General features: G+C 39.8%; 403 protein-coding genes, 3 tRNA genes, 1 rRNA gene, 3 pseudogenes and 1 riboswitch (1 of these 411 only partly in view). Of the genes and pseudogenes, 216 read left to right on the top strand and 194 right to left on the bottom strand.

The window, feature by feature from the left end; translation table 11 throughout:
- Positions 1 to 196, bottom strand: partial view of a sensor histidine kinase gene (locus AB669_RS14075; protein WP_047799937.1) — the start only. The gene continues 1,412 nt to the left of window position 1, outside the view; 196 of the gene's 1,608 nt are visible here — the first part of the coding sequence; it begins with the start codon at positions 194 to 196; the stop codon falls past the left edge of the window.
- A gap of 679 nt (positions 197 to 875) precedes the next feature.
- On the opposite strand from AB669_RS14075, the gene fumC reads away from it, so the two are divergent.
- From fumC to AB669_RS14045, 6 genes are all read left to right on the top strand, one after another.
- Positions 876 to 2,273, top strand: a complete 1,398-nt coding sequence (gene fumC, locus AB669_RS14070) for a class II fumarate hydratase (protein WP_047799936.1) — start codon at positions 876 to 878, stop codon at positions 2,271 to 2,273.
- Between the two features lie 324 nt (positions 2,274 to 2,597).
- On the top strand, positions 2,598 to 2,771 hold the full coding sequence (locus AB669_RS22190) for a hypothetical protein (RefSeq protein ID WP_156166750.1): 174 nt from the start codon (positions 2,598 to 2,600) through the stop codon (positions 2,769 to 2,771).
- Between the two features lie 3 nt (positions 2,772 to 2,774).
- Positions 2,775 to 3,323 (top strand): fumarate hydratase, encoded by a 549-nt coding sequence (locus AB669_RS14060; protein WP_082120682.1) that lies wholly within the window; start codon positions 2,775 to 2,777, stop codon positions 3,321 to 3,323.
- A gap of 1 nt (position 3,324) precedes the next feature.
- A complete protein-coding gene (locus tag AB669_RS14055; protein ID WP_047799934.1) occupies positions 3,325 to 4,131 on the top strand; it encodes a S1/P1 nuclease in 807 nt (268 codons plus the stop codon).
- 89 nt (positions 4,132 to 4,220) lie between these two features.
- Positions 4,221 to 4,655: a low molecular weight protein-tyrosine-phosphatase gene (locus AB669_RS14050; RefSeq protein WP_047799933.1), complete on the top strand. Its 435-nt coding sequence runs from the start codon at positions 4,221 to 4,223 to the stop codon at positions 4,653 to 4,655.
- 32 nt (positions 4,656 to 4,687) lie between these two features.
- The gene (locus tag AB669_RS14045; protein WP_047799932.1) at positions 4,688 to 5,455 is read left to right on the top strand and encodes a ThuA domain-containing protein; all 768 of its coding nucleotides are present in this window, start codon (positions 4,688 to 4,690) and stop codon (positions 5,453 to 5,455) included.
- A gap of 25 nt (positions 5,456 to 5,480) precedes the next feature.
- Here AB669_RS14045 and AB669_RS14040 read toward each other — a convergent pair whose 3' ends face one another.
- Positions 5,481 to 6,155, bottom strand: coding sequence for a hypothetical protein (locus tag AB669_RS14040; protein ID WP_047799931.1), 675 nt, complete (start codon positions 6,153 to 6,155; stop codon positions 5,481 to 5,483).
- A gap of 214 nt (positions 6,156 to 6,369) precedes the next feature.
- Between AB669_RS14040 and AB669_RS14035 the strand changes: the two genes are divergently transcribed.
- Complete coding sequence (locus AB669_RS14035) at positions 6,370 to 6,825, top strand: PA2169 family four-helix-bundle protein (protein WP_047800376.1); 456 nt, start codon at positions 6,370 to 6,372, stop codon at positions 6,823 to 6,825.
- Positions 6,826 to 6,909: 84 nt separating this feature from the next.
- Here the strand turns inward: AB669_RS14035 and cphA are convergent, their stop codons facing one another.
- Positions 6,910 to 9,525, bottom strand: a complete 2,616-nt coding sequence (gene cphA, locus AB669_RS14030; protein WP_047799930.1) for a cyanophycin synthetase — start codon at positions 9,523 to 9,525, stop codon at positions 6,910 to 6,912.
- A 288-nt stretch (positions 9,526 to 9,813) separates the two neighbouring features.
- Here cphA and AB669_RS14020 point away from each other — a divergent pair, with 288 nt between their 5' ends.
- The 4 genes from AB669_RS14020 to AB669_RS14005 all read left to right on the top strand — a co-directional run bounded on the left by AB669_RS14020 (position 9,814) and on the right by AB669_RS14005 (position 14,684).
- The gene (locus tag AB669_RS14020) at positions 9,814 to 10,689 is read left to right on the top strand and encodes a cyanophycinase (protein ID WP_047799928.1); all 876 of its coding nucleotides are present in this window, start codon (positions 9,814 to 9,816) and stop codon (positions 10,687 to 10,689) included.
- A 29-nt stretch (positions 10,690 to 10,718) separates the two neighbouring features.
- Entirely contained in the window at positions 10,719 to 11,561 is an 843-nt protein-coding gene (locus AB669_RS14015) for an isoaspartyl peptidase/L-asparaginase (protein ID WP_047799927.1), read from the top strand.
- A gap of 29 nt (positions 11,562 to 11,590) precedes the next feature.
- Positions 11,591 to 12,277, top strand: coding sequence for a hypothetical protein (locus AB669_RS14010; RefSeq protein WP_047799926.1), 687 nt, complete (start codon positions 11,591 to 11,593; stop codon positions 12,275 to 12,277).
- A 241-nt stretch (positions 12,278 to 12,518) separates the two neighbouring features.
- The gene (locus AB669_RS14005) at positions 12,519 to 14,684 is read left to right on the top strand and encodes a carboxy terminal-processing peptidase (protein ID WP_231582681.1); all 2,166 of its coding nucleotides are present in this window, start codon (positions 12,519 to 12,521) and stop codon (positions 14,682 to 14,684) included.
- 67 nt (positions 14,685 to 14,751) lie between these two features.
- Here the strand turns inward: AB669_RS14005 and AB669_RS14000 are convergent, their stop codons facing one another.
- Positions 14,752 to 15,684: an SPFH domain-containing protein gene (locus tag AB669_RS14000; protein ID WP_047799924.1), complete on the bottom strand. Its 933-nt coding sequence runs from the start codon at positions 15,682 to 15,684 to the stop codon at positions 14,752 to 14,754.
- Between the two features lie 114 nt (positions 15,685 to 15,798).
- On the opposite strand from AB669_RS14000, the gene AB669_RS13995 reads away from it, so the two are divergent.
- Positions 15,799 to 15,984, top strand: coding sequence for a hypothetical protein (locus AB669_RS13995; protein ID WP_047799923.1), 186 nt, complete (start codon positions 15,799 to 15,801; stop codon positions 15,982 to 15,984).
- Between the two features lie 16 nt (positions 15,985 to 16,000).
- Here AB669_RS13995 and AB669_RS13990 read toward each other — a convergent pair whose 3' ends face one another.
- The 3 genes from AB669_RS13990 to AB669_RS13980 form a co-directional block, all read right to left on the bottom strand.
- Entirely contained in the window at positions 16,001 to 16,186 is a 186-nt protein-coding gene (locus AB669_RS13990; protein ID WP_047799922.1) for a hypothetical protein, read from the bottom strand.
- Between the two features lie 44 nt (positions 16,187 to 16,230).
- Positions 16,231 to 17,328, bottom strand: coding sequence for a CapA family protein (locus tag AB669_RS13985; protein WP_047799921.1), 1,098 nt, complete (start codon positions 17,326 to 17,328; stop codon positions 16,231 to 16,233).
- 109 nt (positions 17,329 to 17,437) lie between these two features.
- Positions 17,438 to 17,995: a C40 family peptidase gene (locus AB669_RS13980; RefSeq protein ID WP_047799920.1), complete on the bottom strand. Its 558-nt coding sequence runs from the start codon at positions 17,993 to 17,995 to the stop codon at positions 17,438 to 17,440.
- 590 nt (positions 17,996 to 18,585) lie between these two features.
- On the opposite strand from AB669_RS13980, the gene pdhA reads away from it, so the two are divergent.
- The 6 genes from pdhA (at position 18,586) to AB669_RS13950 (ending at position 24,459) form a co-directional block, all read left to right on the top strand.
- On the top strand, positions 18,586 to 19,581 hold the full coding sequence (gene pdhA / locus AB669_RS13975) for a pyruvate dehydrogenase (acetyl-transferring) E1 component subunit alpha (protein WP_047800375.1): 996 nt from the start codon (positions 18,586 to 18,588) through the stop codon (positions 19,579 to 19,581).
- Positions 19,582 to 19,611: 30 nt separating this feature from the next.
- Positions 19,612 to 21,273, top strand: coding sequence for a dihydrolipoamide acetyltransferase family protein (locus tag AB669_RS13970; protein ID WP_047799919.1), 1,662 nt, complete (start codon positions 19,612 to 19,614; stop codon positions 21,271 to 21,273).
- A gap of 204 nt (positions 21,274 to 21,477) precedes the next feature.
- Positions 21,478 to 22,029, top strand: coding sequence for a cupin domain-containing protein (locus AB669_RS13965; protein WP_047799918.1), 552 nt, complete (start codon positions 21,478 to 21,480; stop codon positions 22,027 to 22,029).
- A 67-nt stretch (positions 22,030 to 22,096) separates the two neighbouring features.
- The gene (locus tag AB669_RS13960; protein ID WP_047799917.1) at positions 22,097 to 23,329 is read left to right on the top strand and encodes a serine hydrolase; all 1,233 of its coding nucleotides are present in this window, start codon (positions 22,097 to 22,099) and stop codon (positions 23,327 to 23,329) included.
- A gap of 88 nt (positions 23,330 to 23,417) precedes the next feature.
- Positions 23,418 to 23,723: a YbaB/EbfC family nucleoid-associated protein gene (locus tag AB669_RS13955; RefSeq protein WP_047799916.1), complete on the top strand. Its 306-nt coding sequence runs from the start codon at positions 23,418 to 23,420 to the stop codon at positions 23,721 to 23,723.
- Positions 23,724 to 23,781: 58 nt separating this feature from the next.
- Positions 23,782 to 24,459: a metal-dependent hydrolase gene (locus tag AB669_RS13950; RefSeq protein ID WP_047799915.1), complete on the top strand. Its 678-nt coding sequence runs from the start codon at positions 23,782 to 23,784 to the stop codon at positions 24,457 to 24,459.
- Between the two features lie 54 nt (positions 24,460 to 24,513).
- Here AB669_RS13950 and AB669_RS13945 read toward each other — a convergent pair whose 3' ends face one another.
- Both AB669_RS13945 and polA read right to left on the bottom strand, forming a co-directional pair.
- Positions 24,514 to 24,855 (bottom strand): hypothetical protein, encoded by a 342-nt coding sequence (locus tag AB669_RS13945; RefSeq protein WP_047799914.1) that lies wholly within the window; start codon positions 24,853 to 24,855, stop codon positions 24,514 to 24,516.
- A 99-nt stretch (positions 24,856 to 24,954) separates the two neighbouring features.
- The gene (polA, locus tag AB669_RS13940) at positions 24,955 to 27,762 is read right to left on the bottom strand and encodes a DNA polymerase I (protein ID WP_047799913.1); all 2,808 of its coding nucleotides are present in this window, start codon (positions 27,760 to 27,762) and stop codon (positions 24,955 to 24,957) included.
- A 141-nt stretch (positions 27,763 to 27,903) separates the two neighbouring features.
- On the opposite strand from polA, the gene AB669_RS13935 reads away from it, so the two are divergent.
- A complete protein-coding gene (locus AB669_RS13935; RefSeq protein WP_047799912.1) occupies positions 27,904 to 28,578 on the top strand; it encodes a hypothetical protein in 675 nt (224 codons plus the stop codon).
- Here AB669_RS13935 and AB669_RS13930 read toward each other — a convergent pair.
- The 4 genes from AB669_RS13930 to trmB are packed head-to-tail and all read right to left on the bottom strand — an operon-like array spanning position 28,575 to position 30,504.
- The gene (locus tag AB669_RS13930) at positions 28,575 to 29,138 is read right to left on the bottom strand and encodes a DNA-3-methyladenine glycosylase I (RefSeq protein ID WP_047799911.1); all 564 of its coding nucleotides are present in this window, start codon (positions 29,136 to 29,138) and stop codon (positions 28,575 to 28,577) included. The two genes, AB669_RS13935 and AB669_RS13930, sit on opposite strands and share 4 nt — an antisense overlap.
- Positions 29,131 to 29,472 (bottom strand): carboxymuconolactone decarboxylase family protein, encoded by a 342-nt coding sequence (locus tag AB669_RS13925; protein WP_047799910.1) that lies wholly within the window; start codon positions 29,470 to 29,472, stop codon positions 29,131 to 29,133. Before AB669_RS13925 ends, AB669_RS13930 begins: the two co-directional genes overlap by 8 nt.
- A gap of 43 nt (positions 29,473 to 29,515) precedes the next feature.
- Positions 29,516 to 29,854, bottom strand: a complete 339-nt coding sequence (locus AB669_RS13920; protein WP_047799909.1) for an MGMT family protein — start codon at positions 29,852 to 29,854, stop codon at positions 29,516 to 29,518.
- The gene (gene trmB, locus AB669_RS13915) at positions 29,854 to 30,504 is read right to left on the bottom strand and encodes a tRNA (guanosine(46)-N7)-methyltransferase TrmB (protein WP_047799908.1); all 651 of its coding nucleotides are present in this window, start codon (positions 30,502 to 30,504) and stop codon (positions 29,854 to 29,856) included. The genes AB669_RS13920 and trmB overlap by 1 nt, the downstream gene beginning before the upstream one ends.
- Before the next feature lie 162 nt (positions 30,505 to 30,666).
- Here trmB and AB669_RS13910 point away from each other — a divergent pair, with 162 nt between their 5' ends.
- Positions 30,667 to 31,599 carry a hydrogen peroxide-inducible genes activator gene (locus AB669_RS13910; RefSeq protein ID WP_047799907.1) on the top strand — a complete coding sequence of 311 codons (933 nt, stop codon included), beginning with the start codon at positions 30,667 to 30,669 and terminating at the stop codon, positions 31,597 to 31,599.
- 2 nt (positions 31,600 to 31,601) lie between these two features.
- On the opposite strand, the gene AB669_RS13905 is transcribed toward AB669_RS13910, so the two are convergent.
- The 4 genes from AB669_RS13905 to AB669_RS13890 all read right to left on the bottom strand — a co-directional run bounded on the left by AB669_RS13905 (position 31,602) and on the right by AB669_RS13890 (position 33,758).
- Positions 31,602 to 32,060, bottom strand: a complete 459-nt coding sequence (locus AB669_RS13905) for a hypothetical protein (RefSeq protein WP_047799906.1) — start codon at positions 32,058 to 32,060, stop codon at positions 31,602 to 31,604.
- A 94-nt stretch (positions 32,061 to 32,154) separates the two neighbouring features.
- Positions 32,155 to 32,763 carry a superoxide dismutase gene (locus AB669_RS13900; protein WP_047799905.1) on the bottom strand — a complete coding sequence of 203 codons (609 nt, stop codon included), beginning with the start codon at positions 32,761 to 32,763 and terminating at the stop codon, positions 32,155 to 32,157.
- Positions 32,764 to 32,890: 127 nt separating this feature from the next.
- Positions 32,891 to 33,358, bottom strand: coding sequence for a nucleoside deaminase (locus AB669_RS13895; protein WP_047799904.1), 468 nt, complete (start codon positions 33,356 to 33,358; stop codon positions 32,891 to 32,893).
- Positions 33,359 to 33,422: 64 nt separating this feature from the next.
- Positions 33,423 to 33,758, bottom strand: coding sequence for a tRNA-binding protein (locus AB669_RS13890; RefSeq protein ID WP_047799903.1), 336 nt, complete (start codon positions 33,756 to 33,758; stop codon positions 33,423 to 33,425).
- A gap of 125 nt (positions 33,759 to 33,883) precedes the next feature.
- On the opposite strand from AB669_RS13890, the gene AB669_RS13885 reads away from it, so the two are divergent.
- The gene (locus AB669_RS13885; RefSeq protein WP_047799902.1) at positions 33,884 to 35,365 is read left to right on the top strand and encodes a xylulokinase; all 1,482 of its coding nucleotides are present in this window, start codon (positions 33,884 to 33,886) and stop codon (positions 35,363 to 35,365) included.
- Positions 35,366 to 35,381: 16 nt separating this feature from the next.
- A complete protein-coding gene (xylA, locus tag AB669_RS13880; RefSeq protein ID WP_047799901.1) occupies positions 35,382 to 36,713 on the top strand; it encodes a xylose isomerase in 1,332 nt (443 codons plus the stop codon).
- Between the two features lie 97 nt (positions 36,714 to 36,810).
- Here the strand turns inward: xylA and AB669_RS13875 are convergent, their stop codons facing one another.
- Positions 36,811 to 37,875, bottom strand: coding sequence for an NADH:flavin oxidoreductase/NADH oxidase (locus tag AB669_RS13875; RefSeq protein ID WP_047799900.1), 1,065 nt, complete (start codon positions 37,873 to 37,875; stop codon positions 36,811 to 36,813).
- 249 nt (positions 37,876 to 38,124) lie between these two features.
- Here AB669_RS13875 and AB669_RS13870 point away from each other — a divergent pair, with 249 nt between their 5' ends.
- From AB669_RS13870 to AB669_RS13850, 5 genes are all read left to right on the top strand, one after another.
- Positions 38,125 to 38,952, top strand: coding sequence for an ATP-binding cassette domain-containing protein (locus tag AB669_RS13870; RefSeq protein WP_047799899.1), 828 nt, complete (start codon positions 38,125 to 38,127; stop codon positions 38,950 to 38,952).
- Between the two features lie 5 nt (positions 38,953 to 38,957).
- Positions 38,958 to 39,782, top strand: coding sequence for a hypothetical protein (locus tag AB669_RS13865; RefSeq protein ID WP_047799898.1), 825 nt, complete (start codon positions 38,958 to 38,960; stop codon positions 39,780 to 39,782).
- 17 nt (positions 39,783 to 39,799) lie between these two features.
- On the top strand, positions 39,800 to 40,174 hold the full coding sequence (locus AB669_RS13860) for a GntR family transcriptional regulator (protein WP_047799897.1): 375 nt from the start codon (positions 39,800 to 39,802) through the stop codon (positions 40,172 to 40,174).
- 3 nt (positions 40,175 to 40,177) lie between these two features.
- Positions 40,178 to 41,020: a GIN domain-containing protein gene (locus tag AB669_RS13855; protein WP_047799896.1), complete on the top strand. Its 843-nt coding sequence runs from the start codon at positions 40,178 to 40,180 to the stop codon at positions 41,018 to 41,020.
- 117 nt (positions 41,021 to 41,137) lie between these two features.
- Positions 41,138 to 41,869, top strand: a complete 732-nt coding sequence (locus tag AB669_RS13850) for a class I SAM-dependent methyltransferase (protein WP_047799895.1) — start codon at positions 41,138 to 41,140, stop codon at positions 41,867 to 41,869.
- A gap of 28 nt (positions 41,870 to 41,897) precedes the next feature.
- Here AB669_RS13850 and hisS read toward each other — a convergent pair whose 3' ends face one another.
- The 3 genes from hisS to AB669_RS13835 all read right to left on the bottom strand — a co-directional run bounded on the left by hisS (position 41,898) and on the right by AB669_RS13835 (position 46,765).
- A complete protein-coding gene (gene hisS / locus AB669_RS13845; protein WP_047799894.1) occupies positions 41,898 to 43,289 on the bottom strand; it encodes a histidine--tRNA ligase in 1,392 nt (463 codons plus the stop codon).
- A gap of 102 nt (positions 43,290 to 43,391) precedes the next feature.
- The gene (locus AB669_RS13840; RefSeq protein ID WP_047799893.1) at positions 43,392 to 44,975 is read right to left on the bottom strand and encodes a peptide chain release factor 3; all 1,584 of its coding nucleotides are present in this window, start codon (positions 44,973 to 44,975) and stop codon (positions 43,392 to 43,394) included.
- Between the two features lie 182 nt (positions 44,976 to 45,157).
- Positions 45,158 to 46,765, bottom strand: a complete 1,608-nt coding sequence (locus tag AB669_RS13835) for a S41 family peptidase (protein ID WP_047799892.1) — start codon at positions 46,763 to 46,765, stop codon at positions 45,158 to 45,160.
- A gap of 190 nt (positions 46,766 to 46,955) precedes the next feature.
- Here AB669_RS13835 and murQ point away from each other — a divergent pair, with 190 nt between their 5' ends.
- The 7 genes from murQ (at position 46,956) to AB669_RS13800 (ending at position 55,085) form a co-directional block, all read left to right on the top strand.
- Positions 46,956 to 47,762 (top strand): N-acetylmuramic acid 6-phosphate etherase, encoded by an 807-nt coding sequence (murQ, locus tag AB669_RS13830; RefSeq protein ID WP_047799891.1) that lies wholly within the window; start codon positions 46,956 to 46,958, stop codon positions 47,760 to 47,762.
- A 79-nt stretch (positions 47,763 to 47,841) separates the two neighbouring features.
- A complete protein-coding gene (locus AB669_RS13825; protein WP_047799890.1) occupies positions 47,842 to 48,408 on the top strand; it encodes a hypothetical protein in 567 nt (188 codons plus the stop codon).
- Positions 48,409 to 48,447: 39 nt separating this feature from the next.
- Entirely contained in the window at positions 48,448 to 49,191 is a 744-nt protein-coding gene (locus AB669_RS13820; protein ID WP_047799889.1) for a Bax inhibitor-1/YccA family protein, read from the top strand.
- Between the two features lie 115 nt (positions 49,192 to 49,306).
- Positions 49,307 to 49,412: riboswitch (SAM riboswitch) on the top strand.
- Positions 49,413 to 49,575: 163 nt separating this feature from the next.
- Complete coding sequence (gene metH / locus AB669_RS13815; protein WP_047799888.1) at positions 49,576 to 53,235, top strand: methionine synthase; 3,660 nt, start codon at positions 49,576 to 49,578, stop codon at positions 53,233 to 53,235.
- 33 nt (positions 53,236 to 53,268) lie between these two features.
- Positions 53,269 to 54,222: a methylenetetrahydrofolate reductase [NAD(P)H] gene (gene metF, locus AB669_RS13810; RefSeq protein WP_047799887.1), complete on the top strand. Its 954-nt coding sequence runs from the start codon at positions 53,269 to 53,271 to the stop codon at positions 54,220 to 54,222.
- A 64-nt stretch (positions 54,223 to 54,286) separates the two neighbouring features.
- Positions 54,287 to 54,589: a hypothetical protein gene (locus AB669_RS13805; protein WP_197082408.1), complete on the top strand. Its 303-nt coding sequence runs from the start codon at positions 54,287 to 54,289 to the stop codon at positions 54,587 to 54,589.
- A 76-nt stretch (positions 54,590 to 54,665) separates the two neighbouring features.
- Positions 54,666 to 55,085, top strand: a complete 420-nt coding sequence (locus AB669_RS13800) for a tail fiber domain-containing protein (protein WP_047799885.1) — start codon at positions 54,666 to 54,668, stop codon at positions 55,083 to 55,085.
- A 65-nt stretch (positions 55,086 to 55,150) separates the two neighbouring features.
- Here AB669_RS13800 and AB669_RS13795 read toward each other — a convergent pair whose 3' ends face one another.
- From AB669_RS13795 to AB669_RS13740, 12 genes are all read right to left on the bottom strand, one after another.
- Entirely contained in the window at positions 55,151 to 56,287 is a 1,137-nt protein-coding gene (locus AB669_RS13795; RefSeq protein WP_047799884.1) for a cytochrome-c peroxidase, read from the bottom strand.
- Position 56,288: 1 nt separating this feature from the next.
- A complete protein-coding gene (locus AB669_RS13790) occupies positions 56,289 to 56,900 on the bottom strand; it encodes a hypothetical protein (protein ID WP_047799883.1) in 612 nt (203 codons plus the stop codon).
- A gap of 17 nt (positions 56,901 to 56,917) precedes the next feature.
- Positions 56,918 to 58,354, bottom strand: a complete 1,437-nt coding sequence (locus AB669_RS13785; RefSeq protein ID WP_047799882.1) for a RagB/SusD family nutrient uptake outer membrane protein — start codon at positions 58,352 to 58,354, stop codon at positions 56,918 to 56,920.
- Between the two features lie 10 nt (positions 58,355 to 58,364).
- The gene (locus AB669_RS13780; RefSeq protein ID WP_047799881.1) at positions 58,365 to 61,643 is read right to left on the bottom strand and encodes a SusC/RagA family TonB-linked outer membrane protein; all 3,279 of its coding nucleotides are present in this window, start codon (positions 61,641 to 61,643) and stop codon (positions 58,365 to 58,367) included.
- Position 61,644: 1 nt separating this feature from the next.
- Positions 61,645 to 62,655 carry a FecR family protein gene (locus tag AB669_RS21595; protein ID WP_156166748.1) on the bottom strand — a complete coding sequence of 337 codons (1,011 nt, stop codon included), beginning with the start codon at positions 62,653 to 62,655 and terminating at the stop codon, positions 61,645 to 61,647.
- A gap of 248 nt (positions 62,656 to 62,903) precedes the next feature.
- Positions 62,904 to 63,446, bottom strand: coding sequence for an RNA polymerase sigma factor (locus AB669_RS13770; protein WP_047799880.1), 543 nt, complete (start codon positions 63,444 to 63,446; stop codon positions 62,904 to 62,906).
- A gap of 145 nt (positions 63,447 to 63,591) precedes the next feature.
- On the bottom strand, positions 63,592 to 64,902 hold the full coding sequence (thrC, locus tag AB669_RS13765; protein ID WP_047799879.1) for a threonine synthase: 1,311 nt from the start codon (positions 64,900 to 64,902) through the stop codon (positions 63,592 to 63,594).
- A gap of 15 nt (positions 64,903 to 64,917) precedes the next feature.
- Positions 64,918 to 65,850 carry a homoserine kinase gene (locus AB669_RS13760; RefSeq protein WP_047799878.1) on the bottom strand — a complete coding sequence of 311 codons (933 nt, stop codon included), beginning with the start codon at positions 65,848 to 65,850 and terminating at the stop codon, positions 64,918 to 64,920.
- Positions 65,851 to 65,934: 84 nt separating this feature from the next.
- Complete coding sequence (thrA, locus tag AB669_RS13755; protein ID WP_047799877.1) at positions 65,935 to 68,385, bottom strand: bifunctional aspartate kinase/homoserine dehydrogenase I; 2,451 nt, start codon at positions 68,383 to 68,385, stop codon at positions 65,935 to 65,937.
- A 368-nt stretch (positions 68,386 to 68,753) separates the two neighbouring features.
- Entirely contained in the window at positions 68,754 to 69,179 is a 426-nt protein-coding gene (locus tag AB669_RS13750; protein WP_047799876.1) for a PIN domain-containing protein, read from the bottom strand.
- On the bottom strand, positions 69,169 to 69,411 hold the full coding sequence (locus tag AB669_RS13745) for a DUF6364 family protein (protein WP_047799875.1): 243 nt from the start codon (positions 69,409 to 69,411) through the stop codon (positions 69,169 to 69,171). The genes AB669_RS13750 and AB669_RS13745 overlap by 11 nt, the downstream gene beginning before the upstream one ends.
- 79 nt (positions 69,412 to 69,490) lie before the next feature.
- Positions 69,491 to 69,949: a GyrI-like domain-containing protein gene (locus AB669_RS13740; protein ID WP_369799772.1), complete on the bottom strand. Its 459-nt coding sequence runs from the start codon at positions 69,947 to 69,949 to the stop codon at positions 69,491 to 69,493.
- 115 nt (positions 69,950 to 70,064) lie between these two features.
- Here AB669_RS13740 and AB669_RS13735 point away from each other — a divergent pair, with 115 nt between their 5' ends.
- Together AB669_RS13735 and AB669_RS13730 are read left to right on the top strand one after the other, a co-directional pair.
- Entirely contained in the window at positions 70,065 to 71,327 is a 1,263-nt protein-coding gene (locus AB669_RS13735; RefSeq protein WP_047799873.1) for an ATP-binding protein, read from the top strand.
- A gap of 69 nt (positions 71,328 to 71,396) precedes the next feature.
- A complete protein-coding gene (locus tag AB669_RS13730; protein ID WP_047799872.1) occupies positions 71,397 to 71,720 on the top strand; it encodes a MazG-like protein in 324 nt (107 codons plus the stop codon).
- Between the two features lie 13 nt (positions 71,721 to 71,733).
- Here the strand turns inward: AB669_RS13730 and AB669_RS13725 are convergent, their stop codons facing one another.
- Positions 71,734 to 72,720 carry a hypothetical protein gene (locus tag AB669_RS13725; RefSeq protein WP_047799871.1) on the bottom strand — a complete coding sequence of 329 codons (987 nt, stop codon included), beginning with the start codon at positions 72,718 to 72,720 and terminating at the stop codon, positions 71,734 to 71,736.
- A gap of 303 nt (positions 72,721 to 73,023) precedes the next feature.
- Between AB669_RS13725 and AB669_RS13720 the strand changes: the two genes are divergently transcribed.
- The 8 genes from AB669_RS13720 (at position 73,024) to AB669_RS13680 (ending at position 79,646) form a co-directional block, all read left to right on the top strand.
- Positions 73,024 to 73,221, top strand: coding sequence for a hypothetical protein (locus tag AB669_RS13720; RefSeq protein WP_047799870.1), 198 nt, complete (start codon positions 73,024 to 73,026; stop codon positions 73,219 to 73,221).
- A gap of 135 nt (positions 73,222 to 73,356) precedes the next feature.
- Entirely contained in the window at positions 73,357 to 75,048 is a 1,692-nt protein-coding gene (locus AB669_RS13715; protein ID WP_231582680.1) for a tetratricopeptide repeat-containing sensor histidine kinase, read from the top strand.
- A gap of 6 nt (positions 75,049 to 75,054) precedes the next feature.
- A complete protein-coding gene (locus AB669_RS13710) occupies positions 75,055 to 75,726 on the top strand; it encodes a response regulator transcription factor (protein WP_047799869.1) in 672 nt (223 codons plus the stop codon).
- A gap of 97 nt (positions 75,727 to 75,823) precedes the next feature.
- Positions 75,824 to 76,888, top strand: coding sequence for a type I restriction endonuclease (locus AB669_RS13705; protein WP_047799868.1), 1,065 nt, complete (start codon positions 75,824 to 75,826; stop codon positions 76,886 to 76,888).
- A 448-nt stretch (positions 76,889 to 77,336) separates the two neighbouring features.
- The gene (locus AB669_RS13695; RefSeq protein ID WP_053058410.1) at positions 77,337 to 77,912 is read left to right on the top strand and encodes a hypothetical protein; all 576 of its coding nucleotides are present in this window, start codon (positions 77,337 to 77,339) and stop codon (positions 77,910 to 77,912) included.
- Positions 77,913 to 78,899 carry a DUF4407 domain-containing protein gene (locus AB669_RS13690; RefSeq protein ID WP_047799867.1) on the top strand — a complete coding sequence of 329 codons (987 nt, stop codon included), beginning with the start codon at positions 77,913 to 77,915 and terminating at the stop codon, positions 78,897 to 78,899. It abuts the gene before it with no gap.
- 13 nt (positions 78,900 to 78,912) lie between these two features.
- Positions 78,913 to 79,122, top strand: coding sequence for a hypothetical protein (locus tag AB669_RS13685; protein ID WP_047799866.1), 210 nt, complete (start codon positions 78,913 to 78,915; stop codon positions 79,120 to 79,122).
- Complete coding sequence (locus AB669_RS13680) at positions 79,110 to 79,646, top strand: thermonuclease family protein (protein ID WP_231582679.1); 537 nt, start codon at positions 79,110 to 79,112, stop codon at positions 79,644 to 79,646. Before AB669_RS13685 ends, AB669_RS13680 begins: the two co-directional genes overlap by 13 nt.
- A gap of 53 nt (positions 79,647 to 79,699) precedes the next feature.
- Here the strand turns inward: AB669_RS13680 and AB669_RS13675 are convergent, their stop codons facing one another.
- The 10 genes and pseudogenes from AB669_RS13675 to AB669_RS13635 all read right to left on the bottom strand — a co-directional run bounded on the left by AB669_RS13675 (position 79,700) and on the right by AB669_RS13635 (position 92,472).
- Positions 79,700 to 80,623 (bottom strand): DUF4097 family beta strand repeat-containing protein, encoded by a 924-nt coding sequence (locus AB669_RS13675; RefSeq protein ID WP_047799864.1) that lies wholly within the window; start codon positions 80,621 to 80,623, stop codon positions 79,700 to 79,702.
- 15 nt (positions 80,624 to 80,638) lie between these two features.
- On the bottom strand, positions 80,639 to 81,421 hold the full coding sequence (locus AB669_RS13670) for a HEAT repeat domain-containing protein (RefSeq protein WP_047799863.1): 783 nt from the start codon (positions 81,419 to 81,421) through the stop codon (positions 80,639 to 80,641).
- A complete protein-coding gene (locus AB669_RS13665) occupies positions 81,414 to 81,992 on the bottom strand; it encodes an RNA polymerase sigma factor (RefSeq protein ID WP_047799862.1) in 579 nt (192 codons plus the stop codon). Before AB669_RS13665 ends, AB669_RS13670 begins: the two co-directional genes overlap by 8 nt.
- Before the next feature lie 132 nt (positions 81,993 to 82,124).
- Entirely contained in the window at positions 82,125 to 83,906 is a 1,782-nt protein-coding gene (locus tag AB669_RS13660) for a metallophosphoesterase (protein ID WP_047799861.1), read from the bottom strand.
- A gap of 7 nt (positions 83,907 to 83,913) precedes the next feature.
- Positions 83,914 to 84,657: pseudogene (locus AB669_RS22580) on the bottom strand (RagB/SusD family nutrient uptake outer membrane protein); the annotation flags it as partial.
- Between the two features lie 141 nt (positions 84,658 to 84,798).
- Positions 84,799 to 85,449 (bottom strand): annotated as a pseudogene (locus AB669_RS22575) (RagB/SusD family nutrient uptake outer membrane protein); the annotation flags it as partial.
- Positions 85,450 to 85,456: 7 nt separating this feature from the next.
- Positions 85,457 to 88,798 carry a TonB-dependent receptor gene (locus AB669_RS13650; RefSeq protein WP_053058408.1) on the bottom strand — a complete coding sequence of 1,114 codons (3,342 nt, stop codon included), beginning with the start codon at positions 88,796 to 88,798 and terminating at the stop codon, positions 85,457 to 85,459.
- Positions 88,799 to 88,847: 49 nt separating this feature from the next.
- On the bottom strand, positions 88,848 to 89,786 hold the full coding sequence (locus tag AB669_RS21590) for a FecR family protein (protein WP_053058407.1): 939 nt from the start codon (positions 89,784 to 89,786) through the stop codon (positions 88,848 to 88,850).
- Between the two features lie 66 nt (positions 89,787 to 89,852).
- Positions 89,853 to 90,467: an RNA polymerase sigma factor gene (locus tag AB669_RS13640; RefSeq protein ID WP_047799860.1), complete on the bottom strand. Its 615-nt coding sequence runs from the start codon at positions 90,465 to 90,467 to the stop codon at positions 89,853 to 89,855.
- Positions 90,468 to 90,594: 127 nt separating this feature from the next.
- The gene (locus tag AB669_RS13635; RefSeq protein WP_082120705.1) at positions 90,595 to 92,472 is read right to left on the bottom strand and encodes an FG-GAP-like repeat-containing protein; all 1,878 of its coding nucleotides are present in this window, start codon (positions 92,470 to 92,472) and stop codon (positions 90,595 to 90,597) included.
- Positions 92,473 to 92,814: 342 nt separating this feature from the next.
- On the opposite strand from AB669_RS13635, the gene AB669_RS13630 reads away from it, so the two are divergent.
- Positions 92,815 to 93,396 (top strand): GIN domain-containing protein, encoded by a 582-nt coding sequence (locus tag AB669_RS13630; protein WP_047799859.1) that lies wholly within the window; start codon positions 92,815 to 92,817, stop codon positions 93,394 to 93,396.
- 73 nt (positions 93,397 to 93,469) lie between these two features.
- Here the strand turns inward: AB669_RS13630 and AB669_RS13625 are convergent, their stop codons facing one another.
- Together AB669_RS13625 and AB669_RS13620 are read right to left on the bottom strand one after the other, a co-directional pair.
- Positions 93,470 to 96,916 (bottom strand): gliding motility-associated C-terminal domain-containing protein, encoded by a 3,447-nt coding sequence (locus AB669_RS13625; RefSeq protein ID WP_197082407.1) that lies wholly within the window; start codon positions 96,914 to 96,916, stop codon positions 93,470 to 93,472.
- A gap of 137 nt (positions 96,917 to 97,053) precedes the next feature.
- Positions 97,054 to 97,656 (bottom strand): FMN-dependent NADH-azoreductase, encoded by a 603-nt coding sequence (locus AB669_RS13620; protein WP_047799857.1) that lies wholly within the window; start codon positions 97,654 to 97,656, stop codon positions 97,054 to 97,056.
- A 110-nt stretch (positions 97,657 to 97,766) separates the two neighbouring features.
- On the opposite strand from AB669_RS13620, the gene AB669_RS13615 reads away from it, so the two are divergent.
- From AB669_RS13615 to AB669_RS13605, 3 genes are all read left to right on the top strand, one after another.
- On the top strand, positions 97,767 to 98,159 hold the full coding sequence (locus AB669_RS13615) for a helix-turn-helix domain-containing protein (protein WP_047799856.1): 393 nt from the start codon (positions 97,767 to 97,769) through the stop codon (positions 98,157 to 98,159).
- A 66-nt stretch (positions 98,160 to 98,225) separates the two neighbouring features.
- Positions 98,226 to 99,134: a hypothetical protein gene (locus tag AB669_RS13610; protein ID WP_047799855.1), complete on the top strand. Its 909-nt coding sequence runs from the start codon at positions 98,226 to 98,228 to the stop codon at positions 99,132 to 99,134.
- Positions 99,135 to 99,431: 297 nt separating this feature from the next.
- Complete coding sequence (locus tag AB669_RS13605; RefSeq protein WP_047799854.1) at positions 99,432 to 99,872, top strand: hypothetical protein; 441 nt, start codon at positions 99,432 to 99,434, stop codon at positions 99,870 to 99,872.
- A gap of 43 nt (positions 99,873 to 99,915) precedes the next feature.
- Here AB669_RS13605 and AB669_RS13600 read toward each other — a convergent pair whose 3' ends face one another.
- The gene (locus AB669_RS13600; protein ID WP_082120679.1) at positions 99,916 to 101,022 is read right to left on the bottom strand and encodes a PAS domain-containing sensor histidine kinase; all 1,107 of its coding nucleotides are present in this window, start codon (positions 101,020 to 101,022) and stop codon (positions 99,916 to 99,918) included.
- Between the two features lie 12 nt (positions 101,023 to 101,034).
- Positions 101,035 to 101,823 (bottom strand): alpha/beta fold hydrolase, encoded by a 789-nt coding sequence (locus AB669_RS13595; RefSeq protein ID WP_047799852.1) that lies wholly within the window; start codon positions 101,821 to 101,823, stop codon positions 101,035 to 101,037.
- Between the two features lie 360 nt (positions 101,824 to 102,183).
- On the opposite strand from AB669_RS13595, the gene AB669_RS13590 reads away from it, so the two are divergent.
- The 3 genes from AB669_RS13590 to AB669_RS13580 are packed head-to-tail and all read left to right on the top strand — an operon-like array spanning position 102,184 to position 104,752.
- Positions 102,184 to 102,846 (top strand): hypothetical protein, encoded by a 663-nt coding sequence (locus AB669_RS13590; protein ID WP_047799851.1) that lies wholly within the window; start codon positions 102,184 to 102,186, stop codon positions 102,844 to 102,846.
- Positions 102,847 to 102,850: 4 nt separating this feature from the next.
- Entirely contained in the window at positions 102,851 to 103,798 is a 948-nt protein-coding gene (locus tag AB669_RS13585) for a hypothetical protein (RefSeq protein WP_047799850.1), read from the top strand.
- Positions 103,799 to 103,819: 21 nt separating this feature from the next.
- A complete protein-coding gene (locus tag AB669_RS13580) occupies positions 103,820 to 104,752 on the top strand; it encodes a hypothetical protein (RefSeq protein ID WP_047799849.1) in 933 nt (310 codons plus the stop codon).
- Between the two features lie 146 nt (positions 104,753 to 104,898).
- On the opposite strand, the gene AB669_RS13575 is transcribed toward AB669_RS13580, so the two are convergent.
- Positions 104,899 to 105,240 carry an EthD domain-containing protein gene (locus AB669_RS13575; RefSeq protein ID WP_047799848.1) on the bottom strand — a complete coding sequence of 114 codons (342 nt, stop codon included), beginning with the start codon at positions 105,238 to 105,240 and terminating at the stop codon, positions 104,899 to 104,901.
- A 100-nt stretch (positions 105,241 to 105,340) separates the two neighbouring features.
- Here AB669_RS13575 and AB669_RS13570 point away from each other — a divergent pair, with 100 nt between their 5' ends.
- A complete protein-coding gene (locus AB669_RS13570) occupies positions 105,341 to 105,694 on the top strand; it encodes a helix-turn-helix domain-containing protein (protein WP_047799847.1) in 354 nt (117 codons plus the stop codon).
- Positions 105,695 to 107,006: 1,312 nt separating this feature from the next.
- Here the strand turns inward: AB669_RS13570 and AB669_RS13555 are convergent.
- From AB669_RS13555 to AB669_RS13540, 4 genes are read right to left on the bottom strand one after another with little or no spacing between them, the layout of a single operon-like run.
- A complete protein-coding gene (locus tag AB669_RS13555) occupies positions 107,007 to 107,741 on the bottom strand; it encodes a LytTR family DNA-binding domain-containing protein (RefSeq protein ID WP_047799844.1) in 735 nt (244 codons plus the stop codon).
- Positions 107,742 to 107,753: 12 nt separating this feature from the next.
- The gene (locus AB669_RS13550) at positions 107,754 to 108,797 is read right to left on the bottom strand and encodes a sensor histidine kinase (protein WP_047799843.1); all 1,044 of its coding nucleotides are present in this window, start codon (positions 108,795 to 108,797) and stop codon (positions 107,754 to 107,756) included.
- Between the two features lies 1 nt (position 108,798).
- Entirely contained in the window at positions 108,799 to 110,235 is a 1,437-nt protein-coding gene (locus AB669_RS13545) for a S41 family peptidase (RefSeq protein ID WP_047799842.1), read from the bottom strand.
- A 47-nt stretch (positions 110,236 to 110,282) separates the two neighbouring features.
- On the bottom strand, positions 110,283 to 110,468 hold the full coding sequence (locus tag AB669_RS13540) for a hypothetical protein (RefSeq protein WP_047799841.1): 186 nt from the start codon (positions 110,466 to 110,468) through the stop codon (positions 110,283 to 110,285).
- Positions 110,469 to 111,037: 569 nt separating this feature from the next.
- On the opposite strand from AB669_RS13540, the gene AB669_RS13535 reads away from it, so the two are divergent.
- The 5 genes from AB669_RS13535 to AB669_RS13515 are packed head-to-tail and all read left to right on the top strand — an operon-like array spanning position 111,038 to position 117,894.
- Positions 111,038 to 111,280, top strand: coding sequence for a hypothetical protein (locus AB669_RS13535; RefSeq protein WP_047799840.1), 243 nt, complete (start codon positions 111,038 to 111,040; stop codon positions 111,278 to 111,280).
- Positions 111,281 to 111,330: 50 nt separating this feature from the next.
- Complete coding sequence (locus AB669_RS13530; protein WP_047799839.1) at positions 111,331 to 112,734, top strand: TlpA disulfide reductase family protein; 1,404 nt, start codon at positions 111,331 to 111,333, stop codon at positions 112,732 to 112,734.
- A gap of 50 nt (positions 112,735 to 112,784) precedes the next feature.
- Entirely contained in the window at positions 112,785 to 114,965 is a 2,181-nt protein-coding gene (locus AB669_RS13525; RefSeq protein ID WP_082120678.1) for a peptidase domain-containing ABC transporter, read from the top strand.
- 8 nt (positions 114,966 to 114,973) lie between these two features.
- Entirely contained in the window at positions 114,974 to 116,257 is a 1,284-nt protein-coding gene (locus AB669_RS13520; RefSeq protein WP_053058406.1) for an HlyD family secretion protein, read from the top strand.
- Positions 116,258 to 116,292: 35 nt separating this feature from the next.
- Positions 116,293 to 117,894, top strand: coding sequence for a cysteine peptidase family C39 domain-containing protein (locus AB669_RS13515; protein WP_047799837.1), 1,602 nt, complete (start codon positions 116,293 to 116,295; stop codon positions 117,892 to 117,894).
- A gap of 953 nt (positions 117,895 to 118,847) precedes the next feature.
- Here AB669_RS13515 and AB669_RS13510 read toward each other — a convergent pair.
- The 3 genes from AB669_RS13510 to AB669_RS13500 form a co-directional block, all read right to left on the bottom strand.
- Positions 118,848 to 119,615, bottom strand: coding sequence for a hypothetical protein (locus AB669_RS13510; protein WP_047799836.1), 768 nt, complete (start codon positions 119,613 to 119,615; stop codon positions 118,848 to 118,850).
- Between the two features lie 400 nt (positions 119,616 to 120,015).
- Entirely contained in the window at positions 120,016 to 121,275 is a 1,260-nt protein-coding gene (locus AB669_RS13505) for a type II toxin-antitoxin system HipA family toxin (RefSeq protein ID WP_047799835.1), read from the bottom strand.
- Entirely contained in the window at positions 121,275 to 121,565 is a 291-nt protein-coding gene (locus AB669_RS13500; RefSeq protein WP_047799834.1) for a helix-turn-helix domain-containing protein, read from the bottom strand. Before AB669_RS13500 ends, AB669_RS13505 begins: the two co-directional genes overlap by 1 nt.
- 941 nt (positions 121,566 to 122,506) lie before the next feature.
- Between AB669_RS13500 and AB669_RS13490 the strand changes: the two genes are divergently transcribed.
- Entirely contained in the window at positions 122,507 to 123,325 is an 819-nt protein-coding gene (locus AB669_RS13490; RefSeq protein ID WP_047799832.1) for a helix-turn-helix domain-containing protein, read from the top strand.
- Between the two features lie 62 nt (positions 123,326 to 123,387).
- Positions 123,388 to 123,939: a cupin domain-containing protein gene (locus AB669_RS13485; RefSeq protein WP_047799831.1), complete on the top strand. Its 552-nt coding sequence runs from the start codon at positions 123,388 to 123,390 to the stop codon at positions 123,937 to 123,939.
- A gap of 656 nt (positions 123,940 to 124,595) precedes the next feature.
- Here AB669_RS13485 and AB669_RS13480 read toward each other — a convergent pair.
- The 3 genes from AB669_RS13480 to AB669_RS13470 are packed head-to-tail and all read right to left on the bottom strand — an operon-like array spanning position 124,596 to position 125,819.
- Entirely contained in the window at positions 124,596 to 125,156 is a 561-nt protein-coding gene (locus AB669_RS13480; protein ID WP_047799830.1) for a hypothetical protein, read from the bottom strand.
- 22 nt (positions 125,157 to 125,178) lie between these two features.
- The gene (locus tag AB669_RS13475; RefSeq protein ID WP_047799829.1) at positions 125,179 to 125,619 is read right to left on the bottom strand and encodes a hypothetical protein; all 441 of its coding nucleotides are present in this window, start codon (positions 125,617 to 125,619) and stop codon (positions 125,179 to 125,181) included.
- Positions 125,616 to 125,819, bottom strand: a complete 204-nt coding sequence (locus AB669_RS13470; protein ID WP_047799828.1) for a hypothetical protein — start codon at positions 125,817 to 125,819, stop codon at positions 125,616 to 125,618. Before AB669_RS13470 ends, AB669_RS13475 begins: the two co-directional genes overlap by 4 nt.
- A gap of 111 nt (positions 125,820 to 125,930) precedes the next feature.
- Here AB669_RS13470 and AB669_RS13465 point away from each other — a divergent pair, with 111 nt between their 5' ends.
- Positions 125,931 to 126,326: a hypothetical protein gene (locus AB669_RS13465; RefSeq protein WP_156166747.1), complete on the top strand. Its 396-nt coding sequence runs from the start codon at positions 125,931 to 125,933 to the stop codon at positions 126,324 to 126,326.
- 78 nt (positions 126,327 to 126,404) lie between these two features.
- On the opposite strand, the gene AB669_RS13460 is transcribed toward AB669_RS13465, so the two are convergent.
- Entirely contained in the window at positions 126,405 to 127,463 is a 1,059-nt protein-coding gene (locus AB669_RS13460; RefSeq protein WP_047799826.1) for an HNH endonuclease domain-containing protein, read from the bottom strand.
- Positions 127,464 to 127,749: 286 nt separating this feature from the next.
- Here AB669_RS13460 and AB669_RS13455 point away from each other — a divergent pair, with 286 nt between their 5' ends.
- Together AB669_RS13455 and AB669_RS13450 are read left to right on the top strand one after the other, a co-directional pair.
- Positions 127,750 to 128,049 (top strand): hypothetical protein, encoded by a 300-nt coding sequence (locus AB669_RS13455; protein WP_047799825.1) that lies wholly within the window; start codon positions 127,750 to 127,752, stop codon positions 128,047 to 128,049.
- Between the two features lie 90 nt (positions 128,050 to 128,139).
- Positions 128,140 to 128,352, top strand: coding sequence for a hypothetical protein (locus AB669_RS13450; RefSeq protein ID WP_082120677.1), 213 nt, complete (start codon positions 128,140 to 128,142; stop codon positions 128,350 to 128,352).
- A gap of 1 nt (position 128,353) precedes the next feature.
- Here the strand turns inward: AB669_RS13450 and AB669_RS13445 are convergent, their stop codons facing one another.
- The 3 genes from AB669_RS13445 to AB669_RS13435 form a co-directional block, all read right to left on the bottom strand.
- Positions 128,354 to 128,779, bottom strand: coding sequence for a hypothetical protein (locus AB669_RS13445; protein WP_047799824.1), 426 nt, complete (start codon positions 128,777 to 128,779; stop codon positions 128,354 to 128,356).
- Positions 128,780 to 128,981: 202 nt separating this feature from the next.
- Positions 128,982 to 129,479, bottom strand: a complete 498-nt coding sequence (locus AB669_RS13440) for a hypothetical protein (protein ID WP_047799823.1) — start codon at positions 129,477 to 129,479, stop codon at positions 128,982 to 128,984.
- Positions 129,479 to 130,789 carry an AAA family ATPase gene (locus tag AB669_RS13435; protein WP_047799822.1) on the bottom strand — a complete coding sequence of 437 codons (1,311 nt, stop codon included), beginning with the start codon at positions 130,787 to 130,789 and terminating at the stop codon, positions 129,479 to 129,481. The genes AB669_RS13440 and AB669_RS13435 overlap by 1 nt, the downstream gene beginning before the upstream one ends.
- A gap of 873 nt (positions 130,790 to 131,662) precedes the next feature.
- Here AB669_RS13435 and AB669_RS13430 point away from each other — a divergent pair.
- The 14 genes and pseudogenes from AB669_RS13430 to AB669_RS13370 all read left to right on the top strand — a co-directional run bounded on the left by AB669_RS13430 (position 131,663) and on the right by AB669_RS13370 (position 148,320).
- A complete protein-coding gene (locus AB669_RS13430) occupies positions 131,663 to 132,691 on the top strand; it encodes a DUF4917 family protein (RefSeq protein ID WP_047799821.1) in 1,029 nt (342 codons plus the stop codon).
- 1 nt (position 132,692) lies between these two features.
- A complete protein-coding gene (locus AB669_RS13425) occupies positions 132,693 to 133,526 on the top strand; it encodes a hypothetical protein (RefSeq protein WP_047799820.1) in 834 nt (277 codons plus the stop codon).
- Positions 133,527 to 133,805: 279 nt separating this feature from the next.
- A complete protein-coding gene (locus tag AB669_RS13420) occupies positions 133,806 to 134,687 on the top strand; it encodes a hypothetical protein (protein WP_047799819.1) in 882 nt (293 codons plus the stop codon).
- 114 nt (positions 134,688 to 134,801) lie between these two features.
- Complete coding sequence (locus tag AB669_RS13415) at positions 134,802 to 136,388, top strand: caspase family protein (protein WP_231582676.1); 1,587 nt, start codon at positions 134,802 to 134,804, stop codon at positions 136,386 to 136,388.
- A 33-nt stretch (positions 136,389 to 136,421) separates the two neighbouring features.
- Positions 136,422 to 136,907: a hypothetical protein gene (locus tag AB669_RS13410; RefSeq protein ID WP_047799818.1), complete on the top strand. Its 486-nt coding sequence runs from the start codon at positions 136,422 to 136,424 to the stop codon at positions 136,905 to 136,907.
- Positions 136,897 to 137,796 (top strand): putative phage abortive infection protein, encoded by a 900-nt coding sequence (locus tag AB669_RS21585; RefSeq protein WP_053058405.1) that lies wholly within the window; start codon positions 136,897 to 136,899, stop codon positions 137,794 to 137,796. The genes AB669_RS13410 and AB669_RS21585 overlap by 11 nt, the downstream gene beginning before the upstream one ends.
- A 51-nt stretch (positions 137,797 to 137,847) precedes the next feature.
- Positions 137,848 to 138,576 carry a hypothetical protein gene (locus tag AB669_RS13400; protein ID WP_053058404.1) on the top strand — a complete coding sequence of 243 codons (729 nt, stop codon included), beginning with the start codon at positions 137,848 to 137,850 and terminating at the stop codon, positions 138,574 to 138,576.
- 6 nt (positions 138,577 to 138,582) lie between these two features.
- Positions 138,583 to 138,810, top strand: a pseudogene (locus AB669_RS22570) (HNH endonuclease); the annotation flags it as partial.
- 25 nt (positions 138,811 to 138,835) lie between these two features.
- Complete coding sequence (locus tag AB669_RS13395; RefSeq protein ID WP_047799817.1) at positions 138,836 to 139,609, top strand: HNH endonuclease; 774 nt, start codon at positions 138,836 to 138,838, stop codon at positions 139,607 to 139,609.
- Between the two features lie 499 nt (positions 139,610 to 140,108).
- Positions 140,109 to 141,527, top strand: coding sequence for an ATP-binding protein (locus AB669_RS13390; RefSeq protein WP_047799816.1), 1,419 nt, complete (start codon positions 140,109 to 140,111; stop codon positions 141,525 to 141,527).
- Positions 141,514 to 144,156 (top strand): Z1 domain-containing protein, encoded by a 2,643-nt coding sequence (locus tag AB669_RS13385; protein ID WP_047799815.1) that lies wholly within the window; start codon positions 141,514 to 141,516, stop codon positions 144,154 to 144,156. Before AB669_RS13390 ends, AB669_RS13385 begins: the two co-directional genes overlap by 14 nt.
- Complete coding sequence (locus tag AB669_RS13380) at positions 144,156 to 145,088, top strand: PD-(D/E)XK motif protein (RefSeq protein ID WP_047799814.1); 933 nt, start codon at positions 144,156 to 144,158, stop codon at positions 145,086 to 145,088. The genes AB669_RS13385 and AB669_RS13380 overlap by 1 nt, the downstream gene beginning before the upstream one ends.
- A 12-nt stretch (positions 145,089 to 145,100) precedes the next feature.
- A complete protein-coding gene (locus AB669_RS13375) occupies positions 145,101 to 147,143 on the top strand; it encodes an AIPR family protein (protein WP_047799813.1) in 2,043 nt (680 codons plus the stop codon).
- A gap of 115 nt (positions 147,144 to 147,258) precedes the next feature.
- A complete protein-coding gene (locus tag AB669_RS13370; RefSeq protein ID WP_047800362.1) occupies positions 147,259 to 148,320 on the top strand; it encodes a DNA cytosine methyltransferase in 1,062 nt (353 codons plus the stop codon).
- Between the two features lie 261 nt (positions 148,321 to 148,581).
- Here the strand turns inward: AB669_RS13370 and AB669_RS13365 are convergent, their stop codons facing one another.
- Positions 148,582 to 149,136 (bottom strand): hypothetical protein, encoded by a 555-nt coding sequence (locus AB669_RS13365; RefSeq protein WP_047799812.1) that lies wholly within the window; start codon positions 149,134 to 149,136, stop codon positions 148,582 to 148,584.
- A 1,116-nt stretch (positions 149,137 to 150,252) separates the two neighbouring features.
- Here AB669_RS13365 and AB669_RS21575 point away from each other — a divergent pair.
- Genes AB669_RS21575 through AB669_RS13350 form a run of 3 tightly spaced genes read left to right on the top strand, consistent with a single transcriptional unit; the run spans position 150,253 to position 156,176 of the window.
- A complete protein-coding gene (locus AB669_RS21575) occupies positions 150,253 to 151,602 on the top strand; it encodes a TlpA disulfide reductase family protein (RefSeq protein WP_197082405.1) in 1,350 nt (449 codons plus the stop codon).
- A complete protein-coding gene (locus AB669_RS13355; RefSeq protein WP_047799811.1) occupies positions 151,602 to 154,808 on the top strand; it encodes a SusC/RagA family TonB-linked outer membrane protein in 3,207 nt (1,068 codons plus the stop codon). The genes AB669_RS21575 and AB669_RS13355 overlap by 1 nt, the downstream gene beginning before the upstream one ends.
- 3 nt (positions 154,809 to 154,811) lie before the next feature.
- Positions 154,812 to 156,176: a RagB/SusD family nutrient uptake outer membrane protein gene (locus tag AB669_RS13350; protein WP_047799810.1), complete on the top strand. Its 1,365-nt coding sequence runs from the start codon at positions 154,812 to 154,814 to the stop codon at positions 156,174 to 156,176.
- A gap of 39 nt (positions 156,177 to 156,215) precedes the next feature.
- Here the strand turns inward: AB669_RS13350 and AB669_RS13345 are convergent, their stop codons facing one another.
- The 4 genes from AB669_RS13345 to AB669_RS13325 all read right to left on the bottom strand — a co-directional run bounded on the left by AB669_RS13345 (position 156,216) and on the right by AB669_RS13325 (position 158,450).
- Positions 156,216 to 156,536, bottom strand: coding sequence for a hypothetical protein (locus AB669_RS13345; RefSeq protein ID WP_047799809.1), 321 nt, complete (start codon positions 156,534 to 156,536; stop codon positions 156,216 to 156,218).
- A gap of 138 nt (positions 156,537 to 156,674) precedes the next feature.
- Entirely contained in the window at positions 156,675 to 157,115 is a 441-nt protein-coding gene (locus AB669_RS13340; RefSeq protein WP_053058401.1) for a MauE/DoxX family redox-associated membrane protein, read from the bottom strand.
- 223 nt (positions 157,116 to 157,338) lie between these two features.
- On the bottom strand, positions 157,339 to 157,899 hold the full coding sequence (locus AB669_RS13330) for a hypothetical protein (protein WP_047799807.1): 561 nt from the start codon (positions 157,897 to 157,899) through the stop codon (positions 157,339 to 157,341).
- 137 nt (positions 157,900 to 158,036) lie between these two features.
- Positions 158,037 to 158,450: a hypothetical protein gene (locus AB669_RS13325; protein WP_047799806.1), complete on the bottom strand. Its 414-nt coding sequence runs from the start codon at positions 158,448 to 158,450 to the stop codon at positions 158,037 to 158,039.
- Between the two features lie 349 nt (positions 158,451 to 158,799).
- Here AB669_RS13325 and AB669_RS13320 point away from each other — a divergent pair, with 349 nt between their 5' ends.
- From AB669_RS13320 to AB669_RS21570, 10 genes are all read left to right on the top strand, one after another.
- Positions 158,800 to 159,861 carry a hypothetical protein gene (locus AB669_RS13320; protein WP_156166744.1) on the top strand — a complete coding sequence of 354 codons (1,062 nt, stop codon included), beginning with the start codon at positions 158,800 to 158,802 and terminating at the stop codon, positions 159,859 to 159,861.
- Between the two features lie 150 nt (positions 159,862 to 160,011).
- The gene (locus AB669_RS13315; RefSeq protein WP_047799804.1) at positions 160,012 to 160,290 is read left to right on the top strand and encodes a helix-turn-helix domain-containing protein; all 279 of its coding nucleotides are present in this window, start codon (positions 160,012 to 160,014) and stop codon (positions 160,288 to 160,290) included.
- Positions 160,291 to 160,869: 579 nt separating this feature from the next.
- On the top strand, positions 160,870 to 161,514 hold the full coding sequence (locus AB669_RS13310) for a DUF6266 family protein (protein ID WP_047799803.1): 645 nt from the start codon (positions 160,870 to 160,872) through the stop codon (positions 161,512 to 161,514).
- 65 nt (positions 161,515 to 161,579) lie between these two features.
- A complete protein-coding gene (locus tag AB669_RS13305; protein ID WP_047799802.1) occupies positions 161,580 to 162,218 on the top strand; it encodes a DUF6266 family protein in 639 nt (212 codons plus the stop codon).
- Positions 162,219 to 162,270: 52 nt separating this feature from the next.
- Positions 162,271 to 162,642, top strand: a complete 372-nt coding sequence (locus AB669_RS22185) for a hypothetical protein (RefSeq protein ID WP_156166743.1) — start codon at positions 162,271 to 162,273, stop codon at positions 162,640 to 162,642.
- Complete coding sequence (locus AB669_RS13300; RefSeq protein WP_231582675.1) at positions 162,561 to 163,121, top strand: peptidoglycan-binding protein; 561 nt, start codon at positions 162,561 to 162,563, stop codon at positions 163,119 to 163,121. The genes AB669_RS22185 and AB669_RS13300 overlap by 82 nt, the downstream gene beginning before the upstream one ends.
- Positions 163,118 to 163,564: a hypothetical protein gene (locus tag AB669_RS13295; protein ID WP_047799801.1), complete on the top strand. Its 447-nt coding sequence runs from the start codon at positions 163,118 to 163,120 to the stop codon at positions 163,562 to 163,564. The genes AB669_RS13300 and AB669_RS13295 overlap by 4 nt, the downstream gene beginning before the upstream one ends.
- A gap of 328 nt (positions 163,565 to 163,892) precedes the next feature.
- Positions 163,893 to 165,470, top strand: a complete 1,578-nt coding sequence (locus AB669_RS13290; protein ID WP_047799800.1) for a cysteine peptidase family C39 domain-containing protein — start codon at positions 163,893 to 163,895, stop codon at positions 165,468 to 165,470.
- Positions 165,471 to 165,611: 141 nt separating this feature from the next.
- A complete protein-coding gene (locus AB669_RS13285) occupies positions 165,612 to 165,803 on the top strand; it encodes a hypothetical protein (protein WP_156166742.1) in 192 nt (63 codons plus the stop codon).
- A gap of 324 nt (positions 165,804 to 166,127) precedes the next feature.
- The gene (locus AB669_RS21570) at positions 166,128 to 167,408 is read left to right on the top strand and encodes a thioredoxin fold domain-containing protein (protein WP_053058400.1); all 1,281 of its coding nucleotides are present in this window, start codon (positions 166,128 to 166,130) and stop codon (positions 167,406 to 167,408) included.
- 295 nt (positions 167,409 to 167,703) lie between these two features.
- Here AB669_RS21570 and AB669_RS22180 read toward each other — a convergent pair whose 3' ends face one another.
- From AB669_RS22180 to AB669_RS22420, 6 genes are all read right to left on the bottom strand, one after another.
- On the bottom strand, positions 167,704 to 167,841 hold the full coding sequence (locus tag AB669_RS22180) for a hypothetical protein (protein WP_156166741.1): 138 nt from the start codon (positions 167,839 to 167,841) through the stop codon (positions 167,704 to 167,706).
- Between the two features lie 133 nt (positions 167,842 to 167,974).
- Positions 167,975 to 168,895, bottom strand: coding sequence for an erythromycin esterase family protein (locus tag AB669_RS13270; protein WP_047799797.1), 921 nt, complete (start codon positions 168,893 to 168,895; stop codon positions 167,975 to 167,977).
- A gap of 730 nt (positions 168,896 to 169,625) precedes the next feature.
- Positions 169,626 to 169,850: an SDR family NAD(P)-dependent oxidoreductase gene (locus AB669_RS22485; protein WP_047799796.1), complete on the bottom strand. Its 225-nt coding sequence runs from the start codon at positions 169,848 to 169,850 to the stop codon at positions 169,626 to 169,628.
- Positions 169,851 to 169,908: 58 nt separating this feature from the next.
- Positions 169,909 to 170,778 (bottom strand): SDR family NAD(P)-dependent oxidoreductase, encoded by an 870-nt coding sequence (locus tag AB669_RS13260; protein WP_047799795.1) that lies wholly within the window; start codon positions 170,776 to 170,778, stop codon positions 169,909 to 169,911.
- Positions 170,779 to 170,872: 94 nt separating this feature from the next.
- The gene (locus tag AB669_RS22425) at positions 170,873 to 171,148 is read right to left on the bottom strand and encodes a hypothetical protein (RefSeq protein WP_231582674.1); all 276 of its coding nucleotides are present in this window, start codon (positions 171,146 to 171,148) and stop codon (positions 170,873 to 170,875) included.
- 99 nt (positions 171,149 to 171,247) lie between these two features.
- Positions 171,248 to 171,460: a hypothetical protein gene (locus AB669_RS22420; RefSeq protein ID WP_231582673.1), complete on the bottom strand. Its 213-nt coding sequence runs from the start codon at positions 171,458 to 171,460 to the stop codon at positions 171,248 to 171,250.
- Between the two features lie 261 nt (positions 171,461 to 171,721).
- Between AB669_RS22420 and AB669_RS13250 the strand changes: the two genes are divergently transcribed.
- Positions 171,722 to 172,252 carry a hypothetical protein gene (locus AB669_RS13250; protein WP_047799794.1) on the top strand — a complete coding sequence of 177 codons (531 nt, stop codon included), beginning with the start codon at positions 171,722 to 171,724 and terminating at the stop codon, positions 172,250 to 172,252.
- A gap of 223 nt (positions 172,253 to 172,475) precedes the next feature.
- Here AB669_RS13250 and AB669_RS13245 read toward each other — a convergent pair whose 3' ends face one another.
- Both AB669_RS13245 and AB669_RS13240 read right to left on the bottom strand, forming a co-directional pair.
- Entirely contained in the window at positions 172,476 to 172,985 is a 510-nt protein-coding gene (locus AB669_RS13245; RefSeq protein WP_047799793.1) for a hypothetical protein, read from the bottom strand.
- On the bottom strand, positions 172,975 to 174,342 hold the full coding sequence (locus AB669_RS13240; RefSeq protein WP_047799792.1) for a hypothetical protein: 1,368 nt from the start codon (positions 174,340 to 174,342) through the stop codon (positions 172,975 to 172,977). Before AB669_RS13240 ends, AB669_RS13245 begins: the two co-directional genes overlap by 11 nt.
- Before the next feature lie 306 nt (positions 174,343 to 174,648).
- Here AB669_RS13240 and AB669_RS13235 point away from each other — a divergent pair, with 306 nt between their 5' ends.
- The 6 genes from AB669_RS13235 (at position 174,649) to AB669_RS13210 (ending at position 183,457) form a co-directional block, all read left to right on the top strand.
- The gene (locus AB669_RS13235; RefSeq protein WP_047799791.1) at positions 174,649 to 175,254 is read left to right on the top strand and encodes an RNA polymerase sigma-70 factor; all 606 of its coding nucleotides are present in this window, start codon (positions 174,649 to 174,651) and stop codon (positions 175,252 to 175,254) included.
- Between the two features lie 75 nt (positions 175,255 to 175,329).
- Entirely contained in the window at positions 175,330 to 176,277 is a 948-nt protein-coding gene (locus tag AB669_RS13230) for a FecR family protein (protein WP_082120675.1), read from the top strand.
- A 119-nt stretch (positions 176,278 to 176,396) separates the two neighbouring features.
- Positions 176,397 to 179,807 (top strand): SusC/RagA family TonB-linked outer membrane protein, encoded by a 3,411-nt coding sequence (locus AB669_RS13225; protein ID WP_082120674.1) that lies wholly within the window; start codon positions 176,397 to 176,399, stop codon positions 179,805 to 179,807.
- 11 nt (positions 179,808 to 179,818) lie between these two features.
- Positions 179,819 to 181,282 (top strand): SusD/RagB family nutrient-binding outer membrane lipoprotein, encoded by a 1,464-nt coding sequence (locus tag AB669_RS13220; RefSeq protein ID WP_047799789.1) that lies wholly within the window; start codon positions 179,819 to 179,821, stop codon positions 181,280 to 181,282.
- 22 nt (positions 181,283 to 181,304) lie between these two features.
- Complete coding sequence (locus AB669_RS13215; protein WP_082120673.1) at positions 181,305 to 182,252, top strand: endonuclease/exonuclease/phosphatase family protein; 948 nt, start codon at positions 181,305 to 181,307, stop codon at positions 182,250 to 182,252.
- Positions 182,253 to 182,377: 125 nt separating this feature from the next.
- Positions 182,378 to 183,457 carry an SGNH/GDSL hydrolase family protein gene (locus tag AB669_RS13210; RefSeq protein ID WP_047799787.1) on the top strand — a complete coding sequence of 360 codons (1,080 nt, stop codon included), beginning with the start codon at positions 182,378 to 182,380 and terminating at the stop codon, positions 183,455 to 183,457.
- On the opposite strand, the gene AB669_RS13205 is transcribed toward AB669_RS13210, so the two are convergent.
- The 7 genes from AB669_RS13205 to AB669_RS13175 form a co-directional block, all read right to left on the bottom strand.
- Entirely contained in the window at positions 183,434 to 183,892 is a 459-nt protein-coding gene (locus tag AB669_RS13205; protein ID WP_197082404.1) for a hypothetical protein, read from the bottom strand. The genes AB669_RS13210 and AB669_RS13205 overlap by 24 nt on opposite strands.
- Before the next feature lie 15 nt (positions 183,893 to 183,907).
- Positions 183,908 to 184,657 (bottom strand): class I SAM-dependent methyltransferase, encoded by a 750-nt coding sequence (locus AB669_RS13200; protein ID WP_047799786.1) that lies wholly within the window; start codon positions 184,655 to 184,657, stop codon positions 183,908 to 183,910.
- A complete protein-coding gene (locus AB669_RS13195) occupies positions 184,648 to 185,382 on the bottom strand; it encodes a DUF2071 domain-containing protein (RefSeq protein WP_047799785.1) in 735 nt (244 codons plus the stop codon). The genes AB669_RS13200 and AB669_RS13195 overlap by 10 nt, the downstream gene beginning before the upstream one ends.
- On the bottom strand, positions 185,366 to 185,767 hold the full coding sequence (locus tag AB669_RS13190; RefSeq protein ID WP_047799784.1) for a DoxX-like family protein: 402 nt from the start codon (positions 185,765 to 185,767) through the stop codon (positions 185,366 to 185,368). Before AB669_RS13190 ends, AB669_RS13195 begins: the two co-directional genes overlap by 17 nt.
- Before the next feature lie 202 nt (positions 185,768 to 185,969).
- Positions 185,970 to 186,752 carry an SDR family oxidoreductase gene (locus AB669_RS13185; protein WP_047799783.1) on the bottom strand — a complete coding sequence of 261 codons (783 nt, stop codon included), beginning with the start codon at positions 186,750 to 186,752 and terminating at the stop codon, positions 185,970 to 185,972.
- Positions 186,753 to 186,853: 101 nt separating this feature from the next.
- On the bottom strand, positions 186,854 to 187,432 hold the full coding sequence (locus AB669_RS13180) for a TetR/AcrR family transcriptional regulator (protein ID WP_047799782.1): 579 nt from the start codon (positions 187,430 to 187,432) through the stop codon (positions 186,854 to 186,856).
- Positions 187,433 to 187,523: 91 nt separating this feature from the next.
- On the bottom strand, positions 187,524 to 188,282 hold the full coding sequence (locus tag AB669_RS13175; protein WP_082120672.1) for an alpha/beta hydrolase: 759 nt from the start codon (positions 188,280 to 188,282) through the stop codon (positions 187,524 to 187,526).
- Positions 188,283 to 188,620: 338 nt separating this feature from the next.
- On the opposite strand from AB669_RS13175, the gene AB669_RS13170 reads away from it, so the two are divergent.
- From AB669_RS13170 to AB669_RS13145, 6 genes are all read left to right on the top strand, one after another.
- On the top strand, positions 188,621 to 189,409 hold the full coding sequence (locus AB669_RS13170) for an AraC family transcriptional regulator (protein WP_047799781.1): 789 nt from the start codon (positions 188,621 to 188,623) through the stop codon (positions 189,407 to 189,409).
- A 75-nt stretch (positions 189,410 to 189,484) separates the two neighbouring features.
- Positions 189,485 to 190,282 carry an inositol monophosphatase family protein gene (locus AB669_RS13165; RefSeq protein WP_047799780.1) on the top strand — a complete coding sequence of 266 codons (798 nt, stop codon included), beginning with the start codon at positions 189,485 to 189,487 and terminating at the stop codon, positions 190,280 to 190,282.
- Positions 190,283 to 190,296: 14 nt separating this feature from the next.
- On the top strand, positions 190,297 to 190,923 hold the full coding sequence (locus AB669_RS13160) for an NAD(P)-dependent oxidoreductase (RefSeq protein WP_047799779.1): 627 nt from the start codon (positions 190,297 to 190,299) through the stop codon (positions 190,921 to 190,923).
- A gap of 339 nt (positions 190,924 to 191,262) precedes the next feature.
- The gene (locus AB669_RS13155) at positions 191,263 to 191,820 is read left to right on the top strand and encodes a hypothetical protein (protein ID WP_047799778.1); all 558 of its coding nucleotides are present in this window, start codon (positions 191,263 to 191,265) and stop codon (positions 191,818 to 191,820) included.
- Positions 191,821 to 191,890: 70 nt separating this feature from the next.
- Entirely contained in the window at positions 191,891 to 193,057 is a 1,167-nt protein-coding gene (locus AB669_RS13150; RefSeq protein WP_047799777.1) for a HAMP domain-containing sensor histidine kinase, read from the top strand.
- 54 nt (positions 193,058 to 193,111) lie between these two features.
- Positions 193,112 to 194,152 carry a cupin domain-containing protein gene (locus AB669_RS13145; protein WP_047799776.1) on the top strand — a complete coding sequence of 347 codons (1,041 nt, stop codon included), beginning with the start codon at positions 193,112 to 193,114 and terminating at the stop codon, positions 194,150 to 194,152.
- Between the two features lie 163 nt (positions 194,153 to 194,315).
- On the opposite strand, the gene AB669_RS13140 is transcribed toward AB669_RS13145, so the two are convergent.
- Positions 194,316 to 194,387, bottom strand: a tRNA-Arg gene (locus AB669_RS13140).
- 532 nt (positions 194,388 to 194,919) lie between these two features.
- Here AB669_RS13140 and AB669_RS13135 point away from each other — a divergent pair.
- Both AB669_RS13135 and AB669_RS13130 read left to right on the top strand, forming a co-directional pair.
- Positions 194,920 to 195,384, top strand: coding sequence for a hypothetical protein (locus AB669_RS13135; protein WP_047799775.1), 465 nt, complete (start codon positions 194,920 to 194,922; stop codon positions 195,382 to 195,384).
- 128 nt (positions 195,385 to 195,512) lie between these two features.
- The gene (locus tag AB669_RS13130; RefSeq protein WP_047799774.1) at positions 195,513 to 195,992 is read left to right on the top strand and encodes a hypothetical protein; all 480 of its coding nucleotides are present in this window, start codon (positions 195,513 to 195,515) and stop codon (positions 195,990 to 195,992) included.
- A gap of 150 nt (positions 195,993 to 196,142) precedes the next feature.
- Here the strand turns inward: AB669_RS13130 and metG are convergent, their stop codons facing one another.
- On the bottom strand, positions 196,143 to 198,251 hold the full coding sequence (metG, locus tag AB669_RS13125; protein ID WP_156166740.1) for a methionine--tRNA ligase: 2,109 nt from the start codon (positions 198,249 to 198,251) through the stop codon (positions 196,143 to 196,145).
- A gap of 40 nt (positions 198,252 to 198,291) precedes the next feature.
- Between metG and AB669_RS13120 the strand changes: the two genes are divergently transcribed.
- Together AB669_RS13120 and AB669_RS13115 are read left to right on the top strand one after the other, a co-directional pair.
- Positions 198,292 to 199,191 (top strand): LD-carboxypeptidase, encoded by a 900-nt coding sequence (locus AB669_RS13120; protein ID WP_047799773.1) that lies wholly within the window; start codon positions 198,292 to 198,294, stop codon positions 199,189 to 199,191.
- Between the two features lies 1 nt (position 199,192).
- Positions 199,193 to 199,600 (top strand): DoxX family protein, encoded by a 408-nt coding sequence (locus AB669_RS13115; RefSeq protein WP_047799772.1) that lies wholly within the window; start codon positions 199,193 to 199,195, stop codon positions 199,598 to 199,600.
- Positions 199,601 to 199,657: 57 nt separating this feature from the next.
- On the opposite strand, the gene AB669_RS13110 is transcribed toward AB669_RS13115, so the two are convergent.
- The 17 genes from AB669_RS13110 to AB669_RS13030 all read right to left on the bottom strand — a co-directional run bounded on the left by AB669_RS13110 (position 199,658) and on the right by AB669_RS13030 (position 235,464).
- Positions 199,658 to 201,121: a RagB/SusD family nutrient uptake outer membrane protein gene (locus AB669_RS13110; protein WP_047799771.1), complete on the bottom strand. Its 1,464-nt coding sequence runs from the start codon at positions 201,119 to 201,121 to the stop codon at positions 199,658 to 199,660.
- Positions 201,122 to 201,139: 18 nt separating this feature from the next.
- Positions 201,140 to 204,322 carry a SusC/RagA family TonB-linked outer membrane protein gene (locus AB669_RS13105; RefSeq protein ID WP_047799770.1) on the bottom strand — a complete coding sequence of 1,061 codons (3,183 nt, stop codon included), beginning with the start codon at positions 204,320 to 204,322 and terminating at the stop codon, positions 201,140 to 201,142.
- Between the two features lie 334 nt (positions 204,323 to 204,656).
- Positions 204,657 to 206,174, bottom strand: coding sequence for a RagB/SusD family nutrient uptake outer membrane protein (locus AB669_RS13100; RefSeq protein WP_047799769.1), 1,518 nt, complete (start codon positions 206,172 to 206,174; stop codon positions 204,657 to 204,659).
- 11 nt (positions 206,175 to 206,185) lie between these two features.
- The gene (locus AB669_RS13095; protein WP_053058398.1) at positions 206,186 to 209,317 is read right to left on the bottom strand and encodes a SusC/RagA family TonB-linked outer membrane protein; all 3,132 of its coding nucleotides are present in this window, start codon (positions 209,315 to 209,317) and stop codon (positions 206,186 to 206,188) included.
- Between the two features lie 413 nt (positions 209,318 to 209,730).
- On the bottom strand, positions 209,731 to 210,387 hold the full coding sequence (locus tag AB669_RS13090) for a hypothetical protein (RefSeq protein WP_047799768.1): 657 nt from the start codon (positions 210,385 to 210,387) through the stop codon (positions 209,731 to 209,733).
- Positions 210,388 to 210,445: 58 nt separating this feature from the next.
- A complete protein-coding gene (locus AB669_RS13085; protein WP_047799767.1) occupies positions 210,446 to 211,165 on the bottom strand; it encodes a hypothetical protein in 720 nt (239 codons plus the stop codon).
- A gap of 105 nt (positions 211,166 to 211,270) precedes the next feature.
- Entirely contained in the window at positions 211,271 to 212,680 is a 1,410-nt protein-coding gene (locus tag AB669_RS13080; protein ID WP_047799766.1) for a RagB/SusD family nutrient uptake outer membrane protein, read from the bottom strand.
- 11 nt (positions 212,681 to 212,691) lie between these two features.
- On the bottom strand, positions 212,692 to 215,760 hold the full coding sequence (locus AB669_RS13075) for a SusC/RagA family TonB-linked outer membrane protein (protein WP_053058397.1): 3,069 nt from the start codon (positions 215,758 to 215,760) through the stop codon (positions 212,692 to 212,694).
- Positions 215,761 to 216,074: 314 nt separating this feature from the next.
- Complete coding sequence (locus AB669_RS13070; protein WP_047799765.1) at positions 216,075 to 217,634, bottom strand: SusD/RagB family nutrient-binding outer membrane lipoprotein; 1,560 nt, start codon at positions 217,632 to 217,634, stop codon at positions 216,075 to 216,077.
- 11 nt (positions 217,635 to 217,645) lie between these two features.
- Positions 217,646 to 220,843: a SusC/RagA family TonB-linked outer membrane protein gene (locus AB669_RS13065; RefSeq protein ID WP_047799764.1), complete on the bottom strand. Its 3,198-nt coding sequence runs from the start codon at positions 220,841 to 220,843 to the stop codon at positions 217,646 to 217,648.
- A 227-nt stretch (positions 220,844 to 221,070) separates the two neighbouring features.
- Positions 221,071 to 221,727: a hypothetical protein gene (locus AB669_RS13060; protein ID WP_047799763.1), complete on the bottom strand. Its 657-nt coding sequence runs from the start codon at positions 221,725 to 221,727 to the stop codon at positions 221,071 to 221,073.
- Between the two features lie 65 nt (positions 221,728 to 221,792).
- Positions 221,793 to 222,827 (bottom strand): DUF1735 domain-containing protein, encoded by a 1,035-nt coding sequence (locus tag AB669_RS13055; protein ID WP_047799762.1) that lies wholly within the window; start codon positions 222,825 to 222,827, stop codon positions 221,793 to 221,795.
- Between the two features lie 24 nt (positions 222,828 to 222,851).
- Positions 222,852 to 224,285 carry a SusD/RagB family nutrient-binding outer membrane lipoprotein gene (locus AB669_RS13050; RefSeq protein ID WP_047799761.1) on the bottom strand — a complete coding sequence of 478 codons (1,434 nt, stop codon included), beginning with the start codon at positions 224,283 to 224,285 and terminating at the stop codon, positions 222,852 to 222,854.
- Between the two features lie 28 nt (positions 224,286 to 224,313).
- Complete coding sequence (locus tag AB669_RS13045; RefSeq protein ID WP_047799760.1) at positions 224,314 to 227,580, bottom strand: SusC/RagA family TonB-linked outer membrane protein; 3,267 nt, start codon at positions 227,578 to 227,580, stop codon at positions 224,314 to 224,316.
- Positions 227,581 to 227,937: 357 nt separating this feature from the next.
- Positions 227,938 to 229,491, bottom strand: coding sequence for a SusD/RagB family nutrient-binding outer membrane lipoprotein (locus AB669_RS13040; RefSeq protein WP_047799759.1), 1,554 nt, complete (start codon positions 229,489 to 229,491; stop codon positions 227,938 to 227,940).
- A gap of 18 nt (positions 229,492 to 229,509) precedes the next feature.
- Positions 229,510 to 232,674 carry a SusC/RagA family TonB-linked outer membrane protein gene (locus AB669_RS13035; protein WP_047799758.1) on the bottom strand — a complete coding sequence of 1,055 codons (3,165 nt, stop codon included), beginning with the start codon at positions 232,672 to 232,674 and terminating at the stop codon, positions 229,510 to 229,512.
- 294 nt (positions 232,675 to 232,968) lie between these two features.
- A complete protein-coding gene (locus tag AB669_RS13030) occupies positions 232,969 to 235,464 on the bottom strand; it encodes a M14 metallopeptidase family protein (RefSeq protein ID WP_047799757.1) in 2,496 nt (831 codons plus the stop codon).
- A gap of 86 nt (positions 235,465 to 235,550) precedes the next feature.
- Between AB669_RS13030 and murF the strand changes: the two genes are divergently transcribed.
- Positions 235,551 to 236,852, top strand: a complete 1,302-nt coding sequence (murF, locus tag AB669_RS13025; protein WP_197082403.1) for a UDP-N-acetylmuramoyl-tripeptide--D-alanyl-D-alanine ligase — start codon at positions 235,551 to 235,553, stop codon at positions 236,850 to 236,852.
- Positions 236,853 to 236,887: 35 nt separating this feature from the next.
- On the opposite strand, the gene AB669_RS13020 is transcribed toward murF, so the two are convergent.
- From AB669_RS13020 to AB669_RS13010, 3 genes are read right to left on the bottom strand one after another with little or no spacing between them, the layout of a single operon-like run.
- Complete coding sequence (locus AB669_RS13020) at positions 236,888 to 237,379, bottom strand: gliding motility lipoprotein GldH (protein WP_047799756.1); 492 nt, start codon at positions 237,377 to 237,379, stop codon at positions 236,888 to 236,890.
- Entirely contained in the window at positions 237,348 to 238,901 is a 1,554-nt protein-coding gene (ricT, locus tag AB669_RS13015; protein WP_053058396.1) for a regulatory iron-sulfur-containing complex subunit RicT, read from the bottom strand. Before ricT ends, AB669_RS13020 begins: the two co-directional genes overlap by 32 nt.
- Before the next feature lie 2 nt (positions 238,902 to 238,903).
- Positions 238,904 to 240,052, bottom strand: a complete 1,149-nt coding sequence (locus tag AB669_RS13010) for a DNA polymerase III subunit gamma/tau (RefSeq protein ID WP_047799754.1) — start codon at positions 240,050 to 240,052, stop codon at positions 238,904 to 238,906.
- A gap of 375 nt (positions 240,053 to 240,427) precedes the next feature.
- Between AB669_RS13010 and ruvX the strand changes: the two genes are divergently transcribed.
- From ruvX to AB669_RS12975, 7 genes are all read left to right on the top strand, one after another.
- Entirely contained in the window at positions 240,428 to 240,844 is a 417-nt protein-coding gene (ruvX, locus tag AB669_RS13005) for a Holliday junction resolvase RuvX (RefSeq protein ID WP_047799753.1), read from the top strand.
- An 8-nt stretch (positions 240,845 to 240,852) separates the two neighbouring features.
- Positions 240,853 to 241,488 carry an O-methyltransferase gene (locus AB669_RS13000; RefSeq protein WP_047799752.1) on the top strand — a complete coding sequence of 212 codons (636 nt, stop codon included), beginning with the start codon at positions 240,853 to 240,855 and terminating at the stop codon, positions 241,486 to 241,488.
- Positions 241,489 to 241,538: 50 nt separating this feature from the next.
- The gene (locus tag AB669_RS12995) at positions 241,539 to 242,210 is read left to right on the top strand and encodes a glucosaminidase domain-containing protein (protein WP_047799751.1); all 672 of its coding nucleotides are present in this window, start codon (positions 241,539 to 241,541) and stop codon (positions 242,208 to 242,210) included.
- A gap of 47 nt (positions 242,211 to 242,257) precedes the next feature.
- Positions 242,258 to 243,103: a glucosaminidase domain-containing protein gene (locus AB669_RS12990; protein WP_047799750.1), complete on the top strand. Its 846-nt coding sequence runs from the start codon at positions 242,258 to 242,260 to the stop codon at positions 243,101 to 243,103.
- A 48-nt stretch (positions 243,104 to 243,151) separates the two neighbouring features.
- Positions 243,152 to 243,904, top strand: a complete 753-nt coding sequence (locus tag AB669_RS12985) for a hypothetical protein (RefSeq protein ID WP_047799749.1) — start codon at positions 243,152 to 243,154, stop codon at positions 243,902 to 243,904.
- Entirely contained in the window at positions 243,904 to 244,227 is a 324-nt protein-coding gene (locus AB669_RS12980; RefSeq protein WP_047799748.1) for a hypothetical protein, read from the top strand. Before AB669_RS12985 ends, AB669_RS12980 begins: the two co-directional genes overlap by 1 nt.
- A gap of 90 nt (positions 244,228 to 244,317) precedes the next feature.
- The gene (locus AB669_RS12975) at positions 244,318 to 245,322 is read left to right on the top strand and encodes a DUF3078 domain-containing protein (RefSeq protein WP_047799747.1); all 1,005 of its coding nucleotides are present in this window, start codon (positions 244,318 to 244,320) and stop codon (positions 245,320 to 245,322) included.
- 2 nt (positions 245,323 to 245,324) lie between these two features.
- Here the strand turns inward: AB669_RS12975 and AB669_RS12970 are convergent, their stop codons facing one another.
- The gene (locus AB669_RS12970; RefSeq protein WP_047799746.1) at positions 245,325 to 247,748 is read right to left on the bottom strand and encodes a DUF5916 domain-containing protein; all 2,424 of its coding nucleotides are present in this window, start codon (positions 247,746 to 247,748) and stop codon (positions 245,325 to 245,327) included.
- A 188-nt stretch (positions 247,749 to 247,936) separates the two neighbouring features.
- On the opposite strand from AB669_RS12970, the gene ffh reads away from it, so the two are divergent.
- From ffh to AB669_RS12955, 3 genes are all read left to right on the top strand, one after another.
- Positions 247,937 to 249,277, top strand: a complete 1,341-nt coding sequence (ffh, locus tag AB669_RS12965) for a signal recognition particle protein (RefSeq protein ID WP_047799745.1) — start codon at positions 247,937 to 247,939, stop codon at positions 249,275 to 249,277.
- A gap of 207 nt (positions 249,278 to 249,484) precedes the next feature.
- Positions 249,485 to 251,023, top strand: coding sequence for a YifB family Mg chelatase-like AAA ATPase (locus AB669_RS12960; protein ID WP_047799744.1), 1,539 nt, complete (start codon positions 249,485 to 249,487; stop codon positions 251,021 to 251,023).
- 275 nt (positions 251,024 to 251,298) lie between these two features.
- Positions 251,299 to 251,673: a hypothetical protein gene (locus AB669_RS12955; protein ID WP_047799743.1), complete on the top strand. Its 375-nt coding sequence runs from the start codon at positions 251,299 to 251,301 to the stop codon at positions 251,671 to 251,673.
- A 67-nt stretch (positions 251,674 to 251,740) separates the two neighbouring features.
- Here the strand turns inward: AB669_RS12955 and AB669_RS12950 are convergent, their stop codons facing one another.
- The gene (locus AB669_RS12950; protein ID WP_047799742.1) at positions 251,741 to 251,989 is read right to left on the bottom strand and encodes a hypothetical protein; all 249 of its coding nucleotides are present in this window, start codon (positions 251,987 to 251,989) and stop codon (positions 251,741 to 251,743) included.
- A gap of 258 nt (positions 251,990 to 252,247) precedes the next feature.
- Here AB669_RS12950 and AB669_RS12945 point away from each other — a divergent pair, with 258 nt between their 5' ends.
- A complete protein-coding gene (locus tag AB669_RS12945; protein ID WP_047799741.1) occupies positions 252,248 to 253,630 on the top strand; it encodes an MBL fold metallo-hydrolase RNA specificity domain-containing protein in 1,383 nt (460 codons plus the stop codon).
- A gap of 34 nt (positions 253,631 to 253,664) precedes the next feature.
- Here AB669_RS12945 and AB669_RS12940 read toward each other — a convergent pair whose 3' ends face one another.
- Both AB669_RS12940 and proB read right to left on the bottom strand, forming a co-directional pair.
- Positions 253,665 to 254,912 carry a glutamate-5-semialdehyde dehydrogenase gene (locus tag AB669_RS12940; protein WP_047799740.1) on the bottom strand — a complete coding sequence of 416 codons (1,248 nt, stop codon included), beginning with the start codon at positions 254,910 to 254,912 and terminating at the stop codon, positions 253,665 to 253,667.
- 82 nt (positions 254,913 to 254,994) lie between these two features.
- Entirely contained in the window at positions 254,995 to 256,074 is a 1,080-nt protein-coding gene (gene proB, locus AB669_RS12935; protein ID WP_047799739.1) for a glutamate 5-kinase, read from the bottom strand.
- A 263-nt stretch (positions 256,075 to 256,337) separates the two neighbouring features.
- On the opposite strand from proB, the gene AB669_RS12930 reads away from it, so the two are divergent.
- Positions 256,338 to 258,491, top strand: a complete 2,154-nt coding sequence (locus AB669_RS12930; protein WP_197082402.1) for a S9 family peptidase — start codon at positions 256,338 to 256,340, stop codon at positions 258,489 to 258,491.
- Positions 258,492 to 258,577: 86 nt separating this feature from the next.
- A complete protein-coding gene (locus AB669_RS12925) occupies positions 258,578 to 259,030 on the top strand; it encodes a hypothetical protein (protein WP_047799738.1) in 453 nt (150 codons plus the stop codon).
- Here the strand turns inward: AB669_RS12925 and AB669_RS12920 are convergent.
- Positions 259,025 to 260,959 (bottom strand): T9SS type B sorting domain-containing protein, encoded by a 1,935-nt coding sequence (locus AB669_RS12920; protein WP_047799737.1) that lies wholly within the window; start codon positions 260,957 to 260,959, stop codon positions 259,025 to 259,027. The two genes, AB669_RS12925 and AB669_RS12920, sit on opposite strands and share 6 nt — an antisense overlap.
- Before the next feature lie 156 nt (positions 260,960 to 261,115).
- On the opposite strand from AB669_RS12920, the gene AB669_RS12915 reads away from it, so the two are divergent.
- Together AB669_RS12915 and def are read left to right on the top strand one after the other, a co-directional pair.
- Complete coding sequence (locus AB669_RS12915; RefSeq protein ID WP_047799736.1) at positions 261,116 to 262,348, top strand: pitrilysin family protein; 1,233 nt, start codon at positions 261,116 to 261,118, stop codon at positions 262,346 to 262,348.
- Positions 262,349 to 262,492: 144 nt separating this feature from the next.
- A complete protein-coding gene (gene def / locus AB669_RS12910; RefSeq protein WP_047799735.1) occupies positions 262,493 to 263,053 on the top strand; it encodes a peptide deformylase in 561 nt (186 codons plus the stop codon).
- Positions 263,054 to 263,202: 149 nt separating this feature from the next.
- On the opposite strand, the gene AB669_RS12905 is transcribed toward def, so the two are convergent.
- The 3 genes from AB669_RS12905 to AB669_RS12895 are packed head-to-tail and all read right to left on the bottom strand — an operon-like array spanning position 263,203 to position 265,254.
- The gene (locus AB669_RS12905) at positions 263,203 to 263,844 is read right to left on the bottom strand and encodes a hypothetical protein (protein WP_047799734.1); all 642 of its coding nucleotides are present in this window, start codon (positions 263,842 to 263,844) and stop codon (positions 263,203 to 263,205) included.
- A gap of 52 nt (positions 263,845 to 263,896) precedes the next feature.
- Positions 263,897 to 264,142: a NifU family protein gene (locus AB669_RS12900; protein ID WP_025141622.1), complete on the bottom strand. Its 246-nt coding sequence runs from the start codon at positions 264,140 to 264,142 to the stop codon at positions 263,897 to 263,899.
- Positions 264,143 to 264,177: 35 nt separating this feature from the next.
- Positions 264,178 to 265,254, bottom strand: a complete 1,077-nt coding sequence (locus tag AB669_RS12895; RefSeq protein ID WP_047799733.1) for an Mrp/NBP35 family ATP-binding protein — start codon at positions 265,252 to 265,254, stop codon at positions 264,178 to 264,180.
- A gap of 131 nt (positions 265,255 to 265,385) precedes the next feature.
- Between AB669_RS12895 and AB669_RS12890 the strand changes: the two genes are divergently transcribed.
- From AB669_RS12890 to AB669_RS12880, 3 genes are read left to right on the top strand one after another with little or no spacing between them, the layout of a single operon-like run.
- Complete coding sequence (locus AB669_RS12890; RefSeq protein ID WP_047799732.1) at positions 265,386 to 267,533, top strand: transglycosylase domain-containing protein; 2,148 nt, start codon at positions 265,386 to 265,388, stop codon at positions 267,531 to 267,533.
- A gap of 55 nt (positions 267,534 to 267,588) precedes the next feature.
- On the top strand, positions 267,589 to 268,131 hold the full coding sequence (gene hpt, locus AB669_RS12885; RefSeq protein WP_047799731.1) for a hypoxanthine phosphoribosyltransferase: 543 nt from the start codon (positions 267,589 to 267,591) through the stop codon (positions 268,129 to 268,131).
- A 57-nt stretch (positions 268,132 to 268,188) separates the two neighbouring features.
- Complete coding sequence (locus AB669_RS12880) at positions 268,189 to 268,848, top strand: phosphatidylserine decarboxylase family protein (protein ID WP_047799730.1); 660 nt, start codon at positions 268,189 to 268,191, stop codon at positions 268,846 to 268,848.
- A 79-nt stretch (positions 268,849 to 268,927) separates the two neighbouring features.
- On the opposite strand, the gene AB669_RS12875 is transcribed toward AB669_RS12880, so the two are convergent.
- From AB669_RS12875 to AB669_RS12855, 5 genes are all read right to left on the bottom strand, one after another.
- Positions 268,928 to 269,995, bottom strand: coding sequence for a mechanosensitive ion channel family protein (locus tag AB669_RS12875; protein WP_231582672.1), 1,068 nt, complete (start codon positions 269,993 to 269,995; stop codon positions 268,928 to 268,930).
- A gap of 175 nt (positions 269,996 to 270,170) precedes the next feature.
- Positions 270,171 to 270,518 carry a 50S ribosomal protein L19 gene (gene rplS / locus AB669_RS12870; protein WP_047799728.1) on the bottom strand — a complete coding sequence of 116 codons (348 nt, stop codon included), beginning with the start codon at positions 270,516 to 270,518 and terminating at the stop codon, positions 270,171 to 270,173.
- A gap of 307 nt (positions 270,519 to 270,825) precedes the next feature.
- Complete coding sequence (gene trmD / locus AB669_RS12865) at positions 270,826 to 271,500, bottom strand: tRNA (guanosine(37)-N1)-methyltransferase TrmD (RefSeq protein WP_047799727.1); 675 nt, start codon at positions 271,498 to 271,500, stop codon at positions 270,826 to 270,828.
- Positions 271,501 to 271,627: 127 nt separating this feature from the next.
- Complete coding sequence (rimM, locus tag AB669_RS12860) at positions 271,628 to 272,155, bottom strand: ribosome maturation factor RimM (protein WP_047799726.1); 528 nt, start codon at positions 272,153 to 272,155, stop codon at positions 271,628 to 271,630.
- A 147-nt stretch (positions 272,156 to 272,302) separates the two neighbouring features.
- Entirely contained in the window at positions 272,303 to 272,854 is a 552-nt protein-coding gene (locus tag AB669_RS12855) for a 30S ribosomal protein S16 (protein ID WP_047799725.1), read from the bottom strand.
- Between the two features lie 307 nt (positions 272,855 to 273,161).
- Here AB669_RS12855 and AB669_RS12850 point away from each other — a divergent pair, with 307 nt between their 5' ends.
- Entirely contained in the window at positions 273,162 to 273,488 is a 327-nt protein-coding gene (locus tag AB669_RS12850) for a heavy metal-binding domain-containing protein (RefSeq protein WP_047799724.1), read from the top strand.
- Between the two features lie 32 nt (positions 273,489 to 273,520).
- Here the strand turns inward: AB669_RS12850 and pfkA are convergent, their stop codons facing one another.
- The 4 genes from pfkA to AB669_RS12830 all read right to left on the bottom strand — a co-directional run bounded on the left by pfkA (position 273,521) and on the right by AB669_RS12830 (position 277,515).
- The gene (pfkA, locus tag AB669_RS12845; protein ID WP_047799723.1) at positions 273,521 to 274,504 is read right to left on the bottom strand and encodes a 6-phosphofructokinase; all 984 of its coding nucleotides are present in this window, start codon (positions 274,502 to 274,504) and stop codon (positions 273,521 to 273,523) included.
- Position 274,505: 1 nt separating this feature from the next.
- Complete coding sequence (locus AB669_RS12840; protein ID WP_047799722.1) at positions 274,506 to 276,188, bottom strand: protein-disulfide reductase DsbD; 1,683 nt, start codon at positions 276,186 to 276,188, stop codon at positions 274,506 to 274,508.
- A gap of 144 nt (positions 276,189 to 276,332) precedes the next feature.
- The gene (locus AB669_RS12835) at positions 276,333 to 276,782 is read right to left on the bottom strand and encodes a protein-disulfide reductase DsbD domain-containing protein (protein ID WP_047799721.1); all 450 of its coding nucleotides are present in this window, start codon (positions 276,780 to 276,782) and stop codon (positions 276,333 to 276,335) included.
- A 7-nt stretch (positions 276,783 to 276,789) separates the two neighbouring features.
- On the bottom strand, positions 276,790 to 277,515 hold the full coding sequence (locus AB669_RS12830) for a biotin--[acetyl-CoA-carboxylase] ligase (RefSeq protein ID WP_231582671.1): 726 nt from the start codon (positions 277,513 to 277,515) through the stop codon (positions 276,790 to 276,792).
- 94 nt (positions 277,516 to 277,609) lie between these two features.
- Between AB669_RS12830 and rsfS the strand changes: the two genes are divergently transcribed.
- The 4 genes from rsfS to AB669_RS12810 all read left to right on the top strand — a co-directional run bounded on the left by rsfS (position 277,610) and on the right by AB669_RS12810 (position 281,918).
- The gene (gene rsfS, locus AB669_RS12825) at positions 277,610 to 277,984 is read left to right on the top strand and encodes a ribosome silencing factor (protein ID WP_047799719.1); all 375 of its coding nucleotides are present in this window, start codon (positions 277,610 to 277,612) and stop codon (positions 277,982 to 277,984) included.
- Positions 277,985 to 278,013: 29 nt separating this feature from the next.
- Positions 278,014 to 280,035 carry an ATP-dependent zinc metalloprotease FtsH gene (gene ftsH / locus AB669_RS12820; RefSeq protein ID WP_047799718.1) on the top strand — a complete coding sequence of 674 codons (2,022 nt, stop codon included), beginning with the start codon at positions 278,014 to 278,016 and terminating at the stop codon, positions 280,033 to 280,035.
- A 65-nt stretch (positions 280,036 to 280,100) separates the two neighbouring features.
- Positions 280,101 to 280,745, top strand: a complete 645-nt coding sequence (locus AB669_RS12815) for an LUD domain-containing protein (protein WP_047799717.1) — start codon at positions 280,101 to 280,103, stop codon at positions 280,743 to 280,745.
- A gap of 93 nt (positions 280,746 to 280,838) precedes the next feature.
- Positions 280,839 to 281,918 (top strand): 3-oxoacyl-ACP synthase III family protein, encoded by a 1,080-nt coding sequence (locus AB669_RS12810; RefSeq protein WP_047799716.1) that lies wholly within the window; start codon positions 280,839 to 280,841, stop codon positions 281,916 to 281,918.
- Here the strand turns inward: AB669_RS12810 and AB669_RS12805 are convergent.
- From AB669_RS12805 to AB669_RS21815, 5 genes are all read right to left on the bottom strand, one after another.
- Entirely contained in the window at positions 281,915 to 283,399 is a 1,485-nt protein-coding gene (locus tag AB669_RS12805) for a tol-pal system YbgF family protein (RefSeq protein ID WP_047799715.1), read from the bottom strand. The genes AB669_RS12810 and AB669_RS12805 overlap by 4 nt on opposite strands.
- Before the next feature lie 154 nt (positions 283,400 to 283,553).
- Positions 283,554 to 284,297, bottom strand: a complete 744-nt coding sequence (locus AB669_RS12800) for a zinc ribbon domain-containing protein (RefSeq protein ID WP_047799714.1) — start codon at positions 284,295 to 284,297, stop codon at positions 283,554 to 283,556.
- Positions 284,297 to 285,394, bottom strand: a complete 1,098-nt coding sequence (locus tag AB669_RS12795) for a Nif3-like dinuclear metal center hexameric protein (RefSeq protein WP_047799713.1) — start codon at positions 285,392 to 285,394, stop codon at positions 284,297 to 284,299. Before AB669_RS12795 ends, AB669_RS12800 begins: the two co-directional genes overlap by 1 nt.
- 117 nt (positions 285,395 to 285,511) lie before the next feature.
- Positions 285,512 to 285,883 carry a TM2 domain-containing protein gene (locus AB669_RS12790; protein WP_047799712.1) on the bottom strand — a complete coding sequence of 124 codons (372 nt, stop codon included), beginning with the start codon at positions 285,881 to 285,883 and terminating at the stop codon, positions 285,512 to 285,514.
- 8 nt (positions 285,884 to 285,891) lie between these two features.
- Positions 285,892 to 286,191, bottom strand: coding sequence for a DUF2752 domain-containing protein (locus AB669_RS21815; protein WP_082120671.1), 300 nt, complete (start codon positions 286,189 to 286,191; stop codon positions 285,892 to 285,894).
- Between the two features lie 181 nt (positions 286,192 to 286,372).
- Between AB669_RS21815 and mfd the strand changes: the two genes are divergently transcribed.
- Positions 286,373 to 289,711 carry a transcription-repair coupling factor gene (gene mfd, locus AB669_RS12785; RefSeq protein WP_047799711.1) on the top strand — a complete coding sequence of 1,113 codons (3,339 nt, stop codon included), beginning with the start codon at positions 286,373 to 286,375 and terminating at the stop codon, positions 289,709 to 289,711.
- Positions 289,712 to 289,735: 24 nt separating this feature from the next.
- Positions 289,736 to 289,948: a DUF3820 family protein gene (locus AB669_RS12780; protein ID WP_156166738.1), complete on the top strand. Its 213-nt coding sequence runs from the start codon at positions 289,736 to 289,738 to the stop codon at positions 289,946 to 289,948.
- On the opposite strand, the gene apaG is transcribed toward AB669_RS12780, so the two are convergent.
- Entirely contained in the window at positions 289,945 to 290,331 is a 387-nt protein-coding gene (apaG, locus tag AB669_RS12775; protein WP_047799709.1) for a Co2+/Mg2+ efflux protein ApaG, read from the bottom strand. The two genes, AB669_RS12780 and apaG, sit on opposite strands and share 4 nt — an antisense overlap.
- A 35-nt stretch (positions 290,332 to 290,366) precedes the next feature.
- Complete coding sequence (gene dusB, locus AB669_RS12770; RefSeq protein WP_047799708.1) at positions 290,367 to 291,374, bottom strand: tRNA dihydrouridine synthase DusB; 1,008 nt, start codon at positions 291,372 to 291,374, stop codon at positions 290,367 to 290,369.
- A 44-nt stretch (positions 291,375 to 291,418) separates the two neighbouring features.
- On the opposite strand from dusB, the gene AB669_RS12765 reads away from it, so the two are divergent.
- The 4 genes from AB669_RS12765 to AB669_RS12750 all read left to right on the top strand — a co-directional run bounded on the left by AB669_RS12765 (position 291,419) and on the right by AB669_RS12750 (position 295,065).
- Entirely contained in the window at positions 291,419 to 292,345 is a 927-nt protein-coding gene (locus AB669_RS12765) for a CPBP family intramembrane glutamic endopeptidase (RefSeq protein WP_047799707.1), read from the top strand.
- Positions 292,326 to 292,532 (top strand): putative signal transducing protein, encoded by a 207-nt coding sequence (locus AB669_RS12760; RefSeq protein ID WP_047799706.1) that lies wholly within the window; start codon positions 292,326 to 292,328, stop codon positions 292,530 to 292,532. The genes AB669_RS12765 and AB669_RS12760 overlap by 20 nt, the downstream gene beginning before the upstream one ends.
- 41 nt (positions 292,533 to 292,573) lie before the next feature.
- Positions 292,574 to 293,383 (top strand): phosphatidate cytidylyltransferase, encoded by an 810-nt coding sequence (locus AB669_RS12755; protein ID WP_047799705.1) that lies wholly within the window; start codon positions 292,574 to 292,576, stop codon positions 293,381 to 293,383.
- Between the two features lie 98 nt (positions 293,384 to 293,481).
- Positions 293,482 to 295,065, top strand: a complete 1,584-nt coding sequence (locus tag AB669_RS12750) for a family 43 glycosylhydrolase (RefSeq protein ID WP_047800349.1) — start codon at positions 293,482 to 293,484, stop codon at positions 295,063 to 295,065.
- Positions 295,066 to 295,113: 48 nt separating this feature from the next.
- Here AB669_RS12750 and AB669_RS12745 read toward each other — a convergent pair whose 3' ends face one another.
- Entirely contained in the window at positions 295,114 to 295,500 is a 387-nt protein-coding gene (locus tag AB669_RS12745) for an acyl-CoA thioesterase (protein ID WP_047799704.1), read from the bottom strand.
- Positions 295,501 to 295,693: 193 nt separating this feature from the next.
- Here AB669_RS12745 and AB669_RS12740 point away from each other — a divergent pair, with 193 nt between their 5' ends.
- A complete protein-coding gene (locus AB669_RS12740; protein WP_047800348.1) occupies positions 295,694 to 298,390 on the top strand; it encodes a M14 metallopeptidase family protein in 2,697 nt (898 codons plus the stop codon).
- Between the two features lie 94 nt (positions 298,391 to 298,484).
- On the top strand, positions 298,485 to 299,198 hold the full coding sequence (locus AB669_RS12735; RefSeq protein ID WP_047799703.1) for a DsbA family protein: 714 nt from the start codon (positions 298,485 to 298,487) through the stop codon (positions 299,196 to 299,198).
- A 72-nt stretch (positions 299,199 to 299,270) separates the two neighbouring features.
- On the opposite strand, the gene AB669_RS12730 is transcribed toward AB669_RS12735, so the two are convergent.
- On the bottom strand, positions 299,271 to 299,966 hold the full coding sequence (locus AB669_RS12730; RefSeq protein WP_047799702.1) for a zinc metallopeptidase: 696 nt from the start codon (positions 299,964 to 299,966) through the stop codon (positions 299,271 to 299,273).
- A 148-nt stretch (positions 299,967 to 300,114) separates the two neighbouring features.
- Positions 300,115 to 300,954: a formyltetrahydrofolate deformylase gene (gene purU, locus AB669_RS12725; protein ID WP_047799701.1), complete on the bottom strand. Its 840-nt coding sequence runs from the start codon at positions 300,952 to 300,954 to the stop codon at positions 300,115 to 300,117.
- A gap of 190 nt (positions 300,955 to 301,144) precedes the next feature.
- On the opposite strand from purU, the gene AB669_RS12720 reads away from it, so the two are divergent.
- On the top strand, positions 301,145 to 302,518 hold the full coding sequence (locus AB669_RS12720; protein WP_047800347.1) for a DNA recombination protein RmuC: 1,374 nt from the start codon (positions 301,145 to 301,147) through the stop codon (positions 302,516 to 302,518).
- Positions 302,519 to 302,762: 244 nt separating this feature from the next.
- Here AB669_RS12720 and thiL read toward each other — a convergent pair whose 3' ends face one another.
- The 3 genes from thiL to nadA all read right to left on the bottom strand — a co-directional run bounded on the left by thiL (position 302,763) and on the right by nadA (position 306,139).
- The gene (gene thiL, locus AB669_RS12715) at positions 302,763 to 303,803 is read right to left on the bottom strand and encodes a thiamine-phosphate kinase (protein WP_047799700.1); all 1,041 of its coding nucleotides are present in this window, start codon (positions 303,801 to 303,803) and stop codon (positions 302,763 to 302,765) included.
- A gap of 39 nt (positions 303,804 to 303,842) precedes the next feature.
- Entirely contained in the window at positions 303,843 to 305,075 is a 1,233-nt protein-coding gene (locus tag AB669_RS12710) for a dicarboxylate/amino acid:cation symporter (RefSeq protein ID WP_047799699.1), read from the bottom strand.
- A 65-nt stretch (positions 305,076 to 305,140) separates the two neighbouring features.
- A complete protein-coding gene (nadA, locus tag AB669_RS12705; protein WP_047799698.1) occupies positions 305,141 to 306,139 on the bottom strand; it encodes a quinolinate synthase NadA in 999 nt (332 codons plus the stop codon).
- Positions 306,140 to 306,589: 450 nt separating this feature from the next.
- On the opposite strand from nadA, the gene nadB reads away from it, so the two are divergent.
- Positions 306,590 to 308,176 (top strand): L-aspartate oxidase, encoded by a 1,587-nt coding sequence (nadB, locus tag AB669_RS12700; RefSeq protein WP_047799697.1) that lies wholly within the window; start codon positions 306,590 to 306,592, stop codon positions 308,174 to 308,176.
- A gap of 64 nt (positions 308,177 to 308,240) precedes the next feature.
- A complete protein-coding gene (locus AB669_RS12695) occupies positions 308,241 to 308,750 on the top strand; it encodes a gamma carbonic anhydrase family protein (RefSeq protein ID WP_047799696.1) in 510 nt (169 codons plus the stop codon).
- 3 nt (positions 308,751 to 308,753) lie between these two features.
- Here AB669_RS12695 and AB669_RS12690 read toward each other — a convergent pair whose 3' ends face one another.
- The 5 genes from AB669_RS12690 to AB669_RS12670 all read right to left on the bottom strand — a co-directional run bounded on the left by AB669_RS12690 (position 308,754) and on the right by AB669_RS12670 (position 319,292).
- Positions 308,754 to 310,493 (bottom strand): Ig-like domain-containing protein, encoded by a 1,740-nt coding sequence (locus AB669_RS12690; RefSeq protein ID WP_082120669.1) that lies wholly within the window; start codon positions 310,491 to 310,493, stop codon positions 308,754 to 308,756.
- Between the two features lie 121 nt (positions 310,494 to 310,614).
- A complete protein-coding gene (gene mnmG / locus AB669_RS12685; RefSeq protein WP_047799695.1) occupies positions 310,615 to 312,477 on the bottom strand; it encodes a tRNA uridine-5-carboxymethylaminomethyl(34) synthesis enzyme MnmG in 1,863 nt (620 codons plus the stop codon).
- Between the two features lie 119 nt (positions 312,478 to 312,596).
- Positions 312,597 to 314,459: an ABC-F family ATP-binding cassette domain-containing protein gene (locus AB669_RS12680; protein ID WP_047799694.1), complete on the bottom strand. Its 1,863-nt coding sequence runs from the start codon at positions 314,457 to 314,459 to the stop codon at positions 312,597 to 312,599.
- Between the two features lie 690 nt (positions 314,460 to 315,149).
- Positions 315,150 to 315,575, bottom strand: a complete 426-nt coding sequence (gene ybeY, locus AB669_RS12675) for an rRNA maturation RNase YbeY (protein ID WP_047799693.1) — start codon at positions 315,573 to 315,575, stop codon at positions 315,150 to 315,152.
- A gap of 384 nt (positions 315,576 to 315,959) precedes the next feature.
- Entirely contained in the window at positions 315,960 to 319,292 is a 3,333-nt protein-coding gene (locus tag AB669_RS12670) for a DUF4175 family protein (protein ID WP_047799692.1), read from the bottom strand.
- A gap of 201 nt (positions 319,293 to 319,493) precedes the next feature.
- Between AB669_RS12670 and AB669_RS12665 the strand changes: the two genes are divergently transcribed.
- The gene (locus AB669_RS12665; protein ID WP_047799691.1) at positions 319,494 to 320,288 is read left to right on the top strand and encodes a glycerophosphodiester phosphodiesterase family protein; all 795 of its coding nucleotides are present in this window, start codon (positions 319,494 to 319,496) and stop codon (positions 320,286 to 320,288) included.
- A 127-nt stretch (positions 320,289 to 320,415) separates the two neighbouring features.
- The gene (locus tag AB669_RS12660) at positions 320,416 to 322,788 is read left to right on the top strand and encodes a phosphocholine-specific phospholipase C (protein WP_047799690.1); all 2,373 of its coding nucleotides are present in this window, start codon (positions 320,416 to 320,418) and stop codon (positions 322,786 to 322,788) included.
- Between the two features lie 61 nt (positions 322,789 to 322,849).
- Here AB669_RS12660 and AB669_RS12655 read toward each other — a convergent pair whose 3' ends face one another.
- Both AB669_RS12655 and AB669_RS12650 read right to left on the bottom strand, forming a co-directional pair.
- Positions 322,850 to 323,419, bottom strand: coding sequence for a DUF2911 domain-containing protein (locus tag AB669_RS12655; protein ID WP_047799689.1), 570 nt, complete (start codon positions 323,417 to 323,419; stop codon positions 322,850 to 322,852).
- A 66-nt stretch (positions 323,420 to 323,485) separates the two neighbouring features.
- Positions 323,486 to 323,671, bottom strand: a complete 186-nt coding sequence (locus AB669_RS12650; protein WP_047799688.1) for a hypothetical protein — start codon at positions 323,669 to 323,671, stop codon at positions 323,486 to 323,488.
- A 175-nt stretch (positions 323,672 to 323,846) separates the two neighbouring features.
- Between AB669_RS12650 and AB669_RS12645 the strand changes: the two genes are divergently transcribed.
- From AB669_RS12645 to AB669_RS12625, 5 genes are all read left to right on the top strand, one after another.
- Positions 323,847 to 324,473 carry a TetR/AcrR family transcriptional regulator gene (locus tag AB669_RS12645; RefSeq protein WP_047799687.1) on the top strand — a complete coding sequence of 209 codons (627 nt, stop codon included), beginning with the start codon at positions 323,847 to 323,849 and terminating at the stop codon, positions 324,471 to 324,473.
- Positions 324,470 to 325,789, top strand: a complete 1,320-nt coding sequence (locus AB669_RS12640) for a TolC family protein (protein ID WP_047799686.1) — start codon at positions 324,470 to 324,472, stop codon at positions 325,787 to 325,789. Before AB669_RS12645 ends, AB669_RS12640 begins: the two co-directional genes overlap by 4 nt.
- An 8-nt stretch (positions 325,790 to 325,797) precedes the next feature.
- Positions 325,798 to 326,877: an HlyD family secretion protein gene (locus tag AB669_RS12635; protein ID WP_047799685.1), complete on the top strand. Its 1,080-nt coding sequence runs from the start codon at positions 325,798 to 325,800 to the stop codon at positions 326,875 to 326,877.
- An 8-nt stretch (positions 326,878 to 326,885) separates the two neighbouring features.
- Complete coding sequence (locus AB669_RS12630) at positions 326,886 to 328,433, top strand: DHA2 family efflux MFS transporter permease subunit (RefSeq protein WP_047799684.1); 1,548 nt, start codon at positions 326,886 to 326,888, stop codon at positions 328,431 to 328,433.
- Positions 328,434 to 328,694: 261 nt separating this feature from the next.
- A complete protein-coding gene (locus AB669_RS12625; RefSeq protein ID WP_047799683.1) occupies positions 328,695 to 331,280 on the top strand; it encodes a phosphoenolpyruvate carboxylase in 2,586 nt (861 codons plus the stop codon).
- 72 nt (positions 331,281 to 331,352) lie between these two features.
- Here AB669_RS12625 and AB669_RS12620 read toward each other — a convergent pair whose 3' ends face one another.
- From AB669_RS12620 to AB669_RS12610, 3 genes are read right to left on the bottom strand one after another with little or no spacing between them, the layout of a single operon-like run.
- Positions 331,353 to 331,601: a hypothetical protein gene (locus tag AB669_RS12620; protein ID WP_010599336.1), complete on the bottom strand. Its 249-nt coding sequence runs from the start codon at positions 331,599 to 331,601 to the stop codon at positions 331,353 to 331,355.
- Positions 331,601 to 331,909, bottom strand: a complete 309-nt coding sequence (locus tag AB669_RS12615; RefSeq protein WP_047799682.1) for a co-chaperone YbbN — start codon at positions 331,907 to 331,909, stop codon at positions 331,601 to 331,603. Before AB669_RS12615 ends, AB669_RS12620 begins: the two co-directional genes overlap by 1 nt.
- A 14-nt stretch (positions 331,910 to 331,923) precedes the next feature.
- Positions 331,924 to 332,556: a peroxiredoxin gene (locus AB669_RS12610; RefSeq protein WP_047799681.1), complete on the bottom strand. Its 633-nt coding sequence runs from the start codon at positions 332,554 to 332,556 to the stop codon at positions 331,924 to 331,926.
- A gap of 269 nt (positions 332,557 to 332,825) precedes the next feature.
- On the opposite strand from AB669_RS12610, the gene efp (AB669_RS12605) reads away from it, so the two are divergent.
- From efp (AB669_RS12605) to AB669_RS22175, 4 genes are all read left to right on the top strand, one after another.
- Complete coding sequence (gene efp, locus AB669_RS12605; RefSeq protein ID WP_047799680.1) at positions 332,826 to 333,386, top strand: elongation factor P; 561 nt, start codon at positions 332,826 to 332,828, stop codon at positions 333,384 to 333,386.
- A 101-nt stretch (positions 333,387 to 333,487) separates the two neighbouring features.
- The gene (gene efp / locus AB669_RS12600) at positions 333,488 to 334,048 is read left to right on the top strand and encodes an elongation factor P (protein ID WP_047799679.1); all 561 of its coding nucleotides are present in this window, start codon (positions 333,488 to 333,490) and stop codon (positions 334,046 to 334,048) included.
- A gap of 103 nt (positions 334,049 to 334,151) precedes the next feature.
- On the top strand, positions 334,152 to 334,712 hold the full coding sequence (locus tag AB669_RS12595) for a 5-formyltetrahydrofolate cyclo-ligase (protein WP_047799678.1): 561 nt from the start codon (positions 334,152 to 334,154) through the stop codon (positions 334,710 to 334,712).
- A 5-nt stretch (positions 334,713 to 334,717) separates the two neighbouring features.
- Complete coding sequence (locus AB669_RS22175; protein ID WP_156166737.1) at positions 334,718 to 334,876, top strand: hypothetical protein; 159 nt, start codon at positions 334,718 to 334,720, stop codon at positions 334,874 to 334,876.
- Here the strand turns inward: AB669_RS22175 and AB669_RS12590 are convergent.
- A complete protein-coding gene (locus tag AB669_RS12590; RefSeq protein WP_047799677.1) occupies positions 334,873 to 335,640 on the bottom strand; it encodes an exodeoxyribonuclease III in 768 nt (255 codons plus the stop codon). The two genes, AB669_RS22175 and AB669_RS12590, sit on opposite strands and share 4 nt — an antisense overlap.
- Positions 335,641 to 335,709: 69 nt before the next feature.
- On the opposite strand from AB669_RS12590, the gene AB669_RS12585 reads away from it, so the two are divergent.
- Positions 335,710 to 335,937, top strand: a complete 228-nt coding sequence (locus AB669_RS12585) for a hypothetical protein (RefSeq protein ID WP_047799676.1) — start codon at positions 335,710 to 335,712, stop codon at positions 335,935 to 335,937.
- Complete coding sequence (locus AB669_RS22565) at positions 335,934 to 336,224, top strand: type II toxin-antitoxin system RelE/ParE family toxin (RefSeq protein ID WP_047799675.1); 291 nt, start codon at positions 335,934 to 335,936, stop codon at positions 336,222 to 336,224. The genes AB669_RS12585 and AB669_RS22565 overlap by 4 nt, the downstream gene beginning before the upstream one ends.
- A gap of 11 nt (positions 336,225 to 336,235) precedes the next feature.
- Here AB669_RS22565 and AB669_RS12575 read toward each other — a convergent pair whose 3' ends face one another.
- Positions 336,236 to 336,940 (bottom strand): peptidylprolyl isomerase, encoded by a 705-nt coding sequence (locus AB669_RS12575; RefSeq protein ID WP_047799674.1) that lies wholly within the window; start codon positions 336,938 to 336,940, stop codon positions 336,236 to 336,238.
- A 95-nt stretch (positions 336,941 to 337,035) separates the two neighbouring features.
- Here AB669_RS12575 and AB669_RS12570 point away from each other — a divergent pair, with 95 nt between their 5' ends.
- The 7 genes from AB669_RS12570 (at position 337,036) to AB669_RS12540 (ending at position 341,698) form a co-directional block, all read left to right on the top strand.
- On the top strand, positions 337,036 to 337,437 hold the full coding sequence (locus AB669_RS12570; RefSeq protein ID WP_047799673.1) for a hypothetical protein: 402 nt from the start codon (positions 337,036 to 337,038) through the stop codon (positions 337,435 to 337,437).
- Positions 337,438 to 337,513: 76 nt separating this feature from the next.
- The gene (locus tag AB669_RS21565) at positions 337,514 to 338,050 is read left to right on the top strand and encodes a heavy-metal-associated domain-containing protein (RefSeq protein ID WP_053058395.1); all 537 of its coding nucleotides are present in this window, start codon (positions 337,514 to 337,516) and stop codon (positions 338,048 to 338,050) included.
- A 4-nt stretch (positions 338,051 to 338,054) separates the two neighbouring features.
- Complete coding sequence (locus AB669_RS12560) at positions 338,055 to 338,867, top strand: hypothetical protein (RefSeq protein ID WP_047799672.1); 813 nt, start codon at positions 338,055 to 338,057, stop codon at positions 338,865 to 338,867.
- A gap of 8 nt (positions 338,868 to 338,875) precedes the next feature.
- Positions 338,876 to 339,379: a DUF3347 domain-containing protein gene (locus tag AB669_RS12555; protein ID WP_053058394.1), complete on the top strand. Its 504-nt coding sequence runs from the start codon at positions 338,876 to 338,878 to the stop codon at positions 339,377 to 339,379.
- A complete protein-coding gene (locus AB669_RS12550; protein ID WP_047799671.1) occupies positions 339,379 to 339,933 on the top strand; it encodes an AraC family transcriptional regulator in 555 nt (184 codons plus the stop codon). Before AB669_RS12555 ends, AB669_RS12550 begins: the two co-directional genes overlap by 1 nt.
- Positions 339,934 to 340,034: 101 nt before the next feature.
- A complete protein-coding gene (ygiD, locus tag AB669_RS12545) occupies positions 340,035 to 340,859 on the top strand; it encodes a 4,5-DOPA dioxygenase extradiol (RefSeq protein WP_047799670.1) in 825 nt (274 codons plus the stop codon).
- Positions 340,860 to 340,972: 113 nt separating this feature from the next.
- A complete protein-coding gene (locus AB669_RS12540) occupies positions 340,973 to 341,698 on the top strand; it encodes a heavy-metal-associated domain-containing protein (RefSeq protein WP_231582670.1) in 726 nt (241 codons plus the stop codon).
- A 41-nt stretch (positions 341,699 to 341,739) separates the two neighbouring features.
- On the opposite strand, the gene AB669_RS12535 is transcribed toward AB669_RS12540, so the two are convergent.
- Complete coding sequence (locus tag AB669_RS12535) at positions 341,740 to 342,267, bottom strand: YfiT family bacillithiol transferase (protein ID WP_047799669.1); 528 nt, start codon at positions 342,265 to 342,267, stop codon at positions 341,740 to 341,742.
- A 132-nt stretch (positions 342,268 to 342,399) separates the two neighbouring features.
- Between AB669_RS12535 and AB669_RS12530 the strand changes: the two genes are divergently transcribed.
- Together AB669_RS12530 and AB669_RS12525 are read left to right on the top strand one after the other, a co-directional pair.
- Positions 342,400 to 343,587, top strand: a complete 1,188-nt coding sequence (locus AB669_RS12530) for a hypothetical protein (protein ID WP_047799668.1) — start codon at positions 342,400 to 342,402, stop codon at positions 343,585 to 343,587.
- 78 nt (positions 343,588 to 343,665) lie between these two features.
- Positions 343,666 to 346,047, top strand: a complete 2,382-nt coding sequence (locus AB669_RS12525) for a prolyl oligopeptidase family serine peptidase (RefSeq protein WP_047799667.1) — start codon at positions 343,666 to 343,668, stop codon at positions 346,045 to 346,047.
- A 348-nt stretch (positions 346,048 to 346,395) separates the two neighbouring features.
- Here the strand turns inward: AB669_RS12525 and AB669_RS12520 are convergent, their stop codons facing one another.
- From AB669_RS12520 to AB669_RS12500, 5 genes are all read right to left on the bottom strand, one after another.
- The gene (locus AB669_RS12520) at positions 346,396 to 347,010 is read right to left on the bottom strand and encodes an ABC transporter ATP-binding protein (protein ID WP_047799666.1); all 615 of its coding nucleotides are present in this window, start codon (positions 347,008 to 347,010) and stop codon (positions 346,396 to 346,398) included.
- A gap of 19 nt (positions 347,011 to 347,029) precedes the next feature.
- Complete coding sequence (gene lpxA, locus AB669_RS12515; RefSeq protein WP_010599175.1) at positions 347,030 to 347,815, bottom strand: acyl-ACP--UDP-N-acetylglucosamine O-acyltransferase; 786 nt, start codon at positions 347,813 to 347,815, stop codon at positions 347,030 to 347,032.
- Positions 347,815 to 349,227, bottom strand: coding sequence for a bifunctional UDP-3-O-[3-hydroxymyristoyl] N-acetylglucosamine deacetylase/3-hydroxyacyl-ACP dehydratase (locus tag AB669_RS12510; protein WP_047799665.1), 1,413 nt, complete (start codon positions 349,225 to 349,227; stop codon positions 347,815 to 347,817). Before AB669_RS12510 ends, lpxA begins: the two co-directional genes overlap by 1 nt.
- Positions 349,217 to 350,293 carry a UDP-3-O-(3-hydroxymyristoyl)glucosamine N-acyltransferase gene (gene lpxD / locus AB669_RS12505; protein WP_047799664.1) on the bottom strand — a complete coding sequence of 359 codons (1,077 nt, stop codon included), beginning with the start codon at positions 350,291 to 350,293 and terminating at the stop codon, positions 349,217 to 349,219. Before lpxD ends, AB669_RS12510 begins: the two co-directional genes overlap by 11 nt.
- Before the next feature lie 122 nt (positions 350,294 to 350,415).
- Entirely contained in the window at positions 350,416 to 351,639 is a 1,224-nt protein-coding gene (locus AB669_RS12500; RefSeq protein WP_047799663.1) for an HD domain-containing protein, read from the bottom strand.
- 108 nt (positions 351,640 to 351,747) lie between these two features.
- On the opposite strand from AB669_RS12500, the gene AB669_RS12495 reads away from it, so the two are divergent.
- The 4 genes from AB669_RS12495 (at position 351,748) to AB669_RS12480 (ending at position 355,874) form a co-directional block, all read left to right on the top strand.
- Entirely contained in the window at positions 351,748 to 353,301 is a 1,554-nt protein-coding gene (locus tag AB669_RS12495) for a PglZ domain-containing protein (protein WP_047799662.1), read from the top strand.
- A gap of 86 nt (positions 353,302 to 353,387) precedes the next feature.
- On the top strand, positions 353,388 to 353,810 hold the full coding sequence (gene tsaE, locus AB669_RS12490; protein WP_047799661.1) for a tRNA (adenosine(37)-N6)-threonylcarbamoyltransferase complex ATPase subunit type 1 TsaE: 423 nt from the start codon (positions 353,388 to 353,390) through the stop codon (positions 353,808 to 353,810).
- Between the two features lie 66 nt (positions 353,811 to 353,876).
- Positions 353,877 to 355,103 carry an alanine dehydrogenase gene (locus tag AB669_RS12485; RefSeq protein ID WP_047799660.1) on the top strand — a complete coding sequence of 409 codons (1,227 nt, stop codon included), beginning with the start codon at positions 353,877 to 353,879 and terminating at the stop codon, positions 355,101 to 355,103.
- A gap of 93 nt (positions 355,104 to 355,196) precedes the next feature.
- Positions 355,197 to 355,874: a M15 family metallopeptidase gene (locus tag AB669_RS12480; RefSeq protein WP_047799659.1), complete on the top strand. Its 678-nt coding sequence runs from the start codon at positions 355,197 to 355,199 to the stop codon at positions 355,872 to 355,874.
- Between the two features lie 40 nt (positions 355,875 to 355,914).
- Here AB669_RS12480 and AB669_RS12475 read toward each other — a convergent pair whose 3' ends face one another.
- From AB669_RS12475 to AB669_RS12465, 3 genes are read right to left on the bottom strand one after another with little or no spacing between them, the layout of a single operon-like run.
- Positions 355,915 to 356,415 (bottom strand): phosphoglycerate mutase family protein, encoded by a 501-nt coding sequence (locus tag AB669_RS12475; RefSeq protein WP_047799658.1) that lies wholly within the window; start codon positions 356,413 to 356,415, stop codon positions 355,915 to 355,917.
- 10 nt (positions 356,416 to 356,425) lie between these two features.
- Positions 356,426 to 357,475: an aminotransferase class I/II-fold pyridoxal phosphate-dependent enzyme gene (locus tag AB669_RS12470; protein ID WP_047799657.1), complete on the bottom strand. Its 1,050-nt coding sequence runs from the start codon at positions 357,473 to 357,475 to the stop codon at positions 356,426 to 356,428.
- Positions 357,476 to 357,490: 15 nt separating this feature from the next.
- The gene (locus AB669_RS12465) at positions 357,491 to 358,819 is read right to left on the bottom strand and encodes a D-alanyl-D-alanine carboxypeptidase (RefSeq protein WP_047799656.1); all 1,329 of its coding nucleotides are present in this window, start codon (positions 358,817 to 358,819) and stop codon (positions 357,491 to 357,493) included.
- Positions 358,820 to 358,955: 136 nt separating this feature from the next.
- Between AB669_RS12465 and AB669_RS12460 the strand changes: the two genes are divergently transcribed.
- The 5 genes from AB669_RS12460 (at position 358,956) to AB669_RS12440 (ending at position 365,023) form a co-directional block, all read left to right on the top strand.
- The gene (locus tag AB669_RS12460; protein WP_053058393.1) at positions 358,956 to 360,119 is read left to right on the top strand and encodes an aspartyl protease family protein; all 1,164 of its coding nucleotides are present in this window, start codon (positions 358,956 to 358,958) and stop codon (positions 360,117 to 360,119) included.
- 91 nt (positions 360,120 to 360,210) lie between these two features.
- Positions 360,211 to 362,724 (top strand): zinc-dependent metalloprotease, encoded by a 2,514-nt coding sequence (locus tag AB669_RS12455; RefSeq protein ID WP_047799655.1) that lies wholly within the window; start codon positions 360,211 to 360,213, stop codon positions 362,722 to 362,724.
- 157 nt (positions 362,725 to 362,881) lie between these two features.
- Positions 362,882 to 363,748: a phosphodiester glycosidase family protein gene (locus AB669_RS12450; protein ID WP_047799654.1), complete on the top strand. Its 867-nt coding sequence runs from the start codon at positions 362,882 to 362,884 to the stop codon at positions 363,746 to 363,748.
- Positions 363,749 to 363,801: 53 nt separating this feature from the next.
- Positions 363,802 to 364,728 (top strand): hypothetical protein, encoded by a 927-nt coding sequence (locus tag AB669_RS12445; protein ID WP_231582669.1) that lies wholly within the window; start codon positions 363,802 to 363,804, stop codon positions 364,726 to 364,728.
- A gap of 103 nt (positions 364,729 to 364,831) precedes the next feature.
- Complete coding sequence (locus AB669_RS12440) at positions 364,832 to 365,023, top strand: cold-shock protein (RefSeq protein ID WP_010599196.1); 192 nt, start codon at positions 364,832 to 364,834, stop codon at positions 365,021 to 365,023.
- Between the two features lie 84 nt (positions 365,024 to 365,107).
- On the opposite strand, the gene AB669_RS12435 is transcribed toward AB669_RS12440, so the two are convergent.
- Both AB669_RS12435 and AB669_RS12430 read right to left on the bottom strand, forming a co-directional pair.
- Positions 365,108 to 365,584 carry an anti-sigma factor gene (locus AB669_RS12435; protein ID WP_047799653.1) on the bottom strand — a complete coding sequence of 159 codons (477 nt, stop codon included), beginning with the start codon at positions 365,582 to 365,584 and terminating at the stop codon, positions 365,108 to 365,110.
- Entirely contained in the window at positions 365,581 to 366,159 is a 579-nt protein-coding gene (locus tag AB669_RS12430) for an RNA polymerase sigma factor (protein ID WP_047799652.1), read from the bottom strand. Before AB669_RS12430 ends, AB669_RS12435 begins: the two co-directional genes overlap by 4 nt.
- Positions 366,160 to 366,341: 182 nt before the next feature.
- On the opposite strand from AB669_RS12430, the gene AB669_RS12425 reads away from it, so the two are divergent.
- Complete coding sequence (locus AB669_RS12425) at positions 366,342 to 366,716, top strand: DUF6249 domain-containing protein (RefSeq protein ID WP_047799651.1); 375 nt, start codon at positions 366,342 to 366,344, stop codon at positions 366,714 to 366,716.
- A gap of 52 nt (positions 366,717 to 366,768) precedes the next feature.
- On the opposite strand, the gene AB669_RS12420 is transcribed toward AB669_RS12425, so the two are convergent.
- From AB669_RS12420 to AB669_RS12410, 3 genes are read right to left on the bottom strand one after another with little or no spacing between them, the layout of a single operon-like run.
- Positions 366,769 to 367,191 carry a hotdog fold thioesterase gene (locus AB669_RS12420; RefSeq protein WP_047799650.1) on the bottom strand — a complete coding sequence of 141 codons (423 nt, stop codon included), beginning with the start codon at positions 367,189 to 367,191 and terminating at the stop codon, positions 366,769 to 366,771.
- Entirely contained in the window at positions 367,181 to 367,690 is a 510-nt protein-coding gene (locus AB669_RS12415) for a DinB family protein (protein ID WP_047799649.1), read from the bottom strand. The genes AB669_RS12420 and AB669_RS12415 overlap by 11 nt, the downstream gene beginning before the upstream one ends.
- Positions 367,671 to 368,879, bottom strand: coding sequence for a HAMP domain-containing sensor histidine kinase (locus tag AB669_RS12410; RefSeq protein WP_047799648.1), 1,209 nt, complete (start codon positions 368,877 to 368,879; stop codon positions 367,671 to 367,673). The genes AB669_RS12415 and AB669_RS12410 overlap by 20 nt, the downstream gene beginning before the upstream one ends.
- 224 nt (positions 368,880 to 369,103) lie before the next feature.
- On the opposite strand from AB669_RS12410, the gene gltX reads away from it, so the two are divergent.
- The 8 genes from gltX to AB669_RS12370 all read left to right on the top strand — a co-directional run bounded on the left by gltX (position 369,104) and on the right by AB669_RS12370 (position 378,757).
- Positions 369,104 to 370,612 carry a glutamate--tRNA ligase gene (gltX, locus tag AB669_RS12405; protein ID WP_047800340.1) on the top strand — a complete coding sequence of 503 codons (1,509 nt, stop codon included), beginning with the start codon at positions 369,104 to 369,106 and terminating at the stop codon, positions 370,610 to 370,612.
- Positions 370,613 to 370,912: 300 nt separating this feature from the next.
- Positions 370,913 to 371,755 carry a neutral zinc metallopeptidase gene (locus AB669_RS12400; protein ID WP_047799647.1) on the top strand — a complete coding sequence of 281 codons (843 nt, stop codon included), beginning with the start codon at positions 370,913 to 370,915 and terminating at the stop codon, positions 371,753 to 371,755.
- A 103-nt stretch (positions 371,756 to 371,858) separates the two neighbouring features.
- On the top strand, positions 371,859 to 372,992 hold the full coding sequence (locus AB669_RS12395; protein ID WP_047799646.1) for a hybrid sensor histidine kinase/response regulator: 1,134 nt from the start codon (positions 371,859 to 371,861) through the stop codon (positions 372,990 to 372,992).
- Between the two features lie 17 nt (positions 372,993 to 373,009).
- Positions 373,010 to 376,597 (top strand): response regulator, encoded by a 3,588-nt coding sequence (locus tag AB669_RS12390; RefSeq protein ID WP_047799645.1) that lies wholly within the window; start codon positions 373,010 to 373,012, stop codon positions 376,595 to 376,597.
- A 17-nt stretch (positions 376,598 to 376,614) separates the two neighbouring features.
- Entirely contained in the window at positions 376,615 to 376,986 is a 372-nt protein-coding gene (locus AB669_RS12385) for a response regulator (protein WP_047799644.1), read from the top strand.
- Complete coding sequence (locus AB669_RS12380; RefSeq protein ID WP_047799643.1) at positions 376,987 to 377,805, top strand: protein-glutamate O-methyltransferase CheR; 819 nt, start codon at positions 376,987 to 376,989, stop codon at positions 377,803 to 377,805.
- The gene (locus tag AB669_RS12375; protein WP_047799642.1) at positions 377,790 to 378,374 is read left to right on the top strand and encodes a chemotaxis protein CheB; all 585 of its coding nucleotides are present in this window, start codon (positions 377,790 to 377,792) and stop codon (positions 378,372 to 378,374) included. The genes AB669_RS12380 and AB669_RS12375 overlap by 16 nt, the downstream gene beginning before the upstream one ends.
- A 20-nt stretch (positions 378,375 to 378,394) precedes the next feature.
- Positions 378,395 to 378,757, top strand: coding sequence for a response regulator (locus tag AB669_RS12370; RefSeq protein ID WP_047799641.1), 363 nt, complete (start codon positions 378,395 to 378,397; stop codon positions 378,755 to 378,757).
- Between the two features lie 22 nt (positions 378,758 to 378,779).
- Here AB669_RS12370 and AB669_RS12365 read toward each other — a convergent pair whose 3' ends face one another.
- From AB669_RS12365 to AB669_RS12350, 4 genes are all read right to left on the bottom strand, one after another.
- Positions 378,780 to 379,736, bottom strand: a complete 957-nt coding sequence (locus tag AB669_RS12365; RefSeq protein WP_047799640.1) for a DUF3137 domain-containing protein — start codon at positions 379,734 to 379,736, stop codon at positions 378,780 to 378,782.
- A complete protein-coding gene (locus AB669_RS12360) occupies positions 379,736 to 380,293 on the bottom strand; it encodes a LemA family protein (protein ID WP_047799639.1) in 558 nt (185 codons plus the stop codon). Before AB669_RS12360 ends, AB669_RS12365 begins: the two co-directional genes overlap by 1 nt.
- A gap of 63 nt (positions 380,294 to 380,356) precedes the next feature.
- Positions 380,357 to 382,165 (bottom strand): hypothetical protein, encoded by a 1,809-nt coding sequence (locus tag AB669_RS12355; protein WP_047799638.1) that lies wholly within the window; start codon positions 382,163 to 382,165, stop codon positions 380,357 to 380,359.
- Between the two features lie 53 nt (positions 382,166 to 382,218).
- Entirely contained in the window at positions 382,219 to 384,021 is a 1,803-nt protein-coding gene (locus AB669_RS12350) for a hypothetical protein (protein ID WP_047799637.1), read from the bottom strand.
- Positions 384,022 to 384,225: 204 nt separating this feature from the next.
- On the opposite strand from AB669_RS12350, the gene miaB reads away from it, so the two are divergent.
- The 10 genes from miaB to AB669_RS12300 all read left to right on the top strand — a co-directional run bounded on the left by miaB (position 384,226) and on the right by AB669_RS12300 (position 399,170).
- Complete coding sequence (miaB, locus tag AB669_RS12345; RefSeq protein WP_047799636.1) at positions 384,226 to 385,644, top strand: tRNA (N6-isopentenyl adenosine(37)-C2)-methylthiotransferase MiaB; 1,419 nt, start codon at positions 384,226 to 384,228, stop codon at positions 385,642 to 385,644.
- Positions 385,645 to 385,715: 71 nt separating this feature from the next.
- On the top strand, positions 385,716 to 386,960 hold the full coding sequence (locus AB669_RS12340) for a sigma-54-dependent Fis family transcriptional regulator (protein ID WP_047799635.1): 1,245 nt from the start codon (positions 385,716 to 385,718) through the stop codon (positions 386,958 to 386,960).
- Positions 386,961 to 387,034: 74 nt separating this feature from the next.
- Complete coding sequence (locus AB669_RS12335; protein WP_047799634.1) at positions 387,035 to 387,532, top strand: LptE family protein; 498 nt, start codon at positions 387,035 to 387,037, stop codon at positions 387,530 to 387,532.
- 67 nt (positions 387,533 to 387,599) lie between these two features.
- Complete coding sequence (locus AB669_RS12330) at positions 387,600 to 388,502, top strand: hypothetical protein (RefSeq protein WP_047799633.1); 903 nt, start codon at positions 387,600 to 387,602, stop codon at positions 388,500 to 388,502.
- Between the two features lie 16 nt (positions 388,503 to 388,518).
- Positions 388,519 to 388,881, top strand: a complete 363-nt coding sequence (gene secG, locus AB669_RS12325) for a preprotein translocase subunit SecG (RefSeq protein ID WP_047799632.1) — start codon at positions 388,519 to 388,521, stop codon at positions 388,879 to 388,881.
- Between the two features lie 245 nt (positions 388,882 to 389,126).
- Complete coding sequence (groES, locus tag AB669_RS12320; protein WP_029281770.1) at positions 389,127 to 389,417, top strand: co-chaperone GroES; 291 nt, start codon at positions 389,127 to 389,129, stop codon at positions 389,415 to 389,417.
- A gap of 154 nt (positions 389,418 to 389,571) precedes the next feature.
- On the top strand, positions 389,572 to 391,209 hold the full coding sequence (gene groL, locus AB669_RS12315; RefSeq protein WP_047799631.1) for a chaperonin GroEL: 1,638 nt from the start codon (positions 389,572 to 389,574) through the stop codon (positions 391,207 to 391,209).
- A 309-nt stretch (positions 391,210 to 391,518) separates the two neighbouring features.
- Positions 391,519 to 397,467, top strand: a complete 5,949-nt coding sequence (locus tag AB669_RS12310; RefSeq protein ID WP_082120665.1) for a PKD domain-containing protein — start codon at positions 391,519 to 391,521, stop codon at positions 397,465 to 397,467.
- Positions 397,464 to 398,486, top strand: coding sequence for a PorP/SprF family type IX secretion system membrane protein (locus AB669_RS12305; RefSeq protein WP_047799630.1), 1,023 nt, complete (start codon positions 397,464 to 397,466; stop codon positions 398,484 to 398,486). The genes AB669_RS12310 and AB669_RS12305 overlap by 4 nt, the downstream gene beginning before the upstream one ends.
- Before the next feature lie 24 nt (positions 398,487 to 398,510).
- On the top strand, positions 398,511 to 399,170 hold the full coding sequence (locus AB669_RS12300; protein WP_047799629.1) for an MgtC/SapB family protein: 660 nt from the start codon (positions 398,511 to 398,513) through the stop codon (positions 399,168 to 399,170).
- Positions 399,171 to 399,198: 28 nt separating this feature from the next.
- Here the strand turns inward: AB669_RS12300 and AB669_RS21560 are convergent, their stop codons facing one another.
- Positions 399,199 to 400,203: an energy transducer TonB gene (locus AB669_RS21560; protein WP_053058392.1), complete on the bottom strand. Its 1,005-nt coding sequence runs from the start codon at positions 400,201 to 400,203 to the stop codon at positions 399,199 to 399,201.
- A 128-nt stretch (positions 400,204 to 400,331) separates the two neighbouring features.
- Between AB669_RS21560 and AB669_RS12290 the strand changes: the two genes are divergently transcribed.
- Positions 400,332 to 401,759, top strand: a complete 1,428-nt coding sequence (locus AB669_RS12290; RefSeq protein WP_047799628.1) for an L-serine ammonia-lyase — start codon at positions 400,332 to 400,334, stop codon at positions 401,757 to 401,759.
- A 113-nt stretch (positions 401,760 to 401,872) separates the two neighbouring features.
- Here AB669_RS12290 and AB669_RS12285 read toward each other — a convergent pair whose 3' ends face one another.
- The 9 genes from AB669_RS12285 to AB669_RS12245 form a co-directional block, all read right to left on the bottom strand.
- Entirely contained in the window at positions 401,873 to 403,105 is a 1,233-nt protein-coding gene (locus AB669_RS12285; protein WP_047799627.1) for a DEAD/DEAH box helicase, read from the bottom strand.
- Between the two features lie 193 nt (positions 403,106 to 403,298).
- Positions 403,299 to 403,748, bottom strand: a complete 450-nt coding sequence (locus AB669_RS12280; RefSeq protein ID WP_047799626.1) for an Hsp20/alpha crystallin family protein — start codon at positions 403,746 to 403,748, stop codon at positions 403,299 to 403,301.
- 44 nt (positions 403,749 to 403,792) lie between these two features.
- Positions 403,793 to 404,173 (bottom strand): hypothetical protein, encoded by a 381-nt coding sequence (locus tag AB669_RS12275; RefSeq protein WP_047799625.1) that lies wholly within the window; start codon positions 404,171 to 404,173, stop codon positions 403,793 to 403,795.
- A gap of 238 nt (positions 404,174 to 404,411) precedes the next feature.
- Entirely contained in the window at positions 404,412 to 404,684 is a 273-nt protein-coding gene (locus tag AB669_RS12270; protein WP_047799624.1) for a hypothetical protein, read from the bottom strand.
- Positions 404,685 to 404,833: 149 nt separating this feature from the next.
- The gene (locus AB669_RS12265) at positions 404,834 to 405,181 is read right to left on the bottom strand and encodes an HMG-box domain-containing protein (RefSeq protein ID WP_047799623.1); all 348 of its coding nucleotides are present in this window, start codon (positions 405,179 to 405,181) and stop codon (positions 404,834 to 404,836) included.
- A gap of 10 nt (positions 405,182 to 405,191) precedes the next feature.
- On the bottom strand, positions 405,192 to 405,743 hold the full coding sequence (locus tag AB669_RS12260; protein WP_047799622.1) for an RNA polymerase sigma factor: 552 nt from the start codon (positions 405,741 to 405,743) through the stop codon (positions 405,192 to 405,194).
- 98 nt (positions 405,744 to 405,841) lie between these two features.
- Positions 405,842 to 406,768 (bottom strand): PD40 domain-containing protein, encoded by a 927-nt coding sequence (locus AB669_RS12255; RefSeq protein ID WP_047799621.1) that lies wholly within the window; start codon positions 406,766 to 406,768, stop codon positions 405,842 to 405,844.
- 112 nt (positions 406,769 to 406,880) lie between these two features.
- Positions 406,881 to 407,636 (bottom strand): DUF4197 domain-containing protein, encoded by a 756-nt coding sequence (locus tag AB669_RS12250; RefSeq protein WP_047799620.1) that lies wholly within the window; start codon positions 407,634 to 407,636, stop codon positions 406,881 to 406,883.
- Positions 407,623 to 409,533 carry a VWA domain-containing protein gene (locus AB669_RS12245; RefSeq protein ID WP_047799619.1) on the bottom strand — a complete coding sequence of 637 codons (1,911 nt, stop codon included), beginning with the start codon at positions 409,531 to 409,533 and terminating at the stop codon, positions 407,623 to 407,625. Before AB669_RS12245 ends, AB669_RS12250 begins: the two co-directional genes overlap by 14 nt.
- Before the next feature lie 104 nt (positions 409,534 to 409,637).
- Here AB669_RS12245 and AB669_RS12240 point away from each other — a divergent pair, with 104 nt between their 5' ends.
- Together AB669_RS12240 and AB669_RS12235 are read left to right on the top strand one after the other, a co-directional pair.
- A complete protein-coding gene (locus AB669_RS12240; protein ID WP_047799618.1) occupies positions 409,638 to 410,216 on the top strand; it encodes an RNA polymerase sigma factor in 579 nt (192 codons plus the stop codon).
- Positions 410,209 to 411,492, top strand: coding sequence for an energy transducer TonB (locus tag AB669_RS12235; RefSeq protein ID WP_047799617.1), 1,284 nt, complete (start codon positions 410,209 to 410,211; stop codon positions 411,490 to 411,492). The genes AB669_RS12240 and AB669_RS12235 overlap by 8 nt, the downstream gene beginning before the upstream one ends.
- Before the next feature lie 80 nt (positions 411,493 to 411,572).
- Here AB669_RS12235 and AB669_RS12230 read toward each other — a convergent pair whose 3' ends face one another.
- The 10 genes from AB669_RS12230 to AB669_RS12185 form a co-directional block, all read right to left on the bottom strand.
- Positions 411,573 to 412,583: an inorganic phosphate transporter gene (locus AB669_RS12230; RefSeq protein WP_047799616.1), complete on the bottom strand. Its 1,011-nt coding sequence runs from the start codon at positions 412,581 to 412,583 to the stop codon at positions 411,573 to 411,575.
- A gap of 12 nt (positions 412,584 to 412,595) precedes the next feature.
- Entirely contained in the window at positions 412,596 to 413,237 is a 642-nt protein-coding gene (locus tag AB669_RS12225) for a DUF47 domain-containing protein (RefSeq protein WP_197082401.1), read from the bottom strand.
- 222 nt (positions 413,238 to 413,459) lie between these two features.
- Positions 413,460 to 414,485 (bottom strand): cell wall metabolism sensor histidine kinase WalK, encoded by a 1,026-nt coding sequence (locus AB669_RS12220; RefSeq protein ID WP_047799614.1) that lies wholly within the window; start codon positions 414,483 to 414,485, stop codon positions 413,460 to 413,462.
- A gap of 34 nt (positions 414,486 to 414,519) precedes the next feature.
- On the bottom strand, positions 414,520 to 415,284 hold the full coding sequence (locus AB669_RS12215) for a TIGR03915 family putative DNA repair protein (protein WP_047799613.1): 765 nt from the start codon (positions 415,282 to 415,284) through the stop codon (positions 414,520 to 414,522).
- 45 nt (positions 415,285 to 415,329) lie between these two features.
- Positions 415,330 to 416,589: a putative DNA modification/repair radical SAM protein gene (locus AB669_RS12210; protein ID WP_047799612.1), complete on the bottom strand. Its 1,260-nt coding sequence runs from the start codon at positions 416,587 to 416,589 to the stop codon at positions 415,330 to 415,332.
- A gap of 89 nt (positions 416,590 to 416,678) precedes the next feature.
- Positions 416,679 to 417,206: a hypothetical protein gene (locus AB669_RS12205; protein WP_047799611.1), complete on the bottom strand. Its 528-nt coding sequence runs from the start codon at positions 417,204 to 417,206 to the stop codon at positions 416,679 to 416,681.
- Between the two features lie 81 nt (positions 417,207 to 417,287).
- Entirely contained in the window at positions 417,288 to 417,932 is a 645-nt protein-coding gene (locus AB669_RS12200; RefSeq protein ID WP_047799610.1) for an HD domain-containing protein, read from the bottom strand.
- Positions 417,933 to 418,007: 75 nt separating this feature from the next.
- Positions 418,008 to 418,289 (bottom strand): helix-turn-helix domain-containing protein, encoded by a 282-nt coding sequence (locus AB669_RS12195; protein WP_047799609.1) that lies wholly within the window; start codon positions 418,287 to 418,289, stop codon positions 418,008 to 418,010.
- Positions 418,290 to 418,613: 324 nt separating this feature from the next.
- Complete coding sequence (locus AB669_RS21555; protein WP_053058391.1) at positions 418,614 to 419,108, bottom strand: hypothetical protein; 495 nt, start codon at positions 419,106 to 419,108, stop codon at positions 418,614 to 418,616.
- A 65-nt stretch (positions 419,109 to 419,173) separates the two neighbouring features.
- Complete coding sequence (locus AB669_RS12185; RefSeq protein ID WP_047800336.1) at positions 419,174 to 420,352, bottom strand: class I SAM-dependent RNA methyltransferase; 1,179 nt, start codon at positions 420,350 to 420,352, stop codon at positions 419,174 to 419,176.
- A 70-nt stretch (positions 420,353 to 420,422) separates the two neighbouring features.
- Here AB669_RS12185 and AB669_RS12180 point away from each other — a divergent pair, with 70 nt between their 5' ends.
- The 3 genes from AB669_RS12180 to AB669_RS12170 all read left to right on the top strand — a co-directional run bounded on the left by AB669_RS12180 (position 420,423) and on the right by AB669_RS12170 (position 423,923).
- A complete protein-coding gene (locus AB669_RS12180) occupies positions 420,423 to 420,788 on the top strand; it encodes a DUF3127 domain-containing protein (RefSeq protein WP_047799608.1) in 366 nt (121 codons plus the stop codon).
- A gap of 441 nt (positions 420,789 to 421,229) precedes the next feature.
- On the top strand, positions 421,230 to 423,056 hold the full coding sequence (locus AB669_RS12175) for a sensor histidine kinase KdpD (RefSeq protein ID WP_047799607.1): 1,827 nt from the start codon (positions 421,230 to 421,232) through the stop codon (positions 423,054 to 423,056).
- A 171-nt stretch (positions 423,057 to 423,227) separates the two neighbouring features.
- Entirely contained in the window at positions 423,228 to 423,923 is a 696-nt protein-coding gene (locus AB669_RS12170; RefSeq protein ID WP_197082400.1) for a response regulator transcription factor, read from the top strand.
- Between the two features lie 47 nt (positions 423,924 to 423,970).
- On the opposite strand, the gene AB669_RS12165 is transcribed toward AB669_RS12170, so the two are convergent.
- Both AB669_RS12165 and mqnB read right to left on the bottom strand, forming a co-directional pair.
- Positions 423,971 to 424,822, bottom strand: a complete 852-nt coding sequence (locus AB669_RS12165; protein ID WP_047799606.1) for a menaquinone biosynthesis family protein — start codon at positions 424,820 to 424,822, stop codon at positions 423,971 to 423,973.
- 40 nt (positions 424,823 to 424,862) lie between these two features.
- Positions 424,863 to 425,486, bottom strand: coding sequence for a futalosine hydrolase (mqnB, locus tag AB669_RS12160; RefSeq protein ID WP_047799605.1), 624 nt, complete (start codon positions 425,484 to 425,486; stop codon positions 424,863 to 424,865).
- An 86-nt stretch (positions 425,487 to 425,572) separates the two neighbouring features.
- Here mqnB and AB669_RS12155 point away from each other — a divergent pair, with 86 nt between their 5' ends.
- The 4 genes from AB669_RS12155 to AB669_RS12140 all read left to right on the top strand — a co-directional run bounded on the left by AB669_RS12155 (position 425,573) and on the right by AB669_RS12140 (position 431,421).
- Entirely contained in the window at positions 425,573 to 425,983 is a 411-nt protein-coding gene (locus AB669_RS12155; RefSeq protein WP_047799604.1) for a 6-carboxytetrahydropterin synthase, read from the top strand.
- 12 nt (positions 425,984 to 425,995) lie between these two features.
- Complete coding sequence (folE, locus tag AB669_RS12150) at positions 425,996 to 426,631, top strand: GTP cyclohydrolase I FolE (protein WP_047799603.1); 636 nt, start codon at positions 425,996 to 425,998, stop codon at positions 426,629 to 426,631.
- Positions 426,632 to 426,717: 86 nt separating this feature from the next.
- Positions 426,718 to 427,599 (top strand): ACP S-malonyltransferase, encoded by an 882-nt coding sequence (gene fabD / locus AB669_RS12145; RefSeq protein WP_047799602.1) that lies wholly within the window; start codon positions 426,718 to 426,720, stop codon positions 427,597 to 427,599.
- Positions 427,600 to 427,689: 90 nt separating this feature from the next.
- Positions 427,690 to 431,421 (top strand): HAMP domain-containing sensor histidine kinase, encoded by a 3,732-nt coding sequence (locus AB669_RS12140; protein ID WP_047799601.1) that lies wholly within the window; start codon positions 427,690 to 427,692, stop codon positions 431,419 to 431,421.
- A 13-nt stretch (positions 431,422 to 431,434) separates the two neighbouring features.
- Here the strand turns inward: AB669_RS12140 and AB669_RS12135 are convergent, their stop codons facing one another.
- The gene (locus AB669_RS12135; protein WP_047799600.1) at positions 431,435 to 432,337 is read right to left on the bottom strand and encodes a hypothetical protein; all 903 of its coding nucleotides are present in this window, start codon (positions 432,335 to 432,337) and stop codon (positions 431,435 to 431,437) included.
- A gap of 203 nt (positions 432,338 to 432,540) precedes the next feature.
- Here AB669_RS12135 and AB669_RS12130 point away from each other — a divergent pair, with 203 nt between their 5' ends.
- From AB669_RS12130 to AB669_RS12120, 3 genes are all read left to right on the top strand, one after another.
- A complete protein-coding gene (locus AB669_RS12130) occupies positions 432,541 to 434,082 on the top strand; it encodes a glycoside hydrolase family 10 protein (RefSeq protein ID WP_047799599.1) in 1,542 nt (513 codons plus the stop codon).
- Positions 434,083 to 434,148: 66 nt separating this feature from the next.
- A complete protein-coding gene (locus tag AB669_RS12125) occupies positions 434,149 to 435,309 on the top strand; it encodes an acyltransferase family protein (protein ID WP_047799598.1) in 1,161 nt (386 codons plus the stop codon).
- 55 nt (positions 435,310 to 435,364) lie between these two features.
- The gene (locus tag AB669_RS12120; RefSeq protein WP_047799597.1) at positions 435,365 to 436,378 is read left to right on the top strand and encodes a LacI family DNA-binding transcriptional regulator; all 1,014 of its coding nucleotides are present in this window, start codon (positions 435,365 to 435,367) and stop codon (positions 436,376 to 436,378) included.
- 74 nt (positions 436,379 to 436,452) lie between these two features.
- Here the strand turns inward: AB669_RS12120 and nagB are convergent, their stop codons facing one another.
- Together nagB and AB669_RS12110 are read right to left on the bottom strand one after the other, a co-directional pair.
- Positions 436,453 to 438,378, bottom strand: coding sequence for a glucosamine-6-phosphate deaminase (nagB, locus tag AB669_RS12115; protein ID WP_047799596.1), 1,926 nt, complete (start codon positions 438,376 to 438,378; stop codon positions 436,453 to 436,455).
- Positions 438,379 to 438,708: 330 nt separating this feature from the next.
- Complete coding sequence (locus tag AB669_RS12110; protein WP_047799595.1) at positions 438,709 to 439,455, bottom strand: DeoR/GlpR family DNA-binding transcription regulator; 747 nt, start codon at positions 439,453 to 439,455, stop codon at positions 438,709 to 438,711.
- A 253-nt stretch (positions 439,456 to 439,708) separates the two neighbouring features.
- Between AB669_RS12110 and AB669_RS12105 the strand changes: the two genes are divergently transcribed.
- Genes AB669_RS12105 through AB669_RS12095 form a run of 3 tightly spaced genes read left to right on the top strand, consistent with a single transcriptional unit; the run spans position 439,709 to position 445,236 of the window.
- Positions 439,709 to 442,792, top strand: coding sequence for a SusC/RagA family TonB-linked outer membrane protein (locus tag AB669_RS12105; protein ID WP_047799594.1), 3,084 nt, complete (start codon positions 439,709 to 439,711; stop codon positions 442,790 to 442,792).
- Positions 442,793 to 442,804: 12 nt separating this feature from the next.
- Complete coding sequence (locus AB669_RS12100) at positions 442,805 to 444,415, top strand: SusD/RagB family nutrient-binding outer membrane lipoprotein (protein WP_047799593.1); 1,611 nt, start codon at positions 442,805 to 442,807, stop codon at positions 444,413 to 444,415.
- Between the two features lie 23 nt (positions 444,416 to 444,438).
- Entirely contained in the window at positions 444,439 to 445,236 is a 798-nt protein-coding gene (locus tag AB669_RS12095) for a DUF4397 domain-containing protein (protein WP_047799592.1), read from the top strand.
- 52 nt (positions 445,237 to 445,288) lie between these two features.
- Here AB669_RS12095 and AB669_RS12090 read toward each other — a convergent pair whose 3' ends face one another.
- Positions 445,289 to 445,891, bottom strand: a complete 603-nt coding sequence (locus tag AB669_RS12090; protein ID WP_047799591.1) for a porin family protein — start codon at positions 445,889 to 445,891, stop codon at positions 445,289 to 445,291.
- A 171-nt stretch (positions 445,892 to 446,062) separates the two neighbouring features.
- On the opposite strand from AB669_RS12090, the gene AB669_RS12085 reads away from it, so the two are divergent.
- The 4 genes from AB669_RS12085 to AB669_RS12070 all read left to right on the top strand — a co-directional run bounded on the left by AB669_RS12085 (position 446,063) and on the right by AB669_RS12070 (position 452,311).
- Entirely contained in the window at positions 446,063 to 446,278 is a 216-nt protein-coding gene (locus AB669_RS12085; protein ID WP_047799590.1) for a hypothetical protein, read from the top strand.
- A 161-nt stretch (positions 446,279 to 446,439) separates the two neighbouring features.
- Positions 446,440 to 448,131, top strand: coding sequence for a S41 family peptidase (locus tag AB669_RS12080; protein ID WP_047799589.1), 1,692 nt, complete (start codon positions 446,440 to 446,442; stop codon positions 448,129 to 448,131).
- A gap of 14 nt (positions 448,132 to 448,145) precedes the next feature.
- Positions 448,146 to 449,474 (top strand): alpha-L-fucosidase, encoded by a 1,329-nt coding sequence (locus AB669_RS12075; RefSeq protein WP_047799588.1) that lies wholly within the window; start codon positions 448,146 to 448,148, stop codon positions 449,472 to 449,474.
- A 230-nt stretch (positions 449,475 to 449,704) separates the two neighbouring features.
- On the top strand, positions 449,705 to 452,311 hold the full coding sequence (locus AB669_RS12070; RefSeq protein WP_047800334.1) for a glycoside hydrolase family 2 TIM barrel-domain containing protein: 2,607 nt from the start codon (positions 449,705 to 449,707) through the stop codon (positions 452,309 to 452,311).
- Positions 452,312 to 452,375: 64 nt separating this feature from the next.
- On the opposite strand, the gene AB669_RS12065 is transcribed toward AB669_RS12070, so the two are convergent.
- The 3 genes from AB669_RS12065 to AB669_RS12055 all read right to left on the bottom strand — a co-directional run bounded on the left by AB669_RS12065 (position 452,376) and on the right by AB669_RS12055 (position 456,186).
- A complete protein-coding gene (locus tag AB669_RS12065) occupies positions 452,376 to 452,702 on the bottom strand; it encodes a 2Fe-2S iron-sulfur cluster-binding protein (protein WP_047799587.1) in 327 nt (108 codons plus the stop codon).
- 112 nt (positions 452,703 to 452,814) lie between these two features.
- Positions 452,815 to 453,825 (bottom strand): NAD(P)/FAD-dependent oxidoreductase, encoded by a 1,011-nt coding sequence (locus tag AB669_RS12060; protein WP_047799586.1) that lies wholly within the window; start codon positions 453,823 to 453,825, stop codon positions 452,815 to 452,817.
- Positions 453,826 to 454,059: 234 nt separating this feature from the next.
- A complete protein-coding gene (locus tag AB669_RS12055; RefSeq protein ID WP_047799585.1) occupies positions 454,060 to 456,186 on the bottom strand; it encodes a prolyl oligopeptidase family protein in 2,127 nt (708 codons plus the stop codon).
- Positions 456,187 to 456,336: 150 nt separating this feature from the next.
- On the opposite strand from AB669_RS12055, the gene AB669_RS12050 reads away from it, so the two are divergent.
- From AB669_RS12050 to AB669_RS12030, 5 genes are all read left to right on the top strand, one after another.
- The gene (locus AB669_RS12050) at positions 456,337 to 457,083 is read left to right on the top strand and encodes a UDP-2,3-diacylglucosamine diphosphatase (RefSeq protein ID WP_047799584.1); all 747 of its coding nucleotides are present in this window, start codon (positions 456,337 to 456,339) and stop codon (positions 457,081 to 457,083) included.
- 134 nt (positions 457,084 to 457,217) lie between these two features.
- Positions 457,218 to 458,291, top strand: a complete 1,074-nt coding sequence (prfA, locus tag AB669_RS12045) for a peptide chain release factor 1 (protein ID WP_047799583.1) — start codon at positions 457,218 to 457,220, stop codon at positions 458,289 to 458,291.
- A gap of 102 nt (positions 458,292 to 458,393) precedes the next feature.
- Positions 458,394 to 458,467 (top strand) — tRNA-Asp (locus AB669_RS12040).
- A 193-nt stretch (positions 458,468 to 458,660) separates the two neighbouring features.
- A tRNA-Asp gene (locus tag AB669_RS12035) sits at positions 458,661 to 458,734 on the top strand.
- A gap of 1,024 nt (positions 458,735 to 459,758) precedes the next feature.
- Positions 459,759 to 461,278: ribosomal RNA gene (locus tag AB669_RS12030) — 16S ribosomal RNA — on the top strand.
- Positions 461,279 to 461,373 lie beyond the last annotated feature (95 nt).

Raw genomic sequence — 461,373 nt, 5'->3', positions numbered from 1 at the left:
TATCTAAATTTAAATAAGGAACGACCTTTTTCGTGCCACCATCAACAAGCATAAATACATTGCAATTGGACCATCTCGATAGCAGTGAATAATGCATCGGGTTTCCATATTCGTCAACAAGGTACTTGTTTTTATTCTGCGCACTTAATAGCTGCGCTGTTAACATCAATAAATACAGTAGCGTTATATTTTTCATATTTGGAATTTTTTATAAAACTGCACTTAATAGCTAGTCTTAAAAACCCCAAAATAGTAAATGAAACCTTTAAACCAGTTTTTGATGCTTATGAGATAGAATTTATTTCTGAGAGATACATTCTGGATTTAAACTGATTGTACTAAAGTAAATTTTTCGCCCGCTGATCTACCTATAAAATAAGCACAGATCTGAAATAATCTGATATAAAAACGATATGGCCAAGTTTCCCTTTTTCCTAAAAGTTTGTACAGATATTCAATGAAACTTGAATTGAAAAACCCAATTCAACCTGCTTCAAAGTCTGATAAAACATAGTGATTCTCACGCGAGTTAATAAACCCTAAAGGAGCTCAATTTTCCGCAGAGGCCAATTTTGCCAGATTGGCAGATTAACAGGGGCTTAGTGGGGGATTAACAGGGGGGTGACAGGGGGTTAGTAGGGACAAATCCCTGACAACCCTCTACCAAAACCGTGTCAACACCTCTTCAATGTTCAGTCAGATAAGTGAATAAATTGTTTGTCGGTGGCCTTCAGATTCGATGATTTTCGAAACCAATCTGGTGAACCTCATACGCAGAAAACTTCGAATGAAAACACCCCTGGGAAATAACGAATATAATACCTTGCTTTATAGGCAAAAAACTTAAATTTGCGACAATACAAATCAAAATTATCATGAGTTTCAGAATAGAACACGATACTATGGGCGAGGTTCAGGTGCCTGCCGACAAATACTGGGGTGCACAAACCGAACGCTCACGCAACAACTTCAAAATTGGCCCGGAAGGTTCCATGCCTAAAGAGATTATCCATGCTTTTGGTTATCTGAAAAAAGCTGCGGCTTTGGCAAACACTGAACTTGGCGTACTTTCTGCAGAAAAAGCTGAGTTAATCGCTAAAGCTTGTGATGAAATCATTGCAGGAGATTTAGATGATCAGTTTCCTTTGGTTATCTGGCAAACCGGTTCAGGTACGCAAAGTAACATGAACGGAAACGAAGTAATCGCCAATCGTGCTCACGTAATTAACGGAGGGGCGCTGGCTGATGATAAGAAAGTTCTTCACCCAAATGACGATGTAAACAAATCACAGTCATCAAACGATACTTACCCTACTGCAATGCACATTGCAGCTTATAAACTTACAGTTGAAAATACCATTCCGGGACTGGAGCAATTGCGTAATGCACTCGCTAAAAAAGTAGAGGAGTTCTCAGGAATTACCAAAACCGGCCGTACCCACTTTATGGATGCTACCCCCCTAACATTAGGTCAGGAGTTTTCAGGTTATGTTCAGCAAATCGACAACAGCATCAGGGCCATTAAAAATGCTTTGGTAATGGTTGCCGAATTGGCATTAGGTGGTACTGCTGTAGGTACAGGCTTAAACACGCCAAAAGGCTACGACGTATTGGTAGCGAAAAAAATAGCAGAATTAACGGGGCTTCCATTTGTAACTGCTCCGAATAAATTTGAAGCATTAGCCGCTCACGATGCCATGGTAGAACTTTCTGGCGCCTTAAAACGCACAGCAGTTGCCTTGATGAAGGTCGCTAACGATGTTAGAATGTTGAGTTCTGGTCCGCGTTGTGGAATTGGAGAAATTGTAATCCCTGATAACGAGCCGGGATCATCGATCATGCCAGGTAAAGTTAACCCTACTCAACCGGAAGCCTTAACAATGGTTTGCGCACAGGTGATGGGTAATGATGTAGCTGTTTCAATTGGTGGAATGTCTGGTCACTTCGAACTGAATGTTTTCAAACCTTTAATCGCGGCGAATGTTTTACAATCGGCTCGTTTACTTGGAGATGCCTGCGTTTCTTTCACCGTTAAATGCGCAGAAGGAATTACGGCTAACTTACCGGAGATTGAAAAGCACTTACAAAACTCTCTAATGTTAGTAACTGCTCTAAATCCTCATGTGGGTTACGAAAATGCAGCAAAAATTGCTAAGAAAGCACATAAAGAAAATAAAACACTAAAGGCTGCGGCTGTAGAATTGGGTTTACTAACCAGCGAACAATTCGATGAGTGGGTACGTCCGGAAGATATGGTTGGAAGCTTAAAATAAGCTTTAAACAAAGTTGCTGATTACCAACTCATGAAGTAAGGGTCAGCAACTTTTATCAAAGGCGCTAACCGGATTGTAACCAGTGGAATTCACCATGGAACTAGCAGTTTGGCAAGGTTGTTTTAATTTGTTAAATAAAATACAGGAGATTTACTTATGACGATATTGTATAGCTTGGTTTCGCTTCTATCACCATTGATTATTTTCATCACTTGCTGTTATTACATTTCTAAACAAGTTAAAATTGACTCCATTTTAATGTTGATTGGTTCATCCATTTCAATTTTGATCAGCGTTTTTTATAATATATTAATGCCATTCCTAATGCAATCTCGTAACCTTTCCATGACTGCAACCACCAGCTATTACAGCATCGCAGGGATCATTGGATTCTTCGGTGGAATTTCTTTTGCGGCAGGTCTTTTAATATTGGTTTATAATACCGTAAATAGCTTTAAAAGCTTCCCTGATTCATTCCCACCGAACGAATTTAAATAATATATGCCTTCAATTATTAAGTTTGCCAACTCGAAAGCCTTCAATGGAGGTTTCCGGCTAAAGCATTTATCCCTCATACTTTTCACGTTTTCTGTTTTACAGGTTGCCTGTTCATCCCGGCCCAACATACAGGGTAAAGGAGAGGAATTTATGCAGGGCATCTGGAATGAAGATTCTGTTGCGTTTAGCAATAAGTTAAGTAATTATACCCAGCACCACTTCAAGATCACCTGCGATTCGGTTTACATTGACTTTGTCACGCACAGCAAAACCAATTTTTATGAAGATTCATGCTACAACAATGGTGTCTGGAAAGAATATGCCAAAGGGGTTTACGCCGTTCGGGGTGATACCCTATTTGTTGGAGCCACCTTTACCAATGCCAATTACAAGCAAAAAATCTCAGGATGCTACAGAATCGGCCGATATGAGAAAAATTTCCTGATCAGGAAAAAATCAGCTGATACCCTGGTACTGGAAAGCCTGAGCGACCAAAGAGAAATTAAATTATCCTTAAAGGAGAAAGTTACCTGTGTACAAAAAGAATTATAATATGATATTCAAATCAATCAAAAAGAAACTATTTACAATTGCTGCCGTTGGTTTAATGGCTTACCTTCCATTACAGGCCAATGCATGGGGTATGATTGGCCACCGTGTAGTTGGAGAAATTGCCGACAGTTACCTTACAGCTAAAGCCCGGAAAGCAATCCAGGCAATCCTGGGTTCAGAAAGCATCGCAATGTCGGCAAACTGGGGCGATTTTATCAAGTCAGACTCAACCTACAACTATCTTTACAACTGGCATTTTGTTAATCTCCCTGGCGGACTGGATAAACAAGGTGTATACAATATTCTGGAGACTGAAAAGGCCCCAAATCTATACAACAAGATTGTTGACCTGACCGCTGTTTTGAAGAAACCAGGAAGTACAGCGAGCGAGAAAAAACTGGCATTGCGCATGTTGATCCACATGATGGGCGATTTATGTCAGCCTATGCACGTTGCGCATAAGGAAGACTTGGGGGGCAACAGGGTCTCGGTACTATGGTTTAATGAAAAGTCCAACCTACACCGGGTATGGGACGAACAGTTGATCGAGTACCAGCAACTAAGCTACACCGAATATACTAAAGCAATCAATCATCCATCTGCTGTTCAATTATACAACTGGAGAAATACCAGCCTGAAAGATTGCATTTATGATTCGTATCAGGTTTGTTCAAAAATTTACGATTACACCAAACCAGATGCTAAGCTAAGCTATCGCTACAATTTTGACTGGGTTGGTACGCTTAATGAACAGTTGTTAAAAGGTGGAGTTCGGCTTGCGCAAATGCTAAACACCATTTATAAGTAAGCATAAAGCCCATGTTGCTCATTCGTTATGCAGTTACCCAGGGAAATCATTTTAATTATAATTAAAGACTAAAAAATAAAGATCAGATTTTGAAAATTTTAATGGTTTGCCTGGGTAATATTTGTCGCTCACCACTGGCAGAAGGTATCATGCGGCATTTAACGGCTGAGCAAAACCTGAATTGGGAAATTGCTTCTGCAGGTACAGGAAACTGGCATATTGGTAAAGCGCCGGATTACAGGAGTGTGAAAGCAGCAAAATCCTTTGGCTATGATATCAGTACACAACGCGCGCAGCAATTCAACCACTCCATGTTTGCCAGATATGATCTGATTCTGGTAATGGACAGAAACAACCTGAAGGACGTACAAAATCTCGCTCAGAGTGAGGAAGAGCGCAAAAAGGTAAAACTGTTTCTCGACAATGATGAAGTAACCGATCCATACTGGGACGATGCGTTGTTTGATCCGGTATGCCTGCAGGTTGAAAAAAGATGTAGAGAAATTATCAAACAACTTTCTTAAATTTATCTTTTAAATTAATAAACTAACCAATTATGAAAAACGCAGCTTCTGCTTGCTTGCTTCTTTGCAGTATCTTCCTGTTTCAAAGTTTCACTAACACTAAAAAATCAGCAAGAATTTTAGTGTTCTCGAAAACAAAAGGATACAGACACAATTCAATAGAAACCGGAAAGCTTGCGATTCAAAAACTGGGTTTAAGCAATAATTTTGTGGCCGATACCACAGAAAATGCTGATGCGTTTACCGAAGCAAATTTAAAGAAATATGCCGCTGTGGTTTTCCTCAGCACTACAGGCGACGTACTGAATGACAAGCAACAGATTGCTTTTGAACGTTACATTCAGGCTGGAGGCGGTTATGTTGGCATCCATGCCGCAACAGATACAGAGTACGACTGGCCATGGTACGGCAAACTAGCAGGCGCCTATTTCATTAGCCATCCTGCTGTACAGGAAGCCCGGTTTATTATCAAAGATTACAATCATCCTTCTACAAAATTTATCACAGACTCTGTGTGGATGCACAAAGATGAGTTATACAATTTTAAAGATATCAACCCTGACATTAAGGTGCTTATTAATATCGATGAACGTTCGTATACCGGAGGTAAGAACGGATCAAACCACCCATTTAGCTGGTACCACGACTTTGACGGCGGAAGGGCCTTTTATACATCCATGGGGCATACCAAGGAAACCTGGGCTGAAGATAAATTCTTAAAGCACCTTTCAGGGGGCATTGAATATGCCATTGGCAACCAGAAAAAATTAAACTACAGCAAAGCTCATTCAAATTTTTAAGCAGCGCTATTCCAAAAGCCGCAGCTTACCCGCCGATTGTTTTCTTGTAGTTTACCAGATAAATATAATGCAGCATACAAAACGAGGCGATAGCACCAAAGGTATGCCATAAAAAATGAGTACCTACAGTTAGAATCTCCCATTTATCGGCAATGCGGAAGGTAAGGGCAAAAATAAAAGACAACAGGGCAAAGCCTACCCACTTTCCGTTCCGCCACTCTGTTTTAATCAGGTAACCAAAAACCGGGAATAAAACCAGCGCCGCCATAAAGGCGTAATTGATGTTAATGAAAATCTGAAAGTCTCCATTTGAAAAAAGTTTCCGCACATAAAACTGAAATACTGCATAAACAATTACGATAAGTGCGGCAAAATACCACCTGGTAATTTTGGCCAGGAAATACACGCCTGCCGATAAACATAAAAGCATAATCGGCATCCAGTCCATCATAATGAAAACAGGCCATCGGCGTAATCCATGATAGGTAGTGCCACCAATACCTCCAATATACAGCAATACCAGTGCAATGGTTAAGAAAGTATGCTGCCTGCCTTTTCCCCAGATTTTAAATGTCCAGTACACTGCAATAGCCAGAAAGAAACAGCTTGTAACCGTGTTTAGCGGTTCCGGGAATAATTGATTAAGATTGGTTTCTGTATATATTGTGCCACCATCAGGCGGAGTTTGGAGTATCATCATTTTGAGACAATTAGATTGTTCAGCCAATACTAATAAAAGCATTTAATGTGGTTTTCTGTTCCAAACAACAAGTAAAAAATTTGCGACTGAAACTTAACAGAAAGTTATTCATGTTGTCTTTCAGCTTGTATGCAACTAAACCTGAAACCGTTTTTATAAAATGACAAACCTTTTGTATCTGATCGTGTTGAATTTATACATCAAATCTAAAAATATGAAAACTACAACAGTAACATCAGAAATTTTAAATGACCTTGTTCAAATAAATAACGACCGTATTGCAGGTTATGAAAAAGCACGTAAAGAATTAACAGATAGCGACGCTGATTTGAAATCATTGTTTCTTAATATGATTGAAGAAAGTCAGAAATACAAAATGGCACTTGCAACGGAAGTTGCAGCATCGGGTGAAGATATCGAGACCGGCACAACTACTTCAGGTAAAATTTACAGAGGATGGATGGACGTTAAAGCCTTGTTTACAGGCCATGATCGTCAAACAGTTCTAAACAACTGCGAGTTTGGAGAAGATGCTGCTCAAAATGCTTATAAAGCAGCTTTAGAAGAAGAAGAACTTCCTGCAAACATCAGAGCGTTGATTTCTGACCAGAAAGCTGCTCTAAGAACCTCCCATGATGAGATTAAGAGATTACGCGATTCACAGGCATAATCAATAGCTATTAATAACACTTAAACAAAAAAGCCGAAGGTTCGCTGATCATGATCAGCGAACCTTCGGCTTTTTATTTTGTGCCTATGCTTCCAGCTCTTTATCTAAATGTTCGGTAACCCGTTGAATGGTATTGTCAATCGTATTACTCAAGATGGTCAGATAAGAACCTTTCTTAGCATTACTGATTGCATCCTGAAGGCATTCAGTACTTCTGTTATTAATAATAATCTCCTTATTAGGATCTACTTCTTTTATCCCCTTTACCAAAAGCTCCACCAGTTCCTGCTGATCCCTTCCGCGAAGGTATTTTTCCTGACAGATATATATTTTATCAAACATCTGAGCAGCAATTCTTGCAGTTTCCACAATATCCTCATCCCTCCTGTCCCCTGTACCAGAAATAATACCCACATGTTCAGTGGCCTCAACACTTTGTAGGAAAGCTTTTACGCCGTTAAAGCCATCAGGATTATGTGCAAAATCTACCAGAACTTTGAAATCTTTAAATCTGAATACATTCATCCGTCCTGGGGTATGTGCTGCAGATGGTATAAAAGTTTCTAGTGCCAAACGGATGTCTTCAGGTTTGTATCCCCATAAGTAAGCCGATAAAGTTGCCGCCAATACATTCTGGATCATGAAGTTCACCGCACCACCAAAGGTAAGTGGAATGTGAGTGGCCTTATCTACCCGAAGTTTCCAGTCGCCGGTTTTAATGGTAATGTAACCGTTTTCATAAATGGCAGCAATTCCACCTTTTTTACAATGGTCTTTAATTACGGGATTGTTTTCATCCATACTGAAATAAGCCACGTTACAGCGTGCGTCTCTGGCAATCTTAACGCAATAACCATTATCAGCATTTAATACCGCCCAGCCTTTACGGCGAACGGCACCAATTACCACCGCTTTAACCCGGGTTAAATCATCGAGGTTATGGATATCCGCTATTCCGAGGTGATCTTCCTGAATATTGGTTACCACACCAATATCACAGGCATTAAATCCCAATCCAGCCCTTAAAATGCCCCCACGGGCAGTTTCCAGCACAGCAAATTCCACTGTTGGATCTTTCAATATAAATTCGGCACTTACCGGTCCGGTGGTGTCACCCTTCATCAGCATGGTGTTATGTACATAAACACCGTCGCTCGTGGTATACCCAACACGTTTTCCGTTGCTTCGAATGATGTGCGCAATTAAGCGTGTAGTAGTGGTTTTACCATTGGTACCTGTTACAGCTATAATTGGAATCTGCGATAATTTCCCTTGCGGATAAAGCATATCGATTACCGATGCAGCTACGTTTCTTGGTAAACCTTCACTTGGAGCAAGGTGCATTCTAAATCCAGGGGCCGCATTAACCTCTAACACCACACCACCATTTTCAGTTAACGGTTGTGTTAAATTCTGCGCCATAATATCGATACCACAAATATCCAGGCCAATTACCCTTGAAATCCGCTCGCATATAAATATGTTTTGTGGATGAACAATATCTGTTACATCAATCGATGAACCACCCGTACTCAAATTAGCCGTTGATTTTAGATATACAATTTCACCCTTCTCCGGTATGGTTTCCAGCGTATATTCCTTTTTAGCCAGCAAATCCAGGGTATCCCGGTCCACACTGATTTCAGTTAACACATTTTCATGTCCATAACCACGGCGTGGATCCTCGTTTTCCTTATCGATAAGCTCCTGAATGGTATGAATACCATTTCCTCTAACATGGGCCGGGTCGCGCTGCGCTGCAGCAACCACTTTATGATCGATTACCAGCACGCGGAAGTCGAAGCCTGTAATAAATTTTTCAATAATAACCCTGCGTGAGTAGGTTTTGGCATATTCGAAAGCAGCTAATGCTGCTTCCATCGTTTTTACATTTATTGTAGCGCCTTTTCCGTGATTTCCATCCAAAGGTTTAAATACAAGTGGAAAACCAACTTTTTTCACTGAAGCTTCCAGCTCATCAGGATTGGAAATGGTAACACCGGAAGCAACCGGAATTGCAGCCTCAGTTAATAAGCGCTTCGTTTCTTCTTTATTGCTGGCAATGTCGACAGCAATACTACTGGTTTTTTCCGTCATGGTAGCCCTGAAGCGCACCTGATTTTTCCCGTAACCCAATTGCACGAGCGAGCTTTTGTTTAACCTGATCCATGGAATACTTCTGCTCACCGCCTCTTCTACGATAGAACCAGTACTTGGCCCTAATGCCTCCAACAGACGGATTTCTTTCATCCTGTGAATATCGTGCTCCAAATCATACTCTCTGTTATCGATCAATGCCTCCGCAATTCGAACCGCAGCCTCAGCAGAGTAAACCCCTACTTTTTCTTCCAGATAGCTGAATACCACATTGTAAATGCCTTCAGTTTTAGTTTGGCGTGTACGGCCAAAACCTGTATCCATCCCTGCAAGTGTTTGTATTTCCAGTGCAATATGTTCAATCACATGGCCCATCCACGTGCCTTCTTTTACACGGGTGAAGAACCCACCTTCAACGCCTTTTGAACAGCGGTGTGTAAACATACTGGGCAATAGTTTTTCAATTCTTTCACTAAATCCGTCGATGCTATTGGTTGGCCTTTGCTCCATATCCTCCAGATCCAAACGCATTTGGATAAGCTTTTTCCTGCTAATTGACCAGATATTTGGCCCTCTCAATACTTGTATGTTTAATATCTTCATGTAATAATTTGTTCGTTTTCTAAATGCAGTTTAGGATGGCCTTTTTAATCAATTTGATGGATAAAATTAATGACTGTAAATTATACATTTATTTTGAAAATAGACGCCCAAATAGCTAAATCAAAAATCTGGCTTATTTGTTTTGTTTTCAACATCATTCAAACGAATTTAAAGGGCAGAAAATTTCAACTTTTGTTAATAAAGCGAATATTATTGACAAAAAAAGTCGTGTTTTTTATCTTAAGCTGATATATTTGGGTTTTTCGATATAATTATAATACACAAAGAATGGTTCCGAAAGGTAAACTCATTATTATTGGTGGGGCAATCAACACAGGAAGCTTTGCAGAAACGCAGTTCGGCTTAACTGACAATATGAATTTTTTTGAGCGTGGAATTTTAAAACGAATTACTACAGAATCCGTACGCGACACAGAATCCCGGTTTGAGATCATCACTACCGCCTCACTCATGCCTGAAAAGGTTGGTGAAGAATACATTAAAGCTTATGCACAGCTCGATGTACACAACCTGGGTGTATTAAATATTACCAACCGCGAGGAAGCAAACGCTGACGAAAACTATGAACGGATTAAGGCTGCAGAAGTCATTATCTTTACAGGAGGCGATCAGCTGCGTTTGTCATCCATATTTGGAGGAACCAAAATACATCAGCTCTTATTGGAAAAATATAGAAACGAACCTGTGGTAATTGCCGGTACATCTGCCGGGGCTGCTGCAAGTTCAAAAAATATGATCTATCAAGGCAGCAGTAAAGACGCCCTTTTGAAGGGTGAGGTCAAAATTACAGGTGGGCTTGGCTTTATTGATGATGTAATTGTAGACACGCATTTCGTTCAACGGGGAAGAATAGGCCGTTTACTGTATGCAGCTGCCAGCAACCCTGGTATTCTGGGTATCGGACTTGGAGAAGATACCGGTTTGTTTATTTCAGAGGGCCACACCATGGAAGCCATTGGTTCCGGGATGGTGATATTGGTTGACGGGAGACACATGGCCGACACCAACTTAACTGATGTGGAAATGGGGCAACCTGTATCCATCAAAAATATGGTTGTACACGTCATGTGCGACGGAGATGTTTACGATTTAACCGATCATAGTCTGGTGATTCACCACCCAAAGGTTGCTCCGATAGCATAAAACTTAACCCGATACTTGATACAACAAAAATGAAACTCATTATACACGGAGGCTTTTTCAGTGAGTCATCCACCAATCAGGAGACCAAAAAAGCTAAACAGGATGCGCTTTCGGATATTGTTCGCCTTGGACATGAATACCTGAAAACACATACGGCTTTGGAAACTGTTGTTTATACGGTTGCATTGCTGGAAGATAATGAGCTGTTCAATGCCGGTATCGGTTCACAAATTCAAAGTGATGGCAAAGTCCGGTTGAGTGCATCACTAATGGACGGTAAAACGGAAAAATTCAGCGGTGTAATTAATGTAGAAGATATTAAAAATCCGATAGCGGTTGCAAAGCAGTTACTTCCTTACGACGACCGCGTTTTGAGTGGCGAGGGCGCCCAAATCTTTGCAAGGGAAAATGGCTTTGACTACTTCAACCCGATTACTCCTCAACGACAATCGGAATATGAGGCGAAACTAAACCAGCAAAACAATAAAGGCACCGTAGGTTGTGTAGCACTTGATGCTGAAGGTAACCTTGCCGCTGCCACTTCAACAGGAGGTAAAGGATTCGAAATTCCATGCAGGGTGAGCGACTCAGCAACAGTTGCCGGAAACTTTGCCAATCAACATGCAGGGATTTCATGCACCGGCGTTGGAGAAGATATTGTAAGCGGTGCATTGGCGGCTAAAATTGTTACCAGGGTAACCGACGGATTTTCTTTAAAAGATGCTGCAGATAAAACCTTTACCGAACTGGCGGTACTTGATGGCTTTGCCGGTATCATTGGAATTTCTGCTGCAGGTGAAATTTACCATTGCGATTCTCATCCCTATATGGTGTGGGCATCTTTTGATGTTAATTTACAGGTATTTAGCTAAAATTTCAATTAAAGTATTATTTTTGTTGCATGACCAAAATTTTACTGGCTTTTATCAGCCTTTTTGCATCATTACAACTTTACGCTCAAAACATCGAAAAATCCGATTATCAGGAACCAAACGGTGGTACAGCTATCAATATTGCCGTTTCTAAATTTGACCTCGAAGATGGAAACTCTTTCTTTGAAGAGGCTGAAGATTCAGAACGCAAAGGCGACTATAATGAAGCACTCACACTTTTTGGTAAAGCGGCATTTGAATACAATGCCATAAAAAACTTCGGCAAGTATGGTCAGGCCATTTTAAAAATGAGCAACATGCACTATCAGCTTGGCCGCTTCGGTGATGCAGAGCAGATTTTACTGAACGTTGCCTTAAAGAACTACTCCAAAATGGGCAGCAAGCCCGGTCTGATGAACTCCTATAACCTGTTAGGACGTGTTTATCTTGCAAACAACAAGTACACGCAATCCATGTGGTTCTACACGCAGCAAGGTATCCTGGCCAAGCAATTGAGAAGCGATCACGCATACATTGAATCCGTTCTGGGAATTGTTCAGGTAAAAATCAAAAAAAGAGATTTCACACTTGCGCTTCGTGATTTAAAATCTGCAGAATGGCTGGCTACTTCAATTAAAAGCAACCAGTATAAAAACCAGATCCGGGATGCACGGGAGCTTATCGCTGCCAAAACAAGCGCTAAAGCGAAAAGCTAGTTAGCTTCACCATAATCACTTTGTAATATTCTTTAATCGATTGGTTAAGCCTGCCGGATGGTAAAACAATTTTAAATCTGTCACGTTAGCTCTAGAGATTGTTAAATAAAAAGCTTTTAGCTAGATTTGAGAAAGTTTTAACAAGAGACAGTAATAATGCTGTCTCTTTTTTGTTTTTTTGATAAAATGGTATCATATTGGCTATATAGAATTGGAAATGGATTTTAAATCATTTAAAGAGATGTTAAAGAGAGTATTTTTTGTAATTTTTACGGCTGCTGTACTGGCTTGTCACGCATCGCCTAAAACTCAGCCTATAGTTGAGGGAGTTACCAATGTTAAACCCGACGAGCAACAACAACTGGTGATTAAAGAAGTTGTTAATCTGATTGAAAGCTACAATTACAAAAAAATCCAGATCAATGATTCAATCTCTTCTTTGATATTGGATAAGTATATCAAATCACTGGATCAGGGCAAAAATTACTTTCTGGCTTCAGACATCAAAGATTTCGAAAAATACAGGTTTACGCTTGATGACGATTTTAAAAATGGAGATTTAAGTGGCCCGTTCTATATCTATAATGTTTATGCCAAACGTTTAAATGAATACTTTAATTACTCTTTAGCACAAATTAAAACCAAGTTTAACTTCAACGAAAACGACACCTTTGTTTACGACAGGGAGAAAATGCCATGGGCTGCCTCTACTAGCGCTTTGAACGATAACTGGAAGAAACGGGTAAAATATGAGCTGGTAAACTTAAACCTTGCCGGTACTGCCGAGGCTAAGAATGTGGAAACATTAACCAAACGTTATCAGAATTTACAATCGCAGACATCGAAAACCAATAATCAGGATGTTTTCCAGATCCTGATGGATGCTTTTACCGAATCGGTAGACCCACACACAAATTATTTTGTTCCATCAAGAGCAACTGAGTTCAACGAGGAAATGTCGCGCTCATTTGAGGGAATTGGTGCACGTTTACAACTGGAAAATGAAGTGGTAAAAATTGCTGAAATTATTCCGGGAGGCCCTGCATTTAAAGGCAAGCAACTGAGTGCCGGCGACAGAATTATCGCAGTAGCCCAGGGCGATGGAGAATTTGTTGATATCGTTGGATGGAGACTGGATGCCACTGTATCTAAAATTAAAGGCCCTAAGGGTACTAAAGTGCGGTTAAAGGTAATTCCTGTCGGAAAAGAAATGTCTTCTAAGCCGGTGATTATAGAGATGCTTAGAGAGAAAGTAATTTTGGAAGATCAGTCTGCCAAGAAAAAAGTAAAGACCATTACCACCAATGGTAAGGAATATAAAGTCGGAATCATTTCCCTGCCTGCTTTTTACGCTGATTTTAAAGCGGCAAATGCGGGAGATAAAAATTATAAAAGTACAACGCGTGATGTAAGAAAACTGATCGACTCACTAAAAACCATCGATAAGGTAAATGCTATTGTGATGGACTTACGTGGCAATGGTGGGGGATCACTTGTTGAAGCGATATCATTAACTGGTTTGTTCATTGATAAAGGCCCGGTTGTACAGGTAAAAGATTTACGCGGTAAAATTGAGGTAGATGAAGATGAAAACACTGGTGTAGCCTGGGATGGCCCATTTGGTGTAATGGTTGACCGTTTAAGTGCTTCTGCGTCTGAAATTTTTGCAGGTGCTATTCAGGATTACGGCCGCGGTATCATTATGGGCAGTCAAACATATGGTAAGGGTACCGTTCAGTCATCAATCGATTTAAACAAGCTGGTTAACCCTAATATGTTGCAAAAAATTGCTTCTATCATTTCAAGGGATAAAACAGTGGGAACATCACCTAGTTCAACAACTGCTGCTGATATTAATCTGGGTCAGATTAACTTAACAATGGCGAAGTTTTATCGTGTAGCTGGTAGCAGTACACAGCATAAGGGTGTGATACCTGATGTTACATTTCCATCGGTTTACCCAATGGATAAAATTGGTGAAGATACAGAGCCATCTGCTTTGCCATGGGATGTTATTGCAAGCTCAAATTTCAAAGCCGTAGCGAACTTAACAGCTGTTAAGGCAGGCTTAATCAAAAACAGCGAGCAACGTGTTGCAGGTTCACTGGATTTCAAATATTTGAAACAGGATATTGCTGACCTCAAAAAACGTGACGCTGAAATCTCAGTTCCGCTAAATGAGGTTAAACTTAAAGCCGAACGTGATGCTCAGGAAGCTAAATCTTTAGCCAGACAAAATGAATTGAGGGCGCTAAGAGGCCTTCCTGCAATCAAAAAAGGAGAGAAGGTTACTAAACAGGATTCATTTGATTTCATCGAAGATGAGTCGTTAAAAGTAATGGGCGACTTTATGCAACAGTCTGGCAATTATGTAATGAATCTCGGAAATACTACCCAGCAGTTCTAAGGGCATTTTTTGAGTTAAAAAAAAGCCTGTGAGACTTCTCACAGGCTTTTTTTATATTGAATTAAATTTAAGCTTTCTTTGCATTATTCTGGCTTTGTTGCATGGCCATCATTTCCTTCATGGTTTTATTCATGCCTTCAGTACTCCCGTCTAAGAAAATCACATTTCCTTCGCTATACTCAGCAAACTGTTTAATGGCTTCTGTCCACATGGTGAAAAGGATTACCGATGTATCCAGATTGGCTTGCTGCATTTCATGAGCAGCATTGGTCATACCCTTTGCAACTTCTTCCCTGAATAAGGCAATACCTTGTCCGCGTAACTGAGCAGCCTCACGTTCTGCGGTTGCCGCAATTTTAATCGCATTTCCATCCGCTTCTGCACCTTTGGTTTTAGTAATCAATAAAGCCTGACCTTCGTTTTCAGCAGCAGCTTTTAAATTATTTGAGGCTACAACCCGGCTCATCGAACGCATAATCTCTTCATCGAAAGTGATGTCGTTCAATTGAAGATCCTGAAGATGATAACCCCATCCATCTAAAACCTGATCAATTTGTTCTTTTACATGGAGTACAATTTCATTTCTTTGGGCCAATACATTTGCCTGCTTTTGTGTGGCTACGTAAGCACGAATGGAACCTTCTATCGTCCGGATCAGGGCTTGCATTAAATTGCTTGCATCAACAAATTTGAAAGCCACATTTTTAATGGTTTCTTCATCCTGATTAATTACAGAATAAAGTAACATCGCTTTAAAATATACATTGGCCTGGTCTTGTGTAACCGCCTGAAAGGATAGTTCCACAGATCTGTTCTGAATGGAAATCCTCGAATAGATCTGTTCAATTAAAGGAATCTTAAAATTTAATCCTGGCCTAAGCAGGCGTTGGTATTTTCCAAAAACAGTTACTACTGCGATTGTACCTTGTTTAACAGTAACGAAAGAACTTAAAAGAATGAGAATTCCGATTACGACGAGAATGTAAATTGTGTATTGCATAATTAGATTTTTTTATGAAGTTATAAAAAAATCAACACAATGGTTTATCCTTTAAATCTTAACGCCAAAACAAAAGGAATTATTTTTTGTCTATATGATACTAAAATTTAAATCATGAACGTAAAAAGAACATTTGGTACTATACTGACCATATTAGGAATAATCGGTCTAATTTATGCGGGTTATGGTTTCGTAAATCACAGCCAGAATACCAGAGGGCTCATGGTATACGGTATTATCGGATTAATATTTTTTGTTTCCGGAATAGGGCTGGTAAAGAATACAAAAGACGAAATATAATTGCTATCATTCGCTGCTAGAGTTGCTTTTTTTTCTGTTTTATAATCTGATACTGAGTAAAAGCAACCAGGCAGCCTGCCAATATGATGATTCCTGCCGACCATAGGTTTTTTGGATTCTGATTAATGTAATAGGCAGCTACCAATACCAGTACGGCAGCCGCGATAGCAATAATATAATGAATAATCAGTCCTTTCTTCATAAAGCAAAGATTCTGAAATAAATCGGATTTGATGTAAAGGAAAACTAATCTTTTACAGTAATACGGTTATTTTCGAACTGGAGTTGATGCCCGATGAAATCAGTATCGGTTAATTCCTTTATTTTTTTGAAGGCCCTTTCATTTTCATCAACTGTTAAACGGTTGATTTTGTCTTGCTGCACGGATACCACATCGGCATATAGAAAATCACCCTGAGCGTTGATTTTTAACTGGAGCAGGGGTGCAATACCATTATTCCCTTTTAAGCTGAACATGCCGTAGGTGCAGAAATTTCCAAGACTATAAGCAATGAATTTTTTCTTATAAACTTCAACAGCTCTGCTTACATGAGGGCCATGACCGAGCACAACATCCGCTCCCGCATCAATGACAGCATGTGCAAAAGCATAAACATTTCCCCGGTTTTCCTTATAGAAGATCTCATTACTCCGCGGCACATGTTCAAACCGGGCACCCTCTCCTCCACCATGAAAAGAAACGATTACAATGTCAGCCTGCTGCTTCAGCTGGGCAACCAGTTCCTTCGCTTCTTTGATTTTATTGATCGAGACTGTATTTTCATTGGGCGCAAAGGCACAAAAAGCATATTTAACGCTATCTTTCTCAAAAATCTCGAAAGCCTTATTTACCTGCCCGGCATAATGAATTTCAAGAGAATCCAATAATCGCGCCGTATTTTTCCTTCCTTTAGCATCAAAGTCGCCAACATGGTTATTGGCAATACTCAGTACATTAAAACCCGCTTTTTTATAAATTTCCGCATAGCGGTCAGGCATCCTGAACGCATAACAGCTGTTGGGATTAACGCCATTACATTTAGTAGAATTTCCAGAATTTAAAAAGCAACCTTCCAGATTCCCAAAAACTATGTCTCCTTTTAATAAACTGTCTACAGCCTGAAAACTATTTATTGCATCATCTGGTGGCAGATTAGTTTTTGATGGAAAAGCAGACCCCAACATGATGTCGCCAACTGCTGTGATGGATATGGTATCTTTTATCTTTTTGGGTAGGGTATCCTGCACGGCAACCGGCACAACAACCTGGGCATTATTACTCGTGCAGCTTAATATCACAAGAATAGTCAATAAAGCAAAAATCAGGTTACCTGCGAACTTCATGAATTGGTTTTAATGGTATAAAAAAATCCTCCGGAAATACTTCGGGAGGATTATATATTCTAACGTCGATGTAATTGGCTATTTGTGAATATCAATAACTGCAACGTAATTATTCTACTGTAAACTCTTTCTTAAATGATTCGAGCACCCTGCCGCCCTTATAGAAATACCGGCTATAGTAAGGCTCATTTAAATTACTGATGACCACACCACGAGAGCTGGATGCATGCGCAAATCTGTTGTCACCTAAATAAATACCAACGTGAGATATGCTTCTGCTTTTGATTTTGAAGAAAACCAAATCACCTTCTTTTAAGTCCTCTTTTGATAAGGGGTCAACCATGCTAAAAATATCACGTGAATTTCTTCTGATGGTTGTGTTGAAAACTTTGTCGTAAATCGCTTTAGTGAAAGCAGAGCAATCTATGCCTCTTTTGCTCGATCCACCATAACTGTATGGAGTTCCGATCCACTCATAAATAAACTTGTATAGCTTTAAATTCGATGTCGCATCAACTGCAACGCCCATAACCTGCGAGAAATACTGAGAGGCTAAATTGTCGGGATCGTTTAATTCTTTACCAGATTCTTTTGTTTTTGTTTGCGCAAATGCGGCTGAGAACGTGCAGATAGCGATTAGGGATGAAAACAAAAATTTTTTAATCATGTTATACAGTTATGTTTGGGTATTCACTTACACAGTAACGTAAACCACATGGGCTTATTGTTGGTTGCCAAAAATATCAATTATACAAATGTTATCCAAATGTTAAATGTTAAAAAGTGAAAGTTATTAACATCTCCACCTTTTCAGCTTGTTAGGTAACGCATAACCGTTGAGGATATTGCACTCAAATTAAAATAGTTAAAATATTCCCGGCGTTTCGAGTTACCGGCAGCAATTTACGACACACTGTTATTTATTTTCTCAAAAAATTATATAAAAAGTTCTCGATTTTGCCCCCATCCACAGGCACCCTGACTAATGATTCGGAGAAATTAATAAATTACGGTTAAAGACCATTTTGCAGAATTTAATTTCCCTTTCAATTCAATACATAATGAGATAAACCGCAAAGTTTAAAATCTTTAGAATGGCTGTTTTTTATAAAACAGATGGGGTTGTAAGACTTTGATTGTAAAACAACTGTTAATTCTACGATAAACTAAAGTTCCATAACGATTTTACACTTCAAAGTGCCAAAAATTACAATAAAAAAATTAGATTTGCTGTCGCAAAAAAACAAATACCCTAAAATGAGTGCAGTAGAAATAAATAAAGATACTTGGTTAAAGTGGTTCGAATCGATGTTACTAATGCGTAAATTCGAAGAGAAAACAGGCCAGTTATACGGACAACAAAAAATTCGTGGCTTTTGTCACCTATACATTGGACAAGAAGCTGTAGTTGCAGGTGCAATATCTGCAATGCAAAAAGGTGATTCGATGATTACAACTTACCGTGATCACGCTCATGCTTTAGCTTTAGGCGTAAGTGCTGACAGCATCATGGCAGAAATGTATGGTAAAGCCACAGGTTGCTCAAAAGGTAAAGGTGGTTCAATGCACATGTTTAGCAAAGAACATAATTTTTATGGTGGCCATGCTATCGTTGGAGGTCAGATTCCACTAGGTGCTGGTGTTGCTTTTGCAGAAAAATACAAAGGAACTGATAATGTTAACATTTGTTATATGGGCGATGGCGCTGTACGCCAGGGTGCATTAAACGAAACTTTTAACATGGCTATGCTCTGGAAGTTACCGGTAATTTTTGTTTGCGAAAACAATGGTTACGCTATGGGTACTTCAGTACAACGTACTACAAACATGACCGATATTTATAAAATTGGTTTAGGTTTCGATATGCCATGTGCTCCGGTTGATGGTATGGATCCTGTTGCTGTACACAATGCAATGGATGAAGCCATTCAACGTGCGCGTAAAGGTGAAGGACCAACTTTCTTAGAAATGAGAACTTACCGTTACCGTGGTCATTCAATGTCCGATCCGGCTAAATACCGTACCAAAGAAGAGTTAGAAGATTACAAAGCAAAAGATCCTGTTGAACACGCAAGAGAAACCATCTTAAAAGAGAAATATGCTGATGAGGCATGGATCGAAGAAGTGGAAACAAAAGTTAAAGCGATTGTAGATCAGGCTGTAAAATTTGCAGAAGAGTCTCCTTGGCCAGATGCATCTGAGTTATACAAAGATGTATACATGACTGAGAACTACCCTTACGTAATGGACTAATATTAACAAGATTTCAATTAATTAGATATAATGGCTGATGTAATTAAAATGCCCAAAATGAGCGACACCATGACCGAAGGGGTTTTGGCGAAGTGGCACAAAAAAGTAGGCGATAAAGTGAAAAGCGGTGATGTTTTGGCAGAGGTAGAAACTGACAAGGCAACAATGGATATGGAATCTTATTGGGATGGTACACTTTTATACATAGGCGTAGAAGAAGGTCAGGCTGTTCCAGTTGATGCCATCATGGCCGTTATCGGTAAAGAAGGCGAAGACTATAAAACAGCATTAGAAGCTGAAAAAGGTGGTGAGGCTCCAAAAGCCGAAAGCACTGAAGCTCCTAAAGCTGAAGATAAAAAAGAAGAAGCCGCCCCTTCTCAAGGCGGTGGTTTAAGCGAAGAAGAATTAGCAGCTAAAGGCGTAACGGTTATCCGCATGCCTTTGTTAAGCGATACCATGACTGAAGGCGTTATTGCTGAATGGCATAAAAAAGTTGGTGATAAAGTTAAAGATGATGACGTTTTAGCTGATGTAGAAACCGATAAGGCTACTATGGAAGTGATGGGCTATGCAACTGGTACTTTATTACACATCGGTGTAGAAAAAGGCCAGGCGGCTAAAGTAAATGGAATTATCGCTATTGTTGGTCCTGAAGGAACTGACGTAAGCGGAATTTTAGCAGGTGGTTCTGCTCCGGCTGCAAAAGCTGAAAGCAAAGAAGAAGCACCGAAAGAAGAAAAACAAGCTACAACTGCTGATTCTACTTCAGCTCCTGTTGCAGAAGGCTCTTCAGATAGCCGTGTAAAAGCGTCGCCTTTGGCTAAGAAAATTGCTAAAGATAAAGGAATCGATTTAGCACAGGTTGCTGGTAGTGCAGAAGGTGGACGTATCATTAAAAAAGATATTGAAAACTTCAAAGCCGCTGCAGCTCCGGCGAAATCAGAATCAGCTCCATCGTCAGCTCCGGCTGCAGAGAAAGCCGCTCCTGTTATTCCGACATTTGTTGGAGAGGTAAAATATACTGAAGCACCGGTTTCGCAAATGCGTAAAGTAATTGCAAAACGCTTAGCTGAAAGTTTGTTTACTGCCCCACATTTCTACTTAACTGTAAGTATTGATATGGATAATGCAATGGCTGCCCGTACGGCAATCAATGCAGTTGCTCCGGTAAAAGTTTCTTTCAACGATATCGTAATTAAAGCGGTTGCTGTTGCCTTGAAAAAACACCCGGCAGTTAATTCATCATGGGGTGGTGATAAAATCCGTTTTAATGAGCATACTAACATTGGTGTAGCTATGGCTGTTGAAGATGGTTTATTGGTGCCTGTAGTTCGTTTTGCTGATGGTAAATCATTATCGCACATCTCTGCTGAGGTAAAAGATTTTGGTGGAAAAGCAAAAGCTAAAAAACTACAACCTGCAGATTGGGAAGGAAGTACTTTCACAGTTTCTAACCTGGGTATGTTTGGTATCGATGAGTTTACATCGATTATTAATTCTCCAGATGGTGCAATTTTATCTGTAGGTGCTATTCAAGCGGTTCCTGTTGTTAAAAATGGTGCTGTAGTTCCAGGTAACGTAATGAAATTAACTTTAGGTTGCGATCACCGTGTGGTGGATGGTGCAACCGGAGCACAGTTCTTACAAACCTTAAAAGGTTTATTGGAAGAGCCAATCAGATTACTGGCATAAGCGATTAACGATCATTTCAGCCCCCCGGCTGATTAACATATTAAGCCATTCCTTCTTCAGGAATGGCTTTTTTAATTTAAGGGCTATGGAATTAAAATGTCACGCAGATTAAGATCATGCAAGGCACATTGATCTAATGAAGCGATCGAAACAAATCTTAAACCCTTTCTCCTTTACTTTGTTACTTAATGAAACACCCTCATTATGGATAAAGAAAAATTAGTACAGGAAGCCTATCTGGTAGCACATAAAATAGAAGAAAACGGTAATTTCCCAAATAACCCAAACCTTCCTTTAATGATTTATAAAGGTGCCTTTCTCCTTCATCCTGATGAAACCGAAGAGGCCATTAAAAAGGTTTTTGCACAAAATGGCTATACCAATGCCTGGGTAGATGGTATTTTCGATTACCAGCACTATCATAGCAACACACATGAGGTAATGGGTGTATTCTGTGGTAAAGCAGAAGTTCAGTTTGGTGGGGATCATGGCGTTTGCATTGAGCTTGACAAAGGCGATGTAGTGGTGATACCAGCAGGCGTGGCCCACATGAAATTAAAATCGAGCGAAGACTTCACTGTAGTAGGCGCATACCCCAATGGCGCAGATTACAATATTAAATATGGTAAGCCAGAAGAACGTCCTGAAGCCGATGAGGAAATTACGAAAGTTAAAAGCCCTGATAATGACCCGGTTTACGGCACCAAGGGACATTTATTCGAATGCTGGTATAACCAAAACTGCGCAAATGTTTAAAACTCTTTCGTTTTAACCGTCTAAATTCTTTAATTTTCGGGTTTTAAATACACTATCCTCGATATAAATGAATTTTAGATACATATGTTCAGCATTAGCCCTCTCCATAAGCTTAATCACCGCATGTAATAGTAAAAAATCTGAAGAGAAAAAAGCTGCTGATGCCAGAATACGCGTTAAAGAAGACGATAAAGCAGATAGCCTTCTGATCGCTTATAACCCTGCAAAAGGGGATAAATGGATTGGAGATTTTGTGGACAACCTTCATAGAAAATACGCTTTCAACGGGAATGTGCTGGTGGCAAAGGATGGTAAGATACTGTATGAAAAAGCCGTGGGCTGGGCAGATTACCTGCATCGCGATAGCTTAAAAATTGATTCTGAATTCGAGCTGGCTTCCATTACTAAAACGTTTACCGGAACAGCTATTATGCAGCTGGTTGAGGCAGGAAAGCTCTCCTTAAATGATAACGTTAAAAAGTTTTTTCCAAATTTCCCTTATGAAGGTATTACGGTAAAACTATTGCTTACCCACCGCAGTGGAATGATGAACTACGTTTATTTCATTGACGACATATGGCGCAAGGAGAAACGAAATATGAAAAAGGGCGTAACCAACCAGGAGGTTATGAATATTATTGCCGAGCGTAAGCCCAATCCATATGTTAAACCCGACAACCGCTTCCACTACAACAATTCGAATTTCATGGTGCTGGGTGCGATTATAGAAAAGGTTACCGGACAGCGTTACTCCCAATACATGATGGAGCATATCTTCAAACCTGCAGGAATGAAGCATACACATGTTTACAGTACCACTGAGTATGAAAAAATCCCGGTAGATGTGGTTGGACATGACCGCAACAGCTGGAGATATTCCGTAGCGCAAAACTTTTTAGATGGCCCCGTTGGGGATAAAGGAATTTACAGCACGGTACACGATCTGGTGTTGTACGATAAATATTTAAAAAACGGCCGGTTGCTTACCAAAAAAAGTAGTGACTCATCTTATGTGGGGCGAAATAAGCCTGTTAATGGTCACTTTAATTATGGATACGGCTGGAGAATGTTTGACGGGGAGAAAATGGATAAGGTAGTCTATCATACAGGCTGGTGGCACGGTTTCCGTCACATCTACGTGCGTGATCTGAATAAGAACATTATCGTTATATTTCTCGGCAACCTCACCAACGGTAGTCTGATGCATTTAGATGATCTTTATAAGCACCTGGATATGCCCATCATCCGTAAGGGAGCATACCATGGAAATGGCAGCTTACCAGGCAGTGATGAGGACTAGTGTCATCATCTTAACCTAAAGATGATATAAATTCATCTTTACAAAACACAATTTACCCTAATTTCGTTTGATATTAAAATAACAGATTATGTTTGATAAATTAATGGCGGCACAGCAAAAAGCCGAAGAGATTAAGAAACGCTTAGATACTGTATCCGTTTACGGAGAAGTAGAAAACGGAGCGATAAAAATTACCTCTACTGCAAATAAAACCATTACCGGTGTAACCATCAACGAGGAATTTCTAAAACAGGCAGATAAAGAAGAGCTGGAAGAACTTCTTTTAACTGCGATAAATAAAGCTTTAGCCAGTGCAGAGCAGGTAAGTGCTACGGAGATGCAGGCATCAGCAAAAGATATGCTTGGTGGTTTAGGTGGAATGTTTGGTGGTTAAGACCAAACCATAAACTGAATGAATACATCATTATACCCCACACTTAAATCCAGATAGAATGAATTTCACCTATTACGGCCAGTCGTGCTTTTTAATCGAAGCAGAGGGCAAAAAATTCCTTTTCGATCCTTTTATTAAATCAAACCCCTTAGCCAAGGATATCGATTCTTCGAAAATCGAAGCCGACTATATCCTGGTGAGTCATGGGCATGGAGACCATGTTGCAGACTTAGTGGAGCTGGCAAAACAAACCAATGCTGAAGTAATTGCCTTGGTTGAAGTTGCAAAATGGATTAGTGAGCAAGGCATTGAAAAAGTCACCGGACTTAACTTTGGCACGCAACAGTTTGGCTTTGGCAAACTACGTACAGTTTGGGCTGTACACAGCAGCTCAAATCCTGATGGCAGCTATGGTGGTAACCCGGCAGGCTTCGTGCTTACCCTGGAAGGAAAAACAATCTATTTTGCCGGCGATACTTCTTTAACAGTAGAAATGAAATTATTGGCTGAATTGTACAACCTTGATTATGCCATTTTACCGATTGGCGGGCATTATACAATGGATGTGGACGACGCGATCATAGCGGCCAAATATGCTGAATGCGATCAGGTAATTGGCGTACACTACAACACTTTCCCGCCAATCAGTATTGACACTGAAGAAGCCGTGGCTAAATTCAAAAGGGAAAATAAAACCTTATTGCTTCCTGCAATTGGTGAAACCATCACCCTGTAAAATAAAAAAGGGCCCCGACATATTGTGCGGGACCCTTCAATTATAAACCTAAACCTAATTCTTTTTAGCGGCAGCTTTATTTGCTTTGTAACGCATATCCGCTGTACCATCTTTTTTTGTAGGACCAGCAACTTTGGTTACTGCCTTTGCTTTATTTTCTTTAAAACGCATATCTGGTGTACCATCAGCCTTTACTTTGGCCGCTGTAGTAGTCGTTTTAGTTTCAACTTTTTTCGCTTCTTGTTTCACGCCTGCTTTAACCGGAGCAGTAGTGGTTTTTACTTCTTTTTTAGCAACAGTTTTAGCTTTAGCAGAAGCTGTTGCGGCAGGTGTTTGAGCAAATGCTGTAGTCAAACCAAATGCTGCGATTGCGATTAAACTTAATAACTTTTTCATACTCGTTGTTTAATTTTTAACTCATTAATTTGTTGATATAAAATTGATTAATCGGGATGAAGTTTTAATGAAGTTAGTTATTATTGGCGAAATAAAAAATTAGTGCGCTTCCAGCCAGTTCTCTCCCTCACCAATTTCAACTACTATCGGAACGGTCAGTTTTATCGCATTGGCCATTTTATCCTGAATAATTGCTTTCATGGTCTCTTTCTCCGATTTCACCACATCGAAAACCAACTCATCATGCACCTGCATGGTCATTTTAGATTGCAGTTTTTGTGCTTTCATTTCATGATGAATATTGATCATCGCAATTTTGATCATGTCTGCAGCAGAGCCTTGTATCGGCGCATTAATGGCATTTCGCTCCGCGAAACCACGTACAGTCTGGTTTGCCGAATTGATATCCCTCAAATAACGTCTTCTACCCATAATCGTTTCTACAAAACCATTTTCCCTGGCAAAGTTCATGGTATCACTCATGTATCGTTTTATTCCGGGGTATTGCGTAAAATACTGGTCAATGATTTCGGCAGCCTCTTTACGTGGAATGCCCAGATTTTGAGAAAGCCCAAATGCAGATTGCCCATAGATAATTCCAAAGTTTACGGCTTTCGCATTCCTGCGCTGTGTACCGTCTACCTCTTCGATACTTACGCCATATACTTTTGCCGCTGTTGCCGTGTGGATATCGATGCCTTTATTAAAAGCATCAAGCATGTTCTCTTCTTTACTGATTTCCGCAATAATGCGCAGCTCAATCTGCGAATAATCTGCAGATAATAAAATATGGTTTTCGTCGCGGGCAATAAATGCTTTCCGTACTTCTCTCCCACGTTCCGTACGGATTGGAATATTCTGAAGGTTTGGATTGTTGGAACTTAACCTTCCGGTAGCAGCCACTGCCTGATTATAGGAGGTGTGTACCCGTCCGGTTTTCTCATTTATCATTAAAGGCAGGGCATCAACGTAAGTCGACTTTAACTTTTGCAGCTGGCGAAAATCCAGAATATCCTGAACGATATCACTTTTACTGGCCAGCGCTGTTAAAACATCCTCGCCAGTTTGATATTGCCCGGTTTTGGTCTTCTTCGCCTTCGGATCCAGCTGAAGGTGATCAAATAAAACCTCTCCCAGTTGTTTTGGAGATGCGAGATTAAATTTAACCCCTGTTTTGTCGAAAACGCTTTGCTCAGCTTTCCTGATTTCAATTTCGAGTTCTGCAGAATAGCTTCTGAGCGTATCCATATCGATACGTACACCCTGCATTTCTATATCTGCTAAAACATAAACCAAAGGATTTTCTATTTCCGCCGCAAGCTTAGCAGCATTTAACTCTTTTAATTTAGGTTCAAACACATGGGCAAGCTGCAGGGTAACATCAGCATCTTCTGCCGCATAATCCACTACATCTTCTACCGGCACATCACGCATAGTGATCTGGTTCTTCCCTTTAGCACCGATCAGTTTGGTGATGGAAATCGGTGAGTAACCCAGGTAATTTTCAGATAGCACATCCATTCCGTGCCGCGTATCCGGATCAATAAGGTAGTGTGCCAGCATCGTATCAAAAATCTTCCCTTTTACTTCGATGTCATACCACTTTAATACCAGAATATCATACTTGGTGTTCTGGCCAATCTTTTCAATCTGCTCATTCTCCAGTACTACTTTGAATTCGTTAACAACTGCCTGAGCTTCATTTCTATCTGAAGAAACAGGAATATAATATCCCGTACCTGGTTTAACCGAAAAGGATAAACCAACCAGTTCGGCTGTATTTGCATCTGTTCCTGTGGTTTCAGTATCAAAAGAAATTCTGGGTTCTGCAAGCAACAATTTTATCAATTCAGCACGCTTCTCTGCTGTATCTACCAGCTGATAATCGTGTGCTGTATTTTCAATCGTGTTCGCCGGAAGCTTTTCAGCAGGTTCCTCTTCCAGTGTATTGGTATATTGAATGGTTTCTCCAGATTGATTTCCAAACAGGTCAGTTTGTGTGCCCTCTTGAAATCTTGCTGTAGTAACTGAAAACTCATCCCCGAAAACACGGCGACCAAGTGTTCTAAATTCCAGCTCAGTAAAAAGTGGTTCTAATAAGTCACGGCTTGGATCGCACAATTCCAGACTATCCTCGTCCAGTTCAACCGGAACATCGAGTAGTATGGTGGCTAACTTTTTGGAAAGCAGCCCCTGCTCTGCGAAGTTCTCTACATTTTCGCGTTGCTTTCCTTTTAGCTGATGTGAGTTATTGATGATTTCCTCCATCGAGCCATATTGTTTGATCAGGGCTTTAGCTGTTTTCTCGCCAATTCCAGGAATACCAGGAATATTGTCTACTGCATCGCCCCACAAACCCAGGATATCAATCACCTGTAAAACATTTTCAATTTCCCATTTCGCCAGCACTTCCTTTACCCCCATGATTTCCATGTCGTTACCCATACGGGCAGGCTTGTAAATGAAAATATTTTCAGAAACCAGCTGGGCAAAATCCTTATCAGGTGTCATACAAAAAACCTGATAGCCTTTGGCTTCTGCTTTTTTTGCAAGCGTACCAATAATATCATCAGCTTCATACCCATCAGAAGTGATAACAGGAATATTGAATCCGGTAATCAACTTAATTACGTACGGCATTGCTGCCGCCAGATCTTCAGGCATGGCCTGTCGCTGTGCTTTATAGGCTTCAAAGGTCGTGTGTCTTTCTGTAGGCGCTTCAGTGTCGAACACCACTGCAATATGAGTGGGCTTCTCTTTCTTTAAAACATCTAACAGTGTATTGGTGAAGCCCATTACTGCTGATGTGTTGATGCCTGTTGAGGTAAAACGCGGATTTTTACTTAACGCAAAATGCGCCCTGTACATTAGCGCCATCCCATCCAAAAGAAAGAGTTTTTTGTTCATGTTGTAAAAATAACCAATTTAGACATACCGGTAAAATGCTTTATCCACAATTTCCGGGCTTCTGTTAAATGTAATCTTCAGTCGTATTATATGATAACATTTCAAAATTAGTTCCGTTATTTGTGAACCAGTCATACGATTATGAAATTTATATTTTCCGCTATTTTTATACTTATCTCCTTTATTAAGCTTTCTGCTCAGGATTTTGTTGTAAAAAACAATGATGAAGTAATCCGGGGAACAATAAAGGGTACCGATTACTACTCGGTGTACATCAGTGAAAACGATGAGAAGGATGTATTTTTGCTGGCTAAGGATGTAAAGAATTTCTTCTGGAATGGGAATAGTTTCCTCAGCAAGGGTTTTGCAAATGGCAAAAATTTTGAGTACCGGTTTGTGAAGGTCATTGAAATGGGCACGGTAAACCTTTACGCTTTTGGCGGAGGAATGCTGACACCACAAGTCAAACAAAAAAAGGTGAGGTTTAGTCCGTCAGTAGGTATAGGCACCGGGACAGGTGGATTTGGTGGTATGGGTATGGGCGGTGGAATCAGCATCGGCGGCGGAAGAAATTCTGCTCCTGAACCTCCGGCAGGTGCGTCCGTAGTCCGATACTTTATCGAAAAACCAGGTACAGGCCCGCTACAGGAAGTACCGATGAAAGCCATTACCGACGAAGATAAAAAAGCTGGTGTAAAAGCTATTCTGATTCAAAAGCTGGGAGATAAACCAGCGCTTAAAGCCACTATCGAAAGCAGTACCGAATTCAACAGCAGGGATGTAATTAACCTGGTGAAAGCGTATAACAGCAACTAGGATCTGGCACAGCAGGTAAGGAGGTGATCATTGACCATTCCGGTTGCCTGCATAAAGGCATAGCAAATCGTGGTTCCGAAAAACTTAAAACCCCGTTTTTTCATGTCTTTACTGATTTGATCTGATATCTCAGTTCTTGCGGGCACATCACTCATCTGGTTGATTTGATTCTGAATGGGCGTGTTCTGAGGCATAAACTGCCAGAGATAGGTAGAAAAACTGCCGAACTCTCGTTGAATCGAAAGGAATAACCTGGCATTTGTGATTGCCCCGTTCACCTTTAAACGGTTGCGGATAATGCCCTCATCTTTCATTAACCGTTCAACATCCTGATCATCAAACAAGGCAACTTTTTCTACGTCAAAACCAGCAAAGGCCTTACGATAATTTTCGCGCCTGCGTAGAATAGTGATCCAGCTCAAACCCGCCTGGGCTCCTTCCAGAATCAGGAACTCAAACAACGTTTTATCATCGTATACCGCCTTTCCCCACTCTTCATCATGGTATTTAATGTAAAGCGGATCTGAAGATGCCCACGAGCAGCGAATGATATTATCCATTCAACTCATCCCAATATTCCACTGCCCGTCTGTAATGCGGAATAACAATACTGCCACCAACCAGATTAGCAATCATGAAAATTTCATTCATCTCATCGCTGTTTACACCTGCATCCAAACATTTGCCTAAATGGTACTTAATGCAATCATCACAACGTAACACCATCGAAGCCACTAAACCCAGCATCTCTTTGGTCTTTACATCCAAAGCGCCGTCTGCATAGGAAGTGGTATCCAGCGCAAAAAACCGTTTAATATTTGTATTTGCGGTCTCCATGATTCTATCGTTCATTTTCTCCCGATAGCCGTTAAATTCTTCTACTAATTTGCCCATGTAAATTTAATTATTGAGTGAGTGACTTATTGAATGTGTAATCTTAAAGATCCTGATCTATCTCATGAAGCGGATCCCAGAAGACTTTTTTAAAGTTGACCACTTTATCATTCCTGACTTCAACGCCTTCCTTAAGCAACAGTGCTTCCATCGTATCAGGCGTTTCAAAATGAAACTTCCCTGTTAAAAGGCCGCTACTGTTTACCACCCGGTGTGCCGGAACTTTAGGATGCGCCGTTCCGGCGTAAGCCATTGCATGACCAACCATTCTGGATGACTTTGCTGCGCCTAAACTTTTAGCAATAGCTCCATAAGATGTTACCCGCCCGACTGGAATCAAACGTGCGATCTCATAAACCTGTTCGTAAAAGCTGGTATCCATTAATCAAATGAAAATTGAATGTAATTAATATTCTTATCGTGTAATAAATACTTTTTCTCGTAATAAGTTTTTATAGAAAGTACATTATCTACCAGATCAGACGTATATAAATGATCTGTATTTTTATGGATCTTAAAACCCAATTCTGCTACCTTCTCGCAAGTGTATTGGTAAAGCTGATCATTATCTGTTTTCAAATTTACATGTCCCCCTGTTTTCAGAACGGCTTTATAACGGTTTAAGAATGCAGGAAAAGTAAGTCTTTTTTTCTCTCTGCTATCCTGAGGCTGCGGATCAGGAAAGGTAATCCAGATCTCATCGATTTCGCCATCTTCAAAATAATCGAGCAGGTTCTCGATTTGTATTCTCAGGAAAGCAACATTATTGATGTGTTTCTCAATCGCGGTTTTTGCACCGCGCCATATTCTGTTTCCTTTGTAATCAATGCCGATAAAGTTTTTATCCGGAAACAAAGTTGCCAGATTAACAGTATACTCACCCTTACCACAGGCCAGCTCTAAAACGACAGGATTATTGTTTTTAAAGTGTTCTGACGCCCATTCGCCTTTTAATGCCTTGCCTTGATCTAATTGATACACGTTTGCAAAAGTTTCTATTTCTGCAAAGCGCCTAAGTTTATCTTTACCCAAAAGTTTTTTCTTACAAATTTACAATTTAATACCTAATTGCAATTTCCTTTTTTACACTGCCGGATAAACAGCAACACCCGGAAAGCACAACGCTTCTGCTACCCGCCAAAAAACAAATCAATTAAATTTATATATTTGGGATATTAAATTGATTTTGACTATATGACACTTGTTCAGCTTGAATATATTGTTGCGGTAGATACTTACCGAAGTTTTGTAACAGCAGCAGAAAAATGCTTTGTAACCCAACCTACATTGAGCATGCAGGTGCAGAAGCTTGAAGAATTACTAAGTGTTAAAATCTTCGACAGAAGCAAACAGCCCGTAAGTCCTACTGAAATAGGCTCCCAGGTGATTGCTCAGGCAAGGATAATCCTGCAGGAAAGCGGAAAGGTTAAAGAATTAATCAGCAGCCAGCAACAGGATGTTTTAGGAGAACTTAAAATTGGCGTTATACCAACCATTGCCCCTTATCTGCTGCCTGAAGTAATTTCGGCTATGCTCGAAAAATATCCCGATCTGAAGTTATTAATTTGGGAATATACCACAGAAGATATCATTCATCATTTAAAAACGGGTGTATTGGACTGTGGAATACTGGCTACACCGCTAACTGATGCCAACATCATCGAAACCCCAATGTATTATGAAACATTTGTCGGCTACATCAGTAAAAACAGCAAACTCTACAAAAAGAAAGCAGTAGACGCAGAAGACCTTAATGATGAAAATATATGGCTGTTGAACGAAGGCCATTGCATGCGCAACCAGGTGCTTAATATTTGCCGTTCTACCCGAAACAACAGATTGCAGGGTTTGGAATATAATACAGGAAGTGTAGAAACACTGGTAAGGATGGTCGACCTGAATGGAGGTGCTACGCTTTTGCCAGAACTGGCCATTGCCGAGCTTAATGTAAAGCAGGCATCAAAAATCCGTCACTTTAAATCACCTGAGCCTGTACGTGAAATCAGCCTGGTAACGCATAAAAACTTCATTAAAAAGAGAATGCTTAATGCGCTGAAAGAGGAAATCCTGGCCATCATTCCCAAAACGATGAAACAAAAAAAGAAGAAAGACATCGTAGGGGTTTAACCCTACTGATTTTGCTTTTCGAGTGGAGGAGCGGATAGCAATCCTTTGATATCGCTTTCTACCTCTTCTTCCTCACCTTTTTTCTTTTTCTTTTTATTCTTGGCAGATTTGCCACTCAACCTTTCTTCAATGATCTTATCATACTCAGTTGTTTGTGAGCCTTTTAACACCCCGCGGATGTTTTTTGAGGTCTCATTCTGCAGTTTATAAAATTTATCCACATCTTCTTCACGTGAAGTACCAGCCTGTTGTCTTTTGATCATCTCAGCCTGTTCTTTTGCCTGCTCATAAGTATAGCGATAGATTACGCTTTTCTGGGTATCATTGAGCTTTAATCTTTTATCTAAATCCTCTACGTTTTTTTTTGCAATTTCATCCGGAGTTGGCATTTTATTCTGCTGTGCATTTGCAGCAACACCTAGTCCAACCATCATTAAGAATAAAAATATAACCCGCTTCATTTTGAATAGTTTAATTACGCAAAGTTAACTAATAATCCTAAAACAAGAAAGTCCCGATTTACACCGGGACTTTCTTATGATATTGGAATATCGCTTATAAAGCTTTTTTATAAAGTTCAGCAACAGCATCCCAGTTTACCACATTCCAGATAGCCGCTAAATAATCAGGGCGTTTATTCTGATATTTTAAGTAATAAGCATGCTCCCAAACATCGATACCGAAAATTGGTGTACCTTTTACTTCAGCAACATCCATTAATGGATTGTCCTGGTTTGGAGTAGAAGAAACCTGAAGTTTTTTGTCTGCACCAACTGATAACCATGCCCAGCCAGAACCGAAACGTGTAGCGCCAGCTTCCTGTAATTTAGTTTTTAATTCTGCAAACGAACCGAAAGTTTCATTGATTGCTTTAGCTAAATCGCCGGTTGGCTCACCGCCTTTGTTCGGACCTAAAATGTTCCAGAACAAAGAGTGGTTATAATGACCACCACCATTGTTTCTAACTGCAGCAGGATATTTAGAGATATTTTTTACGATTTCTTCGATGCTCAAACTAGCCTCAGCTTTACCTTCAACAGCTTTGTTCAGGTTGGTAACATAAGCCTGGTGATGTTTGTCATGGTGGATTTCCATGGTAGTTTTATCAATATGCGGTTCTAGTGCATCGGTTGCGTAGTGTAACGCAGGTAATTCAAAAGCCATAGTTTTATGTTTTAATTTTTAAAATGTTTCTAGAGCAAATATAACATTCGTAGGTTAAGATTTGTTCATGTTATTATCATCAAATGGTTTTTTGCCCTGAAGCCATTGCAGAGCAACCAATAGCAGGCTATCTCTTTTTAGCAAAGAAGTTTTTCATCATTTCAGCGCATGCAGCAGCCAGCACCCCGCCCTTTAAAACTGTTTTCGGATGCAGTAAACTCGCGCCCTTTGAGATGAAACCACGCTTTTCTTCCCTTGCTCCGTATACAATTCTGCCAATCTGTGTCCAGTAACTTGCACCGGCACACATCACACAAGGCTCAACAGTAACATATAAAGTACAATCTTTAAGGTATTTACCTCCTATGGTTTGTGCCGCTGATGTAAAGGCCTGCATTTCTGCATGTGCCGTAACATCATTAAACTTTTCGGTTAAATTAAAACCCCGGCCAATAATCCTGTTTTTACTCACCACAATTGCCCCAATCGGAATTTCATCTTCCGCTAAAGCCTTCTTAGCCTCTTCAAGGGCTAGCTTCATATAATGGATATCCTCTTCTTCAGGATCTGTATTTTCGAAATTGTAAAAACTCATGAAACAAAGATGGTTAAAGTTCTCTGCAATCAAAACAAATCCACCCTCCAGTAGCAACCTGCCGCTATATCAATTTGCTGCCGTTCGGCACTTCACGCTCAACAGTAGTCAGCACGATATCGCCATTTTCGTCAGCAAAACCCGTAACCAGAAACTCAGACATAAACTTACCAATCTGTTTTTTAGGAAAGTTCACCACACCTACAATCTGGCGCCCTTTAAGCTCATCAAGGGTATAATGTTTTGTAATTTGTGCACTGCTTGTCTTGATGCCAAATTCTCCAAAATCTACCTGCAGCTTGTATGCTGGCCTCCTGGCTTCAGGAAATTCAAAAGCCCCGATAATCGTTCCAACCCTTAATTCTACCTTTTCAAAGTCGCTCCAATTAATTTCTTCCATTCGTTCAATTGATTTAATCGGGCTAAAACTATGAAAAACTATTAAGCCGTTAAAAAATTTTGCTATTCATCATTTATCCTTTACATTTATGCAACCGTTTGCATAACCAGATATACCCATCAAAAATGTTTTTATTAGGCATTGATATAGGCACGTCCTCCATAAAAGTTTCAGTAGTCCGAACACTTGATCAAAAGTGTATAGCGTCTGTTCAGTATCCCGACGAAGAAACAGGAATTAAATCCCTAAAAACGGGTTGGGCAGAACAGTCGCCGGCCGACTGGTGGTTCCATACCCAGGAGGCTATTTTAAAACTTAAGTCAGCGCAACAGTTCGATCCGAAAGAAATTGCTGCCATAGGCATTGCGTACCAAATGCATGGTCTTGTGGTAGTCGATAAAGATCAAAACGTACTTCGCGACAGTATCATATGGTGTGATAGCCGGGCCGTAGAAATTGGAAAGAAAGCATTTGATGAAATCGGGCATGAAAAAGCATTGTCATCGTTACTTAATTCCCCCGGAAACTTTACCGCTTCCAAGCTGGCCTGGGTAAAGCAAAACGAACCCGATATTTATCAAAGCATTGAAAAAATTATGTTACCCGGAGATTTCATTGCGATGAAACTTACAGGAGAAATTACAACCAGTGTCTCTGCATTATCTGAAGGCATTTTCTGGGATTTTAAAAAAGATGAAATATCGAAGAAGGTGATGCAAAATTATGGTTTTGCGGAACACCTCATCCCCCATGTTAGTCCACTATTTTCAGCCCATGGCTACGTTCAGGAAGAAATAGCCGAAAAGCTGGGTTTAACACCAGGTATACCCGTTTCCTATAAATCGGGAGATCAACCCAACAACGCCTTATCATTAAATGTTTTAAAACCCGGAGAAGTCGCTGCAACCGCCGGTACTTCAGGAGTCATTTACGGCGTAAGCGAAGGTCTGGCGTATGACAAGCAGTCGCGGGTAAATACTTTTGCACACGTAACCTATACCAATAAGCAGAAACATACCGGAATACTGCTTTGTATTAACGGTACCGGCAGTATGTATCGCTGGGCCAGAAATACCTTTGCACCAGATAAAAGCTATACTGAATTGAATGCCCTGGCAGCAACCGCTAAAATAGGAAGCAAGGGACTAACGGTACTCCCTTTTGGAAATGGTGCAGAAAGAATGTTGAACAACAAGTATACCGGCGCACAAATCCTTGGAATCGATTTAAATTTGCATGGTCAGGCTGAAATATTCAGGGCAGTACAGGAAGGCATTGCTTTTTCATTTCGTTACGGTCTGGACATTATGCGTGAAAACGGCATGAAACCTCAGGTGATCCGTGCAGGGAAATCCAACTTATTTTTAAGCGACTTGTTTGTACAAACCTTTGTAGACGTGACCGGAATTCCAGTGGAGCTTTATGAAAACGACGGAAGCGTTGGCGCCGCTCTGGGTGCGGGAATAGGTGCCGGCATATTCAAAACGACTGAGGAAGCTTTCGTTCATCAGCAAATGATTCAATCAATCGCACCGGAGAATACTGATGCCTACGAGGAAGTTTATCAGGCCTGGAAAGTAATATTAGAAAAAGCATTAGCAAACTAGAACCACATAAAATCACATGACAAAAGTAATCACTGGCGAAAGAGAGTTTTTTAAAGGTATTGACCAAATAAAATATGAAGGCCTGGAAAGTGATAATCCACTTGCTTTCCGATGGTATGATGCCAACCGCATTGTTGGAGGAAAAACAATGAGCGAACACTTCAAGTTTGCCTGCGCCTACTGGCATTCTTTTAATGGAAATGGCGGCGACCCATTTGGAGGCGCAACACATGTATTTCCATGGGATGAAAAGAAAGATGTAATTGAGAGGGCTAAAGATAAAATGGATGCTGCTTTCGAGTTTATCACTAAAATGCAATTGCCCTATTATTGTTTTCACGATGTGGATGTGGTAGACTATGGGAATAATGTTGCTGAAAATGAGCAGCGATTACAAAGCCTGGTAGAATATGCCAAACAAAAGCAGGCAGAAAGCGGTGTTAAATTGCTTTGGGGAACTGCAAATTTGTTTAGCCACAAACGCTACATGAACGGGGCGGCAACAAATCCCGACTTCCACGTACTTGCGCATGGCGCGGCACAGGTTAAATCGGCACTGGATGCCACCATAGCACTTGGCGGAGAGAATTATGTTTTCTGGGGTGGAAGAGAAGGCTACATGAGCCTGCTCAATACCAATATGAAGCGGGAGCAGGAGCATTTGGCGCAATTTCTACATACCGCTAAAGACTATGCTCGTAAACAGGGTTTCAAAGGAACATTTTTTATTGAACCTAAACCTTGCGAGCCATCTAAACATCAGTATGATTATGATGCTGCAACAGTTAAAGGCTTTTTACAGCAATACGATCTGCTGAACGACTTCAAACTCAATTTAGAAGTAAACCATGCTACACTCGCCGGCCACACCTTTCAGCATGAATTGCAGGTTGCTGTTGATAACGGTTTGTTAGGCTCAATCGATGCCAATCGCGGAGACTATCAGAATGGCTGGGATACAGATCAGTTTCCAAACGACATCAATGAATTGACAGAGTCGATGCTAATCATTTTAGAAGGTGGCGGCTTACAGGGTGGCGGAGTAAATTTTGATGCTAAAATCCGCCGGAATTCAACTGATCCTGCAGATTTATTTCATGCTCATGTAGGTGGAATGGACATTTTCGCAAGGGCATTAATTACTGCAGATGCCATTCTGCAAAAGTCTGATTACAAAAAAACCCGGACTGATCGCTATGCGTCTTTTGATAGTGGTAAGGGAGCCGCGTTTGAACAGGGGCAGTTGACTTTAGAAGACCTGCGCAACTATGCAGCCGAAAACGGTGAACCGGAAGTTCGAAGTGGTAAACAGGAATATCTGGAGAATCTGATCAACAGGTATATCTAGAATATATTAATGGTTCATCTGATGCCTGCTGACTCATTACCAGTACCATCAGATGAACCATTTTTGTTATAGTCCAACGTTAACCTTTTTTGAAGGTTTATCTTTTCGCCCTTACATATTGATTTGGCCACTCCGTATCATCTCCCAATACTTGTGCGGCGTGGGTTGGAAAATAAGCATCACGTAGGGATTCCCGGGCAATAAATATCAAGTCGGCTTTATCCTGCTGTAAAATATCCTCAGCTTGCTGAGCTTCTACAATGATGCCGACAGCTCCGGTGTAAATGCCAACCTCATTTCTGATTTTATCTGCAAATGGTACCTGATAGTTTGGCCCTGCCGGAATAAAGGCATCAGCAACATTGCCACCTGATGAGGTATCAATCAAATCAACCCCCTTATCTTTCAATACAGCGGCCAGTTGCAGGGAATCATTTTCATTCCAGCCATTCTCTGTCCAGTCTGTTGCAGAAATGCGCACAAACAGCGGCAAGTTCTCCGGCCAAACCGACTGAACAGCCTCTACCACGTCGATGACTAACCGGATGCGGTTTTCAAAACTAACTCCATAAATATCGGTCCGGGTGTTACTCAGCGGACTAAAAAATTCGTGTAATAAATAGCCGTGTGCGGCGTGAATCTCCACCACTTTGTAACCGGCATCTACAGCACGCTTTGCAGCCGCCCGAAATGCAAAAACGACATCCTGAATTTCAGAAATGCTCAATTCATGTGGCGCCTTCTGGCCGCTCTTAAAGGCAATAGGAGAAGGGCCGATGGTTTCCCAGCTGTTTTCGCCTTCTGTTAATTGCTCACCACCATTCCACGGTAAATCGCAACTTGCTTTTCTGCCCGCATGTGCCAGCTGAATACCGGCAATTGCGCCATTGTCATGAATAAATGAAACAATCTGTTTATACTTATCGACGTGTTCATCTTTCCAGATTCCTAAATCTGCATGCGTGATTCTGCCATTAGGCAACACGGCTGTTGCCTCCTGTATAATTAAAGCAGCACCGCCCACGGCACGACTTCCCAGGTGTACAAGATGCCAGTCGTTTGCAAAACCATCAACAGCAGAGTATTGACACATTGGTGAAATAACAATCCTGTTTTTCAAGGTTACATCCTTAATCTTAAAAGGAGAGAATAATTTTGACATATGATTTATTGTTTAATGATTTTATATACCGCATAACTATTATATGGCAGGTAAGAAAGCAGTGTTGATAAAACGCAATGTGAATTACTTACAAACATACAATCCACTATCGAAGGAAGTTTCAATGCAACTAATATTAGACTTAGATTTTACAAAGGGCTTATAAAATAGGACTGATTTTTTCATAAAAACTTGGTGATCATATTATTTCCTCATACATTAGTGTATTATTTAACTAATACAGTAGATATGATACAAATTAACAATCTTAATTTTGGTTACAGCAAGAGAAAAATCCTATTTAAGAACCTGAATCTACAGCTCAGCGCAGGGCAAATTTATGGCCTGTTAGGTAAAAATGGTGCTGGTAAATCCAGTTTATTAAAAAACCTCGCTGGTTTGGTTTATGCAGAAAGTGGAAAGTTAAGCGTTCTAGGCCTGGATCCTAAAAAACGTCATCCATCGCTATTGGAACAAATTTGCTTTATTCCGGAAGAGTTTTACTTGCCGTCCGTAAAGATTAGCGGCTTTGTTAAAGCCAATGCCCCATTTTATAAAAACTTTAATTATAAATATTTTGATGAACTGATTAAAGAATTTGGGGTGCCAACTCAGGATAGGCTGATCAATATGAGTTATGGTCAGAAGAAAAAGTTTGTGATTGCTTTTGGTTTAGCAACACAGGCTAAACTTGTAATTATGGATGAACCCACGAATGGTTTGGATATTCCTTCGAAAGCACAATTTAGAAAGGTAATGGCTTCTGCATTAACGGACGACCGTTGCATTATTATTTCGACCCATCAGGTTAGAGATTTGGATAACCTAATCGATACGGTAATCATGCTGGACGAGAATGACATTGCATTAAATGCATCTGTTGAAGAAATTACGCAAAAACTGACCTTCAAAAGGGTTAAAGATTTAGATAATTCCATCCTGTACGCTGAACAATCACTATCCGGTTATAGCGCAGTAATGCCGAATTACCACCAAGAAGAAAGCAGACTGGATATTGAACTATTGTTTAATGCCATATTATCTGATAAAAATAAATTTAAACCCTATTTCAACTAAATGTGATGAACAATACTTTTAACATAAAAAGATTCGGACTTTTATTAAGAAGGCAATGGCTAGACATTGGTAATATTTACCTGATCAGCCTTGTGGTGCTGACCGCAGTATTAGTTGGATTTTACTGGTTTAACCTACCAACGTTTTATGAAGGTATTCCAAGGATGAATAACAATGGAACACTTAATATGGATTTCAGATACCTGGTATTTGCTTTCGTCGGTTTTCTTTTCGTTACTATTGAGGCCAGTACTTACTTTGCAAGCCTGGGCAGAAAAGAGCGTGCAATTGTTGATCTGATGCTGCCATCTTCAACTTTCGAAAAGTTTTTATCTGGTGTTTTCTATACTGCTATATTAAGTACCCTTAGCTATATCATCATTTTTTACCTTGTGGATCTATCTTTTTGCAAGTATATGGAATCCATTTCCAGAAACTATAATTTTAATTATAACACTACTATTGAGGGGCAGAGAACACATTTTAGCACTTTCATAGTAAACTCAATTACAATGGAAATTGATTTCGAAGAATTTTGGGGGTTTGTATTTGTACCGATGCTCCTTACCAGTGTATTCCTTCTGGGTTCAATTTATTTCAAGCGTTTTCACTATATCAAAACAGCTGTATCGATTGTAAGTTTTGGATGGTTGATTTGCTACATTGTGTATAAGATAACTGATTGGATGACAAAAAACATGATCAATGTTAAAGGAGATATAATTATTGGTAAAGACCAGATTTTTCCTGCAATATTCATCATTACGATGATTCTCACCTTTGCCTTCTGGGGAATCACATATATCCGTTTACGAGAGAAAGAAGCATAAAATTTATCCCAATTGATATGGAATTCAGAGACAATAAGGCAATATACCTACAGATATCGGACTATGTTTGTGAGCATATTCTCCTACAAAAATGGAAATCTGAAGAAAAAATGCCTTCGGTTAGAGAAATGGCAGTAACTCTAGAGGTTAACCCAAATACCGTGATGCGTACATATGAGCTACTTCAGCAAAAAAACATCATTCAAAACAGAAGGGGGGTTGGCTTTTTCGTATCTCCCAATGCCATAACAGAAGTTAAAAACTTCCGAAAAGTTCAATTCATAAGTGATGACCTTCCTGTTTTGTTTAGAAATATGTATCTCCTGCAAGTAGATTTTAACGACCTAAAAAGCAGATATGATGCATTTATAAAAGAAAACTTTAACGCCTAAATTATGAAAACAAGTAATAAACTATTGATCACCCTCGGCTTGCTAATGATAATCATACCGATACTAGTAACGGCTGTAACCGTAAAACTTTATTATCAACCGGCACCACCAAGTACCTACCTTGAACGACAACAAATAAACAATGAATCATTTGATCAAAAATCTTCAGGAAGAGTAGCCATGGGAATTAAGGTGCCATTTAAAAAAGTCAATTTTTCTGATGCCCGGAATCTTTTTATTAGTTTACACCTTACAAAATCAACTTCTACGGGTATAAAGATTCCCAGCTACGCAAAAGACCGAATCACTTTCGAAGTGACGAATGGCGTATTAAACATATCTATTTTAGAAAACTTTAGTACGGGGCGGCCTTTGGACATAGTCATTTACTCGCCCACATTTGAAACATTAGATATTAGTAATGCATTTTTATTTGAATTAACAACGGAATTGATTGACTCCTTAACGGTCAATGCAAATAACACAGGCAACCTTACCCTTGGGGGAGCGATCACTAATTTCAATAATAAAGGGGAAGTTATTTCGTCTATCAACGATACTAAAATCAACAACCTTCATATAAACCTGAATAAGTCAACCTTTCAAGTTAATGCCCACTCTTTTGAAAATCTTTCGATCAATTGTTTGAAAAATTCAAAAATTGAGATTAACGGCGATGATTCAATTGGAGACACATATCACATCAAGAATCTTAAGCTTAATACAGCAGATACCGCAGATGTAATATTGAAAAATATGAAAATAGATGTGATTACGGGAAAAATATCTGATGACACCAAAATCCAGATGCCAAATAAATATTTAAAACAATTACTTATAAAATAAGTAAAAGATAGCATGCAATTGTATGCTATCTTCTTCGTCCCTTAAAACACAAATTTCTTAATATTGTTATTATTATAGATATGATATGGCTATCGTTCACTTATACACACATTAGATATGAAAGATAATTTTTCTACACAGGCTGCAGACTATGCTATATACCGTCCAACCTATCCGCAGGAACTTTATGATTATCTCTTTTCTTTGGTAAAGGGCAAAAGTGCTGCCTGGGATTGTGCAACGGGAAACGGCCAGGTAGCCAGAATTCTTGCTCAGGAGTTTGAGAACGTTTACGCAACAGATATCAGTGAAAAACAACTGGGCCAGGCATTGAAACTACCCAATATTACCTATCAGGTGGAGTCCTCCGATCAAACGCAGGTTCCTGATCAAAGTTTCGACCTCATCACAGTCGCTCAGGCCATACACTGGTTTAATTTTGATGCTTTTTATTCAGAGGTAAAACGCACACTTAAGCCCGATGGTATATTGGCTGTAATTGGCTATGGACTGATGTTTATAGATAAAAAAGTTGATAAATCTGTTCATAAATTATATCAGGATATCCTCGGAAAATACTGGGACACAGAACGCCGCTACATAGAAGAAAATTATAAAACTATCCCCTTTCCTTTTGAAGAAATTACCGCTCCACATTTTCAAATCAAAACCTCCTGGACTTTCAATCAGCTGATAGGCTACTTGAATACCTGGTCTGCCTTACAGCACTACAAAAAGGCTAACGAACGGAATCCTTTGGAATATATGTTTACAGAACTAAAAGAAGCCTGGGGAAATGACGCGGTAAAAGATGTTCATTTCCCGATACTACTTAGAATTGGTAAATAAGGGAACAAAACGTCCCTTCAGCTCAAGCCTATTTTAGCAAATCGAGTATAGCTAATACACTCATCTTATGCTGCTCACCACTTTGCATATTCTTTACAGTCAATTCACCGTTGGCCATTTCATCACCACCGATCAGAATCACAAATGGAATATTTTTGGCATCAGCGTAAGCCATCTGTTTTTTTAACTTGGCCGATGATGGATACAATTCGGTAGCAATACCGGCACTCCTTAACTGTTGTAGTATAGGTAAAGCATACTTTTCTGCTTCAGCATCGAAGTTACTGATCAGCACTTTTGTACCGATCTCTGCGGAGGAGGGAAAAAGGTTTAGTTCTTCCAGTACATCGTAAATCCGGTCTGCTCCAAAAGAAACACCCACACCCGTCAAATCTTTAAGGCCAAACATTCCGGTTAAATCATCATAGCGCCCGCCGCCGCCAATGCTACCCATGGCAACTTCGTTCGTTTTCACTTCAAAAATACAGCCTGTATAATAATTCAAGCCCCTTGCCAGCGTAATATCCAGCTCCAACTTCGCGGTAAGCGGCAAACCATAGGCAATAAGACTATCCACATAGTCGAACACACTTTCAATTTCCCCGATACCTTTTAAGCCTGTTTCAGATGAAGCTAAAACTTCCTTCAAACTTGCAAGCTTTTCCTCATTACTGCCTTCAAGCAAAATCACCGGACGAAGTTTTTCCAGATCGTCTTCTGTAAAACCACGCTCCAAAAGCTCCTTACTTACTCCATCTAAACCGATTTTATCAAGTTTATCGATGGATACAGTCATGTCTATAATTAAATCAGGTTTGCCTATAATCTCAGCTATACCTGATAGAATTTTTCTATTATTAATCTTAACCGTGAAATCCTTAAGGCCCAGTTTTGCCAATGCCTCATTGTAGATGAGTATAAATTCAGCTTCGTTCAATAAACTTTCCGAGCCTACAACATCCACATCACATTGATAAAACTCACGATACCTTCCCTTTTGCGGACGGTCGGCTCTCCAAACCGGCTGAACCTGAAAGCGCTTGAAAGGAAGGGTAATTTCACTTTGGTGCATCACAACATAACGCGCAAAAGGAACGGTCAGGTCATAACGCAATGCTTTCTCAGATATCAACGGGATCAATTTATTGCTGTTATCCTCCTCTGAAAAGTCGAAGGCCTTCTTTTTAGGATCTTTCAAATACTCCCCGCTGTTCAGAATTTTGAAGATCAGTTTATCGCCCTCATCACCATACTTACCTGTTAAGGTAGACAGATTTTCAAAGCTTGGTGTCTGAATTTCTGCATATCCATACTTCCTGAAAACCGTTTTAATGGTATCATAGATAAAATTGCGTTTTACCATTTCTACAGGAGTAAAATCGCGTGTACCTTTTGCTAATGAGGGTTTAATAACTGACATAGCCGCAAAAGTACGAAAATGTAAGGTTTATGAAGTAGTGCCCCCTATACATTTTAATATATAAAAAAAGCCCCGCATTGCGGGGCTGATATAAATTGAAAACTAGTTCTTGAATTCACTCGTCTTATGGAAATCGATATCCGGGTAATCCTGTTTAGTTAAATTAATCATGTATTCGCTATCTGCCAGATAAACCGGGTTATCTTCCTTATCAAAGCCGATATGTTGTTGCTTACGTTTAACAAACTCCTCAAGTTTTTTTCTGTCGCCAGAAGTTACCCAGCTCGAACGGGTGTAGCTTAATGTGCGGAAGCGACATTTTGCACCATATTCGTGTTCTAAACGGAAATTGATAACCTCAAACTGAAGCTCTCCAACCGCTCCGATCACTTTTCTGTTTCCCGGTTGCATTACAAATAATTGTGCAACACCTTCGTCTGTTAATTGCTCTATTCCTTTTTCCAACTGCTTGGTACGCATCGGATCCATATTTTCCACTTCCTTAAAAATAGATGGAGAAAAACTTGGAATACCTTTGAACTGCAGCTTTTCACCCTCAGTTAAGGTATCACCGATTTTGAAGTTACCACTGTCATACAGACCAACCACATCTCCTGGCCAGGCTTCATCTACAATGCTTTTTTCATTTGCCATAAAGTCCATGGGGTTGGCAAACTTCAGTTTTTTATCTTGCCGGGTATGGTAGTAAAATTTATTCCGCTCAAACTTCCCGGAACAAATCCTCAGGAAGGCAATTCTGTCACGGTGCTTAGGATCAAGATTCGCGTGAATTTTAAATACAAATCCACTAAAATTCTTTTCCTCAACTAACACATCACGCTCTTCCGCCTCACGGTGTCTCGGACTAGGAGCAATGTCGATGAAAGTATCCAACAACTCTTTTATACCGAAGTTATTAATGGCACTTCCAAAAAATACAGGCGCTACCAATCCGTCAGTATATAAATCCTTATCAATTTCTCCATAAATGCCGTTAACCAATTCAACATCATCTTTAAGTGTACTGATTTCGCTATCCTTTAAATAATTCAGTAAAGAAGAATCATTTAAATCACTTGCCGCAACAACCGAATCGGTAACTTTGGTTTTATCAGAATTAAACAGATTTAAGTGTTTGTTATAAATGCTGTAAACGCCCTTAAATGTATGCCCCTGACCAATGGGCCACGAAAGCGGACATAAGCTAATGTTCAGCTTTTCCTCAATTTCGTCCAGTAAGTCGTAAGCTTCCTTACCCTCCCGGTCCATTTTATTGATAAAAATAATCACCGGGGTGTTACGCATGCGGCAAACAGACATGAGTTTCTCTGTCTGTTCCTCCACACCCTTCACGCAATCCACCACCAGAATTACACTATCCACGGCCGATAAGGTTCTGTAGGTATCTTCAGCGAAATCCTTGTGGCCTGGTGTATCCAGAATGTTAATACGTTTGCCACTATATTCAAAACCCATTACGGATGTTGCAACCGAGATACCACGCTGGCGCTCGATCTCCATAAAATCGGAAGTATTGCTCTGATTCGCTTTGTTACGTTTTACCGCACCGGCCGTATTGATCGCTCCTCCAAAAAGAAGAAACTTCTCAGTAAGCGTGGTTTTCCCGGCATCGGGGTGACTAATAATGGCAAAGGTTTTACGTTTTTCTATTTCTGGGTTAAGCATAAATTAAATTTTGGGTAAGAAGGGGCGATGAAACCTTGTTAAAGGAACTTAACAGCAATAAGATTTGGATAATTTTGTTTCATCAGGCTGCAAAGATAAGAAAATCGATGAACAACAAGGACCACAGGTTTTTAAATCCTTTTAAGTCAGGAATAATCCGGCATCACTAAACTCTGAATAGCCTACTGCAAGTTATTAAGCGCTTGCCTTACTGCACTATCATTTAAATTCGCAGCTTTATAATAGCCTACATCACCCAGGTAATAACGGCAAAGCAAGGCCTTCAAATCATTAAGGATGATGTTACGCGCACTATACAACTGGTACCGGTCTATTGGCACATTTTTGCGCTGAATAAAACCGATAAAATCTTTAAAATCATTATCATTAATCGTGAAGATATTAATATTCTGCTCCACAAAACTGGCGCTGTACTTATTGGTTAACACATTAAATACGTAATCTGAAAGGATTTTTTTACTCACCAGACTGGCATAAAACTTATTGTATCCTGTGGTATCAAGCTTAACAAAAACATCAGGCTGAATGCCGCCACTTATTTTAACTTTCCTGCTCTGTTGAACAGTTACACCTTCCGTCTTTTCAACCGAATCCTGAAAAGAAGTCCGGTCGCCGGTTAGCTCACCGTCCATCATGCGTTCATCCAGCTCATGTTTGTAAGCATCATAGCCCTTTTTATATGATTTCTGAATACTCTTTCCTGAAGGGGTGTAATAACGTGCAATGGTTAAGTTTAATGCCGAACCATCTCCGAAAGAAAACTGCTCCTGAACAAGCCCTTTTCCGAAAGACCGGCGCCCAACAATAATACCCCTTCCTAAATCCTGAATCGCTCCGGCAACAATTTCACTTGCGGAGGCCGTATTTTCATTAATCAGAATCGCAAGTTTTCCATTTTGAAAAGCACCATTACCGGTAGAGAAATAATCCGTACGTGGCTCATGCTTACCCTGGGTATAAACAATTAGCTTGTTTTCAGGCAAAAACTGATCTGCTAAGCCCGTTGCTGCAGAAAAGTATCCTCCTCCATTATCCCGTAAATCAAGGATAAGTTTTTTCATGCCCTTTGCCTTGAGGTTATTGGCTGCTGTAGAAAAATCACTATCTGTATTTGCCCCAAACTTACTGATGCGAACATAACCTGTTTCAGCATTGATCATATAAGCAGCATCAATACTACTAATATTCACCTTACCCCTGGTAACCATCAACCGGCTAGGGGTCTGTGTACCATTATGAATTAATGTTACCCCAACACCACTTCCAGCCCTGCCTCTGAAGCGTCCCGAAAGTTGTTCCTTTGGCAAATTCCTTCCGCTTACTATTGTGCTGTCTATGCTTAGAATTTTATCCCCCAGTTTAATTCCAGCCTGAAAAGCCGGGCCATCTTTCACCACACCTGTGACCATCATGGTATCGTTAAGCATATAGTACTCGATCCCTACACCTTCAAAATTCCCCTCCAGATTGTCGGTCATATCCTGGGCATCTGATGGAGGAAGATAAACGCTATGCGGATCTAACTGATGTAAAACACTATCGATTGGCAAATTCTGAAGAGAATCGGTGTTGATATCGTCAACATAATTTTTGTTGATGATGTGAAGAATTTCATCAAGCTTACCATCGGTGTTACTGGCCAGCTGCGGACTCCTTTTTACACCGAAACCCTGATCCTTAATGAATTTGATACCCAATACCATGCCCACTATTAAAATCACAGAATAGCTTAAGGCAATCAGTATGTTCGTACGGGTATTCTTTTTCATTGGCGCTACTGCAAATTTATGAAAATAAGCGGCTTGATATATTTTTTAACCGCATTTTCACACCTTTTGTTTATAATTTTTAATATAAATTAACCCACCCCTTACATTAGTAGAATTAGCAACTACATATTTTTGAATTTTTAAGCACAGTTTTAGAAAGAATTTACCGAATTTTATCAAAATTAAATTTATGAACAGAGTTACCGAGCAGGAATCTAACTATAACCACATCGATAAAATGTCGGTTTTGGAAGTATTGCAGGGCATTAATAACGAAGATAAAACGGTAGCTTATGCCGTTGAAAAATCTTTGCCTCAAATAGAAAAACTGACTACCGCTGTAGCCGATAAAATGAAAAAAGGTGGCCGCCTCTTTTACATAGGAGCCGGAACGAGTGGTCGTTTAGGTGTTGTCGATGCTTCTGAATGTCCTCCAACTTATGGCGTTCCATTCGACTGGGTAGTTGGTATTATTGCAGGAGGTGATTCGGCGATCAGGAAAGCTGTCGAATTTGCCGAAGATGATGCTGAACAAGCCTGGAAAGATCTTCAGGAATTTGGCATTAATGATAAAGATTGCCTTGTAGGATTAGCTGCCTCAGGAACTACCCCATATGTAATTGGTGGTCTAAATACAGCAAGAAAGAATGGTATTTTAACGGGTTGCATTGTGTGCAATACCGGCGGACCTATTGCAGCAGAATCTGACTTCCCTGTAGAAGTGGTTGTAGGACCTGAATTTATCACCGGCTCAACAAGAATGAAATCAGGCACAGCACAAAAACTCGTTTTAAACATGCTGAGTACTACGGTTATGGTCCAGCTTGGCCGTGTGGTTGGCAATAAAATGGTCGATATGCAGTTAACAAACCATAAACTGGTTGATCGCGGAACGCAAATGGTAGCTGATGAATTAAATATTGATTACAACGAAGCCGCTGATCTTTTAAATAAATATGGAAGTGTTAGAAAAGCTGTAGAAGCCGGACAACTCTAGGAAATGAGTGAAAAAGGATGATTGAATTGAAACTTAAACATTCACTCACTCAAAATTCAATCATTCAATAATTCGAAACATGCACGAGATAGAGCCTTATTACCAATGGAGAGATGACTATATCTCCGCCGAAGATGAACGTTCGCCTTTTTACAATACTGAATATTCTGAGTTTCATTTCGATAAACAGATTTACAACTTTCTGCTTCACCCGCAGTGGGACGAATTCGGATCGAACACACTGTACATGAAAGTGCTGTATGCCGATTACGACAGGGCGTACGCCATTATCGAATTTATTGGGGAATGGAATGACGCCATCAATAACGACATCATGCTTTTAAAGCGCGACATACTGGAACTGATGATGGATGAAGGTATTAATAAATTCATCCTGATCGGGGAGAATGTGTTAAACTTCCATGCCTCAGATGACAGCTATTACGAAGAGTGGTTTCAGGAAGTGGAAGATGGCTGGATTGTTGGGATAAACTTTCAGGACCATGTCATTGCAGAGTTCCGGGATAATAGCATCGATTATTATATTAACTTTGGCGGAGCCTTGAATAATATGCCATGGCGAACACTAAAACCACTTCAGTTCTTCAAGAAAGTTGAAGAATTGCTGACAAAAAGATTAAACTAAAATATTAACTTTATACTGTTTAAATACACATAAAACAAAATGGAACAACAAAATTATCAATATCAGGACAACAGCGTTTTCGTTCAGGAGAAATCTGTTTCAAAAAAATTCTTTGCTAATGTTTTCTTATGGATGTTTGTGGCGTTGGTTTTATCAACACTTTCCGCGTTCTACATTTCAAATACAGAAAGCGCATTAAGATTACTGATTAACTTTGAAACCGGTCAGAGAACGGCTTTAGGGTTTGTAGCGATGTTTGCTCCCCTTGGTTTAGTTTTATTGATGGGAGCGGGCTTTAGCCGCTTATCTTATGGCGCTTTACTGGGTGTTTTCGCCTTATTCTCAGTTTTGCTGGGTGTGAGCTTAAGCTTTATTCTATTGGTTTACACAGGCACATCTGTTATCTCATGCTTTGGAGCTGCTGCGGTAATTTTCGGAATTATGGCAGTATTGGGGTATACCACGGAGGTTGATTTAACTAAATTCGGTCCAATCCTGATGGTAGGTGTTGCAGGCTTGTTTATTGCCGGGATAGCTAATCTATTTATCAGAAGCGAACAGTTCAGTTTGATTATGGCATTTGTGGGTGTTGCAGTTTTCACTGCATTAACTGCATACGACGTTCAGAAAATCAAGCAGATCGGAATGGGCCTTGAACAAAGTGGTGAAGCAATCCCTTCTTCCGATACCAAAAAATTAGCCATAATGGCCGCATTAAACTTATACCTTGACTTTATTAACATCTTCCTGTTCTTATTAAGAATTTTCGGAAGCAGAAAATAAGCTCGCCAACAAAACAATATTCTAAAGGCCGTGCAGATTTGCATGGCCTTTGTAATTTTATTTGGCTAGTATTCAATAAATTTTGGAAATGATGCCGCTTTGTTGCATTTTTGTACGCTTATTAAGAAAGACGGAGGGATTAGACCCAACGAAGTCTTAGCAACCTGTGTCCACACAAGGTGCTAAATTCTATCCCGGTTTTAATCGGGGACAGATAAGTTTAGGAAGGACGATTCCCGGGCCAACTTTTTGAATAAGCATTTTGAATATCAGGTATAAAGTATCAAGACAGGTTTGTCTTATATTTTTTGCCCAATATCTGCAGTTAGGTCGTTCGTCAGTTAGTCCTGACACCCGATACCAGCTACTTGCTACTATAAAACAATGAACATTAGAGAAGAATTAGAAAAGCGTATTCTGGTAATCGATGGGGCAATGGGCACCATGATTCAGCGCTATACATTAACAGAAGAGGATTTTAGAGGGGAACGGTTTCAAAATCATCCATGCGATGTAAAAGGCAATAACGACTTGCTCAACATTACCCGTCCGGATATTATTAAAGCGATACATCTTGAATACTTACGTGCTGGTGCCGACATTATCGAAACCAACACATTCAGTACACAAAGAATTTCCATGGCCGATTACCAGATGGAAGACCTTTCATATGAACTCAGTTACGAAGGTGCCCGTATCGCCAAAGAGGCAACCAGCGAATTTATGGCCGCCAATCCCGACCGCAAATGTTTCGTTGCCGGTGCAATCGGCCCAACCAACCGTACCCTGTCCATGTCGCCAAATGTAAACGACCCGGGTTACAGGGCCATTTATTTCGATGAACTCGAAGCAGCCTACTATGAGCAGGTTCGCGGACTGGTAGACGGAGGTTCTGACGTACTGTTAATCGAAACTATTTTCGATACTTTAAACGCAAAAGTGGCCATTGTTGCCATTAAAAAATATGAAGAAATCATCGGCCGGAAACTGGAAATTATGATTTCCGGAACCATTACCGATGCCTCAGGAAGAACTTTATCAGGTCAAACTGCCGAAGCATTCCTCAATTCAGTAATGCATGCAAAACCATTAAGCATTGGTTTTAACTGTGCGCTTGGCGCTAAAGAAATGCGTCCGCATATTGAAGAACTTGCAAATAAGGCAGGTTGCTATGTTTCCGCCTATCCTAATGCCGGTTTGCCAAACGAATTTGGGGCTTATGATGAGCAGCCACATGAAACAGCACACCTGGTAGACGATTTCATTACCTCCGGGTTTGTCAACATCGTAGGCGGTTGCTGTGGCACTACACCCGATCATATTGGCTGCATCGCTAAAAATGCACAAAAAGCACAACCCAGGAAACTTCCTGTAATTGAACCCGTGATGCGCCTCAGCGGTCTGGAGCCGGTTACCATCAAGCCAGACAGCATTTTTGTAAACGTAGGCGAGAGAACCAATATCACCGGATCACCAAAGTTTTCAAAACTCATTTTAGGCGGTGATTATGAAGCGGCCCTTGCTGTTGCCTTACAACAGGTTGAAGGTGGCGCCCAGGTAATCGACGTAAACATGGATGAAGGGATGTTGGATTCAGAAGCGGCGATGACCAAGTTCCTTAACCTGATCGCCTCTGAACCTGACATCGCTAAACTGCCGATCATGGTCGATTCCTCCAAATGGACGGTAATCGAAAACGGGCTGAAATGTTTGCAGGGCAAAGGAATTGTAAACTCCATTTCATTAAAGGAAGGTGAAGAGAAATTCCGAGAAAGCGCGCAGAAAATCATGAAATACGGTGCTGCAGTAGTGGTCATGGCTTTTGATGAACAAGGTCAGGCCGACAACTACGAACGCAGAATAGAAATCTGCAAGCGCAGCTATGATATTCTGGTTAGCGAAATTGGCTTCCCGCCAGAAGACATCATTTTTGACCCGAATATCTTAACCGTTGCAACAGGTTTAGAAGAACATAACAACTATGCAGTTGACTTTATAAATGCCACCCGCTGGATTAAACAAAACCTGCCTCATGCCAAGGTAAGCGGTGGAGTTTCGAACATATCCTTCTCTTTCAGGGGAAACAATGTTGTCCGCGAAGCCATGCACTCCGCTTTCCTTTACCACGCCATTCAGGCCGGACTGGACATGGGAATTGTAAATGCAGGTATGCTTGAAGTTTATCAGGAAATCCCACCCGAACTATTGGAACGGGTAGAGGATGTACTGCTTAACCGCAGAGACGATGCAACTGAACGTTTGGTAGAATATGCCGATACAGTTAAATCAAAAGGCAAAGAAATTGTAAAGGACGAAGAATGGAGAAAAGGGACCGTAGAAGAAAGGTTATCCCACTCACTGGTTAAAGGCCTCGTAGAATACCTCGATGATGACGTTGAAGAAGCCCGTCAGAAATATACCCGCCCAATTCAGGTAATTGAAGGCCCGTTAATGGACGGGATGAATATTGTCGGAGATTTATTCGGTGCCGGAAAAATGTTCTTACCCCAGGTGGTGAAATCCGCAAGGGTAATGAAAAAAGCGGTAGCCTACCTTTTGCCTTTTATAGAGCAGGAAAAACTGGATAACCCAGATCAAAATCAAAGCTCTTCTGCCGGAAGGGTTTTAATGGCAACCGTAAAAGGCGATGTACACGACATTGGAAAAAACATTGTTGGGGTAGTACTGGCTTGTAATAACTTCGAAATTATAGATATGGGTGTAATGGTGCCCGCACAAGACATCATTAAAAAGGCAAAGGAAATCAATGCTGATATTATCGGTTTGAGTGGTTTAATTACTCCTTCACTGGATGAAATGGTTCACTTTGCCAAAGAAATGGAGCGGGAAGGCTTTACCATTCCGTTAATTCTCGGAGGCGCTACCACATCACGTATTCATGCCGCCGTTAAAGTAGCACCAAACTATTCAGGCCCTGCTATTCACGTGCTGGATGCATCCAGAAGTGTAACCGTATGCAGTACCCTGATGAATCCGGATACAAAAGCCGAATACGTAGCCGGAATCAAAGCTGAATATGAAAAAGCCCGCGAAGCACATTTAAATAAACGCTCGGATAAACGCTTCAAAACCATAGCCGAAGCGCGTGAGAACAAGTTCAAAATTAACTTTGAACAGCAACTACCAGTTCCTGAGTTTACTGGTACCAAAGTTTTCGACGATTATCCTTTGGAAGAACTCGTTCCTTATATTGACTGGACACCATTTTTCCACACCTGGGAACTTCGTGGCAGCTACCCGAAAATTTTCGATGATAAAAACGTGGGAGATGAGGCCAGGAAGCTTTTTGATGATGCCCAAACTTTACTTAAACGTATCCTCGATGAAAAATTGCTTACCGCAAAAGGAGTAATCGGCTTCTGGCCGGCAAACAGTGTTGGCGATGACATTGAATTAAAAACCGGAAGTGTGGAAACTACCATTCACACGCTTCGTCAGCAGGCAGAAAAAGTAGATGGACAGCCTTATTACGCACTCTCTGATTTTATCGCACCAAAAGAGAGCGGGATTCAGGATTACTTTGGAGGCTTTGCAGTTACTGCGGGCATTGGAATTGATGCGCTGGTAGAAGAATTTGAAGCTAACCACGATGATTATAACAGCATCATGGCAAAAGCCCTTGCCGATCGTTTAGCAGAGGCTTTTGCTGAAAGAATGCACGAGCGCGTGCGTAAAGAATACTGGGGATATGCGAAGGATGAACACCTGAGTAACCAGGAACTGATTAAGGAAGAATACGCAGGTATCCGTCCGGCTCCTGGTTATCCGGCCTGTCCGGAACATACCGAAAAAGGAACCCTGTTTACCTTGCTCGATGCAGAGAAAGAAATCGGACTACGCTTAACCGAAAGTTATGCCATGTACCCCACCGCAGCAGTAAGTGGTTTCTATTTTGCCCATCCCGAATCCAGGTACTTCGGTTTAGGCAAAATAACCAAAGATCAGATTGAAGATTATGCTACCCGTAAAGAAATGTCGGTAGAAGAAGTAGAGCGGTGGCTAAGTCCGAACCTAGCATATTAATAAACGAACCAAACTAAAAGCCCCTTTTGGGTTATGAAAATAATAGACCACATTAAAAACGCAAACGGTAAAACGTTATTCTCTTTTGAACTCTTACCACCGATAAAAGGCCAAAGCATCCAGTGGATATACGATGCAATTGACCCATTATTGGAGTTCAATCCTCCATTCATAGATGTAACCTCCCTTCGGGAAGATTATATTTATAAAGAGCAGGAAAACGGTTTATTACAAAAGGTTTCCTACCGTAAGCGTCCGGGAACAATTGCCATCTGTGCTGCAATCATCCACAAATATAAAATAGATGCTGTTCCGCATTTAATTTGCGGAGGCTTTACTAAAGAGGAAACTGAAAATGCCTTAATCGATTTACAGTTTCTGGGTATCGATAATGTTTTGGCATTACGTGGTGATGCGCGTTCTGCAGACAGCTCATTTATTCCCACAAAAGGTGGTCACTGCTATGCCACAGATCTTATTGAGCACATTAAGAACCACAATGAAGGAAAATTCTTACACGAGGATATTGAAACTTTCAAAAGTGATTTCTGCATCGGGGTAGCCGGATACCCGGAAAAACATTTTGAAGCCCCAAATCTAAACACCGATTTCAAATACCTCAAGAAAAAAGTAGACATGGGCGCTGAATTCATCGTAACCCAAATGTTTTTCGATAATCAGAAGTATTTTGACTTCGTAAAAAAATGTCGGGAGAATGATATTAATGTGCCTATTATCCCCGGATTAAAACCCATAAGCACCTTAACACAGTTAAATGTGTTACCGAAAATTTTCCATATCGATTTGCCTGAGGAGCTTACCGATGCCTTATCTCATGCTAAAAACAATGCTGAGGCAAAAGAAATTGGTACTGCAGCAATGATTAAGCAATGTAAAGAGTTGATGGACTTTGGGGTTCCGGTACTGCATTTTTATACGATGGGGAAACCTGAACAAACCAAACAAATCGCAAGGGCCATATTTTAAGCTTTTCTTAAAACATCTATAAATCCTTATCTGTTTTTAATCTGTACAACTTATATTTGTAGGAATGAGATGGATTTGTTTCAAATATTTAGTCATCATGTGCATTGCATTAACCTTGTTTCTAAAGGTGTGCAATGTAATGAGCTATTTGAAACTGACTAATCCCACTGTAGAGCTTGCTTCAATGAATGAAGATTCTACCGAAAAGGAAGAGAAGAAAATCGAACCGGAATATTTTACCGATCAATTCTTTCTGGTAAGCTTAGCTGAGCATTATCCATGCATTCAACAAAAAATAATCATCCCTGATCATTTTTTTCAATTGGCTTATTTTCCTGAGGTACTCACTCCTCCGCCAGCCATTTAAAATTTATTACCCATCCCTTTTGCCCCTGCATCACATGCGGGGACGTATTTTATTATAAACTTTAATACCTAATTATATGAAACGAGCAATTTCATTTTCTTTCGCTGCATTTTTAGCGGCTGTATCTTTCCAGGTCAAAGCCCAGGAAGTAGCACAAACCAATGTTCAACCGGTTAACAATGCTTTAGCAATGGTTACCAAACTCGAACCCGTTAGCTTTAATTATGATAAAACCTGGGTTGAAAAGCTGAAACTGCCTTCAACCTCTCAATATGGTTTTGTGGGTGCCGATGCCAAAACAGCTGTACCATCTGTAGTTGCAGTGGAAGCTAAGCAATATCCTGCGGGTAAAAATGCTTTCAATGCGGCAACCCTTACCAAAGTTGATTATGAGCGCCTTCTTCCATTACTGGTGGCCAGCATCAAAGAACAACAGGCACAGATTGAGGAGTTGAAACGCGAATTGAGTTCATTAAAATCTCAAAACGCTAAATAAAATCAGCTCAATTTATCCGATGAACACCAGTTTAGTATTGGTATTCATCGGATTATTAGCATTACCTAGTCGGGAAGAATGGGCGGATTAATTTTGTTCACCTGAGTACTAACCGACTTCAAAAATGCCTCCAGCTGTCGTTGTTCTGGCTGCGTTAAATTTAACTTTCTTAATATTGCCGACTTCGGCGTTCTTAGGGAATCCGGAATCTTCGACTGCAACGCCTTCTGCAAGGCGACAGGATTGCCCAGGTTATAAAATTCGATTACATCTCTTAAGGAAGGAAAGTTTCCATGATGCATCCACGGACCAGTAATATTTGTTTCTCTTAAAGAAGGTGTTCTGAATGCACCCACATCTTTAAGGTTTTTGGTCACATTATATTTTCCCAAATCTTCAAACTTCGACCCTAGTAGTGTCTGGCCGTCATTGTGGAATTTGTTATCGCTAAACAAGGGCGTATTATGGCAGTTGACACACCGCGCCTTCGTACGGAACAAGTGCAAACCCATAACTTCATCGTCCTTTAGCGCGGCTTTATTGCCACGTACAAAGGCATCGAACCTGCTGTTCGTACTTACAATACCCCTTTCGAAGGTGGCAATGGCCTGCTGAATCCTTTCCAGGGTAATCTCATTTGAACCAAAAGCCTTATTAAAAAAATCTTTATATCCTTTAATTGCCTTAATGTTTTTAACCATGATGGTTAAATCGGTATTCATTTCCACATGATCCTTCACCGGGAAGCCAGACTGATCTTCCAGACTTGTTGCACGGCCATCCCAGAAAAGCTCATTATAAAAGGCGGTGTTCAAAATGGTCATCGCGTTCCGTTTACCGTTCTGGCGGTCGTGCCCGTAAGCTACCCTTTTGCCATCGCCCCAGCCCAGTTCCGGATCGTGACAGGAAGCACATGCAATTTGTTTAGATACCGACATACGCGGATCGAAAAATAACAGCTTCCCTAATTTTTCCTTCTCTGCAGAATAAGGATTGGATGTGGGATAAACCGGCCGCCCCAGATAGCCAATATCCCTGAATCCTGCTTTCGATTCCTCATCCAGATCGGGTTTAGGCCAATGCGATTGATCACTGCTGTACAGCTCGCGTAGCTGCGCAATACTAAATTCCTCATTCTGCAAGAAAGCTGTGGTGCATACAAAGAGAATAAGTATTGTAGCAATAAATAAAAGTCGTTTCATTTTAAAGTGATAAGGCTGTAGGACTCAACTTATACTGGAATGTCCTGGTCGTTCCTCCGATAGCTGCTTCATTAAAAGTAATAGTCAAATCCATTACTTTGGTATTCTCATCATAGGTTCCACTACCGGTCATGCCAATTTTAAAAGTTGTCGCATCAGATTTCGTTAAGGTAACATCCTGGGTTTTTACTTTTACGATACCCGTTTTGGCACCCGCATAGTCCGGGAAGAATTGCAAAACCTGATCGACATTAATTTTAACAGTCTTGATATTTGTTGTTCCCGTATATGTACTGTACAGCCGAACCATATCGAACATGGCCGTTCCACTATCTGCTACACCAGCATTTGTGAAACCAAGAAAACTCGGATCTGACACTGAGACTGTGGAAAAATGACTCGCAATTCTTGAACCCCATGTATTTGTTGTAGGTTCTAAACGATAAACAAACATCTGGTAAAATGCTGTTGATTGGTGGAACACGGCTATTGTTGATGAGTTAGCCGTTGCCACCGGCTGATCAGGATATAAATCTAACTTATCAGCTGGCTGATCTTTTTTACAGCCTGTGAAAATAATCAGTGCTAAAAGAAGTGAATATAGTTTTTTCATATGTTGTTTCATAAAAATTAGTAGCCCGGATTTTGAACCATATTAATATTAGCATTTACTGTGGTTGCTGGCAAAGGCATAATCAGTTTGGGGTCGTTTGTTGGCAAATTCTTTATTGTTGCAGCTACATCCACACGCAATACATCTTTTTTCTTACGCAACAAATCAAATAACAAATTACCTTCAAAAGCCAGTTCTTTTCTTCTCTCCAATAAAATGGCATCAATCAAGTCTGCCTTTACTGCTAAGTTCAGGGTCGATGCATTCGCATCACCACGTTTGCGGATAACGTTTAAATCTGCATTGGCCTGAGTAAAGTCAGGTGTCGTTTTTTCTGCTGCCGCTTCTGCACGGATTAAATACAATTCCGATAAGCGGAGAATTTTGATCGGTGTTTGAGAGGTACCGCCGAGTGCGTATTTTTTTGTAAAGGAATAGTTTACAGCACTGATGGCAACGGTATTAAACATGGATGCAGTACGACGAACGTCAGTAGCAGAATATAAGCTCATAAGATCGGTGGTGGCAGCAAACATTCTATATGAGGATGCATTGGTAGAATCGAAATAGCCTCCAAGTCCTGTTCCGCTGAAAGTAGATTCTATTGCCAGCTCGAAAATAGATTCGACAGATGGAATTCTGCCGGTCCAGCTTGCAACATAATTTGCATTACTGAGTAATGAGTATGCGCCATTTTTGATGATCTCGTCACTTAAGGCGTATGCCTTATCCCAATCGTTTTGGTTAAGATATACTTTCGCAAGAAGTGCTTTAGCAGACAACTTGGTAAAATAATTTTGTTTATATCCAGCACTTAATACACCAGTATTGTCATCACCCAATATAGCTATAGCTTCGTTAAGATCTTTAACAATGGCTTGATAAGTTTCGGCCACTGTTGCACGTTTTGGCGCCGGATCTGAGAAAAGCTGTGGCTGTGTTAAAACAACTATTCCAAGATGCGAGCCCGTTGCTGTATAATTAAATGGCCTTGCAAAAATCCGAACCAAATCGAAATGTATAAGTGCTCTGATACATTTTGCTTCAGCAACAATTTTGTTTTTGTCCGCTTCAGCGCCATTTGCTAGAGGAGTATATTTAATAATATTATTTGCATTATTCAGTTCACTATACATCATCGTATAGCTAGTATTCATCGTCGATTCTATCGAATTTTGGTTCAAATTGTAAACGTCTTCTAAACGCAGATTTGCGGCTTTACTAAATTTGATATTGCCCGCTAAGATATCCGGATAAACCATCATATTCTTCTGATAATGACTATCGTCAAGTAATGCTTTATACGAACCCGCAAGAACTGTTTTTGCACCCGCAACGTCTTTGAAAATATCTTCTAAAGATAATTTATCAGTAGGTTCTTTATCCAGTAGTTTTTCACAAGAGGACAAACTGATAATAATAAGACCAAGTATGATTATAGAATATTTTTTCATGTTTATTTTTTTAGAGTCCCACTTTTATTCCAGCTGTTAGTGCAGAGGTTTCAGGATAAGTAAATCTTTTTTCAGCTACCCCGTTTCTTCCCTTTATTCCCGAATCTTTATACCAATAAAAAAGGTTAGTAGCATTAGCAAATACGGAAGCACTATTGAGATGAAGCTTACGGGCGATACGGTTAGGAATTTGATATCCTGCAGAGATGTTTGAAAGTTTTATATAGCTTATATCTATCAGGTATCGCGATGAGTTTGGCACTATTGATCTAACGATTAATAGTTTCGGTATATCCGTAATATCTCCGGCCTTCTGCCACCTGTCTACCAAATTTACACTTTGGTTTCTGCTTTGTAAATTTCTTCCGTCGCCTTCATCAATATAATTCACTAGTTTGCTGGCACCGTAGCTATATAAAATATTAAAAGAGAAGGTAAAGTTTTTTAAACGGAAGCTATTTACCATGCCACCCTGAAAACTAGGTAATCTATTAGCCAATACGCTAGTTGAAGTTATTGGCAATGCATTAATCTCGCTGGCTGTTTTTATTTGCCCATTGGCATCATAAAAACGTTCTGTTCCTGTTTGAGGATCTACTCCTGCCCATTGGTAACCATAAATTGCGTTTGCGCTATTTCCCACTCTTAATGCCGCAGCATCTGCAGCTGTAGAATAAAGTGCAGAGTAGCCATTATTAAATGATAAGATGGTGTTTTTAACCGTTCCCAGGTTAAAAGCCAAATTCCAGTTAAGATTTTTAGTTTCAATGATTTCGCTATTTACAGAGAGTTCAAATCCTGAATTCCTCATTTTACCTGTATTTGCAGAAATTGTAGAATAACCCGTTTCCAGCGGAACATTAACAGATGAAATTAGATCTATAATTGTATTGTTGAAATACTCTGCGGTTAGCCGAACTTTTTTAAATAAGGTAAAGTCTAAACCAAAATTCAATTTGTGATTCTTCTCCCAGCCCAAATCTGGATTCGGGGCAGAGGATGACTCTGGATATGAAGCAACGTTACCATTATATAAATCGCCAGAACTAGTACCAAAACTATATAAACCTCTGGCAGAATAGTTTCCTATTCGTGAGTTGCCCGTTGAACCATATGTAGCCCGCAATTTCAAAGACGAAAGAACTCTATTACCTTTTAAAAAATCTTCATTACTGATTAACCAGGCTAGACCTGCCGAACCATTGAATGCAATTTGTTTATCGCCACCGAATATGGACGATTTATCTAAACGCCCATTGAAATTTGCAAAATATTTTTTATCAAAGTCGTACCCTAGCTGCGAATAGTATGAAATAGTTGCCGAAGAAGAAGTAGATGAAGCAGAGGTTTGTAAAGATGCGGCACCAAGAGTTCTAAGGCGATCGAATGTAAATCCGGTTCCAGCGCCCCTTAACAAATCAGTATCCTTATTCTCAACCTGCGACCCTATCAAAAAATTTACGGTGTGTTTTTTATAGGTCTTATCGTAGCCGGCCTGAAGGAATCCTATGTATCCAAGATAGTTACGATCATAGATCTCAAGTCTTCCATTGACATTCCTCCCAGTCGCGTTATTTGCTGAAAAATATTGTGTTTGTTTGTTCTGATAATTATCAGCGCCAAAAGTCCCCGATATCAAAATTTCTTTTGTGATCTGATAGCTCGCATTTGCACTCGCCTGCAGTTGTATCCCCTGGTTTCGGTTTTCATTCTGTTCTAAAATTGCTAAGGGATTTGGAACACCCTGTATATCCTGATACGTTCCATTTTCAGCATAAGGAGAAATGTTTGGCACAAGTGTTACTCCACCATAATTTGATAAATTGCTGCTCTTGGTAAAAGTGGGATTTAAATTAAAGCCCAGCTTTAACCTGTCTTGCTGGTGATCTACTCGTAAACGTGCATAAATTTTTTGCAAATCGTTGCCAATGGAAGTCGCTTCTTGTTTGCGGTAACCGCTAGAGAACCTAAATGATGTTTTGTTAGCCCCGCCTGAAATATCAATCCCTGCATTCTGATAAACGGCATCTCTCTGAGTCAATTCAAACCAGTCTGTGTTAATTGTTTTGCTTCCTGCTAATTGAGAAGCCTGGGTAGCTGATGTTCCGGCATTCATATAAGCTTCTCGTAGCAGGCTGTAGTAATGAGAGCCACTTAACCATTTATATTCGTTAATGAACGAAGAGATTCCTGTATCATAACTAAAGTTAGCAGTCGTTTTTCCTATTGTTCCTCTTTTTGTTGTTATAATGATTACCCCATTAGCCGCATTAGCCCCGTATAAGGCAGAAGCCGTGGCATCTTTCAAAATGGATATCGTATTAATATCATCAGGATTGATATTCGACAAGGGATTTAGGTAACTTTCGTTGTTAAAAACCGTTCCTTCATTTCCTTTTTGTTGTTCATAGGCAGGGATTCCGTCGATTACATATAGCGGCTGACTTGAAGTTGTTCTTGATGACCCTATTGTTGGCAATGATCCTATTCCTCTTATGTTAATCCTGACAGGTGTATTCAATTCAGTTGTTGTTTCCACCTGTACACCAGCAGCCAGCCCTTCAAGCATCTTGTCGAAGCTTTCGATAGGCCGGTCCGTTTGCAACCGCTCTGCCGTGATCTGTTCAATGCTCCCCACCACTTCCTCACGTCTCTTATCACTCGTATATGATCCGGTTACTACCACTTCATCCATTCCCAGGGCATCATCCTCCAACTTTACATTAAAGTAATTTTCGTTACCCACTTTAATTTCCTGGGTTTTCATACCAACGAAATTGAAAGTAAGGATCAGGTTATCAACACTGTTTCCGTTTAGCTTATATACAAACTTACCATTGGCATCAGTTACTGCACCTTGTCTGGTACCTTTAATAAACACATTAACTCCCGGCATTGGTCCCCCGGTCTTTGCATCAGTAACCAGGCCGCTTATCGATCTGGTCTGCACGGGACTAGCTTTCGGGCCTTTCCTTATAGAAATATAGTTCCCATTGATATTAAAAGCCAAACCCAATTGCCCGGCCAAACCATCAAGCGTTTGTTTCAAGGTTGATTTTTGTTTAATGCTCACCGTTTGATTGATATTCACCTCGGTTTGATCATAGTTAAACTTGTAACCACTTTGTTTTTCGATGATTGTTAATACTTCGGCCAATGGCCTATTGACAACATTTATCGAAACAGCAGTTTTTTCAGGCGCTTTTACCTGGGCATAACTCGTAATGGAAAGTGTGAGAGAGAAGAGCAATAATAGTCTGAATAAATAACGGGAGTAAGTTTTCTTCATTTTATCGGGTTAATATGATGGTGTTCTGGGTTTGTTTGAATTTTAAATGTTTAGAAAAGCATATGCTTTTGATCACGGTGATGTAGTCGGCCTTATCAAACTGAGCGGAAAAACTCCATCTGGTATTTTTGGTATGGTCAACTAGCTGAATGCCATAAACATTATAAAACCGGGCAGCAATTTCTTCGAATCCTGCTTCTTTGAAAATTAGCAATCCTGATTTCCATCCTGTAATGGCTGCTATATCAACGCTGCTTTTAACCAGATGTCTGGAAGTACCATTAAACGTGGCCATTTCCGAAGGCTTAAGCAGGAGTTTCTCTCCTCTGTTAGCCTCTGCCAGTACCTTTCCTTCGACCAATGCAATCACAGTATTTTTATCTGCCGGATAAGCTGAAATATTGAATTTCGTACCCAAAACAGTTGTCCTCGTGCCTTTGGCATTCACTGAAAAGGGTCGTGCCTGATCTTTAGTCACCTCAAAGAATGCTTCCCCTTCAAGCATCACTTCACGTTTCTTTGCAGCAAAAAATTTGGGGTATTTTAGCGAACTATTTGCATTCAATGTAACCGTTGTCCCATCGCTTAAGCTAAGCTGAGTGATTTTACCGTAACCATTGTGATAAGTAACATAACTTAAAGATTTTTCTGCCATGTTAAACCTAACGAAGAAAAAACCCACGATTAAAAGTACGGCAAGGGCGCCAACTGACGTCATCACGCGGGTATTTAACAACGGAGGTTTATCCGGTGCGTAAGGCATTGTATCGGCGGCATCAGCTTGCAGAAAATCATCGAACTTAGCAAAAGCCATCTGCAAATCTTCATCTTCCAACCGGAGGTACAATGTGGCGAGAATTTGTTCCGCATTATACACCTCATCCATTTTTTCAGGATGTAGGCTAATCCAGCTTTCCCAGAATGCTACCGCAGCAGCATCTGTTTTCAGGTAATAAGCATTAAAAGATTCATCTGCTGCAAAATCTTCAGCATGAAACAAAGTGTAATCCACGGCAAAAAGTAAAAAGGTAAAAGATGTTTTGTTCGGTTTAAGCTATAGAGTAAGCAACCTCCTGTTTTTACCAGATTTTTTTTACTTTTTTTATTAATGTTTAAAAACTGAAGTATTATTGCATGTCTTAGGTGGGTAATCAAGTGCGTAACTTGAAACTAGCTTGTTATTAAACGTCTTAGGTGGTGATCAAGGCCGCGGCTGATAAACATACTAACATGCTCTTACCTATCTTAGGTGGTAAATTCTTAGTGCTTCTGCAGTAGCTTTTCCCTCAGCGTACAAATGGCCGCATAAACATGGTTGTACACCGTACGGGATTTAAGCTCAAGTTGCCTCGCAATGGCATCATATTCCATCCCGTCGAAAAACTTCAACCTTACAATTTCCCTTTGTGTGGGCGTTAAAGCATCTATCGCATGCGATATTTTGTCCTTCCGTTCAGCTATAAACTGCGATTCGATGAGCAATTGTTCGTAAGAATGTTCGTTAATGGTGAGGAGTGAAGGAATATCATCTATGCTGATGAATTTCTTTGACTTGTTCGACTCCCTGATCAGGTTATTGCGAAGACTCGTCTTTAGGTAGCTGTCCACAAATTCAACCTGTCCAAGTGTATCCCTTTTTAACCAGATACCGGCGAAAAGCTCATGAAGCGTATCCTGGACAACCTGTCTATCGGGCAAAATTCTAAATCCATAAGCATACAAATCCTGATAACAATCCTGATATAGCATTCGCATTGCACCTGAATCTCCTCCACGAATTTTGTCCCAAAGCCCGGCTTTCATTTCCGCAAAGATAAGAGATTATTCCCTTATTTAGAATTTTTCTTAATTAGGCTTTTAGTATTTATAAAACAGCGACTTACATCGACGTAAAATGGAGATTTGGGCAGCTGAATTCCAAATCTCCAGTATGAGTTAAGCTATCTGTTTACGCGTTAGCAAGCAAATAAGCTTTGAAACCTTCAAAATCAATGCCCAGCTGATCAGCTTGTTTTGGTTTTCCAACCAAAGCAGTCACCTGTTCCGGAATTTCAATTTTAGCAGCAATATCTTCAGGAAAAATATCCGGGAATTTACAAGCGTGGGCGGTAGATAAAAATACAGCTGCGCTTCTATCTTCAGGATTTTGTTTTCTGAATTGCTCAATGGCCAGATAGGCAATGGCGGTATGCGGACAAGCAACATAATCAAACTTTGCATCAATTTCTTTGATCCCTGCCAGCGTCTCCTCATCCGTAAAACGATATGAAGTAACCACTTCTTTCAATAAGTCGATTTCACCTTTAAATAAATCCATGATCCGTACCCAGTTACTTGGCGCACCAACATCCATTGCGTTGGAGTAAGTTTGCGTAGAAGGCCTGGTTTCGTAAACGCCTGTTTCCAAAAATCTCGGAACGGTATCATTAACATTGGTCGCAGCAATAAATTGCTTAACCGGTAAGCCTAGTTTATAGGCCAGAAATCCCGCGCCAATATTTCCGAAATTTCCGCTAGGTACCGAGAAAATGACCTCTTCCAGGCCTTGCCTTTTTAACTGGGCATAGGTATTGAAATAATAAAATGTTTGCGGAATTAAACGGGAAATATTAATCGAGTTGGCAGATGTCAGTCGGAAGCTTGCATTGAGTTCAGCATCGGCAAAAGCCTGTTTTACCAAAGCCTGGCAATCGTCAAAAGTGCCTTTAATTTCAATGGCCCTGATGTTTTGTCCATTTGTAGTTAACTGCAATTCCTGTATCGGACTCACCTTTCCTTCCGGATAAAGAATAGTTACACGGGTATTCGGCACCCCTAAAAAGCCCAACGCTACTGCACCACCCGTATCTCCTGATGTGGCAACCAATACATCCAGTAACTGTTCGCCGTCCCTTAAAAAATAAGCCATCACACGGCTCATAAAACGGGCTCCAAAATCCTTGAACGCCAACGATGGGCCATGGAAAAGTTCCAGCACAAAAGTTTTATCCGCCAGCTTTACTGCGGGCGCTTCAAAATTGATGGCATCCTCAATCAATGCTTTCAGGTCTGCTGCAGGAATTTCATCTTTTAAAAGGGCCGAAGCTACCTTATTGGCAATTTCAGGCAGCGAGTATTTATCAATATTTTCGATAAAGTCCGGATCGAGCTGCGGAATCTCCACAGGCATGTACAGGCCTTTATCCTGTGGCATACTATTAAAAACGGCTTCTTTAAAAGAAACACGTAAATCTTTATTATTGGTTGAATATAGTTTCATGATTGGAAGGTTGTCTTACAGCACTCTCGGTCCTTCGGCATTAACCGAAGAAACATATGCTTTGCTGTTAATATTGATTTTATGTAAGTGCTGTTGCTGTGCTTTGGTTATTTTCTTTGCGGTTTCTTCATCTTTTGTCAAGGCAAAAACTGATGGACCCGAGCCTGAAATTCCAAAACCAATGGCACCGTTTTCCATGGCAATTGCTCTCATCTCCTCAAAACCCGGAATCAGGATGGAACGGGTAGGTTCTACCAAAACATCCTTCATACTGCGCCCGATTAAATCAAAATCATTCATAAACAAGCCGCTAACCAAACCTGCTACATTTCCCCACTGCGTCACCGCATCTTTCAAAAACACCTTACTGCGTATCATCTGGCGGGCATCTTTTGTGGGTACATCCACCTCCGGATAAACAATTGCGGCATACATTCCTGCGGGCGTTGGCAAGGAGATTACATCCAGTGGTTCATAACTTCTTACCAAAACAAAGCCCCCCAAAATGGCCGGGGCTACATTATCGGCATGGCCATAACCACAAGCCAGTTCTTCACCTTTCATGGCAAAGGGAACCAGTTCTTTAGCCGTTAATAAATCTCCCATCAATTTGTTAATGGCAAATAAACCTGCCACCGTACTGGCCGAGCTTGAACCTAACCCACTGCCAATAGGCATCTTTTTATGCAATTCAATTTCCACGCCCACATCTAAGCGGTTTACATGTTGCAGGTAATGCTGAACACTGGCGCTCACTGTATTTTTAGCCGCATCCAAAGGTAAACGACCATCATCTCCGGTGATACGCTTTATAACCACTCCGGGTGTATCGGTCAAACGCATTTCTACTTCATCACCCGGCTCATTCACTGCGAATCCGAGGACATCGAAACCACATACTACATTGGCAACCGTGGCCGGAGCGAAAACTTTTATACTATCTTTCATTTTTGATTATCAGGTAGCGGTATCAGCACTGAACATCAATTCAGGATTTGATACCGCCATTTTATCATTTGTCTCTTATTGATCTTAGCTTAAAGATCCCACATTTATAATATCTGCAAAAACACCGGCCGCGGTAACCTCTGCACCTGCACCAGGCCCTTTCACCACCAATGGACGTGATTTATACCTGTCGGTAGTAAAGGAGATGATGTTATCACTTCCCGAAAGCATGTAAAACGGGTGACTGTCATCTACCATTTGGAGGCTGATTTCCACATCACCATCTTCCAGTTTCCCGATATAGCGCAATACCTTTCCTTCGCTCGCCGCACGATTTTTCAAATCCTCAAAATAGGCTGCATTGTTTTTCAGCTCTGTATAGAAGTCTTCCACTGTATCAGCCTTCAAACAGGCTTCTGGTAGAATATTATCAATTTTAACATTTTCAGCCTCTAAGGGATAGCCGGCATCCCGTGCAAGAATTAACATTTTACGCATAAAGTCTTTTCCATTTAAATCATCACGGGGGTCTGGCTCAGTATAGCCTAAATCCTGTGCCTCTTTTACCGTTTCATAAAAACCAGCTTCACCTTTAAAATTATTGAAGATATAAGAGATGGTTCCTGAAAGAATGGCTTCGATGCGGGCAACTTTATCGCCACTCATCATCAGTTCCTTCAGCGTACGGATGATCGGTAAACCAGCCCCAACATTGGTTTCGTAGTAAAAATCAACCCCAAACTTACGGGCCGTATCTTTAAACGATTTGTATTGTGCGTAGCCGGCCGAATTACCTTTTTTATTGCAGGTCACTACCGAAATACTGCTTTCAAAAATGCCCTGATAAAATTCAATTGGTGCTTCTGCAGCAGTGTTATCTACAAAAACACAGTTTGGCAGATTTAATGCTTTCATGCGCGCTACGAAGCCAGCAAGATCAGCCTGCTCACCGTTAACATTCAGTTCATCTTCCCAACCTTCAAGCGATAATCCATCCGTATTGAAAATCATCTTACGGGTGTTGCTGATGCCGGCAACTTTAACCTGCAAATCATTATTCTCAGCCAGAAAAGGCATTTGCTCTTTCAGCTGATTGAATAAAGTCTTTCCGATATTTCCCGTTCCCAGGCAAAAGATATTCAGCGTACGTTTTAAATCTGTAAAGAATGCATCGTGCACGGCGTTTACTGCTTTCGATAAATCAGAAGCGCTGATAATCACTGAGATATTATACTCCGAAGATCCTTGTGCAATTGCCCGTACATTGATACCATTCCTGCCCAAAGCGTTAAATAATCTTCCGCTCATCCCCGGTGTACGTTTCATATTCTCACCAACGATAGCCAGCACCGCAAGATTATTTTCTACCTCAGGTAAAGCCAGCTTATTGGCATCAAGTTCCAGTTCAAATTCCTTTTTGATTAAACTGATGGCTTGTCCTGCATCTGTAGGCTTCACCGCAAAAGTGATGCTATGTTCAGATGAAGACTGTGTAATCAACACCACATTGATCTGCTCACGCGAAAGAAGCGAGAACAAACGGCCGCTGAAACCAGCCTTACCTACCATTCCACTACCGGTTAGGTTGATGATACTGATGTGATCGATGGAAGAGATCCCTTTAATGGGTAAGCTTGATGTTTTAACATCGCTTTTGATATAAGTACCTGTAAAATCTGGTTCGAAAGTATTTTTGATTACAATTGGAATTTTCTTCATGAAAGCGGGGATCATGGTAGGTGGGTAAATCACCTTGGCACCAAAATAACTTAACTCCATGGCCTCGGTATAACTCAGTTCCGGTAATGAAAAAGCTTTTTTCACAATCCGTGGATCCGCAGTCATCATTCCGTTTACATCCGTCCAGATCTGAATTTCTTCAGCGGTCAAGGCTGCACCCCAAACCGCAGCAGTGTAATCAGATCCTCCACGACCTAATGTGGTTACCCTTCCGGCCGAATTACTGGCGATAAAACCCGTTACAAAAAGCACTTTAGTACTGTTCGCCTGATAGAAATCATTAATCAGCATTTCAGTTAGTTCAGTATCAACCTTTGCCTGTCCGAAATTACTATCCGTTTTAATCAGCTCTGAACCGTTTACATAAAGCGCTTCTGCAAATTGCTGGGAGGCAATGTGCGCAATCATGAATGATGAACAACGTTCGCCATAGCTCAATATCTGATCCTTGGTTTGCAGACTTAGTTCACGCAGATTGGTTACCGCCTGCAATAGGTCCTCCAGCTCATTAAAGAAAATTTTAAGCCGGGTAAACACCGGGTTTTGCGCTGCCGCCGGTAGAAGAGCGCGAATAACCGCAAAGTGCTTCGCCTCAATTTCTTTTAAAGATGCGTCGTAATCTTCGCCACGCTCAGCCTTTTCGGCCATATCCGTCAGCAAATTGGTTACGCCACTCATTGCCGATAATACAACTACCGGATTGCTTTGTAATTTTTCCTGGGCTAATATGCTCAGTAGCGTTTTAATGTTCTCGGCCGAACCTACGGATGTGCCGCCGAATTTGAGTACTTTCATTGTTTTTGGTTTTAATGAAGCTTACACTTTGCTTGTTAATTAATTTGGTTGTGTGCAGTTTCTATGGTTTTTGGTAAAAAAAAAGCGCCCCGAGTTCTATCGGGGCGCTTTCTGTGTTTTTATGTTAATTCAATTTACAACAAATTAGCCCCGCTGGTTTATACCGGTGGTAATAATAATCGTTGTAATAATTGAAGTGTTAAAAATCATTGCTCTTCGTGTATTTTGTACACCGTAAAGTAGCAGATTATTTTTCTTAATTGCAAACAATTTTAAAAATTATTTGAAAATTTTTTAATAAAACGTTTAATTGGATGTAATAGCAGCATTTTTTATACTCGAAACTAAAACAGGCAAAGGTATCGCCATCAAATGTTGATAAAAAGCCTGGCAGCCTCAATAACATCAATAATTGGTAATTTAGGTATTCCAAATCTTTGAAACTTCTTATCTGAAGTTATAAAATAATCCATTTTGTTTTTATGAGCAATTTCAAACTGAAGTGCATCTTCAATATCTGGATTTTCTGAAAGTAACGCTAAAATAGTTGTTGCATGATTGCCATCAATGACATGAATACTATCCAGCAATTTTAGAATTGTAGTTTTCGCCACAGCAGAACCAAGATTTTTAGTTAGGATGTAGCCTAAAATATGAACTATGGATGAACTGATATAAAATCTAATTTTAGATTGTTGGGCTAATACGAACAATTCTCTAATGGTTAAATAATGATTACGTTTTAAAACATAATCTAAAACAACATTGGCATCTAAAAAAATCTTAGTCGCCATATTTTTGAGCCATATCTTCGAAATATTGTTTTTTGAAATCTATCGCGTTATCGGTTTCAGGAACCTTTAAATTGTCAATATAGTCAACCAAAGATTGCCCATCAGCTGTCTTAGATATATTTAAAAGATAATTTTCAACCAATTCAGAAACACTACTTCCAACTTCTGAAGCGTATTTCTTCGCTTTAGTTAAAATATCCTGTTCAATTGTCAAATTAACCCTTGCTTTCATAACTATCAAATATACGCATAATTTTTCATTATACGCATTACTCCCCTCGTTGGTATTCTGTAGAATTAGCTATTTGGTATTAAGGCTTCACCCCAATATAAATCTCTACTTCCGAATCCGGCCCTAACTGCGACTTCTCCCCATACACCTCAAAATCTGCTTTGTAACTTCTATTCAGCATGCCGTCATTGGCCCATATATCCTGCCAGGTCGTTACACCCGCGGCGGGCATTTCCCCTTTGGCGGTATACTTTTTGTAATGTTCATTTTCGATTTTCCTACCCAAAAGCCCTTCCGGAATATCCGCTAACGAACTCACACGCTGACCAATGATCGCGGTATACTTGCCCGTATAATCACTTTCATAGTCCGTATAAACCGCAATAACGTCCTCGCTTACTTTATTCGGAATCTTATTAAAAATTTCCTGAGCATAGAACTCATGCCAAAGCTTACCTAAATCTGCTGCAGCCTTGTTGTCTTTGTTGGTGGTTTCAACAGCTATTCCAATAATATTAAAGTTGTTCATATGATCTATGGATATTTAATGGTTAATCAAAGCTAAAAAATTATCCAACATCTAAGCTGAAATTACTCCAAACCCCTTTCCCATACTAACTATTTTAGTATTTTTGTTTCCATTCAATATCCCTATGGAAAATAAAGTCAGCATCAATAATAACAGCGTAGAATTTTCGGGCATTACCAGAGAATATACAGAAGCCATTGCCGAATTAATCTGGAATGGCTTTGATGCCGGGGCCAGTAAAATCGACCTCGTGTTCGACACCAACGAAATCGACTTCATCCCCTCCATCGAAATTATTGATAATGGCAGTGGAATTAACCTCCATTCCCTTCAACAAACATTTGGCTCTTTCCTCGATTCGCTGAAACGCGGTAAAGACCAGCGTTCTTCATATGTAAGAGGTAAAAAAGGAAAAGGCCGCTTTTCATTCATTGCTTTTGCCCAATCAGCCGTATGGAATACCACCTACATCGATGAAGAAACAGGAAATTATTATAACTACGATGTAAGCATCAATGCCTCCAATAAGGACTATTATTACGATGAAAACAGAACCATTGACGAGCTAAAGCAAACGGGAACCAGACTCAAGCTGATTAATTTATTTGGCGTTACCGCTTACTCATTTTCAAGCGAAGCGTTTATCAATTACCTCAAGCATGAATTTGGATGGTTTCTGCTGCTCAACAGTAAACATCAGTATCAGCTATGCATCAATGGCACACCTATCCGCTACGAAGACAGCCTGGCCGACCATCAAATATTCCATCGGGAAATTGCAGATGCCTCCACATCCAGATTTAACTTCACCATTACCTTTGTACGCTGGAATGAAAAAATAGGGGATAAGTTTTACTACTATTTTCTCGACAACAGCAAGAAGGAAGTTTTCAAACAGCTTACTTCCTTTAACAACAATGCCATCAACTTCTACCATAGCGTTTATATTGAATCAGATTATTTCGACAATTTCAATTTCAGCGATACCGACGCATCAGAAAACCTATTCGGCTCTAACCCTCAAAGCCCGATCTTCAAACAATTGATCAAAGAGTTACAAAAAATTGTGGCATCAAAACAAAAAGAGTTTGTACGGGATGAGGCCGCAGTTGAGTTAATTAAAAGGCTTGAACTTACCAATAGCCTACCTGCATTCGGCTTAAGCCAGGAAGGAGAGGAGGTAAAACAACAGCTCCTAAATTTCGTAAAAGAATTGTATTGCATCCAGCCACGGATATTCAAAGGGCTTAATGAAGTACAGGAGAAAATGATATTGGCCTTGATCAGTCAGCAGCTCAATAATGAAGAATCGCTAATTTCCCTTGTCGAACAAATTATTCCACTGGCAGATGAAGAGCGGACACAGCTGAAAAGTCTTTTTAACTAATGGCTAAGCACCAAATCTTCCAGTAAATAATTAGCGGCTTAATAACAGCTATACTAAACAAAAAATCAGATGAAAAATCTCGACCTCGAAACAATCAAAAAACGTACAGCAGCCATTCGTAAAAAATACCATCAACTTGAAAGGCAACATCATGGCAGCGAATGGACAATAGAGGAAGATGCGTTGGCTTTTTTAACCGATGCAGGATTAGTAGGCCGATTAGTGATGTCGCAACAAGGTCGCTGGCCCCAGCCTGACACTGAAGAAGAACTGAAGCATAAATTAGGTGAATGCCTGTGGTGGCTCACAACACTCGCAGATCGTATGGGTATGGATATCAATGAATGTACCGAAACCTTCCTCACCAAAACAGAAACACTAATGGGTGAATAGTAATAACATACTTTTAGCTCGTTACCCTCCTTTTACGAAAAAGTAATATAAGAAGCCCACATAAAACGCCTATCGTGATATAATAGGTCCATGTAAGGAGATCGATGATTAAGTTTTTTTCGGTTTCATACTTGGCAACCATATAAGCCGATAAAGGCAATAATCTTTTTGTCGTATCGACTGGATGGATACCGCTATCAGTGAAATATTCCGGACTGCCATCTACTTTTCCCCACCACAATCTTCCGATATCACGCTTAGTTACTTTTATAAAGAAAGGTAACTTCTTCATCGACTTCATCCTATTCAGATCCAATGGAATAACGATACTGTTATCGGCAGTTTTATCACATGATATTGGTTCGTAGTGATAACCCGTCCAGTACATACATTTTTGGTCTGCTTCCGGTTCTCTAATAGATAACGTATTTTCTTGCCAGAAAAAAAAGATTATCTTAAAACCGAGAAGAAGAATCAACAGAATGAAAGAGAAATTCGACTGCCTGATAAAAATGCTTAGTTTATCCCACAAACTGAGCTTTTCAGAAATCGGTGGAAGTGGAGAAATCGGGGAAACTGGTGGAATCGGTGAGGCTGGAGGTAATGGAATACCTCCTTTGTTTTCTTCTCCCATCAACCAGTTTAAAAGCTCAGTATTTACATTGTTTGTCGTCTTAATAGTCTTCTTCAAAAAATAGACTAAAGGCCGGAATCTATCGATATCAATATTTACGATTTTACTCCGGTAAGTTTCTCCATTATTTAATGAACCGAGGAAAGCCCTTAATGCAGGTTCGTTTGTCTGCTCACCCTTTTCATCATAAACGGCTAAACATTCATTGCGCAAAGATGCAGGCGTTGGCTCCCGCAAATTTGATGATAGAGTCGTCAGGTTTTTTCTACGTTCGTATTCTTTAAATACAGGATGATTATGGTCTACAGGCATAATTGAGGCATTAATTTCTGCAAATAAACGGAAATTCCGGAACTTATCAAGCATTACCGGAAATCAACCGGAAAGATCGGAATTCCCTAACTATTAAAATTTTACCCCTCTACATTTGTATCAGCAAACAGCGAAAGCGCCTTCTAATTAATCGCGCTTTATAAAAACACTGATTGCTAAAACGAGTGAAAATCGCGGTTGCCAATAACCGGTTTGGGAAGCAGTTAAAAAGCTCCCGCGATGGAAACTCATCACTTCCCAAAAATTTTCAGAAGGCCTTCTGAACTACATCGTAGCAAGCCCCGCGCATGGGTCGCGGGGACCTACACAGTATTTCAATTCTAAAATTTTTGAATCATGTTTTTACCAATCTTTATTGCTATTCTAATGGGACTAGTTTCCCCAAATTGTCCAAATACAAACACCGGACAGGGTACTGTACAAGTTAACTCCACAACTGAAGACGGAGGAGACGAGGGCGATGATGATGGCGGTGGCAGCACAGGTGGCAATACCGGACAAACACCTCCGCCGAAAGATCAAATCGGTGGTTAATTTGTAGTCAAATACTATGGTCTCAGATGCATCGAATTTGAGATCATAGTGTTTTGAAAAAGCCGAGCATTGTTAAATTCGAATTCACAGCAAACATTTTAGCTATTAATTTCTAACTTAGTTAAAAACTAAGATTTGAAACGCTATTCACTTCCTCTCGCTTCTATTTGTCTTTTGTTCGCTTGCTCAAAAAACCAAGGCACCTCATCAAAAATAATTCAGAATGTATTTTATGATAAAGCATTTGAATTTAGAGATAAGCAACAATCAGATAGTGCATATTTTTATTTTAACGAAGCTAAAGAAGTTTTCCTCAAGCAAAATGACAGTCCCAAAGTAGGTAGGTGTCTGGTTAATATGGCCATCATTGCCACAGATAAAGGAGATTATTTTGGCGGACAAGAGCTCTCTTTAAGCGCTATACCTTTTTTCAAAAAAAACAATTCTAAAGACAGTATCCAACTCAGTGCGAATTTCAATAATCTGGGTATCGCTACCGCTCATCTTAAACAGCATCAAAATGCAATTAAATTTTACGATTCAGCTGTACAATTTTCCAATGACTCAACCAAAAGGCTTGTTTACCTTAACAATAAAGCCAACTCTTACCAGGAAGCTGGAGATTACCAAAATGCGTTAAACATTTACAATCAGATACTGAAAGAGAACTGGAAAGATAAACTTCATTATGCAATGTCGCTGACAAACATTTCGAATACCAAATGGCAAAAGGATAGGTTATTCAACCCTGTTCCAGACTTACTGAAATCATTGGATATACGTTTACGGGAGAGAGATTTGTGGGGCATGAATTCCAGCTATGCTTCACTTGCTGACTACTACGCAGAATCAAATCCTGTTATAGCTTTCAGCTATGCCGCAAAAATGCTCCATGTTTCAAAAGAAGCGGGGAGTGCTGACGACCAACTTCAGGCACTGCAGAAACTCATTCGGTTGAGTCCGCCGAAAAAAATGAAGCAATACTTCAAAACATACGAATCTTTAAACGATAGCATACAAACCGCCAGAAGCGCTGCTAAAAATCAGTTTGCTTTAATAAGGTATGATTCGGAAAAAAACAAATCAGAGAATCTAAAATTACAGAAGGAAAATGCCGATAAAGAATATCAAATTGCCAGACGAGAACTTATACTCGCTGGCGTTATATTGCTCGGTATCGCCGGAACGATCTTTATTGTTTTCTGGTACCGGAAACGCAAACAAACTTTGGCCCTGGAAGCGGAGAAAACCATTCAGGAAAACCGCTTAAAAACTTCTAAAAAAGTGCATGATGTAGTAGCCAACGGACTGTACCGCGTAATGACAGAGATAGAAAATCAACCCGAAATAGATAAAGAAAGTATTTTGGATAAAATTGAATATATGTATGAAAAGTCGCGGGATATTTCATACGATAAATCAGTGCCCACACCTCCTACAAATCTCTTCCATGAACAGATCGGCAAAATGCTTCACTCATTTACTTCATCATCCACAACAGTGAGGTTGCATGGGAATGACTCAGCCTTCTGGAAGGATGTTTCACTTGCAGCCAAACAAGAGCTGGAACCGGTTCTACAGGAACTAATGGTAAATATGAAGAAACATAGCAAAGCCAATATTGTGGAATTAACCTTTAGCAGAACAACAAATGAAGCAAAGATTAAGTATCAGGATAACGGCATTGGCTTTCCTGATAAAGTGAATTTTAATAATGGCCTAACCAGTACGGGAACCCGTATCGAAAACATTTCGGGCAACATTACTTTTGAAAATGTAGATCACGCCGGATTAGAGATTCAAATTTCTTTTCCAATTCACTTATAAAGAACTATGTTACAAAAAGTATTAATCGCAGAAGATTATGAAAGTTCAAACATATCGGTACAAAAGGCATTAGAAGACCTGGGAATTTCACACGATATAAAAAATCAGGTTTATTATTGCGATGATGCTTTGGCTCGCATAAAAAAGGCAATGAGCGAAGGTAATCCTTATGATTTGCTGATTACCGATTTGTCGTTCGATGACGATCATACCAAACAAATCATTACAACCGGAAATGCATTGATCAAAGCGGCAAAAGATGTTCAGCCAGATTTAAAAATACTGGTCTTCTCCGTAGAAAATCGTCTTTCAGTTGCTCAACATCTGTTTAAAGAATGTGATATCGATGCATATGTACCCAAAGGACGCAGAGACAGTCAGGATCTTAAATTAGCTATTGAAACCATTTCCAAGGGCGGCAGATATTTATCAGGAAACCTCAAAAAGGAAGAGAAAGCAGAAATTGATTATGACTTCAGCGTTGTCGAACTGGCAATCATTTCACAACTGGCGCAGGGTACTTCACAAAAAGACATTCCGCATTATCTGCAGGCAAATAGCATTACCCCATTCGGGTTAAGCAGCGTTGAAAAGAAACTAGGATCAATGAAGGCTATCTTTGGATTCACAAAAAATGAGCAGCTTATTGCTTACTGCAAAGACAAAAACATTATTTAGCAGATTTCCAGATATTTTTTTTTCGAGGCTTACGGTTTCCCGTAAAAACAGGTGAGTGGTTAGCGCTACATTTGATTAAATCAAAATCACCCTCACGATGGATCTCAAATTAAAGCTCGAGCAACTACACCAAAGAGTAGTTGGACTTAAAGATCAGATTAACACTGAAGAAGCCACCAAAAATGCATTTGTTATGCCCTTCATTCAAATCCTCGGTTATGATATCTTTAATCCGACAGAAGTAATCCCCGAGCACATCTGTGACATTGGTACCAAAAAGGGCGAAAAAGTAGATTATGTAATCCGCAAAAACAATGAGCCCATTCTGATTTTTGAGTGTAAGCACTGGAAAGAAAGTGCCGATGCCCATAACTCCCAACTCCACCGTTACTACCATGTTTCAAAGGCCAGGTTTGGCGTACTTACGAACGGTACCGTATATAACTTCTATGCGGACCTGGAGAAGCCTAACATCATGGATGAGAAGCCTTTTTTAACCATCGATATTGAAGATCTGAAAGATAACGCCATCAAGATTTTGGAGAGCTTCACCAAAAATGAATATAGCCTCGAAAACATACTAGATTCGGCCGAAGGATTAAAGTACATCAAAGCCATTAGGAAAGAGTTTGAGAAAGAAATAGAAAACCCCAGCGATGAACTGGTTAAACTACTGGTTAACCGTTTCTTCGACAAGCCGCTTACTGCAAGTAGAATGGCCACGTTTAAAGAATATGCCAAAAAAGCTTTAACACTTTCAATAAATGAATCCATTAGCGATCGTTTAAAGTCCGCATTAAATATTAATGAAAAGGCTAAGCCAGAAAGTGATGGCAAAGCACAGCCAGTTACCGAAAGCAGCGAGTCTAAAATTATCACGACCGACGAAGAGCTTGAGGCTTTCCAAATCGTTAAGGCCATACTGCGAGAAAAGATAGGTGCAGAACGGATTGCTCCCCGCGATACACAATCTTATTTCGGTATACTGCTAGATGATAACAATCGCAAACCTCTTTGTCGACTACACTTCAATACAGCAAACAAATATTTCGAAACCTTCGCCAATGGCAAAGATGCCGGCGAAAAGAAGCAATTGTACAGCCTCGACGAGATTTACAGTTTCCGAAATCAATTACATCAAACATTAGAAAATTACCAATAACGCTCCTCTCTTTAAAAAATGCTGGGATTGCCCTATTCTACAAATGGGACGTAAGTAGGCGATCCCGCATTTTTTTGGAAAAGGAACGCGAGTACACATTTAATTAAAGAAGTTATGATTCCCTATAGACGATATATCGATACGATCAATAAGACTAACGTACAGGAAGAGCCAATTCCCGATAAGCATGGTTCATACGGCGCGCTGCTATTTGATAGACGTTGGAAAGATAAAAGAGCAATTATTTTATCCCGGGATAATAATCGGTGTATTATATGCAAACAGGATATTAGTCTTGAAGTCCACCATCGTCAATATCATTACATCACTTCTCAAAAAAAATTTAAAGTACCATGGGACTATTCTGACAACTTGCTAATAACACTGTGTAATTCTTGTCACCAACGTGGTCATTCAAAATTTAAAGTACCAATAATCTACATTCAAGATGTTTAATATTTTCAAAAAAAGCAGGCAGGAAGAAATGCCTTCCAATCAGCTATTAGTGGCTGAACCAACAAATCGAATCAATCCAGTTGACATTCCTGAAAACATATTTATTGAACAAGATACAACTGATATTGACAAAGATCGGAGTAGTAGCACAAAAAAAATAGAAAATACTATTGAACTATTATTCGACTTCCTTGATAAAAACCACGAAAACAAAGGATATGAAGATGCCCTAATGAATCCCGATGTTAAACATTTGGAGCAGAACATAGAAGCGCTGAAGAATCAGTTAGAAAGAACAATCAGAAGAGTAAAAACCTTTTATGAAGATTTTATAAAAGAAATAGATTTTCATATTGACAGTAGGGGTAGGAGTGGAATGGTCGATATCGTCGACGAGCTAAAAATGAAAAAAGGTATCGCTGAAAGCCACATTATCAAAGTAAGAGAAATGGAATCAGAGCATAGAAACAGTACTGGTGATAGTCAAGGTATGATCATTAGTTACACTCGAGGGTTCATGAATGGCCTTTCAGCAATTTCTCATCATACAATATTAAAAAGATTTTAAATGAGAACTTTTCAAACCTGGTGGCTAAAATTAAGCTGTTTTTTAACAGGATATAATTTTTATATTTTAAGTGCATGTAGTGAGGTTTCCGTAAGGAAAGTCAAAAAGTATACATCAGCACTAATCATAATTTTTATTTTATGGGCCTTCGTAGGCTACTTTTTTTGTTCGCGATATATTAAGCTTGGCCCACTAGCAAGTCTATCGGGTTCACTTATTTCAGTTTTAATAATACTACAAATAGAACGGCAAATTTTGCTTATTGAAAAAACAAATACTGCTTTAAAATATACCAGATTTGCACTCGCTTTTTTAATGGCTATCATTGGCTCCTTGATTATTGATCAAATTATTTTCAAGGACGACATAGAGAGCGCAAAAATGATAACAAATCAGCAAAAAGTAGCATTACTAATGCCTACTAAAACAAGTGAAATAGCGTCGCACATCTCATCGTTAAATCAAGCAATCATCACCAAAGAAAATGAGAGAAAAAGTTTCATTGAGGACATTAGCAAAAATCCAAATCAGCAAATTCTAGAAACAACTATAAGCGTTGTTCCTGTTAAAAAAACAATAAAAGACAGTCTAAAAACTGAAACAACAAATACTATCCTTAAAAAAGTTTCAACCACAAATGTTCGGTCCATTCCTAATCCCAAAATAGAACAGATCCCTGGCATAAATCAGCAGCTTAAGGACCTGAATCAGCAGAAAACAGACAAAGAAAACATGTTAATTACATTAAAATCTGATCTGGAAAACGAAGTTAAAAGCAAAGTAGGTTTCCTTGATGAACTGAGTAACCTTGTAAATATTATAAAAGGTTCATTAATTGCATGTGTGGTATACTTTATATGGTTTATATTTTTATTGCTTATAGAGTTATTAGTGCTAATTGGAAAATCGAACGATACTGATTCAGACTACGAAAAAGCAATTCAAAAGCAAATGGAAATTCACATGACGAAAATTCACCTATTATAGCATCACCCCCCCAATGAAAACCCTCTCCCTAATCATCCTTTTCTTTGCCACAATCGCTTGCAAAGAAACCCAAACCGTTTACCTTTGCGACAGCGAAGGCGGAAAAAAATACCACTACACGACGAGCTGTCGTGGTTTAAGCAACTGCCAGCATAAAATCATTAAAGTAACTTTAGAAAAAGCAAAGAGCCAGGGTAAAACCTTATGTGGATGGGAAAAATAGTTCTTTTCATTTTATTACTGTGGATCAAGCCAATAGCAGACCCGGCACTTCCGGATCTGAAAAACAAAACGTTCAGTGCAAAAGTCATACGGATACTGGATGGCGACACCATGGAAGTTTTATATCAGAATCAGCCCGTTAAAATCCGTTTGGCACATATCGACTGCCCTGAAAAGCGCGGTTCACAACCTTTCGGCAACAATGCCAAAATCGCCCTATCTAACTTATGTTTTGGCCAGCAGATAACCGTTTACGGAGAGAAGTTTGATCGCTATAGAAGATTAATTGCCGTGGTAGCCAATCATAAGAAGCAGATTGTAAATCAGGAAATGATCAGACAAGGAATGGCGTGGCACTTTAAAAAATATTCTACAGATCAACGTTACGCTCAATTGGAACTAACCGCCAGAAAACAACGGGCAGGCCTTTGGCATGATCAAAACCCAACGGCCCCATGGGAATGGAGGTCTGTAAAACACAAAAAGAGCAAACACCAGTTTCACACTGGCTTCACTCGCTCCTGACTATTCTTTTAAAAAATAAAGCCCCGCATGTGCGGGGCTTTCAGTTGTTTGGTTTATTTCTCTCTTATATAAATACTATCATGGTTCGATTTCAAAATCAAAACTGTACCGCCCCCGTTAATCTTCCCCTTTATATTTTCCGATTCCTTGCGCATCGAAATGTTTATCGCACTCAGCACCCGGTTTCCGCCCTGAGTTGTAAGTGTGTTGGTGCTGGCTTTTGCACCGCTGCCCGATACCAACCCACTAAATAAAACACTTCCGTTGGTTGTGTATGCAACCCCTGTTGCAGGCTTATCTGTCTTTTCAACAGCTTCTTTTTCAATAGCAATATTCAGTCCTTCAGCGGCATAAATTTTACCGTAATTGGTACCTGCCTCTAAAGAAACTTTCGCCGTTTTAGGCAGTGCTACATCCACATGTCCATGTACAGAGACAATGGAAATAGGCCCCTTAATTTCACCTGCGAAAACCGCATCAACCGAACCATTCAAAGTTTTCACATTTACGGGGCCCGTATTATTTTCCAACTTCACCTCATTGAAATTAACGGAAACCTCAATTTCACTTTTCAGGTTTTTAAGTGTTACGCTATCCTGATACATGGAGCTGTTATTCGTAAACACAACCTTTATATTTTGAGGTACCCTGATCTTGAAACGGCGGTCATCCGTTAAACTTACCGGGTTCACATTAATATCTTCGCCCTTAACCGTCACATCTAAACCCAATCCTGTATTGTCTTTAAAGCCTGAACTGTTAACAGCCTTCAGCCCCTTAGCCCTTTCGTCAACCTGCTCCTTTTCCGAAGCGGGCGAACTAAAAATAATCTCAGCGCCGTTATAGCCTTCTACCGTCGCGCCACTTAAATTAAGATTAAGCTTTCCTGACGATTTAGCCAGCTTATATTCTTTCTGTGCAGAAACCGACAAGCTTAAAAGTGTCAGCGCTACCACCAATTGTAGTTGTTTTTTCATATCCTCTATTTTCTATTATTGCTTATTCTCTTTCATTAAAACCATGTAGGCCTCATCTTTTACCGCATCGAGCGTATTAGGGTCGTTCACCAGGGCATAAAGCCGGTCGTCTACCGTTGCATTGTTCATTGTTCCCAAAACCCTCACCAATTCAAGCTGCACCAGGGGGTCGTTCTGGCTGTTCAACGATTTTATTAATAATGCTGAAACATGCGCGTCATCTTTGTATTTACCCATCACATTCAGGGCCGCCAAACGAACGTTGCTATTTCCATCGCGCTCCAATGTTTTCGCTAACCTGTTGATCATATGTTCACTGATGTACCCGCTTTTATCAATTTCCAATATCAGGGCTAAACGGTTACTGGCCGAGCTGCTGTCTGTCAGTTGATCAACTTTTTCAGCCACATATACGTTTTTGGAAACCTGCGCCAGATCTACATTTCTGGAGGCTGTTATATCACCACTGCGGCCAGGCGCAACCGTTGCAACACGTGCTTTTACCGGCTCCTTCAAATCAGGAACAACCTGTACGGGCTGTGCTTTTTTTGTTGCTGCGGCCTGCGTATTCAAATGTTTCGTGGATGAAGTTCTGAAAATCAGGAAGCTTCCTCCCACCATTAACAATATAGCTGCCGCAGCCACCCATCTGCCTATCTGTAAAAAGGCAGGTTTCGTTTTCTGTTGCACAGGCACCTCTTTTTGTTTCTTAAACAAATCCAGGTTAAACTGAGGGGCATCTAACTGATCAAATTCCTCCCTGTTCCGCTCTACAAAATCTTTTAATGGATCATTCATAATATGCCTTATCTTTTAATGCCAACAATATTCTCTTCTTTGCCCGGTGATACTGTGTTCTTACCGTCGCATGCGATAAACCCAGCACGCCTGCAATCTCCTCCTGACTCATCTTTTCAAAAAGGTATAAGTTCAGAATGGTTTTGTAGCCTGTTGCCAACGCATCAATACTTTTTTTCACATCCTCTACCTTACAATTAAAAAGCTCATCTTCCCCCATATCATAATCTTCTTCAGCCTGCGGGTCCATATCGCCCATATCGGCAAACTGGATTTTTCTCCTCCGCAGATGGGAGATGGCTTTATTAATTGCCATCCGCTTCACCCAGGCTTCAAAATTTAAAACCCCTTTCAACCGTTCCGGATCACTAAAGGCATTGAAAAAGGTTTCCTGCAAAATATCTTCAGCCTCTGCCGTATGCACAATCAGTCGACTGATGGAATTATAAATCCTGCGGGCATATTTTTGATACAGGCCTGTATAGCCTGCATCCTTTCCCTGCATGCACATGGAAATCAATTCCTGATCGGTGATATCGCGTGGTATCGGCAAAATTTGAGTCGTTAACAATCTGCTATCAATATGTTTCTATAGGGAAGTCGCAACCAGCTGATTAATGTTGCATGCAAATGTGAAATTAATAATAAAAAAAACGCAAAACACCATGGGCGTTTTGCGTTCAGTTGAAAAAAGGGAAATAAACTACTTAATAAAACCCTTAACGCTGGTTTTCACATTCACCAGCGTCGATATTTTGATCCCATTAAGCGGGATTTTTTTACCATCTATGGTGATGATGGACCCGTCACGGTAAACTGCCGGAATGGTTTTACCTCCCGGACTATAATTCCCCGGGACAGGAATATCACCTGGCTGACCAAATTTAATTGCGGCATTAAAGCCCACAAACCATTCGCCGGTAGCAGGCCTGTACAAGGCCATATCCACCCGTCCGTCTCCATTATAGTCGGCCGGAACCGGAATATCGCCAGGAGTATACGGAAGCTGCAAGGGAATATTTCCTAAAGCCGTTTGCCACATCGAATTATCCGTACGGAAAAAACCTACATCAAGCTTTCCATCCCCATCATAATCAGCAGGAACCGGAATGCCGTTTTTATGCCCAAACTTAATGCTGTCCATACCATCAATGTACCAGGTCATGGTAGCGGGGCGGTACACCGCCACATCTGCAAAACCATCGCCATCCCAATCTCCACAAACCGGAACGTCACCAGCCATGCCCAGCAATACCTCCTTACCACCTTCGATCAGGAATTTACCGTCCTGCGCGCGGAACACGGCCATTTCGGTTTTACCATCGCCATTGTAATCAGCTGGTGCAGCCAGGTCACCGGTTTTACCGAAGGCTACTTTCTTACCACCTATTATCCATTCACCATCAGCAAATGATACTGGATCCGTAAGCTGGTCGTTATTAAAATCCATGAAACGTGCTGCCGTAGTATGGTGTAACCAGGGCATGGTAAACTCACTGTCGCTATCATTCTCCACTTCGCCTGTAAAAGGAGAGAAGGTTCTGAATTTCAGCAAATCCTTCGATTTCGAGAACGTAATCAGGCGCATCAGCCCATGCCCTCCCTGCGGTCGGCTCTGGTAGTCGGTAAGGTACGATTTAATGATATTCCCTGCATAGCCATCCATCCTGAAACCTTCCCCGTTATCACCCACATGGCCGGATAAGGTCATCACTACATTCGGAAAACGTTTTAAAGCATCAAAGCGCCGCTGACCCTGTTTTGAAAAAGCAGGAAAACCTTTCTCGTTGGTCCCGGCTGTTTTATTAAAGTGGATAAACGAGTGGCTCACCAAAATGGCCTGCCTGTCGCCATATTTTTGCAGCACTGTTTCTGCCCAGCGGTTTAAAGGCTCTATATCCTCATCGTACGAGTCGTACTCCAAAAACAGGATGAGCATCTTGACGCCATTGGCTTCCATCAAATCGAAGTGACTATCATTGTCATTAGCATAATGTCCACCGTACCATTTCTTCCCTTCAAAGTGCTTAATGCCAAAAAACTTATTGTAAAGGGTGGTCTTACCGCTCAATGGAAACTGGCTTCGTGTTTGGTCGTGGTTTCCCACAGCCATCCCGTATGGAATCCCCTGAGGATAATCTGCCGAAGGTTTTTCCAGTACCGACATGGCCGCCCAGGCCCGGTCCCACTGCACAGGAAATTTTTCCCCATCATCAGAAATATCCCCTAAATGAATCACAAACTTAATATTCTCTTTCTTTGAATTTTCGGTAATCCATTTGGTTTGGGCCAAAAACATTTCATTTTTGCCCCCGTTTTTTTCCGATGTATAATACTGCGTATCTGGCAATACCGCAATGGTAAACTCATCCTGCTCTTCTGCAGGTTTGTCCAATAATGTAGCGCTGATGCTCAACAACATCACCGCGGCCATTGTCAGACTTAAACCCTGCTGCCAAAACCTTCTTTTAAAATTTATCATCATTTATAGCTTAAAAATATCCTGGATTCTGAGTTAGGTCAGGATTAATCTCCCGTTCCGATTGTGGAATGGGGAACAGTAAACGGTTATTGTTCACCTGATAGGTGTCGGCGCCAAGATAGGTGTTCGTTATTTTTAGCTTCGCACCATAAGCACTCATGGTAGCAGTCGCATTACCCGTACGCAATAAATCAAACCAGCGGTGATTTTCAAAGGCCAGCTCAATCCGTCTTTCCTGCGCAATGCGCGTGCGCAGATCTGCCTGTGCCAGTCCGGAAAGCCCGGTTAATCCTGCCCTTGTTCTGATTAAATTTACATTGGTCATCGCTGCTGCAGTTTTACCCTGCTCATTTTGCGCCTCCGCCAATAATAACACGGCATCAGCATAACGGTAAACCGGCCAGTTATCATTGGTATTATTTGGATCGGTATGTGGGTTCAGGTATTTTTTAATGTAAGGCACACCCACCTTACCCGCTGCCGGCAAATAATTTACACTGCTTTTGTTGGCCGAAATCGCGAAGACTTTACTGCTGTTATAAGTACCCTCAGCAATACCAATAGAGGCCTCCTTGCGCTTATCGCCAGCCTCATAGCTATTCATTAAATCAGCACTCGGCGTATTCCAGCCACCCGTACCCGTATTATTGGTTGCTACACCTGTAACCAGGCTGGTATTGGTGCTTCTTGGTAAAAACTGATAAATGAAAGTACTTTGCTGACCTGCCTGCAAACCCTGCATATACTGCACTTCAAAAATAGATTCACGGCTGTTTTTATTTGCTGTGGAAAAAACATCTGCATAGTTGGGTAGTAACTGATAACCCATGGCAGGAAGCGTAATCAGTAGCGCTTCGGCTTCCGCCCATTTCTTTTGTGTGGCATATACCTCAGCCAGCAACATGGTTGCCGCACCTTTTGTCGCTGTGCCACTTTGTGGAAACTTAGCCGGTACGGCCAGCTTCGTTATGGCATCCTGAGCATCGGCAATAATCTGCGCATACACCTGCTCAACCGACGCCCGTGGTAAAAAGGCATCATCAGCCACTTTTACCTCCTTCAGGTACAAGGGCACCCCGCCGAAGTACCTTACCAAACGGAAGTAATTCCATGCCCGCAAAAATTTAGCTTCACCTTCCAAAGCATTTTTACCAGCTTGGGCAATATCTGCATCAGCAATCCGCTCAATCACGGTATTTGCTTTCGAGATGCTGCTGTAACAGTGAAAATAAACGGCGTTGGTATAAGCATTTGTAGGATCGTCGGTAAAATCTGTAATACTCTCCCGCTGAACAAAAGCAGTTCCGCGGTTGCCGGCATTGTATTCGTAATGGGTATTCCCACCACGGCTCTCTCCGGTAAAGTAGTCATTATCCAATAAGCTGCGTAGCGGCGTATAAGCGGCATTTACAGCCTGCCTCATTTGTGCTTCTGTTTTATAAAAGTTGCCCGGCGAGTAAGAATCCGGCGGCGTAAGCTCCAGGAATTCTTTTTTGCACGAACTGGCTAAAAAGCCGATCACCAATAAAGGAAATATTTTTTTCATCATTCAATTATTTGAAAGTTGCTGTTAAACCAATAGAAAATGTGCGGGGAATAGGGTAGGCGTTCTCATCAATACCAATACCCAGGGTCGGGTCTAATCCGGCGAAATTAATCTCGGGGTTCATACCCGAATACGGACTGATCACAAAAGCCTGTTGTACCGATCCATACACCCTGAGGTTCCGCATGATCATATTATTCTTTAAGTTGATCGTATAACCCAGGGCAATGTTTTTGGCAGTCAGGTAGGTACCGTCTTCCACCCACTGGCTGTTTACCTGTCTTCCCATCGCTGTTGTTCCGGTTTTGGTACGCGGATAAAGTCCCGAACCAGGATTTTCCAACGAACGCCACCTGTCTTTTACGTCCGAAGTCAGCATTCTCGATCCATCAAGGTTGGTACGGTAAGCCCAGCGCGATGCATTCAGAATCTCTCCACCAACAGAACCCGCAAGCGTGATGGATAAATCCCAGTTTTTATAGCTGAAGTTGTTGGTTACCCCAAAAGTAAAATCAGGTGTAGGATCGCCAATAAATGTGCGGTCGTTTACGTCGTCAATTACCCCGTCGCCGTTTAAATCCTTCACTTTGATGGTACCAATATCCGATTGGTTTTTATATTTAGGCGAATTGGCTAAATCAGCAGCATCTTTATATAAGCCTTCATAAACAAAACCATAAAACTCACCCAGGTGATGTCCTTCCTGGTTACGGTAATAGTCGGAAGTTACCGTATTGTTTCTTCTGATAAACCCGGGACTGATCAGAGAAGAAATGATATTTCTGTCGAACGACACATTGATGTTGGTATTCCATTTCAGCTGACCCGTAGTATTTACGGTATTCAGCGTAAGCTCATGTCCCCACATGGTAAACTTACCCACATTGTATTTGATGGTAGTGAAACCCGAAGCCCGTGGAATACGTCTGTCCTGAATCAAGCCATCCGTAATTTTATGGTAGTAATCATATGTAAATGAAATCCGGTTCTTTAAAATCGATAGGTCGAACCCAATATCGAATTGCTTTACCCGTTCCCATGCCAGCTCGGCATTACCCAGGTTATTCAGTGTACGGCCCGGAACCAGCGTTCCATCGAGCGTATAGTTGTATTCACCAATGGTAGATACTGCTGCATAATTACCAAAGAAATTGTTTCCGGTAATTCCGTAACTGGCTCTTAGTTTGAACAGGTCGAGCCATTTGAAATCTTTCATAAACGATTCCTCACTGGCCACCCAACCTGCCGATACCGAAGGGAAGTTACCGTATTGCTGATTGATCCCAAAACGGGATGATCCATCCCTTCTTATGGCTGCAGAAAGCAAATACTTTCCCTGGTAAGCATAATTCGCCCTTGCAAGCACCGATTGTAAAGCATATTCTGTAGCATTACTGGTTCCGGCACTGATTACTGTAGCAGCATTGATATAGGTTACATCATTACTGGGGTAGCCTGTTCCGGTCACACTGCTGCTAAACTGTTCAAACTTCTGTGCCGAATAACCTGCAAGCACATCTAGGTGATGACCGCCTTTAAAATCTTTGGTATAATTCAGGTTGGCTTCTGCCGTCCACGAGAAATTGTCAATTGAACTGGCAAGGCCCGAGGCTACATCATTCGCGTTCAGCAGCGAATGGTTAAAGTTATCACGCGTTTCTGCCCCTTTATCTACCCCAAAATTGGTTTTAAGGCTTAAGCCCTTTAAAAATTCATAATTAAAATATCCGTTTCCTAATATCCTGGTGGTTTTATAATCATCTTTAGCCAGGGTAAACTGTGCATAAGGGTTAAAGTATAATACCATTGGTGCCGAGGAAACATATTTGGTCATTGAACCATCCGGATTCACCGGATCAAACAGCGGACTGGCCTCAAAAATCCTTTCAAATAATCCCCCTACACCATCAGTACTCAAACGGTTATTATGATCGAGGCGGTAACTCGGTGCCATGTTAAAACCGATTTTAATTTTGTTGTTGGCTAAACGCAAATCGTGGTTCATACGAAGCGAATACAATTTGGTTCCGGTATTAATCAATACCCCTTGCTGCTCCTGGTAGCCTGCAATTACAGTTGTAGATGAATTTTCCTTTGCCGAGCGCAGGGTTAAATCATAACTTTGAATGGGCGCATTTCTGGTCAGCACCTTAAACCAGTTAGTACCTTCTCCATATTGCTCAGGGTTGGCATAAATCGGATCAAGCGCACCGGTAAAGTTTTCATATTTCACGCGGTCCTGGTAATACTCATTTTGAAAGTCCACCCATTCACGGGCAGTCATTACATCCGGCACATTCCGCATCGGAATTTTCTGAATTCCGAAGTTGCTATGAAATTCAATCTGTGCATCGCCTGCCTTTGCATGTTTGGTGGTAATTAAAATTACGCCATTACCTGCCCTTGAGCCATATAAGGCACTTGCAGAAGCATCCTTCAATATGGAAAACGATTCAATCTCATCGGGATTAATGTTATTGATACTTCCGGTAACGGGCAATCCATCAATTACTACAAGCGGCTGATTGCTGGCATAAAGCGATGCGGCACCACGAATCCTGAATTCAATGCCACGTCCCGGCTGCCCGCTGCTCAAAGCTACCTGTACCCCCGCAGCTTTCCCCTGCAAGCTTTGTGAAAACTGAATAACAGGCATATCCTGCAAGGCTTTTGCATCAACCTCGCTGATCGAACTACTCACTTCTTTCGCCTTCTGCGTACCGTAGCTAATGTTTACTTCTTTCAATAACGTACCTGCGCGCATGGTGAAATTAGCAACATAAGGTTTACCCGCTGTAACTGTAACTCTTTCCTGGCGGATGGTTTCATAACCTACATAACTCACTTCCAGGATATAGGTCCCTTCTTCAGCACGCAGCTCAAAATAACCGTCGGCATTGGTGAGCGCCAGATTGGTTTTACCTGCCAAACGCACTGTAGCACCAGGCAAAGTTTGTCCGTTTTCATCTTTTACCACCCCTTTAATAATACCGTTGATTCTTTTAAACAGCACAATATTAGCAGCCTGCTGTTTAAACGAGATATCGCTGTTGCGCAATAAGTCAGTAATCACATCGCCAATACGTTGCTGCTGGTATTTTTTGTTCGGAATATTAATCCCATCCAGCGAAAGGTAATTGTTATCATAAGCAAAGTTTAACGATGTTACTTTCTCCAATGTAGCAATGGCTTTTTTCAAACTGCCTTGCTGAAACTGGATATCGATTTTAGTACTTAACGACTGTGCATTAAGTGTTACGGCTTTAACCGTAAAAAGACTGATCAGAAATATGGATAGTAATAATGAGCTTCGCATAAATAGCCTCCATATGGTTTGTTTAGTGTTCATTTATTTTTTTAATAAGGAAATTTCTTTGTTTTGTTAAGGATACAGATGATTAGTAAAGCACTACCACATTGCCCTCCTTTCTATATTGAATGTGATGCATTTTACAAATGAGTTCCAGGTTATCTTGCAGTGTTACCTGGCTTTGAATGGTTGCCGTGTAGCTAAAGCGATGGATATTGCTGATTTCGGAATGGAGCGTTACGCCATAAAGGTTTTTAAATACACTGGCTACCGATTGGAAGCTTGCATTTCGGAGAACGGTTTTTCCATCCCTCCAGCTATAGCTCAGGGTTTGGTCTACCTCACTTAATTCAAAAGCCTGCGATGTTTTATGATAAACCAGCTGGTCGCCTTTTTCAAGCACCGCCAGTACCCGCTTCCCGCTGGCCACCCTTACTTTGCCGGTATTCACTACAATGGTTTGTGTAGTAAGGTCGCCGTAATTGTTAATGTCGAACGAAGTTCCCAGGACCGTAACCTGCAAAGCACCCATATTAACATTGAAAGGGCGTTTTACATCACGCTTTACATGGAAGAAGGCTTCCCCCTCAGGTAAATAAACGGTTCTTGAATTTGCCGTAAAAGCTTGTGGATATTTAAATTTTGAAGCGGCATTAAGCCATACTTCCGTACTGTCTGGCAGCATTAAATACTTCAGCATACCGGTTTCAGTAGCCGAGGTTAGGTAGGCTACGGGTGTATTTACCGTGCGGTGGCGCACTGACCATAAGGCAAAGCTACCGGCCAATATTACCACTGCAGCACTTGCAGCCCACCAAAGGCGGTGTACTTTGGGTTTTACCAGATGCGGCAGTATTGCCATCTGCAGTTCCTCGCGGATCCTGGCTTTGTCTGTATCGTTGAAGGCATACTTTTCCAGTGCTTCATACGATTGATACCAGCCCTCTACAACCTGATCCTCTTTATGACTGCTCTTTCTTTTAAGAAACCGCGTCAGCGATTTTTTGAATTGCTTAATACTTTCCATCTGTTCTGACTGTAAGTCGCCAGAAAGCGCAGAAAGTACTTTGAATTAAAGTTAAACTTATATGAACTATTTGTTAACCATATACAGCAATATGGAAAGGTAAGCGGCATACTTTTCCGGGTATTTATCCTGGATCACCAGGCGCAGCCTTCTTAATACTTCAGCGGTATAATTTTTCACCGTTTGCTCAGCGATACCTAAATCTGCAGCAATTTCTTTAATGCTTTTACTTTCGTTGCGCATGGTGTATACCTGCTGTAAAAGCTCGGGCATACGGGCTACCGTTTCAGCAATCAGCTGTTCCAGCAAGATGTAGTCTTCCAGGCCATCCACTGCTTCCTGAATAATTTCCATCCGTGTAGCGGCATCCTGCAATTGTAAATCTTCTTTTGATTTGGACCTGAAATGACTGATCACACTGAGCTTCACCGCCGATTGCAGGTAGGCATCAACCGAACCTTTAATGTCGAGTGATTTTCTGCGCTGCCACAATTTAATAAACAACTCCTGCACAATATCTTTCGCCACTTCACTATCGTTTACCCTTGCCCAGGCCGTGCTATATAATTTTTCCCAATAGTGTTCAAACAAGGCGTTAAAAGCCGACTCGTCATCTTCTTTGATTCGGGAAATCAACAAATTAGGGCTAATGATCATTTCATACAAAACTAAACAGCCCATGTTAACTTATCTTTAAGTTTAACTACAAAGGCGCAGCAAACAAGAAAGCGTTACAAAACCCAACGATTAGTTGAAATTTAGTAACGCTATCCATTCTAAACTTTTAACTAAGTCTAAGGTTTAAAATCTATTCTCCATAATAGTTCCTCAAAGCACCACTATTCTCTGCATAGTTCCATCGTACCTGGTCAGCTTTACTGTCGCCATTAATATCGGTAAAGTAGAAAATGGTGTTTTCACTTTGTGATGTTCCCCGCAATGAGTAAACCGGTCCGGAAAAGGTATTTGCCGTAGTAGACCAATAGACTTTTACTTTGCCCAGGTAGTTTGTAGGATTCCAGTAGATTTTATCCGCACGCCCATCGCCGTTTATGTCGGCAAAGTAGAACCGTGTATTATCCAGGCCACTGGTAGCGCTATCGCTAAAGCCATTGGACAGCGTGAAGGTACCATCACCATCAGATAAGTATACCATTGTTTTTCCACCATTCAAATTAGCATGCCATAGTATTTTATCTGCACGTGTATCGCCATTGATATCTGCATACCAGAATCTGGTAGCTCCTGTAGTACTTGCACCTTCCGTTCCTGCCACCACTGAACTGCTGAAATTCCCGTTTGAGGTAGCCAGGTAAACCCGTGTTTTACCTGAATCAAAGGTTGCGTTCCAATAAATCTTATCTGCTTTGCCATCACCATTCACGTCGGCAAAATGATATACTGTAGTTGCCCCCTGGCTGGTACCTTCCGGATTTTCGATAGCAGTGCTGCTAAAGTTCCCATTTGAAGTAGCCAGATAAACCCTGGTGCGGCCAGCATTTTGCGTAGGGTTCCATACAATTTCATCTGCTTTGCCATCACCATTCACGTCGGCATAATAATAACAGCTGCTTGCCAAAGCTGATGCGCCTGCGGTGTGTTTTATTGCCGGCGAAGCAAACGTACCGTTTCCATTAGACAAAAAAACCTGTGGAATGCCACTATCAAAGCTACTCCTCCAATAAATTTTATCTTTTTTACCATCGCCATTTACATCCGCAAAATAGTAATTGGTAGCAGCGCTGGCACTTATTCCGTTATTGTCTTCGTGTGCAGCGCCAAATACTGCCGGGCGGTATACGGCCATTACCGGCCAATGGTCTGATGGCCAGTTACCATTGTAGCTCGTTTTAATTACCTCCGAACTGGTATAAGCGAGGTTGCGCGTACTGGTCATCCAATCCAGTTTGCTGCTCCCTGTAGCATTCCAGCTGTGGAAAGTAAATTCGCCATCACTATCACCTAATGCATCCACTACATCCAGTCCGCTTTTCAATATCCCTATTTCAGTGGTACCTGGCTTGGCATTAAAATCGCCAAATACAATTTCAGGCAGGTTTTCTGTATTAAACTGGTTCACTCCTGCTACCAAGGCATTCGCATTGTCAATTCTTACCGCCTGCGAATCAAATTGCCAGTGACTGTTACTGATAAAATATTTGTTACCAGTCTGTTTATCTTGCAATATTACCCAGGTAGCCGTATTTGTGGGCCCGATTTTAACAGTGCCTTGATTTAATTTATTAAAGCGACTATTTTTATAAAATATTGCTTTCGGTGTTCCCGTAATGGCCGTATCGTAGTACTCACCGTAGCCCAGTGGTGTCATCTCCGCCCTGAACCAGCTTTCGAAACTGTTATCTGAAAACTCCTGCAATCCAAATACGTCCGGATTGTTGTCGATAATAATTTGTTTAATCATGCCCTGGCGTTGGGTAATACTTTGGGGATCGGCGGCATCATTATGTCTTACATTGAATGATAAGGCTTTAAAAGCGGGCTCTTCAGCGGCGTTTAATGAAGCAGCATTTAAGGCCAGGTTGTGGTTTTTTGCGCTAAAGGTTTCTGCGGTTGTTTCCATTTCGGCTTTCTTGCAGGCGCTAAAACCTAACATGGCAGCAATGCCGAGGGCTAAGGCCAGCTTAGTAGCCGTGCTCTTCGTTGGTAATGCGGTTTTTGTTTTCATGGTTTTCTGTGATTCTGATTTTATGGTTGTAAAATCATAAGTCGCCAATAAGCTCCTTCCGTACTCCGTTTCGCCATTAAATATTGATTAACAGTTTGTTAAATCTAATTACACCATTTTATAGGTTTCCGAGCGCATCCTTGGCTCATATTGGCAATAATCCTTATTTAAGCGCGTGTATCCGCATATTCCATAAGTTAAGATTAGTATAGATAAAATGCCCGTTCGTCGAGAATCCCGGGCGTTAAGTATAAAGCAGGGAAATTGCGTGCAACGTTTTTCATGTAGCGGCGTCTCATGAGTATAAAAACAAAAAATTTAAACCCTTAAAATCTAAAGCATATGAAAACTTTTATCAACACCATCATCAGTTCAAGTTTAGCAATTGTATTAACTGCTACAACAGCATTCGCCGGCACTACTCCATCACCAATCCGAGGCGAAAACGCAAAATTCAATTCCATCTCCGTTCAGGGAAATGTAGAAGTTACCGTAAAACAAGGCAGCCGCAGTAGCATTGCTTACAGTGAAGACAATACCGGAAGTGTAAAAGTAACTGAGTGCGGCGGAAAACTATGTATCAGCACTAAAGGAAATGAGCAGGCAAAAGTTACCGTATATGTAAAAGACCTTTTCCGCATCCAGGCTGCCGATCACGCTGTCGTTAAAACTGAAGGTAAAATCGAAACCAAATTTCTTCAATTGTTCCTATCAGATTACGCACAAGCTACCATTAACTCTACTACCGATGGATTGTACACCGTGTTAAAAGACCACGCTAACCTGTCGTTAAGCGGAGCTACAAAAGATCACGCATTGGTAATGGGCCATACACCAAGTTTATCAATGAACCAGTTTGCAGCTTTAAAAACCAGCACCCAAAGCCTTGCCGAATACAGCGCTACCTATGCATTAAGTAAATAAAGTACACCTCTTATTGAACAGCGAAAAGCGATGGGCAGCAACTCATTGCTTTTTTTTTGTTTATTAGCCCCACTTACCTCATCAAAGTCAAACTACCCGAAATGTTTTTGCAGTTTGCTGCAAGGTGAATGGTATAAAAATACACTCCAACCGGTAGAATTTTGCCTTTGGTTTCTCCGTTAAACGGGCTTTTATAACCGGTACTGTTAAATACCACATTACCCAGGCGATTAAAAACCTTTATTACTGCCTGAGGATATTGTTCAATATTTTTGATTATCCAGGTATCATTCTCCCCATCGCCATTAGGGGTGAATGAGGAAGGGACATCAACCGGTTTTTCGGCAAACGTAACAGGCACAGCAGTACGTTTGCTTTCGCAGTTTCCGATCGCCAGGCTCACGAAATACGATTTTGATTTTACCATGTCCAGGGTAAATATTCCGGTGTTGTTCTCCATCAATGACTGCCCGCCAGTGTCAAACTGGTAAAGTTTATAGTTTCCTGCAATAGGGTTCAACACTTTTATGGTTCCCTCCCCCTCGCCACACAACTTTACCTGTGCCAGCTCCGGTGCCGCAATTTCCTGGCCGATATTGTCGATAACAAATACATTTTCCACCAAGTTACAGTTGCTATTGCTGTTGTCCGTTACCCGTAGTTTGTATGATCCGTATGGCACATTTTCCAGCAGCGCTTGTCTGCTCACCAATTCTTCGTGGTCATTCAGCCACTCAAATTGATAAGGAGCCATCCCGCCATTAACAACAATGTCACTAACCGACCCAAGCCCCATACCACACTGGTCGGCCTGATTTTTTACCTGAGTCAAATCCATTGTGAGGGGTTCAATCCGCAAAACCGTATAGTCTTTATAATGTTGCTCACATTCTTTTTCATCTGTTAAAAACAAACTGTATACACCTTCCTTTAACCCCGTTATACTATTCGTATTGCCAATGTTTGTGCCTGTTGCATCCGTCCAGCGCAGCTTTGTTGTGGGGTCGATACCCGAAGTTTGAACTGTAATTATCCCCGAATCTTCACCGCATGCGGCGTCAGTGATCTTATAACTCAATTCGGGAAAAACTTTTGCGCTTTGCCTGATGATGTTATACTCCAGCGTGCGGTTACAATAAGTATTTGAAATGGTGAGTTTGTATTTTCCTGGCGGAAGGTTTTCAATATCTGGTTGGTTGCCAACAGGTGTTCCGGCATCATTTGTCCACCTGTAGCTTAAGGGCTCAGATGAGCTCACTTTCAGGTTTTTGATCCAGCCATCATTAACCGTACAACCCGCATTTTTCAGATTGTATGCTGAATCATCAACGGTTATGCCATTTTTCTCATCAATGGTAAAAGAATAAAAAAGCGATCCGCATGAGCCCTGATCTTTCACTTCTACTGTATATTTTCCTGCAGGTACACCACGTAAATCAGCTTCATTACCCATTATTTCCTGATTATTATTTCTCCACGTAAAAGATAGTACCCCTTTCCCGGTAGCTGCCAATCCGGTTACGCTCCCATTCTTCCGATCACAATCAGCATTTTCAGTCAGCACTTTTGCGAGGTCTGCAACGGGAGCCCCCTCAGCAGGGATATTAAAAGGGCCAAACATAACCGTGCAATCGTAGGTGGTAACCACCTTCAGCCTGTAGTTTCCACCTTTAACATTTTGTAACGTAAGTGCAGTCCCTTTAACCTCACCGGCATCATTCAACCAATTAACTGATTTCATTGTTGCGGTTTCAAGATTCGACAGATAGACGTTACTAATCCCGCCATTCTCCATGCTACAGGTGGCAGGCTGGATTTTCATCGCCGTGGTGTACAGCGCCGGCGTCACGTCTTTTAACTCCCATGTAGAGGTTTGCGTTTTACAGGCCGTACCCAGGTAGGCCGTAAACGAATAGGTTCCTGGTGCCAGGCCTTTCAAATCTGCATTGGTACCGATCAGTTTGTTTTCAGCGTTACGCCACTCTACCGCAGTAGCTCCCATTACCACAATTCCGGTAATTGAACCATTTGCCTGGCCACAGGTAGGTTGTTTTACTGTATAGTTGCCCATCTGCAGGCTCATACCTAAAAACTCCGATGTACGGTTGTTCAATGTGGCCGAAGCGGTAAATCCTATATCAGGTGTAATGGTCATTGTCCAGTTTCCCTGTGCATCAGCAAAAGTGCTTCCCAGGTATTTCTTGGCATCGCACTGGTAACATTCCCCATCCGAAAACACTTCAATCTCCGCATTTGGTGTAGCTGTTCCCGTTAGGGTACCGTTATTATACCCGTTAATTTTAATCACCGGTATTTCTACTTTCGATTTTTCTGATTTATAGGTGATGGGCATCGCAGAAATACAATAAATAGCATTGCGCTGTATCAATATGTCGCCGCAATTGGTGGCCCATATACCTGGCGTTCCCGACCCAAAGCTTACCCGGTTGGCCATCACATTTGCTTCACCAGGATTCTTGCCCCCAATAACGATGTTCGAACAGTTCTCCAGGCCTATTGTACTGTAAACATAAGACTTACTTCCATCACTTTGTACGCCCATTCTGTTTCCCTGTATCTTTCCCGAATTATAAATGTTTTTAAAGTCGAAAGCGCCACTGCCAATAAAAGTATTGTTAATGAGTTCTACATTCTTCACGTCCTGAATAATGCCACGGTTGCTGATTCCGGAACTCAGGCCTTCCACGCCAAAACTATTGTTTTTGATGATACATTTCTCACCTGTTGCTTCCACTGCTTGTGTAGTAAGGTTAACCCCGGATACTACAACACCATAATAACGATAGCCCCAAAGGTTTCCTTCAGCCTTCGTGTCGCCCCCAATCATCACCTCATCACACAACCTGAAATCCAGTGTTCCGCCGAAGGCAGTGCCTACTACTGTTTTTTTATCTGCTGCAATTCCAAACCAGTTGGCCGAAACTTTAATTTTCTTGCATTTGAACAGGGTGATATCATAATCGCAGGCCAGGAAAATATTACCCTTCCCTGGTACGCCAAAAGTAAGGTCGGCACCCTGATTGATGTAAATTGGACTGGCACCACGCCCTCCCGCAGCAAAATTTGAAAAACTTAATCCATAAATCTCGAGGTGGTTAATGCCCGCCCCCTTTAGTGCAGTCCGTTCCGTATAATCGGTATAAGGGATAGTGGTTTCGAGGGTGACTTTAGCATCCGAGAGGCCCAGCACAGCACCTGGTAAAGTGGTTCCGTCGATCACAAGGTTAGAGGAAAGTATTAAAGGCGATTTCAAACTGATCAGCCTGGCAGTGGCTGTAAAATGAATATAGTCGGTTTCAGCAGTACCGTTTGCCGTAGCTTTTTCCAGCGCCTCACGTAAAGAACCTGGTCCCGAATCCAGTTGGCTGCTCACCGTAAATACCTCGGCATGCGCTATACCAAAGATTGACAAAAAGGATAAAAGGAGCAATAATCGATACATGGTGAGTGCGTAGTTTGGTAGGAGGCAAATGTAGAGAATTTCAACATCTTTTCTCATATGCATAGCTTAAGTAAACAGTTGCAATAGTGAGCTTTCCTGCGTAGTAATTTCCACGTTTGCCCTCATCCCATTTCAGATATTTTGCAGATAGGTATTTGTTTTCCTGCTGCGAAAATCCGCCTCTCGATCAGGCGCTAGTCTATTATAATACTTTCAATCCCCTTCGCCAGCGCGGTATCTTTCAATCCGGCAACCTTAACACCCTCGGCCCTGAAAACAGTTACATCTGTCATCCCCAAAAGTCCGAATACCGATTTCAGGTAAGGAGCCACAAAGTCAGCGCCTTTTGCCGGCCCATCAGCATAAACCCCTCCCGATGACATCGCTACATACACCTTCTTATCTTTTACCAACCCAACCGGTCCGTTTTCCCCGTAGCCAAAAGTAATCCCTGCACGCGTGATGTGATCAAGCCAGGCTTTCAAAGTAGATGGTACCGTTAAATTATAGAGTGGCGCACCAACCACCACAATATCGGCAGCCAGCAACTGGGCAACGGCTTCATCCGAATAGCGTAAGAGTGCTCTGGTTTCCTCCGTGTATTTATCAGCAGGCGTAAACATCGATTGCAGTAAGGATGAATTTATATGTGGAATGTTTACGTTGTTCAAATCCACTTCCTCAACCACACTGCCCGGATATTTATCTAAGATCTTTTTCAGGATTGCCCTGCTCAATTGTAGGCTATAAGACTGGTTTCCCTGTATACTGGAAATTAAATGAAGAATACGTTTCATAATTTTAATTGAATTTTTGTACCCGCAAAAGTAATTCACTCAACTATAAAAAGGTTAGTACTTACCTAAAGGAAAGCGCTTACATTCAGGTAAGTGCGTATCTTTGAAGAATGATTTCGACTGCAGAAAATATTCTTCCGGATAAAAATGAATGTGCCAATTCGCTAACGAATGTTATGGACGCCCTTTATGTATTAAATGGCAAATGGAAGCTTCCATTAATCTTAAGCCTGGTTCAATCTTCAAAAAGATTTAATGAGATCCAGCACGAATTACGAGGCATATCTCCAAAGGTGCTTGCAAACGAATTGAAAGATCTGGAGTTAAATGATTTCATCAGGAGACAAGTTTACCCTACCAGGCCGGTAAGTATCATTTACGAAGTAACCGAGTACAGTAAAACGCTAAGAGAGGTGATGCGAACGCTGAGTGAGTGGGGATGGCAGCATCGGGAGAAAATAAAAGATAGTATGCGACAAGAAAAGGGGGAGGTTTTTGGTTGATTTCAAATCATCCCTGTATAACCCTATATTTGCCAGCGATAAAAACCAATAACAAACGCTCCGGTAATGAAACTTCTGTTTTCAAAATTAATCCTACTCCTCCTGCCTGTAATCACTTTTGCGCAGGCCGATACCGCTAAAATTTCCATTTTCCCCCGTTGGCAAGTCAATGAAGTACATCATTGTAGCATTGCCTATCATACCACTGATGTAGAGGGGGGTGTGGCCAAAAAATATCTGACCAACTTCAATGTTGCCATTACCGTTCTCGAAAAATATCCCACCGGCTACCTTCTTGATTGGCGGTTTACCGAAATCAATCTGGCCCCTGGAGAACCTGTATTCGAAAATTTGCTGACGGCTCCGCTTAAAGGACAGCCATTGCTGATCAGGGTGAATGAATTTGGCAGATTTATTGAAATTAAAAATTCAGCTGAAATCCGCGAAGTAGCAATTAAAAAGGCTGCAGAACTGGCAGAGAAAAGCCGAAGCCCCGAAACGAGAGCTGTTTTTCAACGGTTGAAGATCGGATTGGAAACCCCACTTGGTGTAGAAACCATCATTGCCAAACCAGTTAAATTTTTCCTTTTGATAAATGGATTTGATTACACACCTGGCAAAGTTGTTCAAAATGATATCAAAATGCCCAACCCCGTTAGTCCGGTGCTCATTGAAGCAGTAGAGAAGGTGTGGCTCTCCAGCGTTAAAGATTCCCTTTGCACAGTAGAAAGTACTAAAAAGGTCGACGGCAAAATATTAACCGCGATCATTCGCGATTTCCTCATCAAAAGTAACCCCGCTAAAGGCGAGGGGATTATGAAACAACTGGGAGGGAAGCAAATGGAATTTAGCGAATCCACTAAACACCTTTTTAATTTAAATAACGGAAGCCTCCTACAAGCCACTATAACCCGAACCTCCAATCTGGGCATTAACAACCGGAAAATTGTCATGCAACTTAAGGTAACCGATTAATTCACGAATTGACAAACTAATTTAGCAATAACATTCGCGCTCCACGAAAATCCGCTTACTCGGTCTGCTCATTCAATAACTAAGGGAGTTGGAGTAAAAAAGGAATGTCATTTTAGGATTTTTTTTAAGGATATACTAAAGATTGCTTTCACTGAGGTTTCGGCTACGATAATTCCCTTATCATTAATCAAATAATTATCAGGAATGGCATAACTCCCAGTATGAGCCTTCAAAATCTTAATGAATAATAGGAAACTACGATAAACAATTCACAACTTTAAAACTATATTAGCTGCTATGAGAACTCTATTTTTCGCTTTATTCATTATACTTTATTCCAATGTCTCTAATGCTCAAGGGAGGGAGGGAGAAAAGGAATGGATACAATGTTATAAAGAACAAGTTTATTATGGTGGCCTTTTGAAAGGTTTAGGTGAAAAGGCATTGATAGCTAAAATCACCGCTGCCGACAAATCATTTTATAACCCGGTTTTCAGTGTTTTGCATCAAAAATCGATTAATCAAAGCAGTGACTACCTGCTGAGCATAATCAACAAAGATTACCTTAATAGAAAGGATAGGGTTGCTGAGCCAGCAGATGGCAAAAGGAGTTTGAGAATCGCTCTTGAATTTTACAATAGTAACAAGCTGCATTTGCTAGCGGTCAAAGCCTATCAGGCCTGGCTTAAAGTACCGAATAAAGCTGCGTTAATTGAGAAGGCATCTGCAGCTTATTAAATGTAGCGTGTGAATTTTAAAATCAATCCTCTTCAGCCTGCCCCTAACCTACCAACGGCATACGAAAGCTAAAACATGTTTCATCAGCATCTGATGAAACCTCAAGCAAGCCTCCATGTGCACTGGCGATTTGCGCAGCGATATACAATCCCAAACCAAGACCCTGCTGGCTTGGCGTATTGGCTTCCCGCGTAAATGGCTCAAAAAGACTTCCAATTATCTCCTGGGGTATTGCCCTGCCTCCATTAATTACATCAATTTCCAGGTAATCTTCAGTTGTGTTTGCAATAATCCTCACCGGTTTGTCTGCTGCCCCGTGTGTTAAAGCATTCGCCAACAAATTCGATAGCATTTGCGACAAACGGTTCACATCGCAGCTTACAGCTTTTTCCGTGTTAATAGCACAAACAACCGTTCGCTGGGGGAATGAAATGGTCAACTCATTTACGATATGCATGATGATTGGCTCAACCAGTACCTCATTCCTGTTTAACAGAATACCACCGCCTAATCGTACCCTGGCAAAATCCATCACGTTGGTTATCATTTCTTCCATGCGCAGGGTGCTTTTGGTAATGGTTCCCAGGATAGATTTGTCCCGATCAGAAGATAGGGAGCGGGCTAACAAAGCAGATCCGGTTTTAATAGCACCCAATGGATTTCTGAGGTCATGCCCCAAAACTGCTATGAACTGTTCCCTTAGAATTGCAAGTTCACGTTCGGTCTTAATAATATTTTCTGCGTTGGTAATGGCATTACGGAGGTTATCTTCGTAAACTCTTCTATCCGTTGCCCGATAAATATTTAAACATACCACCACCTCATTGCCAGTATCATCATTCCTGGTATATCCGTTGATGAGTACCTGCATTTTTGACCCATCAGCTAATAACAGTTCCGCCGATATTTCTTCAAAGTAGCCTTTCAGCTTTAGCAGGGGAGAAAGGTGTGTTTCGTAAAAAATACGACTACCTACAGCGAGTAAACTGGTTATTTTCTTTCCAATAAGCTGCTCTCTGCTCAAACCTAACCATTCAACAACTTTGGCATTTACATTGATAATTTCTCCACGGGAACTTGTAAAAACATGCCCGGACAAAGAATGGTCAAGGAATTCTTCCAGGCTATCCCCAAAAGGTAGTTTCATCATATAATGAATGGTTTATAAGAAATTTTGAATAGCGGTTATGGTTTCTTCAGGAGCACTTAAATGCGGGCAGTGACCGGTTGCTTCAAGGATAACCAATTCACTGTTTGGCATTTCTTTATGCATAAATTCACCAACGCTCACAGGGGCTATGATATCATCAGAACACTGGAGTATAAGCGCAGGAGTTTTACAATCAGGAAGTATACTTCTGCTGTCAGTAAGGAAGGTTGCTCTGGCAAACTGCTTCGCAATGGTAGGATCTGTACGGCAAAAACTATTGGTAAGTTCCTCACTTAATTCAGCTCTATCCGCATTTGCCATAATCAAAGGTGCCATCGTCATTGACCATCCCATATGGTTGGTGTCTAACGAAGTAAGTAATTCACCAATCTCTATTCTGCTAAACCCACCAATGTAATCTCCATCGTTAATATAACATGGAGAAGGAGAAACCAAAACCAGTGCTCTGAATAATTCCGGTGATTTTGCAGCTGCAAGTATGCCCATGATGGCACTTACCGAGTGTCCAACAAAAATAACGTCTTTTAACTGAAGTGTATTTGCAATTTCTAATATATCCATTGCATAACCATCCAGCTCTTCATACTTTGAAGGGTTGTAGGCAGTCAAATCCGAAAGTCCCGCGCCAACATGGTCAAATAGAATAATCTGATGGCTTTGCTCAAAAGCAGGCACAACCAAACGCCACATATTTTGATCACAGCCAAATCCGTGTGCAAACATCATGGGAGAGGTGCCGGTACCTTTAACATGCACATTATTCCTCTTCAATACACTCATTAATATTACTTTAAGTTATTTGATTCAACAGAAAATGATGTTAAATAATTGTTCTTGTTGGTTTTTAGGGAGATACTGTAAAAGTACAGTTAATAGTTTAAATACAAAAACCGATTCCTATAGCTGTGCAAGGCTTACATTAAAGTGAAATCCCTAAAGTTGAAGCTCGGTTAATAAGTTGGTGCCCCAGGCAAGACCATCAGGTTTAACTTATTTTAACGCTTCTGAGCCGCTGAATGTTAATTGTCAATTGTGAACTGAAAACCGTTAACTGGCCATTTATCATTTCGAAGGTTCAGTAAATTACTAATCCGGTTTTAATAATTCTCGAAAAAATGTATTTTAGCGCACCAAACAAAAATGAAAAAGTCGCTCTTATTATTTTTCATGGCTTTGCTATGCACTGCCCTGAAAGCCCAGTATCCTTATTATGAGGATGACAGGCTGCGTATCGGTGTCCAGATTGGCGCCGACTACGACTCTCCGCTAGGAGAGCTAAAATACATTTACAAACCAGCAATTTCTCCGAACATTAGTGTATTGCTATCTCAAAACGACAGGTTTTCGGCTAACATCACTGTCGGGCACCACGTTTATCAGCCACGGGCCGAAGCATTTTACTATCTGCTTGATGATGGAGAGAACTATGGCATTGACACGTTTACCCAATACAAGGTAACTTCTATTTACCTGGGGTTTCTATACCATATTCGGTTTACAGATGTTATCAAAGGTCTTGCTGGTTTAAATTTCGGGATCTATAAAACCGATTACGAAACCACTTCTACCGACCCTTACCAATCGTCGTTTACCGGAATCGCTGATAGAAACGTATATATTGCCCCTAAGCTGGGTGTTTCTTTTGCAATTACAGAATCTATCGCCCTTAATGTATTGGCAAAATACAATCTTTATTCTCCTACCGGAAACAATGATAATTTCACTCCGGCAATATTTCACAAAGATTTAGGTAAAGTTTTTACCGCCTGGTCTGTAGGCACAGGAATATCCTATCAATTCTAAGCCCATGAAAAAGATACTTTTATTATCCATCTTTTTGGTTAGCCTGTTTTTTTCGTGCAAAAAAGCAGAAAACCCGTATGTTTCCAAAGAAGAAATCGATGCATTGATTAAGCTCAAAAATCCAGATGTAGAACATGTAGCGCTAATCTATAAAAACGATGTTTACTATCTCGAAAACATCACCAAACCCGGCAAACGCATCACCAATACACCGGGCGTTATCAAACGACTGATCAAAATGTCGCACGATCATAAAAAGTTCGCTTATCTGGAATATTACAGCAGCACCATTGTCATTACAGATATAAACGGTACGGTAACCAACCGGCTAAGCCAGTATAGCAATATCAAGTCGTTTGACTGGAGCGCCGACGATCAAACCCTCTACATCCTATCGGGTAATAAAATGGTATATTTTGGAACAGATATGAAACTGCCCGACTTTACTTACAATGGAATAACCGCAGGTTCAACACTCGAAGTTTTATCAGCCTCTGTCTCCATGAAAGGCGATCTGGCCTATGTGGTACATGGCTATCATTATCTATATGGCGATAAATACAAAATGATTATCAAGCCAGCCAATAAAAGTGCAGATGTGGTATTTGAAGATAATTCCACTTATCCAACCATGCGATATGTGGCCTTCTCCAGCAACAATCAAGACCTTGTTCTCGGTTATATTTCGGACAGTTCCAAACCCAACCACATCAACCAGGCTTACGTGTTCATCAACTTCAGGCGTGCAAGCGAATACAGTTTTGGTAGCTATAATGGTATGGTCACCCCACTGTTTAACGAAAGTAAATCTTTTGCTGTAACCACCCGTACATCCGATAATCCATCAAGCACCAAGCCTATAGCAATTGGCTTCAATAAACAAAAAGATCGGAATTTAACCGGCGAAATTTATACATCCGAAAATGATGCCGTTTACACCGACTGGAAATAGTTATTCTTAACATTATCAATCATGACAATCAAATTAATACGCTTCGCTCTGCTGCTGCTCACGGTAGCTTCATTCAATGTTAATGCCCAGGTAAGCATCTTCGATGCGAAAAAGCTCAGCAAAATCAAAGAGGGTAAAACCTATATCATGGTGCAAAGCATCAAATTTCCTGGTGCCAGTCAATACCTGGAGCAAGCCCAAAAAAACTGGACACTCTCCAAAGGCATTGACTTCCTTTCGCCTGATCATCAGAGTACATTAAGCCCTAATGATAGCTTTCTGGTCCTTGAAGCGGTAACCATGAGATCGAACAACATAACCAACATTTACTATTCGCTATCCCTCTCCACCCTTAAAGAGAAATATTTTACCGGAAACCGCTTATTAAGAAAATCAGATCACGAGCCGGTAGCAGCGGTGGCATTGTCTCCCGATGAAAAGGCATTTGACGTAAAAAGCTTTTTTAAAAATAACGACTTCGATGGCGGTGGCTTACTTTATAACTGGAGCCCCGGTATGTTGCACAACTACCTCAGCCAGATTACTAATTTACTTTCGGCCGGTAAAAACGTAACTACACGTGATGATATTGCCAATAAAGCTCAACTCGCTAAACTAACAACGCAAAACTTGTATGTTCCGGATTTCAACCTGATCAGGTTCAGCCCCTTTGTTGGTAAACTGGAAAAAACTGCCGACGAGGAGCGCCTGTTCGACGACTATAAGTACCCCTATAAAGTCATCACCAAAGCAGAACTTGATAAGATGATTACCAGCTCAGATGAACCAGCCTACTATTTACTTTTCGTTAAAGATAGTTCGAGCAAAATTGTTTGTGTGGTAAACTCAAAAACAGGCGAAACCATCTATTCAACATCAAAATCATTATCGTATAATCTTAAATCAGGAGATATTAAAGATCTTTCCAAGCAAATCGAAAGAAGTATGAGATAATGATGCGTCATCCGCATTAAAAATCCGTCAAAGAATTACCATGTAAGTCATTATTTCTTACATGGTTTTTTATTCTAGCCTTACCGTTGTCCGCATCTTCACTACCGTAAACACACAATAGTTCTACTATAAACTTAATTTTGCTATTAACCCGCTTTGATAATGTTTTCATTGGTTGCCATTGCAACATATTTTGAAGTATCAAAAAATGTAGGCTCATCCGGATGCACCTTTGTTAAATAGTTTTCTGAAGAGAAGAAGGTATTGAAATCCTCAAAGGAGTCAAATGAAATTTCCACTACAGCATCGTAAAAAGGTTCAGGAAAACCTTCCGCAACCATTGGGTGGTTCACCACATACTTCCTCACATAAAGCTCGGTTTCGGGGATAGAACAGAATAAAGGCGCGTGGTGATTTTTATGATAATCAATGAATTCTTCACGGCTCATGCCTGGCAGTTTGTGTACTAAAAATGTAAATTTGATCATTGTCTGTATATTAATTTCAACAAACCTACTTCCTTAGCAACCTTACATCAAGTACGCACAAATTTGTGCTTATTTGCTTTTACAATTGATTGACCGAACGATGTATCAAAAGAAAATCCCAATCAGAAAAGAGTGTGGCCTGCACATATTTAAGGAGCTTTTAAACGGGAAGTGGAAACTCATGCTGATCTACTATATCTCAGAGGATATTAAACGGCCGGGAGCACTACAAAAGACCATCGCGGCCGACAGGAGAGTGATGACCAAACAACTAAATGAACTGGTGCTCCATGGCTTCGTAGAAAAGATTTCTTTCGATACCAAAATCCCTAAAGTCGAATATCGGTTAACGCCGTTGGGGAATAGCCTGTTGCCACTAATTATTAGCATCGAGCAATGGGGCGAAAACAACAGAGCTGTTTTGGAGGGGGTTCCCGGGGAAAAGCAACAATAAAGCTGCAGCCCAAAATTGCAAGCAAATCCCTTACATACCTGGATACAACTTAATCCACAAGCCAAAGTACATTTTCACGTATATTATTAAGTTTATATTTTACGGTAACCGTCATTGGCAAATTCTCAGTATTAATTTTGTGTAAAACCCGCGAGTTCATAAAAGAGTAACTCAGTATGCAAGAATCAACTATAATAGCGTTTCCAATACTATAAGTATAAATTACATTAAGTTTATCCATTTTTGTTGTATTTCCTCTAGTAACCGTTTGAATGTTAGTATATATTTCCTTCTTGGCCAAAATTGTAGCGGTCGTGATGCCGTTCTTCCCTAAGCCCCGATATAACATGCTCAAATAGGAAATATTAAACGCAGAAAATAGTATAGCTGTAAAAGCTCCAACTACAACGAAGATCCTCACGATCGATTCCCAGTCATAGGCCCAAAATAAACTTACTTTCTTTGCCAAAGTTATGTGTTTTCAGATTTACCAATTACATTTGATCACGGCGAATATTATTCATTGCTAGATGACAATATCCAATAGCATTCTCAAATATGTTTAAAAGAATTAATATTTTAAAAACATTGTATATCATTAGTGTTTCCGTTTGTATACTTATTTTATTGGCTTATATGATATCGCCATTTGGCGGCCCTTTAGGCATAATCAGCTTAATACAAAGTGGAATGTTTACAGCATATCGAGGATATCAATTAATACCTTTAGATGAGCTATATTACCCCGGAAATCAGCATATCAAGAATCTCGCCCTCATCAATCGCATTTTTACAACTGGTTATTTTTTATTTTTATTGTTAGGATGTATGTGTCCGTTGTTAATTAAGGCAAACAAACTCTTGAAATATAGGCTAGGTATTTGTTTTTTCATTTTAGCTTTGGTATGCTCATTTGTAGGAAAAATAATCTGGAATTTCTTTGTAAATCAATACTTCTTTTAATACCTGGTAAATTGCATTAGGCATCGTACAAATTTTGCCCTAATCTAAAATTTATGTTTTATTTTGATAGCAACCTAACCTGATAATAAGATTGAAGCATTATTTCATTTCGCGTTTGAGGTCATTTTATAAATTCATGATTGTATCGGTAACAGAAATATCCCAGGTTCGTCATATAAATATAAACAAGGTGGTGCAACTGTGAAGATGTTATTTCTTTACTGCGTCCTTTTTTTGGCAAACCACGGCGTGGACATCAACAAAATACTTAAAAGCACCGCTGGTAAATAGCTCGATTTCATGGCATGTGCGGTAACTTAACTATCCTAATGCCTGCTTGTTGAAAAGGCTAACTACCGGGGTTGATCATTTGCTTTTTTAAAGTGTCTAAAAAATTCTTTTTATACGTTTCTCCAATCAATATTTCAGATGAGATATCTTTAAGGATCACCTGATTTCCGCTAATTGCGACAATTTTGTTCATGGCAATTATAAATGACTTTTGAATGCGCATAAAATTTTTTTCGGGTAATTTATCCTCAACGTCTTTCATCGTAATCAGAGCCAGGGTTCTGACACCGTTATGGTGAAAAGCAACATAATTTTTCATACCTTCTATATAGTCAATATCTTTGACGTAAATTTTAACCATCTTACTTTTAGAAGCCGTTTTAACAATAAAGTAATCGGCATCAACTGATTCATTTTGTCCCTGTTGCGGCATAGGGTTTATTGTTTTCTGCACTTTGGTGATGGCCTGCAAAAAACGTGGAAAGGGGATAGGCTTAACCAGATAATCAATCACATCGAGGTCAAAGCCATTAGAAGCAAACTCACGGTAAGCTGTTGTGAGTATGAAATTATAGTTTTTGTGGCGAACTGTCTGGATAAATTCGAGGCCTGAGAGCGTGGGCATATGGATATCTAGAAATATCAAATCGATATGCTGCCCGCCTAAAAACGTAATGGCTTCCGTTGGTTTAGTGAAGCTGGCGATCAGATTTAGTTGATCTACTGATTTGATATAGTGAGTTAATACTTCAATCGCATGGGCTTCATCGTCGACAATGATGCAGTTTATCATAATGTAGGTTTTTTAATTTTTGCCTGATGTCAATATAGGATGCGTAAGTTCAACAGCATAATCGGTAGCAGTATCAGTAATTTTCAGGCTAAAATTCGTCCCATAATGGTGTGCAAGCCTGTTTCCAATGTTATTGATTCCAATTCCGCTTGATTGCTCCTTCGGACCTTTCTTTTTGATATTATAGGTTTTGAAGGTTATGCAATTTTGTTCTTTAACAACATCGAGCGTAATTCTGGCTGGATTAGCCGGATCAGTACAATCCCCATGTTTTAGCATGTTTTCCACGATAGTAATCAAAACCAGCGGAACAACGCGAACATTTGTAGTACTGCCCTTTACCTCGAGCAGGATTTGTAACTCATGATTAAACCGGAGTTGATTGATCTTAATTACGTTTCTGATGTGGTCCACCTCCTCTTCAATAATTTCCGTTTGGCTTTCATGATCCTGTTTCAAGGAATAATGCATAATTTCACTCAAAGTCATAATACCGTTTGATAATTCTGAAGATAGCGGGAGAGATTTGGCATAGAAAAAATTGAGGGTATTATTCAAAAAGTGCGGATTAATTTGTGCCCTGAGGAATGCGTATTGTGCCTGGTGCTTTTCCTCCACTATAATACGCAACTGCTTTTGGTATTTGATGTTTTCGCTGGCATAATGATATCCGAAAGCAAAAAAAGCATACTTAATGTATAGCCACAGCACAGGTACGGCAAACTTCCAGATGTGAAATTCCGGTGTGGCGCCACCATTGGCTTTGATCAGCGGCCTGACATGATAAGCAGTAACGTACCATATGAGGAATGAAATCAGGTATACCATAACGACCGCGCTCATCAGCGGGAATGTTTTTAATGGGTTAAGGTATCTGGAAAACACCAACAGGCACAGGTAAAAAGTACAGATATTCGGAAATTGAGTGAAGAAAAAGTCACCGATACTAAAGAAATATCCACCGGGGTTGCCCGCAAATTCGATCAGCGTGCTCACCAGCATGTATCCCAACCAGAAGAACAGGTGGTATAATATAATTTTCCGTTTTTGTTTCAATTTATCTTTCCTTATACGATTGAATAAATCCTACCCAATCTTTTATTTCCGAAGTTATTCGAACATCTGGTTGTATTCCGGTATTATCCAGCGGAAAATCGGGTAGTCTCGACGATTTGCACGCAGGATATCCCAGTGTGTATATATCGCAGGGTAGTTTTGTTTTCACCACTTCCAAATAATCAATTGCCCCTGAAGAACGTTCGCCAAATAGCTTTACCTTACTGCTTTGTTTAGCCTGGAGCATAAAAAGTTCTGCGGCACTGGCGGTATTCCTGTTTACTACTATCGATACCTCTTTGGGATAAGCCATTACTTCTTTGAGTTTGATAGTGTCAACAGGATACAAGGGATATAGCTGGTTAAGGTGTGCTTTTAAAACATTTAAATTCCTGACAAATCCTTTTTTAATGCTGTCGGGAATATTTGCAGGTATAGCACTATAATAGTCGCGTATATTTTCTTCAGTGGCCAATACACTTCCACCTTCAGTTAAAATGGGCCTGGTATAAAGGTATGGGATCAGTTTATCATACACCAGAACAGAACCACCATAATTATTCCGAATATCTATGATTAAATGCCGGTGGTTTTTAATTGCGTTTTTATGTTGTTTAAGAATGCTATCTACCGCTGCAACATTGGCCAATGTTGCATACGCTGGTAGCTGAAAAAGGCAAGTTTTATCGTCAAGTATCTTAAAAGATGGTTTTTCAGTAGATGTACCCGCTTGTTGTTTTCCTGACACACTAACCGGCGGACCGTTCTTAAACCATCTTGACAAAACTTTCCCATCTGTAAAAGTCAATGTATCAGCATTTTTATAAATGGAGAGAATGTTGTTCGAATGATCTATTGCCCTAAAATACTTCAGGCCATAAACATTACCTAGTTTAGAAATACGCATTTTAACCTGCTGAGGCAACCATCTTTTTCCATCAGCCTTAATGATAAAGCCAATGAAATCGCCCCTGTCTTTTACAATACCAATCTGATAAGCCCCACTCTCATCCTTCCAAACACCTTCAACACTGTCTAAAACAGCCTTATCCCTGTCAAGATAGTCCTTAAAGGATAAGGCTGTCCAACTGGTTGTTTCCTCCCTGGCGTAGTAGTCTTTTATTTGCTCAACGCTGTAACCGCTATCATCATACGAAATGCTGATGTGCTTGTCATTAAAAAAAGATAACCATGTTTTTAAAATTGGCAAGCACTGATATGTGGGCACTTTGCCAGCTTCAGCGAGCAGGCTATCAGTTAAAAAATCGAATCTTTTTACCGTTTGAAGATTGACCTTATCACTGTAGCCCACATAATTCTTTTTAATTCTTGCCATTACAAACTCGAGGTTATCCTTACAGTTACAACTCTGTGCGTATGTTGAAGCAGTGGCAATGGTAAGTAGGATCAGGATTGAAAATGTAAGTGAAGCACGCATTGACAAGGAAGGTTAGTTTAATTGTAATGGTTTAAAACGTGAGGCATTTAAAGGCTGATGGTGCCCAACGTGGGTTTATCTTCAACGCATCCCGGAAGCGTAGATGGTGGAATGTCATCGCTGGTATTGCCTCCACCACCTTTAATCTTTTGCATTTCCTCTTTACTCAGATGAAAAGCAGGTTTTCTTTTAAAGATAAACATTGTTGTTTTTTTCAATTTCTTGTTCGTCATGTTTCCAAAGATTAAGTTAATCAATAGATAAAACTACCTTTTGGAAAGTATATGATCAAAAATAATACACCAAACCAGGTATTTCAAGGACAAAATACGTCTTTTTTGATCCAAAAACCAGTTGGCATAAATACACCGCCTTTGCACCTTGACGAAAACCGACTTTTCTGAGCTTTTTGTCCGCTACAGGCGATTCTTATAGCACTTGGTATCGATAAAATCCATGTGTGTCCCAGGAAACTGGCATTTGGTGTAATAGGCATTATAGTGGCTTTGATTTAAACATTAAAAGCCGAAACTTCGTAGTGTCGTAATGGCATATAAGCAAAAAGAATACATACAATACTTTATTAACCATCTCAATTTTGTTTCTGGCGCTAACATCATACCCGTCTATCCGGGGCGATGTTAGGCTGGTTGCAACCATAAGAATTTTTTCAATAACTAGAGAAGCATACGGTTGCAAACGGATCGCTTCCCGAAACGAATGACGGCGTTTACTGTCATCGCTTAAGTCAACCTTGCGTGAAAGGTTGACCAATATTACAATCACAACTTAAATTTTAAACATGAAAAAAGTAAATTTACTCAGCAAAGCTGAGATGAAAAATGTGATGGGTGGCTTAGCTGATACCTCAGACAGAGGTTGTATTGTTTATGAAATCAATGGAGACACCAGAACTATCGTAGCTTATGTAAACGAAGGTGGTAACGTAAACGCCGGCGATGTAGCTGCAAGTCACGCAAGTTACACAGGTAACAGAACAGGTTGGGATTGCCCTTCTGATGGCTGGCAACATGAATATGTATAGCAAATCACATGCATGGGAATGATTATTCCCATGCAAACTAATTTGAAAATATGAAGCTAAAGATCACCACACTACTATTTTTAGGGGCTGCTACCACCATACTGGTAAGCTACTTTATACCCGCACAAGCACGGGTTGCGGTAGGGGATATTAAAATCAGGGTTTTTCTGAAGCCGGCCGAAAAGTTTTCAATATTTTATGATGAAGATAAAACCATCGGATTCAGAAACCTGTCAAATCATGATACCATACTGGTTAAAACCATGGACGCCAGCAAAGCTATTGAGTTTCGTTATGGACTAATTGACCATGGCGTATTTTACCACCACAAGCTCTACCTTCATCCTGGTGATGAGCTTTCACTGCAGGTAAAAAATCAGTTTGATATTGAGGTTAAAGATGGAAACAGCTCCCGATACTTTATCGATTCATGGTTCAACGATCAGGCTACAAAACTTCCTTCTTCTACAGGAAAAGAGGCGCTATCGGCTTACTTCAATGCAATCAAATCAATATACCTCAAGCAGTTAAAGCGTATTGACAGCCTTTCAGGTACCGGTTTTTTAAACCCGGCTACCGCCCATACCTGGAAGCTTGCCAAAACAACTGGCTATTATACCGCATTGCTCAAAGCCATTACACCACAAAACTTTCAAAATGTGCCTGCCGAAACAAAGCTAAAGGCACATCAAATCCTTACAGAAATAAACACGCTCTCCCAAATACAGTCGCCTGATGTAGACGGATTGATATATTACGTTACTTCTTATCACCTCATCAGGGATAAACGGGAGGTGAAAAATATTGATCAAAGGTTGAGCTTTCTGATCAGCAATGAGCAGTTTTTTGGAGCCGACCGTGTCATGTCTTCTGCTATTGCTTCCCTTAAGCACTATTCCAGAAAATCCGATCCAGCTTACCAGGCCGCTTACAAACGTGTGTCTGCCTACAATCAACTTAAAGGTGGTTCAAATTCAGAAGTTCTCAACCATTTAAGTCAATACCAATTCCGGGCTTTAAATAATGTACGGCTGATTGATCCTGTTCAGAAAACACAATCGCTTGAAAATGTCATTGATGAAAAAGATTCGCTGGTATTTATTGATATGTGGGCGAGCTGGTGCGTACCTTGCCGCAAACAAACGCCATTCCTCGAAGCCATTAAAACCAGGCTACAGGATAAACCCATTAAATTTGTCAGCATCAGTATTGATGAGGAAAGCAAATCCGGTGAATGGATCGCGGCTTTAAAAGATGATAAGCTGTATGGCGACTTATACCAATATCGTTTACTCGATAAACAGCACTCTCCGCTGATGTCTTTTTTCGATATTCAGTCCATCCCCAGGTACCTGGTCATCAAAAGAAATGGAACAGTTTTAAATGATCATTTTGTTAGCCCTGATGATCCCGCTTTTGAAAAAAGATTACTCGAATTGCTTAAAAGCTGGTAGTTTCAAGCTTCAGGAAATCTAATTAACCGTTTATCACCTAACCAATCACATTGAAAAAATTCACCTTTTATAAGCAGCCAGATCAAATGGATTGCGGGCCAAGCTGCCTGCGCATGATTGCAAAACATTATGGCAAAGGTTTCAGCCTGCAAAAACTCAGGGAAATTTCCGGCATCAACCGTGAGGGTGTTTCGCTGCTGGGCATCAGTGAAGCGGCTGAAAAAATAGGTTTTCGAACTACAGCCCTGAAGCTTTACCTTAAGGAACTGAAAGATACGGAGCTTCCTATGATCCTCCATTGGAATCAGAATCATTTCGTTGTGCTCCATCGCGTAAAGGGCAATAACTATTATGTTGCCGACCCCGCCAAAGGTTTAATTGTTTACTCCGAAAATGAGTTTCGCAAATCCTGGCTCCCAAAACATGGCCAGGGAGAGGGCATTGCGCTCCTGCTGTCGCCAAGTCCCGATTTTTTTGAGCAGGAGAGTGATCACCAGCCTGCGTTGACCTTCACCTATCTTCTCAGATATTTGTATCAATATAAATCGCTGGTGATACAGCTTTTTGTTGGATTGGGGGTAGGAAGTTTGCTTCAGCTGATTCTTCCTTTCCTTACTCAATCGGTTGTCGATATCGGAATTAATACGCGAAACCTCAATTTCATTTATATCATTCTAATTGCCCAAACCATGCTATTTGTTGGGCGGATGAGTGTAGACTTCATCCGGTCATGGATTTTGCTCCACATCAGCACGAGGATCAACATTTCTATTCTTACCGATTTTTTGATCAAACTAATGAAACTACCCATTAGTTTCTTCGACACCAAAATGACTGGCGATATTATGCAGCGTATGAATGATCAAAAACGGATCGAATCATTTTTAACAGGGCCTACGCTGAATGTAATTTTTTCTTTGTTTAACCTTATCATTTTCAGTTTCGTGCTGGCCTACTACAACCTCACCATCTTTATTATTTTTCTGGTGAGCACCGTATTGTACAGCTTTTGGGTAATGTTGTTTCTCAAACGGAGGCGCAATCTTGATTTCAAACGTTTTGATATATCCTCTAAAAACCAGAGTGCCATCGTGCAATTGATTACAGGCATGCAGGAAATTAAACTCAACAACTGTGAGCAGCAGAAGCGTTGGGAATGGGAGCGATTGCAGGCAGGCTTATTCAGGTTCAATATCAGCAGTTTACGCCTTGGCCAATACCAGCAGGCGGGTGCATTTTTTATCAACGAGGGTAAAAACATACTCATTACCTTTCTGGTTGCCAAATCGGTTATCGAAGGTGGATTAACATTAGGCGCCATGATGGCGGTACAATATATTATTGGGCAGCTTAACAGCCCTATAGAGCAGATGCTCGGATTTATCCAGCAGTTGCAGGATGCGAAAATTTCATTGGAACGGCTTGGTGAAATTAGAGAAATGGAAGATGAGGAACCTGCCGGAAAATCCCTGATCAAAGAACTTCCTTCTAACAGGAGTTTAAGTTTACAAAATATTACTTTCACCTATCCCGGTGCGGGCAGTGAAGCCGTGCTCAGCAATATCAATCTTGATATTCCAGCAGGTAAAACCACTGCTATCGTTGGGATGAGCGGCAGCGGTAAAACTACCATCCTAAAACTATTGCTCCGATTTTACGAAGCGCAGCAAGGCGAAATCAAAGTAGGCCATGCTACGTTAAGCCAGGTAAGCTTCAGGCAATGGCGAAGCGTTTGCGGGGTAGTGATGCAGGATGGTTTTATCTTTTCAGATACCATTGCGCAAAACATAGCCGTTGGCGATGAATACCCTAATCCCGAGAAACTAAAAAATGCTATAGAGGTAGCTAACATCACCGATTTTATTGAACGCCTTCCGCTCGGGCTCAATACCAAAATCGGTGCTGAGGGTAACGGCATAAGTCAGGGTCAAAAACAGCGTATCCTCATTGCCCGTGCCGTTTACAAAAACCCTGAATACATATTCTTTGACGAGGCTACAAATGCCCTTGATGCACATAATGAAAAAGTGATTATGGAAAATCTTGAACGCTTCTTAGTCGGCAAAACCGTTGTTGTAGTGGCCCACCGTTTAAGTACTGTAAAGCATGCCGATAATATTGTTGTTTTGGAGAAAGGCAAAATCATTGAACAAGGTACCCATACTGAGCTCGCGGACGAGAAGGGTGTTTATTACCAATTGGTGAAGAATCAGCTCGAACTTGGAAACTAATTAAAGTTATGGAAGAGAAAGATTTTGAAGAAAACATCCACAGCGAAGACATTCATGAAATTATCACTGCTGTGCCCTCGTGGATTTTAAAATGGGGTATTACGTTGATCTTTGCCATACTAGCAGGCATTGTATTAATGGCTGCCTTTATCGATTATCCGGATATAGTGATGGTGAATGTTAAGGTAAACTCATTGAATGCGCCAAAAGCAGTACTGGCCAGACAAAGTGGTAAGCTTGCAGCATTACTCGTTAAAGACGGCGATGAAGTACAGGCTAATCAGCCTTTAGGGTATTTCGAAAGTACAGCTATTCCAGCCCATGTATTGCAGTTAAGCAATACCCTAAAATTATTACAAGCTAAGGTTAATCATGCTGAAACACAACAGATGGTTGTACCCGAAGGATTAAACCTGGGGGAGTTACAAAGTAGTTACCAGAATTTTCACCAACAATACTTGCAATTTGTGGCTACATTAAAAAATGGGTATTACCTCCGGCGGATGGCATTTCTGGAAAAAGATCTTAACAGCATCAAAGCGCTGGGTAGCCAAATTGAAAAACAAAAGAAAATTCAGGAACTTGAATACGCCAATCAGGAAGCTGAGTATAAGGCTTACCAAAAACTTTATGGCAGCAAGGTGATATCAAGAAGCGAATTTCAACAACAAGAGAATAAATACCTGGTTTCGAAGTATCCCCTGCAACAGAGTGAAACGGCTATATTAAACAATATGAGCAGTTATAGCGCCAAAGAGAAAGAATTACTCGATTTAAAACACACCATATACGAAGAACAGTCGAAATTTACCCAGGCCCTAAACCAGTGTATCACTGAAATTGATAACTGGGTAATGCAACACCTGTTTATTGCCCCCGTGGCCGGGAAGGTTAGTTTTGCCGGCATTGTTCAACAAAATCAAAACCTGCAATCCGGGCAGGAGGTGTTTATTGTTAATCCAGGGAATACAGATTTCTTTGGTGAGGTACAAATTCCTCAATATAACATGGGCAAAATCCGCCGTGGCGCCACTACGCTGGTCAAAATGCACAGTTATCCTTTTGAACAATACGGAATGATTGAGGGCAAGCTTAGCTATGTTTCGGATGTTGCTTACCGAGACAGCGTATTCATCGCGAAAGTGAGTTTCGAAAGGTTTGAAAACAAAGATTTGTCCAGAAGAATTATTCTTAAAAATGGAATGCAGGGAAGTGCCGAAATTATCACTGAGGAAAGCTCCTTACTTCAGCGCTTTTTCAGAAATATTATCAAAATGATGAATAGCAGGTAATTGCATTGGAGAGAAACTTTAAAAAACTACGCAATATGTTTCGTAAACCTTTAAGTAATTTAGAAAGTGTAGCTATTGGACTAATAGAAAATCAAAGGTTTGGGATTACCCGGACTTCGGTTCGAACTTGTTTACAGGAACATCCTGAATACCCAAGCTTGCTATCAATAAGCGATTGTCTGGATGGTTGGAATGTTAGTAACACAGCCTATAACGTACCACAAAGTGAATTTACTTCCTATGCCACCGAGGTGCCTTTTATCGTGCACCTTCGCGAGGGAAATGGCAAATTTCTTTTAATCGAAGAGATTAAGGATGAAAGCATTATCTATAGCAATCAACACTTGTCGAAAAAGGAAATGTCAAAACAAGAATTCCTGAATCGTTGGGGGGGAACAATTTTTCTTGTAGAAGAAAGAAATGAAAAAATAAGCGAGGATGGTTACAAAACCAAAAGATTCATTGAATTTGCACGCTCACTGTTACTTCCTTTTATAGCTATCTCACTACTCATTTTATTTGGTTTGAAAGTCGCAGCCTCGAAATACACCATTGAGTTGGCTCTAATTTTTTTCATTAAGACTTTAGGTTTACTCACATCAATTGCCTTATTAATTCAGAAATTTAATTCAGATAACCCCTTCATCAAACAGCTATGTAATATTAAGGGAAAAAATGGCTGTAACGAAATTTTGAAATCCAGCGCCGCCAATCTAACCAGCTGGCTAAGTTGGAGTGAAGTTGGTTTTTTTTATTTTGCGGGCTCAACAGTCTCTCTCCTATCAAATGACCATTTTATAAATGTATTTGCCTGGTTTAATGTTTTAGCAATCCCTTACACTATTTATTCAATAGGATATCAGCTAAAAACGAAAACATATTGTTTTTTATGTTGCACGGTGCAAATCTTATTGTGGATGGAATTTTTTGCCTTTCAATATTACTCTCGTGCCTCCGGGCAATTGCTACTCCAATCCTGGAACCTGTCTTTTTCATCAGGATTTGTTTTAGTAATCTCTTTCTTAACCCCGATGATATGCTGGTGGATAATCAAACCGTTGATCCAAGCAAAGATCGATTTGACACCAACTAACCAAAAGCTCCGGAAATTCACTAATCATTCAGAGGTATTCAAAATGTTATTAACAAAAGAGCGGTTTTATGAAATATCACATCAACATATGCCAATTACCTTTGGTGATATAACTAGTGAAAATCATTTAGTTATTATCAGTAATCCCTATTGCCGTCCATGTGCCAAAATGCATGCTGAAGTAGTTGAATTGATGAAGACTTTTCCAGATATCAAAATCAGCATACAATTTGCATTAAACGAGCGAAACAAAGACCAGGTAGAGATAGCACTATCACTACTTTCCTTATTTAGAACTTCACCGCCTGCAGACGCACTCATTGCTCTCGATGGCTGGTATCTCACAGGAAAAGATGAACCGGCTAATTGGAAGAACCGTTTTCAGTCAACAATCAGCGAATTAGACCATCAAATTCTTAACGAACAGCAAAAATGGATTAGTAATTATGGGATTAAGTCGACACCAACACTGATTTTCAATCAATATCAACTTCCAGATTTATATGATTTAAAAACCTTGAAATCTGTGTTAAACTCGATATAATTTTCAGTTACAAACAAACGTGAAATCGGCTACGAAGTGCCGATATAACTTAAAATCAATATTATGAGAAACAGAACTGAAATTTCAAAATCCGAAATGAAAAACATTCTAGGAGGGGCAGCCAAACCAGATTGTAGTGTGGAGGCAACCTGCAATGTTGTGAGGAATAATCAATGGGATCAGATGACTATGAACAATGTTGGGACTTGCATAATTTCACAAGTTGGCTGTAATTGTGTTCCTGATGACGGATCTCCATCACAACAGACTGGATATTGTTAATTCATACCGTTCATCATCCGTTCGCTTTGCCGCACACTATAAAGCTGGCAAAGCGGTTAATAAGATATGTGGCACTAAAAAACCTATTGGTGAGTTTAGAAAACTTCTTAGAAAATCAAGTTGAGATATCAAAATCGCGCAGGTAATTCAATCATATTATGAAAGCGTTTTCATTAAGTAAAACAAATCTAGTCTTTGTAAAAAGTATAAAATCAATTAGCTATTGAGTAAAACTGAGTGCTATAGACACATTCATACAACAATAACGCTATACATCATGGGATGATCAGGAAAACAATAGGAATCGTCACCACTATTTCGAGGATTCAAGCCCCCGGAATAAGTAACATGGGATGTGATTACAACAATAGGATAGTCTAATTTAGGAAATCTTTTTTAAAAATCAAAACGCTTATGCCGCATACACGTATATTATTGGTGCCGCAAATCTACTTTGGGCCTTAGAGCGTCAGGGTCTGGTGTAACAACAGGATATACCATAAAGCAAATTTTACTAAAATTATTAGCAACTACAAATTGTATTATAAACATTTATATTTTTATAAATTAATTACATCTTGCTGATACCCCAGATTACTACATAGGTTCGATGGAGATGTGGTAAATTTAGCAGCAAGCAACTATCTCCTGCTGCTAAATAACACATCATTTTAGTGAACTGTTAATTCACACTCACGTTTGAACTTTTCAATTAATGACAGGACTAATTTTTGCTCTGGAACAGGTATCTCAATTACTTTTACCCACCATTTTCTGGATGAAAATGGAACTTTCAATTTACTTATTCCATCAGGTTTAGCTAAAAATATAGCCTCGAATCCAACTAGATTCAAATCCATTGCGCGAACTGACTTATTAAAAAATGGCAGTGAAAACGGTCGTACTTGATAATGATAATATACTGAATCCTGTGTAAGTTCATCTTTCTTTGGAAATCTGACTTTTTCTATCAAGGTTCCTTTCTCTTTATTCACCACTAAGCCCACCTCGTCAGAACTGGCTATCTTTGAAGGATAGAAGTCTGAAGGAAATTTCAAGTAGGAGTTAACTAAAGAATCTACCCCATATCTTCCAAAAGGTTTTTCATTCAACGAGGATTTATAGGCCATCCCAGTCAAACTCCCTTTTTTCCCAACAAAATATATATGATCTAAAGTCTTTGATTGTTTCTCTGATTGTTTACCTTCCCGATCTATTATAATCTGGCTATTGCTTTTCTTTAATTTCTCTCTTACAACCCAATATTCCTTGTTAAATATAATATCAACGCCAGTTTCTGATATAACCTTTTCAGGTCCTGTGATGAACAGCTCAATATGCTGTTCTATTCGAACTGCTCTAAAACTATCTTTATATTCCTGGCCGAGCGCAACCATAGCATACATCAAGCATAACAAAAGAAAAGAGAGAAACTTCATAATTAAGGACGAACGATTAAAAATTGTTTATAAGCATATCCATCACTATCAAGATTAAACTTTCTGGTATAACCCATACATTCAACTGATGCTTCAACAATAAACTGTAACTCCATTGTAGCATTGGTATCGTCATGTACAACACCTACCGGTGGAAATCGGTGAACAATTGTTAGATCTGATAGTAAAATTGGTACAAAACCTTTTTTCGTTTCTATACATAACCCTATAAAATTATATAATATAAACTACTGATTAATTATATGAAAAAAATAGGAGTAATTAGCAAATAAAAAAATCCATAAGAATACTCTTTTTAATACTATGTTTGGATAAAAGTAAAACTGCCGCATCCCTACGTCTAATTTGGCAACATTTTTATAACGATTCCTTCCTTTCACTATTTAGTAATTAGTCTAAAAGCGGGAGACATTCCTTCTTGTTCCGCCCTGGATATTCCTAATTTAGTGGCTATCGCTCGCCAATCCTTTACAGCTATTGAAACCTCTCTAATGATTTGGTGCATTTGATTTTCTTTTAACTGAAATAATTCCCCAACACTTAAAGCCAAATCGAAATCCAACGCATTATTGTCCATATCAATATTAAGTGCCAATCCATTTTTATCTACTGAAGGATTGATATCATACGCTGGCGATAATCTCCATCCATTTGCTGTCAATAAAAAGCCATGATTCCTTAAATGATCATCCGTGTTGGAGATTGCTATGTTAAATACTATTCTTCTCCACAATTGATGCAGGTCTTCTTCTATGTTCGATCCATAACGCTGTATAAAATCTGCTATCTCAAGATAACTAGGAGTCGCGTCTCTAATACTATCCTCACTATTTTTTGTCATGGTCATAGCCGAAGCAAAATGAATACGCTCACCCATATCCCGATCAAACCGTCTGGATAAAAATGTATGATAGGGTCCTCTTACCTTTTCAAGTGTACAAACTGGCATATTGATTCCAGCCTTGGTCGCCAGTTCATAAGCTAAGTATTCCCATGCAGCCTTATCAATTATATCAGCTTTTGAGGGAAACTTTGCAATACACAAATGACCATCCAAATCAACAACATTTGCTTTTGGTCTTGCTCCACCCAGTGATGACCCTGGCGCAAAAAGCATCGGAATCCAATCACTACCATTTTTCCCTTCCTCATCTTCTTCATAAGCTTTGACACTTGCCTGTAGCTCCCGTAGATGAGTAATTGGTGGAGTAGGATTATTCTTGTTATCATCAAGAAAAGATCGGTTGGGATCTAGCTTAAACCTTAATGCTCCCATCCTGGAAGCATCATTAACGCCAAGCAAAAAATCAATTTCGTATAGTTTGGGTGTCGCGTCCCCTTTGGCAAAAGCCGTTTGCGCAGCCCGACGCAACATCAGTTTTCGTCCCCAGGTATCCGGCATCGAATCCATAAATATTCCAAAATTGTCTTTTTTGTCGGGGTATTGGGTTCCTGAATATAAACCGATTTCAGGATCAAGCAAAAACAACTGATCAGACTTTAGCCAAGCCCGGTCGTATTCAAATCCAAATATTCTATGTCCTTTACTCTGCTGAGCAGAAATCACTCCTATGCACCGTGGGGCATCCATGCCTTTCCAGTGAGCGTATACCCATATATCTGTCTTTGTGGCTGCCATTACTTTAACAAATCTAAGTCTTGAAGTTTTCTCCCAAGTTCATCATCTACCGCTAGCTTAAGGAAATCTTCATGCAGATTCAGTGCCTTAAGTACATTGAAATATGCCCCCATAGAGACTCCGGGATCCCCCCGTTCAATTTTACGAAGAGTTGCCCTTTCAATAGCAGCGCGTTCTGCAAGTTGAATTGCAGTTAATTTTCTGCGCTTCCTGGCAAGTTTAATGTTTTCGCCTAACTGATCCCAAATCATTTTATATTTTGGAAATACAACAACTTTCTTCGATCTCATAATGAGTATAATTATGCCCAAATATAATAATAATGGATATAATAACACTCATTGATATATTCATATCATACGATTTTCTAAAGAAAAATAAGATTGATAGAACTAAATGGATAATATTATACCCAATAGCCGGCTAAATGGGCATAGTATTACGCATCTTCCATGTGTTGATTATGGATAACTGAAAATTTCAACCTGTACCCCTGCATTTTGTTATTGAAATAAGATTTGTCAATTACGATCTGACTATTTGAAGATTCGAAGAATCAGGATGAAAACCAATAGTTACATCCGTACAACAATAACCGCTATACACCATGGGATGATCAAAAAAACAATAGGGATGACAATTAGTACCGATCAACGGGACTACTTTCAATATTTGAAAGCCTTTCTATTGCTTATAGAACCGATCGTGGATGATTTAAAGTTGAAAGGATTATATAATTTCGAATAAAATTTTAGAAATTACCTCAGCTAAAACACCTTCAGCGGGAAACTTTGAACCGAAAAACTTGACATTTTAATTGATAGTAATTTAATGCTCAAATTTTCTGTAATTCAAATTATCAAAAACTCATTATCAAAAACTAAATATTTCATTTGATTAATGGAATGAGTTTTTGATAATCCAGGAAAAAGGCGAAGGTCAGCAGAATAAAAGTAAGCGACTTTGCAAACTATAAAATCCCTAAGTGCTACCTCCCAGAAACTTATTAAATAACGAGAGTTTTTTGTTGTAAAAAAAGTGGTTAACAAACTTTAAAAATTTTAATAGCCACTTTTTGTGTAAATACAGCTAGATATTGAATTTTACATTGTGTCGGCATTATCTCTAACTTCGCAGATTGATGTTTAATATAGAATACGATTCGTTTCATAGTAAAGACATTAAAAACAATAATTAAATTTACTTATCTTTATGTCAGATTGTTAGCACTATGCACTTGAGTGAACACAAACCAGATAAAAGTCTATCAGCATACATAAAGTGTTATAGAATTATCGATTTTGAATTTAATCACAACGATCCGATTCCGTCAAAAGCCTACACACCACGACCTGAGCATTGCCTCCAATTTTTTCAAACCCCAACAAAGATTGAGTATCCGACAAGCAAGGATTTTATCAAGCCTAGAAATGCATTGCTTTTTGGCCAACATACGGTTGTGAATATGAGAACCGTTTATAAAAGGTTTCGTTCTCTTCAGATTGTTTTTAAGCCAGGTGCACTTTGCAAATTATTGGGTATCCCGACTGTAGACCTAACAAATTCTTCCGTTGATGCCGAACTTATTTTGGGTAGAGAAATCGAAGAGGTAAATGATCAGCTTTTTCATACCAGTAACCACCGCGAAATGTTGTCAATCGCAGATCAATACATCTTGAAGAAATTGAGAGCCATCAAAGGTAACTTAGATCAAATTGATCTTGTTGCAGGTGAAATGCTGAACTTCAATCGTTCATTGGATTATTATGTTTCTAACGGCTTTTTATCGCAACGACAATTTAATAGGCGTTTTATAGATAGTGTCGGGATCAGTCCAAAAGCTTTTCTAAGGGTGGCCAGGTTTGATTATGCTTACCGGCTAAAAAATGTTTTCCCAGCTATGAACTGGTTTAATGTAGCCATTGATTCTGGCTATTACGATTATCAGCACTTAAGTAAGGATTATAAATCATTTACAGGCTTGTCGCCCTCCGATTTTTTTGCAATGGATTCTCCAGAGCGACAATTGGGCACGGAAGAAATTTACTAATGTCTGATTTTTACCACTAAAGGTCTTTTTTTCCTTTCCATCTTTGAGAAAATCTAAATAATATGGAAAGAAAAGAATTTTTATTTAGCAGCGTAAGTATGGCCGCCATTTTAACGCTAAGTAAAACCGGCCTTGCGCAAATGGGAGTTAGAGATCCATTTGTTGTTAGAGCCGGCAAGGGCAGATTCGGAGAATCCTTTTTATATAAAGGAAAAAATCCGAACGACATAAAAATATCTGGTAAGGATACCAATGGGCAGTTGGCCATGTTTGAATATATTGGATTCGAGCAAACTGGGCCATCACTTCATGTTCACTTTGATCAGGATGAGATTTTTTACGTAGCAGAGGGAAACTATAAATTCTCAGTTGGTGGTAAACTCATGGAATTAACAACGGGTGATACCATTTTTTTACCCCGAAATATTCCTCATACCTGGATTCAGCGAACAGATTTTGGTAAACTTATTTATTTCGTACAACCAGCGGGGAAAGCTGAAGACTTTTTTAGGACAATGAATAATTTAGATCATAAACCCAGCAAAGCAGAAATTGACAAAATTCATAAAGAGTGTGGAATGAAGGTAATCGGACCTGGGCTTACTATCGATTGATACAAGCAATCTAAGACTTGAATTACAAGGGGTATGTAAGTTATCAATATTACAGATTATTAGGTTAAAAAGAATTGGGTTTTTAATAACATTTCAATTTAGAATATCTGCGATAATTTGATAAAAAAAGCTGGCGTGATTACCCTTTCAATGAACAGTTTCTGAATAAGGAAAGCCTTTTCCGGGGAAATGAAGGTCGAATTTTATCAGTTTGCAGCTAAATGGATGTGATGCACATCCAAACCTCGATATCATTAGAAATTCTAATCAAAAACTTATTTAACTAAACTTTAAGACAAAACCTCAATTTTAATTTGATTGTAAAATCAATAGGGATCCCGTTGGGGATCCCTAAGAAAAATTGTACCCAGCTCCGGAGTCGAACCTCCGGAATAGGTAAAATGAGATGTGATTACAACAATAGGATAGTCTAATTTAGGAAATCATTTTCAAAAATCAAAATGTTAATGCCCCATTACCCCATTACTAAAAGTGAACATTATTATTTTTAATTAAAAAAGAAAAAGCCCCAGATACGACTGAGGCTAGCAAAACTAAGTTACGTTTTAATTGAAAGAGGCTTTACTTAGTATAACATCCAAATATAATCAAATTTTAGAAGGTTTTATAAGAGGTACAATACCCGTGTGAAAAACTCATTCCACACTCTCATTTAATACGCTCGCCAGACTTTTCCCTCCCAGATATTCCTTTAGTGGATCTGAGATCAGGCATTGATCAGCAAGTAATAAATCCTCAGGCCTCCCAAACTCCCAGCTCACCACATTGGCTACCTCCGCTGAAATTACTTTTACCAGCTTACCCATCACATGATTTTCAAGGTAAGCTGTTTTTTCATATCTCCAGCTTTCCTCATCATTAAATGCAGGGACATTATAAAGTTTACTCCCTTTCGTTCCATTACCAACCGATAAACTCGAAATGAGCGTGCTTACGTTAAACTCCGCTAAATGAGCCAGGTGTTCACCATTCAGTTCGATCATACAAATGGCCTGAGCAATTAAATGAAACTTATCATTAATACCCGAAATGATCACATTTGGATTCTTCAGCTCACCAACAAAAACATATGACCCCTTTTGCAAAGACCTGGTTGAGGTAAACCCATTCAAATGGAATTTCGATGTAACCTCATCTAAAATGATTGCATTAGGAAAACTCCTCTTTAATAAATCCTGAAAACTTTTTCCAGACATCGCGAAATTGTTTAAACTTAAATTAAATGTACCTTACCGGTTGAGTAATAAACTTAACATTACGATTACCGGTATTTACAATCACCGGATTTGCAATAAACAATCTGTACCGGGTGTTAGAGCCATTTTGTATCGCTTCAATCTTAACAATATCAGCATTGAGGTAATATCCACGCGGATGTAAACCTGCATTATTCATTGAGGCTACCTGAACCCTTTTCGTGGTAATATTGGCTGGGTTCAAGTCCCAATCACCCGTCCAACCCTGATTAATAATCTTATTAAAATCATCTCTGGAAGCGACCTGAACGCCAGTAAATGCAGCATCTAAATCTTCCACCTTTATCGCCGCATCTCCCTTAAAGTACGATTCCAGAAAACTTACAATGCCCTTATGATATTCTTTCCCAACTTCATAGAAAACTAGTTTTTTCTCAACTTCATCCTTTTGCAAACCACTCACCTGTATCTGAGTAAAAATGTTTTTGAGCTGATTAGCATAATACCTTGATCGAAATCGTTTAGTATAGATTGTTGAGCCGCAGCGTGAGCTGCAATTGGAAGGCCAAGCTGTTTAATTTCCTGCGTTAATATTTTAATTCTATCAGCCTGTGGAGTAATGTGTAAGCGCATCAAAACTGATGCAATTTGTTGAGGAGTCATATTATTTAGATTTTAAATTGAATGCGGAAATTATTCATAAAATCTGATAATTCCAATGTCATACAGTTGATGATTTTTTTTAGCTTTGGAGAAATTAAAACTCTTAATCTTATGAAAAAGCTATTTATGAGCAGTTTAGTACTGTTCTTTTTTGCAGTCTCTATTTTCACTTTCCAGCTAGCTTGTAAAAAAGAACTCAGGGCTGATTTACCTCCATTGCCTTCAACTCAATTAAATAAACTGATTTACGTGGTTAATGGTTACCCGAATTATGAAGTTTGGACATCTTATTATGACGGTTCAGGCGCTAAAAATTTAAATGTTCAATTTCCGGGAAATAAATCCAATTACGAAATTGACGGTTTTCATTTTTCTCCAGACGGCAAGAAAATTTTTGCCTCACTTTATGATTTGACTACAAAGAGATCCAGTATCTATAGCTGGGACGGTGATGGAACCAATATGAAAAAAGTTGTTGATAACGGAATGATGGTTAGTGTACATTAACCGTGTGCAAACCATCAGTAAATTAATATTAACAAATTCAAAAATGGCAGTTGTTTGCATCTGCCGTTTTTGAATAGTTTATCTTACTTCCTGCATCATCTCGAACCCATTATTCCCCGCAATTGTGATCAGAGGCTCAATAGTCGATCTAAATTTAATCTTGTAATCATCCGGTAGTGAAGTTAAGCTTTCGAGATCAGGAAAGATACTCAGGTAATCTTCCAATAAAGGTTCTTTAACGGCTTTGTGTTTAGTAATCTCTATTGCCTGTTTTTGTAAGTGGTAAAAACCATCAAAGTATTTGTCCAGGGGAGGGAGCCTGTCCGATTTAGAACTGTTGAAAGAAGGACTGGCTGGAATCAAATTCCAGATCAAATCATGAGATACAAAGGCATAGGGAATGAAGTGTTCTACCGCAAAGTTACCTACCTGTAACTTACTGTTGTTATAAATACAATCTACGCTACCAAGCTCGCCGATAATTGTATTCCAGAACTTACGCTGTTTAGCCAGGCCATTTCTTTTAGCTGGTTTAATCAGCTTATTCGGAATATCAGGAACATTAGGATTGTGTTTTTGCAAATACAAGCTTAAGTTCCAGTAGCAAAAACTTTTTAGAACACCCATATTCTTTGTCAGATAATCGGCCCATATCGGGTTAATAGTTACATGCGTATCGTTTACTGCATATAAGCAGTCGTTTTCGAACCTGCCCGAAGCCTCATAAATATATTTTTGATTTTCACCTTTGGATGGAAACCACGGACTCAAAAAACGGTGTGGTACCTGCTTATTGAAATGCCAAAGCAATCGTTGCGTTTGCGGATGATTACTTTTGTTTAAACGTTTCCTGATGCGAACCCGGTCTTCATCGATATTAATGCCTTCCAGTAACCCAATTTCCTCCACCGCTTTATGCAACTGATCCTGTTTACCAAAACTAATTTTGAAATAATTAATCGTGTACCAACTCGAAGCCACCATGCCTACAAATAAGCGATGCTTAGGGATGTAATATTCACCATCAGCCACCTCATCCAGTATAGATAGGAGCCAGTAAAATTTGTAAGCCGCAGCAGTGCTGTTAAAGCTGGCCGTTAACAGGTTTATCGGTAAACGTTCGTGAAAAGGGATCATTCATCCGCAAGATAAACATAGGGAGTGGAAGAACAAATTTGATTAACAGATACTATTAGCAGATTAACAAAAAAACCTCAGATGCTGTAGGCGCGATCAAAAACTTAGTTACGTTTCGAAGATATAGGATTTATTAAGTATAACGTTCAATTTTAATGATTTAAGTTTATACAACATCAATAATCCATTGATATTATGCATTTAAATTTGTATTTTTAATAGTAGGAAACCTGTTGTTTTGCAACAACAAATTCACTCAAACCAACCAATTAAGACTAGATTAATTATGAAAGGCCTGTTCAATTCCATACCTCCTAACTGGCTATTAGTTGAAGAGTATGATGATAATGCAATATTCGAAAACGCTGAAAAATCATTCTGCGTGAACATAGATTTTACAGAAGGTTATCAACATCCGTATTCTATTGGATTTTTACAATTAAAAGGACAGTTTACCCGGATTGGTATTGAAGATGGGGCTTACGCAACACACGCATCAGATTTACCTGGAGCAGTCCAAAAAGCTATTCACATGATGACATTTATTGATGAACATTTAAGCTTAACGGTAGCAGAATTTAAATAGATCCTTCCTTAGAGGCTAGCATTTGAAAAACGAAATAGCATTAAAAGCACGTAATTGACAACATCTCTCCACCTGCATTGTTGTGTTATCATGGCCGACGTATACAGCAAAGAAACCCGCTCATTCAATATGAGCCGCATCAAAGGGAAAAACACCAAACCAGAAATGCTGGTGCGCAGGTTTCTTCATGCAAATGGTTTTAGGTACCGGCTCCATGTTAAAGATTTACCTGGTAAACCTGATATCGTGCTTCCTGTCCAGACCATAATCTATCCGCATAGAATTCTTAGAAAATTCAAGTGAGCTAGAAGAGCGCCAGTTGAATGGTGCTCACCTCAAGTTTTTCTAAATCTTTCAAGGTCGCTAGGATTACCTTTTGATTGTAGTTTTTAGTATCTGAGCTGCCAATATTGGATTGCATCATCTGTTTTAACCGGTCGGCCGCATACTTTTGCGCCTGATCTTTAGAGGGAAAGGCGTTCCCGTACACGCATATCCCGCTTGATGAACCCGCGGTACCAAAAGACGCGAAAAGACCAAAGGTCCATATACCGTTCAAGCCTCTGCCTAGAGTGATGGTGCTGTAAGTACCATAACGTTCTTTGGGGGCAAGTTCCAGGTATATTTCCTGAACATCTAAAAATGCCGGTTTCCTGAGCCATCCGTAGCAATAGCAAATTCTCACAGGGAGATGATTAGTAAAATCAGACAAAACGCTCCAGTTCGGCATATTTAGTTTAAAAAGTGGATTTTTCGATTGAACTTATATCCGCCAATAGGTTAGCGCAGGAGAATAAATATCGACTGGGAGCAGGGCCTTTTTGATGTCAAATGAATAGCATATCCCGAATTATGGTTGCTAAAATTTAAACGATTTCTAACAAGCAAAAAAAACTACTTTCTTAACTTATTGAAGATTGTAGGGACGTTATTTAGGAAAAAAACAAATCTTGGATGTCCTTAAGGTCTATTGCTTTATAGTGCTGTGGAATAACAGGGTTCATCCTTGCGAGGCGACTGATCGCCTGATTTTTCAGATTAGAATTAAATACAAAATAATAGTTAGGGTGCACATTAGTAGTGGATTGCGCTGCCGCTGTTGAGCCTGCCACTTTTTGGAGCAGTTCAACCCGGCTTAGGTTAGCAAGATTCTTATAGTTGAATCGGTATTCAACCATTACGAGCTCACTTTTTGTTCCTGTACTGTCCGTGGTAACAAAAGCCGAGTCCATAGACTTTACCGGAGATCTCTTTTCTATACTTGCAAACTTATGCTCCACACAATCCATATCTAATACAACTTCCCCATCAGTAAAGATGTTTGCGTCTGAACTGCCTTCTTTCAGGGTCAGCTGGTTAATACCCTGTAGACATTCTTCCTTATTCAGCGACTTGGCTAAATCAAGTGTGGCCTGTTTAGAATACTTCATTAAATACCATATTTATTTATCCGCTCCAATGCAATGTTGAACGATTCGAATATGGGATCGATCTCTTTATCCAAGAAAGTATAGTTGTATTTGAATTTTCCGTCGACCTTTTGTGCCAAGTAGAAATTCGTACCGTCCAAAACACCTTCTTTTTCAGAAATATACCTGATTGCACTTACCATATCCGGATTATGAGTTGCAAGAAAGAACTTGATTCCAAGTTGCTTATTGAGCAGTACGATAATCCTGGCATACTCAATTATCCATTGTGGATGAAGGTTAGATTCTGGTTCGTCTAAGATGAGCAATGTCTTGTCTGTTATGGTACCATTTTTTAACAATATTTGGAGGATAGAGAAAGACTTTATTCCTGTAGCAACATCCAATAGTCCAAAAACTTCTCCATCGACACGCTTAAATTTGAATTCATCGGTCGAATAAAGCACATCATCAGAATATACGTCGCCTTGAATGATTTCACTATTTATCAGATCAGCCACTAAGTGGTTTCCATTTCCTTTTTTCTGTAGCAGTTCCTCGAGATCGTCCCAATGCACATTATTACTAGCTTCGGAATGAAGCATCATTGGGGTATCAAGATAAATAGCATTCTGAATACTGTAAGGTATCGATAAGTTTTTTTTGGTGAGGGCTACGATGAGATCACCATATTCTTGCACCTCGAATTTACCTGGTAAACTTCCCTCTATAAATACCCTTCTTAATTCCTCGGTAAATAACGAAGTTGGTCTGAGTTCTATGGTATCTATTGCTTTTCTGAAGTTTTTGATTATTATATTTTTTACTTTCTCAAAGGATTCATCCATGTCCTCCTCTTTGTAGTCGATATTTAGAAGATCGCCAAGAATATGCCGAAACCGCCCAGAATTCCTTGGAGTAAGTCTATCTGGATTTTTAACCCATTCTGTGGCACTCAAAAATTTCTGTATCTGCTCAACAACCTCAATCCATCGTCTCATTTCCCCTTTCAGATCCTCGGTATTTAGTAAAGCTTTTCTAAGCTCCACTACTTCCCCTCTAAAATCCAAGCCTTTGTCGTAGTAACGGGTCTCTTGAGCAATTATTTCAAGAAAACGACTCACATCCGCCAAACTGCCTCTTAGTTCTCTGGCAACGATACGATCGTAGTCAGCAACGGTTCTATATAAAAAGTACAAAAGTTTAGAAATAGAACTTTTACCTGAGCCGTTCTCTCCAGCAACCACAGTAATTCCATTTATGATAATGTCAGCGTGGTTTACTGCTCGAAAATCCTCTGCTAAAATACGTATATCGGGGAAATTGCTCATTGTGTTTAATTATTTGTGTGGTAAAGTTATGAAAATTATCGATTCTTAATTTTAGTAGGATCCTAAATAAAATCGACCAACCAAAGAATGGCTCTCTATCATCACCAAAAGTTAATACCGCGACAAAAATCATGAAAAGCATGGTATTAAAATCCCTATGTGAACCAGTTTTATTTGTATCATCATTTGTCACAATTCATTTGTCGGCGAAATTGTTCGCCGATTCCGCATAGTTGGCTCCAAATTTACTTTTAATTTAAGTTTTCTGAGGCTTGCTACGTAGGAATATAAGGAATGAAAACTGATTTTGGTTGGCACGACTCACAAGGCTAGGTTCACCAAAATATTCGGTTACGGATAAACTACTTTTTTATGATACATAAGTATGCAGTAATACCTGATTGGATTATCTAAACTTACCTAAGTCTGAGGAAAGTATAGAAAACAAAACACATGAAACTCTTATCAACAGAAAATTTATCACCAACTTCAAACAATAAGTCTAAGATTTATGCTGTTGGATGCCCAGCCAGTTATTGCTACACAGTTAATTTACCACTTTCAACTGGAAAATGAACCCAATCAGTTCTCTAAAAAGCTAATTACTCTATAAGGCAGCTAACAATTTCATAAAAATGGACAACCGACCAACATCCTTGCATCAAAACCTTCCTGTTTGATACTTCATAAAATATCTGGTGGCGTCTCATAGTCTTATTGCTCATTGCTTTCTGTGATACTACTTGGCTAAAATATTCATTCTGCTTTGATCGCAGCATTTATGACTATTCGATTACTATGGCTATACCGTTCTGCTAGTGGTTTTGGGAATCAATCAAAAAATACTTAATTTGCGTTAATAAACTGGATGTTATGCTCTCACAAAATGAACTATCTGATGTCGGTATATTTGATTGGCAAACTATGAAAGATAGTTTTGAAGTATCAGATATATTGATTGGTAATGGTTTCTCTATAAATTTATGGCCAAGTTTGAGATATGATTCACTTTGCGAACTATTTTGTAGTCAAAGTGTTGCTGAAATTGTTGACCTATTCAAAAACTTTAACACAACAAACTTTGAGGTAGTACTTAGTGGATTGAATAATGCTGAAATTGTAAATTCTGTGTTAGGATCTGTTAACTCTGACATACCGAAAATCAAACAGAGAGTTAAGGACGGGCTTATACACACCATTCAAACTACTCATCCTGAAGCGAAGGATATCCGAGATGTAATGCTTAGGTCATTAGCTAAAGAACTTGAGCCATTTTCTGATGTATATACAACGAATTATGACGTATACTTATACAAAATCATATTGGCCAACAACACTTTGGTGGATTTGGGTTTGGAAAACTTTTCGCAATTCGGGGATGGATTTTACACCGAATTATCAAAAGGTAAGCTAAGTTTTGATGACTTTGATTATAAACCTAGAAATCTCATATATCTCCATGGCTCCCTCTTCATGTTTAATCCATCTGGTTCAACATACAAAATAAGAAAGATTGATGGCAACCTCGAATACATTAAGTTAATCAAGATAGAGCTTGATAATAATAATTTTCCTGTTTATGTAGCTGAAGGTACAGCTGAAGAAAAATACATATCCATAAATGAAAATTATTACTTAAGATCTGCATTAAATAAACTTAAATCTAGAAAAGGCAATCTTGTTACATTTGGCTTTTCCTTCGGAAAAAGTGATCGCCATATTGTTGAAGCTATAAACAGCTCAAAAACGGATACTATCGTTGCGTCAGTCTGGCCGAATCGGTCTATGAAGGACCTACAAAGAGAGACCAGCAGAGTTAATAATCTATTTCCTAATAAGTCGGTGCAGTTTTTTGATTCAAGGACTTTGTTTTCATTTGATACACCGAAATTTTTCTATTAAAATGCACAACGAAAAAAATCTTATTGAAACTCAAGATGGTACGATCACTTGTGGAATAGTAATGCCTATATCAAAGATTGATGGCCTCGAAACCGATCACTGGAGCGAAGTTTTATCTATATTACAAGATGTAGCTAAAGCAGCTGGTTTTAAAAGTGATTTAGTCAGTGCATCTGAATTTGCAGGGGTGATTCAAAGTAGGATTGTACAAAATTTATATCAAAATGAGATTGTAATAGTTGATGTCAGTGGTAAAAACCCGAACGTAATGTTTGAGCTGGGACTACGCCTAGCTTTCGACAAAGCTACTATTGTGGTTATCGACGATCAAACGGATATATCATTCGATACTGGACCAATTGAGCATTTAATATATCCCCGAGATTTAAGGCATGGTAAAATAATTATTTTTAAAGAGCAACTTAAGAAAAAAATCATTGCAACTTATAAAAAATCTAAAGAGCCAGACTATTCAACTTTTTTGAAGCATTTCGGAACATTCGATTTAAAAGGACTGAAAGAAAAAGATGGGAATTTTAATGATCTCATCGTTTCTACGCTAGAATCTATGACGAAACAGATATCCATTTTATCAACAACAAATGCTTTTATAAAAACAAATCTCAATATGCCGCCAATGGAGAAATTTAGCGATTTAGATCAGGCTATTCGAGAGGCTTTTGAGATAAATGAAGAAGTTATCGGTGAGAAAGATGTTTCTGGATTTATAATGAATAATTATCGTGATTTTTTGGAAGACAAAACTTTAAATTGGCCGCGGGCGATAGTTAAAAATCGTATCATAAATTTTTTGAGTGAGCGAACAGAGGTTTAGTACAAAAAGTTATTCTATTCTTTTAGATCTTGGATATTGCCGTAAACTCTATCCCCTTGGAAGATCCGCGAGCGAGCAGACATACAACAAACCAAATTCCAAACCAATGGCTATTGTTGATTAATATGTCTGCGAAACATCCGCGCTCATCGTTTTAACAACACTTTTATAAGTTAAAAACCATTTAATAATCGTAGATATCTCACTTTCATCTAATCAACATTTTATATAAGTTTAAAATAATTTATATCTCCCTAACCTCCTTGCAAAAAGTATAAAATGAGTCCTGAATTAGCCTATTTAGAGAGTTTAAAAAATAAACTTGATACCGTTACTTATAAGCATGTATATGATAGCATAGTACAAATCCCTAACAAATATGTTCCTTCGGCTATATTGCATATAAACCACTATATAGATCGCGTGCGAATTAATGAAGGCGAAAAACTCTTTACTAATGAACAGGAGGTTAGCTATATTCATGATCCAGATGTTCTCTCAAAATACGTTGACTTAGGTAGATCAAACGCAGAACATCAAGCTGTTTTTTACGGAGCAATAGAGTCTCTGGAAATTAGGCAACCCAGAGTTGTGGCGTATTTTGAAACTTCGAAATTATTCAGAAACGAGGAAGCGTTAGAAGATAACATCGTTGAATTATTCACGATGAGCCGTTGGAGAATAATAACTGAAATGGAAGTCGTCGAAATGATCTTCGGCAAAGATGCCCAAAAAAACAGCAACTATGCCAGAACATCTGTAGCTGAGCAAATGAGGAGGCTACCAAATGAAGAAACGAAGAAATATTGCCAAGAACAAGGAGAAATATTCAGTGAACAATTCGCTAGGAAAGATGTAGGTGAAAATGAATCTTTTAAATACAAAATTTCGTCCGCCTATGCTAATTATATCTGGAACCGCACAAGTCTAAAAGGTATTACATATCCAAGTGTACAGTCAATCTACCGAGGGCAAAACGTAGCACTATTACCTGAGTTAGTTGACAAATGTTTAAAGTTAGAAAGTGTTGGGGTGTTTAAATTTGAGAGAAAAAACGGATACAACTTACCCGTTGACTGTATTAAGGTTGTAACAGATTTTGGTAAAGATAACATGAATTTTACCTATGTCGACTACGTAAAAGGTGATCACGTGCCATGAGGATAGTTTTTCAAATCATGATTTAAAATTCATTTTACTCCGGATTTCGATTCTTCTCCGCGAATTACCCCGTATATTTCAGGGGACTATTAGGAAGATAAAAATTCGTTAATCTTGTCAAAGAAACCCAACCTTATCTTTGATGTCAGAATTAACAATCTTATTTTAGCAAAAAATATTAATTACAAGATAATGCCAAACGCTCTTGCGCTTATAATCGGAAATGCTAATTATAGCCTCCAAAAACACAAGCTAATAAATTCAGTCAATGATGCCTCAGACATTGCTCAAAAATTATCGATGTTGGGATTTACTATCAATTGTGTAACTAACGCTGATAAAGAAAAATTTGAACGCTCAGTTACATCTTTCGGCAATAATCTGCAAAAATATGATATAGGACTGTTTTACTTCTCTGGCCATGGGTTGCAGATTGACGGGAACAATTATCTAACCGCAATCGATACTAACTTTATAGATGCAATAAGCGCCAAGTACACCTCCTTTCCATTGAATTCTGTGATTGAATACATGCAGCAATCGAAAACGAAAGTTAATATCATAATTTTAGATGCTTGCAGAGATAATCCATTACCAAATGGTTTTCGAGGGATAAACGACTCAGGTCTTGCACCCATATATGCCCCAAAAGGAACAATTATAGCTTTCTCAACATCACCCGGGGAGAGAGCTTTAGACTATGGTTCAGGTAGAAATAGTATTTACACTGGATCTTTACTTAATCACATCAGCGATAAAAATATACCTATCGAAGATTTTTTTAAAAGAGTTAGAACATCTGTTTTTAATCTATCAAAGGGTAAGCAAACTAGTTGGGAACATACTTCACTTATAGGCGACTTTTACTTTAACTCAGGAGACCTTATTCAGTCTGTAAAACTGCCTTATAGACAGGAATGCATTGCAGATGAGTTATTTGTATCGAGAGGAACTAAAATAGACACGATTATTGAGAAGCTGAAAATTTATGATTGGTATACTCAAGGGCCTGCAATTGGAGAACTTAGTACGTTAGATGTATCATCTGTGGATGAAAGTGATCTTTTTCTTCTTGGTCGAAATATCCTGCAGACTGCTATCGGTGGAACTTTCGCTGCAAAAGATATTATGGAGAATCTTTCCACCTGGCTTTTGCCGTTTCTTAGGAACAAAGAAAACCACGTATTAAATGGTATGCTATACGAAATGTATTTTGATTCTAAAGGACACTTTCGGAAAGGGAAATTTAAGTCAAATTATTTAGATGAATTGTTTCAGCTACAAACTGATGTTAGATATATATCTTCCTTTGAGTTTATAAGGCAGGTACTAGAGCCATTTACCGACGACGTGTTTTATCTACCGCACAATCCGCCAACTATTCTCGCAATAGAGGCCGTTTTTGAGGAAAAGGAATTCAAAGATTTCTTTGATGACAGTGTTGAAATAGGTGCTGTATTGATTTCAGTAAAACATGGTAATACTGAGCTGTTGCAAGCTACGAATGTTCGGAGATATGAAAACGACAGGTCGAAGTTTCCTGATTTTGAACAAAAATTAAGGTTCAGTTTGGGTGTTCCTAAAGGGAAGCTAAGATTAAGTACTAATTTGACTGGCAACGAGAAATTTGTTACTTATCCATACAGTATGAACCTCTCTCGAAAATTTAGTGAAGCAGATATCAATGCAAATGATTTCTAAAATCATTAAAACATTCCATCCAATTTTAGATTAATGAATAAATTCTCTCTATTGAAATTATGGTTGCATAATAAAATATACCAACCATTTAAAAATATTAATATTTTTCGAAAAGTCAGCTATTTTGAAATGAACTTATGGTTTACTACACGTGTATGGAGACCTTTATCTGAAACGTATTTGATTAAAAATGCGGCTTTAATTTTCGCGATATGTCTAGTCCTTTCTGGGATTTCAGTCGGCTATTTTTTTATGTCTGGTCTGATGAAAGATTTTCAGGTAACTGGAGATATATCAATTGATGTGACAAAAACCGGGGCAGTGGGAGATTTTGTGGCAGGCGTCATTGGCACTATTTTCTCTCTTGCTGCATTCATCATGGTTTATCTAAGCTACAAAGATCAAAAAAGAGCAAATGAAAAAAATGAGATTGAAAGCCGAATATTTACGATGATAAATATTCATGTCGAAAACTCTACACAAATAAATTATCAACCCCCTGTACAAAATGGCAATTAGAGGTAGCTATAAAGGCAAAGAAACTTTTGAATATATCTTCGAGCAAGTGGAAAATTGCATTTCAATAATCGAACCTTTTTTTAAAATACTTACCGTAGATGAAATATATACTCCTGATTATTTAATAAAATCTGAGAGAATAGTTGAACAAAGGCAATCAGTAAATTTAAAAAAACTAGCTATATGCGATATTGCTTACGCAATTGTTTTTTATGGTGCCAGCTATAAGGACAGATCACCTATACTTCGGTTATACAAAGACGATTATAATCAAATACTTATGCGATATATAATCTATCTCGTCAGTAAAAAACCGCATACACTTGATGATAGTTTCTCAATATGGGAAAAGTTCTACGCAATAAATAAAAAAGAATTGGTTGCTAGCTGTGTGCACGATATCCGGCACAAAATTGATAGGCTTAATAGCTTTAGAGTAATAGGATATGTTAAAGACTCGCTCGGCTTTTACGAATCTATTGCGGACACAAGATATTTCGACGGTCATCATTATCAATTGGGGCATTATTTCAGACATTTATTTCAGACAGTGAAATACATTGATGAAAGAAAAATTCTGAGTTATAGGGAAAAATATGAATATGCTAAAACACTGAGAGCGCAACTTTCAACTGCAGAACAATATGTCTTTTTTTTCAATAGCGTCTCAAAAGCGGGAAGGGATTGGGAATTAAACAACCTTCTTGGTCATAAATCTCTTATATTATCCTGCAACAGACAACTAGTTACTAAATACAATCTGATAAAAAACATTCCAGACCTACATTGTGAGGGGGGGATAAATATAAGGGATTTTTACCCTTTCGTAGATTATGAATTTTTACCTGTCCAACATGATAGAAAAAATATTATAAGCTATTTTAGGTAGTGAAAGCTTCATTTCCAAATCCCTATCTTCTCCTTTAAATCACCCTTTACGTTGACCCCTACGCTCCAAGAATACCTCAAAGCCTTTGCGCGATTAAAACGTTGCGTACCCCCTTATGTCCTTGCCCCCGATAAGCCTGCACAGCTTTTAAGCCTTATTGAGCAAATAGACAACGGTTTAGTCACTAACAATAACCAGTTTGAAGTAAATGCGGACTTGGTGGCCACTTTCAAGGAAAACTGGTTATTATTAGTGCAAACTCTCCATCAGGAAAATTTTGCTCAGCCTTTTTATTACCTGCAAAGCGAAAAGGCGGAGGGTAAACCGTACTGGCTAATTCAATCCAATTTGGGGATGCAGATTAATGCACATATCAAATCGGCAACACGCCTAAGCGAAACCTGCGCCTTTGGCTGTTTTGATTCCGAACTGTTTGAACTACTTACAGCACCTGTTACCGGCGCAATGGCAAGCAACTTTATTCTGAACACCTATTTTGCAAATGAAAAACCTGGTTTCCTCGAGGCCAAATACAATGGTAAAGGCTACCTGCACGATCAGGAAGAATTTATTCTTAATGAACGCCAAGGCATTTACAAAAAAGTAATTATCAATACCGAAGAAGATGTTTTTGTACGCAATGGTTTATTTAAAAAGCTGGTGCCTAAAATTTACAATTACCAATGTAGCTTTACGGGCATGCAGCTCAGCAGTACTTTTAACCATAGCTTTGTTGATGCCTGCCACATTGTGCCTTTTAACCAAACGCAGAATGATTAAGTCACCAATGGCATTGCGCTCTGCCTCAATTTACACCGTGCTTTTGATCGTGGTTTGGTAAGCATTGCCAGAAATTACACCATACTGGTTTCAATACACTTTATTGAAATCGAAAAACATGCTTATTCGTTAAACCAGCTTACAGGAAGAAAAATGTTGTCACCGGATAAATTCTTACATTTCCCTGATCAGGAGGGATTGGAGTGGCACAGAACAAATATTTACAAAATCTGAATCAATCCTCAAACATCCCAAAAAAATGAAAAAAGGACAAAAACTCTGGACTCGAGATGAATTAATCTTAGCCATGAATCTATATCTTAAACTTCCCTTTGGAAAAATTCATAGCACAAACCCTGATGTCATACATTTAGCAAAACTTATTGAAAGAACACCTAGTTCGGTCTCTTTAAAACTGTCTAATCTTGCTAGTTTTGATTCTAGCTTAAAAGCACGTGGAATTAAGGGGGCTGTAAATGCTAGTAAACTTGATGCTCAAATTTGGCATGAATTTTCCCTAAATTGGAATAACCTACCTTATGAAAGTGAGAAACTTTTGGCTCGATTGGAACATAGGAGTATTGAACAGCTTAATCATATTTCGGAAGCTGCCTTAAATAAAGAAGGTAAAACAAGCGAGCAAATGGTAAAAGTTAGGGTAAACCAATCTTTATTCAGGAGTACTGTATTGGCAGCTTACAATAATACTTGTTGTATCACAGGACTTAAACATCCTGAACTTTTAATAGCTGGGCACATCAAACCGTGGAGCATTGATGAGAAAAACAGGTTAAATCCCCAAAATGGGATTGCGCTAAATGCTTTACATGATAAAGCATTTGAAACTGGGCTCATTACAATTACACCTAGTTTTCGAGTTAAGGTTTCAAAAGAATTATTTAAAGATAAAAACTCAAAGGCAATTCAGCAAAACTTCCTAATTTATGAAAATATGCAAATAATTATGCCCTCAAAATTTATTCCTAACATAGAGTTTTTACAATACCACAATGATAATCGATTTAGAAAATAATGAATACTTACGAACTAACTAAATGGGCATCGTTCTGAATTATGTTCCAATATTACGATATATACATAGTCGAGATATGAAAGTCCTTCGCTTCCAAATATTTGCGGAATTTCCCCCAACCACGACCCTCGTCAGGATAATATCGAAAATAAAAAGGAAAAAACAAAAGAAGAATCATTAATAACGACGGACGCTGTGTATTAGAAGATTAGCCCAAATAATATAGCCATCCTTAGAAAAGAGATTGAACTAAGATATTTTTTGACAATAAATCAATTATTAATGTAAAACGCAGTAATAAATTATTTGATGTGAAAAATTGAAAATTTGCTTGATGCTATATTATTTAAAATAACACCCTTAAATAAGCCTTGTAACACCCAAAAGTCTGGCCGAAAAATAAAGTTGACAATAATCAAATCCTTGCTTAATACATCATACAAAAATTTTTCTCCATTAAAAAAAATCCTAGATTAGCAAAAAATTATCCTTCGCTCTCATGTTTAAAACAGAATTAGTTGATCCCAATGTAGGGAACTTCATTGAATCAATCCGTGATATCGGATACTCTTTTGAAGTTGCCGTTGCTGATCTTATCGACAATAGCATAACTGCAGGGGCAAGCAAAATTCAGATCTATCTGGCACCACAACCACAAATCAGATTTGCAATGCTGGATAATGGACAGGGAATGGCAGAAAGCAAACTCAAAGAAGCCATGCGCCTTGCTGCAACAAACCCGAAAGATTTGAGGGAGAAAAATGATTTGGGTAGGTTTGGCTTGGGCCTGAAAACCGCTTCTTTTTCACAGTGCCGAAAGCTGACGGTGGTATCTAAGCACAACAACATTTTATCCAGCAGACAGTGGGATCTGGATTATATTGCCAATGCAAATAAGTGGCTACTTAAAATACCAGACGATATTTCAGATTTACCTCTACTGAATGAACTTCAGGCCATGGAGAATGGAACACTAGTTTGCTGGGATACTGTCGACAGAACTGAAAAATCTGAGATAACAACAATAATAGACAAGACTCGGAAACATCTGGCTTTGGTTTTTCATCGTTTTTTAGAAGGCGTGAACCGAAAGGTTTTACGGATAGCGATCAATAATAATCCTATAGCACCCTTTGATCCCTTCAACCTCAACCATCCCGCCACCCAGCAATTGCCAATAGAGCGGGTTAAAATATTTGACGATGATGTGACGATACAACCCTTCATTCTGCCACACCATTCTAAATTGTCACAGCAGGAATACGAACACTATGCCACAGAAGATGGTTATATCCGATCCCAGGGTTTTTATTTATACCGGGAGAATCGAATATTAGTTTACGGTACATGGTGGGGGCTACATAAAACGCTAGATGCGCATAAATTGGTCAGGATTAAAATTGACATTCCCAACAACATGGATACCCACTGGGGAATTGATATTAAAAAATCCATCGCTAAACCCGCAGATTTAATTAAGAATAACCTCAGACGGGTTATTTCCAGAGTTACCGATATTGGTGCAAAGCCATTTACCGGCAGGGGACGCAAAATTGAGGATAAATCTGTTGTCCAATTCTGGTCGGTACTACCAATAAATGATGATTTTCGGTTTGCCGTCAACCAGGAACACCCACTATATGCTGACCTAGAAGCCGATCTTTCTGAGCCGATCAGGCAAAAACTTCAGCTCTATCTGAAGGGGCTTCAGGCTTATCTGCCGATTGACGCCATACAATTTAAACTTCAGAATAGCCCACATCAGCTTAAGCAGGAAACTGCACTCACTGTAGCTGATGTAGAAGAGCTAACAGAAAGATTAAAGAACGCTGGGCTTCCTCAGGCATATATCGATGAGCTATTAAAAACAGAGATTTACATTAATCAAAAACATTTATTGAGAAATGAAGAAAAATAGTTATCAGGCCGTTAAACAATACTTATTTCATAAGCTTAATAATTTATCCAGTCCTTTGGAGAAATTTGCCATTAGCCAAGAGATTGAAAATTTTAAAAATGTCATCGATGCGGTAAATGTGGAAGTGATGCATAGTATCCTTTCAATTGACAGTTTCTCCGGCCTCGGCGATGAAGAATGGAGCCGTATGGAGCGGGAATTTGAGACACATTTTGATGTCGGTATGCGACATGGCGTGGTTATCAAAGGAGAAGAACAACAGACCAGGGATACCACCTGGTGGTCTTCAGTAGAAAAAAACAAAACTAACTTGTTCTACTGGGACCGATATCGTAATTACCTCTCCAATTCCCTTCCGCCAGAAGTCATTAAGACCACAGATGAAGATACGGATGTAGTAATGAATAACCTTGCTGCTCCAGCTATCGGTCGTTTCAGTCTTTATGGGATGGTTGTGGGACATGTTCAGTCCGGAAAAACATTAAACTATTCCTCTCTCATCTGCAAGGCAGCTGATGCTGGTTATAAGTTTATTGTGGTCATCGCAGGAGGGATTAACAACTTAAGAGATCAGACGCAGGAGCGGATGAATGAATCGTTCGTCGGCTACACCGGTGGCGATCAGGTCGGTGCAGGAATTGGAATGGGGGGGAAACATTTAATACCCTTAAGTCTAACGACCGTAAACCGCGATTTCAATAAACAGGATGCAGACCGCCTGGCACAGGGTATTAATTTTGAAACGGTAAACGTTCCGGTATTACTTGTGATTAAGAAAAATACTAGCACCCTGAAAAATGTAATTGAATGGCTGGAGAAACAATACAAAGGCAACGACATTGAGCATGCGATGCTGGTTATAGATGACGAATCTGACTATGCCTCAATCAATACCAAGGCTGAGGACGATCCAACCATCATCAACAAAAGGTTGCGCCAACTGCTTAGCCTGTTCAAGCGTTCGGCATACGTCGCCTATACCGCGACTCCGTATGCCAACATTTTTATTGACCATAAAGCCAACAATGATGAAGTTGGCAAAGACTTGTTTCCAAAGGATTTCATCTACGCCTTGGAGGCACCGACAAACTACTTTGGAGCACGAAAAATATTCATTGATACCAATCAGCGACACCTGGTCCCAATTAACGATCACGAAACCTTTATTCAATATACGCATAACAAGGAATTTTCACTGGAAGCCCTTCCCGAGAATCTTCTCGATGCCATCAGACTATTTGTTATAAATATCTCTATCAGACGCTTAAGAGGGCAAGGGGATAAGCACAATAGTATGCTTATCCATGCCACACGCTTTACTGATGTCCACAGAAACCTCGCACGATTGGCCGAAGACTATCTTACCCTAATTAAAAAAGCCATCTCAGCCTATGCATCACTTCCAAATCCGGAAGACCAAAGCGAACTGATCGCAGAAATTGCCAGAACCTTTGACCAGCATCATTCAGATGTGGAGATGACCTGGAGTCAGGTACTGGCCGAAATGCCGATATTTATTGAATCTCTGGTGGTTAGGGATGTGCATGCCAAAAGCAAAGTGCCTCTCGAGTACCGAAAAAATGAAGTCACCAATGCCATTGTTGTGGGTGGGGCGAGTCTGGCAAGAGGATTTACGGTAGAGGGGCTTAGCGTTTCATACTTTCTTCGCAACACCGTATTTTATGATACCCTAATGCAGATGGGAAGGTGGTTTGGCTACAGGCCTGGTTATGAAGACCTCTGCAAAATTTTTATGCCTCAGGACCGTATTGATGATTTCGCCGAAATCATCCGGGCGACCGAGGATCTTGTCGCCGACTTTAAGCTTATGGCTGAATATAAAAAAACACCGGATGATTTTGGACTTTATATAACTGAAAATCCGGACAGCGCTTTACAGGTTACCGCCAGAAATAAGCAAAAGAACATGACCTTTTACTACCACGATATGCGTTTAGATGGTTCTCTAAAAGAGACCAGCTATTTGCGCAAGGAAGAAAATATCATAGAAGAGAACATCGACGCGATTACTGACTTGATAAGCGAACTCCCATCTGTAGAAGCACAGGAAGGTAAAAGCATATTATGGAAAGACATTGATCGATCTCTGGTCAAAAATTTTGTAAATAAATTTAAAACCTACGATAGGGATAAATTAGGCCTTACCTCCAGAATGCCAATAGGTTTCATTAAGGAATACATTGAACAGCGAGACACGCTCTGGGATATTGCTATTTACAGCGGTGAGGGGAAACCACTTGACCTCGGACCATACACCATAAACCGGCAAAAACGTACAATAAGCGACAAGAATGGTGCCTATGAGGTACAGAACAGGCAGGTATCATCCGGCACTTCAGAAGCGATTGCGATCGATGACCCAGCCCTGAAAAAGACATTGAATAATAAGCGAAAAGAATCCAGGGCCGCGAGGTCAAAGCCCTTATTAATGCTTCATATCCTTGAAGTAGAAGACCGGGATAAAGCGCCTTTACCATTCGATGAAATCGCAGCATTTGGAATCAGTTTCAATGGAAATGCGCTTTCAGAAGCAAAACCAGTACGGATGATGATCAACACTGTGTACTATGATCAGTTACTTGAAAACCTAAAACAGGAAGAAGAATAATGGATTCTGCCAGAGCAAATCCCTGGAAGGATATGATTGCCCAAACCAAGAGACGGGTAGATATCCAGACCTATCATGACTTCTTTTGGATTTGTGATGACGACGGCCATTTTGGTATGATGATACAGTTTGGCTGTCCGCTTATCCCAGAAGCATTCGTTGACCAGATGCGAGGAATATCTATTGTAATTCAGCCGGCAGAAAATGCCATGCTTTACTTTATACTTCATGATAAGCGGGACTGGGAGATTTTTCTGGCGTTGTGCTGGGATCTCTTAGATCATGTCGCTTTAGTTGAGGAAGAAAACAAAATTATCGAGATTCTCGGCAAGCGCATCAAAAGATGGCAACGGTTTTTAAGCCAGGAAAATCAGCTTATTATGCCTGAGCGTATTCAAATGGGGCTTTTCGCCGAATTGTCCTGTTTGCTGGAACTCATTTCTGCGATTGGGATTCTCAACGCCATCACCGGATGGGTAGGTCCGGATGCAGATCAGAAGGACTTTTCATTAAAAAACTGTTTTCTTGAGGTTAAATCTTATATCTCAAGCAAAGGATCCCGAGTAAGAATATCATCCATCGGACAGCTTTCTGATGAAATAAAACCGGTTTACTTGTTATGCTACGGGCTCACCAGATTAGCTTCAGGTCCACACATTACCGACTTGATAAAAGCAATATATCAGCATATGTCTCCTGTTGACGTGCAGATATCTTCGATCTTTGAGCAAAGATTGTCTGATTACGGATTTGTCGAGGGAATTACCCAGGGGCCATTCTTTAGCTACAATATCGATTCAAAAAAAGTTTATGCTGTCGAAGAAGGATTTCCCAGAATAAAGGAATCAGCTATATCAGAAGGTATTTCAGCTGTGAAGTATACCTTGGAACTTTCAACGTGTCAAGTTTTTGAGAAAATGTTACAACTTTAAAATAATATATACGTGGCCAGTTTAGAAGAATTTCATGAAGACTTCCTGCAATCTGTTCTTACTGATGCAGACAGCAGGGGATTATTACAAGCTCAATCTTTTTTTGAAGTCGTTTGCGAGGATTTGGTAAGTGTTGGTGACCTCACCGGCAATTACACCGCTGCTGAATACATTAAAAAAGGAATTGAGGTTTACGGATTCGATTATGATGAGGACAGAAAAATCCTGACCATTCTGAATCACCAATTTTTTCAGGACAACAGCATCCAGACCTTTACCAAAATCCAGATGGAGACGAAGTTCACAAGGCTGAAAAATTTTCTGAATAAATCAATAGAGGGCTTGTACCGGGACATGGAAGAAACCTCCCAGGCACATGACATGGCCTTCAATATTTATAAATATTTTCAGAAAAACAACTTGCTGCGAGTACGTCTGATGTTATTTACCGACGGAAAAGCTACCCGTAGTCAATTAGAGCTCCCTTCTGAAAGCATAGAAAATGTTCCACTTGACTTTCGTGTCATCGATATCAGCTATCTGCACAATATCTACGAATCAGAAAATAAATCACTGGTTTCAGATATTGAAGTAAACTTGCCATGTCTAAAGGTAAATGGTGAAGATAATAGTTATCAGTCATACCTCACAGTAATCGACGGGGAAAAACTTGTTCAGATTTATGAAGACCATGGCCAAAAGCTATTTGAACAAAATGTTAGGACCTTCCTTCAGTTCAAGGGCAATGTCAATAAAGGATTAAAGATAACTATAGAACACAAGCCCGAAATGTTTTTTGCTTATAATAATGGCATAACGGCTACAGCAAGTGAAATTGAAATTGGCGAAGACGGCAATCTCAAAAAAATGAAAAACTTTCAGATTGTAAACGGTGGACAGACCACCTCAGCAATCTACGCGGCAAAGCGCACTTCGGGTATCGACGTTTCCCAGGTATCTGTGCAAATGAAATTATCGGTGGTGAAAGACCTAAATACCCAGGATGATTTTGTCTCAAAGGTAGCTGAATATGCCAATACACAAAATAAAATCAACAATTCTGATTTCTTTTCAAACAGCCCTTTTCATAAGGATATGAAAGAATACTCTAACCGGTTGTACGCACCGGCCATCGGTGGCGGACAACGCCGAACCAGATGGTTTTATGAACGAGTGCGTGGCGAATATTTAAACTCTCAAGCATATCTTAAAAATCAGGAGAAAACTAGTTTTCTGCTCGAAAACCCAAAAATCCAGGTAATAGATAAGACCTTACTGTCCAAAACGGAAATTATGTGGCTTAGAAGACCAGATGTTGTTTCCAAAGGTGCACAGGAAAGTTTTAAACGATTTGCAGAAGACATCACTGAGCTTTTGGAAAAAGACAATCTGGCAATTACCGAAAGCTACTTCAAGGATGCAGTGTGCAGGGTCATTCTTTTCAGGGCTACCGAAAAGCTGGTGTCTGCTGCCAGCTGGTATGATGGAGGGTATCGCGCACAAACAGTTGCTTATTCCATCGCTTACCTTTCCGAACTGGTAATAAATTCCGGGTTACAACTTAATTTTGATCTGATATGGGAAAGACAAGCAATACCGGCTGAACTGCTAGAAATGCTGAAGCTAATCACCGAGGAGGTATACATCAAGATTACACATCCAGCAAGTGGCTATGCCAATATTTCCCAGTGGGCAAAAAACAAAATGTGTTGGGAAGTTGTAAAAGAAATTGACATTGACTTTCCTGCAATGGATGAAGCGCTATTTGTCAACCGAGAAGAAAAAAATTATAAGGCTAAAGAAAGTAGGGACAGCAAAGCATTGGAAAGAGAAATCGATAACCAGGTCTTTGTACTCAACGTCGATAAAAATGACTGGAAGACAATCTTTGCGCATTATAATGCCCACAAAGGTATAAGGACTTTAAGCAATATGCAAATGGGTATACTTGAAAAAATGGCATCAGGACATATTCCCTTACCATCGGAAAAACAGGCAAAGATACTTTGCCAGGTATACAATTCAGCGAAGAGTGAAGGCTTAAATCTAAGTTAGGATTTGCTAACTAGTGAAATATGATTATATTTTGTATTTTCACGATCATTTAAATTAATAAAATAACCTCTCTTTTTTTGTGATTAACTCACTGAAAGACAATATTTTAAAAAAATTGAAAACTCAGGACAAAATAGGAATTGATATTTTTAGCGGAGCTGGAGGCCTCAGCCTTGGCGCTGAAAGTGCAGGTATAAAAATTGGTTTTGCGGTTGAAAAGGATATTTCAGCTGCTAAAACTTTTGAGCGCAATCACCCGGGTGTAAAGGTTTTATGCGAAGATATCGCTAAAGTAGATCCTAAAATACATTCAGTAAACAAACCTTTCATCATTTTCGGAGGACCACCCTGCCAGGGATTTTCGTTGTCAAATACAAAAACAAGGAGCGATGAGAATAATAATAATAAACTGTTTTGGGAATTTGTTCGTTTCGTTGACGATCTCCAACCAGACTGGTTTTTATTCGAAAACGTAGAAGGTATAACTAATTACAATAAAGGAAATACTGTACTTAAAATTAAAGAATGTTTCAAGCAAATTGGTTATGATACTAGAGAGGCAGTACTTTATGCTTCTGATTATGGTGTACCACAGCACCGGAACCGATTTTTTATGGTAGGTAACCGCTTGGGAATAAATTTTGAGTTTCCCGAAAAACATGATAAGAAAATAAATGTTCGGGAAGCCTTAGCAGATCTTCCTGTGCTTAATAATGGTGATAGCTTCCCGGTTGCTCAGTATTCACTACCCGTAACCGATGTCAGCGAATATGCGGCAAGGATGCGAATTGACTCTCAGGCTCCGTTACAAAATTTTGTATCTAAAAATCAGGATTATGTTATTGAACGCTATAGGCACATAAAACAAGGGGAGAACTGGAAAGCGATTCCTCCAGAATTAATGAAAAACTATTCCAATAAAGAGAATTGCCATAGTGGCATTTATAAGCGCCTAGATGCCGAAAAACCAGCTGTTGTGATTTCGAATTATCGTAAGAATATGCTTATTCATCCTTTTCAGGATAGAGGACTTTCAGTTAGAGAGGCGGCCAGGTTACAAAGTTTTCCAGATCACTTTGTTTTTGAAGGCCCACTATCACATATTCAACAACAAATTGGGAATGCCGTCCCACCGCTTTTGGCGGAAGCTATCTTCAGAAAGATATTATCATATTAAATAATGATTAACAAAATAGCCAACTCCCAAACGTGAACTTTTGGGAACTGATCCATCAAGAATATTTATGAAAAAAAGAATTTGTGTCAATGGTATATTGACACTTTATAAAGATAAGCCTCATTATTAAGTCAATCAAACAAATTGATGTAAATTAGCTTTTTATACAGTAGGAAGATCACCCTAGATCGGCAGGCAAAAGTTGCCTGCCATTTTTTTAGAAACAGTTCAGGTTGTGATATCTCAATAATAGGCCTACACTTATTCGGTTGGTATTCTAATTAACTTATAAAATTTTGGCTTTGGTCCTGGCCCTATTTTGGAAATATTTCTCTTTCCTGTTTCCTGTACTATACTTTTAAAAGTCTTCTTGAAACGATCTGAAATCTCTCCAGGTTTATAGATAACATCGTATTTCTCTTTTATTTTTCTGATGACATCCTCTATCAGAATTTCTTCAGTTAAAGCATAAGTACCTAATACTATTTGAATGTGTTCATTAATGGGACTTTGTTTATAAGTGATTTTTTCTGGTTTGCCTTTATCTTTACGAAATTTAATACGAAGCTGAGTGTCTTCTGGTAATTGACTAAACGAGGGAATAGGATGCTTGGGATTACCAAATTCGAAGTATCTCAGCCCAAAAATATTTGCAATATTTTCTAATGTAATTAAAACGAGGCCTTTTTCACCACTCAAGATTCCTATTATAATATCACTTGTTGTATCAGCCAAATGTGCTATATCCACACTATATAAGCCGAATCGTTTCATATATTGTGTCAATCGTTTAGCATATTCTGTGGAAACATCCATATTAAAAAAATAAATAGTAGAAATATTTTTGTACTTATACCATTATTATTATATTTGTTATTAGATAATTATAGCGACAAATCGAGTGGGGAAGTCCTCTCTTGAAACGATGTCACTCATGGCAGAAAACCGTCAACCTTTCCACATGAGCCGATCGTGAGTTCGCCATTTATATTGGATATTTATATCTTTGATATACTATATTCAATATGGCGAACTTCATGTGAGTCTTTTGTGGATTCAGAATTTCTGAACTGGTTCTTGACGGTACCACTGCTAAAAGCGTTGAAGTTCGCCATATTGGTTTCCTACCAATCCGGTTTCCTTCCACTTTATTGAGTACACATCGATTACATAACCAAATAGTCCAATTATGCCAATGAAAGAACTATGCTTTATTAAGAAGTTTCATTTTCGATAAGCGAAAACGAAACCAGCCCCTAAAATTTGTGTAAGAACGTACTTATTCAACATCCCGATTTTAAAAAAAACTGGAATCAAAATTACCCATCGGTAAAATGGAGCACAGCTGATTAATATAACCAGAAGGGCTCTTGAACCTTTGTAATTTATTTCCGGATCAAGCCCTCACTGCTAATTAAAAAAATGAGGTGCACTCCCGTGAGTTGTAGCGATTCTAAGGTAAGCATCTTTTTTTAATTCGCATCATGGTTTTTCGCCTATTGGCGGGAAACCAGCGGGCTTGGTATTTACTAATAAGGGAAGGTTTAGCACACGAAAGATATCGCAAGAGAGGGCGGTGTATGATTCCTGAGCAGCCTGATGCATCACAAGGGAGCGCGTGGTGCCAGGCAGCCAGGTTTTTAAAGGTTCTTTTGTGTTGAGCTAAAATTTTTATACCTCACTGAAAATAAACCAAACTAACTATTTCATGAAAAAACGTTCATTTTACCACTTCAACAGGCTTTACGCAATGAAGCCCCGCCAGCCAGAGTAATTTGTAAAAGGCAGGCTGCAGTAAATAATGGTTCTTTAATTCTTGCAGCCTGCTTTTTTCTATAACCTAAACTTTATCCAATCAATAACCAGCGAGAGACGAATACTCAACGCCATGGCTGCGCCATGCTCTAAATTTCTTGCTCAACTCTAAACAAGGTGAAAAATATTTATCATAAAATAAGATCAGCATTAGCGTGTTATTTATTGCTGATCGCCTTCGCGTCAGCGCAGGAAAAGACTATTGACCTTACTACCAAAGGTGTACAAGTGGGGCAAAGCATCCCCGATGTTACTGTAAATAACCTGCACAACTATTTTGAAAAAGGGAAGCAAATTAATTCAATTAAACTATCCCAGTGGCGGGGCAAAATGATCATTATAGATTTTTGGGCAACATGGTGTTCGCCATGTATAGGGATGATGCCCAAAATGGATAGCCTGCAAAATGCATTTGATGGCAAAATACAATTCATATCAGTCACAAATGAAGCTGCCAGCAAAGCGATTCCATTTCTGGCTAAGCTAAATTTAAACAAGACTGGTACAATACCCATTGCTACATCAGATCAGGCCTTAGCTAAACTCTTCCCTCATAGATATGTACCACATTACATATGGATTAATCAAACCGGAACAGTAGTGGCAATAACGGGTTTCGGGGAAATAAATGCAAAAAACATCAGTGCAATGTTAAATGACCAGAATGCTAAGCCTGTGTTAGTACAAAAACATGATTTTAAAGTAGCATATAATACGAAAGAGCCGCTGTTTCTGGCAGGTAACGGAGGTACCGTGAACAACCTCAAATTCCACCGTATACTTACAGGCTTCCAACAAGGTATAAAAAGCTATTCATGGATAAATGCTGAACAAAAAAAAGCTACTGCAACGAATCTGGATATTGCGTCATTGTTTGCAACAGCCTACAGCAGCAAATTCTATTTAGGCACAAACCGAAGACGCTATCAAACTAAGTATGCCGACCAGCTAAGACATAACATAAAGAATAATAATGACAAAGATTGGATGTACAGCAATTTCTATTGCTATGAACTGGTAATGCCAGGTGCCACGGATGAAGATTTGCGAAGGGGAATGATTGAGGATTTGAACCACGCATTTCCATACATACAAGTAGATACTGCTACGATTGAAACCATGTGTACCGTCTTGGTCAGTACTGGTGATAACAGCATGTTAAAAACAAGGGGAGGCGAGAGAGCCATTCAGCAAAATATGCTCGGGCTTTCCATCCAGAACATGGGAATTATGGCACTAACCAGCCGGCTGGATATGCTTTACCTCCAAAACAATCCTTACCCCATCGTTAACGATAGTGGCATTAATGGCAATATTGACTTAAAACTTGATGCAGATTTGAGTAATGTAGCTTCCCTCAATACTGCGCTGGCTGCTTACAATTTAAAATTGGTTGATAAACCATTTAAAACATTGATGATCATTTTCAAGGATGCCGAAACAAATAGCAAAGGAGGGGCAAAATAATGAGAACAAAACTCTTAATATTGCTCGCCCTAAACACCTTAATCTTTAACACAGCCTATGCGCAGGATCTACTAAAAGGACAAGTGATTTCAGCAATGGATAACAAGCCATTATCAGGGGTAACGGTTTGGACTGACTTTAGAAAAAAAGTAACTACAAATCAGGATGGCATATTTATACTGCCGGTGAATAACGGAACAAAGGCCATTACACTGTTTGCAAGTTGCACTGGTTACATTGGCTATCATCAGGAAATTAAGCTGCCGAACATTGAAAACCTATTGATTAGAATGGCTATGCAGGTAACCGATTTGCAGGAGGTTACTGTAAACACGGGATATAATAAAGTAGCTAAAGAACGGGCAACAGGTTCATTTGTGCAGGTAGATCATAAACTGCTGGAACGAAGCGTCAGCACCAATATACTCGATCGCCTTAAAGATGTAGTGCCGGGTTTAATTTTCAATAAAACAAAGGGCCTGGCTGCTGGCGAAACATCCATTGGTATCAGAGGTCAATCTACCTTGTTAGCAAACTCACAGCCACTAATCGTATTGGATAATTTTCCATATGATGGCGATGTAGCGAATATCAATCCGAATGACATGGAAAGCATCACGGTGTTAAAAGATGCTGCTGCCGCCTCTATTTGGGGCGCCAGGGCAGCTAACGGGGTTATTGTACTCACCTCGAAAAGAGGTAAAAAGGGACAATCGCTAGTCATCAATACTTCAGTAAATTACACACTCCTGGAACAGCCTGATTTGACGAAGAATCAGGCAATGACGAGCGGCGAATTTATTGAAATTGAACGTTTATTATTTACAAAAGGTTTCTACAGCGCAACAGAAAGTTCAGTAGTTAAAGCACCACTTAGTCCGGCAGTTGAATTGTTTATCGCCAATAGAGATGGTACATTGAGCAATACTGACTTGAATAATAAATTGGCACAGTTATCCAACATTGATCTCCGCCGCCAGTACATGAAATATTTAGGGCAGGATGCACTATTGCGCCAGCATGCGCTTTCAATATCAGGCAGCACCGGAGCAAGCACATACTTGTTTTCAGCTGGCTTTGATGCTAACCGCTTAAGTGATCAGGGAAATAGCTATCAGAGATTGACGCTGAATTTTAACGACCGCATTAGTATGCTGAAAGACAGGCTAAGCTTAGACTTGAAACTAATGCTCACACGCTCGGTAAATAGCAAGCCGAATGATGGCTATACCAGCCTTAGGATGTCGAGTACACAAATACTCTATCCCTATGCGCAACTAGTGGATGATGATGGTAATTCATTAAGTGTGGTGAAAGACTTTAGACAGAGCTTTACCGATGCCGCAGCAGGCAACGGCTACCTTGATTGGACATACAAACCTGCCGAAGATTATCAATTCCATCAGAATAATGCTGAAGCTTTGGACTATCGTTTTAACACAGTTCTAACTTATAAAGTTGTAGAAGGGCTAACCGCAGAAGCCTCATTTCAGTTTGGTAAATTGGGTAATCAGGAGAGTGATTTGAATAGCTTACAAAGCTACTTCACCCGTAATCTGATCAATAGATTTTCGCAGGTAACATCCGGGCAGGCGACTGTATACCCCTTACCTAAAGGTGCAATATTGGATCGTTATGTTTCTACGCTTCGCACAATAAACTTTCGCGGACAGCTGAATTACAGAAAAGAGTTAAAGGATTTTGAACTGAATGCCTTGGCGGGTTATGAATGGCGGGATTTGGAAGGCAGCTCATACACCAATCGGTTTTATGGTTATAACGAATTAAATGGTACGAATACGGTAGTCGATTACATTGGTAGTTACCCCATGTCATACTATAATCCATCAACCAGCACTATCCCGTCAAACGATGCGGTAACAGGCACAATAGATCGCTTTTTATCTTATTACACAAATGCTTCGTTAGCCTATAAAGCGAAGTACACCATTTCAGGTAGCTGGCGCCTTGATCAGAGTAATCTCTTCGGTGTTAATACCAATCAAAAAGGTGTTCCGCTATGGTCGGTAGGTGGTTTATGGAACATTGGAAAAGAAAGTTTTTATAACGTTGGGTGGCTCCCAACCCTACGTTTACGTTTAACCTATGGGTATAATGGCAATATTGATAAAAACCTTTCTGCATTAACCACCGCAAGATACTTTTCAACTGCTGCCACCTTAACCCGATTGCCTTACGCTGTGGTGCTTAACCCACCTAATCCGGAACTACGATGGGAAAGGGTAAAAGTAATCAATCTGGGTATTGATTTCGGGTTCGCAGGAAATAGGATATCGGGAAGTATTGAGGGATACACTAAAAAAGGAATCGACCTGATTGCAGATATACCTTTTGCACCCTCAACTGGCATTACCTTGTTTAGAGGAAATGTTGCTAACACTTCGGTAAAGGGAATTGACTTTACCTTAAACACCATTAATACCAGGGGTATAATCAATTGGAATACTAATTTCTGGTTAAGTTATACACACGAGAAAGTTACCGGGTATAGCCAAAACGCAACTACTGCTATCCAGAATTTGACCTCCAGTGCTGACGCAGGCGCATATCCCCGTCAGCGATACCCACTATATGCCATGTTCTCCTATCGCTATGCCGGATTGAATGCCAGCGGTGAACCACAGGGGTATTTAAATGGTGTGCCCAGCACTAACTATACGGCAATAATGGCTGCAACAAGTTTGGATGACCTGGTATACAGTGGTTCTGCAAAGCCGGTTGTTTTTGGTTCATTGATGAACACAGCAAAATGGAAAGCATGGAGTTTGTCGGCCAATATCTCTTATCGGCTTGGCTATTATGTCCGCAAAAACTCCGTAAACTATGCTACGGTATTAGCAGGTCAGGGCGGCAATAGTGATTATGCTTTACGATGGAAGCAGCCGGGAGACGAACTCAATACCATCGTTCCGAAAATACCAGATAGTTATGTTGCCAACCGCGAAAACCTTTACCTGTATAGCGACGCACTTGTTTTCCGGGGCGACCACATCCGTTTACAGGATATCCGGCTGGCGTTTGATCTTTCGGGCAAACCAAAATATTTCTTCAGTAACCTGCAGGTATTTGCCTATGCAAGCAATCTCGGTATAATATGGAAGGCGAATAAATGGGATATCGACCCGGACTATCAAGGCACATCGGCCAGCAAAACATTTTCTCTTGGCGTTAAAATTAATTTGTAAACCATGAAAATTCAAAACATTTACTTTTTGTCATTGCTATTTATTTTAAGTGGCAACTTTGCAGGTTGCAAAAAAGAATACCTGGAAGCAAAGCCCAGCTTAGCACTTACGGTTCCTACCACTGCAGCAGATATGCAGGGATTATTAGATTACTTAACAGTAATGAATGTTGCACCTGCGTTACCTCAGCTATTTGTTGATGACATCTATATTCCTGATGCATCATTAGCCTCCCTCACTTCGCAAGATGAAAGGAATGTGTATTCCTGGAAAAAGGAAATCTATAGCACATCATACAACGCGGAATGGAAGACAGGTTGGGAAGAAATTTTTTATGCAAATATTGTGTTAGATGGGATAGCTGCAAAACCCACCAATGAACAAAAGGACTATGCGGCAATAAAAGGAGCAGCATTATTTTTCAGGGCATTGGCCTACTATAATCTTGCGCAGATATTTACAAAGCCCTACAATCCGGCCAGTGCAGGATCGGATAAAGGATTACCGATACGGGAAGTCGCAGATGTTAACGCTAATCCTCCCAGGGGAATATTATCCGCAACCTACGCTTTTATGCTTAATGATTTGACTACTGCAGTGCCACTTCTATCAGAAAAACTGGATTATAAAAGCAGGCCTAACCGCATGGCTGCACTGGCTTTACTTGCACGAATCAGCTTGATCATGCAAAATTACAATGCCGCATACGCTTATGCTAATCAAAGCCTGAGGTTATACGCTACTTTGATCAACTACAATACTTTAAGTACTACGGCATCACGGCCATTTCCAGCTGTTTTGCCCAAAGGTAATGATGAAGTACTTTTTGCAACAAGTCAAATTACTAATTCTTTTATGCTCAACATGAGCAGTGCGGTGAATGCTGCCCCTGAACTGTATGCCAAATATACAGCTAACGATTTGCGAAAAGTAATTTTCTTTAACGCTTCAGGGAAAAATTTTAAAGGCAATTATAACAACGCGAGCCAACTATTTGGAGGGATTGCTAATGATGAAGTGTATTTGATTAGGGCGGAGACAGCAATTAGGTTAGGCGATATAGATAGTGGATTGGCCGATATAAATACTTTATTGCTTAACCGATACAAAACCGGAACTTTTGTGAATTATACCAAAGCAAACACCCCAGATCCTTTGAAATTAGTGATTGATGAAAGGAGGAAACAATTGCCATTCAGAGGACAGCGAATGGCTGATTTAAGGAGACTAAATCAAGACCCGGTATTCAAAATTGATTTGACAAGAACGGTAAATGGCGTGGTGCTGCAACTTCCGGCGGGTGATGAAAGATATGTGTTTCCTATACCCCAAGGTGAGATTCAAACATCGGGCATGGAGCAAAATTAAAAAGCCGCACAGCAGATACTTTTGCTGTGCGGCCCGAGTTTAGTTACGTGGTACTACGTAAAAAGTACCGCGTTCTATCGGTTCGGATGTCAATGGCGCATCTGTCAACGCCGGATTAGGGTTAACCGAAGTATCGAAATAACCAGTACAAATTGGTACCTGGTCATTAAGATCACAACCAATCTCGTTTTCTTCCTGATCGATTGTGGAAATTTTAACCCATCCGGTGCTTAACTTACCGAATTGCTCGTGTGCAAATGATGGCTTAGGTGCTTTGAAAGCACTTTGAGTCACCACTAAACTCACGCCCAACAGCACCGCTACGGCGCTGATGTGAGCATTCTTAAAAAAACGCATCATAATACATTTAATTAAATTGTTTATATATCCCTGTAAGAATTACAGGTGATCATTTATGGTCCCTGGATAACCGGCCATAAATGATGTTAATTATCGCACTAAAGTTGAAAGTGGTTACTGGCTTTCGCTTACCCGTGTCTATGCCAAAACCTCCTTTCGCTTACGGCATAGCCACCAGCCCCAAGAGGCAAAAAGCAGGTAAGCCAGGTTAAACCACAGATGGACATTCCACCCCATGGATTTTAAAACACCCCCGCAGGAGCAGGGAACTCTTGGAAAAACATGCAACACGATCAGTAAAATGTAGCCTGAAAAAACAAACAGCATGAACGCTGAAACCAGAAAACCGGCCATCCGGCTGCTTTCGAAAAATAACAGCGCAGCCACAACCATTTCAATTCCAGGCAAAACATAACTGATCAGGGTGGCCAGCTCCCGACTGAACACCTGGTTACGCATTTGCCATTGAAAGGCGTGGAAATCTGAAAGTTTGGATAAAGCCACATACACCCATAGCAGAATAAGCAATCCGCTTAGGATATTGATAATGACTTGATCCGGTTTAACTACATTTTTCATGGTTACACATTTTTTTCCTCCGAAATTGAAACCCTTATTCCTGCTGTGGAACCACTCCGCTGACTTCATCATAACCGAATCGGTACAGGTTCAGGCAGGCAGGATGCCGGGTTCAATTCCTGATACTAAGTTCGCTATGAATCAAGGTTTTACCAAGAAAAGGCAGGCATCAAAATCGGTGTTTTGAAGCAACGTTTGAGGTACGCAAACGAGGTTTTGCAGATTAAGCGTGTTTATAATTTCTAATGAAATAATGATACTCAAGCAACAGGTAATTGGCCATACAGGTCTTAACCATGCGGTTAAGTGAATGGCTAAACCTAGCTTTAAACTTGCGGATACGCGTAAGGCCGTCTTTTTCATTCAGTAGCAGATCGCGTTCAGCAATACGTTCATCATATTGGGCACAGATTGCATCATGCAATACAATCAATTCAGGAAATAAAATCTCTAACGCCAGTAAATCAGAACGGCGGATTTCGTAGATGGTGCAGGGTTCATCGCATACCAAAACATTTACCTGATTATGAATTCTGGTAACCATGAAACTTTGTTCGGGCATAAAGCCCAGCACGGTAGCTACTTTGGTACGGTTATGCCCGTCAACCTCCATCAAAAACCCGGAGGCCAGATAAGATAAAGTACCCACCTCACGCGGCAGATGCTCTTTTTTGTTTAATGTTACGGTTTGGATACTGGCTTGAATGGCTACCCAGGATGCTGGGCTGATTGCAGAAAAACCATCAAGTCTTTCTTTCAAAAGTTTAAGGTTGGTTTGATTCATAGGTTTGATTGGCGTTAGTTCATTCGTTCAACATTTTATTGATGATTAATGGGTTAGTCAATAATTCATTTGAAAGACCCAACACCACTACAGCAGTCACGCCCAAAATTGGTTAAAGTGATGTTGGGTCTTTTTGCTTACACCGTGGTATAGCGGATTTCGTAAGTGAGTACTTCGATACCTGCATCATCCGGATCACTGGTGTAGCCCAGCGTAATCAGCTTACCTTCCGCATCCGCAGATGAAGCTGCTACGTCAGTTTCAGCAAGTGTAGCAGCGGTTAAGCCATCAGACTTTTCCGCTTTGATTAGCCTGATGGGTTCATCATTGGAAATGGCCAGGGCCGTTAACCGGGTAGCGAGTGAAACAAATTCTGAACTTAAGTTAACCAGGTAAATCTGCTGGCTGTTCTCAAATTCGAGGTGTTTGTTGGCCCATGAGATGTAATCTTGCTGCAATGCTGCAACCCGGAGCTTTTCTGATTTGGGCAGGTTTCTGATTTCTTCACGGAGGGCGTTTAAACCTGATTGTGTAAATGGTTTTTTATTCATGTATGATTTTTTTAGTTACGCCAAACAACATGTATGACACACTTAAAGCTAACGAAGAGTTAAAGTTTCGACCAAATCGAACCTGCTCAAACGCAATTTTGACCGCTCGATAGCAAGTTCAGTACCTAATAAGTTTAATTTTCGCCCTTATTTGTTAAAATTTTCGCCCATCGATAATATTGAGTATTGATATTTTGGGCCAGTTAAATATTTACTTATGTTTAAGCTCTATCTCAAACCGGATACGCCACTTTATTTCACATTGGCCCAAAGGCGCATAGCCGCTTTAATCATTGCAGCTGTATTATTAATACCGGGAACCTCAAAAACGATGGCGGAATTAATATTCATGAACAGATTTTGGATTTCCCTTGTCTTCGGGACGGTAATTGCCTCGCTGTTGATAGAATACCTTCATATCACCCATCAATGGCTGGATAACTGGTGTGCCTGGGGAAGAAATAAATGGAGGATCGTTGTTCAGCTATTTTTTGGCCTTTTGATCCCTATTGTCATTGATATCACTTTAGTGTGGATTTACCTGACGCTGTTTAAAAACACTGTAAAAGGGAGTGGCTTTATGGTTAAGGTACTGCCCTGGTCGGCCCTATTGTTTTTGTTAGGTAATGTAGCCTATTCCATCAGATGGATATGGATCATGAATTACCGTTCGGGGCTGAAAGCTGCTGAACTGCGAAGGCTGGAAGAAGATGCATTACAAAAAGCAAAAGAGGAAGACGATTTGCTAAAAGCAAGGAACGAAGAAGAACGTTTGAGAGCAGCAGAACTGGCCAAAATAAAAAGTGAAAAGGAAGAAGCGCTCCTTGATGCAGAATTGATGGCAGAGATGCTGACGGCGAAAGAAGTGGCATTACAGCAAGCAAGGGAAAAGGAGAAACTGCTGAAAATGAAGAAAGAAGCGGAGCGGCTGAGGGCAAAAGAATTGGAGGTAAAACTGGAAGAAACAGAAAAGAAACTCCTGGAGACAAAACAACTGGCTGAGTTGCCGAAAACTACTGAAGAAAGACCAGCTGAGGAGACTGAGTATGTCTATTGGGAAAAAATTCCCTGCTCATTGGGTGATAAAGGTTTTGAAGAATCAATTGAAGAAATACAATGTATAGCTGCTGGAAAGGACTATGCAACAATTTACACCAAAGCCGGCCATCATCGAAACTTCAAAGCTACTGGAAACGTGCTGAGGGAAAATCTTGATCCGTCTATATTTATCGAAGTGAGAAAGGGGGCATTTTACCGGATTGATACCATAGAATCGATAAAAGGCTATAAACTTATCCTCAAACCAGGAATAACCAGAGTAGACAATATCCTGATTGCCCGTGAATATAAAAAGAAAGTAAAGGACTATTTTACACCACAATATTATCACAAACATAACAGGCGTAAATAGTTTAATTAGAATTTTGATTTTAAATTTCAATTTTATTATATTAGCCTAACAGTCAGTCATGTCCAATAATTTAAACACCGCAGGTAGGGTGCGGGATAAGGTGTAGTGTACCGGATCCGTTGCTTTCTGCCTGTATTACTTTTTATTGGCATGAAAGGATCTGAATTAATCGCCGAGGAAATTTCTCAACTCAAAAATTCTCTGAATAAACTTACTGGAATAGCAAACAGCTTGCTTGAACTATTCACCAATGTCGAACTGATGGATAAGCCGCAGGTAATGGATATGCTTAAAGTTAGCGATAGCACTTACAAACGCCTGGTGAAAGACGAAGTACTAAAACCTATGAAGCTTTTGGGTGGCGATCGTTTTTATAAAAAAGATGTACTTGATGCCCTGGAGTTAAGCAGAAAGAAAGGCAAACTATAAATCTATGGTTCCATTTTACTTGCAAAAATCATCGGTTATCGGGTCACCTTCTCTAGGTTTTCGATCTGCATTTTAGTCGTTTTATCCCCTTCAGGAAAAAATATTTTCAAATCTTTTTTTAAATTTTTGTTCGGGAGCGCTGGCGGATTTGTTCGGGAGCTGTTCGGGAAACCCTGTACCCGGCTTCGACCAGTGTTCGGCAAGGCTTCGGGAAACGGCCCGGAAAAGTGGCACACAACTTCTGGAAAAGTTCGGCACAAGTTCGCCCCGTGTTCAGGTGGCACCAAAAGCCCCGCACAAACCCACCCGAACTTTTCCCCCGTTTGGTAATCAGTTGTCTGGGAAATGATTGATCCCTTCCCCGATCAGACGCACACGGTCTCGCGTCTCATGTATCACCTCTCTTGTATCAGGTCTAATCTCTAAAATCTCACCTCGCGATACCTAAATTCAGTCCAAATCGGGTCAAATCAGTCCAAATCAGGTCAGAATTTTAACTGACTCATTCCCAGCGGTATGTTTGTTTCGTGCTAGATGTACCGGCCGGCCATTTAGCCATTTAACTTAAAATTTAAGATTATGGGAATTATCAGAAAAGGAGCCCTGGGCGGCTTCTCCGGCAAGGCCGGAAGTATCATCGGCAGTAGCTGGAATGATTTGGATTACATCAAAGGCTTGTACAAAAAGAGTACGAAACCCGCCACAGAAAAGCAGATAGAGCAACGATTGAAGTTTGCCCTTGTGGTTGCTTTTTTATCGCCGATAAAAGATGTACTGAACATGGGCTATAAAGGCCAAACCAACAACAAAGCAACGGGCTATAACATGGGGGTACAGTTTGCCCTGGCGAATGCCATTACCGGAACATCGCCGGATTTTGCGCTCGACCATAGTATGCTGCAGATTAGTAAAGGAACGCTGTTGAGACCAATTGGCGTAACGGTAACCTCTACAGCGGCAGCAACGCTTACCGTAAGCTGGAACCCGCAGCTGAATGAGCTTAATGGGTTTACCGACGACAGACTGGTGCTGTTGGTGTACAACATGGCACAGGATTATTTCTCCATCAAATCCGATTTCGCCCTGAGGGGAGACGGTACGGCAGACTATGTGTTGCCCGCCGACTTTACAGGTCAGGATGTGGAGGTGTATATGTTTTACATCGATCGCGATAACATCCGCAGGTCGAAAAGCACCTATGCCGGGCCAATTGTAGTGGCCTAACTCGAATTAACCGGTGGGGCTTGTTCAGAGCCCCACTTTTTAGAAAAACATAAAAGAAAAATATTATGGCAATTATGGGAAGAGGTCCGCTCGGCGGATTTAGCGGTAAGCTTGGCAACGTAGTGGGTTGCAACCGCAATGGAAAATTTTATTTGAAATCATCACCGCGCAAAAGCAATCAGCCACCATCACCAAAGCAGCTGGAACAACGCGAACGCATGAAGTTAGCGGCTCAGTTTGTAGGCGCTTTAAAAGAGGTGATCATGGTGGGATATCAATACGTTAAACCCAACCATCATCCGGTAAATAAAGCAACAAGTTACCACAGCAAAGAAGCGATTGCCGGCACCTGGCCGGAATTAAGTATCGACTATCCTAAAGTGAAGCTGAGCCATGGATACCTGAGCCCACCGTCTCAATGTGAAGTAAAGGCGACGGGTGCATATACGATATCTTTAACCTGGCCGGTATTAACAAATGCATTCCAATGCGGTGATGATGAACTGCTTGTAGTGGTGCTGGGCGATACAATCGATTGGCCTTACTGGAAGTTCGACGTAGCCAAACGGGATGATGGTAGTGGTATTCTGACCTTGGATGAAAGTGATGTGGGTAAAGCGGTGCATGTGTATGCGGCATATGTATCGGCCAATGGTAAAAAGGTATCAAACAGCTGGTACCTGGGCCAGCACGAGATCATTTGATCCGCTCACTCATTCAACCGTTCACTAATTCATTCATTCAAAAATTAACATTATGAGAACACTCATCATGCATCCGTTACTACGGATCAATAAAACACACTATTATTGGGTTACAGGCATACTACTGCTGATTTTAGCTTATCAGCTGGCACCGCTCTTTGCTGGCTTTTTCAACAACACTACAGCAGTACTCGATGCAGCCGTATGGCAGCTGTTGTTGTTCAGCATCCTGACTTTTATGGCCTTGCTCACCATCAGCTGGTTTTTGCTTTACGCCTCCTGGAGCACGCTGGGTTTACCCAACATTCATTTTATGGTTTTACAGTTTAAAGATTTATCATCATGGAAGCAATTAAGTTTTTACTATGCCTGCTTTGCGCTACTGTTTTTGGGAGCAGTGGCCTGTGTGGCAGCGATTTTCTAAACACCCGGCGAAGCGCCTGGTATTCATCTCAAAGCAAACGTGAAGCCATCCTGAAGATCGCAGAAAGTCAGCTCGGCATCCGTGAAGCCACGGGCAACAATGATGGCGTAGACGTAGAAAGCTACCTACGCTACACCGGCAATAACAAAGGCGATCCCTGGTGCGCTTCATTTGTGAGCTGGGTGTACGGAAAAGCCGGCTACGAAACACCACGCACGGCCTGGAGCCCGGGCTTGTTTCCTGTGAGCAAACGTGTATCCGTACCGCAGCCCGCTGATGTTTTTGGGATTTACTTTGTCAGCCTGAAACGCATTGCCCATTGTGGTATTGTGAAAGCGCAGCGTGGCTCGTGGATCATTACCATTGAAGGCAACACCAATGCGGCAGGTAGCCGCGAAGGCGACGGGGTATACAGCAAATACCGCCACATCCGCACCATTAAATATTTTGCCGATTGGCTGAAGGGAGGCGGGTTATGAGGAAGTTAGTATTGCTCGGGCTGGCGCTATGCGCCGCCTGCAGCATGCTGCGTAAGGAAACTTCGACCAACACCAAAAGCAATCAGCTGGATGTAACAAGCGAAGTAACCGCAGCGCAGCAATGGACTATTTTGAGCCACGACAGCAGTACCTCGGAACTTCAATGGCGTATATGGCCGAAAGGAGTGGTAAAGTATTCTGCGGATAGCGGTTTTACGGGTGAAGTGGAGATGATGGAACTTTGGAAAAAAGAGAAAAGAAATACCGAAACGCTTAATACCGGGTCAACTAATAACAGCACAAAAGTTAAGATACAGGAGCGTCACAGTGAAAAAAATGTAGCGAAGAACAGCAACAAGATAACAGTGCTGGCCTGGTGGTGGTGGGTGATTGTGGTGATGGGATTATTGATAGGGTGGTTTGGGATAAGGTGGTTGAGGTAAATTATGTTTGATTTTGTCAGCCGAAATGAACGATGTGTCCTGGAAAAAGGTGCTTTGGTGTAATTGTCGTATTAGGCGCTTGGATAATAGATAAATTGTCAGAAAATTCGTAAAAATAAATATCCCTATGATTCTGCTAAATCGATTAGTTAGGAATTTGAATGAGGTAACATATTTAAGCATTTAGAAACGTTTTTGAATTTGATCAGATTTAAATGGGACGCTTAAAACGCTTAGTTAAACCCAATAAACGCAAATCATTGGGGATTTTTCATCAACTACTAAAAGGCTTTATTTTACGAAACTATAGATATAAAATGATTAGTATATGAATTCCAGAAGTCCAAATCTAAATTCAGAGTATATATCTTTTGAACTTTTAAGAAGTTTAAAGGTGAAGTTCAATAAAGACACTGTTAGATCAATTTTAAAAGATCATCCCAACTACCCGAGTTTGTTATCTATCAGTGACTGTCTAAGACAACTTAAAGTTAATAATGAAGCCTATAGAATAGAAAAATCTGAATATGATTCCAGTGAACTAAATTTTCCATTCTTAGCCAGTATAAAAGATGTGGAAAGGAAGTTTGTTTTGGTTCAAAAAATCGAGAACGGTAAAGTTAATTATAAAGATGAATTTATCGGAAATATCAGTGTTCCTGAAGAAGACTTTTTAAAAATTTGGGATGGCATAGCCCTACATGCAAAAAAAGACTTTAGCAGCGGAGAACAAAACTATATGGACAATAAACTGAAGTATATCCTCAATCAGCTTACTATACCATTGTTTTTTTTAATACTTGGTTGGATAATATTTGCGGGTTTTCAGGCAAAGACTATTTACTTATCATTTCCAGGTATGATTTTCATAAAGCTTATTGGTGTGATAACAACAATTATGCTGTTATCACAGAGTTATGGTATAGAAAACATTACAGTTCAAAACATCTGTAAAATGGGAAAAAGTGACTGCTCTAAATTACTGAGATCAGAGGCAGCAAATGTTACTTCTTGGCTTAGTTGGAGCGAAATTGGTTTTTTTTATTTTGCAGGCACCTTGCTTGCCTTACTTTTGGAATACAATGCAGTGTATGTTCTTGTTTGGGTAAATCTATTTAGCTTGCCATATAGTATATATTCAATTGTATATCAGTATAAAAATAATAAGTGGTGTATTTTATGTTGTACAGTTCAACTTATTTTGTGGATTGAATTTATTTCTGCATTCACTTTGGGCCTGTTCTCAGCAACTACAATTATTGATTTCAAAATCCTTTTCAATATATTTTTATGCCTACTTACTCCTATTGTGATATGGGGTTTATTAAAGCCACTCCTGAAATATAAGGTTGAAGTTGGAGGATTAAAGTTTCAGCTCAATGGCTTTAAGTATAATGCCAATTTATTTACTCAGGCTCTTTACAATCAGCCAAGATATGCAGTGCCAGATGATGTAAAGCCTATAATTTTTGGAAATGAGAATGGAGAAAATGTTATTACAATTGTAAGTGATCCTTTTTGTTCACCATGTCTTCAAACACATGGAATTGCGAAAACCTGGTCATCAGAAGACGAAAGTATTAAAATAAAGATGCTATTTCATGTTGCTGATGACCTGTCAGATCCCGGGGCTCAAGTAGCTAATCATATTCTTTCACTAAATGTAAGCACGGAAATGGTAGCCCAAAATGCCTTGGAAGATTGGTATTCTGGCCGTATAAAAAACTTCAAACTTTTAAAGGAACACTATCCTGCTGTTGCAACAGATGAAAGTTTATCCCTTGCAAAAATGCAAAGGGATTGGTGTAAGATGGCAGATATTACCTATACACCAACTGTTTTTATTAATGGATACAAAATCCCTATTCCTTATAAGATTGATGATTTAAAAAACTTGATGTTTTAGGAAAGCTAAAGAATTTCCGGAAAATTGGGCTTTTGGTTGCAAACAAACGCCCTAAAATGAATGGCGGCTTAACTGCCATCGCTTAAGTTGTTCTTGCGTGAAAGAATGATAAAACCTTTATTTACTTCAAAACTTAAAAAAATGAAAAAACTTAATTTATTAAACAGAACTGAAATGAAAGCAATTATGGGTGGCGTAGTTGAAAAGCCTAAAAGCTATAAATGTTGCCCGAACGGATATTCAACAGGTTCAGGAGGTAAAGAAATTGTTTGTAGTGACTGTGTTACAGGCTCAAATCCTACTTGCTCTCAAGGTAGCCTGGTGGAATGCTAGACTAGATTACTGGTGGTTTCATAGATTGATTCCACCAGTATATAATTCAATAAGAGTCTTTTCCAAACTTCTTATAGAATTTTATAAATTGCAGAAGCGTGCAGGGTATTCAATTATCTCTTGATTAATGTGACCGATTTCGCTCGGAACAAAGATGGCGACATGTGCGGTGTGGACTGTTATAACTTATGGAGGCCTGGCATTTACTTCCTGGCTTGCTAACGGTTTCAAAAAAAAATTACTGTATTTTTTGAAAACGTAAAATAATGCATCTATGGTTTCAAAGTCATAGATATTTCTTGATTTATAAAATTAAATTGAAGCATGAAATATTCAATAATCACGATTCTATTTTTTTCCATCATAAATATTCAGGCCGTCGTTGCCCAAAGCTCAGGAATTAATTTCGAAAAATTGCCAGGCTGGAAAGCTATTATCGAAAAATCAAAAAAAGAAAATAAAATTATTTTCCTTGACGCCTATACAACATGGTGTATCCCATGTAAGGAGATGGCTGTAAACGTTTTTACAAAAAAAGAAGCTGGGGATTTTTTTAATAAAAATTTTATAAATGTTGCCGTACAATTCGATAAGACAAAAAAAGATGATTCATATATTCAGGGATGGTATAACGATGTAGAATATTTAAGAAAACGATATAAAATCAATAGCTATCCAACTTATTTGTTTTTTAATACTAATGGAGAGATGGTCCATTCAATCGCAGCAAATTTTAATACCAAAGAGTTCATCGCTAGTGCAGAACAAGCACTGAAGCCTGCAACACAATACTCAACTTTAAAGCATTTATTTGAAACAGGCCGTCGGGATACCACCTTTCTTCTGTCGCTAATTAGCTCAGCACAAATGAATAGAGATTATGAACAGTGGATGAACTATTCTAATCTTTATTTATCGAAACAAAAAAACCTGTTAACAGCAAAGAATATTAAGCTCATTACCAGATCAACGGCTAAAACAACTGATGTAGGTTATCCAATACTTACCAATAATAGTATTGCCGTTGACTCCGTAATGGGTGAGGGAACGGCAAAAGCTTTGGTTAAGACTATTGTATTTGAAGAGGAAGTATTTCCATTGTTAAAGAAAAATGGTGTAAAGAAAATATTTGGAATTGGTTTCTATGAATATCAGGGGCAGAATAACAAAAATATAGATTGGGAAAGCATTGACGCCAATTTAAAAAGAAAATACCCGGAGTATGCCACAGAGATTTTAAATGACTCTAAAATAATGTACTACCAGTGGGAAAGAAATTGGAGAGGCTACACAAATGCAGTAAATGAGTACCTGAAAATAGCTGGAAAAGACCTGGAAGTAAGCAAACTTGATAGCTATGGAAGAACAATATTATTGTTTTGTGAAGAACCGTTGTACTTTCCAATAGCACTGGAGTGGTCTGGAAAAGTTCTTGCTGCTGAAAGTTCTCCAAAACCCTGGTTCATAAATACGTATAGTAATCTTTTATTTAAGGTAGGTAACAAGGAAGAAGCAATAAAAAATATGGAGGAGGCTATAAAGTTGAGTGGGGGTTCAAATCCACAATATGAGAAAGAATTAGCAGCAATGAAGACCCAATTATAAACACCTAAAATCCAATTATTTAATCTAGATGAAAATTAAAACACAAGAAATCAAACGTCTGACTAGGTCAGAAATAAAAAATGTTATGGGAGGCACTACTATTGATGGCGAGTGTCAAAGTCGTTGCTTTGATCAGAATATTCACAATCAATACAACCAAAATTGGACAGACCAAAATGGAAGCGTAATTGGTTATTGTACCCAACTATGTACAGTTGTGGAACAACCTTATTAACAAAACATAAATTGCTCGGAAAATCGAGCAGTTTATCTCAGCCTGCTGATATTTTTGGAGTTATTTTGCCAGCCTGAAACGGATGGCCACTGCGGTATTGTAAAAAGGCAGCGTGGCTCGTAGATCATTACCATTGAAGGCAACACCAATACGGCAGGCAGCCACGAAGGCGATGGTGTATACAGCAAATACCGCCACATCCGTACCATTAAATATTTTGCCGATTGGCTGAAGGGAGGCGGGTTATGAGAAAGTTAGTATTGCTCGGGCTGGCGCTATGCGCCGCCTGCAGCATGCTACACACGGAAACTTCGACTAGCACCAAAAGCAATCAGCTGGATGTAACAACTGAAGTATCCGCACCGCAGCAATGGACTATTTTGAGCCACGACAGCAGTACTTCGGTATGTGTAAATATCAATACCCTCTCATTACCTGCAATCGCTGTTTGAATATTTTCGGCCATGCAACTATCACGATAGAATTCCCTGTAAGAAACTTTTTCAGGAGGAATGGCTCGAGAAGTGATAATCTGTTTTAAATAAGCTACAGACTTAATCCCAAATTCCAAACTATCTACATCTGAACTTTTAGTCGTGTTGTAATGCTTTCTAACTAAATTTTCCAGGGAATTCAAGCTTTGGTATATTAGCTTAATGGGCTTTCTGCTAACTAAAAAACTATCAATTTCTTTTATTAGAGAGTCGGCAAGATACTTATCGCCTAATGAATGAATAGAAGAGAGAATTTTTGAATTGGTGTTTCCTCTTGTGGTACAATCAAAGCCAAATAAGCGGATTTTTTCAGCTGGTTTCTTCGTATAGTTATATTCCTTTATCCAATTGAGGAAATCAATAAATTCAACAGATCTCGACGGCCAGAAATTAAGCGTTTTAAGAATCTCCTTTATATCGCTTCTTTGACCATTTACGTACTCGTTTAACGCATCCGAATTATTGAATCCGATTTCCAGACCAATTTTAGTTAAGGCCTTTGACAAGATGAGCTGCCTGGTTAATGACAGCCGAAGCGTGGCAAATTCAGCACTACCATGAGTTGGTTCTCCCAAGGCAATTATCCGATAGGGCAATAACTTATTGCCCATTCCAGACCAGGCAATATCATTTTTACTAAATTCTAAACGCTCAAAAACCTGAGAGTTGGAATCAAAACCTGATGTATAGTCTTGTGAATAAACTTTTCCATTTGACATCAATAAAAGGAAGAGAAAAACGAGTTTGGTAATATTCATTTAGATAAAAAGCGCTTTGAGGTAATTTCATTGCCTCTCCGCTTTCTGCAGGGAAACCAATGAAATTAAGATACAAAAGAAAACGGGAATTATCACTATGGACAATTCCCGTCTATCTAAATTAACGCTCTCGATATATAATACGCCGGAAAACAGGCTTTATTGTGTTACGTTGAAATTATTTTAATAATCAATAAATAATGTTTGTAATTATGAAACAGTAATTTTTCATCAGCTTTTATTGTCATCTCACAACTGAAGGACATCAATGTCCCTCAGTTGTTGGATAAAAGCGAAGTCGCAATACTACAGCATGATTACCAGGAGGAATTAAAATTAGAAATAGCACTAGCATTGGCTAACCAACTTCCAGATGATAACAATCCTCAAGGAGACGCTGAGGACGATCTATTTTAATCAGTGAATAGTTTATTCCAATAGACAAGGTATTAAACTTCATTTGAGAAGCAACGAACGCAAAAATGTATTAGCTGCTTTGGTGTAGTAGTTTTTTAGTCTGGCTATGTTCTAGTCACAGAGGGGAAGAGCGAAGTAGCCGCAGCGCAACAATGGACTATATTTAGTCAGGATAGCAACTACAGCGAAAGCCTGCGGCGCATATGGCCGAAAGGTATCGTGAAGTAACATCCTGACAGTGGTTTGGTGGGCGAAGTGGAGATGATGGAATGGAATAAAACGGATATTATTGCTGCCGGGTGGGCCTGGTTGCTTAAAAACCATACATTCCACCTGACACGCTAATCTGCTCACCGGTAATCCAGGCTGCCTCATCTGAAGCAAGAAAGACTTTTACCACCAGCGATGCACTTTCTTTACTTGATGCATAATTCACTACAACTTTTGCCCCTTCGGCAGCAAAATGTTTTGCAATAGCAGCACCAATACCTTTTGAGGCACCGGTAACCACTGCCACTTTATTTTCTAATCTGTTCATTTTGAATACGTATAAATATTAAATAGATGTTGTTAAATCCACACGGTAAAGCGTGTGATTATCTGGATAAATAGGTCATGCCGCCATCAACCAGAATTTCGCTACCTAACAGGAAAGAAGAATCATCAGACGCTAAAAAAACTGCAGTTTTACCAATGTCAGATGGCTGCCCTATTCTGCCTGTTGGCATAACACTTGCAAAATGTTTTTTGATGGCTTCAATCTGTTCGGCCGGCACAAACTTTTCGAATGCAGGTGTTTCAGTTGTACCAGGTGTGATTACATTGACCCTGATGTTTTTGTCCAGCAGATCATTTGATAGCGCTCTTGCCAGATAAATTACTGCCGCTTTTGCAGCACCGTATAACCCGAATGATGGAGTTGTACCAGGTGTGATTACATTGACCCTGATGTTTTTGTCCAGCAGATCATTTGATAGCGCTCTTGCCAGATAAATTACTGCCGCTTTTGCAGCACCGTATAACCCGAATGATGGATAAGCACGATGAGCTGCATTTGATCCGATCAGAATAATGGAGCCGCCATCATTCATATAAGGCAAGGCTTTTTGTACAGTGAAATAAACGCTTTTCAGGTTCAGATCCATGGTTTGGTTGTACTCAGCTTCGGTAGTACTTTCTACAGTTCCGGTTGTTCCGGCACCAGCATTTGCAACCAGCACATCTATTTTCCCAAATTTTTCAGCGGTTTCTATAAATACATCCTGTAGAGTGGCTGTGTGAGTGACATCAGCATTGATGGCTATAAAATCGTCGCCAAGCTGTGCGGCTGCATCAGCCAGCGTTTCAGCATTTCTTCCAACAATGGCTCCGGTTGCACCATCGCTTTTAAATGCCGCTGCAATTCCAAAACCTATACCACTGTTACCGCCTGTAATAACCGTAACTTTGTTTTTCAATTTATTCATGATTTTTATGACTTAATTAACATAGGCAAAGATGAAGCCTGATAAGGGCCTGCACCTTGACTTAAGTCACCAAATACACTTGATAAAAATCAATCTACTTGAGGGAGTTTTTTCTTATTCTGCTTAAGGTTTCGGGCGATATGCCCAGGTATGAAGCAATCATGTTTAAAGGGAACCGCTGTAGAAAGTGTGGGTATTCATTTAGTAATTCGTGGAAGCGTTCTTCGGCAGAATGGCTTATGGCAGATTGCATCCTTTTTTGTGCTGCAATGCTGTAATTTTGACTAATTACATTTTGCATAGCAGAAAATGCAGGAATGGGCTTAATAAATTCTTCAACAAGCGCATTCGTGATCTGAAGGATTTCCATATCCTCGATCGCCTGTATGTTGAACCGGCTAGGCACCAACTGGTAGTAGCTTTCAAAATCGGTTAGCCACCATTTTTCGATACTTAATTTCAGAATATGCTAATGCCCTTTCTCATCTACCGTGAAAGTCCGGGCTGAACCTTTGACAATAAATCCGGTATACTTGCAAACATCACCCTCCTGAAGAAAGTATTGCCGCTTTCTTAACCTTTTAGGTTTGAAATGCATCATCAATAACTTCTTATCGTCTTCTGACAGGAATTTTCCTGAAACTTCCTCAATGTAATCGAAAAGTGCTGCAAAACCTGACATGATTTATTTTTTAACTGGCCGCAATTTAATCAAGCTCGTCGATAAAACAAACTGGAGACTACTTCCGGAAGCATGCAAGTTGAATCTGCACCTGATTATTTTTATCATTTAGGCAGATATGCTTTCAGTGTGTTCGGGTTTGCTTCTTTCCATCAAGTATAAGATGGGTGCTCTTCCGATGGACGTGAGCCGGAGGAGTAAGTTGGGAGCTCACATTAAATAGAAATCAGTAAATTGCTTAACCTAAGCTACGTTTTCATCATGAAATTTAACCTCACGTTTTTCCTAATATTATCGCTTATTGCTTTTCAAAAAGGATATGGCCAGGATAAGAAAACCAATAGCGTATTTGACATCAGGCTTTCCACATTTCCAACACCGGATTTTAGTTCTTTGAAACCTGGCGGCACAACGATAGCCGAGGTTGTAGAACTCAATTATCAAATTGATTCAGCCTTTAAATTAGATAAATCCTACGATTTTGAATTTAGATTATGGGAGCTCCCGATGTCTTACCAAGTTTTTGTCTTACGCTATGCCGGGGGTAAATGGTCGGCCCGGCGTTTCGCTGAAACTAATATTGTGAATAACACCAGGCGATTTGGAGAGAAACCTGTAGACCAGGAAAAGCTAACGCCACTCTGGTATCTGCTGAATAGCGAAAAAATACTTACCCTTCCGCCAGAAAGTGACTTGAAGGCGCAGCTTTCAGATTACATAATAGATACCGCAACATTACAAGTCTTTACTACATCACGTGAAATAACTGATGGAGTACTGTATGTTTACTAGTTACGAACACCAGTTCAGTATCGGGTATATCATTATGGTAATCCTTATTTCATGTTACAGACTTATCCTAATGTTGAAGAATTATATCATGCCACAATGATCACTTTACTCATCAATAAATACCGTTCTTTAGGTACGAAATAGCAATTAGTAAATATTTCATCAACACTTATTATACCCTACGCTTAATAGAAAAAGATGCGTAAGATTTTATCGATGGGTATTACTTCTGTAATTGTTTAATCCTGACACCTTCGGAACTGAAAGGAAAATACAGTTGAACCTGTATCACTTTAAATTTGTCTTTACTTATTTTTTCTACAATAAAAACCTTTCGATATGGAAAAACCTTGCTGTCCCAACTATCTGCTATGAAACCCTTTATTTTCTCCAGATTTTGGTAGGGAACGATGTGCTTTTTAATGAAGATTGATTTGTCAGTGATGAATGAATGATCTTGAGGTGAACTGGATAGCAACTCGTATGAATATTCTTTCTTACCATCATTACTGACATAGGAATAATGGTATATATGTTTGGCCTCAGATGATTGCTGATCATTTCTACTATCAGAATTCCGGCACGTTAGGTCCGATTTATATATTTTATTTAATGAGTCGGGTTTGAAGTATAAATATAAATCTGGCTTGATTTTACTTTGCCCAAATACTAATCCGCAAGAGAAGAAACCAATTAACGTTACCAGCCATTTTTTATCAATTTTATAAGTCATTGCACGCTTGTTTATTTCTATTCGCTAATAAACTATTTTTTTTAGTTTCGATCTCGTTTTTTTGTTGTGTAGTCAACGAGGTCTCATAATAATTCGTTCCTTTCAGACCATTCCACGCAATTGCTTTATAGTAATCAATATCGAATCTACTTTTATCATATTCTTTAATTGCATTTGCCATTATATCAACGTAATAATTTGCCATATATTCATGACTAAATCCTCTAGAAATTGAGTATTGTTGATACAAATTAAACATTGACGGAAAATTTTGATTATTCAAATTGCCTGGGCCATTTATAGATAATAATTTTCTATATATCTCCGCATGAATACCCTCATGTAATAATGTTATTGCCACTTGGATACTGGATAAGCTATCGATAACATTTGATGCGATGATAATATCTATGTTCTTTGAATTCCATGAAGATGGCCTCACTAATGTATTTCCTGGGGTAGTGAAGCCTGATTCTTGATCAATATAACCCAATTTAAAGGTTAAGTCAATATTCTTTGTTTCACCAATGAAGTTATTTAGTGTCGCCTTGAAAAAATTGTTCTCCATTAGGCGGGATAATGCACACATTGCTTTTGCATTCTTAACAAATGCAGGAGTCATTGTAGTATCTCTGTAGAGGTTTGTGTCTCCGCCTGTACCAGGTGAACCTCCACCATATGTGGTATTTCCTGAGCAAGTGGTATATAGATATACTTCAGAGATGACAACCCCATCAGCAGTCCAAGTTGTCCAATACCAATCGGTACATACCGGTGATATCGGAACATCTGGTGGAGGTTGCAAGATCATTAACAACCTGTCTTTAATATTGTTTCCGTTTCTACCGTCCTGAGAAAACTTTATGCCGATATTTGAAACAACCAAACCATCTTGGAATCTTTCTCCTTCAAGAAACCTATGCCTCTGATCCAATATAAGGACGTTACCAGAGAAATAACTGCCAGAATTTTGTAGATGTTTTCGACCCAATGATATCGATACTAGGTCTTTGGTTGATTCAGGAAGGTCTCCATTTATTATCTCGATCAACTTTGCTGAATAAATACCCATGGAATCCGCTATAACTAATCGAGACAATACTTGGTTTGTGGCTGATTCAAGGTTGAAGTTGGACGGTAAAATTAAGTAATTTACTTTGTTCTCTCTTAATATTTCAGCCTTGTCCCAACTAGGTATATAATCAATGTTTTTTTCCTTAAGAAACCAGTTTTTAGCATTAGAGATAACATCAATATCAGATATCGATCGTTCATTTTTTTTGCAGGAAGCAAATACAAAACAGATGTTTAATAGAATAATGCAGGTAATTCCCGCTTGAGAGATTGAATTTTTCATAGTTAATTTAGACAATAAATGAGGAACGTGACTTGAGCAAGGCAAATATATCGAAATAAAATTAATCTAATATCATTTGTCGTTATCCTCTAAGGCTGAAATACAAAAGCTAATTTAAAAAGTTTAAAGGATATCGCGTACTCTCCTATCTTACATCCTTTTCAATTGCACCCGATGGTAAGATCTTTAAGCTTGATTTGAGAAGCAACGAACTCAAAAATGTGTTGGCTGCTTTAGTGAAGTAGTTTTCACCTTAATCCTGACGAAACTTTAACTTAACCTGGCTTAGCTAAATTTGAAAAAATTATGGCTAATCAGCAATCATTGATCCTGGATGAAAAGGTACTTTTTGAGCGGTTATGCCGGGGAGATCGGCTTGCTTTCGACGAAATTTACGACCGATACTGGCAGCGCCTGTTTCTATATGTGGTCAAAGTAATCCGCGATAAGCCCGCCGCAGAAGACATTGTTCAGGATATCTTTATTTCGCTATGGAACCGCAGAGGCGATATTTCAGGACAAACCTCCCTGTCGGGCTACCTCTTTACCGCGGCCAGGTTCAAAGGAATAAGCCACGTGCAGGGCGAACTCAAAAAGGGAAAGCATGTGGAAAGCCTGATCAGGCACCTCACTACCCGCCAGGATACCCTGAATGAGGCCATCGACGCTAAAGAATTAAACGCCATTATTAACAGGGAAGTTGAACAGTTACCGGCAAAAATGCGCGACGTCTTTATTCTCAGCAGGCACGATCAGCTCAGCCATAAAGAGATTTCGGAAAAACTCAGTATCTCGGATAAAACTGTAAAAAAGCAAATCAACAATGCATTGAAACATTTTAAACTGGTGCTGAATAAAGATACCTTGTGCGCGGCCGGTTTGCTGTTTACCTGCTGGTTGCTATGGCGATAATAGCCGAAACCCTACAGCCCAAAAATTATTTTTAAAACACCTACTACCTCCAGCCACTTTTGGCGATATTGTTTAATGATGGATAAAAAAGATGCAAAGGATTTACTGGAACGCTACGAAAACGGACAAGGCACGGATGCCGAAAAACAGCTGCTCGAAGAATGGTTCGATAGTGAGGCAGAGCACAATGAATGGCAGTGGACCGATGCAGAGGCGTTGGAAACAGGCAAACGCATAAAATCGGGTATCGATAAACAACTCCTGCCTGGTAAAAACCTATGGCCCATACTCAGGGTTGCTGCGGTACTTTTCATTACCATTGGTGGGGTATTATTATTTAGAAATGAAATTCGGGATGTGGTAGACCCCGTTGTTTATGTGGAAAAACAGGTAGGAGAACACCAGCAGCTCAAACTTACGCTTCCCGATGGTTCGAAAGTATTGCTGAATGCCCAAAGCCGCATCAGGTATCCTAACCGTTTTAACCACCATACCCGCCAGGTGTACCTGCTGGAAGGAGAAGGCTATTTTGAGGTAAAACATGATACCAAACATCCTTTTATCGTCACCTCCAAAAACACCAATACCCAGGTGTTGGGCACCGCATTTAACATCAAAGCTTACCATTATCTCAGCGAATTACAAGTGGCCGTAACGCGTGGGAAGGTGAGTGTATCGACCAGCGATGGCACGAAAAAAGAAATTTTATTACCCAATGAGGTGGCAACAGTAGACAGCCAGAATGGCACCATGCTGAAACAGGTGATTGATGCCAAAACAATTGTGGCCTGGCAGCACGGCAACCTGGCCTTTAACAACGAACGTTTAACTGATGTATGTGCAACCATTGCCAGCACCTATCACCTGCAATTTAAATTTGATGAACCGGCAATTAAAGATTTTAGGATTACGGCAGGATTTGTAGCGACCGACCGGGTTAGCGAAATCATCGACATTTTAGCCAGCGCCAATAACCTGGCTTATGTTAAGCAAGGCAATACCATTACATTTAAAAAAAGATAAGTGCCATTAGGCCTTCAGCCAAGGCCCGTTAGCCATTAAAAAAAAGATTTTTCAATTTCTTCTACTACCAGTCGTGCATAACACTGATATCACAGTATAAAACGACAAGAAAACATCAAATGAAACATCTTTATTATCTCTTCGTGCTTCTGCTAATGAGTGGCCAGCTATTAGTGGCTACTTCCGGGCAAGCACAATCGCCGGCAAATGTAAAAATTACACTGCGCATCCAGAACCAGCATTTACGGGCGGCCCTCTCCGGCCTTCAGAAAGCATCGGGTATTCAGATTGTTTTTAATGAGCAACTGGTAAGCAGCTACAATAATGTCTCTGTAAATGCAAATAACATTTCGGTAGAAAGCGCCATGGAACAATTGCTAAACAAAACCAGGCTAAGCTACATTTTCAGGGCGGGCAAAATTGTGATTGTAGAAAAGGTTAATCGCGAAACGTCCATTAGCGGAAAAATAGTGGATTCGGCAAAAACGGCCATTCCGGGTGCTACCATTAGGATCGTTGAGCTGAACAGCCGCACCACAAGCAACAGTGCAGGGCTTTTTGCACTTCCTGTTCCTGCCGGAACGTATACCCTGGAGCTGAGCCACATTGGCTTCCAAACCTTGTTACTGAAAAATGTTAAACCCGGCGAACGCCAGATCACAGTAACACTTTCAAGCGATGAGCAGGCATTGGAAAGTGTGGTGGTTACGGCACTGGGAATAAAACGGGAAGAAAAAAGCCTGGGTTATGCCGTAACCAAAATTGATGGAGAAGAAATTTCGAAAACGGTACCCAACAACTGGGTAAATGCCCTTTCAGGCAAAGTACCGGGATTAAACATTACCAAGGCTGGTACCGGCCCCGGCGGTTCAGTGCGCATTACCCTGCGTGGGCAAAACTCTTTAGACCTGGATAAAGGTGAACCCTTGATTGTGATTGATGGGGTACCGGTATTGAGTGGCATGGTAGGCAACAACGGTTTAAGCTATGGCGCAACAGGCAATACAGAAACGCCCGTAGACTATGGTAACGCCTTAAGCGACATAAACCCCGGCGACATTAAAGAGGTGACGGTATTGAGGGGCCCATCGGCAGCAGCACTCTATGGTTCGCGCGCGGCTTCGGGAGCCATTTTAATCACCACCAAAACCAATACCGATAACAAAGGCAAACTGAGTGTAGCCTTTAACAGCAGTGTAACTTTTGATGACGTATTGCACTTTCCTGATTTTCAATATGAATACGGGGCAGGAAACGCCATCAATAGCTATTTTTCTTACGGCGCCAGTGCCGATGGTCCCAGCACAAACTCTACCCGCTCTTTTGGTCCGGCTTTTAACGGACAATCGTACTTTCAGTTCGACCCCGCAACTAAAACACGCGGCGTAAACAGAACACCTTGGGTAGCGGATAAAAATTATGTGAAAGATGCTTTTGTAGTAGGCGCAACCTATAACAACTCACTTTCACTTTCAGGGGGCGACGCCAAAAATGCAGTCCGCCTCTCCTATAACGACATGCGCAATACCTACATTTTGCCCAACACGGGATATAGCTTTAACAGGCTTTCGTTTTCCAGCAACAGTAAAATGAATAACTTTCAGTTAACCACCCGCGTAAACTACTACCATAAACAAAGCGACAACCTGCCCTTATCGGGCTACAATACCAACTCCTTTATGTATGGCTTAATGTACCGCTCGGCCAACATCCCCAACGAATGGCATAAAGATTACTGGGACATTAAAGATATTGATCAAAACAACCTGTTAAACCCATCAGTAGATAATCCTTACTTTATCCTCTACGAAAATTTAAACAGCCTGGATCAGGATAGGATTTTTGGAAACATTACCGCTACCTATAGCTTTAGTCCTAAAATGAGCTTGATGCTGAGAGGGGGAATTGACCAGAACTCATCTTTTAGAACGCTGCGCAGGCCTTTCAGCAGCATCCGTTTTGCCGCCGGACGTTACCAGGAACAATCGGTACTGATGCGGGAACAGAACTACGATTTCCTGTATAAGTATGATGAAAAGTTATGGGGCAACCTGGGACTTTCGCTTTCTGCAGGCGGAAGCATTTTTAAAAACAAAGTCCAGAATAACACCACAACCGCCGAAAGGCTGAGCGCACCGGGAATTTATACCCTGGGCAACGCAAAAGACAGGCCATTGGTGACACTATCGCCCGCAGCCAAAGAAGTACAAAGTTTGTATGCGCTGGCACAGTTTAATTATAAAACCTATTTGTTTTTAGATGTAACGGGAAGGAACGACTGGTCGAGCACGCTGCCGAAAGCCAATAACTCTTATTTCTACTATTCTGTTTCGGGAAGTGCCATTGCAACTGAAATGTTCGATTTATCTGCTTTCAAGGCTTTATCTTACCTCAAAATTAAAGGATCTATCTCGCAGGTGGGTAATGATACCGACCCATACCGCACAGGCTATTATTTAACCCCGTCAGAATTTGGTGGAAGTTATACCAACCCAACTACCTTGCCTGGGGGCGATAACCTGAAACCCGAAATTATTACCAATAGGGAAGTAGGATTAGACATCCGCTTTTTTGGAAACCGCCTGGGTTTTGATTTTACTTACTACAATGCCAATAGCTCCAACCAGATCCTAACCGTTCCAAACGATCCGGCTATTGGATATACCGGCAGGATATTCAATGCGGGATTGATAAACAACAGGGGTTACGAACTTGCGGTAAATGCCAGTCCGCTAAGTAAAAAAAGCAAACTGCAATGGAAAACCACATTGACCTACTCATCCAACAAAAGTCTGGTAAAGGAGCTTGCGCCAAATGTGAGTGAAATTATCATGGCTACAGGACCACGGGGCTACATAAAGGCCGTGGTTGGTGGTGCAGTAGGCGATATTTACGGCTCGGGATACCTCCGCGCACCGGATGGACAGATTATAAACGACAGCAAGGGCCTCCCTTTAATTGATACCGAAAACTTTAAAATTTTAGGTTCGGCAGTACCCGATTTTAAAGCGGGAATCCAAAATCAGTTTACCTATAACAGGTTCAGCCTTTCATTTTTATTCGACGGACAAAAAGGTGGCGACATCTACTCGTTCTCAAATTCCGTACTGGCAGGTGCCGGTAAATTAACCTCTACCCTCGAAGGCCGCTATGGTGGTATTGTGGGCGAAGGGGTAGTGCAGAATGCCGACGGTACCTTCCGCAGAAACGACATTGTGGCTACGCCCGGCGATTATTATAACCAGAAATACCTGCGCGATAATGCTGAGGCAAATATTTTTGATGCCTCATACATTAAACTTCGTGAACTATCGCTCGAATACAAATTCACCGCTAAACTGCTCAAACACATTGGTGCGCAATCGGCCTCTTTTAGTGTGTACGGTCGTGATTTATTGCTCATTACGAAATTCCCGCTTTACGATCCGGAAATTGCAACGCTAAACAGAAACCGCATTGAACCGGGCTTTGAAACCGGACAATTCCCATCTACAAAAAGTTTTGGTGCAACCCTTAAAGCCTCATTTTAAACCTACCCGACATGAAAAATCTGATAAAATACGCATCCATAATTTCGATAACCGGTGTGCTAAGCTTATTTGTGGCCTGCACCAAAGATTTTGAAACACTGAACACTGATCCGGTAAGGGTAACTACTGTGGCCCCCGGCTCGCTCCTGGCCTCGGCACAGTTTGATGGCATGTGGCTGATTACTAAACGCGCTCACCGCCTCAACAATGAACTGATGCAATACACCGTGGAAACCGGCGTACTCAATGATTTTGCCCGATACGAGTTTAAAGAAAATGAATTCGATGCCATTTGGTCGACCCTCTATGTGAAGGCCAACGACATGAATGAAATGTACAAAATTGCCGAAAAGCTCAACGATGTGAACAACATGGCAGCGGCACTGGTAATGAAAACCTGGTTCATGTCTAACCTTACCGACATGTTTGGCGATATCCCCTATACCGAAGCCTTCCAGGGCCAGGCTAACCTCTTATACCCTAAGTACGACACGCAAAAATCTATTTACACCAGCCTGCTGGCTGATTTGAAAAGGGCCAATGAACTATTTAATGAAACCAAGCCTTTTGTGAGTTCGGATTTGATTTATGCCAATGATGTGCTCAAATGGAAAAAATTTACCAATTCGATGCGCCTGCGCCTGTTGGTAAGGGTTTCGGGCAAAGCTGAAATGAATGCTCCGGCACAGATTGCAGAACTGTTTAACGACCCCGCCAAGTTTCCACTGATTGAGAGCAACGAAGAAGAAGCCATGATGAACTACACCGGAACCAAGCCCTTTATAAACCTGTTTGCCGAGATGGCAGCGGCTGAATTTAGTGGCAGCCGAAGGATGGGAAAGCCTTTAATGGATTTAATGAACACTACGGTAGATGGCAGAAGGTATAGATACGCTACCAAAAACACACCTGGTGCTTATGTGGGCATTCCAAGTGGCTATAGCGAACAGGAAACGTTAGCCTTTGCAGATAACGGCGGATTGAAAACCTCTACCCTGGCCACTACACTAAAAGCCGACAACTATCCTTTTCCGGTATTAACCTGGGCTGAAGTGAATTTTTTACTGGCTGAGGCTGCCCTGAAAGGCTGGATCAATGCCAATGCACAAACTTACTTTAACAAGGGGGTTGAAGCCTCGTGGAAACAATGGAAGTGTACCTGGGACGGCACCGCCGGAACTACCTATCTGGCCCGCGCTACCGTGAGGTTTACCGGAACCACGGCAACCATGGAACGCCTGATGAGCCAGAAATACATTGCCATGTTTTTCTCGGGATTTGAAGCCTGGTACGATTACCGCCGCACGGGATATCCTGTATTACCCATCGGCCCTGCTGCAAAAAACAATGGAACATTACCTGTAAGATTCGAATATCCGCTGATTACAAAAGCAACCAATAAAACCAATTACGATGAAGCCGCAGCCCGAATGGGTGGCGACAGGCTGACCAGCAAAGTATGGTGGCAGAACTAAAAACCTAAGAAAAAAACATAACATGAAAACGACATTATCAAGCTTAAAACAGGCCATGGCCTGTGCATTGGTGTGCATGTGGGCACTTACCTCATGCAGCAAGGAAACACTGGAACCCGCTGCAAACCAGCACACCACTTTTGAAAAGAATACCCGCAACCTGAGCATCAATGCACCAGGCGATAGTACACAAACTTTCAAAGTCCTTTCGTACAATATTTATGAGGGCTTTAGGGCCGATGCCGCGAGGATCGCCAGCTTTAAGCAATGGGTAGATACCCTGCAACCGGCCGTAATTGCCTTTCAGGAAATGAAAGGTTTTACCTATGCACAGCTGCAAAGCTTTGCCGGAAGCATGGGCTATAACTATACCTTGATGCACCATCAGAATGGCTTGCCCGTAGCCTTAATTTCTAAATTCCCGATTACTGATATCAAATCTAAACCCTCTACGCTTCACCTCGTTCAGGCAAAGGTGCTCGACTATCATTTTTTTGTGATCCACCTCAACCCGAATACGTACATGAAACGTAAGGAAGAGATTGATACCATACTGAACCGCGCAGCTAAAATCCCGGCAACTGAAAAGGTGCTGATGATGGGCGATTTCAATAATATGTCGCCACAGGATTCATCCTTTTATGATAATAATGTTGTCAAAATGAACTTATTGAGGGCCTCTGAAGCGAATAACCCGGGCACTAAAGTATTGAATAACGATAAAATAGACTACACCACCATCCAGGCCATGCTGACTGCGGGTTACCACGATAGCTGGAAAATAAACCGCAGCAACTATGACAAGAGCGCCCCAACGAAATTGCGCACCCATGGGAACTTCACCCGCATTGATTACATCTGGATGAATACACCACTGCTGGGGAGTTACGTGAATTCGTATCTGGTAAAAGATGTCTTTACGGATTATGCTTCTGATCATTATCCTATGGTTTTGATTTTAAACCGTTAAAAGGATCAAAATAAAATTTCGCTATTCAGATCACTAAATTGCGCGCTACTCCATGATGGTTTAGCGCACTTTAAGTTAAATGAAACCGCCGAACAAATAACTACACAAACATCAAGCAATCATTCATGAAATTTCTTTTATCAATACTCCTTTTCTTCACCTTTTGTAGCCTAAGGGCACAAAAGAACAGCGAACTAACATATACCAATGCCGGCAAGCTTACCCTGGTTGGTAAAAGTGAAGATTCGCCCCGCCGCTATGAAAGGATAGACAGCAATAAGTACAGCGGTTTGCCGGCAAGGGTAGCACAGCTGCTCACACAGGCTGCGGGCTTGGCCGTCTCTTTTAAAACAAATAGTCCGGTAATTGCCGCCCGGTGGTGCGTTTCTAAAAGTAGGGCCAATGCCAGTATGGTACCCACCGCTCAAAAGGGAGTAGACCTGTACATTAAAAACGGAAACAAATGGCAGTTTGCAGGTATTGGAAAGGTAAATGGTCAATGTAACGATGAAATCCTGATTCAGCGCATGAACGACACCGAAAAAGAATGTTTGTTGTATTTACCTCTATATGATAGTGTTGATCAGGTAGAGATTGGGATTGCAAAAGGAGCATCCCTGACCGGGAGCCCGGATCCTTTCAAAAAAAAGGTACTGATTTACGGCTCAAGCATTGTACAGGGTACCGGCGCAAGTCGCCCCGGAATGGCCTATCCCGCCAGGCTAACGAGAGCAACAGGCATCAATTTTATTAACCTGGGTTTAAGTGGCAGCGCCAAAATGGAACCCGAGGTAGCCGATATGGTAGCCGCCATCACTGCTGATGCCTATATTTTAGACTGCGTTCCAAATACCAATCCGGAACTCATTACCGAACGTACTGCTTACTTAATTAATACCATCAGAAAAAAACACCCCAGCGCACCCATTATCGTGATGCAAAGCCTGGTGCGCGAAACGGGCTACTGGGATAAAACACTGGGCGGGCAGGTAAAGAAACAAAACATGAATGTGCAAACTGAAGTACTTAACCTTCTGCAAAAAGGCATGAAGAACCTGTACTTCATTACTTCAGAAAACATGATCGGCGATGACCATGACGGAACGATTGATGGTACACACCCGAGCGACCTGGGTTATGACAGGATGATTAAACAAATCCAACCCCAGATCATGGAGATATTAAGTAAACATGGGATTAAATAGATCGCATGTTACATGCTTAAAAAGTGATATGAAGCTAACCTGGAAGAGGTATCCTAAAAAGAAAATGATTGTGAAATACCCCCATAATATTGTAAACAATATATGGACACCCGTTTCAAACCGCTTTCCTTTCCACAACACTGCCGAGTAGCCAAAAAACTGTACCAGCAACCTGAGGAACCAGAATATCCCCAGCCCAAGGCAAATGTGTTTTCCTAATGTTGTATGAAGCAGATCATGAGCTGAGAACATACACAACAAACCCATCAGAAAAACAATGAAGGCAATGAAAAAGGTATGGACATAGATCATCTCCCGGTTAATAACACTTAAACCCGCCAACTCTTGCGACCAGTTAAAATAACGTGGAAAAATAATGTGAATAAGGGCAAGCAGAACCAGAAGGATGCCAATAATGGTAAGGTGCATTTCCATAAGGTAGAATGGCGGTTACGGCGTTATAGTGAAAACAGACATAAATGGCGTAAACTTGGTTTCATCGATTTTGCTGAAGCCTGCCTGTGTAAAAGCTTTTCGCCAGGTAGGGGCAGAAAAAAAATGGGTGAAGCCGATGGTAAAAGCAATGAAGTTTGGAAAATCGCGCAGATGTTCGACCATGATTACCTTGCCGCCGGGCTTGCAAATTCGCCTGCATTCTTTTAAAAACACAACCTTTTCCTGATTACTTCGGATTTCGTGTGCAGCGGACAATAGGAAAACCAAGTCTGCTGACTGATCGGATACCGGAATATTACCCGATTCGATAACCTGGGTATCAGGGTAGGTTAAACTCACCTTGCGTGCCCTTACAATAGCGGGTTCGGTATGTTGCGACGCATTGTAAAAATCGAAAACCCTGATTTTAGCATCCGGAAAATGATCTTCAAGAATAAAACTGGTTTCATCGAAGCCGGCATTGATGTTTACAATATGGTTGGCCTTCGGATTTAGTGCCAGTTTGTGCAACCAGTTAAAGGTATAGTATCCCGAAAAATCGTAAACATAGGCAGAAACAATAAGCGGCGCAAACAAACCATAGATAAAAGCTATAACGATAATCAATAAATATAGATGGTTGACATGAAAGATGAAGCCAGCTGCAATGATGCCGGCAAGGACCAGCAAACCGATCACATAAAAGTGCCTGTTGAAGCTTAAAATATTGAGTACACCCTGAAATGGTCGCCGTTCTATTGCCATTGCTCGCGTTTTCCTTTCTTCCAATAATAGGGAATGTTTTCGATAATGAAGGCATTGGCCAGTACCGCACCCTGAAGTTTCAAGCCATCAATAAAGCCGAAATGATAATCGTTTACGGTTACCGGCATGGGCACCCAGTTTTCGCGGACCCCTTCAATAATTAAAACTTCTTTGTTGCGCGCGTTGTAAGTGAAAGTAAACGGCAAGGGACCAGCAAAACGCCGGGCTTCTTTCCAGTCCGCAAAAGGTGAACCTTTAGGCAGTGTGGCATCATCAGATTTTGTGATCGTAACACTAAAGTCTGATCGCCTGGAACTAATCGTGGAGCGGTCTCCCTCATGAACCTGGTGAATATCAGTGGTGGTGTAATTGTAGTGGGTAAACAGGTTACCCATAAACTCCATCTTCTTTTGATCCGTTTCAGATTTGATGATATAGAGTCCACGAAGGCGTTTGCCGGCAGCATTGGTATAGCGTACAAAAATCCGGTAGCCAATTAAAAAGAAGTTATTGCCCATAAATTTGGGCATTCCCTTAGGCCTTAAAGCATGCGTTTGTACCATGGCTACTGCTACAAAAGCCCATTCATCCTGAAAAGTATCGAGCTCCAGACATTCTGGTATCATCTGTTCGAGCTGCTTTTTCGGAACAGCAAAAGTGAGCACGATGGAGCTTTTAAAGAAAGCTTCCACGGCGAAGGGGTGGTTTTTAAGTGCGGCTAACATTGGGGTTGGCAGGCAATACCTGATGGAGTTTAAATTCGTTAATATAAATGGTGATGATGAGCAAAGCCGCAAAAATAGCGTTGTACCTGCCCCATAGTAACAGATGAGGCACTAAGATAAACTCCAGCGTATTCATAGTAGCAATAATAATGATCTGACTGATGGCATTTAGCTTGCTCCGATAGCGGCTGAGCACCCAGATGGCCATTAGCGTTTCGGCAAGGCCAATGATGATGGTAAACCAGCCTGAATATTGCTCTCCTAAAATAGCTGCAACAATTTGCTGGTGACGGGGAACCAGGTTCAATACCTTGCAATAAATCCCATTTACCAGCCAAACCGCTGCTATGCCGTAATTAAGAAGTTGATGAGGCGTTATTTTCATACCTAAACTTTGCCCCTAATATACTTTGTTTTAAAAGGAAACAAGGGGCTTGAGATAAATTTTCGTGCCTCTCCGCTTTCTGCAGCAAAACAAACGAAATCAGCATGTAAAAGAAAACGGGAATCATCACTATGGACAATTCCCGTCTATGACAAGGTACTATTCAAATCTGCGATGAATAGGTATTGTTACAGCCGGAGATTTAAGAGACTACAGGTAAGCTACCTCCGTCAATAGCATAAATACTTCCAGTAAGATAAGCTGCTGATGGAGAAACAAGGAAATGTACCAGTGATGCAACTTCTTCAGGTTCTGCCATTCTTCCCATTGGTATACCACCTGTTTGTGCAAGTAATTGAACCAATGCGTCTTCTACCGGTATGCCCGAAGCTGTTGCATAGTCTTGAATAAATTTTTCCATTGGCGGAGTTTTGGTTGCACCTGGAGCCACTGTAACAACACGGATTCCCTGAGGTGCTAACTCGCTGGCTAACGCCTTACTGTAACTGTTAAGCGCTGCTTTTGAAACTGCATAGGCCATATTCAGGTTCCATAATGCCTGTTTTCCAGCAACTGAAGAAATGTGTACGATTACGCCGCTTTTCTTTTCGATCATAGCAGGTAAAAGTGCCCTATCGAGTCTGATTCCTGAAATAAGATTCAGTTGAAGCTCATTTTCCCAATGTTCATCGCTGAGGGTGCTGAAACCACCACCAGGAGTAGTCAGGCCACCAACATTGTTAATCAGAATATCAATACCGCCAAATTTTGTATTAATTTCTTCAGTGAGTTTTAACACCTGCTCGGGCTGGGTTAAATCGGCAGCGATAAAATGATAACCACCGTCATTTTCGGATGGATGGTTTCTGGCAGAAACGATTACTGTTGCACCCTGCGCCGCCAATTTATCTGCAATTGCTTTTCCGATTCCTTTAGTTCCACCTGTAACTAAAGCTGTTTTACCTAAAAGGTCTGTTGTTGTCATATGATTTAATTTGTAATTCTGTATTGATTGTTTCAAAATGATCGCTGCGATTAGAAAGTGATTTTTATCTGAAGCAATTGCTCCAGATTTGCTTAAAAAAATTATTTAGTGAGTTGTTTTACGAAATACGCTGCCATTTTCTTTATCTTCAAAGGGTCCTGGTGAAGCAAAAAAGATTCATGCCAACCCGTCCAGGTACTGATAAAGTAATCTGCTAAAAGTTCCGGATCTTCTTCTTTAGAAATTTCCCCTGCGTCCATGGCCTTCGCGATATTGTTACGGATAAACTGATAGGCATAATCGCTATCTGCCTTCAGAATATCCTTGATCCTTTGATCATCAACTGCAGCCTCGAAAGCCGTTTTGATAGCCATACAACTATTCTCTCCGCTGATAATTACCGACACAGCATCGTCAATATATGTTTTTAATGTATTCAATGAAGAACCGCTATTCTTTTCCCGCGCCTGAAGATCGTTTTTTCTGATCTCGGTGTAATGATTAACACACTTCACAAAAAGCTCTTGTTTATCTCCAAGGGTATTATATAAACTGCTGCTATTGATTTTCATTGCTTCGGTGAGGTCGCGAAGTGAGGTACCATGATAGCCCTTTTCCCAAAAAACCTCCATAGCTTTTTGGATTGCTGCCGTTTCATCAAATTCTACGTTTCTCGCCATTATAATCTTTATACCCTGCAAACATATCACTAATCTGAAACACACGTTTCAGATTAGTGTCATTTATCATGTTTGTCCCTCCAAAAATTGTTTACTTAGTGCTTGCCGCTTCTTCGATTACATTCAATACTTCTTTGGCATTTGAAATCATCAATACATGTCCGGATGAGATTTCAGTTGTTTTTGCCTTCATTCTTTTCGCCATAAAACGTTCCAGGTCCGGAGCGATTGTTTTATCATTTTTGGCTACCACATACCAGCTGGGTTTAGTTTTCCAGGCGGGTGAACCACTTTTATCATCAAACACAGTATGGAAAGCGGGCGTTTGGGTAGCATAAACCAATACCTGTTGTTTCGGGTTCAGATCATTGGCAAATACAGATTTCACCCCTTCTTCAGAGATATATACAAAACCATTTGTTGGCGCAAGATATTTGGTAAGTTCGGTTTTGGGACCATTTGCCGATACAGCTAGAAGGGATTCTCCTAATTCCGGTCCATAGGCTGCCAGGTAAACCAATCCAACAACTTTAGGGTCGTTACCCGCCTGCGTAATCACAAAACCTCCCCAGGAATGACCCACCAGTAATACTTTACCTTTTACCTGGTCAATAGCCCTTTGGGTAGCGGCAACATCATCGGCCAATGACGTGATTGGATTTTGTACGGAAATTACCCGATAGCCTTTGGCCTGCAAGGCACTGATTTGATAAGAGAAGCTTGAACCATCAGCCCAAATGCCATGGACAAAAATGATGGTTGGTTTTTCGGTTTCAGGATTTTGAGCAAAGCTTGCTGCATTAGCCATTAATGCTAATAAAAAAAGTAAATAAAATTTAAATGTTTTCATGATTTGTATTTTGGTTAATAATGGGTTTACACTACCGTGTGTATCATTTTGTAATGGTACAGCGAATGTGAGGCTAATAACAAAGAAAAGCAGGTGATATAAATCACATTCAGAGCTGGTGCTGCTAAATGTGATTTACATCACTATGGATGAAGGGGGAATTTAATTTTCTGACGGGCTGATTTACCGATGATAAATATCTTTTTAAATTTGATTTGCTGTAATCCTTTCATCACTATCTTTAAAAATCTTATAAAAAAAAATTGAAGCATAAACCAACCGGAGTTTTCAAATATCCATTATCGCCTTTGGCTAAGGCGGGTTTGATAATTAAAAACATGTCAACTGAGCGGCATGTTGCTGAGCATGACCTTTCAAAGCCTCATCGGGACGATCATTATTTAATTATGGTGGCTATTGGAGGTGATTTTATCATTGATATAGATTTTGAGAAAAACGTGGTTACAGCGCCTGCCATATTGCTTATTAATCCGGGACAAATCCATCACATCATCTCCACGAACAAACCTGAAGGTTGGGCAATGAGTATAGACCCGGCATTGATCGATCTGGAGTTTCAATCGATTCTGGAAAAAGGTTTTAACCGGCCTTTAATTTTGGAGCCGGCATCTGCTTTTTACAATCATACCGTTGTTTTACTGGAGCAGATGGAAAAGATGCAGGCAGCCATCACAAATCCGTTTCAAATGCACATCAGTCACTCCATGCTGAATGCATTGGTTGGCCTGATTGCCGGAGAAGTTATGGCTGCTGATCCTGCTGGAAAAACAAAAGCCAATCGTGCAACTTTAATTGAGCAGGCTTTTACAGAACTGCTAAAAAAACATTATAAAGACTGGAAGCAACCGGCAAAATATGCTGCAGCACTGAACATATCTGTGGCACATTTGTACGATACCGTTAAAAGTATAACGGGCGATTCTGTATCAGCACAGATTCAGCAGTATGGCATGCTGGAAGCAAAACGATTGCTTTGTTTTACAAAATATACCGTAAGGGAAATAGCCTACCAGTTGGGTTATGAGGAGCCTGTTTATTTCGGAAAGCTGTTTAAAAAGATTACAGGATTTACACCTTTGCAATTCCGTCAAAAATACCACGATTAGGACTACATTTTCAAGGGTTCGTTCTATTTTATCCTGCATTTATCCACGTTCTTTGCGGTATAAATAAAGTAAAAAATGAATCAGGAAATAAACGTCCAATTGGTTTTGGATACCTTTAAACAGGCTGGAAAGGTCTTCCTTCAGGATTATAAAAAAAATACTATTCCAGCTAATAAAGAAACGTTTTTTCAACAACTTAACGAGATTGATGAACGTTGTATGTTGATTCTGGAAAATGGCTTAGCTCCCGGTTTTCCGGATATTCCATGGAATACAGTTGATGAATTTGATAACGACGGACAGAAACATCCATTGCCACTGCAGGCGTATTGGATTTGTGATGCTATGGATGGCGCCATTCAATATTTGCAACACATTCCGGGCTGGACCATTAACCTGGCTTTGGTTTGCAATGGAGAATTGTATTTCTCGGTGATATACGATCCATTAGCGGATGAGCTGTTTTGGGCAGAGAAAGGCAAAGGAGCCTATATGAATGGCACTCCAATCAAACCGCTGGTGAAAACAGATCCGGATATTATGCTTGCTGTTTTTGAATATGGACACGAAGAGCCCGCAAACCCGGTTCTTAGGGTGCAACAAGGCGCGGCGGTGACAGATTTACTCAATCGTTTTGGCGTGGTTAGAAATTACGGTCCGCATGGTTTACAACTGGCTTATGTTGGCGCCGGCCGGATAGATGTATTTCATCAATTGGGACTGGACACCTTCAACTGGCTGGCGGGTATTTTAATTGCACAGGAAGCTGGCGCGGATATCCTGAATGCCAATGGAGATAGCTGGAAATGGGGCGACGAAAGTTTGCTCGTTTCTGCTCCCGGTATTGCAAACAGATTGATCTCGGATAAATAATTCAACAAAAAAACATGAACATTACAATTATAGGCGCCTCAGCCGGTATAGGATTGGCGACGCTACAACAGGCTTTAGAGAAAGGCCATCACGTAACGGCTTTATCAACCCGAACAGAGAGTATTCCAGATCATCCGCATTTAACCAAAGTTAACGGAAGCGCTACTTCGGTAAATGACCTTACTAAGGTGATGAAAGGTGCAGATGGGGTAATGATGACCATTGGTACAAAGAATAAAAAACCAAATACGCTGTTTTCGGACACCGCCAGTGCGCTTGTAGAAGCTGGTAAAATATTGGATTTTAAGTCGCCAATTCTTGTGATAACGGGTTTTGGTGCCGGGGAGAGCAGCAAGTTTCTGAGCTTTTTTATGCGCACGGTCATCAGACTTTTTCTTAAGCATCAGTATATTGATAAGACCAGGATGGAAGAGATTATTGCAAAAAGCAACCTCAAATGGGAAATGGTTAGGCCTGGAAGGCTTACAAATGGTCCACTTACCGAAAAGTATAATGCCTTACCAGAGCTTGTTAAGGGAATGAAAGTTGGAAAGATTTCAAGAGCTGACGTTGCAGATTTTCTGTTACAGCAGGCAGAAGATCCGACGATGCTAAGGAGGTATCCGGCCTTGACTAGCTAAATCAAAATAGTTACGGAACGTAAAACTGTTTTGTTCAGCCATTCAAAAGAAAACGGGAATCATCACTAAGGACAATTCCCGTCTATCTAAATTAACGCTCTCGATATATAATACGCCGGAAAACTAGCTTTATTGTGTGACCCCTGATTTTTTTTGTTTTTTTTCTTTACCATCATTATTACTACCGGTTTACAGTATGCAGCATAGGTTTGGAGTTTAACGGGTAATTATGCCTTTTCAACGAGCCTTAATCCTCGTCTGCTGAATAGTGCTGAGCAAGTGTTTAGGTGTGCGCTAGATTTACATTAAGAAAATCAAAAACACTTAAATACATATCACATGGAAATTCAACAAACACCAGAAAACGCATTATCACATTCGGCAGTTACCGCGATCATTAATGCACCTATTGAAAAAGTAAACATTGCCGATTGGTTACTAAACCTTCCTGATGCAGAATATCAGCGCTGCTCTACCCAGCACATCGGGGCGGCGATTAGCAGTACTTATGACGGGCAGCCGGTTTCGTTAAATGTAGAAACCATTGGCGATGCCCTGATGGTGCAGCACTATGTGGCCGATGTAGCCCGTCCGGATTACTGCCGCATGCTCTCCATTTCAGATTCCATTACCAAAGGAGGCCGCACAAAGGTGCAGGTACTATGGGAACTTAAAGCCACAAAAATCGACGACAATACCACCCTGTACACCAACGAAATTCATGCTACAGCTACCCCTGAAATGTTGGAATACATAAAAGCACATGGATTAAACCTTAAGGATGCTGCAGCAGCACGCCAGGCCGCATCAGATGCACACAACCATGAGGAAACACCCAACTTCGCCAAAAGCATTGAGAACAAAGCACTCACTGGAAAATACAATCAACCATTTTAAATGATAAAGCGGGTAGGGTAACCCTATACTTTTTATCCCCTTCAAAGCTAAACCAAAACGAACCACAATTATGAACAATGCCACCTTAACACTTCAGCACTTCGAATCTCCTGCAAGAGAGATCATGACGATTAGTCACCACCAAACCTGGCTTGCCGGCAACACCATACAGAAGGATGATGCAGCAAGAAAATCAGCAGGATTTGCACGATACAATGATCACCTTAACAGGGCAGGATTGGGATTCTGGAGGTTCAGCTTTGCTGATCAGGTGGTTAAACTTTGTCCGGTATCGTGTTTAATGACACAGTTAAGGGGTACTGAAAGCCTCGCATCGTTACACAAAGTGCTTTATACAAGCAAAAAATCTGATCTTTTTCGCGAGATAAATGCCCTGGCCCAAACAGGAAATGGCTTTGAACAGGAGCTAAAACTGATGGATACCAATGGCGAATGGAAGTGGTTCAGGCTTACCGGAATTTTAGAACAGGCTACGGATGGCGAAAACGTGATCACCGGAACCCTATTGGATATTACAGCATTTAAACTTGAGGAAGCGAGAAAAACAGACCTGATGGATTTTCTTTGCCATGAGTTGAAATCACCGCTGAGTACCCTGAGGCTCTACATTCAGCTTACCAGTAGGAATATCAGAAACCGAATGCCTGACTGGCCTTCAGACGATATGGCCAAAGCCGACCAGCAGGTAACCCTCATGAATAACCTGGTAGATCAGTACCTGAATCTTTCCATCAGCCAAAACCATCCGACTGTACAAACGGAGTGCTTCGATGTGGTTGAACTGGTTTACCACACTGTATCGCAATTTGCAGCAGTAAATACCGATCATGTATTTAAGATTGATTTAAGCAATCAGTTACTGATTTCCGGTAATTGCACACAACTGGCACAAGTGATGAATAATATGATGAGTAATGCCGTAAAGTTTTCGCCTAGGCATAGTTTTATTAAGGTAAGCATCAAAAAAACCGGCAATAATATCGTGTTTTCGGTACTGGATCAAGGCATTGGGATTGACGCCGTTGATTTAAACCAGCTGTTTAGCAAGCGCTTCAGGGCGGGCCATAGCCGTACCGGGACTATTGAAGGCCACGGACTGGGTCTTTACCTTTCCAAAGGAATTGTGGAAGCACACGGCGGAAAGGTTTTTGTGGAAAGTGAACCTGGAAAAGGTTCCATATTCGGTTTCACCATCCCCCTTAAATGCACAAACTAATCTCAATATTCTTTTAATTCAGATCAACCATTCAACCTCATAAAATAAGTTATCATGCAAAAGCAGCAATTAAGTTTCAAATACGAATTAGAGAAAAAAGTTCCAAGACTGGCACCTGGCGGAATAACCAGAGGTGCTTCGGTAAATGATTTTCCGGCATCTGTTGGCCTTGCCGGGGTTTCTATGCGCCTGCAACCCGGCGGTATGCGCGAATTACACTGGCATGCCAATGCTGCTGAATGGGGCTATGTGCTTACCGGAAGTATGCGCAATACCCTGGTACACCCCGATGGCACCAGCTACATTGATAACTTCGAACCCGGGGATGTGTGGTATTTCCCCAGAGGATATGGACATGCCCTGGAAGCTACAGGAAACACAGAATGTCACTTTATCCTTATTTTTGATAATGGCAATTTCTCTGAAGACCACACTTTTAGTGTAACCGATTTTATTGCCCACACCCCTAAAGAGATTGTAGCCCAGAATTTAGGACTTACCCTGGAAGAGGTAGCGCTTTTACCAACTAAAGAGGCCTACTTTGCTTTGGGCGCAAACCCCGATGATAGTGCGGCAATTGCACAGCCACGGACCTACCCTGCATTAACAAGTACACACCGCTACCCTCTGCATGCTCAGGCCCCGCGCGTAATACCAGGCGCAGGCAAACAACGGCTGGTATCGCAAAATGAATTCCCGATCAGTAAAACCATCACCGGTTCGCTCTTGGAACTGGAGCCTGGAGCCTTAAGGGAAATGCATTGGCATCCCAATGCGGATGAGTGGCAATACTACATTTCAGGTAGTGCGGAAATGACGGTGTTCCTGGCAGAAGCCACAGCGGTTACAGAACAGTTCAGCGCAGGGGATGTAGGTTATGTACCAATGGGTGCCGGCCACTATATTAAAAACATAGGTACCGAAGTATGCAGGATATTAATCGGATTTAATTCGGGCAATTATGAGTCCATCGATTTGAGTGAATGGCTGGCTGCCAACCCCGATGATGTGCTGATCACTAATTTTGGAATCCCTGCAGAAGTGGTGAAAAAACTTCCGGGCAGGAAACTGTTTATTGCCCCTGCAACATCATAATGGCTTTGCTAAACTGAACAATGAGAGTGCTTTCTACCCGCACCATGAAACTGCCGGATGACCTGAAGCCAGGCACAAAAGACCCTCTGATGACCCTGAACCGACTGTTTAACAACTATTTATAAACAAAAAAAAGAGCACTATTACATGCTCTTTCAATTAGTAGCCCCGAGCAGAATCGAACTGCTATCTAAAGTTTAGGAAACTTCTATTCTATCCGTTGAACTACGGGGCCAATTTCTTTAAATTATCTCATTTGCATAGATATAATTTGATAATCAATTAATTAAATCTTTAAAAATTGCTTCGAGTGATCAATAAACATTAAATTAATTTCGCAAATATAATAAAACTTTTGGCCTTGGAGTAGTTATTTCAAATGTAGGCAGGGCTGTAGACATATCCAAGGAGGTTTTACTCTTAAAAGAGTCAGAATTATAATGACGGAATATCCCGCCTCAGCGCCAACACAAAAACTCGAAAAGGATCTAAACTTTGATTCATCCCAATTCTAGACAAATTATCACTCAGTTTAACCAGACAATTCATAGAGCCAACACCTCGGTAATTGATACAGGCGTATTAGTAATAGATTTTGACGGATGGAAAAAACTTATGAACTCTTCATACAATCAACAGGTTCTTGCTAAACTAAATAAAGTTTATAATATAATAACTTCAAATAATCAGCAAAAAATATATCTTAGAATTGAGAAAAATTTATGATACGGAATATATTAATTTTACTGACTATTTATATGAGTATTATGAGTTCTGCAGCAGGCCAAACTGATCAAAAAGATTTGATTATTAATTACTCAAAATTTATTTCTACAAATACTTTTGAAAATGCATCTCGAATTGAAAAAATTTATGTATATAATGAGTCTATATTGATTTTTCCAGTTATAAAAGGGATGGATATGCCTACAAATGGCATTAAGGTAGAGATACCCAAATGGATAGGTACTTGTAAAAATTTGAAAGAATTTTACCTGGTTGGTTTATTCATTTCGAATCTCGATAGTAATATTTTAAAGCTGGAAAGTTTAGAAAAACTTAAGTTTTCAATACACAAAAATTCAAATGTCGAGAAAATAATTTCTGATCTTGCGAAATTTGAATATCTAAAAGTTTTGGATCTATCGGATTCTATTATAGACAAAAAAAAATTAGCAAAATTTGAAATTGGTTTACCTAAAGTTAAAATCATTGACTCAGGTTTTTTTTAAATAGTACACTGTGTTTTTGACGTTCACTAATTTGTGTTTCGAAAAACAAGGAAAAGTAATTATTCTAAAAATAGAAAGTTATTGACCACCCACCAAAATAATGAACAAGTATAATTAGCATTCGAACTATGTCATTTAATGAAATCAGGTATCAGGAATTTTCTGCTATTGACTTTACAGAAATTTATATTAAACAACATCCAGAGGTATTAAAATTAGAGCATATTGTAATTTCCAACGCAAATTGGACAATTTATCCGCCAGATAATAAAATGCCGCCAAATGCTGTTTTTTATTCATTGCCAAAGGCCATAAAGGAGTTTAAATGGCTCAAAACATTATCATTGAAGGGGGTATTTCTTATTGAACTACCAACAGAGTTACAAGAGCTATCAGATTTAAAGCATTTGAGCATTCAATTAGCAGAAAAATCCGATATTAAAGGTATTTGCACAACACTTATTAAAGTAGAAAAACTCGAAACCCTCAATCTAACTGGGTCAATCATCTCAGATGAAATATACCACAAAATTAAACAGGAACTACCTAATGTCAAGTTAAGTGATGTGATTAGAAATATGCGAAATAAAGTAAATAAAAACAATTAACACCAAACTGATTTGCGAGTATTTGATTGTATGAACTAAAATCGTACACTAATGAGAGGAATAGACGGATAAAAATAAGGGGAGCCTGAACTCCCCTCGAGTGCGCAAATATATAAAATTATCTATTGTTTCAAACTAAATCTCACCCTTCTACCTGATCACGCTACCTTCCGGAAATTGATCAACCGGCGAAACGAAAGTCAGTTTACCTTCAGCATTTTCGGCCATTAAAATCATTCCCTGAGATAAGATCCCTTTGATTTCACGTGGTGCCAGGTTCACGATCATGCTCACCTGCTTACCAATAATGTCTTCAGGTTTGTAATGCTCCGCGATTCCGGAAACAACCGTTCTTTCATCAAGACCGGTATTCACCGTAAGCTTAAGCAGCTTCTTGGTTTTCTCTACTTTCTCGGCAGCAATAATGGTAGCCACGCGGATATCCATCGCAGAGAAATCATCGAAGTTGATATTTTCTTTAGCAGGGGTAGCACTTGCATTGTTCGCTGCATTACTGGCTTTACTTTGGTTGAGTTTCTCTATCTGGAAGTCGATTTCAGCATCTTCAATTTTCTCAAACAACAGGGTAGCTTCACCAATGTCATGTCCGCGTTTTAGCAAACTGATAGAACCCGCATCATCCCAATCGTGACCACCGTTTTTCAGCATTTTCATTAACTTATCTGCAGTAAATGGCAGGAAGGGTTCAATCAAAATCTGGATGTTCGCGGCAATCTGTAGCGCAACGTGTAAGATGGTACGGACCCGGTCTTCATCGGTTTTGATCAGTTTCCAGGGCTCTGTTTCAGCCAGGTACTTGTTACCTAAACGGGCAACATTCATCACTTCCGAAAGCGCTTCTCTAAAACGGTACTGCTCTATAGAAGCCGATATCTTGGCAGGATAACCTGCTAATTCATCAATTACAGCCTGATCTACAGGGGTAATTTCCATACAGGTAGGCACTGAGCCACCAAAATACTTATGGGTAAGCACCACCACGCGGTTTACAAAGTTTCCGAGTATAGCTACCAGCTCATTGTTATTGCGGGCCTGGAAATCTTTCCAGGTAAAGTCATTGTCTTTGGTTTCAGGAGCCGTAGCCGTAAGCACATAACGTAAAACATCCTGTTTGCCTTCAAACTCACGCAGGTATTCATTTAACCAGACCGCCCAGTTCTTGGATGTCGATATTTTTTGACCTTCAAGATTCAGGAACTCATTTGCCGGAACATTATCTGCAAGGGTATACTCACCATGTGCCATCAACATTGCCGGGAAAATGATACAGTGGAATACGATATTATCTTTACCGATAAAATGAACCAATTTGGTCTCATCGCTTTTCCAGTATTCTTCCCAGCCGCATTTGTCAGAATCAAAATTGCTGATATAATACTCTTCAGCCATTGGATTCCAAACATCAAGCTTGGCATAGTTACAAAGCTCTTTGGTAGCTGAAATGTAGCCAATAGGGGCATCAAACCAAACGTAAAGGACTTTTCCTTCCGCATCGCGAAGCGGAACACGTACGCCCCAGTCTAAATCTCTGGTCATGGCGCGTGGCTGTAAGCCTGCATTTAACCAGCTTTGGCATTGGCCGTAAACATTCGGGCGCCACTCTTTATGGCTTTCGATGTAAGTTCTTAAACGCTCTTCATATCGGTCGAGCGGTAAAAACCAGTTTTTAGTTTCTTTTAGAATCGGCTGATCACCGGATAAAGTGGACTTAGGATTAATTAAGTCTGTTGCATTTAGCGTTGATCCGCAGTTTTCACACTGATCGCCATAGGCATTTTCATTTCCACATTTTGGACAAGTACCGGTGATATAACGATCGGCCAGGAATTGCTTCGCCGTAGGATCATAATATTGTTCAGTGATTTCTTCTGTGAATACGCCTTTATCGTAAAGTGTTTTGAAGAATTCTGCAGCAGTTTGATGATGCGTTTGAGAAGAAGTACGGTGGTAGATATCGAATGATACACCGAACTCCTTGAACGAATCACCAATGATTTTATGATATTTATCTACAACCTCCTGCGGCGTAATGCCTTCTCTTTTCGCTTTCAGCGTAATCGGCACCCCATTCTCGTCAGATCCACAGATGAACTTAACATCGCGTTTATTGGAGCGCAGGTAGCGGGCATAAATATCTGCAGGAATATACACTCCGGCAAGGTGACCAATATGTACAGGCCCATTGGTATAGGGAAGCGCTGCAGTAACGGTATATCTTTTTATTTTACTATTATCCAAAACAATTTTTATTATTTTGGCAAAGATAAGTGTTTTGAAGATGATAAAGCAGCCCCCGTATTTAAAAAAAGGAGATAAGATCGGCCTCGTTTGTCCGGCGAAGAAATTACCCAAATCCATTGATACCGCAATTGCAGTTTTAGAAAGCTGGGGACTGGAAGTGGTGATCGGAAAAAGCGTTTATGCCAGTCACCACCAGTTTGCCGGAACCGATGAGCTAAGGACCCGCGACATTCAGCAGTTTCTTGACGATACCAGCATCAGGGCCATTATTTCAGGGCGCGGAGGTTATGGAAGTATCCGGATTATCGATGAGCTGGATTTTACGGTATTTAAACAACACCCGAAGTGGTTTGTAGGCTTTAGCGACATCACCGTAATACTTTCGCACATCATTGCGCAAACACAAACCCAGTGCCTGCATGCACAAATGCCATATACCTTTGAGGAGTCGACACCTTCGGCGATTGAATCTTTAAGGGCATCGCTGTTTGGCGAGCCGCAGGAATACAGCTATACCAGCACTTTCAAAAGCAGGGCAGGAGTGGCTGAAGGCATTTTAATTGGGGGTAATCTTACCCTCCTGGTTACCATGCAGGGTTCAGTTTCGGAAATGGATTTCGACAATAAAATTCTCTTTTTGGAGGATGTTGGCGAGCAGGAGTATGCCATAGACCGCATGATGCGCATGTTGAAACGCGCAGGGAAACTCGCCAAATTAAAAGGATTGATTATCGGCGCTTTCAATGAGATAGCTGAAGAGAAAATATCTTTTGGACAAACGGCCGAAGAGGTGATATGGGACGTGGTGAACGAATACGACTATCCGGTTTGCTTCAACTTCCCGACGGGGCATATAGAAAACAACCTGAGCATGGCACTGGGCGCTAACGTTGCCTTAACGGTTGAAAACAAGAACGTTCACTTTAAATATTTATAACATGGCAATTCTGGATACTTTAGGAAAGTACCGCAACACAGGCTTATTACTGCTCCGTTTAGGAATCGGGGTAATGTTCATCATCCATGGTTTCCCTAAACTGGCTGGCGGTCCTCATGGCTGGACGGGCTTGGGTGGAAGCATGAAAGTGGTGGGGATTAATTTTCTTCCTGTTTTCTGGGGCTTTATGGCCGCAGCGACTGAAACCTTCGGGGGATTTTTATTGATTGTGGGATTGTTTTTCCGCCCTGCCTGTATTTTACTGGTTTTCACAATGATAGTGGCAGCGCTGGTACATTTCGGAAAAGGAGATGGCTTGCAAGGTGCGAGCCATGCAATAGAATCGGGTATTTTGTTTCTGAGTTTGATTTTTATCGGCCCAGGGAAATACAGTGTGGATAAGAAGTAAGGCAATTTTGTCAGACTAAAAAAAAGGCGATTTGAAAGATTCAAATCGCCTTTTTTATTAATTATCTGTCATCAATTTATTGAGAGATAATTCATCTGATGAAATTGGCCAGATGTAACCACTTTCCGTTGGTCCTTTTGAAGGAGCGCTTCCTTTTGCCGGGATGGTTAATAATAATCTCGTTAAATCAGGTGCACGTAAGCCCTCACCTAAAAATTCGATTCTTCTTTCCAACAATAGTGCGTCGGTAAAATCTGCTACGGATGTTGGTACAAGTGTAGTTGTTGCATCCGAACGCTGACGAACAGCATTGAGTAACAATAGTGCTTGCGGATCAATTGTATTGGTGCTACGAACCCTTGCTTCAGCTAAATTCAATAGGACTTCCGCCCATCTGATTACAGGAACATAATCTGTATAAGGACTTGCTGTGGTGTATTTGGCAACAAATTGCTTTGATGCCGATGAGGTGAAGATCAAAGCTCTTCTTTTATCAGCAGCTTTCCAGGCCGTATTTGCGATAATGCCCGTAGGATTTAATGAAAATTCGGTTGTTCCGGCTACCGATCCTGTCCAGTAAAAATAAGATGAAAGGGAATTCTGAGTACCAGGGTAATCAAGCGGACTCGCCGAAGAAGTCATTGGTAAGGAGAATACAGATTCAGCAGTGGTATAAGGTGCTTTGAATACCGAGGCAATATCTGATACCAGATCATTAGCCACATTCACCTTTGCCTTAAAAGGAGCAACTGCCGGTACCAGCTTATTGGCTTCAGTAATTACTTCAGCCCATTTACCCATTGTGAGATAAACCCTGGTTTTTAATGCAATTGCAGTGTTTTTATGGGCTCTGGTAGTATTCAATAACGCTGTGGCATTGGTTGATGGCAGATTTGCTTCTGCGTAATTTAAATCAGAAAGAATCTGTGTATAAACCTGATCAACAGTACTTCGTGCCAGATCAGATGAACCCGGACCGGTAATTCCAGTTAAACGAAGTGGCAAACCTGGCTTACTTCCGTTTCCATCAGCATATGGCCTGGCAAAGAGCTGTAATAAACTGTAGTAAGATAAGGCTCTTATCAATCTGGCTTCGGCAGTATATTTTGCCCCGGTAGCTTCTCCTACAACAGAATTTCCTTTCGAGGTCATCCCGTCAATAAAAACATTACACCTATTGATAGTAAGATAAGCCTGAGACCACAGTCCTTTAACTGAAGTTGCACTATTAGCCAGGTTCATGCTCCAAACATCTGAAGCAGTAACTAAATTCCCGGTTTCATTGATAAAGTCTTCACTTCTGATGCTTCCGTAAACCAAATAACGACCACCATAAAAAGCACCATTCTTTAACGAGCCATATAATGAATTGGCCTGGCTCTCAATACGGAACTGCGTATCGAAAGCATTTTCTGCAGCTACAGATGTTTTAAGTGACGGATCGAGCAACTCTCTTTTGCAAGAGCTGGTAAACACGACTGCCGAACACAAAATAGCTATATATAAATTTCTTTTGTTCATGATTAATTCCTTTATATTTTAAAAGCCTAAACTAAGTCCCATAGTATATGTTCTGGCGTTTGGACCTGAGTTGCGGTCTGAACCTTGTCCGGATGCGCTTGATCCATTGGATGACACTTCAGGATCTGGTCCGGGATATTTAGTGATAATGGCAAGGTTTTGTCCGGCTACGTAAACGCGTAAACGGTTTATTCCTGATTTACCGAATGCAGTTGAAGGAATGGTATAGCCTAAACTTAAGTTTCTAAGCTTAACGAAATCTCCCTTGAAAACATTTATATCCAATGGAATGGTATTACCATAGGAAACGTTATCCGTATAGATGGCTCTTGGGAAATCGGTTACGTCACCTGGTTTTTGCCAACGGTTCAATACATCGACAGCATTGTTCCAGTATCTTTGATCATGTAAACCTGCATTTGTTCCGTAAGAAACCCAGAAACCTAACTGATAAGTCAACATCACGTTAAGATCGAAGTTTTTATAACGGAAGGTATTATCAAAACCACCATAAAACTTAGGCGCAGTGTTGTGATACATTTCTGCATCAGCTCCTTGCGTTATTGGTGGTGCGGTTGCGCCATTATCTAAATAAGTCCATTGTGACGCACCTGTAGGTACAATATGCTGATAAGTTACAGCGCGCCCTGCTTTATTGATGAAGATCCTTCTACCAGTAGCCGGATCAACTCCGCCGGTACGCACAACATATAAGTAACCTACTGAATAACCCGGGATACTGCGGTTAACATTTTCCCCTGTAGTGGTTGATCCTGTAGGCGTAACAATCTCCGTTAAACCTGGAGCCAGAGCTGTAACTTCATTTTTATTGTATGAAATATTGAAGTTACTATTCCATGAGAAATCATTCGATTTAAGTGGTGTTGCATTCACGTTAAACTCAAAACCTTTATTATACATCGAGCCAACGTTGGTAGCAACCGTAGAGGGAACTCCTGTGGATGGCGATTGGGAAACGTTCAGAATTAAACCGTCGATGTTGTTTTTGTAATAATCGATCTCAAATTCAATACGACCTTTTAGAATTCCGAAATTGATACCAATATCAGTTTTCTTACTGGTTTCCCAGGTAAGCTCTTTGTTCCCTGCTGCACTGTAGATTGACGAAGCTACACCACCATACAAGGCAGATCCATAAGTAGAAAAGGTGGCATAATCTCCAATTCCGGAAATATTACCTACTTTTCCATAGCTACCTTTCAATTTGAAACTGCTAAATACTTTGTCTAAACCAGCGTCGCTCCAGAAATTTTCTTTCGTAATTTCCCATCCTGCTGAAGCTCCCCAAAAAGTTCCTTTTTTGATACCTAGAGCAGAATACTCGTCTTGTCTTAAATTGCCACTCAAAAAGTATTTTCCGTTATAGTTATAGTTTAATCGCCCGAAATACGACAACAGATAATTTTCACCGTAAGCGGCACCTGTTGAGTTATTTAGCGTAAAGCCGGCCTGAACTACATCGTAAGCAGGATCGGTTAAGCCCTGGCGATCGATCCCATAGCCTGTAACCGTATTGCGTTGCTGCTCTTGTCCAACTAACAGATTAAAGTTATGGTTGGAAACAGCATAATCAGCTTGTGCAGTATTGGTCCATGTCCAGTTTTTTCTTTTTCTAAAAGCACCGATGGCCTCACCGCTTACACCTTGTCCTGGTCCGTGAACCGGGTTGTAAAAGATATCATTGTCGCTATTGATATAATCAATACCATACATGGATTTTAGATTTAACCATTTAAATGGGGTTAATTGCAAATAGGCATTTGACTGAAGATGGTCAAGCTCGTTATTTTCCCTATTTAAAGATAATACCTGAGCAAAGTTGTAAAATCCTACCTGGTTACCGGTTACAATGTTATTCATCGGGCCTACGAAGGTTGCACCTAAGTTGAAACTACCATCATTGTTGTACGGTGAAACGTTTGGCGAATTTACCAGTGCAGTTCTGGCTATCCCTGAAGTACCATAAGCTTCGCCATTCAACGAACCTGATGATATAGCAGCCAGGTTTTTCTCATTTGAATAAGATAATTTACCACCGATGGTAATAAACTTATTCAACTTGCTGTCTATATTAAACAAACCATTTAATCGCTTGAAATCATTTTTTTGATATATACCTTGTTGATTGGTATAACCAAAGCCCATGTAGTACTTCGTATTATCAGTACCGCCTGAAACATTAACATTGTGATTTTGTGACACGCCTGTGCGATATGCATAATCATACCAGTTGGTATTGATAGGCTGCCCGTCAGGACCATTGGTTAGCGCGAATTTCTGTACCTGGGTAACACCATTCAGCGTAACATTCATACTATTGGCGCGGATGGCTACAGCATTGGCAATTGCTTCATTTTTATAATCTGTATACTGGAAAGCATCAAGTAGTTTTGGTAAACGATACGCTTCCGACCATCCAACATAAAAATCGTAATTTACTTTTGGAGCACCTGTTTTACCCCGTTTAGTAGTAACGAACACTACTCCGTTTGCTGCACGGCTACCGTAGATGGCTGTTGAAGCAGCATCTTTAGCAATATCAATACTCTCAATATCATTTGGGTTGATACTTGCAAGTGGATTTGCTGCAGAGGCTGTTAAACCCTGATCGCCTGTTGTAGCAACAATTCCATCGATAACAAACAGCGGTTGGGAACTCAATGAGATGGAATTTGTTCCCCTGATCCTGAATACCGGCGGGGTATTTAACACACCCGCGGGAACTGTAATTTGAACACCCGATGCCCTACCTGCTAAACCTGCCTCCAAACTTTGGATTGGCTTCTGGGCTATGGCGGCGCCGCTAACAGATGCGGTACTTCCAGTAGTTTCGCCTCTTTTTTGAGTACCGTATCCTACCACAACAACATCTGTTAATGTTTGTGAATCATTTTCTAAAGATACGTTAAGCGTGTTTGAAGAGCCAATGGTTCGGGTAATGGTTGTAAATCCAATAGATGAAAATTCAAGTGATGTTACGCTGGCTGCAATCTTAACGGAGAATTTACCATCTGCGCCGGTTGTGGTTCCACCGGCTGCTCCTTTAGTTTTGACAGTTACTCCAGGAAGTGGCATCCCATCTTCCTTCGCGGTAACAGTACCTGTGATTGTTCTTTGCTGAGCCATTGCAGTACCTGCGACAAACAGCAGCATGAACAAACTCTGTAAAAGTTTTTTCATAAAATTTAGTTTAGATTAATTGATTATTTTTCTAATATAGAATTTAGGAACCTGTAATGCAAATATTACAAACAAAAATAAAAACTATTAATTTAAAGGATTTAAATAAAATGAATAATAAAAATGATGAAAACAGGCTTTAGAACGGAATTTTTTAAAATTAAATAAAAGATTTACGACTATTAAGTGCCAATTTCTATTAAAATAGTTACTATTATGTTAAAATAGTATTAAAAGTATTTTATTAAGGAATATAAAATATTAGCTACAGCGTGGTGAAAAACAAAAAAAGGGGCATATTTTCATATGCCCCTTCAAAAAAAGTGTTTATCCGTTATGGATTCTGTCCACCTGGCCCAATTGCAGGGTTAGTATCTATTTCTGATTGAGGAATAGCCCACTGCCATTCTGGTCCGCCTGCTGGTACAGACAATACTCCGGAAAGCGCAACTGTGTGGTTACTACCCGTTCTATCCAAAGGTAAATTTTGACGTTTTAAATCAAAAAATCTAAATCCTTCACCCCATAAATCAATTCTGCGTTGAATTAAAATTTCATTTAATAATGCCGTTCCAACATTCGTGGTAAGTACATAATTAGGGTTACGGTTTTTTGCGAATGTAAATAACACAGCCTGAGCTGCAGCTGTTTCAGTTGCCGTTCCTGCTATTGCCAAACGGGCTCTCGCTTCAGCCTCAATTAAATACATCTCACCTACACGCATGTTAACCACATCTCCAACACTGGTTGATCCCGCATTTCTGAACTTGCCTTGTTTATAACTCGCTGATGAGCCTGAAACAACGCCCGCAGGAAGATTATAGGCGATGAAAGTAGTAGAATTCCCTGCCGGATCCCATAATGCTTTACGAACATCACTTGTAGCAATTTGGTTGTACAGCGCAGAGTTCATTCGTTTAGGAACAGTTCTATTTGCTGTTGAGTTGAAAGTACCTAAGTAAGCAAAAAACGAATAGAAATACGTTGTTTGATCTTCTTGCTGTCTGCTGCCCCACATCCACTCCTGATTGTCATAGTTGTTGAATCCGCCTAGATATTCAGCATTGGTCATCAAATTTAAACCAGTTCTCGCTTCCAATGCATTTTGAGCTGCAATAGCCCATTTACCTTGCGTTAATGCTACCCTGGCTTTTATACCTTTTGTTACATTAATATTGAAGTGTGATTTATTAGGTCTTGCCGTTGCACCAGAAAAAGTAGAGATGGCTAAATCCAGATCAGCATTAATCTGAGTATAAACGGCTTCAACTGATGCTCTTGGAGTACCTGGTTTACTGTCAACTACCGATGTATTCATAATTGGAACACCTGCCTGGGTGTTATTCCCTGCAGCATCATAACGTTTACCAAAAACCTGAACCAATACAAAATGTGCCCAGGCCCTGTAAGTTAATGCTTCGGCCTTGATCATTTTACGGTCTGCCGCTGGTCCTTCTGCATTATCGATATTATCAATGATTAGGTTTGCATTGGCAATGATTCTATAGTAAAAAGTATAGATAAATGAGTTGTTTGCATTTGCAGCACTTCTATGGGTTACCCATTTGTGTACACCATATGCGGTAGTACTTACTGTATTCACAATATCATCGCCCATATAATCAATATTAAGGTTAACCGCACCCTGTCCGCCTTCCTCTTGTCTTGAATATTGAATATATAATGATCTGTTAATGCCGTTTAATGCTGCCAGCGCATTAGTTGTTGTTTTAAAAGCCTCGGATTTATCAACCGCATCAGTAGGAGTGGTAGATAAATAGTCTTTTTTACATGCCCCAATAGTTAGCGTAAGCGCTATTAAAGGCAAAATAATTTTATTTCTTGTTTTCATGATTTTTACTTTTAAAATGATGCATTCAAGCCTAAACTCACTATACGTGTTGGCGTATAGTTATTGGTATTCACACCAGTAAAACTTTCTGATGGATCTAATCCTTTACGTTTTGAAACAAGGAAAAGATTTTCGCCTGATGCGTAAACATTAACTCTGCTTAAACCAATTTTCTTGATGAAATTAGTTGGTAGGTTGTAACCAAGGATTGCCGATCTCATATTCAAATATGATGCATCAATCAGGAATCTGGTAGAGGTTGCATTGTTAAAAGTTGACCTTCCCACATCCAATCTTGGAATCGAGGCTGGGTCGCCAACTTGCTGCCACGAGTTCAATGCATCTACATGCAATGCACCACCATATCCGGCGTATGACATTAACGATTGGTAAGTAGCATCATAAGCTTTACCACCAACCTGATAATTCATAATTACCGCTAGTGAAAATGCTTTATAGGTGAAGGTATTGGTTACACTTCCAAAGAACTTTGGAATAGATGATCCAGAGTAATCGTATAAAGCGTTGTTTGGGTTAATAGTATAACTTTGTCCGTTGATTGTTCTCGTGTCAGCAGCTGAACCTGGGCTCAATGGATTGATCAAAAATAATCCCGCACCATCTGCTGGGTCTACACCTGCCCACTGACGCAACCAATACTCGTATCTTGATTTGCCTTCTGCTAACTGTTTTGTACCATCAATAATGGTTGGGGTTTCCGTTGGCATTTTGGTAATCCTGTTTCTGATCAGTGACCAGTTAATGTTCATATCCCATTTGAAATTACGAACTTTAACAATATCTCCTGCCAGATTGATCTCGATACCTCTGTTCCACATCTTTCCGATGTTTTTAGCAAAAGTGCCCGTTCCGCTACCAATACCTAAACCAGTTGACAAAGGAAGTGGCACGTTGAATAACAGGTCAGATGATTGCTTGTTAAACACCTCAAAGCTACCATGTAATCTGTTCTTGAAAAATCCGAATTCTAAAGCAGCATCAATTTGTGTTTGCGTTTCCCAAGTAATGTCTGGATTAGACAATGTTCTGAATAGAATACCTGGTTCAGCAGCATTATTGTAATCTAAACTATATAATGATCGCTCTAGATTGTAACCAGTCAAACCATCGTTTCCTAAAGATCCATAAGAAGATCTCAATTTTAAGTAGTTAACCCAGCTTGCATCTTTCAAAAAGCTCTCTTCACTGATTAACCATCCTAAACTTGCTGAGTAGAAATTACCCCATTGGTGACCTGGTCCCCATTTAGAAGAACCGTCTCTACGAAATGAACCGGTTAAAAAATATTTAGACTGATAGTCATAATTCAATCTGGTAAAGATTGCTTCTTTTCTATAGTCTTGAATATAAGATGACAAGTCTGTAGTGGTAGTGAAATTGATCAGCTCATTATTTCCATCAACCACTTGCGTGTTTCTGGCACCGGTTAAATATTTATAGGTAAAATCATAATTATTATGCCCCACCAAAGCAGTAATAGTATGATCGCCCAATTTTTTATTATAAGTTAATAATTGCTCAATCGTGTAAGTTGTAGTAGTAGTTGAAGTATTTCTTGCTCTTCCTCCCGGCGCTCCATCACCCACTATTTTGTTTTGATAATCATTTAGGAAATAGTTATTAATGTCTACACCTAAATTTTGAGTGAATTTGAAGTCTTTCAGAAAGGTAACTTCACCATAGGTTCTTGCACTTAGTGCATTTCTTTTGATGATGGTGTTATTCAATAAAGTTTCTTCCAGAATGTGACGTCCGGCATACGCTCCTGACGGACGGTTAGGAATTCCTAAGGTTCCTTGCAAGTTACCAGTATCGTAAATTTTGTTACCATTCACGTCTAACAAGAAATCACCTGTAGTTTGATTGTGCGCATAAAGCGGATAGATAGGTCCTATGTAACGCGAGAAGTTGAACGGATTAACAATACTTCCACTACCATCGGCATCAGCCTGGTTTGATTTTGTAATGTTTGCATTGATATTTAATCCGGTTTTGAACCAGGATAATGGTTTTGTATTAATGCTTACGCGGCCATTAATTCTGTTGAAATCAGATCTGATTACATAACCTTTTTCACTCAAGTAGCCTAATGAAGCAAAATAATCAGATTTTTCTGTAGCGCCACTATAGGACATAGAGTAATCACCTCTTTGACCAACTCTTTGTAATGGAGTTCTCCAGTTCAAATCATCTGGATATAATAATGTGGCATTAGGATTTAATTTACCATCTGTACCTACAATTTCGTTATTCGCAACATTGAATGGGTTGTTTAACAGAAGGCCTCTAATACCGTTTGTTGCTGCTGTATTTGCAGCAGCTAAAGTAGAACCGGTACCTGTTGTTGGATAAACTAGACTGTTACGGTAGGCCTGCCATGCTAAAGGGTAATATTGGTAAGCATTAACTGTTTCATATTCCGGAATACCTCTTGAGGTTAAACCCTGAATAACTCTTAAATCCAATTGTTCTTTTCCTTTTCTCCCTTTTTTGGTAGTAATTAAGATTACACCATTACCAGCACTGGATCCGTAAAGCGCAGAAGATGCCGCATCTTTCAACAAAGAGATACTTTCGATATCGTCAACACTGATATTGCTGATGTTCCCTGAATATTGAATGCCATCTACGACATAAAGTGGATCATTTGAAGCAGAAATCGAACCAAATCCACGAACACGAATAGTTGGTCCGGAACCTGGCTGGCCACTACCAGCATTCACCTGAACGCCTGGTGCTGCTCCAGCTAAGGCACTGTTTAAATTGGTTACAGGCCGTTGAGCCATATCTTCAGCACGTACCGTAGAAATTGAACCTGTGCTTTTACCTTTAGTCGTCGTCCCGTATGCCTCCGTAATTACAACTTCTTGTAAGGATTTTGCATCTGTTTCCAAACCTAAGTTTATGGTATTCGAACCACCTAGATTAATGACTTTAGTGGCAAAGCCAATAAAAGAGAATTGAAGGCTCTTTGTTGATGAGGTAACCCGAATGGTATATTTACCGTCGTTACCAGATGTGGATGTTGCTGTTGAACCTACAGCTTTGATGCTAACGCCAGGAAGGGGAGACCCATCGTCTGTTGACGTTACTGTTCCAACAATTGTTCGATCCTGAGCCACGCATTAAATGCAATGAACATCAACACGAACAAACTTTGTAAAAGTTTTCTCATGAAATTTAAGTTAGTAATGATTAAAAAATTTTGACTAATATAATTAAAATGGTTGTAATACAAATATTACAAACAAATTTTTAAAACACTTTTTGTGATTTTAGTAAAAAATTATCGAAATACTCTTTAGTACTCGAGCTTAAGGACAATAAGAGGTCAATCTGAATCAGTCCAATCAAACATCCAATTTACGAATATATGTTTTTAAGCAACTATTGAAGTGCATGGCGATTGATAAAGAACCGAACTATTGGCTGGGATCATATTCTTCCAATTATGAAGAGAAAAGGAATTAAATAAAAAAAACATCAACCGAACTTGTGGCTACTGTTTTAGGTTCAATAACTGATTTAAAAAAAATTATAACTTCGTAAAGAAGGCTACGAGGTCAGCTTCATTCTTTAGTGGCAGATTAGCATTGAATTGCTCAGTAGCTTTCAGGCCCTTTTCAGCTATAGCTGCTGCAACTCCTTTTTTATTTGGCTTTATTTCATAAATCGTCTGACCATCCAAAACATAATATTTGATTCGGGAATCAAAACGCATCTCGGTAACCTCATTATAGCCTTTAGTAGTAATAATATCTTTGGTCACTTTTTTTAATAGTTTAATATTACCATCTGTAAGCACTTCGTACATCGTGTATTGATCGTTTTTCTCAATACCAGGAAATCCCGACTTAAAGGTATGGATAGCGGAACCTTCCGCAATTGTAAAAGCCCGAACAGGCTTAGTAAATTCAAGTTTGTCTGCGCCACTTTTAAAGTATAGTTTATCCTTAACCTGATCGTACATGAGATCCAGATTTGTGTAGCTTCCTGTTTCTCCAGCCAGACTGACACTTCCTTTAGACCAATCTTTAAACATGTTAGGGTTTCCTTTAACATTATCTATCCGGGGCTCGGTAATTGCTTTTCCTGTAGGGACAGAAAGTTTATTGGAATTGGTATCGAATTGTGCACGAACGCCCAAGCTTAAAAAAGAAAAAATAACTAATGATAAGCGAAACAGTTTCATATAATTAATAAAATTTGTTCATGGATTGACGTTTAACAACTTCAATCCCTGTAAGAATTTAGGGTAGTTTGGTGAAAGCAGCAATCAGTTGAGATTCATTTTTAATCTCATTATTTTCAGTTGTATCACCTGATAAACCGAGTTTATTGATCGCTAAGCGATAGCTTTCTGTATTCGGTTTAACTTCAAAAATAGTATCACCAGTATTAACATAGTATTTGACACGACTATCATATCTTTTTTCAATACGTTGGTCATAATTCGTAGCAATTGATACATATTTTTGTTCCTGTTTCAATAATTTGATGGCGCCGTTATGTATAACCTCGTAAATGGTGTTTGAATTATTTCCCTCGATAGAAGGGAAACCAACCTGGAAAAGGCGAGAGCTGTTGTCGCCTGATATGGTAAATTCTTTCACAGGCTTATTCAGTACATAAACTTTCTTATTTCCTTTTACAAATATTTTATTAATTACCTGGTTATATTGTAACTCAATATCTGCGTAAACAGCATCCTCATCTCTTAAAACGATATCGCCTTTTTGCCATCCACTGGCCGTCGTCGCATTTCCCTTTACAACATCTGCTTTAATATCGGTTTCAGGGAGATAATTGTGCTCACGTTCGAAGAAATCTGGAGCATCCCATGCTGCATATCTGAAAGTTTCGGGTCCGGGAGGCCTCATAGGGAGCACACCCTGTCCTTGAGTTTGTCCAAATGCAGTAACACTGCTCAAGCTGGTAAAAATCAGAATTGATAAAGATTTTATATTCATAGTATTATTTTTAGATAATTAAATATAAGTTAATTTTTTCCAAAAAAAAAGTCCTTACAAATAGTAAGGACTTTTAAACAAAATATTATCGTGATCTGTCAGTTATTAATAACCAGGATTTTGTTGAATACCAGGATTAGCAAATTTTTCAGCTACTGGAATTGGCAAAATATAATTTCTGGCAGTGATTGACAATGTTTTTGGAACTGCAGCTCCAACAGCAATGTCACGATCATCTCTAACTACAGGAAGTTGTCTTCTTCTTAAATCAAAGAAACGGTGCCCCTCGAATGCAAGCTCTTTATATCTTTCTAACATAACAGCATCGATAAGTGCTTCTTTCGTTGTAAAAACCTGATCAACATATCCTGTAATACGAGCTTTTCTCACAGCATTAAGTGCTGTTGCACCCGTAGTAAGCTGGTTTAGTTCAGCATTTGCTTCTGCTAAAATTAAATACATTTCAGATGTTCTTACCACTTTGATGTTATTAAATCTGTTTGTAGCAGTTTGACCTGAATATTTATTTACTTTCCAGCTTTCGCGGGAGGCCGCTACAGTTCCGTCTCTTAAGATAAACGCATTATAACGTACGTCAGTAGTTGGGTTGTATGTATCAATCAGCTTGTAGGATGGAGAGAAAAATACATCTGTATTATCATCTGTCCAATAAGTACGAACAGAACCAGTGTTAGAGTTTCTCCTTAACTGGAAGTAATTTTCCGATGTATTTGCATCAGTCCAGATTCCTGCATAGTCAGTTCCGGTAGCTAATGTACCTTTAGCTGCTATGGCTGCAGTTGCATAAGTAACGGCGTTAGCCCAATCTTTAGCATATAACGCCGCCCTTGCACGTAAAGCTGCTACAGCTGGCTTGGTGATTCTAAATATATCTGTGAAAGAAGCCGGGATTAATGCATCTGCCTGAGCAAAGTCAGCATTAACTTGTGCCATAACCTGACCAAAAGTTGACCTTTGAGGCTTGCCCAAAATTGATGATTCAAGCATGATTACGACCCCTAGTTGATCATTTTCGTATTTAGGAGCGAACCACCTTAATAATTCAGCATGTCCCATTGCTCTTAAAGCTAATAACTCGCCTCTTAACCTGTTTTTAGTTGCTACCTCGGTTGCTCCGGTAGCAGGAACGTTTTCGGCACTTACCAACGCACGGTTTACACGGTCTATTACATTATACATGGTACCCCATGAGGCTGTAACATCACCACTACCGCTATCGAAATCCCAACGATATGCTAAACCGAAATTCCTGGTCGAGTTATCCACTCCCCAACGTGCCTCATCAGCCATGATCGTATTTGCATAGAACGCCTGTTGATATTGCAAATTCGAATACGCACCAATTACCGCACGGTCCAGGTCATCAAGATTTTGAATTGCAGTTTCGTTAGAGATAGTATCAGTTGGTTTTAAATCGATATTTTTCTCACACGAGGTCAGTGCTACGCTACCTAAAAGCATTAGCCCGACGATTTTATTTATATTTTTTATCATTTTGTTATCAATTAAAAATTAACCTGTAAGCCTAATGAAAAGTTTCGTGGAGCAGGATATTTGAACTGAGCAATATTGTTGCTGTTTTCAGGATCAAATCCGGTCCATTTTGTCCAGGTACCAATGTTTTGTCCCATTGCGTAGATGCGGACACCGCTAAGAATTCTTGCCTTTTTCACCCATGCTTCAGGAAAATCGTAACTAAGTGTTAAGTTTCTCCAGCGAATAAACGAAGCATCTTCAATATCAAAAGAGCTAAACTGACGGCTTGAGTTTAAACGAGCAATGTTAGTATTTGTATTTGTAGGTGTCCAAGCATTAGCCATTCTGGTTTGCTGGTTGTATGCTGAATACTGACTTGTACTTGATAAAAAGAACGATTCATTATTGAACATAGAAAAACCTTGGAAGAATACAAATAACGTACTTAAGTTAAAACCTTTATATCTGATTGAGGTACCAAAACCACCTGATGTAGGCGCTTCATAAGTACCCCAGTTTGCAGTAGATTGAGTAGCTGCATTATATACATTTGTAGTTGTACCATTAGATTGTTTCGTATTTGGATCAACATTATAATATAACGGGTCACCATTCGCCGGATCTACACCTGCATATCCTACAGCATAGTGAGATCCCTTAGGTAATCCAACCCTGATGATTGACGTACCAGCTGGATACTCAGATGCTTGACCTAAATCAGTGATCATATTTTTGTTATAAGCGATATTTGCATTCAGTGTCCATACAAAATCTCTGGTTGCCAGTACATCAACCGCAACATTTGCTTCAACACCGGTATTACGGATACTTCCTGCATTTATTGACAATGAGCCAAATCCTGAAGTCAGTGATAATTGCTGACTGATGAAGTTATTTTTGGTATTGGTACGATAAAATTCCAAAGTGGTGCGGATTCTATTATTCCAGCCTGCAAAATCGACACCGATGTTTAATCCTTTAGTATATTCCCAATCGTAGTCTGGATTACCTGGTGTAGCTGGTGCAATACCTGCAACGCCTGAATAAGAAACGCTACCGTAAGTTGGAAGATATCCAAAGTTTGATTGATTTTGTGCAGTTGCAGTTTCTCCATAACTAGCTCTCAAGATCAATGTATTTAAAAAAGTACTTTGGTTTAAGAAATCTTCTTGTCTGATATTCCAGTTGGCACCAATCGAATAAAAACCTTTCCATCTGTTTTTCTCCGGCAGTTTTGACGAACCATCATATCTGTAAGTACCTTGAACGGTATACTTTTTATTGTAGGTATAGTTTACCAGTCCGATAAATGAGGTAAATCCATACTCAGTTTTACCCCCACCAACTGTAGGAATCATTGAGTTAGTGTTTGTACCTGCAGTAATACCAGCTGGTGTATTTAACAATTTTGGATTGATACCAAAACCATTATAATTAAATAAGCTCTCTCTGTATCTGATTGCCTCTACCAAAGCATTAGCATTGATTTCGTGTAATCCCCACGATTTTCCGTAGGTTAATCCAGAAGTGGATGTTAAATTCAAGATTCTGGTAACATTGTTACCATATGAACCTTGATTACCGTTTTGTACAGCAACCCCTGCATGCGATCCTGGAAAAATACTTCTTTCCTGAACAGTTTGACGATAATCTAAACCTAAGTTTGTAGTTAATTTCAAACCATCGTAAAGGTCATAAGTCGCATTAGCAATTACTGTAGACTTAATCTGATCTGTTTTTAACGTACTATTGTTTAAACGATCTAAGGCATTAGAACCTAACCGGCTATCAGCTAGTACACCATTAGCAGAAGTAAATGGATTAAAGGGTCTGAAACCGTTTGTGGTATTGTTAGACGTTAATATTTTACCATCAGGCCCATACGGGTTTTCCCATGGTAACGCCAGGTAAACGGCCGCAAATGGATTTGCTAATGTTACACTCGCTTCTGATTCAACAAAATTGGATTTCGACCAGCCAAGGTTACTTTGAAGTCCTAAATTTAGGCGTCCTGATGTGTGGTCAACATTTAAACGCATTGTATATCTTTCCAGGTTAGAACGTAAAGCAATACCTTCCTGATCATAGTAGTTGAAGCTTGAAAAGAATCTTGTCTGCTCCGAACCGCCAGAAGCGGTTACTTCATGTTGTTGAAATTTTCCATCTCTGAAAAAGATATCGTCCCATTTAGTATTAATATTAGTCAGTGAATCTCTGATTGCAGCTCTTCTTGCAGCCGTAAGTGTAGATGCAGTGTTAAGCGCCGAATAAGTCCAACCGGCTCCTGCTCTACCTTGTTCCTGTAATGCCAAAAGTTGTGATGAATTCATCATATCAAACTTAGCACGGGTTCTTAAATCAATACCACCCTGCACATTATAACCAACTTTAACTTTTCCGGCAACGCCTCTTTTTGTTTTAATAACAACTACGCCGTTACCACCTCGTGAACCATACAATGCTGTCGCCGATGCATCTTTTAAAATACTTATCGACTCATAATCGTTAGGATTCATTGTTGAAAATGTAGCTTCATCAACAGCAATTCCATCAATCACATATAATGGGGTTGAACCACCGCTGATTGAATTTGATCCACGAATTCTGATACTTGCATTTGATCCAGGTTGTCCAGTACCAGATAGAACATTCACACCTGGAGCCTGTCCTTGCAGCCTTGTGGTAAAGTTTGGCTGTGGAATGTTCGCAATTTGGCTGTTAGTGATAACAGCAGCAGCACTTACGTTTCTTACTTTAGATGTTTGTGTGTAGCCGGTAACAACGATATCTGATAAAGTGTTATCATCGGCTACTAATGAAATACGATAGCTACTTGATGATGTAATGGCCACTGTTTGATTAACATATCCGATATAAGAAATGGTCAAATTTTTAGCATCGGCTGTGGTGTTTAGTGAGAAATTACCGCTTTCGTTGGTTACGGCGCCCCCTTGTGAGCCTTGTACTCTAACAGTTACTCCAGGAATTGGCTTACCATCTGCCTTATCCGTAACTGTACCTGTAATTGTTCGGTTTTGTGCCCATGCAGATCCAGCAATAAGCAGTAACACGAACAAACTTTGTAAAAGTTTTTTCATGAAATTTAAGTTAGTGATGATTAATTAGTTTTAAACCTTAAATATAGAACACAAAAAAGTTACATTAACAATTTTTAACAGTTTCTGTTTTAAAGATTATTTTCAGATGACACTAATTTCTTAGTTATTCGTTATTAGAATACCAGATTAAAATAACATTAGTATTTGGTAATATCTGTTTATTAAGGGTATTCTTTTAAATGAAAATAAACTTAATTATGCTTTTACCTACTTTAGGAAACTATTAATTAAAAAGGATCACAAAAAAAGGCTGTCCTAAAAGAACAGCCTTATGATATTTAAATGAAATGAAACTACCTGGTTCCACCAGCCCACCAAACCGGAACTGAATAAACATATTGCCCATCGCCATATGCCGATTGAATGTTCGGATTAGTAGTGGTGTCATCACTTCCATATGGTAAGCGAAGAGGAAAAGCTTTGGTATTTTTAAACTCGATAAGGTTTTCGCCTAAACCTTTCAGTCTGCGGATATCGTTATAAGCTTCAGTAGATTCTCCAGAAGCGCCAAAGAAGGCAAGATACTTTTGATTCATAATCTCGCTCAATGGATTGGCTGTTAAGCGTGGAAGCACATTGGTATCAAAATAGGTGCCCGCTTCAGTAGCAGTAATTGCCGAAGTGGTTTCTGTTAAACCACCATAGCTGTTTACAGTTGGAGAGTTTAATGCTGCATTTACATTCACTTCTGTGTTGGCGATTGCTGCCACTACAGCCGATTTCAATACCGGAGAAATAGTTGCTGCGCTATTGCCTAACCTTGCCATAGCTTCAGCTTTCAAAAACAATAACTCATGATAGCTCAGCAAGAGCGTAGGAGCAGTTTGAGAGAACATGAAAATCGACGTGTTATAAAAATACTGAATCTGATCATTAGCACCATTTGGAGCCATTAAATTATAAGCATTACTACCTGTGGTAACAGCACCAAGTTGATTCCAATCTTTATCTACAAATTCACGACGTAACCTTGGATCGTTCCTGGCAATCAGTTTATCAACCAAACTTCTGCTGGCTCCCAAACCATCTCTGCTCCATTGAAAGTCGAACGTAGGATTTAAGTTGGTGGCATCATACTTTGAAAAAGCAGCCTGATCGGCGGCTGAAGCAAAGGATAAATTAACATTGTCAATTACCTTTTGCAAATCAGCACTCGTAGCAGCAGAACGCTTAAGCAAATGCATGGTATATCTGGCCTTCAAACCGTAGGCAAACTTCAACCACTTAGAAGCTACCCCTCCGTAAAGCAAATCCTGAGCACCTGCAGCAGAAAGATCTTTTTTCTGTAAATCAACAATGGCATCATCAAGGTATTTTATTACATCGGTGTAAATTGCTTCCTGCTTATCTATTTTAGGATTAATATAGGTTTTGTAATCCCCGGCTTGTGTCCACGGAGCATCACCATATAAGTCTGTAATCAAGGCAAGATTATAAGCGGCCATCACCTCCGCCATACCTTTTGTTACATAATTACCAGCCTCAGCACCGTTATCTGAACATTTAGAAATGATTAATTTAGCATTTTTTAATGTTGTATAAAGCGATCCCCAGGGATTATTGAAAGTAGAAGCGGCAGTAGGCTGTGTAATACGCATCTCTGAATAATACATCTGGTTATGCACCCCAACTTCATGCTCAACGTAGGTAGAAACATATGTGTTAACATCGCCACCTGAATTTGAAAAAGCAGTTCTGGTAATCACATCAGTCAGGATAAATTTAGCCTGTACATCGGTTGGATGATTCACATCCTTGTTTATATCATCCAAAGTATCCTTTGAACAACCGGCCAAAATGATCGGAGCGACCAACAGCCATGTATATTTTTTAAATTCTGTAATAACTTTCATCTGAAAAAAGATTAAAATTTAACATTTACACCAAAACCATAACTAGATGTTCCCGGTAACGAGAAACGTTCGAATGCACCCGCCATGTTGGTGTTACCTTGTGAAGTTTCCGGATCGATACCTTTAATTGCAGACCAAACCAGAATATTTCTTGCAAAAGCACTTAAGTTAACCTTAAGTCCTTTTTTCTCATAAACGGGATAGCCTAAAGAAACTTCTCTTAATTTCACAAATGAGTTATCATAGATCATGGACTCAGAAATGGAGTTCAGTTGTGTAAAATATGCCTGAGCGTTTTCGCCTTTTATGCTGATATCATTGGTTGCATAAATAGGGTTTCCACTAGAATTAGTACCAACAACTTTAACTGCAGCTTCAGGGAACATAAAGGTGGTTCCGGCTTTACGTACATCAGCCGAATACTGACTTGTACCATAGAAGTCTAACAATCCTGATGTCCCGCTGTACATCTGTCCACCCTGTTTCCAATCTAATACAGCACCAATTCTCAATTTATGAATAGTGAAAGTTGTATTGAAGCCTAGTAAAAAGTCTGGAGAAACCCGGCCGATAACCGTTTCTTCTCCGGCTTGAGGGAAACCATTGCTATCTACCACAATCTGCCCTGCATCATTTCTTAGATAAGATATACCATAAATGGTAGGGAACTTTTCACCAATACTAGCTCTTACCTGTGGTTCAGTAAAACCGCCCAAAAAGATACTGTTGACGCCAGGTGCTAACGCATCAACATAGTTGTCGATTTTTGAAAAGTTGAAAGCGAAATCCCAGGTGAACTTATCTTTATTAATTGGCCTGAAGCCCAATGTTATCTCGTGTGCATTCGTGTGGATAGAACCACCGTTGGTAACTAACGATGACGAGCCGGTTGAGCCTGCCAATGGCACCGAGAAAATCTGGTCTTTTACATTTTGACGGGAGAAGGTATAGTTTAATGTTGCAATACCTCCAAAGAAAGTCAAATCAGTACCAAATTCAAATGAATTGGTATTTTGAGGCCTTAAATTTGGATCATAAACAGTTGCATCAGGTGTGTAAGCTGAAATTCCGCCAATTGGATAGATGATAGGGGTACCTGAAGAAAAGCCCCCGCCATAGGTAGGAACTGAATAGTAAGAATCTAAATAGGTACCTGCCTGACCTACCTGCGCAAAAGATGCACGAAGTTTACCATAGGTAATCACTTTATTTTTCAAAGCGGGTAATTCTGTAAAAATCCAGCTCAATGATGCTGATGGATAGAAATAAGAGCGGTTGTTGCTTGGCATAGAAGAAACCACATCGTTACGACCGGTTACGTTCAAATAAAGCATATTCTTATAAGCTAATGATGCATTAGCAAAAGTTCCAAAAGTTCTTCTTTTTAAGTACTGCGATGATGCACTGTAAGTAGAGGCATTATCGATATGATTGAAACCAGAGAAATTGAAATTCGATCCATAAGCATAATTGTATCGGCTGTCTCTGTTTAAAAACTCATTACCTACTAACGCATCGAAAGATAAATCGCTATTAATCTTCCAGTTATAGGTAGCTGTTAAAAGTGAATTCAATTCGTTTACAGTATAACTGTACTGAGATATTTCACCTTTAGCATTTGCATGACCATAGCCAAATAAATCAACATAATTAGTGGTATATGAATCCGCACCCAACTGGTACTTCACCGTAAGTTTTTGGTTATTGGTACCTAGACCGCTGGAATACTGAACATAAGTACTACCAAAAAAGCGTTGGTTTTTCTCTAAAAACTGATTGTTTTTCACTGCCCAGTAAACACCATCAAAGCCTGACGTTCCCCTGTAAGTATTCTGAGTATAAGGATCGCCCAAAACATTGGATGGAATTCCGGCAAGATCATAACTTGCGGGTGCACCATACAAAGTAGCAACAATTCCATTATTAGCCGACGACTGTTTCGTAATTTTAGAGTTTACTAAATTCCCCGTAAATCCGGCTGTAAAGTGCGAACTCAAAATAGCCTCACCTGAAATTTTAGCATTATACCTGTTTAAACCAGTGGAAGGAATAGTTCCGTTAGAATTCGTATTTCCTAATGTAACTGCATAGCTTCCTTTTTCCAAAGCCTGTACAACATTTATGGAATTGGTATAGGTATGTCCTGTATTAAAAAAGTCGTCAACATTGTTATATGTTTGAGGAGTAGCCCATGGATCTAAACCTGCTGCAGCTCTTTGTGGAACATAATACTTTCCGGCAAACGCTGTACTCCCGTTAGTGTAGGTATTGTTTGTGTTTCCACCGTAAGTAGCATCATTAGCAAGATCGCCCACCAATGGCCCCCATGAAGTAGATGCAGATGGGGCAAACTTCCCAGCCGAACCTTGTGCGTATTCAGATTGAAAATCAGGCAATACAGAAACTTTATCAAATGTTACATTGGTGTTGTAAGTAATAATTGGTTTACCCTTAGCAGCACCTTTGCCACTTTTTGTAGTGATAATGATTACACCATTATTTGCTCTCATACCATACAAAGCTGAAGCTGCCTGACCTTTTAAAATATTGATGGTTTCAATATCATTTGGGTCGATGTCGACACCTCTGTTTGCATAATCTGAACCGGTTACAGAATTACCCGTACCGATATCAACAGCCGAATTAATTGGCAAACCATCAACCACGTAAAGCGGCGTATTATCACCCGTAAATGAACGGGACCCCCTGATGGTCACCTTTGCTGAAGCGCCAGGCATACCTGATGATGGGGCTACCTCTACTCCGGAAACTTTACCCTGTAAAGACCCCGCCAGACTCGTATTTGCTGCGCTGGATAATTGCTCTGAATTTAAAGATTGGGTAGAATAACCTAACGATTTTTTGTCTTTTGAAATACCTAAAGCAGTTACAACTACCTCATTAAGGACTTTCGAATCAGACACCAGCACAACGTTAATGGTACCGGAAGTACCTACTCCTTTTGACTGAACTACATACCCGATATAGGTATATTCTAATGTATTCGATGCAGAAGGAACTTTAATGGAGTATTTTCCATTTACATCAGTAACGGTACCCACAAGAGTACCTTTAACCCTGATACTTACCCCCGGAATAGGAAATTTGTCATCCGAAGAAGTAACTGTACCAGTAATTGTTCTGTCTTGAGCCAGTGCGGTAGATGCAGCAAACAAAAGGATGAACAAACTTTGTAGTAGTTTTTTCATTTAATTTAAGTTAATGATAGAATAAATTATTGGGGGGCGAATATAGACCAATAAAATTTTCACCTCATTAAACTTAACAAAGTTGTTTCTTAAATATTATAGTGAAATGACATAAATCACTACAGCTTTATTCTTTAAGAGAGTGGAATAACCATTTGATTTGACGTTAAATTATGCAGCCCAATAAGATATGGGGCTTTTGAAGACAGTAAAAGACAATTACAATATCATAGCGTATCATAAAATGTCAGAAGCTTTATCATCCCGTCATTTGATTTTAGATCAAGCCTATTCTCTTTGATATATTTTAATAACTGATCAGCTTTCCCAAGAAAGGCAATTATTGATTTTTCGTTTTTTACCTTTACAGGCTTATTGTCCTCCTTTACCAGGTAATAAGCAGTTTCATCAGCAACCTTCTTCTCAACAGACGCGGTATTGTAGCCTTTACTTTCGAGAATTACCTTAGAAACTTTTTTTAGAAACTTTGCCTTCCCGTCGTAAATCACATTATAAAAGGTCTTATCCGTAAATTTATCAACCGGAACAAAGCCATTTTTATATAGCTCTTTTGTACCGCTAATAAGAAACTCTTTAGGCTGATCCTTAAATTCATACTCACCTCCGTCAGTACCTTTCAACACCAAAAGATCATCTAGAAGATCATATTTTATCTCTGCAGAGGCAGGTTCTGTTCCAGGAGCAAACTGTACGATAGCTTTCTGCCAATCTCCAAATAAATATGGAGAACCTTGAAGATCACTATCCGATCTCTTGGATCTGATAGTCATACGATCTCCACCCATCACTACGTTACGATAAACCTGAGCCTGAGATTCAAAGAAAATGAAGATCACCAAGAATAAGAAAAGCAGTTTTTTCATAAAATTAAGAATTTAGGTATGTCAAATTTAAAAATAAAAACCCGCTAGTCAGCGGGTTTTTATTTTTACTGTCTCTCTTTCAAATATTTCCAAACTTCATTCCATGTTGTCCTCACACTTGGAGCAGTTGGAACAGAACTAGGTTGAATCATATTATACTTCACAGTCATCGTCTTTGTTGAGGCATCATATGCATTTACAGTTCCGGTAGGATCCAAACGCGCAGAACGGGTATTTGATGCTGGCTGACCATAATAATTAGTAACTCCAATAACTTTATCAGTTGCTGGATCGAATTCAAATATTGCTGAAAACGATCCATAGTTGCTATAAGTTGTTCCTGAAGTAATTGGTGTGAAATATCCGCCGAAAAAATAATTATCGTAAGCTGCACACTTTGTTGGAGAAATGGTTCTTAATTCAAGTTGATAAGGTGGAGTAGTAAAAGTATTCGCAGCAGAATTAACAAAAATAGAAAAGTGACTTAATGTAGGGCTAACTACATCAACCATTGAACCAGAAACATCGTAAACACCATCGTACTTATTCTTAATACTGAGTAAAACCATGATCGTATCGCTGGTCGCCACAGTTTTCTTAATGCCTCCCCAATCAGTAACACGAAAGGCTAAAGCATACTTCTTTGAAAGATCAACCCAATTACTACCATTGATATTCAATTTGAAATTCTGAGAAAATACACCTGGAGCAAAACTTACATTATATCCTGTAGCTGTTTTAACATATCCTGCATCACCACCAAAGGTATAAACAGATGATGGTAATTCTTCGAACGAATCACCGTGATCGGTGTTATATTTAGTAATAATACCTGCATTTTGCTCAATCTTAATCGTAGCAGATTGCTGTAAATCTGCAGAACTGGCTGCATCTCTACGGATACTGAATAAATGAACTTTAGCCTTTGTTTCTGTAAAAGGGGTAAAAAACAACTTAATTTCTCTCCCTTCAAGTACTTTGAAATGAGTGGTTCCACTTTCGAGAGTCTCATCCCCCTCAAATGCATCCTTCCTGCAGGAAATGGCCGTTATTGCAACAAGCAATACGATACCTGTATATTTTAAAAAATGATTTTTCATTTTAATTATTTTAAATGTTGACAATTATTGATCCCACCAAATTTTCGCATCCTGAGTATTCCCTCCAGGCAAGCGCGCAATCGCAGCGTCGTTAGCTGCTTTATTTGAAGTTTGTTCAGTCGGAGAATACGCTATCCTCCTTGGAATTTGCTTCGAGGAGTTGACTGCTGCAACAGCTGGAGTAAGAGCTGGAAAACCGGTCTTTCTCCAAATATTCCATCCTTGCTGTCCATCAGGATAACTGGCAAGATAACGCTGAACAGAGATGTTACGCACATTATTTGTTGCGCCAACTGCCCCAACTGCTACCGAAGAGCCTGCTAAGTATGCAGAGGATGGCGCTGCCACTCCCCACTGCTCGTGCGAAAGTGCAATCCCTTGAGCATAAACTGTAGCAAGGTTTTCAGTAGTCCATCCCAGATTCGCTGCCTCCGCTCTTGCCAGGGTAACTTCCGCAGCTGTTAAAATAAACATTGGACTGGTCTCAACACGTTTATCTCCGCGTAGTACACGTGCCCAGGTTGGATTATTATTGGTAAAACCCTCAGTTGTCGCCTTATCACCACCATAAGGAATTCCCACATTAGAGGTTGATACATTTCCAGATTGCTCACTTGCGCCTCCGAATACCGCTTGTCTGACATCACCTAAACTGGCAGTCAGGTCAGTCATTGTTTTGCTTTCTCCATAATCTTTACGACCATTATAGCCATTCCAGATCGTATTCTTAAAATTGGCGTTGAAAGTAATTTGAAGATTCTGAGCATTTGTGGTAATAACGCCCCCCGCATCTGCTAAAGCAGCTTTGAACTGTGTAGCCGCATAGTCACTCGCGCCTGGGTATTTCTTTGATAGCTGAATACTCATTATTATCCTTAGTGAGTTGGCTACTCTTCTCCACGAAGCTGCATCACCATTATAGATTACATCTCCGGTAATCGCAGAACCATCAAATGATGTTGCCGCAGATGTTAATGCCGTAATCATACCTTTATATATTGCCTCTTGAGTATCATAAGCAGGTGCATTTACAGCAATACCTTTTAAAGCCTGACTGTAAGGTACATCTCCCCATTGATCTGTAATTTGCCAGAAAACATACTGCTGCAGTATTTTGGCGACTTGATTTTGGTTATTGCTTTTATTTTCTAATTGTATATTTTGTAGATCATACAAAATACCGCTATAATTTCCCGTAAAACCAGCCTGGTTAAGTGAATACAACATTGCATCAGGATACTGACTTTGAGAGAAATACTGGCAATAATATCCTGCTGTTACATTAAATGCATAACCACCTAAGCTAGCGATAGAATTGGTTAATAACGCATCTACTCTCGCCGATGTTGTGGCAGCTGGATTATCATTAGCCACCCCAAAGTCTTCTATTTTCTTACATCCTATTGAACTGACTAGAAATAAGCCAATCAAGGAAGTATATATTAATTTATTTTTCATAATAATATCTTTTATCCGTCTAATTATATTAGAATCCGATTCTCAAATTGAAACCAAAACCTCTTGTCCCTGGTAGTTGCGCAGTCTCGCCACTCGTTGCAGAAACCTCTGATGGATCGAAATCTTTAGTTTTTGCATAAATCAACCAAGGATTGCGGGAAACAACAGAGAATGTTGCATTTTGAATATACTTTTCTAAACCAAGTTTTTTCACCGGGATGCGATAGCCAATGGCTACCTCACGAAGTTTGATGAAAGTTAAATCATAAATATAATCATCGAAAGTTTTTGAATTATAAAGTCCTTGATAATAATCGATTGCACTTAGGTAATAGGTTTTTGGTTGACCAGTTGTTTGATCTACTCCGTCTACTCTAACGCCACCACCATCTGCTGGAGCATCCCTTACCGAAACACCTTTGTCATTTAATGCTGCAGTACGGGCAGTTAAACCACTATATGATCCCCACATATTTGAAAGTGAAGCAAACTTACCACCAAATTGATAATCGATATTTGCATTTACTTCGAAATCTTTAAACAAAACAAATGAGTTTTGCAAACCGCCAGTATGCTTTGGAAGCACGCTACCGAAAAATACATTGGGATCATTAACAAAATGTCCATTAGCATCTAACAAAGGTACACCATCAGCATTTCTTTTTTTACCATTTCCGTATAGCTGCCCCCACTGCATGCCTTCTTCATGTACCAGATAGGGCATCGTTGTTCCCCAAACTCCCTCTACAGGTATTCGGGTAACTGCATATTTTTTACTGATTTCAACAACTTTGTTATCAAGTAAATTAGCATATGTAGCTGAAATATTCCAGCTAAAGTTTGGAGACCGCATTGGAACTCCAGATAATTGGAACTCTAATCCCTTTTTATTAATCTGTCCAATATTGGTTACGATTTGGGTAAAGCCAGATGCAGCGTTGATCGTGATTGGTCTGGGATAATTTTTTTCTGTAGCATCCCAATAAGTTGCAGCTAAAGACAATCTATTTTGTAAAAAGGCTAAATCAATACCAAATTCATAGTTAGAAGATGTTGCTCCGGTAATGTCGGGATCGACTAATTGATCAGGAGTTGTCATTAACAAGTTACCATTCCATTTTAGGGAATTGACGCCGTAGGCAAAACCTGGATAAACGTAAGCACCAAATCGACCAGTAGCATCTGATAACGCTTGAGGAATCTCACCGTAAGACGCTCTTAACTTACCGTTTGACAACCAGCCAAAACTCGATTTAGGAAGAAGATCGCTGAAAACAAATGAACCACCAATTGATTTTGAAAGTACGTTATTATTTACTTTAGGCAGTGTAGAAAACCAGTCATTACGCACCGATCCTTCTAAAAACAAGAAGTTTTTATAGCCAATAGTGGCTTTTGCAAAAACAGCTCTATATTTCTCTATGTATCTGTCATTTGCTACAACAGTTTGATTTACTGAATTACCTACTGTAAACAAATCTGGAATAACCAGGCCATTGTCTGTATTGGCAGAATTAGCTTTATAGTCAGCACGGAATATGTCAGTACCAACGGTTGCATCAATGCTGAAATCTTGAATTTTTTTGGTATAACTACCTAATAGTTCGTAATTCTCACGGTTAGAATAGGTATTAGCAGTTCCATAATAACCTCTGGCTTGTGGATCATTACCTGTTGTTTGTGTTCCACTGTCGTTTAAGCGGGAACTATACTTGTCTTCCGTAAAGGTAGTATTTTGCTGTTTACGGTAAGTTCCTGTGAATTTTAAATCATTATTAACTTTATAAGTTAAATAAACGTTACCATACAACCTATCTCTTTGATTAACTTTATCAATCAAATCATAGTAGGTATAGAAATTATACCAATAATTACCGGCATAGAATGATTTCGGATCACTTGCTACATAAGATGTAGGATCATTATGATTCCAGCTTCCATAGATGTTAGTACCGCCTAAACCAGGAACAGTCAATCCCCTCAACTCTTTCATAATTCCCATATCCAGATCTCTGTGAAACCATTGATTGAAAGAGCCGCTGCTTTGGCTGGAATAAGCATCATCAATATCTCCGCCAAGTGCTGTTTTAACATAATTTAAATTGGCTCCTACAGTAAAGTGTTTATTTAAATCATAGTTTAAAACAAGATTAAGTGTATTTTTTTTAAGATTGGTATTTGGAATAAGACCCTGAGTATATTGATTACCGTAAGTCATTTTGAAATTATAATTATCTCCAGCATTTGCAAACGTAATGGAGTTATTCACGTTTACGCCCGTATTAAAATAATCCCTTGCGTTATCAGGCTGAGGAGTCAAGCTTGCCGTTTTGTAAGAATATTCAGTACCAGGATACCATGCATACCATGGAATATATTCCTGTCCAACCATCTTAGGTCCCCAGCTTGAGTCATCACTATAGTTGTGATAATATTTACCGTCCAAAGCTTTCCATTCCACCGGATCGGTAGCCTTCCAGTTATACTGGATTAAATCAGCTGAGTTACCGCCGGCATAAGTGTTTTGATAGTTTGGAAGGATGTATGCATTCTCAAATGTTGCACCTAAATTGAGTGTGATTCCTGCTCCAGTGGTCTTCTTGCCTTTTTTTGTTGTAATTAAAATTGCTCCGGAAGCCGCTTGAGAACCTAATAAAGCAGCTGCAGCTGGACCTTGTAAAACAGAGATATCTTCTATATCATCTAAGTTTACGTCATCTGCATTTGGGAGTATTGTACCGTCAACAACATAAAGGGCACCGTTGCCAGTACCAAATCCGCCAGCTCCGCGAAGTCTCACTTGAGTGTTTCGACCTAAAGCAGCAGCAGATTGACTCCTAACCTGAACACCAGCTACCTTGCCGGCAAGAGCGTTGTTTACATTTGTTCCTCTAACGGTGTTCAGCTTTTCACCGCTCAAAGTTTGAATATTAGCACTAGTAGCACGAGCAGTTGTTTTTGTGCCATACGCACCCTGTACAACAACTTCAGTAAGTTGATTTGCGTCGGCGTCTAAATTTGCATCAACGGAATTTGACGCACCAATAGTCAATTCTTTGACTTTGTAACCAACATAGCTAAAAACCAGTATAGATCCGGTTTTAGCACTAATGGAGAATTTACCATTTGCAGCTGTAATAGTACCCAATGGTGTTCCTTTAACTTTTACACTTACGCCAGGAATCGGAAGGTTATCTTCCGAAGCAGTAACTGTACCAGTAATTGTTCGATCTTGTGCATACGAAGCCGTAGCCAGGCACAAGATTATGAACAAACTTTGTAGAAGTTTTTTCATAATTTAAAAATAGTTTAGTTAATAATGTAATGATGTGCTAAAAGTATAGCTACAAAAACATTTAACCAAATTTATTTTAACAATTTTTAACAATTTAACATATTTTACCCTCGATTTTGACAGAAAAAACAACTAAAAAAACAGTTTAAGACTAAATATCAATTAAAAAGCCAGGTATTAGTACCAAAATAATAAATAACTCAAAAAAAAAGCGGGAACATAGTTTGAAAAACCACCAAAATAATCAATCAACTAAAAAGTTAGTACATCCCGTCAAATAGAAAAAGGCCACTTTCAATATGAAAGCAGCCTTTTAAAACTTCTTGTTAAATCCACTTTAGAATTTAAACAGAATAATTATTTCTCCCAGAAAATCTTGTTAGTAAAAATATCAATTACTGGTACATTAGCGCCATTATTGGCTAGTTCATTTTGAGGGTAAGGGATACGTAATGGCAACTTGCCACCACTCGCATTATTTATACCGATAGGAAGGTTAGCAGGAAATCCTGTTCTACGGTATTCTGTCCACGCCTCAAGGCCGTTAAAACCATTATTCGAAACCCATTTTTGAACAATAATCGCTTCAAATTGCCGTCCTGCTGCTGTGGCAGCTGCCCAGCTTACAAGTGGTTGTGTTGATGTTGTATAATAGGTTGTTGCTGCTGCAGCCGTTGAACCTAAAAGCTTGAAAGATTCTTGAATTCCTGTTTGGTATGCTGTTTGAGCGGCAGCAGCTCCTCCAGGCAAATAACCTTTAAGAATAGCTTCTGCCTGTAAGAAAAAACCTTCAGCAGCTGTCATTAAATATGCGGGTTTAGCAAAGCCGTTATTTGTACTCGCAGGTAATACACCCGGCCCAACCGGAGAGAAGTTATCTTTCCTTGCAGTAGTTGTTGCCGTAGTTCCAGGATATACACCAACATATGTTGTTCCTGCAACAACTGGACTTACAGCAGGCCTATAAAGCAATTCAACTCTTGGATCAGCATTTGCCAGAAGAAAATCAACAGCATATTTGTTCCCTCTCGTTGCCTGATAGTTAGAGGTCTCAGAACCATTTACCTGAAAACCAATTGCCCCATACAGAGGGCTGTATTTTCCAGCTTGGTTTAAATATCCTGGATTTACACCTACATTCTCTCCGGCAGCTAAAAATGTTTTACCAGCTAAAGTGGCAAATCCAGCTGTAACTTTAGCAGCGCGTGAAGGAATCAAAGATTGTCTTAACAGAACCCGAAGTTTTAGCGTATTTGCAAACCTTATCCATTTGTTCATCGCTACCGCTGGTGCTGTAGTTACTGTACCATTTCCAAAAACAATATCACTTGTAGTTGATGGATTATCTCCAGTGGCAGTAGTATTAATAATCGCTATACTAGCATCGATAGTTGATAAGATACCATCATAAATATCTTCAGCCTTATCATATTTAGCAGTTAGCAAATCTGTTCCTTTCAAAGCTTCAGTATAAGGAACATCTCCCCAGGTATCAACTAATATCTGGAAATTATAGGCCTGCATGATTCTGGCTATAGCTTGGGCATTCACCTTACCGCTTGCTGCCGACTGAGTTTCGACATACCTAAAATCATTTAACGCATCTGCATAGATATTGGTCCACACAGTATTATATGTACCAGATGTAAATGCATACGTCTCCTGAGGCTGATAAAATGCAAAATCAGGAGATTGCGCCCAGTTACCCGCTAGTAAATTCCCAAGTATATTAAAGCTGTTATTTACAACTCCGCCGGTAGCTGCTAAAGCAGCAGGCAAAACAAGCTCAGGGGTAGTTGTAGTTGGAGTGTTTGGATTGTCATTGATTTCCAAAAAGTTTTTCTCACAGCCGCTTACCGCGATTGCAAGCGATAAAACAGCAATTCCTTTTATGATATATTTAATTTTCATATTCTTAGATTTTTAAAACTAGAAGCTAGCACTTAAAGTAACACCAAAAGTTCGTGTAGAAGGTATGCTTGTAAATTCTCGGCCTTGCGAGTTATTTGTTCCAAAAATACTTGATTCCGGATCTATATAAATATTAGACTTAGGAGTCCACAATAGAATGTTTGCTCCTGAAACCGAAACACTAGCCCTGCCAAATGGTGTTTTGTTTAGAAGATTCGAAGGTAATCTGTAGGTTAATGAAACGTCTCTTAACTTCAAGAATGCTGCATCAACGATATTTGATTCAGCAATTTGAGCGTAGTTACCATACCAGAAATCGTAGCTTCCACTTCTTGTTTTTACGCTTGTGTTCGGAATGTAGTTTCCAGAATTTGCAGGCGATTCGATTACTGAATTCGGGTAGATAAATGGTTGACGACCATATTCAACAGTTTCTAAACTTGAACCAGTAAAAGTCAACTGACTTTTTGTACCAGAGAATAGAACATTTCCAGATCTGAAATCTAAAGTTGTAGAAAGTGAAAATGCTTTATAAGAGATGGTATTGTTGAATCCTAAAATATGCTTCGGGTTAACCTGTCCTAAGTTCCTCAAAGTGGGATCTTTTCTAATAAAACCAGTGGTAGCATCTACTACAACCCGACCTTGTGAATCTCTTAAATAAGCTCCGCCCACTAAAGATATTGGTTGGCCAACAATTGCAGTCGGAACTGGATCACCAGCGCCTAATGATAATTGTTTAGATTCCTGATATAACGACTCTACGATGTTTTTATTTTTGGTATAGGTAACACTAAAGTTCCAAGAAAACCCATCACGGTTTGTAAAAGGACTACCTTTCAAGGCTACTTCAATACCCTTGTTAGTTACCAATCCAGCGTTTACTGTAGCAGCCGTATATCCTGTTGATGATGCAACAGCAATATCAATAATCTGCCCGTCAGTTTTGGTATCATAATAAGTGAAATCTAAGCCTAATTTATCTTTTAAGAAAGACAGTTCTGCTCCAACCTCGAATGCTTTGGTAAACTCTGGTTTAAGGTTTGGATTAGGTGTGGTATTGGAAAGGCTAAAAGCAGCTAGTGATCCGTATGGAAACCCTGTAGCAGGGCCAAATGTAGGCTGTAAGCTATATGGGTTAGCATCAGATCCTACCTTCGAGTAACTCGCTCTTAATTTCGCATACGATAAAATATCATTATCCTTCAATGCGTCAATAGCAGACGTAGGTATAAAACTTAGGTTAACCGATGGATAGAAATAAGAATTGTTATCTTTAGGTAGGGTTGAAGATATGTCGTTTCTTAAAGTACCATTTACAAATAAATAGTTTCTATAACCCACAGTTAAATCTCCTGCCCAACCAATCAAACGTTTTTTACTAGAGCTCTCTCCACCACCTAATTCTCCTACGCGATTCGAAAGATTAAAAAAGCCTGGCTGTGACAATGCACTCGCTGAAGCTGTTAAATTACGGGTATCAACTTGACGAACGTTATTTAATAGAATTAATGTTGCATTGAAATCTTTATTTAAATCCTTTTTAAAGGTTAATAAGAGATCTGAATTCATGATTCTATTAGAATATGCATTTTCAGTGATGGCGCCCGGAGTCGCAGTTGGTCTTTGGCCAGAACCAAAAGTAGTTTTTTCAAACGTTGATTTCGTTCTGCTTGATGCGTAATCTGTACCTAATCTCCAGGTAACGTTCAACCATTTGGTTGGATCGTAACCCATTTGAAAACTCCCTAAAAATCTATCCAGGTTATCATTGTATCTATTATTTGCAATATTGTAGTATGGATTCGGTTGGTAACCGTTGAAATACCCTTGAGTAGTTGCAAACTCATAGTTTTTCCAATCTTTAAAATCTTCCAAATTAATTTGACGACTGGTATTTAATACTGCGTCCATCACACTATTATTACCTGAACCAACAAATGATGTGTTTGTGAGGTTTTTATTATAACTGATGTTACCACTCACATTGAAATTATTTGCCAATTTAGTTGAGCCGGATAGTTTAAAGGTATTTCTTCTGAACTTATCGCCCGGAACAACACCTTTAACTTCATTATCTGATAGGGAAGCATAAAAAGAACCTTTATCACTTCCACCTTGAAACGAAACAGAGTTTTGAAAGTTAGTTCCGGTATCAAAGAAATTCTTAATATTATCTGTAACCGCACTATAAGGAATCATTAGTTTGTGTCCGTTAGTTAACGTTGGACCCGACTGAACAATTGAACCGTCTAATTTAGGACCCCAGTTTGTATTTTCAATCGGATCATATTCTGTCACTGAAACACCATTTACGATATCCGTTTCATAACCTGAACCATACTCATTTTGAACCTTTGGCAGTTTTTGAACATTATCGAGTTGAAAAGTTGAAACAACACTAATCTCCAGCTTTTTGTTCCGTGAGGCTGCATCTTTACCCGTTTTAGTCGTGATGATAATCGCGCCGTTAACCCCTTGAGAACCATACAAGGCCGCAGCATTGGCTCCTTTTAAAACAGTAACAGACTCAATATCATCTGGATTAATGTCACCTACACGGTTACCCACATCTACCTGATTTGATGATGATGTTGATGGCTGGCGGGCACTGTTGTCTATTGGAACACCGTCAATTACAAACAAAGGCTGTTGTTCACCTTGCAGTGATCTTATACCTCTCATCGTAATACGGGTTGCGGTATTGACACCTCCACTTGAACGACCGATCTGAACACCTGCTGTTTTACCAGTTAAACCATTTATTAGATTCGTTTGTCGGCCATTGGTTAAATCTTGTGCTTTGACCACGTCTGCAGAATACCCCAAAGAAGCTTTATCCTTTTCAATACCAACCGCCGTAACAATAACCTCGCTCAAAAGTTTTGCATCAGTAGCTAAAGAAACATTGATCACATTTGCACTTCCGATTATTTTGGTCTGAGTTGTAAATCCAAGTGAACTGAACTCTAGTGAGGTTGCACCAGAAGGAATTTTCACTGAATATTTACCATCAGACCCAGAAATGGCACCGCCTGCGGCACCAATAATTTTTACAGTTACGCCAGGGATAGGAAGATTGTCTTCCGTAGAGGTAACTGTACCCGTGATTGTTCGATCTTGAGCCATCGCTGTTACAGCAACAAACATCAAAATGAACAAACTTTGTAAAAGTTTTTTCATAGTAGAAATAGGCTAGTTAATGATTATTAATACTTTAAAAGTATCGTTACTTATACACACCGCCAAATATTTTTTTAACATATTTTAACAAATCCCGCCTACAACTAAGTTGTTGGGTGTTTTGTTACAAATTAATTACATTAAAACGACGTTAGAACTAACGTTGAAAATGAAATAATCCTGACTGAATCACCAAAAAGTGACCAGGCAAAACAAAAAATCCCTAACACGTGTCAGGGATTAGTTTAATATCGTTAATAGTTATCTAGCTGAAAAAATTTAAAGTATTTAAGATCAATACCCGCAAAAAACCACATTCCCAAACAACGTCTTTCCACCTTCCCAGAAATTCCTGAACAACGGGTCATTCGCCAGATAGACCACCTGACCACGACCAAACTCCTGAACTCCGATCAGCAACCCGGTTTTAAGTGCCTCTCTAACCTTTTTACCCACAACACCAGCCATTAAGCTCTTTTCATTTAGCTGACCCACATTCCAGCCTTCACTAAAAGGCTCATAAATTTTCCTGTCTGTTTTCAGCGTATAATAAAATTTACCCAAACCATAAGAAAACGGATGCGTAGCATCCATACTCACCTTATATATAGCACCCGGAATCGCCAGTTCATAATCATCGCGGTCTTTATCCTTAAATAGCAAAGTACTCGGAGAAGGCTTTTCATCCTTTTTAACTACAGGAACTTTCTTTTTAATGTCGAAACCTTTCTTATCCAGAACACTTTCAATAGCATCTTCCATTAAAACCAGTCTGCCACCTTTGTTTAGCCAGGCGGTTAAGCCATCACCAATAAAGGCGCTGTAACTACCATCCGGCAAGATCAAGGTATTTACCTTATTGATATCTAAAGTATTAATGTCTTTTGCGGTGATAATACTTGGAGATAAATTCAAATCCTTTTCAAGGTAATACCACACCTCACCAAAAGCCAGGGAAGAAGCTTCATTACCCGAAACAATAGCAATTTTGGGTTGCTTAAGAATGGGATAAACGTTGGATCCAAAGTCTTTTCCCTTATCAACAAAACCACTGCTAATGGCGAATACAGGCTTGTCCAGCTTACCCGCAACAGCCAATACCTTGTTCCTGACATCCTTTACCAGCCTTTCATTCTCCACACGTAATACAATAAGTGTTCCGGCAGGGTAATCTTTTCCGGCAACGGTAAAAGGCTGGTCGGCCTGGCGAACCCTTATGCCTTCACGCTGCAAAGCAATTAAAACCTGTGTATCTTCAGATGCCCCCCATGAAAATAACCAGGCCAAAGGCTTATCGACAGAAGTCGAAGCAGTTTTATTTTCCTCTGCAGCATTGAACTTGCCCTTAAAGCTTTCTTTACTGGCATAAGCTTTTAAACCATAAACGTATGGCAGTGCCCAGGCGGTAATGTCATAGGTATTTGAATCGGTTACCAGGGTTTGAGGCTCTAACAATACATTAGCCAGCACAGCCCGTGGCTGTTGTATATTCACAACGATATCATTACGTCCTACATTGAAGTTCTCTTCTTTCTGACTATCATAGTCATAAGCCTTGCCGGTTTTATCCCCTCCATAACTAAATTCAATTTTATTCTTAGTCAGCAATTCCGCTATTTTTTTTTGGCGCGAAAGATTAGTTGGCTTAATTACATAGGTTTTATAAATACCGGGAGACGTCGTTACACCCTGCTGGAAATACTTTTTATACTCGCTCAAAAGTTTATCATGATTGGCCGAAGAAACTTCAACGGTCGACATACCCGTAGTAAAATGATGCGCAATGCGGTCTTTCAAAGTTAAAGTGTCACCATCTTTGGTAATAACGGCCAGTCCGGCCCTGATGCCTCCCTGTTCGTAAGTCATACCAATAGCACCATTATATAGAGGATAGGTATCCCCATAAGAAGGATAAAGCAAATCGAAACGCTCTTTGGTAAAATAACCCCAGCCTTCAGCATCGAAATACTTTGCATTGTTTTTACCCACTACCACCTGGAAGCTCCTTTGCCAAGGAGTGATATCCTGATGAACAGGCTCGGCAGCAGGGGCGAAATAATAAGGTTCATTATAACTTTGTTCATGAAAATCCACATGTACCTGAGGCATCCACTGGTTATACAAAGCCAGTCGCTGCTGGCTCTCCACCTGCGTTTGCCATGCCCAGTCACGGTTTAAATCAAAATAATAATGATTTGGTCTTCCCCCTGGCCAGGGCTCAATATGCTCCCGGGAAGAAGGATCCGGATTAGGGACTTTACCAACAACGCTGTTAAAATAATTCACATACCGGTCTCTGCCGTCAGGATTTAAACAGGGGTCAATCACTACAACGGTGTTTTTTAACCACTCACTGGCTTGCGCATTTTTGCCTGAACAAAGTGTGTAAAGCATTTTCATCGATGTTTCTGTTGAATTTGCTTCGTTGCCATGAACATTATAGCTCAGCCATACAATAGTCGGTTGCTTCGCTAAATCCAGTGTATTGTTACTGCCAAGCGACAGCTGAATATTATTAGCTTTAATTTTTTCCAGATTGGAAATGTTTTCTGCAGAAGAAACTACTGCAACCAATAAAGGGCGACCCTCATTGGTTTTACCATATTCAATTAACCTGACGTTGTTTGATGAAGCTAAAGCCGTTTGCCTGAAATAATCTGCCACCTTATAATGCGGTGTGAAATGTGAGCCTAACTCATAACCCAAAAATTCATCAGGCGACTTTACCTGAGATTTTGCACTGAAAATGGCAGCAATAAAATACAAGCTGAGCGTAAGGCTTTTCTTCATAAACGGGATAATTTTAACTAATGTAGTAAATTTGTTTTTTGTTATTGCTAAAGCTTAATTTTACAGCATATTTTTTACGAATAAGCATGATCTCGACCGAAAACCTTTACAGCCACTACCTTAATCACCGTGTTATTTCTACTGACACCAGAAATATTGAAAATGGCTGTATCTTTTTTGCCCTTAAAGGCGATAATTTCAATGCAAATGAGTTTGCAGCCCAAGCAATAGAAAAAGGTGCTGCATTTGCTGTTGTGGATGAAGAGCAATATGCTGTAAACGATAAGTGTTTGCTTGTAGAAGATGTGTTGGCCACTTTACAGGATCTGGCCCGCTTTCACCGGAAACAACTAAATATCCCTGTTGTAGGACTTACCGGAAGCAATGGAAAAACAACCAGTAAAGAACTGATCAACGCAGTGTTGTCTGAACGTTATAAAACATTCGCCACTTTCGGCAACCTGAACAATCACATCGGAGTGCCTTTGAGCATCCTTTCCATTACCGGCGATGTGGAAGTGGCCGTAATTGAAATGGGCGCAAATCACCAAAAAGAAATAGAACTGTTATGCACCATCGCCCAACCTACTCATGGCATTATCACCAATGTTGGCATGGCACATCTGGATGGCTTTGGAGGTTTTGAAGGCGTAAAAAAAGGAAAAGCTGAGCTTTATAACTACCTGAAGGAAAAAAATGGCTATACCTTTATTAACAGAGACAATGCGTACCTGTTGGAGATGAGTGCTTCTGCCGGCCTGAATAAGATGATTTATTACGGCACCGAACTCGGGAATGCCATTAAAGGCACTTTAAAAAGCAGTGATCCATTTATTGAGGTGGAATGGACAAACCACGACACCAACTCAGAGGTAACTACTAACTTAACAGGCAGCTACAATTTTGAAAACATACTGGCCGCCATTTGCATCGGCGATTTCTTTGACATGACACCTGAAGAAATCAACAAAGGCCTTAGCGGATACCAGCCGAAAAACAACCGCTCACAGCTCACCAAAACCGAAAACAATACGGTAATATGCGATTTCTACAACGCCAATCCAAGCAGCATGTCTGCTGCCCTCAATAATATATCGGTGTTATCGGCAGATAAAAAAACTGCCGTGTTAGGTGATATGTTCGAACTAGGTCCGGAATCAGAAAAGCAGCACGAGATTATAGCCACGCAAGCCACGAAAAGCGGTTTGGATGAGATTATATTAATTGGCAAATACTTTTTCGCATTTAAAGACAAACTTAAGGCGACTTTCTTTGAAACACCGGCAGAGGCGGCTGCCTATCTTGAGGAAAAACAGATCAAAAACAACCTGGTACTGCTCAAAGGATCCAGAGGAATGAAACTGGAAAGCCTGTTGCAATACCTTTAAAAAAGACACACGCTTTTATTCTACAATCTGCAATATTATGTACCCTGGTCAATCCTGATCCCTGCGTCGCTAACTTCAAGCAGGGGATTGTCCCTCATGTTCTGTTCAATTTCGATACTGAACTTTCCGGTATGTGGAAAACGGTGATTCGTTAGTAACGGTAATGTGTAATTAAAAATATTACCCGACCCGCTGCCTAACCATTCACCATCGTTTTTGGCCAGCTTATACTGATAGCGCTTCGTCGATACCGTTTTTCCGTCTTTAAAGTGTACCAGAATAAAGATGTTCGAGTATTTGTAATCTGCAGTATGCCGCAGCTTGAAATAAATATTATATGCCTTGGTAATATCCTTAATTTCAAAGGGCGTAGTAATGTGATTACGGTAGGTCCACCTGCGGTCGGCAATTTCTAAATTACTATCGACAACGCCAGAGGTACACCCCGAAAAAAAGGTAATCACCAATAAAAGGCAACCCGAAAGGATTAACCCTTTACGCTGTAGTAGGTTTATTATCTGAGCCATTATTGTTATTTCGGCGATTGTTGTTCTTCCTACGGTTATTTCTGTTCTTATTTTTACTTTGATCAGGCTTAGCTCCATCAGTTGAGGCTACGCCCTCGGCCTTAACCACAGGTTTCTGGTTTGGTTGCTGAACAGGCTTCTGACTTTGCTGCTGCACTGGTTTAGGGTGATTGCCTTGCGGTTTTGGTCCCTGTACATGTTGTGGTTTAGGAACCTGTGGTTGCGCTTTGTTTCCGCCTGGTTGCTGGTTCTTCTGAACATTTTGCTGAGGCTTCTGGGCGTTCTGCTGAGGCTTCTGACCAGCCTGTTGTCCTTGTGGCTTTTGATTCGGAGCTGCATTGCGGTCAGCCGGCTTATCTCTTCTGTTGTCGTTGCGGTTACGGTTTTTCTGGTTTCTGTTCTGGTTGTTTTTACCTCTTGAACGCTCATCCAAACGCGTTAAACTATCCTGGCCAACTACATTTTCGTAATCAAATGATTTCTCTACCACTACCGGAGCAGCAACCTGTACTGCTTCCTCTTTAAGATTCGGAGCTTTCTTACCGGCCTTGTTCAGCGCCATAATCTCTTTTACGCGTGCAGCTTTTACAGGAATCCAGTTTTCGTCTCCCTGATAACTGAACCACATGATTTTTTTGAAAATATCGGTCTTCTGATGGCGGGCATATCCGGCTTCGGTATCCAGATTTTCAATACGATCAGGAATATCCTTAAGTGCATCCAGATAGGTATCCAGCTCGTAATTCAAACAGCATTTCAACTTGCCACATTGTCCGGCTAGCTTCAGCGTATTTAAAGAAAGATTCTGATAACGAGCCGCAGCCGTAGAAACCGTTTTGAAGTTGGTTAACCAGGTAGAGCAGCATAATTCTCTGCCACAAGACCCTATACCACCCAAACGGCCAGCCTCCTGGCGCATCCCAATCTGGCGCATTTCAATACGGATACGGAAATTTTCAGCCATTTTTTTAATCAGCTCCCTGAAATCCACACGGCCATCGGCAGTGTAAAAAAAGGTGGCCTTGGTTTTATCAGCCTGATAATCAACATCACTGATTTTCATCGACAGGCGTAAATCCAATGCCAGCTTACGGGCTTTGTGCATGGTTTCCCACTCCATTCCCTTTGCGGCATTCCACTTCTCTACATCAGCTTCGGTAGCTTTACGGTATATTTTTTTCGTTATCTGATCTAAAGCAGTCTTCCGACGTTTCATTTGTATCCGAACCAGTTCGCCGGTAAGCGAAACGTGTCCTACATCAAATCCTCCGGTTGGCCCTTCAACGGCAACAAGCTCGCCAATCTCAAGATAAATATTATCGCTGTTCAGGAAAAACTCTTTACGGGAGCCCTTAAACTTTACTTCTGTAACCTGAAAAGGTTTATAATTTGAAGGCATATCCAAATTGGATAACCAATCGTGAACTTCCATAGTCTGGCACCCACCGGTACCACATGAGCCATTACTTTTGCATCCATTAGGGGTGCAACCACCACCTGTTGAACAACTTCCACATCCCATATCTAATTGTATATATATTGAGTCCCCGCGGGGAGCGTTTTAAACTTTATAATTTTTACCAACTGTAAAGATACATCTAAAAACAGAATTTTAGGATTTGCATTTCTTTCAATGTGGTAATGTGCCTTTTCCAACTCACCAATAATGGCTTCAGCCATTGGCAGGGTAAGTACATGTGTGCTTAACTTTTTTGCTGTATCTAGGGTTAGAGGCGGTAATTTCACAAGCGCCTCTGCACCACTTAAAATCAAACAGCATTCGCGCAGATAATTTACACCATATTTTAAAAAATTCTTTTGATTCTCACGTCCCCATTTCGCTGCCTCATCAGTAAAGTCCACCAAATCCGGCACTTTATTGCCGAAACCCATTCTTAACCATGAGGTAAATGTGCCCGAACTATCTGTCTGAACATCTGCAGCAAGCGATTTCGCTTCAATTAGATTGCCATCTGCCAGGAACGCATAGTCTATTGCCTGGTGTTCAGTTAAACCACTATGGTTACACAAATAACCAGAAACTTCATCACCCGTGAGTTTAGGGATTTTCACAATCTGTGTCCGGGAAAGAATTGTGGTCAATATCTGATCCTGGTTTTGTGCAATCAGAATGAAAAGGGTATTGGCTGGTGGTTCCTCAATCAGCTTAAGCAAAGCATTGCCCGATTTGTCCAGATATTCAGGCAGCCACATAATCAAAACCTTTGTCTCCGCCTCGAAGGCCTTGTAACTTAATTTTTTAATGATGTCATGGCATTCAGCAATCGGAATATTGGCCTGTTTATTTGCCGCATCAAGCTTCGAACGCCAGATATCCATGTCAAAATAGGTATCCTGCATCAGCATGGCTCTCCATTCTTCCAATACGTCTATAGCAGTTTTTGTACTGGCTGAAGCAAAAAAAGGATAGGAGAAATGCAAATCAGGATGAATGAGCCTTTCATACTTCCTGCAACTTGAACATTCGCCGCAACTATCACTAACTCCTTTATCTAAACAGTTGATGTACTGGGCATAAGCAATAGCTAAAGGCACTGCACCTGAGCCAGCAGGCGACAAAAAAAGCTGCGCATGGCTTACCCGGTTTTCCTTAACCGTTTGAACCAATTGTTGCTTAATTCTGTCTTGTCCTATGATCTGTTTAAACTGCATTTGGTGCAAAATAAGAAATAGATATGATATTCAATGCTTCAGCGATCCGAACTTACCGCAGATTCTAAGAAAATTATATGGCTAAGACACTTAAATTCCCGGGTTTCAACTACCTTTCTGCCTGGTTTCCCTTAATGCTGCGGATGGGCAGCGTGCCATCTAATCTGACTATAATCCGAAATAACTCCACCTTTTAGCGTAAAACCCCGGTCTTAATGTGGAGTAGGGGTGGAGTCAGATTTCACAAATCTCTATATCCTGCAGCATGGAACAGCCGCCGGTAAAAAACCCATTCCGTAAAAAACCTTACCTTTGGCTTTTTAAAATTAAATCAGCTGTAGGTGATCTACCCGCAATTAAAGCTTAAAAATTAATATGGCCCGTATTCTCGCCTTCGATTATGGAACTAAACGCATCGGTATTGCCGTTACAGATCCGCTGCAAATCATCGCAACAGGCCTCGATACCGTTCATCCGAAAGATGCAATTGACTATATCAAAAAATACCTGTCAACTGAAACCGTAGAGGCATTTGTACTGGGTGATCCTAAACAAATGGATGGTTCGGATTCTGATTCGAAACAACATGTAAAGGGCTTCTCTACCTTACTCAAAAAAGCTTTTCCTGCTATGCCTCAGCATTGGGTAGACGAACGTTTCACCTCGAAAATGGCGCACCAGGCCATTATGCAAAGCGGCTTAAAAAAGTCCGACAGGCAGAATAAAGAGCGTGTTGATACCATCGCCGCTACGATCATTTTACAATATTTTATGGAAACCAACCGTTTATAACCGAACACATGAGCTTAATAAACGACGATTTACAATACCTCCTCACTCAATATTGCGAGCCTGAAGATGAATTACTTCATCACATCGATCGCGAAACCAACCTTAAAGTTTTAATGCCCAGGATGATTTCCGGCCACTACCAGGGACGTGTGTTAAGCATGTTGAGCAAAATGATTTCCCCGAAACGTATCCTGGAGATTGGCACTTTCACCGGTTATGCCACCCTGTGTCTTGTAGAAGGTTTAACCAGCGATGGTATGCTCTATACATTGGATATCAATGTTGAACTGGAAGATATGGTTCGCGCCAATTTCGCAAAATCAGCATATAACGATAAAATTAAATACATCCTGGGAAATGCCGGTGAAACGATTGGTCAGCTGAATGAGGTTTTTGACATTGTATTCATTGATGCCGATAAAAAAAATAATGGAACTTATTACGATATGATTTTTGATCGAGTACGCCCCGGTGGAATCATCATTGTGGATAATGTACTATGGAGTGGAAAAGTACTGCAGGAGAAACAGGATAAAGACACCAGGAATATTACTAGCTTTAATGATAAAATAGCTGAAGATGAAAGGGTTGAAAAATTAATTCTACCTGTTAGGGATGGGTTATTTGTAATCAGAAAAAAATAACTACCGTTGCCATTGCTTCTTGCCTTGCAATGACATTAATAGAATCAAGAATGAAAAATATATTTACACTTTGCCTTTTACTATTAAGTGGAATAATCGCCCGGGCACAAACCACAGAAGATTACATTACACAACATGTAGAATTTGCGCAAGGCCTGATGCGCGACCATAAAATTCCGGCAAGTATCATTCTGGCAGTGGCCATTCATGAATCGGCGGCCGGAAACAGCAGGATTGCGCAATACCTTAATAACCATTTTGGCGTAAAAGGCCCGAACAATAACGCAGAAATTCATTCCTCGTACCGGGATTATGAAAGTGCGGAGGAATCCTACAGCCATTTCGTAGAAATCATGGAAACACGCGAACCTTTCAACAACCTCTTCGCCAAATATGATCAGTACGATTACAAAGGCTGGGCAAGAGGAATCCAACGCAGTGGTTATGCCCGAAGCCGGAGCTGGGCCAGCCAGGTAGTAGCGCTTGTTAAAAAATATGAGCTCTACCAATATGATGAACGCCCTGAAGGATATGTAGAGCCTGTATATGCCACAACCACCTATCACCGGAAAAGAAGAACCTCGGCCAGACTTTACGCTGTAAAACCAGGAGATAACCTCAGTGTAATTGCAAAGAAAAAAGGAACGACTGTGAAAGCAATCATGAAAAAAAATGGCATGAAAAGCAATAGGCTTAAGCCCGGTCAAAAAATCAAATACTAATCCGCTACATTTAACCAATTACCAAAAATTTACAATCCACCATACCCATGCGTTCATACCTTCACTTATATGTACTAGCCTTTGCTCTTTTATTTTTATGCTCATGTGGCGCTTCCCGTAAATATTCCAGCAACAATAAACAAATTGAAAAAGCAGCAAATAAAGCCAATAATAACAGCTATAAAAGCTACAACACGCTAAGCTATATTGATGAGTTTAAAGCAGTAGCCATAGAAGAAATGAATGCATATGGCATTCCGGCTAGCATCACCCTTGCCCAGGGTATTCTGGAATCGGGGAGTGGAAACAGCGATCTTGCCAAATATGCCAACAACCACTTCGGAATTAAATGTACTTCGGATTGGAAGGGCAAAAACTATTTTCGTGATGATGATCAGAAAAATGACTGCTTCAGGGTTTATAAAGATGCCCGGGAATCATTTAAAGACCACTCCGAATTTCTAAAACGTAAACGCTATAGCTTTCTTTTCCAGTTAGATAAAAACGATTATAAAAGCTGGGCGCAGGGATTAAAAACGGCGGGCTATGCAACAAACCCCAGATACCCAGATCTGCTTATCAATACGATCGAAAAATATCAGCTCTATCAATATGATCAGTCTGAAAGTGAGAAACAAAAAATTGCGCGTGAAGACAGGGTATTTACTGAAATCAATCAAAATATCCCACAGGAGAAAAAGAAGTTTACACCTGTTGATACCCCTCCGGCAGGTGCAAAGCCAATTTTGGCCGACGGCACCTACACAGTTGTTAAAGGCGATACGCTTTATAACATTGCAAAGCGATTCAACCTCACCGTTGATGAACTTAAAATGTTAAACGAAATGACAGCCGATAGCATCAAACTCGGACAAATACTGAAGGTTAAATAATGTTAATGCTAAACATTGCAGTACAGTTATTTGTAGTTTTGTAGACTAATGAAACTTTTTGCTTTACTTTTTTTCTGCTTTGGTTGCTCTGCAATGCTTTATGCACAAACTAAACCTGTGCAGGGAATTGTAATTGACAAGGAAACCAAACAACGCCTGGCAAAAGTTTACATCTACAACATCCGCACCGGCGACGGCCTGTACAATAACACCAAAGGTGAGTTTAGTACTTATGCAATACCTGGCGACACACTCGTGGCAGCACTATCGGGCTATGGCGTTGATACCATCATCTTTAAAGGTCAAACAGCAGCCTATTTTCAGTTGAAATCTTTGGGTATACGGCTGCGCGATGTGGTGATCAAGGAAAAAAGATTAAGTCCTCAGGAACTCTATGAAAAATCGAAACAGGAATACCGCTACCAGATCTTAAAAGGAAGTAGTAAAGACCTGCTAAATTTGGGGAATGGCGGAGTTGGACTCGGTATTGATGCCATTTACAACCTCCTCAGCAGACAGGGAAGAAATGCCCGTCACCTCCAGAAAATACTGGAAAAAGACTATCGTGAAGATCTTATTGATTACCGCTTCAATGCTAACCTGGTTCAGCAGGTATTGGGAATAAAAGATACTGAGCTCACTGACTTCATGCAACAATATCGCCCTACATATCAGTTTGTACTCGATGCGGATGACTACGCTTTTAATGTGTTTATCAGAAACGCATACAGAAGTTATCGCATCAACCCAAGGGCCCTTCAGCTACCTCCGCTTCCTAAATTAACTATTGAGAAACTGTGATGGCCCCCATCATTATCGTAAAGAGATTACCCGCAGCAGGAATGGCAATTTTTCCGTTTATCCTGCTTAAATCTAAACGTTATAAGGCCGACAAAGAAATCATCAACCATGAAAGAATACATTTAAGACAGCAACTGGAACTGCTTATTTTACCATTCTATTTGCTATATCTCATCAACTATCTCATTAATTTGATCCGTTTTAAAGACCACGATTTAGCCTACAGAAACATCATTTTTGAGAAAGAAGCCTATCAAAACGATAGCAATTTAAACTACCTGAAAAAAGGAAACTGGTTCGGCTGGCTTAAACTGAGTTTGTAAGCTCATTAAAAGCGAGTTACAATTGTCAGTACGACAATCATTTTGTTAAATGCTTTTTATCTCCCGAATTTTTCTTTTTCTTTGTAGGTAATGAAGACCTGTTTATCTACCGTACTCCTGATTCTAAGTTTTTGCTCAGCTCATTTGTTTGCACAGGAAGTTGATACCGTTCCCATCAATACGAAAGGAATGGAAATCAAGTTGAAACGCAGTCCTCTGCCCAGCAGACAGGGTCCGTTAAATTTTGAACCGGTAAATATTAAGCCTTTAGTAGTAAATGCTAAGGTTAACTATTGGAAGACAAAAACCAACATCGGCATTAATGTAAACCAGGCACAATTTAGCAATAACTGGAAAGGTGGTGGAACAAATTCGGTAGCAGTTGGCGGTCTTATTAATTACAAAGCCGAGTACAGCAAAGACAGTTACAGTTATGTGAGCGAGGTTATTCTGCAGTATGGAAAAATTAAAAACAAAGATCAGCTGCAAAAGAAAACAAACGACCGCATCTATTGGGATAACAAAGCATCTTTTCAGTTATCGAAAAGCTGGTTCTTTTTCGGATCAGTAACCTTTGAATCGCAGTTTGACAGTGGTTACAGATACTACAGAGATGGCAACGGGGATGAACAACAGGTATTAATCTCAAGATTTATGGCCCCAGGGTATTTAACTGAATCTGTTGGTTTTGAATACAAACCTGTAAAATATTTCTCTACCAGAATTGGTACAGGTACTGCCCGTCAAACTTTTGTTCTCGATACCGCTGTTTATGAGAATAAAAATGAGGTTTATGCAGTTGAAAAAGGCAAAAACATCAAAAATGAGCTGGCGTTTCAGGTAGTTACGGCTTTTGATAAAGACATTTTCACCAACACCAATCTGAAAGCCAGGTATGCGATGTTTATCCCTTACAAAGATTTTCAGGCAAAAAAGATAGACCACAGGTTAGATATCGCTTTAACTGCAAAAATCAACCGTTTCATGAACACCAGCTTAACAGGTGTGATGCTGTTTGATGATGATACCGGAACCAATAAAATTCAGGCGAGCCAGACACTTGCTCTGGGCTTTGCCTTTACCTTTCCGAGATAAGTTTAAATCTTCCCGTGTTTTTTCTTCAGATCCAGATAGTCTACATAGTATAAAACCTTCACCGATAAACTGTTATTTTGAGGAGCAGCCAAAATGCCATCGAGGTTCTTATTATACCGCTGGGTATAGTAGGTATCATAAGTCTCAGCAGCATCTTTATATGACACCGATAGTGTACTGCCTGGTGCAAACTGCCAGGTGTAAATCAGATCAATATTAAAAACATTATAGTTCCGGTCTGTTCCTGTTAATGCAGGACCCTGATAATCCGCCAGGTTGCCATCTTGCTTAAGCAAAAAGAAATCTTTATTTCGCCTGTCGCTCCAATAGTGCCTCAACACAACCGTAACCCCCATCAGATTGGTAAAAGTATACTTCGCGTCAAATGAATTCTCTACTGTCCGCCTGTCATACCGCGAAAAAATGGATTGACCGCCTTGCATGGTTGCCCAGTTCACATAGTCGAAGTTGGGATTATAATTCAGGTCTAATCCAAAAGCCACTTTATCATTTAACCTGAAATTCTGAAACAAATAAAGATTATATTCTTTTCCTCCAAAAAGCTGCTGTTCAAAAAAGCGGATATTTCCGCCGAAATTATAAGCCTTAGCCCGGTTAGGGTTAATGTATAATGAAATACCATAACGCTCAGGGGAATTATAAACCTGCCCGTTTCGCGATTCGTAAAAATCCTTGCCTTTAGCCTCATAGCTTAAATCTGTTTCAGCCGACCATAAGTTCTTAAAGCGTACGTATGATCCACCGTTTACACCAGCGCTTTGAAAATCACCCGGAATTGCCCTCCTTGAATAGTTAATGTTAAGCCAGCTTTGCCATTCATTGTACCACTTTCCAGGCTTATACACACTATAGCCCAGGCCGATACGCTGATCCAGAAAATTATTGTTGGTAAAAAAGCCCATGTCCGATGGATCAAATTTATCGTCAGCATAAACCTGATTATAACTCCAGGTAAAATTACCGCTCTGCTTTCCAAACCTAAGGGTATAACTATATCCGGTACTGGTTTCAGCTCCCCTTAAATAGCTCATTTTACCATTACCATTTACAAAGTACTTGTTCCCTTTGTTGTTTAGGTTGAAAAGCAACGCTGATACATTGGCATCATAAGCACTCCCTTGCCTCAATACATTGGTATTAATAAAGGTTGCAGAACTATTATTTTTAAGGGATTGATCAAACACAAGAATATTGTAGTTGGTAAGTGGCTGAGTTTCTACTTCCCTTACATTTCCATTTGCATCTTCAACCTCTGTTTTCATGCTATTGGTAATGGCGTTAAATATGCCTATTCCTAATCCTCTCGCCGTTCTACCAGAGATTTTGGTAGCATTCAATACCTTCGCCTCCGTCTGGTCTTTTATAATTTTATCGCTGCCACTCACTTCCGAATAATTATAATAAGATGGTATTGAACCAATACGCTTAGAATAAAACAAATCTCCCTTATTAAACAGCTCTGTTCCTTCAGTAAAAAACTGCCGGTTTTCGTTAAACTTGACCTCAAAAGGAGTAAGGTTCAGAATGCGGTTATCAGATTGTACCTGTCCGAAATCCGGCACCAATGTCATGTCGAGGGTAAAGCTGTTATTGATTCCGTATTTCACGTCCATTCCACCGTTAAACCTTGAAGTAGTGTTTTTTACACCAGGTAAATTTGCCGGATAATGATTAATATATGCCGATACATAAGGAGAAAAAGACAATCTAAGTGGGGGCTTAATATCCTTAACACCCGTCCAAAGACCTTCCTGATTAATAAAGCCATTTACCGTCGGGTTTACATAGTTCCAGAATGTTTGTGTATTGCTGCGCTGTATTCTCCTGCTGAAATTAAGCCCCCAGTTCTGAACATCCTTAGTGGAAAAACGCAATGCAGAATATGGGACTTTCATTTCACAGCTCCAGCCCAGATCATCAATTTTAACTGCACTTTCCCATACCGCGTTCCAGTTTGGGTCTTCATCGCCTACCTGGGAATATTTAGCATCGAACTGAACCCCTGCTGCCGTAACGAAAAAACCATTGCCATTCATTTTATCGTAGAATGGATCCACAATGACCGATATGAAATCTGCATTTCCAATATTGTCACGAGAAACCAGTTCATGAGACACACTATCCCGGGCATCGTACATTCGGGCGTAAACGTAAATGGCTACATCGTCATATATTATTTTCATCTCTGTGCGGCGTTCCTTTTTCTCTACCCGGCCCGGAACCGGTCTGATTTCAAAAAAATCTGTGGCAACAGGCACCTGCTCCCAGCAGGCATCATCCAAAACACCATCAATTTTGGGTAATTGATTAGTTCGTATGGCTTGCAACTGCTTTTGCTTAGCCGGATCCTGAGCCGCACAGTAAGTAGTAATAAATGTAAAAAATAGGAATGCCCAGCGTTTCATTTGGTTTAGTTAATGACTATAAGACCACCATGATGTATAAATGTTGCATGGAGCAAAAAATATATTGACACATCAGTTCAAGTTTTGGCTTTGAGTTGCAAAGATTTACAACCAAAATTTGATACATTTGCCTTTTATTAAAAACAAGTAGCTTTTGCTCAGCGCAAGGGCTTTTAGCTTATAAAAAGATGTTTGATAATTTACAGGACAAGCTAGACAGAGCATTTAAAGTATTAAAAGGACAAGGCAGTATTACGGAAATCAACGTGGCGGAAACCATGAAGGAAATTCGTAAAGCATTATTAGATGCCGACGTTAACTATAAAACAGCCAAAACATTTACTGATGATGTTAGGCAAAAAGCATTAGGCCAAAACGTATTAACGTCGGTTTCACCAGGCCAGTTGCTAACTAAAATCATGAACGATGAGCTTGCGGCCCTGATGGGAGGCGAGGTTACAGAGTTGGATATTAAAGCAAACCCAACCATCATATTAATTGCAGGTTTAAACGGTGCAGGTAAAACAACGTTTGCAGGTAAACTGGCATTACACTTAAAAGGTAAGGGTAAGAAACCTTTATTGGTAGCAGGTGATATGTACCGTCCTGCAGCGGTAGATCAGCTGGAGGTTCTGGGAACATCTGTAGGGGTATCGGTTTATGCAAACCGCGAATCAAATGACCCTGTTGGGATCGCCCTGGAAGGTATCGCTCACGGTAAGCAAAACGGAAACAACGTGATCATTATTGATACCGCTGGTCGTTTAGCTATCGATGAATCGTTAATGAATGAGATTTCGGAAGTTAAAGCGAAAACCCAACCACACGAAATCCTGTTCGTAGTTGATTCAATGACCGGTCAGGATGCCGTTAACACAGCAAAAGTGTTTAACGACCGCCTGGACTTTACCGGTGTTGTATTAACCAAGCTAGATGGTGATACACGTGGTGGTGCAGCACTTTCGATTAAATCTGTTGTAAACAAACCAATTAAGTTTATTGGTACCGGCGAGAAGATGGAAGCTTTAGACGTCTTCTATCCGGATCGTATGGCATCCCGTATTCTCGGCATGGGCGACGTAGTTTCCCTTGTAGAACGTGCACAAATGCAGTTCGATGAGAAGGAAGCGGCTGAACTACAGAAAAAAATCCGTAAAAATAAGTTCGATTTTAACGACTTCTATAACCAAATTCAGCAAATCAAGAAAATGGGTAACATGAAGGATTTGATGGGCATGATTCCAGGAGTAGGCAAAATGATGAAAAATGTCGACATTCAGGATGATGCTTTTAAATCTATTGAAGCCATTATCAACTCAATGACGCCCTTTGAAAAGGAAAACCCCGATGCCATTCAGCAAAGCCGAAGGTTACGTATTGCAAAAGGTTCAGGAAGTAAGGTTGAAGAAGTAACCAAGCTCATTAAACAGTTTGAAGATATGCGCAAAATGATGAAGCAGTTTTCAAATCCTGCCGCCGCAGCAGCCATGATGAAAGGCATGCCGAAAATGCCATTTGGTAAAAGATAATATCGGCTCCAGAAGAACACGATGATTTATAATCCCAATCAGAAATGATTGGGATTTTTTATGTTTGTTTTATCCATTGCGCTATTCACTTGTAAACGAAGTTCTTTTAACTACCAATCAATACACAACCAACTATTTAAATTTTTACTATATTAGTCTTAACCATCCCCGAATAACATAACATCCTTTATTTTCTAAAGAAATTAAATGCTTGTAAAAACTTTCGGAAGCGCCGTATTTGGAGTTAACGCTTTAACAATTACCATCGAGGTAAGCATCAGTCCAGGGGCGAAATATTTTATGGTCGGATTGCCTGATATTGCGGTTAAAGAAAGTCTGCGCCGCGTAGACAGTGCCATTCGCACTGCCGGCTTCCGTATGCCTCGTCAAAAAATCCTGGTCAATCTGGCTCCTGCCGACATTAAAAAAGAAGGTTCGGCTTACGATCTGCCTATCGCCATTGGAATCCTTGCCGCTTCAGGTCAGATCCCTTCAGATGAACTGGAAAACTTTTTTATCATGGGTGAACTATCACTCGATGGAAGCATTCAAGCCATAAAAGGAGCCTTGCCAATAGCGATAAAAGCACGTGAAGATGGCTTTTCAGGCTTCGTTCTTCCCAGGCAGAATGTTCGCGAAGCAGCAATTGTTGATGGTTTAACCGCTTATGGTGTAGATACGCTGAGTCAGGTAATTGCTTTTTTCAATAAAACAGAACTTTTAGCACCTGTTAAAATCGACACCAGAAAAGAGTTTGTTAAAAACATCGCCAACTACGATTATGATTTTGCAGATGTAAAAGGACAGGAAAATATTAAGCGGGCACTGGAAATAGCTGCTGCCGGAGGTCACAATGTGATTTTGATTGGCCCGCCCGGCGCAGGCAAAACCATGCTCGCTAAGCGTTTGCCAACCATACTACCGCCGCTAAATCTGTCAGAAGCACTCGAAACCACTAAAATCCACTCTGTAGCAGGAAAATTGTCGGCAGCAGATGCCCTAATGACCATTCGCCCTTTTCGCTCCCCGCATCATACCGTATCAGATGTTGCGCTGGTAGGGGGTGGGGCAAACCCACAACCGGGGGAAATTTCCCTGGCACATAATGGGGTATTATTTTTGGATGAATTGCCGGAATTCAAAAGAACCGTGCTGGAAGTAATGAGGCAACCATTGGAGGATAGAAAAATATCCATTTCAAGGGCACGTCTTGCAGTTGAATATCCATCAAGCTTTATGTTGGTAGCCTCTATGAATCCATGCCCTTGTGGTTTTTATAATCATCCTGAAAAAGAATGTGTTTGCGCCCCGGGCATCGTTCAAAAGTACTTAAGCAAGATATCCGGACCTTTATTAGATCGGATTGACCTTCACGTTGAAGTTACCCCCGTCGACTTTTCGGAGCTTTCCTCATCAGAAAACGCAGAGAAAAGCGAGATAATCAGAACCCGGGTAATTAAAGCAAGGGAAAAGCAGGACTTGAGATTCGCAGATCAACCTGACTTGCATTATAACGCACAAATGAGTACTAAAATGGTACGAAAAGTATGCAACATCAGTGAGGCAGGAACAAAATTGTTAAAATCAGCAATGGAAAGACTCGGCTTATCTGCACGCGCTTACGACCGCATCCTCAAAGTAGCAAGGACAATAGCCGACCTTGATAATAGTGAAGATGTGGAACTTGAACACCTTGCAGAGGCCATCAATTACAGGAGCCTGGATAGAGATGGGTGGGCAGGTTAATCCCACGATCTGCTTTAGTAAACACTGTTTGCTAATCATCCTGGTACGAAAAATTATGGCATATTCATTTTATTGCAGGCTTAACAAAAAAAGGAGATAGCAAACACACCTGTTTACCAAACACTTAACGTCATAAAACAAAATTTAAATCGTTAATAGCTAAATAAGCTTCATTCATCGTTTACTCGTTTTGGCATAGTCATTGTAAACAGCCTGTTACATTTAACTAATCGAAATTGTCTCTACCAGGCAATTTCCTAATTGAAAAACAAAACATGAAAAAGACAATTCAAATTTTCAGCATGCTTTTAATTGCATTAACTGTAATGGTATCTTGTAAGAAAGATACAGATCCGGCAGATAAAGATTTTTTCGTTGGTACCTATAACGGAACCGTTTCTTACCGTAATGGTCAAACGACAATTAATAGCTCTGACGGAAAAGTAACGGTGAGCAAAGTGGGTGAAACCTACAACTTTTACTTCGGAAGTAATATCCCTGATATCACTGGTGTAAAATTCGAGAAAACAGGTGATAATTCTTACGTTAGCGTCGGCTCGGGATTAACAGGAATCACTATCGATGCCAGCTCACTTAAAATGCTGGTTGTTAAAGATGGTCAAACCTGGACAGCAAACTGTACAAGATAATATTTGATCACTAAGCAAAAAGTCCCGCATGTCGGGACTTTTTTCGTTATATCAGAGGAAAAATATACTACAAATCCTCCTCTTCGCCTTCTTCAGGCTCGTAATGCTCAATCGCCTGTCCAATGGCATTCACTTCCTCATCTTCCTCAAAAATTGGAAGTTCCGTTTTATAATCCAGTTTCAACCAGATGGAAGAGGTATCTTTCATAATCTGGATATATTCTTTTCCATCCTTAAAAATGGTATAAGTATCATTTCCTTCAGGAAAAACAGAATAATTTATTGGGCCTATTTCTATATCAAAGGGTTCTTGCATGCTATATGTTTTTTAACAAAGATAATGCTTTTAAACAGTAACGATAGTCGCTCAGTTGATAAGAAATTGAATACCTTATTTTATCTGGGTTACCTCTGATATGCCCTATTATATCAAGTTAACCACTAAAGCTACTTTGCTTGTTGTCATCATCAGCCAAATCTAAAGACTGCGATAACTAAAAAATTACTCCCTGTTATTTAAAAATCCAACCAATTGTATTACTTTACACCAAACAATTTACGGAAAGATTAGAAGATGAAGTTAACGTTTTGGGGTGCAGCACAACAAGTAACAGGAAGCATGCACCTGCTTGAAGTTGGAAATTATAAAATACTGATAGATTGCGGATTGGACTATGAAAAAGAAACTTATCAGGAAGAAAATCAACAGTTCCCATTCGATCCAGCCGATATTAACCTTGTAATTTTAACTCATGCACACATAGACCATTCGGGCAATTTACCTACACTTGTACGACTTGGTTTTGAGGGTCAGATACTTTGTACTCCCCCAACTGCGGATTTAAGCGCTATATTATTGTACGATTCCGTTGAACTGTTTTTAAGAAAGCAAAGCCGGAAACCACGCACCAAGCGAGGTAATTTTAGCGGACCAAAACCTTTGTACCTGCACAAACATGTTATGGACACGATTGATCGGTTCGTAACGATAGCATTTAATAAAGCCTTTAGAATAAATGGCGATATTAGCCTGACTTTTATTCCGGTAGGGCATTTGTTAGGTGCTGCCGCAGCCGTATTAACCATAAACGATAACGGTGAAGAGAAAAAAATAGCCTTTTCAGGCGATATTGGCCGTGAACACTATCCTGTATTGGTGAAACCAGAACCTATCCCACCTGTGGATTACTTTGTTTGCGAATCTACATACGGTGGCCGCTACCATAGCAAAGACCAAACGCTTGAGGAAAGGCTGATCAAAGAAATTACTGAAGCCTGCATTAAAACCCCGGGGCGGTTAATTATTCCCGCCTTTAGTATCGGCCGTACCCAATCCCTGGTTTTTGCCCTCAATCAAATTTTCACTAAAAAGCTGCTTCCTCCCGTTCAGATTTTCGTTGATAGTCCGATGGCTATCCAGGCAACTGACGTCTACAGAAAACACCATAACCTGGTTAATCAGGAGGCAAAAGATTTCTATAAAACCATGGGTGATGAGTTTGAATTCGAGCATCTGGCTTACGTTCAAACCATGAAAGAAAGCAAAGATGTTTCCAATTATTTCGACCCCTGCATTATCATTTCTTCTGCAGGAATGTTAGAAGGCGGAAGAATTCAGGATCACTTGTATTACAACATTCAGAATTATTACTGTACCATTCTTTTCATCGGTTATTGTGCAAAAGGAACACTTGGATACAAACTATTAAGCGGTGCCCCCATTGTGAGAATAAAAGATCGTGAAATGATGGTTTATGCAACTATTCGTCAAACTGATCTACTCAGCGGGCATGGCGACCATGACGATTTAGTAAATACCATCAAACAAACCGGCAATCCTAAAAAGGTTTTTCTGGTACACGGTGAAGAAAAAAGCATGGAAAGTTTATCTATCGCAATACAAGAAGATGGCTTTGATGTCGAAATGCCCAAAAGTGGAGAAGTGTTTGAGATATAACTTATTCCTAGATTACCCTAAAGCATATACTTATTTACTTTCTTACTTGTCCATTACCTCTAATCACCCATTTATAACTCGTTAATTCTTCTAGCCCCATTGGCCCACGGGCATGAAGTTTTTGAGTACTAATCCCTATTTCCGCGCCTAAACCAAACTGGGCACCATCAGTGAAACCAGTTGAAGCATTCGCATATACTGCTGCCGCATCGACCTGATTAAGAAACCTCATTATATGATCTGCATTTTCAGAAATGATTGCTTCACTGTGTTTTGAACTATATTCAGCAATATGATTAAGTGCTTCATCCAAATCATCAACTATTTTTACTGCCAGTTTCAAAGATAGAAATTCGGTGCCAAAATGTTCTGGCGTAGCATGGCTCAGCAATGCTGATGGATATGAAGACTTCAATGTTTCATAACTTTTTGCATCTGCATATAACTCCACATCTCCACCGGCCAGGGGGGCTAAAAGTTCATTTAAGTCAGCTAATCTGTTCTGATTGATGAGAACACAATCTAATGAATTGCACACACTAACCCTTCTTGTTTTTGCATTGAAAAGGATTTGTTTCCCCTTCTCCAGATCACCCGATTCATCAAAATAAGTATGAACTATCCCCGCTCCGGTTTCAATAACCGGAATTTTACTATGCTCCCGAACATAAGTGATGAGCGACTGACTACCTCTGGGAATCAATACATCAACAAAACCTCTGGCATTTAGGAGTGCTTCCGTGGCTGCTCTATCTGCAGGAAGCAAAGTGAGTACATCCGCATTAATCTGATGCTTGGCCAAAACATCATGGATTACATTGGCAATCGCCAGATTAGAAAATTCAGCATCGCTACCGCCCTTTAATACTGCAACATTTCCTGTTTTAAAGCAAAGTGAAAAAACATCTACCGTAACATTTGGCCGGGCCTCATAAATCACTCCAACCACCCCTAACGGTACCCGGACTTTCTGTATCTGCAGTTGGTTTTCCAGCGTCTTCTCCGATAGGATTTCACCAACGGGGCTGTTCAGTTGAATAATATTTTTTACATCTGCTGCAATGTCTTTAATACGCTGCAAAGAAAGCTTAAGCCTATCGTACTTTGGATCGTCGGCAGACATTTTAGCGAGATCTTTTTCGTTCTCAGCAAGGATGCTGTTGGTATTTGAAACCAAAGCCTGTGCAACATCATCAAGAACAACATTGATGGTTCCTTTATCAAGGCCAACCATTGTACGAGTAGCTTTTTGTGCCTTATTGAAATATATTGAATAGTCCATTTTTGTATATGTAGTAGGAGGAAGCAAGCAGCAGCAAGTTATTTTAACACTCACTTTGGCCTTTTTCCACTAATCATTCAGGCTAGATTGCCGAATAAAAATAATCATAATGTACCAGCGGCTTCTGTTTTTTCTGCCCGATCCTTTCTTTGGCCTTATCCGACCCATACTCAGCAATACCTAAACCAATTAGCTGATCATCTTCGTCAACAATTTTGATGATATCACCCTTCAAAAAGTCGCTTTGTATGGCTATAATTCCAACTGGCAACAAACTTGTCGCTTTGCCTGACGTTAAAACTGTTTTAGCGCCATCATTTAATTTTACAATTCCTGTTGCCGAAGTTTCTGAGTGTGCAATCCATTTTTTCTTTCCCGATTTAGTTTTCTCGGGAACAAAGCGGGTGTGAATAATCGCATTGTTTAGTAACCCCGTAAGCACATTATCAGTTGTTCCGTTAGCAATATGAACATTGATACCCAGTTTGGCAACCTTCTGCGCCATTGTAGATTTCGTAATCATACCACCCCGTCCGAACTGCGATTTACCGGTTTGGATAAATGAAGCTAAATTCGCTACGCCGCCAGTTACTTCTTCAATAACCTTCGAACCCGCCAGCTTCGGATCGCCATTATAAATTCCGTTCACATTGCTGAGAATAATCAGTGCATCTGCATTCAGCATAGACGCAATTAACCCCGCAAGCTCATCATTATCTGTAAACATCAGTTCTGTAACCGAAACCACATCATTTTCGTTAACTACAGGAATAACTTCGTTCTGCAATAAAATCTGCATACAGTTTTTCATATTCAGATAGTGCGCACGGTCGCGAAAATCTTCTTTGGTGACCAAAACCTGTGCGCATTTAATTTGATGGGGCTCAAAGAAATTTGAATACGTGTTAATCAGTTTTACCTGACCAATAGCTGCGAGTAACTGCCGTGTGGTAACAGCATCATGCTTTTCGGAGACCTTAATCAGGCTTCTTCCCGAAGCTACCGCACCTGATGAAACTAAAATAACTTCTATGCCTTGCTTTTTAATCTCTGCCAGCTGATTAACCAAATGCTGAATCCGCGGTTCATCAGGTAATCCATTCCCTTGTGTAATTACATTTGAACCAACTTTAACAACTATTTTTTTGTACCCTAATTTCATTATTAATATTTGATGTGGCAATTTAGCATCTATTTTTTTCAATTCGAATGAATATAAGGGCGATGGTGAATTTTTATCAAAATGATAATATTCGTTTAGTGTAATGACTGATAATCTTTAAATCTGCGTAAATCATCTATATCTGCGGGAGAAACAAATAATAAAAGGGAGTGGATAAACACCCATACAAGACCGAACCATCTATTCCAAAATCAGAATCTCCGATAAAAAGTTTAAATTGCATAAACCTGAACCAAACCATCATGATGAAACGTATATTTCCCTCGCTGTTTTTGCTTGGTGCAATTACAGCTTGCAACAACCCTACGAAACAAGAAATGAAACCTATAAAATGGCCGGATGCCAAACCTCCAATAGCTGAAGTTAGTCCGTATAAAAGAGTTATTCATGGCGATACCGTTATAGACAATTATTACTGGATGATTGATTATTTTAAAAAAGGTCCTGATAGCAATAAAGTAGTTGATTACCTGAAAGCCGAAAACAATTACCTCGATACGATAATGAAAGGAACCGAACAGTTTCAGACAGATTTGTTTAAAGAGATGAAAGGCCGGATTAAAGAGAAGGACGAATCTGTGCCGGTTTTTAAAAATGGCTACTTTTATTATACCCGAACCGAAGATGGAGAGCAGTACTATAAGTATTGCCGTAAAAAAGGAAGCTTAACGGCTACAGAAGAAATTTTATTAGATATAGATGCATTGGCAAAAGGGCATTCATATTATAGCGCTACAGGATTTTCGATAAGTCCCGACAATAATCTACTGGCATTTGGCGTAGATAAAGTTTCGCGCCGGCAATATACCATTCAGGTAAAAAACCTTCAAACAGGCGAAATATATAAGGATGCCATCATCAATACAGAAGGTGTTGTGGCATGGGCAAACGATAACAAAACCTTATTCTACACTTCAAAAAATCCGGTAACCTTACTGAGTGAAAAAATTAAGAAGCACACACTCGGAACCGATGCAAAAACCGATGCCGTTGTTTATGATGAAAAAGATAATACCAATTATATCGGTGTCTCAAAGTCTAAAAACGGAAAATATATTTTCATTAGCTCGCAGGGAACTTTAACCACCGAATACAGATTGATTGATGCGGATCATCCTGAGACTGCTTTTAAAGTTTTCTCGCCCCGCTTCAAAGATGTATTATATGATGTTTTGCCTGTTGATGATAAGTTTTACATTGTGACCAACTGGAACGCTAAAAATTTCCGCTTGATGGAATGTCCGCTGGATAAAACTTACAAGGAAAACTGGAAGGAAGTGATCCCTAACCGTAAAGATGTTTTACTGGAGTACGGTGATGAATTTAAAGATCACTTAGTGCTTTCTGAACGTAAAAATGGTTTAACGGAATTACGCGTAATCAAAAAGGATGGCACCAGTTATTACATCAAATTCGATGAGCCTGTTTATGCAGCCGGAATTGGCTCTAACCCTGAATATGGCGGAAAAACATTGCGTTATAACTACACTTCTTTAACAACTCCAGGCTCCGTATATGACTATGATCTCGAGAAGAAAGATCAGAAGCTGATGAAACAGCAAGATGTTATTGGAGGTTACAACCCTAAAGATTATATAACCGAACGTGTTTTTGCCACCGCTAAAGACGGCACAAAAATCCCGATAGCTTTGGTATATAAAAAAGGGGTTGAAAAGAACGGAAATGCCCCCCTGTTACTTTATGGCTATGGCTCTTATGGCGCAACCATGGATGCATCGTTCTCATCGCCACGCCTAAGTTTGCTTAACCGGGGCTTTGTTTATGCTATTGCCAATATCCGTGGCGGACAGGAAATGGGACGCCAATGGTATGAAGATGGTAAGCTGATGAAAAAGAAAAATACCTTTACCGATTTCATTGCCGCAGGAGAATATCTGATTGAACAGAAATATACTTCAAAAGGACATCTATATGCACATGGCGGCAGTGCCGGAGGCTTGTTAATGGGAGCTGTGGTAAATCTCGCCCCTGATTTGTGGAATGGTGCCATTGCCGACGTCCCTTTTGTAGATGTGGTAAACACAATGCTGGATGAAAGCATTCCGCTAACTACCAATGAATTTGATGAGTGGGGAAATCCAAAGAAAAAGGATGCTTACGATTACATGAAAAGCTATTCACCTTATGAAAATGTAGAGAAAAAAGCCTATCCAAATATGCTGGTTACTACAGGCTTACACGATAGTCAGGTACAGTATTTTGAGCCTGCAAAATGGGTGGCCAAACTTCGTGCTTTGAAAACTGATAAAAACATCCTATTGCTTAAAACCAATATGGATTTCGGACATGGTGGTGCCTCAGGGCGTTTTGATTACCTGAAAGATGTTTCCTTACGCTGGGCATTTTTGTTCGCTTTAGAAGGAATTGAGAAATAAAATCATACATTAACCATTTAAGAAATATAAGTTAGTGAGGCATAACTGACTTATATTTCTTAAATCCCTTAAATGGTAAAATCCAAATGAACACCCAACTAAAAACACTACAAATGATTCACCTTGCCTTATGCAGTGGTGTTTTCCTTTTTGCATTAATCACGATTTTCCTTAACCGCGACATGATGTTTTTTGATGCCAACCCTGAGCATTCGGCGCCCTTCAACCCAATATTTCCAATCATGGGTTTAATGACCATCACGGCAAGTATCTATTTTTTCAGAAACGTAATTGCTAAGGTCGACAAAACAGCTTCATCCGAAAGCAAAATCAATCAGTACCAAAGTGCATTCATCATCGGCGCTGCATTGTTAGAGGGTGGGGCGCTATTCAATTTAGTTGGCTTCTACCTCACTCATAACGCTTTCTTTTTAATTTTTGCGCTGGCCAATTTTGTATTTCTGGCATTGCGCAGACCAACAAAAGAGAAATTGATTTCAGATCTAAATATTCAATACCCCGATTCAGAAACGTTATAGTTTCAGCATCACCCATCCGCTAAGCGGTTTTTGATTATCAAGCAAAATGGTATAGTAGTAAACGGACTCAGGCAATAACCTGCCTTTAAAAGTTCCATCCCAGCTTACCTTATTGCTTGAAGATTCATACAGAATAGTTCCGTAACGGTTAAACACCCTTACCTGAACCTTCGAATAGGAATCAAGCCCGGGAATATTCCAGGTATCATTAATCCCATCCCCGTTTGGGGTAATTCCGCTCGGGATAAACAACTTATTGTAAACCTTTACATTCATATCATCACTGCTCACCCCGCAACCGTTTAAAGAGGTAATGGTTAAGGTATATGTTATGCTTTTAGTTGCTGTACAAACCGGATTCAAAACTGTCGGATCACTGAGAAAATCGATAGGGCTCCAGTTATAAACCACGTTGCTTTCGTTGCTGCTTGCTGACAAAGTAACGGAATTTCCAACTACCAGACTTTTATCGGCACCGGCATTGGCAACCGGCACTTTATTTACGGTAACTGTTACTGTTCCCGTCGCCGGGCAGGCACTGCTTTCATCATATACATTTACCGTATAGGTTGTAGTTACTAAGGGAGTAGCTATCGGGCTGGCAATATTAGCGTCGCTTAATCCGGTAGCCGGTGTCCACACATATTTCACACCACCCGAAGCAGTCAAAGTTGTGTTTGAACCCTCGCAAATGGCTACCGATTCACTAACAGAGCTTGCAGGTCTGGTGCCAATGGCTATAGTTATACTGCCTGAGGATGTACAGCCATCAACAGTCTTTACTGATACAGTATAAGTTCCGGCGTTGGCATCGATAACATTTGGTATTACTGGGTTTTGAAGCGAAGAACTAAAGTTCGGTCCTGTCCAGGAGTAAGTAGAGGTGGAAGCCCCCTGCGCCACCAGGCGTAATGTTTCTCCAACGCAAAGCGGAGTGTTCCCGGAGGGGGATGGAGCTGGAAGGGGGTTAATGGTAACCGCTAGCACAGAAGAGACGATTCTACACTTTGTATTTCCAAAATTTGCCGATTCACCTACAGCCAGGCGATATAAATATGTACCTGAAGGTGCTCCAGTTAAATCGACCGTCGCCGTGGGTGAAGTTGCACCAACAATATCTGTCCAGCCAGCGCCATTAACATTACGCTGCCACTGAAAAGCTGGTGTGGTATAACCTCCGGCAGTAGATACTGAAGCATTTAAATTCACAATTCCAGAACTTCCCTGGCAATAAGTCTGTGTTAACGAACTGGCCGAACCAAGTCCGGCGGCAATGGTTGGACCGTAAGGACTAAAAGTAATATCATCTAAAGCCAGGTCATTGGCCGGTGCACCACCTGCGCTGTTGTTGCGCATTCTTAAAACAATGTCTGTTACACCAACCGGCGTGGAGAAATTAAAACTCTTTTTAACCCACGTAGGTCCTGAAGATGTAAGGGAAATTTGCCCCGTATTATATGTCTGGATAATAGTACCGTCAGTTTTTTCAATAGTGAAAGTAATGTTTGGCGGGCTGTTATCACTCGAACGGAGCAAATTTACTATCCATGCTCCAAATTCATAAGCCGTATTTGGGCACAGATTAGACACAGTTGTTTTATAAAAATAATCGGTGGTAGATAAGCTGGCGTTTACCACCATCATGTATCCGTATGTTCCTGTCACACTCCCGGTATGATCCAGAGTTGACCACCATACATTTCCTGATGATGCTGTACTCTTCATCACCGTATAAGACCCGTCATTGGGAAAAGCCTGGGCAACATAAGTATAACTTGTTGTACCAGCAACTAAAGCGCCTGCATATGTTGCTGTTCCGGCTCCAAAATCAATATTTACAATAGGGTCGCCGAGCGATTGTGAGAATACATGGTTATTAAATAGTATAAAAACAATCGTTAAGATGTAAATCAGCTTTGGCTTAAACATATGTCAATATTGATGCTTAAATATCTTTCAATCCGTAAGTTTTTTTACCAGTTCAACGACAAAAGGATTAAATGTGTCGACAAGTGGTGGATTAGCCTTTCATTATTACACGAATGAGAAAATCCACTGAAATATGTTCCTTATCTTTACCGGTCAATGGAATACAATGTTCATACCTTAGCGAATGGAATTCGTGTGTTACACGTACCTTCGGCTTCTACTATATCTCATGCCTGCATTATCGTTAATACAGGCTCGCGCGATGAGCCTGAACAAAAGGCAGGTTTAGCCCATTTCATCGAACACTTAATTTTTAAACGAACCGAGAAACGTAGTACCATTCAAATCCTGAACCGGCTGGAAAGCGTAGGCGCAGATTTAAATGCCTACACTACTAAAGAATATACCTGTGTTCACGCTTCCTTCCTAAATCCCTATCTTGATAGAACACTGGAGTTATTCAACGACATTATTTTTCATTCTACATTCCCGGAAGAAGAGCTGGATAAAGAAAAAGGTGTAATTCTTGATGAAATTGCATCCTACCTCGATCAGCCGGAAGAGGCGATCAATGATGATTTTGAAGACATGTTATTTGACGGTAATCCTTTAGGAAACAATATTCTCGGCACAACAGAGACCGTAAATAATTTTACGAGGGAAGATGTGATCAATTTCAGAAATGCAAATTACCGTACAAATGAAGTTGTAGTAGCTGTTTTGGGAGACTACACCTTTAAAAATGTAGCAAGGAAAGGGAATAAATATTTTTCTGACGTAAAGGAAAATTCTCCAGTAATTAACAGAACAAAACCAGCTGTCTTAAGGCCGAAAATCACCGAAATTTATAAACCTATAGCACAGTCGCATTGTATTTTAGGCATGCAGACTTTTTCTACGCATGACGAGCAGAAAGCGGGTTTAATGTTGCTGAATAACTATTTTGGAGGTAATGGCATGAGCTCAGTCTTAAACCTGCAAATCAGGGAAAAATATGGTATTGCCTATACCATAGAATCAAACTTTTCTCCTTTGAGTGATACAGGTATTTTTTCTATTTACTTTGGAACGGATAAGGAAAAACACGAAAAGGCCTTGTCTTTAATTTTTAAAGAAATGAAGAAATTAAGAGATAATCCTTTGAATGATTTACAGCTCCAGAAAGCCAAAAATAAATTTATCGGGCAAATTGCGTTAAGTGAAGAAAATAGAATCGGCCTGATTATATCGATGGCAAAAAGTCTTATTGACCATAATAAAATCGACTCACTGGAACAGGTTTTTCAGAAAATTAATCAGGTTACCACAACCGGAATTGCTCAGATTGCAAACGATGTTTTAAATGTAGAGCAACTGAATATTTTCACTTTCAGCCCGATACTGGAATAAATGCTTATTTTTGTACCGATTTTGTTCGTATAAGGCAAGAACTAACTTCCGCTTAATGAACATCCCTAAACGCTAAAACTTTATCAGGGGTTAGAAATACAATTAATACCTTCAGACCTAAACGTTTGAAAAAAATATTTTATAATGAAATTACCAATAGTAGCTTACGGCGATCCTGTTTTGAAAAAAAAAGGTGCTGATATTGATCAGGATTACCCTGAGTTGAAAGAATTGATTGCGAATATGTTCGACACCATGTACTACGCAAATGGAGTTGGATTGGCCGCTCCTCAAATTGGCTTGCCAATCCGTTTATTTATTGTAGATACTGGTGAAGATGAGGATGGAACCCCTGGTTATAAAAAGGTTTTCATTAATGCCGAAATTTTGGAAGAAACCGGGGAGCCCTGGAACTTTAACGAAGGATGTTTAAGTATTCCGGATATCAGAGAAAACATCTCAAGAAAACCAAATATCAAGATAAAATACCTTGATGAAAACTGGAACGAGCATGTTGATGATGTAGACGGATTACCGGCACGTGTGATTCAACACGAATACGATCACATAGAGGGAAAGTTATTTACAGATAAAGTGAGTGTTCTCCGCAAAACCATGCTTAAAAGCAAACTTGATGCTATTGCAAAAGGAAATATAAAAACCGATTATAGAATGAGATTTGTGAACAGAAACAAAAAAAAGTAGGTGGGAATACAATATATGAGATAATGATGGAAAATGGCACAGCTGTTTTCCATTTTTTATTGCCCGTTAGTTACGATTAAGGATGCGAAATCCAAAAATTACCTGCTCGCTCTTAGTGGCGAGGGTAATCTACAGGGCGTACTAAGCTTCTAATAATCTTCACTACGCTTTTTATCTCCGTCGAAAATTTGCTGCATTAACTTGCCCCAGGCAAAAGGGTTCAACAAGGGATTAGTTTGAACCATATTCTTGTTCACCATCCGGTCAAAATTATAACGATAATTCTGACTTGAAATTTCCTGACCATCCCTTGGCAAGGTTTGAATTAAGCCATTTATGGAAGCTTTCGATAAGTTCTTTTTTGCAATAGCCATATCATCATCAGCCAGCTTCATCGTTAAGAATTCACGGGTAAATTCTTCAGTTGTTGCCCATGGAAAAACACGTACAGATGGTAAATCTACAACGTTTGATTTTAGTTTGACCATAATAGTATATTTACTATCTGGTGTGCTTTCGGGAATAATTGTAGAAAATTTCTTGTAACCTATGGCCGTAAAGAGAATGGTGTCTCCCGGATTTACGATGAATGTAAAATACCCTCTATAGTCAGCACCTACACGCTTACTGTTTGCAGAAAGGTTAGTAATGGTTACATAGGGTATGACATTTGTACTATCAATATCTGTAATAATGCCTGAAAATTGGATAAGCTTTTCCTGTGTCCTCTTCTGCTGTGCAAAAGTAGATAAAGAAAATAATACGCAAATTAGGGCAACACAAAATCTCATGAATACAAAAGTAATTCTAATAGTAAAACTATCTTGTTAAATAGTGTTAAAGCTACTCTTGCTCTGCCATGTTAACGGCAACTACCGAAGTAATTTGAGGTACAGCCTTCATAATTGCCTGCTCAATTCCCGACTTCATTGTCATGAAACTCATCGGACAAGAACCACAATTACCTAAAAGCTTTAGCTTTACCGTTCCCTCAGATGTAATTTCTTCAACAGAAACATCACCTCCGTCAGCCTTTAAATATGGCCTAATAGTTTCCAATGCCTGTTCTACTTGCTCTGTTAAATTCATTATCAGTTTTTTAAGATTATAAAAATAGTAATTTTTTAGGAATTCACTAGCTGCGCATTATTGATAGATATCTGCTGTGCAACTTTACTGGCTATATTTCCGAAAATTTGATCAAGCAAAGGATGCTGATCAAGCGCAACCGGCTTGCCGGCATCACCAGCTTCGGCAATGCTTTGTATGATTGGGATTTCACCCAAAAACGGAACATCAAATCTTTTGGCAAGTTCGGTTCCTCCACCTTTCCCAAAAATATAATACTTGTTCTCTGGCAGTTCTGCCGGAGTAAAGTAAGACATGTTTTCTATCACGCCTAAAATAGGGATATTAATTCCAGGCATTCTAAACATTGCCAATCCTTTATGTGTATCCGCCAACGCAACCTGCTGAGGTGTTGTCACCACCACAGCGCCTGAAATTGGAAAACTTTGGGTAATGGTGATGTGAATATCGCCCGTACCAGGAGGAAGATCTACAATCAGGTAATCCAGTTCACCCCAGTTGGTATCATTGAATAATTGTTTAACTGCATTAGAGGCCATAGGCCCTCTCCAGGGCACAGGCTGACCAGGATCTGCGAAAAAGCCGAGTGAAAGCAGTTTAATACCATATTTTTCAATCGGAATAATTTTAGTTTTGCCATCCGCAGTTTCAACCGCACCTGGTTTTGCGTCAACTAAATCAAACATGGTAGGCACAGATGGGCCATAAATATCCGCATCAATCAAACCTACCTTTGCTCCATCCTTCGCTAGCGTAACTGCCAAATTACTAGATACAGTAGATTTACCTACACCACCCTTTCCGGATGAAACCAAAATGATGTTTTTGATGTTATCAAGTGAGGAAGTATTAACCGGCACGGTAACTCTGGATGTTACATTGATACTCACTTCTGCCTCTGCAGATACAAAATGTTTGATCGCATTAGTACAGGCATTTTTCAGCATGTCCTTCATCGGACAGGCTGGAGTTGTGAGCTCCAAAGTAAATTTAATCTGGTTATCAGCTATGCTTAAATCTTTAATCATGTTCAGGGTAACCAGATCTTTTTTAAGATCAGGATCTTCAACATTTTTTAAAGCATCCAAAACTTGTTGCGGGCTTATCTGCATCGTATTAATTTAAATTCAAAATTAACAAAACATAGCCACAAATACTTTTATTTAGGCTTTTAAACTGTAATTTTAACACGAAATAAACATTTAATTGTTACGTTTAAGCAATTAACCATTTTAACGACTATATGCGAATACCAAAAATTAGAATCCCAGGAAAATATCTAAAAATCGGGGCGTGGGTTCTGGGCGTTTTTTTGATCATCAGTATAGCCTTAGGTGCTGTAGCATATAGTAAACGGGAAGCGCTTTTAAAAAAAATGGTGGCGAAAGCCGTAGCAAAAGCGGAAAAGGATTATGGCCTGGAAATAAAAATTGGTTCTGCCGGTTTTGCCGGACTGAGTACAGTTAAAATGACCTCCGTTTCTGTTGTTCCAAAAGATAGAGATACGCTTTCTCAAATTGGAGAACTAAGCGTAGGAGTTAAGCTTTTTCCGCTTATTTTTGGTAATGTTAAACTTTCCGAAGTTAAACTGGCCAATGGATTTGTAAGCGTAGTATTAAAAGATTCCACATCCAATATCGACTTCCTAAAAAGAAAGAAAAAAGATAGCACAGAGAATAAAGGCAAAGCCAACCTGCCGGAATTAGCCAGTAATATACTTAACCAGGTTCTGTACAAAATCCCGGATGATATGGATGTTAAGAATCTGGTATTTAAATTCAACGATCACGATACAGCTAAACTCAGCTTCGCCACCACAGCAACTATTGACGGAGGTGATTTAAAATCAACAATTAATGTAAATCAAGGTGAGTCAACCTGGCATATTGACGGGCTTGTAAAACCGGGTAAAAAGCAATTAAGCTTCACGGTTTATGCCGATGGCAAAAAGCTTGAGTTGCCTTATTTAAACAATAAACTCCATGGAAAGGTAAGTTTTGACACATTACAAACTGAACTTAAAGATGCAGGGTACAGCGGCGACGATTATAAGATATCTGGTTCATGGTCGGTAAAAAACATGCTCATCAACCAGGCCCGTTTAGCTGGGAACGACATCGTGGTACAGCGTGCAAAATTGGATGCAGACGTATTGGTTGGCCCACATTATATTGCATTAGATAGTACATCAACCGCCTATTTACGAGACGCTAAAATCCATCCCTTTGTCAAATACACGCTCGGTAAAAACAAAATTTACGAATTAAAACTGGACGCCGAAGAGCAGGATGCTCAGGCTGTCCTGGACGCCTTTCCACAAGGCCTGTTCGAATCCCTTGACGGATTAAAAGTAGAAGGAAAAGTGAAATACAACCTTAACTTTTACCTCGATACCGCTGTTCCTGACAGTGTTCGGTTCAGTTCAACACTTACCCCCCTCAATTTTAAAATCTTAAAATGGGGCAAAACCAATCTTCAAAAAATCAATAATCCATTCGTTTATACCCCTTATGAATATGGAAAACCAATGCGCGATATCACCATTGGTCCTTCAAATCCCAATTTTACACCTTTAAATGCAATTTCTAAGAATTTCATAAATGCTGTTTTAACTGCTGAAGACCCATCTTTCTATACCCATAATGGTTTTGTTGAAGAATCGATCCGCAAATCGATTGCAGTGAATTTTAAAGAGAAGAAATTTAAGCGCGGAGGAAGCACGATTAGCATGCAGCTGGTTAAAAATATTTACCTGAGCAGGCAGAAAACACTAGCACGTAAAGCCGAAGAAATACTGATTGTATGGCTCATTGAACACAACCATCTGGTAAGCAAACAGCGTATGCTCGAAGTTTATTTCAATATCATGGAACTAGGGCAGAATATCTATGGCATTGGCGAAGCATCAAGGTATTACTTTGGTAAGCAACCCGCAGATTTAACCATAGGCGACGGTTTATTTCTCGCCAGCATAGTTCCGAAACCCAAGGCATCTATGTATAAATTCATGGCTGACGGCAGTTTGAAACCTTATATGTTTAATTACTTCAGGTTTATGGGTAACATAATGGCCCGTCGTGGTTTGACACCTGGAGATACTTCAGGATATGGCTTTTACAATGTAAGGTTAAGAGAAGGGTTACGCCAATATTTAGCTCCGGATACTGCAGCGGTTGACACAACAGGCTTCGATACCGACGACGAGGATGGAATGCCAACAGTGATCATGCAAGACAAAAATAAAAGTCTCTTCGATCGTATTTTTGGGGGCGGATCAAAAAAGGATACTGCTACTGTGCAATCATCGGATACCACAAAATCAAAAAAACAACTTAGGCAGGAGCGGCGCGAACAAAGGAGAAGAGAAAAAGAACTAGAAAATGGACAGTAAATTCAATTCGGGTTCCAGTGTTGTCCACCAGCTTTTCAATTGATAAAAACCTCACATGCACAAAATAAAAGTAGAAGATAAAGAGTTTGAGATTTTTTTGGAAAACGAAACTTTAAACAAAAGAATACGCTTATTGGGAATCCAAATGAATGTAGACTACGAATCCAAATGCCCAATATTTATAGGTGTATTAAACGGGAGCTTTCTCTTCATGGCCGATTTGATAAAAGAAATTGATGTTCCTTGCGAAGTAGCTTTCATGAAAGTGGCTTCTTACGAGGGAACCAGTAGTACAGGACAAATAAAGGAATTAATCGGTTTACCAGAGAATCTCGAAGGGAGAGATATCATTGTAGTAGAAGATATTGTTGATACGGGGTTAACACTAACCCATATTCTAAAAACCATAAAAGAGAAAAGTCCTGCTTCAGTAAAAGTTGCCTCGCTTTTATTAAAGCCTGCTGCATTAAAGTATCAGATTGAGGATTTGGAGTACATCGGCTTCGAAATACCAAATGAATTTGTTGTTGGATACGGATTGGATTATAACGGGCTGGGGAGGAACTTAACTGACATATACAGGGCTACAGCAGGATAACTTTACATTCTATTAATTTATTTTTCGCACCTTTGCGCAACAATCATTTCAAATACAATGACTATACACAAAGAAGGCTACACAACCATTGCCATCACTATCTTACTCATTTTCGTAATCAATGCCGTTGTTGACTACAAATATTATGACATCACCTGGTTACGCTGGTTTATCTATATTTTCTCTGCAGCCTTATTCATCATTGTGTTGCAGTTTTTCCGGAATCCAGGCCGGACTTTTTCCGCCGGAGAAGATCTCGTAATCTGCCCTGCAGATGGTAAAGTGGTTGTAATTGAAGAAACAAACGAAGGGGAGTATTTTAAAGATCAACGACTACAGGTTTCTATATTCATGTCACCTGTAAACGTACACATTAACCGCAACCCTATCTCCGGCGTAGTTAAGTTTTTTAAATATCATCCGGGTAAATATTTAGCAGCATGGAACCCTAAGTCTTCGACAGAAAACGAACGAACCACTACAGTAGTAGAACATAAAAACGGTACATCAGTATTGTTTCGTCAAATTGCAGGAGCTCTGGCTCGCCGGATTGTATGGTACGTAAAAGAAGGTGATCAGGTGAAACAAACTGAACAGTTCGGTTTCATTAAATTCGGATCTAGAGTTGATGTTTTCTTACCTGTTGGAACAAAAGTTAATGTAGAGTTAAATCAGGTAGTTAAAGGTGGAATTACGACATTAGCCACCTTATCATAGGAATTTAATTGATTAAATTCATAAGAAAGGTCAATTTGAATGCATCAAATTGATCTTTCTTGTATTTCAATACTTTATATTAGTCGGTAGCATCATTACCAACCTCTTTTTCATGATCACCACCAGGTGGTCTGTCACTTATCAATCTTTGTGTAGGGTAAGCAAAATCTGATTGGTTTCTCATCACGATGTCCATAATTTCCAGATTGATTTCCTGTCTGATTTTAATGAATTCGGCATTATCTAGTATGGTAACGAAATAGGATATTTCAACATTCAAACCAGAATCACCAAAACTCTTGAAAGCTACACTTTCATCAGCAGTGCCGTTAAATGAGCGGATGTAAACCGCTATGTCGGAAACAATTTTCTTCACCGAATCTCCGGTCGTTTCATATGTTAAACCAATCGTGAAAACTACTCTTCTAAGATTGCGCAAAGATAGATTTTCCAGTACGCCATCAATCATTCCCCTGTTCGGAATAGTGGCCATTGTTTTTTCAGATGTACGGATCCTTGTGCTTCTAAAACCAACCTTTTCTACTGTTCCTTCAACTCCATCTACTTTAACCAGGTCGCCAACAACGAATGGTTTATCAAGAAAAATAGTAAATGATCCTATTAGATTTTCCAAACTTTCTTTGGCTGCCAAAGCGATTGCAATACCCCCTATACCTAAACCGGTAATCAGCGTAAGTACATTCACCTCAAAAACGAAACCAAGCAGTGTAAAAAATCCGATAAAAATTACGATAGTTTTAAATAGCTCCTTCAGAAAGGGTACGAGCTGATCATCAGACTTATTATCAGTTAAAGACGCCTTGAACAAAAGTACGTGACTGATAAAATCAATTATCCTCAAAATAATCCAGAAAATTGACAGAATGATCATAAATAAAAATATTCTGTCAACACAATCTCCGATGCTTACAGGAATAGATTCCTTAACCTTTCCAACAAGTTTACTATAATGAAATATTGCGACTTCTAAAGGGTGCTTGAGTTGGTTGATCGACAGATAGAGTGTCGAGAGCAAAATGAAGGTCTCTAAAGGCTTGATAAGCAATGATACAAATGCATCATCATGAGACTGGCTGGAGAAACTCCTGAAGAGCTTGAACAAAAGCTTACTTAAAAGTCTCGACACTATCCGTTTAAATAATAAGCCGACAAAAAGGATACCTCCAAACAGACAGTAAGCTTTAACGCTATTGCCCCAAAATATTTGATCAAAAAATGCAGACTCCAACATAAAAAAAAGGTATAAACAAAAAAACCTCCACGAAATTAATCGTGAAGGTTATATCTTATAATAAAGAATATTATTTTCTTAAAGATTTGATACGAGCAGCTTTACCAGTTAAAGCACGTAAGTAGAATAATTTTGCTCTACGAACTTTACCATAGCTATTCACTTCTACTTTCTCGATGTTTGGAGAACTAAAAGGGAAAATACGCTCAACACCAACACCATTGCTAATTTTACGTACAGTGAAAGTCTCGTTTGCACCAGCACTGTTACGTTGAATTACAACACCTTGGTAAATCTGAATACGCTCTTTATTACCTTCGCGAATTTTATAGTGTACGCTCACTGTATCGCCAGACTTGAACGCAGGAAAATCTTTTTTCGCGATGGCCTGCTCTTCAACAAATTTTACTAAATCCATGATTTTAAGCTATTAAATCGATATTTCAACCCGTGAAATTCGGATTGCAATATTAGGGATTTTTTTTCAATAAAAAAAACCTTTTTTATTTTTTCCACAATCTTTTAGAAATCCACATTTACATATTGTAATTACTTATGTGTCAAAAGATCAGCAAAGCACTAGTTAGAGCAAATTATTTGTAGAATAATAGCGTAAAGCACCCGCCATACACCTTATTCACGAATGCATTAATTTTAACTATTTTATTGATCAGCGCGAATAATGTTGCTCTAATAAATTGTAGAAAGCGAAAAAAATGCACATTTTATTCTAACAGATCAGGGCGACGTTGCTTGGTGCGTTCCAACGCCTGCTCATGTCTCCAGTCATTAACCTTTGCTTCGTGCCCGCTTAACAAAACATCGGGCACTTTATGTCCCCTCCAGTCAGCAGGTCGGGTATAAACCGGCGCATCCAGTAGCTCACCCTGAAAACTATCAGATAGGGCAGATGTTTCGTCGTTTAAGACTCCAGGAAGGAGACGAACAACAGCATCAACAACGATAGCTGCAGGTAATTCTCCGCCACTCAGCACATAGTCACCAACTGAAATTTCACGGGTGACGAAAATATCGCGGATGCGCTGATCAATCCCTTTGTAATGGCCGCAAAGAATAATGATGTTTTTTTTAATGGATAACTCATTAGCTGTACTTTGATTAAGGGTTACCCCATCAGGACTCATGAAAATAATCTCATCATATGTTCGCTCAGCCTGTAATTTTTCTATACAAGCTGCAAATGGTTCTATACTCATCACCATGCCACTGCCACCCCCATATTGATAGTCATCAACGCTTTTCTGTTTATTGGTAGCATAATCCCTAAGGTTATGCACTACAATCTCAGCAAGCCCTTTTTTTTGAGCTCTATGTAAAATAGAATGGGCGAAAGGACTCTCTAACAGAGCCGGAAGTACGGTAATAATATCAAAACGCATGGCACAAAGGTAACTCATCTTTAATTTAATATTAAATAATAGTACAATTCGATCAACACCTGCTCTTCGTGAGTTTAACGGCCACAAGACACCGCATTAAGATAATAGCTAGGGAGTAAAATGTGTTCTACTTATTCAGATAGATATCCAGCAATCCATCTGGTAAATCAAGCTTCAAAACCTTTTCTTCATCATCAATTTCAATGATAAAGTCTTCATTTAACGGAAAAAGAATTTCAGTGTCTTTGTAAAAAACAGTTGCAACGAACTGCTGTGGGTATTCATTTACTTCCGTGATTTCCCCTAACTCTCCAAGGGTTTCATCAATGGCTGTGAAACCTTTTAAATCAGTATAAAAAAATTCATCTTCATCACGCTCAGGCATGTGACTAAGCGGAAGATAAAGCTTCTTTCTTAACAATGGTTGAGCCTTATCAACATGATCAAGATCATCAAAGTTGAAATAACCTGTTTTATTAACCTGCAGTTTAGCTGAAGCAACAAAATATGGAACAAGTTTACCATTCATATCGGCAAAAACCACGTCAAAGCTTAATTTTTCATAATCGTCAAATTCGAAAAATATCTGAACCTCTCCCTTTAAACCCCTGGTCTTTGTAACGTAGCCTATGTAAAATGCCTCTTCGTGTTTCATTAGCCTAAATTATAGTATTGTCATTGCGAACAAGCCGGCACATCTGCCGGTTGCCTTTTGAATGGTGGGCATAACGCTAATGACGGTTTTAAATAAAAATAGCGTTCCGATAATCGGAACGCTATTTTCTTTAAGAAAGAGATAGAATTATTCTGCTCCTTCTGTAGTAGTTTCTGCCGCAGGAGCTTCTTCAGTTGCCTCAGCAGCTGGAGCTTCTTCTTCAACAACTTCTTCTGCAACTGGTGCATTTTTAGCTGCGATTGCTGCCGCTCTGTCTTCTTTTTTCTTAGCTTCCGCTGCTAATGCCGCTTTACGTGCATCTGCTTTTGAAGTAGCTAAACCTTCTGATTTACCAGAGATTTTGTCTGCTTTAGCATCTAACCATGCCGTGAATTTCTCATCAGCTTGCTCTTGAGTTAAAGCACCTTTTTTAACACCACCTTCTAAGTGTTTTTTGTATAAAACACCTTTGTAAGATAGAATAGCACGTGCCGTATCAGTTGGTTGTGCACCACTGTTTACCCAGGCTAAGGTTTTTTCGAAGTTAATTTCGATAGTAGCAGGATTGGTATTTGGGTTATAAGAACCTAAACGCTCAATAAATTTACCATCACGTGGAGAGCGGGAATCTGCTACCACAACGTGGAAAAAAGGTTTTCCTTTTTTACCGAATCTTTGCAATCTGATTTTAGTTGCCATTTCTTTTTGTATTTATGTATTCAACATAGTTCCCGGAGTTACATACTGCGGGGCTGCAAAGATAACTAAAATACTGTAAATTAAAAACATAGTTTATTTTCTTTATTTTCAGGTCGTTCTGCAAGAGAAATTTGCATATCACTGAAAAGAATTCGTATTCGAAGAATCATTACCAAAATCATCCTCTATGGTATTTATCTCTTTGTTACAAAACCGGTTGTTTATATTTCAAAGTGTAAAATGAGATGCAGAATTTAGGAATGTAACAATTTAAGTTTAAACACTTCTAAATACAAAAGCTAAAACTATGTTATTAACCACAACGCCTTCTGTTGAGGGCAAAAAAATTGTTAAATATGTTGGTCTTGTAACCGGAGAAACCATTATTGGTGCAAATATTTTTAAAGATTTATTTGCGGGCATAACTGATATCGTTGGCGGAAGATCAAGCTCATACGAACGCGTATTGAGAGAAGGAAAAGACACCGCATTAAATGAAATGCAACAATATGCGGCAGCATTAGGTGCAAATGCTATCGTTGGTATCGACTTGGACTATGAAACGGTGGGTAGCGGAGGCAGCATGCTTATGGTTAGCGCCAATGGTACCGCTGTTATTCTGGAAGACTTGTAAAAACATCGGGCTCCTAAATGGAGCCCGATGTTTTAGAAAGAGAGGATATCAATAAGCTTTAGCCATGTAGAGCTTACTTTCTCCGCATCAATATGTTTAATAGCATGATCAAATGGCGTGAATACAATTTCCCGATTCATTTGCCCTGCCATTACGCGGCTTTCCCCATTAATTAATCCTTCAACTGCAGCAACTCCCAGTTGGCTCGCCAAAACACGGTCCATACATGTAGGTTTACCCCCACGTTGAATGTGTCCCAAAATAGAAACTTTAGTATCGTAATGAGGATATTTTTCCTGTAAAATCTCACCAACTTTAAACGCTCCACCGGTATCATCCCCTTCGGCAACGATGATAATCTTAGAAGCCTTATCTTTACGGCTATGCTCCAGCTTGTGGAGAATATCATCGGCATTCATATTAGCTTCAGGGATCATTATTGCCTCTGCGCCAACACCAATACCACTTCTCAACGCTATTAAACCCGAATCACGGCCCATTACCTCAACAATGAAAAGCCTGTCATGAGATTCAGCAGTGTCTCTGATTCGGTCCACAGCATCGATAACGGTGTTTAATGCAGAATCATAACCAATCGTAAAGTCTGTTCCTGCCAAATCATTATCAATAGTGCCAGGCAAACCAACTATCGGTAAATCGTGTTCCTTGGAAAAAACATTAGCCCCGGTAAACGTTCCATCTCCACCAATAACAACTAAAGCATCAACAGCCTGAGCTTTTAAGTTTTGATATGCCTGATTGCGGCCTTCAATGGTCCTGAAAGCATCGCTACGGGCAGTTTTAAGAATTGTTCCGCCCCTTTGGATAATATTAGCCACAGATTTACGATCCATCGGAACGAAATCATTGTTAATCAAGCCTTCATATCCGCGAACAAATCCAACAACTTCGATATCGTAGTAGATTGAAGCCCTTACTACAGCTCTGATTGCAGCGTTCATGCCTGGCGAATCGCCACCAGAGGTTAAAACACCTATTTTCTTAATCTTATTCATTTTACTGTTTTTTTGCAAATGCAGCAAGACCCTTATCAAGATATTGCAGATATGCATCTATATTAAATTCAACTCCAATCGGAGGAGAAACCAATTCTTTTTCATCTGTGCCCAAAAGTACGTAATAAGGCTGCGAAATTGTGTTAAATCTTTCGGCTTGTAAATGCTTAAACTTTTTCCCAACAGTATTAACTCTTGTTTCCAAGACCTTCGAATCAAATTGTTCAGACTCCGGCAAGGCCGTTTTATCATCCGTGTATAAAGAAACAACGATATAGTCCTCTTTCAACTTTTTTAACACCCGGGGATCCGACCATACCCTCGCTTCCATTTCCCTGCAGTTCACGCAACCGTGACCAGTAAAATCTAGGAACAACGGTTTTTTAACCTCTCTAGCATAGGCCAGCGCTTCTTCGTAATCGAAGAAACCATCGATTTGGTGTGGAATATGTAAAAAATCAGCATACTTCCTTTTTGAGTGAGCTGCAACAGTTTGTGCCACGGCCGAACCGCCCTCTTGTCCCAACACAAAATCCTGTGTAGACATGGGTGGAACCAAAGCGCTGACTGCTTTTAATGGGGCACCAAACAAGCCAGGTATTAAATAAAATGCAAAAGTAAAAGCAACTCCCGCGATAAATAGTCTTGCAGTCGAAACATATGGCAAGTCGCTATCGTGTGAAAATTTAATTTTTCCGATAATGTAAAAACCCAGTATAAATGCAATTACTATCCAAATCGAAATAAATACCTCTCTGTCCAATATCCCCCAGTGATATGCTAGATCAGCTGTTGATAGAAATTTAAGTGCGAGTGCAATTTCGATAAGTCCTAAAACAACCTTAACAGAGTTTAACCAGCCCCCTGACTTCGGCAGCCCTGTAAGCCAGCTTGGGAATATTGCAAATACCACAAATATCAAAGCTAAGGCGAGAGAAAACCCGAACATACCCATTACAGGTGCTAGAAAACCTCCACTTTGTCCAACGGTAACAAGTAATGTACCAATCAGAGGACCGGTACAGGAAAATGAAACAACAGCAAGCGTTGCCGCCATAAAAAATATCCCTGTCAGCCCCTTGGAATCAGACTTTGAATCCATTTTATTTACAAACGAGCTTGGCAGGGTAATTTCGAACGCTCCAAGAAATGAAATTCCGAAAATTAAAAGCACTAAGAAGATAAATACATTAAAGAAACCATCCGTGGCAAGTTCATTCAACGCACTTGCCCCAAATATTATAGTAATCAGTAGCCCAAGCAGAACATAGATGACAATAATTGAAACACCATAAATAACAGCACCTTGAATCCCCTTACCTTTTGTCTCAGCTCTTTTAGTAAAATAGCTTACTGTTAAAGGTACCATAGGAAATATACATGGCAATAAAAAAGCAATCAGGCCCGCTATAAATCCGGCAGCAAAAACGGAGAACAAACTATCCGATCCCCCCTGTCCCGCAACAGTTTCTACTTTTTTAGCCGAAACAACATCATCTTTTTTTACCGTATCCTTAACAATTCCATTTGCGGCACTATCTGCTGCTGAACCGACTTCAGTAAAAACGACATCGTCTGGTACACTGGCCGATGTCGTATCTTGCAACTTAGCCGCATAACTTTTAACAACCGGTAATGCGAAAAACATTATGGTCGTTATTAACAATAATAAAACCTTTTTCATTTGTGTGTGTGTATTGAAGGCGTGAAATTAAGAATAATTTTTAAAGGGTAGGACCAACCAGCCGACAAAGCAACAGATTTTACTTTAAACAGAAACAGTCCCGAGTTCTTCGGGACTGTTTGTAACTAATTTGATGTCAATTATTTATTTAACCGGAACGCTGAATTCAACCTCTTCTGGCGGAAGGCACTGTTTATCATTACAAACCATAAACTCTACTTTCCCTTTAATGGTCGTAGCACCCTTATTCAATTTCACTTTTTGCTGAAAAATAACAGATTTCTCAAAGTAGCTTACATTCATTTTAAATGTACTCTCATATTTGGTTATTGCCTTTGGTTCAATGGTTTTGCCAACTAGTGAAAAATCTTTCGATGGAGAGAAAGTAAATGTTGTTTTAACAGGTCCACCATCTTTAACGTTTTGAGAATAAATATGCCATCTATCTTCAATCGTTGCCTTAATATACAAAACGGCTTCTGTACTGCTTATTTTTTTTGCAGAATAAGCCCAGGTAACTGGTTTCTCAATTTGTGCCAGGGCACTAAACATGGTTAATAAAACCATCGAAACCACTAAAGTGATTTTTTTCATTGTGTGTTTATTTTGTGTGTATAAATTCTAATTCTTTAAAGTTGAAAGATTGTGATTCGCCCTCAACCTCCAGCAAAATATGCCCGCTTTCTGCAACGTCCATAATTGAGCCCTTAAAAACCTTTTCACCTTGTCTGTAATCTGCAGACTGTTTAAAAAGATAAAGCCGCTCAAGATATAAATCCTTTAAAAATTCATATCTGCCTGATCTCAAAATTAGGTAGTATTTCTCCATATAAACGAATAATTTTTCCAGAATATCTATAATTGAAACAGATTTTTGTAAAATTTGAATTACTGAAATCGCCTTGTAAGCGATATTATCGGAAAATTCTTCCTGGTTAATATTGAGACCTATGCCAATTATAGATGCCTTGATTAATGACCCTGTCAGTGTGTTTTCGATTAAGATTCCCCCCAGCTTCTTGTTTTGGAAATATATATCGTTAGGCCATTTGACATAAATCCCATGTGGTATAAAAGCTCCTAAAGCATCGGTAACGGCCAGGCTAACCGCAATAGTTAGATAAAACTGTTTGTTTAAAGGCAAAAAGGAAGGCCTTAAATAAATACTTGTGCTGATATTTTTGCCTGGCTGGCTTTGCCAGACACTTTCAACTTGCCCTCTTCCCGCATACTGATTTTCTGCCATAATTACAGTACCTTCAGCTAATGGCTCGGAATTTGACGCCAAATCTTTCAAAAAGTTATTAGTAGAATCAACCTCTTTCAATCTGATTAAATTTTGACCTACAAATAGTGTTGAAAAAGTGTTATTTTGCAATGTTGAATTTATATAGTTATAATTCCAAAATTAAAGCATTTTAATGGTAAAAAAGAAAATAGTAGCCCTTTCTACATACCTTTCAGAATTGGCCGTTCATGGCATTCAGGAGAAAAAAGGAGAAGATATTGTGCGGTTAGACCTAACTAGTATTCACACATCAGTAGCAGATTATTTTATTATTGCAAGCGCAAACTCGGGTACGCAGGTTAAAGCCATCGCCGATAGTGTTGAAAAAGAGATATACAAAGCCACTCAGAGCGATCCAAGACACAAAGAAGGCTTTGAATCTGCAGACTGGATCATATTGGATTATTTCGATGTAGTTGTGCACATATTTAAAACAGAAAAACGCCATTTCTATGGTATAGAAGAACTTTGGGGAGATGCAGAAAGCACAAATTATCAAAGCGCATAACCAGTTGAACCACAATTTTGAAAAACAAAATGAACGAAAACCAAAATATTAACGACAATAAACAAGGAAAAAAGCTTCCCAATATACCTAAAAAGCCACAAAAGGGATCCAAATTCAATATCTTTTGGATATACGCAGCAATTATTGTTGCGATTGTTGCAGCCCAATTCTTTTTCACAAGCGATAGCGGAAAAAAAGTGACCTACGAGGTATTTGAAAATAAAATGCTTATACCGGGTGATGTGGATAAAATTGTTGCCTACCAAAGCGAGGATCTGGTTAGGGCGGAAGTATACATCAATAAAGATTCCCTAAACAAAAAGCCGTTCTACAAAACGCTTAAAAGCACTAGCTCGGTAAATTTTTCAAATACACCAGTGCCAACGGTATATTTTGAAGTCGGCGGTAAATTTGCAGATCTAACTGCAAAACTTAAAGACTCACAAGTAAATCTTCCCGCAGGAAGAAAGGCAATTTCTTACATCCCTGAAAACCGAAGCAGTCCGTTTGCAAGCTGGTTTTTAAGCATTATACTACCAGTACTTCTTCTAATTGGTTTCTGGATTTTTATGATGCGCAGAATGGGTGGTGGCGCAGGAGGCGGAGGCCAGATATTTAGCATCGGCAAATCTAAGGCAACGCTGTTTGACAAAGAAAGCCAGGTAAATATTACTTTCAATGATGTTGCAGGTTTGGAAGAAGCTAAAACAGAAGTAATGGAGATTGTTGATTTCTTGAAAAATCCCAAAAAATATACTGATTTAGGAGGTAAAATTCCAAAAGGGGCATTATTAGTGGGGTCTCCGGGTACTGGGAAAACATTGCTCGCGAAAGCCGTTGCAGGAGAAGCGCAAGTTCCTTTCTTTTCGCTATCAGGGTCTGACTTTGTAGAAATGTTTGTTGGTGTGGGCGCGTCTCGCGTACGTGATTTATTCAAGCAGGCAAAAGATAAATCTCCTTGTATCATATTTATTGATGAGATTGATGCTATTGGTCGTGCCCGTGGTAAAAATGGGGTAATGGGTGGAAATGACGAACGTGAAAACACCTTAAACCAACTTCTTGTGGAGATGGATGGTTTTGGAACCAATACACATGTTATTATCCTCGCTGCCACTAACCGTGCCGATGTTCTTGATAAAGCACTACTTAGAGCTGGGCGTTTTGATCGACAAATCTATGTAGACTTACCAGATGTTATCGAACGTAAACAAATCTTCGAGGTTCACATCGGCCCATTGAAAAAATCGGAAGAGTTAGATACCGAATTCCTGGCAAAACAAACTCCGGGATTCTCTGGAGCTGATATTGCAAACGTTTGTAATGAAGCTGCACTAATAGCAGCGCGTAAAAATAAAACAGCGGTAGACAAACAAGATTTCCTTGATGCTGTAGACCGTATCGTGGGCGGATTAGAAAAGAAAAATAAAATTGTAACGCCTAGCGAAAAACGCGCGATAGCGATTCATGAAGCTGGTCACGCCACAGTTAGCTGGTTACTGGAACATGCAGCACCTCTTGTCAAAGTTACCATCGTTCCCCGCGGACAAAGCCTTGGAGCTGCGTGGTATCTTCCTGAAGAACGGTCAATTGTACGTCCGCACCAGATGCTGGATGAAATGTGTGCAACAATGGGAGGAAGAGCAGCAGAAAAAGTGATGTTCGACACCATTTCAACCGGAGCATTAAGCGATCTTGAAAAGGTAAATAAACAAGCCAGGGCTATGGTAACCATTTACGGTTTGAATGAGAAACTAGGAAATATTACTTATTATGATTCTTCTGGCCAGAATGAATATAGTTTTTCAAAACCGTACTCTGAAGAAACCGCTTTAACCATCGATAAAGAAATCTCTATCTTAATTGAAGGCCAGTATCAAAGAGCCATTAATTTACTTGAGGAAAACAAGGATAAGCTGATCCAGCTTGCCGATATTCTGATCGAAAAAGAAGTTTTATTTAAAGATGATTTAGAGCAGATATTTGGTAAACGCTTATTCGGAAGCGAAGAAAGCGGCAACACAGGACACATAAGTCCAGTAGAAGCATAAATAAATAGTTTCTAATAATTACATTTGCTACCCTGGTTTAATTATCAGGGTAGCTTTTTTTTATAATGAAAGATAATACGACCGCGAAGGAGCAAATCCTTAAAAAGATAAGAAAAGCACTTTTAGAAAAACGTGAAAACCCTTATCCCAACCTTGAAGAGAGTAAGCTTTATAAAAAAAATACAGATGAACTGGAAGTTTTGTTCGCCGAGCAATTGACTGCGGTTTCAGGTAATTTTATTTTCTGCGAAGATGGTATCGATTTTTTTGAAAACATGCTGCAGCTCGCTGATAAGTTTAAATGGCGTAAAATCTACTGCTGGGAACCGGAACTGCAGGCGTTTCTTAGCAAATATGAATTTCCTTTTTACCAAACTGATAAAGATTTCGAACAGGCGGAAGTTGGTATAACCATGTGCGAAGCACTGATAGCCCGAAATGGAAGTGTAATGGTATCCAATCAAAGTGCTGCAGGCCGTAGGTTGAGTATTTTCCCCCATCACCATATTGTAATTGCTAAAACCAGTCAGCTGGTGCTTGACCTTAAAGATGGTTTTGCGCTGTTAAAAAATAAATATGGGAACCAGATTCCTTCAATGATCAGTAACATCACTGGTCCGAGCCGAACTGCCGATATCGAGAAAACCTTGGTATTAGGCGCTCATGGGCCTAAAGAACTTTTTGTGTTTTTAATCGATGATTTTAACTAATCTGAAAACACTATTTTAGTTAAAAATTTCTTATTCTAAATTATTAACCATAGTTTTATACTACATACCGATTTAGTATGCGGTATTATAATTATGAGCAAAGCGATCAATACAGTAATTACCGGCACCGGAAGTTATATTCCTGAGAACATTATTTCTGGTAAGGAATTCCTCAATTCCACTTTTTTCGAAAACGGAAATCGTTTGGAAAAGGAAAATGCAGAGATTATTCATAAGTTCTCTGAAATTACAGAAATTGTGGAGCGTAGGTATGCATGTCCCGAGCAATTGAGCAATCATATTGGTGCCAAAGCAGCTGAAAAAGCAATTGAGAATGCTGGTATTGATAAAGAGTCGCTAGACTACATTATCTTCTGCCATAATTTTGGGGACATTCCTCTCAATAGTAACCGCACTGATGTTTTGCCGTCTTTGGCGGCAAAGGTAAAACAGCAGTTGGGTATTGTAAATCCGGATTGTATAGCTTACGATATTATTTTTGGATGTCCGGGATGGGTTCAGGGATCTATACAAGCTGATTATTTTATCAAGAGCGGAGATGCCAAACGAGTACTTGTAATTGGAGCTGAAACTCTTAGCCGGATTATTGATCCGCATGATAGAGATAGCATGATCTTCTCTGATGGTGCGGGAGCAGTTATCTTTGAAGGCAAAGAGGAGAATGAAGAGAAAAAAGGCATCCTCGCTCACAAAACCGAAACACATGCGGTAAATTATGGCAATTTACTAACCATGGGCAAAGGTTCACATCCCGAAGAAACAAGCGGTAATTACTATCTGAAAATGAATGGCAGAAAACTTTATGAGTTCGCTGTTGTACAGGTTCCTCAGGTAATAAAAAAGGCCATTGATAAAGCGGGCCTGGATGTTGAAGATGTAGATATCGTATTTGTTCATCAGGCCAATGGTAAAATGGATACTGCCATCATGAAACGCCTGTTCAAACTATATGGGAAAGAAACAGTTCCCGAAAACCTCGTTCCTATGACAATCTCCTGGCTGGGAAACAGTTCGGTTGCAACCGTACCCACCCTCCTGGATTTGGTTCTGAAAGGACAGGTGCAGGGTTATAAAGTGAAAGAAGGAGATATTGCTGTATTTGCATCAGTTGGAGCAGGAATGCATATTAATGCATTTGTGTATCGGTTTTAATTGATTCGCTTCAAACCGGCTTTTGCCTGGCTTTCAATACTGCTTTCATACTCGTGATTCTTCATTGATATTGCAAGGTTAAAGGCCTCTCTTGCTTTGGCAATATTATTTTTTTGCTCATAAACTTTACCCATTTGCAAAGCTGCATTTGCGGCAAAATAATATTTTTGGTTTTTACCAAGGCTAATGGCGTTCTGATAAGCTGCTAATGCTTGGTCGTCTTTGCCCAGATCGTCATATATTCGTCCGAGGCGATAATTAAATTCAATTTTGTCACGGTCATTGGGATAGTCAGCCGTTTTTTTATTATCAAGGATTTGCAGTGCCTTTCCAAAATATCCGCCATCAAAGAGAAGTCTGGCTCTCAATAAGTCTACGTTTGGGATTAATGCAATTGCATCATTTTTTGCCTGCTTATCTTTTTCCATATAGCTATACCCATTATTAATGGCTTTGGTGCAATATGCACTGTATCCGCTTTTATCTCCCTTAAGTAAGGAAATCCAGGCCAAATGAAGGTTTGCGTCCTTAATAAAGTTTACGCCTTTATTTGATTGCAAAAATCGGTTAAAACACAGGGTGGCGCTCAGGTCCAACTTATTTAATCTTGCCACGCCTTCCAGGTAATCTAAATAAGGAAAGGATTGATAAAGACCTCCATCAGGTTTTTTCGACAAAATTGATATTGCCTCCTCACTATGTGAGTTTTTGATACAAACATAGCTTCGTAAATAACTCTTTAGTAAACTCGTATCAGCAATCCGTTCGGTATATTTCATTGTCTTGAAGTAGGCTGACGGACTATGTGCAACGTCTGTTAGCACATATGCATAGTAAAACACAACCTCCTCATAAAATGGCTCATAAGTAGATTTTGGTAAGTTATCTGCAAGTCGTTCAAACATATTTAATCCGGTTTGCAAATTGCCTTTTATGCCAAAAGTTGAAAGGGCAGTTTTCAAAGCCCCTTCTGGGAGATTTCCAAGCACGGCATTGATCAATCCAAGCCCTTTGTAATTAAGATGAAAATTAGGAAACTTATTGGTGTTTTCAAGTAATAGCGCATTGGCTCTTTTCACCTCCATTGCTGCATTAAAATATTCACCAAACCGGCCTCGAATTAAAGCCCACTGCAGATTAATTTCTGCCTGTGCATACAAGTAGTAAGGTGATGCTTTATCGTCGTCACTGATCTGATCTAGCCTTATCGATTTATTTCCTTTTAGTCTGTCAAAATCTGCCTTACTTTCTGATGTCAGGACTGTAAAATAATCAACATAATTTTCCAGTAACGGTATAATCGAATTATTTGGGTGTTGTTTTTTTTCAGTTGAGATATAAGCACGGGCATTTCCAAGCTTGAGTTCGAAAATGCTCTTATAGGCATTTAAACAATTAGCATTAAAATCGAAGTTGGCAAACAAAGACAGGGGAGAGGCAATGAATAAAATCAGGACAAATAAACGGGTGCATTTAGCCATTCGAAAAAGTTTCAGTTAAGCGCTGAATTAACAGCAGAAATTCACAATTTAACAAATATCTACATTTAACGCAGAAATCAAATTGTTGTTTTATCCATAAAAAAAGCGTCGCAATTATCATTGCGACGCCTTTTAAATATGATTTGATAGTTTCTTATGCTTCAGCTACTTCATGAGTTAAAGCCTCATCCACTAAAATACGTCCGCAGTGTTCGCAAACAATAATTTTTTTACGCTGACGAATATCTAACTGACGTTGTGGCGGAATCTGATTGAAACAGCCAGAACAAGAATCACGGTCGATAGTTACTACAGCAAGGCCATTAACTGCATTTTTACGAAGACGTTTGTATGCAACCAGTAACCTTTCTTCAATCTGAGGTTCTGAACTGTCAGCCTTCTTTAATAAGTCCTGCTCTTCTTTCTCAGTTTCTGCAGTAATTACATCAAGTTCTGATTTTTTAACATCAAGATCTTTCTTTCTACCTTCTAGGTCAGCTAAAGCAGCTTCATAGATTTCAGTTTTTGAAGTAATTTCAAAACCATGTTCCTTGATTTTTTTCTCAGAAACCTGAATATCTAACCCTTGAATCTCGATTTCTTTAGTCAAAGCATCGTATTCACGGTTATTTTTAACCTCTTTTAATTGAGTATCGTATCTTTTAATTGCTGCTTGCGCATCCTTAATAGTATTTTTACGGGTTACGATTGCGTCCTCAAGATCATCAAGCTCACCTTTGATTTTCGAAATCCTGGTCTCCAATCCTAAAACATCGTCCTCTAAGTCAGCTACTTCCATTGGTAGTTCGCCTCTTACCTGACGAATTTTATCAATTTTAGTATGAATATTTTGTAATTCGTATAAAGCCTTTAGCTTCTGTTCTACGGTTTGTTCCATTAAAACAAGTAATTTATGGGGTTTGTATTTTGCTCCGTTAAACGGATCGCAAAGTTAGTAAATTTTTTTTGAATAATTTCAAGCAATAAATCTGAGGTAAATTGTTCAGTTTCAAAGTGTCCGATGTCGGCGATGATGATTTTTTCTTCTGCATCAAAAAACTCATGGTATTTAAAATCAGCGGTTATAAACACATCTGCTCCCGCAGCAATGGCCTCCCTCAATAAAAAACTTCCAGCACCTCCGCAAACCGCAACTTTTTTAATTCTTTTACCAACCGGTGCAGTATGTCGAATTACTTTAGCCTGCATACTATCCTTAACCAAATGCAGGAAATCATAAGCGTCCATATCATACTCGAGCCAGCCCACCATGCCCGACCCGACCAAATTATGCTTATTCTCCAGCTTATAGATATCATATGCAACCTCCTCATAAGGATGATTCTCAAAAAGCGCAACTAAAACCTTACGCTCAACATGGGTTGGAAAAACTACTTCGATTCTCACTTCAGGTTCTCTATGCCTAATACCTTGTTCTCCAACAAAAGGATCAGATTGTTCGTTGCCTTTAAAAGTTCCGAAACCTTCAGCATTAAAACTGCATTCACTATAGTTACCTATATTACCTGCTCCTGCATAAAACAAAGCCGAACGTAACTGTTCTGCCTGACCCGTTGGGCAATAGGTTACCAGTTTTTTTAACAACCCCGCCTTAGGAGAAAGTACCTTCGTACCTGTAAGCCCCAAACGCTCGCAGATACGTGCATTTACGCCAGTATGTATGCTGTCCAGATTGGTATGAATGGCGTAAAGTGCAATTCCATTCCGGATCGCCTTTAAAACTACCCGCTCAACATAATTCTTTCCGTTAAATTTCTTTAATCCTTTAAAAACAATCGGATGATGGGTGATAATCAAATTACAACCAGCCGAGATAGCCTCATCCACAATGGACTCAACACAATCCAACGCAATCAATGCTGCATGAATTTCCATATTGGGGTCGCCTACGATCAAACCCGAATTATCGTAATCTTCCTGATAATGAAGAGGAGCAATACTTTCTAAATAGTTGGTTATCTCTGCTAATTTCATTTGATAAAGATAAAAAAATTGACAAACAGAAAGTCCGTTCAGAAATAATTTCCAAACGAACCCAATTGTTGAATCAACCTCATTAAAATTATTTTAATCAACAATTGCACCCTGCAATTATTGAAATCCTCCACCCATTCTTACCATTTGTAAGCTTTCAAATACAGCTTTCTGATTATATTCAAAGGTCAGGCTTTTATGGTTAATTACATCCACAATCGTCCCGATCATACATAAGCCACCTGTAAAAAAGTATAAAATACCCATTCCAATTTGTCCGATAACAAACCTGTGAATCCCGGCGAAGCCCAGAAATCCGATTAAGGATAACAAAAGGATTTCTGATGGCTGCTTTCTTCTACTACCATAAATCATTAAAAAATTGCGTAATTGTTGTTCATTTAAACCTGTTGTGGCTTGTTGTAAGTATGCATATTCCTCAGGCGTTATTCCTGGTAACGACATTAAGGGCGATTGAAAGATATCCATGTTGCTGTTTATTTTATTGTTAAATTTTTATGTGTTCTTTGTTGTTCTATTAAGCTGTAAATTCTATAAACTATAATTAAAATTGCCGGCAAGCCAAACCAATGTTCAGAAAAGCTCTCATTAAATTGGCCATGAAAAATATGACTGATTGACCTGCCCAATCCACATCCCGGACACCAGCCCCCGTAACCTAAGTTAGCAAGAGGACAAAGTGTAAAATGATGCTCATGGCCATTACTTGTAGCCAATAACACTAAAGCCGTCACCCAGAACACCAGTTCCATTGGGAAGTATTTAATGTAATTCATCTTTTCAATTTATATCTTTTAGAAGGTTTCAACTTTCCTTTGTTACAGGAACATATGTTTATTCGACGAACTGTAAATATAATACGACGAATTCGGACTGGCAACCGAAGAATCAAAACACAAACTAAAAACCTTTAATAAAATTACAGGTTAATATTAAAGATAAGCTTATTTTTGTGCCTTGAATATTCGTGATTTACTAAACAGATATAAAAGCAACGATAGGGTAACACAGTTTACCAAAGCGTTGAATGCCTCTAAAAACCCGAAGATACAATTGAAGGGTTTGGTAGGTTCGGCCGATGCCATTATTGCACTTTCCTCTTACTTTTTGCTACATAAACCTATGCTGTTTGTACTTCCTGACCGGGAAGAGGCCGCATATTTTCAGTCAGATTTGGAAAGCATTTTAGACAAGCAAGTGCTGCTATTCCCTTCATCATATCGGAAATCTTTTGACTTTACACAGGTTGATACAGCTAATGTGCTCGCGCGTGCAGAAGTTTTAAATGAACTTAACCATGACTCGGAATACGGAAAAATTGTTGTTTCTTATCCGGAGGCTATTGCAGAAAAGGTTATCGATCGCTCGGCCCTCGAAAAAAACACCCTTGAGATAAGCATTGGAGCGAAATTAGGAATCGATTTCATAAACGAATTTTTAATTGACTACGATTTTGATAGACGAGACTTTGTTTATGAACCCGGACAATTTTCTATCCGGGGGGGTATTGTTGATATCTTTTCTTTCTCCTCCGATTTGCCATACAGGATTGAGTTCTTCGGCGACGAAGTAGAAAGTATCCGCAATTTCGAAATAGAGAGTCAGCTTTCGGTTGGCGACGTTAAGTCCCTAACTATCGTACCAAATGTTCAGGCTAAATTCTTAACTGAAAGCAACATCAGTATTCTCGATTATATAGATCCGGATACACAACTCTGGTTTAAAGATGTAGAATTCACGCTAGACATTGTCAAATCCGGCTACAAAAAAGCTGTTGAACTCTGGAAGGCCTTATCTGCCAAAGATAAAAGTCAAAATCCGGACTGGATCGACCCAAAGTTTGCTTTCACTGATGAAAAGCTATTGGGCGATCATTTACATGACTTTCCCCTGGTAGAATTTGGAAAACAGTTTTTCTATAAAACCGAAGAACGCTTCGAATTCGATACAAAACCACAACCATCCTTTAATAAAGACTTTAACCTTCTCATTCATAACCTAAAAGAAAATGAGAAAGAAGGAATTGTTAATTTCATTTTTACCGACTCGCCAAAACAGATTGAGCGCCTATATGCCATTCTGGAGGACATTGATAAAACCGCTAAGTTTACCCCGATTAATAGCATGCTTAGAGAGGGTTTTATAGACCCACAAATTCAGACTGCATTTTACACCGATCACCAGATATTCGACCGATATTACAAATACAAACTAAAGAAGGGTTATCAGAAAAGTCAGGCCATTACATTGAAAGATCTTCGTGAATTGAAATCCGGAGATTATGTTACACATATCGATCATGGAATAGGTAAATATGCAGGCTTGGAAAAGGTAGAGGTAAATGGAAAAACTCAGGAAATGATCCGCCTCATTTATGCAGATAATGACCTTTTGTATGTCAATATCAACTCATTAAACCGCATCGCAAAATATAGCGGCAAGGATAGCGGAATACCCAAAATGAATAAGCTAGGTACCGATGCATGGGATAAACTAAAAAAAACAACAAAAAAAAAAGTTAAAGACATTGCCAGAGATTTGATAAAGCTTTATGCGTTACGCAAAACCCAGGCTGGTACCGCTTTTTCTCCCGATGGCTATTTGCAGACAGAATTGGAAGCATCCTTTATTTATGAGGATACCCCCGATCAGTTAAAGGCCACCCAGGATGTTAAAAAGGATATGGAATCACCACACCCGATGGATCGTTTGGTTTGTGGTGATGTGGGTTTTGGTAAGACTGAAATAGCTGTACGTGCAGCATTTAAGGCGGTAGCCGAAGGTAAACAGGCTGCAATTCTTGTACCTACAACCATTCTTGCTTTGCAGCACTTTAAAACTTTCTCTGCACGCTTAAAAGATTTCCCCGTAACCGTCGATTACATCAACCGGTTTAAAACCAGTAAACAGATTAAAGATACGCTTGCCGAAGCCGCAGCAGGAAAGGTGGATGTTTTGATTGGAACTCACCGCTTGTTAAGCAAAGATGTAAAATTCAAAGATCTGGGCATTATGATTATTGATGAAGAGCAGAAATTTGGCGTTACAGCAAAAGAAAAACTGAAAGCACTGCGCGTAAATGTTGATACCTTAACCTTAACGGCTACCCCTATACCACGAACGCTACATTTTTCTTTAATGGGCGCAAGAGACTTATCTATCATTAGCACCCCACCACCCAATCGTCAGCCTGTTAGTACAGAATTACATGTTTTTAACGATAAGTTGATTCAGGAAGCGGTTCAGTTTGAACTGGATCGGGGAGGACAGGTATTCTTCATTCACAATCGCGTGAATGACTTACCACAACTCGGCGGCCTCATACAGAAACTGGTTCCCAAAGCCCGTATTGGGATTGCCCATGGACAGCTGGACGGAGATGCACTGGAAGATGTAATGCTTGATTTCATCAATGGTGAAAAAGATGTGCTTGTAGCCACAACAATTATTGAGGCGGGCCTGGACATTCCAAACGCCAATACAATTATCATTAACCACGCGCATATGTTTGGGTTAAGCGACCTGCATCAAATGCGGGGAAGGGTTGGCAGAAGTAACAAAAAGGCATTTTGTTATCTCTTGTCGCCCCCGTTATCCACACTAACTTCTGAGGCCAGAAAACGCCTTAGTGCCATAGAAGAGTTTTCGGATTTAGGGAGTGGCTTTAATGTAGCCATGCGCGATCTTGATATTCGCGGAAGCGGTAACCTCCTGGGTGCTGAACAAAGTGGTTTTATTGCCGAAATAGGCTTTGAAATGTACCATAAAATTTTGGATGAGGCCATTCAGGAACTAAAAGAAGCCGAATTCAAAGGTCTGTTCGAAAATGAACCTACACGTCCGTTTGTTGGTTTCACCCAGGTAGATACCGATCTGGAGCTGTATATTCCGGATGCCTATATTACCAATATTACTGAACGTTACAATCTGTACACCGAACTCTCAAAGCTCGATAGCGAAACGGACTTGGCAGTATTTGAAAAACATCTGGCAGATCGGTTCGGACCGGTGCCGCCACAAGTAAAAACTATGTTAAGTGTTGTTCGATTACAGTGGTTGGGTAAGAAACTGGGTTTCGAGAAAATCAGCTTCAAGAAAAACAGTTTAAGAGGGTATTTTCTTAGCGATAAGCAATCAGCTTATTTTGATTCCGCTACGTTTACTAAAATTCTTACCTTCGCACAAAATCATCCCCGAATGTGTAATTTGAAGGAAGTTAAAAATACCTTGCGAATTGCCTTTGACAATATCAGTAATGTTGATGAAGCAATTGAAACGCTAGGCCTTATTGATTAGCTATAACATAAATTTTAACTCCTGATGGATCCAACCTTGTTACTAGATTTAGTAAAGATGAAAATGCCATACGGTAAATACAAAGGCTATCTGATTTGCAATATTCCTGAAAGCTACTTGCTATGGTATAAAGATAAAGGATTTCCTAAAGGCAAGTTGGGTGAGCTTATGGCAACGATGTTCGAAATCAGAGTCAATGGCCTCGAATATTTACTTACACCACTTAAAAGCCACTAATTCAATCTGTAAGGGGCAATCAGTTGAAACTCCGGAATATCAACATCAAATTCTGATTCATCCATTAATCGTTTCATCAGGTAAGTACCCTGCATACTGCCCATATCTGTCTTTAAATTGCATCCTGAAACGTAGACATGAGTTTCCCCTGGCTCTATCACGGGCTGAACGCCCACTACACCTTCACCTTCAACCTCTCTGTGGCTGCTGTTCGAATCATAAATAAACCATTGACGGCGCATAAGCTGTACTGCGAAATCCGAAAGATTGGATATCTCAACACGATAGGCAAACATATAATGTTCATTCGCCGGATTAGAATATTCCGGCTGATAAATAGTTTCTACAGAAACCTTGACTCCGTCTGTAATAGCTGTTACCATGATTGTGTACTAATGTAATAAAAACTTTTCAAAAATCAAGCCATTACAGCTGTAGCATCATAATTGCCAAACTTCTCTGCCACCTCTTCCAAAATACTATATATATTATTTACATCCTGCTCGGCAACCAATCGCATTCGGTAAGGCTTAAAATCGGGTAACCCCTTAAAATAGTTTGCGTAATGTCGCCGCATTTCAAATATGCCCGTTTTAGGACCTTTCCAATCTAATGATTTATCCAAATGGGTCCGGCATACTTCGATTCGCTCCGCTATAGTAGGACCTGCTAAATGCTTGCCGGTTTCAAAAAAGTGTTTTACTTCACGGAAAATCCATGGATATCCTATGGCCGCACGTCCAATCATAATCCCGTCCACTTCATATTCCATCCGCCAGTTTGCAGCCTTTTCCGGACTATCTACATCTCCATTTCCAAAAATAGGAATCTTGATTCGCGGATTACGCTTGATTTCTCTGATTAGTGTCCAATCGGCTTCACCTTTGTATAACTGCGCCCTGGTGCGGCCATGTATGGTTAACGCCTGGATACCTACATCCTGAAGCCTTTCGGCAACCTCATACACATTTTTGCTATCATCATCCCAACCTAATCGCGTTTTTACTGTAACCGGCAAATGCGATGCTTTAACAACCGCTTCTGTCATCTTCACCATTTTATCGATATCGCGAAGCAAACTCGATCCCGCGCCTTTACACACTACATTCTTAACCGGGCATCCATAGTTAATATCTACCAGGTCTGGCCCTGCTGCAGAAGCAATTTCAGACGCTTCGCGCATATGCTCAATGTCACCCCCAAAAATCTGAATCCCTATTGGCCGCTCATATTCAAATATATCCAGTTTTTGTATACTTTTTGCCGCATCTCGAATCAATCCTTCTGATGAAATAAACTCTGTGTACATCAAATCTGCTCCGTTTTGCTTACAAACATACCGGAAGGGTGGATCGCTTACATCTTCCATCGGTGCAAGCAATAAAGGGAACTCACCTAAATCTATATTTCCTATCTTTACAGACATTTATCTATCTTCAACTATTTATAAAACATACAAAGGTACAAATAATGAATTTTGTAACACCTAACGATGAGGAAATCAATCCTTTCTTACAATTACTTTTACTTTTGGCTTACGCAGTTGCAGGTGCAGTAATCTTTAGCTTCATAGCCATAATAATTGTGTTTCTCATTTATGGAACAGGCATCATAAGCAATTTGAACCTGCTTCTTTCGGGCGACCCGCGGTATCTCACCGGATTTAAAATCATTCAGATTCTGAGCTCGATTGGAACGTTTATTCTCCCCCCAATAGCCCTGGCGTATACTGAACGTAAAAAACCAAATCAATTTTACAGTTTTGGCAAACCTCAGCTCCTGTTGCTTACCATAGTAGTTTGTACCATGATTGCCAGTATGCCCTTTATGGAATGGGTAGCTACGGCCAATCAAAAAATGATATTACCAGAGTTTTTAAAGGGTGTAGAGAAATGGATGAGAGACAAAGAAGACGCTGCGATGAAAGTAACCATTCAGCTAATTACAGTTAGGAGTAACCTGGATTTTGTGGTTAATCTGATCATGATAGCCATTCTACCAGCAATAGGAGAGGAACTAATGTTCAGGGGAGGCATTCAAAGATCGTTAGATAAAGCTTTTCGTAATCCACATGCCGCTATCTGGCTCACTGCAATCATCTTTAGTGCCATACATGTTCAATTTTACGGATTTGTTCCCCGAATGCTGCTGGGAGCAGCTTTTGGCTACTTATATTATTTTAGCAGCAATCTTTGGTATGCTATTATTGCGCACTTCTTAAACAATGCCTATGCCGTTTGTGCTGCATTTTACATGCAAAAACATCATATGCCACTTGATAAAGCGGATCAACCGATCGGTTTTCCCTGGTATGGCTATTTGCTTAGTGCGATAATTACCATAGCTTTGTTTAAATTTTTTAAAGATAGCGCAGAACGTGAGCGAAAATTGGATTAAAGTATATACTACAAGCAATGCGTTTGCAGCTGAGGTATTAAAACAAGGGTTAACAGAGGCAGGCATTCCCGCTGTTACAATAAATAAACAACTCTCTGCCTACAATATTGGTGAGATTAATGTTCTGGTGAACAAGGTCGATTTCGATAAAGCTATTGAGTACATTGTCCAAAATGAAATTGAATAATTTCAAGTCATTCACACCACTTCATAAACATTATTCCTAGTATGAAAACCAGAGCGATAACCGCCTTTTTTTTTACCATTGTGATGCTCGCATCAATCTTTTTAGGTAGCTATACTTTTAGTGCTTTTTATCTCTTGTTAAGCATATTGTCACTATTGGAATTTTATAAACTGATCAAAAATTCAGGCATACGTCCACACCGAAATATAGGAGTTGTAGCTGGTGCGCTTATTTTTTTCATGGCCGCAGGCATACACTACCTACAGTATGATGTAAAATATCTGCTATTATGTATCCCGCTCATCTTCTCTGTATTTATCACCGAGCTTTATAAAAAGAACAAAATCCCTTTTGCCAATATCTCTTACACATTTGTGGGTTTTGTTTACGTTACAATACCTTTCTGTTTCTTTCATGCATTAGGCTTTTTAAGAAACTGGAACGAATATAACTTTCACTACCCACTTGCTTTTTTATTAATGTTATGGGCAAATGACACCGGAGCCTACCTTTTCGGGGTGAAGTATGGAAAGCGGAAATTATTTGAACGTCATTCGCCAAAAAAAAGCTGGGAAGGGTTTTTAGGAGGAATATTTGTGAGCGCTGTAGTTGCATTTGGCCTCTCTTTCTGGTTTACAGAAAGCCCTGTATGGGTTTGGATAGGAATGTCTGTTTTAATTTCGAACTTCGGAACCCTGGGAGATTTAGTTGAATCTATGCTTAAACGCAGTTTAGATACTAAAGACAGTGGCGGACTGCTTCCAGGTCACGGCGGATTGCTAGATCGTTTTGACGGTTTATTGCTTGCCGCTCCGGTGGTATATGCATATCTCTATTTAATTTTATATTAAATTCAGAACAGTACAGGACAATTACTTGCGCATTAAACTGCACATTTATTACTCGTCAACCTTTTCTAACCGGGTAAGCAATGATTCTAAGTTTAAAAATGAAAACAATTGGTTTAAGTATAGCGATATTCACTTTGCTATCTTTATCCCTACAGGCACAATTTTCTAACATTAAAAATGATGTCTTCTGGTATACTAAAGATCAGCAGCCAATATATAGCCAGGGAGGTGGGATATTTAAATTTACTGATCCCATTTCTAACCAACAAAAGTATTACTGGTACGGGGTTCATTATGCTGAAGCAGACTTGTACCGCCAAAATCCTGCAATTACACACCATAATGCAACATTTGAATCAGTTACCTGTTACAGCTCTACAGACCTAATAAACTGGTCCAGAGAGAAAGATGTACTCACAAAGGAATACCTTAATAGTTATGGAGGTAAAACATGGGTTGGCCGTTTGGGTGTCGTTTTCATAAAATCGCTTAAACAATATGCAATGTTTGTTCAGCATGGCAAAAAGCTCCTTATTACAGTTTCCAGCTCTCCAACGGGAAATTTTACAATCCATCAGGAAATTGATATGACGCCATTCATTGGCACCTCAAACACCGGAGATCAAACCGTTTTTACGGATGAAGGAAGCGGAAAATCCTACCTCATTTATTCATACGGCCGGGGTCGGAACAAGATCTATATTTCTGAAATCGGTGTTAAGGAAAATAAAGTAACCATACTGGATTGCACAGAAGTTTTCAAAGGAGAAAGCCGGGAAGGGAATTGCATGTTCAAATACAATGGGAAATATTACATGTGTGCATCAAACATTTATGGATGGGATTCATCTTATGCTTACTTTCTTGTAGCAGACAATATTCGTGGCCCCTATAAACCCCACAATAGCATGAAGATCATGCAGGGCTGCGAAAACGATTTTGCACATGTTACACAAACAGGTTTCTTCGTATCCGTTAAAGGAACCAAGCAGGAAACCATTATTTTCTGCGGCGATCGATGGGCTAACTTTGCAGGGAACGGGTTGGGCTACAACCAATGGACTCCCTTATCTTTCTCCGGAGCAGAGCCATATTTCAATTCACTAAGTTCATGGGATCTAAACGAAAAAACCGGAGAGTGGATTGTTGGTGATGCTAACAATTATGCGTTAAACGGAAGTTTTGAAGCCGATAGAAACCGTATTCCGAGTAGCGTAAAGCCTGTTCAGGAACAACTTACCGGCTGGAACACCGTAATAACCAAGGGAAACAAAATAAGTCCGTTCGATCCGAATACCTCTTTTCTAAACTACCTGAATACAGAGGCCGACCGTAAATTTGTCACTGGTGAAAAAAGCATGCTTATAACCGACAGCGTAGCTTTCATACGCACAGTAAGCCAAACCATTCATTCTGCTCCAGCCGTTGTTCTAACCGATGGAATTTACCAATTAACATTTAAAGCAAAAACGATAGGCCCCTTCAATCAGCTCAAAATATTTGCTTCGAGCAATAACAATAAAATTGAACAACCCATAATTACAACAAATAACGATTGGAAAGAAATCAAACTAGCTAATATCGAAATACAAAAAGGATCAGCACAAATAGGTTTCTATGCCGATGGCTTACCCAATTCAGTCTGCCTTATCGATGATGTGTACCTAACAAAAATTAAATAGCCGCGCTGATAATCTAATCCCTTATTACCATAAAGCCAGCATTGAACATTACTTAATCACTTGTACAGGTTTCTTATTTTCGTCAATCGCAACAAAAGTAAAATCGCCATGTACCGCTAGCTCCCGCCCTTCAGCATACATTTGTTCAATGTAAATTTCTACGCTTACCTTAAGACTGGTGTTTCCGATGTGAATGACTTTGCCGATCAGTTCTACAATTGTTCCGGCAGGAATAGGTTTTTTGAAATCAATCCTGTCGCTACTTACCGTAACCATAATCTGACGGCTAAACCTGGTCGCTGTAATAAAAGCTACCTCATCCATCATATGCATCGCAGTACCACCAAACAGGGTATCATAATGGTTAGTCGTATTCGGAAAAACTGCCTTAAAAATACTAGTAGTGGAGTTCTTTATTCTTTCTTCTAAAGTCATTTAATTTTTATTAATTAAAGCCCCTAAATTACTGCTTTGAGCTTTGCTTTCAAATTCAATGCAACAACATTTAAACACCAATGCTTTTCTAACTCAAACTTACCCTGATTTTCAACCTTGTAACAAATTTACAGCAAGCCGGTTTTACATAACATTCTATATTATATTTGATTTATCCAACAAACTCCCCTTTATGATTAAAAATTACTTTAAAAATCTTTGCTTATCGTTTCTGCTCGCAGGTGCCTGCAACGCTTATGCCCAGAATGTACCTTCACCCAAATCTCATTTTGGCTTCGACATCGGCGATAATTATCAGCTCGCGAATTATAGCCAGACAGAAGCTTATTTTAAAAAACTTGCTGCATCTTCAAAAAGGGTTAAGCTAGTTGATATTGGTAAAACTGAAGAGGGCAGGAGCCAATATATGCTGGTCGTTTCATCGCCAGAAAACATTCAGAAACTTGATCGGTATAAAGAAATTTCACAAAAACTAGCCCATGCTGAAATAACGCCTGAACAGGCAAAAGCATTGGCCCAGGAAGGTAAAGCAGTGGTATGGATTGATGGTGGGCTTCATGCAACTGAAGTGGTCGGTGCGCACCAGCTTATTCAAACCGCTTACGAGTTTGCCTCCAAAACTGACCCTGAAACATTAAAGATTCTGGATAATGTGATTATTCTCTTTACACATGCCAATCCCGATGGTCAGGAACTCGTAAGCAACTGGTATATGAGGGAAAAAGATGAAAAAAAAAGAACAACCTCAGGCCTGCCGGTTCTATATGAAAAATATGCAGGGCATGATAATAACCGGGATTTCTTTATGCTTAACCTTAAGGAAACACAAAATATCGGCAGGCAGCTTTTTGTAGAATGGTTGCCACAAATCATGTATAACCACCACCAAACAGGCCCGGCAGGAACAGTTGTAGCAGGTCCGCCATACCGCGACCCATTCAACTACGTTTTTGATCCAGCGCTTTTAACAAGTTTAGATGCTGTTGGTGCTGCCATGCACAACCGTATGAACATAGAAAATAAACCTGGCTATACGCAGCGTGGAGGATCGGTTTATTCTACCTGGTACAATGGGGGTTTACGTACAACCACTTATTTTCACAATATGATTGGCTTGCTTACCGAAATTATCGGTAGCCCTACACCTTCAGAAATTCCCCTCGTTCCGTCGCGACTATTGCCAAACGGCGATTCTCCTAACCCCATTACGCCACGTAAATGGTACTTCAAAAATTCAATAGATTATTCGGTATCGTTAAACTATGCTGTACTCGGCTATGCCCAGCGCTACCGCGATGAACTGTTATTTAACATTTATCAAATGGGTCGAAATTCAATAGAAAGAGGAAAAAAAGATACCTGGTCTTTTTCACCAAAAAAGATTGATGCCATTAACAATGCTGCTAAACAGGATAAGGGAAATGCTGCAGCCGGTGGAGACTTTGATTTCGGTCCCCGGAGACCGATCAGTAATAAGGCATTTGATACCGTAATGAATGCACCTGCGAACAGAGATCCTCGGGGATATATCCTGTCTGCAAACCAGGCTGATTTCAATTCGGCCATCAAGTTCTTAAATGCGCTGATCAGAACAGGCATTGTGGTACAAAAAGCAACAGCCCCTTTTTCAGTAAATGGTAAAAACTACCCTGCCGGAAGTTACGTGGTAAAAACCGATCAGGCTTTTCGTCCTCACGTTCTGGATATGTTCGAGCCGCAAGATCACCCCAATGATTTTAAATCCGAAGGCGGTGCCCCAATTCCCCCTTATGATGCCGCCGGCTGGACCTTAGCCTACTTGATGGACATAAAATTCGATCGCATCACTGATGATTTCACAGGCCCTTTTGAGAAAAACCCCTATGGCAGACTTTTAACACCAGAAAATAAAATTACTGCGGCAAATACTTTTCTTTTAAGTGCTGCACAAAATGATTCATACACCGCTGTGAACGATTTGTTGAAGAATAAAATTGACGTCTACCGTTCTGCTGAAAACGGCGACTTTTATGTGGGGTCTGCCGGAAAAGCAATTTTGGCAAAAGCAAATGTGCAGCTGAAGCCAGCAGCCTTACCTAGAAACAAAATAAAAATTTCAGCAGGTAGAATAGCCCTTTGGGATACCTACGGCGGATCAATGGCTTCGGGCTGGGTACGCTGGATGATGGAGCAATATCATTACGATGCCAAAGTTATTTATCCTCAGGATATTGATGCAGGAAACCTGAAATCTAAATTTGATGTGATTATTCTTGTTGGTGGAGCGGTACCTGCAATTCAGGCAACAGGGGGCTCAGGTCGTACCTTCGGACCTAAAGCCGAAGATATCCCTGCCGAATACAGAAACCGCTTAGGAAGGATTACCGCAGATAAATCTATTCCTCAGCTAAAGAATTTTTTAGAAGATGGAGGAAACATTGTAACCATAGGTAGCAGTACCAACCTGGCTTACCATTTAAATCTTCCTGTGCGTAATGCCATGGTAGAAATTATAAAAGGGGAAGAGAAAAAACTGCCATCCGAAAAATTCTATGTTCCAGGCAGCGTCCTGAATGTGGAAGTTGACACAAAACTACCTGCTGCATGGGGAATGGAAAAAGAGGCTGATGTATATTTTGATAATAGTCCGGTATTTAAACTTACCGGCGACGCCATTGCTTCGGGTAAAATAAAGCCGCTGATGTGGTTCGGATCTCCCTCGCCACTGAGAAGCGGCTGGGCATGGGGACAAGCCTATCTTCAAGATGGCGTTACAGCATTTGAAGCGCGTATTGGAAAAGGAACATTGCTCGCATTCGGTCCGGAAATTGCCTTTAGGGCCCAAACACATGGTACGTTTAAGTTGATTTTTAACCAGTTGTATAAGTAATAATCTGGATTTTGAAAAGGCCGCTATCATTAAACATTCGGCCTTTTTACTTTCAACTTACCTGGCTTTTGTTTTTACCATTTAACTTTACAATATGAAAGTAGAAATCTGGTCAGACGTCATGTGCCCTTTTTGTTATATCGGCAAACGTCATTTCGAACAGGCAATAGAAAACCTGCCCTTTAAAAATGAAATTGAAGTAAACTGGAAAAGCTATCAGCTTAATCCGGAATACCACAACACAAATAATGAAACCGTTTTTGATTATTTATCGAGAAGCAAAGGGATGCCAGTTGAGCAGGCAAAACAAATGACAAAACAGGTAGTTGATATGGCTGCAAACGCCGGCTTAAAGATTAATTTCGATTCCAATATCCCCGCAAATACTTTTAATGCACACCGCCTGATCCATTTAGCAGCTAAACATAACCTACAGGACGCTGCCGAGGAAAAGCTTTTCGAAGCTCATTTTGTACAAAGCAAAAATGTTGCAGATGAAGCTGTACTGGTTGATATTGCAGTAGAAATTGGTTTAGATCAATCAGAAGCTAAAGAGGTTTTAAAAAGCAATCAGTTCGCCGAAGCTGTTCGTTACGATATTTATGAAAGCCAGAATCTCGGTATCCGAGGTGTTCCTTATTTTGTAATGGATAGAAAATATGGTATTTCAGGAGCACAGCCTGTACAGGCATTTGAAGACGCCTTGACGCAAAGCTTTAACGAATGGAAACATCAGCATAAAACACAATTAACATCCCTTAACAAGAGCAACGATGCCGTATGTGATGAAAATGGATGTGAGATCTAGTATCCGACAGCATTACAAAACAAAAGCGGCCAGAAATTCTGAGCCGCTTTTGTTTTGCATGTAGATTTAATGTTAATCTCTGCTTCTTCCAAAAAGCATTGAAGCATAATAAATTAAATTTGCCAGCGCACCTACTGCTGCCACCACATAAGTCATGGCCGCCCACCATAAGGCATCCTTAGCCTGTTTATTCTCTTCGGCAGTTTGCATTACGCTTTGATTGTTTTTCAACCATAATATAGCACGGTTACTGGCATCGAATTCAACCGGTAGGGTAACAATGCTAAAAATAGTTACCAATGCCAGTCCCAATACCCCAATAGCTAAAACAATCGGGTTGCCAGTAAAGCCAATCAATAAAACGCCAATCAGTAAAACCCACTGCAACAGGTTCGATGAAATACTTACCACAGGTACCATAGTACTTCTTAAATTAAGCCATGAGTATGATTTGGCATGCTGTACAGCATGTCCACATTCGTGTGCCGCAACCGCTGCCGCAGCAACGCTTCTGCTATAGTAAACATCCGTGCTTAAATTCACGGTCTTATCTGATGGATTATAATGATCTGTTAATTGTCCTTCGGTGCTCATCACTTTCACATCGTATATTCCGTTATCGCGTAGCATCCTCTCTGCCACCTCCTTGCCCGATAAACCAGAGCTGATCTGCATTTCGGCGTATTTGGAAAATTTATTTCTGAACCGCCATTGCACAAACATGCTCAACAATAGTACCGGGACGATTAATATTAAATAAACTCCCATTTTCTTCTGTATGTTTTTCAATTTCCATTATATCAAAAAGCGTTCCTATATTTACTACGAATATAGAAAATCACCATACAGAGCCAATCAAAGCACATCTAATTCATAATTGTCTATCTAATGTGTAGATTAAATTGAACATGCCGTACTATCTGAATACGACAGTTTTGTTGCCACTTACGAAAACACGATCCTCGAAAATTAATTCCAAAGCATCAAGAAGTACTTTTTTCTCGATTTCTTTGCCTGCAATAATCATCTCCTTCACTCCATAATTATGATCAACATGCGTGGTATGCTGTGTAATTATCGGTCCCTCATCCAGATTGTTCGTTACAAAATGTGCAGTTGCGCCGATAATCTTCACGCCCCGCTCAAATGCCTGCTTATAAGGGTTTGCACCAATGAAGGCGGGTAAAAACGAATGGTGGATATTGACGATTTTTCCTTCGTAATCTTTAACAAAATCGGCCGATAGAATGCGCATAAATTTGGCAAGCACAACGTAATCAACATCAAACCGGTTAATGATCTGTTTGATTTCCGATTCAAAAACTGTTTTTTCCTTCCCGTTATGATCTACGTGAAAATAGGGAATCCCCAACTTTTCTGAAAAATCCCTCAACTCCCCATAGTTGCCGATTACACACTGTACGTTCGCTCCAAGAGTTTTAAACTGGTTTTTGATCAAGATTTCGGCCAGGCAATGATATTCTTTGGTAACCAAAACCGCAATCTGTTTTTCCTGCCGCGAAATTAAATTTACTTCCGCTGAATTTGGAAGATTCTCGAGCAGCTTCTCCTTTAGCTTTTCGGTATCATTAAGTGCACCGGTGCAGGCAATCCTGGTAAAAAATGCCTGGTTTGCCTCATCAACAAATTCACGCATGGCGATAATATTAAGTTGATGTGCCGCCAAAACGCGGGTAATATTGGTTACCAAGCCAACCTGATCGGGGCAGGAAATGAGTACGGTTAATTCGTTCATTAAAATTTATTTAAAATCAATAATATAAAAATTAGATCAATTGACCTAAATATTAAATAGGATAGCGTGTTTAAATTAGGCCTTAACGGGCAACAAATACCTTAACCGAGGCATTTAACCCGAACATATTTTACAAAAATTCTTGGTAAATATATTTTTAAACATCACTTTTACTAAAAATATTATCATTATGGAAATTGCTGCAATAAGCCTTCTCGTTGTTATTCTATTGGTTTTAGTTTTACTTTTATTCAAAAAACCGCAACCCTTAGTTCCCCTAATCTCCGTTGAGGATTTCGAAAAAACCAGGGGAGAGAATGAATTGCTGAAAATAAGTTTAGCCAAAGCCGACGAACGGGTTTCTAACCTGAACACAGAAAAAGAACACATTACATTTTTGCTAAAACAGGAGCAGCAGCGTTTAATTGATGAATTACAGGCCGAACGAGATCGCCTTGCCGATGCAAATAGAGAACTCGAAAGTACGAGGTCTTTCTATCTGGCAGAAAAAGAAAAACTTTCAGAGCAAAAGTTAAGCTACGAACAGTCGCAGGCAAAACTGAACAAGGATTTTGAGCTGATTGCAAATAAAATTCTAGAAGAAAAATCGACAAAGTTTGTTGAGCAGAACAGAACCAACCTGGATATGATCTTAAATCCACTAAAAGAAAACATCAAAGCTTTTGAAGATAAAGTAGAGAAGGTTTACAAAGCAGAATCAGACGAAAGAAATATTTTGAAAGGAGTAATTTCCGAACTTCAGATCCAGAGTAAAATGATTCAGGAAGATGCCAACAATTTGACAAAAGCATTAAAAGGCGATAGTAAAAAGCAGGGAAACTGGGGCGAGGTAATCTTGGAAAAGGTTTTGGAACACTCGGGTTTGGTACGCGATCAGGAATACCGTATTCAGGCTTCCCATGTATCGGCCGAGGGTGGGCGATTCCAACCCGACGTGGTTATCGACCTGCCAGACGACAAACACCTGATCGTAGACGCTAAGGTGAGTTTGGCGGCTTATGAGCGCTCTGTATCAGCCGATACGGATGAAGAGCGTGAGGGCTACGTAAAGCAGCATTTGGCTTCGATAAAGAATCATATCCAGGAACTATCCTCAAAAAATTATCAAGACCTGTACAAAATCAATTCACCGGATTTTGTCTTGTTGTTTGTGCCGATAGAATCCTCATTTAGCATTGCGGTACAAAAAGATGCAGAACTCTTTAATTTCGCATGGGACAGGCGGGTGGTAATTGTAAGTCCTTCTACCTTGTTAGCCACACTCCGCACCATAGCCAGCATGTGGAAACAGGAAAGGCAAAATAGAAATGTACTGGAAATTGCCAGACTTAGTGGAAGCATGTACGATAAGTTTGTAGGCTTTATCAGTGATATGGAAAATATTGGCAAACACATTAAAAATGGGCATGATGCTTATGAAAAAGCACTGAACAAATTATCCGAAGGATCGGGAAATCTGGTAAACACATCCGAGAAAATAAAGAAACTTGGCGCAAAAACCACCAAACACATTGATGCAAGATATCTGTCAGACGAGTTCTAATTCTTTTGACCATTTGAAACTCTGCAAAAGGTGGCTTCGCCACCTGATTTTTTTATCCAAAAGTGACATAAAAAACCAGGCAATATAGTAATTTTTATTTAAAGCCCTGAAAGGCGATTTTTTTTAGCAGAATACATCTTGATTCTACTGTAATACATTTTTCAATTGAACATGCCGCTAAACAAAAGCGCCTCAACTCTTTTGAAATACAAAGAGGTTGAGGCGCTTTACCTGAATCTGATTTCTATTTATTAAAAGCGTTCCATCCCTGTGCTTTTAACTCATGTACATTGTTTGATTTTGATACCATTTTACACCCGGAGTTTTTATCTGTAATATGACCGATTACCGTGATATCTACATCATGTTTCAATTTCTTGTAATCATCCTGGCTAATGGTAAATAGCAATTCATAATCTTCACCGCCGCTTAATGCACAAACAGTTGGGTCCAATCCCAGCTCACGCGCAGTTTCATAAGTCATCGGATCCAATGGTATTTTCTCCTCATAAATGGTAACTCCCTTATCTGATTGATCGGCAAGATGCAGTATTTCTGAAGCAAGGCCATCTGAAACATCAATCATTGATGAAGGTTTAATGTTCATTTCCTCCAACAGTGCAATAATATCCATCCGGGCCTCCGGCTTCAGCTGGCGCTCAATAATATAATCTTTACCTTCAAGGTCTGGTTGAATCTGCGGATTTTCCAGGTAAATCAGTTTTTCTCTTTCCAAAATCTGGAGGCCAACATAAGCACCACCCAAATCTCCGGAAACACAGAGCAGGTCATGTTCTTGTGCCCCATTTCTATACGCAATTTTATCAGCATCGGCATAGCCTATACTGGTAACACTAATAACCAAACCCTGCTTGCTCGATGAAGTATCGCCACCAATCAGATCAATATTGTATTTGTTGCAGGCTAGTTCAACACCCTTGTAAATTTCTTCTACAGCTTCTAAAGGAAACTTGCTCGATAAACCCAGTGAAAAAGTGATTTGACTTGCTTTACCGTTCATGGCATAAATATCACTCAGATTTACCTGAACTGCCTTATAGCCCAGATGCATAAGTGGTACATAAGCCAGATCAAAGTGTATACCTTCAAGCAACAGGTCTGTTGAAACTAAGGTTTTTTTCCCATTTGCATTTAAAACAGCAGCATCATCGCCAATTCCCTTTACCGACTGCTCATTTTTAATTTTGAAATTTTCGGTTAAGTGTTTGATCAAACCAAACTCACCCAACTCATTAATATCCGTACGCTCTTTATTTTCAAACATATATGTTATTGTATGGGATTAATCCCTCGATTTTTATGATTACGATGGTAAAATTTTTTCTTCCATCCAGTTTTTTCCTTCAGTAAATCTCGCAATCAACATGGCCGCCACATTATCGCCGGTTGCATTGAGCAACGTCGCCATCGGGTCAACTAATGTACCGATAATCATGGCAGGCGGTAAGGCTTCGGGCGGCAACTGGTAAGCCGATATCATCAACAACTCTCCGATATAGCCTCCATTGGGTATTCCGCCCTCCACAATACTAACCAAAACCGTTATCCCAAGGGCTAAAATAATGGTATCGATGTGCGCTAAATCTTTTCCAAAAATAGCAAATACAACCGCTATTTTTACGATAGAGCTGATACTCGACCCATCTTTATGCAAGGTTGATCCCAGTGGAATGGTCACATTGGTAATATAAGCCGGAACGCCCATTTTCAAAGTCCCCTCCAGGTTGGCAGGTATGGTTGCAATACTGCTACAGGTTCCGATAGAAGTTAAGGACGGTACTATGTTATTTTTCCAGAATACTTTTATGGCTTTAAAACCACCCGCAATAAACGCGTACAGGGTAAAAAATACAATAAAATAAAAGGCGCCCACACCATAATACAATCCCAATGCCTTGGCATAAGTACCAAAAAGTTGAGGTCCGAAAACACCTACCTGGTAGGCAAAGTAAGCACCCAATCCAATTGGTCCCAATTTCATGATCAGGATAATCAGTTTTTTCATTACCTCGTTTCCCGACACTAAAAAGTTCTTGAAACCATCGCCTTCCCTGCCCGAGTACAACGTTGAAAATCCAACCAGAACAGAAAAAATAATCAGCGCCAGCATATTCTTTCTGCTCCCTATTTCGAAAAATTCACCAACCGTTAGAAGCTGAGTCATTTGCTCACCAAAAGACTGTATTTTTTCATGCTCAGCAGGGAGTTGGTTATTACCCAAAGCCTGGTGGATAGGGAAGAGCCGGGTAGCAACTAAAGTCAAAATTGCCGAAATCAAAATAGTACCTAGAAAAACCAGTACCATAATGGTCAGCAATTTTCCCAATTTCTTGGTGCGGTCTATGTTGGCAATAGCCGATGAAACCGCAAAAAATACCAGTGGAATGACTGCAGTAAACAACAGGTTCAGAAATATATCACCTAATGGTTTTATAGATTCTACTCGCTTTCCAAAAATTAAACCAACTACGCTTCCAACGGTAATTCCCGCCAAAAGCCATAATAAGCCCGAGTAATTTTTAAGAATGTTGTTCATTTTTATCGGTTCTTTAGTTTCAAAGCCTACTAATTCCGTGTAATCCCTGCTTCCGTAGAAATTTGCTATAAGCCCAATTTAGCCGAAATATCCAGCATTCTTTGAATAGGTTTTCTTGCCTGCTCAATAATATGTTCAGGAACAGTAACTTCCGGTGTCCCGTTCTTAATGCATAAATATAACTTTTCCAAAGTATTTCTTTTCATATACGGACAATCGTTGCAGGCACAGCTGTTATTCGGCGGTGCCGGAATAAATGTTTTATCCGGGCAGGCCTTTTCCATTTGGTGAATAATACCACTTTCAGTTGCAACAATAAATTCAGTTGCCGGATTTGAAATAGCGTATTTCAACAATCCTGTTGTAGAACCAATATAATCAGCCATCTGAAGAACAGCCTCCTCACATTCAGGGTGCGCAATAAATTTAGCATTCGGATGACGTTCCTTTAGGCGGGTGATTTTTTCTTTCGAGAAGATTTCGTGAACCATACAGGCTCCATTCCACAATACCAGATCTCTACCCGTTTTTTTGGCAACATAAGCACCGAGATTTCTATCCGGCCCAAAAATTATTTTTTGATCTTTTGGTAAACTCTCTACAATCTGAACTGCATTCGTCGACGTACAAACAATATCACTTAAAGCTTTCAGTTCAGCAGTGCAGTTTACATAGGTAATTACCAGATGATCAGGATACTTTTCCTTGAACTTTCTAAACAAATGAGGTGGACAACTGTCGGCCAGTGAACAACCAGCCTTAACATCGGGTAACAAAACCTTTTTACCCGGAGATAAAATCTTTGCAGTTTCGGCCATAAAATGTACCCCTGCAAAAACAATTATGTCCGCATCTGTTTTAGCTGCTTCCTGAGATAAGCCTAAACTGTCACCAATATAATCAGCAATATCCTGTATATCAGGCTCCTGGTAATAGTGAGCCAGTATAATGGCATTTTTTTCTTTCTTTAATTTCTCTATTTCAGCAAACAGATCCAAAGTAGGATCAATGTCTTCTTCTACGAAACCTTTTTTATTGATTTCTTCTAATACATCTATGTTCATTATCCGGCTTTCCTTTTTTGAATTTTTGACGAGGCTCAAAGATAAAGCTTTCCACGTCTCAATAATTAATAAGTATTTTATTTAAATAAATCTTTGTTTGTTTATTAGTGTGTTAGTATTGTTGGCAAGTTTCAAAAAAAAGTTCGTTAATGTAAGTTGTTAATCGTTTACTAACATTTGCATTACATTTTTATAATATGATAAGATTGATTTTCAGCACTATCTAACATTGAGGCAAAATTTATCAATAACAGAATGTTAATTGTTTATAAGTGTGTGAAAAGTTAATTACTTGTATAAAGTAGCTTAAAAATTGCGCAAAAGATTGTGGCAAATTGTCTTTTTACAGTAGCTTTAAACATTCAAATTTATTTGTTAGTATTATTTATACATGATGCTAACAGTTGTTCTATATTTATCAACATCGTTGATAAAGTAAATGTTTTTTAAATGAGAAAAGTCAATTTTCTGGTAATTGGTTCAGGTATAGCAGGTTTGAGTTTTGCACTCAAAGCTGCAAAATATGGTAAGGTGTTAATTGTTACCAAGTCAAACGAAGATGAATCTAATACTAAATATGCCCAGGGAGGCGTTGCTGTTGTTGTTGATAAAGATGATTCTTTCGAAAAACATATACAGGATACGCTCATTGCCGGCGATGGATTATGCGACGAAAAAATTGTGGAAATCGTTGTAAAAGAGGGACCTCAGCGTATTCAGGAGATCATTGATTATGGTATAAACTTCGATAAAGACAACTCTGGATTTTATGATCTTGCCAAAGAAGGAGGTCACTCTGAACACCGTGTTTTACACTATAAAGACATCACCGGATACGAGATTGAAAGGGTTTTACTAAAAGAGATTCATGAGAATTCCAACATAGAGATATTAACACACTACTTTGCACTGGAGTTAATTACCCAGCATCACCTGGGTGAGTTTGTTGATAAACGTACTGAAGATATTAACTGTTATGGCGTATATGCCTTTAATACAGAGCTTAACGATGTGGAAAAGATTGTGGCAAACGTGACTGTGATGGCTTCCGGAGGCGCTGGGCATGTCTATTCCGCCACCACAAACCCTGTTATAGCTACAGGTGATGGTATGGCAATGGTATATCGTGCCAAGGGGAAAGTTAGGAATATGGAGTTTATCCAGTTTCATCCTACCGCTTTATATCATCCTGGCGAGTATCCGTCATTCTTAATATCCGAAGCTGTGAGAGGCTTTGGGGGTGTTTTGAGGCGCAAGAATGGCGAGGAGTTTATGCACGAGTATGATGAACGTAAGTCCCTTGCTCCACGTGATATTGTGGCCCGCGCAGTGGATAATGAAATGAAAAAGTCTGGTGATGATTTTGTTTACCTCGATATTACCATGCGTAGCAAGGCTGATATATTAAAACATTTTCCAAACATCTATGCGAAATGCCTTTCTATAGGTATTGATATGACGAAAGATTATATCCCTGTTACTCCTGCATCTCATTATATGTGCGGAGGAATTCTGGTTGATGAGTATGGCAGATCTTCAATTAGAAATCTTTATGCCTGCGGAGAATGTTCATCAACTGGTTTACATGGAGCTAACAGGCTGGCTTCAAATTCTTTGCTGGAAGCTACAGTCTTTGCTCACCGTATTTATCAGGATGCTATTGAGAACTTTGAGAACAATGTAATACCTGATCATATTCCTGAATGGGATTCAAAGGGAGTAACACAGAGTAACGAAGATGTTTTGGTGACACATAATCTCAGAGAGCTGCAAAAAATAATGGGTGATTATGTCGGTATTGTTCGCTCTGATTTCAGATTGGAGCGGGCGCACAGGAGGTTGTTTTTAATTCATCAGGAAACAGAAGAATTTTACAAAAGGAATAAGGTATCTGTAAAACTGTGTGAGCTTAGGAATGTGATTCAAACGGCCTACCTTGTAATCAAATCCGCCATGCAACGCAAAGAGAGTAGGGGATTACATTATACTACGGATTATCCTAAACATGCAAATGAACTGGTAGATACAGTCTTTTAATACTCAGTAGTACCTTATTATCCACTCAAATTAACAACTTTCGTAAATCTTTAGACGAGCAATAATGCCATTAATACTTCCCGTAAAAGATAAATCGCCACAGCTGGGGGCTGATGTTTTTATCGCAGAGAATGCAACCATTGTAGGTGATGTCACCATCGGTAACAACTGTTCTGTTTGGTTTAATGCTGTAGTAAGAGGCGATGTTAATTCCATTACTATAGGTAATGAATCTAATATACAGGACGGAGCAGTAATACATGCCACATATCTTAAAGCTGCTACGCTAATAGGTAATCGTGTATCAGTTGGTCACAACGCTATTGTACATGGCTGCACAGTTCATGATAATGTATTAATCGGGATGGGAGCAATTGTTATGGATAAGGCGATCGTTGAACCTTATTGCATTATTGCTGCTGGTTCGGTAGTTTTAGAAAATACACATTGCGAATCCGGCCATATTTATGCGGGGGCTCCTGCAAAAAAAATAAAGCCCATTACTGATGAGCAACGGGCTTTATTAAATAAATTACCAGATAACTATGTCATGTATGCTGACTGGTTTAAATAGTTTCTAATTTTTTCTGGTGTTGTTTGGGGGATTGCTTAATCCTGAACGCTCATTTTTATTTTGATCCTCATTTTTCTGTTGAAAGATGCTTGTCTCCTGTATTTCAGGTGCTGTTAATGGGATGCTGATTTTTTCTTCTCTTTCCCAGTTGGCTCTAAGCGACATTTCTGTAGTTGAATACCAGATTTTTTCTGGTTGGGTGCCAGATTTAACGTCTCCGGTGTCCCATATTCCATTCTTGTTATCGTCATAAACAACTCTTATGAAATATTTTCCAGCAGGGTAGTTCGCAAAATTTATAGTACTGTTTTTTGCAATTACAGTTGATTTTATTGAATTTTTCTTCTCATCTATAAAGTCAACAATATATGTTTTGGTTGTATCCGGGATCTCTATTTTAAGTGCAAGGGTTCCATAGCTATCTGTTGTTTCCAGATTAAATCGTTTGCTGGCGTCTTTATTTTTAGTATTGAATATTGCCGAAAATGTTCCTGCTAAAAATTTAATATCATAAGGTTTTTTAACCTTCCAAGGGTATATAATATAGTATTTCAGAAAATCTGTACTATCTTTCACCAGCTGAAAATTAGTTCTCTTAACTGAGTCTTCCAGAAGAATAATTTTGGATTGATCTGCAGCAGTTATAGGGAATGGAAAAGATAGCGTGTACCGCTGATAAGGATTTAGCTTTCCATTACTTGTATTATCACTGATGGTGAGCTCCCTCGTATAGGTGTCTTTTTTACCTCTGGTTAAACTTACGGTTTGAAGCACCTTCCCCTTGTCCTGTATGGCGAGTTTAACGGAGTCAAAACTTAAATCAGTGAGCCATACTTTCGCGGTATCGTTTGTTTTGTTAAAGTGAAGATATTTTGTAGCATCAAGGGTAGGCGGGTCCATAACAGTAACTTTTGGATTCTTAAGCTGCTGATTGACAGTAATTAAAATACTGCCATCTGGGTTTAGTTTTCTTTCTAATACTCTGAAATCAGATGCCAGTTCTTTGAAAATCTTTATATTCTGGTTTTCCAGGTTTTTGTCAATAACCAACGGTTCTTTAACAAATCCTATTTCATCATTCAATTGCTGGTAAATTTTATCACCCCCGCCACTATTTTCTTTCAGCGCATATAGTTTGTAAGACCCCTTTCGCAAATTGCTTAATCTGTAATTTCCCGCACTATCAGTAGTAGTATAAATTGATGGTCGTTTCTTCCCAAATAATGTGTCCCTCTCTACCGGAAGAATAAATACGGTAACATCTTTTTCTAATTCTGCAGTAAGAGAATTGATTACCCTTCCTGAAATATATAGCGAATCAATTTCAGGGCCGGTAGAAAAAACGTAGGAAAGATTTTTTACAACATTTCCCTCATTTACGTCGGCTATTGATTTTCCGAAATTTAATGTGTAGGTAGTATTTTTTTCCAGGGAATCTTGAAGTTCAACTTCTAAACGCTTTTGGCGCTTCTTTAATATTGGTGCGGTCTCCTGATCTGGAGAAATTGAAAATTCCTTGTATTCATCTTTTATATTAAAGTATTCGTCAAACTCAATTATGATTTTTTTTGCTTTAAAATTGCGGGTTTGATTTTTTGGAACCATGCTTAATATTTTTGGTGGCTTTGTATCTTTCGGTCCACCCTGAGGACTTTGAATACTTGCACAACCAAAAAATAATAGCAACAATGTTAATGTTATAAAATTTCCAAGGTTAAAATATTGGTCTTTTATTTTTAGCATGTTTTAATCGTTCTAATGAATTTTTACTGTTTTTGGAACCTTAATATTAAAAATTGTTTTTAATCGCTTAAAATGCTTTATTTTAAGTTACTATTTTCTATGTTAAGTAATTGATTTACAGTTATTTAGTTATATAAACCATTAAAACCGATATATCTGAAGGAGAAACACCTGAAATTCTTGAAGCTTGACCCAATGTACGCGGTTTGATCTTGAATAATTTTTCCCTGGCCTCTTTTGAAAGAGATACAATTTTATTATAGTCAAAATCAGGATTTATTTCTCTATCTTCCATTTTCTGCATCTTGGCTACAATCTCATTTTCTTTTTCAAAATAGCTTTCGTATTTTATTTTGATTTCTGCCTGTTCAATGGTTTCTGTGTCGAGTTCATTCGTTGCTTTGGCTAATGGTTCGCTTACTTTAATCAGATCGTGTAGACCAACGTGTGGCCTTCCAACTAGACTATGGATTTTGACATTCTGTGTAAGCACGCTTGAACCCACCTGCTCAAGCATCGGATTTGCATCATTCATGTCAATCCCCTGAGTTTTAGTAAATTTAACCAATGCATCTGCATGTTCAATTTTTTTGTTGACTTTTTCTAATCTCTCGTCAGATATTAATCCAAGTTGATGTCCGATAGGAGTGAGGCGTATATCTGCATTATCTTGCCTTAATAAAAGTCTATGCTCTGCCCTGGAGGTAAACATCCTGTAAGGCTCTTCAGTCCCTTTGGTAACCAGGTCATCAATCAATACACCAATATAACTCTCCGATCTTTTCATAATCAGCTCATGCTTATCGGTTATTTTTTGATGGGCATTTATACCGGCCATAAAACCCTGGCAGGCCGCTTCTTCGTATCCTGTTGTTCCATTGATCTGGCCGGCAAGAAAAAGATTGCTGATTAATTTAGTTTCCAGCGTTAAAGATAGTTGGGTAGGAGGAAAGAAATCATATTCAATGGCATAGCCCGGTCTGAACATTTTTGCATTTTCGAAACCAGGTATTAAGCGTAGTGCTTTGAATTGTACATCTTCGGGTAAGGAAGTAGAGAAACCGTTTACATAAATTTCACAGGTATTCCACCCTTCAGGTTCAACAAAAATCTGATGCCTGTTTCTTTCTGCAAACCTATTAATCTTATCTTCAATTGATGGGCAATACCTGGGGCCGAGTCCTTTGATTCTACCGGTAAACATCGGTGATTTCTCAAATCCTTCTTTTAAAGTTTCATGCACCTCATCATTGGTATAGGTAATCCAGCAACACCTTTGATCTTTTGAAACTTCTGTATCGGTAAATGAAAATTTTCCTGGGTTTTCATCTCCCCATTGTTCTTCCATTTTAGAGTAATCCAAACTTCTGCCATCAACGCGTGGAGGAGTTCCGGTTTTCATTCTTCCAGACTCCATACCTAGCTCTACCAGTTGCTCAGTGATGCCTGTGGATGCCCTTTCTGCTGTTCTGCCTCCACCGAATTTTTTCTCGCCAATATGCATTACCCCATTCAGAAAGGTTCCGTTGGTTAATACAACAGCTGTACTTTCAACCTCAATTCCCAAAGATGTTTTAACACCATAAACGGTGTTATCCTTCACTAGAAGTCCCACTACATTATCTTGCCAAATGTCTACGTTAGGTGTCCTCTCCAACGCTAGTCTCCATTCTTCAGCAAAGCGCATCCTGTCTATTTGTGCTCTTGGACTCCACATGGCGGGGCCTTTCGATTTGTTAAGCATTCTAAACTGGATGGTCGACTTATCAGATATTATTCCTGAGTATCCACCCATGGCATCAACCTCTCGCACTATCTGACCTTTAGCTACACCACCCATAGCAGGATTACAACTCATTTGGGCAATTACCCCCATATTCATCGTAATGAGTAAAACTGAAGATCCCAGGTTGGCAGCAGCAGCAGCAGCTTCGCAGCCTGCATGTCCGGCACCAACAACAATTAAATCGTATTTTGAAAACATAATAATATTCTTCCATGTTCCACGTGGAACATTGTGTATTTTATCTTAATCTAAAGATATTTAATTTATCTTAATAACGTTCCACGTGAAACATCACGTTGACATTAGGTTCAAATTATTTATTCAGAAAGCTCCAACCAGCGCAGGGTATAATCATCAAGCTTTAGTTTAAGATTTACTATTTCGTCAGAAATTTCCTGAATTTTGATATAGTCTGTAGCATCTATTTTTAATAGTGTTTCATTTAACTTGGCAATGCTGTGCTCTGTATCAGACATTCCTTTTTCACTTTCCTCTAGTTCCTTTTGTTCCTTAAAACTTAGCTTCTTTACAGCTTTGACAGGAACTGATTCTACAACAGTGACAGGAGCTTTTTTGCTTTCTGTTTTTATTTTTGGTTGATCTAAGCTTAAACGGTATTCTGAATAATTGCCGTTATATATTTTAACTACGCCTTCTCCCTCCATAATGAACAACTGTTCGCTCATCTTATCTAGCAGGTACCTGTCGTGCGATACCAGCATTAAAATACCGGGGAAGTTTTCAAGGAATTCCTCCAATACATTTAGGGTATCTATATCCAGGTCGTTGGTCGGCTCATCCAGGATCAAAAAGTTTGGATTTTGCATCAATACTTTCATCAGATTCAAGCGCTTCTTTTCGCCACCACTTAATTTTTCTACCATGCCATGTTGTTTCTTTGGTGGAAATAGAAAAAGTGTAAGTAGGGCAGAGGCAGTAATCACCGATCCATCAGCCATCTTAATATATTCGGCATCGGATTTAACAACGTCGATAACACGCTCTTTTGGATCGAATGTTAATCCGCCCTGTTTATAGTATCCAAAAACTGTTGTTTCTCCGGTGTCAACAGTTCCCGAGTCGGGATTAAGGTTACTGGTGATTATATTTAACAAGGTAGATTTACCAGTACCATTTTTACCGGCTAATCCAATACGGTCGCCTTTTTTAAATGTATAGCTGAAATCATTGATAATTTCACGACCATCGAATCCCTTTTTTATATGATCCAATTCAATAATCTTGCCGCCCTGACGTGACATTTTCATTTTTAGGGTAATGCTTCCTGTATCTGATTTTTTCTTGGTTTTTTCCTCCAGGTCGTAAAAGGCATCAATCCTTGCTTGCGATTTCGTTGCTCTGGCCTGAGGCATTCTCCTCATCCATTCAAGTTCTTTCTTTAGTAACTGCTGGTTTTTATGAAGCACCGTTGAATCCAATGCCTCCCTTTCAGCTTTTTTCTCAAGGAAGTAAGCATAGTTTCCATTGTAGTTGAATATCTTTCCACCGTCTAACTCAACAATTGTATTACATACATTATCTAAAAAGTACCGGTCGTGTGTAACCAATAGAATTGTTTTCTGACCCGTAGTGAGCAATTTTTCCAGCCATTCTATGGTGTCGATATCAAGATGGTTGGTAGGTTCATCCAGAACCAGGATTTCAGGATCTTCAATAAGTAGTTTGGCCAAAGCAAGCCTTTTGCGCTGTCCGCCGGAAAGTGTCGCAATCTTCTGCTGAAGATGGGTAATGCCCATGCGGTTAAGGATGGTCTTAATCTCATGTTCGTATTCCCAGGCATTATGTTCACTTAATTCTTCATATAACCTATTGAGTGCTTTATCATCAGGGTTCTCTTGCTCAATTAATTCTTCATATTCTTTTATCAGCTGTTGCTGCTTATTTTCCAGTGAAAAAATAAAATCACTAATAGAATATCCATCGTTAAACTGGGGCTCCTGGTCGAGAAATCCAATTTTTACCGATTTGTTTTTCACAATTTTTCCTTCAAGTGGAGGAAACCTTTCTGCCAATAGTTTTAGGAGTGTGCTCTTTCCAGCACCATTAATTCCAACTAACGCTACGCGCTGCCCTGAATTGATCCCGAGGGTTAAGTTTTTAAATAGCCATTCGTCGTGATAACCATGACCCAAGCTTTCTGCCGCAATTAAAGTGCTCAATGTAATTTGTTTTTCAGATTTGTAAAGAGAAATTAGAGCAAAAGTACGGATAATATATTTGGAACTTAGTTATGTATCATTGTGGAATAATATATTTTACTCAGGAGTAATAATTGTTGGAAATACTACAATCTGGAATGCTTAATAATAGCTAAATAAGGTGCCGTGTTTAACACATTGCCAGAAACGAAAAACAGTGGCTGGAATCGCTCCGCCACTGCTTCTATCATTAACTAAAACTAAACTTTTATCTTGATCAACTGGGTATTCAAATATCAATACTTCAGTTCTGTATCTTTTTAACGTATATCAATAAGACTATCAACTATAAAATATGTTGCAGGTGAACAACAGTTATTATACCATCAAAGCCTTAGTATCGACGAACAGACATTACTTTACTACGAACGCCAGTCAGAAATGTATTAATATTGAAATTATCCACGATTGTTTTACACCAGGGTGATGATGTTAGCATTCTTAAACACGAGATAAACTTGCGCTAAAGAAATTAAGCTTATGGGATGGCACATTAAAAGGTGGTTAGGTATTTCTTTCGCCACTCTCTGTTGAAAAACGTATGATGCAATGTTCTATGCTACATGTGGCCACAATCTGAAGCCATGAAACAGATGATCGGGGAGCGATGCGCTTATGATGGAATACTAGAGACATCTCAATCTCAGTTTTCTAAAGCTCACGTATTGCGAGATATTCATTTTCTTTATCAGTCATCAGTGTTTTAGCGATTTTGCCCTTGTCTTTGTAACCTAGTAAGTGCAAAGTCCCATGTATAATAATTCGGCATACCTCATCAAAATCATTGGTTTTATAGATTTTAGCATTTTCTTTCACACGCTCGATACTGATAAAAATGTCGCCAATAATTAGTTTTTCTACTTCTGAATTATCAAAAGTAATAATATCAGTGTAGGTATCATGATTAAGATACTGCTGGTTAATGCCAAGCAAGTATTCATCACTACAGAATATGAAATTTAATTGTTCAAGGCTGTAGCCTTCATTTTCAATGGTATTTTTGATCCACTTCTTCAATTTTAGCTTATTAGGAAGCTTATAAGATACAGACTCGTTGAAAAATGAAATAGCAGGCATATGAGTTCTTTTATCTGGCAAATTTAGAAAATATAAGTCAGCAATTGATTTGAAAACATCAAGCGTAGGTCAACAGGGGGTTAATAGGAGCTTAACAGGGGGTTGATAGGGGGTTAGTAGGGGCAAATCCCTGTTAACTCCTTGTCGATCCCCTTTCAGGCCCCTGTTAAAGAGCCGCCACGAATGCGGCTGAACACATGTAGATACGCACAGAAAGCTGACTATTTCCATACAAGTAAATACAGATTATTTTTAATGAAAAAAAGCCTGGAAATGATAACGTTGAAAGGGCGAAGATCTGTTTCATCGATTTTGTGCAATTGATGAGATCAGCGGAAGGAATATTGTCGTTTACCATTCCAATCTGAATGGCAATTTAGGCTATTAATTGGCCTTAATATACTGGTTCATGTTCAGTGACTTGAGGTACTGCGAAACTTTGTTTTTATAATAATAATTCAATGTTGGCGGTACTTTCTGCAACATATCATTACCGTTCTGTTCTTGTTTTTTGAAATCATCAAGCATTTTTTGATAGGATGGAGGGAACTGCTGAGCTGCTTTGCTTTCACGTTTTGAGTCTTCCTCCTGGTCACGTTCAGCTTTTTCAGCTTCAAGTAGTTTGGTTAAAAGATCCTTTTGTCGGTTAAGCGTTTCCTGTTGCAGTCGTTTATTAACTAAGTCGCTTTCAGTCTGCTTCATTTCTTTTATGGCTTCGTTAAGATTGCCCATTTTGCCTGAGCCGTCTTTGTTATCCTCCCTGTTTATTTTTTCGAGGGCCTGTCGAATCATTTGCTGTTGCTGTGCCATTTTTCCAAATTCCTGGCTCATTTCTCCTTTTCCTACCGTTCCCTGGTTTCCACCTTGTTTCTGCATTTTTTCGCGTGCCTGCTGCATACCTTTGTTCAACTGCTCCTGCATTTGCGAAAGCTGCTTCATTCCCTGTTTCTGTTTCTTTCCACTTCCGCTTTTACTGTTTTTCTTCATGTTTTGCAATTGGTTCAATGCTTCGCTTAACATTAAACCCAGGTTGTTAATCGAAGTCATGGTAAATTGCTGATAACGGTTAGCTTCGGCTGTTTTACGGTCACCTAAACTTTCCAGACTTTTATCTAGGTTGAAGTTAATTTTGTTCATTTCTTCATTTACTGTCGATTCTATCTGGGGAACGCGTTTGCTTAAAGCAAATAAACTATCAGCAATGGTTTTCAAATTGTCTTTTAAACTTCGCTGTTTCTGCACATTTGAAGTATATGCAGGATCGGCGGCTGTCATCTTCTTTAGATTGAGCATTACCTGTTCCTGCTCGAACGAAGTGTTCAACAGGTTCTCAAGCAATCTTCTCAGTTCTTTGGCATTCAGGTTGTTTTCCATTTCTTCTCCCTGCTGCTGCATATCACTCATCTTTTTAGATAGTTTTTCCATTTGCTCACCAGCTTTCTGCTGTTTTTGGCTGGCGGATTTATGATCTTTCTTGTCCAGTGATTCTTTACTGTCCTGCTGCTCTTTCTGGATATCCTGAACATCCTTTTCGGGATTTTCAAAGGGGTTGGGGCGTTCAAGCGCTTGGTTCTTCTCTTCTAACTTCTTCAAATCCTCTTTCAGGTCGTTCATTTCCCTGTTCAGTTCATCCTGCTTCTTTTTTAACGACTCACTATCCTGTTTTTTGTCGGTTGTTTGTTGGGCCAGATCTTTTTGTTCTTGGGCAAGTTCATTCAAACGGTTGATATCATTCTGAAGGTTCTGTTCAAAATCAAGTTGTTTATAAAGTTCAAGGATTCTATCCAGCTCATTTTTTAGCGTTTTATTATCCAGCTGCATTTTCGACAGTTCATTCTGAGTCTGATCTTTATTTTTATCGTTAATCAGATTTTGAAGTTTCTGTAGCAATTCTTTGGTTTTTTCATCCAGTACGTTGTCGAAAAGGTCTTTGATTTGTTTCTGCTTTTCTAAAAGTTCCTGTGTTTGTTGTTGATCTTCCTGATTCTGAATGTTTTTGTCATTCTGTGCCTTAATTTCTTTAACAGCTTCATCCAGCTGCTTTTGTTTATCTAAAAGCGATTCTATCTGTTTTTTGTCCTCAAAGGAAATTTGTTTTTTATCTATCAGGCTTTCTGCTACTTTTTTACTTTCTTTCTCAATCGTATTTGCCAGCCGTATTGCCGATTGCATTTTCTGTTTCAAAGCCTGGTTACCTGCATTGATCTGATCGGCGGTTTCCTTTTTAGTTGGCTCTTTAAAGGTTTTGATTTCAGATCTGGTAATCTTCGAGCCATTTACGCCATCGTTATCGGCTACTTCAAAATAATATTCTATCTCCTGGCCAGGTTCAGCCATGATGCTTTTTAGATCCCAGAAATGAAAAAACAGATTTTCAGTGGCATTGGCTTTAATTGGAATATTTCGTGTAACCGTTTTGACAACTTTGTTGTGCTCTTTAACATTGTATTTAAAACTTAAACGGCTGAATCCATAATCGTCTGTTACCTGTCCGCTAAAATAAAGTGTTTTGTTACTTGTTGAGTCCGGTTTCTCCTCTACAATTATTGCAGGAGATTGATCTTTAATGATCGTAATCCGATGTGTTAACGAATCTCTGTTGGCAACATCATCATTTATGGGGGTAATACTATAATTACTATTTTCCATTATCTTAGAAACAAAACCTGTTGCGTTCGAATGAAGCGGAAGATCAAATACCTTTCCATTCAATACAAACAAAATAGCATCACTCTCTTGTGTTTTAAAATGCCAGATTACCTTTGTTCCTTCTGGTAGTAACATATCGCCAACATTGGCAATATCCTCAGTACGTTTGCCTAGATAGGATGGATAAGATAGCGTTGCAGTTGTATTTAAAAGTTCCGGACGTGGTTTAACATTTACGGTAAAAACTGATGAATTGAAACCACCACCTTTAAAAATCAGTTTTTTATCCTCCTGAATATTTTTAAGGGCATAATTAAATTTACTGATACCTTCTTTTTCAAGCCTGTAAGTGTTTTTTCCATCTTCAACATAAATTTCTGCCGGAAAGTTGTCACCATCAAGTTTTAAATTGATGACCAAATCATCCCCCTGCGTGGCCATTAAGCTTTTGTTTAGTATAACAAATTTAAAGGGTGCTTTTGGACTGATATATTCATCGTATTTAAAAAAACTATTAGTTCCTTCACGCAATATTGCCGGAGCAATTACCCCCGTTAGAAGGATAATCGAAACAGGGATTAAAAGATATTTTAAATACTTTTTATTATCGTTAATGCGTACGGCAGTATAAAATGGAACAGGCCGCAGTTCCAGAATTTTCTGATCAATACTAGCTAAAATGAGTTGGCTTTGCTCAGGTTTGCTATCGGCAAGCCGATGTAACTGAAGGGTATTGAGTAGTTTATCTTTAATATCCGAGAAATGATTACCAATAATGATTGACGCTTCATCAAAACTTAGGTGTTTGCCCAGCTTAAGCATAGATAAAGCTGGTTTAACAATAAAAAAATAAATTAAGGTTACGCCCAGAAAAAGGTAAGCATAGAAAATAAAGGTCTTGAAAACAATTGAAGGGTGAAAGTAATAATTACTTAAAAAAACAACGATGTATACAGCTAAAAGAATGGTCGATGTATAAATACTACCCCTCAATATCTGGTTTAGATAGAATTTACGGATGAATTCATCTATTTTTTTTAGTAACTCATTGTAATTATTACTCACCATATCTCCGTAAATGTAAAAATTGTTCGCATCAATTAAAAGAGCTCATTTTTAATAGCTTTCGATTTTTACTTAAAATCGTTCGGGTCTGTTAAGTTATTCATAATATTCCTTTAATTTTAATTAATACAAAGGTTACATAGATTTTAAACAGGTGTTATGATAAAGGCATACTTTTGATTTTTTTTATAAATATCTAACACAATGAAACAAGCATTTATTTTTACCCTAATGGTATTCATTTTCACTACATCTTTTGCTCAGAAATTTAACTGGAACAAAAATCAGGTTATTGCTCACCGGGGGGCATGGAAAAAAAACAATTTTCCGCAAAATTCTATTGCTTCGCTAAATGAAGCAGTAAGGTTGGGCTGTTATGGATCAGAGTTCGATGTCTGGATGACCGCAGATGATATACTGGTTGTTAATCATGATCCTGAATTCCAGGGCTTAACGATTGAAAAAGTTAAATATGAGGAGTTACTGACCAAAACAATGAGTAACGGAGAAAAAATACCAACGCTCGAAGCTTACCTAAAAGAAGGTAAAAAGCAACGGTCAACAAAGCTTATTCTCGAAATCAAGCCCTCGTTAATAAGTAAAGAACGTGGAATCGAGGTGACCAATAAAGCTATTCAAATGGTCAAGAAAGTAGGAGTAATCGATTGGACAGAATACATTAGTTTTGATTACGACTATTGTAAAAGGATTCTTGAGGTTCTTCCTAAAGCCAAAGTAGCCTACCTGAAGGGTGATATTTCTGCAGAGCAAATGAAGGCCGACCACCTAACAGGTGTCGATTATCATTATAGCATATATCAAAAGGATGGATGGATTGAAAACGCAAAAAAACTGGGCTTAACAGTTAACGCATGGACAGTGAATACAGTTCCTGAAATCCAGTGGCTTTTAAAAGAGCAGGTTGATTACATTACTACAAATGAACCTGAACTTACCTTTGAGGAAGTAAAGAAATTCACCGGAAAAAAGGAAAATTAATTCGGCTTGGTGAGTGTTGGAACAATTATGTCATTTGCGGCTGTTGTATCAGGTTATTTTAGAATTTTACATGGGAGATATAGTACTTTGTGCTTCTTGAAAGTATTTAGGTAATAATACATTGTTTATGGACTCAAGAAGAGAATTTCTAAAAAAGGCAGCTTTATTTGCTGGTACAACCGGGATGGCCAATACCCTGCCTGGATCAATATTAAAGGCCATGACCATTAATGCTGATCCTGGTACTACATTTTACGACGCTGAACACATTGTATTCCTGATGCAGGAGAACCGCTCTTTTGATCATATGTTTGGAAAAATGAAAGGTGTGAGGGGTTTCAACGATCCCCACCCGCACATTCAACCCGATGGTAACAAGGTATGGTTACAAAAAGATGGTCAGGGATATACTTACGCACCTTTTCACATTGATATTAATAAAACAAAAATTACCTGGCAGGGGGGATTGCCACATTCATGGAATGATCAGGTAGCGGCAAGAAATGGCGGGCGATACGATAAATGGCTGCCTGTAAAAACACCCATGACACTTGCCTACTATAACCGCGACGATATTCCCTTCTATTACCAACTCGCCGATGCGTTCACAATTTGCGACCAGCATTTTTGCTCTTCCTTAACCGGTACTACTCCCAATCGTTTGTTCTTTTTTACAGGAACTATCAGAGGGGAGAAAAGTGAAAACAAGGTGGCGGTAGTGAATAATGACCAGGCCGAATCACAAAACGATGTTTTTGTAGATTGGCCGACTTTCCAGGAACTCTTAGAAGATAATGGAATTGACTGGCGAATTTATCAGAACGAGTTATGGACTTCAAGGCTTCCTCAGGGCGAGGTCGATGACTGGCTCGGTAATTATGGAGATAATCCGATAGAGTATATCAGCAGACACAATGTGAAGCTTTCTGCTTATTTTAGGCAAAACGGCGATAAAACCGTTAAACCTGCTTTAACTGCAGCAGAAGTTCAGGCCAAATATGATAAACTTTCTCAAAGGGAGAAAAATCTAATTGATAAAGCCTTTCAAACCAATATCAGCGAGAAGAATTACCTGGATTTAGCTCCATTCTCATTTAAAAATAATTTAGGAAAAACGGAAACAATTAATCTGCCAAAAGGGGATATTTTTCATCAATTCAGGAAAGACGTTGATTCAGGAAAATTACCTGCAGTTTCATGGTTGGTGGCACCACAAAAATTTTCCGACCATACCAGTTCTCCGCTTTACGGTACCTGGTATGTAAGTGAGGCATTAGATATTTTAACCAAAAATCCGGAGGTTTGGAAAAAGACCATTTTCATACTTACCTATGATGAAAACGATGGTTATTTTGATCACCATCCACCATTCGTAGTGCCAAATCCCAGTGATCCGGCAAGTGGCAAAGTATCTGATGGAATTAATTTTGCCACCGATTTTGAAACAAAAAAAGGCAGTCCGATTGGATTAGGTTACCGCGTACCCCTGGTGATTGCTTCTCCATGGAGCAAAGGAGGCTTCGTAAACTCTCAGGTTTTTGACCATACTTCATCGTTAATGTTTATGGAAAAGTGGCTGACTAAAAAATCAGGGAAAACCATTAAGAGTAAGAACATAAGTGACTGGCGTCGTCATATCTGTGGTGATTTAACATCAGCTTTCAGGCCATATAATGGTGAGGTGATTCCTTCGCCCGAATCATTGAAGCGCGATAATGTTGTAACAAGTATTATAAATGCCAAAAATAAACCCGCTCAAACTGGTCCCGTGGCATTAAATAAAACTGAAGTCAATAAGGTTAACGATCTTGAGTCATTTTCAAAACAGAATTCTGTGCATCTTCCCTTTCAGGAACAAGGTACCAAACCAGCCAGTGCACTGCCATATCAATTATCTGTCGATGCCAGATTAGTTAACAGGCAACTGGAAATTACATTTAAATCAGTTAAGACACTTTTCGGTAGCGAAGTTGAAACGGTGGGCGCCCCTTTTACCATGAACACAAGTTCGAGTTACAAGGGTGTTGTTGGCAAAACATGGGCATATGCAGTTAAGGCAGGTGATAGCATTACAGAGAGGATCAATATTGAAGATTTTGATGATAATGTCTACGATTTTAGAATCACAGGACCTAATGGGTTTTACAGGCACTTTAAAGGAAATTCGAAGAATCCTGAAATTGATATTAAAGCATCGTCAGAACAAAGTGGCATTCTGAATAAGAAAAATACCGGAAATCTGACATTTTCTTTGCAGAACAATAGTGCTTTGCCACTTACTGTTCAGGTTATTGACAATAAGTTTAGGGCGGCAATCCAAAATATCAACCTAAAACCAAAATCGATCTCAACCGTAATACTAAATTTGTCCAAAAGTGCACATTGGTATGATTTCAGCATCCTACAGAGTGGAAATCCAGACTTCAAACATCGCTATGCCGGAAAGGTTGAAACGGGAGAAATAACCACAACCGATCCTTTTATGGGAAATACTGTGTAAACATTCTAAATGCAAAAAGGCTTCAGAATTCCTGAAGCCTTTTTTAAATGATTTGTAAATCCTAAAATACAATCGGTAATTCTATCTGCGTTTTGTCCCAGGCCGCAACCAGAGTTGCACCTTTTTCAACATTTGTAAAGGTAATAGAAAAGTATTCGATGGGTTTTGGCAATGTTTTTACCGGAACATTCACACGAACAATGTCTTTCCTGGAATCATAGGTAAACGCACCCCATCTATCTGTTTGCAAATTCAAAATAATTGTCCAGCTATCTTTATTAGGAATAGCAAATAAACTATAGGTACCAGCCTTGACTCTCTTGCCCCCAATGGTCACCTTTTTGAAAAAACGTATTTCAGTATTCTCATTCGCTCCAAAGCGCCATACATTTCCGTATTGCTCCAAGACACCGAAAATATCACGCCCCTTTTTTTGCGGGCGGGAATAGATGACCTTTATGATCGGTTCAACCAAATCATTGGCTTTCGCCTTAGTCACATTTAAAGGAAAATATACAATATCTGCTGGACTTGAATCTGCCGCAGGAAATTTAATGTCCGCATTAGTTGCTACCTGAGCACTAACATTGAAGCATATAAGAGCGAAAACAACAATGAAGATATTTCTCATTTGCTGTAAATTAATTAACAAGCTTTAAATAGGGATGTTTAATTGCCAGGGAGATAGCTGAATAGACTAGTATTTTCTGCCTTTTACAATAGCATTTAAGAACAAGCCCGCTGAAAGTAAGCCAAATACACCGCCTAATAAAGCGAAAATATAGTTTTGTGTAATGATTGCTCCGGTTAGAACTCCAAAGAATAAACCCAAAGCATAATATAACCAATTGAAATTATTGCTGCTGTTTTCTTGTACACTCATGTTTTTGTTATTTGGTGCCAAAGTTAATATTTATTTTAGAAATGAGTGCCGTGTATGAAATTTAATATAGTACTACACCACTTATTGTAATCATTTATCAGGATAATGTAAAAGATAGTATAATATATTTGGATTTTAATCAATCGTTTGATTAATTTTGTGCCGTCAAAAAGAAATGAAAACAGAAAAAATAGATAAAAAACAAGCTATACTCGATGCTGCCGAGAAACTGTTCTGTGAAACAGGATATGAAGGCACTTCCACGCGACAGATCGCAAAAGAATCTGGTGCAAATATGGCAATGATTAATTATTATTTCGGTTCGAAAGAAGGGGTATTCGTGGAAATTATGAATAACCGAATTGCTGGCTTTGCTTCTCAATTACGCATCATTAATGAAGATAAAATAACCTCGCTTGAAAAATTACACAAAGTAATTGAGGGTTACGCAAACAGGATTCTTGCCAACACAGCTTTTCATAAAATGATGCATAGGGAGTTGTCTCTAACTCAACGACCTGAAATGTACGATAAAATAAAAGATGCCATGAGCCATAATATGCAGCTCATTGATCGGATTATTAATGAGGGAATGGAAAATGGAACTTTTAATCAGATCGATGGCCGCATGATTATTGCAACCATAATGGGCACACTTACCAATATTGTGATTTCTCCGAACAAAGTGATGCCGTGCTCGAATTTCGATTTAAACGACCCGAAGGATAATAAAATAATCAAAGACAGGGCGATAGCCTATCTGAAAGACTTAACAACAGTTTATTTAACAACAAAAAAATGATACCCAAATCAATAAGATTAATGCTTGTGGCATCATTAGTACCTGCTGCTTTATTTGCACAAGGCATTAAGGAACTAAATATCAACCAGGCAATCGAACTTGGCATAGCCAATAGTAAGAATTTAAAACTGTCGCAAAATAAAATAGACCAGGCAGTGGCGAAGCTGGAAGTAGTTAAAGATAATGTACTTCCAACCGGTAATGCAAGCTTTTTATACAACCATGCTGAAATACCAACCAATACTTTTAGTTTAGGTGAAGGCTCTAGTACATTAAACCTTCCAAAAAGAGCTGATGCTTTTGTAGGAACGGCAGCAATACAGGAACTCGTGTATGGTGGGGGTAAGTTAAAATATGCTAAAGCATCTACTAAATTATTAGCTGATGTTGCGCGTCTGGATGCCGACAAAAACAAGGAAGAGATAACCTATGCTATAATCAGTACTTATTATTCATTGTATAAGGTCGAACAAAGCAAAAAAGTAGTGGCCCAGAATCTGGAGTCTATCGCCGCTCAGATCAAACAGGCACAGCGGTTTTTTGAACAAGGTATTGTCACTAAAAATGATGTACTCAGATTTCAATTACAACAAGCTAACGTAACTTTAACACAGTTGGATATCGAAAGCAATCGCAAGGTAATTAATTATAATCTCGATATTCTATTGGGTTTACCGGAAGATACTGACGTTAAAATTGTTGATCCGGCAGCGGAATCAAAAGTTGCAGGTTCACTAAATGAATATATTAATATGGCTTTAGCCAATCGTCAGGAGCTGAAACAACTTGATGTACAAAATAAAGTTGCTGGCTTCAATGTTAAAAGCATAAAAGCAAATACCCTGCCTACGGTTGGTGTTGGAGCAAATCTTTATTACATTAATCCAAGTGGAAGTTTCGTTCCGCCAGTAAATCAGTACCTGTTGCCGGTAACGGTTGGAGCTACTGTTTCATGGAATTTTGGTAACCTGTGGACAAATAAAAACAAGGTAAATGAAGCGAAGATTCAGCAAAGCGAAATTACCCTGCAGAAAGATATTCTATCTGATCAGGTAAAAACGGATATTAACAGAAACTACCAGACCTATCAGGTAGCGGTCAATAAGATCCAGGTTTTAGAAACCTCAATTTCACAGGCTACAGAAAACGATAAGTTATTAGCATCCAAGTACAAAAATAATGTAGCCTCGGTTACGGATAGAATTGATGCTGAAACTTTATTATATCAAGCCAAAATTAACTTAGAAATAGCCAAAGCCGATGCAGGTTTAGCCTATTATACATTATTAAAATCAACAGGAAAAATAACGCAATAAATACAACAATGACAACTGAAAAGAAAAATAAAAGTAAAGTAGTACCGATCATTTTAGGTGTTTTACTAGTAATAGGTATCGTTTTTGGTATCACCGAGTGGAGTTATTATAGCAAGCACGTAGATACAGATGATGCACAGATTGATGGAGACATCAGCCCGGTAGTTGCTCGTGTTGGCGGTTATGTAAAAGACATCAACTTCGAAGAGAATACACACGTAACAGAGGGACAGGTTCTGGTTAAACTTGACGATAACGATTATAAAGTAAAATTAGAACAGGCACAATCTGGTCAAAAAGGGGCCAGTGCAGGTGTAGGTGTAGCTGAATCTCAGATTGTAGCAACTCAGGCAAATACCAGCACAGCTAAAGCAAATGTAGAATCGGCTAAAGCAAATGTTCAGGCGGCTGTAGTTAAATTGAATCTGGCTCAGAAAGATTTTAATCGTTATGCAAACCTGGTTAAAGACGGTTCCATTACACAACAGGCATTCGATCAGTCTAAAGCAAACAAAGAAGCAGCAGAAGCAGGAAAACAAGTTGCTCAGGCAGCTTATCAGGCGGCACAAGATCAATACACGGCGGCTGTAAAACAGGTTGGTACAACTCAGTCGCAGTTAGCAGTGAGCAGTAACGTGATCAGCCAACGCCAGAGTGATATCGATTTCGCTAAGCTCCAGCTATCATATACTGATATTAAATCTCCTGCAACAGGACTGGTTTCTAAAAAGAATGTTCAAAAAGGACAGTTGGTTCAAGCCGGACAGTCTTTATTCTCTGTAGTTAATGATGGAAGTTTATATGTAACGGCAAATTTCAAAGAAACTCAGCTAGAGAAGATTAAGGAAGGTTCTAAAGTTGAAATAGAAATTGATGCTTATCCTGATCAAAAGGTAGAGGGAGAGGTTTATAACTTCTCACCAATTACAGGTGCTAAAGGCTCTCTTTTACCTCCAGATAATGCTACTGGTAACTTTGTAAAAGTTGTTCAACGTATCCCTGTTAAAATTAAAATTCATCCATCAAAGGAATTGTTAGCAAAATTACGTCCAGGAATGAGCGTTAAGGCTTCAGTTTCTACTAACTAAAAATTAAAATGGCCGAAGTAGGTTTAAAAAAGTGGATCATTACATTTACGGTAATCACGGCTTCTCTTCTGGAGCTGATTGATACAACGATCGTAAACGTAGCAATCCCTCAGATACAGGGAAACCTGGGCGCTACCCTCGAGGATATCGCCTGGTTATCTACTGGTTATGCTGTTGCGAATGTAATCATCCTGCCAATGTCAGGATGGTTAGGAAGTCGTTTCGGGCGTAAAAATTATTTCTTAGCCTCCATCATTGTTTTTACGCTGGTTTCCTTTCTATGTGGTAATGCAACTTCTTTGAGTGAACTGATCCTGTTTAGGATTTTACAAGGGGTTGCAGGTGGAGGATTAATTTCAACAGCACAGGCAATTCTTATCGAAACCTGGCCTCGTGAGGACGTGGGTATCGCTACAGCATTATTTGGCCTGGGTGCTGTTGTGGGTCCAACTGTAGGACCAACAATTGGCGGTTATATTTTGGAGGTTGCAGACTGGCCATGGATTTTTTATGTGAACATTCCCGTCGGAATACTCGCCGCCTACTGTACCTATACGTTTATTCGGGAAACACCAAAAGATGGAAAAGGAAAGCCTGTTGATTGGTGGGGTATTGCCCTGCTGGCAATTGCAGTAGGTAGCTTGCAAACTGTGCTAGAAAAAGGAGAAAGCGAAGACTGGTTTTCAACACCATATATTACTGCATTAGCCGTAGTTTCTATATTTGGGTTATTACTTTTTATATGGAGAGAAACCGCAACAGAGTTTCCTATTGTGAACCTCCGGATCATGAAAAAGAGAAGTTTTTCAATTGGTATGTTTACTTCCTTTATTCTGGGGTTTGGACTATACGGTTCTGTTTTCGTTTTCCCGGTATTTGCGCAGAATCTCTTAGGCTTTACGCCACTGCAAACGGGTAAGCTCTTTATTGCAGGAGGTATCTGTACCATTGCCATGATGCCGTTTATCGGAATTATGCTTAAAAAGGGTGTTCCTGCACAATTCATGGCTACAGGAGGAATGTTTTTATTCTTCGTTTTCTGCTGGATGCTGAGTAATTCTACCCTGGCTTCCGGTACTGGCGACTTTTTCTGGCCACTAGTAATCAGAGGTTTTGGTATGGCCCTGTTGTTTGTACCATTAACAACATTGGCCATGCAGGATTTATCCGGACCAGAAATAGGTCAGGGGTCTGGATTGAACAACATGAGCAGGCAATTAGGCGGTTCTTTTGGTATCGCAGCATTAACCACCTTGATTCACATTCGTTCCGGCTTCCATAGAAGTAGCTTGCTCACTAACATCAATGAATATAATCCAGCATTTGTTCAAAAATTAAATGTTTTAACACACGGCTTTATGGCTAAAGGTGCTTCATTTATTGATGCAAAATTGATGGCGATGAAAGCGATAGAAGGTTCGGTTATTAAACAAACCATGTTGCTCACTTATAGCGATGCTTACTGGGTAGCAGGTTTAATAATGTTGTTTTCAATTCCGTTATTATATCTTCAAAAGTTTAAGAAGAATGCAAATATTGTTACTGATGCCCATTAATATTTGCAAAGAATTGGCATAAATAATGATAAAAAACAAAACAGCCGGTGTATTTTATTACATCGGCTGTTTTAACCCAAAAAATTAACAATCAATGCAATGCCCTTAAACATTGCAAATGTTCTTAACCGGCTACCAGGTAGCCAAATAAGATTCTAAAATTAAAATTTATTCTACAATTATCCAAATTGTAAGCCCTGGAATTTTAATACCTTAAGCATTTTTTGTAGTATTACATGATACAAAACTATTGCTTACAACATGCCTAAACTCCGTTTGACCACACAGCGAGAATCTATTTTCAACAACGAGGTGATCTCGAAATTTGAACTTTTTAATAGTCTTTTTTTAACGCTCCCTTTTTATAAAATAAAAGATACAGGAACCTTACTCCCTTTATTTTTCAAAAGCTGTGAAGATGGTATTGCAAACGGACAGAAGCCTGCGCAGATTATTGAAGAGTTTTTCGCCAAGTTCACCAGCTATACGGAACGTAAGGATATTATTGACTTGCTTTTCCGGTTCATACAGTACATCGAACGTCAGGTAGTGCTATTCGATGCAGTTGAAGATGCATCTTTTACTAAGCTGAACACAACAGATGAGCAAAGCACGCTGGCATTCATCCTGAAAAAAAATGCCGACAACAAGCCAATGCTGGCTAAGATTGAAAAGCTGATCGATGAGCTTTCGCTTCGCCTGGTTTTAACAGCTCACCCAACGCAATTCTATCCGGGAAGCGTTCTCGCCATCATTACTGATCTCACAAAAGCAATTCGCGAAAATGATATCACTTCGATGAATTCCTTACTACAACAATTAGGTAAAACGCCTTTTTTTAACAAGAAATCTCCCACACCAGTTGATGAAGCACTTAACCTGGCCTGGTTTTTGGAAAATACCTTCTATTTTGCTGCTGCAAATATTCAGGAAGAAATTGACCAAAACCTTGACGAATATAATTTAGAAACAAAAAAAATACTCGAATTGGGCTTCTGGCCAGGTGGTGACAGAGATGGAAATCCAAACATTCATGCTGAAACAACCCTCGAAGTTTCAAAAATGCTACGCCAGATCTTGTTCCGTTGCTACTATCGTGATTTCAGAGTCATAAAGCGAAGAATCACTTTTAGGGGTGTGGAAGAGAACCTGGCTTACTTACATGATGTTTTGTATAAAAATGCTTTTGATCAGGCCTGTGAGTTGACCGATATATCTGATGATCTTAAAGAAAATCTAAACAAAATTAAAGATACTTTACTCAAAGAACATGATGGGCTATTCGTAGATCTGGTGAATGATTTGATCCGCAAGATAGACCTTTATGGAAATTACTTTGCATCCCTTGATATCCGTCAGGATAGCCGTGTGCTAAGAAGCGTTCATGCCTATTGTCGACAGAATAAACCAATATCTTCTCTATACCCTGCTGATTATGACCAATTACCAGAAGGCGATAAACTAAAACTGATTTCATTTAAGGAAGCAACACCAGTTTACGCTACTGAAGGGGATGCCCTGATTGAGGATACCATACAGACTATAAAAGAAATTAAGGGAATACAAAAGCGCAATGGTGAAAAAGCCTGCCACAGATTTATCATCAGTAATTGTCAGCAGGCAAGCGACATCCTTCAGCTGATTGAACTTTTTCTTTGGAATGGCTGGAGCAAAGATTCCCTTACAATCGATTTCGTGCCACTTTTTGAAACTGTAAATGATTTGAAGGGCGCTGCAGCGATTATGGAGACACTTTATAGCAATCCATTCTATAAAGCCCATTTGTCTACGCGTGGAAACAAGCAGGATATTATGCTCGGTTATTCGGATAGTACAAAGGATGGTGGTTACCTCATGGCCAACTGGTCTATTTTTAACGGTAAAACTTCACTTTCTGAAGTGGCAAAAAAACACAATATTCAACTTGCATTCTTTGATGGCAGAGGAGGGCCTCCATCACGCGGAGGAGGGAAAACGCACCGTTTTTATGCCTCCATGGGCAAGGAAATCGCAAATAAAAATATTCAGTTAACCGTTCAGGGGCAAACCATTAGTTCTCAGTACGGATCTGTAGAAAGTGCCGAATTTAACATTGAGCAGCTCATTAATGCTGGGATATCTTCCGGCCTTAAGGAAAAGCATAACGTACTTCTTGATCCTCAAAATAAGTCGCTATTAGATGAAATGGCAGAAGATGGTTATAAAGCTTTTGTCGATTTGCGCGAGCATCCTTTATTTGTAAGTTACTTGGAAAAACTTTCTCCGCTGAAATTGCTTTCGCAGGCCAATATCAGTAGCAGGCCAGTTAAACGAAATGGTGGCGGCGAACTCAAATTAGAGGATCTGAGAGCCATTAGTTTTGTCACAGCGTGGAGTATGCTGAAACAAAATGTTCCCGGATTTTATGGAATGGGTACTGCGCTTAAAAATCAGGAGATAGCGGGTAACTGGGATAAAGTGGTTAAAGTGTATGAGGATTCAGATTATCTTAAAACCATCGTCGATAATTGTATGATGAGCATGAGTAAGTCAGACTTCGTGATTACGGCACATTTAGCCAACGATAAAGAATTTGGTGCCTTTTGGACTCAGTTGCATAATGAATTCGAATTAACAAAAGAGATGCTGTTAAAATTATCAGGTCAGCCTGTATTAATGGCCAACTACCCTGTAGATAAAAAATCTATCGCTACACGCGAAAAAATTATTTTGCCACTGGTCTTGATCCAGCATTTCGCACTAGAAAAATTGCAGCATGATCATGATGAAAAGGTTCAGCACGCTTTAGAAAAATTAGCCGTTAGAACCGTCTTTGGTATTGTAAATGCTGGCCGTAACCTGGCTTAGACATTAAAAAATAAGCCCTCTCAGATAATACCTGAGAGGGCTTAATATTTCAAAGAGTCTGATTAAAGAGAATTATCTGTCAATCGATCCCATTACTTTCTGACCGAAGGCGTTTAGCGCATCTTTCTCAGCAGCACCTTCACTTACCATTTGATGTACCTCAAGCGCACCACAAATATTGGTAATCATTTCGCCCGCAACATCAACCTCATGCTCACTCACCCCTCTAAATTCACAAAATGCCTCTAAAACCTCTAAAGTGGTCTCCAGTTGTGCTGGAGTGGTATTTTGAAATAATTGTCTGATAACCGGAATCTTCATTACTTTATTTTATTAAATAATTCTACTAAACCTTCAGCCTTGTTGGTTTGCACCTGATCAACCAGATTTCCACCTTCAAATGCAGCAAAAGTCGGTAAATTATCAACGTTTGCGAATTTGCGTGAATTCGGAAGTTTCTCTGCATCAACAATTAAGAAAGCTACATCCTCATTTTCTGAAGCCAGTTTTTTAAACTTTGGTTTCATGATTCTGCAGTTACCACACCATGATGCAGCATACTGAACCATAACTTTCGAATGATCGGCTAAATACTGTTGAAGATTATCTTCTGTTAATTCTAAAAACATAATGTTTTATTTAATTAGTTGGCAGCTAAATATTCTGCTACACCAGTTCTGTTTGCATTCATTGCTTCTTTGCCTTCTTCCCAGTTTGCAGGACAAACTTCACCATGCTTCTGAACGTGAGCATAAGCATCAATCAAACGTAAATATTCTTTAACGTTTCTACCCAATGGCATATCGTTAACACTTTCGTGGAATACTTTACCTGTTTCATCAATTAAATAAGTGGCTCTGAAAGTTACGTTCGAACCAGAGAAAGATTCGTTTCCTTCTTCGTCATAGTTAACTTCCTGATCTAATATATCTAAAATACCAGAAAGCTGTCTGTGTGTATCAGCTAAGATAGGATAGGTTACGCCTTCAATACCACCATTATCTTTTGGTGTATTTAACCATGCAAAATGAACTTCATTTGTATCGCAGGAAGCACCGATTACAATGGTATTTCTTTGCTCAAACTCAGGCAAAGCAGCTTGGAAAGCGTGCAATTCTGTAGGACAAACAAAAGTAAAATCTTTTGGATACCAGAATAACAATACTTTTTTATTTTTGCTTACAGCTTCTTCAAATACATTGAGCTTCAAGTCATCACCCATGTCTGACATTGCATCAATACTAACACTCGGGAATTTTTTACCTACTATTGCCATAATTTGTTGTCTTTAATTTTGTGCCACAAAGGTACGGTGAATTCATCAGTCAATCAAACGCAGATAACTAATAGTTCATTGTATTTATTGATATAGATATAGTTAAAAACTATAATTTACAAATTAATTATAGCCATTATAAATCTCTTGTTTTTTTAAAGCCCTGCTCAATCATTCTCACCAACTGATAAATAGGTTTTTGCTTTTTCAAATCAGAATTCATTTTTTAACTTTGATGTTTCGGAATTAACATAACATTTAATAATATAATGGCAAAAGCATCTGAAGTAAAAGGCGGGAACGTTCTTCGTTTTAACGGAGAGCTGGTAAGCGTTGAAGAGTATATTCACCGGACCCCCGGAAATTTAAGGGCATTCTATCAGGCGCGCATGCGTAATGTAAAAACAGGAAAAATTGTAGAATACCGTTTTCGTACAGATGAAGAAGTAACGATTTGTAGGGTAGAAACCAACGATTATCAGTATTTGTATGAAGATGGTGATTATCTGGTTGTGATGGATAACAACACTTTCGAACAATACAATATCCCAAAACTACTCTTCGGAAGCTCAATTAAGTTTTTAAAAGAGGGAATGAACGTTACCATTGCTTTTGAAAGCGATGAACCCATAGTTGCCCAGTTACCCAACAGCGTTGAACTGGAAATCACTTATACAGAACCAGCTGTAAAAGGCGATACCTCCACGAGTGCACAGAAATATGCTACTGTTGAAACAGGGGCAGAAATCAGGGTGCCGTTATTTATTAATCAGGGCGACAAGGTTAAGGTAGATACCAAAACCGGCGATTACATGGAACGGGTAAAGTAAGCTTAATCCCTTAGCCCTTACCGGCATAGGTTTTTGTTAAAATAATTTTACCTTTGCCGTCACAAAAAAAAGAAACATAAATCCAAATAGGATCAAATAATATGGCTAAAGCATCAGAAATTAAAACAGGTAACATTCTTCGTGTAAATAACGAACTGGTTACTGTCGACGAATGGAATCACCGTACGCCAGGTAAAGGCGGCGCTTTTTATACTGGTAAATTCCGCAATATTAAAACAGGTAGAATTGTTGAAGCACGTATGAATACCGATGAGGCTGTTGAAATCTGCCGTGTAGAAACCAACGACTATCAATATTTATATGAAGATGGAGACTATTTAGTAGTAATGGACAATAACTCCTACGAGCAATATAATGTTGAAAAATCATTATTTGGTTCAGCAATTAAATTCCTGAAAGAAGGAATGAGTGTTATCGTTTCAATGGAAAGCGACGAGGCAATTATGGGTCAGCTGCCAAACTTTGCTGAGTTCGAAATTACCTATTCTGAACCTGCAGTTAAAGGGGATACTTCTACAAATGCGCTAAAAGCAGCCACTCTTGAAAATGGTGTTGAAGTGAAAGTTCCGATGTTTGTTAATCAGGGCGATAAAATTAAGATTGATACACGCACAGGAGAGTATGTTGAGCGCGTAAAATAATCTATAAGATTGATCATGAGCCTCGCATTGCGGGGCTTTTTGTTTTAAACCGTTTTTTCAAACAAATAAGCGTACAGTCGCATTAGTTACCTAAATCGATACCATGTTAAAATCAGTGATCAGGAAACAAGCTTTAACAGACAGATTAGCAATTAGCGAGGATGAGTATGAATTACTAAACAAAGGCTTGCTGGATCAGTTTACCACTTTGGATTTCAGTAATGTAAAAGCAATACATATATTTTTACCGATAACCGAAAAAAGAGAGCCTGATACATTTCTGCTCATTAACTGGCTGGCAAAAAACTACCCGGAGATAAAAATTATCGTTCCAAAAGCAGATTTCGAAACAGCTTTAATGACCCATCATGAGTATCTGGGTCCACACGATTTGAAGAAAAACATCTATAACATCTTAGAACCACAAAAAGGTGGTCTTCACAACGGGGAGGTTGATCTGATATTTATCCCGCTACTCGCTTTTGATAAAAAGGGCTACAGGGTAGGGTATGGAAAGGGGTTTTACGACCGCTTCCTTGAAAATTTAAATGCTCGGAAAATAGGCTTATCTTTGTCACCTGCAATAGAAAAAATTGATGACGTAAGTGAACACGACATTCGTCTTGATTTTTGTATCACACCAACAGCAATTATTAAATTTTAGCAATCATGGCAAACGAAATCGTTATCAAAACAGAAAAACAATACGAAGACAACATGATTGCCGTATTTGAACTGCAGGAAAAAGAGGAGCTAACACCGGCCGATTTAAAGCAAATTGAGCTGATGTTGAAGGCAGGTGAAAAATACGAGGCAGAAAACCTTTAATCCAGTTCCAGTAAAACCGGACAGTGATCTGAATGGATCGCATCAGGTAAAATCCTGACGTTTTTCAATCTGCTTTCCATTGGTCGCGTGGCTAAATGATAGTCGATTCGCCAGCCCAGATTCTTTCCTCTCGATCCAGCCCTGTAACTCCACCAGGTATAATGATGTGGATCTTTATTAAAATGACGAAAGGTGTCGATAAAACCATTGTCTAAAAACAGCTGCATCCATTCCCGTTCTTCAGGTAAAAAACCCGATGAATTCGCATTCGATTTCGGGTTATGGATATCAATGGCAGTATGGCAGATATTATAATCGCCACTCACAATGAGATTCGGGATTTCCTTGCGTAACTCACCTATATAGGTGTTGAAAAACCGCATAAAATCATATTTCTTTACCTGTCTTTCGTCACCACTTGAACCTGAGGGCATATATAAACTCATCAAAGAAAAATCGCCGAAATCGGCCCTTAAAATCCTTCCTTCTTTATCTATCCATTCTTCTCCACAACCATATTCTACATGATTAGGTTTGATTCTCGTAAGAATCGCCACGCCACTATATCCCTTTTTTTCAGCAGGAAACCAATAATGATGGTAACCTAGCTGCTCTATTAAAGCAATTATTTCAGGAATCTGCACAGGCAAGGCTTTCACCTCCTGCAAGCATACCATGTCTGCATCCGTGGCTTGTAACCATCCGAAAAAATTTTTTGTACTGGCTGCCCGAATGCCATTAACGTTGTAGGAGATGATTTTCATTGGTGGTAAATTTAGAAATTAATGATGACAGGCTATAGTAATTGAAGTTTCATTTCGTTAAATTTGTTTATGAGCATAGAAGAATTAAAAATTGAAATCGCTAAAAAAGTCTTCGAAACTAATGATGAAAATCTTTTGTCGGAATTAGACATGCTTTTAAGCAGTAATGAGAAGTTTATTTTGGAAGATTTACCATTACACGTTCAGGAGGGTATTAAAAGAGGAATGAAACAAGTTGAAGAGGGAAAATTTACACCTCATGACGAGGTGATGAAATTGTATAACAAATACCTATGACTTTTGAAATATTTTGGAGTGATGAGGCAAAAGAGACTTTTGATGCGATTTTTTGGTTTATTTACGACCGATTTGGAGAAACCTCATCAAAGAAATTTTTGAAACAGACCAATAAAGTTATTTCTATAATCAGAAGTCACCCGGAAATTTTTGAATCCCTTTCATCAGAAAGATTTAGAAAAGGAAATATAACCAGTTTGACTTCTATCTTTTACGAGATCCAAAACGATAGAATATACTTATTATATTTCTATGACAACCGTCGGGAACCACTAATATCTAAATAACGGTCTCATTTTTACGAAAGCTGACTTGCTAATGCCTTCTCAAGTTTCTTAACTTCCCGTTTCTTTAAAATTGTGATATCCATTTTAACATCCTGTTTAGGCCTGTTATTTTTGTCAGTAGTTAGCATTGCAATTTTATCTACCATATCCAACCCCGAAATAATCTCCCCGAAAACAGTGTAGTTCCGGTCTAAATGAGGTGTACCACCAATAGTTTTATATACGAGTCTTTGCCAGTCAGGAATTTTATGTTTCAGTCTTTTTTCTTCGAGACTATTTAACTGCTCATCGGTAAAAACCTTTCCCTGCACCAGATAGAACTGGCTTCCGCTTGATGCTTTTTCAGGATTGATTATATCGCCTTCTCTGGCAGCAGCAAGCACACCCTTTTTATGGAACAGGCTGTCTCTGAATTCTGCAGGGATGGTATATTTCGGCCCACCTTCGCCCAGCAAACTATCAGGTTTTGCATTCCTTGAATCGGGATCGCCGCCCTGTATCATAAAATCCTTAATCACCCGGTGAAATAAAGTACCGTTAAAATAACCATCTTTTGTCAGCTTTAAAAAGTTATCGCGGTGAAGAGGCGTTTCATTATACAGTTTGATAATGCATTCACCAAACTCAGATTTAATCTTGATATATTGATTTTTTGGCTTTGAGGCAAAAGTAGATAATGTGGTAAGTAACCCAATCAGCAGGAGTAATTTCTTCATTTTAAACGGTGTTTAAGGCTAAATTACTTTAAAAAATGAAATTCAATAAATAAAAGGCAATGTTATTCGGTTTTTTTTGCTTTACCTTTGTAATAATGAAGTTAAAACAAAAAATAGCACTTTCTTTAGCCGTATTGTATACGGTAAGTGTTATGGGTTTGGCTTTAAGTTTACATTTTTGCGGCGGGAAGCTCGAAAATGTTAAACTGTTCAGTAATGCTGTATCCTGTAAGTTCTGCAAAGATATTCCTGCTGAAAAGAAAGACGATGGTTGCTGTAAAAATACACAGGTAACGGTAAAAGTCAAAGATAGCCATCAGGTTGAAGCGAAGGTGGAAATGCCTAAGTTGTTTTCAATTCAACTTTTTCTTCATCCACCGGTTATTACTTTCTTTAGTGATTTAAAATCAAGTTTCTTTAATAAAATAAGCAACAAAGCACCTCCGCTCAGGCTTGGTGTAGCACTGCACGTTTTCAATTGCATTTTCAGGAATTAGGATAATTAGTAAACCTTAAAGGGTGTTCAACATCCCTTAGGAATAGTTTATTTCTTAAATTCTAATTTCAAAAATCATGAAAACAATAAAATTATTCAGCATTATTATGCTTCTTTTTGCCGTTAACGTTTCGGCACAACAAATTTCAACAGCCGATTTAAAGGTTACCGGTTTAACCTGCTCTATGTGTTCAAATGCAACACAAAAATCACTTGAAACACTCGGCTTCATCAATTCAGTAAAGCCCGATCTTAATAAAAATATTTTTGTCCTGACTTTTAAAAAAGGGGCTGACATTAATCTTGACATGGTTCGTAAAAAAGTTCAGGATGCAGGCTTTTCGGTAGGAGGACTAATGGCTGAGTTTACTTTTAATCAGGTTAAGGTAGACGATAAAGGCCAGGCAATTGTGGATGGAAATGTTTACCGGTTTGTAAATGCTAAAAACAAAACGCTTAACGGAACAGTAAAGGCAGCTGTAGTTGATAAAGATTTTATCTCAGGATCTGCATTTAAAAAACAAGCTGCAACGGTAAACTCTGATGCTTATTCAAGCGGCGCTGCCGTTGTTAATGGTAAGAAAACCCGTGTTTTTCACTTAGTTCTTTCTTAAAAAAATGAAGAAATTACTATTTGTTGTGCTGGTTTTGGCCGGTACAGTCGGTCATGTTGTAGCCCAGGAATTATATGTGTTTACTGAGCCGGCCAGCAATATGCCAACTAAATCCATCGGGGTTAGGCTAACCAATGAAGGTATGTTTAACAATCCTGATTTTGTAAGCAGAACAATTCCCGAAGTGATGTTTGGCTTTAACAAAAACCTGATGGCACATGCACAGGCTTTTCTTTCGGATATGGATGGAAAATATCGTTTGGAAGGGGGGAGCTTATATGTTAAATACAGGTTTTTATCAATAGATGAAGCACAGAGCCATTTCAGGGCTGCTGCCTTCGGAAGGATAAGTACAAGCAAGCGGCCAACCTACACGAGAGATATTAATCTGGAAGGAGATAACAGTGGGGTACAGGGAGGCCTGATTTTTACGCAATTGCTGCATAAACTGGCCCTTTCTGCGACACTCGGCTATGCTCATGCTTTTAAGGATAGTGAAAGCCAGATCGCAGGAATGCCCCGACCCAATAATATGTTATCTTACAGCCTGTCTTCAGGATATTTGCTTTTCCCCCTGGTGTACAAAAATTACAAGGAGCCTAATTTTAATTTCTACTTTGAGATGCTGGGTAAAACCGATCCATCCTCTGGTCAGTCATACCTGGATTTAGCTCCGGCAGTTCAGCTGATTTTAAACAGCAGAACAAGGATTGACCTTGGATATCGTTTCCAGGCTACAGGAAACATGGTAAACAGATACACCAAAAATATGTACCTTTTAAGGGCAGAATTTAACTTTTTTAATGCTTTAAAATAATTGATAATATGAAAAAAATAATAGTACTGATAGCTGTATTTGCTATCTCAATGACCAAAACAACATTTGCACAAAGTAAAACTGATGCGGCTTTTAACCAATTGCTTGCAGCTTATTACGACGTGAAAAATGCACTGGCTTTCGACAAACAAGATGTAGCAAAAGTAAAAGCAAATGCGCTTTCTAACAAGGTTGATGCGATACAACACAAAGACCTTCCTGCTGCTCAACATATGCTTTGGATGGAGCAATCAAAAATTATCAAAGCAAAGTCAATCGAATTAGCTGCCGGAAAAGATATCAAAGCACAGCGAAAATCTTTCGAAAGTCTTTCTTCGGCAATGATTAAAACGGTAAGAAATATCAAATTTAATAATGCTACGGTATATGTTCAGCATTGCCCGATGGCAAAAGCCAGCTGGTTAAATGAAAAGGAAAACATTGAAAATCCATACTATGGAAGCATGATGTTTGATTGTGGTAATGTGTCTGAAACGATAAAATCAAAATAATGAATCTGCATATCAAAAACATGGTATGCAACCGTTGCAAAATGGTGGTTAAAGCAGAGTTGCAGAAACTCGGCTTTAACCCTGTTTCTGTCGAACTGGGTCGGGTTTCTTTACAGGAAGGTATCTCTGCAACCGATAAATCTAAAATAGGAGATCAGTTGAATGCTTTTGGTTTCGAACTTTTGGAGGATAAACGAACGCAGCTTTCAGAGCAGATTAAAACCTCAATTATTAATCTCGTTCACTATTCCATGGAACCATTAAAAATTAATCTTTCTGCCTATTTAAGCAGCTTGCTAAATCTCGAATATCACCAATTGAGCACTATCTTTTCAGAAGTTGAAAATCAAACAATCGAAAAGTATTTTATCGCACAAAAAATAGAGAAGGCCAAAGAAATGCTCACTTATGGAGAACTTACCTTAAGCGAGATTGCTTTCGAACTCAATTATAGCAGCGTTGCACACCTTTCATCTCAATTTAAAAAGGTTACAGGTCTTACACCTTCCGCCTATAAACATTTAAATGATAGAAAACCTTTGGATGAAGTGTAGCCTATATTTAACATCAACCTCCCAAAGGATTATTTTTCTTATCATAAATCAAGACTTAACCTCATCTGGCGCTGTAATTTTGTTATTCAAACTTCTTGGCGATGTCAGCATTATCACAATTCAACAACTTCACACAGCGTTTGCCACAAACGGAGCTAATGCCAACCATTTTTATTGGTCATGGCTCGCCGATGAATGGTATTGAGCACAATGAGTTTAGCCAGAGTTGGGCGGATTTGGCAAAACATATTCCGGTACCCAAAGCAGTTCTCGTTGTTTCAGCGCATTGGTATACCCGTGGCACTTTCGTCACAGCGATGGATTTTCCATCAACCATTCATGATTTCGGAGGCTTCCCCCAAGCGCTTTTTGATGTGCAGTATCCTGCTCCCGGTGATGCAAAACTTGCTGAAGAAATACCATCTCTCATACACAGTACTAATGTTGGCTTAGATCATGATTGGGGTTTAGATCATGGAACCTGGACCGTAGTAAGGCATATGTATCCTGAAGCTAACATCCCTGTGTTGCAATTAAGTATTGATTATACGAAATCACCGGAACAACACTACGAAATTGCACAAGAGATTTACGCCCTTCGTAAAAAAGGTGTTTTGGTTATCGGGAGCGGAAACATGGTTCATAACCTGCGTATGCTGAGTTGGGAAATGATTAACGGAGGAGGCTACGATTGGGCTAACGAAATGAATGGTAAATTTAAAAACCTGATCATGAACGGCGACCATAAGCCCCTAATCGATTATAGAAATTTAGGTGCTGAAGCAATGCTTGCCATTCCGACCCCTGAACATTATCTACCACTTATTTATACCTTAGGAATGAAAAACGAAAGGGAGGATATTTCTTTCTTTAACGATAAGGCTGTAGGCGGCTCGTTAACCATGACTTCGGTTCTGGTCGGCTAGTCACACCTTGTCCCTTTATTTCTATACAGCGTATGCCACTTAAAATCCTGTAACATTTTATGATTATTCTGTAACGTTATTAACCAGCTAATCAGGTATTTTTGTTTAAAATTATGATGATGACACATACCTATCAACTTACCGGCATGACCTGCAGTGGTTGCGAAAATAAAGTTAAAAATAATCTACTCGTTTTACCCGATGTAACTTCTGTCGAGGTTTCGAAGGAGAATAACTCGGCGACCATCGGCATGGCTAAGCACATAGGTTTATCTGATCTGCAGCATGCACTCGGCGGAATAAACAGTAAATATCAGATTTCTGCAAATACCCCTCATGACGTGATGCAAGAAAGCAAATCATGGATACAAACCTATAAGCCAATCTTATTGATTTTTGGTTATGTAACTGCAATTTCATTCATCGTTTCATGGCAAAACAGTACCCTGAATTTGATGACTTTTATGCGGGTATTTATGGCAGGATTTTTCCTCGTATTCTCCTTCTTCAAATTCCTCGACCTGAAGGCATTTGCCGAAAGTTATGCGATGTACGATATCGTCGCTAAAAAGCTTAGCCTGTGGGGTTATGTTTACGCATTCATTGAACTGGGTTTAGGCTTAGGTTTTGCTTGTAATTTATCTCCGGTGATCTTAAACTGGGTAACACTGGTTGTAATGACTGTTAGTATTCTCGGTGTATTGGAAAGCGTAATAAATAAAAAGAAAATTCGATGCGCCTGTTTAGGTGCAGTGTTTAATTTACCAATGAGTACGGTTACCATTGTAGAAGATGCAATAATGATTGCCATGAGTGCAACCATGCTGGTCATGATGTAAATCACTGCAATGAAAGCCAATAAACGAAATGCATACTTCTGCTATCTGGTGTTTATGGTTGTTGTGATATGTGCTAAATGATGCTTACCGTGCCATGCATACATTCCTAACATATTAGCCAAAGTAAGCTCTCTATCCTGTGCCGGGTGAATGTACTTCTTTTGATAATCTTCCGGTTGCAGGGTTCTTAGGAAAGTTACCCACCTACGGTGTAAAGCACCAAGTAATGTAACCGACAGTTCAATGTCACCGTTTTTCGCTTCTTCTGTTTCTGCCCAGCGCTCTTCGTAGTAAGGTCTGATTACAGGAGTTTCTTCAGTAACTGCTTGCTTAAAACGAATGTAAGCGTTCATGTGGCTGTCTGGAATATGGTGTACAACCTGTCTTAGAGTCCACCCGCCTGGACGATAGGTTCGATTCAGTTCCTCAACGCTCAAATTGTCTGTTACTTTTTTGATCTGATTGGGCAAATGCTCAATCTCCGAAATCCAGATTTCTGCCAGTTGCTGATCAAAGACATCGGGCATGATAAATTGTCCAATAGGGTATTTAAGTAGTTCTATATCCATATCCGAAAGGTACTTATTTTTATAGAAACAGGTTAACCTATCGGTGTGCCTATTAAATTTAGTTAAAATAATTTCATTTTATTAAAAATTCATTCATTTAAAGCATATTGCAATTAATTTAAATCACGCTGAATGAAGAAGTTGTTTCTTGTTTTTGCACTGTTGATTCCTTTAATTGCGGATGCTCAGACTACCAGAACAGATGTATTAATTTTAGGCAATGGAAATGCCGCCTTTGCGGCAGGTGTACAGGCATCTGAGTCGGGTGTAAATTCGATTGTTTTGACACAAAGCGATGGGTTTAAAACAGATGACTATAGAAAATTTATACAAAGTGGCGTAACGGGAGCTTTTGAGAAAAGAGCCAGAAAATCTTTAAAACTGGCAGATAGTATTCCGCTCCCCGTAATAACGAGTCAGATTTTCAATGCCGTGGTTAAAACATGGTCTGATAGTTCGAAACTTTTCGATGTGATTAATAATACCTCAATAATTGAGATTAAAAGATCGGGGAGTAATTGGGAGGCTAAAATTAATAAAGACAGAAGCATCAGGGCAAAAATTCTGATTATCACTGATCGCCCTGAACAAGTTTACGCGGCTTTAAAAATTCAAACCTTAAAGCCGGCAGAAACTACCCCGGTTAATTATTATGAAAATTCATACCGAACCACAGTTGGTGCAATAGGGGAAAGTGTCAACTTTATTTCGCTTTACAATTTACTCATCCCCGATCAGGAAAACATCCTATACATTGAGCCTGATCATTTAGAAACAGGTCAGGCTGCTGGCGCAACGGCTGCTTATGCGGCCTTTTTCCAAACTAAAACCAGCTTATCGAACTTGAAGAGAATACAGGGTGAATTATTAAGTTATAAACTACCCCTAATGCCTTTCGAAGATGTTAAAATTGCAGATTCAAACTGGCTGGCCATTCAAAAGGTAGGTATTACAGGTATTTTAAAGGCAGAATTGAAAAACGAAAAATTGTTCTTTAATCCGGAAAAAGCAGTTTTGTATGAGGAAATCAAACAGCCGGTAAAAGATTACTACTACAAAGCACAGATCTGGTTCGACGACCACAAAGATGTCGCGGTTAATCTCGAAAATACGATATCCCTGGTGTGTTATGTCGGTAACAAAGCGCCGGAAACAACGAAAGCAGAAATCGAGAAGAAATGGGTCAAACAATACAAATTCAGTTCGAAATACAATATGAACAAAGTCTTAACCCGCAGGGAATTTTCTGTAATCATAAACGAATACCTGAAACCATTTGATATAGTGAATGTGGATCGAACAGGAAGGGTAATCAGATAGCCCAAACTTGTAACATTTCCATTTCCTTCATGATTTAGTTTTCGCATTGTCTAAATTGCGGTATCCAAACCAATATTCATGAAGAAATCTTTACTTTTCCTATTGCTTTGCACGGGCAACTATGCTTTTGCGCAACAAATTGCTCCACTAACTGTCGAAAAAATCATGCGCGATCCAAAGTGGATGGGCGTTTCACCTGCAAACTTCAGATGGACAGCAGATAGCAAAACATTATACTTTAACTGGAATCCGGAAAATAAGACTAAAGAAGAACTTTTTAAAATCGCTCCCACGGCAACAAAGCCTTTAAAAGCTGTAGATAAAGAAGATGAGAAGCTTTTAAGCCTGAATTATGTCTATAACAAGGATAAAACACTCGGTCTGATCGAGAAAGGAGGCGACATTTATCTGCAGAATTTCAATAGCAAAAAAGAAATGCGGTTAACCAATACCATAGAAAGAGAAAGCAATCCAGCCTTCCTGACAAATGGAGATGTCATTTATCAGCTGGGCGATAATCTCTTTCAGTTAGGCCTTAACACTGCGGAAACAAAGCAGCTAACTAATTTTATCAAAGGAAAGCCCGCTGGTAAGTCTGCAACAAAGTCGGCCACCGAACAGGAAAGTTGGCTGAAGTCTCAGCAAACTGAGCTTTTTGATATCATTAAAAAGCGAAATGCAGAAACACGGAATGCTGGTCGTGGTGGCAGAGGCCGTTTCGGTGCTTCCTCTGCTGATTCAAAGCCCCTTAAACCGCTTTATACTGATGATAAATCACTAACGAGCGTAGTAATCAGTCCCGATGGTCATTTTATCACCTATAAGCTTACCTCGCCTGCCACTGGTAACCACAATACCATAGTCCCTAATTATGTAACTGCTTCAGGATATACTGAAGATATCCCTGGCAGGACAAAGGTTGGCGAAACCGAAAACCTTTCACAGGGCTTTATTTACGATACGGTAAAGGATTCTGTTTACGCCCTTCAAACTTCAACAATCACCGGAATAAAAGATATCCCGGAATTCTATAAAGATTATCCAAAGGAATTGGATAGTCTAAAAAAGAAGAATGCTGATAGGCCTGTTAATTTTTTCGGCCCTGTTTGGAATCAGAATGGTACAGCTGCGGTAGTAATTGCATCCTCTCTGGATAACAAGGATCGCTGGATTTTAAAACTTGATGCTTCGACTGGCAAATTCAACCTCATCGACAGGCAGCATGATGAGGCATGGATAGGCGGACCTGGAATCAGTGGTTTTTACCAGGGCAGTTCGGGATGGATAGACAATAATCGCTTTTATTATCAAAGTGAGGCATCCGGATATTCTCATTTATATGTCGCAAATGTTTCCAGTGGCGACAAAAAGCAACTCACTTCAGGTAAATGGGAAGTTCAAACGCTTGAACTCTCGAAAGACAAAAACTATTTTTATTTCAAGGCCAATAAGGAACATCCCGGAATTACGAATTTCTTCAAGATTAGCGTAAACGGAGGAGAAATTATTCAGATTACTGCCATGAAGGGATTAAGTGATATTACGCTTTCTCCTGATGAAAAATACATCGCAATTAACTACTCTTATATGAATAAGCCGGGTGAGCTTTATCTTCAGCAAAATAAGGCTGGCGCAAAGGCCACAAAAATTACTTCATCAACATCTCCGGAATTTAATTCATATAAATGGAGAGAACCCGATTTAGTGTCTTTCAAGAACCGTTATGGTGCCGATGTATATGCACGGGTTTATAAGTCCGATCAGCCTGCCGCCAATCATCCGGCAGTGGTATTTGTGCATGGTGCAGGCTACCTGCAGAATGTTCACTTCGGCTGGAGCACTTACTTCAGGGAATTTATGTTCAATAACCTGCTTGCAGATCACGGATACACGGTAATAGACATTGATTATACTGCTAGTTCTGGTTATGGAAGAGACCACCGGACCGGTATTTATCGTTTTATGGGCGGAAAGGATTTAACTGACCAGGTTGACGGCGTCAAATTTCTGGTAGAGAAATATGGTGTAAATCCTAAACATGTAGGATTATATGGCGGTTCGTACGGAGGTTTCATTACATTGATGGCCATGTTCAACGAAGCCGATGTTTTTGCCAGCGGAGCAGCATTACGCTCGGTTACCGATTGGGCACATTACAATCATGGATATACATCTAATATCCTCAATGAACCTTTCAACGATCCTATTGCTTATAAAAAAAGTTCACCAATATACTTTGCTGATAAATTAAAAGGCAATCTGCTTATGGCCCACGGAATGGTTGATGTTAATGTTCACTTTCAGGACATCGTTCGCCTTACCCAGCGTTTCATTGAACTCGGTAAAAATAACTGGGAGCTCGCAGTTTACCCCGTAGAGGATCATGGTTTTGTTGAACCGTCCAGCTGGACTGATGAATATAAACGGATTTTTAAGCTTTTTGAAAAAACGCTGAAATAACAAAAAATAGCCCTGCTGATCACCATCAGCAGGGCTATTTTAAAATGCGGTAAATAAAGTTGAGCGCAAAAGAAATGCCTTTGGGAACCACTCCAAAGGCATAATCAACCTAAACCTCAAACTAAACTATGAAAAAATCTTTTGCCTTTTACAGCTATATATTCAATTCCGGATTAATGGAAAAAATTGTCTTCTCTAAACGATGAAATAATTAATATTTGTTTCTCGTTTTGGTGGTGCAAAGGTAAGAAGAATTTGTTAATTCCGAAATGTTTTTAATAAAATATTTTTATAATACAAATGGATGACAAATGTAAGTCTGTGTAGACATCTTTAATACTTAACAATTTACTTATAGTCAGATATTTGTAGCTGGATGTCACAGAAATCGTATTCCAGAATTTGATTCGAACCAATGATGGTTAGTCGGTCTTTTGTGAATTGCTCTATCAGTTCACGATACCAGTTAATACCCTGTACATCTAAATTACTTGTTGGCTCATCCAGAAACAATATAGGAGAATCAGAGCAGCAGGCCAAAGCAAGTTTGGTTCTTTGTTTCATCCCAGATGAGAAGTATTTGATTTGTTTATTAGCCGCCTTTTCCAATCCTAAAATGGAAACAAGCGATTTTGAATCAACGCCATCCGCAAAGGCCTTAAATTTAAAGTGAAAATCAATAATCTCCCTAAGTGTAAAGGTCTCAACAAGCTCGAGATACGGAGCCGCTAAACTAATATACTGATATACCACCTCTACCGGCAAATCTTTGCCATCAGAAAATAGTATAGCTCCCTCTGAAGGAACCAGGCTTCCGGTTAAAATACTTAATAAAGTCGATTTTCCTGAGCCGTTTGGGCCCAGGATTGCGTAGCTGCTTCCAGAATTAAACGTTGTGGTTAATGACCTGAAAATCCACTCTTTATTGAATCTCCGGCCCACATTGTTTAAAGCTATTTTCATTGTTAAGTAGCTGCCTCAGTTAACTTCCCATTCCGAAGCCCTTCATTACCCCTCTGTTCGAATTTCGGATAAAATCAACGATCTCATCACGAATTTCAGTCGGTTTAAATTCAGCCTCTATCATATCCAGTGCCTTCGTTACGTTATTGTGTTTCACAAATAAAACGCGATAAATTTCCTGAATCTCGTCAATTTGCTCATTCGTAAAACCTCTCCTGCGTAAACCGACAGAATTGATCCCTGCATATGAAAGAGGTTCACGCGCCGCTTTAACATAAGGAGGAACATCTTTACGTACTAATGAACCTCCGGTTACGAAAGCATATGAACCAACCTTTACAAATTGATGTATCGCAACCAAACCGGCAAGTACAACATTGTTGCCAATAGTGATGTGTCCGGCGAGCGTGGTGCTGTTTGAGAATATACAGTTATTACCAACTTCACAATCGTGGGCAATATGAGAATAGGCTTGAATTAAACAGTTACTGCCAATAACAGTTTTCCATTTATCCTTCGTCCCGCGGTTTATGGTTACACACTCACGTATAGTAGTATTATCGCCAATTTCTGCAGTAGTTACCTCGCCGGCAAATTTCAAATCCTGAGGTTCACCTGAGATCACAGCTCCGGGGAAGATACGGCAGTTTTTACCAATGCGTGCACCATCCATAATGGTAACATTCGAGCCAATCCAGGTACCTTCGCCAATTACAACGTCTTTATGTATCACTACAAAAGGTTCAATAACTACGTTTTCGGCTATTTTTGCCTGTGGATGTATATATGCTAATGGTTGTATCATTATTGGGCTGGTTCTGCTTGTTTAACTTTTGAAATTTGAGCCATCATTTCGGCTTCTACTACGATTTTTTCACCAACCATACCCACGCCTTTCATTTGGGCAATACCCCTCCTGATCGGTTCAAGTAAGTCGCAACGGAAAACAATCGTGTCACCTGGTAACACCTGCGCCCGGAATCGCACATTATCTATTTTTAAGAAATAAGTAAGGTAGTTTTCAGGATCCGGAACAGTGCATAAAACTAAAATCCCACCTACCTGAGCCATAGCCTCAATTTGAATTACTCCTGGGAAAACAGGTGCCCCAGGAAAATGCCCCTTGAAAAATTCCTCGTTCATGGTAACGTTTTTAACGCCCACAACATGGTTTTTTGATAATTCAAGGATCTTGTCAACAAATAGAAATGGCTGACGGTGAGGTAATATTTCCATGATCTTCACCACGTCGAAAAGTGGTTTGGCACTTGGATCGTAAACCTTCTGTATTTTTTTGTTCTTTTCTTTTTTGATAGCAGCTTTTATTTTCTTTGCAAAGGCAACATTCGCTGCATGACCCGGACGCGCAGCCATAATGTGTCCTTTCAGATGCATTCCAACAAGCGCCAGATCGCCAATCATATCCAGCAATTTATGTCTTGCAGGCTCATTCTGGTAACGCAGCTCCATATTGTTTAAAATTCCCTGAGGGGCAACGTCAATATCTGCACGGTTAAATAGTTTGGCCAAATGACTCAGTTCAGCCTTCGTTACCTCTTTATCAACAATAACAATGGCATTGTTTAAATCACCGCCTTTAATCAGGTTATGCTGTAATTGATACTCCAGTTCGTGTAGAAAGCAAAAAGTACGGCATGAAGCAATCTCTTTTTTAAACTCAGCAATGGTATTAATGCCCGCATGCTGGCTCCCAAGTACAGGTGAGTTGTAATCAATCATGCACGTAAAACGGTAGTCATCTAATGGCATCGCCACAATCTCTACCTTTCTGTCGGCCTCCGTATACGTAATGTTATGTGGGATCGTAAAATATTCACGATCCGCATTTTGTTCAATCGAACCAACTTCTTCCAGTAAATCAATAAACTGAATCGAACTGCCATCCATAATTGGCGTTTCAGGTCCGTCAAGTTTGATCAAAACATTGTCCAGATCCATACCAACTAACGAAGCCATCACATGCTCCACGGTACTTACACTCGCTCCGTTTTGTGTAATGGTAGTCCCTCTTGATGTGTCAGTTACGTTATCCGCATCAGCATCAATAATTGGATGTCCGTCTAAATCAACACGTTGAAATTTAAAACCATGGTTTTCTGGTGCAGGGCAAAAGGTAAGGGTAACATTAGCTCCGGTGTGTAAACCAACACCCGATGCTGATATCTCTTTTTTAATCGTTTTTTGTCTAACGTTCATTATGTAATGTGTTCTTTTCCAGTTCAGCAGTTAGCTTTTTCAATTCTTCTTCGAGCGTATTTATTCTTTTTTCAATAGCAGGTAAATGCTTGAAGATAACAGATGCACGCATCCAGTTGCGCAACGGTTGGGCTGGACTACCATGCCACTGCTTGTCTTCTTCGGTAATGTTAAAATTTATCCCCGCCTGTGCACCAATTTGCGTTCCTTTCGCCAGCGTTAAGTGGCCTGCAATGCCCACCTGGCCGCCAACAACACTGTTCGGGCCGATTTTAGTACTGCCTGATATACCCGATTGAGCAGCAAGAACTGTATTCTCACCAATCTCCACATTGTGTGCAATTTGGATAAGATTATCAATTTTTGCCCCTTTTTTTACAATCGTAGAGCCCATTGTGGCACGGTCAACAGTTGTATTGGCTCCAATCTCAACATCGTCCTCTATAATGACGTTGCCAATTTGAGGGATCTTATTGTATGTTCCGTCTTTCTGGGGAGCGAAGCCAAAACCATCACTACCAATTACAGTATTCGAATGTACGGTTACCCGGCTTCCAATGATCGAGTTATGGTATACTTTAACGCCTGGAAAAAAGGTGCTGTTGTCCCCAACCTTCGAGTTTGCACCAACAAAGGTCTGTGCGTTAAGCCGGCATCCATCCCCAATAATTACACCTTCAGCTACATAGGCAAAAGCATCTATAAATACATTCTTGCCAATCTTCGCACTTGGGTGAACGAAAGCAAGCTTATCAATACCTGATTGTGCCGACTGTGCGTTCATCGCCTCATTATACTTATCAAGCAATATCGTAAAAGAGCTGTAAGGGTTGTCAACACGAATCAGCGTGCTCGTGTAAGATTGGGCAGGAGCGAAGTCTTTTGATACAATTACAACAGATGCCCGAGTGGAATATAAAAAATTCTCGTATTTAGGATTGGAAAGAAAAGACAAAGAACCTTCTTTTCCATCTTCTATTTTAGAAAGTTCGGTAACGGCGACATCAGGGTTGCCATCAATGGAACCATCTAAAAACTCGCTTATCTGCTTTGCAGTAAATTGCATCGTACAAAGGTATATGTTAAATTGATATGAACAAAAAAACCTGCGAAGGTTAAGCCTTGTATATTTTACACAATAGTAAGACTTAAAACGGCAGTAGAAGTCAAATATTTTGTTAAAATTGTTTAAATACCCCTTGGGTAGCACAGAATGTACTTCTCAACCGTTTTCTGTAGCGATTCAAGGTTCGATAAATCCGAGGCCTTTGCTATGTCAACGATGTCATTATTTTTCATCAGAATCTTAATGTTTCCCACACCCGCATTATATGCCCTGTTTTGTATCGCATTAGTAAAAACGAAATACCGGGCTTCCTCGGCTTTAATTTCTAGTATATTAATGGCGGCATCCTTTAAAAAATCAACACGGTCTTTACTTGCCATCTCGTTACCCATTTCTACCTTGTATAGATTTCGCGATGTTAGCATCTGGCAAAGTTTTGCAAGTATCTTATCGGGATGAGTTACCCATACTTTCACGGCCGCATAAATGTCCTGATCATCAAGATTAGTAAAATGCTCCAGGTTCTGGTGGTTTAAAAAAAAGTTATCCTGGTTGATATCATTTTTCAGAAAATAGCTTAAAGATGGGGACGCAAATAAATTTTCTCCATGCCCGGTCAGTTCCTTTGCACGCTCTAATAATTTTACCAGAATCATTTCACCGGAAATAACCGTTTTGTGAAGGTAAACCTGCCAGTACATTAAACGTCTGGCAATCAGAAACTTTTCAATCGAATATATACCTTTTTCATCGATGACTAAGTTGTCATCGTCAACATTAAACATTTTGATAATCCGGTCAAAGCTGATAACCCCTTCACTAACACCGGTAAAAAAGCTGTCGCGGTTCAGGTAGTCCATCCGGTCCAGATCCAACTGGCCTGAAATCAACTGATGAAGGAATTTCTTAGGATAAGTACCATTGAAAACTTCAATGGCATGCGTTAACTTTCCTTCAAAATGCACATTTAAATCATGCATCAGTTTTAATGATATGTCTTCATGCCTGATTCCGGTAACCAGGGAGTGTTCCAATGCATGAGAAAATGGACCGTGGCCAATATCGTGCAGTAAAATAGCCAGTGTAGCGGCTTCTTCCTCACCCGCTGTAATCAAATGCCCTTTACTCCTTAATACCTCAATGGCTAAACTCATCAGGTGCATGGCACCCAATGCATGGTGAAACCTGGTATGTAAAGCGCCTGGATATACCAGATGGGTCATTCCAAGCTGTTTAATGTAACGTAAACGCTGAAAGTATGGATGTGAAATAACATCGTAAACTAACGCTGATGGAATGTTAATGAAACCGTAAACGGGATCATTTATTATTTTCTTCTTATTCAATCGTTAAAAATAGTTAAATAGATAGATACGGTACAAAAATTGCTATTTTTATTGATAGTTTGATTTAACTACCCAAATAAAAGGGAGTTCATACCTATTATTAGAAACATGCAAGAAACAAAGATATTGTGGGCCGATGACGAAATCGACTTACTTAAGCCACATATATTATTATTGAATGACAAAGGTTACCACGTAACAACATTCACAAACGGAAATGACGCACTCGAAGCTTTTGGTAAATCTCATTTCGATTTAGTCTTCTTAGATGAAAACATGCCAGGAATGAGTGGCATAGAAACCTTATCGGCAATTAAAAATTTAAATCCTGATGTTCCTGTCGTACTCATTACAAAGAGTGAAGAGGAAAATTTAATGGAGGATGCCATTGGTAGTAAAATCGACGACTATCTGATCAAGCCTGTAAATCCAAAACAGGTTTTACTAACCATCAAGAAATTGATTGATAACAAACGCCTGGTGAGTGAAAAAACGTCAATGGCGTATCAGCAGGAATTCCGTCGCCTGGGAATGACGCTTAGTGATCGCCTGAATTATGAGGAGTGGATTGAAACTTATAAAAAGATCGTCTTTTGGGAGCTCGAACTCGAAAAGCTGGATGATCCACAGATGCATGAAATTTTAACCATGCAAAAACAAGAGGCAAATACCCAGTTCTCTAAATTTATTGAAGAAAACTATCTTGACTGGATTAAAGATAAAGATAAGGCTCCGCTGCTTTCAAACGAACTGTTAAAGAAAAAGGCTTTCCCACATATTAATGATACAACCCCGGTATTTTTCATCCTTATCGATAACCTGCGTTATGATCAGTGGAAAATTATCAACCCCTTAATTTCAGAATATTTTAGAATAGAGGAAGAAGATATGTATACGAGTATTCTGCCAACGGCAACACAGTACGCACGAAATTCGATTTTCTCTGGATTGATGCCTTTGGAAATGGAAAAACGGTTCCCTCAGCTGTGGCAGAACGACGACGACGAAGGAGGTAAAAACATGCATGAGGAAGCTTTTCTGGCCGATAACATCAAACGCAGTTTAAGAAAAGATTGTAAGTTCAGTTACAACAAAATCTTAACCTTCGAACAGGGAAAAGAACTGGTTGAACAAACTCATCAGCTGTTGAAGAATGATTTTAATGCTATCGTTTTTAATTTTGTTGATATGCTTAGCCATGCACGTACGGATATGCAAATGATACGTGAGCTGGCAAATGATGATGCTGCTTACCGTTCATTAACCTTATCATGGTTTGAACACTCTCCGCTCTGGGACTTATTGAAGAAAATTTCACAAAAGCAGATCAAAGTAATTATTACAACAGACCATGGAACCATCAGGGTTAAAAAAGCGGTTAAGGTAATTGGCGACCGCGCCACGAATACAAACCTGAGATATAAGCAGGGAAGAAACCTCAATTTCAATGCGAAAGATGTCTTTCTAATTAAAAACCCTCATGATGCATTGTTGCCTAAAATAAACATTAGTAGCAGTTACATTTTCGCAAGGGAAGACAGCTATTTTGTATATCCCAATAACTATAATCAGTTTGTCAACTACTACAATGAAACGTTTCAGCATGGTGGAATTTCATTGGAAGAAATGATTATTCCGGTCGTAACGTATTCCCCGAGATAATAACAGCGTTCTTTTGATAAATCTCACAACAAAAAGAAGGCAAAAGAGATACAAATATGTATTACTTTTGCCTTTATTATTTTACAATGGAAATAACAGCCAATCATTTATCAGACCTGCCTTTCGTTGCTCAGCGGCTCAATGATTTTGCCGGCAGCGAAAAAATTTTCGTTTTCGAAGGCGATATGGGTGCAGGCAAAACCACTTTCATAAAGGAATTCTGTAAAATGCTTGGGGTAGATGAAGTCGTATCAAGTCCTACCTATTCGATTGTAAATGAATATCTTGGTGAAAATTGTTCAGTTTATCATTTCGACTTCTACAGAATAAAGCACATTCAGGAGGCTTTTGATTTGGGTTACGAAGAATACTTCTACGGCGGTGAAATATGTTTAATTGAATGGCCGGAAAGAGTAGCTGAATTATTACCCGATCATTTCGTTAAAGTTAAAATCGACATTCTTGATGATAACAGAAGATTGTTCAAATTCTTAAGGCATAACAATTAATTCTCAATTAATTAACAGAAATTTGCTTATCTTGAACAACCTAAAACTAATACATTTTTAAGCAGCATGGCTACAGGATTACGCGAAGGAATGGCTGATATTGCCCGTCAGGGCTTATTGCAAACACAGGAAGCAACACTCGAAACCAGAAACAGGAAAAACAATTTGAACATTGGAATACCTAAAGAAATTTCTTTTCAGGAAAATAGAATCGCTTTAACGCCATTATCTGTAGCATTATTGGTTAATAACGGACATCATGTTTTACTGGAAAGTGGAGCTGGAATAGCCGCCAATTTCTCCGACGCAGAATATGCGGAGCAGGGTGCAAAAATCACATACGACAAAAAAGAAGTTTTTGAGTCAGATATTCTGGTGAAAATTGCTCCGCCAACATTGGATGAAATAGAATTGATGCACAAAGGGCAAACCCTGATATCTTCGCTTCAAACCGGAACGCTTAAACAGGAATACCTCAAGTCATTAATGCACAAAAAAATCAATGCACTATGTTTCGAAAACCTGCGTGATGAAGGAAATGTGCTAAGCGTTGTCAGGGCGATGAGTGAAATTGTAGGCTCAACCTCAATCCTTATCGCTGCAGAATACCTGAGTAATGTCACTGGAGGGAAAGGACTGATGCTCGGTGGATTTACAGGCGTGCCACCTACAGAAATTGTAATTTTAGGCGCAGGAACAGTAGGTGAATATGCAGCACGGACGGCTTTGGCGCTTGGTGCTGAAGTAAAGGTTTTCGATAGTTCTATTTATCGCCTACGCAGGTTACAGAATAACTTAGGCAGCCGCGTTTTTACCTCTGTAATGCAACCTATCGTTTTAAATAAGGCCATCGTAACTTGCGATGTCGTAATTGGTGCCATTCGGGCCAGTCATGGTAGAAGCCCCTGTGTGGTAATGGAAGAAACAGTGTCCAGAATGAAGCCTCATTCCGTTGTTATCGATATCAGCATCGATCAGGGAGGCTGTTTTGAAACCTCTGAGGTAACAAATCATACTAATCCTGTATTCAGAAAATACGATGTAATCCACTATTGTGTGCCTAATATTGCCTCAAGGGTGCCAAGAACAGCTTCATATGCCTTAACCAATATTTTTGCGCCAATTTTGCTCGATATCGGAGAATATGGCGGATTGGTCAATATGGTGTGGAACAATCCCGGAATAAGAGAAGCATTATATATTTATCAGGGCAATTGTACCAATAAAGACCTTGCAGATATGTTTAATCTTCCGTTCAAAAATTTAGAATTACTGGTGGTTTCAAACCAGTAAATAATCTTATCTTCAATGCAGGAATACATAGTCTGCAAAAAGTAAAACAGGTCAATTCGCTCACGCAAGACGAAATTCTAAAGCTGCATCCTTATGAAAATCAGAATCTTTCTTTTCAGCCTGTTTTTTTCTGCCTGTGCTTTTGCACAAACAAAATCAATACAAAAGCCAGTTGTAATTAGTTCCTATAGCCAGTACAGGGCTTCTGTAAAAGCGAATCCGGATAACGAATTGATTGAAATTAAAAAATCAATTCCCAATATCACACTGGATATCAGATACGCTACTAAAAACAACTTTATGCAACAAGTGATGTACAAGCAGGCAAGGGCTTTTGCGCGGAAACCGGTTGTAGAGGCATTGAAGAAGATTCAGAGAGCATTAAATAAAAAGGGCTATGGATTAAAAATCTTTGATGGTTACCGCCCATACGCCATAACGATTGCATTTTATCAGAAAGCCAGCGATAAGAATTTCGTCGCCAACCCAGCGAAAGGCTCGAAGCACAATAGGGGTTGTGCCATAGATCTTACTATTGTAAACTTGAAAACAAATAAGGATGTAGCCATGGCAACGCCCTATGATAGTTTTTTACCCGCCGCTGCAGCCAACTATGAGCCTGTAAGCAATGAGGTCAGAAAAAACCGGCAGCTTTTAATCAATACCATGAAAAAATTCAAAATGAATGTTTTGGAAAATGAGTGGTGGCACTATGATTTTTCGGGCTGGCAGGGTTACGAGTTGATGGATATTCCTTTTGAAAAACTTTAAGCAAGCTGCAGATCAACTTTCATTTTTGCAGATTAATGTACTATAGATGATGCGGTCTGCCAAAATGATCCATTTTTACCTTTACCTTATCGTCTTTGATGGTCAGGTGAAAAATGTAATCATAATCATCTTCCGTTAGCATTTCTTTAGGGCGTATCCCCCCAAAAGCCTCGATAATTTCAAGAACGGTGTTCGAATGGCCGGCAACCATTATTGTTTTGCCGGTATAGTTCTTCTTAACTGAATCAGTCAAAGACTTAGGTTGTTTATAGGTCAGAACCTTCTGTATAATAATGGAATCAAGGGTTTGCCTTGTTCTTTTATAGGGAGTACTATAAGCAACATCAAAATTTACCTTACTTAGGTAGTTAGCCAGATCCCCAGCCCTTATTTTTCCTTCTTCTGATAAATTAGGGTCGTTATTTTTTTGGTCTGATTTATCCTTTTCGGCATGCCGAACAATCCATATTTCTGTTGTTTGAGCCAGTACTGCTGCAGAATATAGTAATGTAAATGATAAAATTAAAAGTAGCTTCTTCATTTTTAATAAGTTATTTTTTAGCAAGCACCGCCAGCAATTGATCGATATTTTCATCAGTATGCCAGCTACTTAAAACTATCCTGTTTAAAGTTGGGCTGTTTTTGTATGGATATGGAAAGGATGAGATCAGGATGTTTTCTTTTAATAACTCCCTGTCGATACCCGGTGAATTAACCAAAAATACGGGAAACTCAGTTTCATATTGCCAGCCTGTGGAAATTTGCCTTTTGAACTGATCCCGATTTGACCGTAATTTCTGAAGAGCATCAATATAAATTTCCGATGCATGAACAAATGCATACATCCCCGCTGCGGAAGGGGGAGATGCGCCTGAAAAAATTGGACTCTCCTTTAGCTTACTTATGATGAATCGACTTCCTAAAACGATTCCGGCATCCACGCCCAATGCTTTTGCCATTGAAGCAACTACTACCACCTCTGTATTTATTCTGCTTGGAATCTTTGCAATCGCACCCAAACCATTGTTATTGATGCCTATTCCGTGCGAGTCATCAACAATCAAAATCAATTTCTTCTTCACATCAATGAGCGATATGAACTCAAAATTAAATATTTCAGGAAAAAGGTTATTCATCGAATTGCTGATCAAAACCCAGTTACTTTCATCCGAATGATTAATTAGCTCAACAGTTTCATCCTTCCAGTCCGCGAATGTGGCTGCGCTAAAATCCAGTGCTGTATTTAACCAGAGCGCCGGATGCGATACCGGCGAATACCTGACTTTACCGTATGAGCTCAGGGTTTGTATAGCCAGCTGCGCTGCCAGATAACCGCTTGAAATGATCAATGCATTTTCGCTGCCAAACCTGTCGGCCGCAACTTGCTCCGCTTCATCATAAATCCCCAACTGGATGTTGTTATTTCGGCTGGTCCCGTTATTTAACCCATAACGTTTAACACCCTCAACGTACAATTCTATAAAATCTCTGTTTTTAGGCAAACCAAGGTAGGCTGTACCCCCGAAATATAAATAGGTTTTACCATCCAATTCAATTTGGTTTGAAAAAGGCTGATCAATAGAAGTAAAATCGTAACTCATTTATTTCGGGTATTGCTAAAAATTGTCATGGATATAGGTTATGATCCGAACCATTTCAGCACGCACTTCCGATGTTGGCTTAATAAAATTATTATTCATAAATGAATAAATATAAGTTTTTCCCTTTTTAGTGAGCACATACCCGCTTTGATTGTGCACACCTCCCAGTGATCCTGTTTTTCCATATACAAAAGGTTTATCCGTTTTTGGATAGGCGCTTTTCAGCGTACCGGTCTTCCCTCCGGCAGGCAGCATATCAAATAACTTTTCCTGGTTATTAACCAGATGATAGATAGAATCCAGTAAATAAACATTATCTCTTGGCGTAAACAGGTTTTGTCTCGATAAACCCGAACCATCTGCCCATTTCACCCGGTCTGGTAAAAACGATAAGTAGGTTTTACTGATGTGAGCTATCGCTTTTGTTGTGCTTAATGTATCGCCTATTTGATTGGAGCACACCAGAAGCAGGTGCTCCGCAATAAAATTGTCGCTAGGCAGCATCATGTGTTTCAATACCGAATCCCTCTTAGCGCCTTGTAGTGTTTTCGCATAAGTTGGAATTTTCATCTTAATAACACCTACTGGTTTATGCAATGTATCTGAAAGGACATCAATAGTTGTTTGTACGCTGGTTTTATAAGGGTTTTGCTGACTATATCCAGCCTTAACGTCAACCTTTGGATACTTAAAATGGTTGGAGAGAAAGTCTCTTGTTACCTGGAACCCCCCGGTAGTCTTATTAGAATCAAGCTCAAAGCATGGGGCAAAAACTTTTGGTTCAATATTTATTTTTTTATCCGACAAATAACTTGACGTGACCATGTTGTCCATGATAGGCATTTCCGTAATCTCAGGCTGATAGTAATAATCGTAATCATCCCAGCTCCAGCCATCGCCAAAGAAAGTACCAGAATACCGACCCGGTGCAAAAAAAAGCTTTTTGTCTGATGCTTTTAAAAATTGATAGGCCGATTGATCCTTAACCGCAAATTGTAAAAATGCAGGATCCCCGGTTCCCCAGAATATTAATGAATCATTCTTTTCGATATACTTTAGTGCAGGCATTTGCTCCGGAATCATTTTCAGGCTGGCAAAAAAAGTATAAAGCTTCGTATTTGATGCAGGCGTAAAGTATTTATCTGCATCTTTTTGAAAGATCATTCTTCTTGTCTCCATATTATATAAGGCAAAACCAACCTGGTACTGCTTTATTACTTCTGAGTTTTTAAAAGCTTTGGATACTTTTCTGGATATAGTTTTGTCTGCCGAACAGCCCGTTAAGCCTGATGTCAGAAAAATACAGGAAATCAATAGGATGCAGCAGCTTTTAAATCGGAACATGGTATGTAATTAGTTGATAAGAATTAGCAACTAATTTATTAAATTTAATTCAATGTTAACCAGGTATAAGCCAGTTGTAATAATCTGTTTACGCGAGATCATGTTTTGCTGTGGACTATTATTTTGTTTTATAGCCGTGAAGTCGCAGGAATTTTTATTTTCCGGCAATCGCGACAGGCAATCTATAGGGTTTAAAAACATCAAAAATCTGGTTATTATCCCTGTGATGATAAATGAAAAAGGACCTTTTGATTTCGTTTTGGATACAGGCGTTGGTCCGATGATTGTAACTGATTCTTCTATTATCGACAATTTAAACTTTGCCTTGCTCCGCAGAATAAATGTCTCCGGTTTAGGTGCCGAGGCTTTAGAAGCATATGTCTCTAATGACATCAATGCACAGGTAGGCAACGCGAAAATCGAAAATATTCCTACTGCAATTCTTAAAGAGGATTTGTTCAATTTATCAGGATATTTAGGAGTAAAAATTTACGGCCTCATCGGATATCATTTTTTTAATAGTTTTATGGTAGATATCCGATACAGCGCTAGCAGAATAATCTTTTCTTCCCCTCATGCAAAGCTCAGATATAGGGGTAGCAAAATCCCCATTGAAATTGATAAGCTGAAACCTTATGTATATGCACAAGTGGAGACCCCTCAAGGCAATAAAGTCAAATCTAAATTTTTGATGGATACTGGAGCCAGTCATGCATTATCAATGGAAATGTTGGATGGAAAAGCTTTTCCACTCCCTGTCAAAACAATATCGGCAAGTTTAGGAATGAGCTTAAGTGGAAAAATCAAAGGACACCTGGGTAGAATAGCGAAAATTAATCTTGGCCATTTTACATTCAAAAATGTACTGTCTGGTTTTCCGGATTTTGAAACCATTTCCGGAAAAATAGATCTTAAATTTAGAAATGGAAATATTGGGGCAGAGATCCTGAAAAAATTTGATATTCAGCTCAACTACCAGGAAGGGTTCATGTATCTGAAACCCAATCAGTATCATAAACAACCTTTCGAGCACGATATGACCGGCTTAACAGTTTATATCGATCAGGCAGGCTTTAAAAGAATTATCATTGCCGAAATAGACGAAAACTCCCCTGCAGAAAAAGCCGGGTTATGTCCCGATGATGAAATTATTGGTGTCAATTTCAAACCAGTCGAATTTTATACGCTCAACGATCTCTCTGAACTTTTTAAATCAAAATCAGATCGAACCATTGTTTTCGAAATCGTTAGGGCAGATAAGGTATATTTTAAAATTGTAACGCTGGAAAAAAGGATTTAGGGCGTAATTTTATAGTTACAACATCATTTCACCTGTAACAACCGGTTAACTTTAGCTTCTTATTACCAAGCAAACAAATTTTTTATTATTCATGAAGAGAAACTTTAAAGTACTTGCCTTGGCCGGTATTGTAGCACTGGGTGTTGCCGGATCAAATTCGGTCTATGCTCAAAAAAAATCAAAAACACCGAAAGGGAGTAGCCCCGCCACTCCAGCGGCTACACCGGCTGTGCCTAAAAAAGAAGGCATAAAGCCTTTTTCTGAAGTGGTTACCGCAAAAGCCCGAACTACAAACGGCCTTTTCAAAACTCATAAAGTAGACGATAAATGGTACTTTGAGATACCAGATTCCATGATTAACCGCGAAATGTTAGTGGTTACACGCTTAGCCAAGGTTCCTGCAAATGTTAAAGTGGGCAATCAGCAATATGGTGGTGAAGAAATTAATGAGCAGGTATGGAGATGGGAACGCAGAGGAAAACAGGTTTATATCCGTGTACCAAGCTATTCTACCAAAGCTGATCCAAATAGCGACATGTACGAATCTGTTCAGAACTCCAACCTGGCGCAGATACTGGCAAGCTTCGAAATTAAAGCTTACAATAAAGATACTACAGGTGTAGTAATTGATGTAACAGATTTTTACAATGGCGATGTAATGGCCATCGGCGCAACAGACCAGATCCGTAAAGCCTATAAAGTGATCGCTTACGATCCGACACGGTCTTACATAGATACTGTAAAAACTTTCCCCATTAACCTAGAAGTTAAAACAGCTAAAACTTATCGTGCAACAGAATCTCCAACTGACAATAGCAATGCTGCAGTAACCTTTGAATTTAACACATCCATGTTACTATTGCCAAAAACCCCGGTTAAAGCTAGAATCATGGATAGTCGTGTCGGCTTCTTCGGCCAGTCGCAAATTGACTACGGAACAAATGCACAAAAAGCGGAAAGAACAGCCTATATCCACAGGTGGAATTTAGTGCCTAAAGATACGGTTGCATACAAACGCGGCGAGTTGGTTGAACCGGTAAAACCAATCATCATTTATATAGACCCGGCAACGCCAAAAAAATGGGTGCCGTTCCTGATTCAGGGAATTAACGATTGGCAGGTTGCATTTGAAGCGGCTGGATTTAAAAATGCTATTATCGGAAAACAGGCGCCAACACCACAGGAAGATCCTCAGTTTAGTGTAGAAGATTCACGATATTCAGTTGTACGTTATTTCGCTTCAGACATCGCAAATGCCTATGGCCCTCACATTAGCGACCCGAGGACAGGACAAATTTTAGAAACGCATATCGGTTGGTATCACAACGTGATGAACCTGCTTCGAAACTGGTACTTTGTACAAACAGCTGCAATCAACCCCGCTGTACGTAAAGCACAGTTTACTGACGAGCAAATGGGTGAGCTCATCCGCTTTGTATCATCACACGAAATTGGTCATACACTGGGCTTGCCACATAACTTTGGATCAAGCTATGCCTATCCGGTTGATTCTTTACGTTCTAAAGCTTTCACTGATAAACACGGAACTGCTCCATCCATCATGGATTATGCACGTTTCAATTATATCGCTCAGCCAGGTGATGGCGTAACCAAACTACATCCGCAAATCGGCGAGTATGATAAATGGTCAATTAAATGGGGATACTCATGGATTCCCGGAGGTAAAACCGCAGAGCAGGAAAAAGACGTTCTCGATCAATGGACACTTAAGAATGCTGGTAATCCACTTTATTTCTATGGACGCCAGGGAACTAGCCTTGACCCACGGTTGCAAAGTGAAGACTTGGGTGATAACGCGATGAAAGCCAGTACCTATGGTATTGCTAACTTAAAACGCATTTTACCAAACGTAGAAAAATGGACCTACCAGAAAGGTAAAGACTACAGCGATTTAAAAGAAATTTATGGAGAAATCGTTGGTCAGTTCAACCGCTATATGGGTCACGTGGCAACCAATGTTGGTGGCTTGAGCGAGAACTTCAAAACTTATGAACAGTCAGGTCCAGTGTATGCTTACTTGCCAAAAACCAAACAAAAAGAAGCCATTACATTCTTTAATCAACAGTTGTTTACGACGCCACTCTGGTTAATCAGCAACGAGCAACTCAGTAAATTCGATAATGGCGTATTGTTAAACAGAATCAAAGCTGTTCAAACAAATACCCTGAATAATTTATTGTCTCCGTCGCGTATTGCCCGCTTGTTAGATAATGAAGTGAAAAATGGTGCCGTAAAAGCTTACACATTACCTGAGTTATTTACAGACCTGAAATCTTCCGTTTTCGTAGCGGGAAGGGCAGATGCCTTTAAACGCAACCTGCAACGTGCTTATGTAGATCGATTATCAGATTTGATGACGAAAGAAAATGATCTTCTGGCAGGGTTCCCACTTGAATATGCAGCGAGTTACGGCTTAACACCAATCAATGTTGGCCTATCTGATATTCGTCCATTAGTCCGTGCCGAACTGAAAAGCCTTTTGGCTACAACCAAAGCAAGATCTGCTGCTGGTGATGCAATCACAAAAGCCCACTACGAAGACTTAAGTATCAGGATCAAAGATATTTTAGATCCAAAGAAATAAAGCCGGGTGGTTGGGTAATCACTCATTCACTCACCCATTAGAAGGGAGCAGTTATTCAGTTAACTGCTCCCTTTTTTGTAAAGCAAAGAATGTATAATTTCTGAGAGGTTACATAGAGTTTTAATGTGTTTCTTAATTTTATCCAAAACAGGTAACCATGCTGAAAAAAATTCATCTTCTTATTTTCATATCCCTTTGTGGATTTAAGGCTTTTGCACAGCAATCAGATTCTATAATTGTAACTAAAACGAAATGGCAGAAAACTAAAATTGCCAGACAAATAGCCTTGTATCAGCATCACTTTAAACAGAATAATCTATTTGGAGCCAATCAGAATATTTCTTTTTTAGAAGTCAAAAACACAGGAAAGAAGGTTTTTTTTGCCCTTGCGGCCGAAGAAAAAGTTCTGGTCACCACCAGTAATTTCGGAAAACGTGATACTGCTTTAGCTGCTGTAAATGGTAATTTCTTTGATGTAAAGAATGGAGGTTCTGTTGATTTTGTAAAAGTAAACGGCAAAATAGTAAATACTAACCAATTTGATAAAAACGGGGTTAGGGCACGTCATCAGCAGGCAGCCATAGTGATTAAAAATGGAAAAATTGAAATTGCGAAATGGGATGGTACGTCAGATTGGGAAAATAGGATTTCAGCTGCTGATGTTTTGTTAAACGGACCACTGTTAACCATAAACAATACAGACCAATACCTTGATACCACTGCTTTCAATCGTCTTAGGCATCCACGAACCTGCCTGGGAATAAAGAAAAACGGTAAAATTATCTTACTTACAGTAGATGGCCGTAATGATCTCTCTGCCGGGATGAGTCTGTTTGAACTGACCAGGTTCATGCACTGGCTAGGCTGTGAAAGCGCGATCAATTTCGATGGCGGAGGTTCTACTACCCTTTGGATAAACGGTTTTCCTGATAATGGAATTGTGAACTATCCCACCGATAATAAAAAGTGGGATCATGAAGGCGAGCGCAAAGTGGCCAACGTTATTCTGATCAAGAAAAGGTAAAACAGTTTTCAAGGATTCTGATGGTAATTTGATTATTTTAGCCAATATTTTCTATGATGTTTAAAAACATATTATACCCGCTTTTTTTTGTACTGATCTTATCCGCCTGCAACCGTGGATCCAAAACAAGCAATCCAACGCTGAGAGACTTTACTTTTGAACCTGTTAAAGGAATCAGGTACACAGAAGTAAAACGGAGATTTAAAGACGGCTATTCTTTCAATGACCAGGGCTTCATGCAAAAGCCCTCATGGATTATTGAGGTAGTTGCGGAAGATACAATGTCGGCATGGAGCCCGCAGAAGCATCGGATGCAGAATTTTTACCTGCAGTATGATCATGGCAATGTTTATAACTTTGCAGCTGAATTTTTTAAAGTAAAACACATTAGTAAAGATAGCCTGGTTTTCCAGCGCATTCAGGTCGACGGTAAGGTTATCGCTTCAGATGTCCGGTCTGATGTGAATATGACTTTTTACGCCAATGATTACATTAAGACCTTAAAAGCTAAAGCAGAAGAACTACAAAAACCAACAAAAGCAGATACAGCTTATATAGAACACCGTTGTGCCACAGTGAATAACAATAGTGATAGCGCCTTTGCTGCGACAGACCCTGTTCAGTTTATTTCAAAAAGTAAAATTGCCAAGGTTGAAAAAATCAGTACCGTAGATCGCTCCAATAACAGAACTGAAGCCTACGATTATATGTTTCCTCAATACATTATACGGATAGACAGAGCATATAAGGATTTTGCGTATCAGGTAGCCGCGGTTGTCGATTTCCAGGGTGGCATTCACGTAAAAACCATTTATAATGTACTTCCTGAAAGTGTGGAGGCCAAAAAGAAAGTAGCGCAGGGGATAGCTGATATCTACCTCAGAAATTTGTTTGATGTGGCACCAGGTACTACTCTCGGAATCCCACACAATAGCGAAATTACGCTGACTATGATTGGTAAGGCAATTAAAAAGCCTTAATAATCTGATGTTTACAAAATTTTAACGTTAAAATAATGTTAAAAATTATTTTGATTTTAAAAATTAAAACTTACCTTGCGTTCTTAATTTAATATTTAATACAATGCAAGAAGGCACAGTAAAATTCTTCAATGTAACTAAAGGTTTTGGCTTTATTATCCCTGCGAACGGCGATAGCGAAATTTTTGTTCATTCAACAGGTCTTATCGACGAAATCCGTGAAAACGACAAAGTTCAGTACGAAGTTGCTAACGGTAAAAAAGGCTTAAACGCCGTTAATGTGAAAGTAATTTAATTAACTATCATATTTGCAAATAAGGCTTCGAATCAAATCGGGGCCTTTTTTTTTACACTTCTTATCTCCCTCAAATGCTTCCGTCTATTTCCCTGCCGCTTTACTTCTCAGTAAATGATCCAGAAATATTAACCCGATAACGATGTCAGAGAAAATAAAAATATTAAAAGCGGTAGGCGTAAAAAACTTTTTTAAATTGAAGTTCAGATTTAAATTAAAATCCGGCAACCTCAAATCTGAATAATAAACGATATAGGCAAACATAGAAAAAAGGGGAAGCACCAGGATCAAACCTATACCATATATCAGTTTTTTATTAACTTTAGTGGTTAAAGCTACTGGCTGCGGTTCATGAGCAATGCTTTCCATAACATTCCTCGTGAAAGACAAAGAAGGTTCGTCCTGCGATAAGGCATTCAGCGTTAAATTTAAACTTACCAACTGCTCATACTGGTGTTTTAGCTCCGGGTTCGAATGAATCTGATCTGCGATAGTTTTTGCATGAGCCTCGTCCAGGTTCCCATCAATATAATCCCAAAGCTGTTCTTCTATTCTGTTCATAATAATTCATTTACTTCATGTTGTAATAAATATTGTAGCTTATCCTTAAGCCGCTGCCGTGCCCGATGTAATTTTACTTTAACCGTATTCGGCTCCATATGCAAACTCTCACCAATCTCCTCCAAACTTTGCTCTCCCTGATAAAATAAGGTGATGATCGCGGCATCATCGGGTAATAGCTGCTCAATGGCCTGGTTCAAAAAATTATGGATGTCCTTTCTTTCGTAATGATCCGCTTTGAAAGCCGAGATGTGGTTCTCCAGCTGAAAAGCTGTTTCCTCATCGTTAATCGAAGAAGTTGCCACCCGCTTTTTACGCAAAAAGGTCATTGCGGTAGTGTAAGTAATGGTATACAGCCAGGTAGTGAATTTGGAAGATTGCTTAAAAGTGCCAAGTGCCTTATAAGCCTTTACGAAGCAATCCTGGGCAATTTCTTCTGCATCTTCCCGGTTTTTACTAAATCTTAATGCAAGTGTAAATACAAACCGTTGATGTCGCTTAACCAACAAGGCATATTGAGTGGAATCACCACTCAATACCTGCTCTATTATCGCTAAATCTGTAGTCTGCTCCATCTTCAGCAATTAGACGACATCAATCATGATCAGGTTACACCGAATGGTTAAATCATTACGGCAGTATACGGTTGTTGACTGATTTTCACTTTAGGTGTAACCTGGTTAAGAAACATGTAGTCATAATACACAGAACACGGTTCAGGCAAGAGTTTAAATATTAACAGTTAAAAATTATAGTTATGGAAGGTATATTAGTTCCAATTTCACTTTTCTTAGGCGCATTCGCGATGGTATTCGGAATTCGTTATCTATCAAATAAAGAAAAAATGGCCATGATTGAGCGTGGCATAGATCCGGGTATCCACAAAGCAACGCCGAAGCCTTTTGTCAGCTTAAAATTTGGTCTCTTACTCGTGGGCTTAGGGCTAGGCTTATTGGTAGCCTTATTTACGGTTCGGGGAATATATGGAAGCGATTTAACACATCAGGAAGAATCACAGTCTGTTGCAGTTTATTTCGGATGTTTAGGCGTTTTTGGAGGATTCGGTTTAATTGTATCTTATCTGATCGAGAAGAAATGGTTGGATACCCAATCACATAACCCGAAAGTCTGAATTTGATAAGCCGGGTTATTAACATCCGGCTTACCATTTCACCTTTTGGCCATCACTGAGGTTTATTTATAATAGCAACAGTCAAACGGCTGATGCAACTCATTTTACCCCGCTCGTCATAAAGTTTAATATCCCAGATGTGAGTCTTCGCCCCCCGATGTACAATGGTGCAAATGCCTTTCACAAAACCACTTTTTACAGGCCTTAAATGATTGGCGTTTACTTCCAGCCCAACTGCCACATGCTTCTCCGGGTCAATACACATATATGAACCAATACTTCCAAGGGTTTCGGCTAACACCACTGAAGCGCCACCATGCAAAATGCCGGCAGGCTGGTGCGTGCGTTCATCTACAGGCATGATACCTGTAATATAATTATCACCGATTTCAGTAAACTGGATGCCCAGCAATCCCCCGATGTGATTTTTGGGGCGGCTATTCAATTCTTCTACAGTAAAGTTTTTATACCACATGATAACGATCTTTTAATATACCAACATGATGGATCACGTGACCTGCTGCGATAAATAAAATGGATTTAACGTTAATCTCTCTTCCGGAAGCAATCCCTTTTCTATTCAACTCATCCTCATTTAAGGATCGGAACAAAAATAAATTGGCCTTCCGGAGACTCGCAAATTCCTCAATCAGATCCTTGAGGTCACGCGTCGCAAACCGCGCATTTAATACATAGGCATCTTCATCAAAGCCAGGCAAAGGCTGCGCTTCATTTCTTGCAAAGCAGGTAATTCGATAGGCAAAGACACGCTCTGTGTCGATAATATGGCCAAGCATTTCCTTCAAAGTCCATTTCCCCTCAGCATAAGCATAATCAGCTTTCTCAGCGTTCCGCTCAAATAATGCAGGCAGTGTTGTGATCTGCTCAGTTAAAATCTCAAATATCTCCCTGTCAACTTTGCTGATGTAGGTTTCACCCCAGATCGGATATTCATTAGGCTGTGGTCGGTTCATATCTCAAGCTGCTTTTTAAAATAATTCTGAATGTGGTACCCTTACCAAGCTCCGAGTCTTTTACAAAAATCTCCCCACTGTGATAATTTTCTACTATACGTTTGGTGAGCGATAATCCCAGTCCCCAACCGCGTTTTCTTGTCGTATAACCGGGTTGAAATACCGCGTCAAATTTCGATCTTGGAATTCCCTTACCTGTATCGGTAACATCAATAAAAACCTGCTCTTTCGCCAGGTTTTCTATAATATTAATAGAAATTGAGCCCTCGTTTTCAATAGCATTTGCAGCATTTTTAAGGAGATTTTCAATAACCCAATCGAAAAGTGGAATGTTAAGCATCGCACGTACCTGCTCATCGCCCGTAATAAAAAACTTCACTTTATCTGAAGTTCTAACTTTGAAATATCTGATAAAATCACTGATCACGATATAAACGGTATGATCTTCCAGTATAGGTTTTGATCCGATTTTTGAAAAACGGTCGGTAATAATTTCCAGCCTTTTAATGTCGTTTTCCATTTCCGCAATCAATGGATCATCTTCAGCATCAAACTTAGATTTCATGAGTTCTGTCCAGGCCATTAGCGAGGATATAGGCGTGCCAAGCTGATGGGCTGTTTCTTTCGCAAGGCCAACCCAGACATGATCCTGCTCATCTCTTCGCGCCGAACTAAATGCAGCATAAGCTGTCAGCAAAAACAAAAATATTACACCCATTTGGATGTATGGAAAATAACGTAGCTGCGTAAGTATAAATGAATCCTTGTAGTAAGCTTTATACTTCGTGCCCAGAATGTTCATCTCCAGCGGTTTATGCTGCGATTTCATAACCTTCAGTTGCCTCACGAAGTAAAGGCTGTCATAAGTCAACTTTGCATCGGCAGTAATGTAGTTCGTCTTTGTGGTGTCAAGGCCAAAAAATGAAGTGATTACACCAGTAGAGTCAACCATAATAGCCGAAACCTTGGTGTTCGCCCTTACTGTCTCAACAATCGAAGTAAAATTATCGTTGTCCATTAGAAACATGGAACGCTCCTGTATTCTCACCCAAAGCTGAAACTGAATAGCTTCCTCACGCTCCATTTTCTTAACAAACGAATCTGTATAAAATACTGAAGCAATGCCAATTAGGATGGCAAAAATGAGAAGGAAAAACTTCCAACGGCGTTTCTTTTGATATGGGTTCATGCTTTGGGTAGCCAAATTACAATAACAAAACGGAAAAAACATAAAACCATTATCCTTTTTCCAAAAGCAAAATGCAAACTTTTTTATAACAATAAGCCTTCATCGAACATGAAAACGGTATAAAACAGAGGAAAAACTTATCTTTGCAATGTCTTGCGTTTTGTGCTTGACGTTGAGCGCTTAATATGCCAAACGTCAAATGCTTAGCGCTCAAACAACCAATTATGGATAAAAAAGTTAGAGTAAGATTTGCCCCAAGTCCAACAGGAGGGCTGCATTTAGGAGGCGTTCGTACGGCATTATTTAATTACCTGTTTGCCAGAAAGAATAATGGAACATTTGTACTTCGTGTAGAAGATACTGATCAAACGCGCTTTGTAGAAGGCGCGGAAGAATATATTACAGCATGCTTAAACTGGTGTGGAATTACACCAGATGAAAGCCCTGCAAACCCAGGTGCCTATGGCCCTTATCGCCAAAGCGAACGCAAGCCCGGATATCGCAAATTTGCAGAACAGCTTATTAATGATGGTTACGCTTACTATGCTTTCGATACCGCGGAAGAGTTGGATGTCAAACGAAAAGAGATTCCCAACTTTCAGTATGGGCAAACCACACGCATGCAAATGCGCAACTCGTTAACATTAACATTAAGCGAAGTCGAAGATTTGCTTGCAGCAAAAACACCTCATGTCATCCGAATAAAAGTTCCGGAAGATGAAATCGTTCATTTCAACGATGCCATCCGGGGTGACGTAAGTTTTGATACATCTCTTGTGGATGATAAAGTATTGTTAAAAGCCGATGGAATGCCAACCTATCACCTGGCAGTAGTGGTGGATGATAAAGCAATGGAGATTTCTCATGCTTTCCGCGGGGAAGAGTGGCTGCCTTCAGCACCGGTTCACATTTTACTTTGGAAATATTTAGGCTGGGAGGCTGATATGCCACAGTGGGCACATTTACCTTTAATTTTAAAGCCCGATGGCCATGGCAAATTAAGCAAACGCGATGGTGATCGCCTAGGCTTTCCTGTTTATGCCATGAACTGGACAGATCCTAAAACGGATGAAACTACAAAAGGCTTCAAAGAGTTAGGCTTTATGCCGGAAGCTTTTGTGAATATGCTGGCATTATTAGGGTGGAATGATGGAACCGACCAGGAGCTTTTCTCCCTTAAAGAACTGGAAGAAAAGTTCTCAGTAGATAGAATAAGCAAAGCGGGAGCAAAGTTCGATTTTGAAAAAGCTAAATGGTATAACCACGAATGGATTAAAGCGCAAAGCGCCGAAAAAATTGCACCTGAAGTTGCTCTTGAACTTAGAAATGCCGGAATAGATGTGAACAGTCTTGACTTCCTCACTACCGTAATTGATCTCATAAAAGATCGGTGCACCTTGTTGCCTGATTTTGTATCCCAAAGCAGCTATTTCTTTGCCAGCCCTGTAGAATATGACATCAACGCTGTCAAACCAAAATGGACCCAGGAAAAAGTTGATTTTTTCAACTCTTTTGCTGAACGTTTAACACTTACTGATGCAACCAGTGAAGAAGCTGCTTTTAAAGCCCTTGCAGAAGAAAAAGGCTTTAAACCAGGTGAATTAATGTTGCCCTTCCGGATCATGTTAGTAGGTGGTAAATTCGGGCCTGGCGTTTTTGATATTGCCGTGTTACTGGGCATTGAAGAAACAAAGGATAGAATTACAAAAGCATTAACAGCTTTCAGTGCATAGAAATATAATATAGCGGGTAATGCAAATCCAGTATTGCCCGCTTTTCTTTCGCTTATTGTTCAACCGCATATAATGCCCGTCTCCGCTTAGCTTCCGTGTGGTCAGGAACGCATAAACTCCACACCAAGTCCGCAGTATTCGTTTCTTGCCTTTTCGGGATAAAGGGGTTTGCTGTGAAATATGATTTGCATCATTCACCGCATGTAAATCAGGCCCGGTACAATATCCTGAAAATTATTTATAATTTAGCATAACAATTGTCCCTCAGTTACGGTTATTCATTAAACAAAAGAAAAAGCTATGCAATGGTTTGGTAAAGGAAGTAATAATGTAGAGGACGGTAGAAGTAGTGGTGGGGGAAAAACCGTGTTGGGCGGTGGTATCGGTATTATAGTTGTAATACTGGGTCTTATCTTCGGTAAAGATTTAACAGGTGTGGTAAGCCAGATTCCTGCTGGCGCTGGTACTGAAGAGGTGAAAAAAGGCGTCCCTGCCGATGACCCGCAGGCTGTTTTTGTGTCCGGTGTACTCGAATCTACAGAACTTGTATGGTCAAAGGAATTCGAAGCCATGGGCAAACAGTACGAATATCCGAAACTATGGTTATTTAGAGATGGAGTACAAACCGCATGTGGGTTTGCACAATCTAATGTCGGACCATTTTACTGCCCGGGAGATAGTAAAGTATATATTGATTTATCGTTCTACGATGAGCTTAAAGACCGCTTCGGAGCTGCAGGTGATTTTGCACAGGCTTATGTAATCGCGCACGAAGTTGGTCACCATGTGCAGAATCTTCTTGGAATTTCCGAAAAATTAGATCGTGCACGGGGGCAGGTGAGCGAAACTGAATACAATCGCCTCTCGGTTAAGCTTGAATTACAAGCCGATTTCTTCGCAGGCCTTTGGGCACATCATGCTCAAAACCTAAAAGATTTTAGATTGGAAGAAGGAGATATTAACGAAGCATTAACAGCAGCCAATGCCATCGGGGATGATAAACTACAAAAACAGTCAACAGGGGAGGTAAAGCCAGATTCTTTTACCCATGGAACTTCAGAACAAAGGGTATACTGGTTTAAAAAAGGATTCGATACGGGCGACTTTAAACAAGGCGATACATTTAATTCAAATAATTTGTAAAAAGTTAAAACCTTTTTCAATATTCCCTGTTTGTTTACGGTTATGAGATATTTGTCTCTAAACCAAACATAATTATCCCAGCTTCTTATTTGTTTTAAAAAAGATGATTCTTATAGTTGATGACAGGCCTGAAAACCTGATCTCGTTACAGAAAGTATTACAAGCACATAACTTTGATGTCGACACGGCATCATCAGGAGAGGAGGCGCTAAAGAAGGTTTTAAAGAACAATTATGTGTTAATCATTCTTGATGTCCAGATGCCGGATATGGATGGATTCGAAGTTGCAGAAGCCATTTCCGGGTTCAGTAAAGCAAAAGATACCGCCATTATTTTCCTTTCAGCTGTTAATACAGAACTCAAATTTATTACCAAAGGATACCTGAGCGGGGGACTAGATTACATCACAAAACCGGTGGATATCAATGTTTTGCTACTTAAAATCAAAACCTTCTACCGCATTTACGAGCAAAGCAGAAAACTGAACGAAGTGCAGGAAAAACTTCTTGAGGAAATAGAGTTTAGAAAAGAAGCCGAGCATAAAAAAGACGAATTTATCAGTATAGCCAGTCATGAACTGAAAACACCTTTAACGAGTGTTAAAGGCTATATTCAACTCTTGCAGCGAAGCCTCGATAAAGACAATAAGGAGTTGGCCAAAAATCATTTGGATAAAGCCAGCATACAGCTCGAAAAATTAAACGACCTGATTGTCGATTTGCTTGATATTTCTAAAATCGAAAGCGGCAAGATGAAGTTCAATATGCAGCCTTTTTGCGCCGATAATATGGTCAATAACGCGATTGAAATGTTGCAGCAATCAAATCCGGATTTTATCATAACCAAGCTTGGACAAACCAGGGATATGATTTTTGGTGATGAGATGAGGCTCGAACAGGTTGTAATTAACTTTATTACAAATGCCATAAAATATGCACCTGGAACCAACCAGGTGAATGTAACCATCAACATCAAAGACGAAAAACTTTATCTTGCGGTGAAAGATTTTGGGATAGGTATTTCCAAAGAACAACAGCAAAAAATCTTCGATAAATTTTATCGTGTAGAAGATAGCAGCAACAGATTTAATGGTTTAGGTATTGGATTATACATATGCTCAGAAATCATTAGAAGGCACAATGGTACTATTGGTGTAAATAGCACTCCCGATCAGGGCTCTGAATTTTACTTTATCATCCCGATAACCGAAGCAGAAATCACTAAAAATCAAGAATAATTACCTCAGATATTATAATGAAAACAACGCTTAAAAATAATTTACGCTTAGGCCTCGGTTTATCGCTAATTATTCTTTTCATCAGCTCACTCGCTTCATATGTGAGCATCAGGAACCTCATTCAAAGTACCGAGCTGGTCAAGCATAGCGATGAGGTTATATTAAACAGCGAAAATATTATCTCCTACCTTAAAGATGCAGAAACAGGACAAAGAGGGTTTCTTCTAACCGGTAATAAAGTTTTTTTAGCTCCCTACTACGGCGCAAGCGATTCTGCTGCCGCTATTCTCAAGCGGGTGGAAGCGGCAACCAAAGACAATGTTGTTCAGCAAAAAAATGTTGCCGCATTAAGGGCTATTCTCTTCAAACGAATGGGCATTATCAGCTCCACCATCGAAATCAAAACACTCGGTGGCGCAATTGATCCTACTGTACTTTTCCAGGGAAAGGTATATATGGATCAGGCACGTTCGGTTGTAAGCAAATTGGTTGCTGAAGAGAAAAGACTGTTAGATGTACGTACAGCAGAATTAAACAAACTTAGCGCATATACACCAATATTAATCCTCATTGCAGCCCTACTCGCAATACTGATCACATTGTTTTTCTACAGAAAAGTCTCCGTAGATTTTGATGAGCGGGTAAAACTGCATCAGGAAATTGAAGATAAAAAATATGAGATGGAAAAACGGATTGTGGCAATTAAAGAAATTGCACATCAGATTTCCATTGGTAACTATGGTGTAACGTTAGATGGCCAGTCGGAGGATGATATTGGCGAGCTTTCAGGTTCATTGAATAGCATGTCAACCTCGTTGAAGAAATCTTTTGATACACTTGCCGACAATGAATGGTTACAAACCGGTGTGGCAAACCTCAATATCAAAATGGTTGGCGAAAAAGATGTATTTCATTTGGCCGAAGATATCCTTGAATTTTTGGCCGTATACACCAAAAGCCAGGTTGGCGCCATTTACCTCTTTAAAGATGATGGATATTTACACCTGAAAGCACAATACGCCTTAAAGGGAACAAATTTGGCAGACACCATTGAACTTGGTCAGGGCTTAATAGGCCAGGTGGTAAAGTCGGGCAAACGGATTCTAATTGAAGATGTTCCGCAGAATGAGTTAACCATTACCCATGCCACAGGAAATATCAAACCCGCTCAACTTGTAGTTTTACCCATTATCCGTAATGAAATTTCAATTGGAGGTGTTGAACTGGGTACAGTTGGCCACTATACGGACCTGCAACTCCATTTCTTAAATCTCGTCCTAACCGATGTGGGTACGGCATTACTGGGAGCTCAGAACAGACAGAAATTGCAACAGTTGCTTGAAGAAACCCAGGCACAATCTGAAGAGCTACAGGTTCAGCATAATGAGCTGGAAGGACTTAATGCTGAACTTGAGGCCCAGGCGCAAAAGCTGCAGGCATCTGAGGAAGAGCTTAGGGTGCAACAGGAAGAGTTATTACAGAGTAACCAGGAGCTCGAAGAACGGAGCAGCTTGCTCGAGGAAAAGAATGAATTAATCGAAGAACGAAATATCGAAATTCAACAGAAAGCTGAAGCACTCGAATTAAGTACCCGATATAAGTCTGAATTTCTGGCAAATATGTCGCACGAATTGAGAACACCGCTAAATTCCATTTTGTTGCTGTCCAGATTAATGTCTGAAAACGAAGAAATGGATCGCGAACATCAGGAGTATGCTGAGGTGATACAAAGCTCAGGTCAGGGTTTGCTGAGCTTGATTGATGAAATCTTAGATCTTTCGAAAATTGAGGCCGGCAAAATGGAGCTCGATAGGGCAAATATCAAAGTAGATGATATCATGCTCAACATGCGCTCGCTTTTTAATCCTTTGGCTAAAGAAAAGAACCTGAACTTCGTAGTCGACAAAGCTGAGGATGTTCCCGAGTATTTCCACACTGATAAAATGCGTCTGGAACAGATCATTAAAAATCTGCTATCCAATGCAATCAAATTTACAACGCAAGGTTCAGTTAAACTAAATATCACTAAATCTGAAAAACAACAAGCCTTGATTTTCAAGGTTACCGATACTGGTGTGGGCATTGCCCCGGAAAAACAGGGGATGGTATTTGAAGCTTTTCAGCAGGCAGATGGCTCAACAAGGAGGAAGTTTGGAGGTACGGGCCTTGGATTGTCGATTAGCCGGGAACTCGCCAAATTGTTAGGAGGATATATCGACCTGAAAAGTACAGAAGGTGAAGGAAGTATTTTTACACTTACGCTTCCCGTTGATAAAAATAAAGGCCTGGAAGGAACGGTTGAAATCGTTGAACGAAAACCAATTCTGGTAGCAGACTCAGCACCAAAGAAAATTGAACGCTTAACTGTCGCAAACATCCCTCAGGAAATCGATGACGATAGAGATAATATCACGCCCGATGATAAGGTGATATTGATCGTTGAAGATGATACCCCTTTTGCGAAAACCCTGCTCGATTTTACCCGCAAACGCAATTATAAGGGACTAGTTGCAGTGAGAGGTGATGTGGGAATAGAAATGGCAAGATCTTATAAGCCATTGGCCATTCTCCTCGATATTCAGCTGCCCGTTAAAGATGGATGGCAGGTCATGGAAGAGTTGAAGGCAGACCCGGCAACAAGACCAATTCCTGTTCATATCATGTCATCATTACAGGTTAAGAAGGAAAGTTTATTGAAAGGAGCTGTCGATTTCATAAACAAGCCATTTGCTTTCGAGCACATGCAGGAAATCTTTTCTAAACTGGAACATGCTTTGAGCCGGCATCCCAAAAAAGTATTGATCGTTGAAGAGAATGAGCAGCATGCAAAGGCTTTAAGTTATTTCTTAAGCAACTTCAATATTCAGACGGAAATTGTAAGCCAGGTAAATGATGGTGTTTCTGCATTGCATAAACCTGAAGTGAATTGCGTAATTCTTGATATGGGTATTCCCGACAAGCATGCATATGAAACACTTGAAGTGGTAAAGAAAACACCTGGTCTGGAAAACCTTCCAATTATTATATTTACAGGTAAAAACCTTTCAAAAGGTGAAGAAAACCGCATTAAGCAATATGCTGATTCGATTGTGGTAAAAACAGCCCATTCTTACCAGCGTATATTAGATGAGGCAGGCCTGTTCCTGCATCTGGTGGAAGAACAGAGCAAGGAGAAAACCAAGGCGCCTAAACGATTCTCAGAATTGCAGGATGTTTTAAAAGGTAAAACCGTTTTGGTTGCTGATGATGATGTAAGAAACATTTTCTCCCTGACAAAAATTCTGGAGCAACATCAAATGAAGGTCTTACCTGCAACAGATGGGAAAGAGGCGCTAAAAATGCTAAATGAAAATCCTGGCGTTGATGTGGTTTTGATGGATATGATGATGCCTGAGTTAGATGGTTATGAAACCACTACGGCAATCAGACAAGACATGAAATACAGAAACCTCCCTATTCTTGCTGTAACGGCCAAAGCCATGATGGGCGATAGAGAGAAATGTATCGCCGCCGGAGCCTCTGATTACATTAGTAAACCTGTTGATATGGATCAGCTGATTTCGCTTTTGCGTGTCTGGCTTTATGAAAATCATCATACATCTTAAACCATTTTATAATTAATATGCCTCAAAAAACAATTCTGATTATTGATGATGATAACCGAAACATTTTTGCATTAAAAGCTGTTCTAAAGGCCAAAGGTTTCAATTGCCTCTCCGCAACAAGTGCCCGGGAAGGCTTTTCAATCATACAACAAAATGAAAATGTATCCATCATTTTAATGGATATGATGATGCCCGACATGGATGGTTACCAGGCAATTGCTGCGATGAAAAAATCCCAGGAAATGCAGAACATACCCGTACTCGCTGTTACGGCACAGGCAATGGTAGGCGATAAAGAACGCTGCCTGAGTGCCGGAGCTTCAGGTTATGTTTCAAAACCGATAAATGTTGATGAGTTAATAGTACAAATAGAAAAATTTACAAATTAGGTGATAAGTGATGTAATAGATAACGAGCAGATTGAATTATTGCTCAATGATGTTCTCGAAACTCACGGGTACGATTTTCTGGAATACTCTCATGCATCTATAAAAAGAAGGATTACACGTCTGTATGCACTTGACAACTTTGTGAGTTTCGCAGAATTCAGGTATACCATTCGAAGTGATAAACAATATTTCAAACGGTTTTTAGAGGAAATCACTGTAAATGTTACCGAAATGTTTCGTGATCCATCCTTCTACAAAGCCTTGAGAAACGAGGTACTTCCCGTGTTAGGTACATACCCTTTTATCAGGGTTTGGGTAGCTGGATGTTCAACAGGAGAGGAAGCGTATTCCTTAGCAATAGTGTTGAAAGAACTGAATTTATTGGGTAAGTCTTTGATCTACGCAACCGACATCAACCCGTCGGTTTTAGAGAAAGCAAAAAAAGGGATGTTTTCCATGAACTACCTGAAACAGTATTCTGAAAACTATATTCAATCTGGAGGAATAAAAGATTTTTCATCTTACTATACCGCTAATTATTCACTGGCTAAATTTGATGAAAGCTTAAATAGTAAAATGATATTTTCTACGCATAACTTAGTTTCTGATCACTCATTCAACGAGTTCCAGCTTATCATGTGCAGAAATGTTTTGATCTACTTTGATAAAGACCTTCAGCATAAGGTATTTAACCTGTTTGATAGCAGCATTGAAAAATTGGGCTACCTCGCACTAGGCAGTAAAGAAAGTCTGGAATTCTGGGCCAAATCAAAAGAATATAAAAGAGTGAAACTGGAGAAAATATGGCGCAAACTATAGGTTCTACAAGATGTGAGGCATTGGTCATTGGCGGTTCAGCAGGAAGTTTAGATGTATTGCTCGAAATATTTCCCGACCTCAGTCCAAATATCACTTTCCCCATTATTTTAGTGATTCACCGAAAAGCCAATAATGAATCGCTCCTGAGTGATTTACTAAGAAACAGAACCATTTTACCGGTATCTGAAGCCGAGGAAAAGGAAATATTGCAGCCCGGACAAGTTTACCTGGCTCCTTCGGATTATCACTTGCTTATTGAGCAAAACAGAAGTATATCGTTAGATTATTCAGAGAAGATAAATTATTCCCGCCCTGCTATTGATGTCACTTTCCAGTCTGCTGCAGATATATTTGGGGATAAGTTGGTTTGTATTTTGCTCTCCGGCTCGAATGCGGACGGTGTAGAGGGATTAAAAACTGTAAACAATTTGGGGGGAATTGTGGTTATACAGAATCCTGACACAGCTATAATGCCTTACATGCCACAACAGGCTGCTTTAAATGTGAAGCCACATGTTTTACTGCATAGTTTTGAAATGGCTAAGTACATAAATAAATTAAATAATTAATTGCTATTCTGGAGGTTAAAATGAGTTTGAAAAAGGTTTTTGTATTCGATGATAATCGGGATATTCTCGATTTGTGCACCTTTATTCTGGAAGATGCAGGTTATGAGATTAAAACATCAGAAAGCGCTAATGAAATTGAAAAACAAGTTTCGGAGTATATGCCCGACTTGATTTTTATGGACAACTGGTTACCGGATTTAGGAGGAATACAAGCTACAAGAGCGTTAAAAAGCCATCCCGATCTCAAACACATTCCGGTAATATATTTCTCTGCCAATAATGATATTTCGGCTCTTGCTGACGAAGCTGGAGCAGATAGCTATCTGTCTAAACCATTCGACATTTTAGCATTGGAAGAAATCGTGAAAAAACACCTTAGCTAATTTCTATTTGACGCATTAAAAATTAGCGTTTCCCCCAGATTCTTGTATTTAAATCCAGCTCCTGAACAATATCATACATAAACCTGATGGCATTACTATCATCATTTAATGCATCTGGGTTGAGCAGTGATTTAAAAACAGGAGCCTCAAAGTAATTTCGGATAAGCGGAAAGGCAATGTACATTCTGGATTGTACAAATGAAAGGCTAATGCTGTACTTACTTTGATTGTTCAGACTTAAAATACGCTCCATCATAGATGGTGTCAGAATATACCTGGCCTCAACCTGATCGCTCCCATAGGTTACGAAGGTTTTACTGAAGTCTGGATTCTCCAGCTGAACCACATCCTTATTTCCAAACGAATAAATATGCTTGGAAAACCAGGCACCTAATGAGCTGCCAAAATCTTTCGGCCTGACAATGGTAATGCCATTAAAGTCTTTATTAAAATCGGCCGCAAAAATAATTCCTTTAAAGATATCATGCCACTCAGTGCGTGTGCCATTCTTGGTTTGCGTAACGGTTTTGTATTCAGCATGCACCTCAGCAAAGTAAAACTTCGTTTGCCCCGATGATCCGCTTACCAGGTCCTCTGTGTTGTACCGGTCAGGTTCAGTGTTAAATAATTGCGTATACATAAACTCCGAAACCTCAATACCTATATTAGGTTGAATGGTTAAGCTCTGATCCAAAAACTTCAGTGCAGCACCGATTACATCATGTTTATAGGAATTTTTATAGGCTTGCAACTCATCATTGATCTGGTATAGTAAAATTCCGCCATATACCAGAGGTAGTAAACCCGAAATAATTCCAATTATAGGGAAACCCAGAAAGAAGACAACAATCCCCAAAACAATTCCGGTTGCAATAAAAATATATCCTTTCGTTTGAGCTGAAGCTATTTTTTTCCGCTCAACTTCCATTGCAGCCAACACATTTTGTAAAGCCACATTTGTATTGATAGTGGAAGACATTAGTTATTGAAGAGATCCCTGGCACTAATATTTTTACGCTCATCAGCTACGGTTTCCAGTACCGGAACAGTCTGGTAGTTGAGCATACCTGCAAAAATGCTCCCTGGGAACATCATGATGGCATTATTATATTCTGTTACCGTGGCATTGTAGGTTCTTCTGGCCGCGGCAATCTGTTCCTCGCTTTCTGTCCAGGTGGTTTGCAGGTTAATGAAATTCGTATTGGCTTTCAAATCAGGATAATTTTCAACATTAACCATCAACCCGTTTACGCTGCTGCTTAATTGGCTGTCGAGCTGTGCTTTTTCAGTATCACTAAGCGTTCCGGATGTAGCTTTAGCTCTCAGCTCAACAATCCTGGTTAAAGTACCCTGTTCATAGTTGGTGTACTGTTTTACCACTTCAACGAGATTGGGTATTAGATCAAAGCGTTTTTTTAACATCACATCAATGGCAGAAAAAGCGTTGGTAACCTGGTTTTTCTTTCCGATAAGCGAATTGTAAAATGAAATCCCAATAATGAATAACAGGGCGATGATAATGAGTGCAATAATCATAACTTGTGTTTTTTAATTTAGATACTAAAGATAATAAAACGTTACAATAGTCAACATGATAGGTTAACGCTGCTCTGTTTTTTTTCTGCGTTCCAGCCGTTTCAGTTTGCGAAGGCGGTGCCCTTCCTGCATGGCTTTAAAGTTGGCAATGTGTTTTTTAATCTCATTCTGTTTCTCTTCTGTAATCCCCACACTATACTTTATTCCAACAAACAGGCTTCTCCAGATCATGTTGAAAAAAGAGGAGTAGTTGGGACGCAGGTAATCCACGTCAACAGTAACCAGCTTTCCGCTTGGGCCTGGATTTTCCGATTTTATAATAAGCGCATTTGCTAAAAAGGAAAGAAATCCCCGTGTAATTAAATGGTCTTTCGTCGGATCATTTTTCATTAGCGCCACAGATAGATCATAGTACGAAAAAGCAACTTTACCATGAGCCCCTGCATCATTGGCCTTGAAACTGAACTTCAGCTGGTCTACCGTCCCACGGTTAATTCTCACCAGTCCCAGCGGTTTGGTGATCTGGTTCAGAATTCGGGCATTGAAACCATGCAGCACTCCATTGTAAAGAAATGCACCGTCTTTCGCTTTAAGGTCAAATCTGAAGTTTACATCAAGTTTTCCCTGACCGAAAAGATAAGACCTGAGGTTAACATCCATGATGGGATTTATGGCTTTGATTTTATCCAGGTTAGTCGCGTTTTTGATGATACCGGAGGTGTTCTCAAAGGAAATTCTTCCCTTTTGCTGGCTTTCACCATTGAAAACACCGTAATTAATGTTAATATCTTTAAGCTGAATTTTTTGTACCAGGATTGGCACTTCCACCAATTGCAATAACTGATGCGGAAAGCGGCCAACCTTGCTCTCCTTGGCACGCTCACTAGCGCTTGGAAGTCCATCATTCCCATTGAATACTGATACCTGACCATGCGCAATAGCCATTTCCTTTGCCCATATTTCCTGCTTGCTGATGTACAGCGGTAAGTCAATCCCGTTTAATTGCAAATCATTCATGCGAATATCAAACCGTTCCTTACCAGGATGTATCTTGCTGAACTGCATCTCATCGTAAAGCGGTTCCAGAGCAAAACTATTTACCCTTAACTTTCCTGTCGTAGCCCTGAAATCAAGCTGATCCAGTTTAATGTTGTACATTTTATTGGGTGTCGTGTAAACATAGTTGTTGAGATTAATAACAATATCCTTTAATAAATAAAATCTGCTTTCATCCTCAGCAGAAGTGGAATCCACAAGAAGATCGGTTAAGGTGATGTTTAAATCGTCAATCAGAAATGGCTGGCTGTCAGTTCGATTTTTATTGACGTATTTGAAACTGGCATCCCTGAACAGAATGTTTTTGATTGAAAACTCTTTCAGGTTTTTCGAAATAAAGGCATATGGTGATTTAACCGGCCTTGGTGCACGCCCCTCATTGAAGGCAAATTGCTGATTCTGCATGGATACTTCCGGCTTGTCGAAAATAATCTCATCGAGCTGAAGCTTTTGCTCCTGATATAAAGTTAAAGGATGGAAATGTTTGACCGAAAGCTTTTTCAGGGAAACAGTATACAGATTATTTGGCGCACGTTTTAATCCGATAAGCTGCTTAAAACGTGTCGTGTCAGGCCTGATCCTAACATTTTCCAGTGTGGCATTACCTGTCAGTATATTCGTCGACACATTAGAGAAACTAATGGTGTAAAGGCTATCTGTAGATTTGTATAGCAAAGTTTTGATCCGGTCAGTAAGAATCGGGCGCGATTTTACATTTAAAAACCAGGCCAAACCAAAAAGCAACATAAGTATGGCGAATAGTACGCCTGTAATCCACTTATAAACTTGATAACGGTTGCGCTTGGTATCTGGCATTTAATAAACGGGGAGTGCTTGTTTTACCAGCAATATACATTTATAAAATGAATTTATTGATCCTCCTGCCTGTTCTTCCTGTTTTTTTCTTTCCGGGCCTCACGTCGGTCTTCACGCTTTTGTTGCCGTATTTTCTTAGCAATGACTTTCTGTTGCTTTACAGGGTTCTTCTCCGGAACAATACCAACACCTACAATATCTTTTATCCCCACAAATATCGTCTTCCACATCAGGTTGAAAAATGAGGCCGAGCTGATTCTGCTGTTGGTCATCGTTGCTGTTCTTGGCGCATCGCCCTTTTTTGGGTTCTCATCCTTTACCAGTATCGCATTGGCCAATAATGATAGAAACCCTTTTTCTTTAGTGCCATTTCCATCAATGTTGTCCGATAGCAGTTTGACCTTAAGGTTACTGTAAAGCATATTCATTGATCCGGTAGCAGAGCGCAGATTTCCACTTGCTTTAAAATCAATATGTTGAACATAGCCGCTTTCAATTTCAACTAAACCAAGGTTCTTTGATAGTGAATTGAGTTTTCTAAAGTCAAATTTACCCAGACTGCCACTGTAATCAAATGCCCCGTTTTTATCGGTCAGGTTGAAATCGATCTTAACATTCAGCCTACCGCTGCCCATCAAAAGGGAATTAAAATTAGCCTTAGAATGATTGTTTTTGGCCAGGCGTAAACTGTCATTGGTCACATTCAGAATATTTCCGGTTAAGGAATTAAATTCTACAGATCCCGTTTTCTTACTTGCCGGATTATATTCCGAATACTTCAAATCTATTTGCTGCAGTTTGACCGTATCAATTATCGTTGGAATATTCAAACGCTTCAGCGCCATGTGTGGATAATTTCGCCCTTTGTCTAGTCCTGGAGGAGGAGGCGACTCCCGGCTCATGAAAACCTCAACCTTTCCCGGACCAATTTTTAACAACCTGGCATGCAGGCTTTGATCGGTATTTAATCCAGTAAAGTCAACACCATTAAATTCGATTTTCACAAACGAAAGATTATACCGGTCTTTTTGAATTTTATATTTCCGGGCAAATGCTAATTCCGGATAAAGTGGCGTGAGTTTAAAACCTTTAACTGTAATATTACTTGTAGCATATGAACCTGTAATGGTGTCAACTTTCATATTGTACATTCTGTCTTTGGTTACCGATTTATAACCAGCCAATCTGAAAGCAATATCTTTGGTGTAATAAAAGCGTGATGTGTCCTGTCCGGATAGTGAATCCAGCAAAAAATCGTCAACTGTTATATCAAGGTGCTTAATGTCATTTTTCACCTTTTTACCACCGGAGTTATTCACATAATCAAAGTCAGCATCAACAATTTTGATACTATGCACCCGAATCGATTTAAAGGTTTTGGAAATCTGCTCATAAAGGGATTTTTCTACTTTGGCGGTATCGGCCTTTTTTGGAACCTTGCTAAAAATCATATTAATAGATGGTTTGTCTAGCCTGATTTCATTTACATCCACACGTTTTTTGAAATATGCAGTCAAAATCCCCACACGTGTAATCTGAAGTTTTTTCAATTTCAGTTCAAAGGTGTGCGCAGGAGCTAGACTTAGCTTTTTCAAACTATCGTACACAGAAGTGTCTGGCTTTAAAGTTACCTCACGCAGCGCCAGACTTCCGGTAATAATATTAAGGTTAATGCTTTTAAAATCTATAGTATACAGATGATGAGAGCCATTATAAACCCCCTCTTTTATTTTTTCCGTTAGAATAGGCTTCCATCGCGCACTAATGAACATTGCACCAAAAGCTCCGATTAATATTAATCCACCAATGATACACGCGATCCAGGTCCAGAGTTTATTTCTTTTTTGAGCAGTCATTTTATTGCCTTATCGATAGGTAACAGATAGAACTGTGAAAGGTTTGTATCTTCATGCGCTATCTGTTAGTTCGTTCAGACATCACCTGATCCAATACGACCAATCCGAAAATAATTCGTTTGTAAACATTACAACTAAATATGTCAATTTGTCACTTTTAATTTTATTTGTGTATTTTTGCAATCCTCCAAATGTTTTTAAATAATGATTGATTTACAAGTACAGGATAAGACGCATGATGAAGCAAGGCAAGGTGAAGCTTTAATTTTAGATACACCACTTAAAGCCGATGCCCGTAAATTATATATCGAAAGTTACGGCTGTGCAATGAATTTTGCAGATAGTGAGATTGTTGCCTCTATTCTTTCTGAAACTGGATTTGAAACTACAGGTGATTACCATCAGGCAGATGTGATATTCATTAATACCTGTTCTATTCGTGAAAATGCGGAAACAAGGGTTCGAAATCGCCTGTCGCAATTTGGTGCGGAAAAACGCCGTAATCCAAAATTAATTGTTGGCGTGCTGGGTTGCATGGCTGAGCGTTTGAAATCAAAATTTTTAGAGGAAGAACGCCTGGTCGATGTAGTAGTGGGTCCTGATGCTTACCGGGATTTGCCAAATTTAATCGAGCAGGTAGAAAGTGGACATAAAGCCGTAAACGTTTTACTGTCTCGCGAGGAAACATACGCAGATATTAGCCCGGTTCGTTTAAATAGTAACGGAATTACAGCTTTTATTTCTATAACCCGTGGTTGCAACAATATGTGCTCTTTCTGCGTAGTGCCATTTACTAGAGGTCGCGAACGCAGCCGTGATGCACATTCAATTATTCAGGAGGCCATAGCTTTGTTTGATGCGGGCTACCGTGAAGTTACACTGCTGGGACAAAACGTAGATTCATATACCTGGACCTCTGAAGACGGCACAGAATCAGTAAACTTTGCTCAGCTACTGGAGCAAACAGCTTTGGTTAGTCCTGAATTAAGGGTTCGTTTCTCCACTTCACATCCCAAGGATATTACCGATGAGGTTTTACGTACCATTGCTAAATACGATAACATCTGCAATTACATTCACCTACCGGTCCAGTCGGGCAATACCCGTGTGCTGGAATTAATGAACAGAACTTACAGCCGCGAATGGTATATCAATCGCATCGATGCCATCAGAGAAATTATCCCGGGCTGTGCAATTTCAACAGATATCATCGCAGGCTTCTGTACTGAAACAGAAGAGGAACACCAGGAAACCCTGAGTATGATGGATTATGTGCAATACGATTTTGCCTATAACTTCACTTATTCTGAAAGACCTGGAACTTTAGCTGCCCGTAAACTGGAAGATGATATTCCTGAAGACGTCAAAAAACGTCGCTTAGCCGAAATACTCGCTAAGCAGCAGGAGCATTCATTAATGCGCTTGCAGGAATGGGTGGGCAAAACAGTTAGAGTCCTGATAGAGGGCACTTCTAAAAAATCAGATAAAGATTATTGCGGAAGAGGGGATAGTGGTGCAATGGCCATTTTCCCGGCAATTGAGGACGTTAAACCAGGCCAGTATGCCAATGTATATATCGAAAGGTGTACCTCGGCAACACTAATAGGAAAGATCGTGGTGTAGAACCACAAGACTTAAAAGCAAACGATCTTAATTTGCGGCCAGTCCTGATACTATATACTTGATACTAAAGAATGGATACACAAAATATTAAACAACGATTCGGTATTATTGGAAATTCTCCATTACTAAATCGTGCCATAGATATTGCCAGTCAGGTGGCCCCAACGGATATGTCTGTGCTAATTACTGGTGAAAGTGGTAGCGGTAAAGAGGTTTTTTCTCAGATTATCCATCAAATGAGCGCCCGTAAACATGGAACTTTTATCGCCGTAAACTGCGGTGCAATTCCAGAGGGAACGATTGATTCAGAGTTATTCGGACACGAAAAAGGGTCTTTTACCGGTGCACATGAAGCACGAAAAGGATACTTTGAGGTAGCAAATGGCGGCACTATTTTTTTGGATGAAGTAGCCGAGCTGCCACTGGGCACGCAGGCACGCTTACTCAGGATTCTGGAAAGTGGCGAATACCTGAGAGTAGGCTCGTCCAAAGTGCAGAAAACAGACGTTCGCATTATCGCAGCTACAAATGTTGACGTATATACCCGTGTTAAAAACGGAAAATTTCGCGAGGATTTATATTACCGGTTGAATACGGTTCCGCTACGTATCCCTGCGCTACATGAGCGTAAGGAAGATATTTTCTTATTGTTTAGAAAGTTCGCAGCAGATTTTAGTGATAAATACCGTTCGCCAGGGCTTCACCTGGAGCCTGAAGCTGTTCAGATTTTAACCAATTACAGCTGGCCCGGAAATGTTCGTCAGTTGAAAAATATCGCTGAGCAAATCTGTGTGCTCGAAAAAGATAGAAATGTTAACGCACAGGCTATCCTGAACTATATCCCAAATGAAGCAGGCAGCAATTTGCCAATGGCAATAAATGCACAGTCGAAAGAAGATTTTACCGAAAGAGATATTTTGTATAAGGTGCTTTTCGACATGAAAAAAGATATGGTAGAGTTGAAAAAACTTGTTGCTGAAATTATTCAGCATGGAGGGAATACAGCAACAGTGCTGGCCGATAATCCTCAGTACATCAATCAGCTTTACCGCGATGTTGAGCTGCCTGGAGGAAATGATCATGCATTTACCATTCAGCATCCGGCACCAAACAATAATAATAACAGCAATGGCAGCCCCGAATATTTCGCGCACGATGCTGAGGAAGTGGAAGAGTCCTTATCACTGGTAGATAAAGAGTCAGACCTGATCAAAAAAGCACTTAAGAAACATAAAGGTAAACGTAAGTTTGCCGCTCAGGAGTTAGGTATTTCAGAACGTACACTATACAGGAAAATTAAAGAGTTAAATTTATAATACTTTAGCTTTTATGAGATAATTCCAGCTTAAAAATCACTTTCTATTTCACACAAGTGTTAAGATATAAATAGATGAAAATCAGACTTATTGCTTTAATTGCCCTCCTAACCCTCAGTTCGGCCTGTACTTATAAATTCAGTGGTGCATCTACCGATGGCTTAAAATCCGTGAACGTACGTGTGTTCGAAAATAATGCGCCACTTGTTGTACCAACATTGGCCAATGCGCTTACCGAAGCCTTAAAAACAAGGATTCGTAACCAAACCCGTTTAAGCGTAAGTACGGGAGAAGCCGATGCTGTTTTTGAAGGCAGGATCACAGGGTACGATATAAAGCCGGTCGCTTTGCAGGGAACTTCTACGCCAACAGCAGGTGCAAACAGATTAACGATCACCGTATCTGTGAAATACCGTAATAATGTAAAAGATCATGAGAAAGAGAGTTTTGAAGAGAGCTTTACAAAGTATCTTGATTATTCTCCCACTGCAGCAGCCATACCTGCAGCAATAGAAAATATCAACCGGCAGCTTACAGAAGATATCTTCAACAGGGCTTTCGCCCAATGGTAGGTGTCCATATGTGAAACAAAATATTTTATACCGACTACAATTTTTAACTTAGCACCAAACTCAGATCATGGATAACAAAAAGCTACTTGCTGATTTAATTGCCGAACCTGGAAAGGTGAGGAAGTCGCATGTACCTTTTTTAAAAGAAATGGTTGCCGAATATCCTTATGCACAGCCTCTGCATTTGTTGCTGGCCAGAGCTGAAGCTTCATTTGTTCCCAAAGCAGCACTCTATAGCCAGGGGAATGTACTCTTTCATGTCTTGAATATGGTATCCGTTGAGGAGGACAAACCCCTAATGGAGCATGAAGTCACCGGTTTGAAAGGTGAAGAAGAACTATTTATAGAAAGTGTTGCGACAATTGATTTTTTTGAATTTGAGAAAAAGATTGATACAGTAGCAGTGCAACAGGTTCCGCAGATTGAAACGGTAATTCCTGATGAACCGGAACTCAGTCGTGTTTCTAAATATGATGATGATCAGCTTCCATACACTTTTTTGTGGTGGTTAGCTAAAACACGTAAAGAGCACGAACAGGTTTTTCAGCCCTATGCACACCGTAAGTCGGATGAAGTTTCCAAAAAACAGCAAAAACCTGATGCAGCAGAATTTCAGCAACAATATGTTGAACATATTTTTCATATACAAACACCGTTTGAGGTTGCTGATCACCTTGCAGAATACCCGGCAGAGATTAAGGATACCAAAGGGGCAGAAATTATAGAAAAGTTCTTAAAGGAAGATCCAACAATAAAGCCTCCAAAGCCTGAACAGATCGATAATGAGAATAAAGCAAAGAAAAGCGCTGAAGACCACTACGACCTCGTTTCCGAAACTCTGGCTAAGATTTACATCGAACAAATGCTTTATCACAAGGCCATAGATACTTATAAAAAATTAAGTTTGAAATATCCAGAAAAAAGTGGTTACTTTGCCGACCTTATCCAATCTATAGAAAAGAAATTTTAAAAAATATAATATTACCATGGTAACCTTTTTAATCATTTTATTAATTATTGCGTGTATAGCTTTAGGTTTGTTTGTATTGATACAGAACCCTAAAGGTGGTGGTTTAGCTACAGGTGGTGGCACAAGCAATATGTTTGGAGTACAACGTACTGGCGATGTTTTGGAAAAAGGCTCCTGGATTTTATTAGCCGCGATCGTAGTGTTAACATTAGGTATAACTACAGTTTCAAAAACCAGTGGCGGTACTGCCGCAGTAGGTAACTCTGCTATTCAGGAGCGTTTAGATAAAACACCATCTCCTTCTCCGCTAGGTGGCGGTTTAAACAGCACTAAACCTGCTGCTACAACGCCGGCATCAACAGATACTACAAAGAAATAACATCATAATGGCAATTATTTAAAAGCTTTCCTCTAAAAGGAAAGCTTTTTTTTTGGAATCAGGGCTTGTTGAATTATCCATTGATTCAATCTGCCAAGCTGGCATCTAATTTTTGTCCTTATACGCCATTTGTTTAGAAATTTGACAGTAGTGGTGTAAATTTGTCCCCGAAAGGCTATTGGCATAAAAAGTGTTAATTGATAGCTTAGTTAAAAACAAAATCAAAATAAAAAATAATAAAAGTTATGGCGTTAAACCTAAAACCAATTGCTGGCAGTTCGAATAGAGTAATTGTTGAACCAGCTGCCGCAGAAGAAAAAACTGCATCGGGTTTGTATATCCCTGATACCGCTAAAGAAAAACCATCAAAAGGAACTGTAGTTTCCGTTTCTGAGGAAGATGCCGATGGCAAAAAAGCAAGCGTAAAAGTGGGTGATGTTGTAATTTATGGTAAATACGGCGGTACCGAATTCCCTTACGAAGGTAAAGATTACTTAATTATGCGTGAAACTGATATCTACGCAGTAGTGGGGTAAATAATGATTGAATGACTGGATGCCTCAACGGGTGAATTCAGCATTGATCAAGGAAATAATCAAAAATTATAGAATGAGTGATTTTTGAATGATAGGATACATCGAAATCCAATTCAATCATTCTCTCAAACAATCAATCAAAATTTAAAAAGAAATGTCAAAACAAGTAAAATATAACGTAGAAGCACGCGACGCCCTGAAACGTGGTGTGGATATTCTTGCAAATGCAGTAAAAGTAACTTTAGGCCCAAAAGGACGTAATGTAATTATCGATAAGAAATTCGGTTCTCCTGCAATTACTAAAGATGGTGTAACTGTTGCAAAAGAAATCGAATTGAAAGATGCGGTTGAAAACATGGGCGCACAAATGGTTAAAGAAGTAGCTTCTAAAACTGCTGATATTGCAGGTGATGGAACTACAACTGCAACTGTTTTAGCACAGGCGATTATCACAACAGGTATTAAAAACGTAGCTGCAGGTGCAAATCCGATGGACTTAAAACGTGGTATCGATAAAGCTGTTGCTGCAGTTGTTGCAAACCTAAAAGAGCAATCGCAAACTGTTGGTGAAGACAACAACAAAATTAAGCAGGTAGCTTCAATCTCGGCAAACAACGATGAGGTAATTGGTGCTTTAATTGCCGAAGCAATGGGTAAAGTAGGTAAAGATGGTGTAATTACTGTTGAAGAAGCAAAAGGTACTGAAACTGAAGTTAAAACAGTAGAAGGTATGCAGTTTGATAGAGGTTATTTATCTCCTTACTTCGTAACCAATGCTGATAAAATGGAGGCTGAATTAGATAATCCTTACATTTTAATCTACGACAAAAAAATCAGCAACATGAAAGAATTGTTGCCTGTTTTAGAAAAAACGGTTCAAACTGGTAAACCATTAGTAATTATTTCTGAAGATTTGGATGGCGAAGCATTAGCTACATTAGTAGTTAATAAAATCCGTGGTTCACTGAAAGTTGTTGCTGTTAAGGCACCTGGTTTCGGCGACAGAAGAAAAGCTATGTTAGAAGACATCGCAATCTTAACCGGCGGTATCGTTGTATCTGAAGAAAGAGGTTACAAATTAGAAAATGCTGATTTAACTTATTTAGGTTCTGCTGAGAAAGTTGTAGTGGATAAAGACAATACAACTGTAATCAACGGTGCTGGTAATTCTGATGATATCAAATCTCGCGTTAGCCAGATCAAAGCACAAATCGAAACAACAACATCTGACTACGATAAAGAAAAATTACAGGAGCGTTTGGCTAAGTTAGCCGGCGGTGTTGCAGTTCTTTATGTTGGTGCTGCTTCCGAAGTAGAGATGAAAGAGAAAAAAGACCGTGTTGATGATGCTTTACATGCAACGCGTGCGGCTGTTGAAGAAGGTATAGTTGCAGGTGGAGGTGTTGCTTTCATTCGTGCAGTTGCTTCTATCGCTGATTTAAAAGGTGTTAACGAAGATGAAAATACTGGTATCCAGATTATCCGTCGTGCTATTGAAGAACCTTTACGTCAGATTTGTGAAAACGCAGGTATTGAAGGTTCTATCGTGGTTCAGAAAGTTAAAGAAGGAACAGCTGATTATGGTTATAATGCACGTACTGATGTTTATGAAAACTTAATCGGTGCTGGTGTTATCGACCCGACTAAAGTTTCCCGTGTAGCATTGGAAAATGCAGCATCTATTGCGGCTATGTTATTAACAACTGAAGTTGTTTTGGCTGATGAACCTGAAGAAGGTGGTTCTCCTGCTATGCCGCCAATGGGCGGTGGCGGTATGGGTGGAATGATGTAATCATTAAATCCAAATACCGAGAAATAATTTCGTGTAAAAATATACCCCCAAGGTTTACAACCCTTGGGGGTTTTTTTATGCTTCAATAGAACGCAATGGGCCTTTTTTGATGCTTGCAAGCCGTTCATTTTGTTCGAGTTGATGTAAACTTTTGTTAGTGTAAAGGAAAAATTACGTTCTTTGTCCTCGAATAATTATTACATGCGTTGTATATGTCGTACACATAAGTAAGTAGGATAATTAAAGCTTTACAACAACAAAACATCGCTTTAAAAACGCAATAAAATCATTCCCTAGTGTTAGAGATTTATGAAGATTCGTTGTAAGAGGAATTGGCTTTTATTTGCCCTTTTTTTAGGGGCAGTTTTTTTTACATCTAAAACTTTTGCCCAGGTAACTATTGGTACTGTTGATGGCGGTCCCTATACCCCTGGAAGTACAATTGCCGTTCCGTTCAATGTGGGTACAAACTGCATCAATCCAGGCAACCAGTTTCAGTTATACCTTTCCGATCAGAATGGAAGCTTCGCATCCGAAACTTTAATAGGAAGTTACAGTGGTTTTTATAGTACCTATGTTAATGGTATCATCCCCGCGGGTACAATACCTGGTACAGGCTATAAAGTAAGGGTTAAAACCACTAACCCCGCATCTGTTAGTAATGGCTCTGCCTCTTTTGAAGTGAAGGCAGGTTCAGCTATTGAGGCCAAAGTCACCTCCAATTATTTAAACCCAAATAACACAGAAACCTTTGGTACCTGTATCAGCAGAGACAACAATCAGTTTTTCCTCAACAATGAATCTACTGCGAACAGTAATGTTACTGCAACCGTAACTGACGAGCTCAATGGAGGAAGTCCTGCAAACATCAGCTTTTCCACACCTATACAATCTTTTACAGCGCAGTACGCACATTATACCATTTTCGTTAAGGCCATAATGCCTAACGGAACAGTAGCCACCAAAGCTTATTTGCTGGTTAATAATAAAATTGTAACTGCATTTGGAACTTCAGGTAATAACATTGTATGTCTGCCACTGGGCATGCTTACATTCAATGTAGACATCGTTTCGCCCGCAGGAATACAGTACAATTTTCCAGGCGATAGTTACACCATTACCTGGGGAGACCAAACCACTTCAGTTTATTCACTTTGTGATATTAAGAAAAGTGGCGGAACAGTAAGCCACTCCTATATCAGATCCTCTTGTGGCAGTGTTTCAACAACCAGTGCAGGAACAATCTATAATGCCTTTCCGGTTACCATTAACCTCTCGAATTCCTTTTGCGGAACTATCGGTACACCAATATCTTCTTCTGCTAAAGTCGTGGTAAAGCCTATAAACGCCTTTTCATTCAATTCTCCGGGTTGTACAAATACAGATATAACTTTTGCCAATACATCCGTTTTAGGAGAGGATCCTAACACGAATACGCCTGAATGTAAGCCCAATACGGTAACCTACAACTGGTTTGTTGATGGTGCAGCCGTAGCGGTAAATAAACCGATTTCTTACAGTCTTGTTTATAAATTTCCTACACATGGAAAGCATATCATCCGTCTGGAATCTACCAGCTCCGGAGCATGTCCGGCAGATCCTGTAGAGATGGAAATCTGTATTCAGGACCCGCCAAAACCAGCGTTTAGTTTGCCTACTAATACCATATGTAGTAACTCTACCTTAAAAGCGGCCGATCTATCCGTGCTGGATAACATTTGTGAAGCAGCTAATGTGTATTCCTGGAATGTCTCGCCTGCCGTAAATTATGTGAATGGAACGAACGCCGCAAGTAAAGAACCGGAGTTTAGCTTTGCCAATGCAGGTGTTTATACCATCACGCTTAGCATTACCACGCCTTCCTGCGGTATAGTGACTACCGCACCTCAAACAGTAGTGGTAAATGCTTCGCCAGTTGCAACTTTATCTCCCGATTTTACGCTGTGTAACCTGGCTACATATGATTTTAATAATACCACAACCGGTCCAACTAAAACCACAATATCGGGTACTTCGCAAGACCAGGCCGATACTTATACCTGGACCGTAAGTGCGGCTGCGGGTGGAACCTATAGTTTTACAGGCGGCACAACGGCAAACTCGAAATATCCATCTATCAAATTTGACAACTATGATAGCTATACCGTCACTATCGTACACAAAAATAATTGCGGAACTGCTACCAGCAGCCAGAAACTCACATTTACCACCGCTCCGGTTGTTAATGCAGGACCTGATCAGAGTATATGCTTTAATGAATCGAGCTTCACCTTAAATGCAACGATAACAGGATCTGTAAACAGCCAGACCTGGATAGGGGGGGCAGGTACTTTTTCACCCGGACGCGGCGTGCTGAACGCTGTGTATACGCCAACGGCTGCAGAAAAGGCTAGCGGCCTGGTCACATTGCAGCTTAGGGCAACTACAACACTTGGTACGCCCTGCAATGAAATAAATGATGATGTGATTTTGAGAATAAAGGAAAACATTAGCCTGAATAGTGCATCATCAAAGAATATCTGCACAGGCACAAATGTTTCATACACCCCCTCGTCGTCTGTAGCAGGGGTTACTTATAACTGGACTGCCGCCGGAACCCCGGGCGCAGCCGGATATTCACCGTCGGGAAGCGGTGCGATTAATGACGTTATCACCAATTCAGATCCCGTAAACAATGTAACAGTAACCTACACCATAGTGCCCGAAAAGGATGGTTGCCAGGGTACGCCCTTTACTTTAGTAGTTACAGTAAGTCCCAATCCGGTAATGACAGCCACGCCTGCGGCATTAACCATATGCGACAATACTTCTTCAGCAATTACTTTAGCGTCGAATATCAATGCAGTTAATTATAGCTACACCAGTACTGTTACAGGATTGATCACAGGAAACAGTCAGATGGCCAGCCCAACATCAGTGAATACTGTAAATGATATTCTGCTTAACTCAAGTGCAACAACCGGCACCGTTACCTATGTTTTTACTCCTGTTTCTTCTGCGGGATGTCCAGGAAACCCGGTTTCTGTAACCATAACCGTCCAGCCGCGTGCAACATTACCTGCTGCCGGGCCGGATGAGTCTGTTTGCAATGCGAGCACATACACCTTAAAAGGCAATACTCCGATAGTTGGTTCGGGTAAGTGGTCAGTAGTGTCTGCATCAAATACGGTGAATTTTGCCAATGATACCCAAGCCAACACTGTAGTCTCAGGTTTGCAGCCCGGAAACAGCTATGTTTTTAAATGGACCATTAGCGATGCATCCTGCTCTACTGCATCAGATGATGTGCAAATAACGGTAAACCCCTTAAGTGTAGGGGGGAGTACATCTGGTGATGCTACGGTTTGCTCGGGTAGCAATGGGGGAAGCATTACGCTCGCGGGACAGGTTGGAGATATTATCCGTTGGGAAAGGTCAATCGATAATGGAATTACCTGGTCAACGATTACCTCAACCGCTAATCCACTGGTATATTCTGGTTTAACTGTAACCACTCAGTACCGCGCAATCGTTCAGAGTGGTGCATGTATTGAAGCCGCATCAACCGCAACAACAATAACCGTGAATCCAGGTACGGTAGTCTCCAATGCCGGCCCAAACCAATCCCTGTGTAGCGGCAATGGAATTACCTTAAATGGGAATAACCCCGCGCCTAATACTGGTATATGGACCCTTACATCCGGACAAACAGGTATTGTCATAACCAATCCATCCTTGAATAATACTACCGTAACGGGCTTAACTCCGGGCAGTACTTACACATTCCGGTGGACAATTAACGGGTTCGCAGGGTGTCCACCTTCCTCATCTGAAACATCTATAACTTATTTTCCTCCGGTTACCAATAATATTTCTGTTTCGTCGTCACCGGTTTGCGCAGGGCAAAGCGTAAGCATACTGGGGGAGGTTCCAACTGGTGGAGCAGGCAGTTTTAGTTACCAGTGGCAAAGTAGTGCTGATGGGAATACGTGGGTAAATATAACATCTGCGACTGGTAAAGACCTGACCATAGTTGCCTCCCTTTCTGCCTATTACAGGCGGCTTGTAAATAGTACCATTTGTACTTCAGTCAGCAACAGTGTACAGGTTAATATACTTCCAACCTTAAGTAACAATACCATTAGCGCAGACCAGCAAATATGCCAGGGAAGTGCCGCAGCAGCATTGACAGGTTCTACGCCTTCAGGTGGTAATGGCACATATAACTATCAATGGCAGTCTAGCTTAGATGCGGTTTCCTGGAGTGATGTATTGGGCGCAACAATAATAAACTATACACCTCCCGTACCGACTTCCACAATCTATTACAGACGAAATGTCTCCAGTGGATCATGTTCCGGCACCACAAGCAACCAGGTAAAACTTACGGTAAATCCTCCTGCAAAGGCAGAAATAACCTTTTTGACCGATAAGGCATGTGCGCCCTTCCAGCTTAGTGCTAACAATGTCGCAGCAACCTTATATCCCGATCGTAATGCCACCTACACCTGGTATGCCGATAACGTACAGATTGGGGTTCAGGCCGTATTTCCTGGCTACACGATAAATGAGCCAAATAGAACTGTTGTAATCAAACTGGTTGTTACCAGTAGCCTAGGCTGTAGCACTGCTGAAACATCACATACCTTTTCTACCTACCAGGATGTGCTACCTTCTTTTACCCAGAGTGCTACACAAGGCTGCGGACCATTGAACGTTACTTTTACCAATACCTCAACTTCTTTAACCGATGCAACCTTCGCCTGGAATTTCGGCAATGGTACTACCTCAACTGCTCCACAACCACCCGCAGTAACTTTTCAGCCCGATCCTACAGGTAAAGACATTACCTATACAGTAACACTAACCGCTACAACACCATGTGGACCATCTACTTTCACTTCAACTGTGATGGTCAAAGCTAGTCCTGTTTCACGATTTTCTCCTGATAAAACTACAGGGTGTTCGGCTCTGCTCGTGAATTTTAGCAATACTGGTCCTGAAAGTACAGGCACAACCTATACCTATGATTTTGGAGATGGCACTAACCCTGAAACTTTTAACGACAGAAGAACGGTTCCGCATACCTTCCAAACACTTGTTGTAAAGGATTTTGTGGTGAGGATGACAGCGAAAAATGATTGTGGGGAACAAACAACATCTAATACGATCAGGGTTTCTCCCAATAACATTGTGCCCGAACTGGTCGTAAATGGTAATGAGAAGATTGGTTGTGCGCCACATACCGTAAACTTTGTCAATAACACCAGCGGCGCCAGCAGCTTTGTTTATACTTTTACCAATGAAGATACAGGTGAGGTGAATACAGCATTCTCAACCGCGGCTGGCGTGTATCCCTATACCTTTACTAAACCCGGAAGATACACGATCAGGCTGGATGCAGAAAACGATTGTTCCAAAAACACCACTACTGAGACGGTAACCGTCAGGGCACAACCAACTGCTGCTTTTTCTGCTGACAAAACCAGTGGCTGTACTAACTTGTTAGTCAAGTTTAAAAATACCAGTGTTGGAGCTGTCGGTTACCTGTGGGATTTCGGAGACGGTTCAACACCATCAACACAATTTGAACCCGAACACACTTATGCCGGAACGGGCGTAAACTATACGGTTAAGCTAACCACCACCAATACACTTGGCTGTACCAACACCACTACAATATCCAATTTCATCAGCATTGTTTCTCCTCCCGTTGCTGCATTCACTGTTAGTCCCGGAAATGAGTTGTCTATTCCGAATTATACCTTCGGTTTTAAAGATGTTAGTATGAATGCTGTTAGCTGGGAATGGACCTTTGGCGATGGCGCATCTTCTACGCTCCAAAATCCAAATCACACTTATGCTGAAAATGGTACATATACCGTTACGCTGAAAACTTTAAACAAGGAGGGTTGCTCATCAGCCACTACCCAATCGGTTAGGATTATAGGCGTTCCCGGAAATTTAAGTGTTCCGAATTCCTTTATGCCCGCAAGCGCTAAAAATGAAATCCGCACATTTAAAGCTAAGGGTAGGGGAATTGCATCATGGACGATGTCGGTATTTAATAAATGGGGTCAGCTACTATGGGAAACCACGAAGCTTGATGATGGAGCACCTTTGGAAGGATGGGATGGTACATACAATGGTCAGGAACAGCCACAGGGGGTTTATTATTGGAAAATAGACGTCAAGTTCATAAACGGAAGCGATTGGAAGGGGATGACATTCGATTCCTCTCCGCCGCGAAAAACAGGTGTAATATATTTAATCAGATGATGATGAGGAGGGTGAGTTTACTATTGCTGCTGATAGCAGGGCCACTAATTGCTTTAGGGCAGGATCATATTTTTTCGCAGTTCTATAACGCGCCAATCTATCTAAATCCAGCTTTAACCGGTCAGTTTGAAGGTGATATGCGTTTTAACGCCTTATATCGGAACCAGTGGAGCGGTTTAGCGAGCGACTATGCCTATATGAGTGCGTCGGGAGACTTAAATCTCCATAATATGAATAGCGGTATCGGCCTGATATTTAACCGAAGCAGTGAAGGCACAGCATACCTGGTTAAAAATAATATTGCAGCCAGCTATTCTTACATTATTGATGGGGATGATTTTACCCTGTCTTTTGGATTACAAGCGGGAATCACGAATCAGAAGCTGAATTGGGATAAGCTTGTATTTGGCGATCAGATTGACATTGGCTCAGGATATTTGCCAGGTAGTATTTCGGGAGCAGAAAGGCCCAGTGTCGACAGCCGTTTTTATCTGGATGCGAATGCCGGTACCAACCTGGTATTCGGGAAATTTATGATGGGGCTGGCCGCGCATCACTTAAACCGTCCTGATGAATCGATTTCAGGCTTTCAGGCAAAACTCCCTGTTCGCATTTCTGGGAACCTAAGTTACAAGTTAACGCTTATCCCTGATCAGTATGATCGCGATGGCAGTTACATCATTCCATCTATTGTGGCTTATAAACAGCAAAATGTAAGCTCTTATAGCGCAGGATTGCAATATAAATATGCCGGCATTAATGCGGGGATATGGTATAGAAATGATGGAAATGCAAACGGAAATGATGCCATAGTCTTTTCTGTAATCTTTGATATCTTCAATCGCAGAACCAATGGTGAAAAATTCAGGTTAGGTATCAGCCATGATGCCACCACATCTAAAATCAATTATAGCAATACTGGCGGAACATCTGAAATTGGAGTAGGGTATGAAAAATATTATAAAAATAGTTCCAGCGGCGGTAGGGCAAATGGCCTAAGGTGTTATGATTTTTATTAATTTGCCTTTCATTAAATAAGGGCAATGAACGATATTTTGGATAACAGCCATTTTATTACCCAAAGTGAAGTCAATAAATTTTTGCTGGCTACACTCCTGTGTGGTATAATAGGCGCTGAGAGGGAATACAGAAGCAAGTCTGCAGGTTTAAAAACCATGATGATGATTGGCTTAGGCGCCACATTATTTACTATTCTATCTATTAAAATAGGCCCTACCAGCCAGGATCGCATTGCTTCGAATATTGTTACAGGTATAGGCTTTTTAGGAGCGGGAGTAATCTTTAAGGAAGAAAACAGAGTTAAAGGCCTAACAACAGCCTGTATTATCTGGATTGTAGCTGCAATAGGAATGGCTATCGGTTCCGGGTATTACGAACAGGCAATAGGCGTTACGGGTGTAGTACTTTTAGCTTTGATCATCTTTCCATTTTTAGAGGAAATCGGAGACCGCCGCTTTACCAAACGTGTTTATAGAATAGTCAAAAAACAACATGCCCATGGCGATCTGGAGAGCTATGAGGATGTATTCAGAGAAAACAAACTTAAGCCTAACCGTGGCAAGCATTCGTTGGTCAATAACGTCATTACCGGCAACTGGATTGCTACCGGAACCCCTAAAAACCATAAGAAGTTCGTTGAGCAGATGCTAAAGGACAATGATATTATTGAATTTGATTTTTGAATATTCGAAAATTGCACTCATCAATATATTAGCGGAGGTTAAAGTGAAAACTTTGGTTGTACTTTACCCTAACAGGAATTCCTCTTTGCCGGCCTGGTTCCCATTTAGGTGAATATTGCAATACTCTCCTTGCTTCTTCATCCAGGGAAGGAAAAACAGATTTTTCAATTTTGATATCAACAATACGGCCCTTGCCATCTACCACAAAGCTCGTATAAACTGTTCCCCTTACGCCACTTCTCTGTGCATCTGAAGGGTATTTCGTTGTTGAGGCAATAAATCTGTTCCATGCGGCTTGCCCACCATCAAATTCCGGAGCCTGCATACTTACTGTATACTTATACGTTATACCATCTTTCAAACTTTCACCAGCTATTAATTTGTTAGCCTCATAGTTTTCCTTGAATGATGTCTGTGATTTGGTATCATAGCCAGTCCATTCACCAGTCTTTAATCCGTCGAGATAATTCCCCTCTTCAACTGATTCAAAATCATCAAATTTATTTACAACTTTCAAATGGCCTTTTCCATTCTCTATATTCACCTTTCCAGACGAATCTGCATCAAACATGATCTTTGAACTGGTGTTGAAAATAAAATCATTTACCGAACTGCTTTTACCAATCATCTGATTCATAGATGGACTTACAGTCAGGTACTCTAATTCCCTTCTCACTTTTCCATTCGGATGAAAGGCTATGCTGCTGCCGGCTGGCCTGCCATCCTTATAGGTAATCATCTCTGTCCTCCTGCCCAAAGAGTCGTAACTCATAATAATCCCATCAAAAATAAGTGTAGGTTCAAACGACTTTACTTCGCCGATTGTTTTGCGTTTGCCGTTCCGATAGTATTCCAGTAATTTAAAATTAGTATTTCCCGAATCCGGCTCTTGTATAATGCGGATATAATCGGCATCAGCTTTATCTGCAACCTGTTTGCCGTTATCTTTAAACAGATATACATTTTGTGCCTTTTGGGCATAAGTACTGGCAATAACTGCAATAAAAAATAATAGAGTAAAGCGTAATTTCATTTTCAAATCTAATAAGAAATCAACAATTAAACTTATTTCTGAGATTATCGTATTGTAAAATTGGTATTTGGTGGCAAATTAGTTTTTTTAAGAAAACAAATCATAGCTTTGCGTAACTAATTTGCTTCATGATTAAGGAACAAATCTCCGTTTTCGATATTTTTAAAATAGGCATAGGCCCGTCGAGTTCTCATACGCTAGGCCCGTGGCGAGCTGCACAACAGTTCACGGATTCACTTAGTAGTCAGGGATTAATAGATAGTGTTGAAACTATAAAAATATTGCTTTACGGTTCGTTGGCCAAAACGGGTAAAGGGCACGGGACGGATGTAGCTTTGCTATTAGGTTTAACAGGTGCCGACCCGGTGACTTTTGATGTAGATGCGGTAACCCCAACTTTTCTTGCCATTCAAAACGACCAGAAACTCAATCTTGCGGGACACCGTGAAATCAATTTCGACTATAATCAGGACTTACTTTTTCTATTTGCAGAAAGTTTGCCTTTTCATCCTAACGCCGTTACGATACAGGCTTTTTTAAATACTGGTAAGGCTTTTTCAGAAACATATTACTCTATTGGAGGTGGCTTTGTAGTTAAAGAAGGTGAAGATAATAGCTTAAAGCCTCAGGTTGATTTACCTTTCCCGGTAGAAAAAGCAAAAGAGCTCCTGCACTGGTGTTTATCTACCGGCTTAAAGGTGAGTGAAATCGTGATGGAAAATGAACTGGCGTGGAGAGCTGAATCAGTTACCAAAGCCGGTATTTTACAACATTTTGCTGTTATGCGCGACTGCATCTACAGAGGCTGCCATACCACCGGTTTCTTACCTGGAGGCCTGGATGTTGCCCGTAGGGCTTTTGCGCTGAATAAGCGCCTGATTGGCAAAACGGAATACCATGATTACAATTCATGGATCGAGGCAATTAGAAAAGGTGGTAATGGATTCAACTATATTTTAGATTGGGTAAGTTGTTTTGCACTGGCCGTAAATGAAGAAAATGCTTCTTTTGGCCGTGTAGTTACTGCCCCTACAAATGGCGCTGCGGGAGTTATTCCGGCTGTTCTGCAATATTTCATTGCCTTTTGTGATGGCTATTCTGAAGATAAAATTATACAATTCATTGCCTGTGCTTCCGAAATTGGTAGCATTTTCAAAAAGGGCGCTACCATATCAGCTGCAATGGGTGGTTGCCAGGCAGAGATAGGCGTGTCTTCGGCAATGGCTGCAGCAGCGTTGACCGAATGTTTAGGGGGTTCACAGCGGCAGGTGTTAATGGCGGCCGAAATTGCTATGGAACATCACCTTGGCCTTACCTGCGATCCTATAGGTGGGCTCGTGCAGATTCCCTGCATTGAAAGGAACACCATGGGTGCGATTAAGGCCATTACGGCGAGCCAACTGGCCTTACAAAGCAATCCTGATAAAGCGAAAGTTAGCCTCGATGCTGTGGTGAATACCATGTGGGAAACGGCTCTGGATATGAATGCAAAATATAAGGAAACCTCTGATGGTGGTTTGGCAACCAATATTCCAATAAGTTTGCCAGAGTGTTAATAGTTTGATAAAAAAATATGCAGTCCAGATAATTTAAACTTGTGGCTTTTTATAGTTATATAATAAGAGCATAACAAAAACGCCAATCAATTTTGATCAGCGTTTAAATACTTTTAGCTTGGATTACTTGGTTTGGCTTTCTTTTTAAACCACACCTTTTTCTTTCCGTTATTCTTTTGATGTTGAGGCTTTTTCTCTTCAACGTGGCTGATTTCCATTGTTGCAATGTGATCGGGTAAAGGCATCCGCGGAACTTCTTTTTCAATCAGCTTTTCAATATTGTCGAACTTACGCTTATCACGTCCGTTTACAAGTGTAATGGCTGTACCTTTCGTTGCTGCTCTTGCCGTTCTACCAATTCTGTGTACATAATCTGCCGGGTCGCCGGGTACATCATAATTGATAACCAGGTCAACACCCTCTACGTCAATACCGCGCGAGAGCACATCGGTTCCGATAATAATCGGCAATCTTTTGTTTTTGAACGCCAGTAAAATATCTTCACGTTCCTTTTGTCCAAGGTCTGAGTGAAAAGCTTCAGCTTTAATCGTTAGTCCTTTAAAGGTTTTGTAAAGTGCTTTAACCTTGTCTTTTGTAGAGGCAAAAATGATGGCACTTTTATAAGTTCCATCCTTAAAGATGTCACTTAATAAGGCTTGCTTTTGCTGATCATGAATATTATAAGCTTGCTGATCAATTCCTTCAGCCGGTTTAGCAATCGAAATGGTAATCTGCTGCGGCTCATGTAGAATACTTCCCGCCATTTTTCTGATTTTCGGAGCCATTGTAGCCGAAAACAGCAACGTTTGTCTTTTCTTCGGCAGATAGCTAACAATACGCATAATATCATCATAAAACCCCATGTCCAGCATGCGGTCAGCTTCATCCAAAATCAAATGTTGCAGATGCTCCAGCTTTAAGGCTCCTGATGAAAGGTGTGCCATAAGGCGACCCGGGGTAGCAATTATGATGTCCACGCCCTCACGCATTGAGCGTTTCTGCTGCTCGTATGCAATGCCGTCTCCACCACCATAAACCGCTAGAGAGCTAATGTTGGTAAAGTAGGCAAGCGCTTCAACCTGTAAGTCGATCTGCTGAGCCAACTCTCTCGTAGGTGCCAGGATTAAGGTATTGTTATGCCGCTCGGCCGCACGGCTAATCTTATCCATTACAGGAAGAAGGTAGCTGGCAGTTTTCCCTGTTCCAGTTTGCGCGCAGGCAATCAGGTCATGGTCATCTAAAATTACAGGAATAGCTTGTTCTTGTATAGGAGTAGCGCTTTTATACCCCATTGCCATAAGGCCTTCGTATAAGTCGGGGTTAAAATTAAAGTCGTTAAAATTCAAACTGTTATCTTTATCTATTTCAGCAAAAGTACCTTAAAATATGGCCAATAGCAAGCGCGATTTAAATATCCGTCTGTTAAAAGATTCTGAAGGCGACGATCCGATAAAATCTCTTTCTATTTACAGGCTTTTCAAAAAGAAAAAGCCCCGATTGTTTCACAATCAGGGCGGCTGAAATTATAATAGACGAAACCTAGTTCACAGCGATATCTTTCGCAGGAATATTAGTTTCGGGGTTTTTTGGAAGGGTAATTTTTAAGATGCCATCTGTATAACTAGCAGCAATCGCGTCGGTCATAACTTTTCCATTTAAGGAAAAAGCCCGTTCAAAGCTTCCGTTGCTGTATTCTCTTCTGGTAAACTTTTCTATAGTTTCCTCAGTTTCCTTCGGCGAGTAGGAAATGGTTAATATGTCGTCCTTTGTATTTACCTTCAAATATTCTTTAATCAATGCAGGTGCAAATAAATAGATGATGAAATTTTCGTTTGTTTCTTCAATATTTGCCGGTACACGTCTGAATCCTTCCCTGAAGAACCCTTCAAAGTTCCGTGTAAATTTTCTGCCGTGGTGGTCACCAAATTTTCCCTTCTGTCTCCAGCCACTGTGTATTTTGCCCGAATGGCATCTATGTTCGTTGTACATTTTTGTTCTTTTAAAAATTTAATTTATTGATTTAACTGATATCATCAATTAGAGTTGCTGTATTGCAATCTCGGAATTCCGAGTAACCTCGTGATGATGCTGGCATATGGGTAATCAGGTGAAAATATGGCATAGTCAAATTTCAATCCTCTTATTTGTACGGCAATATCATCGATGAACTTCATCGGTTCCAAAAGCGCTGTAATCAACCCAGATGTAGGTTTTTCTTCAGCATTTTTGTTAAATGCGTCCAGCTCTTTGCTATAAGGTTTAAATTCAGCTCCAATATCTTCAATAGGCCGTTTGAATTCATCCGAACTAAAAAAGGTCACCTGTTCGCCACGATTAATTAATTCACTGGCTAAGTGGAGAATTGGATTTACATCATCCTGAGAAGGGCTGCTGAGTAGTAAAATCTGCGACATAACTTATCTTATTTTGATTGAACTATCAATGCGCACCACATTGCTATCTTCTACTTTTCCTACATGATGGTTATGGACGTGATTCCGATAATGTTCATCCTTACAGTCATATTCGTGATAATGTCGGTTTTTAAAATCCAGTCTGTCGCGATAACCATACTGTATAGCCAATACATTTAAGCTGTAAAAGGTCGTTACAGCCACAACTAATGCTAATATTATTCTGAAAGCTTTCATATTACTGGTAGTTTACGTTAATGTTTTGGATGTATCCGTTTTCGCTGATTACAGGTTTATACCATTGGTTATCTATTGGAACAACCGGAGCATAATGCGAGCTGAAGTTTTCAAAATGCTGTTCCAATCTGCGATGTCTTCGTCCCCTGAAGAACATTTTAAATACAAACCCTATGATGATCATGCCAAAAATAAATTTGAATATAAATGGTATAAAGAATGCAATTGCACCAAGTACAATTCCAAATCCTATTGATTTTAATATTTGTTTCATATTGATATCCTGTTATTTAATAGGGTAGACGGAAGAACTTAATTTTTACTTTAAAAAACGTAAAATGTTTTTTATAAGCCTTCCGGGTTTGTAAGCGAGATTTGTTGACTATACGGCATAAAAAAAGCCAGCTTAAAAGCCGGCCAGAATTATTGTTTGTTGCGGTGTCCCCATCCGCCGCCACATCTTCGTTTATATTCTTCTTTGAACCTTGCCCGCTCCTCATCGTTCATATTTTGCCATTTCGATCGCATGGCCATTGCACGCTGTTTGAAGCGGCTGTTATCTCCACCTTTTTTAAAGTTCCCAAACAGTATTCTGCACAGCACCAAAAGGCCTAGTGCCTGCCAAAAGTTCAACCTGCCCGCGTGTACCACTTCAGGTAATATAGCGTTCCAAAGAAACATGACGATGTAGCCCAAAGCTGCTGCAATTAATGCCACAACAGGTAAAAAGCAAATAAATTTTTGCACTTTACTAAACTTTCTGTTTATCATATCTTCCTAGTTAATAGTTTATAAATTCCTGATATAAATTTTGTAAACGACTACGCAAGTGCTTAACTGCATAGCCCTTTCTTGAAATTAATGTTTTAATATTTTCACCTGTTTCATCAGCTATCTCCTGAAATGTCCTGTCCTCCAGTTCATTTTGAACAAAAATATAGCGTTGGTTTTCAGGAAGTTCTTCCAGTGCGAGGAAAAGCTGGTCCCAGAATAATTTTTTTAAACCTTCTTCTTCTGGTGAGTAAGACTCGGCGAGTAAAATTTCCCTGAAGTTAATTTCACCATCTTCATCTTCGTAGCTCAGATCTTCAATAAGAACATCTTTTTGTTTACGATAGCGATCAGTAATTTTGTTTCTGGCGACACGATAAAGCCAGCCACCAATCTGTTCAATCGCACCAGCTTCAGGCTGGTTACTCAATTGATACCATACATCCTGTAAAATATCTTCTGCGTCCTCATCTGTATTCACCCTGCCTCGGATGAAACTAAATAAGCGTTTGCCATAGCTGGCAACGGTAGAGATTATATTTTGGGATTCGTTTGTAGGCACTAAATTCTGTTAGATATACCAGTAAACGGATGAAAGTAAATATTACTTTAAATTATTTACGATTTTTTTAATAGCCTTATTGGTACTGATAGCTGAACTTACTTTAGGGCTGCTGTTGGATATGTCCCTTTGTCTACAAGCACTTTAATATTGCCTTCTAAATCAGAAATATAGATTTTGCTGCTTTCAGAATGTTTTTCCGAGCCACTGAAAAAGATACGGTCGTCACGAGTAACAAAAAGATCAGGGGTATTGGTATTTTGCGGAGATATCCTTTTTACCGCTTTGCTTTTAAGGTTAAGAATATAAATAGCGGTACCGGGTTTGTCAGATCCTGCCAATACCTCATTGTTGCCGGCACTGAAAATGATATGTTTTCCATCACTGGAATAGAAGAAGGGATTTACAGCCGATATCGTAATTTGGTGATTTACCAGGCCGGAAATCAACTGTTTGGATAATTCTTTTCCGGTTACAGCGTAGGTGTATAGACCGGTTAAATCGTGAGCAATTATTTCTCTATTGTTTTTCCAGGTAGGTGCAAAATAGCTTATCTTGGACTGCTCATCAAAAATGATATTTTGGGTATTATCAATTTTTGTTGTTCCGATTTTCCATCCGTTTTTAACCCGTATCTGGTAAGCAATGGTTTGCCCATCAGGCGACCATGAAGCCTGGTCAAATTGTTCGCTGTCAGCATGTAGCTGCTGCTGACTCTTGTTCTCCAAATCGGCAACCCAGATACTTTTATTACCCGCACTATCTGTAACCGTATAAGCCAATTTATTTCCGTCAGGAGAAATTGCCGGATGGGTTGCGCCACCAAATGAAATTTGTTTCATGGTGTCAATGCTTGTTGCCACAATCTTACTGCCATCCTGATAGGCTAGCGCAAAGTTCTTGCCGCTAAGCGAAACCGTATCCAGAACGGGCGTACTGGCATCATTGCTTTTATGATTGCATGAACTAATCATTATTGTGAATGAGGTGCTGAACGCAATGAGGATCAAGTCGAGTTTCTTCATGGACAATTTTACAAATTGTTTTTGTAATCACTTTATCACAATGAGCTAAAGCTATTATTTTACTTTGATATGCCTTAAATGAAAAAGCCCTGAGTCAGGGCTTTTTTTAAATCTATTTCTTTTTATCAGCGTAACCGAATACTTTTTGTAAAAGTGTCGAACTTCGTGAACTTAGATTATCCCGTATTTTAAGTTCTTCTTTGGCTACTTCAATGAATAAGCCGTCAATCGCTTTCTGTGTAACGTAGGCAGTTAAATTCGTGTTCACTGGTTTAACTAATGGTATTTTATTGTACTGTGTCGTCAGGTCGCTGTAATATTTTGTCGCATTTACTTTACTTAAACTATTGGTCACAATCGGACTGAACTTTTGAGTCAGGTCTGCTGTTGTTACCCTTTTAAAATATTCCGTTGCTGCATCTTTATTGCCTAAGAGGATATTGGTCGCATCGGTCAACGTCATTTGCTTGATGGCAGAAACAAAAATGGGTTTTGCTTCTTTAGCTGCATCTTCAGCAGCACGGTTTAAACTGGTAATTACATTATCACAAAGTGAATTAAACCCAATACTTCGAAGCGTTTTTTCTACCTTCTGGGCTTCAGGGGGCATTAAAATTTTCACTGCAAGGTTGCCCAGAAAACCATCTTTAACAGATAACCGATCAGCGCCGGCCGAAACACCGATTTGCAAGGCTTCCTTAATTCCCTGTCCAATCTCCAATGTAGTGGGTGTGCCGGTTGCACTGGTGGTTGTGGCTTTTTCAGTTACTTTCTTGAAAATATCGCCCAGTTTAATCTGAGCGTTTACATTCAGGTTTGAAAATAACATTAATGCCAGGGATGCAGATAGAATATTAATTTTTTTCATTCATGATGAGTTTATCTTTTATGCTTAGCAAATCTTTTGCCATTAGTTTGGCTGATTTTACCAAACTTAAAAATTCTGAACGGTAACCTTCTTCATCTTTTCCTTTTGCATTTTCAGCTAAAGAAATTACCTGCTCAAAGTTAGCATTTTGTTTGAATGAAGACTTCCTTAATATCATTCCGAATTCTGCAACCGCTGCGGCAAATCTGAAATTATCGCTTCGTGCATTCAAACCAATAGGATTATCGCTTAAACCGCGTATGATTAATTTGCTTTTGTTTCCCGTAGGTTCTTTATAACGCAGCTTTACTGTTAACATCTCTCCTGAATTTTCATATCCTGATTGAATGGTTTTCTGGTATTTCAGGTCGTCAACAGAACCTGATAAAACATCTTTGGCACCGACCGGAATTATTTCATAGAGTGCAGTAACCGTATGCCCAGAACCAATTTCACCCGCATCTTTCTTATCGTCATTGAAGTCTTCTTTATTTAGCAAGCGGTTTTCATATCCAATAAGACGGTAGGATTGAACTTTCGAAGGATTAAATTCAACCTGCAGCTTCACATCTTTTGCAACGGTAAATAATGTTCCGCCAAATTCATTAACTAATACCTTTCTGGCCTCAGTTAAATTATCGATGTAGGCGTAATTACCGTTACCTTTATCAGCCATTATTTCCATTTTACTGTCTTTGTAATTGCCCATCCCATAACCGAGAACAGTTAAAAATATGCCGCTTTCCCTTTTCTTTTCAATTAACTCCTGCATATCAGCATCACTGCTTGCACCCACATTGAAATCACCATCAGTAGCTAATATCACCCTGTTATTTCCGTTTTTTACAAAGTTTTCACCCGCTATTTTATAGGCAAGCTCTATGCCTTGTCCTCCCGCTGTTGAACCGCCGGCGCTTAACTTATCCAAGGCTTCCTTAATTTTAATTTTCTCATCACCATTTGTTGCCGGCAAAACCACTCCGGAATTACCGGCATATACAACAATTGCCACTTTGTCTTTTGCCCTAAGCTGATCGGTCAGCAATTTAAAAGACGATACCAGAAGCGGTAATTTATTTGGATCACTCATCGACCCCGACACATCAATTAGAAATACCAGATTGGACGCAGGTAAATGTTCAGTTGGAATTACTTTTGCCTGCAAGGCGATCTGAACCAGTTTATGTTCAGCATTCCATGGCGCAGGACCAATCTCTGTGATGATATTAACCGGCTCCCCGTTTTTTGGTTGTTCATATTTGTAGTCAAAATAGTTGATCATTTCTTCTATCCTTACAGCGTCTGCAGGAGGGAGGCTTCCACCATTTACATATCTTCTGATATTTGTATAGGAAGCTGCATCAACATCAATAGAAAACGTAGAAAGCGGATCACTTTTAGCTTTATGAAAAATATTCTCGTTTATCATCGAATAGCTTTCATTGTTTTTAACCATGTCCATTTTTTCCATCCTCATTTTGCTTACGGATACCCCTGCAGCTCTTCCCAGAAAAGCGTGAGCCTGATCCAAAGTGGCCACAGATCCCGTGATTGAGGTTTTTTTCTGAATACCATACCCAACGACGACAATTTCATCAAGTGATTTCAAATCCGGTACCAGCGTAATCGAAATCCTGTTGTTGCGCCCGATTTTGATATGCTTACTGACATACCCAATGTAAGAAACCCTCAGCTCAGTGTCCTTATCTGACACTTCAATAGTAAACTCTCCCTTTGAATTTGTAGTAGTGACCCGTTTGCTGATGTTGGTTGCTATAGCGGCGTTGGGTAGCCCGGTGCTCCCATCAGTGACGATTCCGTTAATGATTCTTTTCTTGTCCGGCGAGAAGCCCACCAGCAAAACAATTGCAATTAAACATAAAAGTAGCTTTTTCATAATCGGTTAGTTTTAAGGATGATGTAGCTACTCTTACTTTTCCATATCGATACTCAAAAATATTTTTTATACTTGAGGGATAATTAACATAGCTACCTTAATTTTTGAAGTTTATAAAGAACACAGCTGGAAATAACCAGCACCAGGATGCAGAACTTATCGCCGCGTATAAAAACACAGGTGATTTAAATGCATTGGGTACGCTTTATAACAAGTATATGCACCTGGTTTTCGGTGTTTGCTTCAATTATTTTAAAGATGAGGAATTGAGTAAGGATGCTGTAATGCATATTTTCGAAGAATTGGTTACTAAGCTTAAGATCCACGAGGTACTGAATTTTAAAAGCTGGCTTCATGTCTTAACCAGGAATCATTGCCTGATGGCATTGAGAAAATCTTCCAGGCAAAATAACGTTTCTATAGACGACACCTTTGTGGAAAATACGGAGTTTGTGCATCTGGATATTGACAACACAAAAGAAACACAGCTTACCATTATGGAAAAGTGCATGGAAACTTTAACTGAGGAACAGCGAAAAAGCGTAGATTTATTTTATCTCCAGGAAAAATGCTACAAAGAGGTAGCAGAGATTACTGGTTATGATATGCTTAAGGTCAAAAGCTACATTCAGAATGGTAAACGGAATTTAAAGATTTGTATAGAAAAAAACAGTGGTGAATAACGATTGGTTAGATATTAATGTGCTGGAAGATTACCTTGATGGTAAACTTGATGCCAGGGGCATGCACTTTGTCGAGCGCCAGGCACTGGAAGATCCATTTGTGGCCGAAGCACTTGAAGGTTTGCGGCAGTCACCAAAACGTAAGCAAACACTTTCTATTTTACAGAAACAACTTCATGACAGGGTTTCTGAAAAACCTGTTAAGCGTAGAATGTGGGGGATCACCACTCAGCGTCTGAGCATTGCAGCAACCGCCACCGTAGCTTTTATTGCGGTAAGCATTCTGTTTTTCATGAGGGAGTCCAATCGTAAGAATGCAGAAATAGCAGCTAGAAAAGCCAATGGAGTAATCGTTAATCTTGATACCGCTACCGCTGTTGCAGTAACTAAGCCACATACGCCTGGCGGCCAAAAGAACGCCCTTCAGTCATCTTCGATGGACCATGCCATCACCGAAGCAAAAACAGGGTATCTGGCAAAAAACAGCAAACAAGCCACAAGGCAGGCCAAGATAGACGTTACTGCCTCTCAGGAGCGATTATATGAAGAAACTGCTGTCAAGGCCAAAGCTCAACCGCTAGCGCGTCAGGCTGATCAGCAGACATTACTTAAAGAATCAGATATGAGTCCTTTGCCCACAACAGGGAATGCGCAGGTTGTGTTTAGCGGGAATGTAGTCGATAAGCTGAACGGCAGGCCTATTCAAGGTGCTATAGTAAAATCGTTGGGTGGAAAGGGCATTACGGCTACAGACTCAAAAGGATTTTTCTCGCTACCAGTTGATAGCATAGCAAAGGATAAAGACTTGCTGATTAGTGCAATAGGGTTTAAGGAAGTTCCGGTAATAGGTGTTCAGGACCCTAATGCGATAAGAAATGCAATGAGTGGTGATAAATCTTTACAGGAAATAGCATTAATTACAGGGTCAAATGGTAGGAAGAAAGAAGATATCAAAGCGCCTACAATTACTTTGCGTGCAGTACAAAACTTAGATGGTAAGCCGCTTGAAGAAATTTCTAAACCAATTCCTGTATCCACCATTAATTATCAGGAATATCTGGAGCATAACAATAAACTGTACAATGCTAAAGGTCCGGAGCAATATGTAATCCTAAGCTTTAAAGTCAACAAAAATGGTCGTCCATCAAACATCAAAGTAATTAAGTCGCTTGATAAAAAGGCCGACGCGGAGGCCCGCCGTTTAGTTCAGGCCGGTCCAGACTGGGTGTTGCCTCAAAAAGGGACCAACGAAGTGGAGTTAAGTGTTAAATTTTAGTTGCTTTCATTCAATTATACTTATAATTAAAAAAGACCATAGCTTTTGCTATGGTCTTTTTTATTCGATATATTTTTGCTCTATTTTACAAAATAGATAATGGCATAGATAATTGCGGCTAAAGTTGCCGAAACCGGAATAGTTAAAATCCAGGCCCAGATCAAATTAATAGTTACACCCCAGCGAACAGCAGAAACACTCTTTACAACACCCACACCAACAATTGAACCGGTAATGGTATGTGTAGTGGAAACCGGAATCCCGAAGTGCTCAGTAATTCCCAAGGTTACCGCGCCGGCACCTTCAGCTGCAACACCTTCAAGGGCTGTAACTTTAGTGATTTTAGATCCCATTGTTTTTACAATTTTCCAGCCACCACTCATTGTACCAAGAGAGATTGCGGAGTAACAACAGATTGGAACCCACGCAGGCATCGCTTCGAAGTTTGGAATTACTTTCGCAGCAATTAATGCCGTGGCAATAATACCCATAACCTTTTGTGCATCGTTACCACCGTGAAAGAAACTTAATGCTGCAGATGATAACAACTGCAATCTTTTAAACCATTTTTCAGCAGTCGCCGGTTTGGCGTAACGGCAAATATTGATAATGATCAAGGTTAATATCACAGAGATTACCATACCAATAATTGGCGCTAATACAATAAAAGAGACAATTTTAACAACATAACCCATCTCCACGGCGGCAAGCGGACTTGCGCCCGTAAGTAAAGCATGTGTCATTCCTGCGCCAGCAAATCCCCCAATTAATGTATGAGAAGAACTGGAAGGAATACCGTACCACCAGGTTAACAGATTCCACATAATTGCAGCCACTAAGCCGGCAAGAATTACTTCCAGGGTGATGTAACTTTCAATTACCGTTTTAGCAACGGTATTGGCCACTTTATGGTCTGTAAAATAAAAATAAGCTGCAAAATTAAATAGCGCAGCCCATAAAACTGCCTGAAAAGGCGTAAGAACTTTTGTAGAAACAACCGTTGCAATCGAGTTAGCGGCATCGTGAAAGCCATTAATGTAATCGAAAGCAATTGCCAGAATTACAACAACAACCAATAAGGTAGTTACCATGTTTGTGTTTTATTAAGCGTTTTTAACCAGGATAGTTTCAAGAACATTTGCTACATCTTCGCATTTATCTGTCGCTTTTTCTATCGTTTGTAAAACCTCTTTTTGTTTGATTAATTCAATTGCATTGGTTTCGTATTCAAATAAACGGGCAACAGCCAATGTAAATACGTAGTCAGCCTGGTTTTCTCCACTGTTAATGCGGATACATGCATCTGCAATTACGCGGATGTTCTTAAAGCTGCGTAGTTCTTTGATAGCTTTGTCGATGTCAGTACACATTTCAACCAGCAACTCGGCAATTTTAACAATCGGCTCATTGATTGTATTCATATTATACATTTGCATACGGTTTGCTGTTCCATAAATGTAATCAGCAACATCGTCAACAGCTGTAGCCAATGCATGGATATCTTCCCTGTCAAAGGGAGTGATAAAGTTCCTGCTTAACTCAAGAAAGATTGAATGTGTAATATCATCTCCGACGTGTTCTAAGCGTTCTATTTCCTTAAAAATGGTTTTTCTGCTTTCTGCATCTGCTGTACTTACCATTTCTAAAAGAGCGTCAGCAATTTTTAAAGCATTGCTACCGGCTTGCTCAAAAAGAGGATGAAATTTTCTGTCTTGAGGTGTAAAGAACTTAAAAATATTATTCATGTTAATTTTTAATATGTTGCAAAGCTACAAGCTCAATGTTAAGTTAATGTTAATTTCATAATTATATTAACTGATTTTAGTCAATAAATCCATTAAGCCAACGATTTTAGCTGTTTGATAATGAATACTTAAGGATGAATATGGCCACTACACACTTCACTGGTGTCCGCGGTTATAAAGTTAAGAATGTATCTGTAAAGCAAAGTCATAGATCGGATGTGCCTATCCCCCTTTTTGTAACGTAAATGCGAAGGTGGTGCCAATCCCGGGTGTACTTCTCACTGAAATGGTTTGCTGATGTGCTTCCAGAATGTGTTTTACAATGGCCAGTCCAAGTCCCGTCCCGCCAACCTCTCTTGCCCGATGGCTGTCAATACGGTAGAACCGCTCAAATAAACGGAGTAAATGTTTTTCTTCAATGCCAATCCCATTATCTGTAACCTCTATCAGGAACTGATCATGTAGTTCAAATATTTTTATTGCGGTTTCGCCTTGCTCTATTCCATATTTAATACTGTTAACCATTAAGTTAATCAATACCTGACGGATTTTTTCCCTGTCGGCATTTACCATGGTAAGGGCGGTATACTTATCTTTAAAAAAAAGTTTAATGTGTTTGTCTTTCGCTCTGTCTTCAAGATTTTCCATTACCTCCCTGGCCAGCTGTACAAAGTCAAATTTTTGATAATTGATGGGCGACTCCCCGGTCTCAAGCTTTGAAATAGCGTCCAGGTCATTAATCAGGTAGCTTAAACGTTCAACGTTGTTTTCAGCCTTCTTCAAAAACTTTATGGCCATATCCGGATCGTCTTCAATACAATCCTGCAAGGTTTCTATATACCCCTGTATCGCAAAAAGAGGGGTCTTAAATTCATGAGATACGTTAGAAAGAAATTCACGACGGAATTGCTCCTGTTTTTTGAGCATATCGATTTCCTTCTTTTTCGCACCGGCCCATTCTTTTACTTCCTGTTCAACATCATTTATAGGGTCAGAACTTACATACTCGCCCAGCGCATCTTTTAAATCTTTTCCAAGTTTAAGATTATGAATCAACTTATAAATCAACTTAATCTTGGTATAAATGTATTTCTCCAGAAGATAGTAAAAAACAAGAAAACTGCTCAGGAACGACACACCAAAGGAAATGGCCAGATAGTACCAGCTGTGCTGAAAGTAAAAATTTACCATGCCGATAGATAATGACACAGCCAGGGCAGTAAATAAAACCAGCACACTCAATTTCATGTGTGCAATTTAATAGTTTTATGTTAATGCCAGGTTAACTCAATTGCTTTTCGGTTAAATATTTCCAATACCTTTTGGGAACATGTCTGATATGGAGTTTGGTATTTTTGCGTGCGACTATATTTGCACTCTTAAAATAATCTTTCCACAAAACCGAATACAATTCTTCCTTTCCATCAAGCAATATGGGATCTGGATTTTTACTGTTTGTACCTTTCGAGAAATCTATTGTAATTTCCTCAACGGTGTCGAGGTTGTAATGAAGGCCGTATTTTCTTTTCAAATCGTATATAATCCATTGCTGATCGGCATAACGATTTTTAAAATGATTGGAAATCAAGGGAAGTACATTGAAATCGGGATCAACTCCTGTGTAAAATATTCCATCGGCTGTATGCTGAAAACGAATAAACGCTTCCATTCGGTGCTTTTCCCGTTCAACACTTTTGGCATACTTAGACAAGGCTATCACGTGGTCATTCCCATAATTGCTTTCGGCCCCGGCTTCGTTCTGAAAAATATATATTGCAAACTGAAATAAATGGTCATACGCTTCCGCAATTTCTGATAAATAGCTGCAATAAAACTTTCGAATCCAGTCCCGCTTTATTTTTTTTTGCAATCCCGTCCAAACCCGGTCAGCTTTTTCTGAATCTGTAATCACATACAAATGTTCGGAAAAAGCTTCAGGTTGAAAAACCGTTGCAGCTTTTAGCTTTACTTTTGCCGCTTTACGCTCGAAGTGTTCAAAAACTGCTGTCAGAAGACCGGGAAAAGAGCCATCGAAGATATAGGTCATTTTACTCTAGCGGAACAGAATTGTCAGAATCAAAAAACAATAGGATTAAAACAGGATCAGTTGATTGCTATCTGTTTTTATGTACTTACTTTGACTATCGGCTAAAATGAAGGCCTTAATTTGAGTTCCCTGATAGTCTTTCAATTGATAAGGACTGTCGGCACAGGTAATAAAATGTTTCGCCCGGTTATAGGCCACACCTATCTTTTTTAACTGATCAATTCTGAGCTTCCCAAACTTACGTGCCTGAACAATTTTTTGTGCAGACATTACACCAATTCCCGGGATGCGAAGAATCATTTTATAATCAGCTTTATTTATATCAATCGGGAAGTGTTGCATATTGCGAATAGCCCAGCTTAATTTCGGGTCGATATCAACATCCAGATTGGGATTAGCATCATTTAAAATCTCCTGTACCTTAAATCCGTAAAAACGCATGAGCCAATCTGTTTGATAAAGTCTGTTTTCGCGTAGCAATGGAGGTTGTGTTCCTAAAACCGGCATCCTGCTATCATTGCTGATTGGAACGTATCCTGAATAATAAACACGCTTTAAAGAAAAGTTTTTATAAAATGTATTCGCTGTGTACATGATATCTTTATCGCTTTCCGGTGTTGCGCCAATAACCATTTGGGTACTTTGTCCCGCTGGTACGAACTTTGGTACATGTTTAATCAGTTTTTTATCTGCTGCGAATTGTTTGATATTTTGCTGAACAAATGATAAGGGTTTAATCACGTCATTATGGCTTTTCTCAGGAGCCAGCAGCTTTAAACCAGCTTCGGTAGGCATTTCAAGATTAATGCTCATCCGATCAGCATATAGCCCGGCCTCTTTGATCAACTCATCACTCGCACCAGGAATTGTTTTCAAATGGATGTAACCATTATAATTTTGTTCCAGTCGCAACTTTTTGCAAACCAGTAACAAGCGCTCCATCGTAAAATCAGCATTTTTAAAAATTCCCGAACTTAGAAACAAGCCCTCAATATAATTCCTTCGGTAGAAATTCATAGTGAGCTCAACCACCTCGTCAACCGAAAAAGCGGCTCTTTTAACATCATTGCTCTTTCTTGATACGCAGAAAAGGCAGTCGTAAATACAATGGTTGGTTAAAAGGATTTTGAGTAAAGAAACACAGCGGCCATCTTCAGTGTAAGTGTGGCAAATGCCAGAAGTATGACTATTGCCAAGACCCTTCCCTTCATTCTTACGTGTACTACCACTCGATGAACAGGAAACATCATATTTAGCAGCATCAGCAAGGATGTTTAATTTTTCACGAATTCTGTCAAATTGCATAAGCTATCTTTTGCTAACAAAAATAGCTAAAAAACTAATTAAATTAGCTTTTTTGTTAATAAATGATATTCGGTAGGGGAGTATGAAAGCTAGATTTCCAGTGAGAATTCAGGTTTTGCAGATTGCCCGAAGGTTTGGTTGGGCATCGCCTGTGCCTGATAATATTGTAATTCTCTGAAAAATTGAATTGCTTCTGCGTCAGCATGTTTCAATGCTCCCAAATTAATTACATAATTAGGAGATTTAAACGCAATCTGATAAAAAACACCTCCATTGTGGTTGTCAAACATTTCGGTTATTCGATCGATATTTTTCCAGCTTGAAAATACCATTGTCCGGCGGTATAGAAATGATGTCCTCTTCAGCTTAATCGTTATGCCCTCATTCTCTAATGAAACTTTTGCTGCTACAAAAATCTGGGTATTTTTAATCCATATCAAAAGCGAAAAGATTGTGGCTACGAGCAGGGCTGTAAGTAATAAGATAACGAGCTCAGAACTAGGTGTGGGAATGTTGAACAGGAAATAAAACATCAGCGAAATAAAAAACACTGGAATGCCAGCCATTGCAATTAATAGCACACTATTTTTGTGGTATTTAACTTTATAAGAACTCATGAGCATTATTTTTAGTAAAAATATGCACAATTAGTCTATCTGAGAATACTGATTAATGAGTATTTTTAGAAGTGTAAGGAGTTAATTCCCTTCCCATTCTGAATAAAAGTGATCCAGAAAAAGGAGCATGAAGTCGTGTCTTTTCTGTGCCAGTGCCTTTCCGGTAACTGTGTTCATCATGTCTTTCAACAATAACAATTTCTCGTAAAAGTGGTTTATTGTAGGTGCAGTAGTATTTTTATAACTTTCTTTGGAGTGATGTTGCTCCACTGAAACCTCCGGGTCATACAACACGCGGTTTTTGAATCCACCATAAGTAAAAGCCCTTGCAATCCCAATGGCACCAATTGCATCCAAACGATCTGCATCTTGTACAATTTGCATCTCTTTTGACGAAAAACCAGTGTTGTCAAAACTGTTCTTGAACGACATGTTTTGAATGATCAGTTTAACATGTTCGATAACCTCAAGATCGACATTAACCGACAACATGAATTCTTCTGCCACGCGTGGCCCAAGCGTTTCGTCGCCGTTATTAAATTTAGGATCTGCAATGTCATGTAACAGGGCAGCCAGGGCAACAATCAACTCATCGCCATTTTCCTGTTTATTAATATTTAATGCTGTTTTAAGCACACGTTCGATGTGAAACCAATCATGGCCAGCCTCAGCATTAGCCAATGTCAATTTTACAAATTCTACGGTTTCATTAAGGATAGACTGCATAAATTATAATTTGTTCCAAAGGTATTGGAAATCTATGCACAACGAAAGAAATGATTTCAACAGTTAATCATAAATTTAACCTGTTGAAAGTGCTCTGTTCTCATCATCCGTAATGATCTTAATCAAATCCTGATGGTTCAAGGTAAGCAGATATGCAACCTCCACTTCCAAAATGGCAGCGATTTGAAAAAGGCGATCAACAGTTAACTTACTGTAGCCAAGTTCAATTTTGCTATAGGCATTCTGCGATATCTTCAATTTTGCTGCCAGATAATCCTGAGTATAATCTCTATACTCTCTTATCTTTCTAATATTTCCAGCAACATTCTTTGTTTTTAAAGCCAGTACATCTTCCATAAAATAGGGATAATTTTAACGTTTTGATAATATACGCGTTTTTTTAGATGGCAGATTCCTGAAACAACAACTTTTAATACTGTAGGGAATAAAATACTATGGCTTATTTGAGCATAATCAAAACATAACAACAACTGAAAAGTTTATTAAATTCCTTTTAGTTGTTGTTAATCAATATATTGTCAGTGATTTATTTATGATGTTCTGAGCTATAGAGATCTATTTCAAGATTTGACTATAATCAAGGCTTTTCTTCTAAGCAATAGGAGATACTTATGACCATGATCCAGCCTGAGATTGTTTAAAGGTAAAATTCAGCAAATTTTAATACAGACCCCAGTCATCCTCAAATTCATCTTTTTCGAAACATTTTACCCATTCGATGAATAACAAGCGAAACTTATCAATCTCATCCAATACGATATCTCTGTATTCAGGTGTACAGATCTCAAACATATCAGCTGCTCTTACCTGAGTTTCCAGCTCTTTGCAATTGGTACGGATAACAGATGCATTTTCCATTCTCAGGATGTACATGTTAGCCCCTTCTGCGCCAATTATTTTTGGACACAGCATCATGGCATTTTGCATGATCAGGCTTCCGGTCATGTCGGCCATTTCACCTTCCAGGGTTTCGCAAAATAAGGCTGCATATTTATACACAGCCCTTGCCTGGTTGTAAAGATTTTTTGCGCGATTGGCTTTTAACCTTACTTTGTCAGCCTCGAAAGGAGATAAATTTTCTACATCCTCATCGTCTCTGCCAAAGCGGTTAAAGTGTTCCCATTCGGGCATATGGTCCATGTCATCAAACTCCATATTCTTCAATTTTTCACGTCATGGGACGTAAGAGAGCGTAATATATTAATTTTCAGTTAAAAAGACTATGCGTCAGTTTGTGGTGTGCGGCGGGATCCATCATACAATTCGTATTCCAGCATCCTGCAATCCAGCTTGCCATTATAGAATTCTATTTTTCTCGAGGCTTTCAGCCCGATTTTTTTTGCAAGATCAGGATTTCCGGTAAAGATATAGCCCGAAAAACCTTTGCATTTGGTTTTCATGAAATCGCCCATGCGTTTATAAGTAAGTTCCAGTTTACTATGCACGCCTAACCGCTCTCCATATTCAGGATTAAAAACCACAACGCCTTTTCCATCTTCCGGTACGGGAGTAAGTTCAAAATCGCAAACCTCAAATTCAATCAAAGTGTCAACGCCAGCAGTTTTGGCGTTTTTACGGGTAACTTCTACTGCATCTTCAGAAAGATCTGACGCTACAATTTTCAGGTCAACATTTTTAATAACCTGGTCTTTTAAAATCCTGCGCTCTGAGAAAAATGCCTGCTCGTCGTATCCGATAATATGCATAAATCCATAGTTCATTCTATATAAACCTGGAGCACGGTTGGTTGCAATCAGTGCGGCTTCAATGGCCAGTGTTCCTGATCCGCACATTGGATTGATAAAAGCAGATTTACGGTCCCAGTTGGTTGCGTAAATTACTCCCGAAGCCAACGCTTCAAGCATTGGTGCTTTTCCGGGAATTTTCCTGTAACCATGTTTAGCCAGCGTTTCGCCCGAAGAATCGATAAAAACTTCCGCTTCTGCATCTTTCCAGTATAAATGAACAACTGCTTTATTGGCGTCAGATCCGGAGTTAGGGCGAATACCTTTTTTCTCCTTCATTCTGTCGACAATTGCATCTTTAACTTTTAGATTGGCAAAAAGCGGCGTAGTGATATTAGGGTTATCAACATTTGAAGTAACGGAAAAGTAACCGGTAAAGTCAATCAGTTCTTCCCACTCAATTGCTTTGATTTCCTCATATAAATCGTCAGGTGTATTTGCTTTAAAGTTTTTTATGGAGTATAAAATCTGACTGGCGCAGCGCAAGTTTAAATTGAGCTTTATGCACTCTGTAAGGGTGATATGGAGCTCAACGCCGGTGGCAAATGCTCTTTCTATGGTGTAACCTAAAGCCGTAACTTCATTTTGTAAATACGGCGATAGGCGTTTATTGCAGGTGATAATTACCCTGCTTTTATTGTGGAAAACTTGCATCATAATATATGCGAAGTTATCAATAAAATTATTGAGATTTGATGTTTAGAGTACAATATTAGTATTAGTTATGGAAATTAAAGGAAAAGTACACGAAGTAGGCGCAACGCAGCAAGTGAGTGAAACGTTTAAAAAACGTGATTTAATAGTAGAATACGCAGAAAATCCAACATACCCAGAATATATTCGTTTTGAGGCTTTGCAAGATAAAACAGCATTATTAGATACATTCAAAACTGGCGATGAAGTGGAAGTTTTCTTTAACTTACGTGGCCGTCCCTGGACAGATAAATCAGGAAAAACATCATATTTTAACAGTTTGGTAATCTGGAGAATTAATGCAGTTGCTGCAGGTGCTCCGGCTTCAGCCCCAGCTTATGCAGCTCCGGTTGATGTAAGTAACACCACTGGTGAAGACGATGATTTGCCTTTCTAAATAAAGATTCTTTTTTAAGCAAACAATTTTGAACCATGCCGGGGCTTTTGTCCCGGCATTTTTTTTTCTAATCATCCTGAATCATCTTTATTTAACCTTTTACGGATCATGCTTGATCATGGAAAGTGTTTTAGATGATGAAGATATTGCTCAATTATTTCACTTTATAAACACAGTAGTTAGACACAGATTATTCACTTGTAATTGTCATGGTAGTGTCTCGGATCTGAACAGGATCCGAAGAGGATCTGAATCGTAAGACATTTTTTCACACTCTTCCAGTTTCATTTGGATTTAAGATCTTGTAATTTCATATCTCAAGTATTCGGCATGTTCATGTTAAATTTTGTTAAAAACAAATGGTTCAGTCTTTTAATGGTTATTTTTGAAATTTACAACGCGTAAGTTTTCAGTTCAAACATGAACCAGATATTTGGGTAAATGAAGAAGAGAGGTTTTTGGTTAATTACCGTGTTAATGACGGTAGCTTTGCTTGGGGTTTTCGTAATGCAATTGTATTACATCAGGGAATCGTATAAGCTAAAATCTCAGCTATTTGATGAGCAGGTAAATCAAACACTCACTTCGGTAGCCAATAAAGTTCAGCGTAGAAACGTTGCTGATCACCTTACCAGGAAAGATGCTGAAAACAAATTAAAGCAACTGCAGGATTCCAGGCAGCGCGCACTCGACATTAAAGATTTAAGACAGCAATATATTCAGGGAGCAGAATTGCGGCAAGCCGAACGGGAGAATGAGATTGAAAACTATTTGAACCAGCAGGATAGTATCATCCGGGTATCTTACCGTGCTCCAGATGTGATATCTGAAAAAGAGTATAGTTCTCTAACATCCAAAAACGGCGATAAACTCGATTTGCAAATGGATGCCATTGTAGATATGAGAAGCCTGATTTTAAAGGGTTATAGTATGCGTACCAAGCCATTTTCTGCTCCTCCAAAAGCTTTCGAATTTAAAAGCATGCAAAGCTTGCCAGATACTTTACGATATCTGGTTTTTGACCCGAGAGATGGAAGTCCGGGTTTTGCCAATGTGCCGAAAATACCGAACGATTTAGAAAAGAAGTTTAAGCGTGAAGACGATATTGCCAAAAAGCAGCTCGAAATTAAAATTGCGGCACTAGGGAAGGATACTTTTACTTATACCCGTTTAAGTGTAGTTGAAGATGTATCTAAAGAGTTGCAGGAAACTAATATCCCCATTTACAAACGAATCAATTTCGATTCGCTGGGTAATTTGATAAAAGGTGAGTTGCAGGCGCACAATATCAATCTGGAACCATCTTACCGGGTATCGCTGGCAAAGAAAGATTCCACGATTTTCATGACAGCTTCCAATGTTAAAGGTGAGTTTTTACCTGAAAACACCTATAAAATCCCTTTGTTTGGAAATGATATCTTTCGGGATCCGGGAATGCTTTTTGTTAGTTTCCCAAATAAAAACTCAGCTATAGTTTCTAATTTAAGCGCTACTTTAGCTTCATCTGTAGGGCTGTTACTCGTGCTTGTTTTCATATTTTCTTACACGTTATATGCCATCTTAAAGCAAAAGAAAATATCGGAGATGAAAACAGATTTCATTAACAACATGACACACGAGTTTAAAACTCCGGTGGCAACCATTATGATTGCCAGTGAAGCGCTTAAAGACCCGGAGGTTACCGAAGATAAAAACCGGCTGAAGCGTTTAGCGAGTATTATTTACGATGAGAATGTTCGACTCGGAAGTCACATTGAGCGGGTTTTGAGCATTGCCCGTTTAGAAAAAGGGGAGCTAAAAATGGAGATTGAAGAGGTTGATATGAATGATCTCATTGTGATTGTGCTGGATAGCATGGGTTTACAGCTGGAAAAGAAAAATGCCATTATCAACATCAATACCGAGGCTCGAAATGCCACAGTGTTGGGTGATGAATTACATCTCTCAAATGTGATTTATAACTTGATTGATAATGCCAATAAATATAGTGTTGAAACGCCAGAAATTACCATTACCACACGAAATACTCACAGTCGGCTGATTATAGAAATAGCAGATAAAGGTATCGGAATGACAAAGGACCAGACGAAAAGAATTTTTGATCAGTTCTATCGTGTTCCAACAGGTAACCTGCACGACGTGAAAGGTTTTGGCTTAGGGTTAAATTACGTGCAGGACATTGTGAAACAAAGCAATGGTACAATTAAAGTGAGTAGTGAAAAAGATAAAGGAACGACATTCGAAATATCTTTACCTTTATCAAATTAACTAACTGTCGGTACAAAAGCTTGCTTTATCGATACATCAATAACACAACAGTTTAATTTATCTAATATAGTGTCGAATTAATTTAATCACCATATTAATTAAACCGTTATGCACACTCATAATCAAACCTTCAGTGTAGGTAATGCTACATATGTGAATAAAATTAAGAAAATGAAGAAAATACTTTTGGTTGAGGACGATCCGAATTTAGGATTATTGCTACAGGATTACCTGCAGTTAAAGGGCAAGTTCGAGGTTGTGCTTTGTACTGATGGTGAGGATGGCTTGAGGGCATTCAATAAGCAAAGTTTTGATCTTTGTATTCTCGACGTGATGATGCCTAAAAAAGACGGCTTTACACTAGGTAAAGACATTAGAAAGGTGAATGCTCATGTTCCGATTATTTTTGCCACTGCTAAAACCATGCTGGAGGATAAATCTGCTGCGTATGATTTAGGAGGGGATGACTATATTACAAAGCCCTTTCGCATCGAAGAACTTCTGCTTCGAATAAACGCCATGTTTAAGCGTGTGGCAAATAAAGGAGACCAGGGTGAAGAAGCTGCTGAAACTCAGTTTTCAGTAGGGAAATATATTTTTGATTACACTACGCAGATCATCTCCAGTGGCGATGAACATCAAAAATTGTCGACCAAAGAAGCTGAGCTTTTGCGTTTGCTTTGCCTGAAGAAAAACACTGTCTTAACACGTGAAGAGGCCTTGTTAAGTATTTGGCACGACGATAATTATTTCAACGGGCGTAGTATGGATGTGTTTTTAAGTAAACTGCGTAAGTACCTGCGGGGCGATTCGAGTGTTGAGATTATCAACGTTCATGGTAAAGGTTATAAGTTATTGGTTAATTAAAACCATATTTATCTGCTTTCTTGTGTAGGATTGGGAGGTCTCCGGAATTATTCGATGTATAAGTCCTGTTGAATTGCCGGAATCAGCTTTCTCTCCTGTGCCAGGGAAAATAGTGTATCAACGGCCTGCCTGCCTTTTTCGCCTAAATGAATACTATATTGATTTACGTACAGTTCGATGTGTTTGTACATCACCGCCTCGTCCATCGCTTTTGCATGCCGGCGTATAAAATCAATGCCTGATTTAGGATTGGCAAAGGCAAATTCAACTGACTTTCTGATTAACCTGTTAACTTTTAATTGCACATCCCTGTTGAGTTTTCTATTGATTACAATACCTCCCAGAGGAATTGCACATCCGGTAAGCTTTTCCCAATAATCGCCCAGATCCACGATTTTAGTCAAACCTTTATCCTGGTAAGTAAAACGGTTTTCATGAATGATCAGTCCAAGATCAATCTGATCATCAAGCAGGGCTGATTCAATTTCAGAAAAAACCATTTCCTGTTTATTCTGAAGCTGAGGATAGGCAATCCCTAATAAAAAGTTGGCAGTTGTATATTTCCCGGGAATGCCGATTTTAAGATTGCTGCTATCTTGATTGATCGCTTCGGCCAGGCTTTCTGCTGTATACTTGTGACTAATCAAGAGCGGCCCCACGCCAAAGCCTAATGCACTACCTGCATCTAATAACGCGTATTGATTTGCCACATAGGCGAAAGCATGAAAACTAAGCTTGGTAATGTCGAGTTGCCCTACAAGCGCTTTTTGATTTAGTGTTTCCACGTCATCGTAAAAAACTTCAAACTCTAAACCTTCGGTATCAATCTTATGATGAATCAGCGCATCAAAAATAAAGGTGTCGTTAGGGCAGGGAGAAAAACCAAGTGTAAGCTTCATGTTTCAAATGTAGTTACTGCGAAAAATTAAAAAGTCATGCTCAGTTCATTTCTCCGATAAATGAGATGGCCCAATCGTTCAGGTTTTTAATCGCCAAACCGATCTTCCAGTTTTCTTTATTGCGGGGTTCTACATAATTGGAAACACTTCTAATCTGAATACAGTCTATATGCTGTTGTTTGCAGGCATATAGCACAGCTGCGCCTTCCATGCTTTCTGTTGTTGGACTGAACCTCTTAACCAGGCTTGCAATACTTTTCTCGCTCCCTGTCACACAGTTTACGGTAATACCTTTTGCTAAAGGCAGCCCCACTTTCTTGTCCGTTTTTGACTTATAATGATTGTCGCCAAAGCCCAGGTCAGTGATGCTGATAAATTCATTTCCGTTTTCTGCCCCCAGTTCGGCAAAAATATCCTCGGTAATGTTCAAAACAGTGCCCAATTCAATATTTCTATTGAAACAACCGGCTATACCAAAGTTTACTACCAGGTTGTATTTTGGACTGAGGTGTTGCCCAAGGGCAAAAGCAGTTGCTACCATACCAACCCCGGTAATGAGTACATCGAAGCTTTTGCTCTCCACAAAGTCGCCTCCCGGCAAATTGAAATGCTGGTAGAAAAAAGCCAGTTCTGCTTTTGTGGCGGCTACAACTAAAGTTTTCATCAGGTAAATGTAGGAGATTGTTTTAATTAAATGGCTTTCTTTAGTCTTAAAGCTTAATGAGTATATTTGTACTTTATTTTATAATAATGATTTATATAACGAGAAAAGCATCATTTAACGCCGCACATAAATTAGCCCGTACCGATTGGGACGATGATAAGAATAGTGAAGTTTATGGTAAATGCGCCAATCCGAACTGGCATGGACATAACTATTGGTTATACGTTACGGTAAAAGGCGAGGTAAACCCCGAAACTGGTTTCCTTGTAGATTTGAAGTGGCTTAAGGATGTAATGAATACGTATGTTGTAGATAAGGTTGACCATAAAAACTTAAATCTGGATGTCGATTTTATGAAAGGCAAACTGGCCTCAACAGAAAATCTGGCCATTGAAATCTGGAAACAGTTGCTGGGCCCGATTTCAGAGAGCGGCGCGATTTTGCATTGCGTTAAAATCTATGAGACGGAAAATAATTATGTTGAATACTTTGGTTAATAACCCCAATTAATGAGCACAAAAGACGTATTAAAAGGCGAATCCAGAGACGGCTATGTAAAAATAGACCGCTATAATGAGGCAAAAATCGAAGCCGTTGCCACTCACTATAAAGATATCCTGGGTCAGCTGGGTGAAGACCCTGAACGTGAAGGTTTGATTAAAACACCTGAGCGTGTGGCTAAAGCTTTACAATATCTCACCCATGGCTATGACCTGAAACCCGATGAGATTTTAAAGTCGGCCATGTTTGAAGAAGACTACAGCCAGATGGTAGTTGTAAAAGATATTGAAGTTTATTCCATGTGTGAGCACCACATGTTGCCTTTTTTCGGCAAAGCGCATATCGCTTATATTCCAAACGGACATATTGTTGGGTTAAGTAAAATCCCCCGGGTTGTAGATGCTTTCGCGCGTCGTTTACAGGTGCAGGAACGTTTAACCAATGAAATCAGAGACTGTATACAGAATACTCTAAACCCGATGGGTGTAGCGGTGGTAATGGAGTGCCGTCATCTTTGTATGGCTATGCGCGGGGTGCAGAAACAAAACTCTGTCACCACCACATCTGCTTTTACCGGGACGTTTTTAAGTAATGATAAAACAAGAGCTGAGTTTTTAAGGCTAATTACAGCGAGTTTAGACTAATCAAGTTAAATACAAAGTATCAGATATCTGGGTTTAAGCAATAGGTTTTCTTTTTCTAAAACCCCATATCTCCAATTTAATTTTTAATGAAAGCATACATTTTTCCTGGACAAGGAGCACAATTTGTGGGCATGGGTAAAGATCTTTATGAGAATCCCGAAGCTGCAGCATTATTTGAAAAAGCAAATGAAATTATCGGTTTCCGTATCAGCGATATCATGTTTGGCGGAACAGACGAGGAACTGAAACAAACCAATGTAACACAGCCGGCAATTTTCTTGCATTCAGTGATTCTGGCTAAGGTTTTAAGCGAAGAGTTTAAACCTGATATGGTTGCAGGACATTCTTTAGGAGAGTTCTCTGCTTTAGTGGCTGCCAATGCACTCAGTTTTGAGGATGGATTGAAGCTGGTTATTGCGCGGGCAAATGCGATGCAAAAAGCATGTGAAGCACAGCCTTCAACAATGGCTGCTATTTTAGGATTAGCTGATGATGTTGTAGAGAAAATCTGTGCGGAGATAGATGCCGTAGTTGTTCCGGCTAATTACAACTGCCCTGGGCAACTGGTTATTTCCGGTAGTATTGAAGGTATCGACCTGGCTTGTGCAAGGTTAACCGAAGCGGGAGCGAAAAGAGCATTGAAATTAAATGTAGGGGGAGCATTTCACTCGCCTTTGATGGAGCCCGCCAAGGTAGAATTACAGGCCGCAATTGAGGCAACCAATATTTCTGCCCCGATTTGTCCGGTTTATCAGAATGTTGATGCAAAGCCTTATACTGACCCACAAGAAATTAAAGCGAATTTGATCAAACAATTAACCGGCGCTGTACGTTGGACTCAGACTGTTGAGCATATGCTGGCAGATGGGGCAACTGATTTTGTTGAGGTTGGGCCTGGAAATGTATTGCAGGGATTGGTTAAAAAAGTAAGCCGTGAGGTTCAAACCAGTAGTGCTGGTTTGGCTTAATTGACAGCTTCTTCAAATATTTGCAACGCCATAAACCAGACAGTTTATGGCGTTGTTTTTTATCAATAATTAATATCTTTATCAAAATCGATGAAATTGAGCTTTGGTGTAAAAATAAGGTTTCTCTTGTTTGTTTTAGGCTGCTGCCTTATTGCAACTTCTATTTCATTGAGCAGGTTTACTACCAAAAATGAACTCCTTGACCGCGATGCCAAAGAGATACAGGAAAACCTGTTGATCAAAGAAAAAGCAGTACAGGATTTTCTGGCCGATAAGCAGCAGGTTGCACTAGCCAGGCAGTTTCATCTTAAACCTGAGCATGCCATCCGTTTCATTACTACTTACCGTAAAATCAACGGGATTAACCTGCTCACCTATCAAAATAATCAGCTCAAATTCTGGAGCACTTATAAGGTTTCGGATATCGATCCGCTGGGGATTAAAGAAGGAATTTCGGTACTATACCTTTTAAATGGCTGGTATGAGGTGTTTAAAAGTACGCAGGGGAACTTTACTTTTATTTTCTTAATCTCCATTCAGTCGCAATATCAGTTTAAAGAAACCCAGTACTTCAAGAACGATCTCGATCCGCTGTTATCCAAATCCAGGCTGTTAACCATTGCTTCATTTACGGATAAAGATATTTATACTATTAAAAGCAGCGATGATAAATTTTTATTCGGCCTGAAGGTTAAGCCTGGCTACATCGACTCTTATTACTCCAACACCCAGTTGTGGATGTTTATTGCAGGTATCGCTTGCATTTGTATGTTCTTTAACTCATTATGCTCATACATTGCCCGGAGGGGGCATATCGCCTGGGCAACATTCCTTTTGTTATTTTTCTTTCTGGCTTTCAGGCTTTCTGATCTATACTTTGGCTGGTTCAACCACCGCTTTGCGCTTGAGTTGTTCGACCCGAAGATCTACGCCGATAGTTCCCTTATGCCATCCCTTGGCGATTTTCTTTTAAATGTTGTCGTTGCCACATGGCTTTTGCTTTTCATGTTTAACCATAAAGCGCAATATCAGTTTCCGGGCTGGGTTAAAAAGAATAAGGCAGTAGGTTTATGCATTCAGGCATTACTGATGGTTTTTATCGGATGGATCGGGTGGCAAACTGATGATATTTTCTTTGGGCTGATCTACAATTCGAAGATTAACTTCGACATTATCAATATCTTAAAGCTCAGTGGCACCAGCTGGGTCGGGATTGTGATTCTATGTTTGGCCTGGTTTCAGATTTATCTGATTACCATTGTCTCTGCAACGGTGAGTATGCAGCTCAACATTACCAACAGAGACCGGATCGTTATATTTTTGGCGGGCTTTCTGGGTGTATTTGTATACAAACTGGTAGTAGACTTTAATGCCTTTTTCATTGTGTTTGCCCTGGTTCTATTTATTGTGGCCAGAGCGGTTTATGTTCAGGAGAAAACATTTTCAATCGGATTATTTGCAATTGTGTTCTTTTGCCTGGCTTTTAACACTTCAATCAAGTACACTAAGTATAAAGACATTAAAGAACGAAGCTTAAGAGAGCCGTTGGCTACCAGGGTGCAATCGTCCTATGATCCCAGTGCCATTGTAGCGCTTGGAATTCTGGGTGACGAGCTGGTTAATGATGGTTTTTTTACCAAATATTTCAGCAACATCCAAACCACAAATCCTGCGGTATTGAAAAACCACATCAAGGATTATCTGGATGGTTATCTGACCCGTTACGATTATCAGATTTATCCTTATAACAGCTCCGGCCTGGCCATTGCCAATCCGGATAGTCCGCCTATCAGCAAGTATAAAAATCTGGTTGAGGTTGGCTCAGTTAAAATTGAGGGATCGAATTATTTCTATCAGGTTAATAATACTTTTGGTTACCAGGATTATTTTGGAATCATTTCCATTGTGGACAAAGGGAGTCTTTTGGGAACACTGGTACTAGAGCTGCGATCTAAACCCTATAACTACAATAATCGGCTGCCAGATCTTTTAGGCGATCAGAAACAGGCCCGGGATCAGGAATTCAAGGGTTATTCCATTGCCTTATACAGTAATAAAAAATTACTCAACCAATCGGGTAACTATACCTATCCCTTGGATGGCAGTATATTTAAAGGAAAGCTGGATGACTTCGTGGTAACCAATGACCCTGATTTGCATTACAGCCATTTGATTTATAAGCCGAGTGCGAGTAAAATGATTGTGATTAGTAAGGAAAAGGTTGATTATGTGGAGCGCCTGGCTGCCTTATCTTTCTTTTTCCTGGTGTTCATCATCTTTTCGCTGGTTTTATATGGATTGATCTGGCTGATCAAAAGTCTGGATGACGATAAAGTAGGCTGGTTCAGTATCAACCGGTCGCTGATGATCAATGCAAATAAGATTCTTTATAAAACCAGAATCCAGGTTGTTATTGTATTATCGGTAGTGGCTACCCTGGTTGTAGTAGGCTGGGTAACCTATTATTATATGGATAAGGAGTACCGTGGACAGCAGGATTTGCTGATTAAAGATAAGATCAGAAAAGTTCAGCAGAATTTCGAGAAGCAGATATTCAACAACGGAACGATTGCCAATGACGAAAATGCCGTTGCTGAATTTAACAACTTTGCTGACATCAATAATGCCGACTTGAATCTCTACGATGTTGATGGTAACTTATTGATGACTACGTATCCGAAACTGTATAATTATAAAGTGATTGGTAGAAAAATGGGTCCATTGGCATACGCGTACCTCCACAGTTTAAACCGGTCAGAATACATCAATTCAGAGGAAAAAATTGGAACGCTGACCTATGCAGCAGCCTATGCCCCGGTTAGAAATGCACAGAATAAAACAGTGGCCTACATTGGCCTTCCAAACTATTCTAATGAAGAAGAATATTCTGATAAAATTGCCTTGTTTGTGAGTAATCTAATCAATATTTATGCATTGGTTTTTGTTGCCATTGGTGTTCTGGCGGTATTTCTGGCTAATCAGATTACCAGTCCGCTGACTTTTATTCAGGAAAGTATCAGTAAAACCAAGATCGGGCAAAGGAGTGAGCCGATAGTTTGGCGGCGCCATGATGAAATTGGTTCGTTAATTAAAGAGTACAATAATATGATTGCGGCACTGGAAGAAAGTGCTTTGAAGCTTGCGCGGTCTGAACGGGAAAGTGCGTGGAGAGAAATGGCCAAACAGGTTGCCCATGAAATCAAGAACCCGCTTACGCCGTTGAAACTCGGTGTGCAGCTGCTGGATAAATCGTGGAGGGAGAAGGATCCGAATTTCGAGCTGAAATTTAATAAGTTCAGTAAATCTTTTATTGAGCAGATTGAAAGCCTTTCGAAAATTGCCTCTGAGTTTTCAAACTTTGCGAAAATGCCTGATATGAACCTTGAAAAGCTCGATATTGTTCCGGTTATTGAGCAGGCGAGGGAGGTATATAAAAATACTGAAAATGTGGAAATTAATGTGTTCAATAAAACTGATCATGATATCAGGTTACTGGCTGATCATGACCAGCTGCTTCGAACGTTTAATAACCTATTTAAAAACGCAATTGAAGCAATGGACAGCCATACCCATTGCATTATCAACGTGAGTTTGTATAATGATGATTTAAGGGCATACATTGAAGTCAAAGACAACGGCCAGGGAATTCCTGAAATGCTGCAGGATAAGATTTTTGTGCCTAATTTTACTACCAAAACTTCTGGGACCGGTTTGGGGCTGGCCTTTGTAAAACAAGCAATAGAAAATGCAGGGGGGACTATCAGATTTACTTCGGGTAGTGGGACAGGGACGACTTTTTATTTAAGTTTGAAACTGGCCTAATCATCATCAGGAATTACCTGAGTTCGATCTGGGCTTTTCCCATGGTATTTCCGTCTGCATATAGGATAACGGTGTAGATTCCTTTTATAAATGCTTTTGGATTGGCCCAATCGATTACATAGGTGCTGTCGTCGTTATTGTAATCAATGTAGATGGAATGGCTGAACTGCATTTCCTGACCGTCGGCTTCGAAACGGTTGCTTTCGTCGGCAAGGAGGTTTCCCGCAGGATCAAAAACCCTAAGGTAAACATTATGGTGACCTTTTTCGGCTACCTGATTTGGCACAACATTGAAGCGTACACTGAGCTTTTCTGCAGTTGAAGATTTAGTTACTTCGATTTTTTTTCCGCTGGATTTAGTTCTGAAAGCTACGATGTCGGCCGATTGGAGTTTTAGGGCTGCGGCTTTCTTTACCTTGGCATTCAGGTTTGCGTTTTCACTCTCGAGGCTGGAAGCTTTGTTGCTAATACTTTTTAAGGTATTTTCCAGGCTATCTTTACTATTCTTTAAAAAGATATTGTCTTTTTGAAGTTGTATGATCTGATCGTTATAATTCTTTACAAAGGTTTTGAGTTCGTTGATTTGCGAATTGGCCTTGTCGAGCTCCCCCTGAGTGATTTGATTCTTTTCCAGTGACTGTTTTAATTCTTCAATTTTTTCCCGGGCAAGCTTTTGTTCTTCCACAAGTTTATCGTTCAGATCAAGGTTCAGGGCGTTCACCTTATCCAGCTCCACTTCAATTTTCTCAACCTCTAGCCGCAACTTATCCTTTTCCGTGCTTACAGTAACAAACTTTTCGCTTTGCTGTCGATCCTTAAAGAAAAGGTAGGCATTTACTCCAACAAGTGCAGCGATAACGATGACCAGGAAGTAAATTTTGTTTCTATCGCCCTTATTAATCTTTTGTGGTTCCATTTTTTAATAATGCTGTATCTTCTTAAATTAATATACTTTTGTTGTTCCATAGGTAAATGGGGTACACAATTAATTTTAGCGGGCGCAAATTATAATTTTTAAAAAGATTATAAGACTTTTTGAAAAAAATCGTTTAATGCTAATGTTGATTTGTATTAAAATAACAAAAACACACACCTTGAACAAAAAACAATACAGAAATAATGCTTAAAAACTTACTATACGCACTTTTAACTTTAACTGTAATACCGAATATATTAAATGCACAACCTTTAACAAAAATTGCACCAAAAAGAGAATTTAGGGGCGTTTGGGTAGCCACAGTAACCAATATAGATTGGCCTTCACGCCCTGGTTTAACGGTTGATCAGCAAAAACAGGAACTTATTGGCATCCTTGAGCGGCATAAAAGCCAGGGGATGAACGCCATTATCTTACAGGTTAGGCCTGCCGGGGATGCGTTTTATTCAAAGTCGAGGGAGCCCTGGAGTCAATGGCTGATGGGTAAACAAGGGCTGGCGCCAGCACCGGGATATGATCCATTGGCGTTTGCCATAAAAGAATCTCATTTCAGGGGGATGGAGCTACATGCCTGGTTTAACCCTTACCGGGCAAGCATGAGTAGCAGCACGGTGTTTAGTGAAGATCATGCTTTTCGTAAACATCCCGACTGGTTTTTTACCTATGGCGGCAAAAAGCAGTTTGATCCCGGGATTCCTGATGTAAGGGAGTATATTGTTCAGGTTATTTTAGATGTAGTGAAAGGTTATGATGTTGATGGGATTCATTTTGATGATTATTTTTATCCGTATAAAATTGAGGGACAAACCATCAATGACAGCGCAACGTTCAGTAAGTTTCCTAACAATTTTACAGACATCAGAGACTGGCGCAGAAACAATGTAGACATGCTGATCAAGCAGTTGGATGACAGTATCCATCATTACAAAAAATGGGTCAAGTTTGGTGTGAGTCCTTTTGGTATCTGGAAGAATAAGAATGAAGATCCGGAAGGATCTGCAACCAGTGGCTTATCGAATTATGCAGAATTGTTTGCTGATAGCAGGAAATGGGTTAGAGAAGGCTGGGTAGACTATATCAATCCCCAGATCTACTTTACCTTTACCAGAAGAGTAGCCCCATTTGGTACGCTGGTAGACTGGTGGAGCAATAACAATTACGCCCGCCACGTATATATTGGTCAGGGCGCCTATCTGGTAAACTCTAAAGCGGAGCTGGCTTGGAGAAACCTTTCAGAACTTCCGCGGCAAATCCGCTATATCAGAGACAACAATAGAATTCAGGGGAGTGTTTTTTTCAGTTCTAAATCATTAAGTACTGTGGGTAGAGCCGTAGGTGATTCCCTGAAAAATGATCTTTATAAATACCAGGCCTTACCTCCACAAATGCCATGGCTGGATGAAGTTCCGCCGAATGAACCCCAGGCATTAACTGCTGACGCGCTTAAGGATGGTGTGCATTTAAAATGGCAGAATCCTCTAAAAGCAAAGGATGGAGAAACCGCATCCGGGTATGTGATTTATCGTTTTGATGAAGGGGAGAAGATTTCGGTGCTTGATCCCAAAAACATTCTTAAAATCAGTTTTGAGGATTATCTGACATTTATTGATACCAGTGTGGAAGCCGGAAAGCGCTATAGTTACCTGGTTACAGCTTTGGATCGCCTGAAGAATGAAAGCGAACCAGGCGGGCCGGTAGGGGTTGAGGTGCCGCTGGCAAGATAATGTATATATGATAGTTTGAATTGGTAAGCAAAAGCTTTAAATTAGTTTGCTTAACCAAACCAGACTATGACCGAACCCAAACAACGCCTGCTGTCGTTAGATTTTTTTAGGGGCTTAACTGTTGCTGCAATGATTCTGGTAAACAATCCCGGAAGCTGGGGCCACATTTATGCACCACTGGAACATGCAGAATGGAATGGGTGTACACCAACCGATTTAATTTTTCCATTTTTTTTGTGGATTGTGGGTGTATCCATTGCATTTGCGATGGGTAACAGTAAAAAAGATCCGGCAAATCACAGTAAGGTTATCCTGAAAGCGGTGAAAAGGGGTGTAATACTTTATCTATTGGGGTTTTTTCTAGCTATTTTCGGGAAGCTAATGGCTGTGATTATGGATGGAAAAAGCTTACTGGAAGCCTTTCAAACCGTACGTATACTTGGGGTGTTACAGCGAATTGGCATTGTATTCATCATCAGCAGTATCATTTTCTTAAAATGCTCCACTAAAACAATATTCAGGGTTTTCATTGCTATTCTGGCCATTTACTGGGCGCTTATGACTTTTGTTCCCGTTCCGGGAGTAGGTTATCCAAACCTGGAAAAAGAAACCAATCTGGCTGCATGGATTGACAGGGGTATTTTAACAGAAGCGCATACCTGGGCATCATCCAAAACCTGGGATCCTGAAGGGGTGTTAAGCACATTGCCAGCGGTGGGGACTTGCCTGTTTGGTATTTTAGTTGGTGTTTGGATGCGGCGAAAAGATGTAGACCATCCTACAAAAGTGGCCTGGCTTTTTACTATTGGTATTGCATCGGTTATATTGGGTTTATTGTGGGACCTTCAGTTTCCTATTAACAAAGCTTTGTGGACAAGCTCCTATGTCCTATACGCGGGTGGGCTAGCGGCTGTGGGCTTGGCACTTTGTTACTGGTTGATTGATGTTCAAGGTTATAAGAAGATAACTACACCATTCGTGGTATATGGCGTGAATGCCATCACGGTGTTTTTTCTGGCAGGACTCATGCCAAGGCTTCTAAACTTCATTAAGATCAGCAATGCTGACGGATCAAAAACGCCCTTGCTGGAGAAATTTTATAGCACCTGCTACACACCATTCTTTTCTCCAATTAATGCTTCTTTGGTGTGGGCAATTTCATACGTATTAGGGTTTTATGTGCTGCTATACTTCATGTATAAGCGAAACATCATCATCAAAGTTTAAGCTACCTGAAAATAACCTTCTGAATTGATTAATTTCGATTCCATCAATTTCCATTTTGAAGAAAAAAACAACCATATATGATATCGCGGAGGCGCTCAATATTACCGTTTCTACTGTATCGAGGGCGTTAAGTGGTTTTCCGGCAATAAGTGATGCAACACGCAAGGCTGTAATTGCAAAGGCGAAGCAACTGAATTATAGTCCGAATAAACTCGCATCAGCGCTGAAATCAGGGAAAACGAATATCATTGGCGTAATTGTACCCAGCGTACAAACTTATTTTTTTGCGACCATCATTCATTGTATTGAAGAAGTTTTGAAGGCGCATGGATACCGCGTGATTATTTATCAATCTAATGAGTTGTTACAGGATGAAATTAACGGGGTGACCACGCTTCTGGAAGCTCAGGTCGACGGGCTTATGGCATCTATATCCCTCGAAACAAAAACTGCGGCGCACTTTAAAGAAGTAGTGATGCAGAATAAACCACTTATTCTATTCGATCGTATTATTGAAGAACTGAATGTTCCTACTGTTACCCTTGATGATTTCAAAGCGGGTTATCAGGCGACTGAACATTTGATTAAGCAGGGTTACCGAAGCATCGCAATGATTACGACAATCCATGGCATTAAATTATTCGATGACCGGTTGAAGGGTTATCAGGCAGCATTAAAAGATTATCAACTTCCTATAGTTAGTGAGCATATGGTTTTTGGTGGCTTATCTATTGAGGATGGCAGGATCGGTGCGGATACATTAATGCAGCTTGGTAACCGGCCAGACGCCTGCCTTGCCGGCGATGATTTTACGGCGCTGGGCGCCAGTCAGCGGTTAAAGGAGTTAGGGTATGCGGCACCTGCGGTTGGGGTAATTGGTTTTTCCAACGAATCGTTTTCTGCTTACGTTACGCCTCAGTTATCAACTGTTGATCAGCATCCAAACCAGATTGGGGAGGCTTGTGCGCAGCTGTTTTTAAAAATGGTTTCGCAAAAGAACCCCTATCAGGAAATTTCGAAGGTGGTGATTGAGCCGACAATTGTGGAAAGACAATCTACGGTTAAGTAGTTTTGCCGTTAAAACTTCCGAAATCCGCATGGGCAAGACTTCGGAAGTTTATGATGTACATTAGTTAAGTTACATTAGTCTTCGAATTTCCATCTTACAAAAGCTTCCATGGCTTCGTACTCTGCTAAGCCCAGGTCGTCATAAGCTTTTGCTGTTTCCCGGTTCCGGTCTTCTGCTCTTTGCCAGAATTCTCTCGCATCATCTCCTGGAAAAACGGCCCTGTCTTTCTGACTCTGGTGTTTAAAGATTGCGTATTTTTTGCGTTCGAGTTCTTTTGGAGAGATCGGAACTGCCATTTCAATTTCATGGGTTTCAAACTCGTGCCATGCACCGCGATACATCCATAGCCAGCAATCTTTTGCCCATTCTTCGGTTTTACGCAGGCGGGTAAGGGCTGCGAGGATGATGTTAAAACATACAATGTGTGTGCCGTGGGGGTCTTCAAAATCGCCTGCAGCATAAACTTGCTGAGGTTTTACTTTTTGCAGTAGCTCAATCGTCAGTTCGATATCTGCATCTGTAACGGGATTTTTCTGACTTTTTCCACTCTCATAAAAAGGAAGTGCCTGAAAATGGATATGATCGTCTTCCAGTCCGCAATAGCGTGCTCCTGCTATTGCTTCGCCTTTCCTGATCAGACCTTTTACCGTTTGAATTTCCGGGGTATCAACCTGATTTGGTTTCTTTTGCTCAATAAAGGTTCTCATTTTTTGATAGAGGTCCTTTAGATGTGCATTTTCTACACCCATCTTTTCCGTGAAATCGACATTGAACTCGACAAAACGGAGTGCATCATCATCCCAAACTGCGGTATTTCCTGAAGTTTGGTAAGCCACATGAACATCATGCTTTTGATCCACCAGGCGGATAAATGTACCTCCCATGGAGATGACATCATCATCGGGGTGAGGGGAGAAGATAATTACCCGTTTTTTCGCAGGTTCAGCTCTTTCAGGGCGTTGAGAATCATCGGCGTTTGGTTTACCTCCCGGCCATCCGGTGATGGTATGTTGTAATTTGTTGAAGATATGAATGTTGATGTTGTAAACCGGCCCTTTTTCAGTAGCCAGTTGTGCCATGCCATTATTATTATAATCGTCTTCAGTTAATTTTAAAATTGGCTTTTTAAGTGTATTTGCAAGCCAGATTACCGCTTTTCGGATCAGCGAATCAGTCCATATGCAATCTTTAACCAACCAGGGCGTGTCGAAGCGTGTAAGTTCTGAGGCTGCAGGTGTATCGAGGATAAATTCGACATGTTCAGAAAGCTGAAGGTAAGTGGCAGGAACTTCTCCTGAAATTTCACCTTCTACGGCCTTTTTAATAATCGAAGCTTTTTTACGGTTCCAGGCCATCAGGATGATTTCGCGGGCCTTGAAAATAGTTCCGATACCCATAGTGATGGCTTTGGTAGGCACAAAGCTCTTTCCGCCAAAATCACGGGCAGCATCTCTTCTGGTTAAATCGTCGAGTGTAACCAGGCGGGTACCTGAATTTGGAGCTGAGCCTGGTTCGTTAAACCCAATGTGTCCTGTACGTCCGATACCCAGGATCTGAATGTCGAGACCACCCAGTTCGCCAATTTTTTTCTCATAGTCGAGACAAAAAGCTGCAATATCTTCCAAAGGAAGGGTGCCATCCGGAATGTGGACATTATTCTTATCGATATCAATGTGATCGAAAAGGTTTTCATTCATGAAGGTAACGTAACTCTGTGCGGCGTTAGGCTGCATCGGATAATACTCATCGAGATTAAAGGTAATTACGTTTTTAAAACTAAGCCCCTCCTCCTTATGCAGTCTAACCAGTTCGGCATAAACTGCTATCGGGGTTACACCTGTTGCTAAGCCCAGTACTGCAGGTGCGTTATTTGCTTGTTTTGACTTAATGAGATTGGCAATGCGATGTGCCACATTAACAGAAGCAATTTTTGGATTGTCGAACACGCTTACGGGAAGCTTCTCAAAGCGTGTCTCCTCCAGTAGATTTAATCTAGCCATTTTTTTATGGTTTTTAATGTACGGAGCAGTAAATATATACAGTTATGACCAATTTATAATGATGGTCAATTACTTTTATTTCACGTATTTAATTATATTTAGTCTCCTGCTATCAAACAAACGTTTGTTCGTTTTTACAACAAATTGTTGTAGCACTTCCGCTTAGTACTCAAGTGAAAATAGTGATTTCTGACTCCACCTCTACTCCACAGTGAGACTACCTTTTTACACTAAAAGGTGGAGTTATAGTGCTTCGTATGAGTTTTTAACCCCATGGAACCTGAGTTGATACTGCCTTTATGCTAGCCTAAGCTATGGATTAAGTGTTATTTAGAGAATATTCAGTTCGCGGGCATGGTAACCGGCTAAGGATTGATTTGTTTTTTCGAGCTCAGTAACCAGATAGCTGATGTTTTCTATTGAACATACTTTCAATCTGAGGGTGATGTCGAGCTTTTCGGAAATGCAAAGAACAGCAGTTTTTTTCGAACAGGCAATCATGGCTTTTTTCAGCTGATTGATCTCCCAATCGGTATCGGTTAGGCCTTCGGTTGGGTGAATTGCACTGGTTCCCATGAGGCAAAGATCGGCTTTGATTTCGGATAACTGGCTGATTACGTGTCCTCCGTAGGTGATTTGTGAGTTTTTTGAGAAGAGGCCACCAATCAGGATCACTTCAACGTTATTATATTTTGCGAGTTCAACTGCGACCAGGGGGCTGATTGTAAAGAAGGTTGCGGAGATGTTCTGTGGAAGCTGTTTTACGAATTCGAGAATTGTTGTACCACCGCCAATGAGAACAACCATTCCATCTTTGATGAGGGTGATGGCTTTTTTGGCGATTGTAATTTTGCTTTCACGTGCATACACGGTGCTGTCGTCGAATGAGCTATGGTATGATTTTGAAAGGGCTCCACCGTGAACTTTAAATAGCAGTCCATCGTCGACCAGTTCTTGTAAATCTCTTCTGATGGTATCTTCTGATACATTTAATAGCTGGACAAGATCGGAGGTAAGCACGCGGTTATGCAAATTGATCTGTCGCATAATAAAGTCGTGGCGTTCTTTTTTGAGCATAGACGGTTTGGTTTAAACGAATTTAAAAATAGTTTTCAAATATTTGCGTGTTTGTGCGTGTTTCTGCAATTTAATTTTGTTAGGCCTTGTTAAATAGTTTGTTAAATTGTTTTTAATTCAAAAAACAATTGTGATATTAGCTAAATGATAAGTAAAGTGCGTGATTATGCGTGTTTTATTGAAGGCAAACAACTAACAACAAACAACTAACAACAATCAACTAACTAATTCATTATACTAAACTAGGAAGTTTATGAAAAAAAAACTACTACTAACTATTCTTGGTACGTTTTTGTTGCTGGCGCACGCCATAGCGCAACAGATTACGGTAACAGGTAAAATTACCTCGCCCGACGGGCCGGTGCCCGGTGTGTCTGTCCGGGTAAAGGGCACAACAGTTGTTTCCCAGACAAACGGGGAAGGAAACTACTCAATTAAAGCATTGAAAACAGACGTGCTGGTTTTCACTTATGTGGGTTATAAAACGACAGAGCGGCCGGTTGGAGGAAATGCGGTTGTAAATGTTGCATTAACTTCGGATGCCAGTAATCTGGATGAGGTTGTGGTTACGGCCTATGGCATAGACAGGGATGCAAAATCTTTGGGTTACTCTACACCAAAGGTTTTAGGAGATGATGTGGCACAAACGCAGCGGAATGATTTTTTTGGCGGTTTGCAAGGGCGGGTACCGGGCTTATCGATTAACAGTACGAATGGAAATCCGGGCTCATCTGCACAAATTGTTCTCAGAGGTTTTGTATCAATCAGTGGAGATAACAATGCTTTGATTGTTGTTGACGGTGTGCCAATCAACAACAGTACGCTAAACCAGACGCGGGAGTTAGTGTCAGGGGCTGCAAACAGAGATCAGGATTATTCCAACCGGGGGATGGACATCAATCCAAATGACATCGAAAGCTATGTGATCATGAAAGGTCCGGAGGCCACTGCCTTATATGGTAATGCAGGGGCTAGTGGTGCCATTTTGATTACTACTAAAAAAGGTAAAAATGGCCGTGGAAGTATTAATTACAGTAATTCTTTCAGAGTAGAAGAGCTTAATAAATTCCCAGAGATTCAAACAAAATATAATTCCGGTGCATCGAATGGTATATACAGTGGAAGTAGCTCCAACTTTTTTGGACCTGCATTTTTACCTAATACGCCTTTATACGATAATATCCATAACTTTTTTGAAACGGGGTTTACACAAAAGCACAACTTGTCGTTCGAAGGGGGCTCGGATAAATTTTCATATCGGTGGTCGAACGAGTATAGTGACTCAAAGGGAACAATTCCCACGACGCGCTATACCAGGATTTCTTCGCGGGTAACTGGAGTAGGGACAATCTCGCCAATTTTAAAATTAACCAGTTCATTTAATTATATCAATTCAAAAAACGATAAAGCTAACAAAGGAACAAATGGTACTTTATTACAATTAATGAGATTTAGTTCTGCATATGATGTTCAGAATTATCAGGACGTTAATGGAAATAGGATTTTGCATCTGGCTAGTATTTATGCTGAATTTGATAATCCATTATGGGATGTAATTAAGAATGTCAACCAGGATAAGGTCAACCGACTAATTGCGAATACCAATCTAGAGTTGACGCCTACAAAATGGCTGAAAGTTAATGGTATTATTGGTGCCGATATTGCATCAACAAATGGTTTATCTGTTTATCATGCCCAGTCATATCGTGGCTCAGGATCTGCCGCAACGCCTACCGGAGGTACAGTGATGACTTACAATCAGCTAGCGAAGGTGTTTAACGGATCACTAACGGCCAGTGCAAGGCATAAATTTGGTGATTTTAGTAATACTTACATTATCGGCGCTACATTTAATGACTATAACTCTACTACAGATTCGCAGCGGGGAACCAATATGTACGACCCGAACTTCTACAGTATCAACAATACATTGCCAACTACACAGCGAACATTAACCTATGTCAATCGCTATCGCAATGTAGGTGCTTTTGCCCAGGCGGTTATGGGATATAAAAGTCTGCTCTATTTAACCTTATCAGGTAGGGTTGATGGAGCATCGAGGTTGATGCCAAATAATCCTTACTTTGCTTATCCATCAGCGAGTTTAGCCTTTAACTTCACGGATTTGGAGGGGGTGAAATCAACCTTACCATGGTTGAATTACGGAAAATTCAGAGCTTCTTATGCATTAACAGGTAAAGAGCCATGGAGAGAGTACTCAACCGGAACTAATTATGAAGCAAAAAGATTTACCGGTGGCGGTTACGCTTATTCATATTATGGTGGTAATCCCAACTTAAAGCCTGAGACGTCTAAAAACTTTGAGATCGGAACTGAATTACAGTTTTTAAAAAATAGAATAGGCTTAGATTTTAATTATTATAACTTATTAAGTAAAGACCAAATCATCAACCCACGTTTAAGCTATGGAACGGGCTTTGTTTTGGAAATGATGAATGGTGGTACTGTGAGAAATAGAGGCGTTGAGATTCAATTGAAGGCAAATCCCATACGGAGTAAAGATTTCAATTGGGACATGACATTCAATTACACTTTAAACCGAGGGGTTGTATTATCACTTTCAAATGATCTGCCGGAATTATATGAGTCGGATACGCAGGTTATCGGAAGCGTCAGGAGTGCCGTTCATCCAGGCTATAGTACAGGAGCTATTAGCGGGACGAAATTTGCCAGAAATAATAATGGTGATATATTGATTAATCCATCATCAGGACTTCCATCTGTGACTGACACCCAGTACTATCCAATAGGAGATAGAAATCCAAAATATAATCTAGGCTTTGTAAATAAATTCAACTATAAAAGCTGGAGTTTATCTTTCCTTTGGGACTTAAGATACGGTGGAGATGTTGTGAATGGTACAGAGTATGAGGCTTATGTGAAGGGTATAAGTTTGAAAACCTTGGATAGAGAGGTGCCACGTGTTATAACCGGAGTATTAAGCGATGGTTTGCAAAATACAGCAAATCCAACTCCGAATACGATTTCAGTAACACCTTATTATGCATCAAACTACTATTCTACAAACGTTTCGCCAGAAATGTTCGTGGAAAAAAATATCAAGACTTTGCGTTTAAGAGATGTGACGCTTGCTTACGATTTTTCACCGGAATTAATTAAACGTATCAAGTTTATTCAGGGATTTGGTGCCTTTTTTACATTAACTGATTCAATTCTAATTACGAATTATTCTGGTGGTGATCCAGAAAGTAACTCAAATTCTCCAGGTGTAGGTGGAATTGGGGGATTTGGGATAGATTATGGAAATATTGGCAAACCCATAGGTTTCAACTTAGGATTTAGGGTCAAATTATAGTAGAAAAAAATCATGAGAATAATATATAAATTATCATTCGTTTTGACAGCAATACTTTTGCTGGCAGGTTGCAAAAAATACCTGGACATTAATACCAATCCCGCTGTTCCGCAAACAAGTAAAGCGGAGCTACTGCTTCCGCCAATTCTTTTTCAGATGACCAACGGTACCTCGCAGGATTATCGTTTTATTTGGAAGGTTACACAAAATTTGATAGGAGCATCTACCGATGATGCATCTTTAGTTTGGGAGAAACACAGTTACACTGCTGCAAGTGATAATGGCGGAGTAATCTGGAGGATGACATATGTCGATTTGGGTCTGAATTTGGAAAATCTGATTAACGATGCTGTCGCAAATCAGAAATACGAATACGCCGCTATAGGGTATGCCATAAAAGCTTGGGCCTATCAAATGACAACAGATATGTATGGCCCGATTATTTTAGATGAGGCATTTACGCCAGGATTGCTGAAATTCCCTTATCATGATCAGCCTGAAGTTTATGCTAAAGTAAGATATTATGGCCAACAGGCAATTAAGTACTCGAATATGACAAGTCCTGTTAGCTATGCTTCTCAACTAGCCGGAACTACAGGAGATGGTATTTATAAGGGTGATATGGCGAAATGGCGTAAATTTGTATATGCTGTTTACGCATTGCAATACAGTCACCTGGTTAATAAGCCTGAGTTTAGAACACAATATGCTGATAGCGTAACGAAGTATACCAATTTATCATTCGCAAATGAATCGGAATCAGCTACTGTATATTTTTCAGCCTCAAGTACAGACGATACCAATCCATTTGGCCCAACTTTAGGGTATATTAATACTTCAGGCACTACTTCAACTTACTACGGCCGGATTTCTACTACAATTCTGAACTATTTAGCTGGAGGAATGAAGGGTACTGCTACAACGAACCCAACAACTTCAACAGACCCCCGTTTAAGCAGAATGCTTCCGGCGAGTACGGCAACCGCCACATTGGGCAGGTATATTGCGGGCACACCAACTCAAGGAAGCAGCACTTCAGGTTTGCCAATAGTATTTGGTTCAATTCCTACTGGTGCGATTACCTATAATGGCAAATATATATTTGCTGATGCTGCACGCTATCCATTAATGACTTATTCTCAGTTGCAGTTTGCTAAAGCTGAGGCACTATTTTTACAGGGGAAAACGGCAGAAGCTTATACAGCTTACGTAGCAGGTATCAGGGGACATATGGCCTTTTATAATACTTATGGCAGGGCGTCAAAAACTCCGGATGCAGCGATTACTGATGCAGAAATAAACACATATATGGCCTCTGCTGAAGTTGCTCAAAATGCTTCAACGTTAACCCTGGCTGATATTATGGGACAGAAATATATAGCGCAGTGGGGATGGGGTGGAATGGAGCAGTGGTGTGATCTTCGGAAACACCATTACAATGCAACTACCTTTCGGCAATTTTACCAGATTCCAACAGCAGATTTGCTTTTGGGAGGTAAGTATGCTTATCGTTTCAGGCCTCGTTATAATTCAGAATATGTATGGAATTCAGACGAGCTTAGGAAATGGGGTGGTTTAGACGTAGATTATATGACAAAGGAAACATGGTTTAGTCAGCCTTAATTTTTCACTTTAAATTTATTACAATGAAGATATTTTTGAATTTATTTTGGAGCTTCTTTATAGCCCTTGCATTAGCCGGCTGTACTAAGAATGTTTTAGATTATGGGGATACCGTTAAATTAACGGGAGATGAAGCGCTTTTGAAAGTTAATTATGTATCCTATTATTACAATAACCGTGCAGTTGCTATCAAAATTAATGATAAAAGGGTGAGTAGTGTAATAACGGCGCGGACACCATTTCCAGGCGGAGGCTATAATACGGGGGGAAGTTCGACCGCGGACTTTCTTGCAGTAACACCGGGGAATTTAAAGTTGTCTATTATCCTTCCTAAAAAGAAAGATGATGGAACAGATTCACTGGTTTTATACTCTACAACATTGCAAATTGTTGGAGGGAAAAACTACGTGGCACATATTACTGATACCACAAGTAATACAAAAACAGTTTTAACTGAGGAAAACTTTGCCAGGCCAGATACTGCATATTGTAAATACCGGTTTATCAATTTAATGCCCAATGTGCCAGCTGTTGACTTATATTATGGAACAAGCGCAACGGATAACTCCCTTGATTCTTTGATAGCGGGAAATGTAAGTTATCTGAATATTACAAATGAGATTAAACTTAGGGCAGCTCAGTCTAAAACCTGGAAAATAAGACCTGCTGGCGCGGCGATAACTACCGCAACAGTTCTTGCAAATTATACCAGTGCAAGTACATTTTTAAATCAGCGTGTTTATACAATATTTGCGAGTGGTTATAGTGGTATCAGTACTGCACCACGTCGACCTTATGTTTCGTTTTTTTTAATAAGATAGTGTTGCTCTTAAGAGATGAAAAGAGCACATTACGTGCTCTTTTCATTCTATTTTACAATATCTTAAACCCTAAACTCAACTGAAACAAGTTCGGTTTCTGGCTATACTTTTCGCTTTTGCTAATATTAGATAAACCAGCTTCGTAACGTAAGTCGACAGAAATTGCACCTACATCTACACCGGCACCTGCCTGTAAGCCCAACGCCTGGTTTTTGTAGTTATCAAAATCTGTAGCCTGCTGATAGGCCGAGCTAAAGCTGGAATTTTCATCCAATACAAATGAAATTACAGGGCCGGCCATTAAGCGGAAGTTTAAGTTTTTCGCACCGAATTTAGTTCCCAGTAAAACCGGCACATCTAATGTGGTAAATTTAACCTTACCTTCTGCCGATACCTCGGTACCGTTATTTGTAGTCACACTAACAAATTTATTTCCTTTACTGCCAATGTAAGCTTCGGGCTGTACATAAAAGCTGGAGCCACCAATGCGTGCCCAGGCACCAATCTGGTAACCCAATCTGTTTTCTTCGCTGGCAAAATCAGCATTTATTTTGGCAAGATTTACACCTGCTTTAACACCGAGGTTAAAACTTTGTGCCTGAGCTGCTGCCCAACTTACTGTTAGGAAAACAACAGATAAAATGATCTTTTTCATAATTGATTTTTTTAGTTCAAAAGGCTTTAATATGTGTTTAGGTTTTATAACGGCGATTTAACACAATTATCGTGCAGAAACTCTTTCTGCGCATAATTTATCATCCGCGCGATTAAAAGCACAATCCTTAACAAATATTTTTTATTACTTTTGCAGCAAATAAAAAGTGCTATGGCTAATTTTCAACTTACTTCAGAAACTGCATTTAAGGTAAAAACAAAGTTCTTACGTAAATACCGCGACCTTGCAAATGAGCCTTTGGATTTTACACCGGGTAATGAAGATCAGTTGGTGACAGATTTGATGCGTTTGGTTAAACGCGACCGCACTTATATTGAGTTTACCATTCAAAAAGCGTTAGCCGATACAAAGGGTAACAGATTGTAGTTACTAACCTTCGGGCCACCCCTATGGGTAACGCTTAATTTACCCACTTTCCTATTTTACTGTTTTTAATCCTTTGAGGTTTTTGTACATTTACTTTGTTTATAACCGAGCAATCCCGGCTATGCGCTGAGCTGTTTCATCGGATCTACAATCTAAAGGGAATGAAAAAATTAAAATATGTTCTTTTTGCAGCAGCATTCAGTGGTGCGGTTCTATCTTATTCTTTTAAAGAAGATTTGTTTCTGGTATCTAAGAACCTGGATATTTTTGCCTCCCTGTATAAGGAGATCAACATCAATTATGTTGATGATACCAATGCGCCCCAACTGATGAAAACGGGCATCGACGCCATGTTAGACAGCCTTGATCCTTACACGGAGTATGTACCTGAATCGGAGATAGAGGACTACAAATTAAAATATGTAAGTACGCAATATGGGGGAATCGGGGCCAGCACTGTATTCATCGATGGGAAATTGTTTGTGAACGACATTAGTGAGGGGTATCCAGCGAACAAAGGCGACATAAAATCTGGCGATCAGGTGGTAAGCATCAATGGCATTGCAGTAAAGGGTAAAGAGCGGCAGGAGATAAGCCAGCTGTTGCGTGGCCCGAAAGGTACCCCTGTGGATCTGGTTATCATCCGTGAGGGCAAGGAACTCAGTAAAAAATTAGTACGTGATGAAATTAAGCAGCCTAATGTTTCCTATTCAGGGATGGTTGGGGATGGGATAGGGTATATTAAACTAGATAAGTTTTTAGAAAACTCCGGACAGGAGGTAAAGGATGCCCTTGTTGCTATACAAAAAGAAAATCCAAAAGGTATAGTATTGGATTTGAGAAATAACGGAGGCGGTATTTTGCAGGAAGCGGTTAAAATTGTTAACCTTTTCGTGGGGAAGGATCAGCTGATTGTAACACAAAAAGGAAAAAATGCAGAAAAAACTATTGCATACAAAACACTATCTGCACCTATTGCGGCTGATTTGCCACTTGTTGTGCTGGTAAATGGCAATTCTGCGTCGGCATCGGAAATTGTAGCAGGCTCGTTGCAGGATCTGGACCGTGGGATCATTGTTGGTCAGCGGAGTTACGGAAAGGGGCTAGTGCAGCAAACTTTCAATCTGCCGTATAACAGTCTGGTAAAGGTGACCGTAGCCAAATATTACACGCCTTCTGGCAGATGTATTCAAAAACTCGACTATGCACATAAAGATGTAAATGGCATAGCAGGACGGTTTGCAGATTCGGTAATGGTAATGTACAATACAAAATCCGGGCGAAATGTTTATAGTGGTAACGGCGTATACCCTGATGTGGTAGTGAGTGCAGATAAATTGAGCCCGATCACGATTGCGATGATTAACAAAAATCAGTTTTTCAATTACGCCAATCAATACCGGAAAGCGAATCAGAATGTAGCTTCTGCTAAATCTTTTCAACTAACTGATGCCGATTACAGTGCCTTCACAAATGGTTTAGCAGATAAAGATCTTAGTTATCAAAGTCGTACGGAAAGGTTACTTGCCGAACTCCGTACAGAGGCAGAGAAGGAAAATAAGTCGGTAGAGGTAAAGAATGATCTGGATGATTTGAAGGCCAGATTAACTTCTGCTAAAAAGACCGACCTGGTAACGCATAAGGCTGAAATCAAGCGCGTACTGGAAACGCAGATTGTGAGTCGTTATTTTTATGAAAAAGGCCGCATTGAGCAAAGCTTTCAGTACGACAAGGAATTGGCTGCGGCTAAGAACCTGTTCACCAATCAGCCACAGATGCTCGCGATTTTAAAGGGTGATGGAAATTACAAGGTGATTGGAAAGCCATCAAAGGCTACTGCTTCTATTGATTAGATTAACCGGATGCCATGATGAGAAGACTTTCTTTTGCGATATTTTTATTGTTCTGGTTTATACAGCTTCATGCCCAGGATTACAGTCCATCTGCTACAAACCTGAAACAAAGGGAATGGTTCAGTGATGCCCGCTTCGGTTTATTTATTCACTGGGGCCCGTTCAGCATTCCGGGCAGTGGCGAATGGGTGATGAACGACAGGAAACTTACTGTGGCGAATTACAGTAACCTGAAAGACTTTTTTAATCCGGTAGAATTTAATGCAGCCCAATGGGTAAGCCTAGCTAAGAATGCGGGCATGAAATATATTACACTCATCACACGCCACCACGATGGTTTCAGTATGTGGGATACGAAATATTCGGATTTCAATATTATGAATACGCCATACAAAATGGATGTGGTGAAAATGATGGCAGATGAATGTCATAAGCAAGGGATTAAACTTTACTTATATTACTCATTGCTTGACTGGCGTCGGGAGGATTATCCACATGAAACCGGCCGTACGGGTCAATACTCTGCGAGAAAAGGGAAGGGAGATTATGCCAGTTATCTTCAGTTTATGAAAAACCAGTTAACAGAGTTACTGACCAACTATGGTGAGATTGGTGGAATCTGGTTTGATGGGCACTGGGATCAGACTGCGCCGGAAGGTTCATCAGACAGAACATCGAGGATTGACTGGAAGTATAATGAAATCTATGGTTTAATACATAAACTGCAACCCCAGTGTATGATCGGTAATAACCACCACCTTACTCCCTTCGCCGGCGAGGATTTTCAAATGTTTGAGCGTGATTTGCCCGGAGAGAATAAGTCGGGGTTAAGTTTTCAGAAACCATCTGAGCAACTTCCATTAGAAACCTGCGAAACGATATCCAATTCGTGGGGATATAATTTAAGTGATACAGGCTACAAATCGTCAAAGCAACTCGTGCACATGCTGGTGAAAGCTGCAAGCCTGGGATCTAATCTGTTATTAAATATCGGTCCGATGCCAAACGGTAAAATTCAGCCTGAGTTTCAGGGCAGGCTAAATGAGGTAGGGGAGTGGCTAAAAATTAACGGTGAAAGTATTTATGGTACGAAAGCCGGGTTTTTGAAACCTGAAAAAGCCTGGAGTATGACCCAAAGAGGCAATAAAATATATCTGCACTTTCTTAACTCTGACTATATTTCTGTAAGCTTTGCGCCCACAGGTTTTAAGAAAATCAAAAAAGCTTACCGCCTGCAGGGCGGAATGCCTGTTAAAGTTAATTTCAAAAAAGGCAAGTATGAGATTTCTAATATCTATAGTGATCCTGCTATCGATAACGTGGTAGTATTAGAGGTGATTTAGGTCGTATTTTTGTTAAATATAGCTCGAAAGGCGAAAATATTTTATTATTTGGCGGGAAAAATCATAAAACGTTTTACTTTAGTAATTTATTGGCGTCGGAAATGATGTCGATGATTAATGACAGATACAGGTTGATACAAATCGTAGACAATACCCCCGGATTGATTGCGTGACGACTGGCCTGACCCATTTAACCGATGGGAATTAGTAAACTAAACAAATCAATGAACATGAGAAAAATTTTATTGCTGGGGTTAATCTGCTTTAGTCTTGTAGCTGGAGCGCAACAACGTTATGAACTTAATAAAGACTGGTTTTGCAGTAATATCAAGGATGTAAAAGTAAATGGCATTCAGCTTTCGGATGTGGCCTACCGGTTATCTAACTGGCTTCCGGCTACGGTACCGGGCACAGTGTTGACTACATTACTTAATAATCAAAAAGTTCCTGATCCGTTTTACGGGATGAACAACTTAAAGATTCCTGACGTTTATCATACGGGAAACGACTATTATACTTATTGGTTTGTCAAGGATTTCAATGAAAAAGCCATTGGCAATGAACAGGTTTATCTGGAATTCCGCGGGATTAACTACAAAGCTGAGTTTTATCTGAATGGTAAAAAGGTAAATCCGCAAACGCATGTGGGCATGCACATCAGGGCAAAATATAACATTACCAGGCTTTTAAATGCTACAGGTAAAAACCGTTTGGCTGTTATTGTTTACCCGCCTGATTTTCCGGGTGACCCGAACGGCGGACAAGGTGGAGATGGTACCATTGCCAAAAATCTAACCACCCAATATACTGCGGGATGGGATTGGATTCAGCCCATCCGCGATCGGAATACCGGTATATGGGATAAAGTAACTATAGAAAAAACCAAAGGTATTAACATCCAGAATCCACACGTGGTGACGCTTGTTCCCGGAAAACGTTTGCCAGATTCACAACAGAAGTCTGCCATCATTAAAGTTTCTGTAGAAGTTGAAAACCCAACCGGGAAACCAGTTTCCGGTATTTTACAATATCAGATTGCAGGTAAAACGATAAGCAAAACTATCTCTGTTGCTGCAAACAAGAATACTGAGGTTGCCTTTGCAGATCTGGCTTTGGAAAATCCGAAGTTATGGTGGCCCAGTGGTTATGGTAAACAGGATTTGTATCCGATGAACATTAAGTTTATCAGTGCAGAACAAGTGTTGGACCAGGAAAATCTGAATGTAGGGATCAGACAGATTGATAATATCTGGAATGAGCATACTCAAAGTATGGGTACCTATGTGAATGGGCAGAAAATTTTTATTAAGGGTGGTAACTGGATTATTTCGGATGCGATGCTGCGGTTTACTGATGCGCGTTATGATGCTGAAATCAGGTATCATAAGGATATGAACCTGAACCTGATCAGAATCTGGGGCGGTGCTATTCTGGAGCGCCCGGAGTTTTATAATGCCTGTGATAAATATGGCTTATTGGTTTTTCAGGATTTTTGGTTTAGCGGCGACTGTAATGGCCGTTGGGTAGATCCAATGAAAAAAGAAGATCAGTGGACCAGGCGGAATTATCCCGATAACCATCCATTGGTATTAACTGCGATAGAAGATCAGGTAAAAATGGTTAGAAATCATGCTTCTCTTGCCTTTTGGTGTGGTGGTAACGAGATTACCCCACCTGACGATATTTTAAATCCGATAAAGAATGACATTTTACCACGCCTTGATGGTACGCGCAAATTTTTTGACTTTTCAAACAGCGATGAAATGTCGTTCAATGCACTGGGTGGAAATGGTGATGGTCCATATGGTATACAAGATCCAAAACATTTCTGGGGGGTAAAGACATTTCCGTATAACTCAGAGGTTGGTTCTGTAGGCGTTGGTGATTACGAATCGCTTGAACGTTTTATGCCAAAGGAAAATATGGTAGCGCCACAGTTCGGAAGTAAGCTGGATTCGGTATGGGACTACCATAAATATATTGGTTATGATCAATACATTAATCCTTATGGTAAGGCTAAAGATGCCAGGGATTTTGCAATGAAAGCTCAGCTGGTCAATTACGATCAGTATCGTGCGCTTATGGAAGGTTTTTCAAATAAGATGTGGGATTGGTATACTGGCTCCATTATCTGGAAAACACAAAATCCGTGGACTGCATTACGTGGACAGATGTACGACTATTACCTGGACCCCAATGCCTGTTTGTATGGTCTACGTAAAGGCAGTGAGCCATTACACATCATGATGAACCCATTAGACAGCATGGTAACTGTGGTGAATAACGGACTAACCGACCTGACTAACCTCATGGTTCAGGCAAAGGTTTATGATATGGACGGTAAAGATTATTTTTATTCGCAGGCATTTAATTCAATTGGGCCCTCTTCCGTACGCAGGTATTTTCCATTAACCGACTTTCTGAAAAAGCTTGATAAAAAAGAAGGTATTTTTGTTTCATTGAAACTTTTAAATATTAAGCAGCAGGTTATCAGTGATAATATTTACTGGCTTGCGGGTAAGGACGGTGAGTATTCAGGCTTGAAAAATATAAAACAAGCGGCATTAAAGGTTACTGCTGCTAAGCAGAAAAGTAATCAGGTTAGTGTAACGCTGAGTAATCCATCAGGTAACCCGGTGGCCTTTTTTAACCGTGTTGCTTTGATTGAAAGCGGCACGGGCAAACGGATATTGCCGGCATTTTACGATGATAATTATGTGAGCGTTCTTCCTGGGGAAAGCAAAACGATTACCATCGAATATCCTTCCGGCGGAAGTAATTTATCAATCGAATATTACGGCTGGAATGTTGAGCGACAAAAAATAGCCATTCAATAGCTGAAGGCAAAAAAAGGCGATACTGTTTGCAGTATCGCCTTTTTCATTTATCATATTTTCCTGGTTAACTTACCCCATGTAATTTTACTTTCAAGCCATCCATATTATTATTTAACTGCAACTGGCAAGCTAAACGTGAATTAGGTAACAGGTCTGGTAAAGTATCGAGCATGGCGTATTCATCATCCGTCATTTCGTTTAACTTTTCTTCGCCTTCCAAAACATCTACACAGCAGGTTGCACATAGGGCCATTCCGCCACAAGTGGCTAAGATATCGTATTCTGATGCCTTTAAAAATTCCATCAGACTTAAGCCCATATCAGTTGGTGCTTCGTGTTCTGTAACTGAGCCATCCGGCTCCTGCATGTATATTGTAATGTTGTTCTCCATTTTGCTCGCTTATAGGCGCAAAAATAACTAAAACTGCGAAGCATTCATGAATACAATTAAAAAAAACAACAGATTCATAATAGTTTTTATTAAAATAATATTAGCGCAAAGCTTAAAATTCTGAAACTCCGTTTACAGTTGTATATTTCATGGTATACTTAACACCAGGATTCATATAGGAATAAGCACTATGACTCATTAATGCTGCTTCATGGAAACCGCAAAGAATCAATTTCAACTTATTTGTATAGGTATTAATATCACCAATGGCATAAATTCCCGGTATGTTGGTAGAATAATCATCTACATTAACCTCGATTGCACTTTTACTGATGTTTAGATTCCAGTCTTCAATTGGGCCTAACTTTGGACTTAAACCAAACAATGGAATTAAGTGATCAGCATCTACAACCGTTTTTTCCATGGTACGGTTCTGCACAATCTCCACTTTTTCAAGTTTATCAGTTCCGTGTACAGCCTGTAAATTGCTGTTTAAAACCAGGTTGATTTTTCCGCTTTCTGCCAGAGCCATTACTTTAGCTACCGAATCTGGTGCACCACGGAAGCTTTCACTTCTATGTACCAGGGTAAGTTCAGAGCAAACTTCAGCAAGATAAATCGTCCAGTCTAATGCAGAGTCTCCACCGCCCGCAATTACCATTTTCTCGCCACGGTATTTCTCAGGATCAAGGATCATGTAGTTAACACCCTTGCCGTTTTCAAAATTCTCCAGGTTTTCAACTGCTGGTTTACGTGGCTCAAAACAGCCTAATCCACCTGCAATTACAACCACTTTAGCCTCTATAACAGTGCCCATGTTAGTCGTCAGCACAAAATCGGCTTCACCACGTTTTTCTAAACCTTCGATCCGCTCACCTAATGTAAAGGTCGGATGAAAGGGTTTAGCCTGCTCCATCAGGTTGTCAATTAATTCCTGAGCCAAAACCGATGGATAACCTGGGATATCGTAGATTGGTTTTTTAGGGTAAATTTCAGAAAGTTGTCCACCTACCTGAGGTAGATAATCAATCAGGTGACAACGCATTTTCAATAAACCGGCTTCAAAAATGGCAAATAAACCAACCGGACCGGCGCCTATTACGGCTATATCTGTAGAGATCATTCTAAAAAAATTTGACGCAAAGTTACTAAATAAACCATTACAATGTTTTCTATTTAGAAATATTCTAGATAATTCTGTAATGTTTTTCTATTCAATATTTTATATGCTTTAACCTGAATTAAAGCAAAACTTAATGTTTTTTTAACGTTCAGAGCGAATTATAATTGGTCTATGGGTTTGGTAGATAATGGCGGAGTTTGCATTCTATGTGAACGCATTACTTCACGTGATTGCTTACCAGGACATCCCTAAATTCTGAAATACAAAGCTCCATACATCGCTGGCTTCTTCAATCATTTTTGTTGTTGGTTTACCTGCCCCATGGCCAGCTTTGGTTTCAATCCGGATCAACATTGGGTTGTTTCCTTTGTATTTTTCCTGTAATGTAGCTGCGAACTTAAAAGAGTGTGCAGGCACTACACGGTCGTCGTGATCTGCTGTGGTAATCAATGTTGCAGGATAATTTATGCCTGATTTTATGTTGTGTAGCGGAGAGTACCTGATCAGATAATCAAACTCTTCCTTCTTATCACTTGTGCCATATTCCACTGCCCATCCCCAGCCGACTGTAAACTTGTGGTAGCGAAGCATATCTAAAACGCCTACGGCAGGCAAGGCTACTTTAAACAGGTCGGGACGTTGGGTCATGCAGGCACCCACCAGCAAGCCTCCGTTTGAACCTCCCGAAATGGCAATTTTATCTGCAGTGGTATATTTCTCCTTAATGAGGTATTCTGCGGCAGCGATGAAATCGTCGAATACGTTTTGCTTTTTGCTCAGCATTCCACCTTTGTGCCAGGCTTCGCCATATTCACTTCCTCCACGCAGGCTTGGTTGCACGTAAATTCCACCTTTTTCCATAAACAACATTCTTGATAAGCTAAAGGCGGGAGTGAGGCTGATCTGAAATCCTCCATAAGCATATAAGTAAAGAGGATTGTTCCCGTCAAGTTTGATTCCTTTTTTATGAACAATAAACATCGGCACTTTCGTTCCGTCTTTAGATGTATAGAATACCTGTTTGGTTTCGTAATTTTCAGTGTTAAATTTCAGCTCTGACTTTTTATACAGCTCAGATTCAGCTTTACTGATTTCATAACGGTAAATTGTTCCGGGTGTGGTAAAGTTGGTGAAGGTATAAAAGAACTCTTTGTCCTCCTTGTAACCACCAAATCCACCAACAGTACCAATATCAGGTAAATTCACATCCCTGATTTTTTTGCCCGATAAATCAAACTGAACAATATTTGTACTGGCATCTTTCAGGTACGACGCCCATAAAAAACCACCTCCGGTACCGATACCTTCGAGCGCAAGCTTAGATTCTGGAATAATCTTTTGCCAGTTTTTGGGATCCGGGTTTTTGGGATCGATTAAAACAACCTGTTTATTTTCGGCATCAAGATCAGTGTTCAGTAATAATTTATCGTCCACATTATCTATAATACTATGGTTATTTTCGTAGCCCTTAACCAATATGGCAAGTTTGCTTCCTGCGGCACTCAGATCCTGATAGTATAGTGCATTTCCTGATGTTCCTGCACTGGCGTATACGATCAAAAAACGTTCATCTTCGGTAACACTGGCTCCAAAATATAAGTTAGGATTGGTTTTGTCCTCAAAAATCAATTGATCGTCTTTTTGCTGATCGCCGAGTTTGTGGTAATATACCTTTTGAAACTTATTGGCTGCTGAAAGATCAGTACCTTTAACCGGTTCATCGAATTTGCTATAATAAAAGCCATCGCCTTTCCAGGCTGCACCAGAGAATTTTGTCCATTTTAGTTCATCGCCGAGTTTCATTTTTGATGCCACCTCCATTACATATATATTGCTCCAGTCTGAACCGGCCTGTGCAACAGAATAGGCTACGTAATTTTTATCATGAGAGAAGCCCAATAGAGAAACTGCTGCAGTTCCGTCGGCAGTTAAGGTATTGGGGTCAAGAAAAACCTGCTCCATTCCATCCAGTCCTTTTTTTATAAACCAGATACTTTGATTTTGGAGTCCGTTGTTTTTGGTAAAGAAATAGTAATCCCCAACTTTAAATGGTGCTGACTCTTTAGGGTAGTTCCATATCTCTGTCAGCCTTCTCTTTATGTCATCACGATAGGGAATTTGAGACAGGTAGTTTTGGGTAACCTTATTTTCAGCCTCTACCCATGCTTTTGTTTCTGCGGAAGTGTCATTTTCCAACCACCGGTAGGGGTCGGCAACGGTTGTTCCGAAATAATTGTCGGTGGTACTATCTTTTTTCGTTTCAGGATATTTCATTCTTGTGATATTTTCTGCGGGCTTTTTGCTTTCATTACAGGCAAACAGCGTGAATGCAAATAAGCTTAATAGAATTTGTTTTTTCATAGAAAGGAAAATTTATTTACTAATATATGTTTTTCCATTGGGTTGGTTATGCTATGTACCTCAATGTTCATTTGGGGAATTTGTTTTATATTGCAATTGGATGGTGCGACTTCAGACTCCCAACTTTTTCATTTACCTTTGAAGCTGCGCATGGCCAAGAACATTTATTTTGCATCTGATTTTCATTTAGGCACTCCAAATTATGAGGAAAGCCGTGCCCGTGAAGCGCGTATTGTAAGCTGGCTTGAATTTATCGAGCCAAATTGTAGTGAGCTATTCTTAATGGGCGATATTTTCGATTTTTGGTTTGAGTATGCCAAGGTGATTCCCAAAGGTTTTATCCGATTGCAGGGGAAGCTGGCCGCTATGGCCGATTCCGGAATCAAGATTTATTTCTTTAAAGGCAATCACGACATGTGGGTTCGGGATTATTTTACTCAGGAAATTGGAATGGAGATCATTAGTGATGAGCTGGTGATTGACCGTGGCAATAAAAAATTCTATCTGCATCATGGAGATGGTTTGGGTCCGGGTGATGCCAAATATAAATTCCTGAGAAAAATATTTAGAAGTAAGCTTTGCCAATGGCTTTTCGCGCGGTTGCATCCTAATTTAGGTATTGGAATTGCCAATGCCTGGAGTCAGGGAAGCAGGGCTGCTCAAACGGTGCAAGAAGTTTTTTCGGGTGTTGATCGCGAGTGGCTGGCCATTTATGCAAAAGAACAATTGCAGAAACAGCATTTCGATTATTTCATATTTGGGCACAGGCACCTGCCTTTAGATCTTGCCCTGGGAAATGGTAGCAGGTATGTTAACATAGGAGAGTGGTTAACTTACAGTTCGTATGCCGTTTTTGATGGTATTGACTTAAAACTTGAATACTACAAATCATCATAATAGTTCATTCAGGGTTTAATGTTTTCGGCATAGGTTCTTTGTGCGTTCAAACTAATTCAGCTTTTTTCCTTATTTTTGCATTTCTTAAGATTTCGGGGATACTCAAATTTTAAGGATTTCAATTAGAATATACTATGTTAGATAAATTAGAAGCTATAAAACTACGTTGGGAAGATGTAGAGGAATCGTTGAGTAATCCGGACGTGATTCAGGATATGAAACGTTTCGCAGCTTTAAATAAAGAATACAAGGATTTAGGCAAAATTGTAGATGAATATAAAGTCTACAAAAATGTGATGAGTAATATTGATGCCAATAAAGAGATTTTAGCGACTGAAAAGGATGCTGAAATGCGGGAGATGGCAAAAGAAGAACTGGATCTGATGTTGGCTCAGCAGGATGAGATGGAGAGTCGTATCCGGCTGATGTTGATTCCTAAAGATCCGGAAGATGCTAAAAATGCGGTTTTTGAGATTCGTGGTGGTACAGGTGGAGATGAGGCTGCACTATTTGCAGGGGATTTATACCGGATGTACACTCGTTATTTTGAAACCAAGGGCTGGAATGTCGAAACGGTGGACGTAACTGAAGGTACGGCTGGCGGTTACAAGGAGGTGATTTTGAAAGTGAGTGGGGAAGATGTTTATGGTCAGCTAAAGTATGAAAGTGGTGTGCACCGTGTACAGCGCGTACCTGATACGGAAACCCAGGGTCGTGTACATACTTCTGCTGCTTCCGTTGCCGTTTTACCTGAAGCAGAAGAAATCGATTTATTCATTAATCCTGCTGACATTGAATTACAGACATCCCGTTCGGGTGGTGCTGGTGGACAGAACGTGAATAAAGTGGAGACGAAAGTACAGCTCACGCATAAGCCATCTGGAATTGTAGTGGTTTGCCAGCGTGAGCGATCGCAATTGGGTAACCGTATTATTGCGATGGAGATGTTGCGTAGCAAGCTTTATGATATTGAATTGCAAAAGAAAAATGGTGATATAGCGGCTAAACGTAAAACGATGGTTTCTACGGGTGACCGTTCTGCGAAGATCAGAACCTATAATTATCCCCAGGGACGTGTGACCGAGCACCGTATCGGATTGACACTTTATAATCTTCCTACCATCATGGATGGGGAGATTCAGGAGATCATCGATGCATTACAGTTTGCTGAGAATGCAGAGAAAATGCAGGAAGGCGCTGGTAATTAGCGCCTTGTGATTTTTTTAAAAAAAAGTTTGCGAATTAAGATATAGTCTCTATATTTGCATCCTCGAAAGAGAAAGAGGTTCTAACTTTAAAGGAGAACAAAAGGAGTGGTAGTTCAGCTGGTTAGAATGCCTGCCTGTCACGCAGGAGGTCGCGGGTTCGAGTCCCGTCCATTCCGCAAAAAGCCTTAACTTGAAAAAGTTGAGGCTTTTTTGTTTTTATAACTGTCTGAATTAAAATATTTGAATGAGATTCAGGAAGTTACAGATTTATGGCTGAAAATATTGCCTGCTATAGTGATAAACTGAATATAGTCTATATATTTGCAACCTCGAAAGAGGAAGAGGTTCTGACTTTAAAGAGGAACAAAAGGAGTGGTAGTTCAGCTGGTTAGAATGCCTGCCTGTCACGCAGGAGGTCGCGGGTTCGAGTCCCGTCCATTCCGCAACAAAAGCCTTAACTTGAAAAAGTTGAGGCTTTTTTGTTTCGATGCCATTTCAATTCTACTTTAGATTTTTCGATTAGTTTCATGTATTTGCAATAGGTGTTTGGTTCGTGTTTCGCAGTACCATGGCACTTAACAGATAGGTACCACAAAGGAACAAGGTAGGAACAAGAAAGGAACATGCTAGGATCAGGAGCCTATAAAAGTGCGATCTTATTGGGTTGAAGGCCGATTTTGGGTGCTTTTATCCTAGCGGAATGCTGGAAACGGGGTTTTGTGAGTTGGATTATGGGGTTTTATTGCTAGTGACGGTGGGTGTGCCTTTTGTATCCTAAGGCCTGGTGTCGGTGAACCAGGGAATAGCGCGCTTAAATGATTATCCCACAAAGACACAAAAGGACACAGGAAAGTGAAGCTTATATATAGTGGTCTTTTCCTGCCGGGGCCTGCAAACAACCTAAAGCGATAAATGTTTTAATGGCGGTTAAATTTTTCTGCTTGAAAAACAGTGTTTTAGGAGAAAGAAGAAGTTTAAAGCTAAAATATATTTTGGGTGGTGGTTATTTTTCCTACCTTTGCACTCCGCTTCGGAGGAAGATGGGGATGGCTGAAAGGCCAGATTGAAAAGAGAAGAAAACGTTAACAGAAAAATAAAAAATTATTTTATTTGGAAGTTAAAAAAAGTTTTCTACCTTTGCACTCCCAACCGAAAGGAAGGAAAAAAAGCTGAGCGGCGGATGTCGCGGATGAGCAAATAAAAAAAGATTGAAACAGACGAAAAACACGCTAAGACGAATACGACTTAAGCGAACTGAAGACTGAAGATATATAAAGAGGCGACCGTGAGGTTATGAGCCGATAAGTTCTTAAAAGAGATGTCAATGTAGCGAAAGCGGGTTTAATGGAGTACTGATCGAAGTACATGATTAAGGAGCTTTATTTTAAAGGTGATGTCTAACAGACAAAACAAAAGAAGACTATTTTTAACAATAGTTAAAACTGGTCAGAATCAAAACAACATTTTACAATGGAGAGTTTGATCCTGGCTCAGGATGAACGCTAGCGGCAGGCCTAATACATGCAAGTCGAGGGGTAGAGAGAGCTTGCTTTCTTGAGACCGGCGCACGGGTGCGTAACGCGTATGCAACCTACCTTTATCTGGGGGATAGCCCGGAGAAATCCGGATTAATACCGCATAAAATCACAGGATAGCATTATCTAATGATCAAACATTTATGGGATGAAGATGGGCATGCGTGTCATTAGCTAGTTGGCGGGGTAATGGCCCACCAAGGCGACGATGACTAGGGGATCTGAGAGGATGGCCCCCCACACTGGTACTGAGACACGGACCAGACTCCTACGGGAGGCAGCAGTAAGGAATATTGGTCAATGGAGGCAACTCTGAACCAGCCATGCCGCGTGCAGGAAGACTGCCCTATGGGTTGTAAACTGCTTTTATCCGGGAATAAACCTTTCTACGTGTAGGAAGCTGAATGTACCGGAAGAATAAGGATCGGCTAACTCCGTGCCAGCAGCCGCGGTAATACGGAGGATCCAAGCGTTATCCGGATTTATTGGGTTTAAAGGGTGCGTAGGCGGCCTGTTAAGTCAGGGGTGAAAGACGGTAGCTCAACTATCGCAGTGCCCTTGATACTGATGGGCTTGAATGGACTAGAGGTAGGCGGAATGAGACAAGTAGCGGTGAAATGCATAGATATGTCTCAGAACACCGATTGCGAAGGCAGCTTACTATGGTCTTATTGACGCTGAGGCACGAAAGCGTGGGGATCAAACAGGATTAGATACCCTGGTAGTCCACGCCCTAAACGATGAACACTCGCTGTTGGCGATACACAGTCAGCGGCTAAGCGAAAGCGTTAAGTGTTCCACCTGGGGAGTACGCCCGCAAGGGTGAAACTCAAAGGAATTGACGGGGGCCCGCACAAGCGGAGGAGCATGTGGTTTAATTCGATGATACGCGAGGAACCTTACCCGGGCTTGAAAGTTAGTGAATGATTTAGAGATAGATCAGTGAGCAATCACACGAAACTAGGTGCTGCATGGCTGTCGTCAGCTCGTGCCGTGAGGTGTTGGGTTAAGTCCCGCAACGAGCGCAACCCCTATGTTTAGTTGCCAGCATGTAATGATGGGGACTCTAAACAGACTGCCTGTGCAAACAGAGAGGAAGGAGGGGACGACGTCAAGTCATCATGGCCCTTACGTCCGGGGCTACACACGTGCTACAATGGATGGTACAGAGGGCAGCTACATAGCAATATGATGCGAATCTCACAAAGCCATTCACAGTTCGGATTGGGGTCTGCAACTCGACCCCATGAAGTTGGATTCGCTAGTAATCGCGTATCAGCAATGACGCGGTGAATACGTTCCCGGGCCTTGTACACACCGCCCGTCAAGCCATGGAAGTTGGGGGTACCTAAAGTATGTAACCGTAAGGAGCGTCCTAGGGTAAAACCGATAACTGGGGCTAAGTCGTAACAAGGTAGCCGTACCGGAAGGTGCGGCTGGAATACCTCCTTTCTGGAGTAGGATCACCTGCTCGCTTCGCAACATGATATTTCAAAAAAAGAGAAACAAAAGAAACACCCAGAAGAAATGACGGTTGTCCAATCAGT

The sequence above is a fragment of the Pedobacter sp. BMA genome (assembly GCF_001027745.1).
Taxonomy (GTDB): Bacteria; Bacteroidota; Bacteroidia; order Sphingobacteriales; family Sphingobacteriaceae; genus Pedobacter.
This window is presented reverse-complemented; position numbering and strand designations above follow the sequence as displayed.

Bases quoted from the DNA above. Each gene is read 5' to 3' on its own strand.
- fumC (WP_047799936.1), top strand. From the start codon at position 876: ATGAGTTTCAGAATAGAACACGATACTATGGGCGAGGTTCAGGTGCCT.
- AB669_RS22190 (WP_156166750.1), top strand. From the start codon at position 2,598: ATGCAATCTCGTAACCTTTCCATGACTGCAACCACCAGCTATTACAGC.
- AB669_RS14060 (WP_082120682.1), top strand. From the start codon at position 2,775: ATGCCTTCAATTATTAAGTTTGCCAACTCGAAAGCCTTCAATGGAGGT.
- AB669_RS14055 (WP_047799934.1), top strand. From the start codon at position 3,325: ATGATATTCAAATCAATCAAAAAGAAACTATTTACAATTGCTGCCGTT.
- AB669_RS14045 (WP_047799932.1), top strand. From the start codon at position 4,688: ATGAAAAACGCAGCTTCTGCTTGCTTGCTTCTTTGCAGTATCTTCCTG.
- AB669_RS14040 (WP_047799931.1), bottom strand. From the start codon at position 6,155: ATGATGATACTCCAAACTCCGCCTGATGGTGGCACAATATATACAGAA.
- AB669_RS14035 (WP_047800376.1), top strand. From the start codon at position 6,370: ATGAAAACTACAACAGTAACATCAGAAATTTTAAATGACCTTGTTCAA.
- cphA (WP_047799930.1), bottom strand. From the start codon at position 9,525: ATGAAGATATTAAACATACAAGTATTGAGAGGGCCAAATATCTGGTCA.
- AB669_RS14020 (WP_047799928.1), top strand. From the start codon at position 9,814: ATGGTTCCGAAAGGTAAACTCATTATTATTGGTGGGGCAATCAACACA.
- AB669_RS14015 (WP_047799927.1), top strand. From the start codon at position 10,719: ATGAAACTCATTATACACGGAGGCTTTTTCAGTGAGTCATCCACCAAT.
- AB669_RS14010 (WP_047799926.1), top strand. From the start codon at position 11,591: ATGACCAAAATTTTACTGGCTTTTATCAGCCTTTTTGCATCATTACAA.
- AB669_RS14005 (WP_231582681.1), top strand. From the start codon at position 12,519: ATGTTAAAGAGAGTATTTTTTGTAATTTTTACGGCTGCTGTACTGGCT.
- AB669_RS14000 (WP_047799924.1), bottom strand. From the start codon at position 15,684: ATGCAATACACAATTTACATTCTCGTCGTAATCGGAATTCTCATTCTT.
- AB669_RS13995 (WP_047799923.1), top strand. From the start codon at position 15,799: ATGAACGTAAAAAGAACATTTGGTACTATACTGACCATATTAGGAATA.
- AB669_RS13990 (WP_047799922.1), bottom strand. From the start codon at position 16,186: ATGAAGAAAGGACTGATTATTCATTATATTATTGCTATCGCGGCTGCC.
- AB669_RS13985 (WP_047799921.1), bottom strand. From the start codon at position 17,328: ATGAAGTTCGCAGGTAACCTGATTTTTGCTTTATTGACTATTCTTGTG.
- AB669_RS13980 (WP_047799920.1), bottom strand. From the start codon at position 17,995: ATGATTAAAAAATTTTTGTTTTCATCCCTAATCGCTATCTGCACGTTC.
- pdhA (WP_047800375.1), top strand. From the start codon at position 18,586: ATGAGTGCAGTAGAAATAAATAAAGATACTTGGTTAAAGTGGTTCGAA.
- AB669_RS13970 (WP_047799919.1), top strand. From the start codon at position 19,612: ATGGCTGATGTAATTAAAATGCCCAAAATGAGCGACACCATGACCGAA.
- AB669_RS13965 (WP_047799918.1), top strand. From the start codon at position 21,478: ATGGATAAAGAAAAATTAGTACAGGAAGCCTATCTGGTAGCACATAAA.
- AB669_RS13960 (WP_047799917.1), top strand. From the start codon at position 22,097: ATGAATTTTAGATACATATGTTCAGCATTAGCCCTCTCCATAAGCTTA.
- AB669_RS13955 (WP_047799916.1), top strand. From the start codon at position 23,418: ATGTTTGATAAATTAATGGCGGCACAGCAAAAAGCCGAAGAGATTAAG.
- AB669_RS13950 (WP_047799915.1), top strand. From the start codon at position 23,782: ATGAATTTCACCTATTACGGCCAGTCGTGCTTTTTAATCGAAGCAGAG.
- AB669_RS13945 (WP_047799914.1), bottom strand. From the start codon at position 24,855: ATGAAAAAGTTATTAAGTTTAATCGCAATCGCAGCATTTGGTTTGACT.
- polA (WP_047799913.1), bottom strand. From the start codon at position 27,762: ATGAACAAAAAACTCTTTCTTTTGGATGGGATGGCGCTAATGTACAGG.
- AB669_RS13935 (WP_047799912.1), top strand. From the start codon at position 27,904: ATGAAATTTATATTTTCCGCTATTTTTATACTTATCTCCTTTATTAAG.
- AB669_RS13930 (WP_047799911.1), bottom strand. From the start codon at position 29,138: ATGGATAATATCATTCGCTGCTCGTGGGCATCTTCAGATCCGCTTTAC.
- AB669_RS13925 (WP_047799910.1), bottom strand. From the start codon at position 29,472: ATGGGCAAATTAGTAGAAGAATTTAACGGCTATCGGGAGAAAATGAAC.
- AB669_RS13920 (WP_047799909.1), bottom strand. From the start codon at position 29,854: ATGGATACCAGCTTTTACGAACAGGTTTATGAGATCGCACGTTTGATT.
- AB669_RS13910 (WP_047799907.1), top strand. From the start codon at position 30,667: ATGACACTTGTTCAGCTTGAATATATTGTTGCGGTAGATACTTACCGA.
- AB669_RS13905 (WP_047799906.1), bottom strand. From the start codon at position 32,060: ATGAAGCGGGTTATATTTTTATTCTTAATGATGGTTGGACTAGGTGTT.
- AB669_RS13900 (WP_047799905.1), bottom strand. From the start codon at position 32,763: ATGGCTTTTGAATTACCTGCGTTACACTACGCAACCGATGCACTAGAA.
- AB669_RS13895 (WP_047799904.1), bottom strand. From the start codon at position 33,358: ATGAGTTTTTACAATTTCGAAAATACAGATCCTGAAGAAGAGGATATC.
- AB669_RS13890 (WP_047799903.1), bottom strand. From the start codon at position 33,758: ATGGAAGAAATTAATTGGAGCGACTTTGAAAAGGTAGAATTAAGGGTT.
- AB669_RS13885 (WP_047799902.1), top strand. From the start codon at position 33,884: ATGTTTTTATTAGGCATTGATATAGGCACGTCCTCCATAAAAGTTTCA.
- xylA (WP_047799901.1), top strand. From the start codon at position 35,382: ATGACAAAAGTAATCACTGGCGAAAGAGAGTTTTTTAAAGGTATTGAC.
- AB669_RS13875 (WP_047799900.1), bottom strand. From the start codon at position 37,875: ATGTCAAAATTATTCTCTCCTTTTAAGATTAAGGATGTAACCTTGAAA.
- AB669_RS13870 (WP_047799899.1), top strand. From the start codon at position 38,125: ATGATACAAATTAACAATCTTAATTTTGGTTACAGCAAGAGAAAAATC.
- AB669_RS13865 (WP_047799898.1), top strand. From the start codon at position 38,958: ATGAACAATACTTTTAACATAAAAAGATTCGGACTTTTATTAAGAAGG.
- AB669_RS13860 (WP_047799897.1), top strand. From the start codon at position 39,800: ATGGAATTCAGAGACAATAAGGCAATATACCTACAGATATCGGACTAT.
- AB669_RS13855 (WP_047799896.1), top strand. From the start codon at position 40,178: ATGAAAACAAGTAATAAACTATTGATCACCCTCGGCTTGCTAATGATA.
- AB669_RS13850 (WP_047799895.1), top strand. From the start codon at position 41,138: ATGAAAGATAATTTTTCTACACAGGCTGCAGACTATGCTATATACCGT.
- hisS (WP_047799894.1), bottom strand. From the start codon at position 43,289: ATGTCAGTTATTAAACCCTCATTAGCAAAAGGTACACGCGATTTTACT.
- AB669_RS13840 (WP_047799893.1), bottom strand. From the start codon at position 44,975: ATGCTTAACCCAGAAATAGAAAAACGTAAAACCTTTGCCATTATTAGT.
- AB669_RS13835 (WP_047799892.1), bottom strand. From the start codon at position 46,765: ATGAAAAAGAATACCCGTACGAACATACTGATTGCCTTAAGCTATTCT.
- murQ (WP_047799891.1), top strand. From the start codon at position 46,956: ATGAACAGAGTTACCGAGCAGGAATCTAACTATAACCACATCGATAAA.
- AB669_RS13825 (WP_047799890.1), top strand. From the start codon at position 47,842: ATGCACGAGATAGAGCCTTATTACCAATGGAGAGATGACTATATCTCC.
- AB669_RS13820 (WP_047799889.1), top strand. From the start codon at position 48,448: ATGGAACAACAAAATTATCAATATCAGGACAACAGCGTTTTCGTTCAG.
- metH (WP_047799888.1), top strand. From the start codon at position 49,576: ATGAACATTAGAGAAGAATTAGAAAAGCGTATTCTGGTAATCGATGGG.
- metF (WP_047799887.1), top strand. From the start codon at position 53,269: ATGAAAATAATAGACCACATTAAAAACGCAAACGGTAAAACGTTATTC.
- AB669_RS13805 (WP_197082408.1), top strand. From the start codon at position 54,287: ATGAGATGGATTTGTTTCAAATATTTAGTCATCATGTGCATTGCATTA.
- AB669_RS13800 (WP_047799885.1), top strand. From the start codon at position 54,666: ATGAAACGAGCAATTTCATTTTCTTTCGCTGCATTTTTAGCGGCTGTA.
- AB669_RS13795 (WP_047799884.1), bottom strand. From the start codon at position 56,287: ATGAAACGACTTTTATTTATTGCTACAATACTTATTCTCTTTGTATGC.
- AB669_RS13790 (WP_047799883.1), bottom strand. From the start codon at position 56,900: ATGAAAAAACTATATTCACTTCTTTTAGCACTGATTATTTTCACAGGC.
- AB669_RS13785 (WP_047799882.1), bottom strand. From the start codon at position 58,354: ATGAAAAAATATTCTATAATCATACTTGGTCTTATTATTATCAGTTTG.
- AB669_RS13780 (WP_047799881.1), bottom strand. From the start codon at position 61,643: ATGAAGAAAACTTACTCCCGTTATTTATTCAGACTATTATTGCTCTTC.
- AB669_RS13770 (WP_047799880.1), bottom strand. From the start codon at position 63,446: ATGAAAGCCGGGCTTTGGGACAAAATTCGTGGAGGAGATTCAGGTGCA.
- thrC (WP_047799879.1), bottom strand. From the start codon at position 64,902: ATGAAACTATATTCAACCAATAATAAAGATTTACGTGTTTCTTTTAAA.
- AB669_RS13760 (WP_047799878.1), bottom strand. From the start codon at position 65,850: ATGAAAGATAGTATAAAAGTTTTCGCTCCGGCCACGGTTGCCAATGTA.
- thrA (WP_047799877.1), bottom strand. From the start codon at position 68,385: ATGAAAGTACTCAAATTCGGCGGCACATCCGTAGGTTCGGCCGAGAAC.
- AB669_RS13750 (WP_047799876.1), bottom strand. From the start codon at position 69,179: ATGGCGACTAAGATTTTTTTAGATGCCAATGTTGTTTTAGATTATGTT.
- AB669_RS13745 (WP_047799875.1), bottom strand. From the start codon at position 69,411: ATGAAAGCAAGGGTTAATTTGACAATTGAACAGGATATTTTAACTAAA.
- AB669_RS13735 (WP_047799873.1), top strand. From the start codon at position 70,065: ATGGAAAATAAAGTCAGCATCAATAATAACAGCGTAGAATTTTCGGGC.
- AB669_RS13730 (WP_047799872.1), top strand. From the start codon at position 71,397: ATGAAAAATCTCGACCTCGAAACAATCAAAAAACGTACAGCAGCCATT.
- AB669_RS13725 (WP_047799871.1), bottom strand. From the start codon at position 72,720: ATGCTTGATAAGTTCCGGAATTTCCGTTTATTTGCAGAAATTAATGCC.
- AB669_RS13720 (WP_047799870.1), top strand. From the start codon at position 73,024: ATGTTTTTACCAATCTTTATTGCTATTCTAATGGGACTAGTTTCCCCA.
- AB669_RS13710 (WP_047799869.1), top strand. From the start codon at position 75,055: ATGTTACAAAAAGTATTAATCGCAGAAGATTATGAAAGTTCAAACATA.
- AB669_RS13705 (WP_047799868.1), top strand. From the start codon at position 75,824: ATGGATCTCAAATTAAAGCTCGAGCAACTACACCAAAGAGTAGTTGGA.
- AB669_RS13695 (WP_053058410.1), top strand. From the start codon at position 77,337: ATGTTTAATATTTTCAAAAAAAGCAGGCAGGAAGAAATGCCTTCCAAT.
- AB669_RS13690 (WP_047799867.1), top strand. From the start codon at position 77,913: ATGAGAACTTTTCAAACCTGGTGGCTAAAATTAAGCTGTTTTTTAACA.
- AB669_RS13685 (WP_047799866.1), top strand. From the start codon at position 78,913: ATGAAAACCCTCTCCCTAATCATCCTTTTCTTTGCCACAATCGCTTGC.
- AB669_RS13680 (WP_231582679.1), top strand. From the start codon at position 79,110: ATGGGAAAAATAGTTCTTTTCATTTTATTACTGTGGATCAAGCCAATA.
- AB669_RS13675 (WP_047799864.1), bottom strand. From the start codon at position 80,623: ATGAAAAAACAACTACAATTGGTGGTAGCGCTGACACTTTTAAGCTTG.
- AB669_RS13670 (WP_047799863.1), bottom strand. From the start codon at position 81,421: ATGAATGATCCATTAAAAGATTTTGTAGAGCGGAACAGGGAGGAATTT.
- AB669_RS13660 (WP_047799861.1), bottom strand. From the start codon at position 83,906: ATGATGATAAATTTTAAAAGAAGGTTTTGGCAGCAGGGTTTAAGTCTG.
- AB669_RS13650 (WP_053058408.1), bottom strand. From the start codon at position 88,798: ATGAACACTAAACAAACCATATGGAGGCTATTTATGCGAAGCTCATTA.
- AB669_RS21590 (WP_053058407.1), bottom strand. From the start codon at position 89,786: ATGGAAAGTATTAAGCAATTCAAAAAATCGCTGACGCGGTTTCTTAAA.
- AB669_RS13640 (WP_047799860.1), bottom strand. From the start codon at position 90,467: ATGGGCTGTTTAGTTTTGTATGAAATGATCATTAGCCCTAATTTGTTG.
- AB669_RS13635 (WP_082120705.1), bottom strand. From the start codon at position 92,472: ATGAAAACAAAAACCGCATTACCAACGAAGAGCACGGCTACTAAGCTG.
- AB669_RS13630 (WP_047799859.1), top strand. From the start codon at position 92,815: ATGAAAACTTTTATCAACACCATCATCAGTTCAAGTTTAGCAATTGTA.
- AB669_RS13625 (WP_197082407.1), bottom strand. From the start codon at position 96,916: ATGAGAAAAGATGTTGAAATTCTCTACATTTGCCTCCTACCAAACTAC.
- AB669_RS13620 (WP_047799857.1), bottom strand. From the start codon at position 97,656: ATGAAACGTATTCTTCATTTAATTTCCAGTATACAGGGAAACCAGTCT.
- AB669_RS13615 (WP_047799856.1), top strand. From the start codon at position 97,767: ATGATTTCGACTGCAGAAAATATTCTTCCGGATAAAAATGAATGTGCC.
- AB669_RS13610 (WP_047799855.1), top strand. From the start codon at position 98,226: ATGAAACTTCTGTTTTCAAAATTAATCCTACTCCTCCTGCCTGTAATC.
- AB669_RS13605 (WP_047799854.1), top strand. From the start codon at position 99,432: ATGAGAACTCTATTTTTCGCTTTATTCATTATACTTTATTCCAATGTC.
- AB669_RS13600 (WP_082120679.1), bottom strand. From the start codon at position 101,022: ATGATGAAACTACCTTTTGGGGATAGCCTGGAAGAATTCCTTGACCAT.
- AB669_RS13595 (WP_047799852.1), bottom strand. From the start codon at position 101,823: ATGAGTGTATTGAAGAGGAATAATGTGCATGTTAAAGGTACCGGCACC.
- AB669_RS13590 (WP_047799851.1), top strand. From the start codon at position 102,184: ATGAAAAAGTCGCTCTTATTATTTTTCATGGCTTTGCTATGCACTGCC.
- AB669_RS13585 (WP_047799850.1), top strand. From the start codon at position 102,851: ATGAAAAAGATACTTTTATTATCCATCTTTTTGGTTAGCCTGTTTTTT.
- AB669_RS13580 (WP_047799849.1), top strand. From the start codon at position 103,820: ATGACAATCAAATTAATACGCTTCGCTCTGCTGCTGCTCACGGTAGCT.
- AB669_RS13575 (WP_047799848.1), bottom strand. From the start codon at position 105,240: ATGATCAAATTTACATTTTTAGTACACAAACTGCCAGGCATGAGCCGT.
- AB669_RS13570 (WP_047799847.1), top strand. From the start codon at position 105,341: ATGTATCAAAAGAAAATCCCAATCAGAAAAGAGTGTGGCCTGCACATA.
- AB669_RS13555 (WP_047799844.1), bottom strand. From the start codon at position 107,741: ATGATAAACTGCATCATTGTCGACGATGAAGCCCATGCGATTGAAGTA.
- AB669_RS13545 (WP_047799842.1), bottom strand. From the start codon at position 110,235: ATGCGTGCTTCACTTACATTTTCAATCCTGATCCTACTTACCATTGCC.
- AB669_RS13540 (WP_047799841.1), bottom strand. From the start codon at position 110,468: ATGACGAACAAGAAATTGAAAAAAACAACAATGTTTATCTTTAAAAGA.
- AB669_RS13535 (WP_047799840.1), top strand. From the start codon at position 111,038: ATGAAAAAAGTAAATTTACTCAGCAAAGCTGAGATGAAAAATGTGATG.
- AB669_RS13530 (WP_047799839.1), top strand. From the start codon at position 111,331: ATGAAGCTAAAGATCACCACACTACTATTTTTAGGGGCTGCTACCACC.
- AB669_RS13520 (WP_053058406.1), top strand. From the start codon at position 114,974: ATGGAAGAGAAAGATTTTGAAGAAAACATCCACAGCGAAGACATTCAT.
- AB669_RS13515 (WP_047799837.1), top strand. From the start codon at position 116,293: ATGTTTCGTAAACCTTTAAGTAATTTAGAAAGTGTAGCTATTGGACTA.
- AB669_RS13510 (WP_047799836.1), bottom strand. From the start codon at position 119,615: ATGAAGTTTCTCTCTTTTCTTTTGTTATGCTTGATGTATGCTATGGTT.
- AB669_RS13505 (WP_047799835.1), bottom strand. From the start codon at position 121,275: ATGGCAGCCACAAAGACAGATATATGGGTATACGCTCACTGGAAAGGC.
- AB669_RS13500 (WP_047799834.1), bottom strand. From the start codon at position 121,565: ATGAGATCGAAGAAAGTTGTTGTATTTCCAAAATATAAAATGATTTGG.
- AB669_RS13490 (WP_047799832.1), top strand. From the start codon at position 122,507: ATGCACTTGAGTGAACACAAACCAGATAAAAGTCTATCAGCATACATA.
- AB669_RS13485 (WP_047799831.1), top strand. From the start codon at position 123,388: ATGGAAAGAAAAGAATTTTTATTTAGCAGCGTAAGTATGGCCGCCATT.
- AB669_RS13480 (WP_047799830.1), bottom strand. From the start codon at position 125,156: ATGTCTGGAAAAAGTTTTCAGGATTTATTAAAGAGGAGTTTTCCTAAT.
- AB669_RS13470 (WP_047799828.1), bottom strand. From the start codon at position 125,819: ATGACTCCTCAACAAATTGCATCAGTTTTGATGCGCTTACACATTACT.
- AB669_RS13465 (WP_156166747.1), top strand. From the start codon at position 125,931: ATGAAAAAGCTATTTATGAGCAGTTTAGTACTGTTCTTTTTTGCAGTC.
- AB669_RS13460 (WP_047799826.1), bottom strand. From the start codon at position 127,463: ATGATCCCTTTTCACGAACGTTTACCGATAAACCTGTTAACGGCCAGC.
- AB669_RS13455 (WP_047799825.1), top strand. From the start codon at position 127,750: ATGAAAGGCCTGTTCAATTCCATACCTCCTAACTGGCTATTAGTTGAA.
- AB669_RS13450 (WP_082120677.1), top strand. From the start codon at position 128,140: ATGGCCGACGTATACAGCAAAGAAACCCGCTCATTCAATATGAGCCGC.
- AB669_RS13445 (WP_047799824.1), bottom strand. From the start codon at position 128,779: ATGCCGAACTGGAGCGTTTTGTCTGATTTTACTAATCATCTCCCTGTG.
- AB669_RS13440 (WP_047799823.1), bottom strand. From the start codon at position 129,479: ATGAAGTATTCTAAACAGGCCACACTTGATTTAGCCAAGTCGCTGAAT.
- AB669_RS13435 (WP_047799822.1), bottom strand. From the start codon at position 130,789: ATGAGCAATTTCCCCGATATACGTATTTTAGCAGAGGATTTTCGAGCA.
- AB669_RS13430 (WP_047799821.1), top strand. From the start codon at position 131,663: ATGCTCTCACAAAATGAACTATCTGATGTCGGTATATTTGATTGGCAA.
- AB669_RS13425 (WP_047799820.1), top strand. From the start codon at position 132,693: ATGCACAACGAAAAAAATCTTATTGAAACTCAAGATGGTACGATCACT.
- AB669_RS13420 (WP_047799819.1), top strand. From the start codon at position 133,806: ATGAGTCCTGAATTAGCCTATTTAGAGAGTTTAAAAAATAAACTTGAT.
- AB669_RS13410 (WP_047799818.1), top strand. From the start codon at position 136,422: ATGAATAAATTCTCTCTATTGAAATTATGGTTGCATAATAAAATATAC.
- AB669_RS21585 (WP_053058405.1), top strand. From the start codon at position 136,897: ATGGCAATTAGAGGTAGCTATAAAGGCAAAGAAACTTTTGAATATATC.
- AB669_RS13395 (WP_047799817.1), top strand. From the start codon at position 138,836: ATGAAAAAAGGACAAAAACTCTGGACTCGAGATGAATTAATCTTAGCC.
- AB669_RS13390 (WP_047799816.1), top strand. From the start codon at position 140,109: ATGTTTAAAACAGAATTAGTTGATCCCAATGTAGGGAACTTCATTGAA.
- AB669_RS13385 (WP_047799815.1), top strand. From the start codon at position 141,514: ATGAAGAAAAATAGTTATCAGGCCGTTAAACAATACTTATTTCATAAG.
- AB669_RS13380 (WP_047799814.1), top strand. From the start codon at position 144,156: ATGGATTCTGCCAGAGCAAATCCCTGGAAGGATATGATTGCCCAAACC.
- AB669_RS13365 (WP_047799812.1), bottom strand. From the start codon at position 149,136: ATGGATGTTTCCACAGAATATGCTAAACGATTGACACAATATATGAAA.
- AB669_RS13355 (WP_047799811.1), top strand. From the start codon at position 151,602: ATGAGAACAAAACTCTTAATATTGCTCGCCCTAAACACCTTAATCTTT.
- AB669_RS13350 (WP_047799810.1), top strand. From the start codon at position 154,812: ATGAAAATTCAAAACATTTACTTTTTGTCATTGCTATTTATTTTAAGT.
- AB669_RS13345 (WP_047799809.1), bottom strand. From the start codon at position 156,536: ATGATGCGTTTTTTTAAGAATGCTCACATCAGCGCCGTAGCGGTGCTG.
- AB669_RS13340 (WP_053058401.1), bottom strand. From the start codon at position 157,115: ATGAAAAATGTAGTTAAACCGGATCAAGTCATTATCAATATCCTAAGC.
- AB669_RS13330 (WP_047799807.1), bottom strand. From the start codon at position 157,899: ATGAATCAAACCAACCTTAAACTTTTGAAAGAAAGACTTGATGGTTTT.
- AB669_RS13325 (WP_047799806.1), bottom strand. From the start codon at position 158,450: ATGAATAAAAAACCATTTACACAATCAGGTTTAAACGCCCTCCGTGAA.
- AB669_RS13320 (WP_156166744.1), top strand. From the start codon at position 158,800: ATGAACAGATTTTGGATTTCCCTTGTCTTCGGGACGGTAATTGCCTCG.
- AB669_RS13315 (WP_047799804.1), top strand. From the start codon at position 160,012: ATGAAAGGATCTGAATTAATCGCCGAGGAAATTTCTCAACTCAAAAAT.
- AB669_RS13310 (WP_047799803.1), top strand. From the start codon at position 160,870: ATGGGAATTATCAGAAAAGGAGCCCTGGGCGGCTTCTCCGGCAAGGCC.
- AB669_RS13305 (WP_047799802.1), top strand. From the start codon at position 161,580: ATGGCAATTATGGGAAGAGGTCCGCTCGGCGGATTTAGCGGTAAGCTT.
- AB669_RS22185 (WP_156166743.1), top strand. From the start codon at position 162,271: ATGAGAACACTCATCATGCATCCGTTACTACGGATCAATAAAACACAC.
- AB669_RS13300 (WP_231582675.1), top strand. From the start codon at position 162,561: ATGGAAGCAATTAAGTTTTTACTATGCCTGCTTTGCGCTACTGTTTTT.
- AB669_RS13295 (WP_047799801.1), top strand. From the start codon at position 163,118: ATGAGGAAGTTAGTATTGCTCGGGCTGGCGCTATGCGCCGCCTGCAGC.
- AB669_RS13290 (WP_047799800.1), top strand. From the start codon at position 163,893: ATGAATTCCAGAAGTCCAAATCTAAATTCAGAGTATATATCTTTTGAA.
- AB669_RS13285 (WP_156166742.1), top strand. From the start codon at position 165,612: ATGAAAAAACTTAATTTATTAAACAGAACTGAAATGAAAGCAATTATG.
- AB669_RS21570 (WP_053058400.1), top strand. From the start codon at position 166,128: ATGAAATATTCAATAATCACGATTCTATTTTTTTCCATCATAAATATT.
- AB669_RS13270 (WP_047799797.1), bottom strand. From the start codon at position 168,895: ATGAATATTACCAAACTCGTTTTTCTCTTCCTTTTATTGATGTCAAAT.
- AB669_RS22485 (WP_047799796.1), bottom strand. From the start codon at position 169,850: ATGAACAGATTAGAAAATAAAGTGGCAGTGGTTACCGGTGCCTCAAAA.
- AB669_RS13260 (WP_047799795.1), bottom strand. From the start codon at position 170,778: ATGAATAAATTGAAAAACAAAGTTACGGTTATTACAGGCGGTAACAGT.
- AB669_RS22425 (WP_231582674.1), bottom strand. From the start codon at position 171,148: ATGGAAATCCTTCAGATCACGAATGCGCTTGTTGAAGAATTTATTAAG.
- AB669_RS22420 (WP_231582673.1), bottom strand. From the start codon at position 171,460: ATGTCAGGTTTTGCAGCACTTTTCGATTACATTGAGGAAGTTTCAGGA.
- AB669_RS13250 (WP_047799794.1), top strand. From the start codon at position 171,722: ATGAAATTTAACCTCACGTTTTTCCTAATATTATCGCTTATTGCTTTT.
- AB669_RS13245 (WP_047799793.1), bottom strand. From the start codon at position 172,985: ATGACTTATAAAATTGATAAAAAATGGCTGGTAACGTTAATTGGTTTC.
- AB669_RS13240 (WP_047799792.1), bottom strand. From the start codon at position 174,342: ATGAAAAATTCAATCTCTCAAGCGGGAATTACCTGCATTATTCTATTA.
- AB669_RS13235 (WP_047799791.1), top strand. From the start codon at position 174,649: ATGGCTAATCAGCAATCATTGATCCTGGATGAAAAGGTACTTTTTGAG.
- AB669_RS13230 (WP_082120675.1), top strand. From the start codon at position 175,330: ATGATGGATAAAAAAGATGCAAAGGATTTACTGGAACGCTACGAAAAC.
- AB669_RS13225 (WP_082120674.1), top strand. From the start codon at position 176,397: ATGAAACATCTTTATTATCTCTTCGTGCTTCTGCTAATGAGTGGCCAG.
- AB669_RS13220 (WP_047799789.1), top strand. From the start codon at position 179,819: ATGAAAAATCTGATAAAATACGCATCCATAATTTCGATAACCGGTGTG.
- AB669_RS13215 (WP_082120673.1), top strand. From the start codon at position 181,305: ATGAAAACGACATTATCAAGCTTAAAACAGGCCATGGCCTGTGCATTG.
- AB669_RS13210 (WP_047799787.1), top strand. From the start codon at position 182,378: ATGAAATTTCTTTTATCAATACTCCTTTTCTTCACCTTTTGTAGCCTA.
- AB669_RS13205 (WP_197082404.1), bottom strand. From the start codon at position 183,892: ATGGAAATGCACCTTACCATTATTGGCATCCTTCTGGTTCTGCTTGCC.
- AB669_RS13200 (WP_047799786.1), bottom strand. From the start codon at position 184,657: ATGGCAATAGAACGGCGACCATTTCAGGGTGTACTCAATATTTTAAGC.
- AB669_RS13195 (WP_047799785.1), bottom strand. From the start codon at position 185,382: ATGTTAGCCGCACTTAAAAACCACCCCTTCGCCGTGGAAGCTTTCTTT.
- AB669_RS13190 (WP_047799784.1), bottom strand. From the start codon at position 185,767: ATGAAAATAACGCCTCATCAACTTCTTAATTACGGCATAGCAGCGGTT.
- AB669_RS13185 (WP_047799783.1), bottom strand. From the start codon at position 186,752: ATGACAACAACAGACCTTTTAGGTAAAACAGCTTTAGTTACAGGTGGA.
- AB669_RS13180 (WP_047799782.1), bottom strand. From the start codon at position 187,432: ATGGCGAGAAACGTAGAATTTGATGAAACGGCAGCAATCCAAAAAGCT.
- AB669_RS13175 (WP_082120672.1), bottom strand. From the start codon at position 188,282: ATGAAAACATTTAAATTTTATTTACTTTTTTTATTAGCATTAATGGCT.
- AB669_RS13170 (WP_047799781.1), top strand. From the start codon at position 188,621: ATGTCAACTGAGCGGCATGTTGCTGAGCATGACCTTTCAAAGCCTCAT.
- AB669_RS13165 (WP_047799780.1), top strand. From the start codon at position 189,485: ATGAATCAGGAAATAAACGTCCAATTGGTTTTGGATACCTTTAAACAG.
- AB669_RS13160 (WP_047799779.1), top strand. From the start codon at position 190,297: ATGAACATTACAATTATAGGCGCCTCAGCCGGTATAGGATTGGCGACG.
- AB669_RS13155 (WP_047799778.1), top strand. From the start codon at position 191,263: ATGGAAATTCAACAAACACCAGAAAACGCATTATCACATTCGGCAGTT.
- AB669_RS13150 (WP_047799777.1), top strand. From the start codon at position 191,891: ATGAACAATGCCACCTTAACACTTCAGCACTTCGAATCTCCTGCAAGA.
- AB669_RS13145 (WP_047799776.1), top strand. From the start codon at position 193,112: ATGCAAAAGCAGCAATTAAGTTTCAAATACGAATTAGAGAAAAAAGTT.
- AB669_RS13135 (WP_047799775.1), top strand. From the start codon at position 194,920: ATGAGTTCTGCAGCAGGCCAAACTGATCAAAAAGATTTGATTATTAAT.
- AB669_RS13130 (WP_047799774.1), top strand. From the start codon at position 195,513: ATGTCATTTAATGAAATCAGGTATCAGGAATTTTCTGCTATTGACTTT.
- AB669_RS13120 (WP_047799773.1), top strand. From the start codon at position 198,292: ATGATAAAGCAGCCCCCGTATTTAAAAAAAGGAGATAAGATCGGCCTC.
- AB669_RS13115 (WP_047799772.1), top strand. From the start codon at position 199,193: ATGGCAATTCTGGATACTTTAGGAAAGTACCGCAACACAGGCTTATTA.
- AB669_RS13110 (WP_047799771.1), bottom strand. From the start codon at position 201,121: ATGAACAAAAGAAATTTATATATAGCTATTTTGTGTTCGGCAGTCGTG.
- AB669_RS13105 (WP_047799770.1), bottom strand. From the start codon at position 204,322: ATGAAAAAACTTTTACAGAGTTTGTTCATGCTGCTGTTTGTCGCAGGT.
- AB669_RS13100 (WP_047799769.1), bottom strand. From the start codon at position 206,174: ATGAAAACAAGAAATAAAATTATTTTGCCTTTAATAGCGCTTACGCTA.
- AB669_RS13090 (WP_047799768.1), bottom strand. From the start codon at position 210,387: ATGAAACTGTTTCGCTTATCATTAGTTATTTTTTCTTTTTTAAGCTTG.
- AB669_RS13085 (WP_047799767.1), bottom strand. From the start codon at position 211,165: ATGAATATAAAATCTTTATCAATTCTGATTTTTACCAGCTTGAGCAGT.
- AB669_RS13080 (WP_047799766.1), bottom strand. From the start codon at position 212,680: ATGATAAAAAATATAAATAAAATCGTCGGGCTAATGCTTTTAGGTAGC.
- AB669_RS13075 (WP_053058397.1), bottom strand. From the start codon at position 215,760: ATGAAAAAACTTTTACAAAGTTTGTTCGTGTTACTGCTTATTGCTGGA.
- AB669_RS13070 (WP_047799765.1), bottom strand. From the start codon at position 217,634: ATGAAAGTTATTACAGAATTTAAAAAATATACATGGCTGTTGGTCGCT.
- AB669_RS13065 (WP_047799764.1), bottom strand. From the start codon at position 220,843: ATGAAAAAACTACTACAAAGTTTGTTCATCCTTTTGTTTGCTGCATCT.
- AB669_RS13060 (WP_047799763.1), bottom strand. From the start codon at position 221,727: ATGAAAAAACTGCTTTTCTTATTCTTGGTGATCTTCATTTTCTTTGAA.
- AB669_RS13055 (WP_047799762.1), bottom strand. From the start codon at position 222,827: ATGAAAAATCATTTTTTAAAATATACAGGTATCGTATTGCTTGTTGCA.
- AB669_RS13050 (WP_047799761.1), bottom strand. From the start codon at position 224,285: ATGAAAAATAAATTAATATATACTTCCTTGATTGGCTTATTTCTAGTC.
- AB669_RS13045 (WP_047799760.1), bottom strand. From the start codon at position 227,580: ATGAAAAAACTTCTACAAAGTTTGTTCATAATCTTGTGCCTGGCTACG.
- AB669_RS13040 (WP_047799759.1), bottom strand. From the start codon at position 229,491: ATGAAAATTAAATATATCATAAAAGGAATTGCTGTTTTATCGCTTGCA.
- AB669_RS13035 (WP_047799758.1), bottom strand. From the start codon at position 232,674: ATGAAAAAACTTTTACAAAGTTTGTTCATTTTGATGTTTGTTGCTGTA.
- AB669_RS13030 (WP_047799757.1), bottom strand. From the start codon at position 235,464: ATGAAGAAAAGCCTTACGCTCAGCTTGTATTTTATTGCTGCCATTTTC.
- murF (WP_197082403.1), top strand. From the start codon at position 235,551: ATGATCTCGACCGAAAACCTTTACAGCCACTACCTTAATCACCGTGTT.
- AB669_RS13020 (WP_047799756.1), bottom strand. From the start codon at position 237,379: ATGGCTCAGATAATAAACCTACTACAGCGTAAAGGGTTAATCCTTTCG.
- ricT (WP_053058396.1), bottom strand. From the start codon at position 238,901: ATGGGATGTGGAAGTTGTTCAACAGGTGGTGGTTGCACCCCTAATGGA.
- AB669_RS13010 (WP_047799754.1), bottom strand. From the start codon at position 240,052: ATGCAGTTTAAACAGATCATAGGACAAGACAGAATTAAGCAACAATTG.
- ruvX (WP_047799753.1), top strand. From the start codon at position 240,428: ATGGCCCGTATTCTCGCCTTCGATTATGGAACTAAACGCATCGGTATT.
- AB669_RS13000 (WP_047799752.1), top strand. From the start codon at position 240,853: ATGAGCTTAATAAACGACGATTTACAATACCTCCTCACTCAATATTGC.
- AB669_RS12995 (WP_047799751.1), top strand. From the start codon at position 241,539: ATGAAAAATATATTTACACTTTGCCTTTTACTATTAAGTGGAATAATC.
- AB669_RS12990 (WP_047799750.1), top strand. From the start codon at position 242,258: ATGCGTTCATACCTTCACTTATATGTACTAGCCTTTGCTCTTTTATTT.
- AB669_RS12985 (WP_047799749.1), top strand. From the start codon at position 243,152: ATGAAACTTTTTGCTTTACTTTTTTTCTGCTTTGGTTGCTCTGCAATG.
- AB669_RS12980 (WP_047799748.1), top strand. From the start codon at position 243,904: ATGGCCCCCATCATTATCGTAAAGAGATTACCCGCAGCAGGAATGGCA.
- AB669_RS12975 (WP_047799747.1), top strand. From the start codon at position 244,318: ATGAAGACCTGTTTATCTACCGTACTCCTGATTCTAAGTTTTTGCTCA.
- AB669_RS12970 (WP_047799746.1), bottom strand. From the start codon at position 247,748: ATGAAACGCTGGGCATTCCTATTTTTTACATTTATTACTACTTACTGT.
- ffh (WP_047799745.1), top strand. From the start codon at position 247,937: ATGTTTGATAATTTACAGGACAAGCTAGACAGAGCATTTAAAGTATTA.
- AB669_RS12960 (WP_047799744.1), top strand. From the start codon at position 249,485: ATGCTTGTAAAAACTTTCGGAAGCGCCGTATTTGGAGTTAACGCTTTA.
- AB669_RS12955 (WP_047799743.1), top strand. From the start codon at position 251,299: ATGAAAAAGACAATTCAAATTTTCAGCATGCTTTTAATTGCATTAACT.
- AB669_RS12950 (WP_047799742.1), bottom strand. From the start codon at position 251,989: ATGCAAGAACCCTTTGATATAGAAATAGGCCCAATAAATTATTCTGTT.
- AB669_RS12945 (WP_047799741.1), top strand. From the start codon at position 252,248: ATGAAGTTAACGTTTTGGGGTGCAGCACAACAAGTAACAGGAAGCATG.
- AB669_RS12940 (WP_047799740.1), bottom strand. From the start codon at position 254,912: ATGGACTATTCAATATATTTCAATAAGGCACAAAAAGCTACTCGTACA.
- proB (WP_047799739.1), bottom strand. From the start codon at position 256,074: ATGAAATTAGGGTACAAAAAAATAGTTGTTAAAGTTGGTTCAAATGTA.
- AB669_RS12930 (WP_197082402.1), top strand. From the start codon at position 256,338: ATGATGAAACGTATATTTCCCTCGCTGTTTTTGCTTGGTGCAATTACA.
- AB669_RS12925 (WP_047799738.1), top strand. From the start codon at position 258,578: ATGAACACCCAACTAAAAACACTACAAATGATTCACCTTGCCTTATGC.
- AB669_RS12920 (WP_047799737.1), bottom strand. From the start codon at position 260,959: ATGTTTAAGCCAAAGCTGATTTACATCTTAACGATTGTTTTTATACTA.
- AB669_RS12915 (WP_047799736.1), top strand. From the start codon at position 261,116: ATGGAATACAATGTTCATACCTTAGCGAATGGAATTCGTGTGTTACAC.
- def (WP_047799735.1), top strand. From the start codon at position 262,493: ATGAAATTACCAATAGTAGCTTACGGCGATCCTGTTTTGAAAAAAAAA.
- AB669_RS12905 (WP_047799734.1), bottom strand. From the start codon at position 263,844: ATGAGATTTTGTGTTGCCCTAATTTGCGTATTATTTTCTTTATCTACT.
- AB669_RS12900 (WP_025141622.1), bottom strand. From the start codon at position 264,142: ATGAATTTAACAGAGCAAGTAGAACAGGCATTGGAAACTATTAGGCCA.
- AB669_RS12895 (WP_047799733.1), bottom strand. From the start codon at position 265,254: ATGCAGATAAGCCCGCAACAAGTTTTGGATGCTTTAAAAAATGTTGAA.
- AB669_RS12890 (WP_047799732.1), top strand. From the start codon at position 265,386: ATGCGAATACCAAAAATTAGAATCCCAGGAAAATATCTAAAAATCGGG.
- hpt (WP_047799731.1), top strand. From the start codon at position 267,589: ATGCACAAAATAAAAGTAGAAGATAAAGAGTTTGAGATTTTTTTGGAA.
- AB669_RS12880 (WP_047799730.1), top strand. From the start codon at position 268,189: ATGACTATACACAAAGAAGGCTACACAACCATTGCCATCACTATCTTA.
- rplS (WP_047799728.1), bottom strand. From the start codon at position 270,518: ATGGATTTAGTAAAATTTGTTGAAGAGCAGGCCATCGCGAAAAAAGAT.
- trmD (WP_047799727.1), bottom strand. From the start codon at position 271,500: ATGCGTTTTGATATTATTACCGTACTTCCGGCTCTGTTAGAGAGTCCT.
- rimM (WP_047799726.1), bottom strand. From the start codon at position 272,155: ATGAAACACGAAGAGGCATTTTACATAGGCTACGTTACAAAGACCAGG.
- AB669_RS12855 (WP_047799725.1), bottom strand. From the start codon at position 272,854: ATGGCAACTAAAATCAGATTGCAAAGATTCGGTAAAAAAGGAAAACCT.
- AB669_RS12850 (WP_047799724.1), top strand. From the start codon at position 273,162: ATGTTATTAACCACAACGCCTTCTGTTGAGGGCAAAAAAATTGTTAAA.
- pfkA (WP_047799723.1), bottom strand. From the start codon at position 274,504: ATGAATAAGATTAAGAAAATAGGTGTTTTAACCTCTGGTGGCGATTCG.
- AB669_RS12840 (WP_047799722.1), bottom strand. From the start codon at position 276,188: ATGAAAAAGGTTTTATTATTGTTAATAACGACCATAATGTTTTTCGCA.
- AB669_RS12835 (WP_047799721.1), bottom strand. From the start codon at position 276,782: ATGAAAAAAATCACTTTAGTGGTTTCGATGGTTTTATTAACCATGTTT.
- rsfS (WP_047799719.1), top strand. From the start codon at position 277,610: ATGGTAAAAAAGAAAATAGTAGCCCTTTCTACATACCTTTCAGAATTG.
- ftsH (WP_047799718.1), top strand. From the start codon at position 278,014: ATGAACGAAAACCAAAATATTAACGACAATAAACAAGGAAAAAAGCTT.
- AB669_RS12815 (WP_047799717.1), top strand. From the start codon at position 280,101: ATGAAAGATAATACGACCGCGAAGGAGCAAATCCTTAAAAAGATAAGA.
- AB669_RS12810 (WP_047799716.1), top strand. From the start codon at position 280,839: ATGAGCAAAGCGATCAATACAGTAATTACCGGCACCGGAAGTTATATT.
- AB669_RS12805 (WP_047799715.1), bottom strand. From the start codon at position 283,399: ATGGCTAAATGCACCCGTTTATTTGTCCTGATTTTATTCATTGCCTCT.
- AB669_RS12800 (WP_047799714.1), bottom strand. From the start codon at position 284,297: ATGGAACAAACCGTAGAACAGAAGCTAAAGGCTTTATACGAATTACAA.
- AB669_RS12795 (WP_047799713.1), bottom strand. From the start codon at position 285,394: ATGAAATTAGCAGAGATAACCAACTATTTAGAAAGTATTGCTCCTCTT.
- AB669_RS12790 (WP_047799712.1), bottom strand. From the start codon at position 285,883: ATGGATATCTTTCAATCGCCCTTAATGTCGTTACCAGGAATAACGCCT.
- AB669_RS21815 (WP_082120671.1), bottom strand. From the start codon at position 286,191: ATGAATTACATTAAATACTTCCCAATGGAACTGGTGTTCTGGGTGACG.
- AB669_RS12780 (WP_156166738.1), top strand. From the start codon at position 289,736: ATGGATCCAACCTTGTTACTAGATTTAGTAAAGATGAAAATGCCATAC.
- apaG (WP_047799709.1), bottom strand. From the start codon at position 290,331: ATGGTAACAGCTATTACAGACGGAGTCAAGGTTTCTGTAGAAACTATT.
- dusB (WP_047799708.1), bottom strand. From the start codon at position 291,374: ATGTCTGTAAAGATAGGAAATATAGATTTAGGTGAGTTCCCTTTATTG.
- AB669_RS12765 (WP_047799707.1), top strand. From the start codon at position 291,419: ATGAATTTTGTAACACCTAACGATGAGGAAATCAATCCTTTCTTACAA.
- AB669_RS12755 (WP_047799705.1), top strand. From the start codon at position 292,574: ATGAAAACCAGAGCGATAACCGCCTTTTTTTTTACCATTGTGATGCTC.
- AB669_RS12750 (WP_047800349.1), top strand. From the start codon at position 293,482: ATGAAAACAATTGGTTTAAGTATAGCGATATTCACTTTGCTATCTTTA.
- AB669_RS12745 (WP_047799704.1), bottom strand. From the start codon at position 295,500: ATGACTTTAGAAGAAAGAATAAAGAACTCCACTACTAGTATTTTTAAG.
- AB669_RS12740 (WP_047800348.1), top strand. From the start codon at position 295,694: ATGATTAAAAATTACTTTAAAAATCTTTGCTTATCGTTTCTGCTCGCA.
- AB669_RS12735 (WP_047799703.1), top strand. From the start codon at position 298,485: ATGAAAGTAGAAATCTGGTCAGACGTCATGTGCCCTTTTTGTTATATC.
- AB669_RS12730 (WP_047799702.1), bottom strand. From the start codon at position 299,966: ATGGGAGTTTATTTAATATTAATCGTCCCGGTACTATTGTTGAGCATG.
- purU (WP_047799701.1), bottom strand. From the start codon at position 300,954: ATGAACGAATTAACCGTACTCATTTCCTGCCCCGATCAGGTTGGCTTG.
- AB669_RS12720 (WP_047800347.1), top strand. From the start codon at position 301,145: ATGGAAATTGCTGCAATAAGCCTTCTCGTTGTTATTCTATTGGTTTTA.
- thiL (WP_047799700.1), bottom strand. From the start codon at position 303,803: ATGTTTGAAAATAAAGAGCGTACGGATATTAATGAGTTGGGTGAGTTT.
- AB669_RS12710 (WP_047799699.1), bottom strand. From the start codon at position 305,075: ATGAACAACATTCTTAAAAATTACTCGGGCTTATTATGGCTTTTGGCG.
- nadA (WP_047799698.1), bottom strand. From the start codon at position 306,139: ATGAACATAGATGTATTAGAAGAAATCAATAAAAAAGGTTTCGTAGAA.
- nadB (WP_047799697.1), top strand. From the start codon at position 306,590: ATGAGAAAAGTCAATTTTCTGGTAATTGGTTCAGGTATAGCAGGTTTG.
- AB669_RS12695 (WP_047799696.1), top strand. From the start codon at position 308,241: ATGCCATTAATACTTCCCGTAAAAGATAAATCGCCACAGCTGGGGGCT.
- AB669_RS12690 (WP_082120669.1), bottom strand. From the start codon at position 310,493: ATGCTAAAAATAAAAGACCAATATTTTAACCTTGGAAATTTTATAACA.
- mnmG (WP_047799695.1), bottom strand. From the start codon at position 312,477: ATGTTTTCAAAATACGATTTAATTGTTGTTGGTGCCGGACATGCAGGC.
- ybeY (WP_047799693.1), bottom strand. From the start codon at position 315,575: ATGCCTGCTATTTCATTTTTCAACGAGTCTGTATCTTATAAGCTTCCT.
- AB669_RS12670 (WP_047799692.1), bottom strand. From the start codon at position 319,292: ATGGTGAGTAATAATTACAATGAGTTACTAAAAAAAATAGATGAATTC.
- AB669_RS12665 (WP_047799691.1), top strand. From the start codon at position 319,494: ATGAAACAAGCATTTATTTTTACCCTAATGGTATTCATTTTCACTACA.
- AB669_RS12660 (WP_047799690.1), top strand. From the start codon at position 320,416: ATGGACTCAAGAAGAGAATTTCTAAAAAAGGCAGCTTTATTTGCTGGT.
- AB669_RS12655 (WP_047799689.1), bottom strand. From the start codon at position 323,419: ATGAGAAATATCTTCATTGTTGTTTTCGCTCTTATATGCTTCAATGTT.
- AB669_RS12650 (WP_047799688.1), bottom strand. From the start codon at position 323,671: ATGAGTGTACAAGAAAACAGCAGCAATAATTTCAATTGGTTATATTAT.
- AB669_RS12645 (WP_047799687.1), top strand. From the start codon at position 323,847: ATGAAAACAGAAAAAATAGATAAAAAACAAGCTATACTCGATGCTGCC.
- AB669_RS12640 (WP_047799686.1), top strand. From the start codon at position 324,470: ATGATACCCAAATCAATAAGATTAATGCTTGTGGCATCATTAGTACCT.
- AB669_RS12635 (WP_047799685.1), top strand. From the start codon at position 325,798: ATGACAACTGAAAAGAAAAATAAAAGTAAAGTAGTACCGATCATTTTA.
- AB669_RS12630 (WP_047799684.1), top strand. From the start codon at position 326,886: ATGGCCGAAGTAGGTTTAAAAAAGTGGATCATTACATTTACGGTAATC.
- AB669_RS12625 (WP_047799683.1), top strand. From the start codon at position 328,695: ATGCCTAAACTCCGTTTGACCACACAGCGAGAATCTATTTTCAACAAC.
- AB669_RS12620 (WP_010599336.1), bottom strand. From the start codon at position 331,601: ATGAAGATTCCGGTTATCAGACAATTATTTCAAAATACCACTCCAGCA.
- AB669_RS12615 (WP_047799682.1), bottom strand. From the start codon at position 331,909: ATGTTTTTAGAATTAACAGAAGATAATCTTCAACAGTATTTAGCCGAT.
- AB669_RS12610 (WP_047799681.1), bottom strand. From the start codon at position 332,556: ATGGCAATAGTAGGTAAAAAATTCCCGAGTGTTAGTATTGATGCAATG.
- efp (WP_047799680.1), top strand. From the start codon at position 332,826: ATGGCAAAAGCATCTGAAGTAAAAGGCGGGAACGTTCTTCGTTTTAAC.
- efp (WP_047799679.1), top strand. From the start codon at position 333,488: ATGGCTAAAGCATCAGAAATTAAAACAGGTAACATTCTTCGTGTAAAT.
- AB669_RS12595 (WP_047799678.1), top strand. From the start codon at position 334,152: ATGTTAAAATCAGTGATCAGGAAACAAGCTTTAACAGACAGATTAGCA.
- AB669_RS22175 (WP_156166737.1), top strand. From the start codon at position 334,718: ATGGCAAACGAAATCGTTATCAAAACAGAAAAACAATACGAAGACAAC.
- AB669_RS12590 (WP_047799677.1), bottom strand. From the start codon at position 335,640: ATGAAAATCATCTCCTACAACGTTAATGGCATTCGGGCAGCCAGTACA.
- AB669_RS12585 (WP_047799676.1), top strand. From the start codon at position 335,710: ATGAGCATAGAAGAATTAAAAATTGAAATCGCTAAAAAAGTCTTCGAA.
- AB669_RS22565 (WP_047799675.1), top strand. From the start codon at position 335,934: ATGACTTTTGAAATATTTTGGAGTGATGAGGCAAAAGAGACTTTTGAT.
- AB669_RS12575 (WP_047799674.1), bottom strand. From the start codon at position 336,940: ATGAAGAAATTACTCCTGCTGATTGGGTTACTTACCACATTATCTACT.
- AB669_RS12570 (WP_047799673.1), top strand. From the start codon at position 337,036: ATGAAGTTAAAACAAAAAATAGCACTTTCTTTAGCCGTATTGTATACG.
- AB669_RS21565 (WP_053058395.1), top strand. From the start codon at position 337,514: ATGAAAACAATAAAATTATTCAGCATTATTATGCTTCTTTTTGCCGTT.
- AB669_RS12560 (WP_047799672.1), top strand. From the start codon at position 338,055: ATGAAGAAATTACTATTTGTTGTGCTGGTTTTGGCCGGTACAGTCGGT.
- AB669_RS12555 (WP_053058394.1), top strand. From the start codon at position 338,876: ATGAAAAAAATAATAGTACTGATAGCTGTATTTGCTATCTCAATGACC.
- AB669_RS12550 (WP_047799671.1), top strand. From the start codon at position 339,379: ATGAATCTGCATATCAAAAACATGGTATGCAACCGTTGCAAAATGGTG.
- ygiD (WP_047799670.1), top strand. From the start codon at position 340,035: ATGTCAGCATTATCACAATTCAACAACTTCACACAGCGTTTGCCACAA.
- AB669_RS12540 (WP_231582670.1), top strand. From the start codon at position 340,973: ATGATGATGACACATACCTATCAACTTACCGGCATGACCTGCAGTGGT.
- AB669_RS12535 (WP_047799669.1), bottom strand. From the start codon at position 342,267: ATGGATATAGAACTACTTAAATACCCTATTGGACAATTTATCATGCCC.
- AB669_RS12530 (WP_047799668.1), top strand. From the start codon at position 342,400: ATGAAGAAGTTGTTTCTTGTTTTTGCACTGTTGATTCCTTTAATTGCG.
- AB669_RS12525 (WP_047799667.1), top strand. From the start codon at position 343,666: ATGAAGAAATCTTTACTTTTCCTATTGCTTTGCACGGGCAACTATGCT.
- AB669_RS12520 (WP_047799666.1), bottom strand. From the start codon at position 347,010: ATGAAAATAGCTTTAAACAATGTGGGCCGGAGATTCAATAAAGAGTGG.
- lpxA (WP_010599175.1), bottom strand. From the start codon at position 347,815: ATGATACAACCATTAGCATATATACATCCACAGGCAAAAATAGCCGAA.
- AB669_RS12510 (WP_047799665.1), bottom strand. From the start codon at position 349,227: ATGAACGTTAGACAAAAAACGATTAAAAAAGAGATATCAGCATCGGGT.
- lpxD (WP_047799664.1), bottom strand. From the start codon at position 350,293: ATGCAATTTACTGCAAAGCAGATAAGCGAGTTTTTAGATGGTTCCATT.
- AB669_RS12495 (WP_047799662.1), top strand. From the start codon at position 351,748: ATGCAAGAAACAAAGATATTGTGGGCCGATGACGAAATCGACTTACTT.
- tsaE (WP_047799661.1), top strand. From the start codon at position 353,388: ATGGAAATAACAGCCAATCATTTATCAGACCTGCCTTTCGTTGCTCAG.
- AB669_RS12485 (WP_047799660.1), top strand. From the start codon at position 353,877: ATGGCTACAGGATTACGCGAAGGAATGGCTGATATTGCCCGTCAGGGC.
- AB669_RS12480 (WP_047799659.1), top strand. From the start codon at position 355,197: ATGAAAATCAGAATCTTTCTTTTCAGCCTGTTTTTTTCTGCCTGTGCT.
- AB669_RS12475 (WP_047799658.1), bottom strand. From the start codon at position 356,415: ATGAAGAAGCTACTTTTAATTTTATCATTTACATTACTATATTCTGCA.
- AB669_RS12470 (WP_047799657.1), bottom strand. From the start codon at position 357,475: ATGAGTTACGATTTTACTTCTATTGATCAGCCTTTTTCAAACCAAATT.
- AB669_RS12465 (WP_047799656.1), bottom strand. From the start codon at position 358,819: ATGTTCCGATTTAAAAGCTGCTGCATCCTATTGATTTCCTGTATTTTT.
- AB669_RS12455 (WP_047799655.1), top strand. From the start codon at position 360,211: ATGAAGAGAAACTTTAAAGTACTTGCCTTGGCCGGTATTGTAGCACTG.
- AB669_RS12450 (WP_047799654.1), top strand. From the start codon at position 362,882: ATGCTGAAAAAAATTCATCTTCTTATTTTCATATCCCTTTGTGGATTT.
- AB669_RS12445 (WP_231582669.1), top strand. From the start codon at position 363,802: ATGATGTTTAAAAACATATTATACCCGCTTTTTTTTGTACTGATCTTA.
- AB669_RS12440 (WP_010599196.1), top strand. From the start codon at position 364,832: ATGCAAGAAGGCACAGTAAAATTCTTCAATGTAACTAAAGGTTTTGGC.
- AB669_RS12435 (WP_047799653.1), bottom strand. From the start codon at position 365,584: ATGAACAGAATAGAAGAACAGCTTTGGGATTATATTGATGGGAACCTG.
- AB669_RS12430 (WP_047799652.1), bottom strand. From the start codon at position 366,159: ATGGAGCAGACTACAGATTTAGCGATAATAGAGCAGGTATTGAGTGGT.
- AB669_RS12425 (WP_047799651.1), top strand. From the start codon at position 366,342: ATGGAAGGTATATTAGTTCCAATTTCACTTTTCTTAGGCGCATTCGCG.
- AB669_RS12420 (WP_047799650.1), bottom strand. From the start codon at position 367,191: ATGTGGTATAAAAACTTTACTGTAGAAGAATTGAATAGCCGCCCCAAA.
- AB669_RS12415 (WP_047799649.1), bottom strand. From the start codon at position 367,690: ATGAACCGACCACAGCCTAATGAATATCCGATCTGGGGTGAAACCTAC.
- AB669_RS12410 (WP_047799648.1), bottom strand. From the start codon at position 368,879: ATGAACCCATATCAAAAGAAACGCCGTTGGAAGTTTTTCCTTCTCATT.
- gltX (WP_047800340.1), top strand. From the start codon at position 369,104: ATGGATAAAAAAGTTAGAGTAAGATTTGCCCCAAGTCCAACAGGAGGG.
- AB669_RS12400 (WP_047799647.1), top strand. From the start codon at position 370,913: ATGCAATGGTTTGGTAAAGGAAGTAATAATGTAGAGGACGGTAGAAGT.
- AB669_RS12395 (WP_047799646.1), top strand. From the start codon at position 371,859: ATGATTCTTATAGTTGATGACAGGCCTGAAAACCTGATCTCGTTACAG.
- AB669_RS12390 (WP_047799645.1), top strand. From the start codon at position 373,010: ATGAAAACAACGCTTAAAAATAATTTACGCTTAGGCCTCGGTTTATCG.
- AB669_RS12385 (WP_047799644.1), top strand. From the start codon at position 376,615: ATGCCTCAAAAAACAATTCTGATTATTGATGATGATAACCGAAACATT.
- AB669_RS12375 (WP_047799642.1), top strand. From the start codon at position 377,790: ATGGCGCAAACTATAGGTTCTACAAGATGTGAGGCATTGGTCATTGGC.
- AB669_RS12370 (WP_047799641.1), top strand. From the start codon at position 378,395: ATGAGTTTGAAAAAGGTTTTTGTATTCGATGATAATCGGGATATTCTC.
- AB669_RS12365 (WP_047799640.1), bottom strand. From the start codon at position 379,736: ATGTCTTCCACTATCAATACAAATGTGGCTTTACAAAATGTGTTGGCT.
- AB669_RS12360 (WP_047799639.1), bottom strand. From the start codon at position 380,293: ATGATTATTGCACTCATTATCATCGCCCTGTTATTCATTATTGGGATT.
- AB669_RS12355 (WP_047799638.1), bottom strand. From the start codon at position 382,165: ATGCCAGATACCAAGCGCAACCGTTATCAAGTTTATAAGTGGATTACA.
- AB669_RS12350 (WP_047799637.1), bottom strand. From the start codon at position 384,021: ATGACTGCTCAAAAAAGAAATAAACTCTGGACCTGGATCGCGTGTATC.
- miaB (WP_047799636.1), top strand. From the start codon at position 384,226: ATGATTGATTTACAAGTACAGGATAAGACGCATGATGAAGCAAGGCAA.
- AB669_RS12340 (WP_047799635.1), top strand. From the start codon at position 385,716: ATGGATACACAAAATATTAAACAACGATTCGGTATTATTGGAAATTCT.
- AB669_RS12335 (WP_047799634.1), top strand. From the start codon at position 387,035: ATGAAAATCAGACTTATTGCTTTAATTGCCCTCCTAACCCTCAGTTCG.
- AB669_RS12330 (WP_047799633.1), top strand. From the start codon at position 387,600: ATGGATAACAAAAAGCTACTTGCTGATTTAATTGCCGAACCTGGAAAG.
- secG (WP_047799632.1), top strand. From the start codon at position 388,519: ATGGTAACCTTTTTAATCATTTTATTAATTATTGCGTGTATAGCTTTA.
- groES (WP_029281770.1), top strand. From the start codon at position 389,127: ATGGCGTTAAACCTAAAACCAATTGCTGGCAGTTCGAATAGAGTAATT.
- groL (WP_047799631.1), top strand. From the start codon at position 389,572: ATGTCAAAACAAGTAAAATATAACGTAGAAGCACGCGACGCCCTGAAA.
- AB669_RS12310 (WP_082120665.1), top strand. From the start codon at position 391,519: ATGAAGATTCGTTGTAAGAGGAATTGGCTTTTATTTGCCCTTTTTTTA.
- AB669_RS12305 (WP_047799630.1), top strand. From the start codon at position 397,464: ATGATGATGAGGAGGGTGAGTTTACTATTGCTGCTGATAGCAGGGCCA.
- AB669_RS12300 (WP_047799629.1), top strand. From the start codon at position 398,511: ATGAACGATATTTTGGATAACAGCCATTTTATTACCCAAAGTGAAGTC.
- AB669_RS21560 (WP_053058392.1), bottom strand. From the start codon at position 400,203: ATGAAATTACGCTTTACTCTATTATTTTTTATTGCAGTTATTGCCAGT.
- AB669_RS12290 (WP_047799628.1), top strand. From the start codon at position 400,332: ATGATTAAGGAACAAATCTCCGTTTTCGATATTTTTAAAATAGGCATA.
- AB669_RS12280 (WP_047799626.1), bottom strand. From the start codon at position 403,748: ATGTACAACGAACATAGATGCCATTCGGGCAAAATACACAGTGGCTGG.
- AB669_RS12275 (WP_047799625.1), bottom strand. From the start codon at position 404,173: ATGTCGCAGATTTTACTACTCAGCAGCCCTTCTCAGGATGATGTAAAT.
- AB669_RS12270 (WP_047799624.1), bottom strand. From the start codon at position 404,684: ATGAAACAAATATTAAAATCAATAGGATTTGGAATTGTACTTGGTGCA.
- AB669_RS12265 (WP_047799623.1), bottom strand. From the start codon at position 405,181: ATGATAAACAGAAAGTTTAGTAAAGTGCAAAAATTTATTTGCTTTTTA.
- AB669_RS12255 (WP_047799621.1), bottom strand. From the start codon at position 406,768: ATGAAGAAACTCGACTTGATCCTCATTGCGTTCAGCACCTCATTCACA.
- AB669_RS12250 (WP_047799620.1), bottom strand. From the start codon at position 407,636: ATGAAAAAAATTAATATTCTATCTGCATCCCTGGCATTAATGTTATTT.
- AB669_RS12245 (WP_047799619.1), bottom strand. From the start codon at position 409,533: ATGAAAAAGCTACTTTTATGTTTAATTGCAATTGTTTTGCTGGTGGGC.
- AB669_RS12230 (WP_047799616.1), bottom strand. From the start codon at position 412,583: ATGGTAACTACCTTATTGGTTGTTGTTGTAATTCTGGCAATTGCTTTC.
- AB669_RS12225 (WP_197082401.1), bottom strand. From the start codon at position 413,237: ATGAATAATATTTTTAAGTTCTTTACACCTCAAGACAGAAAATTTCAT.
- AB669_RS12220 (WP_047799614.1), bottom strand. From the start codon at position 414,485: ATGAAATTGAGTGTGCTGGTTTTATTTACTGCCCTGGCTGTGTCATTA.
- AB669_RS12215 (WP_047799613.1), bottom strand. From the start codon at position 415,284: ATGACCTATATCTTCGATGGCTCTTTTCCCGGTCTTCTGACAGCAGTT.
- AB669_RS12210 (WP_047799612.1), bottom strand. From the start codon at position 416,589: ATGCAATTTGACAGAATTCGTGAAAAATTAAACATCCTTGCTGATGCT.
- AB669_RS12205 (WP_047799611.1), bottom strand. From the start codon at position 417,206: ATGAGTTCTTATAAAGTTAAATACCACAAAAATAGTGTGCTATTAATT.
- AB669_RS12200 (WP_047799610.1), bottom strand. From the start codon at position 417,932: ATGCAGTCTATCCTTAATGAAACCGTAGAATTTGTAAAATTGACATTG.
- AB669_RS12195 (WP_047799609.1), bottom strand. From the start codon at position 418,289: ATGGAAGATGTACTGGCTTTAAAAACAAAGAATGTTGCTGGAAATATT.
- AB669_RS21555 (WP_053058391.1), bottom strand. From the start codon at position 419,108: ATGGAGTTTGATGACATGGACCATATGCCCGAATGGGAACACTTTAAC.
- AB669_RS12185 (WP_047800336.1), bottom strand. From the start codon at position 420,352: ATGCAAGTTTTCCACAATAAAAGCAGGGTAATTATCACCTGCAATAAA.
- AB669_RS12180 (WP_047799608.1), top strand. From the start codon at position 420,423: ATGGAAATTAAAGGAAAAGTACACGAAGTAGGCGCAACGCAGCAAGTG.
- AB669_RS12175 (WP_047799607.1), top strand. From the start codon at position 421,230: ATGAAGAAGAGAGGTTTTTGGTTAATTACCGTGTTAATGACGGTAGCT.
- AB669_RS12170 (WP_197082400.1), top strand. From the start codon at position 423,228: ATGAAGAAAATACTTTTGGTTGAGGACGATCCGAATTTAGGATTATTG.
- AB669_RS12165 (WP_047799606.1), bottom strand. From the start codon at position 424,822: ATGAAGCTTACACTTGGTTTTTCTCCCTGCCCTAACGACACCTTTATT.
- mqnB (WP_047799605.1), bottom strand. From the start codon at position 425,486: ATGAAAACTTTAGTTGTAGCCGCCACAAAAGCAGAACTGGCTTTTTTC.
- AB669_RS12155 (WP_047799604.1), top strand. From the start codon at position 425,573: ATGATTTATATAACGAGAAAAGCATCATTTAACGCCGCACATAAATTA.
- folE (WP_047799603.1), top strand. From the start codon at position 425,996: ATGAGCACAAAAGACGTATTAAAAGGCGAATCCAGAGACGGCTATGTA.
- fabD (WP_047799602.1), top strand. From the start codon at position 426,718: ATGAAAGCATACATTTTTCCTGGACAAGGAGCACAATTTGTGGGCATG.
- AB669_RS12140 (WP_047799601.1), top strand. From the start codon at position 427,690: ATGAAATTGAGCTTTGGTGTAAAAATAAGGTTTCTCTTGTTTGTTTTA.
- AB669_RS12135 (WP_047799600.1), bottom strand. From the start codon at position 432,337: ATGGAACCACAAAAGATTAATAAGGGCGATAGAAACAAAATTTACTTC.
- AB669_RS12130 (WP_047799599.1), top strand. From the start codon at position 432,541: ATGCTTAAAAACTTACTATACGCACTTTTAACTTTAACTGTAATACCG.
- AB669_RS12125 (WP_047799598.1), top strand. From the start codon at position 434,149: ATGACCGAACCCAAACAACGCCTGCTGTCGTTAGATTTTTTTAGGGGC.
- nagB (WP_047799596.1), bottom strand. From the start codon at position 438,378: ATGGCTAGATTAAATCTACTGGAGGAGACACGCTTTGAGAAGCTTCCC.
- AB669_RS12110 (WP_047799595.1), bottom strand. From the start codon at position 439,455: ATGCTCAAAAAAGAACGCCACGACTTTATTATGCGACAGATCAATTTG.
- AB669_RS12105 (WP_047799594.1), top strand. From the start codon at position 439,709: ATGAAAAAAAAACTACTACTAACTATTCTTGGTACGTTTTTGTTGCTG.
- AB669_RS12100 (WP_047799593.1), top strand. From the start codon at position 442,805: ATGAGAATAATATATAAATTATCATTCGTTTTGACAGCAATACTTTTG.
- AB669_RS12095 (WP_047799592.1), top strand. From the start codon at position 444,439: ATGAAGATATTTTTGAATTTATTTTGGAGCTTCTTTATAGCCCTTGCA.
- AB669_RS12090 (WP_047799591.1), bottom strand. From the start codon at position 445,891: ATGAAAAAGATCATTTTATCTGTTGTTTTCCTAACAGTAAGTTGGGCA.
- AB669_RS12085 (WP_047799590.1), top strand. From the start codon at position 446,063: ATGGCTAATTTTCAACTTACTTCAGAAACTGCATTTAAGGTAAAAACA.
- AB669_RS12080 (WP_047799589.1), top strand. From the start codon at position 446,440: ATGAAAAAATTAAAATATGTTCTTTTTGCAGCAGCATTCAGTGGTGCG.
- AB669_RS12075 (WP_047799588.1), top strand. From the start codon at position 448,146: ATGATGAGAAGACTTTCTTTTGCGATATTTTTATTGTTCTGGTTTATA.
- AB669_RS12070 (WP_047800334.1), top strand. From the start codon at position 449,705: ATGAGAAAAATTTTATTGCTGGGGTTAATCTGCTTTAGTCTTGTAGCT.
- AB669_RS12065 (WP_047799587.1), bottom strand. From the start codon at position 452,702: ATGGAGAACAACATTACAATATACATGCAGGAGCCGGATGGCTCAGTT.
- AB669_RS12060 (WP_047799586.1), bottom strand. From the start codon at position 453,825: ATGATCTCTACAGATATAGCCGTAATAGGCGCCGGTCCGGTTGGTTTA.
- AB669_RS12055 (WP_047799585.1), bottom strand. From the start codon at position 456,186: ATGAAAAAACAAATTCTATTAAGCTTATTTGCATTCACGCTGTTTGCC.
- AB669_RS12050 (WP_047799584.1), top strand. From the start codon at position 456,337: ATGGCCAAGAACATTTATTTTGCATCTGATTTTCATTTAGGCACTCCA.
- prfA (WP_047799583.1), top strand. From the start codon at position 457,218: ATGTTAGATAAATTAGAAGCTATAAAACTACGTTGGGAAGATGTAGAG.